At 45.7% G+C, this 461,373-nt stretch carries 474 protein-coding genes, 5 tRNA genes, 3 pseudogenes, 2 riboswitches and 2 other annotated features (2 of these 486 running past the window's edge); of the genes and pseudogenes, 368 read left to right on the forward strand and 114 right to left on the reverse strand.

What is annotated here, in order from left to right:
- Positions 1 to 1,224: the 3' portion of a sensor histidine kinase gene (locus NYE58_RS05115; RefSeq protein WP_248547921.1), read on the forward strand. 579 nt of this gene lie to the left of the window's left edge; only the last 1,224 of its 1,803 coding nucleotides appear in the window; the start codon falls outside the window, past its left edge; it ends in the stop codon at positions 1,222 to 1,224.
- Positions 1,225 to 1,234: 10 nt separating this feature from the next.
- Here the strand turns inward: NYE58_RS05115 and NYE58_RS05120 are convergent, their stop codons facing one another.
- Positions 1,235 to 1,474 (reverse strand): NHLP leader peptide family RiPP precursor, encoded by a 240-nt coding sequence (locus tag NYE58_RS05120; RefSeq protein ID WP_170914256.1) that lies wholly within the window; start codon positions 1,472 to 1,474, stop codon positions 1,235 to 1,237.
- A gap of 94 nt (positions 1,475 to 1,568) precedes the next feature.
- Complete coding sequence (locus NYE58_RS05125; protein WP_076218272.1) at positions 1,569 to 2,504, reverse strand: hypothetical protein; 936 nt, start codon at positions 2,502 to 2,504, stop codon at positions 1,569 to 1,571.
- A 101-nt stretch (positions 2,505 to 2,605) separates the two neighbouring features.
- Here NYE58_RS05125 and NYE58_RS05130 point away from each other — a divergent pair, with 101 nt between their 5' ends.
- A complete protein-coding gene (locus NYE58_RS05130) occupies positions 2,606 to 2,899 on the forward strand; it encodes a hypothetical protein (protein WP_076137149.1) in 294 nt (97 codons plus the stop codon).
- Between the two features lie 53 nt (positions 2,900 to 2,952).
- On the opposite strand, the gene NYE58_RS05135 is transcribed toward NYE58_RS05130, so the two are convergent.
- Positions 2,953 to 4,884, reverse strand: coding sequence for a glycoside hydrolase family 20 zincin-like fold domain-containing protein (locus NYE58_RS05135; protein ID WP_076218271.1), 1,932 nt, complete (start codon positions 4,882 to 4,884; stop codon positions 2,953 to 2,955).
- An 84-nt stretch (positions 4,885 to 4,968) separates the two neighbouring features.
- Here NYE58_RS05135 and NYE58_RS05140 point away from each other — a divergent pair, with 84 nt between their 5' ends.
- From NYE58_RS05140 to NYE58_RS05240, 21 genes are all read left to right on the forward strand, one after another.
- Entirely contained in the window at positions 4,969 to 5,823 is an 855-nt protein-coding gene (locus NYE58_RS05140; protein WP_341001237.1) for a helix-turn-helix transcriptional regulator, read from the forward strand.
- Between the two features lie 317 nt (positions 5,824 to 6,140).
- Complete coding sequence (locus tag NYE58_RS05145) at positions 6,141 to 7,787, forward strand: sensor histidine kinase (protein WP_076129270.1); 1,647 nt, start codon at positions 6,141 to 6,143, stop codon at positions 7,785 to 7,787.
- Between the two features lie 23 nt (positions 7,788 to 7,810).
- The gene (locus NYE58_RS05150) at positions 7,811 to 8,446 is read left to right on the forward strand and encodes a response regulator (protein WP_036676623.1); all 636 of its coding nucleotides are present in this window, start codon (positions 7,811 to 7,813) and stop codon (positions 8,444 to 8,446) included.
- 265 nt (positions 8,447 to 8,711) lie between these two features.
- Positions 8,712 to 9,449 (forward strand): YveK family protein, encoded by a 738-nt coding sequence (locus NYE58_RS05155; protein WP_076129269.1) that lies wholly within the window; start codon positions 8,712 to 8,714, stop codon positions 9,447 to 9,449.
- A complete protein-coding gene (locus NYE58_RS05160; protein ID WP_076129268.1) occupies positions 9,433 to 10,074 on the forward strand; it encodes a CpsD/CapB family tyrosine-protein kinase in 642 nt (213 codons plus the stop codon). Before NYE58_RS05155 ends, NYE58_RS05160 begins: the two co-directional genes overlap by 17 nt.
- A 149-nt stretch (positions 10,075 to 10,223) precedes the next feature.
- Positions 10,224 to 11,114 (forward strand): UTP--glucose-1-phosphate uridylyltransferase GalU, encoded by an 891-nt coding sequence (galU, locus tag NYE58_RS05165; protein ID WP_042185171.1) that lies wholly within the window; start codon positions 10,224 to 10,226, stop codon positions 11,112 to 11,114.
- A gap of 30 nt (positions 11,115 to 11,144) precedes the next feature.
- On the forward strand, positions 11,145 to 11,837 hold the full coding sequence (locus tag NYE58_RS05170) for a sugar transferase (RefSeq protein ID WP_076129267.1): 693 nt from the start codon (positions 11,145 to 11,147) through the stop codon (positions 11,835 to 11,837).
- Between the two features lie 25 nt (positions 11,838 to 11,862).
- Positions 11,863 to 12,798 carry a glycosyltransferase gene (locus NYE58_RS05175; protein ID WP_036676610.1) on the forward strand — a complete coding sequence of 312 codons (936 nt, stop codon included), beginning with the start codon at positions 11,863 to 11,865 and terminating at the stop codon, positions 12,796 to 12,798.
- 9 nt (positions 12,799 to 12,807) lie between these two features.
- Positions 12,808 to 14,154: an O-antigen ligase family protein gene (locus tag NYE58_RS05180; RefSeq protein ID WP_036676609.1), complete on the forward strand. Its 1,347-nt coding sequence runs from the start codon at positions 12,808 to 12,810 to the stop codon at positions 14,152 to 14,154.
- Positions 14,151 to 14,924, forward strand: a complete 774-nt coding sequence (locus tag NYE58_RS05185) for a WecB/TagA/CpsF family glycosyltransferase (protein ID WP_036676606.1) — start codon at positions 14,151 to 14,153, stop codon at positions 14,922 to 14,924. Before NYE58_RS05180 ends, NYE58_RS05185 begins: the two co-directional genes overlap by 4 nt.
- Positions 14,921 to 16,399, forward strand: a complete 1,479-nt coding sequence (locus NYE58_RS05190) for an O-antigen ligase family protein (RefSeq protein WP_076129265.1) — start codon at positions 14,921 to 14,923, stop codon at positions 16,397 to 16,399. The genes NYE58_RS05185 and NYE58_RS05190 overlap by 4 nt, the downstream gene beginning before the upstream one ends.
- The gene (locus NYE58_RS05195; protein ID WP_076129264.1) at positions 16,365 to 17,750 is read left to right on the forward strand and encodes an oligosaccharide flippase family protein; all 1,386 of its coding nucleotides are present in this window, start codon (positions 16,365 to 16,367) and stop codon (positions 17,748 to 17,750) included. The genes NYE58_RS05190 and NYE58_RS05195 overlap by 35 nt, the downstream gene beginning before the upstream one ends.
- Positions 17,751 to 17,776: 26 nt before the next feature.
- Positions 17,777 to 18,634, forward strand: coding sequence for a glycosyltransferase family 2 protein (locus tag NYE58_RS05200; RefSeq protein WP_038568901.1), 858 nt, complete (start codon positions 17,777 to 17,779; stop codon positions 18,632 to 18,634).
- Positions 18,621 to 19,808, forward strand: a complete 1,188-nt coding sequence (locus NYE58_RS05205; protein WP_341001240.1) for a glycosyltransferase family 4 protein — start codon at positions 18,621 to 18,623, stop codon at positions 19,806 to 19,808. Before NYE58_RS05200 ends, NYE58_RS05205 begins: the two co-directional genes overlap by 14 nt.
- Positions 19,808 to 20,947 carry a glycosyltransferase family 4 protein gene (locus tag NYE58_RS05210; RefSeq protein ID WP_036676593.1) on the forward strand — a complete coding sequence of 380 codons (1,140 nt, stop codon included), beginning with the start codon at positions 19,808 to 19,810 and terminating at the stop codon, positions 20,945 to 20,947. The genes NYE58_RS05205 and NYE58_RS05210 overlap by 1 nt, the downstream gene beginning before the upstream one ends.
- Positions 20,948 to 21,008: 61 nt before the next feature.
- Positions 21,009 to 22,109, forward strand: a complete 1,101-nt coding sequence (locus tag NYE58_RS05215; RefSeq protein ID WP_341001242.1) for a glycosyltransferase — start codon at positions 21,009 to 21,011, stop codon at positions 22,107 to 22,109.
- A gap of 4 nt (positions 22,110 to 22,113) precedes the next feature.
- Positions 22,114 to 23,454 carry a UDP-glucose dehydrogenase family protein gene (locus NYE58_RS05220; RefSeq protein WP_076129263.1) on the forward strand — a complete coding sequence of 447 codons (1,341 nt, stop codon included), beginning with the start codon at positions 22,114 to 22,116 and terminating at the stop codon, positions 23,452 to 23,454.
- A gap of 739 nt (positions 23,455 to 24,193) precedes the next feature.
- Positions 24,194 to 25,567: a sugar phosphate nucleotidyltransferase gene (locus NYE58_RS05225; protein WP_076129262.1), complete on the forward strand. Its 1,374-nt coding sequence runs from the start codon at positions 24,194 to 24,196 to the stop codon at positions 25,565 to 25,567.
- Between the two features lie 136 nt (positions 25,568 to 25,703).
- Positions 25,704 to 25,783: riboswitch (cyclic di-GMP riboswitch) on the forward strand.
- A 12-nt stretch (positions 25,784 to 25,795) separates the two neighbouring features.
- On the forward strand, positions 25,796 to 27,346 hold the full coding sequence (locus tag NYE58_RS05230) for a glycosyl hydrolase (protein WP_341001243.1): 1,551 nt from the start codon (positions 25,796 to 25,798) through the stop codon (positions 27,344 to 27,346).
- Positions 27,347 to 27,497: 151 nt separating this feature from the next.
- Entirely contained in the window at positions 27,498 to 29,018 is a 1,521-nt protein-coding gene (locus NYE58_RS05235; RefSeq protein WP_256721818.1) for a glycosyl hydrolase, read from the forward strand.
- A 51-nt stretch (positions 29,019 to 29,069) separates the two neighbouring features.
- A complete protein-coding gene (locus tag NYE58_RS05240; protein ID WP_341001244.1) occupies positions 29,070 to 31,775 on the forward strand; it encodes a discoidin domain-containing protein in 2,706 nt (901 codons plus the stop codon).
- An 87-nt stretch (positions 31,776 to 31,862) separates the two neighbouring features.
- On the opposite strand, the gene NYE58_RS05245 is transcribed toward NYE58_RS05240, so the two are convergent.
- Entirely contained in the window at positions 31,863 to 32,930 is a 1,068-nt protein-coding gene (locus NYE58_RS05245) for a GNAT family N-acetyltransferase (protein WP_341001245.1), read from the reverse strand.
- Positions 32,931 to 33,124: 194 nt separating this feature from the next.
- On the opposite strand from NYE58_RS05245, the gene NYE58_RS05250 reads away from it, so the two are divergent.
- Together NYE58_RS05250 and NYE58_RS05255 are read left to right on the forward strand one after the other, a co-directional pair.
- On the forward strand, positions 33,125 to 34,603 hold the full coding sequence (locus NYE58_RS05250) for a potassium/proton antiporter (protein WP_341001246.1): 1,479 nt from the start codon (positions 33,125 to 33,127) through the stop codon (positions 34,601 to 34,603).
- Positions 34,604 to 34,790: 187 nt separating this feature from the next.
- Entirely contained in the window at positions 34,791 to 35,246 is a 456-nt protein-coding gene (locus NYE58_RS05255; protein WP_036676579.1) for a Dps family protein, read from the forward strand.
- A gap of 97 nt (positions 35,247 to 35,343) precedes the next feature.
- On the opposite strand, the gene NYE58_RS05260 is transcribed toward NYE58_RS05255, so the two are convergent.
- Positions 35,344 to 36,048 (reverse strand): AIM24 family protein, encoded by a 705-nt coding sequence (locus NYE58_RS05260; RefSeq protein ID WP_076276836.1) that lies wholly within the window; start codon positions 36,046 to 36,048, stop codon positions 35,344 to 35,346.
- A 49-nt stretch (positions 36,049 to 36,097) separates the two neighbouring features.
- Positions 36,098 to 36,565: a hypothetical protein gene (locus tag NYE58_RS05265; RefSeq protein WP_076276837.1), complete on the reverse strand. Its 468-nt coding sequence runs from the start codon at positions 36,563 to 36,565 to the stop codon at positions 36,098 to 36,100.
- Positions 36,566 to 36,790: 225 nt separating this feature from the next.
- Here NYE58_RS05265 and NYE58_RS05270 point away from each other — a divergent pair, with 225 nt between their 5' ends.
- The 5 genes from NYE58_RS05270 (at position 36,791) to modB (ending at position 41,519) form a co-directional block, all read left to right on the forward strand.
- The gene (locus tag NYE58_RS05270) at positions 36,791 to 37,477 is read left to right on the forward strand and encodes a M50 family metallopeptidase (RefSeq protein WP_341001247.1); all 687 of its coding nucleotides are present in this window, start codon (positions 36,791 to 36,793) and stop codon (positions 37,475 to 37,477) included.
- Between the two features lie 190 nt (positions 37,478 to 37,667).
- The gene (locus NYE58_RS05275) at positions 37,668 to 38,354 is read left to right on the forward strand and encodes a hypothetical protein (protein WP_076185039.1); all 687 of its coding nucleotides are present in this window, start codon (positions 37,668 to 37,670) and stop codon (positions 38,352 to 38,354) included.
- A gap of 199 nt (positions 38,355 to 38,553) precedes the next feature.
- Positions 38,554 to 39,519 carry a helix-turn-helix transcriptional regulator gene (locus NYE58_RS05280; RefSeq protein ID WP_076129254.1) on the forward strand — a complete coding sequence of 322 codons (966 nt, stop codon included), beginning with the start codon at positions 38,554 to 38,556 and terminating at the stop codon, positions 39,517 to 39,519.
- A 508-nt stretch (positions 39,520 to 40,027) separates the two neighbouring features.
- Entirely contained in the window at positions 40,028 to 40,822 is a 795-nt protein-coding gene (modA, locus tag NYE58_RS05285) for a molybdate ABC transporter substrate-binding protein (RefSeq protein WP_370510711.1), read from the forward strand.
- A 40-nt stretch (positions 40,823 to 40,862) separates the two neighbouring features.
- Positions 40,863 to 41,519, forward strand: a complete 657-nt coding sequence (gene modB, locus NYE58_RS05290; RefSeq protein WP_172628881.1) for a molybdate ABC transporter permease subunit — start codon at positions 40,863 to 40,865, stop codon at positions 41,517 to 41,519.
- 379 nt (positions 41,520 to 41,898) lie between these two features.
- Here modB and NYE58_RS05295 read toward each other — a convergent pair.
- Together NYE58_RS05295 and NYE58_RS05300 are read right to left on the reverse strand one after the other, a co-directional pair.
- A pseudogene (locus NYE58_RS05295) lies at positions 41,899 to 42,896 on the reverse strand (substrate-binding domain-containing protein).
- A 66-nt stretch (positions 42,897 to 42,962) separates the two neighbouring features.
- Positions 42,963 to 43,691 carry a polysaccharide deacetylase family protein gene (locus NYE58_RS05300; RefSeq protein ID WP_339189715.1) on the reverse strand — a complete coding sequence of 243 codons (729 nt, stop codon included), beginning with the start codon at positions 43,689 to 43,691 and terminating at the stop codon, positions 42,963 to 42,965.
- 299 nt (positions 43,692 to 43,990) lie between these two features.
- On the opposite strand from NYE58_RS05300, the gene NYE58_RS05305 reads away from it, so the two are divergent.
- Entirely contained in the window at positions 43,991 to 45,400 is a 1,410-nt protein-coding gene (locus NYE58_RS05305; RefSeq protein WP_076218349.1) for a deoxyguanosinetriphosphate triphosphohydrolase family protein, read from the forward strand.
- A 75-nt stretch (positions 45,401 to 45,475) separates the two neighbouring features.
- Here NYE58_RS05305 and NYE58_RS05310 read toward each other — a convergent pair whose 3' ends face one another.
- Both NYE58_RS05310 and NYE58_RS05315 read right to left on the reverse strand, forming a co-directional pair.
- On the reverse strand, positions 45,476 to 45,991 hold the full coding sequence (locus NYE58_RS05310) for a GrpB family protein (RefSeq protein ID WP_341001249.1): 516 nt from the start codon (positions 45,989 to 45,991) through the stop codon (positions 45,476 to 45,478).
- A gap of 78 nt (positions 45,992 to 46,069) precedes the next feature.
- Positions 46,070 to 47,026, reverse strand: a complete 957-nt coding sequence (locus NYE58_RS05315) for a D-2-hydroxyacid dehydrogenase (RefSeq protein ID WP_076129248.1) — start codon at positions 47,024 to 47,026, stop codon at positions 46,070 to 46,072.
- Positions 47,027 to 47,115: 89 nt separating this feature from the next.
- Here NYE58_RS05315 and thpR point away from each other — a divergent pair, with 89 nt between their 5' ends.
- The 3 genes from thpR to NYE58_RS05330 all read left to right on the forward strand — a co-directional run bounded on the left by thpR (position 47,116) and on the right by NYE58_RS05330 (position 49,480).
- Positions 47,116 to 47,718, forward strand: coding sequence for an RNA 2',3'-cyclic phosphodiesterase (thpR, locus tag NYE58_RS05320; RefSeq protein WP_341001251.1), 603 nt, complete (start codon positions 47,116 to 47,118; stop codon positions 47,716 to 47,718).
- Positions 47,719 to 47,795: 77 nt separating this feature from the next.
- The gene (locus NYE58_RS05325) at positions 47,796 to 48,722 is read left to right on the forward strand and encodes a cell wall hydrolase (protein WP_076137184.1); all 927 of its coding nucleotides are present in this window, start codon (positions 47,796 to 47,798) and stop codon (positions 48,720 to 48,722) included.
- Between the two features lie 74 nt (positions 48,723 to 48,796).
- On the forward strand, positions 48,797 to 49,480 hold the full coding sequence (locus NYE58_RS05330) for a metal-dependent hydrolase (protein ID WP_341001253.1): 684 nt from the start codon (positions 48,797 to 48,799) through the stop codon (positions 49,478 to 49,480).
- Positions 49,481 to 49,546: 66 nt separating this feature from the next.
- Here the strand turns inward: NYE58_RS05330 and NYE58_RS05335 are convergent, their stop codons facing one another.
- Positions 49,547 to 50,734: an MGDG synthase family glycosyltransferase gene (locus NYE58_RS05335; RefSeq protein WP_076129244.1), complete on the reverse strand. Its 1,188-nt coding sequence runs from the start codon at positions 50,732 to 50,734 to the stop codon at positions 49,547 to 49,549.
- 265 nt (positions 50,735 to 50,999) lie between these two features.
- Here NYE58_RS05335 and NYE58_RS05340 point away from each other — a divergent pair, with 265 nt between their 5' ends.
- From NYE58_RS05340 to NYE58_RS05360, 5 genes are all read left to right on the forward strand, one after another.
- Entirely contained in the window at positions 51,000 to 51,575 is a 576-nt protein-coding gene (locus NYE58_RS05340) for a TetR/AcrR family transcriptional regulator (RefSeq protein WP_076129243.1), read from the forward strand.
- A gap of 212 nt (positions 51,576 to 51,787) precedes the next feature.
- Positions 51,788 to 54,142, forward strand: a complete 2,355-nt coding sequence (locus tag NYE58_RS05345) for a YhgE/Pip domain-containing protein (RefSeq protein ID WP_076276841.1) — start codon at positions 51,788 to 51,790, stop codon at positions 54,140 to 54,142.
- A 376-nt stretch (positions 54,143 to 54,518) separates the two neighbouring features.
- Entirely contained in the window at positions 54,519 to 59,114 is a 4,596-nt protein-coding gene (gene gltB, locus NYE58_RS05350; protein ID WP_076218345.1) for a glutamate synthase large subunit, read from the forward strand.
- A gap of 169 nt (positions 59,115 to 59,283) precedes the next feature.
- On the forward strand, positions 59,284 to 60,210 hold the full coding sequence (locus NYE58_RS05355) for an ABC transporter ATP-binding protein (protein ID WP_232061156.1): 927 nt from the start codon (positions 59,284 to 59,286) through the stop codon (positions 60,208 to 60,210).
- Positions 60,203 to 60,991, forward strand: a complete 789-nt coding sequence (locus NYE58_RS05360) for an ABC transporter permease (protein WP_076185050.1) — start codon at positions 60,203 to 60,205, stop codon at positions 60,989 to 60,991. Before NYE58_RS05355 ends, NYE58_RS05360 begins: the two co-directional genes overlap by 8 nt.
- 8 nt (positions 60,992 to 60,999) lie before the next feature.
- Here the strand turns inward: NYE58_RS05360 and NYE58_RS05365 are convergent, their stop codons facing one another.
- Both NYE58_RS05365 and NYE58_RS05370 read right to left on the reverse strand, forming a co-directional pair.
- Positions 61,000 to 61,449, reverse strand: a complete 450-nt coding sequence (locus tag NYE58_RS05365) for a bactofilin family protein (RefSeq protein WP_038568928.1) — start codon at positions 61,447 to 61,449, stop codon at positions 61,000 to 61,002.
- 38 nt (positions 61,450 to 61,487) lie between these two features.
- Positions 61,488 to 62,777 (reverse strand): peptidoglycan DD-metalloendopeptidase family protein, encoded by a 1,290-nt coding sequence (locus NYE58_RS05370; RefSeq protein WP_076302845.1) that lies wholly within the window; start codon positions 62,775 to 62,777, stop codon positions 61,488 to 61,490.
- A gap of 152 nt (positions 62,778 to 62,929) precedes the next feature.
- On the opposite strand from NYE58_RS05370, the gene cls reads away from it, so the two are divergent.
- Positions 62,930 to 64,360, forward strand: a complete 1,431-nt coding sequence (cls, locus tag NYE58_RS05375; protein ID WP_076276843.1) for a cardiolipin synthase — start codon at positions 62,930 to 62,932, stop codon at positions 64,358 to 64,360.
- A 240-nt stretch (positions 64,361 to 64,600) separates the two neighbouring features.
- Positions 64,601 to 65,440: a YitT family protein gene (locus NYE58_RS05380; protein WP_248547977.1), complete on the forward strand. Its 840-nt coding sequence runs from the start codon at positions 64,601 to 64,603 to the stop codon at positions 65,438 to 65,440.
- A 203-nt stretch (positions 65,441 to 65,643) separates the two neighbouring features.
- Here NYE58_RS05380 and ligD read toward each other — a convergent pair whose 3' ends face one another.
- Positions 65,644 to 66,528, reverse strand: a complete 885-nt coding sequence (gene ligD, locus NYE58_RS05385; protein WP_076129236.1) for a non-homologous end-joining DNA ligase — start codon at positions 66,526 to 66,528, stop codon at positions 65,644 to 65,646.
- Between the two features lie 123 nt (positions 66,529 to 66,651).
- On the opposite strand from ligD, the gene NYE58_RS05390 reads away from it, so the two are divergent.
- The 4 genes from NYE58_RS05390 (at position 66,652) to NYE58_RS05405 (ending at position 70,570) form a co-directional block, all read left to right on the forward strand.
- Positions 66,652 to 67,254 (forward strand): RNA polymerase sigma factor, encoded by a 603-nt coding sequence (locus NYE58_RS05390; protein ID WP_256717243.1) that lies wholly within the window; start codon positions 66,652 to 66,654, stop codon positions 67,252 to 67,254.
- Positions 67,218 to 68,402 carry a hypothetical protein gene (locus NYE58_RS05395; RefSeq protein WP_341001255.1) on the forward strand — a complete coding sequence of 395 codons (1,185 nt, stop codon included), beginning with the start codon at positions 67,218 to 67,220 and terminating at the stop codon, positions 68,400 to 68,402. Before NYE58_RS05390 ends, NYE58_RS05395 begins: the two co-directional genes overlap by 37 nt.
- Before the next feature lie 519 nt (positions 68,403 to 68,921).
- Positions 68,922 to 69,737 carry a hypothetical protein gene (locus NYE58_RS05400; protein ID WP_341001256.1) on the forward strand — a complete coding sequence of 272 codons (816 nt, stop codon included), beginning with the start codon at positions 68,922 to 68,924 and terminating at the stop codon, positions 69,735 to 69,737.
- Between the two features lie 26 nt (positions 69,738 to 69,763).
- Positions 69,764 to 70,570: a hypothetical protein gene (locus NYE58_RS05405; RefSeq protein ID WP_341001257.1), complete on the forward strand. Its 807-nt coding sequence runs from the start codon at positions 69,764 to 69,766 to the stop codon at positions 70,568 to 70,570.
- 37 nt (positions 70,571 to 70,607) lie between these two features.
- On the opposite strand, the gene NYE58_RS05410 is transcribed toward NYE58_RS05405, so the two are convergent.
- The gene (locus NYE58_RS05410) at positions 70,608 to 71,555 is read right to left on the reverse strand and encodes an ATP-dependent DNA ligase (RefSeq protein ID WP_076276847.1); all 948 of its coding nucleotides are present in this window, start codon (positions 71,553 to 71,555) and stop codon (positions 70,608 to 70,610) included.
- A 12-nt stretch (positions 71,556 to 71,567) separates the two neighbouring features.
- Entirely contained in the window at positions 71,568 to 72,539 is a 972-nt protein-coding gene (gene ku, locus NYE58_RS05415) for a non-homologous end joining protein Ku (RefSeq protein WP_076276848.1), read from the reverse strand.
- 139 nt (positions 72,540 to 72,678) lie between these two features.
- Between ku and NYE58_RS05420 the strand changes: the two genes are divergently transcribed.
- The 8 genes and pseudogenes from NYE58_RS05420 (at position 72,679) to NYE58_RS05455 (ending at position 78,841) form a co-directional block, all read left to right on the forward strand.
- A complete protein-coding gene (locus NYE58_RS05420; protein WP_341001258.1) occupies positions 72,679 to 72,849 on the forward strand; it encodes a hypothetical protein in 171 nt (56 codons plus the stop codon).
- Positions 72,850 to 72,880: 31 nt separating this feature from the next.
- Positions 72,881 to 73,066, forward strand: coding sequence for an H-type small acid-soluble spore protein (locus tag NYE58_RS05425; RefSeq protein WP_036676525.1), 186 nt, complete (start codon positions 72,881 to 72,883; stop codon positions 73,064 to 73,066).
- A 149-nt stretch (positions 73,067 to 73,215) separates the two neighbouring features.
- Positions 73,216 to 73,358: pseudogene (locus NYE58_RS37430) on the forward strand (multidrug resistance efflux transporter family protein); the annotation flags it as partial.
- Between the two features lie 153 nt (positions 73,359 to 73,511).
- The gene (tsaE, locus tag NYE58_RS05435) at positions 73,512 to 73,994 is read left to right on the forward strand and encodes a tRNA (adenosine(37)-N6)-threonylcarbamoyltransferase complex ATPase subunit type 1 TsaE (protein ID WP_076274402.1); all 483 of its coding nucleotides are present in this window, start codon (positions 73,512 to 73,514) and stop codon (positions 73,992 to 73,994) included.
- 5 nt (positions 73,995 to 73,999) lie between these two features.
- Complete coding sequence (gene tsaB / locus NYE58_RS05440) at positions 74,000 to 74,830, forward strand: tRNA (adenosine(37)-N6)-threonylcarbamoyltransferase complex dimerization subunit type 1 TsaB (protein ID WP_341001259.1); 831 nt, start codon at positions 74,000 to 74,002, stop codon at positions 74,828 to 74,830.
- Positions 74,827 to 75,351 (forward strand): ribosomal protein S18-alanine N-acetyltransferase, encoded by a 525-nt coding sequence (rimI, locus tag NYE58_RS05445; protein WP_076219610.1) that lies wholly within the window; start codon positions 74,827 to 74,829, stop codon positions 75,349 to 75,351. Before tsaB ends, rimI begins: the two co-directional genes overlap by 4 nt.
- Positions 75,348 to 76,397 carry a tRNA (adenosine(37)-N6)-threonylcarbamoyltransferase complex transferase subunit TsaD gene (tsaD, locus tag NYE58_RS05450; RefSeq protein WP_076219611.1) on the forward strand — a complete coding sequence of 350 codons (1,050 nt, stop codon included), beginning with the start codon at positions 75,348 to 75,350 and terminating at the stop codon, positions 76,395 to 76,397. The genes rimI and tsaD overlap by 4 nt, the downstream gene beginning before the upstream one ends.
- Positions 76,398 to 76,440: 43 nt before the next feature.
- Positions 76,441 to 76,735, forward strand: a binding site (T-box leader).
- Between the two features lie 52 nt (positions 76,736 to 76,787).
- Positions 76,788 to 77,069 (forward strand) — a binding site (T-box leader).
- A 236-nt stretch (positions 77,070 to 77,305) separates the two neighbouring features.
- The gene (locus NYE58_RS05455; protein ID WP_036676518.1) at positions 77,306 to 78,841 is read left to right on the forward strand and encodes a 2-isopropylmalate synthase; all 1,536 of its coding nucleotides are present in this window, start codon (positions 77,306 to 77,308) and stop codon (positions 78,839 to 78,841) included.
- A 406-nt stretch (positions 78,842 to 79,247) separates the two neighbouring features.
- Here the strand turns inward: NYE58_RS05455 and NYE58_RS05460 are convergent, their stop codons facing one another.
- The gene (locus tag NYE58_RS05460; protein ID WP_076219612.1) at positions 79,248 to 81,188 is read right to left on the reverse strand and encodes an ABC-F family ATP-binding cassette domain-containing protein; all 1,941 of its coding nucleotides are present in this window, start codon (positions 81,186 to 81,188) and stop codon (positions 79,248 to 79,250) included.
- A 244-nt stretch (positions 81,189 to 81,432) separates the two neighbouring features.
- Here NYE58_RS05460 and NYE58_RS05465 point away from each other — a divergent pair, with 244 nt between their 5' ends.
- The 7 genes from NYE58_RS05465 (at position 81,433) to groL (ending at position 86,910) form a co-directional block, all read left to right on the forward strand.
- Positions 81,433 to 82,068: a 5-formyltetrahydrofolate cyclo-ligase gene (locus tag NYE58_RS05465; RefSeq protein WP_341001260.1), complete on the forward strand. Its 636-nt coding sequence runs from the start codon at positions 81,433 to 81,435 to the stop codon at positions 82,066 to 82,068.
- A 3-nt stretch (positions 82,069 to 82,071) separates the two neighbouring features.
- The gene (moaC, locus tag NYE58_RS05470; protein WP_076129224.1) at positions 82,072 to 82,542 is read left to right on the forward strand and encodes a cyclic pyranopterin monophosphate synthase MoaC; all 471 of its coding nucleotides are present in this window, start codon (positions 82,072 to 82,074) and stop codon (positions 82,540 to 82,542) included.
- A gap of 85 nt (positions 82,543 to 82,627) precedes the next feature.
- Complete coding sequence (locus NYE58_RS05475; RefSeq protein WP_036676512.1) at positions 82,628 to 83,113, forward strand: MogA/MoaB family molybdenum cofactor biosynthesis protein; 486 nt, start codon at positions 82,628 to 82,630, stop codon at positions 83,111 to 83,113.
- 139 nt (positions 83,114 to 83,252) lie between these two features.
- Positions 83,253 to 83,495 (forward strand): twin-arginine translocase TatA/TatE family subunit, encoded by a 243-nt coding sequence (locus tag NYE58_RS05480; RefSeq protein ID WP_036676510.1) that lies wholly within the window; start codon positions 83,253 to 83,255, stop codon positions 83,493 to 83,495.
- Positions 83,496 to 83,638: 143 nt separating this feature from the next.
- Positions 83,639 to 84,406, forward strand: coding sequence for a twin-arginine translocase subunit TatC (gene tatC, locus NYE58_RS05485; RefSeq protein ID WP_076305009.1), 768 nt, complete (start codon positions 83,639 to 83,641; stop codon positions 84,404 to 84,406).
- 512 nt (positions 84,407 to 84,918) lie between these two features.
- Positions 84,919 to 85,200, forward strand: coding sequence for a co-chaperone GroES (gene groES, locus NYE58_RS05490; RefSeq protein ID WP_036676506.1), 282 nt, complete (start codon positions 84,919 to 84,921; stop codon positions 85,198 to 85,200).
- A 78-nt stretch (positions 85,201 to 85,278) separates the two neighbouring features.
- Positions 85,279 to 86,910: a chaperonin GroEL gene (gene groL / locus NYE58_RS05495; RefSeq protein WP_076129222.1), complete on the forward strand. Its 1,632-nt coding sequence runs from the start codon at positions 85,279 to 85,281 to the stop codon at positions 86,908 to 86,910.
- A gap of 137 nt (positions 86,911 to 87,047) precedes the next feature.
- On the opposite strand, the gene NYE58_RS05500 is transcribed toward groL, so the two are convergent.
- On the reverse strand, positions 87,048 to 88,025 hold the full coding sequence (locus NYE58_RS05500) for a tRNA dihydrouridine synthase (protein ID WP_076129221.1): 978 nt from the start codon (positions 88,023 to 88,025) through the stop codon (positions 87,048 to 87,050).
- Positions 88,026 to 88,289: 264 nt separating this feature from the next.
- Between NYE58_RS05500 and NYE58_RS05505 the strand changes: the two genes are divergently transcribed.
- The 4 genes from NYE58_RS05505 to NYE58_RS05520 all read left to right on the forward strand — a co-directional run bounded on the left by NYE58_RS05505 (position 88,290) and on the right by NYE58_RS05520 (position 94,120).
- Entirely contained in the window at positions 88,290 to 90,872 is a 2,583-nt protein-coding gene (locus NYE58_RS05505) for an S-layer homology domain-containing protein (RefSeq protein ID WP_341001263.1), read from the forward strand.
- A 141-nt stretch (positions 90,873 to 91,013) separates the two neighbouring features.
- Entirely contained in the window at positions 91,014 to 92,222 is a 1,209-nt protein-coding gene (locus tag NYE58_RS05510; RefSeq protein WP_036676501.1) for an MFS transporter, read from the forward strand.
- A gap of 297 nt (positions 92,223 to 92,519) precedes the next feature.
- The gene (locus NYE58_RS05515; RefSeq protein ID WP_076187299.1) at positions 92,520 to 93,497 is read left to right on the forward strand and encodes a ring-cleaving dioxygenase; all 978 of its coding nucleotides are present in this window, start codon (positions 92,520 to 92,522) and stop codon (positions 93,495 to 93,497) included.
- Positions 93,498 to 93,514: 17 nt separating this feature from the next.
- Positions 93,515 to 94,120, forward strand: a complete 606-nt coding sequence (locus tag NYE58_RS05520) for a flavin reductase family protein (protein ID WP_341001264.1) — start codon at positions 93,515 to 93,517, stop codon at positions 94,118 to 94,120.
- A gap of 67 nt (positions 94,121 to 94,187) precedes the next feature.
- On the opposite strand, the gene NYE58_RS05525 is transcribed toward NYE58_RS05520, so the two are convergent.
- Positions 94,188 to 95,096, reverse strand: coding sequence for an EamA family transporter (locus NYE58_RS05525; protein WP_341001266.1), 909 nt, complete (start codon positions 95,094 to 95,096; stop codon positions 94,188 to 94,190).
- 188 nt (positions 95,097 to 95,284) lie between these two features.
- Complete coding sequence (locus NYE58_RS05530; protein ID WP_036676495.1) at positions 95,285 to 95,824, reverse strand: NADPH-dependent FMN reductase; 540 nt, start codon at positions 95,822 to 95,824, stop codon at positions 95,285 to 95,287.
- A gap of 281 nt (positions 95,825 to 96,105) precedes the next feature.
- Between NYE58_RS05530 and NYE58_RS05535 the strand changes: the two genes are divergently transcribed.
- The 3 genes from NYE58_RS05535 to NYE58_RS05545 all read left to right on the forward strand — a co-directional run bounded on the left by NYE58_RS05535 (position 96,106) and on the right by NYE58_RS05545 (position 99,775).
- Complete coding sequence (locus NYE58_RS05535) at positions 96,106 to 96,558, forward strand: MarR family winged helix-turn-helix transcriptional regulator (protein ID WP_036676493.1); 453 nt, start codon at positions 96,106 to 96,108, stop codon at positions 96,556 to 96,558.
- A gap of 11 nt (positions 96,559 to 96,569) precedes the next feature.
- A complete protein-coding gene (locus NYE58_RS05540; protein ID WP_076220506.1) occupies positions 96,570 to 97,781 on the forward strand; it encodes an MFS transporter in 1,212 nt (403 codons plus the stop codon).
- Positions 97,782 to 98,005: 224 nt separating this feature from the next.
- The gene (locus tag NYE58_RS05545) at positions 98,006 to 99,775 is read left to right on the forward strand and encodes a M3 family oligoendopeptidase (protein WP_341001267.1); all 1,770 of its coding nucleotides are present in this window, start codon (positions 98,006 to 98,008) and stop codon (positions 99,773 to 99,775) included.
- Here NYE58_RS05545 and NYE58_RS05550 read toward each other — a convergent pair.
- A complete protein-coding gene (locus NYE58_RS05550) occupies positions 99,772 to 101,349 on the reverse strand; it encodes a bifunctional metallophosphatase/5'-nucleotidase (RefSeq protein ID WP_340888743.1) in 1,578 nt (525 codons plus the stop codon). The two genes, NYE58_RS05545 and NYE58_RS05550, sit on opposite strands and share 4 nt — an antisense overlap.
- 177 nt (positions 101,350 to 101,526) lie before the next feature.
- On the opposite strand from NYE58_RS05550, the gene NYE58_RS05555 reads away from it, so the two are divergent.
- From NYE58_RS05555 to phnE (NYE58_RS05570), 4 genes are all read left to right on the forward strand, one after another.
- A complete protein-coding gene (locus NYE58_RS05555; protein ID WP_038568963.1) occupies positions 101,527 to 102,504 on the forward strand; it encodes a phosphate/phosphite/phosphonate ABC transporter substrate-binding protein in 978 nt (325 codons plus the stop codon).
- A gap of 129 nt (positions 102,505 to 102,633) precedes the next feature.
- Entirely contained in the window at positions 102,634 to 103,416 is a 783-nt protein-coding gene (gene phnC, locus NYE58_RS05560; protein ID WP_038568965.1) for a phosphonate ABC transporter ATP-binding protein, read from the forward strand.
- A gap of 1 nt (position 103,417) precedes the next feature.
- Entirely contained in the window at positions 103,418 to 104,209 is a 792-nt protein-coding gene (phnE, locus tag NYE58_RS05565) for a phosphonate ABC transporter, permease protein PhnE (protein ID WP_340888748.1), read from the forward strand.
- Positions 104,206 to 105,009 carry a phosphonate ABC transporter, permease protein PhnE gene (gene phnE, locus NYE58_RS05570; protein WP_036676480.1) on the forward strand — a complete coding sequence of 268 codons (804 nt, stop codon included), beginning with the start codon at positions 104,206 to 104,208 and terminating at the stop codon, positions 105,007 to 105,009. The genes phnE (NYE58_RS05565) and phnE (NYE58_RS05570) overlap by 4 nt, the downstream gene beginning before the upstream one ends.
- A gap of 241 nt (positions 105,010 to 105,250) precedes the next feature.
- Here the strand turns inward: phnE (NYE58_RS05570) and NYE58_RS37435 are convergent.
- From NYE58_RS37435 to NYE58_RS05600, 6 genes and pseudogenes are all read right to left on the reverse strand, one after another.
- A pseudogene (locus tag NYE58_RS37435) lies at positions 105,251 to 105,781 on the reverse strand (IS30 family transposase); the annotation flags it as partial.
- A gap of 252 nt (positions 105,782 to 106,033) precedes the next feature.
- Positions 106,034 to 106,888: an IS3 family transposase gene (locus tag NYE58_RS05580; protein ID WP_341001268.1), complete on the reverse strand. Its 855-nt coding sequence runs from the start codon at positions 106,886 to 106,888 to the stop codon at positions 106,034 to 106,036.
- Between the two features lie 20 nt (positions 106,889 to 106,908).
- Positions 106,909 to 107,163, reverse strand: a complete 255-nt coding sequence (locus tag NYE58_RS05585) for a helix-turn-helix domain-containing protein (RefSeq protein WP_341001269.1) — start codon at positions 107,161 to 107,163, stop codon at positions 106,909 to 106,911.
- Positions 107,164 to 107,181: 18 nt separating this feature from the next.
- Positions 107,182 to 107,598 (reverse strand): helix-turn-helix domain-containing protein, encoded by a 417-nt coding sequence (locus NYE58_RS05590; protein ID WP_341001270.1) that lies wholly within the window; start codon positions 107,596 to 107,598, stop codon positions 107,182 to 107,184.
- Between the two features lie 164 nt (positions 107,599 to 107,762).
- Positions 107,763 to 108,140 carry a hypothetical protein gene (locus tag NYE58_RS05595; RefSeq protein WP_076145528.1) on the reverse strand — a complete coding sequence of 126 codons (378 nt, stop codon included), beginning with the start codon at positions 108,138 to 108,140 and terminating at the stop codon, positions 107,763 to 107,765.
- 95 nt (positions 108,141 to 108,235) lie between these two features.
- Complete coding sequence (locus NYE58_RS05600) at positions 108,236 to 108,658, reverse strand: hypothetical protein (protein WP_076104707.1); 423 nt, start codon at positions 108,656 to 108,658, stop codon at positions 108,236 to 108,238.
- A gap of 715 nt (positions 108,659 to 109,373) precedes the next feature.
- Here NYE58_RS05600 and NYE58_RS05605 point away from each other — a divergent pair.
- On the forward strand, positions 109,374 to 110,105 hold the full coding sequence (locus NYE58_RS05605; protein WP_036676473.1) for a ZIP family metal transporter: 732 nt from the start codon (positions 109,374 to 109,376) through the stop codon (positions 110,103 to 110,105).
- Between the two features lie 100 nt (positions 110,106 to 110,205).
- On the opposite strand, the gene NYE58_RS05610 is transcribed toward NYE58_RS05605, so the two are convergent.
- A complete protein-coding gene (locus NYE58_RS05610; protein WP_370510570.1) occupies positions 110,206 to 111,195 on the reverse strand; it encodes an aldo/keto reductase in 990 nt (329 codons plus the stop codon).
- 94 nt (positions 111,196 to 111,289) lie between these two features.
- Positions 111,290 to 112,138, reverse strand: a complete 849-nt coding sequence (locus NYE58_RS05615) for an AraC family transcriptional regulator (protein ID WP_036676452.1) — start codon at positions 112,136 to 112,138, stop codon at positions 111,290 to 111,292.
- Between the two features lie 201 nt (positions 112,139 to 112,339).
- Between NYE58_RS05615 and NYE58_RS05620 the strand changes: the two genes are divergently transcribed.
- On the forward strand, positions 112,340 to 112,891 hold the full coding sequence (locus NYE58_RS05620) for a general stress protein (RefSeq protein WP_036676448.1): 552 nt from the start codon (positions 112,340 to 112,342) through the stop codon (positions 112,889 to 112,891).
- 89 nt (positions 112,892 to 112,980) lie between these two features.
- Here the strand turns inward: NYE58_RS05620 and glpX are convergent, their stop codons facing one another.
- The 4 genes from glpX to NYE58_RS05640 all read right to left on the reverse strand — a co-directional run bounded on the left by glpX (position 112,981) and on the right by NYE58_RS05640 (position 116,571).
- Positions 112,981 to 113,976 carry a class II fructose-bisphosphatase gene (gene glpX / locus NYE58_RS05625; RefSeq protein ID WP_036676445.1) on the reverse strand — a complete coding sequence of 332 codons (996 nt, stop codon included), beginning with the start codon at positions 113,974 to 113,976 and terminating at the stop codon, positions 112,981 to 112,983.
- 44 nt (positions 113,977 to 114,020) lie between these two features.
- Positions 114,021 to 114,827 (reverse strand): pyruvate, water dikinase regulatory protein, encoded by an 807-nt coding sequence (locus NYE58_RS05630; RefSeq protein ID WP_036676442.1) that lies wholly within the window; start codon positions 114,825 to 114,827, stop codon positions 114,021 to 114,023.
- Positions 114,828 to 114,839: 12 nt separating this feature from the next.
- Positions 114,840 to 115,484, reverse strand: a complete 645-nt coding sequence (locus tag NYE58_RS05635) for a helix-turn-helix transcriptional regulator (protein ID WP_081383827.1) — start codon at positions 115,482 to 115,484, stop codon at positions 114,840 to 114,842.
- Positions 115,485 to 115,638: 154 nt separating this feature from the next.
- On the reverse strand, positions 115,639 to 116,571 hold the full coding sequence (locus NYE58_RS05640; protein WP_036676439.1) for a DMT family transporter: 933 nt from the start codon (positions 116,569 to 116,571) through the stop codon (positions 115,639 to 115,641).
- Positions 116,572 to 116,737: 166 nt separating this feature from the next.
- On the opposite strand from NYE58_RS05640, the gene NYE58_RS05645 reads away from it, so the two are divergent.
- Together NYE58_RS05645 and NYE58_RS05650 are read left to right on the forward strand one after the other, a co-directional pair.
- Positions 116,738 to 118,147 (forward strand): aminotransferase-like domain-containing protein, encoded by a 1,410-nt coding sequence (locus NYE58_RS05645; protein ID WP_339823834.1) that lies wholly within the window; start codon positions 116,738 to 116,740, stop codon positions 118,145 to 118,147.
- A 180-nt stretch (positions 118,148 to 118,327) separates the two neighbouring features.
- Positions 118,328 to 119,038 carry a hypothetical protein gene (locus tag NYE58_RS05650; protein ID WP_076145526.1) on the forward strand — a complete coding sequence of 237 codons (711 nt, stop codon included), beginning with the start codon at positions 118,328 to 118,330 and terminating at the stop codon, positions 119,036 to 119,038.
- Positions 119,039 to 119,789: 751 nt separating this feature from the next.
- On the opposite strand, the gene NYE58_RS05655 is transcribed toward NYE58_RS05650, so the two are convergent.
- From NYE58_RS05655 to NYE58_RS05700, 10 genes are all read right to left on the reverse strand, one after another.
- A complete protein-coding gene (locus NYE58_RS05655) occupies positions 119,790 to 121,199 on the reverse strand; it encodes a nucleoside recognition domain-containing protein (protein WP_036679842.1) in 1,410 nt (469 codons plus the stop codon).
- Complete coding sequence (locus NYE58_RS05660) at positions 121,177 to 121,908, reverse strand: FeoB small GTPase domain-containing protein (protein WP_038568974.1); 732 nt, start codon at positions 121,906 to 121,908, stop codon at positions 121,177 to 121,179. Before NYE58_RS05660 ends, NYE58_RS05655 begins: the two co-directional genes overlap by 23 nt.
- Positions 121,905 to 122,159, reverse strand: coding sequence for a FeoA family protein (locus NYE58_RS05665; RefSeq protein ID WP_036679839.1), 255 nt, complete (start codon positions 122,157 to 122,159; stop codon positions 121,905 to 121,907). The genes NYE58_RS05660 and NYE58_RS05665 overlap by 4 nt, the downstream gene beginning before the upstream one ends.
- A 226-nt stretch (positions 122,160 to 122,385) precedes the next feature.
- On the reverse strand, positions 122,386 to 122,844 hold the full coding sequence (locus NYE58_RS05670) for an SRPBCC domain-containing protein (protein ID WP_036679837.1): 459 nt from the start codon (positions 122,842 to 122,844) through the stop codon (positions 122,386 to 122,388).
- A 105-nt stretch (positions 122,845 to 122,949) separates the two neighbouring features.
- Positions 122,950 to 123,906, reverse strand: a complete 957-nt coding sequence (locus NYE58_RS05675; RefSeq protein WP_036679835.1) for a helix-turn-helix transcriptional regulator — start codon at positions 123,904 to 123,906, stop codon at positions 122,950 to 122,952.
- A 144-nt stretch (positions 123,907 to 124,050) separates the two neighbouring features.
- Complete coding sequence (locus tag NYE58_RS05680) at positions 124,051 to 125,997, reverse strand: FtsX-like permease family protein (RefSeq protein ID WP_076145520.1); 1,947 nt, start codon at positions 125,995 to 125,997, stop codon at positions 124,051 to 124,053.
- A complete protein-coding gene (locus tag NYE58_RS05685; protein WP_036679832.1) occupies positions 125,972 to 126,742 on the reverse strand; it encodes an ABC transporter ATP-binding protein in 771 nt (256 codons plus the stop codon). Before NYE58_RS05685 ends, NYE58_RS05680 begins: the two co-directional genes overlap by 26 nt.
- A 239-nt stretch (positions 126,743 to 126,981) precedes the next feature.
- Positions 126,982 to 127,980: a sensor histidine kinase gene (locus NYE58_RS05690; protein ID WP_076145518.1), complete on the reverse strand. Its 999-nt coding sequence runs from the start codon at positions 127,978 to 127,980 to the stop codon at positions 126,982 to 126,984.
- A complete protein-coding gene (locus NYE58_RS05695) occupies positions 127,977 to 128,675 on the reverse strand; it encodes a response regulator transcription factor (RefSeq protein ID WP_036679829.1) in 699 nt (232 codons plus the stop codon). The genes NYE58_RS05690 and NYE58_RS05695 overlap by 4 nt, the downstream gene beginning before the upstream one ends.
- A gap of 241 nt (positions 128,676 to 128,916) precedes the next feature.
- Positions 128,917 to 129,114 carry a hypothetical protein gene (locus tag NYE58_RS05700; RefSeq protein ID WP_076145515.1) on the reverse strand — a complete coding sequence of 66 codons (198 nt, stop codon included), beginning with the start codon at positions 129,112 to 129,114 and terminating at the stop codon, positions 128,917 to 128,919.
- Positions 129,115 to 130,538: 1,424 nt separating this feature from the next.
- Here NYE58_RS05700 and NYE58_RS05705 point away from each other — a divergent pair.
- A complete protein-coding gene (locus tag NYE58_RS05705) occupies positions 130,539 to 131,444 on the forward strand; it encodes a GNAT family N-acetyltransferase (RefSeq protein WP_076145513.1) in 906 nt (301 codons plus the stop codon).
- 252 nt (positions 131,445 to 131,696) lie between these two features.
- Here NYE58_RS05705 and NYE58_RS05710 read toward each other — a convergent pair whose 3' ends face one another.
- Entirely contained in the window at positions 131,697 to 132,851 is a 1,155-nt protein-coding gene (locus NYE58_RS05710; RefSeq protein WP_036680436.1) for a phosphodiester glycosidase family protein, read from the reverse strand.
- A gap of 270 nt (positions 132,852 to 133,121) precedes the next feature.
- On the opposite strand from NYE58_RS05710, the gene NYE58_RS05715 reads away from it, so the two are divergent.
- Both NYE58_RS05715 and NYE58_RS05720 read left to right on the forward strand, forming a co-directional pair.
- Positions 133,122 to 133,709, forward strand: a complete 588-nt coding sequence (locus NYE58_RS05715) for a histidine phosphatase family protein (protein WP_036680369.1) — start codon at positions 133,122 to 133,124, stop codon at positions 133,707 to 133,709.
- A 77-nt stretch (positions 133,710 to 133,786) separates the two neighbouring features.
- Positions 133,787 to 134,605: a GGDEF domain-containing protein gene (locus tag NYE58_RS05720; protein WP_081383651.1), complete on the forward strand. Its 819-nt coding sequence runs from the start codon at positions 133,787 to 133,789 to the stop codon at positions 134,603 to 134,605.
- A gap of 65 nt (positions 134,606 to 134,670) precedes the next feature.
- Here NYE58_RS05720 and NYE58_RS05725 read toward each other — a convergent pair whose 3' ends face one another.
- From NYE58_RS05725 to NYE58_RS05755, 7 genes are all read right to left on the reverse strand, one after another.
- Complete coding sequence (locus tag NYE58_RS05725; RefSeq protein ID WP_076145508.1) at positions 134,671 to 135,903, reverse strand: SLC45 family MFS transporter; 1,233 nt, start codon at positions 135,901 to 135,903, stop codon at positions 134,671 to 134,673.
- 4 nt (positions 135,904 to 135,907) lie between these two features.
- Positions 135,908 to 136,645 (reverse strand): glycerophosphodiester phosphodiesterase, encoded by a 738-nt coding sequence (locus NYE58_RS05730; RefSeq protein WP_036680373.1) that lies wholly within the window; start codon positions 136,643 to 136,645, stop codon positions 135,908 to 135,910.
- Between the two features lie 102 nt (positions 136,646 to 136,747).
- Entirely contained in the window at positions 136,748 to 137,614 is an 867-nt protein-coding gene (locus NYE58_RS05735; RefSeq protein ID WP_036680376.1) for an STM4011 family radical SAM protein, read from the reverse strand.
- A complete protein-coding gene (locus tag NYE58_RS05740) occupies positions 137,611 to 138,960 on the reverse strand; it encodes an STM4012 family radical SAM protein (protein ID WP_341001271.1) in 1,350 nt (449 codons plus the stop codon). The genes NYE58_RS05735 and NYE58_RS05740 overlap by 4 nt, the downstream gene beginning before the upstream one ends.
- Before the next feature lie 22 nt (positions 138,961 to 138,982).
- Positions 138,983 to 139,765, reverse strand: coding sequence for an STM4013/SEN3800 family hydrolase (locus NYE58_RS05745; RefSeq protein ID WP_036680379.1), 783 nt, complete (start codon positions 139,763 to 139,765; stop codon positions 138,983 to 138,985).
- Complete coding sequence (locus NYE58_RS05750; protein ID WP_051491125.1) at positions 139,766 to 141,055, reverse strand: STM4014 family protein; 1,290 nt, start codon at positions 141,053 to 141,055, stop codon at positions 139,766 to 139,768.
- Positions 141,056 to 141,062: 7 nt separating this feature from the next.
- A complete protein-coding gene (locus NYE58_RS05755; protein ID WP_036680382.1) occupies positions 141,063 to 141,908 on the reverse strand; it encodes an STM4015 family protein in 846 nt (281 codons plus the stop codon).
- 169 nt (positions 141,909 to 142,077) lie between these two features.
- Between NYE58_RS05755 and NYE58_RS05760 the strand changes: the two genes are divergently transcribed.
- The 4 genes from NYE58_RS05760 to NYE58_RS05775 are packed head-to-tail and all read left to right on the forward strand — an operon-like array spanning position 142,078 to position 145,046.
- Positions 142,078 to 143,553 (forward strand): amidase family protein, encoded by a 1,476-nt coding sequence (locus NYE58_RS05760; protein ID WP_036680384.1) that lies wholly within the window; start codon positions 142,078 to 142,080, stop codon positions 143,551 to 143,553.
- Between the two features lie 36 nt (positions 143,554 to 143,589).
- Positions 143,590 to 144,123: an NAD(+) diphosphatase gene (locus tag NYE58_RS05765; protein WP_042124672.1), complete on the forward strand. Its 534-nt coding sequence runs from the start codon at positions 143,590 to 143,592 to the stop codon at positions 144,121 to 144,123.
- 1 nt (position 144,124) lies between these two features.
- The gene (locus NYE58_RS05770; RefSeq protein WP_036680386.1) at positions 144,125 to 144,496 is read left to right on the forward strand and encodes a cupin domain-containing protein; all 372 of its coding nucleotides are present in this window, start codon (positions 144,125 to 144,127) and stop codon (positions 144,494 to 144,496) included.
- Positions 144,497 to 144,500: 4 nt separating this feature from the next.
- Positions 144,501 to 145,046 (forward strand): GNAT family N-acetyltransferase, encoded by a 546-nt coding sequence (locus NYE58_RS05775; protein WP_036680387.1) that lies wholly within the window; start codon positions 144,501 to 144,503, stop codon positions 145,044 to 145,046.
- A gap of 97 nt (positions 145,047 to 145,143) precedes the next feature.
- On the opposite strand, the gene NYE58_RS05780 is transcribed toward NYE58_RS05775, so the two are convergent.
- The gene (locus tag NYE58_RS05780) at positions 145,144 to 146,013 is read right to left on the reverse strand and encodes an AraC family transcriptional regulator (protein ID WP_042124674.1); all 870 of its coding nucleotides are present in this window, start codon (positions 146,011 to 146,013) and stop codon (positions 145,144 to 145,146) included.
- A 170-nt stretch (positions 146,014 to 146,183) separates the two neighbouring features.
- Here NYE58_RS05780 and NYE58_RS05785 point away from each other — a divergent pair, with 170 nt between their 5' ends.
- The 6 genes from NYE58_RS05785 to NYE58_RS05810 all read left to right on the forward strand — a co-directional run bounded on the left by NYE58_RS05785 (position 146,184) and on the right by NYE58_RS05810 (position 156,265).
- Positions 146,184 to 147,269, forward strand: coding sequence for a glycoside hydrolase family 88/105 protein (locus NYE58_RS05785; protein ID WP_231574052.1), 1,086 nt, complete (start codon positions 146,184 to 146,186; stop codon positions 147,267 to 147,269).
- Positions 147,270 to 147,302: 33 nt separating this feature from the next.
- Positions 147,303 to 148,247: an ABC transporter permease gene (locus tag NYE58_RS05790; RefSeq protein WP_036680389.1), complete on the forward strand. Its 945-nt coding sequence runs from the start codon at positions 147,303 to 147,305 to the stop codon at positions 148,245 to 148,247.
- 12 nt (positions 148,248 to 148,259) lie between these two features.
- The gene (locus tag NYE58_RS05795) at positions 148,260 to 149,141 is read left to right on the forward strand and encodes a carbohydrate ABC transporter permease (protein WP_036680390.1); all 882 of its coding nucleotides are present in this window, start codon (positions 148,260 to 148,262) and stop codon (positions 149,139 to 149,141) included.
- A gap of 51 nt (positions 149,142 to 149,192) precedes the next feature.
- Positions 149,193 to 150,782 (forward strand): extracellular solute-binding protein, encoded by a 1,590-nt coding sequence (locus NYE58_RS05800; protein ID WP_042124676.1) that lies wholly within the window; start codon positions 149,193 to 149,195, stop codon positions 150,780 to 150,782.
- A 64-nt stretch (positions 150,783 to 150,846) separates the two neighbouring features.
- Positions 150,847 to 152,619, forward strand: coding sequence for a hypothetical protein (locus NYE58_RS05805; protein ID WP_036680394.1), 1,773 nt, complete (start codon positions 150,847 to 150,849; stop codon positions 152,617 to 152,619).
- Positions 152,620 to 152,689: 70 nt separating this feature from the next.
- Positions 152,690 to 156,265: a hypothetical protein gene (locus NYE58_RS05810; RefSeq protein WP_036680396.1), complete on the forward strand. Its 3,576-nt coding sequence runs from the start codon at positions 152,690 to 152,692 to the stop codon at positions 156,263 to 156,265.
- A 45-nt stretch (positions 156,266 to 156,310) separates the two neighbouring features.
- Here NYE58_RS05810 and NYE58_RS05815 read toward each other — a convergent pair whose 3' ends face one another.
- The 5 genes from NYE58_RS05815 to NYE58_RS05835 form a co-directional block, all read right to left on the reverse strand.
- On the reverse strand, positions 156,311 to 157,999 hold the full coding sequence (locus tag NYE58_RS05815) for a glycoside hydrolase family 13 protein (RefSeq protein ID WP_036680398.1): 1,689 nt from the start codon (positions 157,997 to 157,999) through the stop codon (positions 156,311 to 156,313).
- A gap of 37 nt (positions 158,000 to 158,036) precedes the next feature.
- Entirely contained in the window at positions 158,037 to 158,858 is an 822-nt protein-coding gene (locus NYE58_RS05820) for a carbohydrate ABC transporter permease (protein ID WP_170914277.1), read from the reverse strand.
- Positions 158,855 to 159,721, reverse strand: a complete 867-nt coding sequence (locus tag NYE58_RS05825) for a carbohydrate ABC transporter permease (RefSeq protein ID WP_036680400.1) — start codon at positions 159,719 to 159,721, stop codon at positions 158,855 to 158,857. Before NYE58_RS05825 ends, NYE58_RS05820 begins: the two co-directional genes overlap by 4 nt.
- 82 nt (positions 159,722 to 159,803) lie before the next feature.
- Positions 159,804 to 161,063, reverse strand: coding sequence for an ABC transporter substrate-binding protein (locus NYE58_RS05830; RefSeq protein WP_036680401.1), 1,260 nt, complete (start codon positions 161,061 to 161,063; stop codon positions 159,804 to 159,806).
- A gap of 157 nt (positions 161,064 to 161,220) precedes the next feature.
- A complete protein-coding gene (locus tag NYE58_RS05835) occupies positions 161,221 to 162,225 on the reverse strand; it encodes a LacI family DNA-binding transcriptional regulator (RefSeq protein WP_036680403.1) in 1,005 nt (334 codons plus the stop codon).
- A 346-nt stretch (positions 162,226 to 162,571) separates the two neighbouring features.
- Between NYE58_RS05835 and NYE58_RS05840 the strand changes: the two genes are divergently transcribed.
- From NYE58_RS05840 to NYE58_RS05895, 12 genes are all read left to right on the forward strand, one after another.
- The gene (locus NYE58_RS05840; protein ID WP_052096809.1) at positions 162,572 to 163,525 is read left to right on the forward strand and encodes an AraC family transcriptional regulator; all 954 of its coding nucleotides are present in this window, start codon (positions 162,572 to 162,574) and stop codon (positions 163,523 to 163,525) included.
- A gap of 6 nt (positions 163,526 to 163,531) precedes the next feature.
- Entirely contained in the window at positions 163,532 to 164,611 is a 1,080-nt protein-coding gene (locus tag NYE58_RS05845; protein WP_036680405.1) for a Gfo/Idh/MocA family protein, read from the forward strand.
- 47 nt (positions 164,612 to 164,658) lie between these two features.
- Complete coding sequence (locus NYE58_RS05850) at positions 164,659 to 165,390, forward strand: ThuA domain-containing protein (RefSeq protein WP_036680406.1); 732 nt, start codon at positions 164,659 to 164,661, stop codon at positions 165,388 to 165,390.
- Positions 165,391 to 166,359 carry a sugar phosphate isomerase/epimerase family protein gene (locus NYE58_RS05855; RefSeq protein ID WP_036680409.1) on the forward strand — a complete coding sequence of 323 codons (969 nt, stop codon included), beginning with the start codon at positions 165,391 to 165,393 and terminating at the stop codon, positions 166,357 to 166,359. It abuts the gene before it with no gap.
- Positions 166,360 to 167,055: 696 nt separating this feature from the next.
- The gene (locus tag NYE58_RS05860) at positions 167,056 to 167,235 is read left to right on the forward strand and encodes a hypothetical protein (RefSeq protein WP_341001272.1); all 180 of its coding nucleotides are present in this window, start codon (positions 167,056 to 167,058) and stop codon (positions 167,233 to 167,235) included.
- Between the two features lie 580 nt (positions 167,236 to 167,815).
- Entirely contained in the window at positions 167,816 to 168,727 is a 912-nt protein-coding gene (locus NYE58_RS05865; RefSeq protein ID WP_052096810.1) for a L,D-transpeptidase family protein, read from the forward strand.
- Between the two features lie 378 nt (positions 168,728 to 169,105).
- Complete coding sequence (abc-f, locus tag NYE58_RS05870) at positions 169,106 to 170,956, forward strand: ribosomal protection-like ABC-F family protein (protein ID WP_076316916.1); 1,851 nt, start codon at positions 169,106 to 169,108, stop codon at positions 170,954 to 170,956.
- 147 nt (positions 170,957 to 171,103) lie between these two features.
- Positions 171,104 to 171,403, forward strand: coding sequence for a hypothetical protein (locus tag NYE58_RS05875; protein WP_081386495.1), 300 nt, complete (start codon positions 171,104 to 171,106; stop codon positions 171,401 to 171,403).
- 4 nt (positions 171,404 to 171,407) lie between these two features.
- Positions 171,408 to 171,935 (forward strand): hypothetical protein, encoded by a 528-nt coding sequence (locus tag NYE58_RS05880; protein WP_076145488.1) that lies wholly within the window; start codon positions 171,408 to 171,410, stop codon positions 171,933 to 171,935.
- Between the two features lie 35 nt (positions 171,936 to 171,970).
- Positions 171,971 to 172,510 carry an RDD family protein gene (locus NYE58_RS05885; RefSeq protein WP_076145486.1) on the forward strand — a complete coding sequence of 180 codons (540 nt, stop codon included), beginning with the start codon at positions 171,971 to 171,973 and terminating at the stop codon, positions 172,508 to 172,510.
- 118 nt (positions 172,511 to 172,628) lie between these two features.
- Entirely contained in the window at positions 172,629 to 173,063 is a 435-nt protein-coding gene (locus NYE58_RS05890) for a MarR family winged helix-turn-helix transcriptional regulator (RefSeq protein WP_036680418.1), read from the forward strand.
- Between the two features lie 46 nt (positions 173,064 to 173,109).
- On the forward strand, positions 173,110 to 173,919 hold the full coding sequence (locus NYE58_RS05895; protein WP_076129551.1) for an SDR family NAD(P)-dependent oxidoreductase: 810 nt from the start codon (positions 173,110 to 173,112) through the stop codon (positions 173,917 to 173,919).
- Between the two features lie 77 nt (positions 173,920 to 173,996).
- Here NYE58_RS05895 and NYE58_RS05900 read toward each other — a convergent pair whose 3' ends face one another.
- Genes NYE58_RS05900 through NYE58_RS05910 form a run of 3 tightly spaced genes read right to left on the reverse strand, consistent with a single transcriptional unit; the run spans position 173,997 to position 177,317 of the window.
- Positions 173,997 to 176,288: a carboxypeptidase-like regulatory domain-containing protein gene (locus NYE58_RS05900; RefSeq protein WP_076129550.1), complete on the reverse strand. Its 2,292-nt coding sequence runs from the start codon at positions 176,286 to 176,288 to the stop codon at positions 173,997 to 173,999.
- The gene (locus NYE58_RS05905) at positions 176,278 to 176,616 is read right to left on the reverse strand and encodes a hypothetical protein (protein ID WP_076129549.1); all 339 of its coding nucleotides are present in this window, start codon (positions 176,614 to 176,616) and stop codon (positions 176,278 to 176,280) included. The genes NYE58_RS05900 and NYE58_RS05905 overlap by 11 nt, the downstream gene beginning before the upstream one ends.
- Complete coding sequence (locus tag NYE58_RS05910; protein ID WP_341001273.1) at positions 176,613 to 177,317, reverse strand: RNA polymerase sigma factor; 705 nt, start codon at positions 177,315 to 177,317, stop codon at positions 176,613 to 176,615. The genes NYE58_RS05905 and NYE58_RS05910 overlap by 4 nt, the downstream gene beginning before the upstream one ends.
- Positions 177,318 to 177,676: 359 nt before the next feature.
- Here NYE58_RS05910 and NYE58_RS05915 point away from each other — a divergent pair, with 359 nt between their 5' ends.
- The 4 genes from NYE58_RS05915 (at position 177,677) to NYE58_RS05930 (ending at position 182,317) form a co-directional block, all read left to right on the forward strand.
- The gene (locus NYE58_RS05915; RefSeq protein WP_076141949.1) at positions 177,677 to 178,357 is read left to right on the forward strand and encodes a YjgB family protein; all 681 of its coding nucleotides are present in this window, start codon (positions 177,677 to 177,679) and stop codon (positions 178,355 to 178,357) included.
- A 148-nt stretch (positions 178,358 to 178,505) separates the two neighbouring features.
- Positions 178,506 to 179,657: a winged helix-turn-helix domain-containing protein gene (locus NYE58_RS05920; protein ID WP_051491128.1), complete on the forward strand. Its 1,152-nt coding sequence runs from the start codon at positions 178,506 to 178,508 to the stop codon at positions 179,655 to 179,657.
- A gap of 74 nt (positions 179,658 to 179,731) precedes the next feature.
- The gene (locus tag NYE58_RS05925) at positions 179,732 to 181,033 is read left to right on the forward strand and encodes an MFS transporter (RefSeq protein ID WP_340888796.1); all 1,302 of its coding nucleotides are present in this window, start codon (positions 179,732 to 179,734) and stop codon (positions 181,031 to 181,033) included.
- Positions 181,034 to 181,750: 717 nt separating this feature from the next.
- A complete protein-coding gene (locus tag NYE58_RS05930) occupies positions 181,751 to 182,317 on the forward strand; it encodes a histidine phosphatase family protein (RefSeq protein WP_076141950.1) in 567 nt (188 codons plus the stop codon).
- A gap of 781 nt (positions 182,318 to 183,098) precedes the next feature.
- On the opposite strand, the gene NYE58_RS05935 is transcribed toward NYE58_RS05930, so the two are convergent.
- The 5 genes from NYE58_RS05935 to NYE58_RS05955 form a co-directional block, all read right to left on the reverse strand.
- Positions 183,099 to 183,881: a TatD family hydrolase gene (locus tag NYE58_RS05935; protein ID WP_341001274.1), complete on the reverse strand. Its 783-nt coding sequence runs from the start codon at positions 183,879 to 183,881 to the stop codon at positions 183,099 to 183,101.
- Entirely contained in the window at positions 183,878 to 185,011 is a 1,134-nt protein-coding gene (locus tag NYE58_RS05940; RefSeq protein WP_340888799.1) for a copper amine oxidase N-terminal domain-containing protein, read from the reverse strand. Before NYE58_RS05940 ends, NYE58_RS05935 begins: the two co-directional genes overlap by 4 nt.
- A 103-nt stretch (positions 185,012 to 185,114) precedes the next feature.
- Positions 185,115 to 185,426 (reverse strand): hypothetical protein, encoded by a 312-nt coding sequence (locus tag NYE58_RS05945; protein ID WP_036686758.1) that lies wholly within the window; start codon positions 185,424 to 185,426, stop codon positions 185,115 to 185,117.
- A 12-nt stretch (positions 185,427 to 185,438) separates the two neighbouring features.
- A complete protein-coding gene (locus NYE58_RS05950) occupies positions 185,439 to 186,086 on the reverse strand; it encodes a hypothetical protein (RefSeq protein WP_036686760.1) in 648 nt (215 codons plus the stop codon).
- Between the two features lie 170 nt (positions 186,087 to 186,256).
- Positions 186,257 to 186,676: a MarR family winged helix-turn-helix transcriptional regulator gene (locus tag NYE58_RS05955; RefSeq protein WP_051491478.1), complete on the reverse strand. Its 420-nt coding sequence runs from the start codon at positions 186,674 to 186,676 to the stop codon at positions 186,257 to 186,259.
- 219 nt (positions 186,677 to 186,895) lie between these two features.
- Here NYE58_RS05955 and NYE58_RS05960 point away from each other — a divergent pair, with 219 nt between their 5' ends.
- Positions 186,896 to 187,462, forward strand: coding sequence for a sigma-70 family RNA polymerase sigma factor (locus NYE58_RS05960; protein ID WP_036686762.1), 567 nt, complete (start codon positions 186,896 to 186,898; stop codon positions 187,460 to 187,462).
- A complete protein-coding gene (locus NYE58_RS05965) occupies positions 187,459 to 188,421 on the forward strand; it encodes a DUF4367 domain-containing protein (RefSeq protein WP_076296831.1) in 963 nt (320 codons plus the stop codon). The genes NYE58_RS05960 and NYE58_RS05965 overlap by 4 nt, the downstream gene beginning before the upstream one ends.
- A gap of 441 nt (positions 188,422 to 188,862) precedes the next feature.
- On the opposite strand, the gene NYE58_RS05970 is transcribed toward NYE58_RS05965, so the two are convergent.
- Positions 188,863 to 189,042: a hypothetical protein gene (locus NYE58_RS05970; RefSeq protein WP_339823791.1), complete on the reverse strand. Its 180-nt coding sequence runs from the start codon at positions 189,040 to 189,042 to the stop codon at positions 188,863 to 188,865.
- Positions 189,043 to 189,228: 186 nt separating this feature from the next.
- Between NYE58_RS05970 and NYE58_RS05975 the strand changes: the two genes are divergently transcribed.
- The 12 genes from NYE58_RS05975 (at position 189,229) to NYE58_RS06030 (ending at position 201,101) form a co-directional block, all read left to right on the forward strand.
- The gene (locus NYE58_RS05975) at positions 189,229 to 189,816 is read left to right on the forward strand and encodes a sigma-70 family RNA polymerase sigma factor (RefSeq protein WP_076303361.1); all 588 of its coding nucleotides are present in this window, start codon (positions 189,229 to 189,231) and stop codon (positions 189,814 to 189,816) included.
- Positions 189,803 to 190,561, forward strand: coding sequence for a DUF3600 domain-containing protein (locus NYE58_RS05980; RefSeq protein WP_076303360.1), 759 nt, complete (start codon positions 189,803 to 189,805; stop codon positions 190,559 to 190,561). Before NYE58_RS05975 ends, NYE58_RS05980 begins: the two co-directional genes overlap by 14 nt.
- A 255-nt stretch (positions 190,562 to 190,816) precedes the next feature.
- Entirely contained in the window at positions 190,817 to 192,202 is a 1,386-nt protein-coding gene (locus NYE58_RS05985; RefSeq protein ID WP_341001275.1) for a helix-turn-helix domain-containing protein, read from the forward strand.
- A gap of 148 nt (positions 192,203 to 192,350) precedes the next feature.
- Positions 192,351 to 192,524 carry an aspartyl-phosphate phosphatase Spo0E family protein gene (locus NYE58_RS05990; protein WP_076129534.1) on the forward strand — a complete coding sequence of 58 codons (174 nt, stop codon included), beginning with the start codon at positions 192,351 to 192,353 and terminating at the stop codon, positions 192,522 to 192,524.
- Positions 192,525 to 192,730: 206 nt separating this feature from the next.
- Positions 192,731 to 193,816 (forward strand): LolA family protein, encoded by a 1,086-nt coding sequence (locus NYE58_RS05995; RefSeq protein WP_076129533.1) that lies wholly within the window; start codon positions 192,731 to 192,733, stop codon positions 193,814 to 193,816.
- Between the two features lie 188 nt (positions 193,817 to 194,004).
- Complete coding sequence (gene alr, locus NYE58_RS06000; RefSeq protein ID WP_076303358.1) at positions 194,005 to 195,186, forward strand: alanine racemase; 1,182 nt, start codon at positions 194,005 to 194,007, stop codon at positions 195,184 to 195,186.
- A 215-nt stretch (positions 195,187 to 195,401) separates the two neighbouring features.
- Positions 195,402 to 195,683 (forward strand): CopG family ribbon-helix-helix protein, encoded by a 282-nt coding sequence (locus NYE58_RS06005; protein WP_025698676.1) that lies wholly within the window; start codon positions 195,402 to 195,404, stop codon positions 195,681 to 195,683.
- A 3-nt stretch (positions 195,684 to 195,686) separates the two neighbouring features.
- Positions 195,687 to 196,037 carry a type II toxin-antitoxin system PemK/MazF family toxin gene (locus NYE58_RS06010; protein ID WP_036686777.1) on the forward strand — a complete coding sequence of 117 codons (351 nt, stop codon included), beginning with the start codon at positions 195,687 to 195,689 and terminating at the stop codon, positions 196,035 to 196,037.
- Positions 196,038 to 196,193: 156 nt separating this feature from the next.
- Complete coding sequence (locus NYE58_RS06015) at positions 196,194 to 196,802, forward strand: TetR/AcrR family transcriptional regulator (protein WP_081383506.1); 609 nt, start codon at positions 196,194 to 196,196, stop codon at positions 196,800 to 196,802.
- Positions 196,803 to 196,974: 172 nt separating this feature from the next.
- Positions 196,975 to 198,174 carry an MFS transporter gene (locus NYE58_RS06020; RefSeq protein WP_076100052.1) on the forward strand — a complete coding sequence of 400 codons (1,200 nt, stop codon included), beginning with the start codon at positions 196,975 to 196,977 and terminating at the stop codon, positions 198,172 to 198,174.
- Positions 198,175 to 198,346: 172 nt separating this feature from the next.
- Positions 198,347 to 200,575 carry a Tex family protein gene (locus NYE58_RS06025; RefSeq protein ID WP_341001276.1) on the forward strand — a complete coding sequence of 743 codons (2,229 nt, stop codon included), beginning with the start codon at positions 198,347 to 198,349 and terminating at the stop codon, positions 200,573 to 200,575.
- A gap of 184 nt (positions 200,576 to 200,759) precedes the next feature.
- Entirely contained in the window at positions 200,760 to 201,101 is a 342-nt protein-coding gene (locus NYE58_RS06030; RefSeq protein ID WP_076316924.1) for a hypothetical protein, read from the forward strand.
- A 45-nt stretch (positions 201,102 to 201,146) separates the two neighbouring features.
- Here NYE58_RS06030 and NYE58_RS06035 read toward each other — a convergent pair whose 3' ends face one another.
- Positions 201,147 to 202,202, reverse strand: a complete 1,056-nt coding sequence (locus tag NYE58_RS06035) for a GIY-YIG nuclease family protein (protein ID WP_076316925.1) — start codon at positions 202,200 to 202,202, stop codon at positions 201,147 to 201,149.
- Positions 202,203 to 202,371: 169 nt separating this feature from the next.
- Here NYE58_RS06035 and NYE58_RS06040 point away from each other — a divergent pair, with 169 nt between their 5' ends.
- Together NYE58_RS06040 and NYE58_RS37440 are read left to right on the forward strand one after the other, a co-directional pair.
- A complete protein-coding gene (locus NYE58_RS06040; RefSeq protein WP_036686786.1) occupies positions 202,372 to 203,148 on the forward strand; it encodes a hypothetical protein in 777 nt (258 codons plus the stop codon).
- Between the two features lie 262 nt (positions 203,149 to 203,410).
- Complete coding sequence (locus NYE58_RS37440; protein ID WP_445671781.1) at positions 203,411 to 203,806, forward strand: pentapeptide repeat-containing protein; 396 nt, start codon at positions 203,411 to 203,413, stop codon at positions 203,804 to 203,806.
- Positions 203,807 to 204,678: 872 nt separating this feature from the next.
- Here NYE58_RS37440 and NYE58_RS06050 read toward each other — a convergent pair.
- The 4 genes from NYE58_RS06050 to NYE58_RS06065 form a co-directional block, all read right to left on the reverse strand.
- Positions 204,679 to 206,109 carry an MDR family MFS transporter gene (locus tag NYE58_RS06050; protein ID WP_341001279.1) on the reverse strand — a complete coding sequence of 477 codons (1,431 nt, stop codon included), beginning with the start codon at positions 206,107 to 206,109 and terminating at the stop codon, positions 204,679 to 204,681.
- The gene (gene trxA / locus NYE58_RS06055; protein WP_341001280.1) at positions 206,096 to 206,410 is read right to left on the reverse strand and encodes a thioredoxin; all 315 of its coding nucleotides are present in this window, start codon (positions 206,408 to 206,410) and stop codon (positions 206,096 to 206,098) included. Before trxA ends, NYE58_RS06050 begins: the two co-directional genes overlap by 14 nt.
- A 675-nt stretch (positions 206,411 to 207,085) precedes the next feature.
- Entirely contained in the window at positions 207,086 to 208,060 is a 975-nt protein-coding gene (locus NYE58_RS06060) for an S-layer homology domain-containing protein (protein ID WP_051491481.1), read from the reverse strand.
- An 85-nt stretch (positions 208,061 to 208,145) separates the two neighbouring features.
- The gene (locus NYE58_RS06065; RefSeq protein ID WP_036686790.1) at positions 208,146 to 208,937 is read right to left on the reverse strand and encodes an SDR family oxidoreductase; all 792 of its coding nucleotides are present in this window, start codon (positions 208,935 to 208,937) and stop codon (positions 208,146 to 208,148) included.
- A gap of 175 nt (positions 208,938 to 209,112) precedes the next feature.
- Here NYE58_RS06065 and NYE58_RS06070 point away from each other — a divergent pair, with 175 nt between their 5' ends.
- The 18 genes from NYE58_RS06070 to NYE58_RS06155 all read left to right on the forward strand — a co-directional run bounded on the left by NYE58_RS06070 (position 209,113) and on the right by NYE58_RS06155 (position 221,115).
- A complete protein-coding gene (locus tag NYE58_RS06070) occupies positions 209,113 to 210,060 on the forward strand; it encodes a GTP-binding protein (RefSeq protein WP_341001281.1) in 948 nt (315 codons plus the stop codon).
- 22 nt (positions 210,061 to 210,082) lie between these two features.
- Positions 210,083 to 211,171, forward strand: coding sequence for a tyrosine-type recombinase/integrase (locus tag NYE58_RS06075; RefSeq protein ID WP_341001282.1), 1,089 nt, complete (start codon positions 210,083 to 210,085; stop codon positions 211,169 to 211,171).
- Between the two features lie 251 nt (positions 211,172 to 211,422).
- Positions 211,423 to 212,343 (forward strand): hypothetical protein, encoded by a 921-nt coding sequence (locus NYE58_RS06080; protein WP_341001283.1) that lies wholly within the window; start codon positions 211,423 to 211,425, stop codon positions 212,341 to 212,343.
- A 20-nt stretch (positions 212,344 to 212,363) separates the two neighbouring features.
- Complete coding sequence (locus tag NYE58_RS06085) at positions 212,364 to 212,687, forward strand: helix-turn-helix transcriptional regulator (RefSeq protein WP_341001284.1); 324 nt, start codon at positions 212,364 to 212,366, stop codon at positions 212,685 to 212,687.
- Between the two features lie 584 nt (positions 212,688 to 213,271).
- The gene (locus NYE58_RS06090) at positions 213,272 to 213,937 is read left to right on the forward strand and encodes a sigma-70 family RNA polymerase sigma factor (protein WP_341001285.1); all 666 of its coding nucleotides are present in this window, start codon (positions 213,272 to 213,274) and stop codon (positions 213,935 to 213,937) included.
- Positions 213,934 to 214,380 carry a hypothetical protein gene (locus tag NYE58_RS06095; RefSeq protein ID WP_341001286.1) on the forward strand — a complete coding sequence of 149 codons (447 nt, stop codon included), beginning with the start codon at positions 213,934 to 213,936 and terminating at the stop codon, positions 214,378 to 214,380. Before NYE58_RS06090 ends, NYE58_RS06095 begins: the two co-directional genes overlap by 4 nt.
- On the forward strand, positions 214,380 to 214,799 hold the full coding sequence (locus NYE58_RS06100) for a hypothetical protein (RefSeq protein ID WP_341001287.1): 420 nt from the start codon (positions 214,380 to 214,382) through the stop codon (positions 214,797 to 214,799). Before NYE58_RS06095 ends, NYE58_RS06100 begins: the two co-directional genes overlap by 1 nt.
- Positions 214,799 to 215,164: a hypothetical protein gene (locus NYE58_RS06105; protein ID WP_341001288.1), complete on the forward strand. Its 366-nt coding sequence runs from the start codon at positions 214,799 to 214,801 to the stop codon at positions 215,162 to 215,164. Before NYE58_RS06100 ends, NYE58_RS06105 begins: the two co-directional genes overlap by 1 nt.
- A complete protein-coding gene (locus tag NYE58_RS06110; RefSeq protein WP_341001289.1) occupies positions 215,164 to 215,439 on the forward strand; it encodes a hypothetical protein in 276 nt (91 codons plus the stop codon). The genes NYE58_RS06105 and NYE58_RS06110 overlap by 1 nt, the downstream gene beginning before the upstream one ends.
- Positions 215,439 to 215,663, forward strand: coding sequence for a hypothetical protein (locus NYE58_RS06115; RefSeq protein WP_341001290.1), 225 nt, complete (start codon positions 215,439 to 215,441; stop codon positions 215,661 to 215,663). Before NYE58_RS06110 ends, NYE58_RS06115 begins: the two co-directional genes overlap by 1 nt.
- The gene (locus tag NYE58_RS06120) at positions 215,620 to 216,276 is read left to right on the forward strand and encodes a BC1872 family protein (protein WP_341001291.1); all 657 of its coding nucleotides are present in this window, start codon (positions 215,620 to 215,622) and stop codon (positions 216,274 to 216,276) included. Before NYE58_RS06115 ends, NYE58_RS06120 begins: the two co-directional genes overlap by 44 nt.
- A 283-nt stretch (positions 216,277 to 216,559) precedes the next feature.
- Positions 216,560 to 216,961, forward strand: coding sequence for a hypothetical protein (locus tag NYE58_RS06125; protein ID WP_341001292.1), 402 nt, complete (start codon positions 216,560 to 216,562; stop codon positions 216,959 to 216,961).
- A gap of 53 nt (positions 216,962 to 217,014) precedes the next feature.
- Positions 217,015 to 217,155: a hypothetical protein gene (locus NYE58_RS06130; protein WP_179089336.1), complete on the forward strand. Its 141-nt coding sequence runs from the start codon at positions 217,015 to 217,017 to the stop codon at positions 217,153 to 217,155.
- Positions 217,156 to 217,388: 233 nt separating this feature from the next.
- Positions 217,389 to 217,823: a hypothetical protein gene (locus NYE58_RS06135; RefSeq protein ID WP_341001295.1), complete on the forward strand. Its 435-nt coding sequence runs from the start codon at positions 217,389 to 217,391 to the stop codon at positions 217,821 to 217,823.
- Between the two features lie 112 nt (positions 217,824 to 217,935).
- Positions 217,936 to 218,271 (forward strand): hypothetical protein, encoded by a 336-nt coding sequence (locus NYE58_RS06140; protein WP_341001297.1) that lies wholly within the window; start codon positions 217,936 to 217,938, stop codon positions 218,269 to 218,271.
- Complete coding sequence (locus NYE58_RS06145) at positions 218,243 to 218,683, forward strand: hypothetical protein (protein ID WP_341001298.1); 441 nt, start codon at positions 218,243 to 218,245, stop codon at positions 218,681 to 218,683. Before NYE58_RS06140 ends, NYE58_RS06145 begins: the two co-directional genes overlap by 29 nt.
- Before the next feature lie 669 nt (positions 218,684 to 219,352).
- Positions 219,353 to 219,532 carry a hypothetical protein gene (locus NYE58_RS06150; RefSeq protein ID WP_341001299.1) on the forward strand — a complete coding sequence of 60 codons (180 nt, stop codon included), beginning with the start codon at positions 219,353 to 219,355 and terminating at the stop codon, positions 219,530 to 219,532.
- A gap of 428 nt (positions 219,533 to 219,960) precedes the next feature.
- Positions 219,961 to 221,115, forward strand: coding sequence for a DnaB-like helicase C-terminal domain-containing protein (locus NYE58_RS06155; RefSeq protein WP_341001300.1), 1,155 nt, complete (start codon positions 219,961 to 219,963; stop codon positions 221,113 to 221,115).
- On the opposite strand, the gene NYE58_RS37445 is transcribed toward NYE58_RS06155, so the two are convergent.
- Positions 221,105 to 221,320 carry a helix-turn-helix domain-containing protein gene (locus NYE58_RS37445; protein ID WP_445671754.1) on the reverse strand — a complete coding sequence of 72 codons (216 nt, stop codon included), beginning with the start codon at positions 221,318 to 221,320 and terminating at the stop codon, positions 221,105 to 221,107. The two genes, NYE58_RS06155 and NYE58_RS37445, sit on opposite strands and share 11 nt — an antisense overlap.
- A 680-nt stretch (positions 221,321 to 222,000) precedes the next feature.
- On the opposite strand from NYE58_RS37445, the gene NYE58_RS06160 reads away from it, so the two are divergent.
- The 3 genes from NYE58_RS06160 to NYE58_RS06170 all read left to right on the forward strand — a co-directional run bounded on the left by NYE58_RS06160 (position 222,001) and on the right by NYE58_RS06170 (position 224,973).
- Positions 222,001 to 222,723 carry a helix-turn-helix domain-containing protein gene (locus NYE58_RS06160; protein ID WP_341001302.1) on the forward strand — a complete coding sequence of 241 codons (723 nt, stop codon included), beginning with the start codon at positions 222,001 to 222,003 and terminating at the stop codon, positions 222,721 to 222,723.
- Complete coding sequence (locus NYE58_RS06165) at positions 222,716 to 223,909, forward strand: hypothetical protein (RefSeq protein WP_341001304.1); 1,194 nt, start codon at positions 222,716 to 222,718, stop codon at positions 223,907 to 223,909. The genes NYE58_RS06160 and NYE58_RS06165 overlap by 8 nt, the downstream gene beginning before the upstream one ends.
- 428 nt (positions 223,910 to 224,337) lie before the next feature.
- Positions 224,338 to 224,973: a toprim domain-containing protein gene (locus NYE58_RS06170; protein ID WP_341001306.1), complete on the forward strand. Its 636-nt coding sequence runs from the start codon at positions 224,338 to 224,340 to the stop codon at positions 224,971 to 224,973.
- A gap of 42 nt (positions 224,974 to 225,015) precedes the next feature.
- Here the strand turns inward: NYE58_RS06170 and NYE58_RS06175 are convergent, their stop codons facing one another.
- Complete coding sequence (locus NYE58_RS06175; RefSeq protein WP_341001309.1) at positions 225,016 to 225,258, reverse strand: helix-turn-helix domain-containing protein; 243 nt, start codon at positions 225,256 to 225,258, stop codon at positions 225,016 to 225,018.
- 170 nt (positions 225,259 to 225,428) lie between these two features.
- Between NYE58_RS06175 and NYE58_RS06180 the strand changes: the two genes are divergently transcribed.
- From NYE58_RS06180 to NYE58_RS06285, 22 genes are all read left to right on the forward strand, one after another.
- Complete coding sequence (locus NYE58_RS06180; protein ID WP_341001311.1) at positions 225,429 to 226,037, forward strand: hypothetical protein; 609 nt, start codon at positions 225,429 to 225,431, stop codon at positions 226,035 to 226,037.
- A gap of 214 nt (positions 226,038 to 226,251) precedes the next feature.
- Positions 226,252 to 226,410, forward strand: a complete 159-nt coding sequence (locus NYE58_RS06185; RefSeq protein ID WP_155986541.1) for a hypothetical protein — start codon at positions 226,252 to 226,254, stop codon at positions 226,408 to 226,410.
- Positions 226,407 to 226,946 (forward strand): hypothetical protein, encoded by a 540-nt coding sequence (locus tag NYE58_RS06190; RefSeq protein WP_341001313.1) that lies wholly within the window; start codon positions 226,407 to 226,409, stop codon positions 226,944 to 226,946. Before NYE58_RS06185 ends, NYE58_RS06190 begins: the two co-directional genes overlap by 4 nt.
- A 159-nt stretch (positions 226,947 to 227,105) precedes the next feature.
- Complete coding sequence (locus NYE58_RS06195; protein ID WP_341001315.1) at positions 227,106 to 227,885, forward strand: single-stranded DNA-binding protein; 780 nt, start codon at positions 227,106 to 227,108, stop codon at positions 227,883 to 227,885.
- A gap of 87 nt (positions 227,886 to 227,972) precedes the next feature.
- Positions 227,973 to 228,470: a hypothetical protein gene (locus NYE58_RS06200; RefSeq protein WP_341001316.1), complete on the forward strand. Its 498-nt coding sequence runs from the start codon at positions 227,973 to 227,975 to the stop codon at positions 228,468 to 228,470.
- A gap of 81 nt (positions 228,471 to 228,551) precedes the next feature.
- Positions 228,552 to 230,306: a hypothetical protein gene (locus tag NYE58_RS06205; protein WP_341001317.1), complete on the forward strand. Its 1,755-nt coding sequence runs from the start codon at positions 228,552 to 228,554 to the stop codon at positions 230,304 to 230,306.
- 296 nt (positions 230,307 to 230,602) lie between these two features.
- On the forward strand, positions 230,603 to 233,197 hold the full coding sequence (locus tag NYE58_RS06210; protein WP_341001318.1) for a DNA polymerase: 2,595 nt from the start codon (positions 230,603 to 230,605) through the stop codon (positions 233,195 to 233,197).
- Positions 233,198 to 233,212: 15 nt separating this feature from the next.
- Positions 233,213 to 233,446, forward strand: coding sequence for a hypothetical protein (locus NYE58_RS06215; protein WP_341001319.1), 234 nt, complete (start codon positions 233,213 to 233,215; stop codon positions 233,444 to 233,446).
- A complete protein-coding gene (locus NYE58_RS06220) occupies positions 233,447 to 233,758 on the forward strand; it encodes a hypothetical protein (RefSeq protein WP_341001320.1) in 312 nt (103 codons plus the stop codon).
- Complete coding sequence (locus NYE58_RS06225; protein ID WP_341001321.1) at positions 233,759 to 234,025, forward strand: hypothetical protein; 267 nt, start codon at positions 233,759 to 233,761, stop codon at positions 234,023 to 234,025.
- Positions 234,022 to 234,648: a 3'-5' exonuclease gene (locus NYE58_RS06230; protein WP_341001322.1), complete on the forward strand. Its 627-nt coding sequence runs from the start codon at positions 234,022 to 234,024 to the stop codon at positions 234,646 to 234,648. The genes NYE58_RS06225 and NYE58_RS06230 overlap by 4 nt, the downstream gene beginning before the upstream one ends.
- A 2-nt stretch (positions 234,649 to 234,650) precedes the next feature.
- The gene (locus tag NYE58_RS06235) at positions 234,651 to 234,914 is read left to right on the forward strand and encodes a hypothetical protein (RefSeq protein WP_341001323.1); all 264 of its coding nucleotides are present in this window, start codon (positions 234,651 to 234,653) and stop codon (positions 234,912 to 234,914) included.
- 76 nt (positions 234,915 to 234,990) lie between these two features.
- Positions 234,991 to 235,947 (forward strand): hypothetical protein, encoded by a 957-nt coding sequence (locus tag NYE58_RS06240; protein WP_341001324.1) that lies wholly within the window; start codon positions 234,991 to 234,993, stop codon positions 235,945 to 235,947.
- Between the two features lie 258 nt (positions 235,948 to 236,205).
- Positions 236,206 to 236,418, forward strand: a complete 213-nt coding sequence (locus NYE58_RS06245; RefSeq protein ID WP_076297477.1) for a hypothetical protein — start codon at positions 236,206 to 236,208, stop codon at positions 236,416 to 236,418.
- Entirely contained in the window at positions 236,384 to 236,941 is a 558-nt protein-coding gene (locus NYE58_RS06250) for a crossover junction endodeoxyribonuclease RuvC (RefSeq protein ID WP_076297476.1), read from the forward strand. Before NYE58_RS06245 ends, NYE58_RS06250 begins: the two co-directional genes overlap by 35 nt.
- Positions 236,938 to 237,123 (forward strand): hypothetical protein, encoded by a 186-nt coding sequence (locus NYE58_RS06255; protein WP_036679051.1) that lies wholly within the window; start codon positions 236,938 to 236,940, stop codon positions 237,121 to 237,123. Before NYE58_RS06250 ends, NYE58_RS06255 begins: the two co-directional genes overlap by 4 nt.
- A gap of 359 nt (positions 237,124 to 237,482) precedes the next feature.
- Complete coding sequence (locus NYE58_RS06260) at positions 237,483 to 238,430, forward strand: hypothetical protein (protein ID WP_341001325.1); 948 nt, start codon at positions 237,483 to 237,485, stop codon at positions 238,428 to 238,430.
- On the forward strand, positions 238,430 to 238,750 hold the full coding sequence (locus tag NYE58_RS06265; RefSeq protein ID WP_341001326.1) for a hypothetical protein: 321 nt from the start codon (positions 238,430 to 238,432) through the stop codon (positions 238,748 to 238,750). Before NYE58_RS06260 ends, NYE58_RS06265 begins: the two co-directional genes overlap by 1 nt.
- Positions 238,751 to 238,848: 98 nt before the next feature.
- Positions 238,849 to 239,199 (forward strand): nucleoside triphosphate pyrophosphohydrolase family protein, encoded by a 351-nt coding sequence (locus NYE58_RS06270; RefSeq protein ID WP_445671782.1) that lies wholly within the window; start codon positions 238,849 to 238,851, stop codon positions 239,197 to 239,199.
- A complete protein-coding gene (locus NYE58_RS06275; protein ID WP_341001329.1) occupies positions 239,196 to 239,447 on the forward strand; it encodes a hypothetical protein in 252 nt (83 codons plus the stop codon). Before NYE58_RS06270 ends, NYE58_RS06275 begins: the two co-directional genes overlap by 4 nt.
- On the forward strand, positions 239,444 to 239,602 hold the full coding sequence (locus tag NYE58_RS06280; RefSeq protein ID WP_341001331.1) for a hypothetical protein: 159 nt from the start codon (positions 239,444 to 239,446) through the stop codon (positions 239,600 to 239,602). The genes NYE58_RS06275 and NYE58_RS06280 overlap by 4 nt, the downstream gene beginning before the upstream one ends.
- A 1-nt stretch (position 239,603) precedes the next feature.
- The gene (locus NYE58_RS06285) at positions 239,604 to 239,855 is read left to right on the forward strand and encodes a hypothetical protein (RefSeq protein WP_341001333.1); all 252 of its coding nucleotides are present in this window, start codon (positions 239,604 to 239,606) and stop codon (positions 239,853 to 239,855) included.
- Here the strand turns inward: NYE58_RS06285 and NYE58_RS06290 are convergent, their stop codons facing one another.
- Complete coding sequence (locus tag NYE58_RS06290; RefSeq protein ID WP_341001334.1) at positions 239,856 to 240,113, reverse strand: hypothetical protein; 258 nt, start codon at positions 240,111 to 240,113, stop codon at positions 239,856 to 239,858.
- 22 nt (positions 240,114 to 240,135) lie between these two features.
- Here NYE58_RS06290 and NYE58_RS06295 point away from each other — a divergent pair, with 22 nt between their 5' ends.
- The 19 genes from NYE58_RS06295 to NYE58_RS06385 all read left to right on the forward strand — a co-directional run bounded on the left by NYE58_RS06295 (position 240,136) and on the right by NYE58_RS06385 (position 255,752).
- Positions 240,136 to 240,357 (forward strand): 3D domain-containing protein, encoded by a 222-nt coding sequence (locus NYE58_RS06295; RefSeq protein WP_341001336.1) that lies wholly within the window; start codon positions 240,136 to 240,138, stop codon positions 240,355 to 240,357.
- Positions 240,358 to 240,829: 472 nt separating this feature from the next.
- Positions 240,830 to 241,927 (forward strand): hypothetical protein, encoded by a 1,098-nt coding sequence (locus NYE58_RS06300; protein ID WP_341001338.1) that lies wholly within the window; start codon positions 240,830 to 240,832, stop codon positions 241,925 to 241,927.
- Position 241,928: 1 nt separating this feature from the next.
- Positions 241,929 to 242,495: an adenylate kinase gene (locus tag NYE58_RS06305; RefSeq protein ID WP_341001341.1), complete on the forward strand. Its 567-nt coding sequence runs from the start codon at positions 241,929 to 241,931 to the stop codon at positions 242,493 to 242,495.
- 59 nt (positions 242,496 to 242,554) lie between these two features.
- On the forward strand, positions 242,555 to 242,914 hold the full coding sequence (locus NYE58_RS06310; RefSeq protein ID WP_341001342.1) for a hypothetical protein: 360 nt from the start codon (positions 242,555 to 242,557) through the stop codon (positions 242,912 to 242,914).
- Between the two features lies 1 nt (position 242,915).
- Complete coding sequence (locus tag NYE58_RS06315; protein ID WP_341001343.1) at positions 242,916 to 243,080, forward strand: hypothetical protein; 165 nt, start codon at positions 242,916 to 242,918, stop codon at positions 243,078 to 243,080.
- Positions 243,046 to 244,377 carry a DNA cytosine methyltransferase gene (locus NYE58_RS06320; protein ID WP_341001344.1) on the forward strand — a complete coding sequence of 444 codons (1,332 nt, stop codon included), beginning with the start codon at positions 243,046 to 243,048 and terminating at the stop codon, positions 244,375 to 244,377. Before NYE58_RS06315 ends, NYE58_RS06320 begins: the two co-directional genes overlap by 35 nt.
- 1 nt (position 244,378) lies before the next feature.
- Positions 244,379 to 244,576, forward strand: a complete 198-nt coding sequence (locus NYE58_RS06325) for a hypothetical protein (protein WP_341001346.1) — start codon at positions 244,379 to 244,381, stop codon at positions 244,574 to 244,576.
- A gap of 111 nt (positions 244,577 to 244,687) precedes the next feature.
- Complete coding sequence (locus NYE58_RS06330) at positions 244,688 to 246,271, forward strand: DUF4942 domain-containing protein (protein ID WP_341001348.1); 1,584 nt, start codon at positions 244,688 to 244,690, stop codon at positions 246,269 to 246,271.
- Between the two features lie 104 nt (positions 246,272 to 246,375).
- Positions 246,376 to 246,747 carry an RNA polymerase subunit sigma gene (locus NYE58_RS06335; RefSeq protein ID WP_341001350.1) on the forward strand — a complete coding sequence of 124 codons (372 nt, stop codon included), beginning with the start codon at positions 246,376 to 246,378 and terminating at the stop codon, positions 246,745 to 246,747.
- Complete coding sequence (locus NYE58_RS06340; RefSeq protein ID WP_341001351.1) at positions 246,747 to 247,406, forward strand: hypothetical protein; 660 nt, start codon at positions 246,747 to 246,749, stop codon at positions 247,404 to 247,406. The genes NYE58_RS06335 and NYE58_RS06340 overlap by 1 nt, the downstream gene beginning before the upstream one ends.
- Positions 247,397 to 248,056, forward strand: coding sequence for a GIY-YIG nuclease family protein (locus tag NYE58_RS06345; protein WP_341001352.1), 660 nt, complete (start codon positions 247,397 to 247,399; stop codon positions 248,054 to 248,056). The genes NYE58_RS06340 and NYE58_RS06345 overlap by 10 nt, the downstream gene beginning before the upstream one ends.
- A 132-nt stretch (positions 248,057 to 248,188) precedes the next feature.
- Entirely contained in the window at positions 248,189 to 248,485 is a 297-nt protein-coding gene (locus NYE58_RS06350) for a hypothetical protein (protein WP_341001354.1), read from the forward strand.
- The gene (locus NYE58_RS06355; RefSeq protein WP_341001356.1) at positions 248,482 to 249,345 is read left to right on the forward strand and encodes a hypothetical protein; all 864 of its coding nucleotides are present in this window, start codon (positions 248,482 to 248,484) and stop codon (positions 249,343 to 249,345) included. The genes NYE58_RS06350 and NYE58_RS06355 overlap by 4 nt, the downstream gene beginning before the upstream one ends.
- A gap of 530 nt (positions 249,346 to 249,875) precedes the next feature.
- A complete protein-coding gene (locus NYE58_RS06360) occupies positions 249,876 to 250,031 on the forward strand; it encodes a hypothetical protein (protein ID WP_341001358.1) in 156 nt (51 codons plus the stop codon).
- Positions 250,032 to 250,053: 22 nt separating this feature from the next.
- Positions 250,054 to 250,212, forward strand: a complete 159-nt coding sequence (locus NYE58_RS06365; protein WP_341001360.1) for a hypothetical protein — start codon at positions 250,054 to 250,056, stop codon at positions 250,210 to 250,212.
- A gap of 129 nt (positions 250,213 to 250,341) precedes the next feature.
- Positions 250,342 to 250,743 carry a phBC6A51 family helix-turn-helix protein gene (locus NYE58_RS06370; RefSeq protein WP_076179444.1) on the forward strand — a complete coding sequence of 134 codons (402 nt, stop codon included), beginning with the start codon at positions 250,342 to 250,344 and terminating at the stop codon, positions 250,741 to 250,743.
- A 737-nt stretch (positions 250,744 to 251,480) separates the two neighbouring features.
- A complete protein-coding gene (gene terL / locus NYE58_RS06375; protein ID WP_341001362.1) occupies positions 251,481 to 253,181 on the forward strand; it encodes a phage terminase large subunit in 1,701 nt (566 codons plus the stop codon).
- A 209-nt stretch (positions 253,182 to 253,390) separates the two neighbouring features.
- Positions 253,391 to 254,764 carry a portal protein gene (locus NYE58_RS06380; RefSeq protein ID WP_341001363.1) on the forward strand — a complete coding sequence of 458 codons (1,374 nt, stop codon included), beginning with the start codon at positions 253,391 to 253,393 and terminating at the stop codon, positions 254,762 to 254,764.
- A gap of 13 nt (positions 254,765 to 254,777) precedes the next feature.
- On the forward strand, positions 254,778 to 255,752 hold the full coding sequence (locus tag NYE58_RS06385; protein WP_341001364.1) for a hypothetical protein: 975 nt from the start codon (positions 254,778 to 254,780) through the stop codon (positions 255,750 to 255,752).
- Between the two features lie 19 nt (positions 255,753 to 255,771).
- Here the strand turns inward: NYE58_RS06385 and NYE58_RS06390 are convergent, their stop codons facing one another.
- The gene (locus NYE58_RS06390; protein WP_341001365.1) at positions 255,772 to 255,918 is read right to left on the reverse strand and encodes a hypothetical protein; all 147 of its coding nucleotides are present in this window, start codon (positions 255,916 to 255,918) and stop codon (positions 255,772 to 255,774) included.
- A gap of 55 nt (positions 255,919 to 255,973) precedes the next feature.
- On the opposite strand from NYE58_RS06390, the gene NYE58_RS06395 reads away from it, so the two are divergent.
- The 27 genes from NYE58_RS06395 to NYE58_RS06525 all read left to right on the forward strand — a co-directional run bounded on the left by NYE58_RS06395 (position 255,974) and on the right by NYE58_RS06525 (position 278,557).
- Positions 255,974 to 256,579 carry a phage minor capsid protein gene (locus tag NYE58_RS06395; RefSeq protein WP_341001367.1) on the forward strand — a complete coding sequence of 202 codons (606 nt, stop codon included), beginning with the start codon at positions 255,974 to 255,976 and terminating at the stop codon, positions 256,577 to 256,579.
- Positions 256,580 to 256,686: 107 nt separating this feature from the next.
- Positions 256,687 to 257,364, forward strand: a complete 678-nt coding sequence (locus NYE58_RS06400; protein ID WP_341001369.1) for a phage scaffolding protein — start codon at positions 256,687 to 256,689, stop codon at positions 257,362 to 257,364.
- A gap of 62 nt (positions 257,365 to 257,426) precedes the next feature.
- Entirely contained in the window at positions 257,427 to 258,545 is a 1,119-nt protein-coding gene (locus NYE58_RS06405; RefSeq protein ID WP_341001371.1) for an SU10 major capsid protein, read from the forward strand.
- Positions 258,546 to 258,594: 49 nt separating this feature from the next.
- Positions 258,595 to 258,978 carry a hypothetical protein gene (locus tag NYE58_RS06410; protein ID WP_341001373.1) on the forward strand — a complete coding sequence of 128 codons (384 nt, stop codon included), beginning with the start codon at positions 258,595 to 258,597 and terminating at the stop codon, positions 258,976 to 258,978.
- Positions 258,978 to 259,181: a hypothetical protein gene (locus tag NYE58_RS06415; RefSeq protein WP_341001375.1), complete on the forward strand. Its 204-nt coding sequence runs from the start codon at positions 258,978 to 258,980 to the stop codon at positions 259,179 to 259,181. The genes NYE58_RS06410 and NYE58_RS06415 overlap by 1 nt, the downstream gene beginning before the upstream one ends.
- 14 nt (positions 259,182 to 259,195) lie before the next feature.
- Positions 259,196 to 259,585, forward strand: coding sequence for a hypothetical protein (locus NYE58_RS06420; RefSeq protein ID WP_341001378.1), 390 nt, complete (start codon positions 259,196 to 259,198; stop codon positions 259,583 to 259,585).
- The gene (locus NYE58_RS06425) at positions 259,585 to 259,905 is read left to right on the forward strand and encodes a hypothetical protein (protein ID WP_341001380.1); all 321 of its coding nucleotides are present in this window, start codon (positions 259,585 to 259,587) and stop codon (positions 259,903 to 259,905) included. The genes NYE58_RS06420 and NYE58_RS06425 overlap by 1 nt, the downstream gene beginning before the upstream one ends.
- Complete coding sequence (locus tag NYE58_RS06430) at positions 259,905 to 260,282, forward strand: minor capsid protein (RefSeq protein ID WP_341001382.1); 378 nt, start codon at positions 259,905 to 259,907, stop codon at positions 260,280 to 260,282. Before NYE58_RS06425 ends, NYE58_RS06430 begins: the two co-directional genes overlap by 1 nt.
- Positions 260,283 to 260,364: 82 nt before the next feature.
- Complete coding sequence (locus NYE58_RS06435) at positions 260,365 to 260,895, forward strand: hypothetical protein (protein ID WP_076141597.1); 531 nt, start codon at positions 260,365 to 260,367, stop codon at positions 260,893 to 260,895.
- Between the two features lie 59 nt (positions 260,896 to 260,954).
- Positions 260,955 to 261,389 carry a hypothetical protein gene (locus tag NYE58_RS06440; protein ID WP_036679098.1) on the forward strand — a complete coding sequence of 145 codons (435 nt, stop codon included), beginning with the start codon at positions 260,955 to 260,957 and terminating at the stop codon, positions 261,387 to 261,389.
- A gap of 77 nt (positions 261,390 to 261,466) precedes the next feature.
- A complete protein-coding gene (locus tag NYE58_RS06445; RefSeq protein ID WP_339811113.1) occupies positions 261,467 to 261,691 on the forward strand; it encodes a hypothetical protein in 225 nt (74 codons plus the stop codon).
- Positions 261,692 to 261,697: 6 nt separating this feature from the next.
- Entirely contained in the window at positions 261,698 to 262,099 is a 402-nt protein-coding gene (locus NYE58_RS06450) for a hypothetical protein (protein ID WP_341001385.1), read from the forward strand.
- Positions 262,096 to 265,878, forward strand: a complete 3,783-nt coding sequence (locus tag NYE58_RS06455) for a hypothetical protein (protein ID WP_341001386.1) — start codon at positions 262,096 to 262,098, stop codon at positions 265,876 to 265,878. The genes NYE58_RS06450 and NYE58_RS06455 overlap by 4 nt, the downstream gene beginning before the upstream one ends.
- Positions 265,878 to 266,426: a phage tail domain-containing protein gene (locus NYE58_RS06460; protein ID WP_341001387.1), complete on the forward strand. Its 549-nt coding sequence runs from the start codon at positions 265,878 to 265,880 to the stop codon at positions 266,424 to 266,426. Before NYE58_RS06455 ends, NYE58_RS06460 begins: the two co-directional genes overlap by 1 nt.
- 95 nt (positions 266,427 to 266,521) lie before the next feature.
- Positions 266,522 to 266,926, forward strand: coding sequence for a phage tail fiber protein (locus NYE58_RS06465; protein WP_341001388.1), 405 nt, complete (start codon positions 266,522 to 266,524; stop codon positions 266,924 to 266,926).
- Positions 266,927 to 266,948: 22 nt separating this feature from the next.
- Positions 266,949 to 267,764: an NUMOD3 domain-containing DNA-binding protein gene (locus tag NYE58_RS06470; protein WP_341001390.1), complete on the forward strand. Its 816-nt coding sequence runs from the start codon at positions 266,949 to 266,951 to the stop codon at positions 267,762 to 267,764.
- On the forward strand, positions 267,736 to 270,831 hold the full coding sequence (locus tag NYE58_RS06475) for a hypothetical protein (protein ID WP_341001392.1): 3,096 nt from the start codon (positions 267,736 to 267,738) through the stop codon (positions 270,829 to 270,831). Before NYE58_RS06470 ends, NYE58_RS06475 begins: the two co-directional genes overlap by 29 nt.
- A gap of 97 nt (positions 270,832 to 270,928) precedes the next feature.
- Positions 270,929 to 271,450 (forward strand): phage distal tail protein, encoded by a 522-nt coding sequence (locus NYE58_RS06480; RefSeq protein ID WP_341001394.1) that lies wholly within the window; start codon positions 270,929 to 270,931, stop codon positions 271,448 to 271,450.
- 33 nt (positions 271,451 to 271,483) lie between these two features.
- Entirely contained in the window at positions 271,484 to 273,664 is a 2,181-nt protein-coding gene (locus NYE58_RS06485) for a phage tail protein (RefSeq protein WP_341001396.1), read from the forward strand.
- Between the two features lie 38 nt (positions 273,665 to 273,702).
- Positions 273,703 to 274,224 (forward strand): hypothetical protein, encoded by a 522-nt coding sequence (locus NYE58_RS06490; protein ID WP_094879058.1) that lies wholly within the window; start codon positions 273,703 to 273,705, stop codon positions 274,222 to 274,224.
- Positions 274,225 to 274,290: 66 nt separating this feature from the next.
- The gene (locus NYE58_RS06495; protein WP_341001399.1) at positions 274,291 to 274,485 is read left to right on the forward strand and encodes a hypothetical protein; all 195 of its coding nucleotides are present in this window, start codon (positions 274,291 to 274,293) and stop codon (positions 274,483 to 274,485) included.
- Positions 274,485 to 274,799, forward strand: coding sequence for a hypothetical protein (locus NYE58_RS06500; protein ID WP_341001400.1), 315 nt, complete (start codon positions 274,485 to 274,487; stop codon positions 274,797 to 274,799). Before NYE58_RS06495 ends, NYE58_RS06500 begins: the two co-directional genes overlap by 1 nt.
- A complete protein-coding gene (locus NYE58_RS06505) occupies positions 274,799 to 275,494 on the forward strand; it encodes an N-acetylmuramoyl-L-alanine amidase (RefSeq protein ID WP_341001401.1) in 696 nt (231 codons plus the stop codon). The genes NYE58_RS06500 and NYE58_RS06505 overlap by 1 nt, the downstream gene beginning before the upstream one ends.
- A gap of 1 nt (position 275,495) precedes the next feature.
- Complete coding sequence (locus tag NYE58_RS06510) at positions 275,496 to 275,714, forward strand: hypothetical protein (RefSeq protein ID WP_341001402.1); 219 nt, start codon at positions 275,496 to 275,498, stop codon at positions 275,712 to 275,714.
- Between the two features lie 74 nt (positions 275,715 to 275,788).
- Positions 275,789 to 275,992, forward strand: coding sequence for a hypothetical protein (locus tag NYE58_RS06515; protein WP_341001404.1), 204 nt, complete (start codon positions 275,789 to 275,791; stop codon positions 275,990 to 275,992).
- 532 nt (positions 275,993 to 276,524) lie between these two features.
- On the forward strand, positions 276,525 to 277,673 hold the full coding sequence (locus NYE58_RS06520) for an EF-Tu/IF-2/RF-3 family GTPase (RefSeq protein ID WP_341001405.1): 1,149 nt from the start codon (positions 276,525 to 276,527) through the stop codon (positions 277,671 to 277,673).
- 356 nt (positions 277,674 to 278,029) lie between these two features.
- Positions 278,030 to 278,557: a GNAT family N-acetyltransferase gene (locus NYE58_RS06525; protein WP_341001406.1), complete on the forward strand. Its 528-nt coding sequence runs from the start codon at positions 278,030 to 278,032 to the stop codon at positions 278,555 to 278,557.
- 321 nt (positions 278,558 to 278,878) lie between these two features.
- On the opposite strand, the gene NYE58_RS06530 is transcribed toward NYE58_RS06525, so the two are convergent.
- Positions 278,879 to 279,442 (reverse strand): CGNR zinc finger domain-containing protein, encoded by a 564-nt coding sequence (locus NYE58_RS06530; protein ID WP_038569066.1) that lies wholly within the window; start codon positions 279,440 to 279,442, stop codon positions 278,879 to 278,881.
- Positions 279,443 to 279,662: 220 nt separating this feature from the next.
- On the opposite strand from NYE58_RS06530, the gene NYE58_RS06535 reads away from it, so the two are divergent.
- The 8 genes from NYE58_RS06535 (at position 279,663) to NYE58_RS06570 (ending at position 287,318) form a co-directional block, all read left to right on the forward strand.
- A complete protein-coding gene (locus tag NYE58_RS06535; RefSeq protein WP_036686798.1) occupies positions 279,663 to 280,157 on the forward strand; it encodes a DinB family protein in 495 nt (164 codons plus the stop codon).
- Positions 280,158 to 280,512: 355 nt separating this feature from the next.
- Positions 280,513 to 282,219 (forward strand): cache domain-containing sensor histidine kinase, encoded by a 1,707-nt coding sequence (locus NYE58_RS06540; RefSeq protein WP_370510724.1) that lies wholly within the window; start codon positions 280,513 to 280,515, stop codon positions 282,217 to 282,219.
- Positions 282,216 to 283,004, forward strand: a complete 789-nt coding sequence (locus NYE58_RS06545) for a response regulator transcription factor (protein ID WP_036686801.1) — start codon at positions 282,216 to 282,218, stop codon at positions 283,002 to 283,004. The genes NYE58_RS06540 and NYE58_RS06545 overlap by 4 nt, the downstream gene beginning before the upstream one ends.
- A gap of 111 nt (positions 283,005 to 283,115) precedes the next feature.
- Positions 283,116 to 284,438, forward strand: coding sequence for an extracellular solute-binding protein (locus NYE58_RS06550; RefSeq protein ID WP_076100035.1), 1,323 nt, complete (start codon positions 283,116 to 283,118; stop codon positions 284,436 to 284,438).
- A 101-nt stretch (positions 284,439 to 284,539) separates the two neighbouring features.
- Positions 284,540 to 285,421, forward strand: coding sequence for a carbohydrate ABC transporter permease (locus NYE58_RS06555; protein WP_038569074.1), 882 nt, complete (start codon positions 284,540 to 284,542; stop codon positions 285,419 to 285,421).
- Between the two features lie 13 nt (positions 285,422 to 285,434).
- On the forward strand, positions 285,435 to 286,325 hold the full coding sequence (locus NYE58_RS06560) for a carbohydrate ABC transporter permease (protein ID WP_036686804.1): 891 nt from the start codon (positions 285,435 to 285,437) through the stop codon (positions 286,323 to 286,325).
- Between the two features lie 122 nt (positions 286,326 to 286,447).
- Complete coding sequence (locus tag NYE58_RS06565) at positions 286,448 to 286,642, forward strand: hypothetical protein (protein ID WP_036686806.1); 195 nt, start codon at positions 286,448 to 286,450, stop codon at positions 286,640 to 286,642.
- Between the two features lie 175 nt (positions 286,643 to 286,817).
- Positions 286,818 to 287,318, forward strand: coding sequence for a hypothetical protein (locus NYE58_RS06570; protein ID WP_036686807.1), 501 nt, complete (start codon positions 286,818 to 286,820; stop codon positions 287,316 to 287,318).
- A gap of 91 nt (positions 287,319 to 287,409) precedes the next feature.
- On the opposite strand, the gene cmpA is transcribed toward NYE58_RS06570, so the two are convergent.
- Positions 287,410 to 287,541 carry a cortex morphogenetic protein CmpA gene (gene cmpA, locus NYE58_RS06575; RefSeq protein ID WP_094903512.1) on the reverse strand — a complete coding sequence of 44 codons (132 nt, stop codon included), beginning with the start codon at positions 287,539 to 287,541 and terminating at the stop codon, positions 287,410 to 287,412.
- A 64-nt stretch (positions 287,542 to 287,605) separates the two neighbouring features.
- Positions 287,606 to 287,968 (reverse strand): hypothetical protein, encoded by a 363-nt coding sequence (locus NYE58_RS06580; protein ID WP_036686808.1) that lies wholly within the window; start codon positions 287,966 to 287,968, stop codon positions 287,606 to 287,608.
- A 120-nt stretch (positions 287,969 to 288,088) separates the two neighbouring features.
- On the opposite strand from NYE58_RS06580, the gene NYE58_RS06585 reads away from it, so the two are divergent.
- Positions 288,089 to 288,550 (forward strand): SprT family protein, encoded by a 462-nt coding sequence (locus NYE58_RS06585; RefSeq protein ID WP_080742673.1) that lies wholly within the window; start codon positions 288,089 to 288,091, stop codon positions 288,548 to 288,550.
- On the opposite strand, the gene NYE58_RS06590 is transcribed toward NYE58_RS06585, so the two are convergent.
- A complete protein-coding gene (locus tag NYE58_RS06590; protein WP_038569077.1) occupies positions 288,540 to 289,178 on the reverse strand; it encodes a pentapeptide repeat-containing protein in 639 nt (212 codons plus the stop codon). The two genes, NYE58_RS06585 and NYE58_RS06590, sit on opposite strands and share 11 nt — an antisense overlap.
- Before the next feature lie 203 nt (positions 289,179 to 289,381).
- Between NYE58_RS06590 and NYE58_RS06595 the strand changes: the two genes are divergently transcribed.
- Positions 289,382 to 296,245 carry an S-layer homology domain-containing protein gene (locus NYE58_RS06595; RefSeq protein WP_341001408.1) on the forward strand — a complete coding sequence of 2,288 codons (6,864 nt, stop codon included), beginning with the start codon at positions 289,382 to 289,384 and terminating at the stop codon, positions 296,243 to 296,245.
- A gap of 440 nt (positions 296,246 to 296,685) precedes the next feature.
- On the opposite strand, the gene NYE58_RS06600 is transcribed toward NYE58_RS06595, so the two are convergent.
- The gene (locus NYE58_RS06600; RefSeq protein WP_076316933.1) at positions 296,686 to 297,114 is read right to left on the reverse strand and encodes an Lrp/AsnC family transcriptional regulator; all 429 of its coding nucleotides are present in this window, start codon (positions 297,112 to 297,114) and stop codon (positions 296,686 to 296,688) included.
- A gap of 129 nt (positions 297,115 to 297,243) precedes the next feature.
- Here NYE58_RS06600 and NYE58_RS06605 point away from each other — a divergent pair, with 129 nt between their 5' ends.
- From NYE58_RS06605 to NYE58_RS06665, 13 genes are all read left to right on the forward strand, one after another.
- Positions 297,244 to 297,996 carry an MBL fold metallo-hydrolase gene (locus NYE58_RS06605; RefSeq protein WP_341001411.1) on the forward strand — a complete coding sequence of 251 codons (753 nt, stop codon included), beginning with the start codon at positions 297,244 to 297,246 and terminating at the stop codon, positions 297,994 to 297,996.
- A gap of 143 nt (positions 297,997 to 298,139) precedes the next feature.
- Positions 298,140 to 298,215: transfer RNA gene (locus NYE58_RS06610), tRNA-Asn, on the forward strand.
- Between the two features lie 7 nt (positions 298,216 to 298,222).
- Positions 298,223 to 298,311: transfer RNA gene (locus NYE58_RS06615), tRNA-Ser, on the forward strand.
- 174 nt (positions 298,312 to 298,485) lie between these two features.
- Complete coding sequence (locus NYE58_RS06620) at positions 298,486 to 298,932, forward strand: oxidoreductase (protein ID WP_076317340.1); 447 nt, start codon at positions 298,486 to 298,488, stop codon at positions 298,930 to 298,932.
- Positions 298,933 to 299,009: 77 nt separating this feature from the next.
- Positions 299,010 to 299,615, forward strand: coding sequence for a class I SAM-dependent methyltransferase (locus NYE58_RS06625; RefSeq protein WP_036681653.1), 606 nt, complete (start codon positions 299,010 to 299,012; stop codon positions 299,613 to 299,615).
- Positions 299,616 to 300,016: 401 nt separating this feature from the next.
- Entirely contained in the window at positions 300,017 to 300,478 is a 462-nt protein-coding gene (locus tag NYE58_RS06630) for a DinB family protein (RefSeq protein ID WP_341001413.1), read from the forward strand.
- Positions 300,479 to 301,027: 549 nt separating this feature from the next.
- Entirely contained in the window at positions 301,028 to 301,855 is an 828-nt protein-coding gene (locus NYE58_RS06635) for a branched-chain amino acid ABC transporter permease (protein WP_370510626.1), read from the forward strand.
- Between the two features lie 11 nt (positions 301,856 to 301,866).
- The gene (locus NYE58_RS06640; RefSeq protein WP_036681661.1) at positions 301,867 to 302,835 is read left to right on the forward strand and encodes a branched-chain amino acid ABC transporter permease; all 969 of its coding nucleotides are present in this window, start codon (positions 301,867 to 301,869) and stop codon (positions 302,833 to 302,835) included.
- Complete coding sequence (locus tag NYE58_RS06645; protein WP_036681664.1) at positions 302,804 to 303,586, forward strand: ABC transporter ATP-binding protein; 783 nt, start codon at positions 302,804 to 302,806, stop codon at positions 303,584 to 303,586. The genes NYE58_RS06640 and NYE58_RS06645 overlap by 32 nt, the downstream gene beginning before the upstream one ends.
- A gap of 6 nt (positions 303,587 to 303,592) precedes the next feature.
- Positions 303,593 to 304,294: an ABC transporter ATP-binding protein gene (locus tag NYE58_RS06650; protein ID WP_036681666.1), complete on the forward strand. Its 702-nt coding sequence runs from the start codon at positions 303,593 to 303,595 to the stop codon at positions 304,292 to 304,294.
- A gap of 71 nt (positions 304,295 to 304,365) precedes the next feature.
- Positions 304,366 to 305,556, forward strand: coding sequence for an ABC transporter substrate-binding protein (locus NYE58_RS06655; RefSeq protein WP_036681667.1), 1,191 nt, complete (start codon positions 304,366 to 304,368; stop codon positions 305,554 to 305,556).
- A 139-nt stretch (positions 305,557 to 305,695) separates the two neighbouring features.
- Positions 305,696 to 305,767: transfer RNA gene (locus NYE58_RS06660), tRNA-Glu, on the forward strand.
- 6 nt (positions 305,768 to 305,773) lie between these two features.
- Positions 305,774 to 305,856, forward strand: a tRNA-Leu gene (locus NYE58_RS06665).
- Positions 305,857 to 305,943: 87 nt separating this feature from the next.
- Here NYE58_RS06665 and NYE58_RS06670 read toward each other — a convergent pair.
- Positions 305,944 to 306,567: a hypothetical protein gene (locus tag NYE58_RS06670; RefSeq protein ID WP_051491199.1), complete on the reverse strand. Its 624-nt coding sequence runs from the start codon at positions 306,565 to 306,567 to the stop codon at positions 305,944 to 305,946.
- A 227-nt stretch (positions 306,568 to 306,794) separates the two neighbouring features.
- Here NYE58_RS06670 and NYE58_RS06675 point away from each other — a divergent pair, with 227 nt between their 5' ends.
- Together NYE58_RS06675 and NYE58_RS06680 are read left to right on the forward strand one after the other, a co-directional pair.
- Positions 306,795 to 307,160, forward strand: coding sequence for a helix-turn-helix domain-containing protein (locus tag NYE58_RS06675; protein WP_036681672.1), 366 nt, complete (start codon positions 306,795 to 306,797; stop codon positions 307,158 to 307,160).
- Positions 307,161 to 307,248: 88 nt separating this feature from the next.
- Positions 307,249 to 307,331: transfer RNA gene (locus NYE58_RS06680), tRNA-Leu, on the forward strand.
- 67 nt (positions 307,332 to 307,398) lie between these two features.
- Here NYE58_RS06680 and NYE58_RS06685 read toward each other — a convergent pair.
- Together NYE58_RS06685 and NYE58_RS06690 are read right to left on the reverse strand one after the other, a co-directional pair.
- Positions 307,399 to 307,908, reverse strand: coding sequence for a GyrI-like domain-containing protein (locus tag NYE58_RS06685; protein WP_076099056.1), 510 nt, complete (start codon positions 307,906 to 307,908; stop codon positions 307,399 to 307,401).
- Between the two features lie 169 nt (positions 307,909 to 308,077).
- Complete coding sequence (locus NYE58_RS06690) at positions 308,078 to 308,557, reverse strand: glutathione peroxidase (protein WP_038569095.1); 480 nt, start codon at positions 308,555 to 308,557, stop codon at positions 308,078 to 308,080.
- Positions 308,558 to 308,737: 180 nt separating this feature from the next.
- Here NYE58_RS06690 and NYE58_RS06695 point away from each other — a divergent pair, with 180 nt between their 5' ends.
- The 15 genes from NYE58_RS06695 to NYE58_RS06765 all read left to right on the forward strand — a co-directional run bounded on the left by NYE58_RS06695 (position 308,738) and on the right by NYE58_RS06765 (position 322,147).
- A complete protein-coding gene (locus NYE58_RS06695) occupies positions 308,738 to 309,160 on the forward strand; it encodes an organic hydroperoxide resistance protein (protein WP_036681676.1) in 423 nt (140 codons plus the stop codon).
- A gap of 190 nt (positions 309,161 to 309,350) precedes the next feature.
- Positions 309,351 to 309,629, forward strand: coding sequence for a hypothetical protein (locus NYE58_RS06700; RefSeq protein ID WP_036681678.1), 279 nt, complete (start codon positions 309,351 to 309,353; stop codon positions 309,627 to 309,629).
- 94 nt (positions 309,630 to 309,723) lie between these two features.
- Positions 309,724 to 310,143, forward strand: coding sequence for a thiol-disulfide oxidoreductase DCC family protein (locus NYE58_RS06705; RefSeq protein ID WP_076099055.1), 420 nt, complete (start codon positions 309,724 to 309,726; stop codon positions 310,141 to 310,143).
- Between the two features lie 112 nt (positions 310,144 to 310,255).
- Positions 310,256 to 311,128, forward strand: coding sequence for a copper amine oxidase N-terminal domain-containing protein (locus NYE58_RS06710; protein WP_178420244.1), 873 nt, complete (start codon positions 310,256 to 310,258; stop codon positions 311,126 to 311,128).
- A gap of 35 nt (positions 311,129 to 311,163) precedes the next feature.
- Complete coding sequence (locus tag NYE58_RS06715) at positions 311,164 to 311,598, forward strand: DUF6526 family protein (protein ID WP_076099053.1); 435 nt, start codon at positions 311,164 to 311,166, stop codon at positions 311,596 to 311,598.
- Positions 311,599 to 311,783: 185 nt separating this feature from the next.
- Positions 311,784 to 312,947 carry a hypothetical protein gene (locus NYE58_RS06720; protein WP_076099052.1) on the forward strand — a complete coding sequence of 388 codons (1,164 nt, stop codon included), beginning with the start codon at positions 311,784 to 311,786 and terminating at the stop codon, positions 312,945 to 312,947.
- Positions 312,940 to 314,172, forward strand: coding sequence for a CpaF family protein (locus NYE58_RS06725; RefSeq protein ID WP_076099051.1), 1,233 nt, complete (start codon positions 312,940 to 312,942; stop codon positions 314,170 to 314,172). The genes NYE58_RS06720 and NYE58_RS06725 overlap by 8 nt, the downstream gene beginning before the upstream one ends.
- Positions 314,173 to 314,201: 29 nt before the next feature.
- On the forward strand, positions 314,202 to 315,005 hold the full coding sequence (locus NYE58_RS06730; RefSeq protein WP_076099050.1) for a type II secretion system F family protein: 804 nt from the start codon (positions 314,202 to 314,204) through the stop codon (positions 315,003 to 315,005).
- A gap of 10 nt (positions 315,006 to 315,015) precedes the next feature.
- Positions 315,016 to 315,891 carry a type II secretion system F family protein gene (locus tag NYE58_RS06735; protein ID WP_076099049.1) on the forward strand — a complete coding sequence of 292 codons (876 nt, stop codon included), beginning with the start codon at positions 315,016 to 315,018 and terminating at the stop codon, positions 315,889 to 315,891.
- Between the two features lie 13 nt (positions 315,892 to 315,904).
- The gene (locus tag NYE58_RS06740; RefSeq protein WP_036681690.1) at positions 315,905 to 316,093 is read left to right on the forward strand and encodes a Flp1 family type IVb pilin; all 189 of its coding nucleotides are present in this window, start codon (positions 315,905 to 315,907) and stop codon (positions 316,091 to 316,093) included.
- Positions 316,090 to 316,761: a TadE family protein gene (locus NYE58_RS06745; protein ID WP_076099048.1), complete on the forward strand. Its 672-nt coding sequence runs from the start codon at positions 316,090 to 316,092 to the stop codon at positions 316,759 to 316,761. The genes NYE58_RS06740 and NYE58_RS06745 overlap by 4 nt, the downstream gene beginning before the upstream one ends.
- Before the next feature lie 27 nt (positions 316,762 to 316,788).
- Entirely contained in the window at positions 316,789 to 319,017 is a 2,229-nt protein-coding gene (locus NYE58_RS06750; protein ID WP_340950398.1) for a hypothetical protein, read from the forward strand.
- A gap of 18 nt (positions 319,018 to 319,035) precedes the next feature.
- Entirely contained in the window at positions 319,036 to 320,016 is a 981-nt protein-coding gene (locus NYE58_RS06755; RefSeq protein WP_341001415.1) for a TadE/TadG family type IV pilus assembly protein, read from the forward strand.
- A gap of 25 nt (positions 320,017 to 320,041) precedes the next feature.
- The gene (locus tag NYE58_RS06760; RefSeq protein WP_076316888.1) at positions 320,042 to 320,551 is read left to right on the forward strand and encodes an A24 family peptidase; all 510 of its coding nucleotides are present in this window, start codon (positions 320,042 to 320,044) and stop codon (positions 320,549 to 320,551) included.
- Positions 320,552 to 320,569: 18 nt separating this feature from the next.
- Positions 320,570 to 322,147 carry a DUF6382 domain-containing protein gene (locus NYE58_RS06765; protein WP_076316889.1) on the forward strand — a complete coding sequence of 526 codons (1,578 nt, stop codon included), beginning with the start codon at positions 320,570 to 320,572 and terminating at the stop codon, positions 322,145 to 322,147.
- A 27-nt stretch (positions 322,148 to 322,174) separates the two neighbouring features.
- Here NYE58_RS06765 and NYE58_RS06770 read toward each other — a convergent pair whose 3' ends face one another.
- Both NYE58_RS06770 and NYE58_RS06775 read right to left on the reverse strand, forming a co-directional pair.
- Complete coding sequence (locus tag NYE58_RS06770; protein ID WP_305953632.1) at positions 322,175 to 323,077, reverse strand: TIGR01777 family oxidoreductase; 903 nt, start codon at positions 323,075 to 323,077, stop codon at positions 322,175 to 322,177.
- 48 nt (positions 323,078 to 323,125) lie between these two features.
- Entirely contained in the window at positions 323,126 to 323,587 is a 462-nt protein-coding gene (locus NYE58_RS06775; protein ID WP_036681700.1) for a DUF2621 domain-containing protein, read from the reverse strand.
- A 172-nt stretch (positions 323,588 to 323,759) separates the two neighbouring features.
- Between NYE58_RS06775 and NYE58_RS06780 the strand changes: the two genes are divergently transcribed.
- The 5 genes from NYE58_RS06780 to NYE58_RS06800 all read left to right on the forward strand — a co-directional run bounded on the left by NYE58_RS06780 (position 323,760) and on the right by NYE58_RS06800 (position 328,819).
- Entirely contained in the window at positions 323,760 to 324,869 is a 1,110-nt protein-coding gene (locus NYE58_RS06780; protein WP_076316890.1) for a deoxyribonuclease IV, read from the forward strand.
- 65 nt (positions 324,870 to 324,934) lie between these two features.
- The gene (purU, locus tag NYE58_RS06785) at positions 324,935 to 325,834 is read left to right on the forward strand and encodes a formyltetrahydrofolate deformylase (protein WP_036681703.1); all 900 of its coding nucleotides are present in this window, start codon (positions 324,935 to 324,937) and stop codon (positions 325,832 to 325,834) included.
- 175 nt (positions 325,835 to 326,009) lie between these two features.
- Positions 326,010 to 326,759 carry an SAF domain-containing protein gene (locus NYE58_RS06790; RefSeq protein WP_076316891.1) on the forward strand — a complete coding sequence of 250 codons (750 nt, stop codon included), beginning with the start codon at positions 326,010 to 326,012 and terminating at the stop codon, positions 326,757 to 326,759.
- A 12-nt stretch (positions 326,760 to 326,771) separates the two neighbouring features.
- On the forward strand, positions 326,772 to 327,836 hold the full coding sequence (locus NYE58_RS06795) for a hypothetical protein (protein WP_038569124.1): 1,065 nt from the start codon (positions 326,772 to 326,774) through the stop codon (positions 327,834 to 327,836).
- Positions 327,837 to 327,934: 98 nt separating this feature from the next.
- Entirely contained in the window at positions 327,935 to 328,819 is an 885-nt protein-coding gene (locus NYE58_RS06800; RefSeq protein ID WP_341001417.1) for an ATPase, T2SS/T4P/T4SS family, read from the forward strand.
- 40 nt (positions 328,820 to 328,859) lie between these two features.
- Here NYE58_RS06800 and NYE58_RS06805 read toward each other — a convergent pair whose 3' ends face one another.
- The 3 genes from NYE58_RS06805 to NYE58_RS06815 form a co-directional block, all read right to left on the reverse strand.
- Complete coding sequence (locus NYE58_RS06805) at positions 328,860 to 330,071, reverse strand: tyrosine-type recombinase/integrase (protein ID WP_341001419.1); 1,212 nt, start codon at positions 330,069 to 330,071, stop codon at positions 328,860 to 328,862.
- Positions 330,072 to 330,151: 80 nt separating this feature from the next.
- The gene (locus tag NYE58_RS06810) at positions 330,152 to 330,625 is read right to left on the reverse strand and encodes an ImmA/IrrE family metallo-endopeptidase (protein ID WP_341001421.1); all 474 of its coding nucleotides are present in this window, start codon (positions 330,623 to 330,625) and stop codon (positions 330,152 to 330,154) included.
- Between the two features lie 20 nt (positions 330,626 to 330,645).
- Positions 330,646 to 330,993 carry a helix-turn-helix domain-containing protein gene (locus tag NYE58_RS06815; RefSeq protein WP_341001423.1) on the reverse strand — a complete coding sequence of 116 codons (348 nt, stop codon included), beginning with the start codon at positions 330,991 to 330,993 and terminating at the stop codon, positions 330,646 to 330,648.
- A 187-nt stretch (positions 330,994 to 331,180) separates the two neighbouring features.
- Between NYE58_RS06815 and NYE58_RS06820 the strand changes: the two genes are divergently transcribed.
- From NYE58_RS06820 to NYE58_RS07000, 38 genes are all read left to right on the forward strand, one after another.
- On the forward strand, positions 331,181 to 331,450 hold the full coding sequence (locus tag NYE58_RS06820) for a hypothetical protein (protein ID WP_341001426.1): 270 nt from the start codon (positions 331,181 to 331,183) through the stop codon (positions 331,448 to 331,450).
- Complete coding sequence (locus NYE58_RS37450; protein WP_445671783.1) at positions 331,428 to 331,616, forward strand: helix-turn-helix domain-containing protein; 189 nt, start codon at positions 331,428 to 331,430, stop codon at positions 331,614 to 331,616. Before NYE58_RS06820 ends, NYE58_RS37450 begins: the two co-directional genes overlap by 23 nt.
- A 56-nt stretch (positions 331,617 to 331,672) precedes the next feature.
- Complete coding sequence (locus tag NYE58_RS06825) at positions 331,673 to 331,933, forward strand: helix-turn-helix domain-containing protein (protein ID WP_341001428.1); 261 nt, start codon at positions 331,673 to 331,675, stop codon at positions 331,931 to 331,933.
- Positions 331,934 to 332,794 carry a hypothetical protein gene (locus NYE58_RS06830; protein ID WP_341001430.1) on the forward strand — a complete coding sequence of 287 codons (861 nt, stop codon included), beginning with the start codon at positions 331,934 to 331,936 and terminating at the stop codon, positions 332,792 to 332,794.
- A gap of 4 nt (positions 332,795 to 332,798) precedes the next feature.
- The gene (locus NYE58_RS06835; RefSeq protein ID WP_341001432.1) at positions 332,799 to 333,416 is read left to right on the forward strand and encodes a hypothetical protein; all 618 of its coding nucleotides are present in this window, start codon (positions 332,799 to 332,801) and stop codon (positions 333,414 to 333,416) included.
- 88 nt (positions 333,417 to 333,504) lie between these two features.
- Positions 333,505 to 333,744, forward strand: coding sequence for a hypothetical protein (locus tag NYE58_RS06840; RefSeq protein ID WP_341001434.1), 240 nt, complete (start codon positions 333,505 to 333,507; stop codon positions 333,742 to 333,744).
- A 103-nt stretch (positions 333,745 to 333,847) separates the two neighbouring features.
- On the forward strand, positions 333,848 to 334,264 hold the full coding sequence (locus tag NYE58_RS06845; protein WP_341001435.1) for a hypothetical protein: 417 nt from the start codon (positions 333,848 to 333,850) through the stop codon (positions 334,262 to 334,264).
- On the forward strand, positions 334,261 to 334,641 hold the full coding sequence (locus NYE58_RS06850; RefSeq protein ID WP_341001436.1) for a hypothetical protein: 381 nt from the start codon (positions 334,261 to 334,263) through the stop codon (positions 334,639 to 334,641). Before NYE58_RS06845 ends, NYE58_RS06850 begins: the two co-directional genes overlap by 4 nt.
- Positions 334,634 to 334,936 (forward strand): hypothetical protein, encoded by a 303-nt coding sequence (locus NYE58_RS06855; protein ID WP_341001438.1) that lies wholly within the window; start codon positions 334,634 to 334,636, stop codon positions 334,934 to 334,936. The genes NYE58_RS06850 and NYE58_RS06855 overlap by 8 nt, the downstream gene beginning before the upstream one ends.
- An 11-nt stretch (positions 334,937 to 334,947) precedes the next feature.
- Positions 334,948 to 335,784, forward strand: a complete 837-nt coding sequence (locus NYE58_RS06860; protein ID WP_341001439.1) for a conserved phage C-terminal domain-containing protein — start codon at positions 334,948 to 334,950, stop codon at positions 335,782 to 335,784.
- On the forward strand, positions 335,747 to 337,018 hold the full coding sequence (locus NYE58_RS06865; protein ID WP_341001440.1) for a replicative DNA helicase: 1,272 nt from the start codon (positions 335,747 to 335,749) through the stop codon (positions 337,016 to 337,018). Before NYE58_RS06860 ends, NYE58_RS06865 begins: the two co-directional genes overlap by 38 nt.
- Positions 337,019 to 337,026: 8 nt before the next feature.
- On the forward strand, positions 337,027 to 337,488 hold the full coding sequence (locus NYE58_RS06870) for a hypothetical protein (RefSeq protein ID WP_341001441.1): 462 nt from the start codon (positions 337,027 to 337,029) through the stop codon (positions 337,486 to 337,488).
- A 13-nt stretch (positions 337,489 to 337,501) separates the two neighbouring features.
- Entirely contained in the window at positions 337,502 to 337,957 is a 456-nt protein-coding gene (locus NYE58_RS06875; protein ID WP_341001443.1) for a hypothetical protein, read from the forward strand.
- Complete coding sequence (locus NYE58_RS06880; protein ID WP_341001445.1) at positions 337,935 to 339,083, forward strand: sigma-70 family RNA polymerase sigma factor; 1,149 nt, start codon at positions 337,935 to 337,937, stop codon at positions 339,081 to 339,083. Before NYE58_RS06875 ends, NYE58_RS06880 begins: the two co-directional genes overlap by 23 nt.
- Positions 339,083 to 339,544, forward strand: coding sequence for a hypothetical protein (locus tag NYE58_RS06885; RefSeq protein WP_341001446.1), 462 nt, complete (start codon positions 339,083 to 339,085; stop codon positions 339,542 to 339,544). Before NYE58_RS06880 ends, NYE58_RS06885 begins: the two co-directional genes overlap by 1 nt.
- Positions 339,545 to 340,107: 563 nt before the next feature.
- A complete protein-coding gene (locus NYE58_RS06890; protein WP_341001448.1) occupies positions 340,108 to 340,602 on the forward strand; it encodes a hypothetical protein in 495 nt (164 codons plus the stop codon).
- Positions 340,603 to 341,388: 786 nt separating this feature from the next.
- Positions 341,389 to 341,598, forward strand: a complete 210-nt coding sequence (locus NYE58_RS06895) for a hypothetical protein (RefSeq protein ID WP_076274351.1) — start codon at positions 341,389 to 341,391, stop codon at positions 341,596 to 341,598.
- A gap of 83 nt (positions 341,599 to 341,681) precedes the next feature.
- The gene (locus NYE58_RS06900; protein WP_341001450.1) at positions 341,682 to 342,056 is read left to right on the forward strand and encodes a hypothetical protein; all 375 of its coding nucleotides are present in this window, start codon (positions 341,682 to 341,684) and stop codon (positions 342,054 to 342,056) included.
- A 35-nt stretch (positions 342,057 to 342,091) separates the two neighbouring features.
- The gene (locus NYE58_RS06905) at positions 342,092 to 342,691 is read left to right on the forward strand and encodes a tyrosine-type recombinase/integrase (protein ID WP_341001452.1); all 600 of its coding nucleotides are present in this window, start codon (positions 342,092 to 342,094) and stop codon (positions 342,689 to 342,691) included.
- 510 nt (positions 342,692 to 343,201) lie between these two features.
- Positions 343,202 to 343,999: a phage terminase small subunit gene (gene terS, locus NYE58_RS06910; RefSeq protein ID WP_341001453.1), complete on the forward strand. Its 798-nt coding sequence runs from the start codon at positions 343,202 to 343,204 to the stop codon at positions 343,997 to 343,999.
- The gene (locus NYE58_RS06915; protein WP_341001454.1) at positions 343,992 to 345,323 is read left to right on the forward strand and encodes a PBSX family phage terminase large subunit; all 1,332 of its coding nucleotides are present in this window, start codon (positions 343,992 to 343,994) and stop codon (positions 345,321 to 345,323) included. The genes terS and NYE58_RS06915 overlap by 8 nt, the downstream gene beginning before the upstream one ends.
- Before the next feature lie 3 nt (positions 345,324 to 345,326).
- A complete protein-coding gene (locus NYE58_RS06920; protein ID WP_341001455.1) occupies positions 345,327 to 346,826 on the forward strand; it encodes a capsid protein in 1,500 nt (499 codons plus the stop codon).
- Positions 346,823 to 347,932 (forward strand): phage minor capsid protein, encoded by a 1,110-nt coding sequence (locus NYE58_RS06925; protein WP_341001457.1) that lies wholly within the window; start codon positions 346,823 to 346,825, stop codon positions 347,930 to 347,932. The genes NYE58_RS06920 and NYE58_RS06925 overlap by 4 nt, the downstream gene beginning before the upstream one ends.
- A gap of 104 nt (positions 347,933 to 348,036) precedes the next feature.
- Positions 348,037 to 348,627: a phage scaffolding protein gene (locus tag NYE58_RS06930; protein WP_341001459.1), complete on the forward strand. Its 591-nt coding sequence runs from the start codon at positions 348,037 to 348,039 to the stop codon at positions 348,625 to 348,627.
- Positions 348,628 to 348,657: 30 nt separating this feature from the next.
- Positions 348,658 to 349,539: a capsid protein gene (locus NYE58_RS06935; RefSeq protein ID WP_341001460.1), complete on the forward strand. Its 882-nt coding sequence runs from the start codon at positions 348,658 to 348,660 to the stop codon at positions 349,537 to 349,539.
- Positions 349,540 to 349,541: 2 nt separating this feature from the next.
- The gene (locus tag NYE58_RS06940) at positions 349,542 to 349,796 is read left to right on the forward strand and encodes a hypothetical protein (protein ID WP_280753507.1); all 255 of its coding nucleotides are present in this window, start codon (positions 349,542 to 349,544) and stop codon (positions 349,794 to 349,796) included.
- 8 nt (positions 349,797 to 349,804) lie between these two features.
- Complete coding sequence (locus tag NYE58_RS06945) at positions 349,805 to 350,170, forward strand: hypothetical protein (protein ID WP_341001461.1); 366 nt, start codon at positions 349,805 to 349,807, stop codon at positions 350,168 to 350,170.
- Positions 350,170 to 350,496, forward strand: a complete 327-nt coding sequence (locus tag NYE58_RS06950) for a hypothetical protein (RefSeq protein WP_341001462.1) — start codon at positions 350,170 to 350,172, stop codon at positions 350,494 to 350,496. The genes NYE58_RS06945 and NYE58_RS06950 overlap by 1 nt, the downstream gene beginning before the upstream one ends.
- Entirely contained in the window at positions 350,497 to 350,889 is a 393-nt protein-coding gene (locus tag NYE58_RS06955) for a hypothetical protein (RefSeq protein ID WP_341001463.1), read from the forward strand. It begins immediately after the preceding gene.
- Positions 350,886 to 351,275 (forward strand): minor capsid protein, encoded by a 390-nt coding sequence (locus NYE58_RS06960; protein ID WP_341001465.1) that lies wholly within the window; start codon positions 350,886 to 350,888, stop codon positions 351,273 to 351,275. Before NYE58_RS06955 ends, NYE58_RS06960 begins: the two co-directional genes overlap by 4 nt.
- A 9-nt stretch (positions 351,276 to 351,284) precedes the next feature.
- Positions 351,285 to 351,740 carry a phage tail tube protein gene (locus NYE58_RS06965; RefSeq protein WP_341001467.1) on the forward strand — a complete coding sequence of 152 codons (456 nt, stop codon included), beginning with the start codon at positions 351,285 to 351,287 and terminating at the stop codon, positions 351,738 to 351,740.
- A gap of 3 nt (positions 351,741 to 351,743) precedes the next feature.
- On the forward strand, positions 351,744 to 352,049 hold the full coding sequence (locus NYE58_RS06970) for a hypothetical protein (protein WP_340888937.1): 306 nt from the start codon (positions 351,744 to 351,746) through the stop codon (positions 352,047 to 352,049).
- Positions 352,018 to 352,404 carry a Gp15 family bacteriophage protein gene (locus tag NYE58_RS06975; RefSeq protein WP_341001469.1) on the forward strand — a complete coding sequence of 129 codons (387 nt, stop codon included), beginning with the start codon at positions 352,018 to 352,020 and terminating at the stop codon, positions 352,402 to 352,404. The genes NYE58_RS06970 and NYE58_RS06975 overlap by 32 nt, the downstream gene beginning before the upstream one ends.
- On the forward strand, positions 352,405 to 355,410 hold the full coding sequence (locus NYE58_RS06980; protein ID WP_341001470.1) for a hypothetical protein: 3,006 nt from the start codon (positions 352,405 to 352,407) through the stop codon (positions 355,408 to 355,410).
- Positions 355,411 to 355,421: 11 nt separating this feature from the next.
- Positions 355,422 to 355,778, forward strand: coding sequence for a DUF6711 family protein (locus tag NYE58_RS06985; RefSeq protein WP_341001471.1), 357 nt, complete (start codon positions 355,422 to 355,424; stop codon positions 355,776 to 355,778).
- Positions 355,779 to 355,782: 4 nt separating this feature from the next.
- Positions 355,783 to 357,918 carry a hypothetical protein gene (locus NYE58_RS06990; RefSeq protein WP_341001472.1) on the forward strand — a complete coding sequence of 712 codons (2,136 nt, stop codon included), beginning with the start codon at positions 355,783 to 355,785 and terminating at the stop codon, positions 357,916 to 357,918.
- A gap of 65 nt (positions 357,919 to 357,983) precedes the next feature.
- A complete protein-coding gene (locus tag NYE58_RS06995) occupies positions 357,984 to 358,538 on the forward strand; it encodes a hypothetical protein (protein ID WP_341001473.1) in 555 nt (184 codons plus the stop codon).
- Positions 358,539 to 358,609: 71 nt separating this feature from the next.
- Complete coding sequence (locus tag NYE58_RS07000; protein WP_340888948.1) at positions 358,610 to 359,014, forward strand: hypothetical protein; 405 nt, start codon at positions 358,610 to 358,612, stop codon at positions 359,012 to 359,014.
- A gap of 119 nt (positions 359,015 to 359,133) precedes the next feature.
- Here the strand turns inward: NYE58_RS07000 and NYE58_RS07005 are convergent, their stop codons facing one another.
- Positions 359,134 to 359,574, reverse strand: a complete 441-nt coding sequence (locus tag NYE58_RS07005; protein WP_340888949.1) for a hypothetical protein — start codon at positions 359,572 to 359,574, stop codon at positions 359,134 to 359,136.
- A gap of 83 nt (positions 359,575 to 359,657) precedes the next feature.
- Here NYE58_RS07005 and NYE58_RS07010 point away from each other — a divergent pair, with 83 nt between their 5' ends.
- The 7 genes from NYE58_RS07010 to NYE58_RS07040 all read left to right on the forward strand — a co-directional run bounded on the left by NYE58_RS07010 (position 359,658) and on the right by NYE58_RS07040 (position 365,018).
- Positions 359,658 to 359,861 (forward strand): hypothetical protein, encoded by a 204-nt coding sequence (locus tag NYE58_RS07010; protein ID WP_341001474.1) that lies wholly within the window; start codon positions 359,658 to 359,660, stop codon positions 359,859 to 359,861.
- A complete protein-coding gene (locus tag NYE58_RS07015) occupies positions 359,848 to 362,955 on the forward strand; it encodes a hypothetical protein (RefSeq protein WP_341001475.1) in 3,108 nt (1,035 codons plus the stop codon). Before NYE58_RS07010 ends, NYE58_RS07015 begins: the two co-directional genes overlap by 14 nt.
- A 13-nt stretch (positions 362,956 to 362,968) precedes the next feature.
- Entirely contained in the window at positions 362,969 to 363,547 is a 579-nt protein-coding gene (locus NYE58_RS07020) for a hypothetical protein (RefSeq protein ID WP_341001477.1), read from the forward strand.
- Between the two features lie 23 nt (positions 363,548 to 363,570).
- Complete coding sequence (locus NYE58_RS07025) at positions 363,571 to 363,732, forward strand: hypothetical protein (protein ID WP_341001478.1); 162 nt, start codon at positions 363,571 to 363,573, stop codon at positions 363,730 to 363,732.
- Between the two features lie 79 nt (positions 363,733 to 363,811).
- Positions 363,812 to 364,108: a hypothetical protein gene (locus tag NYE58_RS07030; RefSeq protein WP_076214253.1), complete on the forward strand. Its 297-nt coding sequence runs from the start codon at positions 363,812 to 363,814 to the stop codon at positions 364,106 to 364,108.
- Positions 364,108 to 364,374, forward strand: a complete 267-nt coding sequence (locus NYE58_RS07035; RefSeq protein ID WP_076214255.1) for a phage holin family protein — start codon at positions 364,108 to 364,110, stop codon at positions 364,372 to 364,374. Before NYE58_RS07030 ends, NYE58_RS07035 begins: the two co-directional genes overlap by 1 nt.
- Complete coding sequence (locus NYE58_RS07040; protein ID WP_341001480.1) at positions 364,374 to 365,018, forward strand: lysozyme; 645 nt, start codon at positions 364,374 to 364,376, stop codon at positions 365,016 to 365,018. Before NYE58_RS07035 ends, NYE58_RS07040 begins: the two co-directional genes overlap by 1 nt.
- A gap of 67 nt (positions 365,019 to 365,085) precedes the next feature.
- Here the strand turns inward: NYE58_RS07040 and NYE58_RS07045 are convergent, their stop codons facing one another.
- Positions 365,086 to 365,322, reverse strand: coding sequence for a hypothetical protein (locus NYE58_RS07045; RefSeq protein WP_341001481.1), 237 nt, complete (start codon positions 365,320 to 365,322; stop codon positions 365,086 to 365,088).
- A complete protein-coding gene (locus NYE58_RS07050; RefSeq protein ID WP_341001482.1) occupies positions 365,319 to 365,561 on the reverse strand; it encodes a DUF7667 family protein in 243 nt (80 codons plus the stop codon). Before NYE58_RS07050 ends, NYE58_RS07045 begins: the two co-directional genes overlap by 4 nt.
- A 439-nt stretch (positions 365,562 to 366,000) precedes the next feature.
- On the opposite strand from NYE58_RS07050, the gene NYE58_RS07055 reads away from it, so the two are divergent.
- The 12 genes from NYE58_RS07055 to NYE58_RS07110 all read left to right on the forward strand — a co-directional run bounded on the left by NYE58_RS07055 (position 366,001) and on the right by NYE58_RS07110 (position 377,283).
- Entirely contained in the window at positions 366,001 to 366,216 is a 216-nt protein-coding gene (locus tag NYE58_RS07055) for a helix-turn-helix domain-containing protein (RefSeq protein WP_341001483.1), read from the forward strand.
- 134 nt (positions 366,217 to 366,350) lie between these two features.
- On the forward strand, positions 366,351 to 366,608 hold the full coding sequence (locus NYE58_RS07060; RefSeq protein ID WP_341001484.1) for a YolD-like family protein: 258 nt from the start codon (positions 366,351 to 366,353) through the stop codon (positions 366,606 to 366,608).
- Positions 366,609 to 366,770: 162 nt separating this feature from the next.
- On the forward strand, positions 366,771 to 367,250 hold the full coding sequence (locus tag NYE58_RS07065) for a hypothetical protein (RefSeq protein ID WP_340888969.1): 480 nt from the start codon (positions 366,771 to 366,773) through the stop codon (positions 367,248 to 367,250).
- Between the two features lie 12 nt (positions 367,251 to 367,262).
- Entirely contained in the window at positions 367,263 to 368,312 is a 1,050-nt protein-coding gene (locus NYE58_RS07070) for a hypothetical protein (protein WP_340888970.1), read from the forward strand.
- Positions 368,313 to 368,323: 11 nt separating this feature from the next.
- Positions 368,324 to 369,193 carry a hypothetical protein gene (locus NYE58_RS07075; RefSeq protein WP_341001485.1) on the forward strand — a complete coding sequence of 290 codons (870 nt, stop codon included), beginning with the start codon at positions 368,324 to 368,326 and terminating at the stop codon, positions 369,191 to 369,193.
- A gap of 57 nt (positions 369,194 to 369,250) precedes the next feature.
- Positions 369,251 to 369,460 carry a hypothetical protein gene (locus NYE58_RS07080; protein WP_076137569.1) on the forward strand — a complete coding sequence of 70 codons (210 nt, stop codon included), beginning with the start codon at positions 369,251 to 369,253 and terminating at the stop codon, positions 369,458 to 369,460.
- Between the two features lie 5 nt (positions 369,461 to 369,465).
- Positions 369,466 to 369,609, forward strand: coding sequence for a hypothetical protein (locus tag NYE58_RS07085; protein WP_162636675.1), 144 nt, complete (start codon positions 369,466 to 369,468; stop codon positions 369,607 to 369,609).
- A gap of 15 nt (positions 369,610 to 369,624) precedes the next feature.
- A complete protein-coding gene (locus NYE58_RS07090) occupies positions 369,625 to 370,005 on the forward strand; it encodes a hypothetical protein (protein ID WP_076224684.1) in 381 nt (126 codons plus the stop codon).
- A 20-nt stretch (positions 370,006 to 370,025) separates the two neighbouring features.
- Positions 370,026 to 370,523, forward strand: coding sequence for a hypothetical protein (locus NYE58_RS07095; RefSeq protein WP_076224687.1), 498 nt, complete (start codon positions 370,026 to 370,028; stop codon positions 370,521 to 370,523).
- Positions 370,524 to 370,559: 36 nt separating this feature from the next.
- The gene (locus NYE58_RS07100) at positions 370,560 to 371,210 is read left to right on the forward strand and encodes a hypothetical protein (RefSeq protein WP_076224690.1); all 651 of its coding nucleotides are present in this window, start codon (positions 370,560 to 370,562) and stop codon (positions 371,208 to 371,210) included.
- A 7-nt stretch (positions 371,211 to 371,217) separates the two neighbouring features.
- Positions 371,218 to 373,476, forward strand: coding sequence for a PKD domain-containing protein (locus tag NYE58_RS07105; protein WP_341001486.1), 2,259 nt, complete (start codon positions 371,218 to 371,220; stop codon positions 373,474 to 373,476).
- A gap of 12 nt (positions 373,477 to 373,488) precedes the next feature.
- Positions 373,489 to 377,283, forward strand: coding sequence for a glycoside hydrolase family 78 protein (locus NYE58_RS07110; protein ID WP_341001488.1), 3,795 nt, complete (start codon positions 373,489 to 373,491; stop codon positions 377,281 to 377,283).
- 87 nt (positions 377,284 to 377,370) lie between these two features.
- On the opposite strand, the gene NYE58_RS07115 is transcribed toward NYE58_RS07110, so the two are convergent.
- Entirely contained in the window at positions 377,371 to 378,003 is a 633-nt protein-coding gene (locus NYE58_RS07115; RefSeq protein ID WP_036681725.1) for a hypothetical protein, read from the reverse strand.
- Between the two features lie 303 nt (positions 378,004 to 378,306).
- Here NYE58_RS07115 and tkt point away from each other — a divergent pair, with 303 nt between their 5' ends.
- Complete coding sequence (gene tkt, locus NYE58_RS07120; protein ID WP_036681727.1) at positions 378,307 to 380,349, forward strand: transketolase; 2,043 nt, start codon at positions 378,307 to 378,309, stop codon at positions 380,347 to 380,349.
- Positions 380,350 to 380,382: 33 nt separating this feature from the next.
- Positions 380,383 to 380,700, forward strand: a complete 318-nt coding sequence (ppnP, locus tag NYE58_RS07125) for a pyrimidine/purine nucleoside phosphorylase (protein WP_036681729.1) — start codon at positions 380,383 to 380,385, stop codon at positions 380,698 to 380,700.
- Positions 380,701 to 382,418: 1,718 nt separating this feature from the next.
- On the opposite strand, the gene NYE58_RS07130 is transcribed toward ppnP, so the two are convergent.
- A complete protein-coding gene (locus NYE58_RS07130) occupies positions 382,419 to 383,321 on the reverse strand; it encodes an NAD(P)-dependent oxidoreductase (protein ID WP_076215746.1) in 903 nt (300 codons plus the stop codon).
- A gap of 235 nt (positions 383,322 to 383,556) precedes the next feature.
- Between NYE58_RS07130 and NYE58_RS07135 the strand changes: the two genes are divergently transcribed.
- From NYE58_RS07135 to NYE58_RS07145, 3 genes are all read left to right on the forward strand, one after another.
- Positions 383,557 to 384,912 carry a glucose-6-phosphate isomerase gene (locus NYE58_RS07135; RefSeq protein WP_038569135.1) on the forward strand — a complete coding sequence of 452 codons (1,356 nt, stop codon included), beginning with the start codon at positions 383,557 to 383,559 and terminating at the stop codon, positions 384,910 to 384,912.
- 146 nt (positions 384,913 to 385,058) lie between these two features.
- Positions 385,059 to 385,691 carry a YigZ family protein gene (locus NYE58_RS07140; protein WP_076104841.1) on the forward strand — a complete coding sequence of 211 codons (633 nt, stop codon included), beginning with the start codon at positions 385,059 to 385,061 and terminating at the stop codon, positions 385,689 to 385,691.
- Positions 385,692 to 385,694: 3 nt separating this feature from the next.
- Positions 385,695 to 386,276 (forward strand): TetR/AcrR family transcriptional regulator, encoded by a 582-nt coding sequence (locus NYE58_RS07145; protein ID WP_036681739.1) that lies wholly within the window; start codon positions 385,695 to 385,697, stop codon positions 386,274 to 386,276.
- Between the two features lie 146 nt (positions 386,277 to 386,422).
- On the opposite strand, the gene NYE58_RS07150 is transcribed toward NYE58_RS07145, so the two are convergent.
- The gene (locus NYE58_RS07150; protein WP_038569138.1) at positions 386,423 to 386,824 is read right to left on the reverse strand and encodes a secondary thiamine-phosphate synthase enzyme YjbQ; all 402 of its coding nucleotides are present in this window, start codon (positions 386,822 to 386,824) and stop codon (positions 386,423 to 386,425) included.
- Between the two features lie 208 nt (positions 386,825 to 387,032).
- Here NYE58_RS07150 and cysT point away from each other — a divergent pair, with 208 nt between their 5' ends.
- The 7 genes from cysT to NYE58_RS07185 all read left to right on the forward strand — a co-directional run bounded on the left by cysT (position 387,033) and on the right by NYE58_RS07185 (position 394,709).
- Complete coding sequence (gene cysT, locus NYE58_RS07155) at positions 387,033 to 387,848, forward strand: sulfate ABC transporter permease subunit CysT (RefSeq protein ID WP_076142155.1); 816 nt, start codon at positions 387,033 to 387,035, stop codon at positions 387,846 to 387,848.
- Positions 387,845 to 388,642 carry a sulfate ABC transporter permease subunit gene (locus tag NYE58_RS07160; protein WP_036681745.1) on the forward strand — a complete coding sequence of 266 codons (798 nt, stop codon included), beginning with the start codon at positions 387,845 to 387,847 and terminating at the stop codon, positions 388,640 to 388,642. The genes cysT and NYE58_RS07160 overlap by 4 nt, the downstream gene beginning before the upstream one ends.
- A gap of 1 nt (position 388,643) precedes the next feature.
- Complete coding sequence (locus NYE58_RS07165) at positions 388,644 to 389,708, forward strand: sulfate/molybdate ABC transporter ATP-binding protein (protein ID WP_076104838.1); 1,065 nt, start codon at positions 388,644 to 388,646, stop codon at positions 389,706 to 389,708.
- Between the two features lie 315 nt (positions 389,709 to 390,023).
- On the forward strand, positions 390,024 to 391,091 hold the full coding sequence (locus NYE58_RS07170) for a sulfate ABC transporter substrate-binding protein (protein WP_076147474.1): 1,068 nt from the start codon (positions 390,024 to 390,026) through the stop codon (positions 391,089 to 391,091).
- Between the two features lie 139 nt (positions 391,092 to 391,230).
- Positions 391,231 to 392,016, forward strand: a complete 786-nt coding sequence (locus NYE58_RS07175) for an MBL fold metallo-hydrolase (protein ID WP_339823743.1) — start codon at positions 391,231 to 391,233, stop codon at positions 392,014 to 392,016.
- Between the two features lie 309 nt (positions 392,017 to 392,325).
- Positions 392,326 to 392,907, forward strand: a complete 582-nt coding sequence (locus NYE58_RS07180; protein ID WP_076142156.1) for a GNAT family N-acetyltransferase — start codon at positions 392,326 to 392,328, stop codon at positions 392,905 to 392,907.
- 17 nt (positions 392,908 to 392,924) lie between these two features.
- Complete coding sequence (locus tag NYE58_RS07185; protein WP_341001490.1) at positions 392,925 to 394,709, forward strand: ABC transporter ATP-binding protein; 1,785 nt, start codon at positions 392,925 to 392,927, stop codon at positions 394,707 to 394,709.
- Between the two features lie 71 nt (positions 394,710 to 394,780).
- Here NYE58_RS07185 and NYE58_RS07190 read toward each other — a convergent pair whose 3' ends face one another.
- Positions 394,781 to 395,584 carry a Cof-type HAD-IIB family hydrolase gene (locus NYE58_RS07190; protein WP_036681768.1) on the reverse strand — a complete coding sequence of 268 codons (804 nt, stop codon included), beginning with the start codon at positions 395,582 to 395,584 and terminating at the stop codon, positions 394,781 to 394,783.
- Between the two features lie 12 nt (positions 395,585 to 395,596).
- Positions 395,597 to 396,544, reverse strand: a complete 948-nt coding sequence (locus NYE58_RS07195) for a DMT family transporter (protein WP_341001492.1) — start codon at positions 396,542 to 396,544, stop codon at positions 395,597 to 395,599.
- Positions 396,545 to 396,772: 228 nt separating this feature from the next.
- Here NYE58_RS07195 and NYE58_RS07200 point away from each other — a divergent pair, with 228 nt between their 5' ends.
- The 6 genes from NYE58_RS07200 (at position 396,773) to NYE58_RS07225 (ending at position 403,911) form a co-directional block, all read left to right on the forward strand.
- Positions 396,773 to 397,486 carry a metal-dependent hydrolase gene (locus NYE58_RS07200; protein ID WP_038569151.1) on the forward strand — a complete coding sequence of 238 codons (714 nt, stop codon included), beginning with the start codon at positions 396,773 to 396,775 and terminating at the stop codon, positions 397,484 to 397,486.
- Positions 397,487 to 397,545: 59 nt separating this feature from the next.
- A complete protein-coding gene (locus NYE58_RS07205; protein WP_076104832.1) occupies positions 397,546 to 399,357 on the forward strand; it encodes a cache domain-containing sensor histidine kinase in 1,812 nt (603 codons plus the stop codon).
- Positions 399,350 to 400,549, forward strand: coding sequence for a response regulator transcription factor (locus NYE58_RS07210; RefSeq protein WP_341001494.1), 1,200 nt, complete (start codon positions 399,350 to 399,352; stop codon positions 400,547 to 400,549). The genes NYE58_RS07205 and NYE58_RS07210 overlap by 8 nt, the downstream gene beginning before the upstream one ends.
- Positions 400,550 to 400,738: 189 nt before the next feature.
- A complete protein-coding gene (locus NYE58_RS07215) occupies positions 400,739 to 402,070 on the forward strand; it encodes an ABC transporter substrate-binding protein (protein ID WP_076142159.1) in 1,332 nt (443 codons plus the stop codon).
- Positions 402,071 to 402,177: 107 nt separating this feature from the next.
- Positions 402,178 to 403,053, forward strand: a complete 876-nt coding sequence (locus NYE58_RS07220) for a carbohydrate ABC transporter permease (protein WP_076099026.1) — start codon at positions 402,178 to 402,180, stop codon at positions 403,051 to 403,053.
- A 30-nt stretch (positions 403,054 to 403,083) separates the two neighbouring features.
- Entirely contained in the window at positions 403,084 to 403,911 is an 828-nt protein-coding gene (locus NYE58_RS07225) for a carbohydrate ABC transporter permease (protein ID WP_036681776.1), read from the forward strand.
- 90 nt (positions 403,912 to 404,001) lie between these two features.
- On the opposite strand, the gene NYE58_RS07230 is transcribed toward NYE58_RS07225, so the two are convergent.
- Positions 404,002 to 405,003: a lipoate--protein ligase gene (locus tag NYE58_RS07230; protein WP_036681778.1), complete on the reverse strand. Its 1,002-nt coding sequence runs from the start codon at positions 405,001 to 405,003 to the stop codon at positions 404,002 to 404,004.
- Positions 405,004 to 405,230: 227 nt separating this feature from the next.
- Between NYE58_RS07230 and NYE58_RS07235 the strand changes: the two genes are divergently transcribed.
- From NYE58_RS07235 to NYE58_RS07255, 5 genes are read left to right on the forward strand one after another with little or no spacing between them, the layout of a single operon-like run.
- Positions 405,231 to 406,319: a pyridoxal phosphate-dependent aminotransferase gene (locus NYE58_RS07235; RefSeq protein WP_038569156.1), complete on the forward strand. Its 1,089-nt coding sequence runs from the start codon at positions 405,231 to 405,233 to the stop codon at positions 406,317 to 406,319.
- A gap of 3 nt (positions 406,320 to 406,322) precedes the next feature.
- Positions 406,323 to 406,469 carry a hypothetical protein gene (locus NYE58_RS07240; RefSeq protein ID WP_170914296.1) on the forward strand — a complete coding sequence of 49 codons (147 nt, stop codon included), beginning with the start codon at positions 406,323 to 406,325 and terminating at the stop codon, positions 406,467 to 406,469.
- Entirely contained in the window at positions 406,444 to 407,181 is a 738-nt protein-coding gene (locus NYE58_RS07245) for an adenosylcobinamide amidohydrolase (protein WP_038569158.1), read from the forward strand. The genes NYE58_RS07240 and NYE58_RS07245 overlap by 26 nt, the downstream gene beginning before the upstream one ends.
- A 49-nt stretch (positions 407,182 to 407,230) precedes the next feature.
- A complete protein-coding gene (gene cbiB / locus NYE58_RS07250; RefSeq protein WP_038569160.1) occupies positions 407,231 to 408,190 on the forward strand; it encodes an adenosylcobinamide-phosphate synthase CbiB in 960 nt (319 codons plus the stop codon).
- An 8-nt stretch (positions 408,191 to 408,198) separates the two neighbouring features.
- A complete protein-coding gene (locus tag NYE58_RS07255; protein WP_052096836.1) occupies positions 408,199 to 408,879 on the forward strand; it encodes a histidine phosphatase family protein in 681 nt (226 codons plus the stop codon).
- A gap of 99 nt (positions 408,880 to 408,978) precedes the next feature.
- Here the strand turns inward: NYE58_RS07255 and catA are convergent, their stop codons facing one another.
- A complete protein-coding gene (gene catA / locus NYE58_RS07260) occupies positions 408,979 to 409,638 on the reverse strand; it encodes a type A chloramphenicol O-acetyltransferase (RefSeq protein ID WP_038569162.1) in 660 nt (219 codons plus the stop codon).
- Positions 409,639 to 409,780: 142 nt separating this feature from the next.
- Between catA and NYE58_RS07265 the strand changes: the two genes are divergently transcribed.
- The 8 genes from NYE58_RS07265 (at position 409,781) to NYE58_RS07300 (ending at position 417,064) form a co-directional block, all read left to right on the forward strand.
- Complete coding sequence (locus tag NYE58_RS07265; protein WP_036681786.1) at positions 409,781 to 410,317, forward strand: AAA family ATPase; 537 nt, start codon at positions 409,781 to 409,783, stop codon at positions 410,315 to 410,317.
- 124 nt (positions 410,318 to 410,441) lie between these two features.
- Positions 410,442 to 411,893, forward strand: coding sequence for a MocR-like pyridoxine biosynthesis transcription factor PdxR (pdxR, locus tag NYE58_RS07270; protein WP_038569164.1), 1,452 nt, complete (start codon positions 410,442 to 410,444; stop codon positions 411,891 to 411,893).
- A 13-nt stretch (positions 411,894 to 411,906) separates the two neighbouring features.
- Positions 411,907 to 412,839: a D-alanine--D-alanine ligase gene (locus NYE58_RS07275; protein WP_036681791.1), complete on the forward strand. Its 933-nt coding sequence runs from the start codon at positions 411,907 to 411,909 to the stop codon at positions 412,837 to 412,839.
- On the forward strand, positions 412,832 to 413,995 hold the full coding sequence (locus NYE58_RS07280) for an aminotransferase class I/II-fold pyridoxal phosphate-dependent enzyme (RefSeq protein ID WP_038569166.1): 1,164 nt from the start codon (positions 412,832 to 412,834) through the stop codon (positions 413,993 to 413,995). The genes NYE58_RS07275 and NYE58_RS07280 overlap by 8 nt, the downstream gene beginning before the upstream one ends.
- A gap of 95 nt (positions 413,996 to 414,090) precedes the next feature.
- Complete coding sequence (gene cobT, locus NYE58_RS07285) at positions 414,091 to 415,152, forward strand: nicotinate-nucleotide--dimethylbenzimidazole phosphoribosyltransferase (RefSeq protein ID WP_341001496.1); 1,062 nt, start codon at positions 414,091 to 414,093, stop codon at positions 415,150 to 415,152.
- Positions 415,149 to 415,697: a bifunctional adenosylcobinamide kinase/adenosylcobinamide-phosphate guanylyltransferase gene (cobU, locus tag NYE58_RS07290; RefSeq protein WP_036681798.1), complete on the forward strand. Its 549-nt coding sequence runs from the start codon at positions 415,149 to 415,151 to the stop codon at positions 415,695 to 415,697. The genes cobT and cobU overlap by 4 nt, the downstream gene beginning before the upstream one ends.
- Complete coding sequence (gene cobS / locus NYE58_RS07295; protein ID WP_076316906.1) at positions 415,694 to 416,509, forward strand: adenosylcobinamide-GDP ribazoletransferase; 816 nt, start codon at positions 415,694 to 415,696, stop codon at positions 416,507 to 416,509. The genes cobU and cobS overlap by 4 nt, the downstream gene beginning before the upstream one ends.
- A gap of 228 nt (positions 416,510 to 416,737) precedes the next feature.
- A complete protein-coding gene (locus NYE58_RS07300; RefSeq protein ID WP_036681801.1) occupies positions 416,738 to 417,064 on the forward strand; it encodes a YnfA family protein in 327 nt (108 codons plus the stop codon).
- Positions 417,065 to 418,092: 1,028 nt separating this feature from the next.
- Here NYE58_RS07300 and NYE58_RS07305 read toward each other — a convergent pair.
- Positions 418,093 to 419,781 carry a methyl-accepting chemotaxis protein gene (locus NYE58_RS07305; RefSeq protein WP_341001503.1) on the reverse strand — a complete coding sequence of 563 codons (1,689 nt, stop codon included), beginning with the start codon at positions 419,779 to 419,781 and terminating at the stop codon, positions 418,093 to 418,095.
- Positions 419,782 to 420,148: 367 nt separating this feature from the next.
- Positions 420,149 to 420,194: riboswitch (PreQ1 riboswitch) on the forward strand.
- A 10-nt stretch (positions 420,195 to 420,204) separates the two neighbouring features.
- On the opposite strand from NYE58_RS07305, the gene NYE58_RS07310 reads away from it, so the two are divergent.
- The 10 genes from NYE58_RS07310 to NYE58_RS07355 all read left to right on the forward strand — a co-directional run bounded on the left by NYE58_RS07310 (position 420,205) and on the right by NYE58_RS07355 (position 428,775).
- Entirely contained in the window at positions 420,205 to 420,918 is a 714-nt protein-coding gene (locus NYE58_RS07310; RefSeq protein WP_339823704.1) for a queuosine precursor transporter, read from the forward strand.
- Between the two features lie 278 nt (positions 420,919 to 421,196).
- The gene (locus NYE58_RS07315; RefSeq protein ID WP_038569173.1) at positions 421,197 to 422,678 is read left to right on the forward strand and encodes an AMP-binding protein; all 1,482 of its coding nucleotides are present in this window, start codon (positions 421,197 to 421,199) and stop codon (positions 422,676 to 422,678) included.
- Positions 422,675 to 423,826 carry a thiolase family protein gene (locus tag NYE58_RS07320; protein WP_076099023.1) on the forward strand — a complete coding sequence of 384 codons (1,152 nt, stop codon included), beginning with the start codon at positions 422,675 to 422,677 and terminating at the stop codon, positions 423,824 to 423,826. The genes NYE58_RS07315 and NYE58_RS07320 overlap by 4 nt, the downstream gene beginning before the upstream one ends.
- A complete protein-coding gene (locus NYE58_RS07325) occupies positions 423,823 to 424,224 on the forward strand; it encodes an FAS1-like dehydratase domain-containing protein (protein ID WP_038569177.1) in 402 nt (133 codons plus the stop codon). Before NYE58_RS07320 ends, NYE58_RS07325 begins: the two co-directional genes overlap by 4 nt.
- Complete coding sequence (locus tag NYE58_RS07330) at positions 424,199 to 424,540, forward strand: MaoC family dehydratase (RefSeq protein WP_052096837.1); 342 nt, start codon at positions 424,199 to 424,201, stop codon at positions 424,538 to 424,540. Before NYE58_RS07325 ends, NYE58_RS07330 begins: the two co-directional genes overlap by 26 nt.
- Positions 424,541 to 424,542: 2 nt before the next feature.
- Complete coding sequence (locus tag NYE58_RS07335) at positions 424,543 to 425,364, forward strand: SDR family NAD(P)-dependent oxidoreductase (RefSeq protein WP_080742418.1); 822 nt, start codon at positions 424,543 to 424,545, stop codon at positions 425,362 to 425,364.
- Positions 425,365 to 426,165, forward strand: a complete 801-nt coding sequence (locus NYE58_RS07340) for an energy-coupling factor transporter ATPase (protein WP_036681818.1) — start codon at positions 425,365 to 425,367, stop codon at positions 426,163 to 426,165. It begins immediately after the preceding gene.
- Complete coding sequence (locus NYE58_RS07345) at positions 426,150 to 427,007, forward strand: ATP-binding cassette domain-containing protein (protein ID WP_076099021.1); 858 nt, start codon at positions 426,150 to 426,152, stop codon at positions 427,005 to 427,007. The genes NYE58_RS07340 and NYE58_RS07345 overlap by 16 nt, the downstream gene beginning before the upstream one ends.
- Complete coding sequence (locus NYE58_RS07350; protein ID WP_341001507.1) at positions 427,000 to 427,803, forward strand: energy-coupling factor transporter transmembrane component T family protein; 804 nt, start codon at positions 427,000 to 427,002, stop codon at positions 427,801 to 427,803. Before NYE58_RS07345 ends, NYE58_RS07350 begins: the two co-directional genes overlap by 8 nt.
- A gap of 6 nt (positions 427,804 to 427,809) precedes the next feature.
- The gene (locus NYE58_RS07355; protein ID WP_076316911.1) at positions 427,810 to 428,775 is read left to right on the forward strand and encodes an NAD(P)H-dependent flavin oxidoreductase; all 966 of its coding nucleotides are present in this window, start codon (positions 427,810 to 427,812) and stop codon (positions 428,773 to 428,775) included.
- 84 nt (positions 428,776 to 428,859) lie between these two features.
- Here the strand turns inward: NYE58_RS07355 and NYE58_RS07360 are convergent, their stop codons facing one another.
- Entirely contained in the window at positions 428,860 to 429,954 is a 1,095-nt protein-coding gene (locus NYE58_RS07360; protein ID WP_036681827.1) for a M24 family metallopeptidase, read from the reverse strand.
- 225 nt (positions 429,955 to 430,179) lie between these two features.
- Here NYE58_RS07360 and NYE58_RS07365 point away from each other — a divergent pair, with 225 nt between their 5' ends.
- Positions 430,180 to 431,022, forward strand: a complete 843-nt coding sequence (locus tag NYE58_RS07365) for an SDR family oxidoreductase (protein ID WP_036681828.1) — start codon at positions 430,180 to 430,182, stop codon at positions 431,020 to 431,022.
- A gap of 25 nt (positions 431,023 to 431,047) precedes the next feature.
- Positions 431,048 to 431,551, forward strand: coding sequence for a GNAT family N-acetyltransferase (locus tag NYE58_RS07370; RefSeq protein ID WP_036681829.1), 504 nt, complete (start codon positions 431,048 to 431,050; stop codon positions 431,549 to 431,551).
- Positions 431,552 to 431,568: 17 nt separating this feature from the next.
- Here NYE58_RS07370 and NYE58_RS07375 read toward each other — a convergent pair whose 3' ends face one another.
- Positions 431,569 to 431,913: a winged helix-turn-helix transcriptional regulator gene (locus NYE58_RS07375; protein WP_036681832.1), complete on the reverse strand. Its 345-nt coding sequence runs from the start codon at positions 431,911 to 431,913 to the stop codon at positions 431,569 to 431,571.
- Between the two features lie 89 nt (positions 431,914 to 432,002).
- Here NYE58_RS07375 and NYE58_RS07380 point away from each other — a divergent pair, with 89 nt between their 5' ends.
- The 10 genes from NYE58_RS07380 to NYE58_RS07425 all read left to right on the forward strand — a co-directional run bounded on the left by NYE58_RS07380 (position 432,003) and on the right by NYE58_RS07425 (position 440,147).
- Positions 432,003 to 432,263 (forward strand): YqkE family protein, encoded by a 261-nt coding sequence (locus tag NYE58_RS07380; protein WP_076104810.1) that lies wholly within the window; start codon positions 432,003 to 432,005, stop codon positions 432,261 to 432,263.
- 228 nt (positions 432,264 to 432,491) lie between these two features.
- Entirely contained in the window at positions 432,492 to 433,439 is a 948-nt protein-coding gene (locus tag NYE58_RS07385; protein ID WP_036681839.1) for an ABC transporter permease, read from the forward strand.
- A gap of 2 nt (positions 433,440 to 433,441) precedes the next feature.
- Positions 433,442 to 434,386, forward strand: coding sequence for an iron chelate uptake ABC transporter family permease subunit (locus NYE58_RS07390; RefSeq protein ID WP_036681842.1), 945 nt, complete (start codon positions 433,442 to 433,444; stop codon positions 434,384 to 434,386).
- Positions 434,380 to 435,135 carry an iron ABC transporter ATP-binding protein gene (locus NYE58_RS07395; protein WP_038569188.1) on the forward strand — a complete coding sequence of 252 codons (756 nt, stop codon included), beginning with the start codon at positions 434,380 to 434,382 and terminating at the stop codon, positions 435,133 to 435,135. Before NYE58_RS07390 ends, NYE58_RS07395 begins: the two co-directional genes overlap by 7 nt.
- 122 nt (positions 435,136 to 435,257) lie before the next feature.
- Positions 435,258 to 436,262, forward strand: a complete 1,005-nt coding sequence (locus tag NYE58_RS07400; RefSeq protein ID WP_280513452.1) for a siderophore ABC transporter substrate-binding protein — start codon at positions 435,258 to 435,260, stop codon at positions 436,260 to 436,262.
- Between the two features lie 166 nt (positions 436,263 to 436,428).
- A complete protein-coding gene (locus NYE58_RS07405) occupies positions 436,429 to 436,932 on the forward strand; it encodes a sigma-70 family RNA polymerase sigma factor (protein ID WP_038569189.1) in 504 nt (167 codons plus the stop codon).
- The gene (locus tag NYE58_RS07410; RefSeq protein WP_038569190.1) at positions 436,925 to 438,118 is read left to right on the forward strand and encodes an anti-sigma factor; all 1,194 of its coding nucleotides are present in this window, start codon (positions 436,925 to 436,927) and stop codon (positions 438,116 to 438,118) included. The genes NYE58_RS07405 and NYE58_RS07410 overlap by 8 nt, the downstream gene beginning before the upstream one ends.
- A 202-nt stretch (positions 438,119 to 438,320) precedes the next feature.
- Entirely contained in the window at positions 438,321 to 438,827 is a 507-nt protein-coding gene (locus NYE58_RS07415) for a metallophosphoesterase family protein (RefSeq protein ID WP_036681852.1), read from the forward strand.
- A 102-nt stretch (positions 438,828 to 438,929) separates the two neighbouring features.
- The gene (locus NYE58_RS07420) at positions 438,930 to 439,391 is read left to right on the forward strand and encodes a GNAT family N-acetyltransferase (protein WP_038569191.1); all 462 of its coding nucleotides are present in this window, start codon (positions 438,930 to 438,932) and stop codon (positions 439,389 to 439,391) included.
- Between the two features lie 33 nt (positions 439,392 to 439,424).
- Positions 439,425 to 440,147: an HAD family hydrolase gene (locus tag NYE58_RS07425; RefSeq protein WP_341001509.1), complete on the forward strand. Its 723-nt coding sequence runs from the start codon at positions 439,425 to 439,427 to the stop codon at positions 440,145 to 440,147.
- Positions 440,148 to 440,473: 326 nt separating this feature from the next.
- Here NYE58_RS07425 and NYE58_RS07430 read toward each other — a convergent pair whose 3' ends face one another.
- Together NYE58_RS07430 and NYE58_RS07435 are read right to left on the reverse strand one after the other, a co-directional pair.
- On the reverse strand, positions 440,474 to 441,580 hold the full coding sequence (locus NYE58_RS07430; protein WP_076147444.1) for an FAD:protein FMN transferase: 1,107 nt from the start codon (positions 441,578 to 441,580) through the stop codon (positions 440,474 to 440,476).
- Positions 441,581 to 441,753: 173 nt separating this feature from the next.
- Positions 441,754 to 442,686, reverse strand: coding sequence for a glycosyltransferase family 2 protein (locus NYE58_RS07435; RefSeq protein WP_076147442.1), 933 nt, complete (start codon positions 442,684 to 442,686; stop codon positions 441,754 to 441,756).
- 235 nt (positions 442,687 to 442,921) lie between these two features.
- On the opposite strand from NYE58_RS07435, the gene NYE58_RS07440 reads away from it, so the two are divergent.
- Both NYE58_RS07440 and ltrA read left to right on the forward strand, forming a co-directional pair.
- The gene (locus NYE58_RS07440) at positions 442,922 to 443,644 is read left to right on the forward strand and encodes a DsbA family oxidoreductase (protein WP_076099013.1); all 723 of its coding nucleotides are present in this window, start codon (positions 442,922 to 442,924) and stop codon (positions 443,642 to 443,644) included.
- 619 nt (positions 443,645 to 444,263) lie between these two features.
- Positions 444,264 to 445,526 (forward strand): group II intron reverse transcriptase/maturase, encoded by a 1,263-nt coding sequence (gene ltrA / locus NYE58_RS07445; RefSeq protein ID WP_036681916.1) that lies wholly within the window; start codon positions 444,264 to 444,266, stop codon positions 445,524 to 445,526.
- A gap of 155 nt (positions 445,527 to 445,681) precedes the next feature.
- On the opposite strand, the gene NYE58_RS07450 is transcribed toward ltrA, so the two are convergent.
- From NYE58_RS07450 to NYE58_RS07490, 9 genes are all read right to left on the reverse strand, one after another.
- Positions 445,682 to 447,262 carry an oleate hydratase gene (locus NYE58_RS07450; RefSeq protein WP_036681437.1) on the reverse strand — a complete coding sequence of 527 codons (1,581 nt, stop codon included), beginning with the start codon at positions 447,260 to 447,262 and terminating at the stop codon, positions 445,682 to 445,684.
- A 157-nt stretch (positions 447,263 to 447,419) separates the two neighbouring features.
- On the reverse strand, positions 447,420 to 448,013 hold the full coding sequence (locus NYE58_RS07455; protein WP_232061171.1) for a TetR/AcrR family transcriptional regulator: 594 nt from the start codon (positions 448,011 to 448,013) through the stop codon (positions 447,420 to 447,422).
- Positions 448,010 to 448,405, reverse strand: coding sequence for a hypothetical protein (locus NYE58_RS07460; RefSeq protein ID WP_036681440.1), 396 nt, complete (start codon positions 448,403 to 448,405; stop codon positions 448,010 to 448,012). Before NYE58_RS07460 ends, NYE58_RS07455 begins: the two co-directional genes overlap by 4 nt.
- Before the next feature lie 47 nt (positions 448,406 to 448,452).
- The gene (locus tag NYE58_RS07465) at positions 448,453 to 448,974 is read right to left on the reverse strand and encodes a hypothetical protein (protein ID WP_036681441.1); all 522 of its coding nucleotides are present in this window, start codon (positions 448,972 to 448,974) and stop codon (positions 448,453 to 448,455) included.
- Between the two features lie 153 nt (positions 448,975 to 449,127).
- Positions 449,128 to 450,108: an RluA family pseudouridine synthase gene (locus tag NYE58_RS07470; RefSeq protein WP_341001511.1), complete on the reverse strand. Its 981-nt coding sequence runs from the start codon at positions 450,106 to 450,108 to the stop codon at positions 449,128 to 449,130.
- Positions 450,109 to 450,208: 100 nt separating this feature from the next.
- The gene (locus tag NYE58_RS07475) at positions 450,209 to 450,397 is read right to left on the reverse strand and encodes a CLC_0170 family protein (RefSeq protein ID WP_038569199.1); all 189 of its coding nucleotides are present in this window, start codon (positions 450,395 to 450,397) and stop codon (positions 450,209 to 450,211) included.
- Positions 450,398 to 450,415: 18 nt separating this feature from the next.
- Positions 450,416 to 451,639 carry a Ger(x)C family spore germination protein gene (locus NYE58_RS07480; RefSeq protein ID WP_341001514.1) on the reverse strand — a complete coding sequence of 408 codons (1,224 nt, stop codon included), beginning with the start codon at positions 451,637 to 451,639 and terminating at the stop codon, positions 450,416 to 450,418.
- On the reverse strand, positions 451,632 to 452,735 hold the full coding sequence (locus NYE58_RS07485; protein WP_036681452.1) for a GerAB/ArcD/ProY family transporter: 1,104 nt from the start codon (positions 452,733 to 452,735) through the stop codon (positions 451,632 to 451,634). The genes NYE58_RS07480 and NYE58_RS07485 overlap by 8 nt, the downstream gene beginning before the upstream one ends.
- A complete protein-coding gene (locus NYE58_RS07490) occupies positions 452,683 to 454,341 on the reverse strand; it encodes a spore germination protein (RefSeq protein WP_341001516.1) in 1,659 nt (552 codons plus the stop codon). Before NYE58_RS07490 ends, NYE58_RS07485 begins: the two co-directional genes overlap by 53 nt.
- A 169-nt stretch (positions 454,342 to 454,510) precedes the next feature.
- Here NYE58_RS07490 and recQ point away from each other — a divergent pair, with 169 nt between their 5' ends.
- Both recQ and NYE58_RS07500 read left to right on the forward strand, forming a co-directional pair.
- Positions 454,511 to 456,346 (forward strand): DNA helicase RecQ, encoded by a 1,836-nt coding sequence (gene recQ, locus NYE58_RS07495; RefSeq protein ID WP_038569203.1) that lies wholly within the window; start codon positions 454,511 to 454,513, stop codon positions 456,344 to 456,346.
- Positions 456,347 to 456,361: 15 nt separating this feature from the next.
- Positions 456,362 to 458,269 carry a B12-binding domain-containing radical SAM protein gene (locus tag NYE58_RS07500; RefSeq protein WP_341001518.1) on the forward strand — a complete coding sequence of 636 codons (1,908 nt, stop codon included), beginning with the start codon at positions 456,362 to 456,364 and terminating at the stop codon, positions 458,267 to 458,269.
- 1,619 nt (positions 458,270 to 459,888) lie between these two features.
- Here NYE58_RS07500 and NYE58_RS07505 read toward each other — a convergent pair.
- Both NYE58_RS07505 and NYE58_RS07510 read right to left on the reverse strand, forming a co-directional pair.
- Entirely contained in the window at positions 459,889 to 460,839 is a 951-nt protein-coding gene (locus tag NYE58_RS07505) for an alpha/beta hydrolase (protein ID WP_339811625.1), read from the reverse strand.
- A 27-nt stretch (positions 460,840 to 460,866) separates the two neighbouring features.
- Positions 460,867 to 461,373: the 3' portion of a type I phosphomannose isomerase catalytic subunit gene (locus NYE58_RS07510; protein ID WP_038569207.1), read on the reverse strand. Its footprint extends 462 nt past the window's final position; only the last 507 of its 969 coding nucleotides appear in the window; its start codon lies off the right edge, out of view; the stop codon is at positions 460,867 to 460,869.

Consider the following 461,373-nt stretch of genomic DNA (forward strand, 5'->3'; position numbering starts at 1 on the left):
TACAGCGATTTAGGCGCGATTAGTAATGTATTTCTTGATTTGGCTTTATTCTCACTTTTACCGGCGCTTACTCTTTTATTTGAAAAAATATTTGGCAGTGGAAAATATGCGATCGTCCGTCGTTTTCGTCAATTTCAAGTCATTTACTCCTCATTTTGTTTGCTATGTCTTTTGATCAATTTTCTATCGAATAATAGCTATATTGAGTTTTATTATTTTGTATCTACCACTATTATCGGGTTCATCCTCATCCTTCAGTTCATCTTGCTGATCGTATGTGTGATTATATTTTCGCTTAAAGGGAATAGGGACGCTATCATTTTTGCCATTGGCTTTGGAACGGCTGCATTTACTGTAGTGTCAGAGTTACTGTGGTATTACATTCATAAGGGGAACTATGATTTATTCTTGTGGAAGTGGGGCATTGTTGCCTTCATAATCTCCTTGATCGTAATTCTGGAGCGAAGACTAGCCTATAGCCATCAACAGGTTGTTAACTATTCTAAAGAATTAGAGCGTTTTAACAACGAATTGCAGCGTTCAGAAAAAATGGAAATTATTAGCGAGCTTGCTGCATCTGTTGCTCATGAAGTGCGGAATCCACTCCAGGTAACTAGGGGTTTCCTTCAGCTGCTTAGCGAGAAATCCGTTGGTGAAGAGGAAATATTTATGTCGATGGCCCTTAGTGAGCTGGATCGTGCTTCCGGGATCATTACGGATTTCTTAACCTTCGCAAAACCGGAATTTGAGACGATTTCCAGTCTGAATTTGTATAATGAATTTAAGCATATTGAGAGTATTATGCAGCCGCTTTGTCATTTAAATGGAGGAAAAATGATTCTCGATGTATCGGGCGAATTATGGGTGAAGGGGAATTCCTCAAAGTTTAAGCAAGCCTTCATCAACATTATCAAAAATAGCATTGAATCTTTCCGTGACGAAGGGTTTATCTATATGTCGGTGTATGCGGAAGAGGAGAACGTAATCATTCATATCAAAGACAACGGGGAAGGGATGGACGCGGATGTCCTGCACCGATTGGGAGAGCCTTATTTCACTAAAAAGAATAAAGGGACAGGTCTTGGATTAATGGTCACTTTCCGTATCATCGAAGCTATGCAAGGTAAAGTGAAATTTACAAGCAAAAAAGGAGTGGGAACCGAATCCATCACCATACTGCCATTGGCAGAAGCTCCGGATGATTCTCACTCCTTAGGGGGTTAATCTTGTTGTCTTACCACGAACCGCGTGGTGCTGCGGTTGCCTTCAATACATCGGATGTAGGACTTGGTGGAATTACAAGATAGAATTCGTTGGAGCCTTCTTCAACGGCTTTCAAGGTAACGCTGTCGGGAATAATTACGCCTAGTGCTTCTTGGAGAGCCGCTTTTGGGTCTGAGAGTAGTCTTTTCTTGAAACTTGGATCTTCCCATGCCTTTTGAATGACTTGATTTCTAAGAATTGCTTCTGACATAATAATCACCCTTCCCAAATTGTATATATTTACCTTTAATAATATAACATAGCAAAACTACTAATACTATTCTTTTTATTACAAAATAATAGAATTAATGGACATTTTTTGACAACCAATGATATAATCCTCCGTTTAGCAAGAGCTGCTTGTCCGCTTCGATGGAATCAGAGATCTGCTGTAAGTTACTTACTAGCATGGAATGGAACGCAATAAGATGAGGGGCATCAAGGTCGGAAGCTGTAACTTTGTTATGTGTGTCGTGTGCTAATTGCGTATAGGTATGTAGACCATTTGCAGTGAATAGATAAAATTCGACCTCTTGCGAAGTCAGTTTAGCTGCACTGCTGTTTGGCAGATGTTTGCGAGTTAGGGAGAGAAGACAATTATAGTTGCCCGCGGATAAATCTTCTTTCCAGTCCTCATAGTCATCCAGCATTTGCAGTGTAAGCAAAACTGAATGGATAAGCTCTTCAGCTTGCGGCACTAAATCACTCTTTCCAGACATCAGAAGGGCAGCAGTGCTGGATAGCTTGAGCGGACTGGCTTTATAGGCAATTTTGACCCGATCATTAAGAAAATAGTCACTGGTATTTTCGTTGCTAACACTATCTGCCCACTCCATGATATAACGATTAAATAAGATCCAGAAAGCGGATGGCTCCGGAAATAGTATCCGGTAGATATTTAAAAATTCGACATAAAGCAAATTTGCCAAGGGCAATTTTTCGTATGCGGAGGATTCTTGGCTGTCCATCAGGTCATCCTGTATGAAGAAATACAACATAAAAAAGACGTTGCCCATCGACATCTGGCGAGTAACCTCTGCAGAGATTCCGCATCCCTTCTGCAGCCAAAAGGGTAAAAGATAACATATGTAGTTTTTGTGGCTTTCAGCGTTAAATACGTTAAAATGCTCAAGATAGGACATACCTTGTTGATTTAGAGGTTCTGGAAATTCGGAAATAATCCGTCTGCTTTCTTGGAATACCAAGCGTAGTTCATCTTCGTAGTCATTTAGCCAATCCATAACAACCCTCCTATAAAATTTTTACGAAAATGGTTCTTTTGCCCTGATTATAGCTTTCTCTTTATTCCATTACAACTAAAATTTAGGAGGTATTAGCAAATATGGAATGGTATACTTTCGGCCAAATGCTTATGGCGATTCGAATGGGTCAAAAGGCGGAAACACCGGATGGCCGCATGGTTATGCGTACCTCCACAGGACTTTTTTGGATAAACGGAATCCTGCAGGGAAAAGTGGTAGAAATCAAAGACTATCTGTTCTCTGACCTATGGCGAATCTATGAGGATGAGGAAAGCCAGCAGGAGGGAATTGGCAGGGAACAACACGAGCAACGTGAGCGGGAGATGCTTGAGAATCAATATGAAGAGCTGCGCTGGGCGAACCGAAAACGTTAGTTCAACGTTCGATTACCCAACAGCAGCTATATAGAGAATCTTAATAAGAGGGATTAGGAACTTACGGATGCGGAGAGCTCTGATTTTAATGCTTCATATTGACTACGCAGGCGTTGAAGTTTCGAGATACTTTGCTCCAAGCCGCCGAGCCGGTTGCGTTCCGTCCACAAGAGACGATATTGGTGAAGGAGTACATCAAGATCATTGATTTGCTTCGTAATCAGCGCAGGATCAAGCGAATCTGGTGCTGATGTCAACTGTAGCTTGATTCTGCCAAGCTGCACAGCATGCTTCACGAAATGGATGCCATTACTCAATTCTTTCAGCACAAGAGCAGCATCCTCGCATTGAAGATCTAGCCCCGATAGCCGCGCCTCAATGGAGAGCAGATATTCTTCGAGATGATTGAAGTGTTCCTCAGTAAGCTTCTCTATGATTAGGAAATTGTCCAGATGGGTACGCAGCAGCAGGGACATTTCTGCATCATTCGAACGGTTGATACTGGATTCAAGCTGATAGTAATTGCCGAGATCCAGGAGCAGCTGGCCAATTCCTTCAGAACGATCTGCAAAAATAAATCTATTTAAATACTGTGCAGTATCTGCTTCCAGATTATGATCTACACTCCAGGATAGGGCTGCGCCGTAGGCGAAGCCGGCATAGCTAACCGGCAGATGCTGCCAGTGTCCAAAATCTCCCCAATCCGTAATGAGATAACCGATAGCACCGTTGTTTTTGCCATGAATAGCTGCACTGCGCAGATTGGCTAACATATTGTCCGTGCGTCCTGTAATGGAGTTCCATGAGCTGGTGCCTGGGCAGACATAAAAAGGAATACCTGCTTCACGGAATTTGAGCGTATCGGACTCGAAGGGATGCTCCGCGCTATAACCCCATTCCATAGCAATAATATCCTTAGGAAGCTGAGGAATCAGTTCGGGATGCTGGATAATGATATCGCCCCAGAATTGCATCGTTTTGCCACGTTTTGTAACCAACTCATAAATCTTTTGCAGGAATGATAAATAGAGTTGACCTTTGCCTTGAGCTTCAGCCAGAGCTTTGTTTTTACCAAGGCCGAGTTCATAGGTCTCATCGCAGCCTACATTAAACTGATTGGAGCTAAAGTAGGGCAGCAGATCGTCAAACATTTTGTCTAGCAGAGGTAGTACATTAGGATCTTCGGTATCAAAAGTACCAGGGTGCATAAATAAGCCTTCTGGATAAACGTCCTGCGCATACAAATTCTTCGGAAGCATAAAGCCTTCGGGAATTTCAGCTAAAGCGTTGAATTCTGGACGAGAAAGCCAGCCCTCCATATGCCCAAAGCTATTCTGATTGGGAACAAGCTCTATATAACGTGCTTTGCAATAGGCATCCAGAAGCAGGATTTCCTCTCCGGTAATTGGGGTTTCAAGCTCCCAGACTTGAGGGAAGGATTCATAAGCGAACGGAGCACCTTCTATATATAGCTGAAGTTCATTCATCTTCAAATCAGCCATAAGGTCAATGATCCGGTACAAGGTTTCTTGCTTCGGGATTTTATTGCGGCTGATATCTATGAGCAGGCCTCTGGCTCCAAAATCAGGTTCATCGCGAATATGCAGCTGAGGTATAGATTTTCCACTTTGTTCTATGATTTGTTTCAGGGTTGCTGCTGCGTAGAAGGCGCCTACAGGAGAGCTATAGGAGACAACGATACCCTTCTGATCGACAACAATCTCATACGCCTGTGCAGACAATAATGGCACATAGTTAAAGTTACAGACAGATACAACGGTTGGACGTAAGCCAATGGATAAAGTCAGCTGCAGATTCAATGCTTGTGCAATTACTTCCTGTAGTTTTCGTGCAGCTGGCATGGCAGATTGTTCTTCCATATTAGGAAGTACGATGCTTCCGCTTGTTGGGAAATGGAAGGAGCCTTGTGACAATGTGATTTCACGCGGATTAGGGAAAAGCAGTAGTGTAGAATGATTAAGCATAGCGTGGACACCTCTTATTCATGTAGAATATGATCATCTTCACAATAACCTTATCACTACTAAACAAGGGGAGGAATGCCTATAATGTCCAAGCACATGGATTATATGATCAGTCCATATCCAATAAGAATTATTGATCCGAAGGTTGAATCCTCCAAGCTGAAGCTCAAGAATATAAGGGTGGGACAGGCAGGACATCTGCCAGGAAGAACGTTATTCCGTTCAGGTGTAGTTTTTGAGCACTGGGCCATTGTTTACATAGTGTCAGGTAGTGGCTCCTACATGGAGATTGGGGGAAAAGAGCAGCAGGTACGTGAAGGCAGCTTATACTTTTTCCGCCCAGGTTACAGTTATAACTTTGGTCCACCACCGGGAGGCAGCTGGGATGAGTATTATATTAACTTTAATGGCACGCGTGTATCGGAATGGCTGGAATCGGGCCTCATAGCCGGGGGAAATGTTTTTCAAGCCCAATCTATAGTAGGTCTTACTACCTTATTTGAAGAAGTGCTGGAACGGATGGAGAGCGGAGAACCTGTAGATGCGGATCGGGCAGCATTATTGCTCGAAAGAATGCTGCTGGAGTGTTCTTTTATAATAGAAGAAAAAAGTTGGAATTCTCAGGCTGATTTTATGCGTCAGATTCGGGAAGACCTGAACTTATGCATTTATGGTGAAATGGACCTAGAACAAATAGCGGCAAAACATCATGTTTCGATGTCTACGCTTCGTCGTCTTGTTCGGCGCAGCAGTGGATACCCGCTTCATGAATATATTCACCGTCTAAAAATGGCGGAAGCCAAAAAGTTGCTTTTCAACACCTCATTACAAATTAAGGAAATTTCTAGTATGCTTCATTATAATGATCCGTTCTATTTTTCTCGTTTATTTAAAAAATATATGGGGATCGCACCCCAGCTTTGCCGGAATAACATTTAAATCGACATCATCCTACTAGAGTCCCAACAGCAATTGTTATAATTTGTATAATTGTTGTCGTTTTATAAGATATGTTGAAAATTATGGATTAATATTACATAAATACGTTAGTTCTTATTAACTATAGTGGATAAAATTCCAAATTTTAGTGATAAAACCCACTAAAAAAATAATAAATTTTTTGTAACTAATTTTCAAATGGAAGCGCAAACATGGGAAATGTCAACTTGTTATTGTGATTTTTCTCATGTATGATGCTTTTATCGAGCACAGTACAATCTTACATTTTCCAAAAAACTGGAGAATAGGGTGGTGGGATGAAAATCAAACCAACTGCAGAAGACAAACTGATTGCGTATTACAGGTATTTTTCATTGTCCCTCACATCACTCATGTATCTTCTAGATCAGACGGGACCTTCCATAATTTATAAATCACTTATTATTGCTATACTTGTTATGTTTGCACAAACGTTCTCATTTTGTTATCGAAGGCTACGCAGCAGGCCGAAGACTCTCGTCCTGGCTGTTAGTATAGAGATGGTGGGAATTATCGCATTGACCTTGTTTACGGGTGGGTACGAAAGCTCTTTTAGGCTTTATGTGCTAAATCCTGTATTGATTGCTGCAGGGTCATTGTCCATTTATTTTGGATGGTCGTTGCTCTTAAGCTACATCAGTATTTTTGCGGTGCTCTGTTATTTTTTTATCAATTCTGCGAACAGAAATTTTCTGGAAATTGTATTTATAAATGGGAATCTGTTTCTAACACTGGTACTTACGGTTATAATAATGCAGATCGTTAATCGGATGAAGCGGCAACGTGAAGAATCGAATGCCCGCACGAAAGAGACGATGGAGCATATCAAATCCCTGTACCATATCGTGGAAACCTCAAGCCAACATGATTTCATGAATATCGGTCAAGTGATCACCGATTATGTTGTTAAGCTAACGAAGCTGGATAAGGCTTTGTTTTGGTTCGCCAAGAAAAGCGGAGAACCAGCTCCGCAGAGCAGGCAGACCGGCTGGCAGCAGGAAGAGGAACAGTTCCTATTCTCAGAACTGGGAAAACATGAGCATGAATGGAGATTGCAGCGAGAGCCTATTTTTAGAAATCTGCCGGGATTAGGAGATTTCCTGCTGATGCCTGTACGGATGAGCACCCGTTTTGTAGGGATGATTGGACTCAAGCTGGAGTCTACAGAGGGGCTGGAAGGCCGCAGATGGTATATTCAACAATTGATATTCTTATCTGAGCTAAGTGCGAATATTCTTGAAAGACATGAGCTTGGTGTGATCGAGAACCGGTTGATCATCACGAACGAACAGAACCGGATTGCGGATGAAATGCACGACAGTGTATCGCAGAGCCTTTTTGGTATTGTGTATGCGACGCATTCGCTGAAGGAATCGTGGAAGAGAATGTCAGATCATGAGCTAGAAGAACAAATAGAGCTTATTCATGATTCTGCCACAAAGGTTGCTAAAGAACTGCGGATCACGATCTACAGTCTTAGCTCCAAGAAGAGTGGCGGTCCTACTTGGTTGGGCATGGTAAGATCACATTTGAAGAGCTTATCCAGGTTAAATGATGTTGATATTGATTTAAAAATAACGGGCGATGATTTCAGTCTCCCTTATCCTTACCACAAAGCGCTTTTTCGGATTATCTCCGAAGCCACTGGTAATGCCATCAGGCATGGTGCTGCCAGTCGAGTGGAGGTAGAACTGTCTCTGAAGCCGACTTGGATTCGATTATTGATTTGTGATAATGGTGTTGGTTTTGATACTGATTTGTTATGGATTGAATCTGAAGATAGTGTAAGCGGACTTGGCATGAAGAATATGCAATATTTGACCCAGTCGCTCGGCGGCGACTTTCAGTTGTCCAGTAATGAGAGCACAGGAACAAGAATTATGATTTCGATTCCTGTCGGTGTAGCTGAATTAAAGAATGCATAAACTTTAGGCGGGAGGTCGTTTCTGTGAAAATCGTCATTGTAGATGATCATCCTTTAGTTAGAAGAGGACTGGCATCTGTCATTTCAATGCAGCCGAATGTGCAGTTTGCAGGTGAGGCAACGAATGGCCAAGAAGCGCTTCTTGTGATTGAGGAGACGCAGCCTGATCTCGTATTGATTGATCTTAAGCTAGCAGATGAATCGGGATTGGATGTCATTAAGACAGCACGTGCTCGTGGTATCGTTAGTAAGTTCATTTTGTTGACGTCATCTGCGAGCAGAGAGGATTTCCTGAAGGCTGAAGAAGTACTGGTAGATGGATATGTACTGAAAGAGGCGTTGCCTGAGGAGTTACTGTTTGCTATCCAATTGGTGCACAAGGGAAGAAAGTATTACGATCCTGGTCTGATGGAAGATAAAATGCGCATGAGTGGAAGCAGCCCAACGGATGAATTGACACCCAAAGAAAAGGAAGTCCTGATCGAGCTGGGACAGGGCGCATGCAACAGAGAAATTGCTTCACGTCTTTTCATTAGCGAATTTACGGTGAAAAAGCATGTCAGTCAGATTTTAGCAAAATTACAGGTGGCTGATCGTACACAGGCAGCGCTTTATGCAAATGCTGTCGGATTAACCAAATATGAAATGTCATACGAGTGAAAATTGAAATAATTCGTAAGCATTGTACATGAACACGGACAGGTTGTCCGTGTTTTTTTGTGCGTTAAAACTTAAATTAGCCCTATATATGGCACTAAAGTATACCTAATCCCCCTCTTAAGAGGTATAACGTCTTACTCCAAAGTGAAGAGGAAAGTGATGGTATGAGCCATGTGGCGAATGGTGTGGATTGATAGAATTAAAGCAACAACTGAAACTTTCATGAATGCTTTCAGAATGTAATTTTAGCGGAAGGAGGGTTACTGTGGAAAAGACGATTCTGGATTACATTAACCTGATTAAAAAAAGGTTTTGGCTCATCATGGTGTTCGTTTTGATCTCCTGTGCTACGACTTACTATGTTAGCAAAAACTTCGTTGAACCCGTCTATTCCGCTTCCGGACAGCTGCTTGTCAACAACATTGCCAAAGCTCCCGAGAGCAACAATCTTAACGATTTGAGCTTTAGCCTGAATTTAATTGAGAGTTACAAGGAAATTATGAAATCACCAACCATCATGAAAAGCGTAATAGAAAATCACCCGGAGTTTGGTCTCACGGCCGATGAACTAAGTCAGAAGCTTGAGATTAAAACCTCAGAGAAGAGTCAGGTGATCAACCTCAATGTTCAGGATGAAAGCTACACCAAAGCTGCCGGGATCGTAAATGCGGTATCGCAGACATTCATTCGAGAATTGCCGTCGCTGATGAGGGTAGACAATGTTACCTTGCTGACACCGGCCGATCCGACTGATGTTCCAGGGCCCTCGAACGGCGGGTTTGCGATGAATCTCATCATTAGCTTTGTTGTATCCCTTATGGCTGCATTAGGAATTATTTTGCTGATGGAAACACTTAATGGCACATTAAGGTCTGAAAAGGAAGCGGAATATGACCTTGGTCTACCGGTAATTGCTTCGATCGCAACCATTCGCAAACGTGATTTGGGTAAGGCGGCAGGCGACACCAGAGTGAAGGAGGGTGCTTATGTTGCGGCTAAATAAGAGTCTGGTTACAGACGTTAATCCATCCTCGCATATCTCCGAATCGTTCCGATCACTGCGCACATATATACGTCAGCTTGAACTAGCGCAGGGCGGCGGTGGAAAAGTGCTGCTCTTTACATCAGCAGAAGCTGGGGCAGGCAAGACGACAATCTTGTCGAATCTCGCGGTTTCTTTCGTCCAGGACGGCAAGAAGGTAGCGGTGGTTGACTGCAATCTGAGACATCCCGGTCTTCATACCGTGTTTGAAGTAGAGGGGAGTGACGGGCTTGCGGCTTATTTAAGTGGGCAAGAGGAAGCAGATAACATCGCAGTCCTCGGAAACTTAGCCAATCTGTCAGTCATCCCGGCGGGAAAAACTCATGTTAGTCCGCCGGATTTGCTGGGAAACCCCAAAATGACCGCTTTGCTTGAGGAACTAAAAGAAAACTACGATCTGATCCTGCTGGATTCTCCTTCGGCAGTCGATTTCAGTGATGCTCGTATATTGGCACCTCAAGCGGACGGCGTGATTCTGGTGGCCAGATACGGAAAGTCCAAACGGGAATCGATTCGCAAAGCGAAGACGCTGCTTGAACAGACCGGCTCTAATCTAATCGGAATTGCCATGAACCAGGCGAAGTAAATGTTTATGCTTTCGAAGTAAGTTTTGCTCGAAGTCAAATCATTGAAGCTAATGCTCACAAAACTTAAGTTTATGCTTTCGAAGTGAGTTTTGTACGAAGTCAAATCATTGAAGCTAATGCTCACAAAACTTTTAGGAGGTAAAGTGCGATGAAAAAGGTAAAAAAAGTAATCATACCCGCGGCAGGACTAGGTACGCGCTTTCTTCCTGCAACGAAAGCCATGCCTAAAGAAATGCTTCCGATTATCAATAAACCAACCATTCAATACATTGTTGAGGAAGCTATTGCTTCCGGTATTGAAGATATCATCATTGTTACTGGTAAAGGTAAAAGAGCCATTGAGGATCATTTTGACAATGCGTTTGAGCTGGAGTCTAGGCTTTTGGAAGATGGAAAGCTGGATCTGCTTAAAGAGGTTCAACGTTCAGCTAAGGTAGAAATTCACTATATCCGCCAGAAAGAACCGAAGGGTCTCGGGCATGCCGTATGGTGTGCAAGACGGTTTATCGGAGATGAGCCATTCGGTGTCATGTTAGGCGATGATATCGTCACAGGAGCCGTACCTTGCCTTAAGCAGCTGATCGATCAATATGAAGAAACACAAAACTCGGTTATCGGAGTTCAAGAGATTCCTGATGAATTCACGAATCGTTACGGTATTATTGAACCGGATTTGCAGGACGGTAAATTGTATCGGGTTAACAATTTTGTAGAGAAGCCGCCACTAGGTACGGCACCTTCCAATCTTGCGATCATGGGCCGGTATGTGTTTACGCCGAAGATCTTTAAGTATCTCGATTTGATGGAAGAAGGCGCTGGCGGAGAGATCCAGTTGACAGATGCCATTCAGAAGCTGAATCAGAGCGAACGGGTATATGCCTATAATTTTGACGGAACAAGATATGATGTCGGCGAGCGGCTTGGATATATTTTGACAACACTTGAATTTGCACTGCAAAGCGAAGATTTGCGCTATCCGGTGATGGATGCAATGGCGGAATGGCTGAATAAAATGGGACAAACCAGCTTGAGTAGTTAAGTTGAGTTCGCAAAATTTTAGATGAGGAGGATGAGCATGCAAAAACTGCCGGAAGACTACGAGGCGGTCCTGCCGAAACTTTACATGCTGCATACCGATGAGAGAAGGAAAGAAGCAGAGTCCTATTTGATAATGAAACGGATGATCGATATCTTTTTTTCCGCTCTTGGTCTTCTCGTGTTAATGCCATTATTTGTTGTCGTGGCGATTCTGATCAAGCTGGAGGATCCGAAAGGAAAGGTGTTCTTTCGGCAAAACCGGGTTGGGAAGAATGAAAAGCAATTCCCGATGTATAAGTTCAGATCCATGGTCAGTAACGCTGAGGAGTTAAAAGAAAACCTGATGGCCTATAACGAAGTGAGCGGTGCCATGTTCAAGATTAAGAACGATCCGCGGATCACACAAATAGGGAGATTCCTGCGCAAGACGAGCATCGATGAGCTACCTCAGCTGTGGAATGTGCTGATAGGTCAAATGAGTCTGGTCGGTCCTCGTCCTCCGCTGCCAGAAGAGGTGGCTCAGTATACGGATTATGACAAACAGCGTTTGACGGTTACTCCAGGTTGTACCGGATATTGGCAAGTAAATGCCCGAAACAGTGTCGGCTTCGACGAAATGGTACAGCTGGACTTAACCTACATCCATATTCGGAGCACCATGCTGGATCTAAAAATCATTGCTAAAACCGGACTGATGTTACTCGGTTCAAAAGATGCTTATTAATAATGTGGAAATTAGGTGAATGCCGATGCGTGAATACGGAGACGTTCCTAAGCTTTCCATTATCATCTGTACCTACAACAGAGCACCTTTATTGATCAAGACGCTTCAGTCACTTTTAAAGCTGGATCACTTAGAGCAGGCGGAGATCATTGTTGTGGATAATTGTTCCAAGGATGATACTGAAGCTTGCGTCAAAAAGTTTATAGGAAAGCATGGAGCTGATGTGGATATCCGCTACATGATGGAGCCGATGCAGGGGCTTTCAGCGGCTAGAAATACAGGAATTCTGGCTTCCAAATCGCCGCTGATTGCCTTTCTCGATGATGATGCCATACCTTGCCAGCGTTGGATAACAACGATTGTCAGTACTTTCGAGAGTAAACCGGAGGTCATGGCTATGGGAGGCAAAATCGCTCCGATATTTGAAAGTAAACGTCCGGACTGGTTGATTAAACCCTTTGAGCTTCCGTACACGATTGTTGATTTAGGTAGCCGGATTAAGGAATATCCGAAGCAACTTCATCCTTGTGGGGCCAATATGGCGATGCGGAAGCTCGTATTCGACATCAGTCTTTTTCCCCTAGATCTCGGAAGAAAGGGTGATTCTCTGCTCTCTGGTGAAGAGACCTGGTTATTCGGACAGATTCAAAAAGAAGGGCATTCCATCCTCTACCATCCGGAAATGGCGGTTGACCATTTCGTTCCGGCGGCCCGTTTGACGGAAGACTGGATTATGAGGCGCTATTATAGCCAAGGTATCTCTAACGCTATGAAAAGCGAAGGACTAAAAGGCAAGCTGCTTCTAGTGGGAAAGACAGCCGCTAAGCTCGTGTATATCCTGGCTGATTCTATCCTCTCAAGAAGTAAAGGAAGAAGGCTTTTGAATAAATGCAGGCTGGAGAGTATTCGTGGAACGCTTCATATGATTCTCAATCGGGAGAGGCATTCCGCAGCGGGGTGAGGGATTAACATGACAAATTTTGAGTGGGGCTCCAAATTAAATGTTTTGCCATACGGGATGCTCTATCTCATGTCGGCCCTGTTCTTTGGAACGGCGGTCATCTACCAGCCGATGATTGCGATAGCTGCCGTGCTTCTGATAATTTTGCTGGGAATCTCGATTTCACGGCCTGAACTGATCAGTTATTTCGTTCTAATCACGACGGCAATATCGATTAACTTTTTATATGATGGCAGCATGTTCGGAATGGAGATACTGTCCCTTTATAAATTGGTTATCGTGATGCTGCTTGTTCCTTGTATTCTGGTCAATGGCTTGCGGTTTCGTCTGAGTCACCCCTTGTGGGCAATGGTAGCGCTGCTGGTGATTACCTTTGGGTCTTCGATCTGGCTGCCGGAAATGACCTCATCCATTGCAGTTAAAGCTTTTATCGGTCTATCCATTCCATTCGTATTTTTATTAATCAACTGGAAAAAGAATGTAGCCGAGCTGCAAATCAAAATTATCTGTATGCTTCCCCTTGTTAGTGTAGTGGTTGGTTTGTTGCTGCAGCTTGCGCATGTTCATAATTTTCTCAACATCGAGTATACAGGCGCTGTACGGATTCAGGGGGCTAATATTCCTGCGCATTTAGCGATGCTGGCCTTTATGGGAGTAGCGATTCCATTTATAGAGGTGAAGCGGAATCCGCAGCAAGCACGCTTTTTCTATATCATGTTAGTTCTAAATTTCTTTATCTTGATTGGAACAGGAACAAGAGGGCCTATATTGGCACTTGGACTTACCGTTCTCTATTACTTCTATGATATTCTCCGCCAATATTTGAAGGGCAGAACCTATCTGCTAATTCCGTTGATGGGTGCATTTTTCCTGATTATGGTCGCCGTTTTCTGGCAGCTCGATAATTTTGAGAAACGTTCCTTTGAGAGACAGACAGATACGGCTGTTGATTTATCAGGAAGGTCAGAGGCATGGGAGTATTTCTTAAACAAGGCTGCGGACTCTCCTTGGTCTGGTAGAGGGCTTGGAGCAGTGACGGTAGCAAATGATGGAACATTGTATAAGGGTTTTGTAGTTCCGCACAACGAGTATATCCGCTTTTACTTCGATGGGGGATATATTGGCGCTATTCTGTTGATGTTCTCTTTATTGGCTGTATTTATTCTGGTGTACAGAGCATTGGCTCCGCCGATCAAACCTTATTATCTGTTATTTATTGCAGCGTTTTTAATCTACTCATTCTCCGATAACACGCTGTCGACGGTCCAATTTATTATTCCGTTCTGTTGGTACCTGAACTGCCTGTATCGATCTTCACAGCCAACCGATTCCCCACAAAAAGAAGTGATACGATGAGTCAAGTGAATATGTTCGATGTCAATTTTGATAACTATGATTTCATGGATTTGCTTGATTACATTGATAAAACCATTCAGGAGAGGAATCAGTCTTATATCCTCACTTGCAATGTAGATCATGTGATCAAGCTTCGTAAGGATAAAGAATTTCAAACGGTATATTCGAAGGCAGGCGCAGTTGTTGCTGACGGAATGCCACTGATCTGGGCATCCAAAATGCTAGGCAAGCCGCTTAAGCAGAAGGTATCCGGCGCGGATCTATTTAATCGATTGGGCAACGCCTTTGAGCAAAGGAAGTACCGGCTGTTCTTCTTAGGCTCAGCTGAAGGCGTGGCGGAACGGGCAGCGATGAATTTGAAAACAGCACATCCCGGAATAAATGTGGTTGGCTGTTATTCTCCATCCTATGGATTCGAGCACAATGAGGAGGAGAATGAACGCATTATAGAAATGCTGACAGAGTGCCAGCCAGATATCGTGTTTGTTGGTGTAGGAGCACCTAAGCAGGAAAAGTGGATTTACCGCCACTATACCTCTTATCAAGCTCCGATATCGATCGGAGTGGGAGCGACCTTTGATTTTCTGTCAGGCTCAGTGAAACGAGCGCCTAGCTTCATGCAAAAAACAGGGTTCGAATGGTTCTGGCGGCTTAGCCAGGAGCCGGGCCGGCTCTGGAAAAGATATCTTGTGGACGATGCACAATTTCTACTTTTATTACTTAAGGAACTGCGTAAGCGGGATAAGGTGAAGGAAGGAGGCTTGGAATGAGTGTATTTACGCCCCCATCACTTAGGTTCATCAAGACAGTTGGATTAATAGGGGGGACTGCTGCTGTAGGTGTCTCTCTTCCGCTGATCATCGGCTTCTCCAGTGCGATGCTGAGTTCATCGAACAGTCTGCAGGGAGCCATTCTCTCAGCCATCCTATTCCCAGCTTTCTTGTTAGCTATACTTAGACCGAAAATGCTGGTTGCTTATACCTTGCTAATCTGGGCCGTAGCTCCAGAGCTGCGCCGCATTGCTGACTGGTCAGAAGGAGTGTATCACTCTGTATCCTTGCTGAGCTTAGCTCCCTTGTTAACCGGTGTAACCTTGATCATTCCGCTGCTGAAGGAGATTCATAATATTCAAAAAGCCTCCACGCGGATCATGTTAATGTTCGCAGTTGCGCTGGGTTATGGTGCTTTAATCGGTCTGGCTAAGAATGGCATGGGTTCAGTTTATGACTTAGCGAATTATATTGTGCCACTGCTGTTATTGCCGTACTTTGCCGTCACGAAGTTCAAGCCGAAGGATATCGATCGGTTGCTTACCGCTTTTGCCAATATTGCAGTCCTAGTAGCCATTTACGGGATTGTTCAGTATTTGACGGTGCCACCTTGGGATGTGTTCTGGATGAAACATGCGGATATGATGTCCATCGGAAATCCGTATCCATTGGAAATCCGAGTGTTCTCTACGCTGAATTCGCCCGGACCGGCTGCAACATTCTTAGCGTTTGCTTTAGTTCCGATGATACTGGAGAAAAAATGGCGGGGAACATTGCGCTGGATCGGCGTTCTGCTAGTTGTAATCTGCCTGCTGACTACTTTGGTACGTGCGGCATGGCTGATACTCCTGGTGATGCTGCTCATGTACATTGGAACCTCTCCTTCTAAGGGAAAGTGGAAAACCTTGATCCAATTAGTTTTTGTGGCTGCTGCGTTGTTCTGGGTTGTGCCGAAATTGCCTGGTGCCGAAGGACTGGTTGCTCGGGTAGAGACACTTTCTTCTGTTCAAGAAGATCACTCTTATAATGAACGGCTAAGCTTATGGCAAAACATGCTGCCGATGGTTGCCGCCAATCCAGTAGGTCAGGGAATTGGTAGTGTAGGCCAAGGGACTAAGCTTGGTAATGACGGCGAGCTTGGAGAGTACGGAATTATGGATAACGGAGTTATCGCTTTACTGCTTACCTTTGGTGTTCTGGGTGCTGTTTTCTTCTTCGGAGCTTTAGGCGCAGTTGTCAAACAGATATTCGCTAGAGTAATCAGCAGGGACCAATTGCAGCCCTACGCCCGACTTGCGTTAGCTACTTGGACCGGTGCGATTGTCAGTCTAGTTTCAGATAATGGGTTTCCCGGACTCAAGGGATACTTAATCTGGATGCTGATCGGTCTTGGCCTCAGCGCAAGGGAGATTACTCAAAGTAGAAGGAAGGGAACACCGTATGCAGCAGTTGAATGCAAAATCTCTCCCCGCTAGAACAATCTGGTCATCTTTTAGACTGTTCGCCAAGAGCAAGGACAACAGCTCGGCAGCCGTAAAAACTATGTTTGTCAGTGTCATGATCCTATTGATTAACATGTTAACTGGTGTACTGACCGCACGTTATCTTGGACCGACAGGTCGTGGGGAACAGACGGCAATGATTAACTGGTCACAGTTTCTGGCGTTTAGCATGAGCTTTGGCATTCCTTCAGCTCTCATCTATAACGCTAAGAAAAATCCGGAGGATGCCGGAGTGCTTTATCGTATGGCATTGCTGCTCGGTACCATTTTTGGAGTCATAGCGATGATTATAGGTATCGTGGTCTTGCCTTATTGGCTGAAATCCTTCAGTCCGGAGGTCGTGACCTTTGCTCAGTGGTCTATGATTCTGTGTCCGATTATAGTGATCTCTCAAATTAACAATGCAGCTTTTCAATTCAGAGGCGAATACAAGAGGTTTAATTGGATTCGCTATCTAGTGCCGTTGCTTACACTGACGATGATCGGGATATTGATCGCGCTGGATCAGATGAATCCATTTACAACTGCAGTTGCCTATCTTCTTCCGGGAGCGCCGCTGTTTATCGGAATGACGATTTCCTTGCTTCGTACCTATAAGGTGAAGATGAGAGGGGCCTATCAGAATTTAAAAAGATTGTTTACTTACGGACTTGGTTCCTACGGCAATGACTTGCTTGGCAATTTCTCTACCTATATCGATCAGATCGTAATTGCCGGTTTGTTAAGACCTGCTGATTTGGGGCTGTATGTAGTGGCTGTGAGTCTATCACGAATGGTTAATTTTTTCTCAAGCTCAATTACGATCGTGTTGTTTCCTAAGGCTTCTGAGCTGTCCAAAGAACAGGCAGTTGAGTTAACATTCAAAGCCTTCCGAATAAGTACGACCTTCACCATGCTTGGCGGAGTATTCCTGATGCTCTTAGCCCCTTTAGTAATTCCGTTGATGTACGGCAAAGACTTCAATGCGGCATTAACCGTGTTTCGCTTATTGCTCCTTGAAGTGACCATTAGCGGAGGGACGATCATTCTGGCGCAGGCCTTTATGGCGTTAGGCAAGCCAAAAGTGGTTTCGATGCTTCAAGGTTTCGGCTTACTTTTGGTTATCCCAATGTTGTTCCTGCTCATCCCTAAATTTGGCTTACTCGGAGCAGGAATAGCGATGTTGTCATCAGCAATCCTGCGATTTTTCTTCATTGTTCTCAATATAAAGTACACCTTAAAAGTTAAACTTCCGCGGCTGCTCATTACCCGGGAGGACATTCAGTGGATGAAGACGACGATGAATTCTTACATTCGCAAGAAACCTATGGATATGAATGGATAATGCGAAAGATAAAGGAGGAAACCTTCATGGATTCAGTAAAAAGCGTGGTAGGCGGCCAAGGCAATTATCCAATATCGGCTGTCATCATCGCTCAGGATGACGAAGTTCGAATATCTAAGGCCATACAATCCTGCAGGTTATTCGCCGACGAGGTGGTTGTGATTGACGGAGGCAGCAAAGACGGGACAGTACAGCTTTCTGAAAGCTTGAATTGTCGTGTATACGTCAACCCTTGGCCCGGATATGCGAAACAGAGGGAGTTCGGAGTAGAACGCGCGGTTCATGATTGGGTCTTCCTTATTGATACTGACGAAGTGGTCAGCGACGAGTTGGCCGCGAGTATTCTTGAACTGAAACCGGGGCTTATGGATCAATCGGTTGCCTATTCTATCTACCGGATCGGTGATTTTATGGGCAGATGGCTGGATCGTGGCGAATATCTAGTGCGCCTTTACAACCGCAAAGCGTATGGCATTCGAAATAGCTTGGTGCACGAGATGCCCGAGGTCTCTGAAGAGCGAACCATACGTTTGACAGGAACCCTCTGGCATTATGGTTACCGCAGTATTAACGATCATGTGGCACGTTTCAATAAGTACACTGACTTGGAAGCTGAAAGTGCGTATGCCAAGGGCAAACGATTTCGGGTCAGTCATCTGCTGTTAAGACCACCAGCCCGTTTCCTGCAAAAGTATTTCTTACACGGGTTGTTCAAGAAGGGAATGTCAGGTTTCGGAGTATCCGTATTCTGGGTCATGTATGAATTCATGGTCGGCTTCAAGCATTATGAATTAATTAGATCGGGAAAGCTGACTCAGCACAATGCGAAGACGAGTCAGACCGAGAAGGAGAATAAAGGAGAGAGAAGCTATGCCGTACAGTGACGGATTGAACATTATGACGACAGGCCTTAGCTGGCCGTCGCTACAGCCGGGTGGGCTTAACACGTATTTCAAATCCGTTTGCGAGCAACTCTCCTCACGTAATCGGGTGCATGCGCTGATTTGCAGTCAAGAGACGCCTGCTACCCCTGAGGAATTGATTATTCACAATGCCGGAGATCCAAAAGATGGGATCTGGAAACGTAAGGATGCTTTCCAGCGTAAGGCGGCCGATCTGATGGAAGAGGGCAGTGGCCGTATAGATATTTTATACACTCACTTTGCTCCTTATGGTATTGGTCCAGCCCTGGAAGCAAAGAAACGTGGGATTCCTGTAGTGATGACTTTTCATGGCCCATGGAATGAAGAAATGAAAATCGAAGGCCAAGGCATTAAGCACCGGGTCAAAACAACCATCGCCAAATCCATTGAACATAGAGCCTATAAGCTTGCGGATAAGTTCATCGTGCTTAGTGAGACGTTCCGCGATATTCTCCATAAGCTGCACGGAGTGCCACTACACAAAATTATTGTGATTCCAGGCGCAGCTAATGTGGAACGTTTTATCCCCGCTACGAATCGATTGGCGATTCGCCGAACCTTGAATTTACCTGAGGGAGCAACAACCGTGCTGACTGTCCGGCGGTTGGTCAATCGGATGGGACTACTCCAGCTGCTTGAAGCCTGGAAGCAAGTTGCGGAGCGATTCCCGAATGCAATTCTGCTGATTGGTGGTAAAGGGCCGTTGCGGGGGGAACTGGAAGAAAAGATCGCCGACTATGGCTTAAGCAACAAGGTAAGGCTGCTAGGCTACATTCCTGATCATGAACTGGCCTCTTATTATCAGGCAGCGGACATGTTCGTGGTTCCCTCACAGGCATTGGAGGGCTTTGGTTTGATTACCGTTGAAGCCTTATCTTCAGGATTGCCAGTGATGGCTACACCGATTGGCGGCAATAAGGAAATTTTGCAAGGCTTCCGGCCGGAGCTGCTATTTAAGAGTTCAAGTAGCGATCACATGGCTGAAGGCATGATCCATATGCTTAGCAATCGAAAACTGCTTCCGAGCCGGGATGAATGTAGGGAGCATGTACTGGAGAGATATACCTGGGAGCATGTTACGGATCAAGTAGAATCCGTGTTCCTACAAGCTTTAGGAGAGGAGGTGACCACGTAATGCTTAGAGTGGCCTATATAGATCACACTGCTAAATGGAGTGGTGGAGAAGTTGCCCTGTTTAACATCCTTACCCATATTGGAGAACAGATCGATCCCCTGGTAATCCTGGCTGAGGATGGTGCCCTGGCTGAACGGCTACGAGAAAAAGGGATGGATGTCCGTATTATTCCGCTGGATGAGAGCATCAGAAGTCGTGGTAGAAATGCAGTCAACTTGGGAGCACCTGCTGCAGCCTTCAAGCTGTTGGCTTATGGCCGCAAGCTTGCGCCGCTTTTAAAAGCGGAGAAGGTAGATTGCGTGCACACCAATTCCCTGAAATCTGCATTATACGGAGCCATCGCTGCAAAAATAGCGGGCGTTCCATTGATCTGGCACATCCGGGATCATATTGGAGCTCCTTATTTAAAGCCAATCGTTGCCAAAGGAATTCGTTTGCTGTCGCGTCTGCTCCCCAATGGAGTCATCGCAAATTCACATTCTACGCTGAATGCTTTGGAGCTGCCGCGTTCCAAAAAAACGCTGGTCGTATACTCCGCTTTTGCTAAAGCGATTGGTAATGGAATCGGTATGCGGGACCAGAAGGATTTTAACGTACTGCTAGTTGGTCGATTGGCGCATTGGAAAGGTCAGCATATTGTGCTGGAAGCCGCAAAAAGCTTTAAGAATGAACCTCGTGTGAAATTCTGGCTGGCCGGAGACGCTCTGTTTGGAGAAGAGGCCTATAAGCAGGAATTGCTGCAAAAGATAAAAAACGACGAGCTTACTAATGTAAGCATGCTAGGGCATGTGGATGATATCCAAGGCCTTATGAATACTGCTGATTTACTGATTCACACTTCGGTAACTCCTGAGCCTTTTGGCCAAGTTATCGTTGAAGGAATGGCAGCGGGATTGCCGGTGATCGCCTCCAATGAAGGCGGGCCGGTAGAAATTGTAGTTCAAGGTGAGACAGGGCTACTGATAGAGCCTGGTGACGCGGCGATACTGGCAGACTCCATTAAATGGATGCTGGATCACCCAGAGGAAAGACGGCGGATGGCGGACAATGGGATGAAACGAGTGAAAGAGCATTTTGTTATCGAGAATACGGTCAAGGACATCGTTGACTACTATAAAGGTTTGTTGGCGGGCACCTGACAGATGAGATGACGCGGTAATTCTGAAGATGATGCTCCATAAAACTTTGAGGATGATTCACATGAAAATTGCGATAGCGCACGATTACTTAATCCAAATGGGCGGCGCGGAAAGAGTGGTGGAAGTCTTTCATCACATGTATCCCGAGGCTCCAATCTACACAACGGTTTTTAACGGAAGCCGCCTTACTGACAATCTCAAAGATGCGGATATCCGTGCCTCCTGGCTGCAAAAGATTCCGGGGGTAAAGACCAATTTTAAAGGGGTGCTGCCACTTTATCCAATGGCCATCCGTGATTTGGACTTTCGCGGTTTCGATATCGTCCTGAGTTCCAGCAGTGCTTTTATGAAAAGTATTCAAGTTCCTAAACATACGTTTCATCTTTGTTACTGCCATACGCCTATGCGCTTCGCATGGGATTATGACACCTACATGGAACGTCAGTCGAATTCCGGGCTGTTCAAAAAAATGCTTAAGGTATACATGCAGCAGCTCAAAACGTGGGACCAACGGACTTCCAAAAATGTGAATCAGTTCGTAGCCAATTCTTCAGTAGTGAAGACGAGAATTCAGAATTATTATCACCGGGATGCAGATGTCATATTTCCACCGATTAATACAGCCCGGTTTACAAGCTCTTCTACCATTGGTGACTACTATTTAATTGTCTCCCGGCTTGTTTCCTACAAGCGGATTGATCTGGCAGTAGAGGCTTTCAATCGTAACGGTCTTAAGCTTTATATCGTAGGGGATGGACCGGATCGCAAGCGTCTCGAAGGCATGGCTAAGGATAATGTATCGTTTCTGGGCCGGCTAGAAGATGAACAAGTAACTGGAATGATGGCACAGTGTAGAGCATTTATTTTTCCAGGAGAAGAGGACTTTGGAATTACACCGCTGGAAGCGAACGCTGCAGGAAGACCGGTAATTGCTTATCAAGCAGGTGGGGCACTAGATACTATTATTCCTTATGTAAATGGTGTGTTCTTTCAGCATCAAGAAGTGGAGGATCTACTTAATGCTATTTATGAGGTAGAGTCCTACGCTTGGGATATCGATCAAATTATGGAGCACGCACGTAAATTCGATGAGCAGGCGTTTATGGTTAAGTTCAAGCAGTATGTTGAGCAGGCGTACGTCAATTTTCTAAAAGGAGGATGATTATATGAAGCTGACAGTAATCGGTACTGGGTATGTGGGTCTTGTATCTGGCGTGTGCTTTGCACTGGGCGGACATCATGTCATCTGTGTGGATAAGGACGAGGAAAAGATTAAAAAGCTGAAACAGATGGAATCGCCCATCTATGAGCCGGGAATCGAGGAACTGATTGAACTTAATCTTCGTGAGGAACGGTTATCTTTTTCTGCAGATCTTCAAGCGTCGGTGCGCCGTTCAGATATTATCATTCTTGCTGTAGGTACGCCATCATTGCCTAACGGTGAAGCAGACTTAACCTACATTGAGGGTGCAGCCGCTGAAATCGCCAAAGCGATGGAAGGGCACAAAATTATAATGACTAAATCTACAGTTCCAGTAGGAACAAATGAAAAAATCTCTCAAATGATCTCTAAGTATACCCAACATTCTTTTGATATCGTGTCTGCACCTGAGTTTTTACGTGAAGGGTCAGCGATTCGCGATACCCTCCATCCTGATAGAATTATCATTGGCCTTGATAATCCAGAGCTGGAACCAACGATGCGCGAGCTTCATAAGGGTTTCACAGAAAATGTATTTGTAACAGATATACGCAGTGCTGAAATGATCAAATATGCTTCGAATGCATTTTTGGCCACGAAGATTTCCTTTATTAATGAGATCGCCAATATTTGTGAAAAAGTGGGAGCTGATGTAACCGAGGTAGCACAAGGAATGGGTATGGACCAAAGAATCGGGTCATCCTTCCTGCAGGCTGGTATCGGTTATGGAGGCTCCTGTTTCCCGAAAGACACTAATGCGCTCATTCAAATTGCGGGCAACGTCGATTACGAATTCAAATTATTGAAATCTGTAGTCGAAGTGAACAAGGGACAACGGTTTATGATCATCTCCAAGCTGCATGAATCACTTGGCAGCCTGCGCGGTTCGACAATTGGGATATGGGGGCTTGCTTTTAAGCCTAACACTGATGATGTCCGCGAAGCTCCAGCCAGAGAGATTGTTGAGGCACTGGTGGCTGAAGGGGCAACAGTCAAACTATATGATCCAATCGCAGCTACAAATTTCAGGCAGCAATACGATCATCCGCAGCTTCGCTGGTGCAATCTGCCAGAGGAGGCGGCTGAGGGCAGCGATGCCGTATGCCTCTTGACCGATTGGAGCCTACTGAAGGACATTGATCTGCATCAGCTGGCGAAAAGCATGCGCAATGGGGTGCTGATTGATGGACGCAACGTGTATTCCAAGGAGCAAATCGAGGGTACCGGCCTCGTTTATCATTCTGTCGGTCGCCCGCAGATGGGTGGATTGAGCGGTTATTCTGCTAGTGTAGCTGGAGCGGTTTAATCTAAGTTATATTGATTGAACATGTGTTTTTTCTATTTAGGGATGAGCCGTGACTCCAGAGAATGTTTGGACTTCCAGCCGCTGTTGTCTGCAGATTTCCTGATTTTAACCGCTGATAGCGGTAGAAATCCGCAGACAAAGGCGGACGCTATCGCTCTTACAGTTCCAAAATTCCCCTCCGTCACTCCGTTCCCTTATCTTAAGTTTCTAAGCAATTTATAAAGTTAGGTACTCTGATTATATACCGCAGTAGCATTTGTAGTTGTCATTGTCTCTGTCTCTGTGGTGGCAACTAGTCTTGCTCTTGTAGTTGCAGTTGTTCTTGCAGTTGTTCTTGCAGTTGCAGCTGCCTCCCCCGGAGCAGAAGCAAATCTTTAGAAAAACGTGCTTGCTTCCGGCTGGTACAGCCCGGTACGCACGGATCAAGTATTAAGAAGAAGTTGGTTAGGTTAAGAACGGAAAGGGAATTTGGAATTGTAGAAACGGAGTGTTCGCCCGAAAGATTTCCGTAGGAAAGCTAGCTTCAAAAGCATATGCTATCCTCGGATTTCTACCGCGAGAAGCGGTTCAATCAGGAAATCTGAGGATAACAGCGATCGGAAGTCCAAAATCCCTTGGAGTGGTTTCTACCTAACAAATTTTTTTAGTGCATCCGCTCGAAATAAGGCTAAGTGGAAGCTGACGTTTTGATAACAATTCAAATATGCTCGATTTCCATAATTCAAGGAGGGTTCATTCTATGAAAATGGTACTTCTATCAGGCGGTTCAGGTAAACGGTTATGGCCGTTGTCCAACGACTCACGTTCAAAGCAATTTCTAAAGGTACTTGAAAGCCCTCAAGGTGAACCAGAATCCATGGTACAACGTGTCTGGAGACAGCTGGAGGAAGCAGGGATGGCAGAATCATCTTATCTGGCCACCGGCCGTGGCCAAGTAGAAATGATACAAAGCCAACTGGGAAGTCATGTGCCGATTATCGTTGAACCGGAGCGTCGGGATACTTTTCCGGCTATCGCCTTAACAGCTACCTATCTTTATTCAGTGGCAGGTGTTTCTCCAGCGGAGACGGTAGCAATATTGCCTGTTGACCCTTATGTAGAAGCATCTTTTTTCGATACCATAGCTATGCTTGAGGGGACCATGCTGGAAAGTGGAGCAAATCTGGCTCTAATGGGTGTTGTTCCTGAACATGCCTCAGAGAAATACGGATATATTATTCCTACCACCGAAGAGGCGGGGGAAAATGGTTTTATGAAGGTGAGTCACTTTCAAGAGAAACCTGACCGCATACAAGCAGAACAGCTCATCGAGCAAAATGCCTTGTGGAATTGCGGAGTGTTTGCCTTCCGCTTAGGGTACTTGTTAGATATTTTGCAGCGTAAAGGGTTGCCTTTAGGATATGAAGAATTGCAGAAGCAGTATAAGCTATTGTCTTCCATCAGTTTTGATTATGAAGTGGTGGAGAAAGAAGAACATATTGTGGTGCAGCCGTATGATGGATTCTGGAAGGATCTTGGAACGTGGAATACGCTGACAGAGGAAATGAGCAGCAAGCATGTAGGAAAAGGTTTTGTGACGGCGGATTCTGAGGGGACTTGCTTGATTAATGAGCTGGACATTCCGATTACGGTAATTGGTGCGAAGGATCTGATCATTGCGGCTAGCCCGGATGGGATTCTAGTTACCCATAAAGCTGAGAGCCCACGGATTAAAGAAGTGCTGAAGACCTTTGAACAAAGACCGATGTACGAGGAACGCCGTTGGGGTCATTACAAAGTTATTGATTATGTGAAATATGATGAAGGCAATGAAGTGCTGACCAAACGGATTTTTATATCCGAGGGGAATAATATCAGCTATCAATTACATCGCAAGCGTAGTGAAATTTGGACAATCGTCAGCGGCGAAGCAAGTATTGTGCTGAATGAGAAAAAACATAATGTGAAGGCTGGGGACGTGGTACGTATACCGGAAGGAACGAAGCACGCGATCCTTGCTTTGACGGATGTTGAGTTTATAGAGGTACAGACGGGGTCTGAATTAGTAGAAGAAGATAACATACGTATTACTTTAGACTGGAATGATATAGAACTACAACAATTCATTTCATAGGTCTAACCTATCTATTTAACCAATTCAAAATTTCTTGAAACAGGTAAATTGACTCAATTATCAAAAAAAGTCATAAAAACACTTAATATATCATTAATTGTCGTCGATACTTACGGTAAGAGAGATTATTTCTCTTAAATTGAAAAGGCAAACCTATCGAAAGGTAGGGACGCAAAGCTATAGGGCCTTCGAAAGAGTGGCAGCCTGGCTACCGAAAGGGAGATTATTTTGAAAGCTTACCGTACGTATCGATTGTTTGGTGCATTTCTGTCACTCGTCCTGTTTCTGACTGCACTTCCGCTTGCTGTTGGAATTTCGCCGTCTGTTGTCATAGCTGCTTCAAATTCTGGAACGCCAGTTACCCCAGGTGCCTCACCTGAAGCCGTAAAGCTGCTTAACTATTTTTACTCGATCTCAGGAAAAGGTATTATTGCCGGTCAACATGACTATTTAGAAAGTCCAGATGAAATTAACAATATGCTGAAGGGAACCAGCGGACAATATGCGGCTCTTCACGGTTATGAAATGGGTGCGATCAGTGGCCAGTCCGAAGCAACGATGGCTTGGCAACGTCAAAGTGTGGTGAACAGCGCCATCAACTGGAATAAAGCGGGCGGGATCGTAGCTATGACTTTTCATGCTAACCTGCCGGGCACCTCTTATGACTGGGATAATGTGAAAAAAACACTTAGCCAGAGTGAGTTCGATAGTTACGTTACACCGGGTACCAAGCAATATAACAATCTGATCGCTGAGCTTGATAAGGTGGCCGTCTCTTTAAAAAGCTTGCGCGATGCCAACGTTCCGGTGCTTTGGAGACCCTATCATGAAATGAACGGGAACTGGTTCTGGTGGGGGAAGAAAAATAACTTTTCTAAACTATGGAATATTATGTATGACCGTTTTGTTAACGTTCATAAATTAAATAATTTGTTATGGGTATGGAGTCCGAATGCTCCCAATGTTTGGTCAGATCCTTATGCGCTAACTTATCCAGGTGCTGATAAAGTAGATATTCTGGCAGCAGATATATACGAAAATGATTACCAGCAAAAATACTATGACAGCTTATTGAGTCTAGCCGCAGGCAAACCGATTGCGATCGGGGAAAATGGTGAAATGCCTAATCTGGAGAAGCTTCAGCAATCGCAAAATAAATGGACGTATATGATGAGCTGGGGAAAAATGCTTTACGAGAATAACAGTGCAGACACAATCAAAACATTTATGAATAGCAACTATACCCTGACCAGAGATAAATTAAATACTGGTCTGGCACCGACACCTAGCGCCGCACCAGCGCCGGCACCTTCCGAAGAAGAGGGGGAGGCAGCAATTCCTCTCGCGAAGGGGCTTGCAGGAGAGTATTACAACAACATGCAGTTGTCGGGAGCAGCAGCTCTTAACAGAACTGATGCAATAATCGATTTCAATTGGCGGCAAGGCTCGCCGGATGCCGCCCTCGGGATTGATCGGTTCTCCATACGTTGGAGCGGTAAAATCAAGCCATTATATAATGAGCAATATACATTTTACACTACCTCAGATGATGGTATCCGTGTCTGGGTGAATGGGGAATCCGTGATTGATAGTTGGACTAAGCAAAGTGGTACTGAGCGTAAGGGCACTATAACGCTGAAGGCTGGCCAGCTATATGATATCAAGGTGGAGTATTACGAGAATGAAGGCGATGCGAGAGTCCGCTTGATGTGGGAAAGTGCTAGTCAAGCTAAAGAGACAGTTCCAGCAAGTGCACTTTTTCTTCCGGATGTCTCCTGATTGATGAAAATTAAAGGTCGATCCTTAGTGGCTCTGCGTTATTGCAGAGCTACTAAGCTATAGTCCTCATTAGGTCAGAAGACGATTGTCCGATAACAGGTATGTTTTTAACACCTGTGGAGGCAGTACAGCTACCGAAAGGAGGATTTATTTGCGTAAATATTATAAGAAAAACAGATTGTTGTTTACTATGTTACCGGTGTTTATTATTTTTTCCTTGCTGCCTTGGGGAGAGGTTAAAAGTCTTCCGAAGGCTATGAGTGTTTCTTCCTCTCTACCTCCGGCTATACCAAGCAATCCTTCGGCTTCTGAAGAAGCCAAGCAACTGCTGAGTAATTTGGTAAATCTACGTGGCAAAGGGATCTTGTCCGGCCAGCATGATTATCTAGAAAGTCCAGATGAACTGGTTCATAAGCTGAAGAATACTTCGGGACAAAATGCTGTTCTACATGGTTATGAATTAGGGGCGATTAATAATCAATCCGAAGAGACGATCGCAGAACAGCGGCAAGCTGTTATAGACAGTGCAATTGAATGGCATCAAGAGGGTGGCATTGTAGCCATGACCTTCCATCAGAGTTTACCGGGAACCTCTCCAGAGTGGTCCAATGTAAACAGAAGTCTCAGTCAAGAGAAATTTAATGCTTATGTTACACCTGGGACAGCTCAGTATAAGAAGCTAATCTCAGATCTAGACGAGGTTGCTGGATATTTGGGTCAGCTGCGTGATGCCGGAGTTCCGGTCTTATGGCGACCTTACCATGAAATGAATGGTGGTTGGTTTTGGTGGGGGAAAAAGGACAATTTTTCAGAGCTGTGGAGTATTGTCTATGATCGTTTTGTAAACACACACAAGCTAAATAATCTACTGTGGGTGTGGAATCCGAATGCGCCGAATGAATGGTCAGATCCATATGCTGCATATTATCCCGGTGGGGATAAACTCGATGTTCTGGCTGCGGATATCTACAATAACGATTATAAACAGTCCTACTATGAGGATCTGCTCGCATTGGCCGAGGGTAAACCTATCGGAATCGGGGAGAGTGGGCAACTGCCGAACCCGGATGTATTAACTGAGAAACAAAATAAATGGGTCTATATGATGACCTGGGGAAAATTACTGACAGAAAATAATACGCTACAGTCAATTAAAAGCTTTATGAAAGACTCGTTTATAGTATCAAGAGAGGACTATGTTCTCACAACAGGAGGTCCTTCGATAGCACCCGTAACTCCGATAACCCTAACGGGTTTAACTGGAGAATACTATAACAATACTGATTTAGAGGGAGAAGCGGTACTTATCCGCAATGACCGTAAGATTGATTTTAATTGGCATGGCGGGTCTCCTGCCTCAGAGATAAATGAAGATCACTTTTCTGTACGCTGGAAAGGGAAACTCAAACCCAAATTCAGTGAAAAATATACGATTTCGGCATCCTCTGATGATGGAGTCCGTGTCTGGATTGACGGAAAGCTGATCATCGACAATTGGAAAAATCAAAGTGCAACCCTTCATAAAGGAAGTATCCCGCTCACAGCCGGAACGCTTTATGATATCCAAATTGAATATTATGAGAATGAAGGAGATGCCAATCTTCGTTTGCTATGGGAGAGTTCCCGCCAGAAGCAGCAGGTAATTCCACAAGGGGCATTGTTCCTTCCTTAATCTAATGAAATGATAGGGTAAGACATTCCGGAAGAAAGAGAGGACCTATGGATGGGAATAACGAGGAGAATATCTAATAGAAAAAATAAGATATCTGCAAACAAACCATTACTGTTATTACTAAAATTCGCCGCATTAACCGTCTTGTTTCTGTTGTCTGTCTCTGTCTTCGGAACGAATAGGACAAACGATTATAAGGTAGGTGCCAATATACCGAGACTATCTGCAGGAACTGATGCTGCAGCAGAAATACCGGATGGTACTGTGATCTGGAATCTGGGACAACATGATGGCTCAGCAGCTGAATTCGCTGCGAGTGGCACTTCTGGCAGCAAGAAGGAATTTAATGTTACTTCTTCGGTGCTCAAATCATCGGCTCTTCAGAGCTTGCCTGCAGGCTTGAATGGAAAGACCCAGCCGGAATTAACGATCACCTATCAGCTAAATAAGATCCCGGAGAATGGGGTCTTATTTAGCGTAGGTATTCTGGATGCTTATAAATCCGTGCCGCAAATGAGTGTGTTCTCCAATCATCAATTGTCGGGGATCATTCAAATTGCGGGCGTTGCTGGCACAGAAAGCGAATATAACTTTCAAAAGACCTATGAATTATATATTCCCAAGGAGCAATTGAAGATAGGAACGAATGAATTGAAGCTGCAAACGGTTCGCTGTTTATATTGCAGTGACAAAGAAGACGAATATTCCTGGTGGACTTGGGATAATCTCCGTTTAGAATCTCTTAACGCTCCAATTTCTGAGCCTATCCATGGCAGCTATACACTGACGGGAACAGTAGTGAATAATAAACAATTTTATTTCGATGAAGGTGCAGTTACGCACTTGCCTTATGTTATCAAATGGCTAGGGATGGCTTATAGCGGGAATGTGATGCGTACTAGCTGTGCCAGTGATGTCGGGAGATCCTGCTCGGATATGATGGAATATTACAAGGTATTGCAGGATTACAACATGCAGGCGGTTGCTTTGTATTTGCATACTGGTGATATTAAGCTTAAGGCAGATGGATCGTTGCCTGCTGACGCGGAGAAAAAGCTGACAGATTATTTTGAGCAATATAGCCCCTATTTTCAATATTATGAGGTAGATAATGAGCCGGGATTATTCAATCGTTCTAAGGCAGTGAACCTGGCGATTGCGGACTGGCTGAATAAAAAGGGCAAGCAAATCGCGCCCCATTTACAAACTGTTGCTCCGGGCTGGGCATATTGGCCGAGCTACAGTGAGGATTCTTGCGGTAATCAGAAGGGAACTGGGAAGGAATGTGGAGATCCGGATGGCTGGGAACGTGATCCAGAGCAACGTATGGAGCTGGAGAAGGTTACGGATTTGACCAATGGACATTCCTACGGCGACTCTTATATTTTTAGTAATGGAGGAAGCTTTACTGAGAATTTGAAGACCTTCACTGGTGCAGACAATGGACTCGGCAAAAAAATGCTGACCACTGAATTTGGTACCTCGGACAGTCATGTGGATGCCTATCAATACGGGGCAACGGAGCGGACAGCGGCTGTATTCGACCGGATCATGCGTGCACATATTGGTTATGCGGATATGTTTGTGCAGCATGCTGCTTTTTTTAAGGATTTCAGTTTATTCAAATACGGGTTTAATTTAGAAGAGCATGATCCGGCGACCACAGAGATTTATTATACAAAAGAAAATGAGGATTCACGTGTCAGCATCATGAGAAGGCTCAGTCTTGCCTATGCTACACATGGAGCTCCGCTAACTTATCAAATTGCCAACAAAGATGTGTTAGCCGACAAGCTGGTATATGTTCGGGCCGTGGATACTTCTACATTGAAGCCTCTTGCGGGAAGCGGAGCGACCTCAAATAAGGTGCTGGTTAATTTCGTTAACTTTGAATCTACTCCACAAACTGTGAGTGTAAATGTGACTATGCCGAAAAACGGGGTGTATGAAGGGGAACGTTTTGGAAACGGGGATACGTATGAAAAAGCAAGAAGTTATGTAACAGGTAAAAAGGCTACTCCTACGTTAACCTTTACGGAGACCCTTGCTCCAGGTGAGGCTGTTCAGTATATTATGCAGCCTTCCTCTGAAGTAAAGCCGTCGGCACCTAAAGGATTCAAAGCCGCAGCAACAAAAGGTTTAGCTGTAAAATTAAATTGGTTGGAGGCACCAGGAGCAAGCTATGAGCTGCTTCGCGCTGAAGGTAGCGGCGGGGAAATGAAGGTGGTGGCCACCGATGTGAAGCTTACAGAATATACGGATCATAATTTACGTGAAGGGACGTTATATACCTACGCGGTAAGGGTATCCGGCTCTAATTTACTGTCCGATAAAGTTCAGATTACAGCCACTGGACTGGTTCCTCTGGATCGTACTAAATGGAAGGTATCCTCAAATGTGAATACGGCAGCATCAGCTCCTAGTCTGGCTATCGATGGGGATCGGCGCACGCGCTGGGATACGGGAAAACATCAGGTTTCCGGTGAGTATTTTCAGATTGATCTGGGTGAAGCACATGAAATTGAAAGAATAGATTTGGATAGCACGTTATCACCGTTTGATTATCCAAGAGACTATGTAGTCTATATTTCTGACGATGCTCAAAACTGGAAAAAACTCACGTCTGGAAAAGGTACGAAAGAGCTTACTAAGATATCCTTTTCTAAAGTGAAGACGAGGTATGTCAAAATTGTACAGAATGGAGCGGCCGGGAATTATTGGTCTATTCAAGAGTTACAGGTGTACTCCAGAGAATAAGCAATTATTTGAATTTATATAACTGTTAATAGAGCATACTAAATAACCTCAGCGGGATCATTCTCCCGCTGAGGTTATTTTTGTGCTTTAAATAAAATGGAGGCCTGACATATAAGGTAAAGGGATTGCCTCTGATTCCCCCAAGGAATCAGAGGTGCGAAGCGGGCTCGCTGGATCAAACAGCAGCGAGATCAGCTCCTTGTCGTCGTCCACAGACGACAAGTCGAGGCTACGCTTGCGGCATACTTCCGTCTGCCGCAAAAGCGCTTCCCGGTCTGCGATGCAGACCGTCCCGCTGTTCGCGCCGGCGCTTAAGGAGGCGCCGGCGTCCCGCAGAAGCGCGAGCAGGCTGCGCTCCTGCCACGGCACAGGCACTTGCAGCGTGCCAACGCCGCCGCACAGAGCCGCCTTGGCCAGCAACGCCGCTACCGCTTGCGGCTGGCCGGCCCATTCCACCGCCGTCGCTGGGCTCGGCGCCGGCACATCCGCCGCGGGCACAGCCATCGCGGCGAACCCCTCGATGCTGCCGTCCCGCACGGCTACGAGTGAGCGCTGGGACAAGCCCAGCACACCCGCGTAAGCCTCGGCATCCAGCAGCAGCGCCAGCTCACCCGGACTGTACACCTGTCCGGCTTCGCGTTCATTCAGCAGCCGGTTGACGGCGAAGAAGTCGCCCGGCTGCATTGGCCGCAGCGTCCATTCTTCCCCTGCTGCGGCAGCAAGTGCGTGAGCCGAGCTTGCGTTCAGCTCGGCCAATTGCGTACCGCCGAACGGTACGCATCCCGCTCGGGTATACAGCGAGCGGTCACCCGAGACAAAGATAAGCGATGCGCCGGCATTCGCAGCATGGGTCTGGCATAGCTGTAGAAGCTGACCGGCTAGTCCCTGTCCGCGATAAGCAGGATCTGTGCAAACCGCGCCGATGGAGAACACGTTCAGGAGAGCTTCTCCAGTGCGGATCGTGGAGGGCACTAATCCCATAAAAGCAGCGATGTTACCGTCTTCGGCAACGGCTGCATAAGAGTGAGTGTAACCAGGGCTAAAAATCAGCGGAAACAGCTCTTTCATAGAAGTGTCGCCAGCTTTACGAAAGATGGAATGGGCTAGAAGAGCGGCTTGCTCCAGCTCCGCAGGTTTAATTAATCTCAATTGCATATACAGTCAGCCTCCTTATATGTAAATACGAGTAGGGTAGAAAGGAATTATTTTAAGTATAAGCCCCAGCGGATGAAATCTTCAATCCTGCTTATATTATTCAATGTCTCAAAAGGAGGTGGATAAGGGTAATAACGTACATAAATAAGGAAGCTTATATTTTAAGCTAGAAGCGAAAGGGAAGTGAATAAACGGTGACCCAACTTGCAGATAATATCATATTATTGCTGGCAGCTATCTTACTTGTAGGTGTGTTTTCCACCAAATTCTCCACTAAATTTGGAATGCCAGCTCTAGTGCTTTTCCTTGCTGCGGGGATGGTACTGAGTCAATTTATCTTTTTTAACAATGCTTCCTTAACACAAATGGCCGGGATTTTTGCGCTGGTTGTTATCTTGTTCGAAGGTGGGATGCAGACTAGTATTAAGGATATCAAGCCTATTATTCGGCCGGCATTATCCTTATCCACGGTAGGCGTATTGTTAACGACAGCTATCGTTGGGGTGTTCGCTAAGCTGATTCTTGAGGTGTCATGGGCAGAAAGTTTTCTGTTCGGAGCTATCGTGGGTTCGACTGATGCGGCTGCGGTCTTTTCGGTATTAGGCGGTAAGAATATTGACAAACGACTGACCTCGACACTCGAAGCGGAATCAGGCAGCAACGATCCTATGGCGGTATTTTTGACAGTATCGCTGATCGAATGGATTCAGCATCCGGATATGGCGATATGGGGACTTGTGCTGTCCTTTATATGGGAGATGGCAGTTGGTTTGGTGATAGGGATTGTACTTGGTAAAGTCGCAGTATATCTTATCAATCGAATTAACCTGGATTCTACGGGACTTTACCCGGTATTGGCAATTGGATTTGCTGTCCTAACCTACGGCTTATCTGCACTCGTTCATAGCAGCGGCTTGCTGGCTGTCTATGTAATGGGTCTTACCCTTGGCAATTCCGAGCTGATGTATCATCGAACCATTATGAATTTTAGTCATGGCTTTGCTTGGATGATGCAAATATTTATGTTTATATTGCTGGGTCTACTGGTATTTCCACAGGAGCTGGCAGAGGTGGCTTGGCAAGGTATATTGCTGTCCGTCATTCTGATGGTTGTGGCAAGGCCAATAGGAGTGTTTATAAGCTTGCTCTTTTCCAGATTCTCTATTCGTGAAAAAACACTAATTTCTTGGGCCGGCCTGCGCGGAGCCGTTCCAATTGTGCTGGCAACCTATCCGTTGCTAGCTAATCTTCCCCACGGCCGACTGTTCTTCAATGTGGTATTCTTCGTCGTGCTGACCTCAGCAGTGATTCAAGGAACAAGCATTTCACCGCTGGCTTCCCGGTTGAAGCTGGTGGGGCAAGAGGATTCAGCACAGCCATCCCTGATGGAGCTGGTCGCCCTTGGCAAGACGGATTCCGAGTTCAACCACATAGGAATTGAACCTTACATGCCCATTGCCGGGCAGAAAATCTCCGATATCGGACTGCCAGATGATATCTTATTTACTGCTATTATCCGGAATAAAAGCATTGTCACCCCCCATGGCAGTACCGTCATTGAGCCAGGGGATACTGTATATGTCTTAAGTCCAAAGAGCAAACGCGATGAGATGAGGGCTTTTTTCCGGAGTCAGAAAGGGAAGACGGCGGAGGAAAATATATCTTTGATTTAAGTCTAGAAAGAGGACGTTATCCAGAGTGTGACAGAGATAATAGGCGTTATAACAAAAGTTATGCTAGAATCGGCAACATGCAAATCTTCAGAGTGGTTGCAAAAAGCAAAAGGATGTGTTAAATTGTATATAGATTTAGAACGAGTCTAAATACAATATAATAAATTAACCATAGGAGGTTTTATTAATGAGTACACAACTAAAGAGCCAAACTGAACTGCACGCTGCTTTGAACCGCCAGACCGCGAACTGGTTCCTGCTTGGGGTAAAGCTTCATCATTATCACTGGTATGTTAGCGGATCCCAATTCTTCACGCTGCATGAGAAGTTTGAAGAACTCTACAATGAAGCTGCTGGTTATGCAGATGATTTGGCTGAGCGCCTGCTTGCTATTGGTGGACAACCTGCCTCCTCTATGAAACAATATCTGGAGCTTTCCGATTTACAGGAAGCTCGTGGCGGCGAAGATGCCAAGGGTATGGTAATGGAGCTGGTTAGAGACTTTACAACTGTTTCTAAAGAACTGCAAGCTGCGATTGCTACTGCAGAAGAACTGGCTGATCAACCCACTGCGGATCTGCTGATTGGTATTAGAAGCAGCATTGAGAAACATGCTTGGATGTTGAATGCTTTTATCGCCTAAGACAACAGTCTTATAAAGGATAGAACCACAAAGAGCGCCTGCGTATAGGATACGCAGGCGCTCTTTATTTTGCTGGTGGTTTTACTTCTGAACACAACTATTTAATAAACACACCCCCGAAGGGGACTACCTCGCGTAGAAATCGTTTAACAATTCCATCATCGTTATTATCTCTTTCGAATCGGCGGTTCTGACGTCCTGCCTGAAACAGCACAGGCCCGTGACCTGTCATCTTCCAGTGATAGCTCATATGCTGGCTAGCCAAATGATTGCCGTAAACGGTAAGCTCCAGCTTGGCATTCTCAGGGTAAGCAATAATGCTGCCTGCATCGACATAAAGGGGGTTGGTTGGATGCAGTACAGCTTCACAGACCGTACCCTCCGTCAGTATGCCGATCATGCCATTGCCCGAAAATTTCACCTTTACAATATCCCGTGTAACGAGCACATTCTTCATGCTTAGCACTCGGGTCTCCAGTGAAATACCTATACTGTAGAAGAAGAGATGCTTAAAGTCGTACAGCAGATCGCTTTTGCCATCGAGCTGCAGGATTTTTATGCGATAGCCTGGTGGAAGGGCTGCAATGAAATGGCACGGGCCAGCCATGTCGGAACGAATCAACTTTCGCTTGCGGTATATGCCTTTCACATCCATAAATCTGTCTGCTCGTCCTGAGGAAGGACCTTGATAAGCGATGATTTGCTGTGGATGCAGGACATGAACCTCTTCCTTCTTTCCAAGGGTGAAGGCTACGGCTTGTCCGCTCCCACTGTCGCTTTCATCTTGGATATCGATGTTCATAGTTCATCTCCCTCATGCTGTGACTGTTATCTTCAATAAATACGTAAGACTAACGCAGACGGTCGCCTTTTCGCGAACGGTGAAGCATGCTGAAACGAATGAAACGAATCAGTATAAAATAACCTAGGATTAGTCCAATCCCTGTAAAAATAGTCACTTTGATTTTATGATAATATTCTTCGCGTGCCGTCCGGTCATTTTTTAATTCATCAACCATCTGTGTCAGTTGGCGATTCTGTTCCTGCAGGTTTTCGTTCTGTATCCGGTAAGCTTCTATCTCTTGCGTGGTATTCGCGAGCTTATCTTTTGCCTGCTGAAGCTCTTCAGCGGTTTGCTGAAAACCTTCCTTTAATTCATTCACTTCGTTTGGCAGCTCGGAGAAATTTTTAACTCCATTATAGATATCACTGAATATATTAGCTTTTGCTACAGGAGCTGGCAGGCATACAGTAAGCGTCAGCAAGAACAGGAGCGAATATAACAGCTGTAGATATGCTCGGGATTTATGTTGCTTCATCTATATAATCACCACCCAATTTAGGCTTGTAGTTCTTTTATTTTAACACAGCTTGACAGCTTCTGACAGCGTACGCCATGGGACTGGTAATGCTTATAATGAAAGTAATTTTTACCTCCTTAAGGTTTTCGTTTACTCATTATTAAACACGATCAGTCCGTGATTATCTCGATTGAGAAGAGGTACTATTTATCGTATACTTTGGACGAAAGGGGCTGCTGTCGATTGAACAAATGGCTTAAAACAATATTGCTTCTGATCGGATCTGCTTTTTTGACCAGACTGATCCCATTTTCATCTTTGTTTCGGAATTTAGACACGATGATTCATGAATTTGGTCATGCGCTGATGACCTTGTTGCTGTCTGGTAGTGTGCTGAGGATTGAATTATACGAAGATCATAGCGGTGTAACCTATTCAGCTATTCAAGAAGGGGGTAAGGCAATATTAGTTTCCCTCTCAGGTTATCTGCTAGCCTCCTTATTTGCACTTCTGCTCTTCTATTTATACAGTAAAGGACGCCATGATTGGGGCCTTATCTTAGCTACGGGTGTGGCGTTGATTATGCTCCTGCTATACGTACGAGGAAGCTTTGGCATGATGTGGTTGGGCGGATTTATTGCGCTAAATATTCTAATGCTGGTGGGTTGGAAGAAGGCCAGTAAATATTATTATTTGTTATTGGCCTTTTTAACCTTGGAGGAGTCTGTAATGGGAAGTTTATTTCTGGTATACGCGGCTGCTGTATCCCCGACCCGTGCAGGAGATGCCAGTAATCTGGCAAGAATGACCCCCATACCCGCAATATTTTGGGCCACACTGTTTTTTATATTTTCTCTGTTGTGTGCCAAATGGGCACTGGGACTATTTTTCAAGCGAGAGCGAATGCAGACTAAATTAGGGAGTCGATGAGAAAAAAACATAAAATTTTCGTCATAAAAAGACAAAAGGGGTTGTTTTTACAAGAGTCAGTCTACTAAGCATGTAGAATGACTCTTTTTTTGTCGATAATATAGAACCGAACATACATTCCATGACATGGATTTGTCCGCCATTATTGGTACATTAATAGAAGACCCAAAAAAAGAAAGAGGTGGAAATAATGATAGAAAGTATTCATCCCGTATTCACATGGAGTCAAAATCGTATTTTTGCAGGCGGCAATCGTAAGGTTATTTTGCTTGTCGAATGGAAAGGGAACATACCTGCAGAGCACAGCCGACCCAGCAGTTATAAAGTGGTTGCGCGTGAAATTGAGCTGCGGGTTTGGCTTGAACCCCATGTAACTTTTAAGCGTTCGTATGGGTGTGAGTTTGAAGTCGGTGAAGGCAGATCGCTACTTCTTAAGCTTGGCAAAATAAAAACGGGGCAACGAAAGTTTATTGCTTTGGAATTCAATATCTCTACTACTATTGCAGGTAGATATGAAGCTCTTTCCTTACAGTGGAAATATAAAAAACCAACCGTAGAGCGTGTTCAAGAGCTTCCAGTAAAGGTTCTTGAGCTAGAATATACCCATCATACTCAGGTTCTGAGTGAAACCTGCTGCTTTCACGTAGAGAAACATCTGGAATTGTTAAAAACAGCTGAAACGATTGAGGAGGCAACTACGTTGCAAAATGAAGGACAACATAGTCAAGCTCATGAAATGCTTTGCCGTCACGCAGATAAATTACTATTACTAGCCGTGCGTTCTGGAGATCCTTTACTACTTAAAGAGGCCGAAATGTTGTATAAACAGATTGGATTCGAGTATCAGAAGCGGGGGAAAACTGCTACTGGAAATTGATATAGGACATACAACTAGAAGATGCATATTGACGAAAAAAGACCTATACATAAATTTGTTTTGTCAGCGGGTTCGGCGGAAAATAATCAGAAGAATTGTAATATAAAATGTGGTAACATAGTAAAAAAGTTCTATCACACTATTACTTTTTTTCATAAAATAATGGGTCTATTTAACCATAAATCAAGGGGAACTGAATATGACAGACCGATTAATCCGACTGATGCGCATTATTACACTTGTTCAAGCCAAGCCAGGGATATTAGCCCGTGAATTGGCGGAACGCTGCGGCAACAGCGAGAGAACGATATACCGGGATATGGACGCGCTTAGCGCCATGCATATTCCTATAACCCACCTTGGACATGGAAAAGGCTATGCTTTTATTGGCAATTTTGCACTTTATCCTTTGGATTGGTCGGAAGAAGAGGCGTCTGCGTTTTCGCAACTACGCTATATTATGGAAGATATTAAACCCGTTCTGCCTATCGATTTTGAAGGCGCTTATGAAAAAGTAGTTGCAGCTGAATACAAGCGAAAGGCGGAGCGGGAAGAAACGATAGAACGTGCAAGAAGAGAAGCAGGTACAAGCTGGTTGGAAAGAAGCGGTGCACAGATGGAGCATCAATCTTTTTTAACACCTATATTGGAGGCTTTATTAAAGCAGAGGAGTATTCAAGCGAATTATTGTGAGAATGCAGTGGAGGAGAAAGAAATAACCATCGATCCTTATTGTTTAGTCCCACTGGAAAATCGTTATCATCTCATTGGATTTTGCCATCATCAGGGTGTTATTCGTACATATCATATCAACGATTTTTCAAACGTGAAGCCACTAAACCGCTGCTTCTCAAAGGAATCATTTGATTTGCAAGCTTTTATGAAGCAAAAATGGTCACTTGACCGCGACAGTTTGCAGGTAGAGTTTAAAGTGAAATTTTCGGAGCGAATCATGGAAGGGCTTAAGAGAGAGGATCTGCCCTATAAGCCGAATAAAGTAGACCGTCAAGCTCGGTGTTGTTATTTTAAAGTCGCGTTGGAACAAGATATTGCGTTTGTCCGCTGGATTAAGAGATTCGAAGAGGATGCTGAAATCATAGAGCCGTTATATTATCGTGAAGTGCTCAGGCAGCAGTTGGAGAAATGGATATCACAATATAAATAAGATGGATTCTCACCTTCAAATGAAATATTCGTTTGCATATATTGTTACAAATCAAAAATTATAGAATATTTCTCTTGTTTGGTGAGTCTTTTTATAATATCATCATACATTAAATAACATAATTATAATTTATAGGGTTGTTATTATTCTCGAATTTGACCTTTGTTCAATTTTATATAGAAGAAAGGTATTCTCAAAATTCATTTGATTCTTAAAAATGAATATATTAATCCGGGTGAGGTTCCTGGGGGAGTGGGTTATCCATTATGTTGAATGTACTTGGCTTTAACGTGAAGAATTAATATCATTCTTGTTAGGTGTCTTTGCAGCCCTATTTAGGGGTGTCAGAGGCATCTTTTTTGTGTGCAAAAAGCCAAAATCATCGTTGTATATTGTCTAATTATAACAATATATAACTAAACATATCCAAACACAACTGTAGTTGTAGAAAAACGAAAAACTGTATGCTAGAATAGCATCTAAATATATACATACGAAATTGGGAGGAATGGAAATGTTTAAGAAATGGGCACTCTCCGTGATGGGGATATTGGCAATCCTTCTGGTTGTGAATTTGTCTGCAGGTTCAGGTGTAGAGGTGCAAGCAGCTACCAAGAAGACCGAAATTATTGTTTCCGCAGCGGCTAGTTTGCAAGACAGTCTGGATAAGATTGCTCTCCTTTATGAAAAGAAACATCCCGATATTGATTTGGTTTTTAATTATGCAGCATCCGGCACTCTGCAAAAGCAGATTGAGCAAGGGGCCCCGGCGGACCTGTTCTTCTCTGCAGGTGATAAACAGATGAATGCACTGGTGGAAGGTGGACTTGTCTCCGATCATAAGGTTCTGCTTAAGAATCAATTGGTTGTAGTTGTACCCTCAGATTCAAAGGTTAAATTAACTACGATTACTCAACTTACGGATAAAGCTTTTAAGAAGGTCGCAGTGGGACAGCCTGAATCTGTGCCGGCGGGTCAATATGCGCAGCAATCGCTGACAGCGAAAAAGGTATGGGATCCGCTGCAAAGCAAACTCGTATTTGCCAAGGATGTGCGTCAGGTTCTCTCTTATGTAGAAACAGGAAATGCCGATGCCGGTTTTGTCTATAAGACAGATGCACTTACTTCAAAGAAAACTAAAATCGCTTTGACGGTCGGTCCACATGTACACAAAGCCATTAATTATCCGGCAGGCATCGTGAAGAGCTCGAAGAATCAAAAGGCAGCTAAGGAGTTGTATAGTTACCTTCAGAGCAAGGAAGCTAATGATATCTTTGTAAGTTATGGCTTCCTGCTTCCTTAAATAGAAATTACGAGTAGAAGCGGGTGGAATAAGGTTGGAAATAAACTGGACTGATTTCTTCGCCCCGGTATGGCTTTCCGTAAAAATATCTGTGATTACCAGCATTATTGTATTCATTTTGGCAACAGCTGCTGCGAAGGCCATGGCAGGCCGGAAGTTTCCCGGCCACAGCTTGGTAGAGACTATAATGCTGCTTCCGCTCGTTTTGCCGCCGACGGTCGTAGGATTTGTGCTTTTAGTTATTTTAGGCCGACGAAGCTGGATCGGCAGATGGTATGAACAGATGACGGAGCAGACGATCCTGTTCACATGGGGGGCAGCTGTTATCGCTGCTGTAGTTGTAGCTTTTCCACTCGTATACCGCACAGTGAAGGCGGGTTTCGAAGGGATAGAAGCAGATCTTGAAGATGCAGCGCGGGCACAAGGGGCAAGTGAACTGCAGGTACTGCGCTATGTCACGCTGCCGCTTGCGGGCCGGTCGCTGGCAGCCGGTTATGTTCTTGGCTTTGCCCGCGGTCTTGGGGAGTTTGGTGCTACCATCATGGTAGCTGGCAATATTCCGGGCCGTACGCAAACCTTACCCACAGCGATCTATGTTGCGGTAGATGGAGGCAATATGACGCTCGCGTGGATGTGGGTATGCTCAATTATTGTTATTTCAGCCGCTATGCTGATGTTTGTGAATCGGCGTTCTTAAAAAAAACACCAGACAGCGATTCTCCGGTTATGGGAGAGTTGCTGTCTGGTGTTTTTGGTTTGAAGCGGGCGGTTGAGCAGATGCTGAGCAAGTGGAAACCCGGCGACTTTGATGCAGCTTTTAGCGCCGCTAAATTTTGATGGAGTCTGTGAGTTAACTGCATTCTATACAGTTATTCGGTCTGCACAAGGGAACGTTCTAGTTTTAATTGTATTCTATACAACTAAAACTAGAAAAGACGCCTATGAGGTAGTAAATCAAAAGAAATAGGTGTACCAAATACAGTTATATACAATTTGCTAGTTGTTCGAAGTAATATAGTTGTACGAAATACAGTTAAACGCTTCTGCAGATTGCTTCCTTCTTCTGTCTGCGACCATTAAGTCTCATAAATTATCGTACCAGTTTCCGTGAGATCATATCCGTGAATGGATCCAAGCTCACTCTGGAAGGCTGGTGAACGCAAAATATCAATCACGGCAGCGATCCATTGCTCATGCTCCGGTTTTTTTATCATCACCAGGTGTAGCACTCCTGAATCATAGGAATAAAATCAACGCCGTCGACAATCTTGGCGGCTTTCTCGGTGCCGATGGCTACATCAGCTTCTCCCCGGGCCACTTTACCGGCAACTGCCAAATGGCTGTTCTCCTCGTTCATATAGCCTGATAGGCTGGCTGCTGGAATGCCATGCAATCGAAGCTGTTCATCCAATAATACGCGTGCACCTGAGCCTCGTTCTCTATTGATCAGCGTGAGTCCATCCTGCTCTAAGTGAGACCATTCCTGAATACCTCTGGGATTCCCTTTTTGTACGTATAAACCAGCACTTCGGGTTAGCAGGCGAACTACAACATAAGAACATCCGACGAGTATTTTACGGATATAGGGTAGGTTGTATTCTCCAGTATCCCCGTCGAGTAAATGTGTGCTGACAATGTCCGATTCCCCTTTATACATGGCAATCAGGCTGTCTAAACTCCCGGCATAAGAACGAAGAGGACGTTCAGTAGGCAGAGCCCGTTCTAAATAGGTAGCTAGAATATCCAGTGACATATCCTGACCTGTAATCACCAAGCTGTGTCCTACAGCTTTAAGGTGAGGAGAGTGTGCTGGCATTTGAGCTGGATTTGTACCGGAAAAGGCCAAGGGGATTGCTGGTGGAGTCTGGCCCATTATAGTAGTAGGGTTAGCGGTAGACACCCCACTCCGTGTATTTTGTTTGTAAGCTTCCAAATCGGATTGATCCACGCGCATTTGTTTTCCTACACGGTAGGAGGGGAGCTCCCCTTTTTTAATTAGATCATATACTTTTAATTTTGATATTTTTAATAAGCGGGCAATTTCCTCTGTCGTATAGGATGTATTATCGGACACCACAAAAGCCTCCAGAACTTCATATTAGGACAAGACTACCCTATTTTGAAGTCCTGTGCAATTAGGCTATTGTTGTTTCCCAGCCTGCTGTGTACTGGATAATTTGATCAACTCAGAGACAGTGACAAATCGAAAGCCTTTCTTTTCTAATTCGGGCAAAATAATTTTAAGCGCTTCTCTAGTTTGTGACTGCCCGTGCACATGATCATGAAACAGAACGATGTCTCCATTACGTGCATTTCGAATGACCTTGTTCGAAATGCTGTATACCCCTGGGCGATTCCAGTCACGTGTATCTTGATGCCAGGACCATAATATGGGCTTCAAGCCCATATTGTTAGACAGATCTACTAAGGTCTCGTCATACATGCCGCCTGGTGGTCTGAACAGTGAACTATGTTTACCGGAGACTTTTATAATCTCTTCTTCGGTCAATTTTAGCTCCTGCTCAAATTGGGCTTCATTAATAGGTCTTTTAAAATAAACGTGATTGTAGGTATGGTTAGCTAATTCATGCCCCTCAGCAATCACTCGTTTCGCTACCTCTGGATAGGCTGCAATTCTTTTTCCTATCGCAAAAAAGGTGCATTTCGCATGGTATTGATTCAATACCTTTAAGATTTGATCGGTTTCAGTAGGGTCAGGACCGTCATCGAACGTCAATGCAATCACTTTTTGGTTAGTATGTACTTCCCAAATCATGTCTCCTCTTTTCTCGTAGTAGTCGCGGTTTTTGCTTGGACTGCCTAGAGCAGAGTTCGTGAAGCATAAAAAGAGTGTAAGGGTGATCATCATAATTTTGCTGCGAGTTTTCATCATTTCACCTGTTTTTTTTATTTTAGAGTGCTCCTTTTGGGGGTCGGTATATTCATAGTTTAAGTTTTGTATAGACAACCAGTCTTTTTTGGTGCTCTTTCTTCTTTCTACTATCCTTCATGTACAGGTTATGAGATTCATTTTGGCTTCTGATGATTACATAGTTATCGACATGCCCGTTTATAATTAAATTAGCTTTTGTATTTTGATGTGAAAATAGTTATGAAAATGCCTTATAATGAAGTACTATATACAGACATTTGGTTAGGGGTGGGAATATGACACTTATTGAAAAAAGAGAACACCGGCAATATCCGGAGATTACCCGCCTTGAAACGTCGAGAGCTGCTTATGAGCGTGATTATTCACGCCTGATTCATTCGCCTACTTTCCGTAGGCTACAAGGTAAATCACAAGTATTCGGAGCAGGGACGGGTGATTATTACCGTACGCGTCTGACTCACTCACTTGAAGTTGCGCAGATTGCCCGTGAGGCGGCGAAAAGTCTGCTGCGATCGTATCCAGAAGTGGAAACCACTAAGGCGGAGAATCCGGGTCTTGTTATCGATCCAGAGGTAGTGGAATGCGCAGCTATCGCTCATGATTTTGGCCATCCTCCCTTTGGACATAAAGGGGAAGAAGTGCTGGATAATATTTTGGAACAGCTTATTGAAAAGAAAACTAACGAAGCTGCGCTGCAATCAGGCGCAACGGGTGTGGATCGGCTGCTGATCCAGGAGCAGATGAAGCAACGTTATGAGCATTTCGAAGGCAATGCCCACAATTATCGGCTGATTATGTTTCTGGAGAAGCGTGAAAATATTGATGGCCTAAATCTGTCGGATGCTGTGCTGCTAGGCATAAATAAGTATCCTTTTCCCGGCACCTCGCTGAAGAAGGGGATGTACCTGCACGAATGGGGATATATTTCGGAGATCCGCAAAGAGTGGGGAATACCAGCAGGTAAGAAAACGTTGGAGGCTCAGCTTATGGACCTTTGTGACGATATCGCTTATTCTGCACATGATCTGGAGGATGGGATTAAAGCCGGAAAGATTGAAGTGCATGAACACTTTATGCATGATTCTTATATCCAACGGTTAATCGTAGAGAAAATCACCACGCTCGAGGATTTCTTCTGGAAGGGCTGGGAAGAGGAAGGCATTCGCGCGAAGGTCGAGGAAGTGCTCAGTTCATTTCTTCGGGTTTGGAAGGAAAAAATGCCAACCTGTGAAAACGACTATTCCCGCACTCGACGTGAAGTTAAGGCTTATTGGGTAAGTACCTTTGTCGCAAGCTTGGGAGTGATCCAAGATGGAGACTGGAAGAAGGTCACCTTTATAAAGGAAGGAAAAGAAGATGAAGATATGCTGCGGACCGTCAGTGTGCTGAAAAGCTTCGCATGGGTCACTATGATCCGTGATTTGCGTGTGCAGCGGCTGCAGAAACGTAGTGAGTGGATTTTGCGCCGACTATGGGGAGCATTTCTGGATCCACAGACCTCTAAAGCCATTATTCCATCGGATTGGCTGCAGCGCTTTGAGAAAGATCAGAAGCAGGCAAAGCCGATTTGGACTTGGGAGCATATGGTGATTGATTATATCGCAGGGATGACTGATGCTTTTGCAGAGAAAATATATAATGAGCTGTACGGACTGAAAGTCGGCTCGATTTATGATTTGGATTAGAGGCTCTTAGACAAGTAGTCCCTGCTGTTCATTTAGGATGATCTAAATGAACAGCAGGGGCTATTTTTATAAGGATTATTGATTTAAATACCACTCATATGCAGTTTTTTCAAGATTAACCACAAATTCTTCTTTCCCGTCTATATAAGCTCCAATATCCTCTGGAAATTGTTTGGCAAGAGTATCTTTTAAATCTCCGTACTGTTTAACCGCTTCCGGATGTGATCGAAGGTAGTCTCTTACAGCCAGATGACGACCGATATCTATCTTATTATCCATTTGGAAGACATGAACATGATGGGTTCTGCTATCTCCGCCTTTTCTGAAATATCTTCTGCCACTGATACCGAACTCACCCATACATTCATAACCAAGTGCTGTCATTTGCTGGTTGAACTCATCTACAGCTTCGATATTTCGTACTACTGGCATTATATCTATGATTGGTTTCGCTTTGAGTCCGGAAACAGAAGTGCTGCCAATGTGGTGAATATCAACGAGGGCATCAGCAAAGATATCTTTAATCTTCTGAGCTTCTTCGTTGAACATTAGACTCCATTGTTCGTTAAATTCTGTGACCGTGACCTTCATTGCACTAACCCTCTCTTTATGGATAACTTTGGATTTTCTTATTATAGAACAGATGTTCCTGTTTTGTAAAGCTTATTATTAATATTGCCGGTCATAATCAACAAGATTTAGAGAAGGTGTGCCTGATGATAAGTAAGACTTCACATTTTCGGTAAAAATATTAACGATCCGGTCAGCGTATTGATCTGTAATTCCAGCGGAGTGTGGAGTGATAATAACCTGCTCCATAGACCAAAGCGGATGATCCTGCGGAAGGGGTTCGGTCTCAAAAACATCCAACCCAGCACCACGGAGTTGTCCGCGATTCAATGCATCGATCAGCGCCTCTGTATCGGTAGTTGCGCCCCGGCCAATGTTAATGTAATAGGAGCCTTCTTTAAACGCGGAGAAGCTGGTGGCATTAAATAAATGCTTGGTCTCATCGGTAATAGGAAGGGTATTGATGATGAAATCGCCTTGACTTACAGCTTCGGATAAACGATCTGTTGTATAGATTTGATCAAAGTCTGCGACTGGCTTACCGGAACGGCTGACACCGATAGTCTTCATCCGGAAGGCTTTAGCAATTCTGGCGGTTTCACTGCCGATCGCTCCAGTTCCAGCTATTACGGCTGTTTTACCGAACAGCTCGCTTTCACTGCCATCAGATTTCCAAATACGGTTCTGCTGATTGCGTACAGCTGTATGCAAATTACGGGTGAAGAGAAGTATGAACCCGAAGATTACCGCAGAAATAGGTTCGGCATGAACTCCGCTCCCACTGGTTAGCAGGATTCCTTGTTGCTTAAGACGATCGAGAGGAAGCTTCTCAATACCAGCAGACCAGGACTGAACCCAGCGAAGGGAGGACTCGGGGCGAAGGAGTGTATCCGAAATACCTTTTGCCCAGCCAATTACAATTTCTGCTTCTGCAAGCAGCTGCAAATCCGGATTTTTTGCGTCTCCTTGTGTAAATGTATAGCCTGGGGCAGCCGCTTTGATCCTTTCCTGCTGCTGAGATGTAAGTGGTTGTAGACATACTATAGACTTAGTCATGATGTGTTCCTCCTACTTTGTGGTTTAATGGATATGGATCATGTTATAGGTTAAGAATACCAAATCTATTGGAGAAGGTGAAATTGACCATGGATGCTAAAGCATCAGAGAACGAATCAGAACGGCTTTTTTTAGCTGTGAAATTACCTTCTGAGCTGCAAGAAATAGTGGCGCAGGCATGTTCAAAGCTATCTGAAAATTTTGATTTTGCTAAATGGACAAATCCGCAAGATTATCATATTACCCTGCAATTTTTAGGAGATACACCAAAGGCCAAAATTCCAGATTTAGTGAAATCCTTGAGGCAGACTGCGGGGCAAGGCAGACCCTTCAATCTCTCTTTGGACAAATGGGACACATTTGGTCTTACAGCTTCCCCAAGAGTCCTGTGGATAGGGGTTTCCGGCGAAATAGAGGCATTAAATCAATTAGCTGCCAGAGTGCATTCAGCGACGTTTCCACTAGGTTTTTCAGGCGAATCCAGGGCCTATAAACCGCATCTTACTGTGGCTCGAAAGTACCGGGGAAAAAATTCATATGATGATAAATTGCTGGAAAATTTACTGAAATTGGATGATGATTGGAACCTAAAAAACTATCAGAGAGACTGGACGATTGATAGTTTTGTGTTGTATGCTACCAGAATGTATGCCATTCCTATGTATGAAATTATTGAAAAGTTTACAGTTTAAAATCGATAATAAAGTTTTCAAAGCTTCCGTTTTCGGTTACATACAATAGGAATGTGCCGTGAAATAGGAGGAATATCATGTTAATTTTTAAACAAAACCGCTATATTGCGTTGCTCGTTGGCGTTATACTAGTGTGTTTCTCTGCCATAAGCTTATTGCAACCCGAACAAGTTGCGGAAGGGAAGATGGACAGGGTGCAGATGGATAAGTTGCAATCCACTAGCCGTGCATCCGTACTTTCTCTTCTGCAAGATGAATCGAAGTCTAGTATAACGAGTAGCATTACGAGGGGCATTACTGAAGTTACACAAGCCAATAAGCTTAATAACACATTCAGTCTTTTAAGTTCCGCTTGGAAACCGGCGAAGGGTGTGGAATGGCTTAGTGTAAAAAAATTAAAACAAAAAAACACAAAAAACACATCGAACGTTTCCATTATTCGGGTGAAGGCTGATGTAGTACAATCCAAGCCAGCTGCGCAAAAAGCGTCGCAATTGGCGGAAACAGCAACAAAGAGTAGTCAGGCGACAGCGAAGACAGTCTCGGCTTCTCAGAAACATCCCCTCACAACATTGTACTTCTCTCGGACAGAGCTATTAAGCCAGGAGCAGCAAAGTAAAGCAACCCGGCGCTACGCTGTATCCGAAGAAGAACTGCTTCTGCTACAAAAAATTGTAATGGCAGAGGCGGAAGGTGAACCGTACAAGGGCAAGGTGGCAGTTGCCAACGTTGTTCTGAATAGGCTGCGGTCAGCCAATTTCCCCGACACGATATATAAGGTTATTTATCAGAAGAGCCAGTTCAGCCCTGTAGCTAACGGGCGTCTTAACCGTGTGAAGCCTAACGATGATAGTATTAAAGCGGTGAATGCTGCACTCTCCGGAGTAAAGGAAGTTCCCGATAATACTTACTTTTTCTTGTCGCTAAAACTTGCACAGGATCTGACCGTACATCATACACAGACTTATGTTAAAACCATTGGCAATCATACTTTTTATAAATAAATTTGGTGGATCTGTGAACCTCAGTGCTATATAGGGTAAACTAAACTATATGAATCTGGAGGTGGAAGATAACCATGAAAATCACTTATTATGGACATTCAGCTCTGCTGGTAGAGACGGGGAACGTAAAGGTTATTATTGACCCTTTTTTGTCAGGCAATCCGAACTCCGGTATTTCACCTGCCAATATTTCAGTTGATGCCGTTCTGCTTACTCACGGCCACTCTGACCATTTTGGAGATGCTGTCGAAATTGCCAAGCAGAATGATTGTCCGATCTTTGCGGTGTTTGAGCTTGCCGAATATTGCCGGATGAAGGGTGCACAAGTAAAGCACATGAATATAGGTGGTAGTCATACCTATGCCGGGATGACTGTGAAATTTACGCAGGCATTTCATTCCTCATCCATTCAGGAGGGCGACTCTTGGATTTATGCTGGACAACCCGCGGGGATTTTGTTGACGATTGAGGGCAAGACGATTTTCCATGCGGGGGATACCGCGCTATTCAACGATCTGCGCCTCATTGGAGAAAGGAATGCGATTGCCCTGGCAGCTCTGCCTATAGGTGATATGCTAACCATGGGACCGGATGACGCCTTGCTGGCCGCACGCTGGCTGCGGGCGGATAAGGTGATCCCGCTACATTACAATACATTTCCGGATATTGCTCAGGATGGTGCTGATTTCTGCGATCGCCTGCACCAAGAGGGAGTAGAAGGTTTCCCGCTTAAAGCTGGTGAGAGTGTAGAAATTTAAACCAATCCGATTTATATTAAAAAAAGCAGGTAGCCGGGGGAAATTCCCTGACTACCTGCTTATTCTTTAAGGTGTAATACATACAGGTTCTTCATTACGTGCTTGCGCTCTAGAGCCTCTAATTTCAGTTGCCTCGCTTACGGGGTTACCTAACATCTTCAGAACAGTAGTCGCACAGCTTTGCGGTTGATGTTTATCTGGAGCGAGACGTCGTCTGCGTTGCTCTTCCAGAACTGAATATTCACGAAGCATCATAGTGAACCATTTGTTCACTACTTCCGAGTCGAGCACCTCTGCCAGCCCAAGCTCTACGAAATATTGGCAGTTTTTCTCTTCCTGACCTGGAATAGCTTTATAGAAAAGCATCGGAATTCCTTTGGCCTGACCTTCTGTGCAGGTCATCCCTCCAGGCTTCGTGATCAGCAGGTCTGAGGCATCCATCAATTTATTGATTTCACTGCTATATCCCAGAATTTTAACATTGGGATGATTAAGCAGTGGATTGGACTTCATTTTGGCGATTAGCTTCTCATTGCTGCCCATACAGAACACGAGCTGAATATCATCCATTCTGGCGGTGAGGGAATGCATAATCTCTTTGCCGAACATTAACCCCCAGCCTCCACCCATAATGAGTACGGTTGGGATATCAGCCAATCCCAGTTCCTTGCGCAGCAGCGTCTTGTTGGAGCGTTCCCAGAACTTTGGATGCACTGGGATGCCAGTGACGGTTACTAGCTCTGGAGCGATCCCACGGCCTGTCAGAATGGATTTGACGCGTGGGGTAGATACGAGATAACGATTGACCTCGGAATTTACCCAGCTCCCATGTGCATCATAATCTGTAATTAATGTATACAGAGGCACATTTAATCCACGACGCTTTAGTCTGGAAATGACCGCAGCCGGAATGGGATGAGTGCAGATAATCAAATCAGGCTTTAGCTGTTCGATCACCTGTGAAGCATGTGTATAAAAAATCCGGTGAAGCGCCATTTTAGTCAACGGGTTCAATGATTTATGATATTGTGTCTTATACATCATGCCGACCAGCTTAGGCTGGCTGCTAACTGTTTTGCGGTAAGCGGAAAGAATCCAAGGGGCGACCGTCGGGTTAAGAAATTTCCCCAGCTCGATGACTCGGCACTGGACATCCGGATTCAGCAGCTTTATTCCTTCGGCCAGAGCATAGGCTGCTCCTGTGTGGCCCGTACCGAAGCCTTCCGAAAACAGCAGTACTCTTTTCTTTCGCATAAGTTCACCTGCTACTTTCCTTTTCTATAGAGATGCTTTCCTTCTTCTAATTATACTAGGAAATCTATACTATACTCACATTATACAAGTAAGACGTAAATAGAAAGTTAAAACCCTGCAATAAATAAAAAAATAAAAGGTTCGCCCAAAGTATTGCAAACTAGAAAACAACATGATAAAGTAGTGAATGACCAATTGACCGGATTAGTAAAGTGGTCAGAAGTCAGCGGGAACGATATTTTCTGGAGAAAGGAAGTGTGCACAGGTGGCAGTGGTGGATCGAAGACAGCAGGTGCTTCAGGCCGCAGCGAAATCTTTTTCATTATTTGGCTATAAGGCAACTACAATGGATCAGGTTGCTAAAATTGCAAATGTCGGTAAGGGAACCATCTACACCTTTTTTACAAACAAAGAGCAATTGTTTGACGAGATCCTGCGCGATATGATGATGGAAATGAAGACGATAGCTGAACGGGAGATCAGGCGAGACAGACCTTTCTTTGATAACTTGCATCGTGTGCTGGATGCTCTGCTTGAGTTTCGAAGTGAGCAGGAGCTATTCATAAAACTTTCCCAGGAAAATCGCGAATTCGGTACGCCGCAGGCTGGAGAAGGACTCGAGAAGATCGAGAACGTAGTTTTAGAATATTTAGAACGGGAGGTGCAACAAGCGCTCCAACAGGGAGAAATCAAACCTTGCGATCCCAAAATCGTCTCGGTAGTCATGTTCAGATTATATATTGTATTGACTGCTGAACTGAATAAAACACATACTCCCTTGGACAAGGAACAGATCAAGATGTATTTTCATTTGTTTCTCGCCGAAGGATTGGCACAGTAAGGGTTGATTCAGGATAGGGATGGCGTTCTCAGCATCACTCGATTCGCTTTCCCTTAACAATTCTCAAGATGATTAGGCATTGAAGAAGAGCCGCAAGGCATTTTTTTATACCCTGAATTGACCGAATGGGGAAAACAGTCACTTAGTGTTACGTAATATTTCGCAAACAAAGCATTTTAAAGAGAGCATAAGCTCATAAGGAGAGAACCAGAATGAAATCATTATCCGTATTTACCAAGGATCTTGGCGCAGCCCTTAGAAATCCGAAGGTGCTGATTCCAATGATTGCTATCCTATTTATTCCGGTGATGTACAGCGGATTCTTCCTGAAGGCATTCTGGGATCCGTATGGCAAGATGAATGAACTTCCGGTTGCTGTGGTCAACCAGGATGTCGGCGCTAATTATGAAGGCAAGCAACTACAAGCCGGTAATGATCTTATAGAAGAGTTGAAGGTAACCGACGGCTTCCAGTGGAACTTCGTTTCCCTTGAAGAAGCGGAAGCAGGAATGAAGGACAATACTTATTATATGTCGATCATTGTTCCGGAAGACTTTTCTGCTAAAGCTACTACTCTTATGGATGATGAACCACAGCCGGCAAAAATTATTTATGAGCCAAATGAAGGTTATAACTTCTTGGCTGGTCAGATCGGTGGTACGGCTGTAGCAGAAATTAAAAATAAAGTATCTGCTAAAGTAACAGAAGCTTATGTGGAGTCTGTATTCAATCAGATTACAGAAGTATCTGATGGATTGGGCGAAGCCGGAGATGGTGCTTCCAAGATCGCTGATGGCGCTGGTAAGCTAGATGACGGAGCCCTGAAGCTGAAAGATAATCTACTTGTACTGACAGAGGGTACAGGTAAACTTCAAAATGGTGTAGAACCCCTTACACAAGGCGTGACTGATTTGAATGCAGGTGCTACAGCGCTTAAAACAGGATCAACCACGTTGGCAAGCGGATTGCAACAATTGTCTACTGCACATACGCAACTTCAAGACGGTGTTGCACAAAGTTCTGCCGGCAGTAAGCAACTTAGTGACGGCTTGAAACAAGCTGTAACAGGTGCTACACAGCTTCAGGCGGGAACACAGTCTGCTGTGGATGGTACTTCTAAACTACAAGCAGGAACACAATCTATAGTTGATGGCAGCGCGAAGCTGGAAGCGGGCTTAACTTCTTCCGTAGATGGCAGCGCGAAACTGGAAGCGGGTTTGCAAGCTTCCGCCGCAGGCAGCACGAAGGTAACTGAGGGTGCTAAAGCGGTAGCTCAAGGATTGCAGCAATTGGCACAGGCTAGTCCTGAGCTGGCACAAAATCCAGCGGTACAGAAGCTGCTGGCAGCTAGTGCAGCCGTGGCACAAGGCAGTGAGCAACTGCAACAAAGCCAAGAGCAGCTGGCACAGGGTGCTACTGCACTCCACAGTGGGCAAGAGCAACTGGCACAAGGTGCAACTCAACTGCACTCGGGTTCACAGCAGTTAGCTGCTGGTGTAACTCAGTTGCATGATGGAGCTAAGCAATTAAATGCTGGTAGCACACAGCTGTTGACAGGACAACAAAAACTGGCACAAGGCGCATCTGCACTTGTAGCTGGTGGCGATAAGCTGAATGCAGGAATGCAACAATTTGGTGCGAAGCTTAAAGAAGCTGCAGCTGGAGGCAGCAAGCTGGCTGAAGGCGGTAAAGCACTTGGTGATGGTACCTCAAAACTGCTTAGCGGTGTAGGCGAACTAGGTTCCGGTATCAGTGCGGTAGCAGATGGTTCGAAAAAACTGGCTGATGGCGCAGGCGAGCTGAAAGATGGTATGGATGATCTGAAATCTGGTTCAACAGAACTGGCAACTAAGCTTGGCGATGCTGCTGAAAAAACAGGCAGTGTGAACAAAACAGATGCAATGATGGAAATGTTCGCACAACCAGTTGTGGTTGAGGATAAAGTTGTGAATCATGTTCCGAACTATGGTACAGGTTTTGCTCCTTACTTCCTCTCCCTTGGATTGTTTGTAGGTGCTTTGATTTCAACAATTGTTATTCCAATGCGTGATTCGGCTGTCCTTGGTGCTAGCCGTATGAACCGTTTCATCAGCCGTACGCTTACCTTCACAATCATGAGCTTCATCCAGTCTATGCTGGCTGCTGTGGTTGTATTGTACGGACTTGGACTGGAAGTACAAAGTAAACCGCTATTCTTCGTATTTACATTCTTAACAAGCTTAGTTTACACATGGGTAGTTCAAGCGATTGTTACTTGGATGGATCAACCGGGACGTTTCGTTGTTATCGTTATTCTTATCTTCCAATTAACAACTAGTGCCGGAACATTCCCACTTGAATTGATTCCTAACTGGATGAAATTCTTTAATCCACTGCTTCCAATGACTTACACAGTTAGTGGTCTCAAAGCAGTAATTTCTACAGGTGACTTCAGTGCAATGTGGGGAGATGTAGGTATCCTGGCAATCTTTGGTCTTGGATTCCTTGCTCTTACCTTCGCTTACTTCATGACACGTAGCCGTGAGAATGAAGTTGGAGTGAATAGTGAACAAGTTTTGACTGTATAAACTGATAAATTTTTTGAAAAAAAAGTATAAAAAAGCGTCTCCTCTGGGAGACGCTTTTTTTGATTTAAAATCATAAAAACCCTTTTTCTTGCAAACATATTAGAAGGAGTGAAAAATCTTGTAACGCTTTCATTGCATATGCACTTATGCGTTATTTATGTATAATTATGCAACATGAAGTTTTTTTAAACTTTTACTCGCTAAAGCTGTGATGCAAAAACAATTGTTAATCAGCATCATAAAAAAGTTTAAATTGCGCTGATGATACCTCGGTGATAAAATAATAGCACTAATCTGGATTGAATAATTATTAAGATTTTCATGTGAAAAATTTTCCTAACACATTGCATACTTTATAATAGAAAGGTTGCGTTCGATGAAACACACTGAACTGCCCGTAAAACAGGGCCTGTATGATCCCCAGTTCGAAAAAGATGCTTGCGGCATGGGATTTGTAGCTCATATTAAAGGCACACCGTCTCACAATATCGTAAGTAATGCTTTGACAATGCTCTTTAATATGGAGCATCGGGGAGGCCAAGGTAGCGAACCCAACTCTGGTGACGGAGCAGGTATCATGCTTCAAATTCCGCACCGTTTCTTTGCAAGCGAAGCTCAGAAGCTAGGCTTTGCTTTGCCGGAACAAGGCCATTATGGCGTGGGCATGATCTTTTTATCTCATAACGATGAAGTTCGGGCGCAGCATGAAGCTCTCTTAAGCAATATTATTGCTGAAGAAGGTCAAATAGTACTCGGCTATCGTGATGTGCCTACCTATGATGAAATGCTTGGCAAGACAGCGAAAGCTGCTAAGCCTTTTGTGCGTCAAGTATTTATCGGCCGCTCGGCTTCAGTCACGAATGAGTTGTCTTTTGAACGTAAGCTTTATGTAATCCGCAAACGTGCAGAGCTTGCCATTCGTTACGGTGGTGCAGAAGAGGATGAATCCTTCTATATTCCAAGCTTGTCGTGCCGTAAGATTGTATACAAAGGCATGCTGACTACAGAACAAGTTGGACAATTCTACCTGGATTTGCAGAACGAAGAGCTGGAATCAGCGATCGCGTTAGTTCACTCCCGTTTCAGCACGAACACCTTCCCAAGCTGGGAACGTGCGCATCCCTACCGCTTTATGATCCACAACGGTGAGATCAATACCTTGCGTGGTAATGTGAACTGGATGCATGCGCGCCAGTCATTGTTTAAGAGCGAAGTGTTTGGTGAAGATCTGAATAAGATCAAGCCTGTTATTAACCCGGATGGATCGGACACTGCAATGTTCGATAACACCTTTGAGTTTCTCTATTTGAGCGGACGATCCTTACCACAGGTAGCCATGATGATGGTTCCTGAACCATGGAGCAATCATGATAGTATGGATGCTGATAAAAAAGCATTTTATGAATATCACAGTACTCTAATGGAGCCATGGGACGGGCCTGCTGCAATGGGCTTTACCGATGGGATACAAATCGGCGCTATTCTGGACCGTAACGGCCTGCGTCCTGCTCGTTATTATGTAACGAAAGACGATATGATTATTTTATCCTCAGAAGCCGGTGTACTGGACATTCCAGCAGAGGACATCCTATATAAAGACCGCCTGAAGCCTGGACGCATGCTGCTCGTGGATACGAAGGAAGGCCGCATTATCTCCGATGAGGAAGTTAAATCGGCTATCGCCTCTGAGAAGCCTTATCGCCAGTGGCTGGATGAGCATTTGATCAGTCTTGATGAGCTTCCGGATGCACCTGAACTGCCAAATCCTAAGCATGATAATGTACAACAGCTACAGCAGGCTTTCGGCTATACTTTTGAAGACTTGCGTAAGGTGCTTGAGCCAATGGCATCTACTGGTGCTGAAGCTGTCGGTTCCATGGGTTATGATGCTCCGCTCGCCGTATTTTCGGACCGCCCGCAACGTCTCTATAACTATTTCAAACAAATGTTTGCTCAGGTAACGAATCCACCCATCGATGCCATTCGTGAAGAGCTGGTTACATCCACAACGACTACGATTGGACCAGAGCGTAATTTGCTTAAACCGGAACCGGAAAGCTGCCGCCAGATCTCGCTGCAAACGCCAATTCTTTCAAACGAAGATTTTGCTAAGATTCGCCATGTTCGCCGTGCAGGCTTCAAATCGATGTCTATTCCAATTCTTTTCCCGGCTGAGCTTGGGGCAGAAGGATTACGCATCGCGCTTGAGCGCATGAACGAGGCTGCTGACCGTGTTATGGCAAAAGGGCATAACATTCTGATTCTGACTGACCGCGGTGTGGACAGTGAGAATGCTGCGATTCCAGCTCTGCTTGCGGTATCGAGTCTGCATCACCATTTGATCCGCCAAGGAACACGGACGAAGGTTAGTATTTTGCTGGAATCCGGTGAACCACGTGAAGTCCATCATTATGCGCTGCTGCTCGGTTATGGTGTGAGTGCAGTAAATCCTTATCTGGCTTTTGAAAGCTTGGATGACATGATCGGCCAAGGCTTATTGCGGGGAATCTCGCATGAAAAAGCAGTGAAGAACTATATTAAAGCTGCGACTAAGAGCGTAGTTAAGATTCTTTCTAAAATGGGAATTTCGACGATTCAATCTTACCGCGGTGCGCAGATTTTTGAAGCTGTGGGTCTGAACTCTGAGTTCGTGGATCGTTACTTTACTTGGACACCTTCCCGGATTGGGGGGATTGGCCTGGAGGAAGTGGCAACTGAGGCGCTTATCCATCATAACCGTGCTTTTACAGAAAAAGACGGAAATGATAAGGTGCTTGACTCCGGTGGCGATTATCAATGGCGTAATGATGGGGAAGAGCATCTATTCAATCCACAGACGATTCATCTGCTTCAGCACTCTGTGCGTAGCGGGAATTATGATATGTACAAGAAATATGCTGCCCTTGTTCAAGGAGAAAGCGAGAAACAATTGACGCTTCGTTCCTTGTTGCAATTCAAGTCAGCCTATGAACCGATTCCACTGGAAGAAGTAGAATCTGCATCGTCCATTATGAAACGGTTTAAGACGGGTGCAATGTCCTTTGGTTCCATTAGTAAGGAAGCACATGAGACACTGGCCATTGCGATGAACCGTATCGGTGGTAAGAGTAATACAGGTGAAGGCGGCGAAGATCCAGCCCGCTATATTCCGGATAGCAATGGTGATTCACGTCGCAGTGCGATTAAACAAGTAGCTTCTGGACGTTTTGGTGTTACCTCGAACTACCTAGTTAACGCTGATGAGATCCAGATTAAAATGGCTCAGGGTGCTAAACCAGGGGAAGGTGGACAGCTTCCGGGACGTAAAGTTTATCCTTGGGTCGCTGAAGTACGTGGCTCAACAGCAGGTGTCGGTCTGATCTCACCTCCACCGCATCATGATATTTACTCTATCGAGGATTTGGCAGAGCTGATCTATGATCTGAAAAATGCAAATCCACGTGCAAACATTAATGTTAAGCTCGTATCGGAAGTTGGAGTGGGTACGATTGCTGCGGGTGTAGCCAAAGGGCGCGCTGATATTATCTTGGTTAGTGGCTATGATGGAGGTACAGGGGCATCGCCGATGAACTCCATTCGTCATGCGGGTCTTCCGTGGGAGCTTGGCTTGGCTGAAACCCATCAGACATTGATGCTCAACAATCTGCGTGACCGTGTAGTTCTGGAAACAGATGGTAAAATGCTAAGCGGCCGCGATTTGGCTGTAGCTGTATTGCTTGGGGCCGAAGAGTATGGTTTTGCCACTGCTCCGCTAGTATCTGTTGGCTGTATTATGATGCGTGTCTGCCAAATGGATACTTGTCCGGTTGGTGTAGCTACACAGAATCCGGATCTTCGTAAGAATTTTACCGGTGATCCGCAGCATGTAGTTAACTTTATGACCTTCGTGGCACAGGATCTACGTGAAATTATGGCAAGTCTCGGCTTCCGTACAATTGAAGAGATGGTAGGCCGTACCGATTGTCTAGACGCAACTCAGGCGTCGAAGCATTGGAAGAAGAAAGGCATAGATTTGAGCAGCCTGCTGCATACACCGGAATTACCGGAAGGAAGCACACGCTTCCGCAGTAAATACCAGAATCATGGTCTGGAAGAGACACTTGATGTTTCGCAGCTGCTCGACCTGGCAGCACCTGCACTGGAATCAGGTACGGCTGTTGAGGCATCACTGCCAATCACGAACGTTAATCGTGCCGTCGGAACTATCCTTGGCAGCGAGCTGACCCGCAAGTATGGGGCCGCAGGTTTGCCGGATGATACGATTCGGCTTCATTTCACCGGTTCTGCTGGTCAAAGCTTGGGTGCATTCGTGCCTAAGGGAATCACGCTTACGGTGGAAGGAGATTCCAATGACTATGTAGGTAAAGGATTGTCGGGTGGTAAGATTATTATCAAGCCATCTCCGAAAGCTACCTTTGCTGCTGAGGACAATATCATTATCGGAAATACTGCATTCTACGGTGCAACAGGTGGAGAAGCTTATATTAACGGTATCGCTGGTGAACGTTTTGCCGTCCGTAACTCCGGAGCGAAGGTTGTTGTAGAAGGCGTGGGTGACCACGGCTGTGAATACATGACTGGAGGCCGAGTGGTTGTCCTTGGTGAAACTGGCCGTAACTTTGCGGCAGGGATGTCAGGCGGCATCGCTTATGTCTACGACCCAGATAGAACCTTCATCGGCCGCTGCAATCTCGAAATGGTACTGCTCGAGAGAGTGGAAGAGTCTGAGGAGATCGAAGAGCTGCGTGAGCTGATTATCCGCCATACCAAGCTTACAGGTAGTGCGGCTGGCGCACGGGTACTGAATCAGTGGGCAGATAGCTTGCCGAACTTCGTTCGTGTCATTCCGAAGGATTACAAACGGATGATGGAGCAAATTCGCAAGGTAGAACAAACCGGATTGACCGGAGAAGCTGCGTTGATGGCTGCATTTGAAGCAAATATGCGCGAGCTTGCCCGTGTTGGCGGTTAAACTGTTGTACTTGAATGAAATAGGAACTAAGTGAATAAGGGGACCTGACTCTTCCTAATACCGGAGAAGTCAGGTTCCTTTTTTTACTGGCAGACTCTTATCCTCTAGTGATTTTCGGAAAAAAGGGTATATGTGGTAAACTAGGTTATAGATGAAAGGAAGTGAGACTATGTCGAATACAGAAATATTGATGGAGCCTGTTGCCCGCCTGCAGGGAGTCACCAAAAAAATCGGCTCGAAAACGCTGGTGAGCGATTTAACGCTGGACATCCCGCCTGGACAAATCTTCGGTTTTTTGGGACCCAACGGAGCAGGTAAGACTACTACAATACGGATGATGGTAGGATTGATTTCCATTAGTCGTGGAGACATCTTGATCTGTGGCCGTAGTATTAAAAACCATTTTGAAGAGGCTATCGCAAATATAGGGGCCATTGTAGAAAATCCAGAGATGTACAAGTTCCTCACCGGTTATCAGAATCTGCGCCAATATGCACGGATGGTGCCAGGGGTAACAAAGCAACGGATAGATGAGGTTGTCGAGCTAGTCGGACTAGGTCAAAGAATTCATGACAAAGTTAAGACCTATTCGCTAGGTATGCGTCAGAGGCTGGGAGTGGCTCAAGCACTGCTGCACAGACCCAAGCTGCTGATTCTAGATGAGCCAACCAACGGGCTGGACCCACAAGGGATACGCGAGCTCCGAGACTATTTACGCCGTTTATGTCAGGAAGAAGGAACAACTGTATTCGTCTCCAGTCATTTACTTTCCGAGATGGAGCTCATGTGTGACAGCGTAGCGATTATCCAAAATGGACGACTGGTGGATGTGAAGCAGCTGAAAGGGGTAGGCAATACTGTAATGCCTCTGGGAGAAACCTTGTTCGAGGTTGATAATGCTGAGGCTGCGTTAGCCCTCATTGGACGTGGAGTATTTAAGAGTGGGGGACTTGTGCTTGAGGCAGAGCGTGAGGAGATTGCAGAATTAAATGCCAAGCTAGTGGCAGGTGGGATTAAGGTGTATAACATCAGAACCCTTGCCCGTACGCTGGAGGATCAATTCTTAGAGGTTACAGGAGGTGAAGGAATTGGGTGAGTTTACAGCTCTCATACATAATGAGAATATCAAAATATACAGCCGTGTCCGCACATGGATTATGCTGCTTATTCTTGCAGTGATGAGCGTGCTGCTTCCTGCGCTTATTTATTTCACAAGCGAAGGCGATTCATCGCTTATGGGGCTTTGGGACAACTTTCAGATGACGGTGAGTATTGCGTTCTTCTTGAATACAATCTTTACCGTTGTAGTGGCTTCTGACTCCGTAGCGGGCGAATTTACCTGGGGAACCATTAAGCTGCTGCTGATTCGCCCGTGGAGTCGCTCCAAGATCCTGCTCTCGAAATATATTTCCATGGTGTTATTCAGTTTGCTTAGCACCGCAGTATTGATTGCTTTTGGGTTTGGTGCTTCGTTAATCTTCTCCTCATCTTCGGGAGATACGATGTCATCCATTACGGCTTGGAGTCCAGCGGAATATTCCTTCCTAGATCTCCTATGTCGTTACATTGAGCTTTTCCTGACTGCTGCTCTGGCTTTCATGGTATCTAGCGTATTCCGCGCAAGTGGGCTGGCTATTGGATTATCCTTATTTATTATGTTTGCCAAGAGTATTTTTACGGTTATTTTTAGTCCAGAACGGTTTGAATGGGCCCAATACTTGATCTTCACACATATGGATCTAAGAGGCTACCTATTGTCGGATACGGGTCCGGGGGGCTCAACACTTGGTTTCTCCATAGCTGTATTAGCGGTGTACTATATCCTATTCCTGGCCATTTCCTGGATTGTCTTCCGTAAAAGGGACGTTGCTTCATAGAAATAAGTCTAGCCGGCTTCAAGTGTTCCTTGAGCTTTGGAGGAGCGCTTGGCTGCCTTGTCCTTTTTCATATTACTTTTGGGCTCACCTGCTTTTTCAGAGGTGGGCTGTTCTTGCATGGCAATGGAGCCATTCAGGAGGCTGCCTTCCATAATGCTAAGTGCTCCTGCTGAAATATTGCCATGCAATTCTCCGGTTCCGGTCATAATGAGTCTGCGATCAGCCGTAACATCCCCGTATACTTTGCCGGCAATCACGATTTCTTCCGCTTTAATACTGGAGCGCACTGTTCCTTCTTCTCCTACAGTCACGACACCACTGCAAATAATCTCACCGCTAAAGGTACCCTCAATCCGCAGGTTTGTATCACATTGCACCTTACCCTCCAGTGTTCCTCCATGCCCAATTAGGGAATCGGTAGATTTAAAGGGGACACGCTGCTGCCGTTTGTTCCACATTTATAAATTCCTCCTATTTTGAAATTAAATGCAACCCTTTAGGGTTTGACATACGCTAAAGGGTTGACTGTTTTATTCTGCTTCACAACCTGAAAATGAAGATGAGGACCTGTGCTTCGGCCAGTGCTTCCAAGCAAGCCGATTTTCTGCCCTTTGCTAACCTTGTCTCCCGCAGATACGATCATTCCGTTCAAATGCATGTACCAGGTTTCCAATCCATTTGAATGCTTAATCACGATGTATTTTCCGCGTGCGCCCATTTGTTCCGCAGTAATAACCTCGCCATCTAAGGCAGCATATACAGGATCACCGATGTTCCCAGCAATATCGACACCGGAATGGAACGCAGACAAACCTTTGAATGGATCTGAGCGGTAGCCGAAGCTTGAAGAAATGACTTTGGACTCGGTAGGCCAGAGCGGTACAGCGTTAAGTTTAGCCTTTTCTGCACGGGCCTTTTGAGCTTGCAGATTTGCCTGTACGTTATTTTCATGCTCTGCCTGTGTGATCGTCTGTGTGATACTTTCCACCATTTCATCAAGCATCCCGTGAATCTCCTCAAAGTCATCCTTAGTTTCTTCCACCAAGCTCGTAGCGTCGTTCTGATACACCGCGATGTATTCTCCACCAACCTGCGGGGTGAGTGTTTTTGGAAGGGCTGCGGTGATGGCCCCAAAGCGGAAACTTATGGCGGATAGAGAAGTGGAAGATGAGTTCTCTTCTGTACTCTGCTTAAAGGAAGTCTCTTTAGGAACAGGAGAAGAAAGACGGTTCGATAAACCTAATGTTGAATTTGAAGTGGCCGATCCAGCTTTTGATTTTTCTGTTGCGGATTTCTCCGGTTGAGATTCATTCGTGTCTGTAGCGGCAGCAGCACCTTTGCTTTTGTTAATCAATGCTTGCAGCTCCTGTTCCAGTGCATTTACACTCTTCAGCTTGTCTTTAATGTTATCTGCCTCTTCCGAAAGTTCGCTGACCTGGCTACGAAGCTGTGTTAAATCTTTATCCTTGTCGGCGACCTTCATTTCCATGCGGAGATTGGTTAGCGATAGTGCGGCTGCCTCGGCTTCTAGCTGTGAGATGGACTGAGAGGCATGGAAATGCATAGAGGTGACCAGACTGGAGATAGACAGGGCTGCTGCTGCCGGTAAGGCGAACGCTAGCGGTTTGGAGATGTGGAGCTGTTTGACTGGACGTCCGGCATCCCTTACGACAAGCAGCGTAATCCGTTTATGATCTGGCTGACTCTTCATGGCTTCTCCTTTCTGCGGCTTATGGCAGCCGCTTGCGATACCTGAGGCTAACGACTTTTCTTCCATTAGGCTCATCCGAATTGTCCTACTACTCTATGTATTCCATATCTTTCAGGAACATGACAACGGTTTGTTTGAATAAAGAAGGAGAGTTACGGCAAAACCTGTACTAGAGTCATCGCAGAGAGTCTATTGCATCTGTTTTTATTAATTGAGGGGGTAGAGAATTGAAGATTTTCGCGATAATTCTAATTCTTTTTATCATACAGATTGCATTGATTGTATTTCTGGAGTACCGACGCCCGCAAAGGGCTATAGCATGGTTGTTTATTTCCTTCTGTTGTCCACCGCTCGGTCTGGCATTCTATTATTTTCTAGGTCGTGACTACAGACAGAATAGAAAATTGAACAAAAGATGTACTTCACTGTTCCGGGAAATCCGTTCGTATGTCACTGGTAAGATTAAGGTAGTAAAACATGCGTCGGATACTGGAAACGCTCAGTTTGAGAATAACGAGGGTTTATTGGTTTTGCTTGCAAAGCTCTCGGAAGGGCCTATTACAGGCCATAACAAAAGCAGAGTGCTGTCAACTGCAAGAGAAGCTTACGACGCTATGCTGGAAGCCATGGAAGAGGCAAAAGAGCATATCCACATGCAATTTTATATTTATCGTGATGATGAGATCGGAGAACAGTTTCAGGACGTTATGATTCGAAAGGCGCGGCAGGGAGTAAAGGTGCGTTTGCTTTGTGATGGACTGGGCAGTCATCGATTAAGCCGTAGGTTTATTCGAACCCTGAGAAATGCCGGGGTGGAGTTCCACTTTTTTTTACCTCCGATTAGTTCTTTACTGGATCGTCGGTTTAATTTCCGCAATCATCGGAAGATCCTAGTGGTGGACGGATTGATTGGTTTTACGGGGGGAATGAATATCGGTGATGATTACTTAGGAAAGGACGCCAAGATGGGGTACTGGCGCGATACCCATCTGCGTTTAGAAGGAGATTCTGTTTATTATATTCAGTATGTCTTCCTGAAGGATTGGAGACTGGCCTCTGGTGAAGGTATGAGTCATCCTCGTTTGTTCCCTGAGCACTCTTGCAAGGAGCAAGAGGCCGTGCAGATTGTAGGAAGTGGACCGGATGCTGCGATCGATGCTTCTCAGGAGATGTATTTTGCCGCTCTTTGCTCTGCTAGGGAACGGATCTGGATTACTTCACCGTATTTTATTCCGGACCCTGCGATTTGTCGTGCTTTGAAGAGTGCAGTCCTTCGTGGAGTGGATGTTAGAATCATCATTCCGGCGAAGCCTGATAATAAGCTTGTTTATCATGCTTCTTTGTCTTATCTGGAGAATTTACAAGATGCAGGCGTGAAGTTCTATCGCTACACCAAAGGATTTATGCATGCCAAAGTCATGATTGTGGATGATCTGCTGGGTACGGTGGGAAGTGCGAATCTGGATATGCGCAGCTTCTATTCTAATTTCGAAATGACAGCGGTTTTGCTGCATCCTGAGACGATAGCAGAGCTAGTCGCGGGGTTTGAAAAGGATCAAAAGAACAGTGAATTCATTGATCCTGTAAAATTTAAGGAGAGAGGGAGAATTGTCAAACTCGGTGAAGGGCTATGTCAGTTGTTATCACCGCTGTTATGACCGGAAAGAGGACTAAATCTGAATTTTTCGAAGGATAGTACGTGTTCCATTCATTATTAGAGCATATTTTGTGATATAATAATTGTATAAGAAGAAATGTAAGAAAGTATAGATTGTAGTTATACTTCCGAATGTTTCAAAACTATACTGTTAAATTGTAGGGGGAGTTCTATGAATGTGAGTCCACAAATGTTTACCAAAGAGGAGCAGAACAAACTGCAGAAGACCGGTGCCCATAAAATGGCTAAGTTCGCGCAGCGTATGATCATGTTATCCGTAGGGGCCGCCATGATGGCTGTTGCACTTGAGATATTCCTAGTACCTAATCAAATGATTGATGGCGGGATTACCGGTATCTCCATTATTTTATCACATTTATTTGACATTCCTCTGGGTATATTATTGACACTGCTCAACCTTCCGTTCCTGTTAATCGGTTATAAGCAAATCGGTAAGACATTTGCCTTATCTACCTTATATGCGATTTTACTTATGTCTATCGGCACTTCAATGCTGCATCATGTAGAGGCCTTTACAGTTGAACCGATGCTTGCTGCCGTGTTTGGCGGTATCATTCTAGGTGTAGGTGTTGGATTGGTTGTACGTTTCGGGGGATCTCTAGACGGTACAGAAATTGTTGCGATTTTGGTAGCCAAGAAGCTTCCCTTCTCTGTAGGTGAAGTAGTTATGTTCTTCAACCTGTTCATCTTGTCCGGAGCTGGATTTGTGTTCGGTTGGAATAACGCGATGTTCTCCCTGATTGCTTATTATATTGCATTTAAGGTTATTGACATCACCCTTGAGGGTCTGGATCAATCGAAATCAGTATGGATTATCAGTGATAAATTCCGCGATATCGGGGAAGCTCTGACAGAGCGTCTTGGACGTGGTGTTACTTATTTAGATGGAGAAGGCGGATTTTCCGGTGAGAACAAGAAAGTGATCTTTGTAGTTATCACCCGTCTGGAAGAAGCTAAGCTTAAAACCATTGTTGAAGATTGGGATTCTGATGCATTCATCGCAATAGGTAACATTCATGATGTTAAAGGTGGCCGCTTCAAGAAGAAATCCATCCACTAGCGTAGCTCTTAAGTATTATTAACTGAAAGAAGGTATTTTTACGGATAAAAAAGCAATAAATACGGTGAACAAAGCTCGGCCTGCCGTATTCTTATATAGTATACCTTCTGTCCTTGAGTGGGACGCCAAATAAGCTCGTAGCATGTAGTTGATGCTGCGGGCTTATTGCTGTTTTTAGGCTCTTTTTTCTATGGGATTGCTCTTTATGGGAGCTTAGCGATGAGCTGTTCAACGGGCTGTGGGGGCACTTTCTCTAAAAGATCTCCCATACGCAGAAGGCGTTCCTCGATATTGAGCAGATGAAAATTAGAGGGAGATACATTTTGCTGAACCTCCTCCCAGAGCAAGGGTGTAGAAACTGTAGCAAATGGTCTTGCGCGTGGTGTGTAAGGTGCAGCTAATGTTTTGCCGCTATAATGCTGAAGGTAGTCAAAATAAATTTTATCTCCGCGATTCTTTTTTAGACGTTCCAGGGTGAACAGGTTGGGATGCTTTTCGGTGACATAACGACCCACAAAATGCCCGATTTTCCGCAATCCATCAAAAGTAACGCCAGTCTCGATAGGGACGATGATTTGCACCCCGGTAGCACCGGAGGTTTTGGGTACAGAGGAGAGGCCAAGAGAGGTTAAGACCGCCCCAACGATCGCAGTTGCTTCCATGATACGAGGTTCGATCTCAAGTGACGGATCAAGATCAATCATCCACTCACAGGGCAGCTCGCTGCCTACATAATGCAGGGAAGGGTGGAATTCCAAAGCAGCCAGATTCCCCAGCCAGATCAGCTCGGGTAAACCTTGCAGCTTGATATAGTTAATATTCTCGTGTACAGCGGTTTGGACAAAGGCCGGAAGAGGATCAGGCGCATTTTTCTGATAAAAGGACATTCCAGTGATGCCGTGCGGATAACGAATGACGGTAAGCAGCCGGTCTCGGCAATAACGCAGCAGATAGGGAGAGAGTGCAGCGAGCTTTTGCAGATAAATTCGTTTGGTAATGCCACATTCAGGCCAGAGCAGCTTTTCTGGATTAGTGATGATGATTTCTTCTCCGTCTATGGTAATTGTACCTTTGATCGCTGCCGGCATCGGGGAAACTCCTTTCTGTGATAGGAATGAAGGTATTATGTGTCAGTCGGCTCCTTTTCATGAAAAAAATATTCCCAAAGTGTCCCTTTTGGATGATCATAAGACTTATAAGGATATACGTTAATGAGAAAGGGGAGTTTGCTGATTTTGGACGGGATCGAGCACACTGTTGTTCGGGTACAGGCAGGCGAGGTAGATTCCTATGCCTTGATCGTCGAGGCTTTTCAAAAGCCGATTTACCGCTATTGCTGTCGGCTGCTTGGGAGCCGTACTGAAGCGGAGGATGCAGTACAGGAAATTCTGGTAAAGGCATATCAGCATATAGGCACATACCGCCCTATCGCGAGCTTCTCTTCATGGCTATATAAAATTGCCTACCATCATTGCCTCAGTCTGATCCGCAAACGTCAAAGCCAAATAAAGTTTATGGCGCTTTTTCAACCAGATCCGCCTGCAGAAAGCCCGGAACAGTTGATGGACCGTTACATATTTAACGAACATCTGACTTTTGCCCTCGAGAAGCTGAAGACAGAGGAGCGAAACCTGTTAGTACTTAGAATCTTTGAGGAACAGAGCTTCCCGGAGATTGCGGAGATTCTGGATAAGAATACTGATGCTGTGAAGAAAAAATACAGGCGAACGATTACGAAGCTTGGCAAAATGCTGAATGCTCAGAAAGGGGGAACGGAATGGTGCGGCAACGAGGCTTTGTTGAAGAGAAAATGATCAAGAAAATGGATGCGGTAGGGAGCTGCGAAGAGCTGGATGTAAAAGCAGCTGTTATGAAGCGGGTAAGAGCAATTCATGAACAACAGAATAGGATTGACGGTGAAAGGACGAACATCGTTATCGAGCTGAAGCCGTTCCCAGAACCGGAAGATCCTATTATGCAGAAGCAAAAGGAGATGCCCCAACACCCGTCTAGGTTTAGAAAAAGAGTGCTCACAGGAGTCTCCGCGGCTGTATTGCTAGGGATTATCGGGTTGGGTGCTTTTCAGCTATCTGCTGATGGAGATTTATCGGAACAAGGTAGCCAGGTTACAATTGATATCTCAAAACCCCAAGGTGGTATTATTACACTAGTGAACAGCGGAGGGAAGGCTGTTGTGAAGACGGTGCATAATAATACGCCTGATCCGACAACCTCGCCTGCGATAGAGAAGTATCAGAGCTTATCTATGACTTATAAAGAGCAAGTGCTTGCTCGTTTAAACACTGGGGAAATGGCTGCTTATTATGTGAAGGATGCTGAATTAAATAAGCTGGAGTTAGGGTTAGGCTATGGAAATCAATTGCAGTTTGCTTTTATTTCGCCGGTGTATTCGAAATATCAAGACTTCGTAAAAGAATTAAAAACGGTTGGCGATTTCTGGCCAGGGTTGCCTTCCTCGTTAGCTGATGGTTATGAATTCGAGCAAGGAACTTTTAATGCAGCTCCCCTATACAAGTCGCTAGACACAGAATATGAAGAAATCCTTGAACAATTTCAAAAAAAGGCTACAACCGATAAAACTGGACAAAACTTGTTTATGGAGAAGATAGCTGCAAATTCCATAGATAATGCTGAGGTTACCTACCACAACGGAGATCAAAGAATTACACTATCCTTAAGGCAGAGTGTTTTTAAGGGTTATACCATGCAAGTGTCTATCTTGGAAGGCCAGACTGCTGAAAAATGGTCTGTGACAGGTACAGGTAAAGAGGCAATATTTATCGCGGCGGGTACTGGAAAAGGGAAGAATGCTTGGTCTTCTCAGAATCGATTGTATTGGTATGATGAAGCCACCCAGATGGTTCTTTCTCTGAGCGACAAGCAGGAGAATAAACTGACTTGTGAGCAATGGCAAAAGATTGCCACCAGTTTTATTCACTAGCTACTGTTCTAACTGTACATTATGAGAAGCTGTCTCAAAAGTAGTGAATTCTACTTGGGAGGCAGCTTTTTTATGGAATAGGGGAATAATGGATTTTACTGTGCCATGTGACGATATGCCACGCGTAGAGTTCTATGTTAATGGTTGGGGCGGTGGGCGATGTGCTATGTATGATTTTCGTGCGGCTTGCAGTAGATGATTTGTGGAATTAGTGGTATATGTGACGGTGGACTATGGGCGATACGTTCTGTGGACAGAAATATCTGAGGTTTAGGGAGAGATTCCCCAATTGTTCTATAAGTGCTCACTTATTGCATCATTAGGAGCATCACTTGATGCGTCACTTGTAATGTTAAGAACAAAAAAGAGGCTTTCCCAAGCAACTATTTCATGGCTTTTGGGACAGCCTCTTTTTTGTGAGAAAATGTCCCTTTTTCTAATGTTGGATTGTTATAGAAGTGTAGTTAAAAAACAGGGGTGAAAATACATTTACCTTATTGAAGGAGAGGATGTTAGAAATTGAAGCTCCATTCTGATTTCAAAAAAACAGTTATCGCGTTCTCTGCAGCAATCTTGCTGGGAACAGGAGTGGCCGGGGGTGTGGATGTACCCGGCTTGTCTCTTACAATTGCGGCGGCATCAGGAGCGCAGGTTGCATCACAAACCGATCAGAAGACCCAAAAGGAATTGCAGGCACTCGTAGCTGGAGTGAAGGAAGGTACGCTTTTGGCCTACTACGTACGGGATAAAGTCTCCAATCCACAGGATGCGATCAGCTTCTCTGGCAAAGGGTTTGTTTTTAAGGACTATAAATCCTTTGCTGCGAAGTTTAAAGCGCTAAAGGGTCCGTCTATTCCGCAGCCCGGAAATCTTCCTAAAGGCTTCACTCTGGCGAGAGCCATCATCTATCCACCGGCTGTAGCTAATGATTCAGAGCTGTATTTGCAACTAGAGCAGGAATTGAAGGCAGCAGCGGTTGCTGGTAATTCTAATAAACAGTTGTTTAGTAAAATCATCAGCTGGAACCAGACGAATTTGTCTATGCAGCTGTATGCGAAAGGAAAAGCCAATTTTAGCATTGTAACTGGGTCGCCGCCATCCAAACTTCCGGAAGGAGCGGTACCTTTTGTAAGAGCTTCGGAATCTAAGAAAGAATTAACGGTCAACGGCAGAAAAGTAGTACTTACAACTGATTCCGCTAAAGACGCAAGCTTTAACACAAAGCTAGTATGGCTGGATAACTCAGGCACGATACAATATACCCTTTCAGACAATCGGGCCAGTACGCTGACGACAAATGAAATGCTGGCGGTAGCTAAAACCATGATCAAATAACCAAGGGGCTAAAGGAGGATATTATAATGATGATTAAGAAAAGCGCGGCGATTACAGCCTTAAGCTTATTAGTATTGATAAGTGCGGTGAGTGGAACAGCAGGCGCAGTGCCTGCGGGGAGTAATAATAAAAGTAAAGCTACCGTACCCGTTGAGCAGAATACGCCCATATCTTCAACGATTGAAGCTTTGATTGCCAAAGAAAATACAGTTCCCTTACAAGCAGGCGAACTTAAGATCCTGTATGTAAATGATAAGAAATCTAATCCACATGAAACCTTGAGTATAAGCTATATGCCATATAGATTCAGTTCTATAAACGAAGCGGCGCAGAAGTTACTTTCATTAAGCGGGAAGTCACTCCTGATACCTACTTCTCTACCAGAGGATTATAAGTTACAGGATGTCGTTTTAAATCCAGTGATTCCAATGTTTTTTAGCTCAGAGTATAAAACCCTTAGGGATCAGTTAAAAGCTAAAGCCCAAGCTGGTGGTAAAAAGGTGATTTCGCAAAGCTTGAAGTGGAGCAATACAGAAACCTCTATCACCTATCTACGAAATGGAGAGAGGTTGAATTTAAGATCTGCACCTGCATACACGCTACCGGAAGGGGTGACTTTGGCCCAGCTGCCTGGGGATCAGGATGAGAGCTTGACCATCAACGGGGTTGAGGCGATTTACACAGTTTTTGGGCCTCATCACGGTGATCTTAAAGTCCAGCTGGTATGGTCCAGTGCTGATGGAAGTGTCGATTATACACTTACGAGTACAAAAAATACTGCGCAGACAAAGGCAGAGCTTGAGGCCCTTGTAACAAGTTTTACAGCACAATAAGAAACGTCCTCCCATTTCAGATTGGGAGGACGTTCTTTTATCCTTTTTGCTCTATTGTGCATGCCTCCGGGGGAAGATCCACTTTAGCTTGAGTAACAGGCTGACGCAGAGTGCCCGAGGTGTTCCATTCCAGAAAATGAACTTTGAAGACGAGCTCCGGCTTTATCCAAAAAGCACCCTTGCCTCGCTGTGGAACATCTGCAAAGGGCATCCGATCCAGCTTAAGGCGGTGTGCCTCCGCAGTTAAGTCGCGTTTATCCTGCACAGTCAATTTTCCCGGACCGGCATGTCCGATATAATGCAAATTTCCTTTATCATCATAAAGACCAAGAAGTAGTGCGTTGACGATACCGTCACGGAACGTCACACCCCCGGCTACAGCTGTAATATCAGAACTGATTTTGCGTTTCTGCCAACGTTTATCTTTTCCGCCCGGAGCATAAGTGCTGTTGATGTCCTTGCAGACGATTCCTTCCAAGCCCTGGTTCTGAGTGGCGGCGAACAGTTCTGTAGGATCGGTATAACTTGGCACAGCTTGAACATGGGGATGCGGCAGCAGAATGTCACTTAACAGCTGCTGCCGCAAGAATAATGGTTGATCCATCGTCGATTGGCCATTATAAAACAGAATATCAAAAATCATATAAATGACAGGAACCTGATGCCTAACGACGGAAATTGTGGAACCGTTTTTCAAACTGTCCCTCCGCATCACCTCATGAAATGAGGGTTTGCCGTCCTTGAGCGCGATAATCTCACCATCAAGAATCACGGAGTCAGCCTTGCAGTAAGCAGATACATCAATAAGTTCTGGATATTGCGTGGTACGGTAATTGCCACGTCTGTTAATAAGCTGAGTAGTGCTTCCATCGTAATAGGACAACATCCGTACGCCGTCCCATTTAATTTGTGCGATCCACTGGTCACCTGCTGGAAGCTGCCCAGCCAGTATAGGTTCAAAAGGAATAATGGGCTGAAGCTTCATCCGCAGAGCCTCCTAAGATACGGTTGTTTTGCTTTTCGTGCTGCGGCGTTTCGGTTTTGGCGTGATGACTGGAGCCGGCCCGGAGACCTCGTTTTGCTGCTCCGCAGGTTCCGCGGCGGTTGTTTTGGTCTTGGCTGTTTTTCTTTTGGCAGCAGGAGCCGCTTTAGTTTTGGTTTTTGTGTTGCCTGTTAATGAAGGACCAGGGTCTGAAGGAATATGCTGCACAGCTTGAATACTAGCCTGCAAGGCAGCCATTAGATCAATCACATTGCTTTCCTGTTTAGCAGGAGCGATATGAAATTCCTCGCCTGCAATTTTATGTGAGATCAGATCAAGCATACGCTGGCGATAATCATCGGTATATTTTGCCGGATCAAAAGGAGTGGATAGCTGTGAGATCAGCAGCTTAGCCATTTCCAGCTCTTTATCGTTCACTGTCCCTGCTTCGGGCAGACCAGGCACTTGCGAGATCGGCCGCACCTCATCAGGATAAAAAATGGTCTCAATCGCAAGGCAATCCTCAAGCACACGGATCGCTGCCAGACTGCTTTTTGAGCGGATTGAAATTTTGGCGATACCAATTTTACCTGTCTGCTTCATGGCCTCCATAAGAAGTCGATAAGCATTTGAGCCTGCCTGATCCGGGGATAAATAATAGGTTTTTTGAAAATAAATCGGATCGATCTCCGTCAGGTCTACAAAGTCGAGAATGGAGATGCTTTTACTGGTCTCGTCGGATAGTTGATCCAATTCCTCTTTGTCGAAGAGCACAAACTTCCCTTTTTCATACTCATATCCTTTACCGATCTCTTCCCAAGCTACCTCTTTGTCACACACCGGGCATTTGCGTACATACGACAGCGGGCTGCCACACTCCTTATGGATATAACGCAGAGAAATGTCCTTGTCTTCCGTAGCGGAGAACATTTTAACCGGAACATGCACAAGCCCGAAGCTGATGGCTCCTTTCCAAACGGTATGCATGAGAAACACCTCCTGATCTAAGTTGATTTGCTTTGGGTTAGTATGAGGCAGGAAAGGCTTTTCTAGCCGGGTGCATTTTTTGAGAAGCTTGGGAAAAAATAAACTCGGACCTGTGAAGTTGAGGAGGAGAATCTAAGGTATGGAACCAAGAGATAACGAATGGAGCGATGCGCTGAGCGAGCAGGATATTCCGGCCACAGTTGTGGATTGGGAGAGCATTATTGCGTCCACGGAGGCCAGTCAGGTTACCGATTCGGAAAAGCTGGATGCGGAACGAACCCTCGAAGATACGTCACCCTTAGAATCGTAAACTTTAGGAAAGATAAAGGAGGAGAACAGTTGTGGACGTCAAACGGGCACAGGATATTTATGCTTCTAAAGAAACTGTAAGTGTACATTTGGATGGGGAGCCTGTATGGATTGAACATGTGGATGAAGAGAACGGAATGGCTACGGTACAAGTTGGCTCTCGACCAACCAATACGCACACTGTGGGTGTTGAACGACTCGAAGAGCAAGAGCACTAACAAAGGTCTACTTAGAGCGTACGTTAAAGCTGAATTATAGTTTTAAAAAAAGAGACTTTTTATGCTTAAGTTTGCGTAAAGGTCTCTTTTTTGATTTGGAGCATAACTGACGTCAAGGTTGACGGTGTAAGATTTAAACCAATATATTGGATCAGGCAGGACAGTCCATTATTGTTGCGCTGTGTTCAGGAGTTATTGCCACAGTATTATTCTTTCAAGCTACAGATATGGTAGGAGCAGCATGAGCGGATTAGCGGCAGTCGAAGCCACCCATTCTCGCAGCGTTCGGTATCGAAATTCAGCTTAACCACGCAAGTGAAGAAGAGGGCTGTACCTCCTTCGGCTTAAACAATGGGCGGGACAGTTGTTGCGGTGGATGGACCATACCGATATAATTGAATGTAATGGTTTTCGACAGGTATATTTTAAAAGGTGGTAGTTGTAGTTGGACAAAACAGTCGAAACGGTGTTCACTTACCGTTCTTACAATCTGCAGGATACGGAGCAACTGGCAAGTGCAATAGCTGCTGCTTCAACGGCAGGCATGGTTATCGGTTTGGACGGTGATCTAGGCGCAGGAAAAACGGCCTTCTCGCAAGGTTATGCTCGCCATCTTGGAGTGAAAGGGATCGTAAACAGTCCTACTTTTACTATTATTAAAGAGTACGAAGGTCGTCTGCCTTTATATCACATGGATGTATATCGGATTTCACTTCAGGAAGCAGATGAGCTTGGATTGGATGAGTATTTCTATGGTCAGGGTGTTTGTTTGGTAGAATGGAGCAGTATTATTACGGAGTTAATGCCGCCGCGGCATATGCATATATACATGGAAACAGTTGGACCGGAGGAAAGAATCATTACGGTGACCGCAATCGGGGAGCCTTATGGTGAGCTTTGCCGGGAGCTGATCCAGAAGTGGGGTTAATAAAAATGACGAACGAGAATACAGAGCCGCGCAAGCGGCTTTTAGCGCTGGATACATCAACTGCCGTATTGGGGGTTGCAGTGACCGAGAATGGAGAATTATTGCATGAAATTAATGCTTCCGGTGAACGGAATCATTCGGTGCATTTGCTGCCGATTATAGAGCAGGCGCTGCAAGCTTCGGGAACAACCGTTGCTAATCTGGGCGGGATTGCGGTTGGTGTGGGCCCGGGATCTTATACGGGAACACGGATCGCGGTTACCGCTGCCAAAACACTGGCTTGGGCATGGAATGTCCCGGTAGTTGGTATTTCGAGTCTGCATGCTGTGGCATGGGGTGGGTATGAAACAGCCCTTAAGAATAAGACGACAGCAGAGTCAGGACAATCCACTGCGAACAGTGGCTACGGTCCAGACTGGATCATTCCACTGATGGATGCGCGTCGGGGACAGGTTTACACAGGATTATTCGCAGCGGATGGGAATAGTCCTCTTAGCCGCCTTGAACCAGATGCCATCCGGTTGATGGCCGACTGGGTGGAGTACTTGGCAGAACGTTTACAACAGGCTTCAGCTGAAGGAACTAAACCAGCTATTCTATGGTTTGTTGGAGAAACCGCTGTACATGGCAGCGAAGAATCACTACATCCGCTGGCGGAACTCGGCACTTCTGTAGCTGTTCCATATGAGCTGGAGGGCCGCTGGACAGGCTTCCTTGGTGAAGCCCGGCTGCAAGTAGAGAATGATGATATTCATAGCTTGATCCCTAACTATACTCAGATTTCGGAAGCGGAGGCCAATCTGCGGTTAAGTAGTAAAGGAGGCTTAAAACGATGACGGAAGTGGAAGCATTGAGAGCACAAGAGGCTGACCTTGTTTTTCGTCTGATGAAGCTGGAGGATATTCCGGACATTCTAATTATTGAGCGCGAAGCCTTTACCATGCCGTGGACGGAGGAAGCTTTCCGGAATGAGCTGACGCATAATCATTTTGCTAAATACATGGTCATGGAGCTGGCGGGTCATATCATTGGCTATGCTGGAATGTGGGCTATCGTGGATGAGGCGCATGTGACGAATATTGCCTTACTCGAAGCTTATCGTGGACGTAAATGGGGGGAGCGCCTGTTGGAGGAGTTAATGAATACAGCCTCTTACGTAGGCATGAAATCCATTACGCTTGAGGTACGGGTATCCAACGAGGTAGCTCAGAATTTATATCGTAAAAAAGGCTTTCGTTCTGCCGGCACGCGCAAAGGATATTATTCCGATAATCGCGAGGATGCGCTCATTATGTGGGCGGATCTACCGGAGTATAAGGAGCATGGCTATTTGGAAGGAAGCGTGGACTTGAAATGAAGACAGAAACGGGCGCAGATCAACCTGTACTAATACTTGCTATAGAGACCAGTTGTGATGAAACCTCGGTGGCCGTGGTCAAAAACGGATCAGAAGTGTTATCCAACATCATCTCGAGTCAAATAGAGACACATCGCGCTTTTGGGGGCGTGGTGCCAGAAGTGGCTTCCCGTAAACATGTGGAGGTAATTACGCTCGTAATCGAGGAAGCGCTCGCCAAGGCAGGCGTTACACCCGAACAATTGACTGCGGTAGCGGTGACTCAAGGCCCGGGTTTGGTGGGAGCTTTACTGGTCGGGGTAGTAGCAGCTAAAAGCCTTGCTCTTGCATGGGGCAAGCCGTTAATTGGCACGCATCATATTGCAGGCCACATCTATGCTAACCGTCTGGTTGCAGAGTTGCAGTATCCATGTATGACACTAGTGGTGTCAGGTGGACATACTGAACTGGTTCATATGGAGCGTGAGGGTGAGTTTCGAATTATCGGCCGCACGCGTGATGATGCTGTAGGTGAAGCATATGATAAAGTGGCTCGGGCGCTAGGGTTCCCTTATCCCGGCGGACCCCATGTAGATCGCCTGGCACGCGAAGCGACGGAAGTTGTTGCATTGCCGCGGGTATGGCTGGAGCCGAACTCTTATGATTTCAGCTTCAGCGGTCTAAAATCGGCGGTGCTGAATGTGGTGAATCAGAGCAAAATGAAAGGTCTTGAACCCAATGTCGCAGGCATCGCCCGGGGGTTCCAAGAATCCGTAGTTGAAGTGCTGGTGGAAAAGGCGGTACGCGCCGTTAAAGCCACTAACTCCAGACAGTTATTGCTCTGTGGGGGGGTCGCTGCTAATGGCGGACTCCGCTCGGCATTAATTTCGCGCTGTGAAACGGAGGGCATTGAACTTATTATTCCTCCACCGGTGTATTGCACGGATAATGCGGCGATGATTGGAGCGGCTGCATACGTGAAGTGGCAGCATGACGGTGGAATACCGCTGGATATGGTAGCTGACCCTGGATTCTCACTGGAACAATGGTCTGTATCTGCCTATTGACATCATTTGGAGCTAACGAGTATAATCAGTTCAATTAAACAAGGCAAACGCGATGAGCGGAAGTAGTAAGGATACTCTGGGATAAGAGAACTGCGGGTGGGTGCAACGCAGTCGAAGGAGTCCTGAACTCGTCTGGGAGCGGAGCGGTGGAAGCATTACTGGCAATTGTCGCCGGAACGTTTGTACACCGTTTACGGGTAACCTCCGTGATAGGGTGGTCTAGTACCTAACATACTGGACCGTAGAGTGGATGTTCAATTGGAATCGGTAGGAACTTAGCCGATACAGAGCATCAACAAGAGTGGTACCGCGAAGGTTAACAGCCTGTCGTCTCTTGAATGAGATGGCAGGCTTTTTTGTATGGATTTAGAGTGGTGAGTAATTTATATAATACACGCTAAGAACGGGAGTAGTAGAGTTTGACGGTGAACAGAGAGCTGCGGGTTGGTGCGACGCAGTCACCGGATTTCTTGAAGCTCGCCCGGGAGCGGAGCGGCGGAACAAGAGTACGCTGCCTACGGCTGTCCTCGTTATCGGACCTTTCCGGATTTAAGCTGGCATGCCAGCTTGAACCGGGAAGAAGAGCTGGACGCAGCTTTGAGGCTTGTTATTAGTGACAGCTGATGCGTCAAAAAGAGTGGTACCGCGGAGGGGTAACCCGCCGTCTCTTTATTAGAGACGGCGGGTTTTTGCGTTCTTGTAGAAGAAGTCCGGGGAATGGACTCAACGCTACATAAGACGCCAAAAGTGAACACTCTGCACATTGTGCAGAGATTCATTTGTTTCAGCTGCCGGCAGCAGTGGGTGGGAAATGAGCAGAACCGCAAGTCGACGTGTGGTTCTGCGCTGAAGCATAGGATAGAGATAAGGCATCCAATTACATGAAAACAAAACTAGGAGGAATTCAGATGATTATTCCAGTTAAGAAACGTATTCAAATTTTCGATACGACCCTGCGTGACGGTGAGCAGGCCCCTGGGGCTAGTCTGACTCCTGAGCAAAAAATATTGCTGGCTTATAAGCTAGCTGATCTGGGTGTTGATGTAATGGAGCCGGGGTTCCCGGTATCGAGTCCTGGAGATTTTGCAGCGGTGCAGACGATTTCGCGCAAGGTGCGCAACGTGGAGATTTGTGGTTTCGCGCGGGCCGTAAAAGGGGACATCGATGCTGCAGTCCGGGCCACTCAAGATGCTGAACGTCGGCGGATTCACTTGTTTATCTCCTCTTCTGATATTCATTTGCAGCATCAACTGCGTATGAGCAGAGCTGAAGTCGTAGCTAAAGCGCGTGAGATGACGGCTTATGCGCGACAATTCTGTGATGTAGTTGAATTCACGGCCATGGACGCTGCGCGGACAGGGATTGATGATCTGATTGAAATGGTTGAGGCGGTTATAGAGGAAGGGGCCTCCATTATTAACCTGCCGGATACAGTAGGATACGCATTGCCACATGAATATGGTGAGATGTTCCGGAGAGTGCGGCAGGGAGCAAGAGGTGGTGGCAAGGTCAGCTATAGTGCCCACTGTCATAATGACTTGGGGCTGGCTGTAGCTAACAGTCTGGCAGCGATTGATGGAGGGGCGACTCAGATAGAAGTCACCGTGAACGGTGTAGGCGAGCGCACAGGGAACTGCGCACTGGAAGAGCTTGTTATGGCGCTTGAAACCCGCGGCGATGCAATCGGTGCAGAAACAGGTATCGTGCTGGATAAACTGTATGATACTTCCCGGCTGATTAGTGGAGCGATGCATTTCCCAATCGCCTATAACAAGCCGGTCGTCGGAAGAAATGCCTTCCAGCATGAGTCCGGGATTCATCAGGATGGCCTGCTCAAGGATCGTAGTACCTATGAGATTATGGATCCCGAACGGCTGGGCATCCCCCGCAGCATGATCATTCTGGGCAAACATTCTGGCAGACATGCGCTGAAGGATCGGGCTGCGAAGTATGGAATAACGCTGGAGCCTGCGGAGCTGGATGCACTTTATGAGTCCTTTAAAGAGACCGCTGACCGTCAAAAGGTCGTCAGTGATGACCAGCTGCTGCAAATGGTAAGCAGTACAACTGGACAACAAGCTCAGGTCTATGAGCTGGGTGAGGTTCAGGTATTGGCGGGCAGTGCCCAGCGCCGTGTAGCTGCAGTTACGGTACGCCATCTGCAGACTGGCCGGGAAACGTCACATACCAGCACTGGCGAAGGCCCGCTTGAAGCGATTATCGCCGCTATTGGGCAAGGGATCGCTGAGGAGATAGACTTTGCAGGACTCGAGCTTCATTCGCTTGGAAGCGGAGAGAATGCGCAAGCAGAAGCAGCGGTGATGGTGGAGTGGGAGGGCCTTAAATTCAGAGGCACGGCCACTCACCAAGATATAATTATGGCGGCAGGCATCGCTTATATCGCAGCCTGTAATGCCGCCCTGCTCTCTACACAGATTGTCTAAAATACGACGTGCCCGCTGTCAGTTTAGGAGATAGCGGGTTCTTTTTTAGCAGAAAATCAGTCTTGTAAAATGGGGTTACGTCTTTTGTCAAGTTGTGGACAACGTTATCCACATATTCTGCCTGAGTTGTGTAAAAAGTGCGTAAAATCAGCAATAACGGCTTTTTTCAAAATGCTCTAATAAACAATTTTGTTGGCAATGAAACACTGTGAGAATTGTGGATAATGTGGATAGATCCGTGGATAATAATTCCTTTTCCTTGAAAATACCGATTTAACGCATAAAAAAGACCCCGAAGGGTCTTTTGAAGTAGGGAGTTATACACGAAACCTGTGTATAGAGCTGTGGATAACTATTTATGAACAAATCTAGAACGATGAAAAAATATTTATAAGGAGGATTTACATTATTCGTCAGCAAGGATTTCCCATTCGCTAAAGAAATCTGTCAGCTGAGATTTTTTGTTCTTCAGGTCCTCTTCATAACCTTGAAGTGCTAAATAATCCTGATAAACTTCAGGTTTAGTCATTTCATGCTCTATAAATACGATTGATTCTTCAAGTGAGGCGATGTTCTCCTCAAGCTCTGCGATACGCCGTTTGCGGTTACGCTCTTCACGCTTAGCCTGCTTGTCTGCTTCAAAAGAGGTTACAGCGCTTTTTTCAGGTACAGCAGTGTCCTTATTGACGTTTTTAGTAGCTAGTTCAGCGGCATCTTTTGCAATCTCTTCTAATTCTCGTTTCTTCTCGACATAGTCATCGTAGTTGCCGAGGTATTGGTCGATCCCTTCGGGATGTAGCTCCAGTACTCTTTCCGCCATTTTGTTCAAAAAATAACGGTCATGGGAGATGAACAGCAGGGTGCCTTCGAAATCAATTAAAGCAGATTCCAGAACTTCACGGCTGACCAGATCCAAATGGTTGGTAGGTTCATCGAGAATTAGCATATTTGCACCGCGGAGCATTAGTTTAGATAACGAAACCCGAGCTTTTTCGCCGCCGCTGAGTGCGGAAATCTTCTTAAGAACATCCTCTCCGCTAAAAAGGAAATTACCAAGGATCGTACGAATTCTGGCTTCCTCGATCATTGGATATTCACTCCACAGTTCTTCCATAACCGTATTTTGTGGATTAAGGCGGGTCTGTTCCTGATCATAATAAGCAATTTTTACTTTAGTGCCCCAATTCACCGTTCCAGCAGAAGGCTCACGGGTTCCGGTCATACACTGCAGCAGTGTGGATTTACCGATACCATTGGGACCGATCAGGGCAGCAGTCTCCCCCCGACGAAGCTCAAAAGAAGCGTCCTTAAATAAAGGTGAACCTTCATTAAAGGCAACCGCAACATTGCGCACTTGAAGCACCTCTTTTCCAGACATAAAGTCTGGCTCAAAGGAGAAGCTAGCCTTCTTCAGATCACCCATTGGACGATCTAGACGATCCATCTTCTCAAGCGCTTTGCGTCTGCTCTGCGCACGTTTTGTGGTGGAAGCCCGGACAATATTTTTCTGAACGAAATCCTCCATTCGAGAAATTTCATCCTGTTGCTTCTCATATTGCTTCATCCGTGCTTCATATTCGGCAGCCTTCAAATCTACATAACGACTGTAGTTACCCGTATAACGCCGGGACTGGTGCCGCTCGATCTCTACAATAGTGGTCACGAGACGGTCTAGGAAATAACGGTCATGGGATACAACCAGAATCCCGCCAGCATAGCTGCGGAGGTAATCCTCCAGCCACGTTAACGTTTCGATATCCAGATGGTTAGTAGGCTCATCCAGCATCAGAAGATCTGGAGCCTGAAGCAAAATACGGGCCAGCGCGAGCCGGGTCTTTTGGCCTCCACTAAGGGTAGAAATGGGTGTATCTGGTGGGAAATCACTGAAGCCCATGCCGTGTAGGACACTGCGAATCCGTGTATTCATTTCATAGCCGCCGTGGTCCTTGAACCAATCCGAGCGCCGCGCATATCGTTCAAGCAGTTCTTCGTACCGCTTGGGGTCTTCCGCGAGCTTAGGATCAGCAATACTTACTTCTAACTCTCTCAGCTCCGTTTCGGCTTCGATCAGCGGAGCGAAGACCGCCATCATTTCTTCATGAATGGTTTTGTCAGATTGCAGTCCGCTATTCTGAGCTAAATATCCGATTGTTGTTTCTTTTGATTTATGAATTTGACCGCTGTCATAAGACATCTCACCGGCCAGAATTTGTAGAAAAGTTGATTTGCCGGCACCATTCACACCCACTAGCCCGACACGTTCCTTTTCATTTACCTGTAGGCTTATGCCATCCAGTACGTTCTGTATACCATATGATTTAGTAATTCCTGTCGCTTGAAGAAGCATAACGATGAAACCTCCACCCTTGCATATTTCGCCTTGGTATTTATCCCTCAGCCGTATGAACAACTTATTCTATAGTTTACATGAAAAGCGTTTCCCAAGCGAGGGTTCGATCTAATGTAAGGAGGGAATAACGACCTAGTCCGATAACACAGTTCTATCCACCTTGGCGAACCGGGGAGAAGAGTGGTAAACTGGATTTACAAACAAGGATAAGCTAGGGATGAATAAGAGGGGGAGGCCGACAATGTCCAGCAAGGAGTCGGAGATCTCCAAAGTAAAGCAACAATTACGAACGGAGAAGACCATCGCCCGAAACGAGCTGTCTTCGGACCAGAGAAGTAAACTATCATCTGAAGTCTGCCACTATGCATTGGAGTGGCTGGAGACGAAGGGTATAACTTCACTAATGGCCTATGTGTCTTTTCGTTCAGAGCTTGATACCCGCCCACTTATCACACAGGCGTGGAAAGATCAGCGTAAGGTGCTGTTGCCGCGTGTAATTCCAGCAAGCGGTGAAATGAGTATCCACGCGGTGAATGCATGGAGCGATTTAGAGCCGGGGGCTTATGGTATCCAAGAACCTATTGTCTCCAGCAGAGATTTATTAGAGATTGAAGAGATTAAGCTACCTGCTGTTGTGTTCGTACCAGGGCTAGCATTTGATCTTCAAGGCGGCAGGCTTGGCTACGGTCGAGGATACTATGACCGGTTACGTGCGTCTTGGGAGAAAGCCGGGGACGTTAGCGCACAGCCCCCGATATGGATCGGGTTAGCTTACGGCATGCAGTTGGTTCCAAGGGTGCCGATGGATGAGCATGATGCTTTAATGGACATGCTGATTACTGAAAATGGTATAGTGCACTGCCGAAAAGGAGAGTGAGCCATGGAATTGACCCATTTCAACGAGCAGGGAAGAGCTCGTATGGTGGATGTGAGTGAGAAGGAGATTACGAAGCGGACAGCTGTCGCGCGGAGTATGATCAAGATGGCTGCTGGAACGCTGAGCGCCATTAAGAGTGGCAAGATCAGCAAAGGTGATGTCCTTGCTGTTGCACAGATCGCCGGGATTATGGCGGCTAAGAAGACGTCAGACTGGATTCCGATGTGCCACCCGCTGCCACTTACCGGTATTGATATCAGCTTCTCCGATAACAGCGAAGATGAACTTTATATAGAAGCAACAGTCCGTACTACAGGAAAAACCGGAGTAGAGATGGAAGCCTTAACCGCTGTTTCTGCCTCAGCACTAACGGTGTACGACATGTGTAAGGCTATTCAGAAGGATATGATTATCGGACCGACGCTTCTGGTATCTAAGAGCGGGGGCAAGAACGGAGATTATGCGCTCGAATAAGTATCAGCTGCTTTTGTTCGAAGCGCTGAGGCGAGCAGGCTGAACTGTACAGCCAACTATACATATAGAGAGGAAGGACAAACCTATGGCGTGGAAGACAGCAATCCTAACGGCCAGTGATAAAGGGGCCAGGGGCGAACGGGAAGACACGAGCGCCCAGGTTATTCGGGAGCTGGTGGAAGAGGAACTAGGTGGCGAGATCATTGAATATCGAATCGTTCCCGATGAACAAGATGAGATTATCGCAGCCTTGATTGAACTGACGGACTATTTTCAGGCAGATTTGGTACTGACCACCGGAGGCACAGATCTGGCGATTCGTGATGTGACCCCGGATGCTACTCGGCGAGTAGTAGAACGGGAAGTGCCTGGGCTCTCAGAAGCTATGCGAAGCACAGTGATGCAAAAAAACCGTGCAGCTATGCTTTTTCGTGGGATATGCGGCATTCGCGGTCGCACGTTGATTGTCAATTTACCTGGAACGCCGAAGGGTGTTCATGAGAATCTGGCAGCTATTATGGATCAATTACCGGAAGCACTGCTCATGGTAACTGGCCAATACCGCCAATAACCCTTTGTCATCTTCTTGTCACGTCACAATGATAATCTATTTATAGAAGAAAGTGGATGTAACTGTGACATAAGTTATGGTATTATTAAATTAAAGTAAACGATACCATGAACGGACAGGTGGACAAGGAGGAATAATAATGTTTAGTGGAATTGGTACTCCTGGTATTATTTTGTTGGTCATACTGGCACTTCTGCTCTTTGGCCCAAATAAACTGCCAGAGCTAGGCCGTGCAGTTGGACGAACCTTCCGTGAATTTAAGGAAGGCGCGCGTGAAATCATCGGGGATAATGAACCGGTGAAGAAGAGCGAAGCTCCTGTGCCGACGGCCCCGCAAACGGTCGCTGCAGATATTCCTCAGGACAAACGCCTGCCGGAATAATAGAAGATCTTTCAATGGGGCATTCTCAGGAGTCTACTAGACTTGAGGAGACGCCCCTTTTTCTTTGCTTTCCGCAGCAACGGACACTGCTTTGAAGAAAGTTAGTGTTATCTTTTTTACTCTTGTCATGGGATGGTGTCTGGATGTCTCTGAAATCGGAAGAAATGTCGGTGGTGGATCATCTCACCGAGCTGCGCAAACGGATTATTTATGTGTTAATCGTATTTGTCCTTGGATTAATAGGCGGATTATTTTGTGCAAAGCCCATTTACGATTATTTGATTAGCACGGACCTGGCGCAAGGTTTTGTTCTGCATGCATTCTCATTCTGGGATGGCATTGGGATGTACATGAAGATCGCGATGGCCGTTTCGCTAGTGATTTCTGTCCCGTTTATTGCCTACCAGCTGTGGGCATTTATCAGTCCGGGCCTGCGGCCAGAGGAGCGAAATGCGACACTTCGTTATGTTCCCTATGTGTTTGTTCTTTTCCTTATCGGTCTTTCTTTTGCTTATTATATTGTTTTTCCAATGGCACTTTCGTTCACGATCTCAATTACCAGAAGCATGGGACTGGAAGAGACCTACGGGATTGCACAGTATTTTAACTTCATGTTCAGCCTGGTATTGCCGCTGGCATTGCTGTTTGAACTTCCATTGCTGGTGATGTTTCTGACCAAACTAAGAGTTCTCAACCCGCTACGCTTGCGTAAAATGCGTCGGTACGCCTATTTCACGCTTGTTTTTATTGCTGTAGTTATCACGCCCCCGGATTTTATCTCAGATTTTCTGGTGACGATTCCACTGCTCATTTTGTATGAGTTCAGTGTATTTTTATCTGCATTTGTCTACCGCAAGCAACTTGCTGCGGACGCGGCACGGGATGAACGGTATGTTCAGAAGCAGGAGTGAGGAGAGAGGCTGCCGCTAAGTAGATTTTCTACGAATGTGGCAGCTTTTTTGCTATAAGTTGATTTCATTAGTTGGATTGAATACACTTAGTAAGTAATTGTTATCGATCGATCAGGATCATTAGATGCAAAGGTCTAACCATTCTAGCAACGTTCATATCTATAAGGGGTGAGAGGAAAGCGCTGGAATCCTACGCATATTTTCAAAACCCGTGGATACAATGTAATAGAGTGTGTGCTTGGACAAGCATTGAAACGTATTTTTTTGCGAAAACTAATACGAATTTGTGTAAAAAGACTTGAAATCCGGGCTCAAGTTGAGTATCATAAAAATTGTTGTTAGCACTGCACGCTGTTGAGTGCTAACGCTCTTGAAAAATAGGAGATGGGCTGGAGATTAGCAGGGTTCCATTGATATTTTTCAAGAACATCACAGCATTCTAAGTTTGACCGGTAAGTTCTAAACTATGTTTTGAAGCAAAATAACATAATTTTAAAGGAGGCTATTTTTTCATGATCAAACCATTAGGTGAACGCGTATTGGTGCTACCGAGCGAGCAGGAGGAAACAACTTCATTCGGGATTGTGCTTCCGGACTCCTCGAAAGAAAAGCCACAAGAAGGAACTATTATTGCAGTAGGCAGCGGAGCTTTGAAAGATGGAGTACGTGTAGCACTTGAAGTTAAAGAAGGCGACCGTGTTCTTTTCTCAAAATATGCAGGAACAGAAATCAAATATGAAGGTAAAGAATATTTGATTATGAAAGAAAGCGACATTCACGCGATTCTTGACTAAGCAAGAGTCGATCATAAGCTAAATCTAAACTACTTAAAGTAATAGGATATACAAAAAATTCTAGGAGGTAATTACACAATGGCTAAAGAAATTAAATTCAGTGAAGAAGCTCGCCGCTCTATGCTTCGTGGTGTAGATGCTCTGGCAAATGCGGTAAAAGTTACACTTGGACCAAAAGGCCGCAACGTGGTGCTTGAGAAGAAGTTTGGTAGCCCACTCATCACTAACGATGGTGTAACGATCGCTAAAGAAATCGAACTTGAAGATGCATTCGAGAACATGGGTGCTCAACTGGTTAAAGAAGTTGCTACTAAGACTAATGATGTAGCCGGTGACGGTACTACAACTGCAACGGTTCTGGCTCAAGCTATGATCCGCGAAGGTCTGAAGAACGTAACTGCTGGTGCTAACCCAATGGTTATCCGTAAAGGTATCGACAAAGCGGTTCGTGCAGCTGTTGAAGAATTGCAAAAAATCGCTAAGCCTATCGAAGATTCCCAAGCTATCGCTCAAGTAGCTGCTATCTCTGCTGCTGACGATGAAGTAGGTCAATTGATCGCTGAAGCTATGGAAAAAGTAGGTAAAGACGGTGTTATCACTGTTGAAGAATCCCGTGGATTCGCTACTGAGCTTGAAGTAGTAGAAGGTATGCAATTCGACCGTGGTTACATTTCCCCATACATGATTACTGATACAGACAAAATGGAAGCTGTTTTGGAGAATCCATACATCTTGATCACTGATAAAAAAATCAGCAGCACTCAAGAAATTCTTCCATTGCTTGAAAAAATCGTTCAACAAGCTAGACCGCTTGTTATTATCGCTGAAGATATCGAAGGCGAAGCACAAGCTATGCTGATCGTGAACAAACTGCGTGGAACATTCAACGCTGTTGCTGTTAAAGCTCCTGGCTTTGGCGACCGTCGTGAAGCTATGCTGCAAGATATCGCTGCCCTGACTGGTGGCCAAGTGATCACTGAGAAGCTCGGTCTTGATCTGAAGAGCACTTCCATTGAACAACTGGGTAACGCACGTCAAGTACGCGTAACTAAAGAAAACACAACAATCGTAGACGGAAGCGGCGACAAAGCGGACATTAATGCACGCGTAAGCCAAATCCGTGCTCAACTGGAAGAAACAACTTCCGAGTTCGACAAAGAGAAATTGCAAGAGCGTCTGGCTAAATTGGCTGGCGGCGTAGCCGTTGTCAAAGTTGGCGCTGCAACTGAAACTGAACTTAAAGAGCGCAAACTTCGCATCGAAGATGCCCTGAACGCAACTCGCGCAGCGGTTGAAGAAGGTATCGTATCCGGTGGGGGTACAGCTCTTGTGAACGTATATAACGCTGTTGCTGCTGTAGACGTAACTGGCGACGAGAAAACAGGCGTTAACATCGTGCTTCGCGCGTTGGAAGAGCCAATTCGCACCATCGCAGCTAACGCTGGTCAAGAAGGTTCCGTAATCGTGGACCGCTTGAAAAAAGAAGAAGTAGGTATCGGCTACAACGCTGCTACTGGTGAATGGGTGAACATGTTCGAAGCGGGTATCGTTGACCCTGCTAAAGTAACTCGTTCCGCGCTTCAAAATGCTGCATCCGTAGCGGCTATGTTCTTGACTACTGAAGCAGTTATCGCTGACAAGCCTGAGCCTGAAAAAGGCGGCGGCATGCCAGATATGGGCGGCATGGGTGGAATGGGCGGCATGATGTAAGGAAATCATTATCGAAGCAATTCGATGATGAGTTTCCTTGAGAGGAAACACCATTTGACCACATAGTACAAAAATGAGAGACCTTTCATAAGTTCATTGAACTTTTGAGAGGTCTCTCATTTTTTTGTGGGTATAATTTAATCTAATTCTTGCTCTAAAACAGTTTTTACTAAACGACGTACTTCATCTGTTGATCTTGTATCCATTAATTGATTTCTTAGTTCGCCTGCGCCTCTAAATCCACGAACATAGATTTTGAAAAAGCGAAGAAGTGGTTTAAATAAACGTGGCTCAAGTTCATTTGAATATTTATCGTGAAGATCCAACTGTAAAAGAAGTAAATTGAGGAAATCCTTCGCGCTGTGTTCTTTAGGTTCTTTTTCAAAGGCAAATGGGTTGGTGAAAATGCCGCGGCCAATCATGACTCCATCAACGCCGTATTGTTCTACTAATTTTAATCCTGTTGCGCGGTCAGGAATATCTCCATTAATAGTTAACAACGTATTTGGAGCAATTTCATCGCGTAATTTTTTTATTTCAGGGATTAGTTCCCAGTGTGCCTCTACTTTACTCATCTCTTTTTTTGTACGAAGGTGAATGGAAAGGTTCGCAATATCTTGTTTCAATATATGTCCTAACCAGTCGCGCCACTCGTCAATGTCAGAGTAACCTAATCTTGTTTTAACACTAACCGGCAATCCACCTGCTTTTGCTGCTTGAATAATTTCTGCTGCAACTTCAGGATGTTTTATTAATCCGGCACCTTTTCCATTCGATGCGACGTTTTGTGCTGGGCACCCCATGTTTAAATCGATACCACGAAAACCAAGTTTTTTCATATCAATGCTCATCTGTTCAAAAAATACGGGTTTATCACCCCAAATATGAGCGACAATCGGTTGCTCATCTTCTGTGAACGTTAATCGACCACGTACACTGTCTTTTCCTACAGGGTGACAATAGCTTTCTGTATTTGTGAATTCTGTGAAAAATACGTCGGGTTTCGCAGCTTCACTAACGACGTGCCGAAATACAACATCTGTGACATCTTCCATGGGCGCTAATATAAAAAACGGCTTCGGTAAATCAAGCCAAAAGTTTTGTTCGTTACTCATATTATCTCCTCTTGTTGTAATATATAAAAACGATATAAGGATAGCAAAGTCCTATACCCATCATACATAGTATCATTTTTTTTCGTTTGATGCACAGAATCAATGATATGAGAATGTTCATCCATGGCTATTTGTTTATAATCTGTTTATTGATACTTGTTATAATCCTGTAGATGAAAAGTTTGTAATATAAAGTCGAATCGTGTTAACGAATCGATTATAGACAAACGACATAACGCATCCAAAGAACAGGGGGATAAGCAAGTGAACAAAAAGCAATGGATAAGCTCTATATTGGCTGCTGCTGTATTATCAAGCCCTATCATTATGCCGACCAAAGGATCGGCAGCGGCTTCCTTTATTGATATTGATGGCTCATACGCAAAGAAAGCGATTGTTGAGCTATTCGATCAGGGGATAGTGACCGGTGTCGGAGAGAGTAAGTTCTATCCTACGTCGAATATTACAAGGCAGGATTTTGCAATTATTTTAGCAAAGACATTAAAGCTGGATGTTTCAAACCCTCCTGCACTGCCAACCTTTCTGGACGTTCCCACAAGCAACTACGCATACAGCTATGTAGAGGCAGCTGTCAAAGCCGGATTGATTAAGGGTACAGGCAGTAATCTTTTCGGTACGGGGCAAAATTTATCACGTCAGGATATGGTCGTCATGTTCGTGAGAGCATTGGGAGTCAATCCTACGGGTAAAGCTGGAACTTTGCAATTTGCTGATAGTAGCCAAATTGCTGATTATTCCAAAGATTTTATAGCTGCTGCTGTGGAATATGGATTGATTACCGGATATAATAATTTTTTTAATCCTGATGCCAAAGTAGATCGTCAGGCCGTAGCTCTAGTAGCCTCTAAGTTTCTGAAGTTTAAGGAGAACGGAAACACTGAGCAGCCCGCCTCCACCCCAACTGCTCAACCGAGTAAAGAGCCGGTAACAGTGCCTACTCCTGTTGTTGGAGGGTCTTCCTCTTCGCAAAGTGAGCATAGCAGCAATTCAGATACAAATGCACCTATGGTTGAAAGTACCAAGTTCGAGGCGATCGATAACTACAACGGGACACAAGATCAGCTTCGCGGGTTAGCGGGAGCCATTGGCGAGCAAGGAGCAGCGGTACAAGCCTACCTGTGGACGGATGCGAATGAGAACGGTGAAGTAGATGCCGATGAGTTAGGAACAGCCATCGCATTAGGCACCAGCGAAGCAGACGGATCTGTGAGTGCGGCCAATATTGGGGATCTGAACGCAGGAACGTATCGTTTCGTGATTACCGCTAAGGATTCATCCAATAATGAATCAGCGAAGAACGCTGCACATGCGGTTACGGTGACCTTAAGCAAAAACGAAGTTCCGGATACGAGTGCACCAGTAGTGGACGCAACTAAGTTCGAAGCGATTGACAACTACAACGGGACACAAGATCAGCTTCGCGGGTTAGCGGGAGCCATCGGCGAGCAAGGAGCAGCGGTACAAGCCTACCTGTGGACGGATGCGAATGAGAATGGTGAGGTAGATGCCGAAGAATTAGGAACAGCCCTCGCATTAGGCACCAGTGCAGCAGACGGATCTGTGAATGCAGCCAATATTGGGGATCTGAACGCAGGAACGTATCGTTTCGTGATTACCGCTAAGGATTCATCCAATAATGAATCAGCGAAGAACGCTGCACATGTGGTTACGGTGACCTTAAGCAAAAACGAAGTTCCGGATACGAGTGCACCGGAAGTGGACGCAACTAAGTTCGAAGCGATCGACAACTACAACGGGACACAAGATCAGCTTCGCGGGTTAGCGGGAGCCATCGGCGAGCAAGGAGCAGCAGTACAAGCCTACCTGTGGACGGATGCGAATGAGAACGGTGAAGTAGATGCCGATGAGTTAGGAACAGCCATCGCATTAGGCACCAGTGAAGCAGACGGATCTGTGAGTGCGGCCGATATTGGGGATCTGAACGCAGGAACGTATCGTTTCGTGATTACCGCTAAGGATTCATCCAATAATGAATCAGCGAAGAACGCTGCCCATGCGGTTACGGTGACCTTAAGCAAAAACGAAGTTCCGGATACGACTGCACCGGTAGTGGACGCAGCCAAGTTCGAGGCGATCGACAACTACAACGGGACACAAGATCAGCTTCGCGGGTTAGCGGGAGCTATTGGCGAGCAAGGAGCAGCGGTACAAGCCTACCTGTGGACGGATGCGAATGAGAACGGTGAAGTAGATGCCGATGAGTTAGGAACAGCCATCGCATTAGGCACTAGTGAAGCAGACGGATCTGTGAATGCAGCCAATATTGGGGATCTGACCGTAGGAACGTATCGTTTCGTGGTTACGGCTAAGGATTTATCCAATAATGAATCGGCGAAGGACGCTGCGCATGCGGTTACGATTGAGCTTGTTAATGGTATTCTGACCACACCTACGGTTACTAGCTCTATATATGGCTTTGACGGAGGTGGCGGTTCAAAAACAAAACAACTGATAACGGGTTCTACACAATCGCGCATTCGCTTCGACTTTTTCTCCGGGGAAAGCTTTACGAATGCTGAAATTCAGGTAACGCTGGAAGGAATTACCTTTACCGCAAACGACTATTATACCATTAGTGGATGGACACATCCGACGAGTGATCAAATTAGCAATAATGGGCATACGTTAACTTTCACAGGAAGTAACATAGGTGTTTCGGATATCGCTTTTGAACTTCATAATAAAGTGATGCCGGCACCCGGGACCTATCTCATTAAGTTCAAAGCAGATGCGGATGGACCTGGAACAGCCAGATCTTATTCCGAGGAACAAGTCATTACCTTAATTATTTTGCCACCGGCTTAAACTAGAAGCTTCTCATGAGTTCTTTGAACTTGTGGGAAGCTTCTTTTTTATGAAAAATAGGATTGCTCAATATAGTCTAAATGAGTATTATGAGTAAGGTATGTTCATATAAAAATAGAGATAAACAGGATGGAGAGCACCATGAAAACAACACGTCAGAACGCATTGATTTTCTCGTTTACTTTTATGGCTTTTATTCTGGGTACGACGGAGTATATTATTGTTGGTTTACTCTCTGAAATATCCTCAAGCCTCGGAGTTACGCTTGCGACAGCCGGGGGATTGGTATCTGGCTTCGCGATTTCTTATGCCATTGGCACACCAATTATGATGTCCTTGTGCAGCCGTGTTCCGAAACGGATTACGATTCTTGTATCACTTGTATTGATTTTACTGCTAAATTTGTGGAGTGCTGTAACTGGAACTTACAGTATGCTGCTGGTGACTAGAATAGTTACTGCCATACTATGTGGCTTTGTTCTTTCTGTAGCCATTACGGTAGCGAATGAAGCGGTTGATCAGGAGAAGAGAGGCAAAGCGATTGCTACAATTTTGAGTGGCTTTGCTATTGCGAATGTTTTTGGTGTGCCGATTGGTACTTTCGTCGGGCAGTTTTTTAATTGGCCAGCAGCGTTTGTTCTGAATGGGATATTAGCTGGAGTTGCCATAGTCCTAAATTATATCTATATACCACGCCAATTACCGAAACCTGTGCCTAGCTCACTTAAGGATCAGATCGGATTGCTCACAAACGGCCGCATTATTCTTGCATTTCTCATTCCGGTTACGGCAGTGGGAGCCGTATTTGTGATGTACACTTACATTACACCTATACTGGAGCAAGTCATGAACGTTCCTAAAAGCTCGGTTAGCGGTGTGCTGTTTGTATACGGAATTGCCACGATTGTCAGCAACTGGATTGGTGGCAAGGTTGCGACCGGGAATGCGGTTAGTAAGCTGAGATTCGTGTTCCTTATCCAAGCTGTGGTCTATGTTATCTTTAGTATGACCGCATCTGTTTCCATTCTAGGAATGATTGTGCTAATGGCTCTAGCCATGATGTCGAGTATTGTGAGCGCCCCTGCGCAGCTCTATTTGATTGACTTAGCTAAGCAGTTCTCACCAAAAACGAAGGATCTTGCTGCCTCATTGAATCCAGTAGCCTCAAACCTGGGAATTGCAGGCGGGTCCGCGATCGGTGGAGTGGTTGCCGGGCATGGAGGATTAATCTCTCTTCCTGTAGCTGCTGCCATCCTGGCGATATTGGCCTGTGTGATTACGTTGATATGTTATAAGATGGATCATCAAAGCCAAGCAGCGGTCATCACTCAGCATCATAACTTAACCTAATGAGATGATATAAAATATCCCGGCTTCATACGAGTTCATTGAACTTGTGTGGAGCCTTTTTTATATGGAAAGCTTCAAAGCGTTGACTTCCTACAGATTCAGTGCTAAACTTATCTTAAGTTAAAGATATTTAAAGTGAAGATAAAAACTCGATGCTATCCACCAAAGAGCTTGTACAGTAGAAAAAGATCTTTTTTTTAAGTAATATCTTAACATTAAGATAATTAAACTAAACTTTCTTGTTCTTGGGAATTATATTACGAGTCAAAATCAACTAAACATTAGGAGGGTATAACAATGAGAAACTTAAAAGGGATTCACCACGTTACAGCCATCACAAGCAGCGCAGAGAAAAATTACGAGTTTTTTACTTACGTGTTAGGTATGCGTCTAGTGAAGAAAACAGTTAATCAAGATGATATTCAGACGTATCATTTGTTTTTTGCAGATGATAAGGGCAGCGCCGGAACAGATATGACCTTCTTTGATTTTCCTAACATCCCTAAAGGGGTTCATGGAACTAACGAGATTGCGAAAACATCCTTCCGGGTACCAACAGATGCTTCATTAGACTACTGGGTTAAGCGTTTTGATCGGCTTGCAGTGAAGCATACCGGCATTAAAGAGCAATTCGGCAAAAAGACATTATCCTTCGTAGATTTCGATGATCAACAGTATCAACTTATTTCAGATGAATTGAATAAAGGTGTCGTATCAGGTACACCGTGGCAAAAAGGACCTATCCCTTTGGAGTATGCAATAACTGGTTTGGGACCGATCTTTGTACGAATTGCTGATTTCAACTACTTCAAAGAAGTATTGGAGAAAGTGATGTTGTTTAAAGAAATTGCTCAGGAAGAGACGTATCATTTATTTGAAGTTGGCGAAGGCGGAAACGGTGCACAAATTATTGTAGAGCATAATGAGTTCTTACCGAATTCACGCCAAGGTTTTGGGACTGTTCACCATGCTGCTTTCCGTGTAGAGGATCGTGCGATGCTGGACGAGTGGACAGAGCGTTTTGAAGGCTTTGGATTCCAAACTTCAGGATATGTAGATCGTCACTTCTTCGAGTCGTTGTATACACGTGTTGCACCACAAATATTGTTTGAGCTTGCCACTGACGGGCCAGGATTTATGGGAGATGAGGAATATGAGACCGTTGGCGAGAAGCTTTCATTGCCACCTTTCTTGGAACCTAAACGTGAGCAAATTGAGAAGTTAGTCCGTCCTATTGATACCGTTAGAAGTACGATCGACTTTGTGAAAGAGTGAAGAAGGGGCTGAGGAAATTGATTTCAATTGATCCAAAGCACAACAGTGAGCGGGAAAATTACAAATTATTAATTGGCACTATTATTCCTAGGCCAATAGCCTTTGTCACAACACAATCAGAAGAGGGTCTCTTAAATGGTGCACCTTTTAGCTATTTTAATATCGTTTCGTCTAATCCTCCAATGGTTTCATTGGCAATTCAAAGACCAGCAGGGCGTTTAAAAGATACAGCCCGTAATATTTACGATAATCAACAGTTTGTTGTGCATATTGTAGATGAGGAGAATGTTGCGAAGATCAATCAGACTGCAGCCACATTACCTGCTTCTGAAAGTGAAATTGAATTGGCGAATCTTACACCGATTCAAAGTACAAGTGTAGCTGTGCCTGGCGTTTTGGAAGCGAAGGTGCGGATGGAGTGCAAGCTTGTTCAAGCAATTCCTCTAGGGGGCGAAGAACCTGGGAGTGACTTGTTTATTGGCGAAATTGTTCAATTCCATATCGATGAATCGATCTATCAGGAGGGGAATATTGACCCGAGAGTTCTAAACGCTGTGAGCCGCTTGGCGGGAAATAATTACGCAACCCTTGGAGAGATTTTTACAATAGATAGGCCGGAATAAGCAACTATAGAATAGACCTGCTAGTAAGCAATGAAGCCTACTTAGCAGGTCTTTTTGTGTACCGAAGCTACAGCTCGTCCGCAACCCCCAACAAAGCAATCCCTAGAATCACAACGATAATAACGGCATATTGTGCCTTGCTTAGTTTTTCTTTGAGGAAGATTCGCGATAATATTACGGAAAAAATGCTGTATGAAGCAATAAGTGGTGCCGCGATAATCGCGTTGCTGGACATAGCAAATACGTAGAAGAATTGTCCGGTCGTTTCCAGAATGGCTGCGAAGCCCTTATCCCGTTCTTTAAATAGGTTGAACTTTACCTTTTTTAAAAATTTCAGGTATGTAAAAGACAAGATGGCACATATAAAGAAGGTGTATTCATACGCGAGCAGAGCTGCTTTTTCGCTAATCAGGCTGAGTTCATCCAAATAAATAGCATCGGCAAAGGTGCCAAGTCCATCGATTAGGCAGTATAGGATTGGAAAAATGATGGCGATCACACCAATCTGATATTTTTTATCAATCTGTGCGGCACTTTTTTGAAGCGCTTGGTGTTCTGCTTTCTTTTCCAAGATGGCGATCCCGATAATGCCCAAGGTGATAACGGCAACACCAACGATTTCAAGCGCCCCTAGCTCATGGGTGAAAAAGATAAATAATAATATCGTCGTTACAGCGCCTGATGAATTTTGTACGGGGGAGGCAATGGATAACTCAATATATCTAAGTCCAATATAACCAACTGTCATCGACAGGATATAGAGTGCAGACACAGGGAAATATCGGATTAAGTCCATAGGATCAAAGGTTAATCCTTGAATGAGCATATAAGCTGTTGCGTGAATACCCATGACTATCCCCACGATAATGACAATCTTAATATGGCTATACCGATCCTGACTATCGGTCCCCTTTTTATAAAATAAGTCAGCCCCTCCCCAAGCGAAGGCTGTTAATAATGCAAACATAAACCACATGATCATTGCTCCTTGCTGTAGATTAAAATCCCCGCCGATTATACCAGATTAGATTCTACACAGGGTGCTCATTTCGTCACACATAAAAAATACACCCGCTAGAATCGACTGGACAAACCAAAGGTTTATCAAATGTCTATTCTAAAGGGTGTACTTCATAACATAACAGAGGGGTAAGGCGTTCTAGCTTAACGTAGAGTTTTCAATGCGCCACTCCAAGCCAAGACTTGATCCAGCATCCCATTAAGATTGGTAAGATGCAGATCCGCCGGTTTAAACACAGTTCCGTTCTCGAAATCAGTGAACAGTGACAATGCAGGGTGTACACGAACGTCTGCTACAGATAGTTCTCCCAAGATTCCGCGTAGATGTTCAGCTGCACGAGCGCCCCCTACGGAACCATAACTTACGATACCTGCTGCTTTATTATTCCAAGCTTCACGGGCATAATCGAGCGCATTTTTCAGTGATGCAGAAATACTATGATTATATTCTTGTACGATAAATACGAAACCGTCTAGTGTAGCAAGTTTAGTGTTCCATGCTGTTGCTTGTTCAGTTGCATCAGCCTCACCCAATAGTGGAAGCTTGAAATCTGCAATATCTATGATCTCATAATTAGCATCCCCGCGTGCATCCGCAATCTTTTTAACCCATTCTCCTACTTGCGGGCTTAAACGACCTTGACGAGTACTTCCAAGAATAATACCGATGTTTAATTTTGACATTGTTTGTTCCTCCTCAAATTTTGTTCTACCAAATAGTTTGTCTAGAAATCCCATGAAGTACACAACCTTTAAAAATTATTTATCTCAAGAGTAGTAAACTCTGGTTGTCTTTAAGTTAAGTATCTTTAAGATGAGATAATAATACCGCACATAGTGTGCTTTGTCAAGCAACTTTATAATAGTTAGTTTATAGCTTTGCTTCACCTTTACAAAATTAGTTGTTAGGAATATAATTGTTTAAGCAACTATTAAAACAGTGTTAATTGAGAAGGGATACGATCATGACGACAAAGCATAACCAATCCGAGCTTACGTTAGGATTTATGATGGGCACGACTTATCGTAAATTAAGCATGTTATTTCAAAGTGGGCTGAAAGAACATGATATAACACCGGAGCAATGGTCAGTCCTTTTTCATATTGACAGAACGGAAGGTTTGATTCAGAAGGACATTGCTAAGCGCTCTGGTAAGGATAAGCCAACTACAACGCGAATTCTGGATCATTTGGAAGGAAAGGGACTGATCTACAAAAGAACCGGCGAGAACGATCGGCGTTCTTTTAAAGTCTATATTACGGAAAAAGGAAGGTCTCTGGTGAAGGAAACCGTTCCTATTGAAGATAAGGTGACAGAAGAGATTATGAACTGTATTTCTAGTAAGGAATATGAGTTGCTCATGGAATTGCTGCTAAGAATAAACAATCATGTAGATCAAATAACAGATGGAGAGTAGGAAGGCAAGTTATGTTAGAACAACAAGAACTACGTACGAAATTATGGACCAAATCTTTTATTGCTTTAACGATTAGTGCTTTATTTTTATTTATGAATTTACAGATGCTGTTATCTTCATTTCCGTCTTACGTAAAAAGCGAATTTCAGGCCGGAGATATCATGGTCAGCCTCGTTACCAGCGTCTTTGCATTAACTGCGATCGCTTCACGTTTTATGACCGCTTTTCTGATGCGGAAGGTTAGCCGCAATGTATTATTATATATTGGTTTAGTAATTGCCGCCGCTATTACCGGCCTTTATGTTGTAGCAGATTCCATTGGCTCGCTGCTGCTGATGCGTGTGGGCTATGGGATTGGATTCGGGATTGCCAGCACGATTATTCCAACGATTGTTTCGCAGATTATTCCGAGCAAAAGAATGGGTGAAGGGATAGGATATTTCGGTTTATCTACCAGCCTGGCGATGTCGATCGGTCCAATGATTGGTTTGAATGTGATGAAACAATCGGGTTTTGGAACACTGGCTATGATCGGTATGGTAACCTTACTTCTTGCCTTTCCAGTACTTTTATTTTCTCGTTCACTTCCAGCGCAACCGAAAAAAAAGCCTACCCCAACTCAAAGCGAATCCACCAAACCTCTCAAGGTTCCATTTAATACAAAGTTAGTATTGCCCGCCATTCTAAACGTCATGTTGGCAATTACCTACGGGGGATTGCTAAGCTTTATCGCTTTATTCGGCGAATCAGTTCATCTGGAGCAAGTGGGTTTGTTCTTTTTATTTAATGCGGTTACGATCATCATTATAAGACCTATCTCCGGCAGATTATTTGATAAAAGAGGACCAGCTTCTGTCCTAATCCCGGCGGCGGTTTGCGTCGTTGCAAGCTTAACTGTGCTTTCTTATACTACCTCTATGCCAATGCTCATCGTTTCTGCACTGCTATATGGACTTGGCTTCGGCGCTATTCAGCCAACGATCCAGGCTTGGATGCTTCGCACCTCAACTCCAGCACAATATGGTATGGCCAACAGTATGTTCTATAACTCAACGGATTTGGGTGTAGCCAGCGGAGCCATTATTCTGGGGGCAATCTCGGCAGCAACTGATTATGGGATAATGTATCGTTATTCGGCTGGGTTTATGGTGTTGTTCCTTATCGTGTATGTGGGAATTCAGATTAACAAGGCTAGAGTGAATCCATCAACCTTAAGTCAATAGGGTTCGGAGATTAAGCCAATCTTTATCTACTATTCATATTATTTTAAGCTAAGAGGGTTATAGTAATCACATAACCCCCTTATAATATAGACTTTGACCCTGCCGGACGTTGGCAGGGTCCTTTTTTTGTGTATGAAGAGAAGAAGTACATTATGTCGATGCACTTTTCTGGCAGGATGGATTATGCTTAGAAGAATAGGAATCGAAGGGGGAGAGATTTGCGGATGAATATGACATGGAACTTAGATAGTTTATATCCTTCCTTTGAATCGGAGCAGTTAAAAAGGGATCGCAAGCTACTGGACCAGCATATACAAGATTTAAAGCGGTGGGCTGAGCACCATTTGAAAGTAAAAGACGTTACAGCCATGTCTGTGGAGGGCTTTTTAAGAATTTATAATGATTATAAAAGCATATATGTATGCTTGTTAGCTTATGCAGAGTTAACACTCAGCGCAGATAGTTGCTACGAGGAAGCCATGAATCTTGCTGATGATATTGAGGAGGCCAATTCAGAAATCATAGGGGTAGTTGTGGCTTTTAAGCGCTGGTTTAGCACTTGTGATCATATGGATGAGCTTATCGTTAGCTCACCTTATCTAATGGAGCATCAATTTTATTTGCGAGAACTCCTGTTACAATCCCGCTATGAGTTAAGCGAAGAACTTGAAATGGCTATAGCCAAAATGCAGAGTACAGGATCCAAAGCATGGAGCAGACTGTATATGGAGAGGACTTCAAGTGCACTTGCAGATTTAGTGGTAGATGGGGAAACTAGACAAGTGACACTTGCGGAGCTAAGAAGTATGGCTTATGAGAATAATGCCAGCTTAAGAAAAGCTGCTTATGAAGCAGAGGCAGAAGCCTGTAGTCTTATTGCTGAGGTCTGCGCAGCCAGCTTAAATGGCATTAGTGGTGAGGCGGTGACGATTTATGGCATGCGGGGTTATCAATCTTCTCTGGAAAAAGTGTTAATCGCTTCGAGAATGGACAGTGAGACTTTAGCCGCTATGCTCACTGCTCTTCGGGAGAGCCTGCCAGCCTTTCATACCTATTATAAAAAGAAAGCCGAGCTGCTGGGACATCCGGCAAAGCTGCCTTTTTACGATATTTTTGCACCAGTCGGTGTAGAAAACGGGAAAATTACATACGCTAACGCCAAAGATACAATCATCTCGAGCTTCGCAACCTTTAGTGAGGAACTGTCTTGTTTTGCTCAGAAGGCTTTTGATCAGCAATGGATTGATGCAGAACCTAGATCAGGCAAAGGGGGGTATGGACTTTGCATTGATATTTTTCCGATTGGCGAGAGCAGAATTATGACCCAGTTCACCGGAAATGCCATAGATATTAGTATCCTTGCCCATGAGCTCGGCCATGCCTATCATAGCTCCTGTCTGGCTAATGAAACGATGCTGAATACGGATTACCCGATTCCGATTGCTGAAACGGCTTCGATTTTTTGTGAGACGATAGTGAACCATGCCATAATTACAAATTCAACGGAGAAGGAAGCTCTGCTTATTCTGGAGAGAAGTATTTCTGATGCCGGTTATTATCTTGTAGACTTTTATGCCCGTTATTTATTTGAGATCAAATTATATGAGAGAAGAGCATTAGGCCCGCTGTCTGTTCAAGAGCTAAATGAATTGATGATTGCCTGTATGGTGGAAGCCTATGGTGAGGGCATTGACCCGGGTACAATCCATCCGTACATGTGGATGAACAAAGCTGGATATTTTATGGCTAGTAATGAATTTTTGAATTTTCCGTATTCCTTTGGTTTGTTATTCTCTAAAGGGCTGTACGCGGAATATTTAAAGAGGGGCGAAGAGTTCGCCCCTAAGTATCGCCAGTTCCTTAGGGATACGAGCAAACATAATATTGTTGATGTAGCAAAAACAATGGATCTAGATGTTCACTCCGTCGACTTCTGGAGAAGTGCGTTGAAGCTGATAGAGAGCGACATTGGGGTGTTCATCGCTAAAGCCTAAACAACTCTCCAATTATGGTCACAGGTAGCTTCAATTTGGCCATGCTTTTCAATGTAGTCCGTGACAATTTCAGATATGTCGATCATAATTTCTTGAACAATCGGCTTACCCTTATACATCTCATAATCTCCGCCACCGCTGGCTCTATAATTGTTCATAACAACCTCATATTCTTTAGAGTCCTCTATAGGCTGTCCTCGGTACAGCAGATGGAGGACTCTTTCGCCTGCAGATCTAGCGGTATCAAGCTCGTATTGTATTCCTTCCCACATATCATAATTGTAATGCTGCGGTTTAGGCTCGTTGTAGGCGGGGTTAACGACTATTATTCCGTTCTCGTCTTGTTGGAAATAGTTAGCAGTTTGTTCTAAGGCCTCTCTAATATCTTGTCCTGTCAGTCTTAGGACGGTTAAGGTGTTGGGATATATGAAGTTGGATAAAATGTCTCTGCGTGTGATGGTATCGCTGAAACCCTTACAATCGTTACTGAGTAAGGCTGCTGTAGAAATATCTACGCCAGCAGCCTCCATTTGTACCTTATTCATAAATTCTATAAAAGGGTGGTCAGCTAAGCGGCATTCATCAGCACTGGAAATAGACAGATCCCCGATAACCGTTCCTATTCTCTCATCCAGCCAGGTTTGTGTTTCTGATTCAAGAGTACTGTTCAGCTCTAGGATTATATCATCAGCAGCTGTTGTCTCATTAACGTTAAGGAGCTCGGCATGTTTACGCTGAATCTTCCAGTGTGTATTTTCTTTTTGGAAAATAACCGAAATTTTACCGAGGGAAAGTCCATTACAACCAGGTTGTATGATTGTAACACCGTTCAACTCCCCAGCTATGGAGCGGTGCTGATGTCCGGTAATTAACACATCTATGCCCTCTACCTCTGTACACATGGCGTAGGCTTGATTCTCCCCCGTTAGTCTTTCTACAGGTTCTCCACTGCTTAGATCGCGTTCGAATCCGCCGTGGTAAGCTACAACGAGCAGATCAGGCTGCTCTTCTGCCCGTATAATGGCACACCAATGCTTTACAGTCTCTAGCGAATCCTCAAATTGAAGCCCTTCAATATGGCTAGGGTTCTCCCAGTGGGGGATGTAATGCGTCGTAACCCCTAGAACGGCTACTTTGATTTTATCTACCCATTTGATGATATAGGGTTTACCAAAGGCGGGTTGATTTGTCGTGTTATCTATAATTCCAGCTGATAACCAAGGAAAGCGGGAATCCTGAACGGCTTTATTCAGCAGAGTTTTGCCAAAATTGAATTCATGGTTGCCAATAATTGCAGCGTCATATTTCAATTCATTTAGTGCAGCTATGCCCGGATTCAGCTCATTACTATAATGTGTAGCTGCATAATAAGTTAACGGTGTGCCTTGAATAAGATCGCCGTTATCTATAAGGATCAGCTCAGGAGTATGGGATCTTTCTTGTTTAATGAGGGTAGCAATTGTTGCTAAGCCTGCTGGTCGTTTCTCCCCCGTGCGGTAATCGACGGGCCCAAAATGTCCATGTAGATCACTTGTTACGAGGATTTCACAGGTTATTGAATTCTCTTTATTCATAGGTAGCCCCTCCTGATAATAAGTTCAGACCTCATTCTAGCAGATAATTTGCTAACTTTAAGAGATTGGAATAAATTTTACATATATTTGATGCTTGGTTGCTATTGATTTAATAAAACACATCTATAGTTTAGAAGTACTCAAAAATAAAAATAGAAAACAGTGGAGGTCTTTCGTTTGAGAAAAATCAGTAAATTCGTATTGCCGCTAATGATGTCTATTACATTGCTTAGTGGTTGTGGCGCTAACAACACTACAAATAATGCAAACCAAGGATCGACGGACGGGGCAAATGCACCGAAGGAAACGGCAGCTCCTGTAGCAGAGGGTTATGTTCCAGAGAAGCTTACTGTACAATTTGTTCCTTCTCAAAATGCAGATACGCTCGAAGCTAAAGCGAAACCTCTTGAAAAATTACTGGGCGACAAGCTCGGTATTCCTGTAGAAGTAAGTGTCTCTACTGATTACAACACCGTTATCGAAGCTATGGCCTCTAAAAAAGTGGATGTAGGTTTCCTTCCTCCAACTGCTTACGTGTTAGCTAAAGAAAAAGGAGCAGCTGAGGTTATTCTTCAGGCTCAACGTTTTGGTGTAAATGATGAAACCGGTGGTCCAACAGATGAATTAGCGGATTTCTATAAATCTATGATTATCGTCAAGAAAGATTCTGCGATCAAATCGGTTGCCGATTTGAAAGGTAAAAAAATTGCCTATCAAAACGTTACATCCTCTGCAGGATTTGTATGGCCGGCTGCAACGCTTATGGATGCGGGACTTGATCCGCTGAAGGATGTACAAGCCATTACGGTTAAAGGTCATGATCAAGGCGTGCTTGCTGTGCTGAATGGTGACGTAGATGCAGCAGCTATTTTCCAAGATGCCCGGAACACGGTCGTTAAGGATTATCCAAAAGTATTTGAAGATACTCAAGTTCTCGCCTTTACTGATAAAATTCCTAACGATACGATTTCGGTCCGTTCAGATATGAATAAAGAATGGATTGAAAAAATCCAGCAGGCATTCATTGATATCGCAGCTGACACAGAAGGCCATGAGATTATCAAAGACATTTACTCTCATGAAGGTTATGTGAAATCACAAGACAGCAACTTTGACATTGTTCGCGAATACAACAGTAAAGTAAAAACAGAGTAGAACAGGCCGTTCAAGGATACAACGATGTTGGTGTATAACAGGCATTAAGGATAGCCAGCTCCGGATTCCCCCCCGGATCTGGCTATCTCTTTTATACGAATATACGAAAACACATAAAGGGATGATTTCATGATAGAGCTTCGTAATGTATCCAAAACGTATCTAAACGGAACCAAAGGATTAAACAACATTAACCTGACCATTCCAGCCGGAGAATTTGTAGCTATTGTTGGTCTTTCGGGAGCAGGGAAGTCGACCTTGCTGCGTTCCATTAACCGGCTTCATGATATTTCCGAAGGTAATATTCTTATTAACGGACAGTCCATTACGAATGCAAAAGGAAGCCGGCTACGAATGATCCGTAGGAATATCGGAATGATCTTCCAAAGCTTCAACTTAGTGAAACGTACGACTGTGCTTCGTAATGTTTTGGCAGGACGGGTGGGCTATCATTCCACACTGCGGACGATACTTGGCAGATTCCCACAAAAGGATATCGATTTAGCCTTCGAATCCCTTGATCGGGTAAATATCGCCGAGAAGGCCTATACACGTGCAGATCAGCTATCTGGAGGTCAGCAGCAACGTGTAGCTATTGCCCGTGTTCTTGCGCAGGAGGCACAGATTATCCTCGCAGATGAACCTGTAGCTTCACTAGATCCGCTCACAACCAAGCAGGTTATGGATGATCTAAAGAAGATTAATATGGAACTCGGGATTACGACCATTGTGAATTTGCATTTTATTGATCTGGCTAGAGAATACGCTACCCGGATTATCGGGCTCCGGGCAGGAGAGGTTGTCTTCGATGGTCCTGTATCAGAGGCAACCGATGAGAGGTTTGCGGAGATTTACGGCAGACCGATTCATCAGGATGAGTTGTTGGGTGAGCCTGTACTCGGAGGCGTGTGAGATGAGTGTGAATGCAGAGAAGCTACATCCCAAACCGCCAAGAAAGATAAAACATTATTTTACAGCCATTATATTAGTAGTATTACTGTGGAGAAGTGCTGTCTTAACCGATTCATCCTTCAGAGAGCTGATTTCCGGTCTGCCGAATATGCTTGATTTGCTTAAGGAAATGTTTCCCCCGAACTGGGGGTATTTTGACAACATTATAGATGCGATGCTGGAGACGATCCGGATGGCGCTGGTTGGCACAACGTTTGGTGCCATTCTTGCGGTTCCGGTTGCGCTGTTGTGTGCAAGCAATATTACGCAAAGCCGTTGGCTTCATTATCCGGTCCGTATGCTGCTGAACCTGATCCGCACGATTCCCGATCTGCTGTTGGCTTCTATCTTTGTGGCCATTTTCGGCCTCGGTGCGCTTCCTGGGATATTTGCTTTGACGATATTTTCGTTGGGGCTGATCGCCAAGCTTACCTATGAAACGATGGAGACGATTGATCAAGGACCTTTGGAAGCAATGACTTCAGTGGGGGCTAATAAGATTCAACGCATTATGTTCGGAGTCATTCCACAGGTACAGGCTCATTTTATGTCTTATGTCCTATATGCCTTCGAGATTAATGTTCGTGCTGCGGCGGTTTTAGGTCTGGTAGGAGCGGGTGGGATCGGCCACTATTATGAAGTCACCCTAGGCTTTTTGGAATACGATAAGACTTGCACCATCATCTTGTTCACATTAGCAGTAGTACTGATTATTGATTATGTAAGCACTAAGCTGCGGGAGAAATTAATATGAGTAAATCATGGAATACCCTTGTCCCTAAACCCCGTAAAAATCGTTTTCGTTGGCTGATTTATGTAGCCCTAGCTGCGTTATATATTTGGGCTTTTTCGGGAGTGCCGTTTAATGGATTCAAAGAAACCGCCGGGATCATTACTAAAGCAATTTTTGCCGGGATATTCTCACCTGACTGGGCCTTCGTTTATTTACCAGATGGGGAGGATCTCCTGCGGGGATTGCTCGAGACGTTAGCTATTTCAATCCTAGGCACTTTTATCTCGACCTTTTTATGTATTCCTTTTGCATTTTGGGCTGCAGTTAACATGAGCAAGGGAAAGGTAATTTCAGGTTCCGGCAAGCTGATGTTGAGCTTTATACGAACCTTCCCTGAGATTATTATGGCTTTGTTATTCATCAAGGCTGTTGGACCGGGTTCTTTTGCAGGTGTGCTGGCTCTGGGACTACATTCGGTGGGCATGCTCGGCAAATTGTTCGCGGATGAGATTGAGAATATCGACAACGGTCCACTCGAAGCTTTAATTTCTTCTGGTGCCAGCCGCATGCAGGTATTGTGGTTTGCGGTGTTACCGCAGGTGCTGCCGGGATTCTTATCCTATACCTTATATAGATTCGAAATTAACGTTCGTTCGGCTACGATTTTAGGTGTGATTGGAGCAGGGGGGATCGGCACACCGTTAATCTTCGCGCTCAGTTCACGGAATTGGGACCGCGTGGGGATTATACTGCTAGGTATCATTGCGATGATCACAATTATTGATTTGATTTCCGGCAAGATCCGGAAGAAGCTGGTGTAACCGAGTTGGATAATGATATGTGAGACAAAGACCTCCTTAGGGTATGAACCGAACCTGAAGTGCACCCCTTAGAATAGACATTGGATAAAACCCCTGGTTTGTCCGATGAAATTCTAGGGGTGTATTTTTATGGCGATTAAAGGACAGTAGTACTACGCTCGGGCATCTTTAATACCACATACTGGCGTGTCTTCCATTCGATAAAGGTTGCGACATGCGCCTTGCTTTTCCCCACGACTAGATACACAGCAAATTCTTTACCTCGGTTAGTCGTCGCTGTTTGAAATGTGTCGTTCGGGTACTGACTAGCCACAACCCCAAACGCAATCTCCATCGAGTGTGCCGTTTGAGACGGTATCGAGTCCCCAATGGCCAAAGGTTGTACGTTTGCGAACTTCTTTCGGTCGCTTACTGATGGGAGTCCCGATGAGGAAGCGACCACGTGTTTCGACAGGCTTCTGTCGCTTGCCTTTATGACGCAGCGTTTAAACGTTACCTTCGGCAAGACGTCCTTTGTAGAGCCAACGATAGATTGTTACGAAGCACACAAAGGTTTAGTCGTCTGATCGGCGCTTCTCTGCAATTTGTTCAGGGGACCACGTTTCCTTTAGTTTTTAGTCGATCTCTTTGCCAAGAGCTGCAGTGTATTTACCGACAGGAACGCTCAACTCTCTTCATTTGCAGTGCCGTTGCTGAGCGATTTGAGCGCACCGTCCTGCTCACAACCGCGACCTAGATCTCGAGCGATGGTTGAGGGATGTTGGCCTAGTTTGCTAAGCTAGGAATAGCTCATATTTGGTTCTCCTGTAATGGTTTAATATCCTAAGTTTCAACTTTATTCTGAAGGTAATTTAATAGGTCTATAGCTAATAAATTGCAGCGCACGTACCAGTCAGAAAATGTATAACATAATAATAAAAAGCCGCTTCACAGTGAAGTGCTCCCTGTCAAGTGGACAGTGTAAAAAACAAAAATAGTTAGTTTAGATACCTCAGTTCGTATTGCCAGAACTGAGGTATCTTCGTTATGCAGCTCGTCGGTATTCGCTAGGTGACAAGCCATCCAAACACTCTGTGTAGCGGTAATTATTGTAGTAGTGAATATATTTGCTAACCTCTGTGAGGACATCATCATAGGTGTCATACTTTGTAAGATAATAGCTTTCTGACTTGTATGTACCCCAAAAACGCTCAATAGGTTGGTTGTCCAAACACCGACTCACACGAGACATGCTTTTCTTAAATCCGTATTTTACATGAAGTCGGTTGTACTCATGAGACGTGTACTGGAAGCCTCTGTCGCTTTGTAAAAGAGGGGTTACGCCAGGATTCTTCGCGTAAGCCCTCTTCAACGTATCCATCACGAGTTTATTGTTGTTGGAATGGCTTAATACCCATGAGACAATGGAATTATCATATACATCAATAATAGCGCTCAAATAGGCTTTGCGCCCATTCCCGTACTTCAGTTCAGTCACATCTGTACACCATTTTGAATTAGGAGAATTGGCATCAAAGTTACGGTTCATTACATTTTCAACTACATGGATCTCCGTAGCTTTCACATAACTCGCTCGTTTTCTGCGAATGACTGCTTTAAGCCCAAGAGCACACATAATTCGGTAATAACGCTTTTTGTTGTACTGCTTTTTGAGCTTTCGGTTTAATTGCGTGCGCATTTGACGATAGCCAAGAATCCCTTTTCGCTTGTCATATCGTAGCTTTACTTCTTTCGCTAACGCACGAGTTTCAAGTTCTATGCAAGAGGTTTTCCATTTTAACCACTTGTAATAGGCAGATCGAGCAACCCCAGCTAACGCACACAACTTCGTAATTGCGTGACCTTTTTCTTTGTTCAGTTCTTGAATCGCTTGATACAAGTTTACTTGTCGAACGAGGGTTAGCGTGTATTTCGTCGCTTGATCTCCGCCAACTTTTTTGCGAAGTCATTCTCCATCTCTAGGTATTCATTTCGCGCTTCTAGCTCTTTAATCCGTAGTTTAAGGCGGTCATGCTCATCTAGTTCTTCTACAGGCTTTTTGCGACCGCGATTGTCCTGAAGAGCCTCCTCGCGGCCAACTTGATATTTCCGGACCCATGCGTAAACTTGCTGATAAGATACTCCGTACTTTTCAATCGCTTTCTGATAATCCAATCCATTAGCGATGGTATATTATGCAATTTCAATGCGTTCTTCGAAAGTTGTTTTACGTCCTTGGTTCATATGAGATAGTCCTTTTCCTGTATGTGTAGGTTTCAATTCTATCTCATTAGTATACTTGGTAATCCATTTTGTCAAAACACTTCTGCTTGAAATATAATGCTTGTTTGTCACCTCTTCAACGGAGCAACGACCAGACAACACTTCGTTAACAGCAGCAAGCTTCAATTCCTTTGGGTATGATTTCCATGTTCTCGATTCCCTCAACCCGTCCAAACCATCTGCTTTATATTTCCTAATCCATTCTCTAACTGTGTGTGAACTAAGACCTAGCTGCTTTGCCTCATAGTTTGGATTTGACTTGTGCTCAAGGCACAGCCTTACGACATGTAATTTTACTTTTAAAGATGTTGGACTTCTATTAGACATTAGAAAAACTCCCATCATTGTAGCAGTAGAAGTTTTTGTTTTTTCTACTGTCTACTATGATGGGAGCTTATCACAGCGACTATTATTGTGTTTGAGTTATAATAATGGTAAGTGGTTGTGTGTAGATCCTGTTACGAATATTATTCCACCCTATTCTTCTTGTACTACAAACGGTACTGTTCAAGAGCGTAAGGTATATCGGTTACATGGTCCGCTTTTAAGAGATCATAATTTGACATAAGAACATCGTAATATTCGATGAGCCATTCATCTGGGCTATACCCTTGCAATATATAAATCTTGTCAAGCTTATCTCCATCTACAATACCTATCTGTTGGCCTTTTAATAATCCAACCCCTGAACCAAACAATGAATAAGTAATCGCACCTCGTTTAATTTTAGCAACAGATTGATCTGGATTAGTTATTCGGGAAAGACGTTCAAGAGGTTCCGAATGAGAGTCCGTTAAAAACAATGATTTAATTATAAAGAGTCCCATTACTATTCCAACAACTGAAAGAGCAATGATCATTTTTTTCATTTCATTTCCCCTTTATCTACAAGGTTTTGTTAGTACAAGAAAGCAATGAGCCTTGTTCTTAGCTCATTGCTTTATCTTTAGTCTCACATGAAAAATTAATAGTGCGTGTGTGCTTCTTCTGTATGCGCGATCCCGTAAAACCAGGAGCAGTTGATATGGCTGAGTTTACTAGCCCCATTACGCATGTTCGACTTCCCATTACAGTATATATTCTCAGCACTGGTTTCCTCAGAACTAACGGCTTCATTAACACAATAAATACTATTGTTATACATTGAGAGTTGGCTATTTTGAAGAGCCATAACACCAAGTTTTACTGATACAGAACAGTCAGAGTTTTGAAGAGCAAACTGAGCTGCTGTAACTGAATTCAAGTTTGCATCGTGTTTATTGCAGCCAACAATATTTTTGTTTTTGTAGACCATGGATCTGCCAACACCTGCTCCAAAATATGAGCCGACAGGTATTTGGGAGTAGGTATTTATTCCTTGTGCCTCTGCCTGCATGTCTGTCCCCATCTGTTGAACCCCTTGAGCAAACTCTTCAAAGCTTTTTACAATTTTTATTCAGTGCTTTGCGAATACTGATATTTTCAACTCCGATCATTTTCTTAACATCATCGAGTGTTGAAAAACCATTGTTATCCGAGGTTTATTTCGAATCAGCTTCTTTTTTAACCATTTCATTCTCAACGTAGTTGATATTGTTAGTAGAAACAAATTCATTGTCTGAGACAAGTATTTCCTCGTCCGCATGCTCAAGATATGGATGATAGGGGTATGATATACTAAAAAGTAGAACCAAAAGGCATATCGAAAAAAACATTCTAAAAAGTGAATTCTTCATAATTTCATTCCCTAACCTCAACGGAGTATGATTTCGGAAAAAAAGATTAAATTTTAAAATGATTACAAAATTTAACAAATATGGCTTTTGGGATCATTATATTAGAATATTCTTAAATTAACAACCCACATATTACATTTTTTATTTAGGTTTACGAAGGGGGGGCGAGGAATTCATCGAAATCTGAATTATATTACCATCAAACTAAGGATAACCTAATTAGTATTATCGTATATTTCAATATTTTTCTAATCAAAAAATCGGTAACCTTAAGAAAATAACGGTCTATAGTTACAGAAAAAACCCTGAAAATGTATGAAAAAGTAATAATTATTTTTTCTGAAACATATGTTGGTCTATCCGACTTGTACCAAAGGAGTTGAAGGTTTGGAATCTGCGCTTATTGGCAGCTTTGTATCGGCAATGGCTACCGTTCTTGGAGCATTTCCGATCCTGTTCGTGAAGAGGTTATCCGAGAAGTGGAAAGATATCCTCGTAGCCTTCACTGCGGGGATTATGGTGTCCGCCTCCACGTTTGGACTCATGCCGCAATCGATCAAAGAATCGGGGATTATCGCTTTAACCTTGGGCTTGATTACCGGAGTGCTGCTGCTTGATTTAATTGAAAATAACATCCCACATATCGATGTGGAGAATAAGCCCGGTTATACTAATATGGATTCAAAAGCGCTGCTTGTTATGATTGCGCTGTTCATCCACAACATACCAGAAGGCCTCAGTACAGGTTTCAGTTATGCCAGCGAACAGGCCAGTTTAGGTCCTACCGTGGCGATTGCCATTGGCGCACAGAATATGCCGGAAGGTTTGATTCTTGCAGTCTTTCTAATGAATTCGCGAACAAGCAAGCTAAAAGCCTTAGGAATCGTTACGCTTACCGGTTTGATGGAGATGGTATCTGCGGTGATCGGGTATTTTACTGCCAGTTACCTGCATAATGTTGTGGGTTATGGTCTCGCTTTTGCAGCCGGAGCTATGCTCTTTATCGTCTACAAGGAGCTGATTCCGGAGAGTCATGGCCATGGTTATGAGCGTCCTTCGACGTATTCGTTTATTTTTGGATTATTGATCATGGTGTACATCACGCAGATTTTTGGGTGAGCAAATAGAACTCTAATCTATAAAAAAGAAGACCAATGAAATGCCAGAGCAGCTTTAAGCTGCCTGACCTCATTGGTCTTTGTCTTGTTATAACTAAGCATTATCCCCGCAGAATTGCCTCAATTTGCTCTAGCTCTTCAGCGCTAAGCTCTGGGGCATTTAAGGAAGCGACGGCATCTTCAATCTGGCTTACCTTACTTGCGCCGATCAATGCAGAAGTTACTTTGCCTCCACGGAGTACCCAAGATAACGCTAGCTGAGACATTTTTTGTCCACGTGCAGCAGCAATCTCGTTCAGTTTGCGAACCTTGCCGATCGCCTCTTCGGTAATGGCATTCTCAGACAGGAATACACTTGGGCCAGCGGCACGGGAATCAGGAGCGATTCCGTTTAGATAGCGATCGGTCAGTATGCCACCTTGTAGCGGGGAGAACACAATGGAGCCGATGCCTTCTTCAGACAATACATCCTGCAAGCCATCCTCAATCCAGCGGGACATCATGGAATAGTTTGGCTGATGAATCAGGCATGGCGTGCCAAGTCGACGCAGAATTTGTGCCGCTTCGCGTGTTTGTTCAGGTCCGTAATTCGAAATCCCGACATAAAGCGCTTTACCTTGGCGTACCACGAGGTCCAGCGCAGCCATGGTTTCTTCCAGTGGTGTATTTGGATCTGGGCGGTGGTGATAAAAAATATCAACATAATCCAGTCCCATACGTTTTAAGCTTTGATCTAGGCTGGAGACGAGATATTTTTTGGAGCCCCATTCACCATAAGGACCAGCCCACATATAATATCCAGCTTTAGTCGAGATAACCATCTCATCACGATAAGGGGTCAGATCCTTTTTAAGAATTTGGCCAAAGCTTTCTTCGGCGGAGCCTGCGGGTGGACCGTAATTATTGGCAAGGTCAAAATGAGTGATTCCAAGATCAAAAGCTCTTCTTACCATGGCGCGGCCATTCTCAAATAAGTCGTTGCCGCCAAAGTTATGCCATAGACCAAGCGAGATCGCTGGCAGGAGTAGACCGCTCTTTCCGGTGCGATTATATTTCATATTGTCATATCTGGTAGCGCTTGCGTTATACATGATTTATTCCTCCTATAAACACTTATTACTTAGTAAGTTACGTCCTTATTGTAGCGAAAGATCGCGGACAAACGTATGTCAGCAAGGAAGGAGTTTATAGTACAATGTCATTTTCGAGATGACGGCTACGGTATTCTTTTGGCGAACAACCTTTCACCTTCTTGAACATCCGCGAAAAGAGTAAGGGGTCCTGATAGCCCACAGAACGTGAGATTTCACCAATCGTGCATAGGGTCTCTGTCAGCAGCTCGCACGCCTTAGCGATGCGAAAATTTAATAAATACTGCTGTGGTGGCATACCTATTGTCCGTTTGAACAAGGAGGATAAATATTTGCGATCCAGCTTGAGCGAAGAGGACATCATCTCAACCGAAATATTTTCACAATAATGTGTATGCAAAAAGTGCAGGCATTGCTCGACGTAAATACTTTTTTGACGTGGTAAAGGAAGTACATCTGGAACTGCTGGCACCGCTCGAAGTAACAGAGAGAAGAACTCATACATAATTGCTTTTAAAGGTAGATCCAGGCTGTCCGAAGCTTCAGCTGCTTGTGTCAGGAGCTCGTATAGTTTCGGCATAAGCTGTTCATCCATTGGAAAGATCGGGTGCTCAGGTGACAAGGCGGTTTTGGCTAAAATATAATCAACCTGCTCCCCGGTAAAAGCTACCCAAGAATAGGTCCATGGATTTGCTATGTCTGCTGTGTAGGCAGTTACGATATGCGGATAGGTGAGAAAAGCTTGTCCTGGTTTAAGATAATGGGTCTGTTCACCCACAGTAACTTCACCTGTTCCTGCATGGATAAAATGTATCTTATATACGTCACGAACCCCAGGTCCAAAAAAATGCCCGGGAAGACACTGCTCCCGCCCCCAGTAATGGAGATGCAGGTCGGGATTGCCTCGGAAGGGACGCTCAGAATTATAGTTAAATATCGCCATGGATGATTCCTTCTCTTTCTTTTATAGAGTTGATCTAGGGTAGTTGTACCCGCTTACTTTTATTATACAGCATATTTTAGAAGGAATATGAACTCGGAATTGTTGCGAATTTAAATATCGTAGTTTATCCTTGTCCAGTTTGGTTAAGTAAGCTATGAAGCTGAACGTATGAGCTAACTACATCAATAGGAGGTAATGGAGATGAATAAGAGAATAGTGGGTGTCTTTGCTGCCGAATACGAAGCTTCGCGAGCTATTGAGGAGTTGAAGCGTCAGGGCTGTAGGACAGAGGATATTTCGATTATCGCGAGAAATAAAGCGGATGAGGATACTCTTAGAGACGAGTCGGGAACCGTGGCCCCGGAAGGTATGGCTACTGGTGCAGCTACTGGTGGTCTGCTGGGTGGAGTAACGGGGCTGCTGATGGGAATTGGCGCCTTGGCTATTCCTGGTATTGGACCTATTATAGCAGCCGGACCTCTTGCGGCAACGTTGGCCGGAGCGGCGATAGGCGCAGGTAGTGGCGGTTTAGTCGGCGGACTTATTGGCCTTGGTATCCCTGAAGAGGAAGCAGAAAGCTACGATAACTACGTGGATGAAGGTCATATTCTAGTAATGGTGGATGTGGAAGGCGAGCAGAAGGAGCAAGAAGTGAAACAAATCTTCACAAAGTATAACAGCCTGAACGCAGAACGCTTTGAGAAAGTTGCAAATATAGATCCATTAGCGAGTGAGCGTATTGGAAATAAATAAGAAGCAATTAGCATTCAGTGTAAAAAAACAAAACAGGCTATCTCACTAGCAAAGGATACTGCTAGTGAGATAGCCTGTTTTTTGTGGTTTTATAGAGAGACAGCATTTTGTCTAACAGTCTGCGCAGCCGGTATTTCTTTTCCTGGCAGGAAATGAATGCTGCGGATATAGCGGATTGTCCGGCTCTGTGCCCGCATGATTACCGAATGTGTCTCCGCGCGTTCTTTGCCGATAAAACGGACACCGTTCAGGAATTCACCTGACGTTACACCCGTGGCGGCAAAGAGGACGTCGCCCGTGCCAACCATGTCTTCCATGTATAGCACTCGCGTTGGATTGGCAATTCCCATGCGTACACAGCGCTGCAGCTCTATGGGTCCATCCGGGAGCAATCTGCCCTGCATTTCACCACCAAGGCATTTCAGTGCAGCGGCAGCAAGAACACCTTCCGGTGCTCCACCGGAACCCATATATAAATCGACATCGCTGTCTGGTAGTGCAGCCGCAATAGCGCCAGCGACATCTCCGTGACCAAGCAGCTTAATTCGTACCCCGGCTTCACGCAGGCTATTAATCAGCTGCTCATGCCGTTTGCGATCCAGCACCATTACGGTTAACTCGGAGAGGGATTTGCCAGTGTAATGGCAGGCTTTTTGCAGAGTGATCTCTACAGGGTCCTCGAGTCTAAGCTTACCGGCAAGCTCGGGTCCGCAGGCTAACTTCTCCATATAAATGTCCGGGGCATGCAGCAGGCTGCCTTTATCTGCTATAGCAATAACAGATTGCGCATTATGCAGGCCGCAGGCAACAACCTCAGTTCCTTCGAGTGGATCGACGGCTACATCGACAGAGGGACCTTTTTGGTTCCCGACTTTCTCACCAATATAGAGCATTGGAGCATCATCCATCTCTCCTTCACCAATCACAACAGTTCCGTCGATGGACACAGAATCGAACATGGAACGGATCGCAGTCGTGGCTGCATCATCTGCCGCATTTTTATCGCCCCGCCCAATCCAACGAGCCGAGGATAAAGCACCTAGTTCAGTTACCCGTACAATCTCAAGGGCCAGTTCGCGCTCCATTCTAATTCCCTCCAGTGCATTCTATATATTTTGTAAACTGAAATTTAGATATAACCCATAATAATACCAGCGGTTTCTTCTATAGCCTTGTCAGTAATATCAATTACAGGACAGCCCAGCTTGTTGAACAATGAAGTGGCGTATTCCATCTCTTCGGTGATCCGCTCCAGACTTGCATATTGGGAGCCTGTCGGTAATCCGAGAACCTTAAGCCGCTCAGAGCGGACCTTCAGCATGTACTCGGGTTTCATGGTTAATCCGATAAGCCGGTTCGGCGGCAAGCTTAATAGTTCTTGTGGAGGACCAATCTCCGGGATAATCGGATAGTTAACGACTTTTTTTCCTCTATGGGCTAAAAAGATGCTAAGCGGTGTCTTTGAAGTACGGGACATGCCCAGCAGAACGATATCGGCTTTGAGCATGGCACCCAGATCACGGCCGTCATCACAGGCGACGGTGAATTCTATAGCTTCTATGCGGCGGAAATAATTCTCGTCGAGCTGGTGGAGAAGACCTGGCCGCTGCTGAGGAGCATCGTCGAAGGTATCAATGAAGGCCTGCATCATAGGGCCCATGATATCAACGATCCGCAAATCAAGACGTACCGCTTCCTCGCGGATCATTTCTCTTAATTCTGGCTGCACTAATGTATAGGCGACAAAACCTTGATGCTGAGCTGCTTCTTCCATAAGCTTGCGTAGCTCGTCTTCATGCCTAATATTGCCGTATCTTTTAATGGTGACCTGCTGATTCTGAAATTGGTGAATAACGGCCTGCACGACAGCCTCTGCCGTATCTCCTATAGAATCCGAGCATATCGTTATTAAGTTGGAAGATTGCTCGATGCTCATGGGTTCCTCCTGTTATCCTTTGGCTTCAAGTTCGAGGAGAAGTTTGATGATGGAGGTTTTTGTTAAACGTCCTACCACATCCAGTTTTGTACCGCCGTCTTCAGCAGCGCTGGGAACAACCACCGGCAAACTGTCTACCTCGTGAAAAATCATCTTATGTGCAGCTTCAAGCACCGGCTCATCCGGTGAAGTTGTGACCACTTTGGGCTGGCGCGTCATAACCATGCTTACGGGCATGGAGACTGCACCGGGGTTGCCCAAGGTTACCTTTAGGAAATCCTTACGTGAAGCAACGCCCGTGAGTTTACCCTCTTCGTCACAGATAATAAGAGTGCCTACATCTTGTAGAAAAAGCGTAACTACGGCATCTTGAATAGTTGTGGTCTCACGGATAACTATAGGTACACTTTGAATTTCTTTGACCATCGTTTCCTGCAGCAGATAACCGCTTCCCTGACGACTGGATGATTTCAATCCTGGGAAGTACCCGACCTTCGGCTTGGCGTCGATATATTTGAGCATAACCAAAACAGACAGATCCGAGCGAATTGTAGGCCGGGTAAGATTCAAACTTTCGGCAATCTGTTCGCCGGTAATCGGAGCTCTTTTGTTAACGATATCGATAATCTCTATTTGACGTGATGTCAGTTCGATCACAATTCCCTCCACTTCCGATAAAAAGGCATTCCTCTTTAGAAAAGAAGCGCCGTTAAGCGAATCCTCCTTTCATATATGAGTCATATTTAGCTGTGTTTAATTTAACTTGTTTATATAATACGCAATAGTGGTCATAAATGCAATATATAGTACGTCATATATTTGATTTTTTTAACGCAACAGTGTTTATCTTCTTTTTTTGCAGTAATTGCTTTAAAGCATCAGCATTCACTAGGATTGTTCCGGCAATGATGGTGAACACTCCGAGAATCGTAATCCAAGACACGGACTCATTGTAAAAGAAAAAGCCTACACCCACCGCAATCGGTGGAGAAATATAAAGCCAGGTAGAAGGAAACACTGGGTTGGTCTTAGCTACGAGCCAGTAGAACAAGGTATGGCCGACCATGGAGCCGATAACTGTGAGATAGAGCAGTGAACCTGCTGTCTCGAATGAGAAGAGAAATGCAGGATGTACTTTTTCCGTGGCAAAAGAAAGAATGAATAACAGTGCACCGCCATACATCATTTGAGCCGCATTCAGTGCGATCGGTGAGACTTCAGGCATACTGTTAATTACTTTTTTGGAGTAAATCGCACCTACAGCATAGCAACACTCTCCAATTAGGACTACAGCGCAACCGATGAGCCACAGTGGTGAAATATCAACGGCGAGATTGGGGAGAACCAGCAGCAGTACGCCAGTGAAGCCGATGATGCAGCCATATAGGGAGATGGCGGGTGCTTTTTGCCGAAGAATAGAGGTTTGGAGCAGCAGGATCATGATCGGTCCAGTGGCAGAGAGTACAGCTGCAAGCCCTGAAGAAACATATTGTTCAGCCCAGTAGAGACCCGCGAAGGTGCCGAAGGTTAGTGCAGACCCGGTGAACAACATTTCTTTGCGCAACAGCAAGGAGAAGCTGGCTTTACGTTTCCAGACCATCCATAGGAATAGAACAGCGCCCGCGACAAAAAATCTTAAGCCCGCTGAAAAAAAAGGAGGCGCACCGGCATCTACGCCGATTTTGATAGCTAGAAAGGTCGTGCCGAAGATCAGACATACAAGTGCATAAGCAAATAAGATCATTTTAAAAGTCCCCTTTTTTGTGCTTTATAAAATATAAAAATTTATAAGCTGGCATTTTGTTAATCATATAGGGGAGAGGACAGAACAGATTGCCTTGTGTAGAACAGATTAATTCAGAAATCGTGTACAATATGATTACTAGGTTGTTCGGAGAGGAGTTGGTCAGATGAAAAAAGTTGTAGGAGCGGAGCATAATCATCCCTTGTTTCGACAGGTCTATGAATTTCTATTAAATCGCATGGAGCGAGGGGAGTGGGTTGCACATGATAAGCTTCCTTCTATACGGCTGCTGGCGGAGGAGCTTAAGGTACATCGACTGACCGTATTCAAAGCGTACAGACGGTTGACGGAGGATGGAAAGGTTTATGTAAAAGATAAATCAGGATATTACGTGGCACCCATAATCTCGCTTCCTGCTATTGAAGTAGGAGCCGCAGTATCGGCTTATGCGCTCACTAACCCGCTGTCTGATATTCAGAGAGTGCCAGTTAAGTATCAGTTCTCGCAGGCGCTGATTGATCCGGGGCTGCTGCCGAATCTTTTTCTATCTGACTATGTTAAAAAAGTGTTCGATCTATATCCCAAGGTAATGGGAACATATGCCTCGGTCCAGGGGGATAACGAGCTGCGTGAGACGTTAAGCCACCATTTTCGGAAGCAACATCGGCTGCAGTTAACTTCGGAAGAGCTGCTTATTACCTCGGGTGCGCAGCAAGCGATCAATCTGATTGCCCGGATTGTACTTGGTCCTCTGGATACGGTGCTTGTGGAGCGGCCTACTTATAGTGTTGCTATGGATATTTTTCGCCGGGAGGGGGCACGGTTGGTTCCGGTAGAGATCACTCCGGAGGGATATGATCTGGAGAAAGTAGAAGCTTTGATGAAAAAGCATAAGCCGCGTATGTTCTACATTAATCCAACGCATCACAATCCAACTGGATACACGGTGCCTGTGCAACAGCGCAAGCTGTTGGTAGAACTGGCCGAACGTTATCGCTGTTTACTGGTGGAGGATGACCCGTTCCGCGATATGTATTTTGATGAGGAGCCGCCGCCGCCCTTTTTTGCTTATGATACGGAGGGGTGGGTGATCTATATCAGCAGCTTCAGTAAATATGTAGCCCCTGGCTTACGAATCTGTGCGGTGGCTTGCCGATATCCATTTATGGAGCGTCTAATCACGGCCAAATCACTCGCGGACAATGGCACTCCGCTGCTGAATCAAAAAATATTTTTACATTACTACACCTCCCCACGCTTGCAACAGCATCTCGGTAAGCTGCGCATTGCGCTTCAAGTGCATAAGGAAATCGTGGAAGAGGAGCTGGCGGGGACTGGCTGGGAATGGACGACTCCGCAAGGCGGATTAAATCTATGGGTGAAACTACCGGAGCATCTTACGATGGATCGACTGTTTGCTTCAAGTATGGCGCAGTCGATCGCTTTTGTTCCTGGGGAGTTATTTGATCCACTGGGGGAAATGAAGTCAAGGCTTCGCCTAAGTTATTCCTTTGCAAGCGAAGGGGTGCTGCGCGAAGGAATACAGCGTTTGATTGGGATCGCGCACAGTTTGTGAGTGGGTACAGCAGGTATGGGGGATTAATGAAGAGGATATGAGGAGTTAAAGAAGATTAGAGGAATTAAAGAAGAGGATTAGAGGAATTGCTCCCGGATAAACTTGTATCACTTGTTTGGGAATTCTTGTAACACTTTCCACGTTTGCTCCGTCTGTAAGGTAAAGAAGGGGGTTATCAAAGTGCGAAAGATCAATTTCCGAAAGATCAATTTCCGAAAGTTCAATTTCCGAAGTCCAATGATGATATTTCTAGGTGTCCTATTAATATTTACGGCTTTGCTGACGGTGCGGCCCTCAGTCACTTACGCTTGTTCCTGTGTTATGCCTGCGGAGCCACTGGAAGCTCTTGAGAAAAGTACAGCTGTCTTTGTCGGGAAAGTAGTGGACATGAAGGAGCCGTCTCAGGGGGACATAATTTCTTCTGCTGATCCAGTAAAGGTAACCTTTGAGGTGGATTCCAGCTGGAAAGGGGTCGAGGGAAACCAAGTTACATTGACTACGGCTTTATCTTCTGCAAGCTGCGGTTTTGAATTTGTGGAAGGGGAAAGTTACATTGTCTATGCTTATGCTAGAGACGGTGGAGACTCTGGTAATCTGGAGGCTAGTTTATGCAGTCGAACTAAGCGGCTAACCGCTGACTCAGTGGATCTGAAAGAGCTGGGACCGGGTATTTCGGCAACGACGCCTACCTCTTCTCCGGAGGTAACCCCGAATAATTCACCGGAGTCAGGAGCTGGGAGTAATGAGTCTGATTTAACGGGGAATTCTTCTGGGGACAGTGATTCCTTTCCTCTTGTTAATGTGGGGATTAGTGGAATAATTATCGTTCTAGTAGCTATCGCTGGGGCTGTTCTATACCGTCGTAGAAATGATGGAACGCGCAAAAAATGACTCTACCTGTAGAGTCACGTCATGTAATGGTGAGATCAAAGTAGGCAGTAAGAGTATATAAGGTGTTGTGCTGAAATAAGCGGTCGCTCGGGATAACATCCGAGCGACCGCTTATTTGTTTGAGATGACCTTGAGTAACTGGTGGGCTTGTTGGTGGCTGCTGGTGCTGGTGGTTGTGCTGGTGCTGGTGGTTGTGCTGATGCTGGTGCTGGTGCTGGTGCTAGTGCTCAATTGTAGCTCGGAACCATCTAGAATCAATAATTAGGGAAATCCTCCCTGATTTTATCGTGTTTTACTCAATATTAGCGATAATTGGGGAATTTCTCCCTAAAATTCTGCGGAAATTGCCCTTTTTGCCTATAATCGGCTAATTATTAGGGAGAAATTCCGCAAAAAGTTCAATGTGTGCTTATAAAGTTCGATTATTAGGGAGAAATTCCGCAATAAGATTAACGCGCGCCTATAAAGTTCGAATTTGAGGGAGAAATTCCCTAAATATGAGTTCAAGGAGGGCAGAATTCTGTGAAGCAAGATGAACTCTAGATATTGTAGGGTGTTACAAAGTGTAGCAAGGTTAATTTGGGTGATGTGATTAAGGTGAATTTAGTGAGTTAATGATAAATTTTGCGATGTAAGTTGAAATCAGTTGAAGTTAGTTGTGAAGTTACTTGAAGCTAGTTGAAGTCAGATAAAGTTAGTTAAAGTTAAAAGATGTCAATTGAGTTTAGATCGCAAGCCTACCTCGCCCTCGTCACACCCACCCAAATAACCGGGCAAGCTGAGCGACAGCAAAGGTTACTCCGATGGCGATACCCAGCGGAATGACTGCTGAGAGAACGGCCCATTTCATGCTTTTTGTTTCCTTGTAAATGTTCACGAGTGTCGTACCACAAGGATAGTGGAGCAGGGAGAACAGCATCATGTTGAGTGCGGTCAGCCAGGTCCAGCCATGTGAGAGAAAGACATCTTTGATACTGCCTAAACTGTCGATATCAACCATAGCGCCTGAGGACATATAGCCCATAAGCAAGATAGGCAATACGATTTCATTCGCAGGAAGTCCAAGAATAAAGGCCATGATGATAAAGCCGTCCATGCCGAGCATATGTGCAAACGGATCAAAGAATGCAGCCATATGATTCAGTACAGAATCGCCGCCAATAAACAGATTGCCTAGAATCCAAGTGATAATCCCGGCAGGGGCAGCAACGACGATAGCCCGAGTAAGTACGTTAAGGGACTTATCTTTGGAGGAAATAAGTATGGTCTTCCAGATTTGTGGACGGCGGTAGGGAGGAAGCTCCAATGTGTAATGTGTGGGAACCCCACGCAGCGCAGTTTTGGACATGACCCAGGAAACGGTTAAGGTAACAATGATGCCGATTAGAACCATTCCCATTAGGACGGAGGCAGTGGTGAATGTACGAAGCGCACCTGTCGTAGCGGCTCCTGCCATAAATAAGGAAGACAATAAAATCAGCGTGGGCCAGCGGCCGTTGCAAGGGACAAAATTGTTGGTCAGTATAGCCAGCATTCGTTCACGCGGCGATTCGATGATTCGTGTGGAGAGGATAGCGGCCGCGTTACAGCCGAAGCCCATGGACATGGTTAAAGCTTGCTTGCCATGACCACCTGATTTTTTGAACAGTCGGTCCATGTTAAAAGCTACGCGTGGCAGATACCCGAAATTCTCAAGCAACGCGAATACGGGGAAAAAGATCATCATTGGTGGCAGCATGACACTGATTACCCATGAGGTGCCTCGATACAAGCCAAGCACAAGCACGCCGTGCAGCCAAGCTGGGGCATGGAGAGCCTCAAATCCCGCTGTCAGATATCCTTCGATGAAGCCAAAGAAGGTAGCGAGCCAGCTAGAAGGGTAGTTAGCCCCGGCAATCGTAATCCAGAATACGACACCGAGAATGGCGAGCATGATGGGAAAACCCCAAATTTTGGAGGTCACGATATTATCCAGCTTATAAGTGCTGTTCAGTTTCTTCTTATCCCGATAAGTAACTGCATCCCCGCAGATGCCTGCGGATACGCCATATATACCACTGACAATCTCATCCCGAATGGCTCCGCCGTCAGCGAGCTTTTTTGCGGTAGACAATAGGGAATCTAGAGCGTCAGAACCCTTAGTGATAGGCAGTGACTCCATGGCCGATGACCTCCTTTGCTTCGGGTAAATCCTTGCTTTTCATATGTTCTTTGAGTGAAGTAAGCAGGCTGTCATCACCGTCCAATAAGCGCAGTGCAATCCAGCGAGCGGGATATTTGGTGCCGATGGTTTGCTCTACCAATGGTGTAAGCTCGGCAATTCCCCGTTCGATCTCTTCGTTGTAACTAATGCGCAACGGCTGCGCTGTGAATGCGCCTGTAGCCACTCGCTCCACTTGATCCAATAAGGCATCGATCCCGATTTTATTGCGTGCCGATATCGCAACGACGGGTACGCCGAGACGTTTGGAGATACTCTTCAGGTTGATGTCGATGCCCAGCTTACGTGCTTCATCAATGAGGTTGATGCAGACAACCGCCCGTCCGGTAATCTCCAGCACTTGCAAGGCAAGATTGAGATTACGTTCCAGCGAAGTAGCGTCAAGCACTACAAGTGTCACATCTGGCTGTTCAAAAATAATATAATCTCTAGCCGCTTCTTCATCCGCGGAATTTGAGTATAGGGAGTACGTTCCTGGTAAATCTACCGCGAGGTATGAATGGTTATTGTGTTTGAATTCCCCTTCGGCAGTAATGACGGTCTTACCTGCCCAGTTTCCAGTATGCTGTCGCATGCCGGTTAGCAGGTTGAATAGTGTGCTTTTTCCAGTGTTAGGATTGCCTGCAAAAGCGACGGTGAACTGACTCATGCTTCTACACCTCCAATTAATTCTCCGAATATTAAAGAACTTTCTTCTCTACGCAATGCAATGGTCGTATTGCTTACCCGAAAAGCTATAGGATCTCCTAATGGACTACGCCGCAACACCTCTACGATATTCCCGACTACGAACCCGAGGTCCAGTAATCTTCTTCTAAGCACACCTTGGACTTCAATGTCGCTGATGCGCAGCGTGCTACCCTTTGCAGCTTCTGATAAAGGAATAGTTGTTCCAGTCATGAGATCCCTTCTTTCATTTATATTTTTACCGCCTATGGTTTTTATTTTGTGTATTAGAACATTTCTTGTAGTCTGGCACAACATTAGTATATGGCAACAACTTTGTCCCTGCAACAAGAATGTTTCCCTTAGGCAAAATAAAATTAAGCAAAAAAAGCCCCTGACGAAAAAGGGCTTGTACGCTCTTTTCCGCAGGGTTGAGCTTAATTCCTAATTAGCAGTAAAATTACGACCAGCTGCCAAAATCAAGTGTACGTCCGGTCTCGACTAAGGTTTTAATATTACTCAGAACCTGCCACCAGGCGTTGATACTGCCAGCATATGAAGGATCATCAGGATGCCATTCATCGTGGATAAGCGTAAGCTTAGTAGTTCCACCCACCGGTTCAAGCAGCCAAGATATACGCGATTCATATCTTTCTGTACCCTTATGATAGGAGGGGCCGACCTTATGCGTGAAACGAAACGCTTTTTGTGGAGTGAACTCCAGCAGAGTCCCATATACATGTATCGTTTCATCGCCATCTTCACCGGGACCAACATATTCCAGCAATTCGCCTTCTTTAAAGGTGGATTGGATTACGCTCCCGTAGTAAATCTGTTTAGTACCTTCCGGAGAGATCAAAGTCTCCCATACCTGCTCAGGTGTTCCGCCAATATAAAATTCATAGTGAAGTTCTTTCATTTGTTATTCCTCCTTGGTTTGTACAATCATTTATTCCCTTAGACTTATTTACACTATACAAAAGGATCACTGACAACTACGGTCAGTGATCCTAAAATAATCATTTTAAGTTTTATAATAAGCTGCCAGATCGGTAGCTATAGCGGACAGCTTTTGCTTCAGAGCTAAAGGCTCTAGGATTCGTAGTGTTGATCCATAAGGCAACAAGAAGTAAGGCGCATAAGTCAGTAAGGAGGTCTCATCGACTTGAAAGCGGGCTTGTCCGTCAATACGCTGCACCAGAGTATGTCCAAACAGCCAATGACTGCATAGATCGTTCAGGATTCCTTCATCAGCGGCGATGACTACTGCTATGAGTTTCTCTGGAGTATTTGGTGTTGGCAGCAAGCTTTTTAACAAAAAATCACGTGCAGAGAAGTCAGCAGGACGGGCAAACAGAGCTTCTGTACGGTGCAGCTCAGTCATTCTATCGACTCGGAAAGACCGAATTTCTTGCCTCTGATGGCAATAAGCAACGGTGTACCATTGCCCCTTCCACAGTACAAGTCCATAAGGATCAATAGCGCGGGAAGAAATTGTCTCCCCGTTTCCCTTCCGATATTCCATCTGAAGGGTATGTCCGTTCGCCGTCGCTAATTCAAGCTCTTGCAGCAGGTGGGGAAGCGGCACAGCAGGGGAGTGGATGGTTTCTATCCCGCCCTCATGACGCTCCATCTGTTCTAATTGCTGCGCATTGCTGTATCGTTTCAGTTTGGCGATTGCTTGATCTAGAGCTTCTACATAAGGATATCCAGTTCCCCGCGCAAAGGAGGCGGCTTGCAGGAGGGAACGCTGTTCGTCGGAGTCAAAGAATAACGGGGCCTCGGAAAAATGTTCCGGAAGGCTATAGCCACCACCAGGTCCACTATCCGCGATAATGGGTACGCCACTGATGCATAACGCGTCGATGTAACGATAGACAGAGCGGACACTGATCTCTAGCGCTTCTGCTAGTTCCCCGGCGGTTCTTCCCCGTTGCTTGAGCATCCAGAGAATGGATAACATGTGATCAGCCTTGGACATAAATCAAGAACCTCCTTGCTTCATTAATTAATAGCTCACTAACTATAGCAAATTGCCTAATGATCAGCTAGAGAACCTTTTGGTGCTGACATAAGTTCAAAGCCGCGAAGTACATCCAGGGTTATGATTCTTTTCGACATGTCGTTACACCATTATTTTCTTGAGACTATGAATGTAACGTGATCTCGCAATAAGGAAATAGATAGTTTGCACAACCAGAAATACAGCTGATGTAGTAAGAACGGGCACAGTTACATTTGTGATATTAATCTGTTTCAGTATCGGACGAATCACGACAAGGGTCTGAATGGTGGCAATAATAATCGGAATATAGAAAAGCACAGAAATCTGTTTGGTAGCAGAAGCTGACATTTCTTTAGTGCTTAAACCGATTTTGGATAAAGCATTATACATTTGCTTATCTGTATTGAGCTCAGTATGAAGCTTAAAAAAGAGAAAGCTGGCCGATGAAAGCGAGAAGATCAGAGCGATAAAAATCCCTATAAAGCTAAGCATGGCAGCTCCCTGCTTGGTCGATAGATAGCTGTCTGCTCGCGATCCCAGTATAGAGCTGTATTGATGGTTAGCCTTGTTAGCGGCTTTATTCCATTGGATGAGGTCTCTGGTGACAACAGCTTCAGCTGAGCTGTCATTAGGTGTAGGACCGTCCCATGCAGGGATTTTGTATAGATATTTCACATAAGGTCTCGTGTACTTCTCTGTTGAAGTAGAAATCTTATGATATAAGTTGTCATCTACGATTAGAAGTGAGGTGGCCATTGGATCTACTGGATGCACCTTTGGTGTTCGTAATTCTTTTAGCATCAGCTCCTCATCTTTCTGAACCTTCAAATGAATCGCTCGATCAGCAGCAAAATTCTGTGAATCCATATGTGGGTTCAGCAGTAATACAGCTTCTTTTTCAGACAAGGGCCCAACCTCGGACACATCCATTTGTAAGCCCAGTTGATTGAACTGTGAGCGGGATATCAGATCAATTCCAAGTAGTTTTTCCTTATCGATTCCTTGAATGGAAGCAGAGATTAGTTCTACTTTATTCTCTGTGTACTCGACTTTAGCATTCTTTAATTTAGTGTGAATGGGCTCTAAATCTGGTGCTTCATCCTTCGGATCATAAATCGTATAACTCACAGCGAATGGGGATTTTTTATAGAGGTCTGAGTTCGCTTGATTAATCGATAAAAGAATCCCCGATGCCATGCAGGCAAGCGAGGTAACTACAGTTACAAGGAAGAGCATTCTTGCATTGTCTTTAATCTTATAACTCATCTCAGAAATCCACAGCAGATTGGTTCCGCGCCACAGCCGCTTGCGTCTTAGTTTTAGTAAGCGAATGCCCAATACAGATAACTGAGAGTAGAAAAAGTAGGTTCCAGCGATACCTGTGACAGCGGCGACTAACAGTGAGGTCGGGGACAATTGCTTCCGAATCGCGAGAGCGCCGACGGTCAACAGTAGAAGCCCAAAGAATGAGAACAATAAGGAGACACGGGGTTCTTTTTTAGGTTTAACATTTCCCTTAAGCAGTTCAAGAACTTGATGCTTACGAATGAACAATAATGTGAAGATCGAAATGACCAGAAATAATGAAATGAAAGAGATAGAGGTAATCATTAACGCCTTCATTGGCCAATAAAAGGGCAGTGGCTCCATGCCCATAATTGTCGTGCTTAGCAGCAAAAATAACTTGGATAAAAGCATGCCGAAAGACGCACCTGTTACTATAGAGAGCAGTCCGATCAGCATATTTTCTATAAGAATCAGCTTGTTGATCTGGCCAGGGCGTGCGCCTAAAATCATCAGTATGCCGAACTCCAGATTACGCATTTTCAGAAATGCGCTAATCGAATATAGAACGAAAAAGAACGCAAAGATAAACACGATGTAAGAAGCAATTTGCATGCCGGAGGCTGAATTCGCACCCAGCTCGATGTTGGTAATACTAGGGTGGTAAATAAAGACTGAATAAGAGAAAAAGATCATGACCATAAAAGCACTGCTTAAGAAAAAAGCAAAATAAGCGCGTGAATTACGGCGTACATTATTAAACGCGAATTGAGGAAAGTTCATGACTATTCCCTCCCCAGAACGAAAGTGTGTCGATAATCTTTTGGAAGAAGGCCTGACGGTTATCGCCCCGATGAATTTCCGCTGCTAGTTTGCCGTCTTTTATAAAAACAATTCGGTTGCAGTAGCTCGCTGCCAGTGGATCATGTGTTACGAGCATTAGCGTGGTGCCTTCTTTGTGATTAATATCCTCCAGCGATTCCATCACCATCCGCGAAGAATTGGAGTCAAGCGCACCCGTAGGTTCATCGGCCAAAATAATCGAAGGAGAGGTGATGATCGCCCGGGCAATTGCGGTCCGCTGACGTTGTCCCCCTGAAATTTCATAGGTGCGTTTGCTCAGAATATCGGTAATGTTTAAGCGTTCTGCGACTCTTTGAAGCAAGATCTCCATCTGGGAGAGCTTACGGTTATCCAAAGTCAGGGGCAGCACAATATTCTCGGCGACGGTTAATGTCTCAAGCAGGTTGAAGTCCTGAAACACAAAGCCTAGTTGTTTTCGGCGAAAGTGGGCGAGCTCTTTTTTATTCAAAAGATAAGGGTTGCTGCCGTTGATATTCACTTCGCCAGAGGACGGCTGGTCGATTGTGGATACCATATTGAGCAGTGTTGTTTTACCGCTACCAGACGGTCCCATAATTCCGACAAATTCACCTTTTTCAATATTTAGATGAATATCAGTGAGGGCTTGGGTCACTATTTTGCCGGGGTATACCTTATGAAGTCCTTTGACTTCCAATACGTTCATATCATTCATTCCTTCCAATACAAAAATGATTTCATCCGCCTTATTCGGGGAACGGGTTATGTATATAATTTATAAGATCGAGAGATTAGCTGCTATGGATTTACCTTAAGGTTTCCTTACAGAGAAGTTAAGGTTATGTTCGCCTTTCTCCTTGTGAAGAATGGGTTGAGAGATAAGTAACCTATAAAGAAGAAGGAGGCTTCAAAGCCATGAATAATGACGACGAAGTCCCCTCAATATTATTTCTGTAGATGATCACTGTTGCTAAAAATAAGCCGCACGCGGGTTCCTTCCCCGAGCCGGGACTGAATATCCACCTTGTGTTCGAGCCTGTTGCAAATCTCCCGGACGAGATACAGCCCCATCCCTGTCGATTCATGATAATGTCGTCCGCGGTCACCCGTAAAGTAGGGATTAAAGACCCGCTTCAGATCCTCAGGAGAAATGCCGATCCCTTGATCGGTAATATCCAGAATAGTGTCGGTGCCCACACGCTGAGCTGAGAGGGTAACGGTTTTGCCAGAACCGGAGGTATAGTTTACGGCATTAGTTAAGATTTGGGCCAGCATAAACATTAACCATTTGGCATCGCTATATACCGCTAGATTGGCATCCACCTGTACATCTACTTTTATGCCCCGGCGTATGAATAGTCTGCGATTTTCGGCTACCGCCTCACTAACGGTTTTGCGCAGAAGTAACGGTTCAACTTGAAAATCATTTTCAAATCGGTCAAGTCTTGAAGTGTAGATGACCATCTCCAGCCCTCCGCGCAGACGTTCCAGTTCCTCCTGAATACTTGCGGCAGCCTCCTCTTCAAGATCCTTTAGCGTAAGCTGAATTACAGAGAGCGGGGTCTTCATTTGATGAACCCAGCGATTCATGAATACGATATGCTGATCCATCTGGCGCGCATGCGCATTCACTTGCTCTTGATATTGGCGGTCAATCAGCTGCAATAACTCATGGATAGCTTCTGAAAGAGGAGTGTCTCCTAAGGAAACAAGATGTTTTTGGAGCATGTCCATAGGTTCGCTTAATGCTGCATACAATCTCCGGTGCTGAACGTATCGGTAGCCTAGATATAGCAGTAGAACTACGGTACTCAAGGCGATTCCATAAAGCATGATAGAGATAGGTCTGTTCTCACCAGACAGCCAATACAGCAAAGGGATAAGCAGCATCTGAAGCAGATAGAATAGGATCAGTGAGATCTGGTCTCTCCAAAAAAGCCTCATGGCGTATCCTTAGAGACATTAAGCCGATAGCCAGCGCCTCTTACGGTTTCCACAATGTCGCCAAGACCGAGATCCTTGAGCTTTTTGCGGACACGGGTTATGTAGACATTTAATGTATTGTCATCTATGAAATGCTGATCCTTCCACATGAGATCGAGCAGACGCTCCCGGTTAACCACTCGTCCTTCCTTAAGCAGTAAAGCTTCCAGTAGAACCGCTTCCTTCTGGGTTAGCTCACTCGTGTGCCCGTCGTATTGGATCACATATCGTTCAGGATAGAGGATTAAACCTCCAGACTGGAGTTTATGCTCTTCTTGAGTCTGTGAGTATGAACCGTATGCTCTACGTATGTGGCTGCGGATTTTGGCAAGCACAACCTCATAGTGAAAAGGCTTAGTGATATAATCATCCCCGCCATTCTCAAGCGCCATCACCTGATCCATTCCACTATCCCGTGCAGAAATGAACAGAATCGGGCAGAGTGAGAGGGAACGGATCTGGCGGCACCAGTAGAACCCATCATATTTAGGCAGATTGACGTCCAGTAAGATAAGGTCAGCCGAGCTTTCATTAAAAGTCTCCAGCACCCTGTTGAAATCTTCTACAATAATAGTAAGGAACCCATATTTCGATAGGTACGTGCTCAGCAAGCTTGCCAGCTTGGCATCGTCCTCTATGATTAGAATTGTCTCCATATTTTCACTCCTTTGTTCAGTAATACAGTAACATGGACAAGGAAAATTATGCAAAAAGAGTACTCTTATTCGTGGTCAACGTAAGAATCTAGCTAGATTTACCGAAGGGGAATTTAGCTGATCTAAGTCTAGCTGATCTAAGTCTAGCTGATCTAAGTCTAGCTGATCTAAGTCTAGCTGGCCTAGCTCTAGCTGATCTAGCTCTAGCTAACCTAGCCTAGCTGACCTAGCTGTAGCTGATCTAGCCTAGCTGACCTAGCTGTAGCTGACCTAGCTTTAGCTGACCTAGCTCTAGCTGAATAGCTCTAGCTGATCCAACTTTAACCGATCTACCGCTAATCGATCCAAAACTAACTGATCTAAAATCTAACTCAGCTAGATCTATGCAATCCAAATTTAGCTCAAGCGGCTTATCCAGACTTAATTGCACTTTGTACACTTATTTCTGCGTAGATAGTCCATAGAAGCCATTTAATTGCACTTCGTGCAACTAAAAAGGGTGAATTCGGTGCAATTAAAGGAAAACCGGAAATTTAACTGCACGAAATACAACTAAACTAACTTTTGAATGAGCATTCTGAGGAATAGTTGCACTAAATGCAGTTAACGGATGCGTGGAGCTCATATATCGCTTGAAAATGCTTGATCAGTGACTATTTCCTCCAGAAGAAGATCGCCCACTCAACAAACTTACTCTAATTGCACTTTGTACACTTATTTCTGCGTAGTTGGTCATTAGAAGCCATTTAATTGCACTTCGTGCAACTAAAAAGGGTGAATTCGGTGCAATTAAAGGAAAACCAGAAATTTAACTGCACGAAATACAACTAAACTAACTTTTGAATGAGCATTCTGAGGAATAGTTGCACTAAATGCAGTTAACGGATGCGTGGAGCTCATAATTATCGCTTGAAAAAGCTTGATCAGTGACTATTTCCTCCGGAAGAAGATCGCGAACTCCAAAACTTTCTCTAATTGCACTTTGTACACTTATTTCTCCGTAAATAGTCCCTAGAAGCCATTTAATTGCACTTCGTGCAACTAAAAAGGGTGAATTCGGTACATTTAAAGGAAAACCAGAAATTTAACTGCACGAAATACAACTAACTAACTTTTGAATGAGCATTCTGAGGAATAGTTGCACTAAATGCAGTTAACGGATGCGTGTAGCTCATAATTATCGCTTGAAAATGCTTGATCAGTGACTATTTCCTCCAGAAGAAGATCGCCCACTCAACAAACTTACTCTAATTGCACTTTGTACACTTATTTCTGCGTAGTTGGTCATTAGAAGCCATTTAATTGCACTTCGTGCAACTAAAAAGGGTGAATTCGGTGCAATTAAAGGAAAACCAGAAATTTAACTGCACGAAATACAACTAAACTAACTTTTGAATGAGCATTCTGAGGAATAGTTGCACTAAATGCAGTTAACGGATGCGTGGAGCTCATAATTATCGCTTGAAAAAGCTTGATCAGTGACTATTTCCTCCGGAAGAAGATCGCGAACTCCAAAACTTTCTCTAATTGCACTTTGTACACTTATTTCTGCGTAGATACTCATTAGAAGCCGTTTAGTTGCACTTCGTGCAACTAAAAAGGGTGAATCTAGTGGAATTAAAGGAAAACCAGAAATTTAACTGCACGAAATACAACTAAACTAACTTTTGAAGGAGCATTCTGAGGAATAGTTGCACTAAATGCAGTTAACGGATGCGTGGAGCTCATAATTTTCACTCAAGAAATGTTTGTTTTGTGAACGTACGGATCATATTCGGTAGTATAAAATAATAATAACTAATTATGATATATGCTTCATTTTGCATCCCCCTTAATATGAAATTAAAGAGAGGGGCGCGGAAAATGAACATTAATTTTAGAAGCTACCGTTCAGAAGATCTGCTAAAGGTACGTCATTTTCTTATACAAAGTTATAGTAAGCTAAAGACTCCAAATACCTGGCTTATAGACCGCTGGGAATTCGTTGTTTTTTTTCAGGAGACGAGAAGTGGAACGCTGGAGCAATGGGAACAAAAAGTAGGCTTATGGGAGTATGAGAATGGAGAGCTTGCAGCTGTAGTGTGCAGGGACGATGGGTTCTATTTTCAGTGTGCTGAGATGAATCCTCCGGAAAAATTACTTGAAGAAATGTTCGCTTTTGCTGAACAAAAAGCTGAGGAAGAGAACGGTGGTTACGTAGAGCTGTATGTGCCAATACCGGAGAATATGACTTTTGCGGCGGAGGTTGCTCGTAAGAGGGGGTACCATTTAACGGGTGGTAAGGAAAGCGTAAACTCCTTGCGATTGGATAAGGAATTTCCTGTGGAGCTCCCCTCTGGATTCAGAATTTGCAGCGGAGATGAGATCGAGGTTACTGCAAAAGCGCTCGGACATATTATGGCCTTCGACTATGCAGAAACGGTGGAGGCAGAACTCACGCTGCTGCATTATGGGAATATGAGTAACGCTCCAAGCTATAATCCGCAGCTCGATCTTAGCGTTGTGAATGACGCGGGCGAAGTGGTTTCCTTTTGTAATATTTTTTGGGACAGCAGCAATAGAATTGGTATTCTGGAGCCTGTAGGCACATCCATTAATTATCGAAAGCTGGGACTGGGACGGGCGGTCCTACACGAAGGATTTAACCGTTTAAAACAACTCGGAGCTAGTAAAGTTTACGTAGGTTCGATGCAGCCTTTCTACGAGAAATTGGGCTTTACTACTGAAGTTTGGTTGCAGGTGTGGGAATATTCAGGTCACACAGATTAAGTTGCACCGGCTGCCCCCAACACTGGATCTGTCAGCAGTACCTAAACTGGCAACGTACTATGAAAAATCCCCTTGATGGGTAAGTCGTCAAGGGGATTTTTGGGTTTGAGCTCGGCAATCATATGCTGCACAGTAGTTTCATACGTCGTACAGCAATCATACCGCTATAGCAATTATGCGCTGCAAACTGCCTCTGATTACACTTTGTACAATAGAATCATATATTCTTAGTAGCCGTCTGGCCAAGAGATTTTATTGATATTTGACTACAATTGCATTGCTGATCTGACGCCCGGGGGACGTGAGATATTTGCCGTTGTAGTAGAGCCCGCTGGATGCACCACCATCCAGATTCATGGCTTGATACGCTCCAGCTTGCTTCATCATTTCTGCCAGCTGTGGGATGGTGGCTCCACCAGTGGTCAGCAGAATGAGCTTATGGTCGCGTGTTAATCCGAGCGCGCTGCGGGCTCCGCCGCCGGTCAAGATTTTCGGATCTTTGAAGCCTTCTGCCGCAACATTAAGGGATACCTTGCCGTTCACAAGAAGACGCGGGCCGGCTTGAAGAGCTCCTTCCATGGAGCCGGAAGCGAAGCGGCTTGTGAAATCCAACCCAGGAATCAGTGACGCTAGATGGTTGCTGTCATAGGTAAAAATCGTCCGGCGATCCCCGGAGCTATTTTTAAGCATTTTTCCACCGCTGACAATGTAACCGTATGGAGCTTTGTATGCCCCTTTTGTATAGGCATCAAAAAACGTTCCGTTAATCGCAACTACGGCATTATTACGTTTAGCCAGACTGCTTAGGTCCTCCACTTTTCCGACCGTATTTCCAGCCAGTACGACATCAAGTTTCACCTTAGGATGCAGCAGGGACACTGTAACCGTCTGGGCTTTGAAGGATCTGCCGCCAACCTTGAAGGTTTTACTAGCGCTGACAACTGGTGAAGAATCCGCTTTGATTAGTGCGCCGGACTGTACAGGAACAGTGGTTGCAATATCATTACTCTTAAGGGTTAACGAAGAGGCTTCCTTATCCCAAGTTAATTGAATGCCAAGTGTTGTGCTGATAAAAGACAACGGAATATATACCGTGCCGTTATCACTGAAAGCAAGATCAGTTAGTGTAACCGACTTTTCATTGACGAGCGCAGCGGTTTGACCTAATGTAAGCGTTATGGTTGTGTCTGCATTCGTAATGCTTATACGTTTTTCGTTAGGATTCCATACAGATTGTATACCAGTGAAGCTATTTAATAGACGCAGTGGTATGTATGAATGGTTATTCTTGTCCACATAGACGGTGTTTTTAGGAAGCGGTGTTGCACCAACAGTGGAAGGGCAAGTGGCGACAAGTGGAATGAGCAGTAAGAAGGTAAGAAACAAAGTGGACCCTAGCTTTTTCATCATAAACAATTACTCCTTATCTTGTAGCTGTTGTAAAAAACGACAAGGTTTATTATACCTCATGTTCAAAAACTTGGATAACCTTTATTTTTAAATGTTCATAGGGTGAATCTGATAGAATATAGATTATATTATTTATATTAGCACTGAAGTAGCACTGAAATTAGCATTATAACTAGCACTATAACTAGCACTATAACTAGCACTATAACTAGCACTACAACCAGTATCACAACTGCCACTAGACTCATTAGCTAAAAGGAGATTTTTATGACTACAATAGGTTTAATTCGCCATGGAAGTACCGCGTGGAATAAAGAAGGCAGAGTGCAAGGGCATACGGATAATTCATTGGATGCTGAAGGCCTGCAACAGGCACAACTACTGGCTGAACGACTTAGCACAGAACAATGGGATTACATATATTCAAGTGATTTACTCAGAGCGCGGCAAACGGCAGAGGTTATTGCAGAAAGATTAGGCCTTGAGATCACGGGTTTAGTGCCGGGCATTCGTGAGATGTATGCGGGACTTATTGAAGGAACTACGCAGCAAGAGCGGATTGAACGATGGGGAACCGATTGGAAGACGTTAGATTTGGGTTTGGAAACTCCAGAAGCCAGCGAGCTCAGAGGCAGCGAAGTGATTGAAGAAATTGCGGCGAGACATCCAGGCAGCCATATTCTGATCGTTAGCCATGGTGCAATTTTACGCAGTAGCCTTAGAAGACTACTTCCAGAACTGGACGGCACAGTATTATTGAACAATACGTCAATTACGCGAATAACAAAATCCGAATCGGATGGCTCATGGAACTGCGAGTTATATAATTGTGCGCGGCATTTGGAGAAAGAGTAAGTGTTCAGATAATGTTCAGAGCTTTTTTATATATTGGTATCGCAGTACAGTAAGCTAATTATTTGTAGTTCAGAAGGATGTGCGAATTAAAGGTGGTAGAGGTTCAGATTTATTTACAAACGTTAATGTCCATTATCATCGCAGGAGTTGTAGGTTATTTAGTATTGAGATTTTACCGGGATGTTGCTAGTAAGGAACCAAAACAAAGAGCGGTTTACACGGGCCTTTCCATTATAACTATCGTCGTTGGATTGTGGGCAATGCATCAGCTAGGCAAAAAATCCTTAGAAGAAACTCTAGAGGTCAATGGGGGGATTTTCACTCCGTTATTGATATACGCGCTTACGATAGCTGTTTTAATGTTTTTGCTTACACGGCTGAACCTTGTTTTGGCGGAAAGAGAGCAGCTTAAGGAACTTGCCTATAAGGATGGCTTAACGGGGCTGTTAAACAAGAATGGAATGGATCACTTTTGGGATCGCTGCAAAGTAAATGAGCAACTAGCCGTATTGTTTATGGATTTGAACCGTTTCAAATCAATCAATGACAGCTTAGGACATCATGTGGGCGATTTACTGCTGCAAGAGGTGGGAGGAAGGTTAAGTCAATTCTCCAGCAAAAGAAAACGCCATATTTTCCGCATAGGCGGTGATGAATTTGTGATCGTAGCTAAAGGCTGCAATCAGAAGGAAGCGGAGCAGTTAGCGGTGCAGATTCTGGAGAAGACGACCAGACATTATCAGCTGGGAGAGCACAACCTCTTTGTATCTGCGAGCATAGGCATCAGCATTAGTCATGGCAAGGTGGATCATTTCAGGCTGCTGCATGAGGCAGATACAGCGATGTACACCGCCAAACAGCTCGGGACAGGTCGTTATTCAGTTTTTAAAAATTAGTTTGTTAAATGTAAAATATAAGCGTCAGCCTTGGACATAAATAGATGTCTAAGGCTGACGCTTTTTTAGGCTCCCGGTGTGTGAAACTTGTGGGGCACTTGCTTGCGTCCCTTCATCAAGAAAAGGCAGAGCAGGGCAACTGCCATACTAATCGCTGCTACATAGAACAGGATGGAGTAATCAAAAATATCAATCATTAGCCCCAGCAAAGGAGGCGAGCTGATCGCTGCCAGTGAAGAGACCAAATAATACATCCCTGTTCGAGTACCAATACTTTCCTCAGTCCCCGTAGCAACAACATAAGGATAAGAGTTGATGTTGATACAGGCCCAGAAGATTCCTCCTGTCAGGAGCAACGCTCGAAGCACCAGCAGGTCCTGTGCAAACCCAACAAGCGCAAAGACCGTCATCAGGCCACATACGCCGACGATAATGATCTTCTTTTTCCCGAATCGCCCACCCAGCCAACCGCTCGGAATAGCGAACAGCACAAAGGCAAGGGAGAAGAAGGTAAGGGAGAAGGAGGCCGCTTGTTCACTGAGGCCCAGATGGTTTTTGCCATACAACGTGAATAAGGTTTCGACCCCTTGATAAGCTACAAACCAGAAGAAGATCGCTGCCAGTAGAAAGACTGTAGTACGATCAAGCTGGCCGCGAAAGGAGATTCTGGAAGGCCTAACTATTGTCGCAGAAGGGCTCCCCGCTGTATCGGATAGATGCGTAGGGCTTTTATTCACACCATCCCGTTTTTCTTTGATGAAGCGCGATACGATAAACAGACATAACAGGGTAATCAGTCCAGCAACGAGAAACGGCAGCGCAGGATTTGATTTATAGAGGATCGAACCCACGCCGAAAGCCAGAATTGATCCGAATCCACCCATGAAATTAATTAATCCGTTAGCCTTTGTACGCTGCTCTTCAGGTGTTATGTCGGGCATGAGAGCGACGGTAGGGGAACGGTATAAACTCATGGCTAAATTCATCAGCATCATAAATAAAAGCAGTGTAAATAGTCCGGTATGAAACGGAATCAGCATAGTCAGCACGGCAGCGAAGGGCATACCAATCATAAGATAAGGCATTCTGCGTCCAAAACGCGAGGTCGTGCGGTCACTCCGATTGCCGATCCAAGGCTGCAAGAATAAGGCGAAGTAATTATCAATCGTCATCATGAAGCTGATTAGGGCTACACTATGTACATATTTTTCGAGGAAAAAAGGTACAAATGCGTTATACAGACTCCATGTAATGCTGATGCTGAAAAAGCCGAATCCGAGCAGCCAGACTTTTTTCACACCATCACACTCCCTTGTCAGCCAGAAGTCCAGCCAACAGGTCTGGATGATCGGTAATAATGCCTGATACACCAGCTTCAATTAAATATTTCATCCGCTCGGGATCGTTAACGGTCCAAGGATGGTAGGCGACGCCATGCTTTGCAGCTTCTTCGACGAATTCAGGCAGTACCGCAAAATGATACGCATGCAACGCGGTCGCTCCAAGCGTAGCTGCATAATCCCAAGGACGATACAGACCTTCCCCGTAGAGAATTCCTGTTCTGATCTCCGGTGCCAGCGACTGACAGTAAGCTAGTGAATAATGGTTGAAGCTCGAAAAAATGACGCGATCGCTCATCTTGAAATCCCGTACGGCCGCGATCACTTTTTCCTCCATGCCCGGATATAAAAAAGTGCCATTTTTAAGCTCGATATTTAGTATGGTATCTCTACCTTGCAGCAGATCTAATAAATCCTCCAGCAATGGAAGGCGCTCATCTTTGAATTCAGGTCCGAACCATGAGCCTGCGTCCACTTCCAGCAATTCTGCGAGTGAATGATCCTTCACATAGCCGGTTCCGCTTGTCGTGCGGTTTAGAGTTTCATCATGAATGAGGACTAGGCCGCCATCCTTGGTCATTTGTACATCAGTTTCTATTCCGGTTGCACCCAGCTCAAGACCTTTGCGGAATGCTGCCATAGTATTTTCTGGACACACTGCCGACGCTCCACGATGCGCAAAATTAATGATGTTGTTCATAAGTTATTGTCCCTCCAACTTTAGTGTTTGCTATGCCCCTATAGATGGGGGCTACTTGTCATATTCCACAGAGAGTAAAGAAACCCTGTCTGGAATTTTAATTCAGTTGTTCATAGCGCCATAAGGGATTCGTTCCAAAAGTCCAGCTTCATAGATGCTCCGCAGCTTCAGCTCGGGCATATGAATATAACCGATATAACAATCGCATACCTTCATGCGGCAGCTTCTAACCGCAGAGAGACCTTCGAGCCCATCACGGTAAAGATTGCCTATGACACCTCTGTCCTTATAGCAGCGTTTCACAAGCCCAGCGCCCTGTACATAAAAAACATCTTTTCCTGCATTGCAGGCTTGGCCAAGGCTTTCATAATCCATAGCATTTACAGAAAAATGTGGATCAATCTCGCTAAGGAAGGCAAAATCCTCAGCTGTATAATAATCCGGTTTATCTTTGTAAGCATTGACCCATAAGTACACGTTCTCTGGTAATGCAGAGCGAAGTGAAGCTATAGCTGAAAAAGCGCTGCGTATTCCAACGCTTCCCACACTAAACGGAACGTCGTTCTCGTATAAAGTCATACATTGCGCCAGAAATTTATCCTCCCGCACTTGTCCGGGGTGGTAGGTGGCCCAAAAGGCCACTTTTTTACGATTCAGCTGGGAGATGAAATCCAGGTTGGCAGAAAGGTTGGTCTGAATCGCTACCTTCTCTACATGGTCCATATTGGAGAGCGCAATCATTGCTTCTTTGTACCAGCGATGAATCAGCCCTTCGCCATAGGGATTAAAAAATATAGAAAGCCGATGACCTGCCGCACCTTGCTCAGACGCCCATGCTACAAAGGCCTCCAACCCCTGGCGGTCCTTGGCGAGCGTAGCTGCGCTGTCTCTTGTTTTGCCAAAAGGACAATAGGGGCAATCATAGTTGCAGGACGTGAGGGAGCCGCGGTAGTAGAGGACCGCATTCATGGCAATACGAACCTTTCCATCTGCTCTCGGATCTCCCCAGAAATAAACCAATCCCCAATCGAATCAGAGTAACCCATCCCTTCGGTGGTAAGACGCAGGATGCCATCTTCCTCCTGCCCAAGACCGGAATGAAGCAGGTTGGACAGCTCAGGATAATCGTTCCAGAGCGATTGACCGAAACGCTGGCTGTAATCTTCAAGCTTCAGCCCTTCACTATGTAAAAGCGCCTTTAGAATAAAGCGGCGCTTCTGTTCTTCCAGATTTAGCACAATTCCGTAATCTGCCGTATCGTAACGATCTGCACTGATATAATCGGCAATAATGCTCTCGGTTGCTTTACGGCTCACCCCATAACGGGAAGCGTAATGCACGTTGCGAGTATAGGACCTAGCCCCGCAGCCTAGCCCGACCATTCCTTCTTCCTGACAGCTGTAGTCAAGAATGCGTTTATCTGTTCCTGCGGTTTCCTTGGCGAACCGACGCATGGAATATTGGCGATAACCTCTAGCTTTAAGCAGCTGCCCAGCGGCCTTGTAGCAGTCTAGGCGAATATCTTCCTGGCGCTGGATATCCCCTGGCTTTACGATGGTATGCTCACGGGTGTAGAGCGGATAAATAAAGATTTCCTCAGGATCATAGCTAAGCGTTTGATTTAGAGAATACAGCCAAGAGTCGACAGTTTGCCCTGGAAGACCATAGATCAGATCCAAATTTAGAATGGGAAAATCATATTTTCCCAGCAGCTCTAGTGCACGATACACCTCATCCGGATTCTGCGGGCGATAGATGGCCGCCGATTCAGCCGCGACAAAGCTTTGAATGCCCATGCTGACCCGATCCACAGTATTTTCTTTAAGAATATTCAGCTTCTCTTCACTGAGCGTCTCAGGAGAAGTTTCCACCGAGATGGAGGCTGAACTCGTATCCAGTCCCATCGTATCAACGGCAATGTGGAACAAACGGCGCAGTTGATCTGCCGCCAGTAATGTCGGCGTACCCCCACCAATCGCGAAACGAGCATACGGTTTATGTCTAGTGTACTCGGCCCACTGCTTAGCTTGGCGTTCCAGTGCGTCTACGTATGTAGCGTGAACATTCGCGCGTTTATCAGGTAAGGTGAACAGGTTGCAGAATCCACAGCGAGCGCCGCAAAACGGGATATGCATATATAGAAAAAAGGATTCAGCAGGCTCATCTCGCCATAAGGATTCTAATGGAATCGGAGGCTGTAGATCCCTGTAAGCCGTTTTGTGTGGGTAGGAATACAGATACGATCGGTAAGGGTAAGCAGTAATGTTGTCTTTCCATTGATGAAGCTCTTCTAAAGAGAAGGACGATAACGTCATAACAGTTCTCCATCCTTTCCTTTTATAAAATAAATTCCCGATAAGGGACGTTCCATACGGTCTCGTGAGCCAAGCGATGCCCCTGATAGCCATCTTCGCCAAAAGCGGTTCCATGATCAGAAAACGCCAGACAGAAGGTAGGATTACCGCGTTCCCGGAAGGCATCGAATAATCGGCCCAGTTCACCATCCACATATCGGAGTGCAGCGCGCTGGCTGTCTACGGAATCCTTTTTAGCACCGGGTATAAAATAATGGTTTGGTCCGTGGATGGCAGAGACATTGAGGAACATGAACAATCTTTGTTCAAGAGGAGTATCCTTCAGCAGCTTCAAGGCATGATTCACCTGATGCTCTGTGGAACGCGGGTTGGTGACCCCGAACGTCATCCTCCAGTAGCTGTGCTGGAAATAGCTTGGTAACACACGAGCGAGTGGATTTTTTTTGGTGAAAAAAATAACGCCCCCTATACAAATCGTCCGGTAGCCCTCGGCAGCAAGCCCAGATACGATATCGGGTGTATCGAACAGCCAGGTATGGGGATGCGTCTTCATTCCGGTGTTTCGGGAATGGAACATGCGGATATGCTCCGTTTTATCCGTTGTAGCTGGAGTAGGCAAGAAACCGCCGAAGAAGGCATGATGGGCCGCATAGGTGAAGCTGCCAGGGGTATGTCTTTTCTCCCATGATCCGGTTCCGCATAAGTTGGGGCAGTTTGCTTCTTCCATAACAGCAGCATCATAACGAAGCGTATCGAGTGTGATCATAAGAATGTCATGCCTGCCGACGATGGTGTTCATATCCATTTAAGATAATCCTTCCTTTATAAGCGGTGTGGAGGGAGGCGTGATATAGTCTCTAGCCGACAATACCTTCATTTCCCATTCGTAGGTGCTGGAGCCACGGTATTTCACATCGTACAGCAAGTCGCCAAATGGATTGACATCTGCGACAAAACATTGCTGTGAACCCCCGGATACCAGTACATCGATTCCGGCTACCCCGGAACGGGGAAAAGCAGCCAGTGCTTGCACAGCGGTATTCCGCACCTGCTCCTGTACGGGTTCAGACAGACCGGCTTCCGAAAGAGACATCCGCTGGTTGCGTAAATGCAGATTCGTAATTGGTGTAGGGCTGACCCGAGCAACCGCGTGGCAGGCCTCGCGGAGAACGACTAGCTGGCGAATATCGAATGCTTTTCCCTTAAGCCCGGCTTTAGGGATCCATTGCTCAGCATAAGCCCCGTGCTGGTAGATCCAGTTCACAATTCCCGAGATCGTGGCGGTATTCGTGTACCGTCGCAGTTTACCGGAATTATAGTAAATGGGTGGTCGAGTGATGTAATTCTCGACCCCCACTGTTGTTAAGGCAATTTCGGCACCCGTCACGGGATGGATCTGATAGGCGACCACCCCAGAAGCCGCAGAGCCGAAGGCCAGCTTAATGAATACCCGGTGCATTCGCCGGGATAACATCATCTCCCGGAGAGAGGCATAATCCGTAGGCTGCTGATCTTCACCTACTGGGCGAGGAATTGGAATCCCTGCCTCGCTCAGAATCTGTTGCGTCTGGCGTTTATCGGTCATAGCCGCAATGTCAGTAGGGTCATTTAACCATAGTGAACCTGGACATGCGGTTTTGGCCTCGCGCTGTAGTCTTGCCAGCATCCGGCAGTAGCCACGGAACCATTGAGATGGATGATGCAGGACACCTTGCATTTCCTTCAATTGACGGACTACCTGCACGCGGAGTGGTCGCGGATCAGGTCTATCGGCGTAGGGATGAAGCGAATCGTCCATATCATCCGAGTCCGGTGCGCCTAGAGCGATTAAGGCACGTTCTACCTCGAAGCTGCTGCCAGGTGACTCTAGTCTCAGCAGCGGTGGAGCTGCACTGAGATCTACTCCGTTGTAAACGGAGGACTGATGGGATAATTGCTTCTTCTGCTCTTCCATAAGATCACCTAATGATCTACCTTGCAGAAACTCAGCGTACGATAAAATAATGGCAGGGGGCATTCCTAGATCGGAACGCGCTTGCTGGATGCCGCTAGCCCGTTTATCACCGGGAATACCGATAACGATCATCGGCCTCATGAGAGGCTCACTCTGTGATGGAAGGATAACGCCAGTCTTCCTCATCATCGCTTTCCTGCTTGTCGCTAACATCAACAGGCAATCCACTTTGCTTCCAGCGGCTAATCATCTCGTCAGACATATAATGATGGCTTAGGTTTAATGCTTTTAATTTTTTGATTCTGTCGCTGGCTAGAAGCAATTCCGCCCCCTCATCGCTTAGGGTACCGAGTGATAGATCGAGCGTATCTAGCTGATCCAGAATAGGAGCATTTGCTAGTGCACCTGCGATCTCATCTTGGATCTGGCTATTTTTTAAACCGAGATAAGTAAGCTTAGGAAACTTTCCTACTTCTATAAGAGGGAGAAGATCTGCGAGGCTGCCGTCAAATCCGTAGTCTTCTACACCTAGATATAGCTCCAGCTTGCGCAAATTCGGCAATTGGCTAGTTGCAATATGATCTAGAACGGCTTTACCTAAGCCTCCGCTTATAATAATCAATTCTTCTAGCTTATCGTGTTTTAGTTCTGCGAGGCTCAGCTCATTCCCACCTTGAATCGTGAGTGACTGTAGCTCTGGAAAAGCAGGGAGCAGCGGCGATAGATCGCTTTGGGTAATCCAAGAAATCTCGCATTCCTCATAGCCCATCTCGCCTATGAAAAGCTTGCGTAAAGCAGGGAAGCTAGCACTATGCGTAACCAGTGCCTCTACAACTTCTTCTGAACTATTTTCGTAGGCTTGCCCCCAATCACCGATAATTAGACTTGTCAGCGAAGAACTTTCAGGGGTGCTGCTAAGCTTCTCAATTTCCGTGCCAATTCTTTGGCCTTCCTCGAATTCGTCGTATCCGATACTAAGCTTTACTTCCGTCATGGGCATTCCCTCCCGGAAAAATTTAACTTCGAAAATACCCTATCATCTGTAGCCGAGGGAGTCAAATCACAGGTTTAAATGATTATAGTCAAATTCGTCATGTCATTGAGCTAATCATTTATGGTAGGTTTATGCTAGGGAGAATTACATTATTGAAGGAGCTGCTCTGATGAAGATCAAACTTCAGGAATGGATAATAGAAGCGGATATTGCAAAGCTGCAAGCGGCTATGGAAGCAGGCGTAGTCAGTTCAGAAGATTTGGTAGTAGCCTATTTGGAACGGATTCATAAGTACGATATAGACATAAACGCAATCTTAGAAATCAATCCAGAGGCTAAAGACATCGCGAGAACACTGGATATTGAACGTAAGGAACAAGGAAGTCGGGGAAGTCTACACGGCATTCCTATATTGTTGAAGGATAATATAGATACCGCGGATAAAATGCATACGAGTGCTGGGTCAGTAGCTTTAGCAGGATCATTTGCGGCAAAAGATTCCTTCGTAGCTGCGAAGCTCCGGTCAGCAGGAGCTGTTTTGCTTGGAAAGGCGAATATGTCGGAGTGGTCTAACTTTATGTCTAGTTCAATGCCGGCTGGGTATAGCTCACGAGGTGGTCTAGTACTTAATCCATATGGGCCAGGGAATGTATTTGTCAGTGGTTCAAGTTCTGGACCTGCAGCAGCTATTGCGGCGAATTTGGCAGCAGCCTCGATCGGAACGGAAACCGCGGGATCAATTGTTGGGCCAGCCTGTCAGCATGCTCTCATCGGGATCAAACCAACGGTCGGATTAGTCAGTCGTACTGGAGTGATTCCTATTTCAGTTAGCCAAGACACTCCTGGACCTATTGCTAAAACGGTTACGGATGCGGCGATTATTTTGGGGGCATTAACGGGAGTGGATGACAGGGATGAAGCAACATTATCGAGCGAGAAGCATGCTTTTACGGACTATACTCCATTTCTAGATAAAAGCTTTATACGGCAAGCAAGAATAGGCGTTCCACGGCACTATTATAACCATTTAGATGCAGAGCGACTTTCAATTATGGAAACAGCTATCCAGACTTTGAAGAACGAAGGGGCTACGATAATAGATCCGGTTACGCTTTACGTTGAACAACAAAACTGGAATAATGATGTAATCTGTTATGAATTTAAAAAGGGGCTCAACGCGTATTTATCTGGGGTAGATGATTCCGTTCCGATTCACTCTTTGCAGCAATTGATAGCGTATAATGAAAGACATGCTGAAATCGCATTACAATTTGGGCAAGATACATTAACTAGGTCAGAGGGTATAACTTTAACCGAAGAAGAATATCAGCAAAAGAAACAAGAATACAGAGAGCTAGCACTTGAGCAAGGCATAGATTATGTGTTGGAGCAATATAGCTTGGATGCATTATTACTGCCTGGAGATGTAGATGGTATGTATATTGCAGCACGCTTGGGGTATCCGTTAATTACCGTTCCGGCAGGATTTGTAGCTCAGGGCATTATTGATTCCGACGGTGACCCAACTCGGGGGCCCTTTGGGGTAGTTTTTTCCGGAAAAGCCTATAGTGAGCCTACGCTCCTATCCATAGCCTACGGGTTTGAACAAGCTACGCAGCATCGTGTTCCACCGCAATTGGAATAGGTATTGACTACTTTATTATAGAAGGAAGAGATCAGCTTGAAATATTGCCTAGAATGTGGAACAGCGTTAGTAATGAAAGAAAGCGATGGGGAAGGACAGGTACCTTATTGTAATGCATGCGAAATGTTCAGATTCCCTATTTTTAGCACGGCGATCAGTACAGCAGTATTAAATCAGGATATGAATAAGATTCTATTGATCCAGCAGTATAACCGACCAGATTATATATTGCTTGCAGGGTACGTGAATAAAGGTGAAGATGCGGAAACCACACTTATTCGTGAAGTAAAAGAAGAGGTAGGAATTGATATTGTAGCCTATGAATATATGCGCAGCTTATATTTCGCACCTTCTAATACGCTAATGCTGAATTTTATAGGTGTTGCAGATTCGGAGGACTTAAGTCAGATGAGTGCTGAGGTTGATCATGCAGAATGGTTTACCTTGGAAGAGGCCGCCAGAGCCATTAAAAAGAATAGTCTAGCCGAAACCTTCCTGTTGGCGATTATTGAAAAATTGCATGCAGATCAGGTACAGGTAAATCCGGTGTCGGTAGGAGGAACAGTGTAAGATGATAGTATATAGCTTTGCCAAAGAAGCTGGTAAATCTATTGATGCGTTCGGAAGCCAGCAGCTTTATATGTCGAGAATACTGACAGAGGCGGTTTCTCCGCATGTGGGTTGTATGCACTTGGGTGTGAATGGACTTGTTGGCTGGCATCAGGCTCCGGTTCCACAGCTATTTCTTGTCGTTAGCGGAGAAGGCTGGGTCAGAGCAGGGGAAGAAACAGAGCTTTCAGTTAGCGCTGGCTCAGCTGTGTATTGGGACAAGGGCGAGTGGCATGAGACACGCACAGAGACAGGACTAACAGCGATAGTAATCGAAGCAGAGAATATGAGTTTGGCGATGCCAATTGTGCAGGAGATTCTTGAGCGGAGGTAAAACAATGTTTAATCAAGAGAAAAGAACAATTACGACCGAAAGATTGATACTGAGACCCTTTGAATTATCTGATGCAAAACGTGTCTCTGACCTCTGCAATAATTATAATATCTACAAAAGTACGTTGACTCTACCTTATCCTTACACTATCGAATGTGCAATATCCTGGATTGAAGCTCATGAAGAGAATTTTATCAATAATATGTATTATGAGTTTGCCATTACTGATAAGAGTACAAACGAGCTTTATGGAGCTATAGGACTGACAAATAAGCAAGCATACAGAAATGGTGAAGTAGGATATTGGATCGGTGAGGAATATTGGGGGAAAGGATACGCGACTGAAGCAGCAAAAGCGATCATTGCGTTTGCTTTTTCAGAAAAGCATTATCATAAAGTATTTGCAAGACACTTTGCTTCAAATCCCGGCTCTGGGCGAGTGATGCAAAAATGTGGAATGGTGGAGGAAGGCATTTTATTGCAGCATATCTATAAAGAAAATAAATATGATGACCTAATTCATTATGGGATTATAAATACTGAAGGTTAGGCTACATAAGATGGATTTTTAAAGTTTTTACAAGCAAATAAAACAAAAAGGAGCCGAGTGGCTCCTTTTTGCTGTGCAATAAGGGCTATACAAATTGTTATTTGGATTTATTGCGATAGGTGCGCGGCGTTGTACCGACGATCTTTTTAAAAGCACGACCAAAATAGGAGAAACTGTTAAAACCCACGGCTTCCGAGATTTCTGTGATCGGCATGCTAGTATTTGTGAGCAGCCGCTTGGCGTGATGAATCCGTGTTTGGATTAGAAAATCGGTTATAGTCAGACCAATCGTTTTTTTGAACAAATGACACAGATAATACGGATTGATATATAAATCCTGTGCAAGCTTTTCGAGCGAAATATCCGTGGTGAAGTTTTTGGATAAATATTTTACCGCTTCTTCGATTTTGACATTGATTGTATTTCTCTCAATGGGCTCAAGACCATGCTCTTCTCCGTTAAACACAAGGCGGTGTATTTCAAGTAGCATCTCATTGAGGTAAATTCGCATAGCCAAAAAGTCACCAGTATTCAGCTTTACATATTCTTCTTGCAGTCGATCTAGGAGATATTCGAAATGACGCAGACGTTCACCGCTCATTCGTATATGCCTATGCTGGTTACTGCGGTCAAACATACGAAGAAATCGTTGCTGAATTTCAGAATCCAGGAGTTCAGGGAGAAAGTGGATGGCGGTACGTGTGCTGGGTACTTGCAGCTTAGGCGAACTTTTATGAGATTCTAGGGAGCTTATCAGAATCAAGTCGTTGCCTTCAAGCGGATAGATATTTTCTTCTATTAAAAAATAACCACTGCCTTCGTGAAACATATAGATCTCAAATCCGGCATGGGAATGGAAGTTCATGTAAAAGGTTTGTTCAGTTTCTCTATACTTCATATGAATGGGTAGTTCTTGCAATTTATTGTTCACGAAAACGTCAGTCGATTGGTAAGTTCGGTCTTCCATACTCCACTCCTCCTGTATTAGAATGCGCTTTCATACATCATATAGGCTCGTAATCAATAAAGCAATATCGGTATGGTTTTACGCAATTCATCGAGAGAATTGCATCCGTTTTCATAATATACTTGGATTCAGGCCGCTAATAGCGCCGTTGGGAGGTGGCGATATATTGTATGGCGGTATTCAACCAGAGGAGTGGAATTAAGGAAATGATTATTGAAATGAATGAACAAATAAGACATGCCGCTGATCGTGTGTATCGATATATGACGGAAAGCAGATCGACCGATTGGGGAATGAACATCAATGAATGGGACTGGGTCCCTGGTGTAGGTACGATGGCATTGCTGCATTATTACGAGAAGACGGGAAACCAGGAAGTTCTTGATTATTTAATTAGATGGGTCGAAAGAAATCAAGAAAAAGCAGGACGTACGAAAGTTATTAATTCGATGGCGCCGTTCGCCATTTTTCCCAGGCTGTATGAATTAACCAAAGAAACGTATTATTTGGACCAAGCGAAACAAATCTCTCAGTGGATGGTACGAGAGGCTCCGCGAACGCGAGAAGGTGCATTTGAGCATACCGTCACGGAGAAAGGTAGCTTCCCAGAGCAGGTATGGGCAGATACAATGTTTATGGCTGTACTACTGCTTGCCCGCACAGCGAAATTAACGCAAGATTCGGATCTTGCAAAACAGGCTTTGGAGCAGGTCAGCTTGCATATGCGGTTGCTGCAGGACGAAGTGACCGGGGTTCTATTTCACGGCTGGAACAGTGCCGAGAGAAATCATTTATCCGCTGCCAGATGGACGCGGGCGAATGCATGGGTTTGTATAGCCGTACCTGAAATCTTGCAGGACATCGTAGGACTAGTCACGATCCCGTCTGATATAAGGTCTAGCTACAAGCGCATGATGGATGGCTTGATCGAATACCAAAGCAGCAACGGTCTATGGCACACGGTAATGGACCGGACAGACTTTTACCAGGAAACGTCGGGAAGCGCGGGTATTGCCTGCGGAATACTGCTGGCTATCCGTACAGGTCTGTTGGAAGAAACCTATGGAGTACACGTGTTAAAAGCTTTAAAGGGTGTTTTGAGATGTATTAATACTGCCGGAGAAGTGAGCAGTGTTTCCGGAGGGACACCGATCATGCCGACCATCGAGGCGTATCAAACGATTGAGCGTATACCGACCTTGTATGGTCAAGGGCTTGTGTTGATGCTGTTTTCGGAGTGCTTCGGAAATGAGTAAACGAAAGCTATTTTTTGTTCTGGAGGGTTAGGTATGAACTTACAAAAGTCAGCGTCACCTCTGACCAGCCCCCGAAAGGGATCGATATTGCGCAGCATGTATCGCTATCGCAGGTTGTATGTGCTCGCGCTTCCCGGCATCATATATTTTATTATTTTTCATTATGTGCCAATGTGGGGCGTGTTGATCGCGTTTCAAGATTACAGTCCGTTTCAGGGTTTTTTTGGAAGTGATTGGGTCGGGTTTAAACATTTTATTGACTTCTTTCAAGGGGACAATTTTATCAGGTTGCTAAGTAATACACTCGTGATCAGTGTGCTGAAGCTTATCTTTTTCTTTCCTGCACCGATTGTACTGGCGCTTTTACTGAATGAGGTTCGGAATGCACTTTACAAGCGATGGGTACAAACGATCGTCTATTTACCTCACTTCTTATCGTGGGTCATCGTCATAGGGATCTATTCACTGATGTTTTCTTCAACGGGCTTCGTCAATGAACTTGTAGTCATGCTCGGAGGAACGGTCAAGAATTGGATGATGATGCCTGAGCTATTTAAAATAAGCATCGTACTCCAAAATATCTGGAAGGAAACAGGGTGGGGAACGATCATCTTTCTCGCTGCACTAAGCAGCGTATCACCTGAACTCTATGAAGCAGCGGTAATGGATGGGGCAAGCCGCTGGCGCCAGTTGTGGAACATCACGCTTCCTTCGATCCGCCCAACCATCATCATGATGCTGTTACTGCAGCTCGGCCATATCCTTAATGTCGGCTTCGAGCAAATCTTCTTGATGCTGAATCCGCTCGTTATGGATGTTGGTGATGTATTTCCTACTTTTGTGTACCGTGAGGGTATTCTTCAAGGGGACTTCAGCTTTGCCTCAGCGGCGGGTTTGTTCAACTCTCTGGTAGGACTCATCTTAATTCTGAGTGCAAACAAGCTGACCAAAAAACTGGGTGAAGAAGGAATATTCTAAAGAGGTGAAATTATGAGATTCAAAAGAACCCTTGGCGAAAGATTGTTTGACCGCTTGAACTATGTACTACTTGCCCTTGTGTCGGCTGCCATGCTGCTACCCTTTGTCAATGTGCTTGCTTCGTCGCTCTCTACCGGGGTTGGGCTGAGCAGAGGGGGTCTTGTTCTCTGGCCGCGTGGCTGGTCACTGGAGGCATACAGCTATATTTTCAAACAAGGGGATTTAATTCGGGCTTTGGGCGTTACCATCTTTATCACCGTAGTAGGAACAGCACTAAATCTAATCGTTACATTTACCCTCGCGTATGCACTATCGAAATCGCATTTGCCGTTCCGTAATCCGATGCTTATGATGGTATTCTTTACTACACTATTTAGTGGCGGGATGATTCCAACATTTATTCTAGTTAAAGATCTGGGGATGCTGGACAGTCTTTGGTCGCTTATCATTCCCGGAGCGGCAAGTGCATTTAACATCATTATCGTAAAATCGTTCATGCAGACGATTCCAGATGGGCTCGAAGAGTCAGCGACGATTGACGGATGTACGGAATTCGGTACCTTTTTCCGCATTGTGATTCCGGTGTCTATGCCAATCATTGCGACCATGATCCTGTTTTACGCCGTCGGACATTGGAATGAATTTTTTCAAGCGATATTGTATATCAACAACCCACTCAAATGGCCTATGCAAGTGTTCTTGCGCCAAGTGCTTCTGGTATTGAGTTCATCGGAGCTTAACGCTTCTATGATTGATCAGGATCAAATGATGCAGCTGGCTGAACCTATCAAGATGGCGATGATCATTGTGGCTACAGCACCGATTGTTATTGTTTATCCTTTTTTACAAAAGTATTTCGTGAAGGGTGTCATGATCGGTTCAATCAAAGGGTAGATTTCCCCTCGATAATTAAAGTAAGCGATTTATTCCAAGGAGGAATATCAAATGAAAATGCTGTCTAGAAAAAATGCTTATACCTGCTTCACTGCCCTGATTGGGGGAACGCTCATCTTGTCTGGCTGTGGCAATTCGAAGGGAGGTAGTTCTGAGGGAACTGCCAATGCTCCATCCAAGCCAGTACCGATTGAATTCTCGATGAACGTGAACACGGTTCCAGATGTTAATAACAATGAAGGGATCAAATGGTTGAATGAAAAGTTCAATATGGATCTAAAATTCACACCGATTCCAAACTCTAATTTTAAGGAAAAATTCAATGCGATGGTCGCTTCTGGCTCGATGCCTGATGTATTTACCTTTAATTTCGATGCAACCGCGATCAAGCTCATCAAGCAAGGAGCCGTCGCTCCGCTCGACGAGTACATTTCGGAGTATCCGAATTTGAAATATACCCAGCTTCATTATGATAATGTCAGCTATGATGGGAAGGTTTATGGTATTCCTATTGCACGCTCATTGCTTGCTGCTCCAAACGCGCCGCTGATCCGCCAAGATTGGCTGGATAAATTGAACTTGCCTGTTCCGAAGACATTGGATGAGCTGTACGCTACCATGCAGGCGATGACAAATAATGACCCGGACGGCAACGGGAAGAAGGATACGTATGGGCTGCAGCTTGGTGAAATTACTGGTCGAGCAGGCGATTTCAATGGACGGGAATTTTGGGGAACAGGCGACCTGTTATACAGTTTCGGTCTTGATGGCTCGGGCTGGGTGCTGAAGGATGGTCAGCTTGTTATGAACGAAGCGATGCCTGAATATAAAGTTTATCTGGATTGGCTGAAAAAAGCTGTCAGCGAAGGCTTGGTTGATCCTGATTTCGTCTTGAACCAAGCGAATGAGGCACAGGATAAATTTTTCAAAAACGGAAAAGGCGGAATTGCCTTCGACTTTGTTTCGATGATCCGTAATTTTACTTCGACCGTTCCAGTGACTACACCTGGGGCTAAGCTAACTGCATTTGAACCTCCGGTTGGACCTAATGGCGAAAGCGGAGTCGTATCTGGTCCGGGTAATGTAGGTGTCATCTTTATCAGTGCTGAGGCCGCGAAAGATAAGAATAAAGTGAAGACGATTCTGCAATGGCTTGACTACGGTCCGTCCATGGAAAATGGTTATGTTGTAGACGGTGTACAGAAATACAACAAATTGCAAAACTATGGGCTTGATGGCGTTACCTTCAAAACGAACAGTGACGGCAGTGTTGAAGTGACCGATAAGGATAAGCTGAAAAAACTTGGAGGCGGATACATTTTGCCAACTCAAGCACTTCCGAATCCGGAGAACACGAACTATACAAAAGATTCGGATGATCCTGAAACATTGGCACTGGAAATCGCTGCTAACGATATTTTGCTAAAGCATCTGAAAGTAAGCCCCATCGCCGGACTTCATTCCCCTACAGAACAAAACACTCCGGATATGTACATGGATCTTGTAAAAGCCAAAGTGAAATACGTCATGAGTCAATTGAGCTCTGAGGAATGGGACAACGCGCTTAAATCGTTCATGGACAAAGATGGTACAAAAGTGACGCAAGAATTTAATGAAGCACTGAAAAACGCTAAAAAATAAAGCTTCTCCCCCGGTTTCCGGGGGATATTTTCAAATTATCCTCTGTAAAGGAAGGGCAAGACATATGATGAATTCATCAATCCAACAAGTCTATAAAGATGTTATAGAGAAGCAGTGGAAGGATTTCGACAAGCAGTGGCTTGCACTTAAGACTAGGAGAGGCCCAGCCTACAATTATCATACTAATGTGCGCGACGCAGAGGTTCATTTGATTCGTGAATCGTTTTATTTTTCCTTATCTTTACTAGACCGCCAAGATGAGGGCGATGCCGAACTTGCGGCGCAAATGATCGGCTGTCTGCTCGACTTCCAGGAACTAGATAGAGAACACCCTTATTACGGAATTTGGCCTTATTATATGGAAGAATCAGTCGCCGATATGGCCTCTCCTGATCGCAATTGGGCTGACTTCTGTGGGAAAGCGCTCATTCAGGCCTATGTGGATCATGGCGATAAGTTGCCGGCTGAGCTACAGGGTCGAATTAAGAATTCACTGGAGGCAGCTGCTGAATTAATTAAAGAGCGCAATGTATTACCTTCGTATACGAATATTTGTATCATGGGGACTTACGTAGCACTGCTTGCAGGGGAATTGCTCGACAACAAGGACTTGTTCACTTACGGACGGAGTAAATTGAAGCTTCTGCATGAATATTGCACACTGCATGGTGCATTTACGGAGTACAATAGTCCGACTTATACCATTGTAGCGATTGAAGATTTGTCACTTATGCTCAGACATATACGGGACACAGCCAGTTTAGAGATGATCCGTGAGCTGCATGACATGGCGTGGGCTTCCATCGCTGAACATTATCATAGCACTACTGGACAATGGGCAGGACCCCATAGCCGATCATACGAAACGCTGCAAGGAAAGGGATTATTGTCATTCTTACAGCTTGCAGGGCAGGGACGTCTCCATTTCTTGGATGAGGATGAGCTGGAGATCAGCGCGCTTTGGGTGCGTGTCGGGTTAAATATGCCGGAACAGTATGTGTCTTATTTTAAGGAATCACGCGCTGCTTCATACTCGGAAAAGGTGATAGTTAAAGGAGCTATTCCGGTAGTTGCATCTTCTTACCTGACGCCTGAATTAGCGCTTGGTTCTTTCAACCATTGTGATCTGTGGAATCAGCGCAGACCACTGACCGCGTACTGGGGAGAGAGAGGGCATGCTTCCAGCCTGCGTTTCCGCTGTCTTCATGACCAATATGATTTTAGTTCTGGATTGCTACACACGGTTCAGCATCGTGGTATGCTGCTTGGCATCGCTCATTTCTGTGCGGATCATGGTGACAAACATTTTGTCTTGGACCCTATTCATGGAGTGGTTAAAGCTACTTCCTTACTCTTTCGATTTGAATTCGGTGGAGAACGAAGTCAGCTGGTGATGCCGGAGCAGATAGAAGCGGGCAAACCGCTGTTAATCCGTTCTCCATATGTAACGATAGGGCTTGTGTTTGAAGATTACCGTTTTGGAGCTTATATACCGCAGCTTCGCGTGATCGAAGAAGAAACAACAACCTCTCTGGAAATCATCCTATATGAAGGAGCAATTAAGGAGTTGAAGTTAACTGAACTAAAGGAAGCACATCTTGCGTTCGGATTAGTGGTTGAAAATGCGAATGGTTCAGAGGAAGAAATACTTGCTAAGCTTGCTGGTATAAGTACGGTAAACAAAGAGGGGCAGTTACAGCTTGCTTATGAGGATCCGTGCAAAAAGTTGGAATTACAGGTGCCAACTGGGGTATTGCCATTCCGTCAAACGATGGAGCAGGCTGCTGGAAGGATAGAAATTAAGCTCGAAGCGGGAGCGCCGATATGGTCGGTGTAAAAGGAGGAGCAGCTTCACGCTCGCTCCAACAAAAACATGTAAGTAAATATTAAGGTGTGGGAGGTCAACTATGAAGGATAGATTGAAACGAAACCCAAGCAAACGGTGGTACTCGCTGGTACTCACCATACTGCTTACAATCACTGCCGTTAGTCCGGCAGTGGAAGCTGTCGGGCTAACGACCATGACACAGGACACACCGATCTATTACGATAGGGTAGACAATGTCTATCCTGATTTGGCCAGAAGTGAAGTAATGCTGGACTTTTTTGAACAGAACCTAATTGCCAATCAGCAGCCTGATGGACGTTTTGACAATTATCCGCAAAAAGTATATGTCACAGGAGATACCTTAACCGCAGGAAACGTTACAGATAATTACGGTTTTGAGTCTGGCGCATCTGGCATAGCGGAAGGCTGGAGTATTATTGACGAAGCCGAAGGAGCACCAGAACAGGTAAGTGTCGCTTGGCAACAGGATGTTTCTGCGGCTCTGGAGGGTAAGAGTTACTTTGAAATGACAGCGCATTCATTTGGCAGTGCTGCGCTCGTACAGCATATAAGTAATCCGCTACATGTTTTGGTGGACTACACAAATCCCGCTGATGTAACGCTAAAGCCTGGCAGCCTGATGATTTTCAGCGCTTTTTATAAAGCGGATCAGGTTATGACAACACCACAAGGTCGGGGAATTTATGGCAAAGTGACATTTGTGGATCAGGGTGGTACCCCGATTGGAGACCCTTATGTGTTCAATGCTGCATCCAATGCTGCATCCAATGCGGTAGACTGGCAAGAGATTCGCGGGCTTGTGACGGTTCCTCCACAGCAGCCTGCTGGCATTATTGTGCAAGTAGGCTTGGATGAGAGTAAAGGAACCGTAATGTGGGATGGTGTCCGTCTGATGCGTGTGAACACATCGGTTGGAAGCGATCAGATTCCATATGCAACGAAAGGAACAGCAGCAGTTCCGAACGCCGGATTTGAATCGTCTGCTTCATGGATGCCGGTGACAGAAAGCGGATCGGTGGATTCCATAACACCGTCGGTCGCTGGAGGTTATAGTGGAAAGGGTGGCTGGATTGTGTCCTCATCCACCTCGGCTGTCGCTCTACTGAGCAATACGCTGTCCGCATCTGGTAACGGGACGCGGCAGTTTGGTGGGGATTATCGCATTTTCAACGTGAAGTACAAAACAGAACCGGGTTTTACCTCTACCGAAGAACATGGCGTAGAAGCTCGTCTTATCTATCTTAATCAAAGGAAGGAGCAAATCGGCAGCCAGAGCTTTTATGGAGATTCGACAGGGGGAGAGTGGATGGAGATCAATGGCGTCTTTGATACTCCATATCCCGTTTATTATGTGCGGATCGAACTGCGGAGCAATCATGCCCAAGGCACGGTAGTTTTTGATAATGTCTCATACATTGGTGTAGATCAACAGGCCAGCAGTACGGAGGCGGGCTTCGGCACGATAGGGCTGCTCGCTTTCAACTGGGTCCGCGGCGGCAAAACAGACGAGATGCTTGCCAAACGTGCTAGAGACGGACTTGATTTTTATTTAAATAGTAGAGTCACTGCAATCGATAATATTGCTAATGCAAGTAAGTTAATGCCCGGTCAGGCTAACAGTGGGGCAGCTTATGTTCCATACAGCGTAAGTGGTGCTACTACAGGTGCAGATTATCCAACGACAGCCTTTGGTCTGCATAACTTGGCTACGGCTATCGAGTATGGAGACGACTTGTTTACGCCACAGCAAATGGAGGACGCCAAGGAGAAAGCTTTGTCAATGTGGAATTGGCTCACTCGGGTAAGCCAATTCAATACACAGCAGTCTATGAACCAATCACTTGTCGCTTTGTTAGGTGGGATTCAGATGGCGAACCTGGTTCAAGATGATGCGTTGAAAAGAGAAATTCGCGATTATTATGCGGCAGGCATCGACGGCACAAATCTCCCGATAGTGTCTGGTGGCATGCGCAAGGCCGCGCGGCAAAATATCGATGGTTATGATATTTTTTACGAAGTTAATGGATTTGACGTGAGTTATGCGGGCGTTTCGTTAAGCGACTTAGCCGGTATTATGCAGGCTCTTCCCGATCAGGATGCTGGTTATGGTGATGTGAAGGAACTGCTATATCAGGATGGCTTGGAAATGGCGAACTATTTCAACATTCGCATGTCTGCGGATGGGTGGATTTTTGCGGGATCACGGCATAACGAGGGCGGCAGCTCAGCTTATAATATGGGGAACTTTTCAGGGCTTTCGTACTGGGGTCATGCACTGCAAGCGGATCTCGGTCGTTTTTTGATCAAATCGTTCGGCTCTCCTGTAATGTCATACGGGGATACAGCCAATTTGGGACATCTAGCGGTACATGGTCCGCTGCAAATGTACGAAACAATCAAGCGATATCCGTGGGATCGTACTCAGCAGCAGAAGCTGGAAGATAGCAGCATGCGCAAAGGAGAGGTATCGATTTATTTTAAAGCCGATTCCAAGCAGCCGCTTAATATTTCTGTATCCGGCACCGATTTCATGGAGAGCCTGCACGATACCGGAAAGGATGATCCCGATAAACCAGGCTTCCCAAAAATCGATCGGGTGAACGGTTGGTATGCAAAAGGGGCTGACGGAAACTGGAAATACGATGATATCAAACAGCTTACAGTGAGTCACGAGCTTCCTTCTTATTATGTACACCAAGATGAAGGTACGACAGCGAATGGAGTTAATTTGACGAAGCAATATTACATCACCGACGGCAAATCGTTATATAATCTTTTAGCGGTCCGGTTCGGATCTGCTCAAAGCTATTTATCACTTGGTGAACTGATCGGCTTGCCATATATGTCTGTACCAAATCGGGTGTATATTCCGGGGGAGAATGAGCTTGATCGGATTCGTATTAATGGTCTTTACGGCACGGACGGTACGCCACTGCTCAATTTAGCTCAGGATAGCGGTTCTGTATCAGCACCTGCTTTTGTGGCGGGGACGGCCAGAATTACCGGATTCCCGATGTTGAAGGCGGAGAATGCACCCGCTGGAGGAGCAGCCAAGCCGACATGGTTATCCACTGCAGATGAGGGGGCGCTAAGCACAGGATTTGTTACTACACCCGGAAAAATTATGGACGATTTGTATTCAAAAGCGTTATGGGATCCAACGAATGTTCGTTCTTCCGCGAACAACGGAAATATCGTTCAGTTCGCCAACAGCGATAAGATTACTGTTCAAGTAACGGACAGTACACTTCCTGTATCCTATAAAGAAGGAGACTGGGTCTACTTCGTTAGTAAAATCGAGCCTAATGCAGAGGCGTCCGGCTTTACAGTCAAATCAGTTGCGAAGTATACAGGACGAACGGACGTACTTCGTGTATTGATGATTGAAGATGAAGGGATGCAACTGGTGTTGTATGACGGGCACTCCCTGTTTATTGATAAAGCGGGGAAAGCAGCTTTAATTGATGGTCATCTCGTTCATGGATCAGGTTTGTCTTTGCTTAGGGGACAACTAGACCGTTCATTAGGAGACGATCCAGAACAATTTCCATATATATTAGATTTGAACGGGGACGGCCAAATTGATGCTGATGATTTGGAATTAATGTCAGTGAATCAACTTCAGACAGAGTAGTATCAAAAAAAGGAAGAAGTCGCGAGGACTTCTTCCTTATTTAAATTATTTAAGCTTATATACACGAGCTTCATAAGGACGAAGCTGAATTGTGTTTAGTTCTTCTTCTGGATTTATTTCGTAGTTGGCAATAAGCAATTCCTTCGCTTGGAATTTCACAGTAGAAGGAAGTTCGAAAGTCGTAGGCTCTCCGAAGAAATTCAATACAACCAGTAGCTGTTCTTCTCCAAGAGTACGTAGATAAGCGTATACCTGCTCATTCTCCTCGGCCAAGATTGTATAGTTTCCGTATACGATAATCTCATGCTGCTTACGCAGTTCAATTAGCTTCTTATAGTAGTGGAAAATAGAATCGGGATCAGCCAGTGCCTTCTCTACGTTGATATCTTTGTAGTTAGGGTTCACAGCCAACCACGGATTGCCGGTAGTGAAGCCTGCCTGCGGTTCCGAGTTCCATTGCATCGGCGTACGGCCATTGTCCCGACCTTTGATGTAAATGGAATTCATGATTTTTTCTTCCGAGTGTCCGGCAGCCAAGTATTCCTTATACATATTTACAATTTCAATATCCTTGTAGTCATCGATGGAAGCAAATTGAACATTTGTCATGCCGATTTCTTCACCTTGATAGATGTAAGGTGTACCTTGGAGCGTGTGAAGCAGTGTTGCTAGCATTTTGCCAGACTCTTTCGGGAACAGCTTATCATCACCAAAGCGGGATAGCATACGTGGCTGATCATGGTTGTTCATATACAAGCTGTTCCAACCCTTACCGTCGAGTGCGACTTGCCACTTGGAAATAATGGACTTAATGTCCGCCAGCTTCCAAGGCTGTACATTCCATTTACCTCCAGGACCGGAATCGACGTCCATGAGCTCGAAATGGAATACCATGTTCAGCTCGTTACGATCCTCGGAAACATACAGTGAAGCTTCTTCTGGAGTGACATTAACGGCTTCACCCACGGTCATGATATCGTACTTGGATAGCACCTCACGGTTCATTTCCTGCATATACTCATGTACGCGTGGACCGTTAACGAAATAGTCTCCACCGAAGTGGTACGTAGGCTGTTCTCCGTTACTTTCCCCAGAAACGCTAGGTAATTCCGGTACTTTGGAGATCAGGTTGATTACGTCCATGCGGAAGCCGTCAATTCCTTTATCCAGCCACCAGGTCATCATATCGTAGATTTCCTTGCGGAGCTTTGGATTGTCCCAATTTAGATCAGGTTGTTTACGGGAGAAGAGATGGAGGTAATATTCCTCCGATTTCTCATCGTATTCCCAAGCTGATCCACTGAAGAAGGAGCCCCAGTCGTTCGGCGGCTGTCCGTCTTTACCCGGACGCCAGATATAATAATCACGATAAGGATTATCCTGCGATTTGCGGGACTCTACGAACCAAGCATGCTCATCTGAGGAATGGTTGACCACAAGGTCCATAATCAGCTTCATGCCACGGCTGTGAAGACCAGCAAGCAGTTCCTCCCAATCGGAGAGCGTTCCGAAATCATCCATAATACTTTGATAATTACTGATATCATAACCGTTATCGTCATTAGGCGACTGGTACACTGGGCACAGCCACACCACGTCGACACCAAGATGATTTAAATAATCGAGTTTCGAGATAATCCCTTGCAGATCACCAATGCCATCCCCGTTACTGTCTTTAAAGCTGCGAGGGTAAATTTGATACACTACGCTTTCTTTCCACCATTTTTTATCCAAGGTTGTAATCTCCTATCTCTATATAGATCTAGCTATTTTATTTAATGGACCCTGATGTAAGTCCGCTGATAATCCATTTTTGTGCGAACAAATAGACGATGAGCATCGGGGTTAATGCGAGCAAATATGAAGCGAAAGCTAAGTTGAAATCTGTACTGAACTGCCCCTGGAATACATATTGTACCAGCGGAAGTGTGTAGGAATCCTGATCGCCGAGCAGAACCAGCGGTAGCATAAAGTCATTCCAAGTGGATAGACAAGACAGGATACCGATCGTTGCACTAACAGGAGCAAGAAGTGGAAAAATAATCTTCCAGAACGTTCCAAAGGTCGATGCGCCGTCTACTGTAGCCGCTTCTTCCAGTTCATACGGAATGGAACGGATATAACCGGTGTAAACAAACACGTTAAAGGCCAGACCATAAACGACGTATAGAATAATAATCCCTACAATGTTGTTCATGTGTAGATCCGTAGTCACTTTGACCACAGGCAGCATGATAATCTGGAAAGGGATAAACATTGCGCTGATAAAATAGAAGTACAGCACTTTGAAAAATCTTCGCTTCATATTACGTGCAATAGCATAGGCTACCATGGAGTTGGTAAGCAATATGAACACGACTGTTGTAACGGTAATCACGGTACTATTTCCTAATGCATTGAAGAAATTCGTTGCTTTAATCGCATTGGAGAAGTTCTCAAAATGCAGGCCAGTTGGCAGCGAGAAGATAGATTGAGCCATTTCCTCGGGATTCTTGAGTGCGATGGCAATGGTCATGTACAGCGGAAACAGGATCAGTAGTGAGCCTAGGGCGATAAGAATCGTTACAGGCCAGTTGGTTGATTTTTTGATCATAAGTCCATCTCCCGTTTCTGCAGAAATTTAAGCTGAAGGGCGGAGATAACGACAATCACGATAAAATAAATCACGGCGTTCGCCGATTGATAGGCAAATTCTCCGCCTTGGAAGCCGCCTGTGTAGATTAAGTGGGCAATGGATTGCGTTGAACGACCTGGACCCCCGCCTGTCAAGGCAACGATTTGGTCGAATACCATTAGACCGCCCTTCATCGCGAGCACCATATTGATGGTGAAGAAGGAAGCAAGCATTGGGAACGTAATGCTCCAGAATTCTCTCCAGCGGCTAGCGCCGTCCAGATTGGAAGCTTCGTAAAGATCATGAGGAATGGTTTGAAGGCCCGCGAGATAGAGAATCGTGTTATAAGCAATCCCCTGCCAAACGGCTACAATGACGATACCGATCCAAGCCCAGTCCGAGTTACCGAGAATGTTCTGTGATAGGAATTCGCTGCCGAGCTTCGCACCCCAAATAGGGAATACATTAGCGAACAAGTAGTTAAAAATAAAACCAACAATCAATACGCTGAGGATATTCGGTAAGAAATACACGCCACGGAAAAAGTTTTTAGCTTTAATTTTGGCGTTAAGTCCAAGCGCAATCAACAAGCTGATAATGTTGATAAGAATAGTGGTTAGAATGGCATATTTAAAAGTGAACACATATGAATTCAACACATTTTCATCTTGAAAAATGTTAATGAAGTTCTTAAATCCTACGTAATCAAAGCTGTCACTAAAGCCGTCCCAGTTCGTGAACGAATAATATATACCCTGGATTGCAGGAAAGGTATGGAAGGCAAAGAAAAGAAGTAATGCCGGTATAGTCATCAGATAAAAGGCGACTCGGCGTTTGGCCATCATGTAATCCTCCTCATTGTAAAAGCGAAAGAGAAGAGGGGAAGCCCCATTCTCTTTCGCGGTTCATGTTTGTCTGATCAGTTTATTTCCGGTTAGCTACTTTATCCCATTCCTTATCAAGCTGTTCTAGGTAAGCTTTAATGTCTTTCTTTTGCAAGAAGGATTGGTTGATGGTATCCACTTTCATTGCACTTGGGATGTAGTGGTCAGCAAAGTCAGCCAAGTTGCCAGCGGTAAACGCTTCTTTAAAGCCATCCATTGTTGGATCATCTTGTGTTACACCTTGTACAGCTGGGAATGCTTTTTGCTCATTGATGTATAGGCTAACATTCTCAGGTTGAAGCAGGAAGTCTACGAATTTCTTTGCTTCTTCTTTATGTTTAGTGTTCTTGGAAATCGTCAGTAATGTATCTACGCCAGAAATGACCTTGTTATCGGCAGCATTATTTGTCGCTGGGAATGGGAATACGCCAAGTTCAATGGATGGATTGGCTTTCACGATTTCTGGGATCGCCCATACGCCTTGCAGGTACATTGCGGATTCACCTTTAGCGAATGCTGTGTTTCCGTCATTGTAGCCTTTACCAAAAATATCTTTTTGTCCGTATTCCGTCAGCTTAAGCAGCTTTTCAGCAACCTCGTTAAAGCTGTCTGAGAAGGTTACAGTACCTGCCGCACGCTCCTTGAAGAAATCATTCCCTTTAATGATCGTGGAAAGGGAGTTGAACGGCGTAAGTGTTGTCCATGAATCCTTCAGTGTCAGGTAAAAAGCATTTTTACCGCTGTCCTTGAACTTTTGAGCGACAGCCATGAACTCATCCCAAGTAGTTGGAACAGTCACACCGGCTTCAGCGAACATCGCTTTATTGTAAATGACACCACTTGCGTTTGAAGAGAATGGAAGACCATTCAGTTCTTCCGAACCTGTCAGGTCTTTCAGCATTTGGAGATATGCTGGCTGGATATTCTCAGCAAGTGGATCGCCTGTGAAATCTTCAAAAAGACCGCTGCCAGATAACGTCTTGTAGGTGTCAGTTGCTCCGATCCCTACCACGTCAGGAATATCTTTTTTCGCTGCACGAGTTTTCAATACCGTTTCAGCATCTGGCGGGTTAACCTGTGTGACAACAATATTTGGATTGGCTTCATTGAATTTCGCAACCAGCTTGTTGAAGGTGGCTTTGGCTTCGGTTTTATTTTGGAAAAACTCGACTTTTACCTTTTCACCGGAGGAGGCATTTCCACCACTATTTGCGCTGTTGTCAGCCGCATTGCTACCACAGGCACTAAGTACGGACATAGCCAGTACGCTAACCACTACGGGTTTGATTGTTTTTTTCATGATTAAATCCTCCTAATAATGTGTTGGTATTATGGTGAATTTGGTAAGAGTAAACGTTTACGTTGATTGCAAAACTTAAATGATATTCATGTTCTTCTAAGCGACGGGTATGCCATAAAAGAGACAGTAAACGTTTACGTAATATTGATAAAAAGACTTAGGTAAGCGATCTTACCGTTTGTCTTTCCACAATTGTGTGATCGACAATCTGGCTGTTCACAGACTCGCCTGTTTCAATCATCTGAATGAGCTTCTCCACGGCGATCTTTCCAATATCGTACAGCGGTTGGCGTACTGTTGTTAAAGGCGGAATAACCATTTTGGCTAATCCAAGATCGTCATATCCCATAATGGAGATATCCTCGGGCACGCTTAGACCATTTTTGATAACGGTGGAGAGGGCACCAATCGCCATTTCATCACTAGCAGCAAAAACGGCAGTCACATCAGGCGCTTGCTCCAAAAGAGTCTCCATAGCTATACTTCCGCTCTCATACAAAAAATCTCCGTAAGCAAGATAGCGGCTGTCAAAAGGAATGCCATTTGCTTCAAGCGCATGCTTGTAACCTTCTGCTCTTGGCGCACCAGCGATAAGATCGCTAGGGTTCCCACTAATCATGGCTATTTTGCGGTGACCTTTTGAAATTAAGTAGAGGATAGCGTCAAAAGCTGCTCGATAATCATCTACTTTCACATAAGGGACCTTGGCGAATTCTGTTTGGGAAGAGACCAGTACAACGGGGATCCTCATGGTTTCTAGCACATCGTAATATTCTTTCTTAAGGACTTCACTAGAAAAAATAATGCCATCAACCTGTTTCTCTCTCAGGAGCTGCAAATACTTCAACGTTCTTTTACCGTCCTGATCGGTATTGCATACCATCACACTGTAGTTCCGGTCATTGGCCAATTCTTCAATACCTTTGAGCAGATCGGAAGAGAAGGCACCAGAAACACTAGGGAACATAACACCAATGGTCTGTGTACGCTTATTGATTAGACCCCGGGCAATCGCATTGGGTTGATAACCAATTTCTTTGATCGCCTCATTTACCTTTTGTTTCGTTTTGTCCGAATACCCACTTAAATTGTTTAGCACGCGAGAGACTGTGGCAATGGAAACGTTCGCTTTCTGTGCAACATCTTTAATCGTTGGGTTCATTCCTATGAGCTCCTTAAACTACGGTTATCCTTGAATTAAACGCTTACGCTGATGAGAGTAAGTTATGAAGGAAGAGAACGTAAACGCTTACCCCGAATATAAATGCTGGTAGGCGCTTTTGTCAACTGTACTTAAAAAATAAAAAAATGATCAAAACTACGCAAGAGCAGTAATCTTTTAATAGGAATGATACCGATGTATATACCAAAAATTTACTTAGAAATATCGGAATTGACAAAAGAATATTGGAGGTCTAACATTTAGAGAGTAAACGCTTACGTAAAATTTTAAAATATGGCATGCAAGCCCTGGTTTTAATGATTTACTCGGATAAGGAGTTGCATTTATGAATATTTATCTCGAGATTCCGGATGTAGATAAGCACTTTCCTTACCGCAGTTTACTCTGCAATGGTGATACGTTGTGTTATCCGCATTGGCATAAAGAAATTGAAATTATCTATGTTACCAAAGGAAGCCTGAATCTGGGAATTAACGATACCCCTATTCACATGGAGCAGGGCGAGGTTCAGTTTATCAATGGTGGGGATGTGCATTATTTTCTCTCTTCACCTGAGAGTGAACGGGTAGTGATTCAATTTGACCTGAATTTGTTCCAAGAAGTAGCCGCTTTGAACGGTAATGACTACTCACTTCGTGAGGTCTTTACGCTTATGGAGTATTCCAGTTCAAGATGGCCCGTGGCAACTGCCGCGAAGGTCAAAGGGCTGATTGAGAGTATTTACGAGGAAGATGTACAGCGAAGAGAAGGGTATGTTTTTCTAATCAAGGCTAGATTGTTTGAACTGCTGACCGTTATTTTACGGGAGGTGCCGAAGAGTCCGATCAAGAAACAGCCTAAGTTCTCGGAAGATACACTGAATCAATCCAGAGAAACACTGGAAAGACTAGAGCGGATTTTTATTTATGTGGAGCAGCATTATCAGGAGGCTATTTCGCTGAATGAGGTAGCTAATTATATGGGTTTTAGTCCTTATTATTTTACCAAATTGTTCAAGAAAAACACGGGCATGACCTTTATCGCGTTCTTAAATGAATACCGGCTTAACAAAGCCAAATGGATCTTGATTAATGAAGATCTGCCGATGTCTGCCGTGGCGGAAGCAGCCGGGTTTGGCAGCGTGAAGACCTTCCATCATTTTTTCAAGGAAGCAACGGGGATATCCCCGCTGAAATACCACAAGACAATATTCGGGAATAATACAGCAAGATTGCAGGAAGAAAGCCCTTCCTCAGCTTTGTATGATAGAGATATCAAAACAGGAATAAGTGGAGGTTAGACCAGAATGACTTTAACAGTAGGAATTATCGGCTGCGGAGGTATTGCGAACGGCAAGCACATGCCCGCGTTAAAAAAAGTAGAAGGTGCGCGAATGGTTGCTTTTTGTGATATCGTCGCTGAACGTGCCGAGAAGGCAAAAGCGGAGTTTGGAGATGAGCAGTCCGTAGTTTACACAGATTATAAAGAGCTTCTTAACGATGCAAGTATAGATGTGATTCATGTATGTACGCCGAACATTTCCCATGCGGAGATTTCCATTGCGGCTATGGAAGCAGGCAAACACGTAATGTGTGAGAAGCCGATGGCTAAAACCACGGCAGAAGCACAAGCGATGATCGAGGCCTCAGAGCGAACTGGGAAAAAGCTGACCATCGGTTATCAGAACCGTTTCAGACCAGATTCAGCTTATCTGCATGCGGTATGTGAGAATAATGAGCTTGGTGAGATCTATTACGCCAGAGCTAAGGCTATCCGTCGTCGCGCTGTCCCAACTTGGGGTGTGTTTTTGGATGAAGAAGCGCAAGGCGGCGGTCCGTTGATTGATATCGGGACCCATGCGCTCGATTTGACCCTGTGGATGATGGATAATTACAAACCTAAATATGTCGTGGGCAACGCTTATCATAAGCTGTCCGGTCGTAAAAATGCTGCAAATGCTTGGGGCCCGTGGGATCCTGAGAAGTTTACAGTTGAGGATTCCGCCATTGGATTCATCACTATGGAGAATGGGGCTACCATCGTCTTAGAAGCAAGCTGGGCACTGAATACACTCGATGTCGGTGAGGCCAAAACGGTACTTTGTGGGACTGAAGGCGGAGCAGATATGGAGAACGGTCTGCGCATTAACGGAGAAGCCTACGGTAAAACCTTTGAAAAGCATATCGGTCTGGATGCCGGTGGCGTCGACTTTTATGATGGTGCGGGAGATGATCCTGCGATGATAGAGGCAGCTCAGTGGATTGACAGCATTGTAAATGACACCGAGCCTGTGGTGAAGCCGGAGCAGGCGTTGGTTGTGACTCGCATCTTGGAGGCTATTTATAAATCCTCTGAAACTGGAATGCCTGTGTTTTTGAATAATTAAGCAAATTCGATGGTCATAGATAAATATGAACTAGGAGTGTGTCCCAAGTGACAAGAGTAACCGTATGGAATGAATTCCGTCATGAACGGCAGGAAGAAAGAATTCTTAAGGTCTATCCGCAAGGTATTCATGGACAACTGGCCAGCTTCCTTCAAGAAGCAGGACTGGACACTAAGACAGCTACGCTGGATGAACCAGAGCATGGACTGACGCAAGAGGTATTGGATAACACGGATGTACTGATCTGGTGGGGACATATCGCCCATCATGAAGTAAGTGATGAGATTGTAAACCGTGTACATGCGCGAGTGCTGCAAGGTATGGGACTTGTAGTGCTTCATTCGGGCCATATGTCCAAAATCTTTATGAAATTAATGGGCACCAGCTGCGATCTGAAATGGCGTGAAGCTGAGGAGAAGGAGCGCCTGTGGGTCATGGACCCAAGTCACCCGATTGCTGAGGGCATTGGTGAATACATCGACTTGGAGCAAGAGGAAATGTACGGTGCGCATTTTGATGTGCCAGCACCAGAGAGTCTTGTATTTGTCGGCTGGTTCGAAGGCGGCAACGTCTTCCCAAGCGGATCGACCTACCGTAGAGGCAGCGGTAAGATCTTTTATTTCCAGCCTGGTCATGAATCTTACCCAACCTATTACAACAAGGATATTCAAAAAGTTATCATCAATGGCGTGAACTGGTGTGCCCCAACGAAACGTGACTATCCGGTTTACGGACATTCTGAAGCCTTAGAGCCTATCAAAGAAAAGGTGGTCGTATAAATGAAATTAGGCGTATTTGATCCTGTATTTGGAAGCTTGAGTCTTGACGAGATGTTAGATAAAATCGCCGCCGCAGGTTTGAATGCGGTAGAAATCGGCTCGGGTGGTAATCCCGGTAATGCTCACTGTCCGACAGATGAGCTGCTTGCCAGCGAGTCAGCACGTCAAGAATATTTGGAAAAGTTCACGAAACGTGGCATTATGATCAGTGCCTTCAGTTGCCATAATAACCCGATTTCACCAGATAAAGAAGAAGCCCGCGCTGGGGATGAAATTCTCCGTAAATCGATCAAGCTGGCTTCACTCATGGGTGTTAAGGTCGTGAACACCTTTTCGGGAACGGCTGGGGACAGCGATGAGGCAAAAGCACCGAACTGGCCAGTCACGCCTTGGCCTACCGTGTACAGCGACATCAAAACCTGGCAGTGGGAACATAAGCTGATCCCTTACTGGAAGGAAATCGGCAAGCTGGCCGAGGAGCATGGCGTTAAGATCGGCATCGAGCTGCATGGCGGCTTCCTGTGCCATACCCCTTATACGATTTTGAAGCTTAGAGAAGCAACCTGCGATGCTATTGGAGCCAATCTGGATCCGAGCCATCTGTGGTGGCAAGGTATTGATCCTGTAGGTGCTATTAAGATTCTCGGTAAAGCTGGCGCGATTCACCATTTCCATGCCAAGGATACTTACTTGGATCAGGACAACATCAATATGTATGGTTTGACCGATATGCAACCTTATGGCGATGTGCAGACCCGCGCATGGACCTTCCGCTCCGTTGGTTGCGGGCACAGCATATCTGAGTGGTCAGATATCATGAGCGCGCTGCGCACTTACGGTTATGATTACGTGGTGAGCATCGAGCATGAAGACCCTCTTATGACGGTTGACGAAGGCTTCCAACGTGCAGTAACCAATTTGCAATCCATTCTTATTCATGACCAACCTCAGGGTATGTGGTGGGTGTAAGGTCAATTTAGAAAGCCTTGATTCTCTATTAAGAGAATCAAGGCTTTTTTTGTGTGTAGTGGGGGTGGAGGGGAAAACGGAAGAGCGGAAGGGGAGAACGGCAGAGCGGGAGGGGAAAACGGAAGATCGGAATGAAAGAACGGAAGAGCGGAAGGGAGTAGAAATGAGCTGGCAAAGAGATAGGGAGGAGGTAGAGACGAGTAGGAGCTAATAAGAAACGAACTAGAAACTAACCAGAAATGTACTGGGAACGAACTAGTAACTAAACCAGAAATGAAACAAGAAACGAACGAAAAACCAACTAAAAACGAACTAAAAACGAACTAACTAACTAACTACCAATCAAAAATGAACTAGTTTGCTAACGGACTCAAATGCAGCTATTCGCGTGTTTTAGGTCTTTTTGAGCGAGTTTCGGACCCGAGAGACCTTATTGGTCGTGAAAAGTAAGGAATTCGAGGTGTTTAGAGCAAATAACTGCGCTGGAGTCCGATAGCATCTCAAAACAGCGGATTTGTTGCAAATAGGGTCTCTGGAGTCCGCAACTAATGTGCTTATGCGCTAGCTGATCTTCGATGGTAAAACCGTAGTTAGTTTGGGGGCTGGTGCGTTGAGCTTCGGTAGAATGGGATACGGGTAAATGTGCAGCGCAGTTAGTCTGGGACTGGAGCGGAGCGTGGTGGAGATGTGGTGGAGATGTGGTGGAGATGTGGTGGAGATGTGGTGGAGATGTGGTGGAGATGTGGTGGAGATGTGGTAGAGATGTGGTGGAGAAGTGGTGGAGAAGTGGTGGAAAAATGGTGGAGTTTTGGTACAGATGTGGTAGGTAACTGTGCTAACGGTAACGGGCAAATGAGCGGACGCAGTAATGTATGAGACGTAGGGCGGAAATGTATGAGACGTAGGGCGGAAATGTATGAGACATAGGGCAGAAGTGTATGAGATGTAGGGCAGTAATGTATGAGACGTAGGGCAGTAATGTATGAGACATAGGGCAGAAATGATAGAGACATAGGAAAGAACAAGGTAGAACTGTGCTAAAGGACTCAGATGCAGCTATTCGCGTGTTTTAGGTCTTTTTGAGCGAGTTTCGGACCCGAGAGACCTTATTGGTCGTGAAGAGCAAGGAATTCGAGGGTATTTGAGCAAATAACTGCGCTGGAGTCCGATAGCATCTCAAAACAGCGAAATAGATGCAAATAGGGTCTCTGGAGTCCGATAGCATCCCAAAACAGCGAAAAAGTTGCAAATAGGGGCTCTAGGGTCCGCAACTTATGTGTTTATGCGTTAGCTGATCTTTGCGTATCCAAAGGTCGGCTTTTTGTCGTGCATTCACTGGTTACAGTATTGCAATCTCTGCGTCAAGCGGGAGGGGACGAGTTGAAAAGAATAGGTACAGGCTGGTACGCAACATATTTGAAATGATTTCGTCTTTATATAACGGAGGTGGAGCAAGATGAATTTATGCTTTTCGGGAGGCCGGTTTCAAACTTTTTTACAGCGGAACATTAAACTGATGCTTGTATTTGGGCTTTTGTTCGCTGCTTGCTTTACAGGAGTTGGAAGGGTGGAAGCTGCTGGCTCAGATCTGATCATCGTGAACAAAAAAACAAACAAACTCGCGTATTTCAGTGACGGCAAGCTGGTGAAGACTTTTCCGGTTGCCACAGGGAAGTCGAAGGAACTGACGCCAGAAGGTAGCTTCAAAATGGTGGTTAAAGTAAAAAACAGACCCTACTACAAAGAGAAAATTCCCGGTGGGGATCCGGCCAATCCGCTTGGCGACCGCTGGCTGGGGCTGGAAGTGAACGGGACCTATGGCACGACGTATGCGATTCACGGCAATAATAATGAGTCATCGATAGGGAAGTATGTTAGCGCTGGTTGTATTCGAATGCATAATGATGATATTCATTGGCTGTATCCAAAAGTAGCCAAGAATACTCGAGTTATCATTACAACGAGCACACTGGCTATGGAGAATATTGCAACTAAAAACGGGTACTCTGTAGGAAGCAATAAGTTTGCGGGGACTTTTGAGATCAATGGGACGACAACAAAGCTGAAGGATCCTTTTATATTGGAAAATTCCCGTGTGTTTGTTCCGCTGAGAGAATCCGTGGCCTTACTGGGTGGAACTTTGCAGAGTGAAGCGGGGACAGGTGCACTGCTAATTACGATCGGCAATCGTACGGTGACACACAAGCCATTATCCAATAAGGCTATTGTGAATGGAAAATCCATTACGATTTTACCGTCACGCAATGAAAATAACCGATTACTAATTCCGCTGAGTATCTTGCCTGATTTATTTGCTGTTCAGGTGCAGTGGAATGCGCAGACTCAGGTGGTAAAGATTAAGTTATAATTGTTCTTGACCTTTTATTTCTGATTTAAATTGTTATATACTGTACTTATTCTAAAATACGGACAATTACGGAGGGCCACCGACTGATGAATAACTAACACGTTTCCTGAAACAGACCATAAAGTTTGTGAAGTGCATATGCACAAGTCACGGAGCACCCGCGCAGGGTGATAACGGTCAGGGATACGTGTGTCGGTCGGGGGTCTTACGATGCTTTTATATGGATAGTTCTATCTATTGTGTTGGTTTACTCTGCATCCAGCAGGTGAACACGGCCGTAGTCTATCCATGTCTGGGCACATTCCCCCTTCATACGCTATTCGACCGCAGACCGTTGGCTGCGGTTTTTTATTTGCAATGAAATCGGAGGAATGAAAGATGACTGTAATTAAAGTGAAGAATTTACGTAAGGAATGGAATGGGGTCCCTTTATTTAAGGAGGTATCCTTTGAGATAGCAGAGGGAGAGCGCGTGCTTTTATTCGGACGAAACGGGATTGGCAAAACCACACTGCTTAAGGGGCTGATCGGTCGGCTTACTTTTGAAGAGGGAAGTATCTATCATGGTTTGCCATCTGAAGAATGGGGTGTGCTCGATCAACAGCTTGAGGTACCGGGGGAAGTAACCGCATTGGACTACGTTCTTTCAGGGTCAGCACAGCTGCCTGAATTAAAACGCCAGCTCGAAGCCCTCAGTCAGAGACTGCAGGAGCAGAATGCTGATAACGAAACTGAATTGGCTGAATATACAGAGGTGTACGATCGTTACTTGCAGCTCGATGGATATGGCTGGGAGGTCAAAGCGGAAAAAAGTCTAAAGCAGCTCAAGCTTGAACATGCAGTCTGGGATTTGCCATACGCCTCACTTAGTGGAGGGCAAAAGACACGGGTGCAATTAGCAGCATTATTAGCCCGGCAGCCCAAGCTATTGATTCTGGATGAACCGACCAATCACATAGATGGAGAAACGATGGAGTGGTTGGAGCATTGGGTGTGCACATACCCTGGAACCGTGTTTTATGTATCACATGATCGTACATTTATTGATCGAACTGCGACGTCTGTGCTGGAGCTTAGTCCGGAGGGATGCCGGCGTTATTCGGGTGGATATACACAATACCGGGAGCAGAAGACTATAGAGCTGAGAACATTGGAGGGACAATATAAAAAGCAGGAGCAAGAAAAGGAGAAGCTGCTGGAGAGCATTAGGCGGTATGCAGAATGGTTCCAGCAAGCGCATCGTGCTGCCGGACAAAATGATTTTCTGCGTTCGAAATCCAAGAAAAATGTGTCTCGTTTCCATGCCAAGGAAGCTGCACTGGAACGGTTAAATAAGAACCGTGTAGAATTGCCCCGTGAGACTGGCAAGCTGAAGATGAAGCTGGAAAGCGAAGAGTTTCTGGCAGATTCTTTGCTGACACTCCGTGAGATAGAGTTTGCCTATGAGGGGAGTGCGCCTTTTCTTAGGGATTTCAGTTTGTCGCTAAACCGGGGAGACCGATTGTCTATTCTGGGTCCTAATGGTGTTGGAAAGTCTACGCTGCTGAAATTGATTGCAGGGATCAATAAGCCTACAAAAGGTGAAGTGCGGCTGCATCCACGGACGACAATCGGTTATTTTGCACAAGAGCTAGATAACTTAGAAATGAACTCTACGATTCTGGATAGCTTGCTTGAACTGCCGGGAATGACCCAGACGGAGGCGCGGACAATTCTGGGTTGCTTTTTATTTACGCGGGACGATGTATTTAAACGGATTGGGGATTTGAGTCTGGGGGAGAAATGCCGTGTAGCTTTCCTCAAGTTGTATTTTGGAAAAGCAAATCTATTGGTCTTAGATGAACCCACTAATTATCTGGACATTGACACTAGGGAACGAGTAGAAGAGGCACTTATGGTGTATCCCGGCGGGTTAGTAATGGTCTCGCATGACCGTTATCTTCACTCTAAAGTGGCTAATCGCTTGGTGATATTAGAGCCGTCTCAGGCACCAAAGTTTTTTCAAGGAACGTATGCTGAATACTTCGCAAAAGACAGAACCTGTCTGCTTACTGGTATAGAACAGGCTCGGGAGGATGACCTTGCCCTCCTGCAGCTGCGTCTGAATCAGCTGATTCAGAGTAGCAGTGTGGATTCTGAGGCGGAAAATGCAGCGCTAGTGGCGGAAATCGTTAATTTGCAGCGACAAATACAGGAACTAAGGGGCGATGGGAAACCCGCATCCTCCTAAGCTGATAAAAAACACAACCTTGCTCAGGATAAATTTATCTTGGGCAGGTTGTGTTTTTAGGTAGGAGTCGTAAGGTGTAAGGTGTATAATTTGGAGGAATGTGGATTTTTTTGGCGATAAAGAAACCTTGAGAGGATGGTTGCAGAATTGCTGAAATTGGGCTCTTTTATATTGGAATTACTTCGCTTGTGTATATTGCTTGTGCTGACTTTGTTAGTTTTGGGTTGGGCAGAAAGATTGATCTATCAATTGATATTTGGTCAGCCCGTGTATAACTGGAGTATGGGACTCGGGAATTTATTTGTATTTTTTATGCTGTACCGGAATCATTTTCAGTTTAAGGGCTGGTATAAATCAGAGAAAAATAAAAAGCTAACGCTCCTCACCACAAGAATAATCACCGTAATTTCTATAGGACTAATAATCCTGCCGATAGGGCTAGGCTGAGCTTATGAAGATTAGAATCATTGGAGCTTGCGGCAGCGGCAAATCCTATATCGCCCGGGAGTTATCTAAAAAATACGGTGTAGAGTATTACGAGACTGACAACTTGGTATGGGACAGAAGTGCCGAGAATTTGCGCTTTTCAGTTGAAGCAAGGGATGCTCAGTTGGAGGAAATCCTTGATAAACCCTCATGGATTCTGGAAGGCGCACATTACAAATGGGGACAAGAGAGTTTTAAAGCTGCTGACTTAATCGTTATTTTGAATCCTAATAAAGTGATCAGGGATTTGAGAGTGTTTACAAGGTTTATAAAAACAAGACTGGGTTTAGAGCAAGCAAATTACAAGCAGTCATTTAAGAATCTCTATGTGATGATTTTTGAATGGAACCGTGGATATGATCATGAGGCCGCACATAGGATTATAGAGTTAACGGATACTCTGTCTGATAAACGGGTAATTGTGAAAAATAACAAAGAGCTGGAGTCCATTATCCAAGAGCATCTGAGGAAGGGATTGTTAAATAGGGATTGAGCGACAAAGTAAATGATAGAGAGAGGAGTGCTTGCATGGATAACATTCTACCCGAGCATTTGGATCAGGAGAATTTTATAGGCTTTTGGAAAAGAGTGCTGGCTTCCATTCTTGATTTCTTGGTCATTGGAATACCTGGGGTTATCGTATACTTGATACTCAATTCATTAGCTGTTTCATTACACTCGGAGATACCTATTATCCTGGAGTACATTTTGTTTATCGCATTTGATATCTTTATGATCGTTAGATTTGGCGGAACTCCAGGGAAGCTGATTTTAAAAATAAAAATTGTCAATGAGCAAGGGAATTACCCTACAGTGAAGGAAGCTCTGATTCGAAATGTTTTCCGAATGATTAGTATGATTCTTTCAATGGTAATTGCGGTCAGCAGCTATGACTTTACCGTTATTTCCGCCAAATTATCCTTATGGTCGGATTTGGCTTTTGACCTTACTCAAATCCTGGGTCCAATCATGCTGGTGGATTACTTGTTGGTTGGATTACATCGCCGTAAACGTGCGATTCACGATTTGCTGGCTGGCACTTATGTTGTTGAGAAATCCGCAATTTGAAGAATGCTTTTCACCAAGCATTCTTTTTTTTAAATATTAGGTATTTTACTATTAAATATTTTAGTGTTAAAATACTTCTATAAGCAGCCGATCATCATGAATGCCAAAGGAGAACCTCTTGGAAAATCCAGATATTTTTAAGCTAATACATGCAGTTGAATTATTTACGAATGAAGTTATTGTCCGATGGATGAACGCATTTGATCACAATATTGGGATATCTCCAGTTCTAGTCTTGGGCGAATTGAATAAAAAAGGCCCCTTGAAGCAGACTATTTTGGCTAAGAGACTAGGATATACGCCGGGAGCAATGACTAACATTGCTAATCGCCTGATTAAGCAGGGGATGGCCGAGCGAAAATATAACGAAGATGATCGACGGAATGTACTTCTATCTATCACGGACAAAGGAAAAGACGTTTTGAAGGAAGCACAGCTTAAGGGACAGGAGCTAAGAGCTGAAATGTTCCAAAAGCTCAATGAGGAGGAACTGCAGCAATTCTTGAAAATCTATGAGAAGTTGTTAACGAGCTTTGATAGCTCTGAAACATAAACCAAGTCATCTTAGAAGCACAATAACATTATAAAGGGGTATGAACATGGGAAGAGTTCAAGGTAAAGTTGCATTAGTAACTGGAGGCGCTTCAGGTATTGGCTTATCAGCTGCCACTCTATTAGCTAGAGAAGGAGCAAAGGTTGTTATTGCCGATTTTAATGTGGAAGCAGCCAAAGAAGCAGCATCTAAGATTAAAAATGAAGGCGGAGAAGCTGAAGGTCTTTTCTTAGATGCCTCCCAAGCGGATTCGATCAAGGAAGCTGTTGACTTCACAGTTGCTCAGTATGGCACCATCACAATATTGTTTAATAATGTAGGTCTAACTAATCTGCAAAAAGACCTTGATGTGGTCAATATAGATTTGGAAGAGTGGGATCGCCTGATGAACGTAAATACCAAAAGTGTTCTGTTAGGCAGCCGGTTTGCTATTCCTCATATGATTAAAGCGGGCGGAGGCTCGATCATTAACACAGCTTCGATGTCAGCATTCGCAGGGGATTCATTGCGTACTGCTTATGGCTCCTCTAAGGCAGCTGTTGTGAACCTTACTCGTTACATCGCTACACAATATGGTAAAGACAAAATCCGTTGTAACGGGGTGGCACCAGGGCTGATCCTAACACCTGCCGCTGCAAGAAATATGCCGCCAGCGGTATTGGATATTTTCCAAAAATTCAACGCGCTTCCTTATCACGGTGAAGCTGATGATATCGGCAATACGGTTTTGTTCCTGGCATCGGATGAATCCAAATTCATCACAGGCCAAACGATTGAAGTAGAGGGTGGCCACTATATGTCTAACCCAAGTATCACGGATTTCCAGAATTACATGATGGAAGCTAAATCTAAATAAAAGATTATGTGTAATTAAAAATCCGGTCCATGCTCGAATTTGTCGAGCGGGACCGGATTTTTGTTTATTTTAATGAATTAGCTTACCTCTAAAACTGCCTGCATAAAGGTCTTCAAAGCGGAGGGTTTGGCATTTGCGATCCATTGCTTTAACTCATCAGTTTGACCATTCACATACCATCCAAGCTTCTCTTTTAACTCTTGGTCAAAGACTTTAGGTTGATTTTTTCGTTCCGCTAACAGTTGTTTAATCATTTGTGGCCAACGGTATCCACTATGACCAAAGCTGTGTTCAGGATAACGCTCAGCAAGTGTCATTACCGAAGAGAGTGATTCACCAGCGTATAATTCTGCCGCCAAAAAGCTGCCAATAAAACGATGGCTATCATCATACTTTAGGGCGATCGCGAATTGTTTACGAGCTTCTTCAAGCTTCCCTTGTTGCATGAGGGCTGTAGCGTTAATAGAAAGTACATAACCGTTAGTATTGGGTCGGTTTAGTTCGTTGTAGTAGGAATAATATTCGTTATACGACTTCCAGTCCGCATGGTCAAAATAGTACTGCGATAATGTGAAGGCATAATTAGTAGAAGGCTGTAGTTGTATTAGCTTTTCGAGTAAAGGAATCGCCTTATCTTCTAATGTTGTATCCTTTGTGAGAGATGATTTTGCCAGCATCAACTTTACTAGCATGTGCAGGGCATGAACATCCTGTGGGTCATCGGCAATATTTTTTTGGTACATTTCTAGTGCCTGATCCGTTTTCTTATCCAGTAAGAGTTGGTCAGCCGTAGTAAGCTCTCTTTCCTTGAGATAAAAGAACGGCAGATTGCCGACGGTGTCTTCGTTCAATCTGTAGCCATTACTGCGGGTAATCAAGTGTCCATCTGCATCTAAGGCTTCAATATTCCAAGAAAAGCGCACTTCGGGATTCATAAATCCGAGAAGGGAGAGGGGATCAATAGATTCCCAGCCATCTCCACTGCTGCCATAGGAAAAACCGCCGCCATCGTAAAGTTCTTCTACAGGAATGGAGATATGGTTATCTACAATACGATCCCGAATTTGTACGCCCAACACGGCCCCCTCCCCGCCACCGCTTAAACGATAGTAAGCTGCACCTTCAACAGCTTTCCAGCGGAAATCTATGGTCTTGCCCGTTAGGGTTTCCTGATTAATGGGAGACTGCAGCTCAAGCAGAGGTTGTAGAACTATGCTCTCATTCAACCTGTCATCTGGTTTAACTTCAATCCAATCGTCATATTGTACAGGCCAAGTCCAGCCGTCGATCTGATCATAGCCAAGTCCAAGCTGTAACTGATAAAAGCCCGGAATCACACCGTGAAATTCGAAACGTCCTTCAGTATCTGTGACGATTCGGTAGGGTTCAGCAGAAGTGATGCTATGGTTAACTTCGCTTTCAGCGCGGAGAAAAATACCTGCCCGCGGAACTGGGGTGCCATCGCTTCGTGTAAGGGTACCGGAGACGACAGCAGTTGAGGTATTTCCCATATCTATAGCAGACTGAATTGCGGTTCGAAGCGATTCCAGCTGTCTTTCAGTATCTGAAGTCCCAGCTTCTGGTGCTGCTGCTGATCCTGTATTGTCTCTGGAGCCTTCGTTCGAACTGCTGGTGGCAGCGTTCATTTGTTTATGAATATCCTGCCAGAATTTTTTGTAGCTCTCCAAGCCATCGTTTACTACGGCAAGTGCTTCCTGTGCTTTGCCTTTTGTAAAGAGTAAACGCCCGGTAAGCCATGCTTTTTGTGCGTTTAGCTCTTCCTGAGACTCGGATGGAAAGGGGGTTTGTTCAAGAATTGTTTCAGCGGTTGTTATATCGCCACTATTTAGGGCTCGCTCCGCTCGAAGGAGCTCCAGCTGTTTAGCTACAGTGGAGTTGCTGTTTAACGGTTTCGCTGCGGTGATTAGCGCTTGATCTCCATCTTCCTTTCGGCCAAGAGCATCATATTCATAAGCTAACTGCTTAGCCGCAAATATACGTGTATTATCCGAAGGCCCCTCAAGGATATATTCCTCAAGCAAAGGTACTATGTCCTCCGGTAACAGACCCGAACGCTGGGTTTCATCATTACTCCACTGGCTCATCGAAGGGCTAACATTAACGTCATATCTGTAGGGATCATAGCTGTGATCCTTATCAAGGATGTTTGTACGGATTAGCTCGATACGTTTACTCCCGGTTGTGGAAGCCAGCTTTTGCAGAAGATCAGTCCTAGCTATGTTAGATTGAATAGCTGTGCTCTGATCTATCTGCGCCTGTGAAGGTAAGAAGTTAAACAGAAGAATAAGCAGGGAGGCAGGGAGCAACACGAATAACACCAGATGTTTGATTTTTATCTTAATTCTCATGTTTTTTCACCGCCTGCTCGTAGATATCCTTCCAATACGTATTTCCTCCAGCTTCGATTAGTTCTCGGTTCGCACGCTGCGGGGTGTTTTGTTGTGGCTGTTGTTTAATCTCTGGCTGATGCAGGGTCAGCGAAACGATTAGAATAATGGCACCGATCGCACCTATAGGTTTGACAGGGATCTCAATTTCCTTATTCCACAGCGCCAATAAACGGGCTCCAAAGGTTGGAGGGTGAGTCTGCTTAATGACCCGGTCGTGTCCAGTGAACTGGAGGTTCTTTAATTCTTCATCCAGCTGCTTTTTGACCACATCGCGTTCTGTATTCATAAGAAATGTCCCTCCTTCACCAAAATCTTTTTTAAGAGCGTCCGGCCTCTGGCGAGTCTGGATTTGATCGTATTTTCAGATGTATTTAATTGCTCGGAAATTTCCCGGATGCTCATCTCATGAAAGTAATATAAAGTCAGACATTCCCGGTATAGATAATCGAGATTTTTCAGGGACTCGGTGAGCCTGACATTATGCCATTCCACCATAAAAAGCTCTTCTGCTCCGGCTGTGAAGTCAGCATCCCCGTTGGTTTGCAGCTCTGACCCTCCCGCCGGGAAAATATTACGCCAGCTCCAAGTCCGTTGCCTCATGCGGCAGCGATTGACCACTATCCGTATCAGCCATGCCTTCAGCCGGTCCGGCTCCTGTAACTGACTCATTTTGGTATAAGCTTGAATAAAAGTATCTTGTACCGCTTCTTCGGCACTTTGTCTATCTTTAAGCAGTAAAGAAGCGGTTCGCAGCAGCATATCTCCATATTCGTCCATTAACAGGCGGAGAGCTGACTCATCTTTTGCCACAATTCTCTCTATAATATTCAGATGCAGCTCCCCTCCCTTTACTAATAAGATGCGGATTGGAGGATTAAGGTTGCGTTTGGATGGAAAATTATTCAACAAATGTCGCGATTGCAGTTCGCCGGATAAGAGGTTACTGTTGGAATCTATTGTACAGATTGCAATGGGTCGCTTTTTCAAGCAGGATTAGCTCCTTTCTATTGTACGTTCTGCAATGAAACCCTTCGAGGCTGGGAATGACGGGTAAGGTCATATAGTTCATAGGTTTACGAGTTTACGAGTTTATAGTTAGATGGAGTTATGTGGAGATTTTAAAAGAGAAACTTACTTGAGTTAGGTGTCGAAAAAAAGGGTTTTATGTAGAAAAATAGAGTGTGTATGAATTTATATTTGTAGATATGGGTAAAAGAGGGTTAGCCAGAAAAATTGCCGCTATCCTGCAACTATTTGATTTTCACCTCGTCTGTATGTTCAGTTTCATTTTTGCAAGATGACTTTTGCAAGATGACTTTTAGGTAATCTACTAAGGAGATGACATCATGTCAGTACAGATAAAATTAATAGCAGGCTCTATCCTACTCGCAGGAATGATTGGGCTTGCTGGATGCAGCTCGAACAATGAGGCGGGGAATTCAGAATCCCAGGCAACGGCGCCAACAGAAACGGCTGTCACAGCAACCTCTGAGCCGGAAGTTAGTCCATCAAGCATCCCAGCAGAAACTGCGCCAGCAGCGACTTCCTCCCCTACGGAGACTGATAAAGATTCAACCAACTCAAATTCACAAAATAGCGACAAACAGCTTAAAGAGTTACTCGAGCTTGCCAAAAAGGGGAAGGTGCCTGGCGTAAAATATGCCGCTCATACCGGACTCATTGATGAGGTCGAAGCGGATTGGGGCAAGCCTGATCAACAAGAGTCAGCGGGAAAAGGAATTTATGCTACCTACACTGACAAACATGTCGTGTTTGGATTTAATAAAGGAAGTTTAATCTTCGATGTTCGTTCAAGTGATTCCGCGCTGCAAAAGCTGACGCTGAAGCAAATTGAGGCAACATTCGGCAAGCCTGACGATACCAAAGTGAACGGAGACGATAAGATTTACACCTATCAAGCCAATGACCAATACCAGCTGAAATTTATTATTCCAAGCTCGACCGGTACAGTAGATCATATTTCCGTGTTTAGTGAACAGGACTCTTTTAACAATATGGCTGGGTAAGTGGCATGGGTTAGAAGAGGAGAGAGCAATTTTGCAGAGGAATCTGTGGGTTGCTCTTTTTGTATGTTCTTTTTTGAGGTGGAGTAGGCCTTGGACGGACTGTTATAATGTAACCAATGAGCGGGTTCGGGGAAAGTGAGGTTCTATCATGCAGCTGGAATTAAATGAAAGTGAATATAAAGTGACCGCAGAAGGGATAACGATAGAATTATTCCCAAAAGAATTTACGCTTTTTCAGTTCTTGTATAAAAATAGAGGGCGTACATTCAGTCGAGAACAGCTGTTGGATAAGGTGTGGCCGCTTGAATATCCGGTAGAGCGAACAGTAGATGATCATATTTATCGGCTTCGTAAAAAGCTAGGCAAGTTTCAAGACTTAGATATTAAGACTGTTCGGGGATTTGGTTATAGTCTGACTATGCAGGAGCCCTCAGCTGCTATGGCCAATCCGACTACATATGACTTAGAGATGCAAAAGACGATGCGGGAGGTATTCAAGAAATATCACCTATATGGCCAAGGTCGCTCGATGTTAATCCTCGCACGCCAACAGGATGTTTTGGGGTATGCGATGGATCCGTTTTATTCGATCTATATTCATTTTGTACAGGGAGATTTGGATTGGCTGCTGAACACAACCGAGGTGGGGATAGAGGAACGGTTTTATTCCTTATTAATCTGTTATGTTCTATTGGGTGATCCTAAGAAAAAATTAGAGTTCTGTGAGTTGGTCCTTGAGAAAAAAATTCTTTTGCCGCCTCAGCATCGCGAAGTGGAGATTCTAAATATTCTGGATTTGTACACGCTGGCAGGGCAACCGGAAAAAGCACTGGAACGACTAAAGCTAACATATGAAGTGATTAAAGAGCCGGGGTATGAGAGTTTCATTCCTATAACGGCGACCTCAGAAATGCTTACACACTTGTGGATGGGAACAGAAGATCACGTAATAGAACGGATGGCAACAGACATTGAAGCACTTTTGCTGGAGAAACCTTATTTGCGTGAGATTGGTAGTTATAAAGTTACAAGGGGCTTGTGGTTTCTACGGCGCAAGTCTTGGCGTGAAGCCGAGCAACTGTTGGATGAGGCACTTCAGGTGCTTGAGATGTCAGGGTTCGTGCCGATACGGATATATGCATTGTACCGAATAGTTCATTTTTGTAAACAGTTTCCACCTAAGCCAGCTTTGTATCGCAAATATGTGGATATATTTGAACGGGAGAAGGAAGAGCGGGGATTCCATCGGTTAGAACAATCCTTGGATACCGTGCTTACGAACCTTGTGACTGCCCCCTGATAATTCTCTGACAATTCTCCATTACATTAAGGTCATGCTAATAAGTTCTTAATTGTAATTTGGAGGAATGTTTAATGAATGCTTCAACACAAGCAGGCACGAGCCTGCTTAAGAACAAGGTGTATATGCGTGTGTACAGCGCATATGCGACGGCTACCTTTGGGGATTGGTTCGATGCCTTAGCAATTCAGGTACTCGTAGGGTACCGCTGGCAGGCCAGCCCGCTAATGCTGGCTTTGATTCCGGTCTCCATAGCTTTGCCGGGGATTTTGCTGGGCTCGTTCGCAGGGGTAGTGGCTGACCGACTGAACAAGCTGAAGCTAATGCGGATGTGTGATCTGCTTACGGCATTGTTAACCGTATTCGTATTATTTGCTCCCAGTATGGTGTGGTTGCTCCCGTTATTGATGTTGCGTGCTGCCATTTCTACGTTAAACGTGCCTGCTCAGCAGTCGATGACCCGTAGTATGGTTAGAGAAGACCAACTGCTTCAAGCTACCTCGCTTAATGGGCTTGTAAATCAAGGCTCGAAAATCGCGGGACCTTTACTGGGCGGCTTCGCGTTGTCTGTTCTTACGCCACAGTGGTGTATATTGATCAATGCTTGCCTTAGAGGCTGTTCCTATTTGCTCCTACTTACAGTTAAGAAAAGTGAAGTAGAACAAGTTGGCACAGAAGGCAAGGGCGATCAAGAGGAACGTGTTGCTCTCCGCACGATGTGGAAAGAAGGCTGGAATTTTATGCTGCATAGTAGGTTGCTGCTAAATACCATGCTGTTTGGCATAGTCTGTTCAATGGCTATTCAGATGATTGATTTTCAATTCACCAGTCTATTTAGGGTACTTGCACCCTCTAATGAATCTTTATTGGGCTGGCTCGTGGCGGCATCCGGAGGCGGTGCTGTATTCATCATTATGGTCATGAACAAAATGAATCGCGGAACAGGTTATGGCTGGAAGCTTGGAACGGGTTATGTGCTGATGGGTTTATCGGTTGGGGGACTTGGACTGCTTCAGCCAGGAGCTTCCAGTATTTCTGTATTGCTATTAGGGTTCTTACTAGGTATTGGGAATGGAATTTTTATCATCACGTTCAATTATTGTCTGCAAAAAGAAACACCCCCGCACATGACAGGGCGTGTGTTCGGTATTCAGAGTACCATTCTTAGCGGAGTTATGATTGGCGCGCCACTTCTCGGCGGAATGATGGTTCAGATTGCTGGGCCTAGCCGTATCTTTTTGAATTTCGGCATCGTAATCGCTCTGATTGGTGTGCTGGGCATCGCATTTGGGCGTGTGCTGTGGCCCGCGCAGAAAGAGAGGAACGATAGCTCTGCGGAGCAATCTAGGACAGTTGAGGTGATGGAGGGGAGCTAGCAGGTAGCACGCTAGTCTAGCTAGCGGGACTTCCTAGCTGGACTAGATTAGCTAGACTGGGAAGGTTGAGTGGCAGAGAGAACCTAGCGTGACTCCCTAGCAGATACTTAGCTAGACTAGGCAGGTTGAGTGGCAGAGAGAACCTAGCGTGACTCCCTAGCAGATACTTAGCTAGACTAGGCAGGTTGAGTGGCAAAGATAATCTAGCGTGACAACCTAGCAGATACTTAGCTAGACTAGACAGGTTGAGTGGCAAAGATAATCTAGCGTGACTTCCTAGCATTTAGTTGCAGAATGTGCAGTTAAATTCCCCTCCATCGATCAAACTGGGATTTAGTTGTACTTTGTGCAGTTATTATTTGATATTCTCCCTTTTAGTCTAGGAATGATGATTTTTAGTTGCACAAAGTACACTTATTTGCTCAGGATGTCTCTTTTTACGCTTAATAGTTGTATATAGTGCAATTAAGAGTCTCTTTAGTCATAGTCGCCTTAATATGTGACTTCTCAGTAAGTGACTTCTCAATAAGTATCTCCTTAATAAGTGACCTCTCAATAAGTTATTACTTTGTGATCTAAAGCAACTGCTGCACGAAACGTTATAAGTTACAATATTACCTAGCCCGATAGGACAGTTTCTCGTCCGTAAGGGCTTTTTTAGTGTGTAGAGGAGATTGGCTAGAACATTAGAATTTGTAGAGGTAAAGGAGGGAAAGGATGGCTACTTTTATTTACATGGTGAGGCACGGTGAGTCGCCCAAACTGCCCGGAGAAACTGAAAGGACTCGCGTACTAACCGCGAAGGGGGAGACGGATGCCCGCAAGATAACGGAAAAACTACGTCTGGAAGGAATTCAAGTCTTCTATTCAAGTCCATACCTTCGGGCTATACATACGATTTCTGGATTGGCGCAGGAGTTAGGAGCAGAGATTCAGAGTGTTGAAGACCTCCGGGAAATCCATTTCTCGGACGGAAATAAGATTACGACTGATCAGGAGCTGTATCCATTACTGACAAAAATGTTTGAAGATCCGGATTTTGTCCCAGTTGGTGGGGAATCCATTCATGCGTGTCAGAAGCGTTCAGTTAGTGTGCTGGCAGAAATACTGAGCAATCACAGCGGTCAAAAGGTTGCTATTGGAACTCACGGGGCAGTCATGACGCTTATGATGAACTATTTTGATGCCAAATATGATCTGAGCTTTCTTCTTCAAACCACAAAGCCGGATATTTATAAAATGAAGTTCGCAGGCGGAACGTTAGTGGATGTGGAGAGGTTATGATTATTGGGGACTGCTTACAAGCGTCCCGAGTCATCATCAACCTGAGGCTTACGGACCCAGATGACATTATTCGCAGATTATTAGCCTTTGGAGCATGGTTTCGGACTCCAGCGTCGTTATTCCTTAAAAAGAGCACCTTATTGGGTGTTTTTTATGCCAATAGCGACTCTGGGGTCCTTTCTCATCCCAAAAGTGGGGAATTGCTGCATATAAGGTCAGCTGTGTCCGATAGCGGCTTCACACACGTAAATACGTACGAGTGAATACGCACGAGTAAATACGTACGCGTAATTACGTACAGGTAATACGTACACGTAATTAGATACACGTAAATGGGTACGCGTAAAATACATACGCATAAATAAGTACACATAAACACGTACGCATAAATGCGTACAGGTATAAGTACGCGTAAACTACGTCCACGTAAATACATACGCGTAAATTACGTACGCATAAATACGTACGAGTAAATACGTACGCATAAATACGTACGCATAAATACGTCCACGTAAATACATACGCAAAAATATGTACGCAAAAATATTACCGAAACGAAAATGGGTAAGGGGATTTGGATTAAGTAAGGTTGGCTTGTGAACAGTACTTCCACTATGAAAAATACGGCTTCACAAGCCAAGCTGTGTTTAATCATAACGTTAGTCTGACTTTAGGCTATTCTAGCTAAGGCACTGACTTTCTTCTACTCTAACAATAGAACTATCTACAAGCAATAGATCTATCTATAGTCTATAGAGCTATCTACAAGCTATGAAACTATCTACAAGCTATAAAATCGCTTAGTATTCGCAGTCACTAACTCTTCCGCTTCGCCGGGGGTGTAACCATGGAGCGCTCCCCAAGCAGCGGCGACTTCCCGAATCATAGACGGATGGGTGATTTTCCCCGCAAAAGGTCCTTCGAACGGCCAAGGCCCATCGGTTTCAGCCATGACTAGCTCTGGGGGATAACGGCGGGCAAGCGCCTGTATCTCCGGCTCATACAGGATATCCGGGGTGAAGGAGATATAGTAGCCGTTCTTCATCATGCGGGCAATGGCTTCTTCTGGACCTTCGAACCAGTGAAAGTGGGCATGCTGTATGTTATGTTTTTCCAGGAGATCACAAGCAATAAGCGCATCTTCATAGACAGCATGCAGCACCACAGGTTTATCGAGACGGGCAGCTAACCCAAGCAACTGATCCAGCAGCTCAATATAGGGCTCCATATCAAAGGTTTCGCCACGTTCTAAAGCTTCAGCACGCGAATAGTAAGGCAGCCCGATTTCCCCCACAGCAATATAATCCTCACTAGATTGACTTTCGATCCATTTCAGCAGAGCAGCCAGCTCAGCATCCTGCGGCAGGGGTTGCTCTGGATGAAAGCCATAAGCTGGACGGACCACGCCGGGATTTATGGCTGCAAGTCTTTGGGTGCGTATACAAGAGTCCAAATTCATAGAGACAGCGATAAGGGCTTTAATTCCCATGTCAGGCAGTTCACTCAGTATCTGTTTGGCAACTTCAGGTTCATATTGCTCTAAATGTATATGGGCATCAATCATAACTGTTTACCCTCCACGTAAGAAGCTAATTCCTCATGAACCTCAAAGCGAATAGAGTCGGGTTCCGTTCCATCTTTTCCCGGTTTGTAGGCAAAGGTTAGTGTGCCAATACTCTCCAGAAATCCAATATAAACATTTGTTTCCGCCTTTAGCTTGCCCTCTTCCACTACGTAGTGAGTAACAGCACCAATGCCGGCTTGTTCGCCTAGATTGCCATCCTCAGCACGATCTGGATATCGCAAAGTCACCATGGATGGAGTTGAGCCTTTAACTTGAATTTGAATCAGGGCGTCCCCTTTTTCATTAGAAATTTTTGACGTAACCAATGCGGAGGCGGCTTTATCTGCAGAAGGGACAGTGACTTCTTCCCACGGGTTAGGCTTAATCACGTGAAGTTCCTGCATGGACATGCCCGTACCTGTTCCGAGCCACAGAATGACAACGACTTCTTCCTGTCCATCCTGATCGATGTCGGCATAATGAATCTCAGGAGGGTAACTTAGGAGTCTGGGTGTTTCCCAATCAAATGTATGCTTGTTACCGTTCACCTCTACAACAAATCCTTCGTAGGTACCGCCATCTTTAAGGGCAGTATACAGCTTCACTTGGTCATTTTCTGTAGCAATAGCGAGAGGTTCGCTGGGTGTTCTGACGGTAGTACTAACATCCCCTGATGTTATTAATACTTCAGTTCCAGCTGCATTCAGCTGCGCAGTGGCACCAGACAGAGAGTTTAAGGAATCGGCAGGAATATATAAAATACCATTTCGTAGAATAGCTGGTCCTTCAAGCGAGGTTTGATATCCATCAGCTTGCATATACTCATTGTCCGGCGTCAGAACATAACTACTGCTTCCATCAGAGATGGTCAAGGTCTTTAAGTTATTATCCCATTTTTGTTCTGAGGTGTAGTATTCCATTAGTACTTTTGCAGGTACATAGACCTTATCATCTAGGAAAAAAGGGGAGAGAGTAGGAAGAACGGCTTCGCCGTCCACGATTAGTTTCAGTGGTGCTGAAGTAGCTTGTGTTTGATTAATAGCCATTGTTGTATCCATATCTATGGTTGCCGATGCTCCGCATCCGGCCAAAAAGAGCGTGATAGCTCCTATAGCGATGATTTTATTCATAATTACCTCCAGGATAAAGTCCAGTCCCCTTAAGTATAGAATAAAACAGCGCGTTGTAGGTCACTTTCTATTAACAAAGAGAATACAAGCTTGTTACAGTTCGCTAGTTTTTTATAAAATGCAGGCATCCACGCAATAAACGACGAGTGTAATAGAAAGAAATGAACAAAAGTAAGGAGAGGCACAGACCAATTGGAAGGCTGAGAATGTTCGGGAAATCATAATCTGGGAAGGCATTTAGTCCTATCCCTTTGATGCCAACAATACCTAGCACACCACCGATAGGTGCAATGATTGCACAGACAACACTCCCCACGGCCCAGACACTAAGGATCGGTACACAGAACAAGATGGTGGCACCTTTGGCGATATTTTTGAGTACAGTGGCTCCTGACAAATGAGTGATTTTTTCCATGTAGACTCTCCTTTATTGGTTTAAAAATACAGTTCGGTCAACTTGCGACTTAAGATCCACCGTTAGACTTTTGCTATAGCGGATTTCCCCAATGGTACAACCCGGTCCGACGATGATTTCTTCACCGCACACAAGGTCAGCTGTCGTCCGGTATAACGTTATGCTAGTTCCTTCAATCGTTGTGCAGGTAAGTTTTCGAAAAGGGTGCATCAGCGCATTAATCAACTTGGAGGAGGGTTTAACGATAATGTCACCGCCAGCTCTCATAACCTCGACTGTGCTTCTATTGCCTAAACGGATCTCAATCGATGAATCTGCATTTAGTCTCTTTATGTTCACAGCACCTTCAGCATAAAAAGTCCCGGCCGCAGCATTTTCTGCTACGGACATGTATCCAGAAGATCGGAGATTATCTGCTTGGATATTTTGAACGCGCAGACTCCCTAGATTGTTTACCTGATTGGCCTTACAATTCCCCCCAATTGTACAGTCGCCAGATACTTTGAGTTTTGATGTCGAGACACTACTTTTAGTACTTAAGTGGCCAAACACATCAACAGTGACCGCACGAATATTCTCTCGGACAAACAGCGAACCTCTTACCTTCAACGGTGGATCGATCATGTCAGTACGTTCATAAGTATTGTTATTATTGGACATTTACAGTACCGTCCTTCAAAATATATTTTAATGATTAAAATATATATTCATTATAATATATAGTCAATATAATAATTTGGGAGTTTAACATAAAAAACACTGCCGTCAGTTTCCTGACAGACAGTGTTTATAGAAAAGAGTATAGCTGATAAGGAGCAAAATGAAGGCTGTTAGTGCATCATTTGTTCCATCAATTTATTTATTTGTTCTAAAGTTCCGGAGATTTTATTCAGATCTGAGGTAGGAAATGCTTCAAATATTGTATGGATACGCTGATCGCCTTGTTCTGTAAGGACAATATTGACAACTCTGCGGTCTTCTTTAGTCCGCACCCGTTCAATAAGTCCGGCTTCCTCAAGTTTATCGCACATGGAAGAAGCGGCTCCGGGTGTGACCACGAAGCGTTCAGAGATGTCAGTAATGTTCAAGCTTCCGGTAAGCCGGAGTTGAAACAGCAGCATGATCTGATTGTGAGTCAGGGTTTCCTTTTTAGTGATCATATCAATGAAAAACTGGGATTTCTGCTGCACATTTGCCATAGATTCCATGACCTTATGGATAGCATTTTGTTTCTCTTCCTTTGTGCTCATAACATTGCCTCGCTCCAATTTACTTTAGTTACTAAAATATATAGAAGCTATAATAAGCTTGTCAAGTTGACGGGTTACTGTAGCTTGGTTAGAAAGACTGAATTTAGCGCTGGAACCCTTCTTTTTTTTATATCTTGTAATGAAATTGGAAATATATCGTATTAACTGATGAATTTACTTAGCTAAGTGAAAATTTGGTGGGAAAGGAGAGTTAGATTGATGCATGAGCGCGCATTGCTTCATCCTTTTGTTAAAGAGAATATACAGGAAAATACTGACATAAATGTTTTGTTCACAACGATTTTTGAAACCTACTATAAAAGAATATTCAACTACATCGCTTACCGGGTTAGTTCTCTCCATACGGCTGAGGATCTGACAAGCCTTGTTTTTGAGAAAATGTTGGCGAAACTATCGACCTATTCTCAGGAAAAAGCTCCTTTAGAGGTATGGTTATTCGCCATTGCCAGAAATGTGGTCAATGATCATTACCGGAGTTTTAAAAGGAAAAGTTTCTTTTCGCTGGATGCCGTCAAGGAACTGGTTTCTAGCAGAAAAGATCCAGAATGTTTGATCCTCCAGGGAGAACGTAGTGGAAGGCTTAACGAAGCCTTGAATACATTGAGCTCAAAGGAGCGGAATATTGTGGCTCTTAAATTTGGTGCTAATCTGAGAAACAGAGAGATTGCCCAGGTTACGGGAATTTCGGAGAGCAATATCGGTGTGATACTCTACCGGACTATGAAAAAGCTGAAGACTGAAATAGGGAGCGTGGAGCAGCTATGAACAGTAAAGACATACAGCAGAAGTTCTCAGCAGATTTAGATGAAAGTATATATGGAGCGGCAAATGATTTAAAGGGTGCTGGGGAGTACAAGGAGCTGCTGGAGCTAGGCAGGGTTCTGGCCCATAAAGATTTCAGCGAGGGCTCTGACAAAACAGCCATTCTGAATAAGGCTCGGAGAAAGTATGCCGGCCAAAAGGAGGAGAAAGGATTGCATACAAAACATAGATTAAGACGTCCTGCTGTTATGCTGGCAACTTTGCTAGTGGTTAGCGTATTAAGTGTAACTTTTGTGCAGCCGTCATTTGCACAGGAGCTGTTAATGAAAGTATTGCAAACGATAAACTTAGGCCATATTGTAGCCCATGAAGTAGAATTTTCTGCGGATTCCAACGTGATTCCGGATGACTTTAAGGGGAAGATTTTTGATAGCAAAGGAAATGCGCTTGTGACCCTCGACGCTGCTCAAAAGGCAGGTGATATCTACAATGCTGATGGGGAAAAAATCGTCGGAGTTGAAGACGGCAGACTGGTTACGCAATCTGAGAGGGATCAAGAGAAAGCGGAATTGCTGATCGAGAGGGATTCTAGCAAGCTAAATGAATATACGATTTTTAATGTGGGATTGCCGGAGTATTTGCCAGACGGTTATACCTTTGATCGTGCAGAGTTTTATAAGGATAGCAATGGTGAAGTAATCAACAGCAAATATATTAATTTATATTTTGTTAATGAAGCTACCGATGAGATCATCTCGATGCAGCAGCGGCACGCTGATTCCGAAACGGCTTATGAGATGTCGACGGATGGCACCATCGAAAAAGTGAAGATTAACGGAGCTGATGCTGTATTGGTTAATGGAAAAGGGTTGGACTGGGAAGCCAATGGAGTCTTATACGGTGTAACATCAGCTAGCTTGGACAAGAATGATTTGATCAAAGTTGCTGAGTCTATCCGCTGACTGATTTTTTAGAGAGATAGGCGGTTACTGTTCGAGTATATATAGGCAAGGGGATGATCCATATGGATCTCCCCTCTTTCGCTTTATTGAGGGCACATGCAAACAATGAGTGGGAGAATATAGCTGTACTTCGTACAACTATATTTCTGCGAAATAACGCTTGGATGGATATAATTGTATTTCGTACACTTATTTTCACGATTTATCCCACTATAGGAAGTTTCTCCGCTTTTTAATTGTATAGAATACACTTAAAATCAGAGTAAACCTTTTTGCATATGGAATAAGTGTACAGAATGCAGTTATCTCATAGATTTCTGCGGGATCCGGCCAAAGCTGGCGTGTAAAGCCGAACATCAGCTTCCACCTGCCCATAATCTGTTCAAGCAAAGCTGAAGACTAGCTTCCACCGCCCATAATCTGTTCAAGCAAAGCCGAACATCAGCTTCCACCTGCCCTTAATCTGTTCAAGCAAAGCTGAAGACTAGCTTCCACCGCCCATAATCTGCTCAAGCAAAGCTGAAGACTAGCTTCCACCGCCCATAATCTGCTCAAGCCAAGCTGAAGACTAGCTTCCACCGCCCATAATTTGCTCAAGCCAAGCTGAAGACTAGCTTCCACCTGTCTATAATCTGCTCAAGCAAAGCCGAACATCAGCTTCCACCTGTCCATAATCTGTTCAGCTGGCGGTCAGCCTCGGCTTACTTCATCTACTCCATTAAGCCGCTGCAGAGTAAAAAATAAATCGAACGATTTATTCTCTATGTACCAATACATAGTGTAAGACCGAGGGAGGGATTGAGAGGGATGAAACATCCAAATGAATATTCTCAGCTCATTGCGCTTACGCTAGCCGGCAGCCGTGAAGCGTACAGTGAACTATATGAAGCAACCATTCGGGATGTGTATCAGACCGTTCATTTTCTCGTTCGCGAAACCTCCGATGTGGATGATGTTGTTCAGGAGATTTATATTCAGATGCACCGGTCGCTTGAGCAATTTGACGTCAATCGTCCTTTTAGGCCTTGGCTTATGGGGCTGGTTATGCGGCAAATTCATGCCTATCGAAGAAAGAGGTGGACGCATCTCCGAATGGTCAAAAAAGTAGAGCAGACTGATCTAAGGATGGAACCTGATTTCACTAGTGATGTTGTGGACAGGTTAGCTAACCGCCGTCTACTAGCAAGTGTTGATCGTCTTCCATTTAAGCTGAAGCAGGTGATTATTCTGCACTATTTAAATGAATATTCACAGGAAGAAAGTGCCGCGATACTGGGTATCCCTCTGGGTACGGTGAAATCCCGTATTCATGCTGCACTGCATAAGCTTCGTCAGAAGCCAGAAAATCATACTCTTTTTAAGGGAAAGGTGGAGGACCTGCATGAATTTCAATGAAGAGTTACGGACAGTTCTGCAGGAAGAGGCGAGAAATCTAAGTGCCCCACCGGAACTGAAGGAGCAAATACTAAATCAGACCGAGACTAGGTTAGGGGGAAGACGAATGAAAAAATGGCTTGTAGCAAGCATTTTGGCGGCTGCATTATTAATTCCTACTGGAGCATATGCCGGATATAATTATTTGGCGGATACCCTGTATGGCTCACAAGCAACTGCTGCTACGATTGGAGTAACCCAGCAACAATATGACAGGCTTGAAGCCAAGCTGCAGAGCGCGAAGCAAAGTTTTAACGAAGAGGAATTCACAAAATTGATGTCATTACTAGAGGAATTGGGAGCTTACAATCTGCAAATGGCCGATGCTGAAGGAGTCTTTCACCTGGAACAGTTAAGTGCGAAGGATCAAAAGGCATATAACGATTTACAGGTTGAGCTTAAACCTTATTTTGAGAAAATGAATGAAACGGAAATCCCTAAGGCAAAGGCGGCTGTCGTTGATCGTGATACTTTCTGGGATGGCTTGCTGGAAAAAGCAGAACAGAGGCTTACTAAAGAAGAGTTTGCGGAGATCGAACAATTAATAAATGAGTTGCAAAGCTATGATGCCAAGGTATTTGATGCAGATGGAAGTGTTCATATGGATCGGCTTTCGAAAGAGGAGATACAAAACCAAGAGAAGTTAATTGAAGCGCTCGGCCCTTATATAAATAAGCTGGACATGATGATTAAACCTAGTTCTTAGTTGAATTTAAATGCATGTATTGAATAACGATGGATAGAAGTAGCATTAGAAAAGCCACCAGAAAAGGTCTAATACACCTTGTGTTCTGGTGGTTTTTTACATTCGGCTAATTTGTATTTTATACATCACTAATTGAATAAATGTATAATCAATTGAGTCAAAAAAAGTATTTGACCACTGGAATAATTAGACATATTATTATTTAAATACTATTGATCTATATATGAATCATGATGGCGAAAGGTGGCTTTGATCATGAAGCAGATGACCATTCGTGCAGAACTGGCGGACTACCTCAAGAAGAATGGAATAACAATTAATCAATTCGCAGAGGTATCTAAAGTAAATTCAGGCACGATTAGCAACATTATGAATGGGAATCGTCCTATAGCCATGCAGCAATTAGATCGGATTACAAAAGGTATGGGATTAGAGGAAGGCTGCTTTTACGATATGTATGTGGAGGAGTGTTTTATACATTCCAATCCCAATTGGAGACGTCTTCGACCTTTTCTATATCGCTGTGCTGAACTAGATAAGCTGGAATGTATAAGCCGGGTGATTGGAATCATGATGGACAGCCTATCTTATACACACCCGTTGTTTGATACAGCAGAAGATTTCTTTGCACAAGGGAAATATGAAGCTGCAGCGTTGTTATACCGGAGTGTGGCGGAGAGTGAGAAGTATCAGCATTCAGAGCGGCTGGCTTTTTGCCAATACAGATTGTTTACGATTGCTCTAGGGGGCGATCAGGATGTAAATTTGCGGGCAGCGGTGCAGTTTGAGGGCTTTGTAAATCGGCTTGATGAAGTTGATCAGCTTGACGCACTGAAGGTTCTGGCGAATACATATAGCGCTTTGAGGCATTGGGATAAGGTAATGGTAATGACTAAGGAATTGGGCAAAAAAGCATCCATTCAATATAAGTATAATAATGAGCGAGCCAGAAAAAACGGGGTACAAAAGGAACCTGCAATGCCCTTATTTTCATATATTTTATATTCTTATGTGTTACGTTCAGTAGTTTACAGAGAGCTTGGAGATTATGATAGAGCATTGCATTATATCAACCTTTACATGGACATGAGCTGGATTCGTGAGGATACGGAGGAAGATTTGCAACTCATGAATCAATGTATGGGTTGGGCGCAGGCTAATATTTTTTTGCTGAAAATTTTAAAAGGTGATGCAGCAATGCTTCCGGAATATGTGACCTATATTGAAGATAGAAAAGAAGAATTTCTTCCAGGCCTGTTCAAAATCCTTCAGGCAGCCAATCACTATGATTTTAATGTGGATGATATTCTTCAGCGGTTTGAGCAAGAAATATCAGATTTTAGAGATCAGCAGAGAAATCTTAAATGTTATAATCGACAAATTATCGAAGACAGATACACTTTTTTTATGGCTGAAATAGCATTGTATTATATAAGAAGAGGAAAATATGAGCTTAGTATAAAATATATAATGGATAGTTTGGATAATTCTGTCAGGATTAATAACGAATCATGTATAATTAAGTGTGTCGGAATGTTTGAGCAGCTTCGGCATACTGCATCTTTAGAAACGCAGAAGGAGTACCAGAATCTGCTTAGAATCAATGAAAAGAAAAATTGCTTTGTTATTGACAGTGCTTAGTAGTGATAGTTTCATAGAAGATATCAATCAAGAGAGTTCTCTGATTAAATCTGGAATCGCTTTTTTTTCAATTCTAGTAATGCACTTCAATGTAAAATTAAGAATTTGACATATACCTCTAAAATATTACATTAGGGAGGTAGTGTTAATGAATGATCAGGAAATTATCCAAAAGAGAATAGAGGGTGCTAGAAACAAACTTTATTTGATGGAGAGGCAACATGGAGGGCTTTCGCATCCAAATGTGATCAGACAGTCCATGAGATTAGATGAATTAATTAATCAGTACAATAAAGCAGTACATAGTGATAACGAGAATTGAAGAGAATGGTTAAAACACCCTACATAATGATATTGCAACTTCTGATGAAGTATAGAGCCAGCGCTGTGCGCGGGCTTTTTAGCTTGTTGGAGCTCATAAAATAAATCAATGCTGCACGCTTGTCATGCCCGTCTGCATATTGCGGCCAAGTCCCTCATAGACATGTACTAATCAATGCATTCAAAACAGGTTAAGGGGATGATGTCATGCGCCGGATAACATGGGTACTCGCGATCATTATGAGCGTGGCCCTGGTGATGACGGGGTGCGGGAAGAAGGATGCCGCTTCCGTAGTCAAGGATTTGAACAATGTGGCTGACAAGTTGGAAAGTAAGCAGGGAACGTACCAAGGTTCTGGCACAATGACCCTGTATACCGGGGAACAGCCGCAGGAGTATAAGGTAGAGGTATGGTACAAGAATCCTTCCTACTACCGGATCAGCTTGGCAAATGTTCAGAAGGATATTACGCAGATCGTACTTCGTAATGATGAGGGAGTGTTCGTACTCACACCAAGTATGAATAAGAGCTTCCGTTTCCAAAGCGATTGGCCGGATGATCAAGGTCAGGTCTATCTGTATCAGACGTTGGTTCGTGGCATAGTTTCGGATAATAATCGCCAATTTGTGGAAGATGGGGATAACTATGTGTTCGAGGTAGCCGCGAATTATCAAAGCAATGCCCTTGTACGGCAAAAGATTTGGCTTGATAAAAAGACTTATGAACCTAAACAGGTTCAAGTCTCGGATTCTGAAGCGAAGGTAGTTGTAAACGTGAAGTTTGACACCTTCAAATTCGATACGGATTTCACCAAGGATTCTTTTGATATGGAAAAGAACATGGCCTCGGGTAAGTCCGCAGAGAGCACAGTAGCTGAGGTTGATGAGAATGGTAATCCAATTACAGCTCCTGAAGGCCAAGAACCGGCTGAGCAACCAGTGGCTGCAGAGCTTGGAGACTTTGGGATCATTGAACCTGATTATATTCCAGCTGGTGTAGAGTTTAAGGACTCGCATAAATTGGAGGGGAACAAAGACCATGCTGTTCTCATCCGATATGATGGGATTTATCAGTACACTATTATGGAATCCCGTCCACTGGACCGTGCGGTAGCACTGGCGCCTGGAACCCTGAAAGACCTTGGTTTTACATGGGGAGTTCTGAGTGGGGATGAGCAGCAGACATTGACTTGGATGTCTGAGGGAGTAGAGTACCGAATTACAAGTGCCAATCTTCCTGCTAATGAAATGATGCAAATTGCCGCTTCTATGGAGGCACAATCGGGTAAATAATAAAAAGTAGGCGGATACTGCGTTTTGTGGGATTCTTTCCTCTACAACGTAGTATCCGCTTTTCTTTATTTGCCGGGGCTCCAGCACACATTGACAGCCACCTTCTGTAGCATTACCATTGGTACTAAGACAATGATTAATGCAATGCAGCAATGACGTTTTACTACAACGTAAGAAGGTGACTTGAAGTGCAAGCAAGCTATCGACCGACAGTAGCCGAAATTAATCTGGATGATTTGCGTGCCAATTACGAAGCCTTTCGCCGCTACTTGCCGGCAGAGACAAAGTTTATGGGATGCGTCAAAGGAAATGCGTACGGCCATGGAGCAGTGGAAGTGACACGGGAGCTGGAAAGACTCGGAGCAGATTATGTTAGTGTGGCTTTTTTGGATGAAGCATTGGAGCTGCGTCAGGCGGGAATACTGATTCCTATACTGGTGCTTGGCTACACTTCCCCAGAAGGAATAGCCGTTGCCTGGGAGAACCATGTAACTGTAACACTGTTCACACCGGAGGTACTGGAGGCTATAAGACAGCTTCCTATAGATCCGGAACATCGGCTGAAGGTGCATATCAAGATTGATAGCGGGATGGGACGACTGGGTCTTTTACCAGCTGACGCACCTGCGTTTATCTCTGAAGTGCAGTCTGTTGCGCAGGCGGAGCTGGAGGGTATGTTTACCCATTTTGCCAAGGCAGACGAACAAGACAAAAGCTATACACTGGAACAGCATCGACGGTTCATGAGCGTGGCGGAAACGCTGCGGGAGCAGAACATTCAGATCCCGATCATACATACGGGCAATAGCGCTACGGCCATTGATTCACCTTATTTATCCAGCAACATGGTGCGTGTAGGCATCAGCTTGTACGGATTTTATCCCTCCACAGAGGTGAACCGTCAACTGGTAGAACTACGTCCGGTATTGACGCTGAAGACGCAGGTTGTATATGTCAAAAGCCTGCCTGCCGGTTGGGGCGTCAGTTACGGCACTAGGTACATCACAGAGAGCGAGGAGATTATTGCAACGCTACCTGTGGGGTACGCAGATGGATATTCCCGCATGCTAACTGGCAAAGCGGAGGTGCTAATACGTGGACGCCGCGTTCCTGTCGTCGGAACAATCTGCATGGATCAGTGTATGGTATCACTCAAATCTTTCGCTGCAGAAGCGGAACAAATTAAAGCAGGCGAAGAAGTTGTTCTCATCGGCCGTCAAGCTGACGTGATGATCACGGCAGACGAGTTGGCTCTCCAGCTTGGAACAATTCACTACGAGGTTATCTGCATGTTGGCTCATCGGGTGCCCCGCGTTTATATAAGTGAAGGCACACTTCCTAAATTAGTAAATGCTCTGCTCACAAACTGAAAGTTCTTGACAGTGATGTTATACAAGGGAGAAAATAGAAGGAATTGTATCGTATTAGGAGATGTGACTAAAAGCCTATACGAACCACCATTTCTAGTTTATAATGGGATGCAGCATACTTGATATACTGGCGGCATATATTCCTTGTATAAAATTCCTTGTATATTGTAACACTGGAACACAAGGGCAGAAGGTTTGTGGGGGTGGAAGAGAAGGTGGCTAATTTGCAGAACACCAAAAGAATCATGATCAGCTTGCCCGATCATCTCTTGCAGGAAGTGGACGGAATTGTTCAATTGGAGAATTCCAACCGGAGTGAATTGATTAGGCAGGCCATGAAGCTGTACTTGAGCGAACGGAGGAAACGTTCCATCCGGGAGTCCATGCAGCGCGGCTACATGGAAATGGCTAAGATCAACTTGACCATGGCATGCGAGGCTTTCCTCGCGGAGGAAGATGCAGACAGCACTCTTGGCCGCTTAGTAAGCGGGGTGTAGACATTGATCGTTAAACGTGGCGATGTTTTTTTTGCTGATCTTTCGCCGGTTGTAGGTTCTGAACAAGGCGGAGTAAGGCCAGTTCTGGTCATCCAGAACGATATTGGCAATCGCTTTAGCCCGACGGTAATTGTGGCTGCAATCACAGCCCAAATCCAGAAGGCTAAGTTACCTACACATGTGGAAATTGACGCAGCTGCTCATGGCTTTGACAGAGATTCTGTTATTTTGCTGGAACAGGTTAGGACGATTGACAAACAACGCTTAACTGACAAGATCACCCACCTTGATGATGAAACGATGAAAAAGGTGGATGAATCGCTGCAAATCAGCCTTGGTCTGATTGATTTTTAATCACCCTAGGTTATAGATAACTCATGAGATTGGCGCTCGGGTACGAATCCGGGCGTCTTTTAATGTGCGTTTTTGCGTATAGTAAATAAAGAATCGTTAGGTCTTCACTTTTTGAAAATGATCTGATATTATTAGACCGTACGGTCGGTTTAGGAGGTGCTTAGAATCAAAGGACGCTCAGACGGAGAAGAAACTAAAAAAAGAATTGTGCGCAAGGCCACGCAGCTGTTTGTACAGAAGGGTTATGCTGCCGTAACTATGAATGAAGTTTGTGTAGCCTCGAATGTCAGTAAAGGCAGTCTGTATCACCATTTTCCGAGCAAGGATGAGCTTTTTCTATTTGTAGTGGAAGTGGATACGTTAGAGTGGCTGCAAGCGTGGGATGATAAGAAACAGGAAATTGTAGGGATCGAAGAACGATTTTATGCGTTAGCCGAACACTACGCAAATGATTTTCAGAATCCATTGATTCATGCGCTCGAGGAATTCTCCAGAAGCAGATGCCACCCGGAAGAGATTAGCAAGCGGCTTTCACTTCTTTATGAAGCAGCCTCACATGCTTGTCGTGATCTTTTGAAGGAAGGTATTGAAACGGGATATTTGGTAAAAGGCGACTTAGAGAACTATGTAATCATCGTGAGTGGCATGCTTGAAGGGATTGGAAGAGTTTCTGAATTCTCGATTCATGAGAAGACCCAGGAGGATATAAAAAAATATTACCGGGAAGCAGTAAATTTATTATTACAAGGGATCCGTACGGGGTAAGATAACGAGGGGCATGAAAAGAAGCTTTACATTCAGGAACATGAAGGCTGAAGCTTCTCAAAGGCACCGGAATAGGAAGGGTTATTTTTTTACTATTATTTAGACCGGATGGTCGGTCTTAACATGCATAATATTCGAAGTTTTGGCTTTAAACACACGGAGGGTTAATACAATGTCATTGTTACTTAGAAACAGAGGCGCTATGCTGCTTGTTATGCTTAATATTTTTCTGGCTTTTACTGGAATTGGGCTAGTAGTCCCAATAATGCCAACCTACATGAATGAGCTTGGGATCAGCGGAAGTACTGTCGGTCTCTTGGTCGCCTCCTTCTCGCTTGCCCAATTATTAATATCGCCATTTGCCGGCAGATTATCCGACAGAATCGGTAGAAAAAAGGTGATTGTAGCAGGTTTGATCGTGTTTGCGATATCGGAGCTGATTTTTGGTCTGGCCAATGTACCCTGGCTCTTGTTCGTTTCGAGATTGCTTGGTGGTGCAGGAGCTGCTTTAATTATGCCGGCAGTTATGGCTTATGTAGCGGACACGACTTCTTTTGAAGAGAGAGCTAAAGGAATGGGGCTAATTAATGCAGCCATTACCACCGGCTTTATTATTGGTCCTGGGATTGGCGGTTATCTTGCTGAGCTTGGAATGCGGGTACCCTTTTTCTGTGCAGCGGGTGCAGCTGGAGTTGCAGCTCTAATTACAGTTTTAATTTTGCCTGAGTCTCTGTCTGAAGAGAAACGTAAGGAAGCGACGTTATCAAAAAATAATCAGGAAAGCTTCTTGACGCAGCTGATGCGTTCTTATCGCGAACCGTATTTTTTCGGCTTAATTATTGTATTTGTCATGGCTTTTGGGCTGGCTAATTATGAAACGGTGTTCGGATTGTTCGTGGACCATAAATTTGGCTTTACGCCTAAGGATATCGCTTTTGTAATTACCTTTGGTTCTATTGCAGGTGCGGTGGTGCAGGTGTCCGCGTTTGGCTGGATCTTGAATAAATTCGGGGAGAACAAGGTGATCTCCACTTGTCTTATAGTCTCATCATTGTTTATTCTGCTGACCTTGTTTGTAAGCGGCTTTTGGGCGATTATTACGGTTACCTTTATTGTGTTCTTTGCAATGGATATTCTGCGTCCAGCAGTAGGCACACAGCTTTCCAAGATGGCCGGAGAATCGCAGCAAGGTTTCGTAGCGGGAATGAACTCAGCTTATACAAGTCTCGGAAATATTGCTGGGCCTATCGTCGCAGGGTATTTGTTTGATCTTAGTATTAACTTCCCATATGGGGCAGCCGCGCTCGTTCTGGCTTTGTGTTTTGTATTGTCACTGAGTTCCGGCAAACGGGGAATGGGACAGCGGGCGTAATCGCCGAATCCGGGCTCTGACCACTCTACCATGCCTCGCTTTATCGCACAGCGGTTCAGTACAAAGCGCGCTATTCGGGCTGGTCTTTGGTGCAGAGCCGAATCTGTGATACTATTTTAATTATGAGATCAAGATATGTATAAGCAGATTGTGTACGGGAAGAGGGATACTAATGGCGGTAGATAACAGCAATACGGAAGTCATTACGGATGAGGCAAACGCACAGCGGGAGCAGGAATTGATAACCATAGCGATTGCCAAGGAATTGAACATTAGTCTGAAACAGGTACGCACTACGGTAGGACTGCTGGATGAGGGAAATACCATTCCGTTTATCGCCAGATATCGGAAGGAAATGACGGGTGAGCTGGACGAGAATGCGCTTCGTGATATTGAAGAACGGCTGGGTTATCTTCGCAATCTAGGCGAACGTAAAAAAGACGTTATACGCAATATTGAAGAGCAGGGCAAGCTGACCAAGGAGCTTCATGAGCAAATTATCAATGCGGTCAAGCTTCAGGAAGTAGAGGACTTGTATCGTCCCTTCAAGCAAAAGCGTAAGACGCGGGCTAGTGTTGCGAAGGAAAAAGGACTTGAGCCGCTGGCTAACTGGATCTTGGAGCAGCAAAGACAAGGGGACCCGCAGACTGAAGCATCGAAATATATTGATGTGGAAAAGGGAGTAGAGAGCGCAGACCAAGCGCTGCAAGGCGCACTGGACATCATTGCCGAGAACATAGCAGATGATCCTGCGATCCGCTCTTGGGTTCGCCAGTATACAGCAAGTCAAGGTATTCTTGTGTCTGAAGCAAAGGATGCAGAACAAGAATCCGTATACGAAAATTATTATAGTTACCGTGAACCTGTACACAAAATGCCACCTCACCGCATCCTAGCAATTAACCGTGGTGAGCGTGAAAATATATTAAAGGTAGGCATTGAGGTCGTCACTGATAAAATTCATGCCTATATTGCACGGAAAATTATTAAAGGGCCATCCCCGGTGAAGGAACTGCTGGAAGCAGTGACTGAGGATGCCTACAAACGTTTGATTGCTCCTTCAGTAGAGCGCGAAGTTCGTGGAGAGATGACCGAACGTGGGGAGAACCAGGCGATTTCGATCTTCTCTGGCAATCTACGTAGCCTGCTGCTGCAACCGCCAGTCAAGGGGCGTTGTGTTCTGGGGGTTGACCCTGCATACCGTACTGGATGTAAGCTAGCCGTTGTAGACGATACTGGTAAGCTGCTAGAGGTAGCCGTGACCTATCCGACGCCGCCGAATAACAAGAAGCGCGAAGCTGCTGCTAAGTTCAAAGAGTTGATTGCTAAGTACGGCATTCAGCTCATCGTAATCGGCAATGGCACAGGCTCGCGTGAAACGGAGCAGTTTACGGCAGAAGTGATTGCCGAGATTGGCAATCCAGAGCTGGCGTACCTGATCGTTAATGAAGCGGGAGCGAGTGTCTATTCTGCTTCCAAGCTGGCGCAGGAGGAATTCCCGGATCTGGATGTAGCGGAGCGCAGCGCGGCTTCTATCGCCCGCCGTGTGCAAGACCCGCTGGCGGAGCTGGTGAAGATCGATCCGAAAGCTATAGGTGTGGGACAGTACCAGCATGACGTCTCCCAAAAGCATCTGGAGGAGAGTCTTAAAGCCGTCGTGGAATCGGCGGTTAACCATGTTGGCGTAGATGTCAATACGGCATCTCCTGCCTTGCTCTCTTATGTAGCAGGGGTTAATGGAACGATTGCTAAGAATATCGTTAAATTCCGCGAAGAGAACGGCAAGTTCACGACTCGGAAGCAGCTGCAAAAGGTACCTCGTCTAGGTGCCAAGTCCTATGAGCAATGTATCGGCTTCCTGCGGATTCCGGGTGGAGACAACACCTTGGACCGCACGCCTATTCACCCCGAGTCCTATCCGGTGGTGGATCGTTTGTTCCGTGAGCTAAGCCTCGATGTGAATAAGCTTGGCAGCAAAGAAGTGGCCTCACAGCTTGAGGTGCAAAATGCCGAGGAGCTGGCTGTGAAGCTGGATGTCGGCGTGCCTACGCTGCGCGACATCCTGGAGAGCTTGCAGCGTCCGGGCCGCGATCCGCGCGAGGAGCTGCCGTTGCCGATCTTCCGCACCGATGTGCTGAAGATCGAGGACCTGGTTCCTGGCATGGAAATGCAGGGAACCGTCCGCAACGTTATCGATTTCGGCGCATTCGTCGATATCGGCATCAAAAACGATGGGCTGGTGCATATTTCCCAGCTCAGCGGCAGCTTTGTGAAGCACCCGATGGACGTTGTCTCCGTAGGAGACAATGTTACCGTCTGGGTGATGGGGGTTGACCTGAAGAAGGGCCGGGTCAGCTTGACGATGCGTCCGCCGCATGTTGAGGCGGGAAGCGTAAAGTAGACAGACCGCAGTGATCCTCAAAGAACGACAACAAGAAGCCAGTCTCCATTATTGGGGACTGGCTTCTTGTTGATTATTTTCAGCTGGAACCCTTTTTGTCATTATAGGAGTGAAGGACGTGCACTCTTTGGGTAAGTTTAGAGTAACAGTTGAACTAATGGCTTATTACTAGGAGGAGATAGATGTGGGAAATCCATTGAAAGAATTAAAAAATAGTGTGAATGGCCTGAAGCAATCCCTTGACGGAGTAAAGCAATCAGTAGAGGGGTTGAAAGAACCTATAGATGATATGAAGGGAAACATTCAGATCACGTTGGAGCAGGCGAAGGACAGATCTGAGGGATTCAAATCGGAGATCAATCGTATGAAGGAATGTGTGGAGGAAACTAAGCTGGTTGTTAATGAGGCGAAGGAAACGGTAATGGAGGCGGGTGAGGTGCTTTACACTCAAAAACGCTATAAAAGATTGTTGAAGAAGCAAAACCGAAAAATGCAGCCTGCAAAGGCAGGCCGCCGTTTACTATAATCAGCCGGAAGTCCAAACATTCACCGCTGTTACAACCCGTACCTTTTAATTATAGGAATGAGAGGGAAGCGCATTTAAAAAAATCTGCAACAGCTCATTTACCGAAGCCTCCATATTGGAACGTTGCTCAGCTGCAAGCCAATCCTCTTGAATGATGATGTAGCTGCAGGAGCTGCTTTTTAAATAGCTGTATATTATTTGTGCTTCGTCAATTTCATGGCGCCCGATCGCTGCCGGGGTCTGATTGGGTTCACTCTGAAAGGTGTTCATAATCGCTGACTTTATTGCCGCTTGCAGGTGGGTGATATCCGGTTGATCATATTGTAGCTTGGTATGGGACAGGATACGGTTGCCCTTGAGCAGAATGAGTTTAAGCGTCTGTTCATTCATGGCCTCAAGAACTGCAATATTCTGATTCTCCTGTGCGAATTCGATGACCTTCTCTTTGTGAATCAGGAAGCTGACAGCTCCAATATAATCCCTGTATTTGGCAGCGGTTTCGAAGTCATAGTGCTCCGCGGCCACTGCCATCCGCTGCTCCATTTCCTCGAGGATGCTGGAATCTGAGCCGTTTAGTAAGCCAATGACCCGATCAATAATTTTATTATATTGAACAGCGGCATCTCCGCCTGCACACATCCCTATGCATAGGCCAAGCGAATGGTTTAGGCATAGGGAATTTTTAAAGCTAGGGTTGCTGCAAAGGATTTTTGAGCTTTCTTTAATGCCTTGCACTGCCCGTTCCACCGTGCTTCTGCTTGTATAGGGACCCAAAACCTGAGTGCCTTCTTTGACCGCAGGATCATACGTAATCTCTAACGAACGTATTTTTTCATTCGCTCCTATTACGATATAGGTATAAGCCTGCGGATTTTTCATTTTTTTATTGTACATGGGTTTGATCTCTTTAATTAATTTGCATTCCAGCATAAAGGCTTCGAATTCGGTATCCGTAAGGATGATTTCCAGATCTTTAATATTTCTTACAAGCTGCTTAACCTTTGGGGAATGAGATTTTGAGTTTTGAAAATAAGATTGGACTCTCCGTTTTAACTGTTTTGCCTTGCCAACATATATAATATGACCGAGATTATCCTTCATGAGATAAACGCCGGGAGTTAGGGGAAGGCTTTTAAGTTTTTCTGTTAAATGAATGGTAACCCCGCCCTCTCATAAGAGTTTTATGATTGATAGTTTTAGTATAAGCTTGCAACCTTCATTTGTTCAAATCAGTCTAAAGAGTGAAGGATCGAAGCTAAGGAGGGATATTATGTACTTCGCAAAAAAAATCGGTGGGCTGGCGCTGATAGCAGCAATGTTATGGCTTACAGCATGTAGCGGAACGCCAGAAGCAGGGACGGAGCCGAAGCAGACGCCTGAGCAGTCACAAGAGCAGGCACCAGTGCAGACGCCAAAGCAGACACCAGAGCACACACAAACTGCACAGCCAGCGGCTACTACACAACCACCACAGGAGACGGAACTACCACAGGAGACGAAGACATCAAGTACGGGGCAGCCGCAGGATCTAGAGGGATTGCCGCCATTAGTTGAGGAAGCGGCGTCTACGGTAATGAACTCCATTAAGAATAAGGATATGAAGCAATTAGCGGCGTGGGTACATCGGGATAAAGGGCTACGCTTCTCTCCATATGCATACGTGGATACAAAAAATGATCTTGTATTCACCCAGGAGGAAGTAGAAGGATTAATGAATGACTCTACCAAAAGAGTCTGGCGAACATTTGCTGGCTCCGGTGATTTAATCGAGCTTACATTCGCAGATTACTACAAGCGGTTTGTCTACGATGCGGACTTCATTCAGAAGGCCGAAATTGCTGTGAACAAGGGGCTTGGACAAGGGACGACGATCAACAACTTAAACGAAGTGTATCCAAAGGAGCAATATGATTTCGTTGAATATCATATTGCTGGTATCGATCCTTCTGTCGAGGGAATGGATTGGCGCAGCCTGCGTCTAGTTTTTGAGAAGATCGGAGAAGACCATGCATTAGTCGGCATTATTCATGATCAATGGACGCCTTAGCTTACGGACTCAGATGACGCTAATATGGACGCTGTTTGCCTGCTTCAACTGATTATTCACATCCGTTGGCATACGCTGATCCTTACGGACCTAGATGACGCTATTCGCGTTTTTTTAGCGATTAGAGTACAGTTTCGGACTCCAGTGCAGCTATTCATCAGAAAAAGGCATATCTATGGTGCTTTTTGAGCCAATAGCGACGATGGAGTCCTTTAGTAGTCCAAATGTGCGATTATGCAACGAATAAGGTCAACTGGGTCCGATAGTAGCTGCATTCCTATCCGCTGTAGCCCCATCTGTTGCACACCTAACTGGTGCACACCTAACTGCTGCATACCTAACTGGTGCACACCTAACTGTTGCACACCTAACTGGTGCACACCTAACTGTTGCACACCTAACTGGTGCACACCTAACTGCTGCATACCTAACTGGTGCACACCTAACTGGTGCACACCTAACTGCTGCACACCTAACTGGTGCACACCTAACTGCTGCATACCTAACTGGTGCACACCTAACTGCTGTGCACCTAACTGCTGTGCACCTAACTGCTGCACACCTAACTGCTGGACACCTAACTGCTGTGCACCTAACTGCTGTGCACCTATCTACTACACACCTATCTTCTGCACACCCATCTGCTGCGTTCGCATAACGCAAACATTGGAGCATCGCTGACCTGTATTTTGTTTTTGGCTACCTGCTTCAGCGGATTTTCATATCCGTTGATACACGCTGATCCTTACGGACCCAGATGACGCTATTCGCGTGTTTCTAGCGATTGGAGCACAGTTTCGGACTCCAGTGCAGCTATTCAATAGAAAAAGGAATATTTATGGTGCTTTTGGTGCCAATAGCGACTATGGAGTCCGATAGCATCGTAAAAGTGGCATATTTTTGCGTATAAGGTCATCTGAGTCCGATAGCTGCTGCGTCTGTGTAAATATGATCTAATCGCTCGAAGTTTGATGTTCATCACCATCAAATAGCCTCATGCACTCAAATATGATCTAATTGCTCGAAGTTTGATGTTCATTACCGTCAAGTAGCTTCATGCACACAAAATATGATCTAATCGCTCGAAGTTTGATGTTCATCACTGCCAAGTAATCAGCATTTCTGAGCCTGAGTTAGCTTGAGGACCCAGATGACGCTATTCGTATGTTTTTAGCGATTGGAGCACAGTTCGGACCCCAGTGCAGCTATTCGTTAGAAATAGGTTCATATTGGGTGCTTTTTGAGACAATAGCGACGATGGAGTCCGATAGCTAACAACAAGTTGGATTATGAGACGATCTATGGGGAATTACCAAAGACGTCCCACCCCTGCTTAAATATGTGTCAGACCCTGGTGGGGCCTCCTCTGTAAAAGTGGGGCAAAAATTATAATCAGTACAGCTTTTTTTCGGGAAATATGCTTTAAGCATGGAGTCTCAAGTGCGCTTCAGGAATTTCCCCCTGCACCGGAAGCCACACCAAAAAAACCGGCAGAGGATTCTGCCGGGTAATACAGGATAGATTAAGAAATTAAATATTAGCAGGTTTAAGCTTTCTCGCTTCTTGCAGATGAAAAGACAAGTATAATCCTAATCCGGCAAAAGCCGTCAACGTCCAGAATGCAATGTGGACCCCTTTGAGCATATCCAATGGAAAGGATAAGGAACTGGCACTCGCAGTAGAAGTCATTATCGTTACAAGCAAGGCGCCTCCTATTGAACCGCTGAGCGAGCGCAGCGTGATTGTCATTGGAGAAGCATGTGCAACCATGGTGTTGGGGATACTTGCCATGGCATAGGCCGTAATTGGAGCCATAACTGCCCCTACTCCAAACATAAGCAGGGCATACATTATAACCAGTAGATTAAAGGACGTCTCAGTTGATAACGTGAGGAAAAGAGCCGCTGCCATGATCAGAATGAGCAGAAATCCTCCCTGGGTTACGCGGCTAACCCCAAACCGGTCATATAGTCTGCCTGAGATCAGACCGGAGACACCAATCAGCAGTGCACCTGGCAACAACATAAGCCCGGACTCCCTTGGTGTTAAGCCTCTTATCGTCTGTGCATACAGAGGAAGAAGGAGTTCAACTCCCACCATCACCGCAAATAAGATCACCCCCACAATAGAAGAACGGGTAAAGGAGCGGTGCCGAAACAGCTTGAAATCGAGCAAAGGTGCCGTGAGCTTGAGCTGTCTTTTAATAAACAGCGCCACGATCAGGAATCCGGCCAGAAGGATGATCCCTGCGACAACAGGATTTCCCTTTTCTTCCCCGACAATGCTAAAACCATATAATATACCAGCGAATCCGAGTGAAGAGTAGATAATGGACCTGGTGTCGAGCTTGGTCTGATGAGTCTCTCCCACGTTCCGCAGCGTGAAATGCGCTAAGAATAAATTGGCGGCTGCGAGCGGAGCCACAGCATAAAACAACAGTCTCCATGAATGATTCTGAACCACGAACCCAGACAGAGTAGGCCCAAGTGCAGGAGCCAACCCCAGAACCAAACCGACTACTCCCATCGCTGCACCGATTTTCTCCTTCGGGAAGACTCTGAGTATCGTCGTCTGAAACAGAGGGAACAGAAGACCCGCACCGATGCCTTGAACCAAACGCCCCGTCAGGACTAGGGGGAAACTCCAGGCGATCCCGGCAATCAGTGTTCCTGCTGTGAACGCTCCGACAGAGGCCATGAACAAGGCCCTCGTAGTAAACTTTCCGATCAAAAATCCAGCAACAGGAACAGTTATACCTATCATCAGGTAGTACACCGTAATCAGCCACTGCGCTTGATTCTCATGAATGGCAAGATCCTGCATGACACGCGGCAACGCCGTATTTAACATCGTTTGCATTAATTGGGCTAGAAAATTGGCAACCACCAGAGAGGCTACAATAATGCTGGGTTTATTAGTCAAGCTGTCTTCACCGCTTTCAGAGGTATTATTGGGATGCAACGAGCTGCTGCAAGGCATGTATGGATAACATCCCCACCTCTTGTTGCCGTAGTTGTCCATCCTTGAATATGAGTGTGGCCGGTATACTCATCACGTGGTATTTTCCAGTCGTCTCCGGGTCGTCATCCACATTGACCTTCACTACAGTTATTGTAGCATCCGACTCCCGCTCAAACTCTTCCAGCACAGGTGCAAACATCCGGCACGGTCCGCACCAGGGCGCCCAGAAGTTGACTACAGTTATTCCTTTCGATTGAATGAGTTGTGCAAAAGTAGCATCTTCCGCATGGAGAACTGCCATTATGAATCATCCTTTCAAGATTAATAAAATATATTATAGATCCATTATATCTATAATTAGGATAAATAATAGACTTAGTGTATCCACAATATATCTAAATCAGTATTTTGTCAAACCGATTTTCACTTACTCCTGTGCTTGTACATATAAAACAAAAAGATCCGTTAATTGCGCTTGAAGCAGTTGATAGATCTATGATTGTAAATGATGCGGTCGAGAGGACTCGAACCTCCACGATATTGCTGCCACACGAACCTGAATCGGGCATGTAATTCGGTCACTAGCGGGTTGTGAAATCCTTGTATAATCAAGGGTTTTTGCGGTTTTTCTGTTTTTCTCAAGCACAACAAGGGGATGCCGGGTTCACCCAAAACGCAGTCAATTTTGTAAGTTTGAAAGAACTCAGAGAGAACTCAGAGAGAACTAGACAAGAAACAGCTGTGTTAAGGTCATCTGAGTCCGATAGCGGCGTTACTTAATCAATCAGAGTTCGGAGTTGGGATAAAGGGGGAAGGAACAACAAACAACAAATAAGGGATGCTTCAGCAGCCATATGATGGCTTTTGAGGCATCCCTTCTCCGTATCTCAGCCGTCATAAACGGCAGCTGGAAGTCCAAATATACACCGCAGCTGCGTCGGACTCTTAACTCTAAAACCTTCAAGTTGAATTTATATTATTGTGCCGCGCTAGAAGACGAATAAGAAGCAGAGCCTGTTACAGGTTGAGCGACAGCTTTGTATCCATCTGGCAGATAAGTGGCAACAGATGCTTTTGTGATCACCTGCGCGTACATTTTCCCTGGTTCAGGAGCAGTCACGTTAAAGTAAATCACAGCCGTATTGTCTTTACCAAATTCGATTCGCTCAATCACCAGCCCATACCCGGGGTTAGGCAGATTATTAACGGTAAGTGTGGCTTTATTTACGCCTTCACCCGCTTTGGTCAACGTAACCTCTGTTTCGTAGGTGGGAGTAGTGGGACTGCCATTAGATACAATTACACGTTTAGCAAAAGCGGCTGCATCATAGATGAGAGCGGCTGCTTCAGAGCGGGTAATAGCATCATTTGGCCGGAAATTACCGTTCTTATCGAGTGTGGCAATATGTGTATTCAGCAGGATCTGGAGACTATTTATAACCTCCGTAGAGAGTTTATCGCCATCCTTAATGTCTACATACATCAGCGTAACAGGGAAGTTACCTTTACTTTGCAGCGCTTGCGTCAATAAGTGAGCGAACTGAGCACGGGTGATGGTTCCGTTAGGATCCACTGTCCGGTCGAGTGAAAGACCATTTTGCTTGGCAGTCAGGAAAGCCGAAGCATACCAGGCTTTGTCGTTTACTTTATCGAAATAATCACTGGCTTTGGAAGAATTACTACCTACCGCTGGTTGCGGAGTCAGATTCAGACCCCCAACGATGAATTGTATCCCTTGCGCAAAGCTTACCTTAGATTTAGGGGCAAACTTATCTTTGTCTACTCCGTTTATAATCCCCTCTTTATGCAAAGAGTTGATTTTTGCTTCCGCAGGATCACCTTTCAAATCTGAAAAAGCAAAAGCGGATGCCCCAAAAGACACACTCGCTGCCAAAATGCCGCAGGCTATAGTCATTTTTTTAGCGTTATTTATGAATAATGGTTTTTTCATTTGCGTCACCTCCATACTCTTAGATGGTAGATTAGACCAAAATGTTGCATAGATTTTAAAATATTATAACGATTCGAGTAAAAACTTATCCGCGCAGGAGTGACTCGGCACCATCTACATAAATCTCAGTTCCCGTAACATGAAAAGATTCATCCGATGCGAGAAATAATACCAGATTGGCAACCTGCTCAGGCTTACCCGGTGCATTTTCCAGCGGATGATTACCTTCCGGAAATTCCACAGGAATCTTCACTTTTTGAAGATCATCGCTTTTATACGTATTATCTCCAATTTGTGTATCGATTGATCCAGGACAGATTGCATTTACACGGATGCCGTATTGCGCCAGCTCTAGTGCAGCCATTTTCATAAAAGCAACTTGTCCTGCCTTGGAAGATGAGTAAGCGGAAGCGCCAATGTTCGAGAATACTCGGTTGCCGTTAATGGAGCTGGTGATAATGATGCTGCCGCCATTTTCTTTCATATGGGGGATGGCATATTTTACTGTGGCAAAGGTGCTGCGTAGGTTGGTATCCAGTGTCTGGTCCCAATCTTCGATTTCTAGTGTTTCGATTGGAGACCATGTACCATTAATGCCAGCATTGGCAAAAACAATATCAATCTTCTCGGCCGCCTCCCCAACCTTACGAATACTTTCTTCGACCAGACCTGGATTGGAGACATCGCATTCAATTACTGTTGCTGTACCGCCAATAGATTCAATCTCACGTTTAGTTTCATAGGAATCCTCGGGAGTGCGGTCAAGCATATATACCTTAGCTCCGTGTTGGGCAAACCTTATGGCTGTAGCTTTTCCAATACCGGAACCAGCACCTGTAACCACTGCAACTTTATCCTGCAAACGTTTATCTGTCATGATGAATTTCCTCCTCGGCGTTAGATTTCTTATTAGTAATTACATACCCGGCATAGCTGAATCTAACCAATTGAACTGGAGGGTGGAACAACGTGGGTGGATATATTACTATGGGATATAAGGATGTAAATAATATAAATTCAGATAAATCTAGCTCATGATAGGGGAACTATAGATGATTCAGCAGCAGGGAGCAGAACGGATTAATGTGGGGATATTTGCCCATGTGGACGCCGGGAAGACGACAACAACGGAGCATATTTTGTATGAAAGCGGTCGCATTCGCGCGCTTGGTAGCGTAGACACTGGGACGGCATTGACGGATTCAATGGATGTGGAGCGGCAGCGGGGGATATCCGTACGGGCGGCATTGGCTTCTTTTGCTTGGAAAGGTGTGCATATTAATCTGGTCGATACCCCGGGGCACGTCGATTTTCTGTCCGAAGTTGAGCGGTCTTTGCGGGTGATGGATTGTGCGGTGCTTATTCTTTCAGCCGTGGAGGGTGTGCAGGCCCAAAGTGAGATGATCTGGAACGCGCTGCGGAAGCTGGGAATCCCCACGCTTATTTTTGTGAACAAAATGGATCGCGTAGGCGCTAACCCTGAAGCTGTGCTGGCAGAAGTGCGAAATTATTTGTCTAGTGATATCCTTCCAGTTCAGCAACCCATCGGCAAAGAGAAGGGGTACATAGGAGCAAGAGATTTATGGGAGAACGAAGCTGATGCTAGCGCACGAACAGAATTATTAGAGGCGTTAGCGGAACGGGACGAAGAGCTGTTGGAGAAGTATATGTCAGGTAGCACTATTGATTTGGCTGAATGGAAAAAATATATGAAAACAGCCTCCTCATCAGGCCGCTTTTTTCCGATGGTTTATGGCGTCGCCGCCAAGGGGCTTGGGATTACTGCCTTGCTGGATGCGATGGTTGAGTATTTTCCCCGCGCTGGTGGGAATGTGGAGGGGGCGGTGTCAGGCATCGTATACAATATTCAGCGTGATAAAAGTATGGGACGGATGGCGTTTGTCCGCCTTTATGAAGGGACGATCCGTAACCGCGACGTAAGAGAATTCCGGAGTAATTACGTATGTAAACCGCGTAGCTACACGCTTCCTGTACGTTGACTGTCCGCTGACTACTGCGTTTGTGATACGGCGCTGCACCCGCTATCGTTCTGGAATAAGCGGAGGTGTATACGTGAATAAAACGAAGGGTAAGCCGAAGAAAACATTAAGAAGCGCACGGGAGACGTCTGAGTCGCTCGATGATCTATTCCACGCATATTATCAAGCGGGAGTGGCCGTTGGAAGGGCGCCGGATACGTTAAAATCATACGTTCACAATTACGCCGCATTCTGCGAGTACCTCGACGTGCATGGGGTACCTCGCGAGCTGGCGTATATTACGACGGAATTGGGGCGTGCATATGTCATATGGTTACGTGATGAAAAACAGCAGTTTAATGATAAAAGTAAGATGCCGAATTACAAAAAGGTTGTGGGGCTTTTACCTAAGTCCGTGAATACCCGACTCAAGATGTTGAAAGCAATGTTTAGATTTCTCCTGGAAGACGGTTTGATCGAGCATGATCCGTTCTATAGAGTAAAGCCACTGGCGGACGTAGGACGCGAGATTAAAGTACTAACGGTGGACGAGCTCTCTCGCCTCCTTAAAGCGCCCGACCAACGCCGCTACCGAGGGTTCCGTGACTACGTAGTTCTTAACGTTTTAATCGACGGGATGTTGCGTATCAATGAAGCAATGACTTTGCGTAAGGAAGATGTGGACATGCAGTCAGGAGCGTTGATCTTGCGGCGGGAGATCGTGAAAACTCGTAAGGCCCGCGTTGTGCCTCTTACTAAACGGACGCTCAAACTAATACGCGAGTTAAATAAAGAAACGGAGGAGTTTAATAGCGATTATTTATTCCTCACTACGCAGGGTAACCCGCTGACTCCAGGACGTTTCGGGCGCAGTCTTAAAGAATACGCGGAAATAGCAGGACTCGACAAACGGACGTACCCGCACTTAATGCGGCATTCGGGCGCCACATTGTTCTTAGAGGGCGGGGGTTCAGCGCGACACTTACAGATGATACTCGGACACTCAAGCGCTAAGATGACGAACCACTATACGCACCTATCGGACGCCGCAGTTAAGAATAACCACGATGAATACTCCGCGTTAAACGCTGTTATCGGAAATAGCGGAAAGTCACGGAAAATACTACGCTAGACATAACGTCGATCTCTTCGGAGGTCGGCGTTTTTTTATTTTGCGTAAAAGTGTGCGGAGAGTGACCCGTCTGCGTTGAAGTGTATATAAGGCGCAGTAATTATTTTACGCAAAAGTGTGCGGCATTAAATCGGACGTCGGCTTTATTAGTGTAAGCGGAAGGGAGTCGCAAATTATTATTAGCGGAATGTCCCAATCCCGCGAGTTTCCGTCCCTATATACATTGTAAGGCGAAAGGAGCTGACCGTATAATGGCGCGAGGTTATCGAGTAGAGATTGTTAAAGTAGCGGTAATCGGTCCGGATGGGACTACAATAGAGGTTGACGGTAAGGTGTGTACGAAGTGCGGTGGGGAGCCGAAGCCTCTGACGAATTACGGCGCAGACAAGAGGAAATCAGACGGAAGGCGTCCGCATTGTAAAGAGTGTGAGCACGAATACAAGCTCGCGCATAAAGAAAGGAACCCCGAGTACAGGCGGAATTATTACGAAGCAACGGCGGATGCTTCTCGGCAATACTCCCGAAAATGGGTAGAGGATAATCCGGAGTTAAATAAGATTAGAAATAGTCGGTGGGCGTCTCAAAACAAAACTAAAATAAGAGCGAGAGATGCTAGAAGGCGAACTGCGAAGGCGAGTCTCCCAGAATCTCTAAGTTGGAGTGGGTGGGAAACGACTCTTGAGGTAACGAGGCGACGATGTGCACTGACTGGGGCTCCTAGTAATATACACATGGAACACTGGTTACCAATAGGGGTTGGTCACGGCGGGACATACAGTGGAAATATTTATCCGATGCACGGAACGTTGAATTTATCTAAGTCTGACGATAATCCTTTCGAATGGTTCGAAGCGAACGGGCAACGCTTTGAACTATCGCAGTCCTCGTTCGATGTACTAGTCGCCAAACTAGCGCATCAGAACGGACTCACTCCGGAAGAATTCCGCGACTTCACATACTGGTGCTTCGCCAATAAGCGCACAGTTATCGAAGTTAAAGCGGACAATCTACGCTACGGTTACAAACGACCGTCACTCGAAATGTGGCGCGAAGCCGTTGGAATTCCGTTTCCTATCCGCGTGGACTTCGGAGACTTAACTCTCGATCGCGAACTCTCTGCATTGGGTGTGACGGGCAGTCATCCAACGGAAGATATTGTGTTAGCATCATAAATCGTAAAGGAGCGATGGTTATGTACGAAGTTGACGGAGAAATGTATTTCGAAACACGCGAGGAGTACGTAGAGTACTCCGCTAAGAGATGGCGGAAAACTGGTGCGGAGTTTGAACAACAACGTGTAGCTCTGGGGATATCGGTCGATAAGGCGGCGCAGGAAATTGGACTGAGCGCAAGCACCCTGCGTAGATTCGAAAAGGGTGCGCCGGTCATGCGCGCCAACGTAGTCAAGTGCGCGTACACACTTCTTCTTAACTACACGCGACTTCAACGAGAACAGTCGGAGATTACGATTGACATAAAAGTATCGGGCGCTGGCGGTAATATACGGATAGTTTAGCGGATTTCATTTGCATTATTATACACTTACGGATAGTTGGCTTAATCGCGTTTTTGCACTATTTAACACAAACGAATCCACCACCGCTAATCAATTCCGTTCAATTATCGCTCCCTTACGCCTCACCGTAAAATCACCGTGAAATTAGCGCCTTAGATGTCCGGGAGTGATAAGTCTACCCTCACGCTATCTAAACGCCTAAATCAACGGTGATTTTACGGAGAAATGACGGAAGGCACGCGACGGGTACGGTGGGAATCGCGGCGACGGACGGTGGCGAGGCGCATCGGGTACGTTTTATCTTTTATATTTTAAAATCCGCGCAGTTAGATATGTGTAATACAAGGCTTAATCCGCGTGTTTCCTGATATGTCGGGACGGATTGTACTTTATCCGGTCCGAATTACTTATGAACGTAAGTGAATAAGTAATTTAAAAGCTTTTAAGATCTTAAAGTCTTTAAAAGATTTAATAAAATAACACAAGCTATCCGCGATGTCAATAACTTATTTATTCGCCGCACGCTTATCACTCAATCCGCGCATTGAATTTGCACTATTTCACACACGGAGGTATCAACGCATATGAACGCTAAATTTCCGGATAACCCGTTACTCGGTCCGCTATCACGCGCTGACTTCATTACCGCTAACCAAACGTTAGTCGGACGTATCGTGTATCGCCATTTCCGCGCACAGTGTGACGCCACAAGCACTCCGAGGTCGGATGCGCTCAGCGAAGGAACTGTCGGACTTATCAACGCATACGACCGCTATAACGATCCTGACGTACCTTTCGGCGCGTTTGCATTTCCGCACATATACGGAGAGATTCTTAACTCTTTCTCGCGCCGACCATCGACCGGACTTCGCATACCGCGCCGATTGTACGCTGTCGTCAAGCGTATTCGGAACGCGGGTCTCGCCGAAGAGAGTGCGGAAGTTGTGGCGCGGGATCTCGATATACCAGTAACTCTCGCAACCACAGCGCTACACTGCGTTCGGATTACCGAAGTCACTGCGCTACCAGACGAAGAGGAACGCGGTATGCCCGACGATTACAGTAGCGTAGAGGTGGACGAGTTCCTGGCGGTGCTCAAGCCGAACCCACGCCGGATAATAAGTACACTAATGGCGGGGCTCACAAGGTCGGAAGCAGCGGCTGAACTCGGCATCTCACGCCAGAATATACACAGCAGCGTTAAGTGGGTACAGAAGCGCTATGAAAAATACGAGGAGGTTACGCTATGAAATTCCGCAAAAAGCCCGTACTTGTTGACGCAGTCCAATATACTTTGGGCCTCGAAGACGGCTACGCATGTTATGAAATCGGAGGGCGCTTCGTCGGCTATCACGATAAGTCAACGCACATACCGTTACCATTCCGCAAAGTTCCCGCGATTAAGACGCTTGAAGGGTTCCACGAAATCAGCGCGGATGACTGGATTATTACCGGAGTTGCCGGCGAGCGCTGCCCGTGTAAGGCAGAGATATTTGCGCAGACATACGAAGCAGCTACGCGTGGAACAGACGGACCGCCACACGAGGAAGAAGCGCACGAAAAGATACGCGAGGCTTATGAGAGTAACGTAGATTTGGCGGCTGACCCGTTTGATACTTATGGCGGCTTTGTGCGCGGAGTCCATCACGTACTCGAAGCGCTCGGAATAAAAATCGAAGGAGTGAACGCGTAATGACAACGATTAAACCGGTAATAATTCCGCGCGAGGCTGCGGACAGAATCGAAGGTTTGCGGAGCTCAGCGCTGAGTAATGAGCGTATCGTAGACGTGTATGTTAGCGAGGGTCGTGGAACTCCTCTGTCTACAAGGGGGATACGCTCAATCTCGTTCGACACGCTACTAACTGCGCTAGTTGTCGGGTATGAACGTGAGCTGACGGAGGAAGAAGAGCGCGATATAGCAATCGCTAGCCTGCGTGATTATTACGGTTGGCTCGGCGAACAGGCCGGATACGCGCAAATGCGCATCGGAGGAAATCCGCTAGAGTTTAAGCGCACACAGAACGCGATTCGACTCACGCTCAACACGCTCGGCACCATAATCCCCGGTATCAACGAAGTTATCAACGACGAAGAAGGAGGCGTAGCCTAATGTTAAACGCACAGCTCACGCAAGACTACGCAATCCAATCGGACGCTAACGCTCAGAACTTCGTCATCAAACGCCGCCGCATCGTAGACCCTACGCAGGCACCCGGATATAAGCCCGTTGAAGGTGCGGAACCGCCCGCTAAGCGCGAGGTATGGGACGACGTGGCGTATTATCCGGTCAATACGGAGGGTCTGCGTGCGGCACTCGATTACGTACGGTTCAAGGCTGCGGTCAACGCGGACACGACGTCGATCGCGGAGTTTATGGCGGCGCTACGTACGGAGACATTTGCGATAGAGGCCGCGTTAGACTCGCAAATTCCGTATTGGCCGGACGTTACCATTACGAAAGGAGGTGCGGCGTAATGAACGAGATAAAGGCGGCAATTAAGGACGCGATATTTGAGAGCGTAATGATGGGCGAGGACATTCGCATGACGCTCGGTAGACTGCATTTCGTCGACGGATTCGAGCGCCAGGATATTATGGATGCGTTCGACGAGATGCGGACGGAAGCTGCCGCGGACTACGTTCCGCACGGCGCGGAGTTGCTGCCGGATAACGTGGTGCTCGCGGTACCGGATGCGCAAGTTAAAATGTACGCGGCGATGGCGGCGTTCGCACGGGGAGGTGCTGCGTAATGAAAACGGTTAGCGTAACGTACTTCAAACCTAGCGGTAAGTATTATACGAGTGAGGAAATCGAAATCTCCGAGGGGCTTAACGGATACGACGCGCTTCACAAGGAGATTCCGAAGCACCACCGCATTAAGAATATGTTCATGGTCGTGCAAGACAGCGAAGACGGTAAGGAGCCGTACATTGTTCCCGGCCTGTTTCCACCTACTATTCCGTGGGAGGTGTAGACCTATGAGACGCGAAGAAATCATCGCAAAGTGGGCGGAGTTAGGTGCGCGGGAAAAGGACGCGTGGATTGCAACCGCAGTTATGGGCTGGCGCAGAGTCTCGCGTCCGGGAGGTGGTGGCGGATATATCGGATGGCAGGACGCAGAGGGACGTGTCGTGGCAATCGAGGCGGATTATTCTATGACAGTAGATTCGCGCGATTACTTCCGGCCAAGTAGAGACATTTCCGCAGCGTGGATGGTGTTCGAACGCTTTCCTTACATCGAAGTCGCGCGGATTCCGGGCGCGAAGACTACGTATGGCGTGCGGATAAACGGCCTTGATGGGAGTGTGCGCGCAATGACTCAGGAATCAACGTTTCCGGATGCGGTATGTATCGCCGCCCTTATCGCCGAGTTAACGGAGGTGATTACGAATGGAACTGCGCCGGATGGGACGAAGTATCGCGTTAAGATCGAGGACATCGTGGCGCTTGCCCAACGATTCATAAGCGAGTACTACGCAGGACTTGCGTACGGTGCAGAACGTGCTCATTTGCGCGCTGCTAAGGAGTTGCGTAAACAGGCCGCAGTCGAGCGGTTTAACGCGTGGGACGGGAGGATGGCGGAATGAAAACGGATGTAGTAACAACCGACGGCACCGCGTACCGTGTGACATTTAGCGAACGGACTTATCCGTGCAGCCATTGTTGTATAAAAGTGCGCACGAGGCGTAAATGGTTCGGCTGGCGAACGGTATCGACCGAGGAGTTCCGCAATGGTCAAGGAGCTTACGAAGCGGAGTATCCTGACTTCGTGAAAATGGCGAGCTGGGCCGTTATGTTCTACCATACGCCACATAAAATTCGCGCTAATTCAGTCGCGAGGTTACGTAACTGGAACGGGAGGGTTGACGTATGAAGCGCGCTGAACTACTCGCGGAACAAAGTCGCCTACTAGCGCTCGCTAACGAACTATCACGTAAACATTGGGGCGTGGATTATACGGGAACGCTGACGTTGGTAACGTACAACTGGCGCAGTCAATGGGCGGCGTTCCACTACCGCAAGTCGGATAAGACCATGCAGGAAATACGTATGTCTACGGTAGTTAACGCAGAGCGACCGTTTGAGGACGTGCTAGGATCGCTATTACACGAGTTAGTACATTGGCGTTTGTATACGCTAGGGCTTCCGTGTTCCGATACAGACGACGAGTTTATCGCGGAGTGTCTACGTGTAGGGGCGCCAATATCCGGCTCAACGAGCGCGAGGAAGGCGTACGAGCGGTATTTACAAGCGGAGAAGGAGGCAGCGTAAGTGAAGACGGTTAACGATATTATCGAACATTATACGAAGGGAGGACGGAAGTAATGACACAATTAACTAACGAAGAAATCCGCGAGATTAATCTGTGGTTGTACGATAATCCGCGCTATCAAGCGTTAAGCTGGCGTGATGCGGTCGCGGTATTTCAAGAAAAGCGTAAAAATGAAAACGTGCGTGCGGCGTAGAAAACGAGAGGAAACGGGAGAACGCTATATTTGTGCAATCTACGCTAATTGCAACTATAGCAACTACAGCGAAATCTACGATTTATAAATTCCGTAATTTACCAATTTGTGCGAATACAGCGTAATGTAGCGAAACCTACTCCGTGAACTCTACGTGTGTATAAAGTGGCTAATCGCCGGATTTGGCGTTTTACGGAAACTAAACGTTAACATATAATCGGAGGTGTCAACGGATGACCACGAGTGAAACTACGGAAACACGACGTGATTTACACGCAGACTTAGCGTTAATTGAGGAGGTCGGAGCGCATCAACCCGGTGTGTGGTTCGTAATGCACGGAACGGATGTAGAGCGCGAGTGGCCGCCGGGATCATGCGAATTAGATAGTGTAGCTTACTCCGCAGGGTCGCCGAGCGTGGCGGAGTTCATCGCAGAAGCGCGCACCGGATGGCCGATCGCTATTGAACGGGCGATTAGCGCGGAGGCGGAGAACGAAATGTTGCGCTCAACAATAATGACCGTATTCCAGCGGGCGCGTAACGATGTTAATCGACGAGAAGGCGGAGTATGCTTCGGGACTACAACGTTCCATGACTACCCCTTCGCAAAACGTCTCGTCCGAGATTTTGAGCCTATTATATTTCCGGAGGTGGCTGCGAATGAGTAGCGCATGTCAGTGCCACATAGAGGGCGCGTTCTGCTTCTATTGCGAAGTGTACTCGCCGGTTGTTGCGGAGAATGAGCGGCTATATGACGTAATCGCGGATATGCAAGCGACAATGAAACCGATTGACCAGTGCGACTCCTGCGCGCACCTTAGCGTTGAGTTGACGAATCATAAGGCGGTAAGGGTTTCGTACCTAGCGGAGAATGAACGGCTACGGGCGGAATCACGAGCGCACGAGATGCGTGCGGACGAGTGGGCGGCCCGAGCGCTGATTTTCTACGAAGCCCTCCGCGAAATCGACACGCATATTCGCGCGACGTCCGTTCCGATTCCGCACATTGTTGCGACGCTTAAACGTGTGCTACCAGAATACGCGGAAGAAAGCGGAGATCCGTTCGCTGACGAGGAGGTGAGCGCGGATGACACCACGCAAGAAAGCGCCAGCTAAACCGAAGATTACCGCCGACCAGCGCAAGTCTTGGAGAACGCTACCTATCGCGGATTGGAATACGCTGACCGTACAGGTAATGATTACGGAGCTCAATCGCGACCGCTACGGAGTGGAAACGTACATCCCCGCAGCCGGCGGCTATCGTTTCGAACAGGGCGTAATCAAACGCGCGCTTACGCTGTACGGTGCGGAGGCCCTGCGTGAAACGATCGAACGTGCCTTCGCAGAACATCGTGTAACACCGCAGTATCCGCAGTTGACGGCGGGATTTTTGATAACGTACATGTTACCAAGAATAATGCCGCAAGTCCTGGCGGAAAGGGCAAAGACGCAGCAACGTAAGGAACGGGCGGAGAGTGCGGTGTTCAATGGCGGGATGACGGCGGAGGAGATTGCGGATTTTTTGTAAGACGTAGTTCATTATTTACGATTCGCGTCGTATAGTTATACGTACGTTACATAAAGGAGGAACGCAATGTCACACAATGCTCATTCTAAAAACTGCATACTCGCCGCATCTTGTACGCTAGCCGACACCGCCAAGTGTAACGCTCGCTGTCCGTCATTTATCGCTATGATGGGATATAACGGAAGTGGCGGACGTGTAGGAGCTGCGAATGTGCCGGCGGATTACCGAAGGCTAACGCTCGCCAATTCGCCGGCTCGAACGGGACAAGTAGCGGCGTATAAACTGGCGGAGTCGTATGCGCAGACTTTCACGCGACAGTTCGGTGACGATGCGCAGAGTGAACGTATAAAGTCGCTATATCTGCAGAGTGACGAGCCCGGCACGGGTAAGACTACGACAGCCGCCGCACTCATACACGAATGGATAATACGCCACTATATCGGGAGCATCCAACGGAACGGGCAACCGTTGGAACGACCTGCGTATTTCCTCGATGTGAACGCCTGGCAGACGCTATTCCTCGGATTTAACCGGAGTCATGTACCGCAAGCAACCGCCGAACCGTTAGCTGCCGAATACTACGCGATCGAACACCGCACAAAGACGGCTCCGTTCGCAGTCCTCGACGATATTGGCGTCCGGTCAGCATCCGAAGCCTTCCGCGCGGACTTGCATAGCGTCATTAATCATCGTGTGGCGAACGGATTGCCGACCGTATACACATCGAACGTAATGCTTGCTGATTTGGCGCAAGTATTTGACGCTAGGCTAGCGGACCGCATACGCGAACAGTGCGTAGAGATACGATTTGTCGGCGAGAGTAAGCGAGGTCTGCGCAAAACGGCGTAAATAGGCGTTAAGATGCGATTTCGGGAGAACGTATGGTATAGCGTAATAATCGCGGCTATATTCGACAAATTGCGCTATGATAACGCACTGAGAATACGTTAACGTACTTAATTATTTCCTAATGCCGTCCAATAATTTATAAATAATCCCAACTATGTCGAATGAATATCGTCTTATATGGGAGTTGGGTGTTAGGTTAAGCGAGAGTAAAATAGGAGGTGTACCCTATGGCGGCGCACGGTCAGCAATTACTATCAAAAATCGTAGACACCGGCGATGTCCTGGCGTTAACGCGGCTCGGCATTAAGCGAACAGACTACGCCACGGAAGGCGAACAGCGCGCGCATGACTTCGTTGTTAAGTACGCGGCAGATAACGGCGGAGTAGCGCCATCGCTATCGACTTTCGTAGCGGAATTTCCGGACGAGGTGTGCGCATATATACCGGGCGTTACGGACTCATTCGATTACTTAGCGCGGGAGTTAAAGGATGCGGCGGGCAAACGTGCGACAGCGAAGCTACTAAGTGATCCAAATATGCAACGCGATTTCGACACGAAGACAACGGAAGAGTTTGTCGCATCATTGACGAAACAGCTCGAACGGATTAAACTGGAAACACGAACAAATACTCGTACATTTACAGACGTTTCCAGTGAAGCGGATAAGTTCCTGGCGGAGTATCGAGCGCGGAAAGCCGGTACGTCATTTCGTATCTGGCGCAGTAAATTCGCATCTATTAACGATCAAATTGGCGGTTATTTCTCCGGCAACACTTACGCTTGGTATGCGCGATCCGGCCGCGGCAAATCCATACTCGTAATGGAGGACGGCGCAGTTGAGCCCGCGTTCCAAGGCGCAACCGTACTCGTATGGGCGCTAGAGATGTCGGAGTTCGAATGGATGGCGCGCGCATATTCGTCTATTAGCGCAAGGCTCGGCCTAGTAAACGCGAAGATAGACGGAGTTGATTACGCGGCGGGCTTCGAAAATAAGGCGCTGCTTATGGGGCGCTTGACGGACGATTTCGAGGCGGAGTTCGAAACGTTTCTGCGGACGCTAAACGAAATGATTCCGGGGCGCATAATACTCCGCGCTGCAGATAGCGAAGGTTTTACGGATAGAGGAATTGCGCAATTAGAGGTGGACATCCGCGAGACAGAGGCGGACGTTGTCGTAGTCGATCCGATATATTTAATGGATTACGAGGCGAATACGTCGCGGGTGGCTGGCGGAGATGTGGCGGCGACTAGCGTTAAGATTAAGAGACTCGCTGGTCAGACGAAGACCGTCATCCACATCGTGACGCAAGCGGATGAAGATGCGTCGGAGAAGAACGAAGATGGAACGCGCGAGTTGAAGCCGCCGAAGCGTGCGGAGATTAAGAAGTCGAAAGCGATTCTTGAGGATGCCGCGAATGTGTTCGGAATAGATACGTTGGCACACGAAGGGCGCGGCGTGATTGAGCTCGGCAAAGGGCGTAACGGTGGCGAGGATACTCGCGTGGAAATCGTATACTTGCCGAATTGGGGCATCGTACAGGAAACGGATTTAGCGGATGAGGCTGCGAAGTTTACTCCGTAGCCGGCACGAACTCAACTACGTCCTCAATCCGGCAACCTAAATAATCGCAGATGACCGCTAGGGTTTCTAGTGATACGGACCTGTCCGCGTTTATACTCGTCATAGTATTGCGCGCTAAACCGGTTGCCCTGCGGAGGTCGACCGGGGTCATGTCTCGCTCTACTAATATATGTCTTAATCGTTTGTAGCTCGGTCTGAGTGCCAAAAGACCACGTCCTTATTGATAAATTGGCTGATACCAGCACTGTTATTATAGCAAAAACATCACTAATATATACATAGTGAATTAAAATATGAACTTAGTGATTGACTTATTGAGCACTTGTGCGTATTATTGGGTCATAAGGTTAAACAAACGCAGTCACACGCTGAACGATATACCCCGCACAAACCCCACGCAATCCGCTCTTACTCGTAATAACCGCCGGAATAGACGCCAGTCGACGCCGAACCCAAACCCACGCAAGACAACCTCCGCTTAAAATGTTACGGAGCCGGACGTACCCCATACGCCGCCCCGACGACAGCTACGCCGACCCCTTCGGCAAGCAGCGCGAGGTTATCTTGCGTTATTACTATATAGGAGGCCGAAAGATGAATGCAGAAGCCAAACAAAAGCCCGCCGAAACGCACATCGCGTCGTTATCACAAATAACCGTCGGACGATATCAAGTATGGAAGAGTATGGACAAAGAGCGCTACGAACAATTTCGCGAGAATATCCGCGTTAATGGAATACAGAACGCGATCCACGTAGACGAAAATTACGTTATCCTCGACGGTCACCACCGGTTCCGCGCCGCTATTGATTGCGGAATTGAATACGTAGTTGTTACAAGGTATTTCGGACTAACTGATGAAGAAAAAGAAGGTCACGCGTACCAATTGAACACGCTAGGACGGAGTATCTCGAAAAAGGAGCGCCAAGAAGCCGCGATTAGGTTACGTGAGGAAGGTAAGTCAGAGCGTAAGATTGCGGAGTGGCTCGGAATTAGTCAGCCGACGGCCCACCGTTGGGTTAGCGCAGTAATTCCAGTTGATTCAAATGAATCACGTGGAAAAATGGAAGCCTCCGATGGAAAAGCGTATGACTTCGTAAAAGCAACCGCCGAGACGTTAACCGAACGCGAAGAAACAGCGTTACGTCTCCGCGAAGAAGGTCGCACGCTAAAAGAGATCGCGCTCGCAATCGGAGTGTCCTCGCCGCAGACCGCAAGCAATACGTTGGCGCGGGCGGAAAGTAAGCGCGTGGAATTGGCGGAGGAGCCTGACGAAGAGGAGACGCACATTCCCGCCAAGCCTGCGATCGACCCGCGCATCTTTGAGTTAATCGAGTATTCGGCGCGGACAGCCGCAGAGGTTAAGGATTACGGAGATTTACCGCTCGGACCGGATCGTTCGTTACTGCGCTTCTTTCACGAGAGTCTGCGACCATTCGTCGGCAACTTGTCGATGTCAGCCGGAGACTATACGCGGGCAACGGATGAGATGGCGAAAGAGCTTTATATGGAACAGTTGGGATTTATGGCGGAGATATCTTTGCGGATGTTAATCGAGCACGATTATAGTAGAGCAGAAAAAATAATGGAGGCGATAGCAAATGAGTAGAGTTAAAAAGGGAGTAGCATTGTTGGAGAAGTTTCAATCAGCACAGGAAAAAGTAGGGACTATAGACACCGCGCAGACTGCGTATTTCCGTAAAAAGGGCGTAAGTATCTTAGAGGAGTCAGAGATGCCCGCGTTTGGTTTTAAGAAGATAGGACTAGACACGACGGATAACGCGTTTAAAAGTATTCCTGCGAATTGCGCAATACCAAGTGTGCGTATGCAGGGAGTAGCCATCGAGGAGTCTGTTATTGCTTCAATCAATATTAGTTCATTCCGCAACTTTTCCGAGGTTGTTACAGACGATGTACTAACTTGGAAGAGAATACCCGGAAAAATAAAAACACATATAGGCGCAGGCTGGGACGATAAATTGTCGGACGCCATAAACGAGCAACTACTCAAAAATATGTTATACCAAATGCTTATTGGCGGGGTTGAGTTCGATGTACGCGAAGAGATAATAACTGTGCAGTCACTTGTACGCTACATCTTACAAAAGCCTGGTGCGTCCGCACTCAGAACCTTTTTCAAGCACGCGGGAATAGACACAAGGGACAGCCTAGCAGTATATCAAGCATGGTCTCGGGAGGGTGTGCGCGGACTAATCACGGACATATACGCGCGTAATCCGTATTTTAACGCGACAAGCAGAGAAGTTGTGTCCGAGTATAATAAATACGTAGCAACTAACGGCGTTGTCGATTTATCGCAATTCGGTGTGCGCAAGGATATCGTAGAAGATTCACAGGAGTTTTCCGCATTTGACGGACAAGGGCGTATATTGACAGTAATGGAGGCGTTCATTAGTAGGAAGCGTGGGACGGCAATTGGTAAGGCCGCGCAAAGGTCCATAGGCAATCGTGGAGGTTTACCAAAAGTTTCAGACGGGGAGAATCTCAAGTTGGAGCGTGCGCTGTCCCGTAAGCAGTATGTATACTGTCAGGATAACAACATTTCTGAACGTGATTATTGGACTCTTTTTGACGCGGAGTTCATAAAGCGGTATAACGTGTCCGTGGATCAGAAGTTTCGCGAAAGCGGCACAGTAGGAAAGCCGGGCTGGACAATGCCTAAGTATCTACGTGCTACCGCACTATTGCCTCAAGCTGTCCAAATTGCGGAACACCTCTCTCAAAAGGCCGCAATCGGACGTCGCCTGAATATTGTCATTACTCCATCGTTCTAATCCATAGACAAGTATACAACAATTATCAACTGAATGGAAGGCGGCCGCGTTAATTGCTACAGCCATAGCGCGGCCTTATTTGAGTCTGCGGAGGTGAGTATATGAACGCTACTATTACGATTAATCACGAACTCTTCCTTTCCGCCATCGAACGTTATCCCTGGCGCAATCTCCTTTACGCACGTGGTCGCTTAATCGCATCTTCACCGTTCGGCTCTCGCGCGGACAACACGCCATCATTCTCGGTTGTTATCGACCCGGATGACGAAGCTTTCGGGGTCTGGAACGATGCGGGGGCCGTAGATCCGGAGTGGGCGCGTGGAAGTCCTGTAAAAATTTATGCGTTTCTGCGCAACATTACGCTGCATGAGGCGTTTGAAGAGTTAACGGTTGCCGACGTGGACGAGCGTCCGACGCTACGAATACGATTGAACGCGCCCGAACCGCAAGCTGCCGTACGTAAGCCGATCGATATGTCCCCGTACATACAACGAGAAATTTCATACCTAACTAATCGAGGGATATCGCCAGTTATACAGCGGCTTTACAGATGCGGCTACGACGTCGCGAAGAATGCGGTAGTTATGCCGTGGACAAGCCCGGTCGGAACGTTTCTTAACGCAAAATTCCGTGCAACGTGGGGAAAAGCGTTTTGGTATAGTAAGAACGGATATCCGGTTAAGTCGATGATTTACGGAATAGATATCGCTTATCGGCGGAATATCAAACGCGCGGTCATCGGTGAGGCTGAGATCGACGCAATGACGGCAAGTACGGCGGGTACGTTTGGCTTAGCGGTCGGCGGGTCGGAGTTTACGGAAGAGAAAGCGAATCTACTGCGGCGTAGTCCGATCGAGGAACTATTGATTGCGGGTGATAACGATGCCGCCGGCGAAAAACTGCGGTGGGAGATCGAAAGAAAGATGCGCGGGTACGTGCGATTATACAACGTAGAGATTCCGAACAGCGCGAAAGACTTTAACGCGGCGGGTATCGAGGCAACTAGAGAAGCATGCGAGGCAGCAAAACGGATAGATGCGATTCGCGTGCGTTTGTGTACGTGAAATGTCGTAAAATTTGACGACTTTTTGTCGGTACGAACGAAATTAATCGTCCGTTGCCTTATCGGGTGCGGTCTCCCAATGGTACAAGTCGTACGGGGAGTCAAGACCGAGAACTTCCGCAATCGTCCGCGCTTTGTCGAGGCCCATAACGCCCACACGTTTCCGGTCGTTTATCCAATGACCGATTTGCGAACGGGAGTATCCGGTCCTGCGGCTAAGATCAGCCTGCGATAGTTTACGTTCTTTGAGCAGCGCCCGAAGTCGGCATTCACCGACAACGTACATTTATGAGCGCCTCCGATACTTTGCGAAATGATAACTTAATTATTCTAACATATTTTTCTTGTAAAAGTGTGCGGGGCATTTGAGCAGGTCGGCTTTATATATGTAAGGCAGACAAGCATTGAAATAATAAATATCTCTTGAGGAGTTGTTGAGTATTGAACTTTGAAAAATTGAATAAGCTCGCCGCTGCATATTTAGCGGAGGGCACGGACGGCGCCTTTTCCGAAATGTACAAAGAGGCGGGCGTGCTGTTCCGCCAGATTAACCGCAGTCGGATCGTGTTTTCCCGAATGGGCGACGCCAACGATGCGGACGAGCTACTGGATTCCGTTATCCTTAAGGTGATCGCCAAATCATCGGATAATTTTGGATCGCTACTGCTGAAAGCACTTCGTGAAGCGCAGTTAGATTATTTCAAGACAGAGCAGCGCCGACGGAAACGTTTCGAACTTTCCATTGATAACGAGTCGCCAAACTCGGAGGTTATGGAAAGAGACGGTGATGAGCGTCCTGTAGAAACGGCAGTTGAACTCCGTCAACGTAAAAAAAGAACCGACCAGTTGGAGCTGATCGATTCCCTTACTCGGTCCGCCAAGACCGATACCACGACGACTACAATCGTCACAGCATATTTGTTCGCGCCGCTAGACGCTAAACCCACGGAGATCGCAAGATCACTTGGGATACACCATGAGACAGTTAAACGTAAGCTTCGTAGACTTGCTCGCCGTTACGACGCCAATCGCTTCGGTGATGTCCACGAATACTTAGCTGTTTAACTAATTTATGAACGGGCTATCGGGCATGATGTCCGTTCCACTATCAATTATATCACAAAGATTTAAAGATATTTCGGTGGTATTAGTTACCTTATGTATGTTATTTCCTAAATATATCCAATCCATACTTCACGTTTTCAATATTACGCAAAAAATTTGCGGTTGTCAACGCTTATTTAACTGCGCCCACTTTTAATAACCGGAGGTTAACGCCATGAATCGTATAAAAAACGTTACTCATATAAATACACGCAATCCCCACGTTTCAAACAGATTGGTCGATCGCATCTATAACGGAGGCTTCGAAAACTACGAAGATACAGCGGATTATATCGATATTCGCAGCGTTATGAAGGGGCGTGTCATCGCATGAGTGTTGCGATTGATCCGCAAGCCGGCACGCATTTTATCGGAAAAATCTTCGTCAGCCCACACGCTTGCGACCGCGCCGTCGAGCATTTTGGTATCGACCGCTCGAAAGCGCCTATGTACGTAATGGATATGCTTCGCAAGGCTACGCTAGTTTCACCGCTAGTCGTCGATGAGGACGGTAAGCCTGCGCGTATGTTCGCTTATCGCCGGATTGCGTTTCTCGTACATCCGACGGAGGCTACGGTCTTCACATTATATCCGCAGCACAAAGCGTCCGAATCGCTGCGTAGTCCGATTGAGCGGATTATTCAACGGGCGGTCAGCGCAGCGGAGCGCAAGGAAAAACGCGAGTTAAAACGGATTAGCGTCCGTAAAGCGGAGTTGTCCGTAGAGCGTGCGCAACTTGATCTCCGCCGTGCTAAGTCGGAATCCACACGTGTAGCTGCGGAAATGACTGCGAAAATAGCCGGAATCGACGCGGAAAGAGCGAGGTTAGAACGTGAGTTACTGGAAATTCAGCGGGAAAAACCACGCTAATGAAGAGCGTTGTAGCCTACGTCTGACGATGAGCTGAGCGTATATCCTACGCCAGCAACGCGGTATTAACGGCCGATAACAACGATACAAGCGCGTTAGTGCCGTGTTGCGGACGTAGGAAGCTATAGTCCGAAATAAACTGAAAAGGAACGTGATCGAATGAGTATTCGCGACCAACTTAAACAACGTGAGGAAACTCGCAACACTCCGAAAGGTAACGGTATTAACGAAGGTCTTCCGGAGGACGTGACGAGATATGTACGCCTTGGTGGGAAAGCTTCCGAATTAGGAGACGGACGTCAATTCGTTATTCTCGCGGACCCTGATAATTGGTACTTTTATTTCTGCCATGAGGATAGTACGTTCTCACCGTATACAACCTTCGTTAAGAAACACACGTGCTTACACTCACCGCGAGGACTCGGCGCAGAACTTAAGTCGTTTACTAAACCGAACGGCGGCGCGTGCATCTCATGCAAAGCGAAGGCTAAGCGCAAACTGTACTTCATGATTCCCGTATTCGACCTTGAATATAAAACGTGGAGAGTTCTCGATATCAAAGAGTTCCACGCGATGAATATTATCGGGGATTACGACAAACTCGAAAAGGCTGCGAAGAAGTTCAGCAAGGACTATACGGTTGTCGGCGACATCGTTAACATCACGAAGACGTCCGATGGTAAATCGTATTCTCTCGGTAGTGGTGACGCAGAGGTTCCGGCAGAAGCAGCGCAGTTCATCGGATTTGACTTCCCATATGCCGAGCTCGCCAACTTCCGCGAAGAAGACGATATTATCGAATTGTTGCGTGAAGCTGATCCAGCACACGTCGATAAGTCCGTACTTACGTCGGCGACTACGGGCGGTTCTTCCACGCAGACTCCTCCGTCAGATACCGGCGCACCTATCGATATTTCCGACGAGGATTTACCTTTTTGATCGCGTGTCCCGAACGGTCGCTACACGCATCTACACAGACATTAATTTCCGGTAACAACGGTAATAAACCGCCGGTCCGCGTGTTGGTTGCGCTGGCCGGCGGAGAATTTAACGAGAGAGGACGTGGTTCAGACGGCACATATTTCGGAAGTCGTAGGTAAGTATTCGGAGCTCGCCGCAAGATTAGCGTTATTGGCGAACGGATGGACGGTACACCAATCGGAGACGGACGAAGCGTACGACGTCCTGGCGCAAGACCCCGTAAGCGGAGATTATGCGCGTATTCAAGTGAAGACGATTAGGCAACGTATGGATCGCGGTGGCGACCTCGTAGTCTACGCTAAGAAAGGCAACGGAACTATCTACGACCTAGCCGACGCTGATTACATTATTGGCGTTTGGGTGATCGAGGGCGAAGTGCCTCGCGTGTACATGTTCGAGAATCGCTGCCTTACGGAGTACTGGTGCGGAGAAGCACGTGCGGCTGAGCGGTGGATTGAGTTGCCTCTAGCGCTTAACCGCGATATCTATACGGTTTCGACCGCTGTGATCACGGAGGAATTACCACTACCGACCGCTGTCTAAACGTAAATTAAAGTATTATCGGGGCGGAGGAGCTAACGGTAAGCGCCGAAGGCTCAGTCCCAACGAAGGAGACCCGTATAAATGACGAAACTAAACGTAGTAATTCCGGCTGTAAACGTAACTGTAGATGGCGTAGAGTTCCGCAAAGTTGACCGGAAGGCGCAGGCGGGCGATATCGTTAAGGCGCTCGTTAGTAGTTTGGACGTTGAGGCCGGCGCTTTCTACGGGATAGTATTCGACAAGCACGGTGCGGCGGATTTTCTTGACGATGCGGGGGACGTGAATGGGCGTGCGGACTCCGATGGATATCCGGAAGAGTTCGAAGTCTACGCGCCGGTATCCGGCGTGACCACCGAAATACCCTCCGCCGCTGAAATCACGTTCGACAACGCACAATACCGCAAAGTCGACCGCTCAGCTCGCGAAGGTGACGTTATCGTGTTTACAGAAGAGGCGGATTACGTTACGGAGGGAACCCCGTATCTCGTTAACGAAATTGATAGCGCGGATGACGCACAGATTACGGATGACGACGGCGACGACTTTGATACATGCGGAAGTGCGTTCGATGTGTACGAAAAGGTCAGCGCAGAGACAACGGTACGCGGCGTGCAATATCGCGAGGTTAAACGCCAAGCCCGCGCGGGTGAGACGGTTAAGATGACGGACGATGACAGAGCCGACGGGTGGGCGGAAGGTGATACGTTTATTGTCGCGAAGATTGACTCGGACGGCGACGCGGTATTTAAGGATAACGACGGAGATACGCGCTATAAGGATAAGGATTACTACGTCGTACTCGAACCGATAAACGCGCAAGCTAAAGCGGAACCTGAACGTTTGTCGGTCGGAGATTACGCGAAGGTTATTACGAAAGAGGGCGGCATCCTCAGCGGATTTGATGTCGGCGATGTCATTCAGATCGTAGAGAACCCGTATGAGCCAGGCGACTGCCATTTCCGCGTTATGAACTTTAACGGACGGACCGGTTATGCTGACAAGGAGCGCGGGCTCACGCCAGCAACCGCCGAAGAAGTAAGCGCTGCTCAAGCGAAAGCCCAGCGCGTAGCTCAACGTAAACTCGCGGTCGGTCCGTTTGCTGACGGAGGTTTTGCGCAGATCATCGATCGCACAAAATCGTTAGCAATGAGTGCTGCTGACACGGACGGATACGTGAAGGTAAGCGTTGAGCCGTACGGTAGATATGCGCTTAGCTTGAGGAAGCCTAACGGGGACTACTCCGGGTACTGCAACGCGGACGCCTTGCGCCAGATTGCGGAGGAAGAGTATAACGCAGGGGTTGCGCCGAAACCGAAATTTAGCGTAGGGGATAGCGTACAAATTAACGTACCTGAATCCGAAACAACACGCTACGGACGCGCTCTTGTTAAAAACAGCGAAATCGGCACGGTCACTAAGGTAATCGGAGAACGAGTTACCGTAACTTTTCCGTCATACGGCAGCGGATGGGACGGAATCGCTTCGGAGTTGACGAAGGTTAGCGCGGAAGAAATCGCCGCACAAGCTTCTATCGAGAAGGAAGCGCAGGAAGCCGAAGAAAAGAGACGCGAGGAGCTTAAATGGGCGACAATCGGACGCAAGGTCGGCGAGTTTAAACGTGGAGATATCGTCAGTTTCGTTAAGACTGGCGGAGAGAAAGGCGTAGGCACCGTTGAGGACAGCGGTAGTGTCGACGATTGCATAGGCGTAAGAGTCGGAGCACAGCCGTATGATGGCGAGAAGTATCGCGGAGTATTTTTCGATGAGGGCGATAGCGCAACGCTTATCACTCCGGTCGAACAGCGCTTCGATACAGCGGTTAAAAGCGTAGCCTAATACGAAAGGAGTGAGCGGACATAGACGTTAAATTAACGCTTAATCTACGCAGTCCCACCGCAGCCGAAGCGCCGGAAGACGTAACGGAGCGCATAGCCAGCGCCACCAAACGCAAGAAAGCGGCGGAGGAAACGGATGCCGAAGCGATCGAACGCGTGTTATCGATGTCATTAACGGACCGCGAGCGCCAGCTCGTCGAGACCGTAAGAACCGCGCAAAAGACCGGAGAAACGGGGACGAGGGAAACGGGCAATTCCTCGTCCGGTAGTTTCAATCTCCGGTCCGGCGGCGGACAGGTGACGAAGGCAGACGTAATTGCGGCAGGCGAACGGTTGACGGCGGAAAGGAAACGCGCTGAACGTGCGGAACGGATTGCGGAGACGCTGCGTACGAAGCCGGCGAATTTCCATATCGTTACGGACGACGCGGAGTTACCGGCGTTTGTGGAGCGAGTACGAGAAGAGTGCCGTCTGCAGAAGGATGACGTATGGTTTACACGGACATTTGCGCTATTCAATAACACGCTAATTAAACGGAAGTTGGCCGAGCGCGGGATTACGATTCCTGACGCTCAGTCGCTTACGGTGTGGGATACGGAAACGTCTGGCGTAGACAAAATGATTGACTTAACCGGTGGCTATTCCGTATGGCTTCCGCTGCTTGACGAAGGTTATTACGTTGCTTACGGACATCTAACGGGCGAGAAGCAATGTACGCGTTCGGCTGCGCTAGGAGCAATCGCAAAGTTTATGTCGCTGGCCTCGCAGATAAAATCGTTCCATAACGCGCCCTTCGACTTGGCGATGATGCTTAACGACGGGCTGTCGCCGCAGGGAATACGCTTCGATTCGTTGGAAGGGATGCGTACGCTTAACGACAATGAGCCGACGTATGGATTGAAGCCATTGATTACGAAGTATAAAACGGCAATAGGTGCGACTGGTCCGGATTTCACCTTTGAGGATTTATTCGCGAAGGAATCTCCAATGCTTCACCCGATAGAACTAGTCGGAATCTACGCGATATGGGACGTTCTTAAAGGGTGGTGGCTGACTAAGTGGGAAATAGATACGCTTGTCGCAACGGATAAACTAGCGACCGCCTACTTCGAGATCGCGCAATATCTAACGGAGGTTAACGTTAATATTGAGCGTACCGGCTTCGTAATTGACCTCGACGAATTGAAGGCGTTAGGCGACGAACTACGTCCGAAGTTGGAGCAAGCGCAAGCGGATGTTATCGCGGCATATGGCGTAACCGATCCGGAATTCATACGCAAGATGGACCGCACAATTAACGCAGCGAAGATTACGGAATGGTGCGAGAAGCAAGCGAAGCGTATCGCTAAGAACGCGGAAGCACGGACGAAGCAACGCGCTAGCATCACGGAGTGCGAGGCTGCGGGTAAAACTACGCTCAAGAAATATACGAACGCGGTCGCTAGGCTCGCGGAATTAGAAGCGGAGGAATTAGCGCCGCCCGACGTAGAACACGCGCCGTTATTCATCGAATCATTTTCGTTTACGACCGATAACCATCTGCGCTATTTAATCTACGATCACCTCGGAATTACGGATCGTACGAAGCAGATCGTTAAGGATAAGAACAAGAGCCGCGCGGTATCTAAGGAGGTACTCGAACGCTATTACGAAGAGGAAGAAGCGCTCGCACCGTTGGCGAACGTATCGGCTTACGAAAAGCTGCTCGGAACGTATATCGACAAGATTCCGAACGCGCTGGACGTAGACGGACGATTACACACGCAGCTAGATACGGTTTCGACCGGACGGTATAGCTCGAAAGGCTATAAAGGCAAGCCGAACGATATACGAAGCGGCGAGGTAACAGACGCAAATTATCTCGCGACAATGCGGAAGCTCGTAGATTGCGGAGAGAAGTCCGTACCAAAAGGAACCAATCTTCAGAATATACCCGCGCGATCAAAAGAGGGCGAGCGTGTCCGTATGACGTTCGTTCCGCCGCCGGGTAGCGTATTCCTAGGCAGCGACCTTTCGTCCATAGAGCCGCGCCTTCAAGCGCACAAAATGGCGACGGTTTTCGGCGATGAGATATTCGCGGAAATGTACCGGAAGGGACTCGACCCATACGTTGAGTTCGCCGCCACAATGTTCGAAGTCGACCGCGAGCTGTGCTTCGAGAAGGCGTATAAGGCCGGACTGACTTCGATCCCTTTTCGTAAGCTGACGAAGGATATGTTTCTCGCGAAGGGCTACGGGCAGGCGCAGGAGCAGTTTGTTAAGACAGCGGTTAAGCGCGGAGTCACAGAGGATCAAGCTAAGCGCGCCTATGCGTCCTTTGACGAGATTCTGCCAGGATTCACGACGATGGTTAACGCATCATTTGCGCATCTCCGTGAGCACGGATGGACAGCGACGTTATGGGGACAGAAACGGCGCTTTCCGGAATACCGCAAGAACTGGCGTAGACTTTGCGAGATTATGAAGCGCGCCGGCATCCGCGATAAGAACGATCCGGACCTATCGAAGAAATCGTATAAGCTATCGCCGGATTTACGGACGGAGTTCTGGCAGCTTATCCGCCTGACCGGACGTGACGAACGAGCCGCGTTTAACCACGAAATTCAAGGCAGTGGCGCGAATGTACTCAAACTCTGCATGATCCGTAGCTACTACGAATTAACGTTAGGGCGCGGGTGGGAGTTCCCGTTAACGCTGCATGACGAACAAAAGCACGCGGTCCCTATCGCTGAGCTCACGGAAGAAGCTGTCGCGCTGTACACGGACATCATGACGAACACGGTAACGCTGGCCTGTCCGTTAGAGTGCGATACGGTGATCGAGCCGAAATGGATGCAGGAGATACGCGCTGCGGAATGGGACTTTACAAATAGACGGCCCAAAGCGGCCTAAAGGGAGACGGTAAACATGGAAAAGACAATTAACCTCGCAGTCACTAAACAGGAACTCGCTACGATTATCTCCGCGCTTGACTTTACGCTCATCAAAGGTACGGACGAACAGTTCACGGAGGACAGTTCGCTGCTCGACGAAATCTACGATGCACTCGACGCGTTTGACGACGCGGATGACGCGCTGTACGTATTCACTAAAACGTTAGCCTCACGTCTGGCCGCTAAGTTTACGGAGGTGGCAGCGTAAATGACAACGCTAAAATTAACGGTAAGCGAGCTCGAAGACCTCACGATTGAGGGCGCAATTACAACGGAAGCCGACGTAGAACTCAGCGTAGTTAAAGACGGACGCTGGGTATCCGAAGGGAAATTCGAGTCCAAAACGGTCATATTCACGGACGGCGTACGCTATTATCGCGGAGAAGTGATGCGCGAGGGATCGCCCTTTACGGATTATACGTGGGGTTCCGAATGGGACGGCGGCAGCGCGGATATCGAGGAAGTCACGCAGGTTGAGCGGACGATTCTCGTATGGGAAACGGTAAAGGGGGCCGCATAGATGAAACTCGTAGAAACGCGCAATATCGGAACGGATTACGATAAGCACTATGGTAAGGGCTCGATTGACGTTAGCCTGCGGGACGATAACGGTAGGCACGTAACAGGCGTAGCCATTTACGCTGGCGAGCCGGAGGACGCGGTGTTTTTCCGTGATCTCAGCGGCGCAAAATCTATCGCGAATCTCGTTAAGACCGCGTACGAAGCCGGCAAGCGCGGCGAAACGCTGGAATACGAGATGGTACTCGAAAGTGAGGCGGACGAATGAGCGCTGTTAATGAAATCATCACGGTAATCGACGTTGAAACGACCGGCCTCGATCACACTACGGATCACATTACGGAGATCGCCGCTATCCGAGCGGAGGTCTCAGCGGACGGAACTATCCGCGAGATCGGGCGGTTTCAGACGTTCGTAGCGCTGCCGCCTGGCACAGAGATTCCGGAGTTTATTACGGAGTTGACCGGGATTCGCGCGGATGACTTGCGCGGGGCTCCGGACGTTAACTGCGTAAGGACGTCCCTGCGCCGTTTCCTACTCGACTCAACGGTTATAGCGCATAATGCTCCGTTTGACTTAGCGTTTGTACCGTTGCCGATGTTTACGCTCGGGTTTGCCTGCACACGCGCACTCTCCCGCCTAGTCGATCCGGACGAAAGCGCCAAGCTCGCCGATGTCTGCGCTAGATATGGCGTCGATCTCAACGGACACCACCGCGCGATGAATGACGTAGAGGCTACGCTACAGGTTTACGCGATCCTGCGTGAGAAGGCGGAGCTTAACGGGATTACGTATAGGAACGTCGTGATTGATAGCGATGAGCGTCCGCTAAAATATACGCCGCCAGGCGCGATTGTACGGACAATTAAGAGAACGGAAGGGGCTGCGTAGGGATGACGAAGGAACAACGTGAATCATTGATTAAAGCGCTGAAAGACGGAGGTAGCACGCTTCGGCCTAGCCGGATATGCGGGACAATTGACAGTTTAACGCTTGAGGGCGGAAAGCTACCCGCCGGATTCAACGTTGACCGCGGTCTTTACGTGTGGGGTCGCGCTTCTCGTCACTCTGGTGCAAGTATGACTGTTACTGACCTCGTGCTTACCGAAGCTATAATCCGCGCATGGGTCACGGAACAAACAAAGGAGGCGGCTTAATATTACGCAATCAATCGCTAATCAAATCGCGCAAGACTTCACGGATTTCCTCAACGCTTACCACTCCGCGCCAGAAGTGTACGACGATGCACTCGATGCGCAGATTCACGCGTGGTATCAAAACGTCCTAACGGACAAATCGCGCAAGGTATGGCCGCCACGTAATATTCCGTACTTCTCACCGTCGGCTGCCGGATCATGTCCTCGTTCACTCTACGAAAAGGCGCTCGGTGCTAAGAAAGACGTAGAGGTAAAGCCGCCGCATCAAGGACGCTGGACTCGTTTGGGAACGCAGGTCGGCGATATGATACAGCGCGATATTCTATTCGCGGAGAAACATTACGCTAAGGCCACCGGGCAACAACCGCGCTTTGTATTCGAACGGAACTCGTACGGTGAGCCGATGTTCGAACAGTTTGCGCCAGGACTTACGCAGATAACGCACAACGGCGCCGTCTTCGCGCTATACGGATTCTGCGACGGGTTGATGCTATACCAGACGGATGACGGCGATGTCTTACGCGTCGGCCTCGAAATTAAATCGAAGCAAACTACGTCAGCCAAAACGTCCGAATACTCAACGCGTAACGGTCCGGACGAGAAGCACATTAAGCAAACGGTCTGTTACTCGCGAATGTACGGCGTCGATTATTACGTAATCCTCTACGTTAATTGCGCGAAAAAGGCGTGGGAAATGAGCGCTGAGGACATCGCGAAGACTCCGGACATCAAGGCGTACGGCCTGTATATTACGGACGAGATGCGCGCAGAGGTATTCGATGGCTTCGCGGACATTGTTCACGCGGTCAATGCGAAGATACCGCCGCCCCTTGATATCGAAAACTTTACGTTCAACAATTTCAAGCGTGCATGTGCGTTGTCATTAACGGAGGATGAGATCGCGGTCATTGAGCGGAAAGTAAGCGCGATATCACGATCGAGTCTGCCGGATTGGAAGAAGCGAGGACCTATCGAAGCGCTCACGGAGATTCAGCGGATACGGTACGAGGAAGAAGCGAAGGAGGCCGCCTAATTTGCAGACACCGCAATCATACGTAATCGAATCGATAAGCAATCTCGACGGAACAACACACGAACGCGAAGCCCGACGCAAAGGTCAGCGCGTAGAAATCTTACGCTGCGAGGTCGGCGCGCCTATGCTCGTATGTTACCGCGATGACGGAAACAAGATCCTGCGGACGTCATTCGTACGTTCGATCGCGGATAGCGACGGAGTAGTTTCCGTTGTTACGAGTAATACCGTTTACACATTCGGAAAGGAGGCGGCGTAATGACTAAACGTATTATTAACGGAACCCTCTACGTATTACTTATTGGCGCACTTATGGTCGGCGGCCTGGTGTGGTTCTCGCTATTAACGTGCGGACTATTGTACGTCAGCGTTATATCTGCGCTTCTCATCGTTTGGTCGTTCATACTCGGATTTATATCGGAAGGAGGCGGAAGCGATCACGAAACAGACGAAGAAACCCGCGCTTCCTAACTTCCGTGTTCTCGGACTCGACTTATCGCTAAGTCCCGGAATCGCTGTGGTAGAAGTCCGTAATAGAACCCCGTACCTTATCGCATGTGACTCCGTAGCGACTTCGACGGCCGATACGGACGCCGTACGCAACTACACGGTCGAAACGTTTGTCGGTCACTTCGTTCGGGAGCATCGTCCGTTCGATATCGTAGTTCGCGAAGACTTTACGTCCGGACGGAATAAACGCGCGACTCAAACGATATTCAGCGCATGGGCAGCGGCAGACAGAGCGCTCGCGGCTTACGGTTACCACGCGGAGGACTTAAAGCCCGCGCTTGCCCCAACGTCGGTTAAGAAATACGTAACCGGCAACGGGAAGGCGGAGAAACCGGAAGTCGCGGAAGCGGTGCGGAAGTACCTGCGGTTGCCTGCGGATACTAAGTGGCGGACGGGATACGATGACGCGGACGCATGCGCAGTGTGTCTGTCGTATTTACTGCGCGAGAACCTAATCGATGAAATCGGAGGGATTGCGGCATGAGGGAATACATTGGATATACACACATTTCGCAGGGAGTTGAGAGCTTTGGTCCGGCGGTTAGCGAAGCGCTGAGCGGTTACGCAAATAGCGGGTACGACATTGACGTACATTACTCGCAATCGACGGAACCTCGCGGACGTATTATGTTCTCAGCGTTAATAACCGCCTGGACGCAGACATGACGCGTATTCCAGACCGCCTCACTACGCAACTCGAACGCGCCCAGCTCGCCGAGATCGCGGAACTTGAACGTGCGGTCGAAGTGCATCGCGGACTGGCGGCGAATTATGAACGGAAACTAGCGGAGGCACAACGGAGACAAATACGGAGTAGTTAGCGATTAATTTCGCCGACTCTCCGTTTTTTTTTCGTTTAATTTTAACGTTTTGGTGCGGGAGCTCTTACTCATTGCGGATATTAACATATAAGACGCGGACGACGAAAAAAGTTTCCGTAAAAGTGTGCGGGACTTCCGAGCACGTCGGCTTTATCTATGTAAGGCGCAGATGACGCGCAATATAAACGAGGAGGCGGTTCAGTAATGACAACGCAACAATATCGCGAAGTTAAACGTAAGGCAGCGGTGGGAGAACGGATTAAGATCGTAGCGGCGAGTTACACGATGGGACGCTACGACAACGGGGATGAATTCACGGTGAATCACGTAGACAGAGACGACGACGTTTACTTGAGCATCGACGGAAAAGATCGTCTCATCTGCTTGTCGGAGTTCGTAGTCCTCGAACCAATCACGCAGCCTAGCGCACCGTCACCGCTCTCTTCCGATCCCCTTTACGCAGCCTTCCGCCAGTTCGTCGCGGACAATGCGGATGAATTACGTAAGCTACTTCCGGAGATTGATCCGCCGGGAATTAGCGTAGGCGGCAGCGTAGGCGCTCCGTTCACTGTTGCGGACTCAGGCGCAGTTATAGCGCGCAAACCGAAGCCGCCGACCCGCGCACAGGTTATCGCAAAGGCGACCGCTGACGTCGCGGAATTGCTACGGATTGGTCGCGATATCTATTCGGACATTCCGAAAGAATCTCCGTTCCACAACCGTTGCTACGCCGTTAACTTTCACGTTAACCGGGATAAACGTACGGTGACAGCGTTGGTGAATCACGGAGTGTCACTAGAACGAGTACCTGACGCGAAGTTCACCGCAAAGTGTTCGCCAGCCGACGTATTCCACGCGGAAATCGGCAAAGCGATCGCGCTACGTAAGGCGCTTGGGTTAGCGGTGCCGAGCGAATATACAGACGCGCCGCAACCGGAGCCAGCAACGGGCGCAAAGGTGCGTAAGCTCACAGGCGGAAACGTAGGTGCGACGCTAACACTTGATGAGCGCGATCCAGCGCTTGACGGCGAAGAGTACGGCGGCCACGCGTTTACTACGCTAGAGGGCGGATGGATCGGCGATAAGCAGTACGTCATCATCGACGACACCGACGTTGACTACAGCGCGGTCGAATCGAAGGAGGCCGCTTAATGGACGTGCTGAATACGTATGGTGGCGTTGTTGATTACAGCGTCGGCTCGATTGTTTACGGAAGCTTCGTATTCCTAGTATTTGCGGGCATATCCGTAATCGGCTGGCGTATGGGAGAACGCTTGTGGCCTACGATTTTCGCAATCTTATCGCTATTGGGCGCATTGTTAATCGTACTAAGCGTGCTAAAGCCGGACTACATTCCGATCACACACGAAGTCACACTCCGTCCGGGCGGCGTTATCGACGCGGTGAAATACGATATCGTCGAACAGCGCGGCGCAATATTCGTAATTGAGGAACGGACGCCTGCGGAATGATAGCGCAGCGTATCATCGACCGCCCGCAAGCCGAAATCATGGCGGACAGAAAGCGTAAGCGTACGGAATTACTCGATAGACTACGGAGGGGTGAACGGATGGGTGAAATTACATTTACGGAGTATCAAGCGGCGGCCGAACGTACGGCTAACAGCCAAACGGTGAGCACCGACGAACAACGCTTCGCTAACTTTGGAATGGGACTTAGCGGAGAGGCCGGAGAAGTAACGGACTTACTCAAGAAAGTCGTATTTCATGGACACACGCTTGATGCCGCTGAACTCGAAACGGAACTCGGCGATGTCCTATGGTATGTGGCGGCGCTGGCGAATACGGCCGGATTATCGCTCGCTGGAATCGCGGAGAAGAACGTAGCTAAACTACGCACTCGTTATCCGGAGGGCTTCGATGTGATCCGTAGTATTAAACGGGAGGTCGGCGCAAAGTGAACAACGATATCTACGTAATCCTTATTGACGGGAAGCCTTACCGTAAGGACAGCGCAATCCGGACGTATAAAACTCGCGGACGAGCGGAGAAAGAGGCACGCGATCTCAGACCGTACCCGTGGTATAGCGATGCTAAAGTCGCGATCGGCGTATTCACCGCGGAACAACTTACGGAAGTGACCATCGAACCGCCCGTTAATCCGCCGATTCCTTACGCGCCATTCACGGAAGGAGAGAACGCAGAATGAGCGCATTTCTCGGATTATTACTGGGGCTCGGCTTGCAGTTTATCGCTATTCAATCGTTTGACGCGAGCCGTTCGGAAGGATTCCTCGCATATATCGGCGGATTTATTCTCGGATTTATCATATGGGAAGCCGCAGGAAAACGGAAGGAGGCGTAATATGTCCGCAGAAATAATCCCGTTCCCATGCGTACAGAACGAAATCGCCGCCGCATTCGACGCACTAGCATCGCAGGCACGCAGCGGCCTAATAACCGGAGCCATGTTCGCAGTTAGCGGACCGAGCGCCGATCCACACGCAATTATGACGGGATGGCACGGCGTTGATATGGCGGAGCGCTCCGTACTATTGACGCATATGCAATTCGATTTATTCGCGGGCTTCATCGACGAAAATTACGGAGAGGAGTGATTACGTAGATATCCGCATAATACTCGCGTTAATATTCGCGACAGCACTAAGCGTAGGGCTCACGGATGTAACGGGCAAATATCCGTCAGCGACTACGCAAGAAATAGCGCAAGAAGTTCCCGCCGAAGTCGCGCCAACGATTACGGAGGAACCGACGGAAGAACCCGAGTGGACTACGTTCGAAGCCACCGCGTATATCGCGCTGTGCGATACGGGATGCAGCGGATTTACGGCTACGGAATATGACGTACGCCACACGGTCGAGTACGAAGGTAGGCGCGTGATTGCAGTTGATCCCGCGGTAATAGCGTTAGGGACAGCGCTTGAAGTCCGCACGGCTGACGGAGTGATTATCGAAGCGATCGCTCTCGATACTGGCGGCGCGATTAAGGGGCGCAAGATTGACGTATTGATGGCGGACATCGATGACGCGTGGGATTTCGGTAGGCAGGCGGTACAAATACGTATCTTAAAGGAGACGGTTATTAATGACGGAAATTAAACGTAAAGCCAACGCTGGGGAACGTATCAAGATTGTTAACGCTAATTTTACTTTCGGTAATTACACAAACGGCGCGGAGATGGTCGTAGAAAAACGTGTAAATGACCGTTCGGTTATCGTGGAGGATTACGGTGTTCCTAACGGTATTCGCGCTATCGCGGATTACGAGTATGTAGTTCTTGAGCCGGACGCGCCAACTACGCTCATCCCCGACGAAGCGCTCGGCGGTGTCTCACGTGAATATCGCGAGGTTAAGCGGAAGGCGAGCGTAAGTGAACTCGTTAAGGTGACGGACAAAATTAACGGTAATCAGTTTCCGCTAGGCGAGGTCGTACGCATGACATCCGATACCCGCGCTGAATACCTCGATAAGCACGATTGGTGGGCGGTTGCCGACAGTGAATACGTTGTCCTCGAAGCCTCCGACATCCTGCGCATCGACGACGCCGACGGAGTTAACCGCGTATATCGAATGGTCGACCGTAAGGCTACGGTGGGTGAGCGCGTAATTATCATAAAGACTAACGATCTAAACGGGGACGGATACGGAAATGGAGCGCTCTTTACTGCGGATGTTGATGACGGAAGTATGTGTATCGATACTACGGACGGCGTAACGTTATTTCACGAGGAATATCGCGTACTCGAACCGCTAACCTCCGCGGAACTAGTGCCGACTCCAACGCCATTATCCGAATTACCACTCGCCGACCAATACGCGGAGAACATTACGGTGCTCACACGTAAGATTGCGCAATTAGAAGACGAGCTGCGTGTGGCACGCGAGGATATCGTTCTCATCGAAGAAGGCGTTAGCGACGATATTAAGGCGCTAGAAAAGCACGTAAACGCGCTGGAAGTGCGTATCCTAGCGCTCGAAACAGACAGCGCGGTGAGTGTCGTTAAAGTTGCGGAGGGTCACGTTGATAATATCGAGAGAGCCGCGCTGCCGACGTTCGCTAAGACGCCAAAAGAGGCGGTACTTTCGCCTCAACAAGTCCGCGACGAAGTCGTTGAGCGTGCGGTGGCTGACGTTAGTAATCCGTATAAATTCAGCGGTACGGAGATTCCGGGCGATCCTGACGGGATTTCATTCTGGCCCGAGGGCAGTCCGTCCAAAATGCACGAAGTCACGTACGTTGTCAATCGTGAGAAGCGCACAGTTGTCGCTCTTATTCGCTGCATACACGACGGGTTTACGGTACGCGGAATCGCGAAATGTGCGCCAGGCGAAACGTTCAACGCACATATCGGACGTGCTATCGCGTTATATAGAGCGCTCGGGTTAAACGTTCCGGCGGAGTATCTAACGTGTCCGCAGCCGGAGGAAGTGCGCGTCGGTGACGTGATTACGTTCGAAGGCGTTAGCGGTTACGGAACTTTATACGAGGTGCTGACGCTTGACGACCGCGGCGAGAACCTGCGCATCATTGCCGACGAGTACGCCTACAGGGTCGGTGAGGGAGCACGCGGAGGGGGATTAAACGACGGTGTCGCGCAAATTATCGATGATTCACGTGAGGACGGCGGAGTTTCCGCTGCTTCCTCCACGCTGAAAGGAGCTGCGTAATATGGCGCTGCCCAATGTCGGATTAATCGGAAAATTACGGTCGGGCAAGTCCGCTGCTGGCGACTACCTCGCGTCCAAATACGGCTATACGCAGTTCGCGTTCGGCGACGAGTTGAAGCGCGATTTCCACCGCCGATATCCGGAGATTCCACGCGATCCTAAACCACGCGCCGGCTACCAATTTCACGGACAGTTTATGCGTGAGCATTACGGAGAAGCCGTGTGGATCGACGCTTGCTTCGATAATATCCGCTACTCACGCTTATGTCCGGTAAGTGGTACGGACGCTCCCGTAGTAATCAGCGATACGAGGCAGCCTAACGAATTTCTCGCACTCCAATCCGCCGGCTACGTCCTCATCCGCGTCGAAGCACCGGACGGCCTACGCATCGAACGCGCCGTCAACTCGGGCGATACGTTCAATTACGCGGACTTGATGCACGGAACGGAAACGGCGCTCGACGGCTACGCGGCGGATTTTACCGTAACGAATGACGGGACATTGGCAGAGTTGTATGCGCAGATTGACGAGATTATGGCGTACTTAGGCGGGGATTGGCCGGAATGAGGGAGCTCGAACGGAAGTACATCGCGCAGTTTATCGATGGCAAGGAGGCGTTATCCGAGGTGGACGCCCGCGAATTCCTTGCGCTGCTGACCGCCGACCTTGACGCCGAGTTTCGAGAACGCAGGATAGCGCAGCTTGAGCGTTACTTACGGAATATTGAGCGGACTAAAGCGGCGGACGCAGAACGTGAGGAAGCGTGGATGGCGAAGGCTCGCGAAATAGTTGTGATTAAAGAGCGTTGGGAAGCGCTTGGCGCAACGTGGGAATGTCGTCATGATTGCGGAATTAGCGTAACAACGTGGAAATATCACGGAGACGAAATACTGCGCTGGTGGTCAGGCACTACGTTGGATGAGGAGTTAACGCTAGTTCGAGCGGGTGACGAACGGCTATCCGCATTGATGAAGGAGGCAGCGTAATATGAGCGTTGATGAATATCGCGAAATCTACGCTATGGGATATATGTACGGGCGGATTGACGCTATCCAAGGCGCGGACTACGACGGTCGGACTCCGCTGGCGAAACGGGAGAGTACGGAGGTGATTGCGGATGACGATAGCGAATCATTACGGCGCACTGTTTGATAACGTTAACTTAGCGTGGACTTACGAGAAGGCGAACCGCGTAGCTACGTGGGATGCGGCGGCCGCTACGGTAGGTGGTCACGCACGTAACGAAGGTATACATCCCGGAAAATTGAGCGAAGAGGAGACGGTATCCACACGCAACTATAACGTAACACCGCAATTACCCGCAAACGGCTTAACGGTAGCCGAGTTATTTTGCGGCGGCGGACTAATGGCTGTCGGACTACAAGCGGCAGGCTACGATATCACTTTCGCGAATGACTTCGATAAGCGCGCGGCGGAAGCATACGCATACAACATCGGCGACCACGTAATCTGCGGAGACATTACGTCCGACTTAATACAGGCGCAGATTCCAAACGCAGACATTATCGCAGGTGGTCCGCCATGTCAGGACTATTCGGTAGCTGGCGCTGGTGCTGGCGTGGAGGGCGAGCGCGGAAAACTCGTATGGACGTACCTGCGGATAATCGCGGACAAGCAGCCGAAAGCCTTCGTATTCGAAAACGTAAAGGGTCTCCTTACGAAGAAGCACCGTCCGACGTTCGACGCTCTCCTCGCGCAGTTTGACGAGATCGGCTACGCGATTACTTGGCGCTTAATTAACGCATGGGACTACGGAGTTGCACAGAAAAGAGAGCGCGTGTTTATCGTTGGCGTGCGGAAGGATCTTGGGCTGACTTTTGAGTTTCCGGAGCCGAGCGCAGAGGATTACAGAACGCAGGTGCTGTGTGACGTGATCGGAGATTTACCGGAACCTACTACGGAATCGTCTACGCAGAACCACGTGGGTGCTTTATTGGATAACGTAAACCCGGAGTGGACTTACGAAAAGGCAAACCGAGTAGCTTCTTGGGAGTCTCCGGCAGCGACCGTCGGGGGCCACGTAAGGAACGAGGGTATACATCCGGGCTTAGAAAACCATGCTCCGGACGCCGCTAATCCTCCATATATACAGAACGTGTTAGACGGAAAAGCTACTACGAATTATGGCACGGGCATTCCGGTAAATGACGGAAGCACTCCGGCCAAGACGTTAATAGCGGAGTATAGAGCTAAGTGTCCGAATGAAGTAACGGCCGTGTCAGGTAAACCACGTAGATTTACGGTACGCGAGTGCTTGCGCATCCAATCCGTACCTGACTGGTACGTGTTACCGGAGTCTATTAAATTATCGCCGCAGTACCGCATCGTCGGCAACGGAGTCGCATCGCGCGTCTCCTACGTGATCGGAGTCGCGCTGGCGGAGCAATTAAACGCTGTCTTAGCGCAAGACTTACGGGAGGCTGCGTAATATGTGGACACCGTTAGACGAACGCTTCCCGCCGCCGACTGAACCGCGTGTCTCCGCTAATTGCACGTACTGCGGCGGTGAGATTTACGTAGGTGATGAGCTTACACGGTATATGAACGGAGACGCTACGCACGAAGGCGATTGTGAGAACGGATATGTGGCGGAGGAACTCGGAATAACGCGGACGATTGCGGACTAAGCTTCGCAAATTTCAACGTTAGAAAAATTCGCAATAGCGGAGGTTACTACGTGCGGCATCGTTCATATAACGTAGGGCTGACGCTAAAATACGGATAAAGGGGCGATTGATTTGATATACACAGATAACAAAGACTTTTACCCAACACCGCGCAAATTGTTCGATGATCTAGTTAGAAACACCAGACACTTTAGTGGAAGAATCCTCGAACCTAGCGCGGGAAAAGGGGACATAATCCAGTTTATACGCGCTACAAGGAACGGCCGCGACGCTAAGGTAGACGCGATAGAGAATGATCAGCGGCTGGTTGGTATCCTAATGGGCGAAGGGATCAGCGTTGTGTGGGACGATTTCCTTACGTACGAAACGTATAAGGAATACGACTACATTATAATGAATCCTCCGTTCTCTAACGGAGTCGATCACGTTTTAAAGGCGCTAGAAATGGCAGAGACGCAGCTTTCCCGGTGTGAAATTTTCGCAATAGTGAACAAGGAGACGTTAAATAATGCGTTTTCTACGAAAAGACAAGAATTACTGCGAAAATTGGACGAACATGGGGCGGAGGTTCGGTATATAAGTCATGCATTCAGCGATGCCGAGCGGAAAACTGACGTAGAAGTTGCGTTAATTCACGTAAAAGTCGAGAAGGCTAACGCAGGTAAATCTATTTACGATAAAATTCCGTTCCTTAACGCGAGGAAGTCCGAGGAAACGGCTGCAGAAATAGGCTCCGTGTTATCTACTTACGTTAAACCTTCGGAGATACAGGCGAAACTCAACGATATCGAGCGATTGGTACTCGAATACGAAACGGCCTGCGAGCTAGCGCGAGATACGTTTGAGGTAATCCGTGCGAAAGCGTCCTTTTTCGGATATATTTCAACGGTAAATAAGCGCGAAGGGAAGTCGCACTCACCTCTGTATTCCATTACTCCGTATAGTAAAGAGTTTACGAGGGCGGATTTAAGTGAGGAATTGGACAAGTTACGACGCGGCTACTGGGAATTGGTCCTTGATACAGACGAATTCCGGAAAATACTAACGAATGACGCTATTCAAAAGCTTAACCGCAGGATTGAGTCGGCTAACGAAATGGAAATTAATCTCACGAATATTAGAATGCTACTTATGGCTCTCGGCGCAAACCAACGCGACATATTAATAGAGAGTGTAGTGTCCATATTCCAAAAGATAACGGACCGACACCAGACAAGCTACTCGTCAAATGTCCATTACTACAACGGTTGGAAAACAAATAGCTCCTATAAAATAAATAAGAAAATCGTTATCCCTATAAAATACTATGCATTCGATAGCTGGGATTTTAGGGATGATTACGGAAAGATCAATACGGATGTCCGCTGCTGGATTGACGATATTATCAAGGCGCTCCAAATCATTGATCCTAGCGTAAGTGGCAAATTTGTATCACTATCTTCGAAAGAGTTCGAAAACGAAACGCTACGGTTTAAGATGTTCGGCAAAGGTACGGTGCACGTTTGGTTTAAGGACGAGCAGTTACTTTCGCAGCTTAATTATATTTGTGGAAGTCATTTCGGATGGATACCAAGCGAAGGCGAACAAGCCCGAAGTCCAGAAGCCCGCGAATGGGTAGCGCGAGAGTTTGGTGATATGGGCAACGTTACATTATTACAAGAGGTGTCCGATTGTGGCGGATTGGAGGCGGCCTAACGGTCAGTCAAGCTTGATATAGAATAGAAGGAACGCCAATACAACGATAAAAGGGGCGGATTACTATCGGATCAGTAAAAATTGACGTAGACAAAGGCGCACGCATGTACGAAGTTAAATACGCATTGAACTCGGCGGATGGCGTTAAAAAACTACTTCGCGATCGCCATCATATAAGTAGCGCACGTTTTCAATCTGGCGACTATAACGCCGTAGATATGTTGGTCGACTTGAGTAGCGCTATTAATTCGGCGGGGCTCTCGGAAGTTCAGGCAGAAGTAGTTGCGTGGATATCCGGAGCAGATATGACGCAGCAACAGACGGCCGAGATCATGCATGTAACTCGCCAGGCAATTACAAAAGCTTACGAGGTGGCGTGCGAAAAAATAGCGGCCGTCTACCGCAAATGGGAATATGGCGAGGTTTGCGTAGGCTACCTGCTAGAGGACGAAGACTACGAAGGGGAGGCGGCTTAATGACGAAAACCTATCGGGAAGATTTCGCAACGGCTGTCTCTACGATGGAGTCCACGATGTGGTCATCGTTTAAAGCGGAAGGCGCGCCACCGATACCGTTTATTTACGGAGGGCGTACGTTTGACCTGCGTAAAAGAGATGAACGCGGAGATGCGGCTCGTGTTGTTACGGACACTTACGTGAGGGAACACGCGGAGTTTAATGACGCGGCTATGAGTAGATACCGAGAGCGCGGAGGTACTGGCGAGGGTCCTGCGGTCGTATTGACGGATGCCGCGCTTCTTGAGCGTATAGCTAACGTAATCCTTTACGATGAGATTGCGGACGAGAATCCGTATAAATCGCAGCATAACGAGTATCCGATTATGAGCGAGATTCAACTCGCCCGAAGGCGCGAAGGAAAGCACCAAGGCAAGCGCGAAGGCGTCTCCGCGCGAGAGGTAGCGTTTGGGCAGGCGTATTCTATCGGAACGGACGGAAGGAGCTACGCTGAACCTATCCGCAGGGAGCGCTCGAATAAGGAAAATATCTTTATGGACGAGGCGACTACTTCGCGAGTAAGAGAGCAGCGCGGGGCGTACGCAGACTTCATCGCTGAGAAGCCCGTAGTCACCTATGTGATGTCTCAGGCAGAAAGGGAGGCTAGAGGATGGCAGTAGCAATCACGATGCCTACCGACACCCTGACGATTCCTATTGCGGACGTCGGGAGTGTCCTCGAAGCGCTGCGGTTTCGTCCGGGAGGAGTATACGTGTTCTATGACGGGCTCGGCGAGTGCTTATACGTCGGTCAGTCGAAGACACTTCCGGACAGACTGCGCAAACATCTAACGTCTTCTCCCTTCGCACATGAGATCGCCAGTGTTACGCTCTATTTCGTAAGTGATCCGTATGCGCGAGAAATATACGAGACTTACGCGATCACTACATTTAACGGCAAGTATAATCGAGCGAAAAAGTTCGAGCAACGCACGGCTAATCCGTTGGTCAGCGAGGAGATTGACGAGGCGTATTTCGAGATAGACGAGCTTATGCGTGAAAAGAACGACCTTGATGCGGCCATTAAGGATATAGATGAGCGACACATAAGGAGACCGCCGCGTAGAAAAATTAACCGTAGGGGATACCTTACTCGGAGATACTTGGAGTATTTAGCGGAAATATCCGAGCGCACCGATGAGGAAAGGGCGGAGATGTGGAGGGAGCAGCGTGAGAGAAAAAGAATGGTGAGGAGGTTGGTAGAAATCGAGTCAGAATATCGAGGGATTAAGGATAAAATAACCCGATTATTACGAAAATTAGCTGTTTAAAAAGTTGCTTTTTATCGGGTTTCTTATCGGGATATATGTAATCCTATGAAGGATTTTTCGTTCTTAGATCGCGCTGTCTCAGGCGGTCTTTTTGCGCGTTTTTCGTAGTTAATCGAATAGGAGGCGTTGTAAATGAGCGATAATATCGCTGAATTAAGCGTTAAGGTTAACGTAGTCGATATCGCGGAAACAATCCGCGGACTTAAAGCGATCCAGCGCGAGGCTAAGAAAGCTACGCAGGCGTTGCGGGATTTAGAAGCTGCGCAGAATGAGCGCGGACTAACGTATGAACAGCGTCTTGAGGCGGCCGGATCGATTGACCTGCGCGATAATCACCGCATTGTAACGCACGCAAACGGATTCCAATCCATCGTACCGATCGATCCTACGAAGCTATTTAAAGCTACGCGGAAAGAGGTGAGCGAGTGAGCACCGCGCAAATGTACACCGCAGAACACATCGCATTTACTGGCACAGGAACCGCATTTGATCCGGATACAGGCGAGGCGTTAATCTACGCGCCAGCCGATACGCATAGAGTCGTTAGTATAGCGCGGTCTGATGCGCACCAAGCACGCGAGGAATATAAAGGCCGCCAACGCGATTTTACGTTCTTTGCGATGGAGGCAGCACACGAAGTTATATCCGTACTCACAACCGCGCAATGCGGTTATTTGCTCGTTCTGCAGTGTTACGTCGACTATACGGATGGGCGGCTACTAAAAGGCCGCAAGCAACCGATGTCGACCGCGGACATGCTCAGCGCGTTGAAATTGACACGTAAGCGGCAGACGTTCTACGACTTCCTGGCGCAATGCGTTGAGCACGCGATTATCCTACGCAATGAGGACGAAAGCTACAGCGTTAATCCGCGCTATCACTTCCGCGGCGCTACGCAGAACCGCGCGGTTATCCGCTCATATACCGCTAAAGTACGGGAAATTTATCGCGAGGTTAACGCGGCGGATCTCGGCCTTATTTACCGCATGCTGGCGTTTGTCCACTACGGAACGAACGCGCTATGTGCGAATCCGTTCGAGAAGGATGCGCGCGAGATACGCTGGTTCAACGGTAAGGAATTAGCGGATGCGATCGGCGTCCATGAGAAGACGCTGAGCGGCCGTTTATCACGTTTGAAATTCGGAGACGAGTACGTTATCGCGCGCTTGAAGATTGGTAAGGACGTAACTAAATACGTGTTCAATCCGAATGTGTTTTACCGGAAGGATACGGAGCCGGACGATACGCTAATCGCGATGTTTAACGTCAACTACAACGCAAAAAGGTAGCCTTATTCGTACAAATACGCGAAAAAGGTAACGTTATTCGTACACGCTAAAATGCCGTTCCGCCGCGTAGTGGTGAGGCTTGGCGGCGTTTGGTGCGTGAAATTATATCTTTAATCTTGTACGGAGATTAGCGCACAGACTACGTTAGGAAACGGAAACTATCGGTAAAAACGCGAACATGCGCATTTAAGCGTTCGTTCCATATACTGCGGAGTTCACTTTCGGAGAAGAACGCTCCGACACTGCGGCCGAAACCGTGCCTTGTGTAACTATTACCTAACCTCGCCGATCTTTAATAAAAGCTTGAGCGCAGTTAAATAACATGTTCCGAAGGCGCGCCAGCGACAAGGGATTTAGCCGAACTTTGGCTGAATCAGCACTTGACCTAAACCTTTGTCTGATAGATACATGAAGCCTATTCATCGAAGTATCTCATGTAGACAACACAAAGAATAGCGCGGATGTTAAAGCGCAGTTAAGCGCTAAGCGAACGCTAAGTAACTACGTTAGTATAGCGGAGGGATATCGTAATGTTAATCACGTCATTAATCGTAATTGCGTATTTACTAGTCGGATTGTGTTTTCATCCTTATGCGCTAGATTGTCCGCTATGGATACGCGTAGTCATTCATGCGTTATGGCTACCGTTAGTTATCGGGTTATCTGCGTTACTTAGATTCGGATAATGAGCGGAGGGATAACGTTAATATGAGCGTTGACAAAGCGCTATGGTACGTTAAGCAGTTATTACCGCTTATGTATCGTACAACATACGGAGAAGACGGTAAGTGGTACGCGGTTACCTGGCGGATGTGGTTAGGTAGATGTTACGCTATTGAGCGATATGAGCTCGCAGATCAACCGTAATACATAGCGCTGTTCTTACGCTTTGCCCGAGCGTATGAGCAGCGTTCTTTTATGCGTCCTAATAGCGCGGAAGTATAAACGTTAGGGTAGCGTTAAGAAGCGCTAATACACGGAGAGGAGGCGGACATTATAGCGAAACAATTAACGTCAGAACAGACGCTTGCGATCGAATGGTTAGCGAAGCCACGTAAAGGCGGTAAGACATACGAAGAGATAGCGTCATTATGCGGGGTAACAGCGCGTACGCTTGAGAACTGGCGCAAGGATGCAACGTTCGAGGCGGAGTTTAAGCGTGCGATCATACGTGATAACAGCGCTAAGTTACCGGAGTTGGTCGACTCGTTGAGTACGATTGCTATACGCGATGGTAACGCGGCTATGGCGAAGTTAGCGCTACAGATTAGCGGTATGCTTACGGATAAGGTCGAGGTGGACACGAAGATAGACGGTGGGACTGACGTAGATGCGCTAAGACAGCGTATTGAGGCGTTGAGACAGCGTAAGGTGGATGAATCCGAAGGCGGCGAGTAATTGCGCTATATAATGAAGGAACGCGAATAGCTACGTTTCGGATTCGTTCGGATGCGCCTATTTAGTCTGCACGGGTCGCCTGACGCGTACCCTCCGGAAACTTTCGGACTTCACCGTAGTACAGCGAATTAAACGTTGCATAAGCGTTGTATAAACGGAGGAATGTGCGCTCAATTAACGCTGCATAAACTGGAAACGGGGCACTGCGGTAAATGGCGTTAAGCCGCGTGGTTACAGCGTTTATTGCGCGTGGGTACTGGTAAATGTATATACGTTGCATACGGGGCGTTTATGCACTGCGTACGAACCGCGTAGTGGTGCGGGTTGGCGGCGTTGACATCTGCATCATATACGTATTTTGTGCACATGTCTTGCATAAAGGCTGCATAATTTAATCTTTTTTATTTACTTCGACGCTTTAGTGCTGTAAAGCCCCAACGCCCCAGAGCGATAAAGTGAATTCTGGTGCTACATAAATCCGCGTATCAAAAATAACGTTTGGGTTTCGGAGCATCAACGCAGCCTCACGTAATTTCACCGTTAAATCACCGTCGAATTAGCGCGCCTACCTCTTTCCGAGTATAAGCGGAAGGGTCACGTAGTTCAAGCGCTAATTCAACGGTAATTTACGCTTAAACGGAAGGGAGGCGATATCTATCGCATGGATTGACGGTAAATGGAACGGACGAGACGCACGTAACGCAGTAATCAGCGGCATTAACGGACTCATTGATTCGTTGGCTGGCGTAGATATCGCGTCTCTTTCGGAAGAAGATCAGCGCTTAATCGACGAACAGGTCGCGGAACTTGAGCGCTTAGAGCGTATTAATCGATGCGAACGCGATCTACTCGAATTTTCATTAGAGTATTTCTCGGAAGCGCGCAATCCCGGAAATGATGGTAATTGGGACGGATTCGATATCGTAGACATATCGGAAGCGCCCGATTTTCACCGTGAAATCGCCGAGATAATCGACGATATATCTAACGTTAACCTTAACGATAAGGTAGCGGTCGCAGCGCCCCGTTCTCACGCTAAATCAACGTATTTATCGAAGGCGGAACCTTGTCGCGAGATAGTTTACCGCAAACGTAAATACGAAATCATCATATCTGAGACGCCGGCAGTATCCAGCGCTAACCTCGATTGGATCGCCGCGCAATTAAAGAGTAACGCGAAGCTACGGGCGGACTTCGGACCGTTATTATCACCGAAGCAGCAGGAGAATCCGAAAGATAACAGCTCGGAGTTTATTGCATGGGAACCGCGCGAAGACGGAACAAAAAAGCTACTCACGAAAGTCGAAGCGGCATCAACGGGACAGGCGTTACGTGGACGAAACTGGAATGGAGTACGCCCGGACTTAATTATCTGCGATGACCTTGAAGACATTAAATCTAACGCGGCTACTCCGGAACTCAGGCGTAAGCTCAAGGACTGGTTCGCGCAAACGGTGGTACCTCTTGGAGATCCCCGCGGAAAGAAGACAGCGTTTATTTACATGGGAACAACGGTGCACCACGAAGCGCTACTTGTTGACGTGCTATATAACCGCTCAGACTTTAAGAGCCGCGTATATCGTGCTATTAAGACCTGGCCGGAGCGTATGGACTTATGGGAAGCGTGCCGACTCGTATACAAAGATCCGGATTTACCAAAAGAGCAGCGCGTCAAGGATGCGCAAGCACTGTACGAATTGAATCGAGCCGAAATGGATCGTGGAGCCGTCGTATTGTGGCCGGAAGCACAGCCAATATGGACGCTCATGACGTGGAAATGGAATAACGGGAGTAAGGCGTTTAATACGGAGTACATGAACAATCCGATTGATGAAGAGTCGATGATATTCAATCCGGAGTCATTCACGTATTGGGATGGCGGACAGTTAAAAGACGCGCTATCACAGTATCCGCGACCGGCCGATGCACTATACGATATATACATGGGCGTTGACTTCGCTATGGGTAAAACGCGCGGTGACTATAGCTCCATTGTGACGATCGCACGCCACAAAAAGACCGGAACAAAATACGTAATTGACGCGTTCGGCGAACGGATAAAGCCGGACGCTTTTTTGCGTGCCATCGTCGAGAAGGCGCTACGGTTTCAACCGAACGCAATCGCAGCGGAAGCGCAGGCGGCGCAGGAGTTCTTCGTAACGCAACTTAAGACCGCGCTTAAGACTGCGGGGTATCCGGCGCAAACTCGCGTCAAGGAAATATACCAACGTTCGCGTAAGGGGCTGCGGATTGAGGCGTTAATGCCGGCGGTTGAAAGCGGAGAAATCCAATTCTCACGGAAGCACGCGCTTTTACTTGAGCAATTCGAAATGTATCCGACAGGAACGCATGACGACCTCCCGGACGCTTTGGAAATGGCGGTCAGCATCGCGAAAACAGGACGCAAGAAGATACGCAATAAACCATCCGGAATGTAAACGAAAGGAGGACGATTAACATATCGAAGCTATTCGAACCCGGCGCTTATTACCCACCACCTGCACACGTACCGCGCCTCGCCAACTATAAACGCGGCAAGACAATATTCGACGGACGCCATCCGGAAATCTACGATCGAGCCTCGTCTCTACTAAAAGATACGCCGCATGCCGCGCAGCTTAAAACGCTGTTCATTGCGGTTAACTTGATGGATATTTTGCTGACGAAGCCGGCGGATTTGCTGACCGGTGAGCCGCCGACATATGAAGCGGGAACAGGCGCAGGCACACGCGAGCAGGAGCGCCTTGACTCGATCGTTGAAGAAAACGACTTGACGCAGATGGTTCACGAAATGGTAATCGGCGCGGGCTATCGGGGCGATTCGTTTATTAAGACGTATTATGACGCGCGAGCCGACGTCAGTGAAACGGAGGCACTCGGATTAGTACCGCCGAAGCCCATACTCGAACCGATTATAGAATCTGTGCGCGCGGATATTGTATTTCCGGAATTATCGACCGGCTCGCGGAAGAAGTTTAAGGCGATTAATATCGCGTGGGTCGATTGGGTTGAGGAACCAGGCGGAAAAATTGTCCGTTGGCTCTACGGTAAAGCTGCGTCATATGTACCGTATCTCGTAGTCGAGCGCCATATACCAGGCTATATCGTACATGAGCGCTATGAGCTTTCGGAGGCTGGCGTTAATAGCGAATGGGGCGTACCAATATCAACGTATTTAATCGGCGATAAAATTGCGACAGGACGCGAGGAAGACATAGAGCCTACCGGAACTGACCGATTACTCGTGCATCATATTCCGTATAAAAGCGTTGACGACCGTTGGGAAGGCATTAACGGAGTTGAGAAGCTAGAAAGTGTACTGAGTGCGATTAACGAGCGATTAGTACAGATTGATTATATTCTTTGGAAGCACAGCGACCCGTGGATGTATGGACCGGAAGACATCGGAGATGACGGCGAAGATAATGCGGGAACACTCCGCGGAGGCGGACGTTATATACCGGTTGCCAAGGAAGACGCGACTCCCGGTTATATGACGTGGGAAGGACAGCTAACCTCCGCTTTTACGGAACTAGACGTACTACTCGGACTCGTGTACCAAATGTCGGAAACGCCGCAATGGTTATTCGGAACAACGCTTGCCTCAGATAAGGGCGGAACCGGCACGTCTCATACGGATAGCGGCGCAATTAAAGCGCGCTTTATGCCGATTCTGGCGAAGGTTAATCGTATCCGCGCGCACGTTGACCGTGCTTTACGTGACGCAATATGGACCGCGATGCAGCTCGAAAACTACGCTAATAAAGACGTTGCCGGCTTCGTAAAGTACGATCCTGTTTACCCGAAGATCGAGTGGAGAGACGGGATTCCGTCCGATCCCAAAGAGGAAGCTGAGGTCTATCAGATACGCACAGGGGGAAAGCCTACGATCGACGTGCTCAGCGCGGTTAAACGATTGGACTCTATGTCAGACGCCCAAGCCGTAGAGGTAGTCAGCAGGATTGACGAAGACGAGCAGAAGGCGACCGGTACAGTAGACGCTTCTGTTTTTAATAGTTAGGGGGACTGCGGACGTGGCGGGAAAAGCCAGCAAGTGGAGCAAGGAGAAGGTAGTAGCGGCGATCCTTGCGCGAAGAGACGCGGGTCTTGGTGTGACAAGTAGTGAGATACGCAAGGATGACACACCTCTTCGAGGAGCTATTGCGACACATTTTGGAGGCACAGACGCGGCACTGCTTGCTGCGGGAATCGATCCAATAAGCGTTAAGCCGCTAACTTACTGGAATAAGCAGATGATCCGGACGGAGTTCTTACGAATTAGGGGCTCCGTTTCGTCTGTAAACGACCTGTCGCGGCAATATAGATCACTGGACCACGCGATAAGAAAGCATTATGGGACTTATGATGCACTATGCGATGACCTTGGGATTGATGTTACTACTATCCGAAAGCAAGTACGTGAGTGGAGCGGCGATGATCTTCTTGCGGTGCTTAGGGAGATGCGTGACGAGGGGCAGCCACTCAATATAACAAATGTACACGCCAGGTTTCCATCTATTCATCCGGTCGCTGTTAGGTGTTTTGGAAGCTACGAGAATGCTTTGGCGGAAATTGGTGAGAAGATACAAGACCATATATGCGAGATGAAGTTTGGGTCTTACCTCGGAAAGAAGTTCGAACGAAAGCTTAACGAAGCATTCGAAGCTTTGAATATGGGATACAAGTACCAGAAGAGGCTATGTGGCGGCAGTATAATGCCGGATTTTTGGGACGAGTCACGGAGGACATTCATTGACGCGAAGCTATCTTCTTGGACGGTATTTTGTTCATCGTCTATAGAGAAGTATTTACCGCATTGTAACAAACTCATTGTGGTGTATTTGCGCGGAGAGGAAATCGCACATGAGATTCCTAACTTAGAACTTAGACACGTTAGCCATTACTACCCAGCATTAGTTGAGACCGGAAATGAGGAACTCGTCAGTCAGTTTGAGGATATTCTGCGGGAAGCTTCTACCGAGCCCACTACGGAGGTGCTCGCAGCATGATCACGCCGCCAACGTACGATTACGAAGTCGCCGTCCTCGTCCGCGCATATAAATCCGCCATACTCGCAATCTCCTCGGAGCTCTCACGTTTAGACTTAACGGATTTATCCCGCGCTAATTCACGCGCCGCACTCGCCGAGGTTGCGGCTATTTTGCGTTCTCTCAACGCCGAGTCCGCCGAATGGGTCGCGAAGCATATTCCGCTGGCGGCTACGGACGGCGTGGCGCTGGCAATCGTACAGCTAGGCGCGGCGGAAACGTTAGAAGATGCGCAGAAGATCGTTAAGTTTAACCGGATTAATCGCGAGTTCGTCGCGTCGGCCGTTGCGGATACACAAGCGGATTTACTCGCGGTTACGCAGAACGTTGATCGCCGCGTTAAGTTGGCCATACGCCAAGCGACCGCCGATTCGATGCGTGCGAATTTAACGCGCGGGATTAACGGGAATCGTACGCTTAACGCTGACATTTTACAACGCATGAAAAGCACGCTAGGCAGCGCGGTTGATACCGGAATTATTGATAGCGCCTCGCGCAGGTGGGCTCCGGAAGCGTACGTTAAGATGCTAACGCGTACTAAGATGGCGGCGACACAGCGCGAGTCTACGATAAATGAGGCGGTTGGTCGCGGTGCTTATTACGGAGTGATTTCGAAGCATAATGCGGTAGATAAATGCCGCGAGTACGAAGGTATGATCGTTAAACTTACGCCGGATGCTCCGGGGAATTACCGTTATATTGGCGACTTACCGCGTAACGAGATTTTTCATCCATGTTGTGCCCACGTAGTAACTGCGATACGTGATCCGAAACTATTGGAGCAGTAAGGCTCCGCGTCCAGACGTGAATTGACGCGATAAACTTTACGGTTACTGACGCAACCTGCGTCAGACATACGATAGCCGACGGGCTCAAAACGGACGGAGGAAAACCGATGGAAAACGAAATTAAACGCTCACGATATCCGCTTAATCTTCAACTATTTGCGGAAGGCGATCCCGATCCGGACCCAACACCGCCAGCACCGGATAAGACGTTTACGCAGGCAGAACTCGACTTAATCGTAGCGGACAGGCTCGCGCGTGAGCGTAAGAAAGCGGAGAAATTCGCAGATTACGACGAATTGAAAACGAAGTTGACCGCGCTAGAACTGGCGGAAGCCGAACGTGCTAAAGCGGACTTGACGGAGGCGGAGCGCTTAACTGCCGATCTTGAAGCCGCACGCATAAAAGCGCAGGAAGCGGAGGAACGTGGAGCCGCCGCAATTACAACCGCTAATAAACGTTTGATTAATGCGGAGTTTAAGGCGTTGGCGCGCGAGAAGAACGTACCGGCTGACCGCTTAGCGGCTGCGCTGAAACTGGCGGATTTGAGCAGCGCGTCAGTAGATAACGAGGGTAACGCGATTGGCGTAAAAGAAGCGGTCGAGGCACTTATTGCGGCGGAACCATACTTAGTAGCGGAGACAAAGCCGAAGCCTATTGGCGGCGGGGGCGGAGGTAATCCGGACGAGGACGAGAGGAAGACGCTTGAGGCGCAGCTCTCAGAAGCACGAAAGGCGAAGGATTTCTCAAAGGTTATCGAAATCTCAAACAAACTAAACAAGAAGTAAGCCAAGGCTACGGATAATTCCAGGCCTTTTTATTTTAACCAAACTCAAGGGGGAACTCATTAATGTTAAAATCTTATGACTTTCAGGATCAGGTACGCCAGCTTGAAGCAGGTATTTCGCTTATTATCGACGATGCTCCAACGTTGCTTGGTCTTATCGGAATCGGAACCACTCCGCTATACCAAACGAAATACGAATGGATGTCGGATAACCTGAACTCTAACCGCGCCACAGCGGCTGCAGCGGCGCTAGTTGGCGCAACCTCGATTACGGTAGCGGAAGGCGATGGACTGAAATTCCGCGTCAACGCAATCGTAGTTATCGGCGAAGAGTATCTCCGTGTAACAGCCGTAGTGGGTGATGTAATCACGGTAGTACGTGGATATGACGGAACAACCGCAGCAGCGGTAGCTAATGGCGCAGAAATCCGCATCGTTTCCCGTCCGCAACTTGAAGGGGCGCTACCGGGCGTTGACGAAGGACATGACCGTCTGGTTGATTTCAACTACGCGCAGATTATCGAGCGTTATGCTGCCGTTTCTGGTACGCAGCAAAATGTCCGCACTTATAACGTTACCAACGAGCTCGACTATCAGGTGCAGCTTCGTTTGAAAGAGATCGCACGTGAGCAAAACGACTGGCTGATCTACGGTCGTCGTATTGACGCAGGCGCAGGAACTCCGCGTACAACTGGCGGATTGCTTTACTTCGCGGATAAGAAGGGTGCAGCTAAACAGAACGCGAACGGCGGTGAAATCAGTCCGAAGATGCTGAACGATCTCGCTGAAAAAGTGTACCAACGCGGCGGTTCCGTTAATACGATTCTGACTAATACTGCAGGTGCTCGTCAGATTACGAAATTCGCTTCGGACACTATCCGCACTGAGCGTACCGACACCGCGACTGGACATAAGATTCAAACGTTCGTGTCCGATATCGTAGGCGGTTCCGTTGCGACTGTCATCGTCGATCCAAACTTCCCGAAAAATAAGATCGCATTGTTCGACCGTGATATCTTGTCGATTAATCCGCTGAGTGGTCGCGGTCTGTTTGATATGGATGCAACCGTTCCGGGAGCTGACTTTGTAGCGCGTCAGATTCGTGGAGAGTACGGCGTAACGGTGAAAAATGCGGCTGAAAAAATCGCAATCCTTGAGAATATCTCTACATCAGTATCTTAATAACGCGGGGAGCTTCGGCTCCCTTTAATCTTACGGAGGTGAACGAATAGTGGCAATATCAGACCGCGACAAAGAGCGCCTAAACCTCGTTAGCCCCGCAGCTAATGATTTAGGGCTTGGCGATATCATCCAAGATTTGCAGGGAGGTACGGGAGGCGGCGCTAGTACTGTAACGGCTGCGAATATTACAGATGCAACTACAATCGGACGTAACGTTATCAAAGCGATAGACTCAGCAGCTGCTCGTACAGCGATTGGTGCAGGGACGTCCTCACTAGCACTCGGTGCTACCGCAGCAACAGCGGCCGCCGGAAACCACGTACACGCGGCGAACACGATAACCGCAACGGCGATCGGACCAGGAACCGCGACCAATGTACAGGGAATTCTCGCGGAATTGGCTGCGCGAATTGTGGCGTTGGAGGCGAAGTAATGGCTAAGTACAGCGCAAGCCCATTATACTCCGTTGCTAGCGGAATTGAATTTAACGCGGACGGCACATATGTAACGGAAGTCGCGGAGGAGATAGCGTTGTTAGACTCGCTGGTCCCAACGTGGATAAAACGAGAAGACCCGGAGGAACCCGTTAAGCCAGCGCCTAAACCGCGAAAGGCTGCGAATACCTCCGCAAAATAACGGGAGGTGGTTACGTGGCAACTACGGTAGAAGACGCAACAGCGTATATCAACGTGAACTGTATATCGATTGAGGATTGGACGGACGCAGACGACGCCAAAAAACTACGGATAGTTAACGTGGCAGGACGGACGCTGACGAACAAATACGCTCAATATACGATACCGGACGCGGCTGTATACGAATATGCAAATGAACTCGCGATCGCGTTTAACGATACGAACGCGCTGCAGCAACAAGGCGTAGCGAGCTTCGGATTGACCGGAGTCGCGAATTTTACGTTTAAGGATTGGGCGAAAACGGGCCTTGACGCATGGATACCGGACATCGCGCTCGAACTCATTAGCGCGGAAAATGGCGGCGTTAAACTCGGACGTAAGACCTCGAAGTGGGTGACGATGTAATGGCGCTAATACCGCTGAGACAGACCGTCACAATTACGCCGTTTACCGGATATGATCCGGATTATAACGAGCCGTCATACGGTACTCCTTACGCGCAGAAATGCCGCTTTAGTGAGGCGGTTAAACTCGTACGCAATCAACATGGCGCGGAAGTCGTAAGCGTCGGCACGTTTTACTTCGATAAGCTCGCAGACATTTCGCTCGACGATCGCCTTACGTACACCAACGAACTATTAGCGGAGATAACGTACACGCCACTCGCAATCAGCGTTAAACGGGCGCTCAACGGTAAGCCGCTAATAACGGAGGTGGACGTATAATGGCGCTAACTTTGACGGGTTTAACCGCAGCGGTGCGCGTAGCAATGCCAGGGATCACCGTAGTCGGCAACGACTTTATTGCGGATAATCCGGATGATTGTGCGTATGTGCGAATAACAGGCGGTCCGCCTCCGAAAGAGTGGTCGTCCGTTGCGTATCCGTCGTTTCAAGTTATTATTCGAGCGAAGAAGTCGGCGGATGCCGAAGCGAAAGCTAACGTATTATTCGAGGCGCTGCACGGTAAGGCGGAGTTTACGATCGGGACTACGCGCGTCGTTAAGTGCCTGGCGGATCAGTCGGCGCCGTGGTATCTCGGACCTGACGCGAATAACCGAGCGCTATATTCCGTGAATTTTACGCTAACAACGTCGCTATAAACGCAGGGCTGTCCGTTATCGGGCGGCTCTTTTTTGTTGTGCTACGCAGTACACAAATATAAACATAAGGGGATCTGTGAGAATGTCACAAAACTTTAGCAAGATCGAGGTAGGCCCGGCGATAGTCGAATACGGCACAGGACTAACGGCGGTCAAATTCGAAACGACCATCGGCGGCGTCGTCTTCACAACGGAGACTACTTATCGCGAACAGAAGACGGACCAAACCGGTGAGACCATCGTCGGTAAGCGCGTAACCGGACGTAATGTAAGCGTGACGGTACCGTTCGGCGAGTATGATCTGCCAACTATTCCGAAGATTATGGCGGGTGCGGAAGTTGTAACAGGCGCAGGTGGTTCGAAGGTTGTTGTTAAGACTGGCGTAGGCCTTAACTTGATTGACACCGCAAAGCAAGCCGTCATTAAGCCATTGGCGAAACTGACTGATCCGGACTTTTGGATTACGATTCCGCTGGCGTACAGCGAGACGGATTTATCTTATTCGTTCAACAACGAAAATGAGCGCATCACAAACGTAACACTCCGGTCAACTCCGGATGAAGACGGAGTTATTGCGATTCTCGGTGACGAAACAATCACTGCAACACCGTAAATATCACGTTGAAAGGGGCGCTTAATTGCGCCTCTATTTCTTTATAAGGAGCGAATATAATGCAGATTTTTAAGCGTTCAGATAAAGCGGAAGTACCCGCGCCAAATATCGTAATTGACCCCAACGTAATCCAGCTCGGAGACAGAACGGTAAAGGTGCGGAAGGTAGCGGTCGGACAATGGCGCGAACTATTTGCCGCTGTTAATATGCTACCGGAATTGATTATGGGCGTTATGTCAGCGCCAGCCGAGAACCGCGTAGCTTACTTATTCGCGTTCATCGAGCACGCGCTAAATGACGTCGTTCAAGTGGTCAGCGTATTGACCGGATTCGAACCGGAGTGGATCGAGGCAAACGTAGCGCCGGACGAATTGATGGAGTATTTTACCGCCGTTGCGCGCGTTAACAACTTCGGCGGCCTCTTAAAAAACGTGCAAGGCGCTCTGCAACTCGCGAACCTGCAGACGGGAGTAGCGGAAGCGAGCGCCGAGTAACGATAGACGAATTTTTTATTGACGCAGCCGTACGCCTCGGTAAAACGCAGGTCGAGTTCGAACGCGGATATTACGTTATGGATTTACTCGACGTGCTGGATGCGGATAAGCGGCGTAAGGCCGGCGAAACATTAGACGCGCTAAATGTTAATGTCATGTCGCATACGACTAACGTGGAGGACTACCGCAAGTTTACGACGGGGCTGCAACGTGAAGCCGGATTCGCAACGCAGAGTACGCCGAAGTTTGACGAGGCCGGATTTAAACTATTACGCGATCAGATGAGCGCGGGGAGGGTGTGACGGACGATGGATTTTCGTATGGAAACGGCGGCGCTACGTCAGTTTTTAGAGCGTCAGAAAACGCGGGTACTTGACGGAGCGACCATCGGATTGCACGACGCTACCGACCACTTACTCGTGGCATCGCGTAATGAGGCTCCGTTAGATACCGGTACATTGCGGATGACGGCCGGCAAGAAGGTAGCGAATGAGAACGGACGGATATACGGTGAGGTATTTTATTCCGCAACGGAAACGGGTCCCTCTGGTGCGCGCTTTAATTATGCGCTACGTGTACATGAGATGGGCGAGTATAAGAATCCGACAACGCCTGGCACTCGTCCGAAGTTCTTATCGCGACCACTCCGAACGAATGAACGGATATATAAACAGTTTATCGCGGATGCAGTAAGGAGGGCGCTAAGATGAGTACAGGCGGTACAAACGTAGGTGAAATTCAGGCGCGGATTACGCTTGATATAGCGGAGTTTCGGCGTAACTTAGACGAAGCGAGGCGCCGGATACAGGAACTCGAAGATCAAAGTAGACGCGGTGCGGACGGCATGCGCGATATGTCTTCCGCGTTAGCCGGGATAGGTGCAGGCGCGGCCCTTACGAAGCTCGTTTCCGAGATGAAGCAAGCGGTTGACGCAGCTACGAAGCTGTACAACGCTTTTCAAGGTTTAAACGCTGTGGCAAAGGGCTTCGGAGTTCAGACGAAAGATGCGCAACAGGCCGCGCAGGATTTAGCCAAGCGTGGGTTCTTATCTCTGACCGAATCGGTATTAGCGTATAAAACCGCCATGTCAACCGGTTTAGGGTTGGAGCAGTCTACAAAGCTCATTAACTCCCTCGCGGATTCAGCAGCCTACAATAGACAATCCTTCTACACAATGGGCGGCGCTATCCAAGCGTCACTTGATGGTATCAAGAACGGTAACTCGGTACTGTCTGATGCGGTCGGCGTTACGAAGAATCTATCCGTTATGCAAAAGGAATACGCACGAACGATCGGAACGACGGCGGGCAGATTGACCGATGCGCAGAAGATCCAAGCTGCGTATAACGGATTTATCAACGAGGGCGCGATATTCACCGGAAATGCGGACCAAGCGATGCAAGATTTCACCGGCACACAAGCGCGGTTCACTGCCGCAACGGACGAAGCAACGGTTGCGTTCGGACAAGCGTTCACACCGCTGTTTAAAACCGTACTCGAAACGTTGACTCCGACAATCATTGCGCTCGCCGAGTTTACCACCGAAAATAAAGCGCTTGTCTCCGCTGCCGCTGCGAGTTCGGTTGGCGTGTTAGGTTTGGTCGCCATTCTCGCGACAGTACCGCCCGTGATTAAACTTATCTCAGGCGCGATAAAGTCGTTAGAACTAGCAGCCGGTCCGGTAGGGTGGGCAATTCTCGCAGTCGGCGCATTAGCGGGAGGGATCGCCTATCTAACAACAGCGCAATCAGAAGCCGCTAATTCAGCGAAGGAACTCGCGAAGGCACAGTCCGACCTCAATGCGGTATTAAATAAGCGGGATATTGATCGCACGGCTGCGGATGTCGAAGAGTTAAAGGTAAAAACGGAGGAGCTAACGCCTGTCCTCGAAGAACGCGCGCGGCTACAAGAGCGGTTAAACGAGCTTCAGGCGGCTCAAAAGGCAGGCACAGCACTTCCGGAAATGTATACGGAACTTCCCGATATTATCGATGCAATCAGTATACTCGACGATAAGCTCGAAGACCTCGGTTACACTGGCGTAGAGAATGCGACGCAGAAGCTCGGAGAAATGAACGCGGTCATAGATAAAGGTGTTATCGCGATATCCGCTCAGGATAAAGCGGAGTATGCAGCCCTTGCTACGAAAAAGCAGACGCTAAAGGAAATGTCCGCAATGGCTGCGGAATTTAAAACGCTTAACGCAGCGCAGGATCTGGACGCATCGCAGAAAAGCCGCCTCGTTGATATTACGCAGAAGTTAGTCGAGCAGTATCCGGAATTGAACGCTCAACAAGGCGAGGACGGAAGAATTCGCGCTAGTAACATCGATGTAATTATCGACCAAATTGCGACGGACAAGCGTTTTACAGACATGGCCGCCGATAACAGCGTGGCGCGTATACGTAATTCCGCTAAAGAAAGTGAAGCGGTAGCAAAATCAATACAGACGCAAATTGATAACTACACGCGGCTAATAAAGGCGATGGCAGCCGTATCCGGTACAAAGGCAGGAACTTTTGAGGAAGATATGGCGGCAAAGGCGGAGGCTGACAAGCGCAAAAAATCGGGCAACGTTATGGACATCGTGACTAATGGCGCGCTGGGGATGATGGTGGGGTCCGGAGCATCTAAAGAACTTGAAAAGCAACGAGACGACGCACTTAAAGAGCAGCAGAAGTATTCCGACGCAGCTCGTGATCTCGAAAAGCTGGCCGCCGAGGTTGAAACGGGAACCCAAACGTTCACGAAGGATATAATCACGCCAGATGCCCCGAAAGCGGCGAAGGGAAAGAAGGAAAAGACGGGCAAAACTCCGGCTGAACTCGCTGCTGAGCTACGCGAGAAGTTATACAATGCTGACCTAAAGACCGTCCAGTTCCAAGCGGATTTTTACGATATGACGGCGGATCAACAGATAGCGAAATACGATGCGCTTAAGAAGAAACACGCTACGTTCTTAAAGGAGTCCGTAGATGACGCGCGGACGTTAGCTCTCCAACTTAAGCGGCTCGGGGAAGACACCGTTCAATCGCGCTATGAATTCTCGACGACCGCGATCGAACAGGAATCACGCCGGATGGAAGACGCAGGTAAGACGGAACGCGAGATCGCTAACCAAAAGCTGTACCTGTGGCAAAACGTTCGTGGACGCTACGAAAAGGATTCCGAGTACTACAAGCAGGCGGATGAGCACGCACGTCAAGCCCGTAAGGACCTCGCGTCAGCTACGGTAAAAGAGACAAAGGACACGTATGATAAACGCGTGGATTTAATCGCGAAAGAAGTACGTAGGCTCGAAGATTCCGGCGCGGCGGAGGCTGACGTTACAGCGTACAAGATCGCAGAATGGACGAAGCTACGGGAACAGTATGCGAAGGACAGCACGTATTATGCGCAGGCTGACGAACAACTCTACAATCTCCGTAAATCCCTTACGAAGCTGACGCAGGATCTCGCAACCGACCTCGTTAAGACGCAGAAAGCCGCAATTAAGGACGCAAAGGATGCGGAGCTTAAAGCGATCGAGGAACGTAAGGACGCCGCGTTAGCCGATTATGACGCGCGGATTGACGCTATTCAGCGTTTACGTGACGCCAACAAAGAGCTTAATGTTGACGCCGATTACGAAACGCAATTAGCGGAGAAACAGACGCGCTTAGCGGAGTTACAGTCAGCGGTCGGTCAGCCGGGCATTGACGAACGTGATGCGCTGCTTAAAGAGATCGCGCGCATGCAACTCGAACACGACCGCGAATTAACCGACCGTACACTCGCGGATCAGCAAGACGCGCTCAAGGACGAAAAGGACGCGCAGACGAAAGCGTACGAAGCGGAGAAGACCGCAGCCGAAGCGCAGTACGACGCATTAACGGCGGCATTTGATGCGTACTCAGGCGATATCAAATCGATAGAGGACGGAATCGCAGCGTATCGTGTTAGCGCAAGTGGCTCGGCGAATAACGCGATCCTCACGGAGCTTGACGGATTCCTGACGCAATATCGCGCGAAGATGGCGAGCATTACGCGGATAAACGCGGAGTCGAAGAAGGCGTCCGACCTCGCTGAGTATAACGCGAATAAAACCGCGTGGACAGCGGCGAAGGCGAGCGGTAATACGGCGGAGATGGCGCGGCTTAACGCACGTAACGAGGAGCTACGGAAATTGTACGGAGTATCCGAGGATACTGGCGTGTTGCAGGCGTTCAAGGACGGCGGCATCGTTAAGGGCGCACCTGGCGCGGCTGTTCCGGTTATAGCGCACGCGAACGAGATGTACCTTAATCCGCAGCAGCAAGCGACGCTATTCGATATGATCGCAAGCCCGCGTATGTCGCCGCAAGCACCTGCGTCAGTTACGAATATTACGCAGCATATCGATCTAGGCGTAGATGAAGTTACACTCGCGGATAAAGCCGATATCGCTACGTTCTATGACGAACGGACTCGCGCGCTATCCCGCCTGCAATCGATGGGGGTGAAGGAATAGTGGCGTACGATGTAGCGGTAAATGGCGTTTGGTTATCGGAGCACGGAGCCGCGCTATACGAACGTAACTTACCGGTCTTGCCGGAAACCGAAGACAACACGGTCAAGCTCGCGAATACGGACGGCGTCGTTGATTTCGGCGCTTCCTACGGACCACGTACGATTGGACTAACGTTCGAGATTACGTCATCGGCTGCGGAGTTTCATCGGACATTAGCGTACTTAGCGCGGACGTTTAATGCTAAGCGCGGAGAGATTACGCTTGAGTTTGCGGATATGCCCGGCAAGTATTACGTAGCGACATACGCAGGTACGCTCGCGCTCGGTGCGACTGGATCGCGTTTGATTGACGTTAATCTGCGCATGAATGATCCGTGGCCGACCGGTAGCGAAGTGCTTACGGAGTATACGATAGATACGTCATGGCAAGCGGTGGCGATCGAATCGGAAGCGGATGTAAGGGCGCGACCAGTTATTACGATGGCGAATACGGGGTCGACTACGGTTAACGGATTTACGCTAACGAACGAATATACGCTCGAAGATTAAACGAAGGAAACGCGGAGGGTTCGGCAATTATGCCGGGCCTTTTTTGCGTTGATCAAACAGCGCGATCTTAGCGCAATAATAGGAGGAAACGAATAATGGCGATGCAAATTTCGAACTATCTGAGCGCGGCGCTACTTAACGCGGCTTTACGCAATACGGCGTTTACCGGACCGGCTACCGTTTACATTGCGCTATATAAATCGGACCCAACGGCGGCGGATACCGGCACGGAGGTAACCGGCGGATCATACGCACGGCAGGCAGTTACATTCGGAGCGCCGACGCTCGTTAGTGGGCAGCAATCCGTAGCAAATACCGCAGAAGTCGTATTTCCCGTTGCTACTGCGGATTGGGGACTCGTAACGCATATCGGATTACGTACGGCGGCGACTGGCGGCTCTTTACTATGGACGAAACCGCTGGATAATCCGCGTACATTACTCGTTGGCGACCGTCCGAGATTCGCGATATCAAGTACATCGGTTAAATTCACGCAGTAATAACGGAGAGGGGAACGAATAGATGGCGGTCGATAAGCACACGGTGGGAATTTATACGATAACAAATACAGTTAGTGGTAAAACCTACGTGGGACAAAGCTCACGCGTAGGAACTCGGTGGAAGGTGCATGTACGCCTTTTAAACGCAGGGAAACACGAAAACCCTGCGCTACAACGTGCTTGGACTAAGTACGGTTCGGCCGCCTTCGATTTCGCTCTTATTGAAGAATGCAGCGTTGAATCATTAGATGAACGGGAGATTTATTATGTGAAAAAGTTTGACTCTTATACTAAGGGCTATAACTGCGATCTAGGAGGATCACAGGGTCGTGGTTATGTGGTTTCTCTTGAGTCCAGACAGAAGATGAGTGCCGCTAAAAAGGGCAGGCCCAGCACTATGAAAGGTAAGAAACATTCAGAGGAAGCAAAGGCAAATATGCGAGAAGGACATAAGAATAGACCTCCGGTGTCTGATGAAACTCGCATGAAATTATCAGAAGCAGCCAAAGGTAAAGTTCCTACCGAAGAGGCTAGACGAAAAAGCGGAGATGCTCGCAGAGGAAAGCCGAGACCGATTGAGCAGATGCGCGCGGCCTGGGAAGCTACCCGAGGCAAGCCGTTATCCTTGGAGCGTAAGGAAAAGATACGGAAGGTAACCAACGCAACAGCACTGGAAATTTACTATAAGGCAACAAGCGGGGAAGGAACGTCGGACTTGGCTAAAGAGTATGGGCTGCATGTGCAGACAATAAGGGACATCAAAGGCTTGAGACGTAGATTTGCAGAGTTAGAAGTAGGAGGTGCTGATAATGATACAGATGTTTCCTGCAGCGCCTAATTCTCCGGCGACGGAACTATCGGCAGCAATTACGGATATTCAGACGACAATTACGTTGCTCGATGCGTCGAAGCTACCGGACGCTCCGAATATTGCGACGATTGGCGTAGATGAGAGCGCGGAGACTGTGCGGTACGAAGGGAAAAGCGGAAATGACCTGACGGGAGTTACGCGCGGATTTAGCGGGACAGTTGCGAAGGCGTGGGCGGTTGGCGTCGGAGTGGCGCGATATTTTACGGCGTACGATGCGGATGCGCTGCGGGAGAATGTGGCGGAGCATAGTGCGCAGTTGGCGGATACCACTCAAGAAATAGTGAGCTTATCCTCTCACATTGATACACAATTAGCAACAAAGGCAACAAAAGCTGAACTAATAAGTGGACTTGCTCCTAAAGCAGATCAGTCCTATGTAGATACGCAATTTGCAAATATAGTCAGTGGGGCTCCTAAAGGGACTTACACAACGCTTTCTGCCTTACAAGCAGCCCTACCAACAGGTGCAGAAGGAACGTTTCTAGTTTTGGAAGATGGGAAATGGTACTTTTGGAATGGCACAGCGTGGGCTTCTGGCGGTGTTTATCAAAGCACAAAGATTCCTGATGGTGGAGTAGACTATATTAAATTAGATATTAATCCAGTCGTAGGAGTCACTGGAATAAACCTGTTTAATAGGCTGAGAGTCACAAAAGGACACTATGTTAGCCCTGATAATGGTCTATTGATAGCTGCATCGGGTTTTGTCACAAGTGACTATATTAATATCCTTTCTAATACTGCCTATCACAAAAACACCTATAATATGCTAGCCTTTTACGATGTGCATAAAGTATTTATTAGCGGTATTCCAAACGGCGATAATTACGCTTTCGTAACTCCCAGTAATGCAGCGTTCTTGCGCATGACTGTTGCTACGTCTGTTATAGACACTGCACAACTGGAATTAGGAAGTGTAGAAACTGCCTACGAAGACGGGGCACCGAGAATTAAAGCGGCACAGATCAAAGATCTCGAAAGCATCTATACTGGTATAAGTAAAGTGTTTGCATGGAGAGAAGTAAGTGTTTTGGACACGAATGTAATTGATTTAGGCATAAAGCCTGTATTTCAAAGTTATAAAACAGGAAAATATATCTTTTTTGATATCTCTGGAGCCGGTCCACATATCTCTCTGATGGATGGTCATCATCTCGTGTTAGAGTGGGACGAAAACAAAGCCATTACAGAAACTGCAGGTTATAGCAGGTTAAGAGTCGTGCCTGTAGGCTCTGATTTGCCAGTTAATTATCATGTTATTGCTTCAAATATTGTGGACGTTCTCACAAGTCCTATTCCCTCAATTCAACAGGCAATATATAAATTTCACAATCCGTTTCCAGCGCTTCGAACAACAGAGATATTTGCTTGGAGAGATGCAACAATAACTGACGTTAATGTGATTTCTTTAGGATTAAAGCCTGTATTTCAAAGCTATAGTACAAGTGAGTTCTGCTATTTTAATAACGAGGAACACAATTTTACTTATAGTGTACCCGATGGGCAGCATCTAGTATTGAATTGGGTGGATACGTCTACTGTTACGGAGACTACCGATGTCAGTAGGTTGCAACTTATACCTATTAATAGTGATTTGTCATCAGATTACCATGTCATTGCGACATATGTCGGTGGAGTTCTCACAAGTCCTATCCCCTCAATTCAACAGGCTATCTATAAGTTCAGAAATCCGTTTCCTGATATTGTTGAAAAAGTTCGACCGTTAACTATTTCTAAAAATCTCCGATCAATGGCACCTCTGTACTTCCGAAAGCACAAGAAGCAGATTGAGGACGTAGTAGTTTTACTCATGGGTGACAGCATTAGCACAACTAATCACTACACTACTCCACGCACAGATGCGATGTTCAGACCGCCCTTAATGGTTGAACATGCTTATGTGACAAATATAGAGGAACAGTTAAGATGGGATGGGCAACGATACTATAGGTATGACACAGGCATTTTCACAGAGACATCTAGCACCGCAGTGACAAAGGACTATGATCTTGCTTGGGATTGGGTAGGAACTACAGAGGCTAATCTTTATGCTATAAATAATAGACCTGCATTGACGAGAATATTAGAAGGAACTAATGCTAAGGTAAGCTATACAGTTCCGTCAGGAGTCAAACGATGTGATTTTATTTATCGTACCGATTACCTAAATGCAGCAACTGCCACAGTGACTGTAAGCAGTGGTAATGAAGTACTTCAGGTATACAACGAGTCCTCCAGCGCATGGGTTGAGGCTAATGGATATAGTTATTCTGCTAAGGAAGTAGATGAACTTCTGCCGGGCAATCTCCGCAGATCAGCATACCAAAAGCGGTTGAAAATGAAGGTTGTGGGGGCGCTTGGGACAACGATTGTAACTATAACGAACAACGGCAGCGGACGTTTAACGTATTGGGGCATTCAAACAGGTATTCGTGAGTTTATGCATGATTTTATCCTTTCATCACGCGGAGGTCATTCAATCGCGCGGTTGGAAAACTTCGAGGCATGGGACGTAGATTATTACAAGCCAAACCTGATCTTGTGGGAGCTACCAATCCTAAATGAAAATATGGATGTGGCCAACGCTGATTACAGTCCGAAAAATATGGGTGCTGCAACAACGATCAACTTTGCAACTCGGTTTTTAACGAAGGCAAATCAGTTGAAGAGTAAGACGTACACGCCAGAACTTATTAGTTGGGTGATGTTTTTCGGCACAGGTAATAACGCCATAGATGGAAACAATAACTGGGCATATGGTGTTTGCGATAACGGAGAACGTGTATCGGTTCCTAACTACATCTCAAGAACCATATCTGAGTTCGACGAGAATAATCTGTACTTAATTGATCTGTTCAGTTTGTATATGGATTATGCTCGTAAGCGAAGCGTCTCAGAAGGCGGCTCTATTAGAGATATCGTACTATCTGGCACAGGAGTAGCGGGAAGCTCTTTAACTATTGACGGTGGTCATTTCAATGATCTGGGCGCTGCAATAACAACGGAGATGTTCGGTAGTTTCTTTTTACAGTGAGACCGTAGGACCATACTGCGCATTAACTCGCACCACGTAAGCCCCCGTCATCACACGCGGGGGTTTATTTACGTTACACGAAAGGAGACGCACGCCTATGTCGTTTCTCGGCGCATTCAACCGCGCGCCCTTTAATCGCCCTTACGTTATCCAAACGTTCTTCAACGTTACGATCGAATCGGCAACGGAAGCCGCCGCAAGCCTAAACGCTGACTTCGCGGTCGGTATCGTTTTTGACACAGCGACAGAAGTTAACGGAGCCCCAACGCGCGACATCCCGTCCGCCGCAGTATTCGAATCGGCTACGGAATTACTTACGTCAATGATCCGTGAACGCCTACACACGGCCGGCATCCGGTCAGCTACGCAATTCAGCGCAAAAGTCCGTTACATGCACGTCGATAAGCTCGCGTTTACCGGCGGCTTTAATCCCGGCGATAAACTCGTAATCGACGTTAAGAAACAGACGATTACGCTAAACGGAGTTAACGCGATCCACTTACTCGACGGAGACTTCTTCGAACTCGGACTCGGACTAAACGAAGTCACCTACGCAGATAACGAAGCAGCACGCGAAATCCTAACGCGCATTACGCATCGTGACCGCTATCTATATTAACGCGCAATTGCGCTAGCAAAAGGAGGAGCGCATTTGATCAACGCACTACAATCATACGACCGTTTCCGCAAGCGTATCGGTATCTTACGCGACGCATACGATATCACACGAACACGGCGGATCAACGCAGATTATACGCTGACTTTCACCATCCCAATGACGTCCGATGATTTCCGCGATAAGTTGCCGCTGAAAGGTCACGTAATGGATGAGCGCGGTCAGTACTACGTAATTAACAAGCGCGAACGATCACGCGAAGACCGCAAGTTGACCGCACAGATATCGTGTTCGCACGTCATGTTTAAACTCGCGGATTATAAATTTCCGTACGCTTCCTATATTAAAGAGGGCTACGGAATCCATATCACGCAATTAACAGCGCTCATCTCGGCGGCAACCGGTGGGCGCTTTTCTATTTCCGTCGATGATACATTCGACCTCGCGGACGTCAAAGCGTTCGGGGGCGGCAACTGTCTCGAAGCGCTCAACGCAGTAATAAATCTGTACGGCGCGGAGGTTGAGCCGGATAACTTTACGCTCCATCTGCGTAAGAAGATCGGCAATCCCGCGTCAGACTATCGGATTCAAGTAACGCGCAATTTGATCGCGGCGTCTTTCGCGGACAGCGCATCGTCACTGTGTACGCGGCTTTATGCGGAGATGAAAGACTCGCGGACTTGGATAGGACAGCCTGCGTCAATATTAACAGCGGAGGAACAAGCGCGACTTAGCGTGATACCTGGCGCGATCACTGACGGAATCCTCCGCGTCAATTACCTCGTATCTCTGTATGCTGACGCGTGGGCTTCGGACAGCGTTCCGTTTTACGACGACTTGTTAACGGAGCAAGACGTAACCGATCCACTTAAACTCGTAGCTGCCGCGAGATTGCGCTTAGCCGAACGCGAAGTGCCGGCGCTTGAGGTGTCCGTTAGCGCTGCGGATTTATCTAAGATCGATAAGCAAGAAGCGCGCCCCGGTCTCGGCGATACCGTAACGCTCGTAGATCCAGCGCTCGGCTTAACGGGAATCACAGCGCGAATCACGGAAATGACGGAGTATCCGTATGCGCCCGATAAACATACGCAGCTAACCGTTGCTAACGTGATGAAACGTGACTATACGCAAATACTCGCGGACTTGGAGGCGGGACGGCGTGCGATTGAGAACGTGTTTAGCGGCGGGCGAATCAGAGCGGAAGTATTCGAAGAGTTCGCGCGGCTGGCGGTTAACGAGATCAACGCGAGTAAGACGGAGATTAAATACGATGAACGCGGTATCGTCCTGCAGTCGAAAACGGACCCGTCCGATCAAGTCATATTAACGTCAAACGGACTTATCTTAACGACGGATGGCGGAGCGACTGCGCGGACAGCGATAACGGCGACCGGAATAGCAGCGGAGGTAATCGCGGGGCAACTCGGTAGTTTCGTATCGATGGTTATCGGCAGCGGTAATAACGTAGTCAAGATTAATACGAACGGTATCAGCGCAGGGCATGACGACTTTAACTCCGCGCCTTTCCGCTTAGATATGGCGGGCAACGTCGTACTCAATAAGCTGACCGCTAACTCTGCGAATATTCTATCGTCCAACTTTACGAATGGCGCGATCGTCGGTTCTTCGATTAACGTTGGTAACGGGGTATTCACGGTAGACACCGCCGGTAATATGCGAGCGACGAGCGGTGACTTTAGCGGGTTTATTAGCGCATCCTCCATTAGCGGTACGACTATTACGGGCGGTACGATAACGGGCGCTAAGATACAGACGTCTGCCTCCGTTTATCCGCGTGTAGTGATCGATCCGACAAGCGTTGCGTTCGGTGTATATGCGGATGCAAATAACGGGATTCAGATACCGGCGTTCGATGGCGGGGTTAGTAAGGTTATCTTTAACTCGAACGGTAACCAGTCGGTAATATATAACTCGCCGGCTTCCGGATTTATTTTTAGCGGTTACGGTAATGCGACGATATCAGGGTCTAACGTTTATCTTAACCCTTCTAGCGGATATGTACGGATTGCATCGTGGGGTACGCTTATGAATAATTCCGGCACAACACTACAAGATGTAATTACCTCTATCTATCAAGCTATCGACGCTAAAGCTGATAAAGGACATACACATACCGTGAGTGTGCCAAATCATAACCACGGAAATCCAGCTAACGCAACAAGTGGCGGCGGAACGTTTACGACATCTGCTTCGTAATGGTACTATTAGGAAAATACTATTACGGAGGTTATCAGATGAAAAAGTTTATTTCCGGCGTCATTGTTGGCGCGTTGCTATTTTCGGGTGTAACTGTCTTTGCAGATTCGGCAAGTCTTATTGGTCAAAAAGTTCAAGGGTTATTTACTATAGAGAAGAATGGCAAGAAAGTTGATGACGCTATTATCATTAACGGCACTGCTTATGCGCCTGTTCGTTCGGTTGCGGAAGCATCAGGCGCTAAATTAACCGTCGAAGGGAAGAAAATCATAATGGAGGACGTAGTTACTCCTACTGTGAAAACATCAGCGGAACTACAGGCTGACCGTGCTAAGATTGCGGTTGAAATAACCAAGCTAGAAACAAACATAGCAGATTTAGAAACTAATGTAATCCCTATGTTTGAAGCGCAAGCTAAAGAGATGAGCACGAACGGAGCAATTGCGGAAACGGCAAAGAAGACCGCTGATGAATATAAGAATGTCGTTCTTAAGCAGAGAACGGAATTACTCGGATTAAAAACGCAATTAGCGGAAATAGACGCTAAGCTTGCCGAATAATAAATGCAAAATAACGAAGAGTCTCGCATCCATTGCGGGGCTCTTTTTACGTAGAGGAGACGTTATATGAAAGTACGCGCATTACTCGAATGTACGATAGATACCGCTAATCCAGCCGCTGAACTCGCCGCAACAATCAGCGCAGTCTTAGCCGTTTTACCCAACGCAGAGGCCCGCCTATCCGTACTCCAAACGCTCGATGACGAAATCGGTCGCGCATTAGCGGATTATCTTGCGCCTGAAACGGAGGCGACCGCTTGATGGACGGAACACTTTGGGCGGAGGTCGCCAAGAACGGAATATTTGCGGTAGCAGCCGCAGTTATCGCGTGGACACTATGGAAAGAGATGCGCCGAATGTCCGACGAAGCTCGAGCACGTGAAGAACGTATCAGCACGGAAGCCAAGACGGAACGCGAACGGATGCACACGGAGTCCCTTGCGCGTGAAGACCGCTTGATGAAGCTGGCGGAAGGACTGACGGATCGATTCGAAGCGCTGGCCGGTCAATACGAGAACCTGGCGCTCGATGTCCGCGATATTAAAACGATAGTACACGGGAAGGATGTTGCGTAATGAGCGCGATTAATTACCGCAAGGATTATATACCGAAGACGACCGCGTGCAATCGGCGGCCTGGATACGCTATGAGCGCGACGACTATTACGATTCACAATACGGGCAATGTCGCAAGTAGCGCCGCTAATGAACGCGCGTGGCTGACGAATCCAACTAACGCGCGTCAAGCATCATTCCACATCGTCGTCGATGAACGCGAGGCAATCGAATGTATTCCGCTAACGGAAAACGCATGGCACAGCGGAGACGGCAGCGCAGCAAAATCCGGAAATCGTACGTCAATCGGCGTAGAGATCTGTGAGTCTGGCAACTACGCGAAGACACTGGATAACGCGGCGGTCCTCGTAGCATCGATGTTAAAGGAACGCGGATGGGGCGTGGATAGACTGCGGCGACATTATGATTGGTCCGGTAAAATATGCCCGCGCTTAATGTACGATAGCGGTAAATGGACCGGATGGACGGCATTTAAAGCGCTAGTAGAGGCGAAGTTAAATCCGATTAAGCAGGAGGTCAACGACATGATCGTATATAAAGCGAACGTTGTAGTGAACGGATGCAAGGCGAAGGACGGCGTTTTGATTGACGGAGCGGTGTACGTTCCCTTGCGCGAGATGTCCGATCAGTTTGGCGCTGCTATCGCATGGGATAACGTAACGAAGACCGCAACTATTACGAAGGAGGCGAAATAATATGAGCAAAAACGATATCTTACGTAAATTATCCTCGCGGAAGTTTTGGGCGCTACTCGCTGCGTTAGCTACTTCGGTGCTGACGGCTTCGGGCGCGGGTGATAATACGGTGCTGCACGTAACCGGCGTCATTGGCGCGGTCGGTGCGTGCGTTGCGTATATGTTGGCGGAGGGAATTGCGGATAGTACGCGAAGTACGAACGGGGATAAAACGGATTAGGCTACGCATATTTACAAAATGCGGAAATTCTCCGATAATGAATTATAACGTAAATTAACGGAGGTCGAGCGGATATGTTCTTAGGCGTAATCGTACTCGGGGTTGTAGTCGGGGTAATCATCGCGATAGTAATCGCAATTAAACAGACCGCAACTGCGGGGAAAGTCGATTGCCCTGCGTGCGGACGTACGACTCTGTTACCGGGCGGAAGCGCAAAATGTCCGAAGTGTAAAACGCTGATTGTGCGGACGTCTAGCGGTGAATTGATAACGAAGTAACAACGTAATATAAGGCGCAGTCTTTGCGGAGTAATGTCCGTAGGGGCTGCGCCTTTTTTTTCGTTTATTTTCGCGAGTTCGTCCGGCATAGCGTACAAGCCCGCCGTCATACGCTAGGGGTAAAGCGGTCGCCTACGCGATCCGCGCTTTGGGAGCGAGGGTGTTCTCTCGAAAACGTTCGACGATCCGCAGCAGGCTTTCGAAGCTACGCGCCAGTATCAGTTTATCGCGTGTTGGCTACGTGAAGGTGAGTACGAAGCGCCATTCGTAGCGGATGCGTTATCTCCCGTCGGCAAGCGATACGAGTCCGTAGATAACGCGGCGCTCACGGCGGCACACTCGCGTAAGTATGGACGCCCGATTGCGGAAGTGTTGGCGGAGATTAAGGCGCGGGAACGTGCGTATAGGAAGGCGTAAGGAGGGCGCGTATGACGTTGCAGTGATACGGCGCTAGCGGTATACTTAACGTATAGAACGATACTGAACGGGTGACTGTGCGTTGACTAAACGTTGATATGACGCGGAGTTTACGATGGGACGGATGGCGTTTGTCCGCCTTTATGAAGGGACGATCCGTAACCGCGATACGCTGATGAATTATACGCAGGATATTCAGGGGAAAGTGACCCAGATCCGCAAGGTCGAAGGTGGTCGGACCGAGGATGTCGGAGCGCTTGAAGCCGGAGATATTGCTGTTATCTATGGCCTTTCAGGGGTGCGCATCGGAGATGTGCTCGGCCATCCGGGGGCCATTCCGGAGGAGGCGAAGCTGGCTGTGCCGCTGCTAACGGTGCGTGTATTCTGGGAACCAGATGTGGATGACCATAAGGTTATCGGAGCGCTGCAGGAACTGGCGGATGAAGATCCGCTTTTGGATGCGCAGTGGCTGCAGGATGAGCGGGAGCTGCATATCAAAGTAATGGGACCGATTCAACTGGAGATTCTGAACAGTGTTCTGGAGGAGCGATATGCGCTGAATGTTACTTTCGGTCAGCCTTCTGTCATATATAAAGAAACGCCAGCCCGTGCCGGGGAAGGTTTTATCGCTTACACGATGCCGAAACCGTGCTGGGCGATTCTGCGCTTTCAGATTGAGCCGGGATCTCCGGGCAGTGGTTTAGTCTACGATTCGGTAGTGCGGAGTTCCGACCTGCTGCCGCAATATCAGAGCGAAACCGCACGCCGAGTACCAGAAGCCTTACAACAGGGTTTGTATGGCTGGGAGGTTACCGATCTTAAAGTGACCTTGATCGAGGGACAACATCATGTATGGCATACCCATCCGCTGGATTTTGCTGTGGCGACTCCGATGGGAATTATGGACGGACTCGCTCGGGTAGGCACTAAACTCCTAGAGCCGATTCTGCAGGTTCGCATCGTGGTTCCTGAGGAGAATGGCGGACGGGTGATGAACGACCTTGTGCAGATGCGTGGCACGTTCGAGCCTCCCGTGCTGCAAGGCGAACGGATGATCATCGAAGGACGTCTGCCGTTGGCAACGTCGCTCGATTATCCCGTCAGCTTAAGCTCCTACACGAAGGGGCGCAGCACGTTTACTTCTTTTTTTGCCGGCTATGAAGAATGTCCACCAGACGTATCTGCTGAGCGCACCCGCCGGGGCGTGAACCCACTTGATCAGGCGAAATATATATTAAGTGTGCGAAAGGCACTGCAAGGTTAAATTGAGCTTGAGTGTTAAATAGGCTGACGGGGAATAAAAAACTAGAGAGTGTGCGAGGATGTTGGTACTAAGATATACTCAGAAAACTATTAGAAGATATGAAAGTAGCTCCAGTAGAAGTAGAAGTAGAAGTAGAAGTAGAAGTAGAAGTAGAAGTAGAAGTAGAAGTAGAAGTATAAGTAGAAGACATCTCCTCGTTTTTTAGTTGGCATGTGAATATTATACAGCTCAGAAAAACATATCAATTCAGTAGCCCAAAGTGATTTCAATAGTTTGTTTGAGAGGAATAAGTGGTTGAACACTAGTCAATGTTGGACTAGCTGAAGCTTTTATTGGAAATCTAAGGGGGAATTAAATTGAAGATTAGAGAAGCAACAGCTAGTGATATAGACGGGATCGCTTTTGTCCACGCTACGAGTTGGAAAACCACATACAGAGGGCTAATATCAGATGAGTTTCTCGATAAAATTACAGTGGAAGCTAGAAGGAAGCTCTGGATTCGGAATTTTGAAACGCCCAATAAAGACGAGGTTATGTATGTGGCTGAAGATGAGGCTGGGACGATTATTGGTTTTGCAAATGGAGGAGTGCGAAGAGGGCCAGATCTCTCAGATCTCTATGATGCGGAGCTATATGCACTCTATTTGCTTAAGGAACAGCAAGGAAAGGGTCTTGGAAGGCAACTCATAAGAAGCGTAGCACAGAATTTATTGGAGAAAAATTATAGCTCGTTCATGACTTGGGTGGTAACAGGAAATCCCGCGATTCATTTCTACCACAAAGTGGGTGGGCAATCTGTTGCGACAAAAGAAGTGAAGATTGGGAATGAGGTTGTCGAAGAGATCATGATCGGGTGGAGGGATATTGGGACTGTTGGGGATTAAGAGCCAAGGGGAGCGATGTGCAGAAGCTTTTAACTGTATTTTGTACAACTATAATCCTGCAAATAACCCGTCAAAGGATATAACTGTATTTCGTACACCTATTTTCGTGATTTATTACTCATTGGGCACATTTTCTAGTTTTTAAGTGTACAGAATACAATTAAAGTCTTGATGATCCCCTTTGGATGCGGAATAAGTGTATGAAATGCAGCTATTTCATGAGTTCATAAAGCTCAGCGGGCCTTTTCCAGGCCTTTTCCACTTGCCCATAATCTGCTGCAGCAAGCCACCCGCAAACCGGAGTATCGTTGCTTCAACCGACTATTCCCCCTCAGACTCAGCCTTCTTCCGCGCCCGGAAACGCCGCACCTTCATAAGGTTGCCACAGGCTTTGTCATCGCAGTACCGCTTGGAGCGGTTGCGTGTATCATCGTAATAGACCCAGAGGCAATCGGGATTCTCGCAGATACGGAATCTTGTGGGTTCTTTTTCAAGTAATGCCTCGGCAAAAGACGCTGCAATCTCCGCCATTACCTGCTCCCAGCCACTATGGAGTGGCAATAGCTTTATTTCCGCTTGCTCGTCGCTTTTCCACACAATTCGCCGTATAACAGGACCCTTGTCCATATAGACATTGAGCTGTTCCAGTATTTCTCCATACACCGAGTTTCCTTGCACAATGGCCTGTACCCAGTTCCATAGTAGTGAGCGAAGCTTTTTAAGCTGCGCCATTTCTATCGTGTTCGGCATCTGTGTTTCTAATAGAGCATACTCCTTCAGCCATTTAAAAACCCACTCTTCTTCATCGAGTCTGTCCCGGTCTTTATTCTTATCTCCTGTTCGCCAATCCCGCCAGTAACTGTTAATGAAATCCTCCCACAACACGGTCTGTTCATCCTTTCCGATTCAACGCTCATTACAAATCATTGTAACAGTTAAAAATAAGTTTAGCTAGTTACTTGAATACAATCTGGAAATATGCTACATTTCTTTTGTAACCACTATATTATGGTTTAAGTCGTTACATATTAGTTCGCTTTGAAGTAGTTCTTTTTGAAGCTACACCATGAAGTTTATGTTTACACAAATTTTTAGGAGGTTGAACATGCAAAATAAAATCAGTGAGGTCTTGCTCCAAAATTGGGATTATTGCATGGATATCGAGGATTGGGCTCCGCCGCTTAGCGATGCGCTGGAAGGTGTGGATAGCAAACAGGCTCTCTGGAAGCCAGAGGGTGGGGCGGCCAATTCTATCTGGGAAACGGTTAACCATCTAACTTATTATAAGGTGCGTTTGCTGCGAAAGCTAAAAGGGTTGCCCAAACAACCCGATGCTGAAAGCAACGATGATACCTTTACTGTAACAGCTGAAGGAGAAGAAGCATGGGCGAAAGCCGTTGCAGACCTGAAAGACGTGCATGCTGCTCTTAGAGAAATCATTGAAGCGCTGGAAGAAGGCGCGTATGATTGGGGCGGTTCGGGTCATGCGCCAGGGGAAGAGGTAATGAGCCTTATCCTACACGATTCGTACCATACTGGACAAATTATTATGCTGCGTAAATTGCAGGGTTCGTGGGTGTCCAACCGTAGTTTTAATTAGAACCTCCATATTTAAAAATACAAGCCGTACACTGCTATTCCGGTATACCCGGGTCAGCGGAGGTACGGCTTTTTTTTGTGCAACTCTGGGAGGCACGAGTATATATTCTATATTGCTTTTTTTGGTTGATTTGGATAAATTAAAACGCGATATGGATATGGGCTCAGAAACTAATCACTGATATCATATAATCCAAAGGCTGAATTAACAAATAACTAGAGCTGTAGATGATTCCTGAAGATTCAAGGGTCATCTTTTTTGATGAGGAATCAAGTCTATCTGGCGGAGGGGAGTGTAAAGATTGACGAGGTTTGGACAGTTAAACACATTGCGTAATCAAATTTTCCTGGGTTTTATGTTTGTCATGGTGATCGTACTCGCCACGGTTGGTTTTTTTATGTACGGTCAAGTTTCGGTTCTATTACGCAATAGTGCGGAGAAGCATATTGAACAGACTGCAGTTCAGGCAACGGGCAAATTGGATGTACTGATCCGGCAGATTAACACGTTGACGGCGCAAGTGGCAACCAACGCCTCCATTCAGCGATTACTCGCTCAAGAGGCCGAAGGAAAGCCGATCAGCTTCGCCGAACGTCAAACCATCCAGCAGGAAGTACGTAAATATGAGGCGTATGCGACAGGGATTCGTTCCATTGAGCTGTATGCAGGTGATTATCAGAAATTACTTTCTGTTGATGACGCCAGCCTGAACAATCGAGTATCAGAAGAATGGATCAGCCGGGTGGACGAGGGCAAAGGACGTCTCGTATGGTTTGGACTTGACCCGCGGAATTCGGATATCGTCATCGCGATTCGTAATATTAGACTGATTGATCATTCATTCACGAAAGCTGGCTATATTATGGTTCAAATTGAGAAAAGTTACTTCCAGCTTACGGATGAGGTGGACAGCTCACAGGCGGAAACGCGTGAATTAATGAGATTATTTGATGAAGCGGGACGGCAAATTTCTTCCGATTTTTCCGTAAATGTTAATGCAAATAAGATACTGGATCATGGAGGAGAAAAGGTTGAGGTTGGCGGTGAAGACTACATTGTGATTCAGAAGCAGTCCAAGGCAACAGGTTGGAGGCTAGTAATCCTCACTCCAGTTGACTATACGACAGAGGGGATATCTGTCCTTCGTACAGCGATCATCGTATCCGGTGTTGTTGGCAGTTTATTGTTTCTCATTTTTACTTTTATTTTATCCACGATGATTACACGTCCTATACTGAATTTGATAAAAGTGATGCGCGGTTCACGATTTGGAACCTTGAAACCGATTTCAGTCACTTCTACAACTATGGAGATCAATGAACTCAATAATACTTACAACCAGATGGTTCACTCTCTGAATGAACTAATTGAAGTCGTCTATCAGAAGGAGATCGTCCAGAGTCGCACAGAATTAAAGGCACTTCAGGCTCAAATCAATCCGCACTTTCTATTTAACACATTAGAAGCATTCTACTGGGCCCTCGATGAAAAAGGTGAGGAGGAATTAGCTCAAATTGTGGTTGATATGTCGGGGCTTTTTCGTTATGTCATCAATCGAACTGATGATGATGAATGGGTGACTATCGGCGATGAGCTCGACCATGCCGAAAGATATTTGAAGATTATGGAGATGCGTATGCTCGACAGGTTATCCTGGCGGATTGAGTCAGATGAAGCTTGCCGAAGTGTTCCGCTACCGAAGCTGTTAATCCAGCCTCTTGTCGAAAATGCGATTCTTCATGGCGTAGAGCAAAGGGTTGGACCGGGGACAGTCATGCTAATTGTCAGGCCCTCAAGTCGTCCGGGATATACATTGGTTACGGTAACTGACGATGGTCCAGGGATGGATGCAGCAAAGATATCGTCTATCTATCACACCATGGAGAAGGGGAGCATGAGGTCTTCCAAAGGGACTGGGATTGGTATTGCTAATATAGAGCGGAGACTGAAACTCAGTTACGTAGACAATACGGACGGGCTTGAAATACGAAGTGAAGAAGGTTATGGAACTAGCATTTCTTTTGAAATACCGAATGAACCTGGAGAGGGGAAAAACACGTGAAAACTATACTTATCGTAGATGATGAACCTAGAACAAGAGAAGGGGTTCGTAAAACATTAGAAGCCTGGTCATCCGGTCAATATCGCATCGAAACCGCAGCAAGCGGTGTTGAAGCACTGGCATGGCTGCAAAATAACGAAGTTAATCTGCTTATTACCGATGTGCGCATGCCTGAGATTGGAGGGCTAGAATTAGTTGAAAAGCTGAACGAAATGCCTCATCCTCCAGTGGTTATTGTGATCTCCGGCCATCCTGAATTTGACTATGCACAGAAAGCCTTGCAGTTTGGTGTGGTTGAATATTTACTGAAGCCACTCGACAAAACGAAGCTGGTCCGAGCAGTGGAACTGGCATTGAAACGCAAGGAGGATATTTATCGAATCGAACGAATGGAGAAGCTGATCGATCCCAAGCTTATGGAAACGGTACAGCAGGAGAAAGTGTATAGCACTCAAGTGCGTGAGGCACTCCAATACTTAGACGAACATCTTCACGAATCGATATCCATGCGTGATATAGCGGATCAATTACACATGAATGCCAGCTATTTCAGCGTCCTTTTCAAAGAGCAGACGGGATTGACTTACAGTGAATATGTAACGAGAAGGAGAATACAACGAGCCAAAGAACTACTGGTGAGCACACGGCTGTCCATTGCTGAAATCGCGGAACAAGTAGGCTATCAAACGGCCAAATATTTTGTGAAGGTATTTCGTGCACTCGAAAATGTTAGTCCAGGGCAATACCGCCAGAACGTCATGACCACGGAGGAAAGAATCCAATAATAGTGGTATTAGTCCCAATCCTTATGACCTTACGACATCATGGGATCCAAGCTACAATTTAGTTAAGCGGTTACAAGGCCGCTAGACAACAATAGAAAAGGGGTTGTAAGCGTGCGCAATAAAAAATGGACAATATTGTTCTTAACGATGTGCCTCGTTCTTGTCACAGCTGGTTGTGGTCAAAAAGATAACAATGCAGGTGAATCTAAAGGTAGTGCAAATGGGGGAAGCGACAAAGTCACCGTTAACTTCATGCATTTATGGCCAGAAGGTGTTTCTGCCGGGCAAAATAAAATTGTTAATCAAATCATTAAAGAATATCAAACAGAGCATCCCAATGTTGTGATCAAGCAAGAGGTTCTGGACAACGAGCAATACAAAAATAAGCTGAAGGTATTGTCTGCTTCTAACGAATTGCCAGACGTTGGGGTAACTTGGGCCGCTGGCTTTTTGCAGCCTTACGTTGAAGGAAATCTCTTCGCTCCTGTAGATGACTTGTTGAATGGTGAATTAAAAGACAAGTTCGTCGCAGGAACTACAGAAGCTTATGCTATTAACGATAAAACGTATGCGCTTCCACTTGAGTTTAACATCGCACCTATCTACTACAATAAAGCTATTTTTGAAAAATATAATCTTGAGGTTCCACAAACCTACGATCAGTTTAAGCAAGTTGTAAAAACACTATCTGAAGGGGGCATTGCACCGATTGCTCTCGGTAATAAGGATCGCTGGACAGGATCGCTTTGGTATATGTATCTGGCTGATCGGATCGCAGGCCAACAGGCACTTGCAGGTGCGATCAGTGGTTCAGGATCATTTATGGATGAAGGATTAGTAAAGGCGGCTTCTGAGGTTCAATCACTTGTTGACAGCAATGCATTTGTTAAGGGTTTCAACGGTTTATCAAATGAAGAGGCAAAATCAGAGTTCGTAAATGGCAAGGCAGCAATGTACATGATGGGATCATGGGATCTGCCAAATTTCACAACTAATGAAGAAATTCCACTGGAATTCCGTAATAGTGTTGGTTTCTTCAAATTCCCGACAGTGGAAGGCGGGAAGGGAGACATTAACAGCTGGGTAGGTGGACCAGGCGTAGGATTATTTGTTGCTGAGAACTCTGAGGTAAAAGAAGAAGCAAAATTATTCGTCGAGTATTTCGTATCCAAATGGGGAGAGCAATCCGTAACTGGAGCAGGCGTTATTCCAGCTACGAAGGTGGACACCGCCACACTGGATCTACCACAGCTATACATCGATTTGTTTAACGAAATGAACAAGGCTAGCAGCATCACTTTATTCGCAGATGTTCAAATGCGTGCCAATGCAGCAGAAACGCATCTGAATATGATCCAGGCTCTTTTTGGCAAAGCGGTGACGCCGGAGAAGTATTCTGAGGAGCATGACGCAGCCATCTCCAAAGGCAACTAAAGCTTCGACAACTAGGTGAAGGGGACAATTAGCTTATCCGGCAGCGTGATGCCGGATAAGCCTTTCCTCAAACGGTTTATGAAGGAAAGGAGTCGGACACTTTGGATAAAGTGATGTCTAACAAAAAAATAATCGCGTTATACGTATTTCCCGCCTTGCTTCTCATTCTGGCTATTGTATATATTCCGATTGTTCTAACGGGTTATTACGGACTGAATAAATGGAATGGTATAGGCGCTCTGACTTTTATCGGATTTGATAACTATAAAGCTTTGCTAACAGACCAAACCTTCTGGAATAGTGCTTGGCACTCTCTGCAGTTAGCGTTGTTTTCTACCCTAAGTCTCATTATTTATTTGGCAATTGCTATGGTATTAGCCGCCCGGATCAAGGGAGCTAACTTGTTTCGCAAAATATATCTGATTCCGATGCTGTTATCGTCCGTTGCGATTGCGCAGCTTTGGCTAAGAATTTATCATCCGACGAACGGAATTGTGAACAGCTTATTAGTTTCCATTGGTTTTGCTAATCCTCCTGCATGGCTTGCAGAGCCTACATTAGTTTTGTTTGCTTTATTTATTCCCATTCTGTGGCAATATGCTGGTTTCTATATTCTGATCTATTACGCAGCACTCAAGAATATCCCGACCTCTCTGGAAGAGGCAGCAAAGATTGACGGAGCCTCTGCCTTACAAATCGCTTGGAAAATTAAGCTTCCACTCGCAATGGAAGTCATCAAAGTTACGATTGTTCTAGCCGTTGTAGGTTCTCTGAAGTATTTTGACTTAATCTTTGTTATGACGGATGGAGGTCCTAATGGCTCTAGTGAAGTGATGGCGTCTTATATGTATCATCAGGCTTTTCGGGCTTATGATTTTGGCTACGGGAGTGCAATTGGATTCTTCCTGCTCGTCATCTGTCTCGTCATTACTTGGGTCATTCGCAAATTAACTGCTACGAAAGAATCGATCCAATACTCATAAGGAGGGGCGCTTCATGATGTCTGGAACTGCAGGAAGGCTAGAAATCGGGCCAAAGACAGGCGGCGCAGGTGCGGAGATCACACGTAAATTCGGCTACTCATTGCTATATATCGTGTTGATTGCCGTTGCTGCTCTGCAATTGTTTCCGCTTGTATGGCTGCTGTTTTTCTCATTAAAAAATAATCAGGAAGTGTTCAACCTTCCTGCTCTATCGTTGCCGATGAATCCTCACTGGGAGAATTACGCGAAGGTCTGGAATGTAGGGAACATCAACGTGTATTTCTTCAACAGCGTATGGATTACCATCGTGGCTACGGTGTTAACGGTTATCTTCGGGAGCTTGGTTACGTATGCAGTTACCAGGATGAAATGGAAGGGAAGCTCGTTCGTACTGGGTTTGTTTATGGTAGCGATGATGATTCCTGTTCACTCCACGCTTATTCCGTTATTTAGTATATTCAATAAGATTGGCTTAACGGATCACCCTTTGTCACTTATTTTGTCTTATGTCGCTTTTAACATGCCGATAACGATTATGATTTTGCTGGGTTTCTATTACGCACTGCCACGCGAAGTGGAAGAGGCCGCGGTTATTGATGGTTGTTCCGTGAACAGAATGTTTTTTAGAATTATACTTCCTATGACAAGCTCGGTGATCGCGACTACAGCCATTATTAATATGATCTATAACTGGAACGAATTTATTTTTGTAAACACATTTATTAGTTCTGATTCTTACAAGACGCTGACCGTGGGGGTGCAAAACTTCATTGGTCAATATACAACGGATTGGGGTGCGATCGGGGCAACGCTTATGATCAGTATTTTGCCTATCCTGATTACATTCCTGTTCCTCAGTAACCGTATCGTTGAGGGAATTGCGGCGGGTTCGGTTAAAGGGTAAGTAGAAAGAAGACCTGAATTTCTCAGCTCGAAAAGCTGAAGAGAATTCCGGTCTTTTTTTTTAATCCAATCTAGAATTTTGATTCAATCCTGAAAGCCTCGGGTTAATGGAGGCTATCAAAGATGAACATTCGAAAGGAGAGATTGCTGATGGAACCGGGCTATAAGGATAGAAGTGTTGAAGTGGAGCATAGGGAGGTACAACGGAAATCGGATTCCAGCGTTGTCGCATCTACCTTTATTAAATATGCTGCTTACATTATAATATTTTTTGGTTTTCTGTTCTTTTTGGTTAAATATGTATTTCCTAAGTTTTAAAAACAGAATATGTTCCATGTTATTGAAAAAGGATGTGCCTGCTATTTAGGGACATCTTTTTTTGCTGTAATATGTTAGTATGTATTTCAATAATTTAGGATATTTCCGATTGTGGCAACTTATCAAAAATATGGGTTAAATGATGTCAACGAGTTAACGTGGGGGCTGTGAGATAATGAAAAATATGAAAAAAGTTATTTTGCTAGGCATTATAGTGGTACTTGCATTCGCGATAGTAATTAAATTTAACCATGGAGATACTGCTGGGGAAGATTCTCTAGTAGCTGAGGCTACAGTAGTACATGAAGTGCCTCCAACGACGTCTTCTAAGGAATCTGTAGTGGCAACAGCTGAAATCTCTGCCTCAGCGGACGGAAAAGATTTAAAAATACGGATGTCTGGAGGTAATTCTAATAATTTTGGCAGAGAAACATGGGGAAAAGGTGAGATAATCTCATTTTCTGTGACGAATTCAGAGGAACAAGAACTTGAGATTGGGCTCATGTCGGTAGAGACTGAAGAGATTATCAGTGAAACACTTCGGACGGGTACAGGCATAGTGGAAATTACCATCCCCGAAGATGGTGTTTACCGTATCTATATAAAAAACCATGCTCCTGATCCTGCCAACTTTGAAGTTAATCTAAATAAGGAATTATTGAGCCCTCTAGTGTAACCGAGTATTGCCTCTAACAAAAACGGATACCGTCTTCTTAAAAGACGATATCCGCTGCTTTAAAGATGTCCTAGATCTTAATCATACGAGGCTATAACTTCATCTCATTACTCGATTCCGCAGAATTACGATAAAAGAACCAGCACTCATTCAGCAGCTTGATCTGACGGCGGTCTTTTTTGTAATAGGCTTTCATTAGCTGATGGCAGAGCCACTGTGGCAAGCGAATCCCTCCTCTAACAACTTACGTAAGTTAGAATATGGAGAAATAAGCCTAAAGGTGCGGATTACAGTAGGCTTTCTGCTTCCTCTTCGTACCACTGCTCCAATTGAGCCTGTAGCGCTCGGATCTCAGTAAGCAGGGAGATCAGTGGGTAGTTCTTCTGCTCTTGAACAGAGGCGAAGGCCTGTTCCAATCTATTGATATAATCCAGACCGGACTCCAGGGAGTAATCCTCACGTAACAGATCCAGCGAGTCACATTCGGCGATGGCTAAGGGCAGATCCGGAACATTATCGGCTGTCAGCTTATCGATTTCTTTGTTCAGGCGTAAATTGAGCGCACTTAGTTGGTACGCATATTCCTCAGGCATTTCCACGAATTGTAATTCTTGATTTTGCTGCAAAATTACATACCGCATTTTCGGCATTGTTCATTCTCCCTCCGTACTTGTCTTCCTTCTTGACAGTTTAGCCTATGCACAAGTTACAATTCAAGTAGAGATCTTATTTCCCGTGGAAAGGACTTGTGATAGAACGCTATGGAAACTATGAGCAACGAAGAGCTGCAGCTGTGGATTGAGCAGGTATCACGGGACAGCTTTGGCGTGCCGTTTAGACACAAGGCGAGCTTTAACAGCCGGTTGTCCTCAACGGGCGGCCGATATTTTACCAAAAGCCATAATATAGAGATTAATCCCCATCAGCTTGCCATGTTTGGCAGAGAAGAGACGGAGCGGATTATCAAGCATGAGCTCTGCCATTATCATTTGCATTTGGCTAAGCGAGGGTATATGCATCGTGATGCTGATTTCAAAAGCCTGCTGGCGCAAGTCGGCGGAAGCCGCTACTGTCAGACACTGCCGGGTGCAAAAGCTCGGAAGTCGTTGCCCTATCGATATAAGCTTGTATGCAGTGCCTGTGCCATGGAGTATCCGCGTAAGCGAAAAGTAGACCCTAAGCGTTATCGCTGCGGTAAATGTTCGGGCAAGTTGAAGTTATTTATTTTATAACCAAACCTAATAATCCGACAAAAGAAACAGCTTGCTGAGGCGAAATGATGCATCCTTCTAAATCTTTGATATCCACGATCAAGCCACTGAACTCGCAGTCACTAAGATCGATCCCATTAAGCTTTGATCCTGACAATGTGGCTTGATCCATATTACACTCGCTGAAGCTGATTTTTTGGAAATTTGACTGATAGTAGTCGGAACTCATTAATGAACTGCTCTCAAAAGCAACCTGCTTCAGATTAGCGAATCGAAACGTAGCAAAATCCCCGATACAATCTACTACACGAACATTTTGGAATCTGCCTCTTGTAAAGTCTGTGCCAATAAGCTTGCAGTTTCTAAATTCAGTTCGATGAATAATGCCATTCGTAAAATCCACATTAGATAGATCACAGCGATCAAAAATCACGTCCATAAGCTCGATCCCAGTTAGGGAGCACTCCGTAATCGTTACATTTTTAAAAATCACGCGATCAAAGCTGACCTTATTAGCCTCTTGATTATCAATAACCGTATCGCTGATGCCGCAACAGCTGAATTCGTCCTTGGTTTGCAGCGAATATATTTGCTCAGGAAGAAGAGAGTCTGGATCTGCTATTTTTGGCGAATCAATTTTGAAATTCATATGTACCTCCGTTTGTTTACTCTTTGCGGGTAGCTAAAACTAACTATCATCGCGTTAAACCGATTTGTCAATCTTCATGAAGGTTGTAGGGATTGGATATCCGTACAAATACACCTTTTTCTGGATAAAATCGCACATCGTTTTGTAAGCGTTCCCAAACTAATATGAAAAGGAAGTCCATATTAATTAGAGGGGGCACATGTATGAAACGAATCAGGTCCGCAATGGCGGGTCTGCTCGCGCTGCTGCTGATTTTTTTAAGCTTGCCTGTAATGGGAACCGGTAAAGGTTCCGTAGGAGCAGAAGGGGTTGGAGGAACAGGCGCTGAGCAAATTCCATCAGGTACGGTACTCATCAAGAATAAGTGGAAAAACAACTTTTTATATGAGACATCCGCAGGAATCGTGCGTTATGGCATGACCAATCCAGCCGATACTTCAGCGCATTGGACGGTTGAGACGGTGAATGGGCTGTCACGAATCAAGAATGTGAAGACAGGCCATTACATTACAATGGATGGTAACAACGGCAAAGAGGATTCACTTAAGGCGGCAGAACGCCAAGGTTCAGGAAGTGTTGCGGATCAGTGGCTGATCGATACTTCCAATCGCAATGGATACATGATCATCCGAAGTGCGACTGTGCCAGAGGGGAAGTTGGTTATCCACGAGGAGAATCAGCTTGGTTATGCGCAAGTAAGCTCGGATATCAATGTTACGTTTGAGAGTCCGCAGTGGGCTTTTATAGTTCCAAATGCAGCACCTGTACGGCTAGAGAGCCGTCTCCGCCCCGGTCAGGTAATGTATGAAAGTGAAGGGAACGTTCTTTACGGTAAACAGCCTGTCAGCAATGAAGCAGCACAGTGGTATCTTGAATCAGGGACGGATGACGGAACAGTAATGATTCGCAACCGTGCGACAGGCCATTATATTAAGCAAAATGAAGTGACCTGGGCTGGGGTTTTTTCGCAGGAAGTCGATATGGATCACGTGAAGCTAAGTGAGTGGACCCAAGAGAATGCACCAGGCCCTGATGGAACGGGCTTCATTACCCTTCGTAACAGTGGTTTAACTGAAGAGGGGAGTCCATTATGGCTAAATCCGCAATTCAGCGATGACAATAATGTGCGATCTAACAGCTGGCCGGGTTCAGCCTCTAATCCAAGTGCACAGTGGAGAATCGTGCCTATTTCCGAATTACAGCCTGTACGACTGGCAACTTATACGGATGCACAAGTGGCTACAGATTTCTTATATGAATCCGTAAACGGCGAGCTTAAGCATGGAATTATTGCGCCAGATGCCGCCAACACCTCTGACTATCTATGGTATATAGAGGATTATGACGGCAATAAGCGTATCCGTAATGCGGCAACCGATCATTATGTTTCTTATAGTGAAGGTACCGCCAAGGCCTTGCAGATTAGCGGAAGTCAGCCGTCGGATCAATGGATTTTTAATGATTCCGATGATTATGATGATTACCAGACGCTTCAGAATCTCGAAAGCACAGGCATTTATTTGTCTACATTGGGTGGAGAACAGGCTGGTGCGATTGGGGATGCGACTTCTTTGAGCGCTCAGTGGCAGCTTTTAGATCCTAACACACCGACTGACGGCACAATGCCATATTACCGGATTCAGAATGGCTGGAAGTCATTTTATTGGTATGAGAGTGTTGATGGTCTTTTAAAATATGGAAATATGCAAAAGGACGGCTCCGATCAATGGCTCGTGGAGAAATATAACGGCCGCAAGCTGTTCAAAAACAAGAAAACGGGCCATTACATGAACACGATGAACATGCCAAATGGCCACCTTCAGGTCACAGAGCTTCCAGACAGAAATCATGTGGAACGAGAATACATTTGGACAGGCAAAAATGTTGGGAACAACACCTACGTAATCAGTAGCGTTCTAGACAAGGAACCTAATGAAATCCCAGAGAAGTATATTTCACTTCAGAACCTCACTAAATATGCTGAGTACGGAGTGATCAATCCAGGTTGGGGCAGTCCGCAGTGGAGATTTGTACCGGTTACCGAGAAAAAACAAGACTTGTTCCGTTTTCAGCTAGATGCTGTAAATGGAGAGGATCAATATCTTAAGGACGGTCCTTTGCTGACTTCTCCAGCTGCACTAGAGGAATTGCCAGAATCCAAGACGGTTACTGAAGCTGTCTATGCTGACCAGGACTCTGCTCACTCTAACCAAAATCTTGCACCTCTAGCAGCTGCCAACGAGGATGTAACAGTAGGCCAGGCTACTTATGGTCCACTTGATTTGAATGACGATTCCTTTGTCTGGCAGTTGCAAGAAATAGCCGGCAGCAATGGATCGGTGAAGATAAAAAATAAAGGCACTGGACGTTATCTCTCCCTTGAGCATATAGGTGGGGCTGTAGATGAGATTGATCCTAAAGTTAGCGTTCAAACTTTGCAAACAGTGTACGATGTATGGGCCAGCATTAAGTGGAAGGTTGATATGCAGGCGTCCGGTGTGACTACCATTATGAGCTCATGGGCTGGTCACTATATCTATGGTGCGTCGGATGATAACGGCAACCCAACTCTCCGAATCAGTAAAGCTGCAGATACAGCGGAAAAAAGCAGTGCGCATTTTACTGCTGAAGCGGTTGAAGCGATTGCTCCGCCACTGCCTGATTACCCTGTAAGATTCAAGAATGCAAGCAGTGGGGAGTATTTATACGAAAATGAGCATGGGGTTGTTCTGTACGGACAGCCGTCAGCAGACAATGGATTTTCGCACTGGAATGTAACTGTGCAGGAGGGTAAACAGACGATCACCAACCGGGCAACAGGTCATTTTTTAACGCTGAATGGTGATTATTCATATTTGGAGAGCAGTAGTACAGAACCTGCTGTAGACGGAGCCTCTGCCTGGGAAGTAAGCTTGGCTTCCGATTATACACATTACACCATTCGTAGTCTCTTTGGAGAATACGACGATGAATTAATAAACATTGCCAATAAGACAGGATATGCTGAACGTGCGCTTTTGCTAGAGAGTGAGGGTACGGCACTATGGACACTTGACGCGGCTCCACAGGAGTTTACTACTCCATCTGGAGAACTGCGCAATAACAATACAACAACTCCAGTTCAAAATGATACCAACATCATAACCATTGTACCGAAAGGCATGGCTGGTAAAGTATTGGCCGAAAAAGAGGGGGCTGTCCTATATGCAGATGCTTCCGATATGGCGGCTCAATCCCAATGGCTGGTTCAGGAGATAAACGGACGCAAACGGATTATGAATGTTCAGACACAACATTATCTTTCGCTCAATGAATCGGGCCAAGTGGTCTTGTTAGCTGCTGGAGATACAGAAAGATCCCAATGGAAGCTGGAAGAGAAGTTAGGTTATACTCTTCTGCTAAATGCGAATGGAACAGGTCTTCTTACTCACAGCGCATCGGCTGTTCAGCTTGGTTCTGCTGCAAATGGAACTGATAGTGAGCTCTGGAGCTTCTTACCTATCCCTACTGATGCAATTTATGCAGGAGGAGAAGCATTCAAAGGGGATCGTGTTATACGGTTTGCAGTCAACGCCCAGCAGGCCGGGGAATATGACGCTGTTATTCGATACAAAAATACCGCTGCTGCTGCAACGGATCTGGCGCTAGAGGTGAATGGTTTAAACGAAGGGGGCAAGGTTAGTCTTGGCAAGTCTGCCTCTTGGAAGAATGCACAGGTAATACTGCAGCTTCGTGCAGGCATCAACACGGTTTCTCTAAGTAGTGACAACGTGGATTGGAGTAAAGTAACCCTTGATAGGCTGACCGTAAAAAACAGCGTTAACAAAACATACCGTGGAGCAACGGTTCCATATATCAGCTATGAAGCTGAGGATGCGGCAACAAACGGAACGCTGATTGGCTCGTCGCGGAAATATCTCAGCATGGCTTCCGAGGCTTCTGGACGACAAGCGGTGGCCTTGAAGAATACGGGAGATTATCTAGAGTTCAAGCTTGCGAAGTCGGCTAACTCCATTGTTCTTCGATATTCCATTCCTGATAATCCAGATGGGGCTGGTGCGGAAGAAACCCTGACTTTATATGTAGATGGAGTTAAGAAGCAGCTTAAGCTGACATCTAAATATGCTTGGGAATATGGCAGCTACCCATGGTCAAATGATCCTCGCCAAGGCAGTGGACACCGCTTCTTTGACGAAATCCATGCTCTGATCGGCGATACTCCTGCCGGAGCAACTATTCGCTTAGAGAAGGGAACAGGAGATAACGCAGCTTCTTACGTCATTGACCTGGTGGATATGGAGCAGGTTGCCCCTGAGTTGGCTCGCCCGGACGAATTTATTTCCGTAACGGATTTTGGAGCGGCAGCAAATGATGAGGGAGATGATACCGCAGCCTTCAAGGCAGCTCTTGCCGAAGCGAATGCGACAGGTAAAGGTGTGTGGTTCCCGGCGGGTACCTTTAATGTCGGTGAGGGTCTGCTGGATCTGGATACCGCTGAAATACGTGGTGCCGGCATGTGGTATACGGTTCTGAATGGAGCTAAGTTTTATGGTCACGGCGGTAAGGTTGGTGTTTACGATCTGATGATTGAAGGCGGCATTAACGAACGGGATGATGAAGCGATCACCAACGCTTTCCATGGTGCTTTTGGCCAAGGTTCGATTATACAGAACGTTTGGATAGAACATACCAAAGCAGGCTTGTGGTTAACTCAGCCGATGGGTGAAAAGGCGCGTACGAATGGTCTGTACATGGCAGGTCTGCGGATCCGCAATCTTATGGCAGACGGGATTAACTTTGCCGTAGGGACTGGCAACAGCATGATGGAACAAAGTGACATCCGCTATCCAGGGGATGATGGAATTGCAATGTGGTCGTTTACAGACGGCAAGTTGACGGATGTGAATGGTACGGAACGTACACCGAGCTATAATAACACGGCACGTTTTAATACGGTATCCTTGCCTTGGTTAGCGGATAACATTGTAGTCTTTGGGGGGAAAGATAACAAAGTCCAGGACAACGTGGTAAAAGACACTGTGACTAATGGAGCCGGGATTGCAGTGTCTACCCGTTTCACCGCCGAGCCCTTCCAAGGAACAACGATTGTGGAGCGAAATACCTTGCTTAGAACTGGCAGTTATGATTCCGGTTACGGCGTGAATCTGGGTGCGTTATGGCTTTATGCTGGTGAGAGTGATCTGAAAGGAAGAGTACTCATTCGCAACAATACGGCACTGGACAGCACTTATTCGGGGTTGATTGCTCAAGGTGATCTAGAAGGAGATACTCTCACTTCCATTGATGGAGTAGTGCTGACGAATAATGTATTAGATGGCGCAGGTACAAGCGGTATAGAAGTTACGAAAAATCTGAAAGGGAGTCTGCTGGTCGACAACATGATTATTCGTGGCGAACGGATGAATCTTCTGACCAATGCCTCTCCTGACCTAAGCATTAAAGAACAAAATCAAGGAATAGCCACAGCCATTAAACCGTTCTCTATCAAACTAGCAGATGGACAGAGCGGTCCTGTAATATTAGAGCAGGGTAAGTCAGTTACTCTTAATGTACTAGATAAGGAAGGTAGAGATATTACTGCACAAGCTACTCTAAATATTATGAGCAGTGAGATTGCTACATTTACCAACGACAGTCTTAATGGAATTAAAGCGGGAATCACAGACTTCACGGTAACTGTGGGCAACGAGAAGAGGGTATATACAATTGAGGTGCTATCACCTGGCGGGACAGATCCTGTAGACCCGATCGATCCTGTGGATCCAACAAGTACTCCTAGCCCGACGAGTACTCCTAGTCCAACGAATACTCCAGAACCAACAAGTACTTCTGGTCCAACAGACCCTACAGGGTCAGTGAACCCTGTTCAAACCGGCACACCGACCGCTACACCAGTACCTACACCAGCAGCTAATCATGATGCGCAGCTAAAAGCTAAGGCGACTGCAGGGCAGGCTGTTATCGAGATTTCAGCTAATGGAGACGGCACAGCCCGGTTTAGTGCAGATGCTTTACGTAAGGCGGCGGCACTTAGCCCCAAAGCTGTGCTTGTTATTGAATGTGGAGGTATGAGCTACCGCTTCCCGTTGGAGCTTGTGGAGAGTGTGCTCAAAGCCGCACAAATGCCAGCAGGCACACTGGAGTTTAATTTAAATTCGCAAAGCGGAAAAGGATTAGATCAACTGCTTGCCAAGGCTAAGCAGCAAGGCTTTACTGTGCAAGGAACACCGGCTATTGTCACTCTAAAGGTAACGGATGGCAAAACCTCTGTAGCAGCAAGTGGGTTCGGCACCACTTATGTAGATCGTACATTTATGCTTAAGGAGGCGCTGGATGCGAAGACAGGTGTAGTCTTTATTTACGATGAACAGACGGGTTCCTTCCGTTATGTACCTGCATTGTTTGAGCCCGTTAATGGGATGACCAAGGTTACTATTAAGAGCAGTATTGCGAGCGGTGTATTTTTCGCTGCGCTGCACCCTGTGACTTTTGGGGATATTGCTACACATTGGGCGAAAAATGAGATTGAGGGACTTGCTAGCCGACTGATCTTGACCGGACAATCCACAGATACCTTTGCACCTCAGAAATCTGTCAGTCGTGCCGAGTTCGCAGCTATGTTGATTCGATCATTGGGTCTTGTAGCTGCGAACACGACGAAGACCTTCAGTGATGTGTCCGATTTATCTTGGTATGCAGCGGATGCTAGAGCTGCTGCAGCCTTAGGACTGGTTCAAGGCTATGAGGATGGAACCTTCCGTCCGAACGCCCCTATTACACGGGAGCAAATGGCTGTTATGGCAGCCAGAGCAATGAAGCTGCTGAACCTAGAAGCTGAAGGATATGGAGCAAACGTTGCTGCAGATGTTTTCACAGACGCTTCAACTATTTCCTCATGGGCTAAAGAAGCAGTGTCTGACCTGGCTGCAAAAGGCATTATGAAAGGTCGATCATCAGGCAGCTTTGCACCTAGCAGTGATACTAGCCTTCCAGAAGCCGCTGTAATTCTTGTCCGGCTGCTTAGAGCAGCTAAATTATTGAATTAGCTACCGTGGTAGAAGCTACAATATGGCATAAGTAAAAAGACAGCAGAGCAGCGATCTCCTCCGGTTATTGGAGAATCGCTGCTCTGCGTTTTAACGTTGGCTGGCCTGCTATAAAAGCTTATGGGCAAGCAAAAGCTCATTGACTTTGCGTAACCCATTCACTTGCATAAACACCAACATCGACACCTGCACCAACACCAACATCGCCGAGCTATCATTGGCTGAGGCTTACGGACCCCAATGACGCTATTGGCAAGTTTTTAGCCTTTTGGGCAGGGTTTCGGACTCAAGTGACGCTATTCGTTCGAAAGAGGCTCATATTTGGTGTTTTTCGTGCCAATAGAGGCAATGGGGTCCGATAGTATGCCAAATATGCGATTATGCTGAGTATAAGGTCAACTGGGTCCGATAGTAGCTTCATATCCGATTCCGATGCAGCCTTACTTCAGTTTTCCCATCGATAGATTGACTCTGTAATTTCCGAACTTCAGCAGTTCGTCGAGAAAACTATTCAACTCCTCTTGGCTTCCGGTACGAACACGTATCCAGTAGCAGCCTTCTCCGCTGACCCTATGTATTTCTTTTACACTATCATGCTGCTTTGCGAATGTCTGAAAGGCTGGGTGAACCGTATTCGAACCCAAAAAAACAGTAATAAAGGCATGAATAGTCTCCCCAACCTTATCCGGATTCCAGCGTACCGTGTAGCCTTCAATCACTCCGGTGTCCTGCATTTTGCGAATACGTGCACCCACAGCCTGACCGGTCATATGCACTTGCTGCCCAATATCTCTGTGACTGATCGTGGAATCTTTAATTAGAAGCTGCAGGATGCGAAAATCCACATCATCTATAAAATAAGAGCTCATTATTATCTAAAATCCTTTCTGCGTGAAAGTAGAACGGACCAATCTCTTTCCAATCTCAATGTATTCTGTTTCAAGGTCTAACTATAATTAATTGTAGCAGAAGATATCTGAAAGAAAGAAGGGCTTCCGATGAAAATACAGCATATCCGCAACGCGACCCTATGGCTAAAGTATGGTGGCAGTACATTTTTAATTGATCCTATGTTGAGTGAACAGGGTGCTAATCCACCTATTTTTAATACTGAAAATGATCGCCGCAATCCGCTCGTTCCTTTGCCGGGAGCCGTAGAACAATGGCTGAGTCCTAATGTAATTCTTGTCACACATCTTCATCAGGATCATTGGGATGCCGCTGCCATTTCTTTGTTGCCGCATGATCTACCACTATTATGTCAGGAAGGAGATGGAGATAAATTAGCGAAGCAGGGGTTTGAGCATACCACGGAAATTAGCGATTCACTGACGTTTAATGGAATAACTATAACACGTACGGATGGACGGCATGGCACTGGAGTGACTGGTAAACTTATGGGTAAGGTATCCGGGTTTGTGTTTCAGGCGGAAGGCGAACCTGTTCTATATGTGGCTGGAGATACGATTTGGTGTGATAAGGTGAAAATGGCATTGGACGTTTTTAAACCTGAGGTGACAGTTGTGAATGCTGGTGGTGCGCAGTTTTTAAGCGGATGTCATATTACAATGAATGAGCAGGATGTCGTAGACTTATGTGAATATGCACCTTTTACTAAAGTGATTGCTGTGCACATGGACGCCATTAACCATTGTTTGGTTACCCGAGATAAGCTAAAAGCTCATTTAGAGAAGGAATCGTTGGGGGATCGGGTACAGCTTCCGCAGGATGGAGAATGGTGTAATCTATAGTCGGAGAGGGATGGAAATCTCTTTAAAAAATCTAGCAAGCGGCCGAATCATAGCATAAATTTGAAAACGATCACAAAAATTATTTTGCCCGCTTGACTAGACCTTGAAATCATGATAAATTAATTCATGTTCACTTGTAATGTTCCCTGATAGCTCAGTTGGTAGAGCACTCGACTGTTAATCGAGTTGTCACAGGTTCGAGTCCTGTTCGGGGAGCCATTTTCATGGAGAGATACCCAAGTGGCTATAAGGGGACCCTCTGCTAAGGGGTTAGACTGCGTAAGCGGTGCGTGGGTTCGAATCCCACTCTCTCCGTTCTGAATTACATAAGAAGAGCTTCCATTCTGGGAGCTCTTTTTTGTTGTGTAAATTTATTTTTCGGTTGCTATATGCGATTCTGAGAAACGGTGAATTCAATATTTTGGAAGGGGAATGGAGTGGAGGGATCGAATGTTTATTTGATAAGTGTGAAGAGTTTAAAGGAGGAGCATGAAAACTATAAATCAAATACAAACAAAACAGTCAAGCCGATATGATAGTTTTGATCCGGATCAAGAGGGAAATAAAAATACTATTTTTGCCGACGTAATAATTGATGGTAGATCTCTTTACCAAATGTTAAAAAAATATGATAGGGTTCCTTCCCTCGGGTGGGGTAGTGAAGAGCATCAAAGGAAAATGATTAACTATTTTTTGTTAAACGAAATGCATGAATATTTGTACTGCAGGTACCCAATATTAGTCTGTCCCTGGTGTGGCGATGAAGAATGTGGCTTTATATCAGTGTTTATTGAGAGAGAAGGGGATCTTATTATATGGAGAGATTTCAAATTAGAATCCGGTAATAAGGCTATTGATATAGGCCCTTTTTGCTTTAAATGGGATGAATACGAAAAAGTTATTAGAGAGACATTTGGAACTGCGGGGATTCAATAAGATGTGCTCAAATAATTTATATGGGAAAGATCTATGAGTAAATCCAATAACTACATGGTCAAAGGAGTGGAATCAACATGGAACTGTTTAAGCAAATCCCCTTGTACAGATTTTTGGCATTATGCAATGAAAGTGGTATGGAAAAAAACATATTAGACTGCGGAGCGGGAGGGGATTCACCTCCACTAAGTTTGTTTGCGAACTATGGATACAGTACAAACGGAATTGAGATGAATGACGAACAAATTAAAAGAGCTAATCAGTTCGCAACTGAAAGGGGACAGATTCTAAATATACAACAAGGCGACATGAGACAGTTGGCGCTAAGTGATGAGTCAATGAGTTTTGTGTATTCGTATAACTCTATTTTTCATATGAGAAAACAAGATGTAAAAAAAGCGATAAATGAAATGAAACGAGTTCTAAAACCTAATGGATTATTATTTGTAAATTTTTTAACCCTAAAGGATTTTCGAGTCGGCGATGGAGTTGATTTGGGGGATAATCAGTTTGAACAGATGGAAGATGATGAATTCGTAATACACTCTTATTATGATTATCATGAAGCAGATTCTATGTTTGATGATTTGCAGTTAATATACAAAGAAGATCGAGTACTGGAAAGAAAGTTTGAAGGTGAATGGATACGACAAGGATTTATCGATTACATATATAAAAAATAGCTGGATGCTGAAGAACATATTAGTAGCTCCGAAAAAGCTAGATATCTGCGAACAATACGTTCACGCTGTGGACCACGAGGTGTTGGTTCGATAGAAGGTAAAGGTTTGAAGAAGAGTTAGCCAGGTGGACAACCCCACGAGTCTAATGCTAACGACTGTTTCCTAGGGTGATTTAAGCCGCTTGAATGTCAATCAGCACTTGATACTTGTTCGCAACTAATATACTTCGGGGGGGATTTCAGATGGATGTAATTATAAATAACTCAATGATTCATAATAAGTCGGAAATAAATAAGATTGTTTTTATATGTTTCGATGAAGCGAACTATGAACTATATAGGAATGAATTAAAGAGATTTTGTTAGAATTTTGGTGTTTATCAAAAAAAAGGAGATGTGCCAATGGATAACAGATCAGATTTGCTAAATCAGTTTAAGGAATGGAATGGATTTGTTCTAGAAATTATTGATTTAGATTGGAAAACACCCATCGCTGAAGGAAAATGGACCATTCATGATGTTGTTAGTCATATTTTATTATGGGATAAATACTTCTATGAATCGACGATAGAACCGATAGCATGTGATAAAGCGATAACACTTCAACTTATTGATTTCGATCAATTCAATAATGATGCTGTTACATATGGTCAAACAAAAACCAAAGACGAATTAATAGAATTGACTGTGAAGTATCGTAACTTAATATTAGATTGTATAAGTAGTCTTGAAGAGGGGAAATACTCAGACAAATATGTGGACGGAAGGTTTTCCTTTGAGTCCTATTTAAAGGACTTTATATCGCATGACCTACATCATATGATGCAGATTAAAGAATTAAAAAAGATAATGATGAGTAATTGACTCGGGACGGAAGTGCAAATAATGGAACTGACCACCATAATTAGCTTTCTCTCACTCGATTATTGTGTGGGACTGAGCTTTTTTTTGCGCAAAAATAGAGAAACAACTTGACCAGTAACTCATAATAAACTCGAAAAACACATATCCAAAGAGACAAATGTTATATTATTTATCATTAAATGCAATCTGTAGGTAAAATCAAAGACTCCCCCTCTGAAAATCAAACTTTAAAAATCTCCATAATTCTCCTGTTTTCTTCTCTTTACCCACTTTCTATCTTTATACATCCCAAAGGATTAACTCAAAATGTTATGTAATATAACATAAAATATTGAATATTATAGTAAAAACCACAAATTTTACTGACGCATGTATATTACTGTGTTAATATAAGTGACATAAAACGATGAAAATGAATGTAAGCTAAAGAAAGGTGTTTTTAAAAATAAATATGGGGATTGGGGGACGGCGATGGAGTATTTCATTCAACAGTTAATTAACGGGATTTCTGTAGGGAGCATCTATGCTCTGATCGCACTTGGGTACACCATGGTTTACGGGATTATTAAATTGATCAATTTCGCCCATGGGGATGTGTTTATGGTTGGGTCGTTTATTGGATTGTTCAGTGCCAGGTACTTGGCTTCAGCAGGGCTTTCTCCGATACTGGTCTTACTTATCTCATTGGTGATCTCTATGACAATCAGTGCGTTGCTGGGGATGTCAATCGAACGGCTAGCATACAAACCTCTACGAAAAGCTTCGCGAATCGCTGTGTTGATTACTGCAATTGGCGTTTCTTTTTTGCTGGAATACAGCGGTGTGTTTGTGCTTGGTCCTCAGGCTAAAGGATTTCCGGAGATTCTTAATAAGCAGCAATACAACTTGTTTGGTTCCTCGATTCAGGTGGACTCCAATCAAATCATGATCTTGGGGACGACGGTTATTTTGATGATTATCCTTCAGTATATTGTGCACCGAACAAAGATTGGTAAAGCGATGCGGGCCGTGTCTTTTGATATGGAAGCAGCACGGTTGATGGGGATTAATGTAGATCGGACCATTTCAGCCACCTTCGCTATAGGATCTGCACTTGCGGCAGCAGCAGGCGTTATTTTCGGAATGACTTACAATTCAGTGGATCCGATGATGGGGGTACTTCCGGGGCTTAAAGCTTTTGTGGCTGCGGTTTTAGGTGGCATTGGCAGTATTCCTGGTGCTCTGGTAGGGGGACTTCTGCTGGGCACAGTCGAGACAGAGGTTTCTTCTCTGGGATATTCTTCGTGGCGTGATGGTGTGGCATTTGCTGTACTCATCCTAATCCTTATCTTTAAACCATCCGGGCTATTTGGTAAAAATGTCCGCGAGAAAGTGTAGGGAGATGCCGTATGAAGAAGATAAATAAGTCATTTTGGATAGGCATTGTCTTTTCTATCATGCTATATATCGTCATTCAAGTTCTTCTAACAACGGGAATATTTGATGATGTCATGGAGTCTACGCTAATTCTAATTTGTATAAATGTCATGCTGGCGGTGTCTTTGAATCTGATTAATGGGATAACGGGACAATTCTCAATCGGGCATGCTGGATTTATGTCCATTGGTGCTTATGTTTCTTCCATTTTAACTTTGAACTTTGATATGCCATTCGTGCTGGCGCTAGTGATCTCTGGACTGGTTGCTGCATTTTTCGGTGTGCTTATCGGGATTCCGACCTTGCGGCTGAATGGAGACTATCTGGCGATTGCTACGCTGGGATTTGGTGAGATTATCCGGATTGTCCTGCTCAATACAGAATATGTGGGCGGAGCTTCAGGCCTAAGCGGCATCCCTAATCAAACGACTTGGACGATTATGTTTCTGTTCACATTGGTCACGATTGTTGTGATCAATAACTTTATACGTTCCACTCACGGCCGGGCTTGTATAGCGATTCGTGAGAATGAAATTGCTGCTGAAGCGATGGGGATTAATACAACTTTGTACAAAGTCATTGCTTTTTCACTTGGAGCATTATTTGCGGGGATAGCTGGTGGTCTCTCTGCTCATAAGTTCTACGTCATCAATCCTGGAAGCTTTAATTTTCTAAAATCATTCGAAATTCTAGTCATGGTTGTGTTAGGTGGACTAGGAAGTACAAGCGGGGCCATCGTGGGTGCGATTGTACTGACGGTGCTCTTCACGGTGCTTCAGGAATATCCGGAGCTGCGGATGATTATTTACTCGGCGATTCTAATTCTGATGATGATTTTTCGGCCTAAGGGGCTGCTTGGCAGCACGGGTTTTTCTTTCTTGAAATGGTCTAAAAAGGAGGTCAAACCAAGTGACAGCATCAACAGTGGAAGTGCTTCTTGATGTTCAACAAGCGAGTCGTGCATTTGGCGGGCTTAAGGCGCTTAACGAGGTATCCCTCCATATTAATAAAGGTGAGTTGATTGGGCTCATCGGACCTAATGGCGCGGGAAAAACAACCCTTTTTAATTTGCTGACAGGTGTATACCCGCCTTCCAGTGGCGATATTATCCTCGGCAATCAGGCAGTAGGCGGGATGAAGCCTTATCGGATTAACCGAAAAGGGGCAGCGAGGACATTTCAGAATATTCGTCTGTTTACCTCTATGACGGTGCTGGATAACGTTAAGATCGCATTTCATCAGCATGCCAGACACTCGATGTTCACTTCCATGCTCCGCCTGCCTAAGCATTTTGCAGAAGAAAACGGAATTACGCAAAAGGCTATGGATATTCTCAAAATATTTAATCTTGCCGATCAATGTGATGAATGTGCCGGGAATCTTAGCTACGGAAATCAAAGGCGTTTGGAAATTGCACGCGCGCTTGCAGCAGGACCTAAGCTTTTGCTATTGGATGAACCAGCCGCAGGGATGAACCCGAATGAAACTCGGGATCTAATGAATCTTATTGCCTGGATCCGTGAAGAGTTTGAGCTGACGATCCTGCTTATCGAGCACGATATGTCCCTTGTTATGGGGGTGTGTGACCGGATTTATGTGCTGGATCGCGGAATGTTGATTGCTGAAGGTACGCCCGTTGAAATACGGAATCATCCCAAAGTCATAGAAGCCTATTTGGGACAGGAGGCGTAGTGGACCATGCTTAGCGTACAGGGGATCAATGTATATTATGGGGCGATTCATGCCTTGAAGGATTTAAGTATGAATGTAAAAGAAGGCGAGATTGTGACTCTAATCGGCGCAAATGGAGCAGGCAAGTCCACGTTGCTTAAGACGCTTTCGGGACTGCTGAAACCCAAAACAGGCAGTATAGATTTCATGGATAAATCTATTACGAATCAGAGTGTTCAGTCCATCGTAAAACAGGGGCTTATTCATTGTCCGGAAGGCAGGCGTGTATTTGCTAATATGTCTGTGGAAGAAAATCTGGAGCTAGGAGCTTTTTTACAAGATTTTGGCAGCTTAGCTGCTGATTTTGCCAAGGTCTACTCCACCTTCCCGCGTCTTTTAGAAAGAAAAAAACAGCTTGCCGGCACATTATCCGGCGGGGAGCAGCAGATGCTTGCTATGGGGCGTGCGATGATGGGGCATCCCAAGCTTTTATTATTAGATGAACCCTCGATGGGGCTTGCTCCATTACTCGTTCAGGATATTTTTCGGATCATCCAGGAAGTAAATGCCTCTGGAACAACAGTGCTTCTTGTAGAACAAAATGCCCATCAGGCGCTTAAAATTGCTCATCGGGCTTACGTTCTTGAGACGGGCAGAGTGGTGCTTGAGGGAGATGCCAAGGAATTGGCAGATTCGGAAGAGATCAGAATGGCTTATCTGGGACATTAATTCATCGGCTAGTTCACAACAGCATCACAGAAAGAACCTATAAATTATTTATTTTGGGAGGCTGGAAGAGGATGAAGAAAATCGGGGCCATATTGCTGACTGCGTTACTGGCTGGTGGATTGCTGGCAGGCTGTGGGAACAAGACAGACAACACTACTGCTGAAGGTGGGAATGCTGGTGGAGGGACCATCAAGATTGGAGCAGACCTTGAGCTTACAGGCGGCCAGGCTTCCTTCGGTGATTCTGCACTCAAAGGGGCAAAGCTGGCGGTAAAAGAAATTAATGACGCAGGTGGAATACTCGGCAAAAAACTTGAACTGATTGAAGCGGATAATGCTTCCAAGTCGGAAGAGGCGACACGCGCAGCGCAAAAGCTGATTACTACCCATAAAGTTGTAGCTATTATCGGTGCAACTACATCTACGAATACCCTCGGGATTGTTCCCGTTGCTCAAGAAAAAGGCATCCCGCTGGTTAGCTCCTCAGCCACCAATCCCAAAGTAACAGTTGATGAACGTACTGGAGATTTGAATGAATGGGTATTCCGGGCCTCATTTATTGATCCTTTCCAAGGCGAAGTAATGGCTAACTTTGCTAAGGATACACTTAAAGCGAAGACGGCAGTTATTTATACGGATGCTTCAAGCGATTATTCCAAAGGGCTGCAGACTTTCTTTAAAGCAACGTTTACTAAGAACGGTGGCTCTATCTTAAGCGAAGAATCCTATCAACAAAAAGATTCTGATTTTAAAGCTGTATTAACACGTATTAAAGAAGCTAATCCCGATGTTATTTATCTTCCAGGCTACTATGAGGAGGTCGGCAAAATCGTAAAGCAAGCTCGCGAAATGGGGATCACCGTTCCGTTTATGGGCGGGGATGGCTGGGATTCACCTCAACTGGCTGAGATTGCCGGAGCGGATGCCCTAAACAATACGTTTATGTCCAATCACTATTCACCTGAAGATAGCTCGCCAGAAGTGAAATCGTTCGTAGATGCCTTCAAAGCTGCTAACGGTGATCTTGTTCCAGATGGGATGGCTGCGCTTGGATATGACGCCGTGAAACTAGTGGCAGACGCCATTACACGTGCGGATTCCACAGAACCTGAGAAGCTGAAGGATGCACTGGCGGGGACGAAGGATTTACAACTGGCCACGGGTAAAATCACAATGAATGAAACGCATGACCCGGTAAAAGCAGCTGTGGTGCTAAAATTTGTAGATGGGGTACAAACCTTTGAGGCAAAAGTAAATCCATAAGCGTTGTGATTAGAGGCGCGTACCTTTATTGGTGCGCGTTTCTTTTAGTTTAAACTTTTTTTAAAAAAAAGGCTTGTCAAAATTCTTATGGTTTGATATACTCATTTTTGTTGTGACAAGAAAATAACTTGTAAAGCATGGCCCGTTGGTCAAGGGGTTAAGACACCTCCCTTTCACGGAGGTAACATGGGTTCGAATCCCATACGGGTCATATTATGCGGTAGTGGTGGAATGGCAGACACGCTATCTTGAGGGGGTAGTGGGTGTATACCCGTGGAGGTTCGAGTCCTCTCTACCGCATACAAATAAAAAGTAAGAAACCCTTTGTTCGCAGAGGATTTCTTACTTTTTTTTATAAGATTAGAAGTGAAATTCAGTGGCCTCAGGTCATCTCTTAAAAGCCCCAGCATACTGGGGATAGAGCTGTCTTATGCAGTCTGGGCAGATATCATGGGTGAATTGCAAAGAAAGTTGATGCTTTAAGAAATGTTCAATGGTGATCCATTCATCCTTGGGATTACGAATACATTTACAGGAAGCACAGATTGGGATTAGCTCAAAAGATGATGGTAAGGTTGAACGGAGGTTTATGATCTCCGGATGAAGAGGTTCTTCTTTATAGGGGCCCACATCATATAGTGAAATTATAAAAGTGGCTTCTGGGTGCGGATCTGAGAGAAATGGATAGATCTCCAAACGGAAGATTCGTTTCCCTTTATTAGCGGTTTGTATGGAGAATTCGGAAGTATAAACCTGATGCTCTCTGCGGAGTATATATTTCACTGATTCATAAAGCTTGGCCCATTGATCGGGATCGATAATCACATCTTGCATGAGCTCTGAGTAATACGCACCAATCCATTTCTTATTAGTAGAAAGACCATATTCATGACTAAAGGCCTTCCACCTACTGTTGGTGAACTGGATAATCCCATGACTGTTGATTACCACCGCATTGTGCGGTAAAGCTTCAAGTGAATGGATAATGGAAGATGATAAGCATTTTGACAAAAGTCACCGCTCCCTCCTAGAGATCATTCAGGATGATAAGTTAACAAAGGGGGCCAGACGGTATTCTAACAGATACTTGTCACCTGAGTCGCCTCTTATCGTCACTCCAGCCATATGATATAATCGGATAATACATAACAATACTAATTATATACTTTTTTACGTTATTTTGCAATAGGGAATTACGTAAATAAGTAATTTATTTTTAGATGGAGGGCGATTCACCGATGCAGACCATATACGAACGTATAGAATACCTGATTAAGCAGAAAGGTTTGACCAAAAAATCATTCTGTGAGCAGTTAAATATCAGTACAGGTAATATGGGAGATTGGAAGCGGGGAAAGACTACTCCAGGAACACATAAGCTGATTGAGATCGGTGATTTTTTTCATGTTAGTCTGGACTGGCTCATTCTCGGCAAAGATACACCGGATACTGTACGAGAGAGCGGCGTAGACTATGATTTGAGTGATGTTCAGCTATCGGAAAGCCGAGTAGATGAATTACTTCCAGCAGAAAAGAATTTTATCAAGGAATATATAGCTTTTGCTGAATATCGTAAACAGAAAATGGTCGACGAAGAATCTTAAAATCTGCATCTTTACTTTTGAGAAAAGTACATTTATAATAATGAATGTTGACCTCAAACAAATTTATGTTCTATGTTTTACACACCGCGCGGTAGTGGTGGAATGGCAGACACGCTATCTTGAGGGGGTAGTGGGTGTATACCCGTGGAGGTTCGAGTCCTCTCTACCGCATACAGAATGAAGAAAGAGGCCTTGCGATGCAAGGCTTCTTTTTTTGTTCAATCCTCAATCACACAACCTACTTCTTTACAAGCGGCACGCATAGATTGGCTTCGAATCCTTCATCATCCGGACCGGACTTTTCCGTGTATTGGATGTAAAAGACTCCATCAGGGTTGAACTTATAACCGGAATCCGGCAGCCATTCATTATATATATAATTCCAGGTATGTTGAAAAGCCAACTGAGGGAATCCGTTAGCAGTAAATATAGCATAGGTAGACGCAGGAAGTTTCTTATGAACAAGGCCTTCAGGGATACAATCTAACTGCTCGACTTCAACACAAAGGAAAAAATCAATATCCCATGCGGTATGCTCCCACAGTTTAGGCACGGATGTACGGTTCTGAAATAGACCGAGATAACAACCGCTGCTTTGAACTTTTGTGGGTATAGTATCAAATTTTGTATCAATATCCAGCTCGCCAAAAACATATTCCCAAAGATTCGCGTATGGCTCCCCGGATGAGTTTACATTTGCCCAGCCAATAACATTTAGTTCGGGTATATCAAGCAGTTGAACAGTCACCGATTGTCCCTCCCAGCAAAAATATTTCAACAATATTATAAAATATTCCAAGAGATTAAAGGGTGCTGATATATAGCGATATTATGACGTTCTTTCTAGTTAAAAAGGATACTTTACCGCATAACAACAGGGGGCTGTGTGATGTGGTGAGTATCCTTTTTCTAATGAATTATTTTAAAAGCTTGGAGATATCGGATTCGATCTGCTGTGGAGTGGTTTTAGGAGCAAACCGTTTTAGAACACGGCCATCTTGGTCAACCAGAAACTTCGTAAAGTTCCATTTCACGCTTTTTGAGCCTAAGACACCAGGGGCTTCTTTGGATAAGTATTTGAATAATGGATGTGCTTCATCGCCTTTTACGTCAATCTTCTCGAACATAGGGAAGGTTACCCCATAATTAATCTCGCAGTATTCCGCAATTTCATCACTTTCGCCAGGCTCTTGTCCAGCAAATTGATTGCTTGGAAATCCTAAAACTTCGAACCCGCGGTCCTTGAATTTCTCGTACACTTCCTGAAGACCTTTATACTGGGGAGTAAATCCACATTTGCTGGCAGTATTCACAACCAGGAGTACTTTACCCTTGTACTTTGACAATGATTCCTCTTCACCCTTAAGAGTGTTGACCTCAAAATCATAAATACTCATGGATGACACCTCCATAGCTAATTTAAGTTTTTAACAATTTAATTGTACACTATTTATGGTCTGGAGCCAAATAAGAAAGTATTATGAATCATTCCTCATCATCGTTTCAAATCATACCTGTTGTTTAAAGTATAAAGTATGAGCATGACCAATACAGCTTGATGAAGGAGAAGATGACTCATGAAAGCATTATACACAGCAACTACAACAGTCCATGGCGGTCGTGAAGGCTCCATTGAATCCTCGGATGGCGTGTTAAAGCATAATCTAAGCATGCCTAAAGAGCTTGGAGGGCCGGGAGGTTCCGGTACCAATCCAGAGCAACTATTCTCGGCTGGTTATGGAGCGTGTTACGAGAGTGCACTAGCGAATATCGCCCGTAAAGAGGGCGTGAAACTCCATGACGTGGAGGTAACTTGTAATGTGTCCATTGGGAAGGATGACAGCGATGGAGGCTTTAGACTTGCTGTGAGAATGGATGTGAAGCTGCCAGGGATTGAACACGACAAAGCAGAGGAACTGGCGAAGAAGGCTCACGAATTCTGTCCTTACTCCAAAGCAACCAGAGGTAATATAGAGGTTGAATTAAAGATTGTCGATTAAATGTATCTGTATATATTTTATGGAAATAATGGCTAAATAGAGACGTAAATCATAAAAGAGTAATAAATAGCTGCCGTGTTAGGCGTCTTTGGTTGACATCACCCTTAAAATTCTTTAATATGTCTAAGTATCTGAGAATGTGCCTGCGTGTGCAATTTACAACCAAAAATTTAAATAATGGGTGATGAAGATGTCTTACAGACCGAATATTACGAATGTGACCAAAGCCAGCAGCAACGATAAGGAAGGATTGTACGAGTTCATTATCAAGCTTGCTGATGGAACGGAGTGCCGCGCGTTTTATCATCGGTTTCCGGAATGGAAAATGACGAACATCAGCCGCCTGCTTAAAACTCCATGTCCAATTTGCCGCAAAGATTTCATCTGCAAATGCATGGAGGCATTCACTGCTGATTTCGAAGGGCAAATGATCGGGGATCAATGGATTGAGAAAGCAATCGCAGAATAATTAAAGAACGGCACTTGATGGCGCGGGAGGTTATCCCGCGTTTTTGTTTACCCAAAAAAGCAGAAATTTACGCCTTTAAGACGGAGGGGGAGCCATGAACGAGGAACTGAACCTTATGAAAGATAAGTCTATCGTGTTGATAGACGGAGTGTGTCATCTTTGCCAGGGGGTAGTTCGTTTCATTATCCCGCGTGACCCCGACGCTAAATTTCTATTCGCACCATTACAGAATGAGATTGCGGCAAAGCTAATGAAAGAGTCCGGACTTCAGCCTGGACAATTAAACACAGTGATTTTACTGGAGAACGGAGTGTATTATACAGAGTCGGCCGCTGTGCTAAGAATTGCCCGTAAATTGAGATTTCCTTGGCCTGCCGCATACGTGTTCATCTTAGTACCACGCCCATTGCGCAATGCCCTTTATCGGTATGTAGCCAAGAACCGCTATCGTTGGTTCGGACGTGATGAGCAGTGTATGCTCCCTACCCCAGAGATCAAACGGAGATTTTTGTAAACCATAATCTGGGAGAATGTTATAATGAAACTATAAATGGGTATAGTTTTTTCATATTATGACTAGGGGTGAACGAATAGTGAAACGGAAAGGGCTTCTGTTTTTTATAGTCATGTTATTATCTTTAAGTATGATCGGTACGGCCTCAGCTGCCCCCAAGCTTCGCATTATGGTGAACAATTCAAGTGTGGATGTTGGTGTGCAAATCGTGTCGGGGAAGACGTTGGTTCCGCTGAAGGCTTTTGAAAGATTCAAGAATACTTCTATTCAATGGGATGCCAATACCAAGCAAGCTACGATTGCTAGAGATTCTATGAAGATTAAGCTTACGGTTGGCTCACGGACGGCTTGGAAGAACTCGGATGCTGTACAACTGGATGTATCGGCCAAAATAGTGGATGGAAGAGTAGCGGTACCCCTGCGGTTTATTGCGGAGGCTCTTGGAGCGAGAGTAACAGTAGATGCTGCTACGAATACAGTCTGGGTTCAGGAACGGGCCAATGCTAAACTTGTGCAGAATTATAATAGTAATGACTTAGTTGTTTCCCGCATAGCTGCTCTGCAATTCCCGGTTGAAGAAAGAGAACCCTCCAAATTGACGGGTGATAATGAAGCATTGTCAATGACGTATTATTTTCCTGAAGGCAGATCTGATGGTTATTTTATATTGTATGGACATTTCGTAAAGTATTATGAGATCAAGGATAATATTGTAAAAGTAGTTTGGGAAGCTGATCTGGATATGTCCAAAGAGGCTACAAATAAAGATTTTACCGCGATATTCGGTTACCCAGTTGCGAAGGAATATGGTAAAGCACCTGTTCTAGCTCCATCCTATGCCTCTTTTTATACGAGTGTTTGGGGAAGTCAGATTATTTATGGAATGGTTAATGCGGATGGAACTACTAAAGTTTCAGGACAGTCTCTGTACTGGGGGAATAATGAACCTTTTGTCGTAGCTATTCCCGGAGAGACTAAGCTTTAAGCAATATACAAGTCATATAAATATGGAGATGAATGATGAACAAGGGGAAGCCTAAAGGTTTTATGCGTTTTGATTGGCCTTATCATTTTGTAACTATGCCGCTAGCGCTGATTATATTTGTGTGGTCGGGAATTTATGTCGTTCAGGTGTTACGTGATGATGGTGCTTTAACAGTGCCCTTGCTATTATTTGGTTTATCTCTATGCCTGTTATTTGCGATTACTCGAATTCGAATTTATGCCACAAAAAATCAGGATCGAGTAGTGAGGGTGGAGGAGCAGTTCCGGTATTTCCGATTGACAGGCGAAGCATTAAATCCAAAGCTTGAATTAGCTCAGATTATTGCACTTCGGTATGCAGGAGATGAAGAGTTTCCGGCACTATGTCAGCGGGCGGTGAAGGAAAAGCTTAGTCCTGCCGATATCCGGTCTGCCATCAAGAATTGGCGTGAAGATACGATGAGAGTCTAAAAACCACTTGATGTGCGAAAAAACTTATTGCTGCCTTCTTATATATATGCTACTATAGCTGTAAATTAAAGGGATAGTAACGGAAGCACCGTTCAATGTACCGTATCCACGGTTATTGTCGGTGCTTTTTTGCTGTCTTTTTTTTGACAATATTTATGAATTTCTTGCGAAAGGAGAGAGGTTTTATGGCGGCAAGGATTGTACTCGCAGTGCGTGAAAGCCAATATATCGAACCATTGCTACACTATCTTCATCATAGTGAGTATGGAGAAATGCTGCGAATCACGGCTTTTAGTCGGCTGGATGCTTTTATCGATTTTATGAGGGGAGAGGATATGCCGGATGCTGTTGTAGGTGACGTTACTTTTATCGAGGCTTGGCTTGTGGAGGGAAGAACTAAGGTGCCTTGGGCAGTTTTGAGTGAGGAGGGAGCTTATCTTAGCAGGGGTTCTAAAAGCCTGGCTGGAGGCATCATGATTGCGAAATATCAGGCACTGCCTTCTCTGCTGGGAGCATTTATTCAACTATGTGAAGTGAAACGAGCTAGAGGTTCCTCTGTATTAGATGAAACGCTGCTGCTCGGTATCGTCTCCTCAAGCGGGAACACGGGCAAAACCACAGTAGCTATGAATATGGCTAAGCAGCTAGGTGAATTGGGGCTTTCGGTCTTTTATTTGAATCTTGAAAGTGTGGACAGCAGTGGATTATTTTTACGGCCCCCTGCAGGAAATACGCCTGGACTAGAGCGGCTCCTTTATGAAATCAAAGCCAGCCGGGATAAGGGTGGAGCCGATACGATTGATTTGGGGCAATACGTGATTAGGTATGATCACCTTCGAAGTGCTGCTTTTAGGCCAATTATTAATGTAAAAGAAATGCTGCAGATGACTACGCAGGATACGCTAGATTTGTTGGCGCTGTTGGTTGCGGAAAGAAATTTTGACGTAGTTATAATAGATACCGGCAGTATTGAAGAAGAACGTGCCAAAGCTGTGTTACATAAATGCGGAATTCTATTGTGGGTAGTTAGAAATGACGAGGTAAGCATTCATAAGACCATGAGATGGCTATCCCATTGCAATGCTCCTAATTCTGGTATGCCCAGCCAAGTGATGGACAAAAGTAGATTTGCCGTGAATTTTGCCGCAGAGGGTTTAGAGGTGTGGGCACCTCCGGAGGGAATTACCGTTGAAGGTGTACTTCCGTATATCCCATCTTGGACGCTGCAGCACCGTGAGGAGCTTTTTCTGAACTCACCACAATTCCAAAAGGAGATCTTACAGCTGTGCAAGCAGATTATAGAACCGTCGCTTCCGCAAGTATTCACTGGTAAGGGTTTACATGAATGAGGAAATGTTTAAGGCACTTCGCAGTGACATCCGGGCAGGATTAGATGTTACTTCTGCAGTTGGAAATCGTGAACTCACCCAATATATTGAAAGGACAATTTTGGACAGCGAAAATCTGCGTTATTTAACAGCACAGGAGAAACATGAGCTCGTGAAGAGATTGTTCGATTCTTTTCGAGGATTGGATGTACTCCAGCCCTTAGTGGATAATCCGGCGATCACTGAGATTATGATTAACAGCCATACTGAGATTTTTGTAGAAGAGGAGGGGCAGATTCGTCGTCTCCATTTGGAATTTGAGTCCAGCAGCAGGTTGGAGGATATTATCCAGACGGTTGTATCCGGTGTGAACCGGGTTGTAAATGATTCTTCTCCTATCGTTGACGCTCGGCTAAAAGACGGATCGCGTGTAAATATCGTGCTTCCGCCGGTAGCTCTGAAAGGCCCGGCGATGACCATTCGGAAATTTCCTGAAACACCGATGACGATGCAGGATTTAGTCCGTCGTGAAGCCTTAAGCTTGGAAGCTGCAGAGTTGCTGCAAATTTTAGTGGCTGCTAAATACAATATTTTTATTAGTGGCGGGACCGGCTCTGGGAAGACTACTTTTCTTAATGCATTATCTCAGTATATCCCCCCACAGGAGAGGGTCATTACGATAGAGGATTCCGCTGAACTGCAGATTGTAACCGTGCCGAACCTTGTTTCACTGGAGACCAGGAATGCTAACACGGAAGGTAGAGGGGAGATTTCCATCCGAGATTTGATTCGTTCTTCTCTGCGAATGCGCCCTAACCGGATTGTTGTGGGGGAGGTACGGGGAGCGGAATGTCTCGATATGCTGCAGGCTATGAACACCGGACACGATGGAAGCTTGTCTTCCGGCCATAGTAACAGCGCACACGATATGGTCAGCCGACTGGAGACGATGGTGCTAAGTGCTGCGGAGCTTCCGGTAGCTGTTGTTCGCCAGCAAATTTCATCCGCAATTGATATCTTCGTACACTTATCACGTCTCCGTGATCGTTCCAGGCGGGTGATGGAAATCAGTGAGGTTGCGGGGTTGAAAGACGGGGAAGTGATCTTGAATCCCTTATATGAATTTCAAGAAGCTGGTGAACGAGAGGGAAGGGTGCAAGGGGGGCTGCTTCCCTGTGGTAACCCATTGTTGCATACAACGAAGCTTAGGATGGCTGGTGTAAACTCCTATCCATTGGCTCAATAGAGATTCAAAATTCCAGAAGGGGGGAGGTCATGCTTAAGTTTAAATTTGTTGCTGCAAAGCCTGTAGAAGCGGATCCTGACGGTCCTTCGTTATTACCAGATTATAAGGTATACGAATTGACCTTGCTGCAGAGGATTCTGACCCTTACTGCAGGTGGACTGCTGATGTATGGAATTGGGTATCTTTTTTATCATCATTGGCTGCTGTCGTTGCTGCTTATGCCTGGCGGAGCTTATGCCCCGCATATGCTGCGTAACTATCTACTGAAAAGACGTCGAAATGCACTGAATTTACAATTTAAGCAGACGTTATTTTCGCTGTCTTCCTCCCTTTCAGCTGGGCGTTCGGTGGAGAATGCATTCCGAGAGGCGGTTCAGGATTTACGTATGCTCGACCCGGAGGGAAGCAGTGATATGATCTCCGAGTTAAACATTATCTGTGCACGCATGGAATATGGACAGCCTGTGGAAGAAGCGCTGCGGAACTTTAGTGAAAGAGCGGGAATGGAGGACATCGAGCGATTCGCGGATGTGTTCTCGGTCTGTAAGCGTACTGGTGGTGATCTTGTAGAAGTGGTGCGCCGTACATCAACGATTATCGGTGAGAAGCTGGATATTCAGCAGGATATTGCTGTAAGTATTGCTCAGAAGAAATTTGAGGCTAAGGCACTGCTTATAGCTCCGCTGATCATGGTGATGTTTATGAGTTTGACGGCTGGAGAATATATGGAGCCAATGTATACAGGAGCGGGTATAGCCATATCGACATTAGCGCTTGTTGCTTTATTCCTATGTTATCTCTGGACTACTAAAATAATGGACATTCCACTGTGAAGGGGGTGAAATCATGCGCTGGCTATGTGCGGTGGTTACTGTTATTTTGCTGATAGTCTGGGTTCTACTGCGAATTCAATGCGGCAACAGATATGTCGCGTTACGCAGTCTTCCTATGGAAGGATTACGGCTTCGGAAGTTAGGCGAACCGTTATTACTGCTTATTGAGAAGAGTGGTATCGCCAGTCGGTTTCCCTCACTGTTGTTCAGAATTCAGCGTTCTCTACAGCGCAGTTATGGGATGCGTTATAGCGCAGAGCGGACCCTGCTGTTCATGGGTGAGATGCTAAGTTACAGCTGGCTGTTGCTTGTAGGTGGAAGCTTGATTACAGCATTTAGTGGCGAACAGGCAGGTATGATATTGGGTGTGTTTTTGGCAATTGCTCTACCAACCGCTATGGTCAGTGATCTGCACAAAAAGGTGAGAGTTAGGGAGCAGAATATTATGCTCGAATTGCCAGAGCTGCTGAACAGTATTGTGTTGTTGGTTGGCGCAGGAGAGACCGTGCAACGAGCTATTATTCGCTGTGTGGAAAGCCACCGGGGGGATACGAATCATCCTCTGTATAAGGAGCTAATGACTATGACTAGTGAATGGGAGGGCGGATATTCTTTCCAGCAGGCGTTTGAAAATTTCAGCAAGAGATGCGCTGTGCAGGAGGTATCGGTATTCACAACGACAGTTTTGCTGAATTATCGCAGAGGTGGAGCGGATTTTGTGCTATCGCTACGTGATCTGTCGCGGATGTTGTGGGATAAACGAAAGGCTCTTAGCCGGACGCGCGGAGAGCAAGCATCCTCTAAATTAGTTTTTCCGATGGTAGTTATCTTTTTAATAGTAATTGTACTGGTGGGAACGCCAGCATTTTTGATGTTAAAAATGTAGGAGGCTGAAGCTGATGGTATCAACAATGTTGGACAGTATGAAGAACTTTTGGGAAGACGAGGAAGGTTTAGGAACTTTGGAGATGATTTTGATTATTGCTGTCTTGATTGCAGTTGTTCTTTTGTTTAAGGACAAAATTCAAGAGGTAGTAGAAGCCTTAATTAAAACGGCGGGTGAAAAGAGTCAGGAAGTATTCGATTGAACAAGTTTAAGGGTGATCAAGGCAGTTTTACTATTGAAGCGTCACTTCTGTTGCCGATCGTCATGTTTATTACGATGCTTCTTTTGTTTTTTTGCTTGTATAGCTATCAGAAGTCCATGCTGTTGCAAGTGGCCTCAGGAGCTACTGAGCGGGCGGCTTACAACTGGGACAACAGTCACAAGGAGGTCTCTGGTTCTTACATGGCTGGTGAGTACGACTCCCTTTATTGGAGAATTGGGGATGATGCCTTGTTAGCCTCATTATTTGGTGGAGAAGCTGGCAGTGCTGGCGTGACAATAGAGTTGCCCGGTGAAGTATCAGAGAAGAGTGAATTGCCAGTGCTTAAACTGGGCCATTCGTCTACTATGATTCCGGACAATATGCCAGGAACTATGCGTTATGCTCACAGTCTTACAGGACGGAGAGTAAAGGCCGAGCTAAATCGTCTACTGAGCTTGCCTGTGCTTGATAGCGTTCTATCGGATGAGGCTAACCCAACTGTTGAAGCCCAGTCTATCATTGTCGAGCCTGTTGAGTTTATTCGTACGGTCGACCTGATGCGTTATTTTGGAGCTAAATTTAAAGGGGGCTCTGAGGGTAGTGGATCTGCAGTTTACATGGATAAGAAGGATGCTTCTGCTATGCTGATCAAGCTTCAGGATAAGTAAAATCTCTGTTCAAGGGAGGGGGTTTTAATGAAAAGTATAATTACGGGTTGTCCTGCTAAGGGCAAAACAGAAGGCTCAGTTACAATTTTTCTAATCATGGTGCTGGCTTTCGTCTTTCTATTTACTGCTGTGCTGATTGATTATGCGCGAATCGCTGCGTTCAACGTTCAGGAGGAACGATTAGCGAGAGCCAGTATCCGCTCTGTTATGTCTTCATATCATGTTGAATTGCGTGAGAGATACGGTTTATTTGCATTCGGTGATAGTGATGGTGATATGCTGCTGTCCAAAGTGCTCAATGAAAATTTGCATAAAAGTGGGCGGGGGGATACGTTCAATCTCTTACCCTTTGCACTGGAATCCTCCTCTTTGGAATGGAGCCGGCCGCTGGGAAGTTATGATGTTTTTCGTCATCAAATACTGGAAGAGATGAAATATAAGGCTCCGGTTGATTTCGCCTTGGAGCTGGCAGGTAAATTCAAGCCGCTGTCGGGCGTAATGGCAGAGGCCTCAAGAGCTACTGAATTACTTAGTAAGCTGCAACCTTTATATGATGAACGTGAAGAGAATTTGGATCTAATGTTAGAGCGGAGAAGCCAAGCGGCGGAGAGTGGAAGAAGAGTACTGCTATGGATTATGAATCCGCCCGGAGATTCTATCTCGGCCCATTTGCTCGGAAGCATGCAAGCAGCCGCGGATATACCAGCACAGTATAGTGACTATCTTGGGAAATATTACGAAGATCTATATCGTGATAGTAAAAAGCCTGCAAAGTACACTTATCAGTTGGCACTTTATCAGAGCCGAACTTCAGAGATGTTGTCGCGGCTCCCATCCTTATTAACAACCTTTCATGAAGAACATGGACAATCAATGGAGGAAGCGAAGGATGCGTTAAACAAAGCGCAGCAATTGAATGACGAGATGAGAGATGTTTTGGCAGCTTCCCGAATAAGTGGCGTAAATCTGGCAGACGATCCTGCTAAGGACTGGGATATTCCGGGAAACTCGGGGGAAATAAGCGCTGAGCCACTTAAAAAGCTGCATGAACAGGAAGATGCCTTGATCCTCTCTTCGGCTGACATTAGTAGTATGGAGAATGGTTTATTTATGCAGCAAAGTGCGTACGAGTCCATTGAACCGACGGTAACAGGATTATCAGGAGTGTTGCATGAAGCTTTGGGAGTCAACGGCGATTCCTACCAAATGATTTCCTCTGTTCTAGGGGCTTCGCATGTAGTGGACAACTATTATAAAAAATACGGTAAGAAGGGAAGTGTTATCGCTAGTGATTTGGCTTTTCTTGAAGAGCATCGCAGCTCGGATAAAGCACGTAAGCAAGTAGAGTGGGAAGCCAAATCCAAGCTGGGCGAGGTTAGAGCACTGCTGGACAAAATTAGAATGCTAGGTAGCGGAGCGGCAGCTTCAATGGAACGTTATCAAATCCTTCATCAATTTTATGAGGACAATGTTTCATTTAACAACGGATTGGAGTCTCAATCCTCTGATAAATCTGAAGTATCCTCAGATCCCTATGCTGCTGGAAGCTCGGCGATGAAGGATATTGACGGGATTTATGCAGCAATGAGTGGCATTATGGGGGGCGCTAGAGACAGGCTTTTTCAGACAGAGTATTCCGCGCTTTATTTTCAGCATTTTGATGTTTCAAAGTTAGCTAGTCTGGCACTGAATTCTCTGGAAGACACTAGTGAGCTCACAGATCAGCTTGATCCTCGCGCTCAGGAGCTGGAATACATTTTATACGGATTTCATAATCCCGCAGGGAATGTGGCCGCAGCCTATGCCGAAATATTCGCGATGAGGTTGTCCATTCGCACAATGGAAGGATTTATAGAAAAGGCAACCTTGGGAAATCCACTGGCTGTTCTAGCGGCGGCACTGTTGTATGGAATCCAGCATGCCATTCAGGATATGTTGCAGCTTTGTGAGAAGGATGCGATTCCTTTATCCAAATATATGCCGGCGCAGCTGACTTACCGTGATCATCTGCGACTGTTCATGATAATGCATGGGGGCGGGGAAGTACAGCTATCGCGGATGCTGGCTCTGATTCAACTGAACACAGGAATAAATCCAGAGGAAAGAAACACCTATGTATCATCGGACATTAAGCTCCAAATGCAGTTATGGTTTCTGCCAGGTGTAGTTAAAATGTTGAATTATACTGCTGCTTTTCCGGGAGAGGTACAAGGGAATAAGTATCTGAGGGCAGTAAAAACTGATTATTCTTATTAGCGGGAGGTCGGTAAGGAGATGGGGGATGGGTATGGAATCAGAGGGAAGGACAAGGAAGAAGGTAGCATGGTAGTAGAAGCGGCGATGGTTCTTCCGTTCTTCCTGCTATTTGTCCTGTTCCTGATTTCTATCGTACAGATGACCTTGTATTCGACAGCTTTGCAAAGTACAGCATCAGACACTGTAAAGTCTATTTCAACTCATATGTATCCTGCGGCTTTGGCGGTGCAGAAATGGGGAACATCCAGCGAAGTAAGTGATGATTCAGGGTGGGATGACAGTGATCATTCTGCTGGCCTGAATTGGACTATTCCTCGCTTGTCACTTACTGATTGGGGCAATAGTTATGCTGAGTCTTTACCCAATCCGTTAAATGAGTGGGTTATGTCCGCTTTAGAAAGTGGTGAGGGACCGTTGCAGAAGCTTCAGGCAGAGACCAGTGAAAGTGTACTTGATCTTGCGATCAAACCTTTATTGAAACCATACCTGACATCAGATTTACTGGATTATGAGCGAATTCATGTATCCAATGTTATAGTGCCGGAGCTAAATGAGGGTACTTGTCCATACCTTGGGCTAGTGGTTAGTTATAAGCTGCCGATGAAGGTCCCTTTTCTAAACCAAAGTATTGTATTAGAAGCAAGTGCTGTTGAACGTCTCTGGATCGGGGATACAGGAGAAGGCACAACCAAGGAGGGGAACGGTACTGGCCAACCAGAAGAATTCATTGAAATCTTAGAAAAGCCGAACCCGGCTGTAGCGAATAAGCAAGGCAAGGTTCGTGCCAGAATACCGCCGGATGCTTCTGCCAGCTTGTCAGTCTTTTATAAGAGCGGAGGCAGTACTGCCAAATATTTAGGCTGGAAACAAGCGGATGCAGATGGATATATCGAGTGGGAATGGAAAATTGGCGTAAATACCACACCGGGCTCGTGGCCGTTTGTTATACAACTGGATGACGGTAGATCTGTTGAGGTTATGTTCACAGTAGTGAAGTGAAAGGGTGGAAAAAGGAGTGTAATAAATGGCAGAGTGGGCATTTTGGGGATGTCTACCGTTTTTAGCAGCGGCACTAATTACAGATTTAAAGTCGATGAGAATACCAAACTGGATCACCTTGTCAGGCTTTTTCACTGGTCTGCTTGCACAAGGGGTGATAAATAGCTGGCATGGACTGCTGAGGGCTTTCGGGGGAGCTGCTGTAGGATTTACAGTCCTTCTGATCATGCATTTAATAGGGGCGGTTGGCGCGGGGGATGTTAAGCTTTTTGCTGGAATCGGCGCGTGGACAGGGATGTTTTTTACGCTGCAAGTCGTGATGTACTCCGTACTATTTGGAGCTTTAATAGGCTGGCTAATTGTTTTAAAGAGACGGGAGGCGATCAGTCGTTCGCGTAAGATCATCAGCAGAATTTCTGGATTTATTTTATGGAAGAGTCCGTTTCTATTAAAAAATAACGATAGTGAACTGTTGAAATTCCCTTTCATGCTGGCTGTTATCCCTGGTTCCATATGCGCTTATCTATACTTTTAGTTCGGGAGCTGATGTTTGTTGTTCGAATTAACCCGTGATTTTATACAACAGGATGGTATATATATGATCCTTGGTGAACCCGAAGGAATACCTGCGGAGAAGCTTAATTTGATTCAGGCACGCATGCTGATGAACACCGACATTCCTCATCATTTGAGGCTGTTACTTAGAGAAATAGATATGAAGGTTACTATGGAATACGCTGTTTTACGCAAAAAAATGCTTAGTCATCTACTCAAAGGAGAGAAGCTAAGTATGAACTCGTTTTACGGGTTATTGCTGCAAATTGCCCAAGGCATGGAAGATGGCAGGTTATATATGCTGCGGGCGGAACAGTATGCTTTGCATGCAGATTACATTTTTATTGAAGGGTCGTTACAGAGCGGTAAAGTATACCTAACCTACATACCCATTCAGGAGAGTAAGTCTGTTTCAAAGCTTGGAGAGTCACTCAAGACACTGATTATGGTGTTAATGGCATCTATCACAGAGCTTACTGGCAGTGGTGTGCAAAGACTATTGCAATATTGCAGTGAAGAGGGATTTACTCCAGCTGGCTTAAAGATTCTTTTATCAGAGTTGCTGACAGAAAGAGAGCCCGTTACACCTGAAAGACAGCTTCATGAAGGCGTAAAAGAATATCTAGTGAAAGAGGCAGCAGCTCCACCATTAAGAAAAATATATGAGCATCGCGAAGATAAGGAATTGGAGCTGCAGCCGACTGCTACTCCTTGGATCAGCAGCTATCCTAATCTTAAGATAAAAGAGGAGGAGAGCCTGTCTCTAAGCTTGGAGGATGAGCAGGTAACGAATCCACAAGCCTCAAGCTCAAGAACCTATATAGTGCTAGGGTTTCTATTAGGCGATGCACTACTGTGGAAGTTTCTATATTTGGATAGTCCCAAGCCGTTATGGCTTGCCGTCTGTGGAGTTGTGACGATTGTATTGGCTGTTTTAAGCTGGATGGTTTGGAGCGGAAGGCTAAAGGTTGGTAAAGAAGATGTTGATGGCCTGGGTGAGGATTCTGAAGATACTAACTGTAATCCGAGTCGAAAAGAATTGGAGTGGAATTTTGGCAGGAACCCTGTGACTTCTACGCGTTCTCCAGCAACAATTCCAAAGATAACTCCGCAATCCTCTGATTCAGCAGCTAGCGTTCCGGCGACACGTTATGAATCACTAGCAGAGGAACAAAGTTCTGTTAAAGCACCAGAAGCAATAGCTCCAACAACCTTATTATCACAGGAGAAACCGCCTGAGCAAGGACGACAAATCGAAAAGCTGGATCGGAGTATTCCTTATCTCCAAAGAAGCGGTGAGGAGGGCGAAGAGGCAGAGATGATCGAGTTAAATCGAACTAGCTTCATTATCGGCCGATCGGCAGAGGTGGCTCAATATGTGGAAAGATCAGAAGGCGCCTCTAGAGTACACGCTGAGATATCTAGAAGCACCAGCGGATATATTCTGAAGGATCTTGACTCCAGAAATGGAACGCTTTTTCAAGGTGAAGCCATGGTCCCGTATAAAGAGTATCCACTAACAGAGGGGACCACATTTAAAATTATAAAAGGAAGCTACACATTTCATACAGTATGAAGGTGAGTTCTAACGATGAATGTGGCTCTACAATTTTTGTTTTTTCAAATCTTCTAAAGCGACTTGAAGTGTAGGGAAGGTAAAGTCAAAGCCATGATTTAATGCCGCTGCGGGCAGGACGCGCTGACCTTTAAGTAAGATTTCGGATAATTCTCCGGCTGCTGTTTTTAACAGGAAGGCTGGTAAAGGGAACCAATGTGGCCGTTTGTAGACTGTGCCGATCGTTCTGCCGAACTCTTCGTTCGTTACCGGATGTGGAGCAGTCGCATTAACAGGTCCGTTAATCGTTGGATTTTGCGTACAGAAATCAATTAGACGGATGATATCCGTCAGATGGATCCAAGAGAGCCACTGCTTTCCAGAGCCAATGTTTCCGCCAAAACCTAATAAATAAGGCAGCTTCATTTTGGGGAATGCTCCGCTCTCATTGCCGAGCACAACTCCGGTACGCAGCTTGACCACGCGGATATCATGGTAGGTTTCATCTGAAGCCTCTTCCCATGTCTTAACTACTTCTGAAGGGAAATCCATGACCTGGGCTGGTGAGGACTCATTAAAAGTATCCTCTAAAGAGGTACCGTAAATCGCCACGGCGGAAGCCTGAATGATTACGGAAGGCTTTTGCTTCATTTGATCTACTAACTTAGCTGCTGCGGAAACGGTTGCAAGTCGGGACTGCATAATCGCTTTTTTGCGACTTGGACTCCAGCGCTGGCTAAGGGAAGCTCCGGCGAGATTAATTAGGGCAGCTGCATTTTCCACTGGAGCGGGATTAGAACTTAGACTGTCCCAGGTGTGGTAACTCAGCTTAGGATGAATTGTTGTTGCGTCTTTTGGTAAATTCCGACCTACAATAGCAACTTCATTACCTGCTTGCAGCCAGTATTTTGCTAGTTCGCTACCTATAAAACCGGTGCCGCCACATATCACATATTTCAAAGGAGGGCCTCCGTTCTAAATCGTACAATTCATTAAAAATTACTTAAACAAATGCTGGTAAGCAGAGTAATCGATTTTATTCTTCTCGAGAAAATTGACAAGAAAACGGTTATCGCGCCGCGGTGTGGCAACTATGTAACCTTTAATACAGTGATCGCGAGTAACTTCTTTTGCATTGCTCTCGACTGCGATTTTTCCGATCTCGGCAGCAATAGAATGCTTCGCAATATCACGAAATGGCCCAGGTACAGGTTGAACAAGCTGGTCCAAAAAGGCCTTTGTTTCGTCACTCCAGAGCGGGCGGCTACGTTCCACCCAGTAATTTTGCCAGTCAAGCTTTGACTTTCCATCAGCTTTGGGCAGGACCTTTAGGAATTTGCGGAACATAAAAAAACCGCCGATACACATGGAACCAAGCAGCATAAATGTCCAGAAAGCGATAGAGTTCATAAACCAATTGCTCGGTGTGGATAATAAACCAAGTCCTGATTGGATAAACATGCATACACCACCTTTTGGCAATGAGGATTCTCACACGAATTATTCTCATATTAAAGTATAGCTTATTTCCAAAGTTTTGCGAAGCAGAACCCGGCATATTGGCCTCGTCTAGATTTATTTTTCCGATCACGGTAGAATAGGGGTTAATTCGTGAAGGAAAGAGGGAAGAAGTATGCTGAAAATAGGTTCACACGTGTCTTGCTCGGACAAGGGTCTTTTGACCGCAGCAAATGAAGCAAATGAGTATGGTTCCAGCTCGTTTATGATATATACAGGAGCGCCGCAGAATACGCGCCGCAAGCCGATTGATGCCATGTATCCCAACGAAGGGAAGCAGGTTATGAAAGAGAATGGTGTAGAGGAGATTGTTGTCCATGCACCTTACATTATTAATCTCGCTTCCTATAAAGAGAATACGTATCAACTGGCTGTTGATTTCCTGCAAGAGGAAATTCGCCGTACGCATGCACTTGAGGTCAAGCATATTGTATTACATCCAGGTGCGTTCACTGATAAAGATGCTGAATATGGTATTCAGCGGATTGCAGATGGTCTGAATGAGGTGCTTGGAGGCACGAACGAAACGGAAGTGCATATCGCTTTAGAAACTATGGCTGGTAAGGGAACAGAGATCGGCCGCAGTTTTGAAGAAATCGCTTCTATTATTGCTAAGGTCGAACATAACGAACGTCTGTCGGTCTGTCTTGATACTTGCCACATTCATGATGCTGGCTATGATATCGTTAATGATTTGGACGGTGTTCTCAACAAATTTGATGAGACTATCGGATTGAACCGTCTTGGTGTAATCCACATTAATGACAGTAAAAATCCATGTGGCGCTCGCAAAGACCGTCACACTCCAATTGGCTCGGGTTGGGTTGGCTTTGATACGATTAACAAAATCGTACACCATGAAAAGCTGGAAGGTCTTCCTTTCATTCTGGAGACCCCATGGATTGGTAAAGATGCTAAGACACAACGTCCGATGTATGAGGTGGAGATCGCTTTGCTGCGTGGTAATGTAGCTGAACGATTTGGAGCGGAATTCGTGCAGGATGTTGAAACATTACGTGAATTTTTTGCCAAGCAGGAGATCGATTCCCGTCAATATGTACTTAATGTCTGGGAGCTGCTGAAGAACGATGCCAAAGCTAAAAAAGCTGATCCACGTGAACCACTGGAGCGTCTATACGATGAAGTTGTCGCTGCCCAGCTGTTCCCGCAGCTAAGCGAGGAAGCTATTAATCATCGCTTAATTGCTTGGTTAGCAGGCAAATAAGTGCTCGTGAACGCTTAAGCTATACTTCAGATTGCGTATGTAGATGAGAGGATGGGAAGAGGGTCATGGAGTTACACGTAAAAAGAAACAATTCGTCAGGTGTCGAGCATTATTCCAACCGGGCACGTATGCTCATTTCCTGTCCTGACGGACCGGGAATTGTGGCGGCTGTATCACACTTTCTGTATCAGCATGGCGCAAATATTGTGCAGTCGGATCAGTATACGATGGATCCAGATGGTGGAATGTTCTTTATGAGAGTCGAGTTTGACCTACCTGAATTAGGCGATCGTCTGGAAGAGATTCGCTCTCAATTTGGCGGAGTGGCGGAGCGTTTTAAGATGGACTGGAAGATCTTTAATGTTCGTCATAAGAAGAAACTTGCCATATTCGTCTCTAAAGAAGACCATTGTCTTGTTGAACTGCTCTGGCAGTGGCAAGCGGGCGATCTCGATGCCGATATTGCCCTCGTCGTTAGTAACCATTTGGATATGAAATCTTATGTCGAGTCGTTTGGCATTCCATTTCATCATATTCCAGTCACAGCGGATACTAAGGCTGAAGCAGAAAAACGCCAGTTAGAGGTCATCGGAGACGATATCGATGTTATTATATTGGCACGGTATATGCAGATTATTTCGCCGTCCTTTATTGAGCATTATCGCCATCAGATTATTAATATTCATCACTCTTTCCTGCCTGCCTTTATTGGCGGCAATCCATACGCCCAAGCGTATCAACGTGGGGTGAAAATTATCGGGGCAACTGCTCACTATGTTACTGAAGAACTAGACGGTGGACCGATTATTGAACAGGATGTACAGCGGGTAAGCCACAGTGATGATGTTATTGAGCTGAAACGGATTGGACGTACCATTGAACGTGTTGTTCTGGCTCGTGCGGTGAAATGGCATATCGAGGACCGAATTCTCGTCCATCAGAATAAAACTGTAGTATTTAAATAAAGGTATTCTCCGGTGAAAGCAACGATTATGCCCGAGGGCTTTCACCGGAACCCTTTAATTTAATAGTTCTCTAAATCTCTATGAGGTAAAAAAGCATTTTACCAGCAGCTTGGCTATTTATGCCAAGGTGCTTTTTGTCGTTCTCAAAAATCATGTAGTTAAGGAGGTGGAAGGTTTGTCGTTACAGCGGGGACGTTTGTTAAAACGTAATTATTTCTTCGCAAGTCTCATTTTGATTACTGGATTCGGGGGATTGCTAGGTTATGATCTCTATTTCAAGCCCTACGTGCTTTCCCAAACCGTGGTCAAAGTTAAGGTGGGAGCTGGGGAATCTCTACCTAAAAATTATGAGCTGAAAGCAAGTGATTTGTATCTGGATTCTGTTCAGACCAAGGACATACCCTCTGGTGTAATTACGGAGATCGCACAAGTGGAGCACAAAATTACGAATGTGAATCTGACTAACGGTAGTATTTTGACAGCATCACTGGTGGATGTTAGTGATTTAGAGCCTTTGCAGGATGAAGGCATATTTCCTATTCCGAAGGAGGCCATCTATGCCATTAATGGTTCGTTGCGAAGCCGGGATAAGGTAGACATTTATCTTGTAGAAGGTGATCGAGAGAAGCAGCGAGAGGCGCTCGGTTCAAATACAGGCAAAAAAGAAAACGAGGAACAGGTGAAAGAACAAAGCTTGCTTAGCGATCCTACTAAAGAGATCTTCTTATCTGGAGTTACCGTGAACTATGTGCGAACAGAAGACAATAATGATGTGCAGGATTCTGAGAAAGGTAACAACAATAACCGATTCACTTCTACTGGCAAGGTGGCGACACCAGAATTGAAGCTGAAGAAAAGTGAGGGTCAAAGGCTAGGGCAATTTTTGGAGCAGGGCAAAAAGCTGTGGATCGTACGGGTAGAGTAGGGGGAGATTGCCTTGAAAATATTTAGTCTGGGCATAGATCAGTTAACGATTAATGATATCAAAAACGCGGGATTTAATGTAGTTACACAAAACGTGTATCCCGATCCGGCGCATACCGAAGGTCATATGTTAATGGTTACGAGTGATCAGGTACCTGTTCAAGCGCTTAGCGAGCTGCGATACAAATATCCAAGCTCTATGATCCTGTATTTATATCTGCAAAAGGGAATTCGCGGCTATCAAGCTGTGCATATGTTATGTGAAAGCTTAGGGCTATATTTTATTCCTCCTCGTTCTACCTCGTCAGCAGTGATAGAGAAGATTCGTTTTATCCTGGAAGAGGATGGGGAGGAACGGAGCAATTTGGTTGGTTTTTTTGGCTCAGGTCCAGGCATTGGTTGCACAAGTGTGGCGAAGCTGTTTGCAAGACGAATTGCTGCGGCAGGTCTACGTGTTCTTGTACTTGGTTTGGATCTATATGATCCCGGGTATGAGCGCAAAGCTACGATCAGTCTAGACAAACTGCGCCCCAAGCTTACAGGGAAGATGATTCATGATGAAGATTTCCAGCAATTGATTAGACAGGATGGCTATTTGTATCTACCGGGAAATTACGACTACTTAAGTGTTCAGGATTATCTGGAGGAGGAGATCGAATATTTCTTGGCTAGAGCTGGAGCAAATGCAGATGTGGTTATTGCTGATTTCGGTTCAATTCCCGAGAGTGCTGCGTGGTATGTCGGTATGCAAAAGTCGTCGTTACGCATGATTGTCACTCATCCTAAACATGAATACAGATTAGAACCTCTTTTCGAGCTTACGGGGCATATAGATCTGCGTCCGCATGATTTCCAGCTGATCATTAACCGCAGTAATGTGGAGGAAATATCTTCGTCCAAAAATATGGCCCTTAGATTTGGCACTGAAATCTTGCTGGAGTTACCGTATTACCAGCCCTTGCAGGAAAGCTTGCCTCTAGGCAAAAAAGAGCTGCAGCATGTGGATGATAAGGTACATTCTCTATTGGTGTCGATGGGATTAGCGCCAGAGGCCAAAAAGAAAGGGATATTTCTATGATTGAAACTCTCGCGAGTCGTCCACTCTTTTCTCTAAAACAAAGCGTGTTACGCACTAGCAAACCGGGCAAGGAAGATTTTTATGCTTTTTTACAAAAAATGAAGACCGAGATGAACGAAGGATTAGAACGTGAGGATGACGCTTACTTCGTGCTAAATGCAAAGGCATTAATTGGCGATCCGCAGGCAGTTAGCTTTTTTATGAATGAAATTGAGAAGTACTTACGAAAAACACCTTTTACTGGAAAGGTTCCAGAAGCGTACCGAACGGCGGCAGAGGCCCTGTATCACGAGTGGAAGGGTTTTGGACCAGCGTATCGTTGGTTTACGGATCGTGCATACAGCGAGTCAACCGGATTACAAATGATTGGGAAGCAAATTTTTTATAACCATAAAGGTGAGTTTATAGCTTATCCGTATGAGATGCCTTCACTGGATCGGGTCGAGCAGCTGAAGCGTTCCTTGCTAAAAAGTGATCCCAATAAAAAGCTGAACAAGGATAATCCTTCGGTGGAGTTCAAAATGGATGATCCGCTCTGGCCAGGTCGATTTATTCGGCTTGCGATTTGGGTATCACCTAGGGTCTGGGAGGGTTTTACTACGATATCACTGCGGCGACAAGTTGTAGAATTTCTGGATTTGGAGGATCAAGCGGGTACGGAATGTATTCCTGCGGAGGCGGTTGAGTTCATTCGGGCGTTATCGTCCACGTTTCGCAATACCATTATTGCAGGTGCTGTAGGGTCAGGAAAAACAACCTTTGCCAATACGATTGTTGGTGAGCAGCTGCTTGGCTCTTCATCCTGCATGGGAGTGGTGATGATAGAGAAACATCCGGAATCCATTTTACCGTATCAGATTAAAGGCCATCGGATTATCCCAATTCAAGCTGCGAATGAGGAACTGATGGAGGTGGGAGTAGAGTCGCTGCGGCATGACCCAAATATTTTGTATATGACAGAGATGCGTTATAATCCGCAATAGATCAATGATTCTTTTGGGTTTTCCCCACAAGATCCCCACACTATAAACTATTCATGAGTTTTTCAAATTTTTCGGGAGCTTCTTTTCTTCTCTTTTTGGTTACATGCAAGTAAATCAGGCGGGTTACTTCATCACTACTATGACCCATACGTTTTTGTATTGTTTCAAGTGCCACTCCTACCTCAGCTAATAAGGACACGTGAGTATGCCTTAGACTATGGGGGGTCAGGGATAATGGCAGGCCTGCAATTTCTAGATAAGTCTTCATTCTCGAAGTGATGTTCGGATGGGCTTCGGGGTACCCTGGATTTCTTCGTGTATTCACGAACAGGAATCCAGCATCATAGTATGTTTTTCGATTTGCCATTTTAAATTCATTTAGCCATGCAATTTGATCATCTAGAACATCGACGACACTGTCAGTAATATCAATTTCTCGTCGGGACGCTTTTGTTTTAGGTGTGTTAATGACATACTCTTTGATTTTCTTTTTGCAATAGAGCGTCTTTGTTATAGAAATGAATTTCTCAGCCCGATTAATATCTTTGTTTTTATTTAGTGCGCTCATTTCTCCAATTCTCATTCCTGTATAGGCTATAAGATAAAAAAGGTTGAAATCTTGCCTATCTCCATGCTCCTTAACTACGTTCAGAAAACGTGTCAATTCCTCCTTTTCCATATATTTAGGAATCTCAGTTTTATTTTCTAACTCTTCAACAGTAGCTTGATAGGTTGGTATTTCAGCGCTAGAAGTGGGGTCAGACTTAATCATTTCTAAATCAACAGCTTTTTTGAAAACAAGTGAGCATGCTGAATGTAGGAGTTTAATTGAGTTTAGTGAATACTCTTGTTTTTTTTGATCGTCAAGCATTTTTTGATAATCTTTCTTGGATATATCTCCAATTTTTTTATGACCAAAGTATTTTTTGCATTTCTTTAATTCACGCATGCGAATATCTACAGTCGTGTTTTTTACTTTGCCGGTTGCTTCATACATTTTGAGCCATTCTATTACAAAATCGTCAAATATGATATCTCTTTCTTCGAAGTAAGTTCCATTCAAGAGTTGAGCTTTGATCTTAATTCCTGCTTCAAAGGCCTCCTTTGCCGTTGGATAGCTAGGAGTTTCTTTTTGTTTTCTACCCTTTTTTCCAGGTATCGGAACGCTATAACGATAAGTATGTCTGCCATTTTCTGAGCGTACACCTGGATATTTCACTGCTTCCTTGGCTTCTTTTGGTCTTCTCCCCATTCGTTATTTCACCTCCTTTCACGAATGTATGTTCTTTTATATCCTTATGTGAAGCCGCCCACGCGGCTAATATCCGTAGGTTATTTGAAAATTTTTATGACCGCGACAGGATCGAAGTAAATTATGTATTCATCATTTCCAGGCTTGTACACCGTACAAGGACCGTATACTTCCCAATAGTGATCTATAGCGTTAATTAAAAAATCATCTGTAACACCAATTAATTCAGCAAATTCATAAATGTTCCGCACTCCAGCTTCATGCCCCAATAAAAAAGCGGACAAAGGCACTAATTCTTCATAACCCCAATTTTTAGCACGCTTTTCTTGTTTCCTTTTTTCGACAGTATTTTGATCAAGGATATCTCCTGCACTGGTTTCATGATGGCCAATTTCCTCTACGAGCGTGCAAGCTTTCTCTGTCTTCGTTTCAAGTCTACTATCGATACAGATGACTCTGTCAGCATATATGCCCTTTAATTTACCAACTAAGGGGCGCTCAATGACCTCTATTAACAGAAGGTGAGCTTTTTGAAGTAATAGATCATATACCATAACACCACTCCTGATAGCAGTTACTTGTCTGAAGATTGTTGGTTTTTCTTAGAGCGAACAAACTCTTTGAATTTTTCGATTTCCATCAACTCTTCTTCTGTCCATTCATAGCCTTCATGATGGGCCGCAATGGTTTGGATCTCTACCTGGGTTTCAGATTCACTCTTTTTTGACATCTCCTGTAGTTCATCCACAGTTATTCCTAAAGCTCGGCATATTTTGATTACATTATCGACAGAAGCCTTTCCAATTCCTCGTTCAAGAATCGAATATAAAGTTGTGTAGGGTATTCCAACCTCTTCTGAAAAAGCCTTAATGCTCATTCCGTTCTTCACAATCAGTTCTTTTAGGATTTTAGCTCTTTGCAATTTTCACGCCTCCGATATATACGAAAAATCGTATTTCTAATACTATAATACCTAAATTAAGTACTAAAGTAAAGAGTGAAATTCGCATTATCATATTTATTTTTCGGAAAACCCTTGACTTGATATGAAATTGCGAATACGATTGGTTTTGTAAATACGCAATAGCGAATTTGAAAGGAGGATTCGAATGTTTTGGAACCTTCGGGCAGAAATGGCTAGGAAAGCTGTTTTTTTTGGGGACTTAGCAAAAGCGTTAAATATTAGAAATGCCACTGTAAGCGACAAGATCAATGGTAAATCTCGTTTTTACATCGACGAGGCTATCACTATCCGGGACGAGTTTTTCCCCGATCATAGTATTGAATACTTGTTTAGCGACTCAGAGGATGAAACGACCAAGCATGGGGAGGTGAATCAAAATGGATCTCAAGAGTATGCCAGACCTATTAACTGCTGAACAAGTCGGGGAGTATTTGGGAGTTTCACGAAGTGCAGTCTACAGTTGGTGCAGAGCTAAGAAATTACATGGGATAAAGCTTTGTGGAAACTGGCGTATTCGGAAATCAACATTACTGGACTGGATAGCTGAACAAGAGAAGGCAAACTGCAGTTCTCAGGTGTAGCCCTATCCGCCATCATAACCACATCATAGGGTTTTATACCTGAAGGGAGGTAAGTCGTGACACTGACATTTGGTGAGTATCTGCGGCAGCTCCGAAAGGCGAAGGGGCTAACGGTGAATGATTTCCCAGGTGTATCTGGACCAACTGTTTCCCGCATCGAGAATGGGAGCGAAGCAAAGCCAGATACGCTCCGTAAACTTGCTGCCACGCTGAATTGCTCCTTCATCGGCATGATGATCAAAGCTGGACACATCATGGAAGCTGAGGCGCTGGGCTGGATCGGAGAGCAGCAAGATAAACAGAAAGGAGCAATGTAAATGAACAGTGACGTACTAATCGAAAGCGTTAGTCTCCGCAATTCATACACTAGCCGAGTGGATGTACTTAACAAGGTAAAAGGGCTATCCCTACTGCCAGATAACGAGAATGTGTCTATGGAAATGGCAGGGGAATATTACGAGGTCCCAAAACAGACAATCAATAGTTTGATTTTTGATAATCGTGAGGAACTTGAGAACGACGGATTAAAGGTTGTGTCTGGGAATGAACTGATCTTCTTTAAGGAATTGGGTGTAATTGGTAAAAACTCATCTTCTTTTACCGTCATTTCCCGTCGTGCCCTTCTTAGGATTGGCATGCTACTTCGAGATAGTTTAGTTGCTAGGGCCGTTCGAGATTATTTGCTGGATACAGAGGATTCGCAGCCGAAGCAGTTGAGTCAAAGTGAACTTATAGCTTATTTAGCTCAAAAGAATGTGGAGCATGAACGAGTGGAAGCTGAACGCAAACGAGCAGACGCCGAGCGTGACCGCCGTCTTAACGACATGGAAGAGAAATGGGAAGACACCATAGAAGTAATGGCGCTCAATCCGGGTGAGGATTGGCGTAAGGAGACAACGTCTATTTTGAACAAGATTGCTCAGGGTCGCGGTGGTGGCGAGGCATACCAAGGGGTTAGGAATGAAAGCTATGACCTACTGACAAGCCGCTTTGGGCCTCGTTTGGAAGTCCGGAAACAGAACATGCAAGGCCGTATGTTGCGTGAAGGAGTAACTCCTTCTAAGGTAGAGAATCTCAGCAAATTGGACGTAATAGCCGCTGACAGACGGCTGATTAACGATTACATCACAGTCGTGAAGGATATGGCGATAAAGTACAACGTTAAGTTGAAGGGATGAGCATATGGACAGATTAGAGATTTATCATAGGTCGTTCACAGCAGCCATTAAGCAAGCTTCTGTAGATAAAGAGGCTCACATGGTAGTGGACCGAGCGGTATTCTACGGTGTACGTATGGCAAATGAAATGATGAAGGATGGGAGAAAGTACACGGACGTTGAAGGATTAGAGTCGCATTTTCAATTTTACGAAGTGGTTATGTCTCTCATGACGCTATTGACGCCCCGTAGAATAACTGTGATTTTTCCGATTATTAAAAGCTATGACGGCGAACGTGCAGGGTGGAAAGACTTCTTTTCTACAATCAAGATGATTGAAAATCATGGCTGGGATGAATTGATTGGCGACCCTTTTGACTTAATTTGGGATTATGAAAATTGGGAACTCCGATTCTTTTTGACTCATTTCATTAGCATTATGAGCGATATGCGGAGGGTACAGGGGCATCCAAGCATTGCGGAGGAATGGGCTGCAGAGAACGGGATTCCAATGTATAGACAGCATACTGCATCAAATGGCAAGGAATACATGGTGGACAGTAACGGACGTTCATTTCCTTTACAGAAGCCGCGGCCTAAGCATTTGAAAATAGTTACTGGAAGGAGAGTGTCCAGAACATGACCCTTGAACACCTGGCGCGTATCTGGTTCCACCAACCGGCACAGCACGCAGTATTAGTCAAAAATATTATTCGGAGGGAGCAACGTCGATGAGGAACCTTAGTCTCCATGATTTATCGTATGTGGCGGATCTGAAATCAAGGATTATGGGTGCAACTAATGATTTGAGTAACGATTCTGAATCTGTAGAGGCTGTTGTAGAAGATCTGAAGGACATCATTATTGATTTTATTGAGTTTGAAAAATCCCTTCAGACTTCATTTGTACAGGAAGGCATGTTGAATAGGAAAAATCGCCTCAACGCGGATACTTTGGCGAGTACGCGTTGAGACGACCTTTTAAAAATCGATCATTTGGAGCTTCTTGGCGCAATTATACAGTCATACGTTTCTTCGCGTCAAGTAGCTCCCATAAATTAGGAGCGTGTATTTTATGACAATCGCAAATCATACTCTTTCCCCACTTACGGGGAAAGTCGTTTCTTTTCCTCACAACCAGCCTATTACATCTGTCAATTGGCTTAAATCTACCTTTCGTGATGTGCTCCGCCTTGGTGGTGTGAGTGCACTCCTAGCGTCTCTCCAAGAAGAAGTGAACCGCCGTGACCTAGAAAATCGGGAACGTGTCTGGAATCTCTTGTTACCTGTAGCACGAGCAGTAATTTGGGAAGAGTACGTGCGTTACGGAGAGACGCTAGAAGTGGGCTACGAGTTGATTCGAAGCGAAGCAGGTGAACTTTCTCCGTATATTTGGACAATCGTGACAAGCCAGCCAGGAGCATCAGCTGAGTTCTATGTGAATCCACAGCAGAATGTTTATTTTGGCCGGGATCGAGAGGTGCGGGGATGAAGGAATCTACCGAACCGGAAACCATTCTACCAACGGTCTATGAGCTTGTTCCTGTTATACTTCGCGATGTCAAATCCAGTGTTCAAAAGGTTGGCGTGAGTAGAGAACTTCAACATGCACAGACAGCCATGGATACCATTTTAGAGAGTGGCGAAACCTTGCCTTCTTGGATAATGGAGATTTATTTAATCGCGCTCCATTTCGCTGTCAGGGATCTGTACAGCCTGCCTAATCATAATCTGCATGTCACGTATGGTAATGATCAAAATGGCCCCTGGGTAGCTGCTCAGTGTTCCAGTGGTGCCTATGCGGAATGGCATACGGATATAACGATGAATGACTTTGAAAATTGGGACCGGGAGGTGCGCTATGCCTAAAACTACAATGAACATCCTCCAGGTGTTGCAAGAACTGGGGGCAGGTCCTAAGCTGCCTAACGCCCATTTCAAGGACAAGTATAAACACCTGAATATTAATTACCGCTATTTTTCAGATTATTATCCTTGCATCATGGACGCTCTTATAGAGTTGGAACCAGTAATAGGAAAAAAAGCTGTTCTTGAGCTGATGGAGCAGGTGCTTTGGCGGGTATTGGAAGGACGGAAACCTGTGAGGGAGTTCCTGCAGGTTGTCTTTGGGGACTACAAGACATTAAACAATAGCACTGAATAGGGTGAGCATAGATGAAAGAGGCATATTACTTTTCCCATGATAGCAACGCCAGACACGACCCCAAAATTACAGCCATGCGTGGTGTGTATGGGCCGAAGGGGTATGCCTGGTTTTGGATACTCGTTGAAATGATGCGGGAATGCGATAGCTACAAATTAGATATGCAAAGTAAATACGCATATCATGCATTCGCATCCCAAATGCAATGTGAAACAGAAGAAGCGCATGATTTTATTAACGATTGTATTAACGAGTTTGGACTGTTCGTAGCAGCAGATGGGCTGTTTTGGAGTGAATCTCTCCTACGACGCATGGAAAAGAGGGACAAAAGATCAGAAGGGGCAAAGAAAGCTGCCGAGGCTAGATGGGCCAACAAACCTGTGCCAGATAAGGATTCTTCAAAGACGCATATGCAGGAAGAATGCGAACGCATAGAAGATGAATGCCAAAGTGATGCCTTAAAGGAAAGTAAAGGAAAAGAAATAAAAGATAAAACCATTGTCGAGATCGTGAACTATCTCAACGAAAAAGCGAATGGGAAATTCAGCTCTTCAACAAGAGAAACGATAAAACTGATTAACGGAAGGTTGGGCGAAGGACGCAGTCTTGAAGACTTTAAACGAGTGATTGACTGCAAAACGGCTGAATGGCTTGGTGATCCAAAACATGAGCAATATCTCAGACCCAGTACCTTGTTCCGGCCTTCCAACTTTGAAAGCTACTTGATTCAGTCTCAGAGAAAACAAAAAAGAAGCGGGGCACCGGTAATTGCACAGGAACAACCGTCAGACCCTTACCTGGAGGAAGCATATGCAAAACGAATGGGCAAGAACACTGGAGGCGCATGAAGAAGCGTTAGGAATATTCCTGAACGAGCCGGATTTGTTCCGGGAGAGTCTTCCCCTTTTAAAACCGGACTTATTTTTGGATTATGAATGGCTGTATTGGGTCATGCGGAATGTGGAGGATCGGGAGGGCCTGACCTATCAAGGCGTGGTTCGTTCCCCTGAATGCCCAGCAGAGCGGCTGGACTTGGTCAGGATGCTGAAAGAGACCTTTTTCAACGAAAATCGGCTGCCGTCACTGATTCAGGAAATGAAGCGGGAACGGAACAAGCGGGATTTGCACCAGATCGGCACGGAATTGATTTCCCGGCTGGGTGTAATGGATTCGGACGATATGCTGCGGACGGTTCAGCAGAAGGTTAATGAGCTGCAGTCTTCTGACAGTGGGTTGATATCCAATTCAGACACCGATGTGGAAGCCTGGTATAAAAACGTTTTGGAGATTGCCGCAGACCCGAGCAAAGCCTACGGGATGTTGTCAGGTCTGGGTCCGCTGGATAAGTTGCTCACAGGATTTCATCGGCAGCATTTCAGCGTCCTTGGCGGATATACCAGCATGGGCAAGACGGCCATTGTACTTGAAATCTTGTTACGGATGAATGCAGCGGGAATCAAATGCGCCATGTTCAGTCTGGAAATGTCCAAGAGGGACCTTTATAACCGGACAATGGCGAATCTCATGTACGTAGGAGCTGAGGACCTTCGAATGGGACGTCTGTACCCCGAGCAGTATCAAAACATGGCGAGATTCAAGGATCAACTCAAGAGCCTCTACATTGACGACACGCGCGGCCTTACAGCGGATCAGATATGCGACAAAATTAAATACTTGAAGCGGCGGCAGGGGCTTGATTTCGTCGTTGTCGATTACATCCAGGATGTTGGAGAGCAGGGAGAGACCAACGACAACAGCGGCAGCGCCATTGGGCGGATATGCCGGAAGCTACGGAAGGCTTCGCTGGACAACGATGTGCATGTGATGGGCCTTAGTCAAGTTGTTCGAGGTACAGCTTCCCGAGAGGACAAACGTCCCAAGGTGAGCGATCTTGCCGGAAGCACTGGGATAGAAACCTCAGCAGACATTATCATGCTGGCCTACCGGGATGAGTACTACAATCCGGACACTAACTACAAAGGCATGATTGAGCTTGATATCGCCAAACACCGGAATGGGCAGATCGGCAAGGTGAATCTTAAATTTGATAAAGCAACTCAAAAAATAGACGTCTATAAGTAGGTGATGTAATGGACTGGGAAGAGACGTTTACCCGCTTGGCACTTACTGCTTGGCAAAAAGGCGATTTGACAGAGGCTGAGTATAGGGAGCTGCATATGGCCGGGAATGTACAGGAACGTATGAGCCACTTGGCTGATGTTTTGACAGAGAAGCGTCAGGCACAAGTAATTAAAGGAGCCGAGTTTCTCGAATCTATCGGGCCTAATGACCCACGCTGGGAAAAGGCGAATGTCAAATATGATGGTCTAGTCGAATCTATCCGGTACAAGCCAATCAGCCGTGATCCTGAACTGTTCAGGCCAAGCATATTCGATGCTTACAACCTAATGAGAGATTGTTATCACAAATACGGCCGCATTATGAAAAAGGAAGAAATAGCCCGAAAACTTCCGGAGTTAGCTGAGTGGCAAATAGCTTGGGCGATTTTCGAAATCAACATTCAATTAAATCCTCTTGGAAAAGAGGAGTAGGAGGACAATAGCCATGATGAAATTATTCCATCCCGTAAGCCAGGGAGTTATGCTGCAACCGGTTCCTGCTAAAAATCCCCGTAAACAAGCGGATAACGAAACCACAAGACTCCGCAGCATGACCGAAGCTGCTGCAGAGTGGGAACAATATATCCATATGAACAATGATCAGCGGCGCCTTCACTGCCTGTCCATAATTCAGGAACGGCGCTGGTTGATGCGTAGGGACCCTGGAAATGAATGGGGTGTGTATGCATTGTGTAAGGCGGTCTATGAGCTGGCCGAGCTAGATCGGGTTGATTTCAACAGAGCAGAGTTTCCAAAGCTGTTTGAATTCATTCGCGCTCTGGTCCCGCAAGCCGACAATCCAACCGTGCTGGCTGGTGTGCTGGAATACTACGAATCTCGGAAACGCTGGCCGATGGCATACCTACAGGAGCCGGCCCATGAGCAAGCCGATAGATTATAACCCACATTTAGGGTATAAGGACGATGTGATCCAGGAGCATATGAGACTAGTTCACTCCATAGCCAATAGGTATAGAAAACGGTGCACTCCCACGATCAGCTATGAGGATTTGGTGAGTGAGGGCGTTATAGGAATGATCAAGGCGTTCCACAAATATGACCCAACGGCGTTCGATGGGAAAGTAACAAAGTTTTCTACCTTTGCAGTTCCTACGATTCAGGGCGAGATCCTACGCTTCCTACGGGAAAGATTAACCCTAGTTAGAACACCTAGACCACTGTTAGAGACTGCTTCGAAGATTAGGTGGAAGGGGTTGTATGACTGTTCACCTGAAGTAATTGCTGAGACACTGGAGATTTCGCTTGAATTGGCAGTTAGAACACTGGATTACATGAGTAGCGCTAATGTTATCTATTTGGATCAACCTTTGAACTCAGATGGAGAGTCTGAAATCACTGGTTTTGATCAGATGGGCGATACTGATGATTTGTCCGGTATTTCGATTCAAGAATTTATGTCGTTCCTAAAGCCAAGAGAACAAAAGGTTCTTCTACTTCGAAGTGAGGGGAAATCACAGAGTGAAATCGGTGAAATTATCGGCAAGTCGCAAGTCCAAGTAAGTCGAATATTGGAACGTATCAAACCTAGGCTTAAAAAATATATGACCAATCCAGAAAGTGAGGAATTTATGATGAAAAGTGAAGCGAGCACAAGAAAGCTTAATGCTGATGAGGCGAAGAAATACAACGTACGGTCCGTTCTGGACAAAATTGAATGGTTTACAGCAGAAATATCTTTCGACCTTCCTAGCGTTAGCCTGAACTCGTTAGGGATGAATATCAACCGTCCAGGGGCGGAGATGATGAAACTTACCGTAGGCGATTATATCCAAGTAGGATACAACTCCGAACTGAAGCGGTTGGTGCTTCGCAAGGCTGAGCTGGGTATCAAGTTAAATAAGACTACTGGTAAAACTGGAGCTGTGGCCACCAACAATAAGCGTATAGGAAAGTGGCTGGACAGCAAGAAGGCCTCACGGCAGCGCTACGCCCTTCAATTCGATGAAACGGCACAGGTGCATTTTATCCAGCTTGAAGCGGCAGGCCGTGCTGCAGGTACTGCCTGATGGGAATCAATGCGCTGAAAGCTGCAAAAGACCTTCGAGGGATAGTAGAGGCGGTTAAAACTACTTATGAGCAAAGTGTAAAAGATGAGATTTATCATAGTGAAGAATGTACGGACATTGTTCATGCGCTTGAGCTTTTGAAACTTACGCCAAGACAGCGACTTAACTTAAGTGAACAGCTTGGAGTCAGCCGTTGGAAGCGTCGTAAAGCTAAAGAAGACAAGGAACTACTACAGCCTTTAGCTGAATATCTCAAGCGCCAGAAAGGCATGGCAGGAGAACTGGACAAAGTGATTCTTGCCATTAGTGACTTAACAAAGACGCAAACCATGCGCGTCTACCGCCCAAAGGTAAGAACGGATTTGGGAAGTATATTTGAACATCGTGCAAGGGAGAGAACAGCAGCAGCGGTAGGGAACATCCGGCGGGATCGACGGGTACGCTGTGGTATTAATCTATGATCGAATCTATTGTAATGATTGTAGTAATGACGGTTGTCGCAATTGCAGCTGAGTGGGAAGATGGTGAAGAAGTATGACACAATTTGCTTTGGAGCATCCATATGTAACTGGATTTTTGATATTAGTATTTCTTTGCGTAACAGGCGATGTACTTATAGCTTTTGCCAATCGGAATCCTGGTAGCAAGGGGTAATGAACAGGAATTATTCCAAATATTATTCCAAAAGGATAATTTCCATTTAACTGGATATTTTAAGGGTAATAATGAGTTGGAGGATTGATGGTGGTGAATTATAAGCTAAAGAAACAACTTAGAAAGTACTCATGGTTAATAGCATTTATGAGTGCAGTGGTGTTTGCGAGCACAGGAGAAATATTATTTCTTATCATAACAATCTCTAAAGTTCTCCAAATTGTATTTATATTTGGAAGTAGCAAAGAAATGGTAAAGAATTTCAAGCCGTAAATTAACGAAACCCCTGCAATCCTTGGCCGGGCGCGCAGGGGTCTTCTATAAAGGATATTCCTCTCACTATATTACCATATAAAGGGGAATGAGGGGAATGGCAGTGGCAGAGTGGGAAATGGTTGAATTGTTCCCGTTGGCGTCAGAGACGGAGATTGCGAGAACCAAAACCCTTTTGGAAGATTATCGTAAGATGCGGCTCCTGATGGATGATTATGAGAACAACACAGAGGATATGCAGCAGGTGGCTATTGACGGCGAGGTGGCACGGAGAATAGACCAGGACGAATTGCATGCTGATAAGGCAGCTAATGCCGTATTACTGGCTGAAAAACAGCGCTGGGTGTATGAGCAGTACCTTTATCGGCATAACGCTCTCCTACGAGCGCACAGCCTTATCATAGATGATGAAACAAAGCAGGTGATTGATTATCGGTTTTTGCAGGGATATACGATGAAGGAAACATGCTTGTTCTTTAAAAGGGGTGTCGGTGATAGCACCATTAAGCGGAAGGCTAAGGAAGGAGTTATCTCCATGGCCAACAGTCTAAAGACACTCTGTTTCTTCGATAATGACGTTACTAAATTTTGACCCTTTCGTGATCCGAACGTGACCTTAATGTGACCCTAAGATGAACCCCACGTGACCTTTTTTCCGTGTTATATTGATATCGTAGTAATTTAACGAGAGGGACGAACCTTCACCATGAAGGACCGTTTCGGACTCAGGTTCACCATGCACCTGAGTTTCTCAAATCCGTAGTATGTAAGCACCATACAGCGGGTATTATGGAATGGTGACATCCTGCCAAATAGCAGGTTCACATATAGGCGGTCGCCCTATGGGTTTAACTTTCCCTCTTAATACAGGAGAGTGAGTCCGCCAGTAAGAAGCCGTATCGCTCCCGGCTACAGGAGCCTATAACCGATGTGGTGGCGGAAGAGAGACGCAGACGCTAGAGCGAGTCGGGATGCGTTGCAGAGATCCTGCTGTAAGAGGCGGACGATGCAGACAGTAGCTGGCCCCGTGTAAGGGAGAGAGGCCCTTACCCACATCAAATCAATAAAGGGTATGCTGACAATGTCCTCCGGGCGTTAGAGCGGCATACCTTTTCTATATTCCCAAGCGATTGCGAATTTGTGCCGCACTTTACATTTTGCGTGTAAAGCAATTTGCATAAAACGTTCTAATCTGTAAAGCGATGTTCCTATATTTGGGATATTGGTTGCAAAAATGCCTTTCAATTTGCAAAATAGTTGCAATCACATAATCTAGTTGTTAAATTTCTAAAAAATAAGCGAATTGGTTGTACTCAGCAGGGAACGCTTCTAAGATGTCGAATAAAGTCATATTACATCGGAGGAGCGGATACACATCATGAAAAATGACCCTTTTCTTCAAAAAAAGCTGAGTTGGCTAAAAAGACAGAAGGAGATCCCTGTGATACCTCTTTCAGGTTCTGGCGTTGTTTCCATACAAGGTAGGGATATTCTTTATTTGCAGTATGAGGACAATGGTGCTCTGATGGCTGTGACCGAAGTAGAGGACTTTTACTTAATCCCAGCACATCAATATGAGAAAAAATAGTTTTAAGGAAAATTTGCCTTACCCAGGGTCGCTGAAAAGCGGCTCTTTTTGCGTTCAAATACAAAGTTGAGAGGATGATGAAATTGTCTAGATATCGTAAAAAGCCCGTGGTTATTGATGCGTTTAAATGGACTGGCGATCCTGATCAAACGGAAGATCCACAGTGGATTATCGAACGAATCAAAATGGGACAGGTCAGTTTTGCAAATGGACTTATGTACATTAAAACGCTAGAAGGCATCATGGAATCTCAACCAGGGGATTACATCATTCGCGGTGTGAAAGGTGAGATTTATCCATGTAAACCGGATATTTTTGAAGCAACGTATGAGTTGGTCGCTGGTGTTGACTTAGCTAAAGAAGCAAATGACTTCGATGAGGAGTTTAGCGTGGTTCGTGACCGGATTAAAGAACAGCGTCAGCAAATGGCGGTCGCGGCGCCTTATCGATCAAGATAAATAGCTATTAAAATACTCACTATTGAGGTGGTGGTATGAATGAGGTCCAGCCGATCAGGGATATGGATACCATTATTCAGATCAAGGATTATTTGAGGATCACAAGCTTTAGAAATTACATCTTCTTCTGTATGGGAATTCATAGCGGATTACGCGTCTCTGACCTTCTGCAGCTTAAAGCTGGCGCAGTCCGAGACCAGGTACACATTAATTATGTGGCCGAGAAGACCAAGAACCGCAAAAAGAAGAAACGTAAGCGTAAAAAATTCATTATCCATCCGGATATTTACCGAGACTTAATGCTGTACATTGATGAAATGGAGGACGAGGATTATTTGTTCCCCAGTAGACAGCGAAAGAAGACCACAGGTGCCATAAAGCAGCCGATCCATAGGATAACCGCCTATAAGATGATTAGTGGCGTAGCAGCTCGTTTCGGGCTTACAGATATCGGTGTCCACTCTTTACGCAAGACGTGGGGATATCACCTTTACAAAGACAATCCCATGAATCTAGCGTTACTAATGGACATGTTTGGGCATGAGGATATAACAACTACTTTGCGGTATATCGGCATCACTCAAGACTCTATGGACGAAGCAATTAGGCGCTTGAGTTATACACAATATGGCTAATGTTGCACTCAAAAAGGGGAATGGGAAAAAGCTTGAAGAATCAATAATCCTTAATAATCATGAGTGCAACAGAATTAGAGTTATGTTTCTCTCTAGTTACATTTATTAGGAGAAAAAAGAACTGGAAATCGGTGATTTTTGCTACTTGGAAAATGGAAAGAGATTAGATGTCTGTCTAATTTAGAATCATTCTAAGAAAACCAACTCAATTATTTATGCAGAGTCGCTGAATACAATGCATAAACGATGAATAAAGACTTTTACGAGGCAATAATTTTGGGAAATAATCGAAATCGGAAATTTCCTAAAAACCTTGTAGTAGCGCGGTTTTTCACGCTTATACATAAATGATGTATAGATGCATGTTGCAGTATAGAGGGAAAAACACTGTTATATCAGGGTTTTCTGCGTAGCTGTAGAAAAGTACATCTGCACAAAATGCCGGATTTTATACATATGTCCGTGCATAAACGCTGTATAAACTCTGTCGGGGGTGAGGGTGATGATTTAATGGCAAGAGAAAGAAGCCCAGATCGCAAAAAGGCGCTGGTCTTGTGGTTTGATAGCGGGAGGACAATGAAGCCTGGGGAAATAGCTGAGAAGCTGGGTGTCAGCGCTGGTATGGTCCGCAAATGGAAGAGTATAGACCGATGGGACGAGTTGCCAGAGCCGCGCCCTGGTGCTCCGAGAGGGAACCGTAATGCTGTAGGGAATAAGGGTGGTCCCGGCGGTCCTGTGGGCAATGATAAGGCCGTGACACATGGTTTATTCCGCAAGTTTCTGCCAGATGATGAGGAAACGCGGGAAATCTACGATATGACAGCTGAGCTTACTGGGCTAGATATCCTGTGGGAAGGCATCCGGATCCAGCTCACGAACATTATTCGCTCTTTGAAGGTGCAATATGTCACCGGCAAGGATGAAATGATCAAGGAACTGAAGAAGCGGAAGTTTGAGGTTCATAATGTGGGTACCAAGAAAGAGCCGAAGATGGAGCAAGTGGTAATTGAGGAGGAATACGAGTTCCAATTCGCTTGGGACCGCTCCGCTACTGCATTGAAGTCGTGGGCTGTAGCGTGGACGTCTCTTACACGGACCATCAAGGAGTACGAGGCTGCTCTGCGGCAGGCTTCGCCGGATGAAGTGAAGGACGAGCAGCGAGCGCGCTTTGAGCAGCTAAAGGCAGCCACAGCTGTCCTAAAGGCGAAGGTACCGAATACGAACCCTAAGGACTTCAATAATCAGATCACTGCTTTAGCACATCTGATTCAGAATCCGGTTCCAGAGCGGGTGATTAACGATGACTGAGGCGGCTCTGATCCCATATGCGTCGCTGACGGCCAAGCAGAGCAATTATATTGCAGATAGCCGTAACAGCTGGCTGAACGTAGCAGAAGGCGGCAAGCGCGCAGGTAAGAATATCATTAACCTAATTGCTTACGCCATGTGCCTTGAAGTGCATCCTGATAAGCTGCATCTGGTTGCTGGTGTCAGTCTGGCAGCCGCCAAGATGAACGCTATTGACTCCAATGGATTTGGATTGCAATGGATTTTCGCGGGACGCTGTCGTGAAGGCGAATATAAGAATCGTGACGCGCTGTACATCCAGACCAAGACTGGTGAGAAGGTCGTTATTATTGCTGGCGGTGGTAAGGCGAATGACGCTGCGCGTATCAAGGGTAACTCCTACGGTACCGTGTATATCACAGAGGTTAACGAATGCCATCAGAGCTTTGTGCAAGAAGCAATTGACCGGACCATAGCCAGCAGCAAGCGGCAGTTGTTCTTTGACCTGAACCCTAAGCCCCCGGCACATTGGTTTTATCGGGATTTCTTGGATTATCAAGATGCTGAGAAGAAAGCAGGCCGCAATTCAGGCTATAATTATGCACACTTCACACTATTTGATAATTTATCCATTACGGACGAGCAATTAAGAGCGATATTAGTCACGTATGATAAGGATAGCTTATGGTATAAGGCTGATATCAAGGGGATGCGCACAGCAGCCACAGGGCGGATCTACACTGGCTACATGGTCAAGAATGTCATTGTGACCCGGGAGCAGTACAAGGATGCAAAGTGGATTCAGTTTTCCGTAGGTATTGATATCGGCGGTACAGACGCCACGACAGCCACTTTAAGCGGCTACACTGCTCATTACAAGGAAGTTGTGTTGCTAGATGGCTATTATCATAAGCAAGGCAAGGATTCGGGCTATACGCATGACCGTTACGCTAAAGAAATAGTCGATAAAATTGAGGAGTGGGGTAACACGTACCCTGCTTTTTTTGCGTGTGCTCATATCTTTGCGGAATCTGCGGATAAGCTGTTCCGTCAGGCTCTTCATAATGAGCTACAACGTCGGAAAATCTACATTACCGTAAGACCATCTATCAAAGATGTAATTGTAGACCGTATACGGCTGACTGAGATGTTGATTAATCAGGGACGGTATAAGGTCATGAAACATCTACGGCAGTGGCAAGAGGCGTTAGAGAATGCCACATGGGATGAGAAAAAGCGTACTGAAGGCGAATGGGTGCGGACTGATGATGGTAGCTATCCGGTTGACTGCTTGGACAGTAGCGAATATGCCGTATGGCCGTTTAAGAAGAGACTGGAGGTGTAGAAAGTGGGGTGGTTTAAGAGCATGGTTATGAAAATACTTAGGATCAATCCGGCACCAGAAAGTCAGATTATAACGATCACGGAGCCGTTTAGTTATCGCACCAATGTACTACGTAATCGGCTATGGTATCGCGGAGATCCATCCGAGCTGGATCAGTTTTATAGTCAAAGCAAGACAGATGCTGTAAGTCGGTCACGCTTCTGGGCAGCCGTACCAACGTCTGGTCTGGGCATCCGTAAGATCCACAGCGGACTACCGTCCATGGTGGCTGATCGGTTGTCTGATATTGTGGTTGCTGATATGGATGCTATCACACTTAAGGCAGAAGCTGAGACAGCCACATGGAATGAAATCAGCAAAGATAATGACTTCCCGGAGCTGCTGGCCGGAGCCATCACAGAGACACTGGCTGCTGGTGATGGGGCATTTAAGGTTACGCTGGACCCCGCTGTCAGCAAGTATCCGCTCATAGAGTTTTATTCTGGAGATCAGGTAGAGTACAAGCGGACTCGTGGCCGTTTGCAGGAGGTCTTATTCTACTCTGATTATACCGTGGACAAGCGGGATTATCGGCTGATTGAGACGTTTGGCCGCAAATACATCCGGTATCAGCTAATAGATGCCTATGGCAAGCAGGTGCCGCTCTCCCTGGTCCCTGAAATAGCAGACTTGAAGGACATTGAGTATGACGGTGACTTTATCATGGCTGTGCCGCTTATGGTATTTAAGTCCACCAAATGGCCAGGGCGTGGAAAGAGCATTTTTGACAGTAAGGCTGATTCTTTTGATGCACTTGATGAAGTGATTAGCCAGTGGGTAGACGCCATTCGTGCTGGTCGCGTGCAGAAATATATTCCGCAGGATTTGGTTCCTACAAACCCAGAGACAGGCGAACTTATGCGGTCTAATCCGTTTGATAATCAATTTATTAAGCTGAACACAGGTCTTGCAGAGGACTCCAAGGGACAGATTGACATGGTTCAACCTCAGATACTCTATGAGGCGTTTGTAGCCAGCTATAGTAGCGCTATGGATATGTGCTTGCAAGGTATCATATCTCCAAGCACCCTCGGCATTGACTTGAAGAAGACGGACAATGCCGAGGCTCAGCGCGAGAAGGAGAAGGCCACTCTGTACACTCGAGGTAAAATCGTGGATAGGCTAAATGAAGTCATTCCACAGTTGGTCGAAACAGTGTTGAAGGTGTACGACACGATGAAAAGTCGAAAAGCAGGCGAATATGAGGCCAGCGTGACCTTCGGAGAGTACGCCTCTCCTGACTTCGGTAGTGTTGTGGAAATCGTAGGCAAGGCTCGCACCTATCAGATCATGAGTTTGGAGCGATCCGTGGAGGAACTATACGGAGACACATGGACTAAGGAAGAAAAGGCAGAAGAGGTTCAGAGGCTCAAAGAGGAACAGGGGCTGCTTGATGTAGATGAGCCATCAGTTAGCAAAAGGGATGGCGATCCGGACGAAGATCCAGAAGATGATGCCGAATGAAGAAGAAATACGACATCCGCAAAATCTTCAGCCAAATGGAAACGGACCTGATTGCCAGTATGAAGCGCAATTTGACTCGTCATGAGAATGAGGAGAAGAAGGAGGGCTTCGAGTGGGATCAATGGCAGGAGAAGAAACTGCAGGATCTTAAGCAATACAAGAAAGAGGCTACACAGATCGTCAGGAAGGTAGAACCTGAGATTAATATTGCCATTGAACGGGAAGTCAAAGGCGGTTTTCTTGCTGGAATCAAACGAGCTGGTAAGAAGCTGCTGGATAAGATCATTCCTGGTAAGTTGGATATTGAAGGCGTATCTGATGAAAACTTCTTCAAACTGAACGAAAAACGCGTCAATGCACTTGCCGCTGCTGCCCAAGGTGAATTAAAGGCTGCACGCTTTGCCATTCTGCGTCAAGGTGAGGATGTATTCCGGCAGACTATATTTAAAAGTCAGGTTTACCTTAACTCTGGCGCTGGTTCCCTTACTCAAGCAATCGATATGGCCACAGGGGATTTCTTAGACAGAGGCTTCGATTACATTACTTATCGAAATGGACGCCGGGTTAATATAGCATCTTATGCTGAAATGGCTCTTCGTGCATCCTCCCAGCGGGCAGTGTTTGAGGGTGAGGGTGCGAAACGACGCACGGCAGGTAATCCGTTTGTTGTGGTGTCAGCTCACAGTAACTGCTCAGAGTTGTGCCTGCCGTGGCAAGGTAAAGTGTACATTGATGATGTGTACAGTGGTGGGAAGGCTTCAGACGGACCTTACCCGCTTCTGAGTACCGCCATAGCAAATGGACTGTTTCACCCCAACTGTCGGCACAACATGACTACATTCGTTCCCGGACAGAGCCGGATGCCAGAGCCAGTAGATGATACCAAGGCGCTTGCCAGCTATAAACAGGAGCAGCGGCAGCGTTATATGGAACGCCAAGTACGTAAGTACAAGCGCCGCGCAGCAGGCAGCGTAGACCCAGCTAATCAGGCTCGTGCGGAAGTTAAGGTAAAACAGTGGCAAGGAGCAATTCGAAGCCACATGAAGGCTAATCCTGAGCTGAGGCGCGATTACAGCCGAGAGAAAATACGAATACCACCAAGTTAGGCTACGGACGAGACTGCCGTGGCCTATTTGCTCAGGGGCCGGAGCATATCGGTCCACTCCCATAGCTGGAGAGCAGCTATAAAAATCTATGGAGGTTGATATTAATGGATTGGTTGATAAAGTTGCTTAAAGACGCTGGATTTGATGAATCGAAGATTGACGGGCTGGTTGGTGACGTGAACAAGGAGCTGCCGAAGCATTTTGTTCCGAAGTCACAGTATAACGAGCTGTCCGACACTAAGAAGAAGCTGGAGAAGGACATCACAGACCGTGATACACAGCTCGAAACGCTCAGTAAAGATGCTAATGCTTCTGAGGGTCTGAAAGCCGAGATTGCAAAGTTGCAGGGTGAGAACAAGACAGCCGCAGAAAAGTACGCTGCTGACTTAAAAGACATGACGTTAACGAACGCCATTACAGCTGCACTAAATGGCAAAGTCCACAATGAGTCCGTCGTTACTGGTTTGATTAATAAAGACAAGCTAGTTATCGGCGATGACGGTAAGGTGGTCGGCTTGGATGAGCAACTAACTGGACTCAAGACGTCTGATGCCTACCTGTTTAAACCAGATGAGCCAGGAGCCGGTGGCGGTACAGGCGGTTTCCGAGTTGGAGGTGGTGGCGGTCAAGGTGGAGCCGGTGCCGCATCAAATGAACAACTGGCCAACATATTCGGAGTAGCTGAGTCCAAGTAAATATTTTATTAAACGAGGAGAGATGTACAAATGCCTTATAACTATGTAGATAGCTTTCAGACGGTGTTACAGCAAAAGTATACGAAGGAATTGACTTCTAGTGGTTTAACCACTCAGAATGCAAACTTTTTGAATGCCAAGACCATTAAGGTGCCGCGCTTGGATGTGGCCGGATACAAGAACCACAGTCGTAATGGAGGTTGGAACCGACAAGGAATCAGCAACGATTTCGAGTTGAAGGTACTGACCTTTGACCGGGACGTGGAGTTTTACGTGGATGCGATGGATGTTGACGAAACGAATCAGATCGTCTCTGCCGCTAACCTGACTACTGTGTTTGAGGCGGAGCAGGCAATCCCAGAGCTGGATAAGTACCGTTATAGCAAAATCTATGCGGACTATGTTGCGCTAGGTAAAATACCAGATACAACGGTGCTCACGGTGGCCAATGCTTTGTTGGTGTTTGATAAACTCATGCAAAATATGGACGAGGCAGAGGTACCTCAGGAAGGTCGTATCCTTTACGTGACACCTACTACCCACACGTTACTCAAGCAAGCAGAGGAAATGAAACGCGTCATTCAGGTGCAGAACAATAACGGCGTCATTGACCGGGCTGTACGGCAATTGGATGATGTCACACTGATTAAGGTGCCATCTAGCCGCATGAAGACTATCTATGATTTTACAAACGGTGCTGTACCAGGTGTGGGAGCGAAGCAGATCAATATGATCATGATTCATCCTCAATGCGTTCTGGCGCCAATCAAGCACACTGCTATTTACCTGTGGGAGCCAGGAAGCCACACAGGGGGCGACGGATACCTATACCAAAACCGCCGCTACACTGATCTGTTCTTGATCAATCGTAAGGCAGATGGTATCCAAATTAACGCAGAAGGAGGCGAATAAAAATGTTGTATGCAGTTAAGGGTAACACCCAACTCAAGATCGATGAGGCAGAGCGTGATGACTATCTGAAGCTAGGCTACGACATTGCTGAAGAAGCTGCTGGTAAGTTAGAGACAATAGAAACTTCTCCAGCTAAGACGATCTCTTATAAAGATCACGAGCAGGCGTTGGCTACCATTCAAACATTGGAAGCTGAAAACGCTAAGTTAAAAGCGGAACTAGCCGAGGCAAAGAAAGCCGCCAAAGCGGATAAGTAGGTGATCCCATGGCCTATGCAACGGTAGCGGATTATGAACACTACGGTGACGGGCAGATAACACCTGAAGAACTGGAAAAGGCGTTGGAGAGGGCATCGGATCAAGTGGATGCCCTCTCCTATAACCGCATTGTGGGCCGAGGTCTAACAGGCCTTACGCCATTTCAACAGGTTAATGTTATAAAGGCAACGTGCCAGCAGGCAGACTTCACCTTTCAGTATGGGGATTATCTTAACTTCCCACTCTCTGGCTACTCTGCTGGCAGCGTGTCGCTGTCATTCAAGGCGGTAGAGGGAGCGGGAGGCATACAGACCACAGAAGCCGTGACAAGCCTTTTAGCGGCTACTGGTTTGACGAGTAGGAGGTTATGTTGATGCGTGGCAAGCTTCCATTTCCACATTGGATACTCAAAACGCCTGTTAAAGTCTATCTGACCTACACTAGCGAGAATGGAGAGCCTATCGAGAAATTGATCTTCGATGGGCTTTGTCATCATGATGAGAAGATGCGTCAGAAGCTGGATAAGGAGCGACGTCTGGTGACGCTGTCAGGCAAAGTGATCATCAAGGGTGATATTTGTCCAGGGAAGCTGATAGAGGGGCTGGTGCGGTTCGGAGAGATCGAGCGGCCTATCTTCAGCGCTTCTCGACCACAGAATCCAGACGGCAGCGTGTTCTCCACGGAACTGGAGTTGATGTAAATGGTCAAGGTTAAGACGAAAATGGACCCGCGAGCCATGAACCGACTACGGACCGCACCGGAGAAGGCATTGATTCAGGTTATTGAAGGTGCCAAGGATAGCATCCTATCCGATATCATGACTTCTGAGGTGGTTCCTAAGCAGACAGGTGAGCTTGAGCGAAGCGCTACAATTGATGCGAGTAAGTCAAAGCGCGGCAAGGTGACTATCACTTATGATACGCCTTACGCTCGCCGTCTCTATTGGCATCCTGAGTATAGCTTCCGGAAGGATAAGAACCGGCACGCACAAGGCGAGTGGCTTCGGGCATGGGCTGAAGGCAAGAAGACTAGAGGCGTGACTCAAGCCTTTAAGACATTGCTGAAGAAGTTGGCAGGGGGATTTATTAAATGATGACTCTTGCAGAAGTGCGCGATTGGTTGAAGACGCAGGTAGAATGCCTAAACTGGTATATCGGGAAGATGGATGGCAAACCGGAGAAGTCCATTACCTTGTATAACCTAAATTCCGGTACTCCGGTGCTGGCTATCGGTGGATTAGCTAATACCAGCTATGCGGTCAAGGCCGTGTCCATCCTGATTCATTGGACAAAGAATGCAGATACAGCGGAGCGCAAGGCCATGGAGGTCTACGCTGCGCTATTTGGGCAGTCTGCGGTGATTGCAGGCAAGCGGGTGATTAGCTTCCAAATGCGCACCTCGGAGCCTGTCAGCGTGGGGACAGACGAGAACAACATTTATGAATACGTGATCGAGGTCACGATCTATTACGAGAGGTAGGGGATTGAATTGGCGACAACAGGCGTTTTCCCGGTTCACAATAACGTTTTTAAAGTCGGTTCCGAAGGGAGGGCTTCGGCAGCTGCCAAAATGATCGAAATCAAGGATTTGGAGAATTTCAGCATCTCCATTGACGGTAACACGGAAGAATGGTCTCCAATGGACCAAGGAGGCTGGACACGCCGGGCGGTAACTGGTAAGGGCATGACGATCAGCTTTACAGGCAAGCGGCATTACGGAGACCCAGGTAATGATTATATTGCTGGGTTGATGCTGGGTACTGGTCAAGATGTAGAAACGAAATTCGAGTGGACACTTCCTAGTGGAGCGAAGTTGACTATGGATTGTGTAATCAACCTTACGGCTCCAGCAGGCGGCGATTCTACCAATATTGATGCTTTGGAATTTGAACTATTATCAGATGGTAAGCCGACCTTTACAGCGGCGCCAGGCGGAGGAGAGTAAACCATGTCAAACGTTATTAATATTTCAGATAAATTCGCAGTCGAGGAAAAAGGTCAGATCAACATCAAAGGTAAAGTTTACGAGGTTGATAAATCCATAGAAGCTGTCATGCTCTTTGAAGAAATCGCGGATAACGGCAGAGTGAAGACCCTGCTGGCCGCTATTGAGGGAGCACTGGGGGCAGAGGCTGCTGAGGAAATCGGAGTTAAAAAAATAGGCATTGCCAATATGAAGGTGCTTGTATCCGGTCTTATGGCTGTTATGCAGGATATGACCTATGAAGAGGCTACCAAGCGATTTCAACTCTGATGAATCTGTTCAGGAAAACTGGTATGACCTTCGGGAAGATTGGGCGCTGATTGAGGCGAGTCTGGCCAAGCAGTATGGTATCAGAATTCGTCAACATGGAAATATGCCCTTTTCAGAGTTTTGTACCCTTGTGACAGGACTGATGCCAGATACGCCGCTTGGCAGCATCGTAACGATCCGTAGTGAAAAGGACCCGAAAGTCCGCCGGGGATTCAGTAAAGAACAACGTCGAATTTATAACGAATGGCGGAATCGTAAAGCGGAGGACAAACTCGCAGATCCAGATATGCTGAATCAAGAATTTAAGGGTATGGAGGCAATGCTGACCAAAATGTTTGGAGGAGGTGGCGCATAGATGTCAGGCGGTAGCGCAGGTCGCATAGATTTAGATCTAGAGCTTAATTACGGTGCCTTTCAGCGCCAACTCGGAGGTATAGCAGGTACAGCTAACGGTTTAGTAGGTAGTGCTTTTAAAGGTCTCGGCGGGATAATCGCCGGGGCCTTTGCTGTAGGTGGATTAATCAATTTTGGCAAGGAAGCCATTAACCTGGCATCTGACCTACAAGAAGTTCAGAACGTTGTGGACGTTACTTTTCGGAGTATGTCCGGCGAGATTAACAATTGGTCACAGAATCTGATTAATGACTTTGGTTTGTCGGAGTTAGCGGGTAAAAAGTATGCGTCCACAATGGGGGCGATGCTTAAGTCATCCGGTCTTACGGGTGTAGCCATGAAGGATATGTCCAAATCATTGACAGAATTATCAGCGGACGTAGCATCCTTCTATAACCTGTCAAACGATGAAGCCTATCAGAAGGTATTTAGTGGTATGACGGGTGAGACGGAGCCTCTGAAGGCGCTAGGCATTAACATGTCAGTTGCTAACATGGAGGCTTTTGCTTTATCTCAAGGTATCACTAAAGCCTGGATGTCTATGACCCAAGCTGAGCAGACCATGCTCCGGTATAACTACCTCATGCAGGTTACTGCAGATGCACAAGGTGACTTTGCGCGGACGTCTAACTCCTGGGCTAACCAAGTCAAAATTATGGGTGAGCAGTGGAAGATATTCCAGGGTACGATGGGTGCCGGATTTATTAATATCCTGACTCCGGTTGTGCGTGGTCTGAATTTCCTCATTGGTAAGTTACAGATTGCAGCTGCCTATTTCAAAGCATTTACAGAACTTATCTTTGGTGATGCTATAGGCGGTGGTACAACGGCGGCAACGAGTGCCATAGAAGGCGTCGGTGGAGCTGCCACAGATACTGGTGGAGCCCTTGGAGATATGGGCACAGCCTCTGACAAAGCTGGTAAGAAGGCTAAGAAAGCGGGCAAGGATGTTAAAGGAAGCCTAGCAGGATTTGACCAGCTGAACACACTGGCCAAGTCTACAGCTAGTGCTCTGGATGATGCTGCAGCTGGAGCTGCTGGCGCAGGTGCAGGGTTAGGGGCAGGTCTTGGCGGCGGATTTGGCGATTTGGACCTAGGAACTCCTGATATCAACGTGGATCCGATCAAGCAGAAAGTCCAAACATTAATAGACGGGATCAAATCCAGTTTCTCTGGTGCATGGTCTTATATCGCTGCTGGTTGGGCAGGTATGCGTCCAGCGCTTCAACCGTTCGTAGATATGTTAGACCCTATTGGCAAGTCAGTGCAGAGCATAGGCGAGACCTTTATGGACTTGAAGGATAAGGTACTGGTTCCTATAGCTAAGTACACCTTGGGTAACTTTATCCCGCAGTTGGTCACAGGTTTTACTCAGTCGTTTGCACCAGTGATTGCCAAGCAAATTACATGGGCCTTCGCTGAGTTTGATAAGACTTTTAAAAATGTGACAAGTGAGGCTTCACGGCTTTGGACAACGGTATGGCTGCCGAATCTGGAATTAGTAAAAAATGCTTTTTTGATAGCCATGCCAGTGATAGCAAGTTCGTTAGATGGATTACTGACTGGTGCTATCAACCCATTCATGGATTTCATGCTTAATGGCTTTATGATCCCTCTGGATGCGGCGCTGACAGAGACGTTAGTACCTTTGTTTAGCACGACACTAGCATGGGCAGTCCTAGAGTTTGCGAAGGTATCACAGACAGCTGTAGAGGCGATTGTAGCACTATGGGAAGATACGCTTCAGCCAAACCTCGAAAAACTGAGAGACGTATTCCTGGATGTCATCCCACAGATAGGAGATACCATTCAGAACTTGCTAGATGGTACGATTAAACCATTTGTGGATTACGCGCTGAATGAGTTTATAATTCCAATCGGTGCGGCAATTTTAGATACACTGGTGCCTATCTTAACGGATACATTGGTATGGGCATTTAAAGAAGTAGCAGACACCTTCGAGTGGGCAGTTGACATGATTAATGATATTTATGAAACGGTGCTAGAGCCGGTCTTCGATCTCATTAAAGAAATAGTTCTGGATACCTTGAAAATCGTTAAGGACGCATGGGATAAGCATGGTAAAGCGTTATTGGATAACTTATCTGACGTTATGGAGAACATCCGAAAGACGGTTCAAAAACTGTGGGACGATGTTTTAAAGCCTATCATTGAACCGTTTTTAGCAACGATGAAAGAACTCTGGGAAGACACGTTCAAGGGCATTGTGGAAAAGGTCGTGGATCTGGTCTTTAAGCTAGTCGAGGCAGCAACAGAAATCTACAACAAATTTATTAGCCCGTTGGTCAATGCCATTATTGACTACTTGGCCCCAGGCTTTACTAAGGGATTTAATATTGCGCTCGATATTGTGAAGAGAGTTATGAAGACCATAGGTGAACAGATATCAGGTCTTCTGACTGCGCTGGGCGGGGTTATAGATTTTGTCACCGGCGTATTTACAGGCAATTGGGGAAAGGCATGGGAAGGCGTGAAGTCTATATTCAAGGGTGTATTTGATAGCCTATATGCAATCGTTAAATTCCCATTAGATTTAATCATCGATGCGATCAACGTTGTAATTGATGCTTTGAATAGCATTAGCGTTGATATCCCCGAAATTGACGTATTCGGTAAAAAAGTTGGTGGGGGCAGTATTGGTATCAATTTAAAACCAATCCCTCACTTAGCCAAAGGCGGTTTAGCCTACGGACCAACGCTTGCCATGGTCGGGGATAATAAGGGAGCTGCCGCGGATCCGGAAGTTGTCAGCCCATTGTCTAAGCTACAGGGGATGCTTGATGGTGGTAATCAAGAGACTAATGATTTGCTGAGGCAGCTAATTAGAGCTCAGAGTGGTGATAGAACAACGATCATTAAAGTAGGAGACACAGAAGTCGCTCGTGTAGTTATCAACGCGATCAATAAGCTACAGCGGCAGGCTGGGCAAACGCTGCTTGATGTGTAAGGAGGTCTGAAATGATTAAAATTAACGGCACGACCATAGCCGCATCCCCTGCCACGTTTGTCCCTACGCTCATTGACTTAGATGATGGGGAATCATCTATCCGGACAGCGGATGGCAAACTGCACCGGGATCGAATACGTGTCATGAGACAGTTAGACATGACCTTCGGTATTTTAAATTGGGCTGAGATGTCTGCTCTCATGAAATCCATGGCAGATTCTTTTTTTAGCGTAACCTATCCAGATCCTATGAGTGGAGTCTACGAAACTAGAAAATTTTATGTAGGTAACCGAAACCCAGCATTTGCAGTGGCAAAGGGTAATGACATTCTGTGGTCGGGGCTTAAAATCACCCTGACAGAGCAGTAACGCCATGTATCCAATATCACCGCTATATGCGGATTACTTACGGCGGCTAGATCGAGAGTTTATCGTCAAGGCTACGGTGCATGGTGAAGATTACGATTCTAGTATAATCGTAGATTTTAGCATTGAGAATAGTCTTTCACTGTCCAGTGGTTTCGAGATTGGGAATGCAATTCCGTCCAAACTGACCATAAAATTGCGTACTAATGAAATCATTCCAGCTAATGCTCGTATCGTGCCGTACCTGTCGTTGACCACAGCGGGATTGACTTGGCTAGAAGCTACTTATCCATGGTTAGATACTCACGTGCCTTGGACGGGCACAGGGACGGATTGGATGCCTCTTGGAGAATTCTTCGTAGACTCCCGCGAAAAGATCAATGATGTATGGACATTTGTGTGTTACGACAAGCTGGTGTTCGCGGATGATATTTACGTATCTACACTAACCTATCCAGCTACAATGCAAGCGATCTGGAATGAGATGTTGCAGCGTCTTGGCTGGACCTATGACGGCAGTGTGGTCATTAACCCGTCTTATGTAATTGAAGTCGGACCTGCGGGATTTACCTATAGGCAGATGATGGCGTACATCGCATCAGCTAACAGTGCCAGCGTGTTTATCGGTAAAGATGGCACGGCAAAATTCAAACGCTTCGCGGCTGCTGCTGTGCCTGTGTTTGAAATGACAGCCAGCGATTATAGCCGGGTAAAGCAGACCAATCCCGTCAAAACGTTTACCCGTGTAGTAGTCACCTATAATACAGAAGATGATTTGAGCTATGAGGCGGGGAGTGGAGATGGTAATCATACCCTGCAGCTGATCAACCCATTTGCTACACAGGCGATGGTTAATGATCTGTTGGCCACACTGAACGGCTTCGCTTATTTACCTGTCGTGATCGAGGGCATGGGCTATCCGCAGCTGGAACATGGTGACGTTATTGGATTCGAACGATACGAGGGTAGCAGCTGGTTAGAAACGGTGTCCACCTGGAGCGGGACAGATATTCCTTGGAATGGGATCGTGGACTATCAAACGCTCATTATGCACCAGGTGTTCACTTTCAGCGGCGGTTTAAGAATGACCATCGAGGCGCCTTCCCAATCAGAACAACAAAGTGAGTTTCCGGCGCGTGGGACGATTAAAGAGGCTATTAATAGTCTCAATAAGACCGCTCTTAAGGAAGGTCGGAACTATTACGGTATGACCGTGACACGGGAAAACGGTCTGATTATAGAAAGGGAAGACCACAAGAGCAAGCTAACCCTCAATTCGGATACGATGGACTGGCAGGTGAATGGCCAATCAGCATTACATTACGATGCCCAAGCCAACCGGTTAAAGTTTACCGGGACACTCGAAGGTGTTGATGGTGTGTTCAGTGGCTCCTTATCGGCTGCTAAGGGAACATTCGCTGGTGACCTTACAGCCGCTGGGGGGACGTTCAAGGGTGCGCTGCAAGCGGCTAGTGGTTCATTTACAGGGGAGCTGGTTGCGGCAACGGGTTCTTTCAGTGGTGATCTTAATGCAGCAGGTGGTACCTTCCGAGGTGCTTTACAGGCTGCATCCGGTACGTTTACTGGGAATCTATCTGCTGTGGGAGGTACCTTTACTGGGACGCTGGTTGGGGTAGATGGGAATTTCAGTGGAGCCATTACAGCATCTACTATAAGCGGAGGAACAATCACAGGTGCATTGATACGGACCGCGGCTAGTGGCCAGCGGATTGAAGTAACTCCTACCGGATTAAGGTCCTATGATGCTAATGGTGTTAGACGAGTATCGATAGCTAATGATGGTAGGGGCAACTACGGAGGAGTGGGATTTTGGGGATCAGGAGGTCAAGAGATTGCGGGGATGTATACAGAAGACAACTTCTCATTCTTATATGCCGTGGGGGCATTGCAGATCTTTTCTTTCAGTGACAGAGTTTTCTTCAGTAGTAATGTTGATTTCACTTCAGCAAATGCATATGGACTAAAGATATCAAGTATTAATGATCTCCAGAGTACACTTGTAGGATTGCAAACAGAGTTGAATAGCAAGGCAACTAATATGACCTTCGATTCCGCGACGCGAAATCTTAAGTTGTGGAGTTCCAGTGGAACGATGTTGGCACAGGTTAACATTCCTAAATAAGTTGAAACTTTTATCAATGTATGACGATAATAGGAGTAGATAATATTTCCAAGGGAGTGTTCACTTTGAAAAAGTTCATATCCGGTATAATTGTTGGGGCGTTGCTGTTTGCTGGTACTTCCGTATTTGCGGATTCAGTTGGATTAATAGGGCAAAAGGTACAAGGGCTATTCACAATTGAGAAATCAGGCGTAAAGGTAGCGGATGCGGTTATTATAAATGGATCGGCCTACGCTCCTGTGAGAGCTGTGGCTGATGCGACTGGCTCAGAACTGAAAGTGGAGGGGAAGAAAATCATTATGTCTGATTCTTCAAATAAAACGGTGGATATTAATGGTGAAGAAGTAAATGTAAGTATCCGCATTAAATATCTTCAGGATCAGATCCAGACACAAAAGGACTCTATAAAGAGCAAAGAGGACTCCATTGCTGATATTCAGGGTAAAATAACAAAGATAGAGAAGGATATCGAAGCATCGACTTCTGAGGGCAATAAAGAGATTTTTCGATGGAACATTGATAACTATAAAAAGCAAATAACATCAATACAAGCGGAGATCGACGCTGCAAATGCAGAGATCGCCGCTCTACAAGCTCAAGTGACAGCGCTCGAAAAATAACATATCCAACCTACAGAGTCTCGCCAAAGCTGGCGGGGCTTTTTGTGTTGGAGCCAAAGGAGAAGATTAGCATGAACCAACTGAAAATTAAAGCCGAGGAAACAGCCATTCACCTTTTAAGAGAAATTGATAACAAACTCTATGGTACTAGTAGGCTTATTGGTTTGGAAGAAGATAACTTTCCGGATTTGGTGCGGGCTGCTGCTGAATTGATCAAGGTAGTGCAAGGGCTACCGGATATTCCGAAGGTTCCTGCGTGCGGATCTGGTGGCCTTGCTCATAGTGGAACCTTAGCCACCATAGGTAATGTCAATCCGGAAAGAGTCGTTCCTGTGGCTGAATTGGAAAAGTTGCTTCAACGTCATTTCGGCCATGATGTAGTGATTAAGGTTGGCGGGACAGAACTGGGCAAGGCGGCTGTTAAGGCTATCAACGAAGTGCAGCATGGCACTGGCGGCGGGTCGCTGAATATCTAAGGGAGGGATTGCAATGCATAAGAAAAGATTGCGCGATTCACTTCCGTATTTTGTGAACCGCGAATTCTTTATTGTTTTATTGGCAGCGGCAGCAGTGACTTTAAATGTGCTTGCAATAGTTATGAAGTGGTAAGTTTAATTCTAATCTTCTTCCGGGCTGTTTCAATCACCAAATAACTACTGCTGTTACTTGGTTTTTGTGTGACGACCCTATTAATAATAGTTGCTTGATAAGCAGTAAGTGTAAGTGGAAAAAAAGTGGGGTCAGGCGTTCTGGCAATGATCTGTCCATCGAGTCTATAAAAATAATCTGTTCCCCTGGTAGCCTTTTCCGGCGTCAAATGGGTCATTATATCTTTATTAGAAATAATGTAGGCTTTGATGACGCTTATAGATCTCGACGAATCGTTTGTCACCGTGCACATAACGTTCCAGCAACCTTCGGGAAGCTCTCTTAGTGTAAATGCGGCTCTGAATTTAACCAAAGATTGTCTCCAATTATAGAGTCCAAGAGACAAGGCTATGGCACTTATCGCAAGGCTTATGTAACTTGTAATCAAATTGAGTACCTCCCTTCTCAGAGAGTACATTTCGACAGAATGGGAGGTTTTTCCTCTTTAAAAAAACGAAGGAGGCTATACCCTTGGCAATTATCCAACCTAAAGTATTGATTGAGATTGACCCGCTCCAGCCAGTCCCTGAGATCTGCGCCGTTATGATGGCCGTCATAGCCTATCAGCCGGATATGGAGGAAACAATTCTTCACGGCATAGGTCAGGCGATAGAGGACCGTAGAGCACAAATAGCAGCATTGAAGAAAGGAGGTAAATCCGATGCCAATAAGTAGATATGGCGGCATTACCGGCAGCAAGAAGATTAGTGAGGACTTTGATAATATCAACACAGCCTTTAATAACGTGGCTACGGAAGCAGATGCGAACAAAGCCACGGTTGATGGTCATATCGCCAATGGGAATCTTCATACCACCTTAGCCGAAAAGACCAAGCTGGCGGGGATCACGACCGGAGCTGGTGGGGCTGGATCTGCTTCAGACACCGTGATAGGAAACCGAACTATTGCAGACACTACAGCTCCGACAGGAGACACCGGAACGATTACAACCCTGCTGGGCTGGCTGGCCAACATGATCAAAGCAATCACCGGCAAGTCATCCTGGCGTACAGCCCCGGCTACTACGCTGGAGGCAGCTAATACACACATGAACAACAGTGATATGCATACAAGTGCTGCGGAACATACCAAGCTAGCGGGTATTCAGGCGGGCGCAGAAGTCAATCAGAAAGCATTTTCTCAGGTCAATAATATCCCTGCTGGAGATAAGTCAGACACGCTCACAGTTACTGGTGGTACAGGGATCACAGTAACGAATAACCCAGCTACAAAGACTATGATTGTAACAGCAACAGGAACCGCTGCTCCTGGCGCTCATGCATCCAGTCATTTAACTGGTGGATCTGATCCTATTCCTGTTGCAACAACTACAGCACCGGGGCTTATGAGTGCAGACGACAGAAAGAGAATGGATACCGAAGCTACTACAGCAGTCATCCTATCAGCTGGACAGCAAATTCTAAACGCAACAAAGAACGCTAGACTACAAGGATTAAAGGTACAGGGTAGGACGTTAATAGATTTACTTGGTGGGGCTGGGAGTGGAGAGAGTTTAACGGGATGGTCGTTGGCTGGGTCAACACTCCCGGCTATTTCTACCGCTCAGAAAAAATCGGGTGCTTCATCGTTTAAGATGGCATCGGGTTCAACAGGCGGGAGCTACATGACGCGTGACTTCTCAGTTCAAATTGATAAGGCGCTGCAATATGTATTTGGTGTTTGGGTATTTATTGAGTCCTACACTGCGGGAGCCCCGACAATTGCATTATATGATATGGGGACAAATACAATAAGATACTCAACCTCTCCAAACACAAGTATTGTTGGTAGTTGGCAGTTTGTACCTCTTAAATTACCAGTAAACAATTCTTTGGTTGGCAATGGGTTGAGGATTGTAGTTGGTTATGGAAGCGCGGGAGCAAGCACGGTATATTACGATGAATTACGCCTATACGCCGTATCCGCAACAGACTATGCAGCCATCGGAACCACGATCACAGGTGCTGCTATTGATGCTCTATTGCCTTATGTACCTCCTGGTATTAATGGAGTAGATGGGTTATGGGTTAGACGGTATGGACGTAATTTGCTGCCAAGCGTGCCGGATAGTTTGCACGCCAACGCAAAGATGAACGGGCCATATGATATGACGCTTACGGCACAAGGCATATACAACACTTCCTACATTGATTTTCCGGTTATACCTGGACAAAAATATACTTTTAGCATGGATACCGTAGATGCAGGCGCCTACGCTGATGGCGGATTTTTTGGCAGCGATGGTCAAAATATTATGCAATCATTTTTGCCCATGACTGGCGGTAGTATTAATATAGGCCCTGCCCCAGCTAATGCGATTAAAATTAGAGTGTATTTGTCCAATGAAATCAATGGAGTATATAGGTTCAAAAACTGGCAACTCGAACTCGGCAACGTCGCCACACCGTTTCAGCCCCGCGAAGACTCTCCTATCTCTTTTGGTGGAGTAGAGTTACACGCTAACCCAAATGACGGCAGCGATCCGGATATACTGCGTGAGGTTAATGGGCGGTATGAGGTGACGAGGTTATGGCGTAAATCCAATCTTGTGGGTGACTGGTCGTGGTTATTCGATACGAATTATACAGGTTTCAAACGTGTACGCGTTATTTTACCAACTTCTAGTGGCATAAACGCATCAGAACGAGTGACTAAGTATAACGGATACCCTTTATATCCTTCAGCGGGTGTTTATTCAGCTGCTGATCAATCAACGCTTTACAATGGCGTATTATACATTACTATTGCCATCACAGATTCCGGTTGGGGGGACTCCTACACTCCTACATCTGACGAAATTAAGGCTTATTTTAATGGCTGGCGGATGTACAATGGCGCTAGCGGAGTGGCTACAAATCCATATAACGGTACGGCCGGACAAACAAAAGGATGGGTCGAGATTTTGAGTGCTGGCAATCCGGTAGGAGTATTGCCAACAACAATACCTTCGGGCTGGACACCGTATCAACTTCTATACCGTCTAGCAACACCGACCACGGAGACGGTACAAGAGGATGGCGCTCTTTCTCTGCTCGAAGGCGATAACTTTATCGAGCTAGGCAGTGGTTATATATCGAGGGAGCCTGCGAGACCAAAGAAAAATGCTTTATCAGACGTGTACTACATTGGACTCAATGACGCAGGCAATGGTGGAGATTCTAGCCTGAAAAAACGCGCCTCCGAAATTAAACAAGTTTTTAAAAACAGTCTGCCTGATTTTTGGAATATTGATAAGTTAGCAGACGGTACACGTTATGCATGGACGGATAATTACGATACAGCTACTTCCTACAGCGTCTCTTACATCAAACTAGATAAATCACCAGTACCTTCGGTATCAGGAGCGTACGCCGCCACTGAGAAGATGCAAATTCATGATTTAACAGATGCAGTGACAGAGATAAGCTCAACCGTTAGTGTGTTAGCTGCCAAGAAAGCGGAGAAGGATGCAGGGCCTTGGATTACACCGTCCGCAGTGCTAAGCGGATTTACTGCCTTCGATTTAGCTTATCGCGTGAATAAAGGATTTATTGAATTTCGTGGGTACGTATATTACAACATTACTGACGTACCAGCGGGTACAAAGATTTTTAATTTGCCGACGCAGTTTCGACCTGTGCGAATCACTAGAATGCTTACATCCTCATGGACATCAAAAGTAGATCCAACGTCGAGCGCAGTGTCAGTAGGTGTAAATGGAGATATAACAACAGAGGTCAACGCAAAACAAAATATTATATTTGATGGTCTACGGTTTCCGTTAGATTAAAGGAGGCGATATCATGAGAAAAGCAGTATCGAAAGTAGACCTAAACGGACTGTATATAGAAGATGTAGAACCGGACGACTCTTTAATAGGGGTCGTCCCTATTTATGCCCAGCCAGTGCAGGAAGAAGCTCCTGAGCTGCCGGGAGATGAAGAGATCGAAGATGAACCGGACACGCCAGAAGAACCAGAACAGCCAAGAGAGATCATCGGTTATCTTGTAGGTGTTCCGATGCCCACAGGATTGTATCATCCTCGATTTGATCTATTAGCATGGGAAGCATATCAGGACGCTGTACTAGAGGCACAGAGCGACTATGCCGACGAGCTACACGATTGGCGGGAGAGTTATGCAGAAGGCGAAGAACAAGGCGAGCAGCCTATCTATATGCCACCTATGATGCCAGATAACCTTTGGGTCGAAGGCTTAACACCAGAAGAGATTGCGGAGTTGACGAAGCCCGGAGAACTCTCAGAAATTGAGATGCTAAAAAAAGAAAATATGCTCTTAAAAGCTCAGAACAACGCAATAACTGAACGTGCCGATTTTATTGAGGATATCATTGCTGAGATGGCAATGCAGATATACCAATGATAGCGCGCATTTTTTACTGGTTCATGTCAAAGAGGAAAGGGGGTGACATCATGATGGCTATGTTTTTTGCGCAGCGCGTAATCTTAGGTAAGACCAAATATATTGAGGTTCCATCGACTTTGAGACCAGGAGTAAAAGAAATTCTGGTTGATAGTGGACTTGAATTCCTATCTGAAGAAGAATAGATAATGTTGGCGCCCAATGCGGCGCTTTTATTGAGCCCTCGGATCCCCGAGGGCTATTTATATTGAGGGGGAAACGGGTGTGGAGCCTACAACAATCGTAGCAATGATTGCGGCAGTAAGTGGGATTGTCTTGGGCTGGATGGGGAAAACCCAAGCATTTAAAAAGGATGTTGCACAAGAGGCTGGTAATGGTGCGTCACTTCGTACTGACGTTGAGTATATCAAGCGGGGCGTCGATGATATGCGGTTAGAGCAGCGAGCACAGGGGCAGAGATTTGATTTACTTTCAGAGCGTGTGACTCGTATTGAAGAAGCTTCTAAGTCGTATCACAAGCGGCTTGACCGATTTGAAGAAAATAGAAGAGGTGATTTGTAATGGAATGGAATGCAGTTATGGAGTTTATTAATCCCGAATTAATGGCTGTTGTTGTGGCTTGTTGGATCATAGGCTATGTTCTGAAAAAAACGCCGAAGGTGCCAGATTGGAGTATTGTATACATCGTTACGCTAATGGCCATTGTATTTGCAGTACTAATGTTAGGGTTTGTCATTACAAGCTTTATACAAGGCATCCTATGTGGTGCTGTAGCTGTATATGGTAACCAACTGGTCAAGCAGTCTCGTAAAGTGGGTGATGAGTAATGGGACGCAAAATTTCGCAAGTGGGAATTTCCCTTATCAAGTCTTTTGAGGGCTGCCGATTGAAAGCGTACAAGCCGGTTCCGACCGAACAATATTGGACCATCGGTTGGGGGCATTATGGTTCGGATGTGAAAGAGGGCATGACCATCACTCAGGCACAGGCTGACAGCATGTTTGTATCTGATTTGGCAAAGTACGAGGCATATGTTAATGATCCGGTCTATGTGCCGGTTACATCATGGATCAATCAAAATCAATTTGATGCACTTACAAGTTTTTGCTACAACTGTGGTAACGGCAGCCTTAAAAAACTTTGCGTAGGGCGGACGATAACAGAGATCGCTCAGAACATTTCTAAGTACAACAAAGGCGGCGGTAATGTTTTGGCTGGTCTAGTAAGACGGCGTAAGGCGGAGCTCGATCTGTTCAATAAAGCAGACGTATCAATCAAAGAATCCGAAAATACCAAGGAGGATGACACTTTGGAACTGACTAATTATCAATGGACAATGCTAAGCACTCAAGTTAAGGCGCTCCTGACAGCTGGTACGATCTCGGACACATCTTGGTTAACTAAGATCGACAAAAAGACATTGACGACATCGGAGCTTGCCTGGCTGTCGTTTATTGTTGCCAAGAAATAAATAGCCCCATATAAAGTGTAATCGTAAAAGCCCTACTAACCTATAAATGGTTGGTAGGGCTTTTTTGTTATACTTCAAACTCTTCCCAACCGGGCGGCAACTGATCCTCCGGCATTTCCTCCAGCGCTTCAGGCTCGATAACCACGAGAAGCGGTTCTGCAATGTCCACCAGCGCGCCGATGCGCTTCAAGCTTCCTTCAAACGTGCCAACTGCCAATATCCGCCCTCGCCGTCCGCCGTATCCACTGCCGTGTCCCTTGGCGATCCGCACCGACATACCAGGCTTCAAGTCTTCCCATTTCATAACGTGGGCGCCCTCCCTGTCAGCCGTAGGGCTTCCTCACGACGTCCTATCTCCCTGAACCAATCGTCGTCCCGTGTAGTCACCGCCAAATTGGTGAGCTGCCGCAGCATAAGGGAATCCCAGCAGTATTGAGCATTGACCTGTAGACATTGCCACAGTTCCAAGGCTTCAGCGTCTGTAAGCCCTCTGGCTTTGTGCAGATGATACAGCTCCGCGAGTCTCAGGTGTGCGGGCTGCATTAGCGCCGCCCCCGAGACTTAAACAGTGCGGCGATCGACAGGACCAGTGCGGCCACGATCACAATCCAGGTGATTACATTCAGCATGACTAATTCCTCCTGTTTATTGTATTGGCATTCCGATTGCCATTTTGTTATGATTGGGTGGAGAGTAAGGGCCACTACCCTTACTCTCCGGGAACCTATTTACGTTTGCCGCGGTGGCTGCGTTTTTTGGTTCCTTTCTTTTTGTCCTTGAGCAGCAATGTTGCGGTAATGAGCTGGATTATTGCTGTAAGGAGCTGTACCCAATCTTTCATGTTTTCTCTCCTTTCCGGAAGTGGTTTGTATCAACTTCCTGATATAAATATACCACTTCATAATACACAAGTCAACACAAAATATTAACTTGTTGATACTTTGGATTATTTAGTGTATATTCATTTCAAGGAGGTTTGTACATGATCAAAAATAACTTGAGCGAGATATTAGGGCGGCAGCGGCTGAAAGTAAGGGATGTGGTCCGTGGAACGGGCTTGGCGATCAATACCGTATCCGGGCTGTATCACGACACTTCTAAGCGCGTTGATTTGGACACATTGGACAAGCTATGTACGTTCCTGGGCGTAAGCGTAGGAGATATATTGGAGCATATAGCAGAGCCGCCGCAGGGATAACCTGGATGGCTCTTTTGCTGCTTAGGAAAAATTTCCTTACCCGTTGTTCCGGCCCATTAAACTTCGAAACTATTGATATGCGAACGTTTATTCGTGTATAATACAGGAACAAACGTTCGAAAGGGTGATGTGAAATGACAATTCATGCAAAATGGAATTATTCAATGCTACCTAAACATGATGAATTTGGTTTAGAAGAATTGGGCGAGAGTCTCCAGGAAGCGTTGAATAGCAAGAGCACGAACACACTGACTGTGTTCAGGATGGGTGAAGTGACGGGGAAAATTGTGAAGCTGGATGCAGCAACCCGTAGGGTTCATGTTCAGACTGAAAATCAAGGATTGCACAAAATAAATTTTCTTGAAATATGGGGCATTGAACCGGCTGAATAAAGCCGGTTCTTTTTATTTCTTATTCCCCACAGTTTCCCCACAACGATATTATTTTTATCTGGACTGAGAATTAAAATCTGCAAAATCTGCGAATGAAATGTGCAATTAATACGATGAAAATAAAATAAATAATGGATGAAATGAAAATATACTACGACAGAGATGCGTTATAACGAGTGGGAATTTTATTTGTGGAGTGGGGAAAAAGGATACGACGGGATTACCGGAACCTTCCACACCGTGGATTCGGAGGACATTCCTTATCAAGGTGCGTTTGCTGTGTCGACAAGAATTGGCGGGAGTCTTAAGGGGCATTTGATCTCTGCGCTGAAATCATGCGAGCTAGTGTTTATTTTGGAGAGTGTTCCGAACGGGAAGAAGCGGCTGGCGCGAATATCAGAAATCTTTTACGAAGAGGATAGAAATTCAGTGTTTGCTAATGATCTTATGCGCTGGGAGCCGCAGGAAATGTGTTGGTCTTACAATGACAAGCTGACGAAAAATCTGATGCTGAAAATGACTAAGAAAAATGCGCAGGCTACGCAGATTGTCCAAAAAGAGCTGGGACGACTTGCTTCAACAAAGCCGATGGATCAGCCGCTTAAAGAAAGCTTGAAATCTAAGATAGTACTTAATGAGTGAGGAGGTGCAGCTATGGATTTACTATTGTATATTTTTCGTTTTGTCCTTCATTTATGGATTGCGTGGGGACTGTGGTTACTCACCAAACTGCTCATCGAAAGGCATTTACGGCAGGTAGTCCAGAAAGTGGATTTTCGAATTAAACATAAGATGAGTATTTTTGGCAAAAGAGTCAGCTCGGTTAAAAAAAGGCTGTGGCTCTACCGCCATCTGGACAAGCTTCTCTATTTCGTACACCGGAAGTATGAACCGGGCATTAGCGTTATGCGTTTTGTTATGCGTACAGCCATTTTGTTTATTGCGGTTTTCTTATCAGGACTACTGACGCTTAGTGAGCTCCCTGGTAGGTTGCGTTTTAACAATCCTTTTTTGGAGGGGATTACTTTTAATGAGGGACAGCCGATTCAGGGGGCGTGGAGATTTCCGCTTTTTATAGCTGTAATATCTGCGACGATTCCTTATTTTCGTATGAGATACATCTATGCACAGCGGAAGGTACATGGAAGCTACGATCTCCTCGATGTAGTCAAAATCTCCACCAAATTCACACATTTGTCGGTAGATTCGATCCTTGATCGGACAGCGGATTTTCTTACGGATAAAAATGTACTAAAGAGCCCTCTGAAGCTGCTAGGTGCCGCATTTTCTAATTACAGTAATGAGAAGGAGCTTGTTGAGGAGGCAGGGAGATTCTCCAGCGCGATTGGCACCACCTTCGCTTTAGAGTTTATATCAGATTTGCTCTATGCCGAGAAGGAGGGAACCCGTTATTTAAAAAGCTCGCTAATGCTGTTGAATCGTTCTATGGAGCAGCAGAGAGAGACGATTTTGACTGTAAAAGCAGGAAGTAGAGATGCGATCAGCCTTGGCTTATATGGGAATCTTCTGGTGCTGGTATCTACGGTTGGAACCTTTATGTATATGCTGAAGCCCGATGTCTATTTTCAACTGCAGTTCGAAACTAAGGTAGGCCTTTCCTTTTTGATGGTGATCGTCTCCGGCCTTTTTATCTCTTTTGTGATCAGTACTATTCTTGCCAGGCCCAAACTGGACTACCACTAAGGTGATGAACTATGGATAGATTATTACTACTAATTACAGTGATCGGGATCGTGTATATCGCATTACTTGTGTTTGTGAGCAGCAGCTGTAAGCAGGAACGATATCTTGTCCGACTGGGCATACGGTGGAATGCGCTGGGTGAACGCGTGCAGAGTGATAGATTTCAGCAATTATTGAATGAATGTGGTTTATCAATTTCAGCTCGAAAAGTTACGCTATTTCGTTATTCAGCGGCAATCATCTATTTAATTAGCCAAGTCGTCAGCAATTTCATCCGATCTGTTCCTTTTTCATTCTATGACCCTCTAATTGCTCTACTTATTCTCGTAATCAGCAGTCCGATGCGTTATCTTCCGCTTGGTTGGGTGTTGGCGTGGCTTCACCAAAAGACGAATATTCAAAAAGATGGCGAGTTGATCTCCTTCATTCGCCTCTATGAGAATAATCGCCTACGTAAGCGCGGATATGTGCAGTTTGGTGCTTTTTGTGGGAGTACAGCGGGACATTTTCAATATATACGTCAGGACTTGTATGAGCTGTCAGAACGGGCAGTAGATGAGGGTGTGGAGGGGGCGATTGAATGGTTTTGTGCCAAATTTCCGGATAACCATCACTTTATTAATGACATCCGGTCCATTTTACTGGCTACAGAAGGTATGGATGATGACACGGAAGCTGCAAACTATTTGCGTGAACAAGGCAAGATTATCTCCAAAATCTCCAGCGATCAGTATTTAAAAAAATGGTCATTCATCGGTGATCTATCGACGATTATTAATGTTATTCCATCGATTGCTACTTTTTTGATGATCGTTGCGATGGCGATGCAGTACATTTTGCTAATCAAAGGAAATTTTAATGGAGTCGGCATGTTCCAGTGAAAAATTGTATATTCAACCTTATTTTTAAAACCTAAAATAAAAAGGGAGAAATTAACAATGAAAAAAGATGCTATTTCTACAGGTTTGTTTATCGCTATCGGTTTTTTGTGTGTGGCCATCGTAATTGCCATTTTGATTCCTCTGGTGCGTGACGTGATTAATGCTGCCGATGATAATAGACCGACGATCCCGGGGGTATCTCTAACTCAACCGCTGGATTCCAGCCAGACTGCACTAACTATGTCCATGACTCACGTTTCGGTATAAGTCAGATGAAAAAAGACTCTATTTCCGTCGCTATGTTTTTGGCCATTGGCTTTGTAATTGCGGGGATGTTTGTCACGGTAGCTACGCATATGATCGGCAGCAGTCAGGACGATATCATCTCACATACTAAGCAAGTGGAACAGTATTAGAAGGAGGCGTGTCTAATGAAGGAGACCGTCCTCCGGGCATTGTTCATGTGGCTAGTCCTGTTTATTATCCTGCAGCCTATCTTCTCCTACATAGATTATCTGCTAGATTTACAGGTCAAAGCTAATACGTCCTATATCACACAAAAAGCAGCAACAGAGGGGATGGTTACAGCTTCTATGCGGAATGAAGTAATTTCAAATCTGAAGGCGATTGGATTTGCTGAAGCTTCGATAGAAATTACTAGCAGTACAGACACCGTTCAAGAGCGAAAGCAACGAATTGATGTGTATGTAACCGCGCCGCGGATAAATCTGTTTCCTTATAATTTTTCTACGGTTTCGCAGCCGACTCGATATTATGGGCATGGATCAATTATGAGTGAGTATCTCGATTGACTAAGGGATGAGCGTAATTTATGGATTACATTATTAAGCTGGCATTTGTCCTACTGATCTTTATCTACTCCTGGTTCTTTCAGATCCAGAATCAGGAGTGGGACCAGCTGCGCAGCATGTTAAAAGACGCAAATAATATCGCTGTTCACGATGCCGCACAGGAATTAGATGAGACCGAATTGACTCGTGGTCGTCTGATTATAGATCCCGAAGATGCGTACGATACTTTTCAGCAAACCCTACAGAACAATCTAGGCCTTGATAGCGGCCTTTCCCCCCAAGGGGGCAGTCGTTTTAAGACACAAGTGAAAATTGTGAAATTCGATATTATTGACGATTCCGATGGCGTGACTTTTCCACTTTTATACGAGGATAGCGAATATGGCATAACCAAATACATCGCAGGTCCTTCGGTTATTGCCGTCATTGAGACGGAGCACCCGGTTCTGATCTCCAGATCCAAAACACAACAGCCCATCAGGGTACCAGCAGTTCAGGAGTATAAGTTCAATAAGTAATAAAAAGCCAATTAAAGAAAAGGGAGAGATTCAGTGATGAAGAAGACCATTGTAAGGGCAGCTTTGACTACGACAATGTTATTTAGCATGGTATTGGGGCAGAACGTGATTACTAACGCAGCAGCGGTTACACCAGTAGCCACGGCTACACCAACAGCTACAGCAAAACCTACTGCTACACCAGTACCTATTATGAGGGATAACTTAAGTAAATATGGTTTGAAAAAGGATTTGGAGTTGCCGGTTACGGTTACGGCAGGTGGGCTTAGCTATACGCTTGAGAAGTTTATGATTTATGATTTCAAGTCAAAAGATGCACAAAATCTAGTGAAGAAATATGATTATGATTCTTTTGGAGGGCTTGTTAGTAACCCAAAGTATTTTATTTGGACTAAAATTACTATTAAGAATAACAGCAAAAACACTGTGAAAAGATCATTGAATGATCGTGAGAAATTATGGACGTTAAGTTTACAGGGTAAATCTCAATTAGATACAATTTGGCCCAAAGCTAATGTGAAAAAATTAAATAGTAAGGAAGCCTTTTATTACTACACCATTAAGCCAGGTGAGCAATTAAGTACTTACCAAGCTTATTTGTATGAGGAAGACTTTAGATACTTTGTTATTCGTTTGTTCTATGGCGGTGAATTTGACGAGAAATTTGTAGTCAACTCACAGGAGTAGAGTAGGAATGAAAAAAATAATCATCTCATGTCTATGCATTATGCTACTCACTTCCCTAATGACAACCATTTCAGTAGAAGCAGCTGAGATGAAATTGATCTCGGTTGCTGTTCCTATTACTACAGGATTGCAAGGATCAAGCAATGCTGCTAAGGACTTTTATCTGGAACTTCCTAGTGGAGTATCTAGTTCATCAGTTAAGACAGGTACTTTTAAATATAGTGGATCTAACGAAAAAACCAACCTTTCTCTTGAGAATGGGAAAATTAAGGTTACATTAAAGGGAGTATCTAATCAAAAGTATATAAAAGAGGTTCAGGGTTATAGAGCTTCTTTTGAGTCGCTTTATGAGTCTGAAATATACAATTCAATATGGTTATACTCAGACGGTAGAAGATGGCAAATCAACGAGTACGATGAATACAAAGATCAAATGAAGACAAAAGACGTAGCTGCTGCAGATGGTTATCCCTCTAAGAATCCACCAACAACGGTAGTAACTGCAGGACCTTTTCAAAAAAATGAATACCTAAAGTGGTATAACGGATCGAAGACGGAAGTTATTGATTCTCAAGATATTATTCAATCTACTATAAAATCTTATGTTGTTAAGAAATCTTCTTATGCTCAAGATCCAAAGTTTAAAAATGGAAGAATTATTTTGAACTATATGATTCCTGCAGGGGTACCTTGGGACCCTGAAGATAATACGGGTTTAACTGGAAAAGCAGAAGGTCGGAAATATTATGCTTACACACATTATTATTATAAGGCTGACGCCAAAGTAACCACCTACAGCTACGGGGGAACAGTCAGCTTTGAATACGGTCTCCCAGATGAAGCTACACTCACAGGTTCCGCAATTCTAGAACAACCTAATCCAAACCCAATTAAGTTTGATAATAAGAATGTACCAGTTAAAATCGCTTTGAAAGGTGAACTTCTATCCTATAAAGATACTTCGAACATTTCAGAATGGATTTTTTATGCCAAAGAGAAAGGTAATGACAGTTCACTCCAGACAAAAAAGGTGTATAGCAAAACTCTAACGGCAAACGAAACTTTCAAGTTTGAAATTCCGAAGGAGAAAGTGGCAGGTAAAAGTAACTATAGTCAAGAGTACGAACTAAGTATAGTAGTGAGATTTAAGAATGAAGTCGTGACCAAAAGAAGTAAGTTCGACTTGTTAAAAGAATCTTTTACAGTCAAAGCAGGAGTGTATACAACTTCAGATCCTCCGGGAGGAGGTTTTCCAGGTCCGACATCACCGCCAGAACTACCAAGAGAGTTAAAACCTCCAGTAGCTCTTATAAATGCACCCAAAACTGTAAAAGCAGGACAAGAGTTTGTAGCCAGTGCAGCAGGGTCGTATGACCCCGATGGTTATATTACGGATTACTTTTGGGATACGCCTAATGCTAAGGGAGAATTGAGCACTTTGCCAAGGGGAACGCTTTGGTATGATAAAGACCATTTGGGGGAACAAACACTTGCTTTGACTGTAATGGACGACGACAAAATGACTGGAAGTACTAGTACTGAGGTTAATGTCATTGAGCCAAAACCAGATGCATCTATCAGGGTAGATGGTACATTAAAGCAAAATCGAAAGGTTATCATACAAAGTTACGTTAGTAGCCCGACCCACTACCCATTAATAGATGCTAAGACTAAATTCACGATCACAGCCGTATCAGGTGGAACGAATTCTGATATTAAATATAGCGGATCGCTGAACGGAGTATATAGCAAAGATGTGCTATTCAAGAAGCCAGGGAAATATAAAGCAACCATTTATGTGGAGAATACATTAGGGCTAACTGCGAGAAACGAAACAACTTTTGACATAGCTCCAGACCAGAAGCCTTTTGCATACTTTACGATGGCTGGAACAGTGTATCGCAATCCTTCAGATGGTAATCAAGCGACCCTATCAATAGATGATATGTCGTACTCACCAGACCAAGATATGGTGGCTCGAAGGCTTTGGGAATACCGCTACGATTCTGATAACAACGGAAATTTTTCGGGTGAACCATGGGTTATTTTTAATAATCAGAATTTAGATCGTTTGAATCTCAAGGTAAAGGAAGTCGGAAAATACGAAGTAAGACTAACTGTATTTGAAGAGTTTGGCCAGCCGACCATCGAGGAGTTTGTGACGCAGGCTGATCGGCAATCCATAGATTCAGAAGTTACACAAAATGTGATCGAACGGATCTTCACGGTTAAAAATCAGGCACCTGATGTCGATTGGTCATGGTAGAGAGGATTAGAGATGCAGAAATTAAAAAAAACAATTTCAACGTTTATGGCCCTTGTATTACTACTTCTTTCATTCCCTGAATTTTATTCGGGGAGTGCAAAGGTAGAGGCGACAGGTGACCCAAATATCATCAATTTTATGGATATCCGTCTTGAAGGATTTAATAAAACAACTCCTTGGGAGCCAGCTATGGGGAATATAGGATCTTTAAGTTTGAATATGCCTGCTATTACCCTAACCAATATTACTTTTGATCTAACAACAAGAATACTGCGCTACGATTATGTACCTGATGCGCCTGTAGTTTTAACATCAGGGGATATTAATTGGTACTATGATACGCAGCGTACTAGATTTCTTAATATTTACAGTTATATGTACAGGACAGATGGAAGTGGTAATACTGATTATGCTACTGATGCCTCATGGAGAATTGAAGAAATGCCACCTGTGAAAAGTTCGGATAGTCTTCAGTTTAACCTTGATAGAAATACAACCGCTTTTTATGAAAGTTATGCTTATCCAGCGAAGTATGGCATTCCAAAAGCCCTTAAAGTCGCACTAAGAGCAAGTGATGCGCAACACCAACCTAACGAATGGATGAATGGTTGGCATAACAACGTATATTATGATTGGGATAACATACCTCTAGTAATAAATTCAGCACCTACGCTCACAGTGACTACACCAAGCGAGCAGCAGCTACTGAATGAGCCAGGATTCAGTGGTATGAATATCGAAGGATATGTTCGAGATGTGGACAATAATGATCTAGTCGTTAGTGCTGAAATTCCTAATGTGTTCTATAAACAAGTCAATGTCCAACAGGCACTGAATAATAAATGGTTTTCCATCCCAATAGATGTTTTGGCAGACGGAATTCCTCCCGGACGACACAATATCATTATCAAGGTTGTGGATCCCTATAATTATAAGGATGAGAAATCGTTGGTCGTTAATGTATCCTATAGGCTTAGGAATAAATCCTTTATATTGATTAACACTCCTATAGACTTATCAACCACATACAAGGACTATGAAGGAGATTCTAAATATCAAGAACGCTATAGATACGACCATAACCCGTATTTCTTCGATAATTCGATGGGTATCATTTCGGATAGTGGGTTATGGCGTTCAGAAAGGTATACCTCCTTTCCATATAGCGGACTCTATAACGCAACCTTTCAAGCACGAGATAATCCTAAAAACGATGACAGATTCGATGTCTATCGTTTATGGAGCCGAGATAATTTATCTTCAATGACCTATCATGTTCATCGAAAGCCAATTGCATTGTTTGCTGCCAAACTGGCGTGGGGATCTCTTCTGCTAACAGATAGTTCCTACGATTTGGACCACATCACGGCTGTTAATAAGGGACTTATAGCTTGGCAATGGCAGTATAAAAAAACTGATTCTGAAATATGGACAGATGGTCAACCGCCAGCTCAATTACCGAGTTCTGTACAATATGACATACGCCTTAGAGTACGTGATGTCGATGGCGAAAATGGGTTGGGGGTCTGGAGCGACTGGTGTGTAAGGACGGTGGGGGCTGCAGGTAATCTACCTCCCGTAGCGTTATTTAGTGTTGATCCTAATATTGTTTCCTATCGTAAAGCTACTACCATAACAGACAAATCGTTTGATCCGGATAATGATCCATTAGATGTGTATTACTGGACGGTTATCAAAGACGGTTGGAACAAAGTTTGGGAGCATTGGGGTGGAGCTACAACGCCACCTAATATCGCAGCTTTTGGGATCGGTAATTATCAAATTAGTTTACAAGTGCATGACAACCGAGGTTTATGGTCAGATTGGTATCGCCAAAATGTCCAAGTGATTAATCACCCACCCGCAGCAGCATTTAACATGCAAGCTGAAGTATATCGAGACACTGTAATTACAATGGATAATCTAACACCAGAGCCTGATGAAGATGGAGATTCGCTTGCTTATTTATGGTACGCCAAACTCAGCAATAGTCCTTATTATTATGCTGGCAGTAACCGCAACCAATCTTTGACGATACGAGATCTTATTGCTGGAAACGGAATTTCACCGCAGCAGGCTATATCAGAAGGATGGGAAATGCGCCTTAAGGCAACAGATGTACCTAATCCCTCAAGTATTGGAGCTTTAAGTTCCAATGCAACACGCGTATTTACTGTTAAAAATCATGTTCCAACAGCTGCTATTAATGGTCCATCGGCAGTATTCCAATATGATACCCGACAATATACATCTTTTGATGAGGATGGAGATCCCTCCGACATCGCTAGTCTGCAATACTTCTGGAAAGTAACGGATAGTGATGGCATTACGCAATGGCTTCGAACTCCTAGTATTGATGTTAATTTTCCTGAGTCCGGTATCTATACATTGGAACACTGGGTTATCGATCAGATCGGTGATAAGTCTAATATAGCTACGTTGAAGGTGAGTGTTACTAAAAATCTAGCGCCCTCAATGACATTGATAACCCCGGCGGGAACCGTAACCAATCCATCCGTTATAGATGCCGAAATACAAGGAGATCCATTAATTAAATGGAATTATACAGACCCAGAGAGTGATCCGCAGGAGAAGTACCGTTTAGAATTTTTTTCGAAAGACGGACTCTTAGTTAAGACAGTTGAAAACCTTGACACCACAGGTCAGCTGCGGCAGTATCAACTCCCTAACCATACATTTAATCGATTTGAATACTTCACCGTATATGGGCGGGCTTATTCCAAATTAAGCTGGTCAGAAATATCTAACGAAAAAACGTTTATCATCGACAATCCGCCGCAGCCCGGATTCACACTTATCACGGATACAGGCAGAGATGCTGCCAAAGAGCCGATTTATCGCACGGATCTTCTAAATATCAAGAGCAAAGCGACGGATCCAGACCTTCCAAAAGGAGATACGATCAGCCATAAGTATGATTTGAAATCATCTAACGGGACGGAAGGATTGGCTAGTACTCAAGCTGAATTTACGAAGAAATTCACCTCAAATGGCGTCTTTACCTTGAAACAAACCGTTACGGATTCTCTAGGACTGTATCGAGAGCTATCTCTGAGTATCACTGTAGCCAACCGTAAACCGACCGTAACGATAACGTACCCAACAAGTACTGACTCAAGTAAGCCCATGATCGCAAGTACGCTTACACCAATCATCAAGTGGGATTATCAAGATGAGGATGGAGATGAACAACAGCGGTATAAGGTACAAATTATCAACATGGCGACAGGGATGGTTAAGGTTCAATCTGGCGAACAAAATTCAAGTGCCAAACAGTGGCAAGTGCCCGCGGGAATATTGGTTGAGAACGAAAAATATGCCGTGGAAGTGGAAGCTTTTGATGGTTATAACTGGAGTAATATCTCAGCGCGTAAATATTTCATGGTTAATCTGCTGAGTATTAAAGGTGGGGTCCAGCACACAGAGGAATGGAATAACAACCGTAAAGGCTACAATTTGAACAAGAGCGGTAATGAGGAGAGTCCAAGAGGCTACAATGTGTTTTGGGCAGGTGAGCGATTTATATTGCAAGGGATAGCAACCGGTCTACCTGATACTGTTGAGGTAACGATGACGGGAGGTTATTCTACGCAACTAAATCCAACGAACAGTGACAAAACCTTGTGGACAGGCGAATTATATGATCCAGCATTTGTGAAACTTCCCGATGGTCCAGTGAAATTTACCTTCACAGCTAAGAATGAGTACAATACCAAAATAGATACAGTTACTGTTGTGATCGCTGGCGATTGGTCCGAATATTTTCGGAACCATCGTGTGAAGTAATGATACATCTACGACTTTATCCTTTTTTCATCTAAAAAGGGCTACGCGGAAATACGATCCGCATAGCCCTTTTTTACGAGCAACAACTTATATAACTCCTTCAGTCCGTTCTTCATTCATTCTCATCATTCTTGTCGCAACGGAAGGTGTATGTAAAGGTATATTCGTCGAACGCGCAGAGGCTCTTTGAGCTCTACGCACATAATAGGATAACTTGCCGCTGAATATTTTATGGGAACAGAGTGAAAGAGCGAAATCCTCCGGGGTAACAAAGCAGGAAGGCTTATTCACAGGCTGAACTGCGGTATTTTCAAATAAGGAAGCAACAAAATGAGAGCAGAAATAAGCGTTCTCTCGATCTATTTTAACATTTAGAAGTACGCCGATCAGGCCTAAAAGATGGTATTTATAACGTTCCTGATTTTTCATCATCCCTTGGACATGATTGTACATGGCATCGTATTCCGTGGCACTAACACGTAACTGATAAATAGAGCAATTTGCGCTGCTATAAAAAGGGTGAATGAAATTTTCTTGAATCAGACCCGCGACGAATGGATTGTGCATTTTTTTTCTTCCGAAGCTGTACACCTCACGTAGTTCACTATCAAAGGCGATCGAAGCATGGTTCAGATCAGCTTTTGTAAACCACTTAATGAAACCACTGAAGGCTGTACCTGTACCGGTAAGCACAATATAAACATCCTTTTTCGAAGTCATGTTCAGAATTCCTTTCCACTTGGAGATATTGGATAATGAATGAAAATTTTACTTGAGTAACTCCATCTTACTTTATATTCGAGCATTGTAAAACAAACTTTAGTCGCAATAGAAAACTAGACCATAGGCTAAGTAAAAACCCGTCTCATGACATAGTTACTTTTGCGTATATAAATGCGTAGATATTGCAAAACATAAGCTGTCAAACAAAGAGTTTTTAAAAACAATTGGAATTGCTTCCACACTAGTGATACAATAAGAGTCAAAATGACATTCTTGAGATTTCAGAGGAGGAACTATTAAATGAGTGAACAAGAACAAGCGATCCAGAAGGAAGAAAACTCAACAGTAGATAACCTGTCTATCACAACAATTCGTACGTTGGCTATTGATGCTATCGAAAAAGCGAATTCCGGCCATCCAGGTATGCCAATGGGTTCTGCACCAATGGGCTACCAACTGTTTGCAAAAACAATGAATCATAACCCTGATCATCCAACATGGGTAAACCGTGATCGTTTTGTATTGTCCGCTGGACATGGTTCCATGCTTCTGTACAGCTTGCTGCACCTTAGCGGCTATGATCTTCCTATGGAAGAATTGAAACAATTCCGTCAATGGGGTAGCTTGACTCCTGGTCACCCGGAAGTTGGTCACACAGCTGGTGTTGATGCAACTACAGGTCCGCTTGGACAAGGTATTGGTATGGCCGTTGGTATGGCTATGGCCGAAGCTCAATTGGGCGCAACCTACAACAAAGAAGGACATAACGTAGTTGACCACTATACTTATGCTATTTGTGGTGATGGTGACCTTATGGAAGGGATCTCTTCTGAGTCCGCTTCTCTTGCGGGTCATTTGAAACTCGGAAAATTGGTTGTATTGTATGATTCAAATGATATTTCCCTTGATGGTAAATTGAATCTTTCTTTCTCCGAAAATGTAGCTCAACGTTTTGATGCTTATGGTTGGCAAGTTCTGCGTGTAGAAGACGGAAATGACCTTCCGGCTATTGAAAAAGCTATTGCTGAGGCGCAAGCTGAGACTAGCAAACCGACTTTGATCGAAGTGAAAACAGTTATTGGTTATGGTAGCCCTAACAAACAAGGTAAAGGCGGCCATGGCGGTACTCACGGTTCTCCACTTGGAGCAGAAGAAGCTAAGCTGACCAAAGATTTCTACAAATGGGTATACGAAGAAGATTTCTATGTGCCTGACGAAGTTCGTGCACATTTTGCAGAAGTGAAGAAAAACGGAATCGCAGCTAACAAAGCTTGGGACGATAAATTTGCAGCTTACAAAAAAGCATATCCAGAGCTGGCTGCACAATTCGAAACAGTAATCAATGGCGATCTTCCAGAAGGCTGGGATGCTAACCTTCCAACTTACACTACTGAAGATAAAGCAGTATCGACTCGTGTCGCTTCCGGTAGTGCGCTTAACGGTCTGACTGCTGGCGTTCCTCAGCTAGTGGGTGGTTCCGCTGACTTGGAAAGCTCCACTATGACGCATTTGAATGGTTTGACATCTTTCACACCAGAATCTTATGATGGCCGCAACATTTATTTCGGCGTACGTGAGTTTGGTATGGCTGCTGCAATGAACGGTATTGCTCTGCACACTGGTCTTAAAGTATTCGGAGGAACTTTCTTCGTATTCACTGACTACCTGCGTCCAGCAATTCGTTTGGCATCGATCATGAAATTGCCAGTAACCTATGTACTGACACATGACAGTATTGCAGTTGGTGAAGATGGTCCTACGCATGAACCAATCGAACAATTGGCTTCCCTGCGTATCATCCCAGGTCTAACTGTTATTCGTCCGGCTGATGCTAACGAAACTTCTGCAGCATGGGCTTATGCTATGGAAAACAAAGAGAATCCGGTTGCTTTGGTTCTGACCCGTCAAAACTTGCCAATTCTTGCTGGAACCGTAGATGGCGTTCGTGAAAACATCAAACGTGGTGGTTATGTTGTCTCTGATTCCAAAAATGGCACTCCACAAGCACAACTTATCGCAACTGGTTCTGAAGTACAGTTGGCAGTTAAAGCGCAAGCTGCTTTGGCAGAAGAAGGCATCGATGTTCGTGTAATCAGCTTGCCAAGCTGGGATCTGTTCGAAAAACAAGACAAAGAATATCGCGATTCCGTAATTCTTCCAGGAGTCAAAGCTCGTCTTGCTATCGAAATGGCACAAACCTTCGGCTGGGAACGTTACACTGGTGACCAAGGCGATATCCTAGGCATCACTACTTTCGGAGCTTCCGCCCCTGGCGATAGAGTTATGAAAGAATACGGCTTTACTGTAGAGAACGTAGTTAGCCGTGTGAAAGCACTTCTGTAATTAACTGAATAATCATTAGGGGGAGAACAAGTAATGAGTCAGTTTAACAACGCAACGATCGAAAAAGCAGCCAATGTATATTATGGCGGACAAGTAACCAGCCGTACGGTAATTTTGCAAGATGGATCTAAGGTGACACTAGGCATCATGCTGCCGGGTGTGTATGAATTTGGTACAGATGGTCCTGAAATTATGGAGATTCTGTCCGGCGATCTTAAAGTGCTGCTTCCCGGCACTGAGGTATGGCAGGAGATTAAGGGAGCGTCAACGTTCAATGTTCCTGGCAACTCTAAATTTGCGTTGGAAGTATTTGAAGTAACTGATTATTGCTGTTCTTACCCGGTTCTATAGAAAACAGACTTTTCTAAGGGCTGTCCTATAAGTAGCTTTTTTCATTGAGTGAGACGACCCGGATACACTTTAAAAATCGTAGAAGTCAGCAAAGCAGCGGTTCTCCCGTTATTGGAGGATCGCTGCTTTTTGTTGTGGCTGGTGATTGCTTGATGTTCAATTATGTATTCATCATTCTATTTTGAGGCTTAAGGACTCAAATGACGTTAGAGCTGAATCGGATAATCACTAAATTAGCACTGAGTCATAACCATCCCCACCGCGTACGGACCCAGATGACGCTATTAGCAAATTTATAGTCTTTTGAGCAAGTTTTCGGACACCAGTGCAGCTATTCCATAGAAATAGCCTCATAATTGGCGCTTTTTATGCCAATAGTGACTATGGAGTCCGATAGCATGCCGAATGTGGGATTATGCTGCAAATAAGGTCAGCTGAGTCCGAAGGCGCTGTGTCATCACCAGCTTAGCATCGGATCCGCACCAACCCACTGCGTAGGGACCCAGCTGACATTAACACTGCATCAACACCAATGTAGCCTCGAATCAACCCCAATCCTACCGCTAAGGACCCAGATGACGCTATTAGCAAATTTATAGTCTTTTGAGCAAGTTTTCGGACACCAGTGCAACTATTCCATGGAAATAGGCCCATAATTGGCGCTTTTTATGCCAATAGCGACTATGGAGTCCGATAGCATACCAAATGTGAGATTACACTGCGAATAAGGTCAGCTGAGTCCGATGGCGCAGTGTCATCACCAACTTTAGGCGCCGGGTTCGCACCAACCCACTGCGTACGGACCCAGATGACGTTAACGCTGGATCATCACCAATTTAGTACCGGGTCAACCCCAATCCTACCGCTTAAGGACCCAGATGACGCTATTAGCAAATTTATAGTCTTTTGAGCAAGTTTTCGGACACCAGTGCAACTATTCCATGGAAATAGCCTCATAATTGGCGCTTTTTATGCCAATAGTGACTAGGGAGTCCGATAGCATGCCAAATGTGAGATTATACTGCGAATAAGGTCAGCTGAGTCCGATAGAGATAGCTGTGTACCGCAGAGGTTACTTAGTTAAAGGAGCTTGAGGTTTGGAGCGAGGGAGAGGTTCCAGAAAATACGGGATATACCGTAGTCATCAAGCGATCATCTTGGTAACCAATTTGCAACTAAACAGCAGCTCACCCAGTGACTCCTCCAGTAACTAAGCAGCAACTAACCAGCAGCTCATCCAGTGACTATCCAACAACTTCTCCAGTAACTATCCAACTATTTAGCACTCCTTGAGTAACTTTTCTGCAACAATCCAACAACTCATCACTCCTTGAGCAACTTTACTGCAACAATCCAACAACTCATCACTCCTTGAGTAACTTTTCTGCAACTATCCAGCAACTCCACCAGCGACTAACTAGCCTAACCAGTAACTAACCAGCATTTCACCACTAATTCAGTAACTTTTTGCGACTAACCAGTACTTCGCGACCTTCTTAGTAACTATCCCACCAACACCGCCACAACGTTATGAGTAACTCCACAGCAACCAATATTTTCTTGCACTAAAACAGTTAATTTGGTATTATAAATATACAAACAAACGTTCGTATATTTGGTTTGACAATGGGATTGTCCATAAAGAAAAGACCGCATCGCAATATCATGTGCGGAGCGGTCGTAAATGTTCTTATGAAGTAGGTATTGAGTTCTTGAATTTATTTATCGGATACATTTGCACCCATCTTTTGGCCGATCCACTCTTCGTAACATTTCACTACAGCAGAGAGATCTTCTTCACCATAACCTTGGGTGAATCCAGCTTGGAACATGCTTTTAGCCAAGCCCAGCATAGGAGAAGGAACGCCTGTTGAATCGCTGTGGGCAGAGGCAAGCTTCAAATCCTTAAGCATTAGAGCGAGGGAGAATTGATTGCTGAAATCATCTTCTATGATTTTACGTCCTTTAAGCTCAGCTTGTTTGCTGCCCGCTGAACCAAGTTGTACCAGTTCCAAGAACTTGTCTGCTGGTACGCCTGATTTAACGGCAATGGCGAACCCTTCGGCTAGGGCAACATTATGAATACCTACCATAGCATTGTGAGCCAGCTTGGCCACAGCGCCGCTGCCGTTATCACCCATATGTAGCAGCTTCTTACCCAAAGTATCAAAGATATCACGATGTTGTTCTATGACCTCAGCACTACCGCCGACCATGAACACTAAGGTTCCTTCAATCGCTGCTGGTTTGCTTCCAGTTACTGGCGCGTCTAGGAAATGTCCACCGCGAGCTTCTACAGCAGCGGCAATTTCACGAACCAGTCCTGGTGAAATTGTGCTGGAATCAATAATTAGTCCACCAGGCTTCACAGCATCAAGAATACCATCTTGACCATAAAACACTTCACGAACCGAATCATCATTGCTGATCATGGTAATAATAACATCCTTACCCTCAGCCGCTTCGCGGGGCGTGAGAGCAGTCTGAGCACCTTCTGCTTCAAGAGGTTTACATTTGGCTGCCGTACGGTTGTATACCGTAACCTGAAAGCCGCCACGTAGTAAATTGGAGGCCATAGGCGCACCCATTGTTCCGAGTCCGATAAAACCGATTTGTTTCATTTATATAGCCACCTTCCGTTTTCTTTATTCTATCACGGCACTTTGTCCAGCACCACAGCACACCTATGTCTTTTGATACAGGAAACGCTTCCAAGGAACTTTGAAAAACTTGGTTCTAATGCCCTCTATGTGCCCTAAGACCTTGCCAGTCAAGGCAAATTAAAGTATCCTAATTATAAAGTTGTAACAAACGGTTTTAAATTTAAAGAGATAAAACAGGAGGTTACCATTACCGATGTCTAAGAAGATTAATTTTGACTACACAAAAGCTCTTTCGTTTTTTAACCAACAAGAAATCGACAACCTTGCCGCCCCAGTTAAGCTAGCACACGAACAGTTGCATAACAAGACTGGTGTAGGTTCTGACTACCTTGGATGGATCGATCTGCCGACAGCTTACGATAAGGAAGAATTTGCTCGCATTCAACAAGCTGCTAAGAAGATCCAAAGCGATTCCGAGGTGCTGATTGTAATTGGTATCGGAGGTTCTTATCTGGGAGCACGCGCAGCTATTGAGGCGCTATCGCATTCTTTCTACAATAACCTTTCTAAAGATAAACGCAAAACTCCAGAAGTTTATTTCGCTGGTAATAACATTAGCTCTACATACATCACGCATCTGCTTGATCTAGTAGAAGGCAAAGACTTCTCCGTGAACGTAATCTCCAAATCAGGAACTACTACTGAGCCAGCAATTGCTTTCCGCATTTTCCGCGCTGCGCTGGAGAAGAAATACGGCAAGGAAGAAGCTCGTAAACGCATTTACGCTACTACAGACAAGGAAAAAGGTGCCCTTAAGAAATTGGCAACTGAAGAAGGTTATGAATCCTTCATCATTCCAGACGATGTAGGCGGACGTTACTCCGTATTGACACCTGTAGGCTTGCTGCCGATTGCTGTAGCTGGCATTAACATTGAAGAAATGATGCAAGGTGCTGCTGCCGCTGCGGATGAGTTCAACAATCCAGATGTAGCTACTAACCAAGCTTATCAATATGCTGCAGTTCGTAACTCTTTATACCGTAAAGGTAAAACAACTGAAATCCTCGTCAACTATGAGCCTTCCTTACACTTTGTATCTGAGTGGTGGAAACAATTGTTTGGCGAAAGTGAAGGTAAGGACTTCAAAGGAATTTATCCTTCTTCCGTTGATTTCTCCACAGATCTACACTCCATGGGTCAATTTATCCAAGAAGGTAACCGCAACATTTTTGAAACGGTTATCCAAGTAGATCAAGTAGCTCATCATGTTACGATTGAGAATGATCCGGATGATCTGGACGGCTTGAACTTCTTAACAGGTAAGACTATGGATTTCGTGAATAAGAAAGCTTTCCAAGGTACAATGCTTGCACATACAGATGGTCAAGTACCTAACCTTATCGTTACTATTCCTGATCAAACACCATACACCTTTGGATATTTGGTGTACTTCTTTGAAAAAGCCTGCGGTATCAGCGGATACTTGCTCGGTGTTAACCCATTTGACCAACCAGGCGTAGAAGCATACAAGAAAAACATGTTCGCATTGCTTGGCAAACCAGGTTACGAAAAAGAAAAAGCAGAGCTAGAAGCAAGACTTACTGAATAGTATTGCAGTAGGTTTTACAATAGCTAGTTATCACAGAACATTCATACTAATGTAAGTCACCAGGAGCAGTCCATAGGTAATCCAATACCGGGACTGCTCCTGACATTATATGAAGACATCATATGTAAATAAGGACTGGAATAATTATGTTAGAACACTATCGAACGGTCCGCTCTTCCGGCTCAAAGGAAGTTGTGATCCGCAAATCCCGCTTCATTGGTCATGTTATGCCAGTGGAGAATGAAGAAGAAGCTTTGTTGTTTATCGAGGACATCAAGAAGAAACATTGGAACGCAACGCATAACTGTTCTGCTTATGTGATTGGGGAGAGAGACGAAATCCAGAGGCAATCGGACGACGGGGAGCCGAGCGGTACAGCCGGCAAACCGATTTTGGAAGTAATCCGCAATCAGGGAGTTAAAAATGTCGCAATCGTAGTTACCCGTTATTTCGGAGGCATTATGCTGGGTGCCGGTGGGCTGATTAGAGCTTATACGGATGGAGCAGTGCTTGCGCTTGAAGCAGGAGAAGTAATCACCCGTGTACTGAGACGAGAGGTATTCGTAGAGATCGAGTACACTTGGCTGGGCAAGGTTGAGAACGAACTTCGAGGAAGAGGGATTCAGACTGGCGAGACTTTGTTCACCGACAAAGTAACGTTGTTATGTTTGCCGCGAAATGATGAGGGTGAGACTTTTATGGCATGGATAACAGATCTAACCCAAGGGCAAGCCCTGATAACAGAAGGGCGGCGGATTTACTACAGCGAAGGGGATTAGTATATGGCAAGGAGAGCAGTGGAGCAGGAGTTGTCGAGGGAAAGGATTCTAGAGGCCGCTAGGCATCTATTTATAACCAAAGGGTATCGGGCAATTTCAATGCGAAGTATTGGTCAGCATTTGGGATATAGCCACGGCTCTCTCTATTATCATTTCAAGGAAAAGGCGGAGTTGTTCTACGCTATTGTTGTAGAGGATTTTAATCATGTGGCTGCTTTACTCAGCCAAGTAATGAATAAACCGCCTGAAGAAGGAATGACAAGGGTAGAACAGCTGATTATGGAATTTATTAGATTTGGAATAGATCATCCCTATCAATATGAAATTATGTTCATGATTCGCGATGAGGAATTGCTAGCTTATTGTAGAGCAGAACAGGGACGATGTTTTGATTTATTCTCAAGTATTGTACGCCGTCATATGAAGGAAGAGGGATATGTGTCTGAGGACTGGCAGAATGTGCCGTTAACAATGTTCTTGTCTGCACACGGATTTATTTCTTATTATATCCAGGATAAAGTATCGTTTGACGATGTGAAAGAGGCAGCGTTAGCTCATATAAAGGTTTTATGTCGCAGCCTTTAACATGCTGTTTTTTTTATAGATCTTCACTTTAAAGCTGTGCATTGGTATAACACTGCTTCTCTGCTTGATGAAAGTATTACTAGACTCTAGTTATAGTCTAAATGGCCGCTCCGTAGCGATAACGGAAGCGGCCATTTGTATGTTTATTATCCCTCTACTATTTTTAAGAAACATTGCCGGCGTCTAGGTCCATCGAACTCACAGAAATAAATACCTTGCCAACGACCGAGAACTAATTCACCTTCGTGGATAATCAGGGTCTGGGAAGGCCCGGTAGTAATAGATTTAAGATGAGAAGCAGTATTGCCTTCCGCATGCCGATACTTCGGATGCTCCCAAGGGTAGACCTCATCCAGACGCATCAGAACATCATGCTTCACATCAGGATCCGCATTTTCATTAATAGCAATACCAGCAGTGGTATGAGGACAATAAACTACAATCAATCCGTCTTGAACTCCACTTTTTTTTACATAAGAAATGACTTCCCGAGTAATATCACGCAATTCATCCCGCTTTGTAGTAGTGATCTCCAGAGTATGCAACATAATCATTCCCCTTCCTGTGAGGTGCCATTTTTTAGTGTACCTTTGATACATATATTTTAACCCAAATTCACTTGAAAGTAATTGACGGCGGTGAGAAGGATTTGGTAAAGTAGTAATAATATAAAACCAAGTATATAAATAGGAATAATTAATGAGGATTTTGGTTAGTATACCGACCGGTTATCCGGAGGTGGGAGGGCAAAAATCATTGAATTCGCTGCTTAGACACAAAGGCTGGACTTGGGGTTTCCGAACTACAATTTTGCTCTATTTTGTAGTATTGATCGTGTTGCCCATACTCGGGGTCTATTACAACTCTTTTTCTCTTGGTTTTGGCAATTTTGTGGAAAGCGTCAGCGATCCAATTGCTTGGAAGTCGGTGCTGTTAACCTTAAAGCTGGCGATTATCGCTACTTTAATTAATGTCTTCTTAGGAACTATGATTGCTTGGGTCCTTATTCGTTATCAATTTGCTGGTAAAGCGCTGCTAAACAGTCTGGTCGATTTACCTTTTGCACTTCCAACAGCTGTCGGAGGTTTGATGATTCTACTGCTGCTTGGACCAGGTAGTCTTATCGGCAAAGCAGCTGAGGCGCTTGGATTTGAAATTGTTTTTCATCAACCGGCTATCGTAATTGCTATGGTGTTCGTGACGTTTCCATTCGTGATTCGAGCGGTTCAGCCCTTGCTGGAGGAGTTGGATCCTTCCGAAGAGGAAGCAGCATATACAATGGGTGCCAAGGGGGCAAGGGTATTCTGGCAAGTTATTCTTCCATCTATGGCGCCTGGGATGATCAGTGGTGGGATGCTCGCATTTTCAAGAGCGCTTGCGGAATTTGGTGCAGTGGTACTCGTCGCAGGTAATATTCCGGGCCGTACGCTTGTATCTTCTGTTTTTATTTTTGGTGAAGTTGAAAGTGATAATCCGGTCTCCGCCGCTGCGGTTTCTGTTATTCTCTTGACTTTATCCTTTCTCATTCTTTGGCTGATTAATATGCTGCAGATGCGGGGGAGACGCTCATGAGGAAATTATGGATTGCTCTTACTTATTTAGTGTTTTTTCTGCTGATTGCTGCTCCATTAGGAAAAATGGCTATGGGTGCTTTTAGTGAAGGATTTGGTGGTTTCTGGAATGCTCTGACTAGGCCCGAAGCGCTGCATGCGCTTATGATGACTGGGCTTGTTGTGATAGTAGTTACGTTATTAAATACATTGTTCGGTATTATGATGGCACTGTATCTTGTTCGGGCGAACTGGATCGGCAAGCGTCTAAAAGGATTATTGAACAGTATTGTAGATTTGCCTTACGCAGTATCCCCTGTAATTGGAGGATTGATGATTGTCCTGTTGCTGGGTCCCGATAGTACCTTGGGGGCGATTTTTGAGGGGATTGGACTAAAGATCGTTTATGCGATTCCCGGAATGATCATTGCCACTTTATTTGTTACCTTTCCTTTAATGGTGCGCGAGGTGATGCCGGTGCTTCAGGAGATTGGTTCACAGCAGGAGGAAGCGGCTTCGACATTGGGCGCTCGTAGCTGGACTATTTTTTGGAAGGTAACTTGGCCTTCGATTCGTTGGGCGGTTGTGTATGGTGTCATTCTTACGGTGGCACGTTCACTTGGAGAGTTCGGTGCGGTGCTCGTGGTCTCGGGGAACATTATGAATAAAACCCAGACGGCGACAACTTTAGTCTATCAGGATGTTGAGAATTTTAATGTAACGGCTGCTGGAGGAATAGCGCTAGTTCTGGCTGCATTTTCCGCAGGTCTGCTGCTGTTGATGGAATGGACCAAGAGAAGAAAGGAAGTGCAGTAATATGCATGTAGAAGTGCGGGGGTTAAACAAGCATTTTGGAGATTTTCATGCGGTCAAGGACGTCAATTTCACCATTACAAAAGGTCACCTGATTGGATTGCTCGGCCCAAGTGGAGGCGGGAAAACCTCAATTCTACGTATGCTGGCGGGACTGGAGTCACCGGATACCGGAGAGATTATTTTTCATGGTCAAACGGTGAACAATCTTCCTCCTCAAGAACGTGGGATCGGCTTCGTCTTCCAGAACTATGCACTCTTCAAACATATGACTGTATTTGATAATATCGCTTTTGGTCTAAAGGTTAAAAAGGCTAACAAAACAGCCATCCGCGATCGTGTTATGGAACTTGTGGAGCTTACAGGGTTAAAAGGGTTCGAGAAACGTTATCCGCATCAGCTATCAGGGGGACAACGTCAGCGTGTGGCTTTTGCACGTGCGCTTGCGCCTGAACCACAGCTGCTGCTTTTAGATGAACCTTTTGCCGCTATTGATGCGAAGATCCGCCAGGAGCTGCGCGCTTGGCTGCGTGAACTGATTGAACGTGTAGGTATCACCTCTATTTTCGTAACCCATGACCAAGATGAAGCGATTGAAGTAGCGGATGAAATCATGATTATTAATCAAGGACGCTTGGAACAAAAGGGTACCCCGTGGGATATTTACAAGGAGCCTAAAACACCGTTCGTGGCAACATTTATCGGTGAATCTACGCTGATTGAGAACGCTTCTGAGGTTAAAGGCTTTACAGGTGCGGGGGACGGCAAGCCTACCAAAGCACTGATTCGTCCTGAATATATTGAAGTGGGTAACCTGCATGAGTTCAAGATGGCTTCTGCCACGGAAAAAGGTGTTGTGAAACATCTGCATTTCCGCGGAAGCGAATGGCTCGTTGAGGTTGAAGTAAATGGCCACAAGCTGGTCACCTACCGTTCGTTGGAGAAAGAAACCTTGCAGCCGGGTCAGGAAATTTCAGTACTGGTACATCGGGCTTATTTATTTAATGATGAGCGCAGCTGGATCCAGGAGAACAACCTGAAAGAAGATCCAATGCCGATTTTTATTTAAAAATAAATAAAATGATTTTCAATTTTTTTGATAATAGCGAATGTGATGAGCTAGGATTAGAGGAACTGATGTGAAGGTAAGAGTAATGAAGTGGAAGTTTGGAACTGTAGGAGCGGAGTGACCGCCTTTGTTTCCGGATTTAATCCGCTGAGAATATAAAATCAATAAATCTGGGAACAACAGCGGCCGAAAGTCCAAACATTCCACGTAATTACGGCAAAGACCAAACGTTGGTTACTTGAATTTTAAGTTTCAGCCATAGAGCTACTTTCAAGGAAATATTAAAAATCATTACCTCGAAGGATGTGGGCCGCAATGAATGTCAAAAGGAGCAGACAACTGCACGGATGTTTTGCTGCCCTAATGCTGGCCATACTCACGCTGACAGCAGTCGGTTGCGGGAATGTGAAGGCAGTTACGACGATGGCAGAGCCTTCGAAGCAAGGGGATGTTACGCTGGTAATTGGCGCATACAGTGTGGCTAAGGATGCAATGCAGGATATTTTGCCGTTATTTGCTGCGAAGTGGAAAGCGGATACGGGTCAGGATATTATTTTTCAGGAGTCTTATGAGGCTTCAGGGACACAGGCGCGAGCGATTGTAGGTGGATTTGAAGCGGATGTGACGCTGCTAGCCATGGAAGGTGATGTCGAGAAGCTAGTTAAGGCTGGACTCGTAGCGCCGACATGGAAAGAGCAGGGTGAAAAAGGCATGGTGACACGTTCAGTAGTTGCTCTTGGTACCCGCGAGGGAAATCCCAAAGGCATTCGCGATTTTGTAGACTTAGCCAAGCCGGGGATTAAAGTGTTATATCCCAACCCTAAGACCTCTGGTGGTGCGCAATGGGATATCAACGCGATCTATGGGGCTGGTCTTAAGCTGTCAGAGGAGCAGGAGGGCGCAAAGGATCCAGCAGCAGCCAAAGCTTTTTTGGAAAGTATCCATGCCAATGTAGAGTCTCTGGATAAAAGTGGCCGCGCTTCTATGGCAGCCTTCGAGTATGGAGTGGGGGATGTAATTGTCACCTATGAAAACGAACTGCTGGCGCGGATTGCCCAGGGAGTCAAATACGAAGTTATTATTCCTAAAAATACAATTCTGATTGAGAATCCGGCGGCTGTTGTAGAGAAATATGCGGATGGGCATGGGACACGCATAGCATCAGAAGCACTGGTTGATTTTTTGATAACCCCACAGGCACAAGAGATCTTTGCAAAATATGGCTTTCGTCCCGTGGATAAACAAGTCTATGCTGAGCACAAAAGCGATTACCCTGATCCGGCGGGCCTCTTTGATATTAACTATTTAGGAGGCTGGGATGAGGTGCGAAGCTCACTTTATTCCAAGCGTGGAATTTGGTATCAGGTACTTGCCGGAATATAAGGTAGAGGTATAACAAAAGAGTCATCCCAGCAGTTCTTCTGTGGTGGGGATGGCTTTTTTTGGTGGGTCTCTTTAAGATAGAGAAAGGGTAATTTAGATTTAAGACTTCGTTGAAGAGAACCTGAAGGAGAGATAGCGGATGGATACGTTGGTGTTTTTGGGTACAGGGGATGCCATGGGGGTTCCTCGGGTATATTGCAGCTGTGAGACCTGTACAGAGGCAAGGGAACAGGGGGAAAATATTCGCCTGCGCTCTTCTGTACTTATAGATAATGGCAGTGACTTTTTAGTGATCGATTGTGGACCTGACTGGCGGCGTCAGATGGAGGCGCAGGGAGTACGGAATATGCGCAGACTGCTGGTGACACACGCTCATTTTGATCATATTGGTGGGCTGCCGGAATGGGCGGATTCTTGCCGCTGGATGGGATATAAGGGCCAGCTCTATGCTCCAGCAGAAGTGATCCCGATAATAGAGCGGCAATATCCATGGCTGCGCAATCAGATCGAGATGATTCCTTGTGATGAAGGCATAGAGCTAGACGGCTGGACAATAGATACCTGGAAAGTGAACCATGGCAAGAATGGATACTCGTATGCTTTTCGTCTGGAGAAGGAGGGCTATGTATGGGTGTATTGTCCAGATTCCATTTCTCTAGGAGATGGAGAGACACGCCTGATGCATGGAGCTGACTTGCTGGTCTTAGGTACAAGCTTTTATTACGAAGCAGCGGAGTTATCCACTCGTTCTGTATATGATATGACGGAAGCTGCGGAGCTGCTGCAAACTGTGAAGCCTCAAAAGGCAATCTATACCCATATGTCGCATGATGTGGATATGAGAAAATCATATATTTTACCGGAAAATGTTACGCTGGCCGAGACGGGGATGAGAATACCCTTAGGATCTTCAGATGAAATTTAGATAAAAAGAAAACTCCCTTCATTTGCTGGAAGGGAGTTTTCTTGATCTTATTTAAACCTGTTATATTCCGCCTTGTTGAATCCGTTTAATTAACTCTTCAAGCCAATAAATGGAGTGGTCCGCTTTAGTTGAGATATTCACTAAATCAAAAAGGGACATCATTAGGGCAACTTCAGCCTGTTGATGTTCCTTTTGTGATTTCTATTGCATTCAGTATTCAGATCCCGATATATACTATATAATCAAAAAGCATATCGTATTATTTTTACATATTTAGAATAATTATCATCGCCAGAGGAGGAGTACGAAGTGGCTGACTCCAAGGATCCAATCCTGCTTGATTTTCCCGAGAGTTTTGAAACAGAGAGGCTGCTCATTCGTGCCCCTTTATGGGGAGATGGAGTTAGCATGAATGAGGCTATCCGTGAAAGTATAGATGAATTGAGACCTTGGATGGCTTTTGCTCAAGTAATACCCACATTAGAAGAATCAGAGAAAGTTACTAGAGAAGGCAGACTGGAGTTTCTAAAAAGGTATAAGCTACATATGCGTATTTTTAGAAGGGATACGGAGGGTTTTATCGGCTGCATTAGCCTGCATCATCTAAACTGGGAACTCCGCAATTTTGAGATTGGTTATTGGATCCGGAGCGCCTGTGCAGGCAAAGGATATATGACAGAAGCCGTAAATGGAATCACCAATTTTGCCATACGGGAACTAGGGGTGAATCGTCTCGAAATCTTTTGTAGTGCACGAAACACCAAAAGTGCCGCGGTAGCCGAACGTGCGGGTTTTACACTGGAAGGGATCCTGCGCAGTGCGAGTCTTGGGTATGACGGGGAACGGCATGATAATAAGGTGTTCGCTAAGGTTAGAGGTATAGAATTTTAAGTGAGAGGGCTGGTTCTTTGAAGCAGAAAGGCGTATTTTCAAGATTAAGTACATATATGTTAAGGCACAAGCTTTTGTATACGATTTTATTATTTACGACTTTATTTGGGATTGTTCTGGATTTAACGATTGCTTGGCTGCTCTCAGTAATTACGGATGCTGCGGTTAGACTCGATGTGAAAGCTTTTAAAGGTCTGGTTATTTTTGGATTAATCTACTTATTAGTGAGTGCAATTAACGGTTTCATCGATCGATATTTCAAAAATAAAATCTCTGCCAAGATCAGAAATGAGCTGCGGTTGGATATGATGCGGCATGCTTTAGCTCTTCCTCAGTCTTATTTTGACCGTAATCATTCCGGGGATTTATTGTCCCGCTTTACTAATGATAATCAATCTGTTGGTAATGCTGCAGGCGAGGTAATGATTGATCTAATCCGTAACCCTTTACTAGCCCTCGCGGCTTTTGGTTATTTGCTCTATATTAACTGGTTACTGGCATTGATCTGTTTTGCAATGGGGCCTTTGATGTTCCTTACGGGAAAAATCTTCGGTTCAGCGATGCGTGAGAACAGTGTGAAGATTCAGACTAATATGAGCAAGATTACTTCCTTTTTACATGACATTCTAGGCAGTAGTATGGTGTTTAAATCCTTTAGTATTGAACGCAGACTAATGAAGCAATATCAGGAGCATAGTGAGAATATTACTTCTGAAGAATTAAAACGGGGAAGAATTGAGGGAGCTACTGGCTCATTCTCCTCTTTTTTGGGAAACTTTACGTTTCTTCTGGCGCTGGTCGTGGCTGGTTATTTTGTGGCAAAAGGATCACTTGAGGTCGGTGCGATGATTGCTTTCATCCAGCTCATGAATTATTTAGTGATGCCGTTCTCGTCATTGCCGGGACTGATCAATTCGATGCAGCAATCACTTGGGGCGGCGGGACGGATCTTTGAGGTGTTGGATAGCCCGGTGGAGGTTGAGACCCTTCCAGAAGTGGAGACTAAGCAACCAGAATTTGAGAGTATGGTTATGTCGTCGATCTCTTTCTCGTATCCGGGAGCAGAGAGACAAAGTATAAACAAGATTAGCTTAGAGCTTCAAAAGGGAACACAGATGGCGGTTGTGGGACCGAGTGGTGGAGGTAAATCTACGCTTTTTAAACTATTGCTGGGATTGTATGAACCCGATGAAGGCGAAGTAATAATCAATGGGCAGCGGATCAACGAGATGAGTCTGGCTAAGCTTAGAAGTTATTTTTCCTATGTGCCGCAAGAGGCAGGTCTTTATACGGGAAGCATTCGTGATAATATCCGGAATGGAAATCCAGAGGCGGATGAGCAAGAAATTCTGGAAGCTTTGCGAAAAGCGAATGCCTATGATTTTGTAATGGAATTGCCTGAGGGACTGGATACTGATATTGGTGAGGAAGGCTCACGACTGTCCGGGGGACAACGTCAGCGGCTATCCATTGCAAGAGCAATTCTGAGAAACGCTCCTATTCTGCTGTTGGATGAAGCTACTGCTGCACTTGACAATGAATCAGAAAAACTGGTGCAGCAGGCTATTCGTAAACTAATGGGAGATAAAACTACACTCGTTATCGCGCACCGTTTATCTACGATTCAGAACGCTGATATCATTCTCGTGATGGAGAATGGTGAAATTGTAGAGAGTGGAACGCATGAGGTACTGCTTGCTGCCGAAGGAAGATATAATGATTTGTACTATTCTCAGCTAGAGCAGGAAGAAGAGAGTGGAATGGGACCCGAGAAAGTGGAATTAGCTTCTACAGGAGTTTGAGTTTTGGAATAAAAAGGGGTGCAGCAACGTCATGAAATATGGCGTTGCTGCACCCTTTTGCTTAAGGAAGTTTAGTTCACTTTATTAAGAATGAATTTATCAATCGCATATTTCACGCCATCGTCATTATTGCTTAGGGTCACAAAATCAGCGATTTCTTTCAGAGCAGGAATAGCATTCTCCATAGCGACGCCAAGTCCGGCAGCTTCCAGCATCTCATGGTCGTTCCAAGAATCGCCTACAGCGATGGTCTCGGAAAGATCACAGCCGTAATGTTTGGCTAGGAATTCAAGTGCAATGCCCTTGGTTCCTTCATGATGCATGATTTCCAGAAAGTGTGGTTTGGATTTGGTAATATGCACGGAATCACCAAGCAATTCATGCAGGATTGGAGCCAGTTCATCCAAGAAATCAGGATCATCGATAATTAGCATTTTTGGTGTTTTTTGCGGGACAAGCTTTTCCCAGTCAGGCTCAATAAAATATTGCGTTTTATTCAAGTCCGTATAGTCTTTGATCTTTTGGTTGTCTTCACGGGCATATAGCTTGTCGTCAATGTAAGTTTGCAGATGCAGATTATGCTCCACGCAGTAAGTGAACAGCTTGCGGACTGCATCTTGCGGGACGTAACGCTCATACAGTACTTTTTCATCGAGCAAGTTCTTAACGAGTGCACCCTGGTAAGTAATGATAGGTACGTTTAGTCCAGTTTGACGGGCAATGGCTTGAGCGGAAGCGTAAGCACGGCCTGTAGCAAGGGTTACAACAACACCTGCGGCAACTGCCTCTTCAAGCGCAGTTTGGGTAGCGGGTGTTACTTCCTTGTCATCATTAATCAGAGTGTCATCAATATCAATCGCGATCAATTTGTACATTTGTCTCTCTCCTTATCTCTTTCTAAATAGATGTAATTTGGAAAAATAACTCTTCTTATGTTGATTCTGACCCGGTTCCGGGCTCAGCTCTGCCATAAGCATAGCCCCCAGAATACAACCACAACCGAGCAGAGCGGACAACCCGAGTGTTTCCCCGCCAAAGGCTAAACCCGTCAGAACGGCAAATACCGGTTCTGTGGCATAAATAATGGCTACCCGTGATGGGGTAGTATATTTCTGACAGGCGGTTTGAATCCAGAAGGCAAAAGCGCTGGTTGGCCCAATGGAGATCAGCAGAGCCCAAAGCACAGCGGGGTCCTTTACCAGCTCCCCGCTGTGGGCTAGCGATATTGCCCCTTCAAATATAAGCGAGGCAGCAATACTGAACAGCCCAACGAAAGCAAGCTGCAGAGTGGCTAGCGGCAACGCCGGATAATGAGGTGCATAAACGCCAGTATAGGCTACCTGTAACGCAAAAGCTATGGCACATAGAAGAATCAAGGCATCGCCTTTATTCAAGGATAATGCAGAGCCCGTGAAGGTCAACAGATAAAGCCCGATTGCGGCGAGTGCCGCACTGAACCAAGTGTATCGTGAAATCGCATGCTTCAATAAGGCTAGAGACAGAAAGGGTACTAGGACAACTGATAGCCCGGTAATAAAGCCGGTATTAGAGGTTGTTGTATATAGAAGTCCCATAGTCTGAAAGCCATAGCCCATAAACAAAAAAAGGCCAAGCAGCAGAGAATCGCGTACCATGCGGAAACTTAGCTGTTTCCAATCCTTGCGGTAAAAAATAACTGTGATTAGAGCCAGCAACAGGGCAGCGCCCATAAAGCGGATGCTATTAAACGCGAGTGGTGGCAGCACCTTGACAGCATTTTGTACAATCAGAAAGGTACATCCCCACATCATCGCCACTAATAGCAGGCTAAAATCGGCTATACGGGAACGCTTCACTACTTAGGTCATCCTTTCTTCAGCAGCTGTCGCCTCTATGTAGACGACAAGGTCAAGTTGTCCAAATTGTATCGTATATTCATGGAGAGGACAAGATAGAAATCGCGTAAAGGCTTATACACTAAGCGATTTCAGCGTTTTATGTAGACAAAAAAACCGGGTCTTGATATACTTCGATAACCGCACATTTGTTCTTGTTTTTGCATCTTAGAAAGGAGCGGTTTCACTATGATGGGCAGATCCCATTTAATTATCAGCACCGGGGTTACCCTATCTGTTATGAGTTTGATGGCCCATGAGATTACAATCCCGGTTATTGCCGTCGCGGCATTAAGTTCGCTCCTGCCAGACATTGATGAACCGAATTCGTTACTGGTACGCAAGGCGATTCCTGACTTTCTGCTCAGGATACTACAGGTTGCTTTGATAGGAGCAGCGATTTATCTTTATTTTGCAGGAATCGTTGAAAGCCCTTGGAATATTGTACTGGCCCTACTTGTGGGGAGTGTAACTTTCCTGCCGGGAAGAAAGCTGCGGCATCTGGTGATGGTACTAATCGCTACTGCGGTATTTGCATACGGAGGGGCGTATGATCCTTGGAACTACATAGTAGCTTGTATACTCGTAGTTACATCACTTGTCCCGCATCGTGGATTGACTCATACCTTATATGCTGTTGCAGGCTGGAGCACTTTATTGTATTTTGCTTCATCGGGTATACAGGATGGTGGCAGTCTATGGATAGCAGGCGGCATGTCTTATGCGCTTCATCTATTGGCCGACTCTCTCACCCAAAGGGGAATTACGCCCCTGCCGCCCATTCCATTTAAGCTGCGTCTAAAGCTAATGAGTACAGGCACGAAAAAAGGTGGAGCTGTAGAGAATGTTTTTATCCTGCTCACACTCGCCCTAGTTGTATATGTATTTATACTTTCTCCTTGAGATTTACGGATATGAAGCACATAATGAATTACCGCTAGAACACACAGGAGGCGGCTGTTATGCGGGGGGATTCCTTAGTGAAGTGGTTTGGAAGATTGCAGATTCGTAATAAAATAATCCTTATTTTTATACCGTTGATCATTTTTCCATTGCTTGCTTTAGGCTTGCTCTCAGGGCAGATGTTCAGCCGTTCGATGATCGAAAAGGCTAAGTACAATTTTAAAGATGAATCCAAGCTCATCATGCAGCAAATAGATACGATTGTAAAAAATACGGAGAGCAGTGCCAACATTATAACTACCGACATCCATCGGATGTATGCTGAACGTCCGTTGTTATCCTCGACAGTGGAGCAGACGCGGTTTCGCAATTTAATGCAGAGCCAGCTTTCTATCGATCTGATTATTTTTCCGGATGTCGATTCTGCTGTATTTGTGGATACGGAAGGCCAGATTTATTCCTCTTACGCCTACGGTAATCCTAACGAGCAGAAGGTATTTACCAGCGATATGCTGGAGAAGGCTAAAGAAAAAGGCAGCTACGGTGTCAACCGTTGGCTTCCCATGGAACAGAGAGATTATCTGGTTAGTGATCCGGCAGTTCCGGTGCTCACACTAAGTAAAGTCGTGTACAATCTTAAAACGGGCAACCTAATAGGTACATTATTTGTGAACGTAAAAGAAGATGCTCTCTCTGCTTTTCTGGAAACCGCTAGAGAAACCTCTTCGGACAAGAAATATTTTATAGTAGACGGAACGCAAAGGACCGTGTCCACCCCTGATAAATCAAAGCTTCTACTGAAGCCTGAGGACAGACTGAACGGCAGTCTTAGGAAGACGGGAAGCTCTGTCTCGGAAATTATCGGCAAGGGGAGCGGGCGAGAGCTGGTCACTGTGACGTATTATGATAAGCTGAATTGGAAGCTTGTGAATACGATTTCGCTGCAGAAGTTAACTGCGGATATTCACCGTAATATAACGTTAACTATATTCGTGGGAATAGGATGCCTGTTACTGTCTCTGCTGCTTGCAGGAAAGCTGTCACAGATTATCGTAAATCCGCTTCTTCAAGTGACGAAGGCGATGCGTAAAGTAAGGGAAGGCGATCTGAATGTCACCTCACCAGTGACTACAGAGGATGAGACTGGGCTAATCTCCACCGTATTCAATTCCATGGTTGGTCGTATTCAGGAGCTGATGCGGACGATTACAAACGAACAAGTCCGGAAACGTGAATATGAACTAGCTCTGATCCATGCCCAGATTAAACCCCATTTTCTGTACAACACACTGGATACGATTTATGTACTCAACGATTTGGAGCTTAATGAAGCAGCTCGGGATACGACCAAGGCACTGGCAGATTTCTATCGGGTTGTTCTTAGCAAAGGGAACGAGGTTATTCCACTGTCCGAGGAAGTATCAAATGCAGCTGATTATTTGGCTATTATGCAGGTTCGCAACCCCGACGTATTACGTTACGAGATTAATATCCCGAAATTTCTCGAAGGAGTCAAGGTACCCAAATTGTCCCTGCAGCCGCTCATCGAGAATGCAATCTACCATGGATTAAAAACAAAGGGCAGTCAGGGGCTAATCTCAATAGAGGCTTATACACACGGAAGAGAAGTTATCATTACCGTGGAGGATAACGGTGTTGGCATGTCCGGGGAGCAGGTGTCGCGGATTGTAGAATACCGCTCACGAGAAGGAAAACCGGCATCCATTGGCATTTACAGCGTTCATGAACGGATTAAGCTGTATTTTGGAGAACCATATGGCCTATCGGTAGAAAGTAAACTGGGAAAAGGTACTGTTATGAAAATGACGATTCCCGGTACGGAAGCGCAGGGGGGCAGCGTAGATGTATAAAGTGATGGTTGTAGATGACGAGCCGCTGTTTCGTTATTATATGCGGACCAAGCTGGATTGGAGTAAATATGATTTCAGTGTCTGTGGTGAAGCGTCAAATGGCAGAGAAGCGCTGGAAGAAGCGGAACGGACGAAACCAGATTTGGCTTTAGTGGACATTAGTATGCCCTATATGGACGGTATGGAGCTGGTTACCCGGTTACAGGCCAATGCTCCTGATATGCTTATTGTTTTTGTAACAGGGCACAATGAATTTGATTATGCGCAAAAAGCGATTCGCTTAGGTGTACAAGATTATTTATTGAAACCGTTTAACCAGCAAGAGTTTAACGAGATGATGATCAAGGTGAAGCAGCGCCTTCAGTCACATAAAATAGGTGCACGCAAAGCTGGGAAGCCGGAAATAATTGCAGAAGGAACGGCTTCCAATAAGCTCTTTCCACTCCAAATGGACGAGCAGAATTCCTCTGAAGGGATAGAGGAGTTCTCCTTTCCATCCAAAGAAATCACTCATCTTGGAATTCAGGATGCCATGCTGATGGCGTTAAAGATGGGGGATGGCGATGCAGCGGCGAAGGACATAAGCAAATTAATTGAGATTCTACGACGCCAGAGAGGGGGAGGCAGCTATTCCTTTACTCTATTAATGAGTATAGTATCCCTTTGCCTTGCCTATGCTGGAGAAAGAGGGATCAATCCGGAAAGTCTCTGGAAACCAGCAGGTTCACCGGAGCAGCGGCTACGGGAGATGGATAACTGGGATGAGACTGAAAGCTGGATAAAAGGCTTGTACAGTAAAGTCATTGATCAAGGTCGTGAGCACCGCCCCTCTAAGTCGTACAATTTATTCATTGCCGCCAAAGAGTACATCTGGGAGCATTATTCCGATTGTGAGCTGACAGTTGACCAGGTGGCGAATGGCGTTTATGTAGATACCAGCTATTTACGGAAGGTTTTTCGAAAAGAAGGTGGAATCTCTGTACTTGATTTCATTACCTATACTCGTATGAAGCAGGCCAAGGAACTGCTTGCTGGAGGAAATGTGAGACTGTCTGAAATCGCCGGTAAAGTGGGCTATAATGACCCGAATTATTTCAGTAAATGCTTTAAAAAACACTATGGCATGCCGCCGTCTGAATTTGAGCAGCTGGCTGCCCGTTCCCGCCATATTGGCGTTAATAATGAAATTTAATAAACATATTTGGTGGCGGCTCTCTGGTGAGGCCGCTTTCATTTTGTCCTGTTTATTACCGATTGTGCCCGATATGGCTCTTTTTGGGTCTTCAAGGCTCAAATATAATAGAAACAGGACGATGAAAACGCTAACAAATAGCGGATTCAACTAGCTCCACTAAATAGAGCATCAGAAAGGGGATTCATTATGAGCAACAAGCTATTCAGAACACTGGGGGTTGCAACCGTTTTATCCTTAGCTTTCTCACTTACAGCCTGTGGTGGTAACAATGCCGGAAACGGTGGTTCAACCTCTGAAGGTTCCAATACGACCGCTGGGAATACCGATAAGAAAATTCAAATAAAAATTTATGCACAGCATTTTGACGAAGATACTTCAAAGCCATTTGATTATGCCGTAGAGGAATTAAAAAAGGAAATGCCGGAGGTGGAGATTGTACTGGATGAGGCTGTTCAAGATGGCTACCAGAAGCTGAAAACATATGCCGCGACTGGGAACATGCCGGATATTTATGAAACAGACTGGCCTACGCTGCAAACCTTCGCCAAATCTAAAAATGTCGAGCTGCTTGATGAATACCAAGCCACCAAAGATTTCAAAGCGAATCTAAACACAGGGAATGAGTCCCGTCTAATTGCCCCAGACGGTCATGTATACGCATTCCCATATACGGGAATTGAATTCCAAATGTTGTTTTACAACAAGGATATCTTTAAAGAGGTAGGCATCGAGATGCCGATCAAGACGATCGATCAGCTGGCTGAAGCGGCTAAGAAGCTTTCTACAGCAGGGTATACACCGCTCTCAATTTTCGCGAAGGAGAAATGGATCACTACTTCTTTTTATAGCGGACTTGTGACTCGTGAGGAGACGAAAGGGTTTGGCCCACTCGAAACGAAGGGAACGACAACATTGCCTTCGCCTTATGTAACAGCAGCAGAACAAATGAAGAAGCTGGAAGAAGCAGGCTTGTTCGACGTCAATGCTACGAATACCAATTATGATCAAGCTTCATCTTTGTTCTACCAAGGAAAAGCTGGCATGTTCGTCAACGGTCAGTGGGAAATCTACAGCAGTGCTGAGAAGCTTGGGGATAAAGTGGATTGGATGTACTGGCCAGCTAAGGACGAAGCGACTTATGAGAACAACAAAATGTACATTAACGGTGCAGGAGGTCCTGGTGGCTTTGCCGTTTCTCCAAGCAGCAAGAATGTAGAGACTGCAGTGAAAGTAGCTAGTTTCATCGCACAAAAATATAGCGAATACAAATATACACAGCTGGGTAGCCCGATCGTAGCGACTAAAGTGGATAAAGAAATGACCGGTAAAGTGCCTGCCATGATGAAAAGAATCGCTGAAGAAGTGCTGCCAAACGTGAAGGGGTACGCCAATGCGGTAAGCAGTGTTCAAATTAAAAATGCACTGGACGACAATACACAAAATATGTTGATCGAAGGATTCTCGGCTAAGCAGTTCACGGATAACATGAACCGAGTGCTGAACAAAGAAAATAAATAATTAGAGAAATAAAATAAATAAAAATTGGTCCATGCCCTGCAGCTCACCCGGATCGAGCCCTTATATCGGGTGAGCAGCTTGGCAAGGAAGGAGTGGAATCTTACCGCATGCATAAATACTTAGGTAATAAGAAAGCCATAATGCTGTTTCTGCTTCCCGCTCTGTTGATTTATAGCGTAGTGATTATCTATCCAGTGCTTCAATCCTTTTATCGTAGCTTTTTCGAGTGGGACGGGCTCAGTACGGCTACTTTTAACGGATTGTCCAACTATGTAGAGATGTTTGATGATCCATTGCTTTTGACATCCCTTCGTAACGGCCTTATTTTTGCACTGGTACTCGCTGTATTTCAGATCGGATTGGGAACCATTCTTGCGCTTGCCTGTGCCGATCCGCGAATCAAAGGGCGTAAGTTGTTGAAAACAGCTTATTTTATTCCCGTAGTTCTGTCGGTTACGGTTGTTTGTCAGCTATGGATTGCCATCTACGATCCGAATAACGGATTGATCAATAGGCTTTTTGAAATTATGCATATTCCTTATCAACAAAACTGGCTTACTTCTCCAACCACATCCATAATTGCGATTGCCTTTGTTAATGCCTGGCAGTTCATGGGTTACCAGTTCAGTCTTTTATATGCGGGGGTTAAATCTGTTCCTGAGCAGTACATGGAAGCTGCCACGATTGACGGTTGCTCCAAATGGATGGCGCATCGTAAGGTGACAATTCCAATGATGAAGGAGACGTTCAAATTCTGTCTGATCATTGCCATCACTTCAGGAATCGGTGCTTTTGTACAAATGTTGATTATGACTAACGGCGGACCGGGAACGAGTAACTATACGCTTACCTTTATGATTTATCGTTATGCATTCTTGGAAAGCAACTACGGCTATGCCTGTGCGGTATCGGTTGTGCTTGTCCTTCTGTCGCTTCTGGCCACCATTATTATCAACAAGACATTTGACCGAAATGAAGCATAAGGCAGTACGCCGGAAAGGAAAAGGAACGTTATGAAAAAAGTGAGAGCATTGCTCATACAGCTTCCCTTATGGATTTATTTTATCATTTCCATCTATCCGCTATTATGGATGATTTCTTATTCTCTGAAAAATAACGATGAGATTTTTGTCACCAACCCTTTCGGATTTCCGACTAATTTCCGGATTGAAAACTATGTGGCCGCTTGGTCACAGTTCAATATACCGCGATATTTTACGAATAGCTTGGTAGTCTCTACGATTTCAACGCTACTTATTATCATATTATCGCTGATGTTCTCATTCGCAATTTCCCGGCTGCGGTGGAGATTCCGTGAAGGGGTCAGATTGTATATGACGATCGGAATGTTCATGCCGCTGCAGGTAATTATGATTCCACTTGCCATACTCGTACGGGATTTACATCTGACTAATACCTACGGTGGGCTTATTGTTCCTTATGTCGCCATTGGATTGCCGTTCTCTTGTCTGGTATTCTACGGCTTTATGAAGGGTATCCCTGGGGAGCTGGAGGAATCCGCTTGTATGGACGGCGCGAATGTATACCGGATGTTTCTGCAGATTATTGTGCCGGTTGTAACGCCAGCTGTCGCAACAGTAGCCATTTTTCAATTTCTGAACAACTGGAATGAATTTTTGCTGGCTTATATTCTGATCTCTGATGAGGGGATGAAAACACTGCCGCTGGGTCTATTGTTCTTCCAAGGCCAATACAGCACAGACTGGGGTGGCATGGGGGCGGTTATGACGATGGCGAGTCTGCCAATGGTTATTGTCTATTTGTTCTTTAGTGAGCAGGTGGAACGGGCAATGACAGTTGGATCTGCTGTAAAAGGATAAAGCGAAGAGTATTAATTCATGCAAAAGAGGACTTCTGGCGAATGCGCAGGAGTCCTCTTTTTGATTCAAATCATGACCAGTGAATTCATCCTATTCCTCTAGGAAGACCAATCCGATAAAATCCTCCGGCTCAATACGACCGAAATAATGCTTCAAATCGAGATCAGCTAATGCTTCTCTAACCTCAGCCTCGTCATAACGTTTGCCACGAAGTGCATTTTCAACATCTACTACGTCACCGACTCCGAAGAAGTCACCATAGATTTTGATGTCTTTAATGAGGGAATCTTCAATATCCATCCGAATATCAATAATTCCGGCAGGGAATTTGCGCGTGTGCTTAACGTTGCTTTTTGGTGACAGACCGTAGTTCCAGTCCCAGTTCTGGTAGTGCTCCTTGGAGATCTCGTTAATTTTGTCCCAGTCGGCTTGTTGCAGCTTGTACTGAGGAACCTCAGAAGAATCCATGCCAAAGATCGAACGCAGCAGGCCGGCGCGGAACTCCTCGATCGTCATATCTGTACCCAGCAGCTCTTTGATATTCGCTACACGACTGCGTACGGATTTGGTGCTCTTTGATTTAAACTTCTCTGGATTCACTTTTAGAGAGGCTTGTACATCATCTAAATTAAGATTGAACATCAAGGTACCATGGCTGAACATACGTCCGCGTGTGGAGAACTGAGCGTTACCGGAAATCTTTTGCTCACCAACTTGCAGATCATTCCTTCCGCTTAGCTCGGCGTTAACGCCCATGCTTTGCAGGTAATCGATGACCGGTTGGGTGAATTTCAAAAAGTTATGAAAGGATTGGCCGTCATCCTTGGTAATAAAGCTGAAGTTCAAATTTCCAAGATCGTGATAAACAGCTCCACCGCCGGATAGACGACGTACGACCTGAATATTATTATCTTTTACATACTCTTGGTTAATTTCTTCGATAGTATTCTGATGTTTCCCGATGATGATGGATGGGCTGTTGATATAAAAAAGCAGGTAACTCTCGTCCATCGGCAAGTGCTTCAGCGCATATTCCTCAATCGCCAAATTGATGGATGCGTCAGTAATCCCTGTGTTATCAATAAAAAGCATAGTGAATTCCTCCGTCGCAGCAAAATTGATTACAACCTTCATTTTAAACCAAAAGCGGTTTTTTAACAAAAGAGATCACATCTTTGAGATTCATGTCGGTTTGGGGGAAGCAGGGGATTTAGCTGGTTCCTTCTGCGAAAGCATTGACGTTCTTCCGGCAAAGAGTCAATAATGGTGGCAATGACATACATATCGTGCTAGAGAAAGTAGATAGAGGGAGTGTAATTATGCTTGAAAAATATGGACATGGCGGTGATTTGCTGACGGCAGCGGAGCTCTATGGAGAAGCTGGGGGCACATTTCTCGACTATAGTGCCAACATCAATCCACTCGGTCCTCCACCGGAAGTTTTGGAGCTGCTTAGAACAGCACTGTCAACGGTGGTTACATATCCGGACCCTGGACACCGACGCTTTAAACAACTACTGGCGGAAAATCTTGGCGTAGATAGTGGCTGGTTAACCGTGGGTAACGGAGCAGCGGAATCTATGGCTTTGCTGCTGTTGGCGATAGCTCCGCAAAAGGTTGGCATCGTGGAACCTTGTTTCTCTGAGTATAGGCAGCTTTCCGGGCAATTTGGTGCTGAAGTATTGTCGGTCCAGGGGACTAGGGAACAGCATTTTCGCGCTGGAGTGGAGGAGATTGCCGGGCTGCTGGAACAGGTGGAGCTGTTATTTCTCGGACAGCCGAATAATCCCAATGGAGTTCAGTATGCTGTGGAGGAACTGCGCTTGTTAGCGCAGAAGGCTGAAAGCTGCGGGACTTATTTGGCTGTGGATGAAGCTTTTATTGACTTTATCCCGGAGTCAGAGCGAAATACACTCCTGCCGGAGCTGGAGCAGTTTCCGCATACGGTTCTGGTGCGGTCGATGACGAAGTTTTATGCGATTCCCGGACTGCGTCTCGGGTTTGCGATTTCGCATCCGAAGCTGGCGAAGGCGATGAGCGGAAAGCAGGTCACCTGGAGTGTGAACGGCTTGGCGCTGCTGGCAGGGGAAGCCTGCCTTACAAGCGGACGTGACTATGAACAGCGCACGCGTGAGCTTATTGCAGCAGAACGCGAAACGCTGCGGCAGGGTCTAGTGCAGTTGGGCTGCGATGTCCCACCGGGAGAAGCCAATTTTCTGCTCTGTGGCTTGCCGTCACCGTGGAGTGCGGCTGAGCTGCAGACTAGGCTTGGCCGCGTAGGTATACTTGTGCGCAGCTGCGCTATGTATGCAGGGTTAGGTTCAGGGCATATTCGAGTTGCTGTTAAGGGACATGAGGATAATGCCCGCCTTTTGCTGCAGATGGCGGAGATTCTAGCGACTAAGTGACAGGTGCACGTATTCCTTAATGATGTGCGGAGGGAGCTGACAGCGCTATTGGCGGGGCATCCTTTCGAGGATGGTTGTAAGTATTCAATGAAAGAAATGAGCGGTGAAAGGAGCGGGATCGGCTATGGTGGAAGTGAAGATTCCATTTAATCTTGCAGGGGGAATCAGGGAGTATCATCCGGCCGTCTGGCCAGGGCTTGCTCTGCAGTGGAAGGATAAGCATCTGCTGCTGGAGCTGCCAGCAGCAGCGGATGGTTTATCGAGCGCGTTCTACGGCGGAGGAATGAACCGGCTGCAGCGGGCGGTTAATTTATATGTAGATCGCAATTACGAATGTAGTGATCCTGTCCAGGATATGGAGAATAAGCTGCGCGATTGGGGTTATCCTTTATCCGGCTGTGCCGGTCTGATGACGGCTGTACCGCTAGAGCATGCAGCGGTAGCTGAAGAGGACACGGGTTCAGCGGGGATTTTTGTTTGCGTTACAGCCGCCGCAGGAAATGCTGCGCGCTCAGGCGTGGAACGCAATGTATTGGCTGTGTATCGGCCGGGTACGATTAACATCATGCTCTGCATTGATGGCCGCCTGACACCGGCGGCCATGGTCAATGCTGTGCAGACAGCTGTCGAAGCCAAAGCTGCTGCGCTGGCAGATCTCGGGATTACCGATCCGGAGAATGGCCTAATCGCAACCGGCACAACTACGGATGCTATTGTACTCGCTGTGAGCCAAAGCGGGAGATACAGCGCCGAGCATGTCTACGCCGGAACAGCAACCGATCTCGGAGGCGCTATCGGCCGGCTTATATATAGCGCTGTGACGGGCAGCCTGCTGTCGGTGCAGGCAAGGAAGGACAGCTAATGACAATGGATAGCTGGAGAAGTAGAAGATTGTTCAGAGGTGATTGCCTGTGACAATCGCTTTGGTGTTGCTTGCGGCTTATGTGATTGACCGGATCGTAGGTGATCCGCGTAACCTGCCTCATCCCGTAATTGGTATGGGCAAAGCAATTACGGCTCTGGAGTGGGCGATCCGTCGTTTATGGTCCCGCCCGCAAAGCCTGCGCAGAGCTGGGGTGTTACTTCCGCTATGTGTGGCGGGCGGTGCTTGGGCACTGACAGCCATCCTGCTATGGCTGCTGTCATATATCTCACCTTGGCTCGTCTGGATAGCCGAGGTTTGGTTGATTTCAACCACGATTGCCTCCAAGGGACTAAAAGATGCAGGAATGGCGGTGTACGTGGAATTGCAGAAGGGCGATCTCCCTGCTGCCCGCAAGGCTTTGGGGATGATCGTGGGACGTGATACGACTTCGCTAGACGCCCCTGAAATTGTCCGTGGAACGGTGGAGACCGTAGCAGAGAATATTGTCGATGCGATTATTTCTCCACTTTTCTACGCGCTGATTGGCGGTGCGCCGCTTGCTATGGCTTATCGGGCGGTCAATACACTCGATTCAATGGTTGGTTATAAGAACGATAAATACCGTGATCTCGGCTGGGCATCTGCCCGGCTCGATGATGTTGCTAACTTCATCCCGGCACGGATTACGGCATTACTTTTGGCTCTATGTGCAGGGATGCTTCGTCTGGATTGGCGTAGTTGCCTGCAAATGGTGAAGCGGGATGCACATCTACATCCAAGCCCTAACAGCGGTTATCCAGAATCAGCTGTGGCTGGCGCACTTGGCATCCGACTCGGAGGCGAAAATGTGTATCATGGCGTCGCTTCTTTTCGGGCTTATATGGGTGATCCGGTACGTACGATGGAACCAAATGATATTATCCAGACCTCGCGGATGATGATGCTCTGCTCTTCAATATTTGTAGGTCTATGCGCGGTTGCGGCATGGATATGGATTGGAGGCTGAGCGTCGGTATGGCAATTCCCTCTATAGAGCTTGAGCTAGTGCTTATCCGACACGGGCAGACGAAATGGAATGTTGAGCATCGTTACCTGGGACATACGGATCTTCCATTGCTTCCTGACGCAAGTGAGCGGCTATCCCAACTTCAGCAGCAGATCTGCATGCAGGCTGAGTTATCAGGTGGTTTTTGGCGTGTGTTCTGTAGCGATTTGCTAAGATGTCAGGAGACCTTGGCTTTCGTAGCACCTTCACTAGAGCAGGACGCTATTTACGATCAGCGGCTTCGTGAAATGAACTTCGGAGCTTGGGAAGGCTGCACCTATGAGCAGTTGAAAGATAACTCTCTATATAGACATTGGATTGATGATCCTTCAAAGGTTACACCGCCAGAAGGAGAATCGTGGACAGAATTCGATGCACGGTTGCGTAGTTTCCTGTTAGATCTAGGTCAAGCTGCTATGGCTGCATTTGGATGCTGTGCTATCAAGGAGAAAAAAAGTGAGGTTACATCGAATAGAGTAATGGTAGTGACGCATGGGGGGGTAATCAGGAATTTACTTGCACAGTTAGTTCCTGACCTCACATTCTACAGTGCAGTGGCTCCTTCTCCAGGGAATGTAATGGTACTAAAAATACTCTGGCAGCATGGACAATGGTCAGCTGATAAAGCTGATATTGTGGAAAAAGGATGATTACATGAAAATAAGGGCTCCACATCATTAGGAAAACCTAATAGGTGGAACCCTTTATGTTTGAACTATCGTTTGCTGTCAGCAGAATAACGTGGTTAATTAGAGGTTAGGTAACCATTCCGTATAGGTATCTGCACGTGATTGTAATTCATTATACAGCATGCTGGCATGGTAACCGTCGCACACAGCATGGTGGAATTGCCCCGAGATGGGTAATAGTATTTTTTTGTCTTGCTGAAAATATTTCCCTATCGTAAAGATGGGAAGTAGGTAGGTTCCCTCGTTATACACGTTCAGGTTAAAGCTCGTGAAGCTGACCCACGGAATGCTGGAAATAGGGAAGGTGTTCGATGGTTCGTTTGCTTTAGCGATAAATTGTTTCACACTTCCGTACATTTTCATATCATCGAGATAACGGTTATAGAAATCATTAAACTGTTCACCGTACGAAGTCCAGATGCTTGAGAAAGTTTTATCATCATCATGGAAAATTGTAAAACTAGGTGACAAGCTATCCCAATAACCTAATCTACCTTCAGAATCAAAACATGTGCGGAATTCACTATGACGGTTCACCACCGTAGTTATCATGTGGATTAGTGCTGGGTACAGCTTAATTCCCTTATGCTTAAGCTCTGACAGTAGAAGGGTGATATCAATATTTACGGTCATGCTATAGGTGCATCTGACATTGTTTAAATAATGTTCAAAATAGGGTTTTCTACTCCAGTTATCAATGACAATCGGGTTAAAAATCATTTATTATGACCTCCTAAAATTATTTCGTTTTTCATTTTAGGAGGTCTGCTGGACTGATTTCACCATATCCTTATCACTATCCCTTGAGAAAGTATTTTGTAACGATGAGTATACCATCAATTGGAAGGGAGATGCATTTATAATGCTGAGCGAAAAGTTAGTTATTGAAAAATTGCTTCAGCAAAAGCGTACGAGTGTTGCTTCCATCGTAGTGATGATGTGCGGTGTAGCGGGGTCGGGTAAAACAACTTTTGCTAAAAAGCTGGAGAAAGAGGGATTCGCCAGACTTTCGATAGATGAAGATATTTGGGCCACGCACGGCCGTTTCGGGGTGGATTATCCAGAGCAGAATTATGAGTTCTATAAAGAAGAGTCGGAGATAAAACTGCGGGGGGAGCTGGTGAATCTGCTTCAGGCAAAACATCATGTTGTCATCGATTTCAGCTTCTGGCAACGTCAGAGACGGAACGATTACAAGCAACTTATTGAGGATTATGCTGGCGTGTGGGAACTGATTCACTTAAAGGTTCAGCCGGATGAATTACGTCAGAGACTGCTTATCCGGAGTGAACGTTTTGACGCCAATGCCGCATTTCCGATTACTGAGGACATATTAACCCGGTTTTTAAATGGTTTTGAGATCCCTGCTGGAGAAGGGGAGCTTGTGATCGAAGCATAGATCTGTAACTTGATTTTTGGGCATTTGTCCCCTCATAGAACCACAGCCGGATTAAAATCCCATGGCTGTGGTTCTTTTTTTAAGCGAGTGATTGTGCCATGATAGTCATGGGGGCGATTGAGAGATGTTTAAGGATTTTAAGCTCATAGCCGGACGGCCGGTGTATATACAAATTAAAGACTATATGAAGCACTTAATCATAAAAGGCGGTCTGCAAGGCAATCAAAAGCTGCCCTCCACACGAGAGCTCAGCACATTGCTTAAGGTTAGCCGCAACTCCGTAATCTCTGCTTATGCAGGGCTTGAGGATGATGGCTTTGCTTATGCCGTGCAAGGGCAAGGAAGTTATGTTGCAGCTACGCCGCCCGGCAGTGAAACGATCTCTTCCTGGACGATGGACTGGAAGTCACGTCTCAATGATCGCGCGGTGCTGGCGGAGGAACTGGATATCATGAAGCGCGGGATTCGAGCGGAGAAGGGGACGATCTCCTTCACCAGCATAGCGCCTGATGAGAGTCTTTTTGATCTGGATAATGTGAAGCGGTCCTTTATGGATCGGATGTCGGTAGAAGGCAACGTTCTGCTAAATTACGGCTATGCCAAAGGGTATAAGCCTTTAATAGACTATTTGAAGCAGTATATGGAGCACAAGGGCGTTGAAATGAGGGGCAAGGATATATTGATCACCAATGGTTTTACAGAGGGGTTCGATATTGTATTGTCTGCTCTGAGTAAAAAAAATGGTTCGGTCATTTGTGAGAATCCGACGCATCATACAGCGATCAAAAATTTGAAGCTGAACGGTTTTGAGATCACCGGGATTTCGATGGAGCGTGATGGGATTGATTTGGCGGAGCTGGAGAAAGCATTGCAACAGCAAGCTTTTGACTGTGCATACTTCGTCCCTTCTTACCATAATCCGACCGGAATTGTAATGTCTCCAGAGAAAAGACAGCGGCTAATGAAGCTGATGAATCGCTACCAAGTCCCGGTGATTGAGGATGGTTTTAACGAGGAATTACGATATTCGGGCTCACATGTGGCTCCACTTATCGCAGCAGCAGGCAGCGGCAACAGCGTGATTTATCTCGGCAGCTTCTCCAAGGTATTATTTCCGGGACTACGTGTAGGTTGGGTGCTGGCGGATCAGGAGTTGATTAATTCCCTCGAAAGCGTCAAGCGCGCCCGTACCATTCATACCTCGACGCTGGATCAATCCATTTTATATCAGTATTTATTGGGTGGCCATTTAGAGAAATATTTGAAAAAAGCCAGAGCGGAATACAAACGAAAGTATGAATTAACCCTGCAATGCTGCAAGGATTTTATTCCTTATACGGCGCTGTCAGGGGACGGTGGCCTGCATCTTTTTGTATCCTTCGCGGAGGGCTTTAATACAAGGACGCTGTTGGCGGCCTGTCATGAGCAAGGGGTTATTTTTACAGCAGGAGATATATTCTTCACGGACGGTAAGGGTCAAAATACGATACGGATCGGTTTCTCCAGAGTGACGGATGAGGATATCCGCAAGGGGATCGAGATTATTGGCAGAACAGCTCGACAACTAATGGGATAAAGAGGTGCTTGAGATGAAGGTAGGCGTAATTATGGGCGGGGTATCCTCAGAGTATGAGGTATCCATGAATAGCGGTAGAGAAATATTGAAGAATCTAGACCCCAATAAATATGAAATTATTCCAATTGTGATCACCAAGCGTGAGGAGCTTATTGAGCAGGCAAAAGGGATCGATATCGCACTGCTTGCACTTCATGGAGCTTACGGCGAGGATGGTACGGTTCAGGGGACGCTGGAGACGATGGGGATTCCGTATACGGGCAGCGGGGTTTTGTCTAGCAGCATTTGCATGGATAAAGATCTCTCCAAAAAGCTTATGCGCTGCGCAGGCGTCAATACAGCAGATTGGCTATGCTGGGACAGTATGAAGGATTATTCGGCTGAAGTGGTGGAACGGCTCGGATATCCGGTTATGGTGAAGCCATGTTCAGGCGGCTCGAGTATCGGAATGGAAAAAGTGAGCAGCAGCGAGGAGCTGTTGTGCGCAGTGCAGAAGGCTTTTGCCTGTGATCAGTCGATTTTGATTGAAAGCTACATTCAAGGCCAAGAAATTACCTGTTCTATTCTAAACGGAGAGCTGCTGCCTATTCTGGGAATTACCTCAGCAAATGCCGAGTGGTTCGATTACAGTGCTAAGTATGAAGAAGGCGGAGCAGATGAACGGGTCATTGAATTGCCTACTGAAGTGCATGAGCGGGTACGCGAGGCTGCCTTGAGCTGTTATAAAGCACTAAAATGTAGCGTGTATGCACGGGTTGATATGCTGCTTAAAGAGGGTATTCCTTATGTGCTGGAGGTGAATACGTTACCAGGCATGACGAAGGCCAGTCTTTTACCCAAAAGCGCGCAAGCGGCAGGCTACACCTTCAGCGGACTACTGGACGAAATCATCTCCCTTTCCCTAACGGAAAAGAGTGCAAAAGAAGAGGTGTACAGCCATGCATAATGAATGGATTGCTCCACGAGTGCGGGAGATTGCGCCATCGGGGATTCGGGCTTTTTTTGACCTAAGTACGGGGAATCAGGATATTATATCGCTGGGTGTAGGGGAACCAGATTTCGTTACACCGGAGCATGTAAGAGCTGCCTGTATTCGTGCCTTGAACAATGGGGAAACGATGTATACGCCAAATTCCGGTTTACTGGAGCTTAGAGATGAGATCGCTTCTTATCTGCACACAAGTTTCAAGCTTCGCTATGAGCCAAACGATGAGATTATGGTTACGGTGGGAAGCAGCGAGGCTGTGGACTTGGCATTACGAGCTTTCATTACACCTGGGGATGAGATTATCGTCCCTTCTCCGAGCTATATCGCATATTCGCCGATTACCCATTTGAACGGGGGGGTTACGGTGGAGGTAGAATCATCGGCCGAGCAGGGGTTTAAGCTTACTGCTGAAGCGTTACGGAAGGTGATTACCCCGCGTTCGAAGCTTCTTATGGTGAATTTTCCGACTAATCCTACAGGTGCAGTAATGACTTATGAGGATTGGCTGCCTATTGCACAGATTGTAAAAGAGAATAACCTACTGGTCATTTCAGATGAAATTTATGCCGAGCTTACGTATGACAGTCAGCATGTCAGCATCGCCTCTCTTCCCGGGATGCTGGAAAGGACGATTGTGATTAGCGGCTTCTCCAAAGCTTTTGCAATGACTGGCTGGAGAGTTGGTTATGCTTGTGGCGATCGAGAATTAATTGCTGCGATGCTAAAAATCCATCAATACACTGCGATGTGTGCCCCCGTGCTCGGTCAAATTGCTGCGATTGAATCATTGCGCAACGGAATGCAGCATAAGGAACACATGAAGCAATGCTTCGATGAGCGGAGAAAGCTGCTGGTTAGTGGATTTCGATCCATCGGACTACCTTGCCACGAACCGGCGGGCGCTTTTTATGCCTTTCCTTCCATCGCTCATACCGGAATGAAATCAGAAGACTTCGCTTTGCAGCTGCTCAGGGAGGTCGGTGTCGCTGCGGTTCCGGGTCATGTTTTTGGAGCAGGCGGAGAGGGTTATATTCGCTGCTCCTATGCCGCTTCCTTACAAAAATTGACAGAGGCGCTGGAGAGAATCGAAGATTTTATGAAAGTGAAGTTGTAATTCTAGAAGTCCCCCTCTATCATAGATGGGGGCTTTTCTGCGAATATGAGATAGAATAGGTTATACGGATACATTTAATAGGAGGTCGTAATTATATGCTTTCAGATATTCAAGACGTAATTAAACAAATCATTCCGGCTGATGATCAGTCCATCCTCAAGGCGGAGCATCGGCTGAACATTCTGACCAAACCTCCGGGCAGTTTGGGACAATTGGAACCTCTAGCTGTTAAGCTCGCTGGAATTTCGGGTACGGAGCAGCCTAGTTTCACCAAACGAACAGTTGTTGTGATGGCTGCTGATCATGGGGTGTGCTGCGAAGGGGTGAGCGCATTTCCACAGGAAGTCACGCTGCAGATGGCCCATAACTTTCTCAGCGGTGGAGCGGCTGTAAATGTATTGGCACGTCAAGCTGGGGCAGAGGTACAGTTTGTCGATGTTGGCATAAACGGCGATCTTAGTCATGTCGATCTGATTGATCGTAAAGTGCGCCGGGGAACGGATAACATGGCTGTGGGACCTGCGATGAGTCGTGAGGATGCCATGAATGCTCTTCTTGTTGGGATAAGAGTTGCGCAGGAAGCGGTTAAGAACGGAACGGAGATTTTTATAACAGGCGAAATGGGCATTGGGAATACTACGGCTAGTGCTGCCATTCTATGTGCTCTCAAAGGAATAGCCCCTGAAGTAGCTGTGGGACGAGGAACGGGAATTGATGATGAACGTTTACTACATAAAATTGCAGTGGTGGAACGCGCCTTAAAGGTAAATCAGCCGAATTCAGCAGATCCGTTGGATGTATTATCTAAAGTTGGCGGACTGGAAATCGCTGGCTTGGCGGGACTGATTCTTGGTGCGGCTGCTAATCGGATACCTATCATTTTGGATGGTTTTATTTCGGGGGCGGCAGCGCTTGTGGCAAAAGCCCTTGCACCTGAATCCATCGTTTATATGATAGCCTCTCATGTATCAGGAGAACGGGGTCATAAGCTAATGCTAGAGCAGCTTGGACTTGAACCGCTGCTAAATCTCGGTCTGCGATTGGGTGAGGGAACAGGGGGAGTATTATGCCTTCATTTAATCGAGGCGATCTGCCGCATTTTGAGCGAAATGGCAACCTTTGAAAGTGCAGGCATCTCTGGAGCTGGTCAACGATGAGCATTCTTGTAACGGGAGGCGCACGTAGCGGTAAAAGTGGTTTTGCAGAAAAATTGATGCATTCACTGGCAGATCAGGCCTTCTATGTAGCAACCGGACAGGCTTTTGACGACGAAATGAAGGAACGGATTGCTCTGCATCAGCATCAACGAATGGAAAGTGGTTACGCTTGGGAGACGCTTGAGGAACCGTATGATTTACCAGATCTGCTAAAGCGATTATCGGGTGAAAAAGCGGTGCTCGTAGATTGTTTGACCTTATGGTTATCCAATGCATTATTGGCCGTGGAAGGTTTTGAAAATAGACAAGAGCTTGTTGAGAGTGAGATAACAAGACTTGAAGACAGTGTGCGTTCTTTCCAAGGGACGCTTATTCTGGTCACTAATGAGGTTGGCGACGGGATTGTTCCAGAGTATGCGCTTGGCCGATTGTATCGTGATCTGGCGGGACGAATGAACGCGCTGATCGCTCGGCAATGCGAACAGGTCTTTCTAGTAACTGTTGGGATTCCGATTGAGCTGAAGAGCAGGGAGTATCGTTTATGAGGGAGCGTAGGGATGCGGCCGTAGCTGCCTTTCAGTTCTTATCACGATTTCCTGTAAAAGGTGATCCGGGATTCTCTCCTGAACTGCTGCGCCGCAGTGTGATCTTCTATCCCATGGTAGGCGCAGCAATTGGGCTGTGCGTAGCTGCTGGAGCAGCCCTGACGGGATTGCTTTTACCTGCTTGGCCAGCAGCAGTGATCACTCTGATTCTGTGGGTAAGCCTCACAGGCGGGTTGCATCTTGATGGCTGGATGGACAGCGCAGATGGTCTGCTCAGCTATCGGCCACGGGAGCGTGCCCTGGAGATTATGAAGGACAGCCGTGTGGGTGCGATGGGCGTACTCGCCTGCGTGCTGCTCCTGCTGTTTAAAGCTTCTTTGCTGGCAGCTCTAATCGAAGGCTACGCCTACTACGAGCTGCCGCTGCTCTTGGTACCAGCGGTCTGGAGCCGCTGGTATATGGTGCGGGCAATGGTGCGTTATCCCATTGCCCGTGGAGACGAGGGGCTGGCCGCGAACTTCGCCGGCCTAGCTTCCTCGCATGAGCGGCGCGCGCTGGCAGTCGCCGCGCTGCTCTCGCTGGCCGCCGCCGCTGCGCCACTGGCGCTCGGCGCTGGCTTAGCCGCGTGGCCGCTGCATCTGGCGGCAGCTCTGCTGCTGCCGGTCGCGGCCTTGGCCTGCGGCACCGCAGCTGCGCGGCGGATCAGCAGCCGGCTCGGCGGGCTCACCGGCGACGTGTACGGCGCGCTGAACGAGCTGCTAGAGGTTGTGCTGCTGCTAGTGTTATTGCTGCTCCAGCACAATTTAATGTAAGCTCCACGGATGAACCTTGAGTAATTTGCAGTAGGTAGCTCTACGGGTGAACCTTGAGTAATTTGCTGTAGGTAGCACCACGGATGAACCTTGAGTAGTTTGCTGTAGGTAGCTCTACGGGTGAACCTTGAGTAATTTGCTGTAGGTAGCACCACGGATGAACCTTGAGTACAATTTGTTATGAGTAACCTTTGCGTTTTTAGGAGATTGACAGGGAAGAGGGATGACATGTTATTTGCCATTCTGCTATTTATAATTGCTGGCCTTGCTGAGATCGGTGGCGGATATTTAGTGTGGTTATGGTTGAGAGAATCAAGGCCACTTTGGTACGGCTTAGTGGGGTCCTTGATTCTGATAGCGTATGGGATTATCCCTACGTTGCAGAAATTCCCTTCCTTCGGCAGAGTGTATGCGGCTTACGGCGGGGTGTTTATCGTGCTCGCGGTCTTATGGGGATGGCTTGTAGACAAGAAGACACCAGACGTATATGACTGGGTCGGAGCAGGTATTTGTGTGATCGGTGTATCGGTCATCCTCTGGGCACCGCGACACTAAGTTGAGTGATGTTTGCTTAGCCATAAAAGCTGAATGAAAGCTGAGTAACCTAGTTTTTACTGAGTGAGTAACTTGGCTTCGGACTCAGGGGACCTTATTTGCGAAAAAAGGGTTATTTTGGAGCGTTTTCGGACACCAGAGGCGCTATTTGAACAAAAAAGGCTGAGTCTGGGTTGATTATGAGGCCATAGCGTCTCTCGAGTCCGAAAAAGCCTCCAAATGGTAGTTTTTCGAGTAATAGCGGCATCTGAGTCCGCAAGCCAGCAGCAAATAGCGTGCTGAGGTCTAAGTGAGAGCTTCGCGCAAGCTAGTGCATGTAGCTGATTCTATTGCTGTAGGTAGCATCCACGGAGGAACTTTGAGTAACTTGCTGTAGGTAGCATCCACGGAGGAACTTTGAGTAATTTGCTGTAGGTAGCATCCACGGAGGAACTTTGAGTAATTTGCTGTAGGTAGCATCCACGGAGGAACTTTGAGTAACTTGCTGTAGGTAGCATCCACGGAGGAACTTTGAGTAATTTGCAGTAGGTAGCATCCATGGAGGAACCTTGAGTAACTTGGCTCCGGACTCAGGAGACCTTATTTGCGAAAAAAGGGTTATTTTGGAGCGTTTTTGGACACCAGAGGCGCTATTTGAACAAAAAAGGCTGAGTCTGGGTTGATTATGAGGCCATAGCGTCTCTCGAGTCCGAAAAAGCCTCCAAATGGCAGTTTTTCGAGTAATAGCGGCATCTGAGTCCGCAAGCCAGCAGCAAATGGCGTGATGAGTCTAAGCGAGAGCTTTGCGCAAGCCTAGCGCATGCAGCCGAGTCTAAGCGAGAGCTTCGCGCAAACTAGTACATGTAGCCGAGTCTAAGCGAGAGCTTCGCGCAAACTAGTACATGCACCCTGAGTCTAAGCGAGAGCTCCGCGCAAGCCTAGCGCATGCAGCCGAGTCTAAACGAGACCTCAGCAAGCGCTAGTGAGCCATAAACTAAAAACCCCCCTTCAACACTTTCGTGTGAACGGGGGTTATTGGTTTTCAAGCGTTAAATCTTAAATTGCTGCACAGCTTCTTGGAGTTTCTTGGCTTGCTCATACAGATGTTTAACGGTTTCTGCATGGCCTTCCAGTTCGACGCGCTGCCGCTCTGAGTTAGCAGCGAGTGTGTCCGCACTTTCTTGCGATCTTGATGTAATTTGTGCAGTTTCTTCGACGGAAGCACTGACTTCTTCTGTACTTGCCGAGATTTGCTGTGTAGCCGCAGATACGGATTGGATGCTGTGATTGATGCTTTGGATAAGGATCAAGAGGTGATTAAAGGCATCACCTGCTTCTGCTACCTTGCCGACTCCAGAGGCAACCTCAGAATTCACGTGGTTCATCTCAGTAACGGAGCGGCTCATATCTTCCTGAAGGCCAAGTAGGAAGTCACGGATCTGTTCGTTTGCGTTACGGGATTGTTCAGACAGCTTGCGTACTTCTCCGGCAACAACAGCAAAGCCGCGTCCATGCTCTCCTGCGCGTGCAGCTTCGATTGAAGCATTCAGTGACAGCATTTGGATCTGTTTCGTAATTTCAGTAATGCTGTGAACGACTTCTCCGATCATTACTGAACGCTCATTCATGATTTGTAACTGATCCAGCGACTGTAGGGAAGCACGTTCAACCTGGCGCATTTGCAGCACGGCACTTTGAGCAATTTCATTACCGCCACTTGCTTCAGCGGAAGCCTCACTGATTTGCTCTGTGACTTCATTCGCTGCTGAGGCAATACTTTGAATGCCTAAATTGATTTCTTCCATTGCTCTCGAGTTATCTGATGCACTGCTAGCGATAGTCGTACTACCTTTGCCGATTTCTATTACCGATGAGCTGGAGTGATCCGCCATATCGTTGAGAACCTCAACACGTTCTTTTAAAGAGTTGGAATCCGCAACGACAGTATTAGAGGTTACCAGTACATGTCCGATCATTTCTTTCAGGCGTTGGGTCATCGCTTGGAAGCTTACGGACAACTGTGCAACTTCGTCATTTCCTTTAACTGATAATTCTTCGGTGAAATCTCCCTCTGCGAGCCGGGCACTATAAGCTGCCAGTTTTGAGATTGGACGTGTTATACGCACACTCATAAACCATGCACCAGTTAGACCGATGATCAACGTCAGAAGTGTGATTCCGGCACTTGTCCATAGAATACTGTCTGTTTTTTCTTGAATGAAGCTTACGTCACTGCTTACACCGATAACCATCGTACTTCCGGGAATACCGATATAAGCTGTTTTATGTATACCATGTGCGTCGCTATATGTATCGCTTAGTCCAGTTTTTCCTTTAGAGGCTTGTTGCATTGCAGAGGATACGGTGACACTTTCTGCCCGTTGCAATTTTGCATCGTGATCTGCGGATAGAATCTCAGCTTCTTTCCCTTTCAGATTGACCAGAAAAATGGTTTCCACTCCATGTTGTTTCCTCTTTTCCTGAAAATAGAACTCGAGATTGGTGGCAGACTGATCGTTCTTATTTAGGGTTTGCTGGGCGTGCATTACGTTGAGATTCTTATATACGTCCTGAGCAGCGGCAGTAAGGATTTTGTTAATCTGTGGCATAACATAGCTGTTGAAGATATTGATGGAGATAAAGTAGAAGCTGGTGCTTAACAAAAGAGACGTGAGCAACAGAACAACAAATAATAAACGCGTGAATTTGCGACTGATCGAATGCTTGATACGAAACATATCGTTCTCTCCTTTTTTTATGGACGGTGAGGTCATTTCTTTTTTTGGTCTTCACTAGATACTCCATGCCAACTGCTGGAAATTGGCGACCCGAGATATATTCCATAGTTATGTCATATTTCTACTAAATGGATCGGGAATAAGGTGTTTGATACTATTCTATAGAATTAACCTCTGGATGAATAGTGAAAGTTTTGTCCTATAGAGCATTTTTTTCTGAAAAAAATGAATTATTGCTGACTATTTTAGATAATTGTCGAAAAAAAAGAACTGGAACTACCAATTTCATATAAAAATATTATTTTTATGGATTGTTTAGCGCTATTGTGATAGAGTATTAATGTTTTGTTCCAAAAATTTAATAATGTAAGCCGCGGTTCGTAACCATCCCGCGTAAACAAAACTAGGAGGAGTTTCAGTAATATGTTTAATTTGTTGTGGGGAGTTTTATTTGTTATTGTCAATTTTGCCTTTTTTCTACTCTGTTACCGCCTGTTCGGGAAAAGTGGAATGTATGCCTGGGTAGGTATTGCTACTGTAATTGCTAACATTCAGGTAGCTAAGACGATTGCTATGCCATTTGATATTGTGATGACACTCGGAAATACGATGTATGTCACTTTGTATATGACCAGCGATTTGCTTAATGAGAAGTACGGAAGAGCGGAAGCACGTAAAGCGGTCTGGTTTGGTTTCTTCACCTTGCTTATGACTACAGTCATTATGCAGATGGTACTAGTATTTAAGCCACAGGAGACCGATATCGCTCAGTCTTCTTTGGAGACGATTTTTGGGCTGATGCCTCGACTAGCTGTGGGTAGTCTTACTGCTTACTTCATTAGTCAGTTCCTAGATGTTCGGTTGTACTCTTGGATTCGTAAATATTACAGCACCTCAAGTCAGCTGTGGATTCGTTCCAACGGCAGTACGATGATTAGCTCCTTTGTGGATACACTTATCTTCTGCACCATTGCGTTTGCGGGCTTGTATGACTGGAATGTATGGCTTGAAATTTTGCTTACAACTTATCTAGCGAAGTTCTTACTAACCGCAGTAAGCACACCTATCTTATATATCGCCCGAACCTTTACTTTTGCTGAAGAGGGTACACCATCGACCGTTCAAAAGAAGGACTAAACAACAATACAGCCAGCGCGTACCGATCATAATCGATGCGTGCTGGCTATTTTTTTAGTTGTAAGATGGACTTAATAGTTACATGAAAATGTGTACATAAAAATAATATAAAGCTAAAATAAGCTATCATAGCAATTCTAGCGGGTTAGTTTAACAGGAGCGCCTGCGATGGCGCTTAACACATATACTTTAGTCTGGGCTGGACTTGCGGGGCAGTCCGATTGAAGAAAATGTATATAATTGGTAGTCACAGAAATTACGAACAGGTGTGATCAAGGATGAATCTAGTAGTTCCTATACTGTGTCATGCAGCACAGCAGCCCGACAGCATTGCCTTAACCCATGACCAAGCAAGTCATACCTATGCCACATTAGTAAAAACGATGCGGAGAATCGCGAATGGCTTACAGCAAAAGGGTCTGAGGCATGACAAAGTCGCGATTTTATCTACGAATCGTATTGAATTTGTTGAGGTTATCTTGGGGGCGATTTATGCGGGCTGTGTTCCCATTCCCTTAGATCCCAAATGGAGTGCTAATGAACTGCAGGTTATTATAGAACAGTGCCAGCCGACAATGATTTTTGCCGAGCCGGAAGCCGCAAAGAATCTGGTCTTCAAGGATCAAGCGATCCCAACATTGACCTTCTCAAATGAACGAACAGGTTCCTATGATCAGTGGCTGGCTGCCCTGAAGCCGGAGGCTGAGTTGGATGAGACGAATGAATTATTATTTATTGGCTTTACTTCAGGCACAACCGGGTTGCCCAAAGGTTATATGCGTACCCATTTATCATGGTTAAAAAGCTTTGAGGTCTCGAATATTGCTTTTGAATTGGACGCTATGAAGGATGTTTTGGCACCAGGTCCATTTGTGCATTCCCTATCCTTATTCGCCGTAATGCAGAGTCTATATTGTGGAGCAACCTTTCATATCACACAAAAATTTAGTGCCACGAAGGTGTTAGAGCTGTGCCAGCAAATTCCGGGTGTGGTGCTGTTCGTCGTACCAACAATGATCGAATCCATGATGTTGCAGGCTGTACCTGGGCAGATACAGATTGATGCGATTATTAGCTCAGGTGCAAAGTGGTCGGAGTTGTCCAAGAAAAGGGGCATGGAAGTGTTTGGTGGAGCGCGCCTTTATGAATCCTACGGTTCTTCAGAAGCGAGTTATATTAGTTATTTGAATGTTCTGACCGAGCATAATCCGACCTCTATAGGAAAACCTTATCCCGGGGTGCAAATTTCCATTCGTGATGAACAGTTCCGGGAAGTCCCTACTGGGGAGATTGGGCAGCTATATGTGCGTAGTGATATGATATTTTTAGGCTACCATCAATTGCCGAATGAGACAGCAGCAGCTTTTAAAGAGGGATGGCTTATTTTAGAAGACTATGTTTATCAGGATGAAGCTGGTTATTTATATATGGCGGGACGTTTGAAGAATAAAATCATATCCGGAGGCCTGAACGTTTATCCAGAAGAAATAGAGAGGGTGCTAGAGTTTCTTCCGGAAATAGATGAAGTGATGGTGCTTGGCGTGCCTGACGATTACTGGGGAGAACAGCTGATAGCCCTCGTGAAGTGGAGCGGAGAGCAGCACTTATCTGTCGACGAAATTAAGAATTATTGCCGCCAGTATTTAGCAAGCTACAAAGCGCCGAAGCAGCTGCTAACCCTGGATGAATTTATCTATACAAGCAGTGGCAAAATTGCCCGGCAAGCGATGAAAGACTATGTGAAAAGAGCGATGGTATGATAGAAGCAGTAATTGTCATGGCAAAACGTACACCGATTGGCAGAATGGGTGGCTTATTAAGTACACTTGAGCCGGAGGCATTACTGGCGCCACTTATTCAGCATATTGTAGCCGAAACGAACTTGCCTAAAGAACTGATCGATGATGTCATTATTGGGAATGTTGTGGGCCCAGGAGGTAATATTGCCCGGGTAGCTGCGCTTGAAGCGGGGCTGCCTGTTTCGGTTCCGGGCGTCACCGTGGATCGTCAGTGCGGATCTGGGCTAGAGGCAATTAATATAGCAGCAAGACTGATTCAAAGCGGCGCTGGTGAGATTTATTTAGCGGGTGGTGTCGAAAGTACGAGCCGTGCTCCATGGAAAATGGCTAAACCACAGACCTTAATGGGGGTTCCGCAGCTATATACCCGTGCACATTTTACGCCTAGCTCTTACGGTGATCCGGATATGGGAATTGCTGCAGAGAATGTAGCTCGGAAATACGGGATTTCTCGAGAAGAGCAGGATCAATATGCCTTGAAAAGCCATCAAAAGGCGGTTCATGCTCAGCAAAGTGACCGGTTTCAGCAGGAGATAGTACCTCTTCAGGTAGAGGGGCAGTGGGTGAACACCGACGAATGTCCTCGGGCTAATACGAGTCTGGACAAGCTGCAAAAGCTGCCGCCAATTTTTGAAGAAAGGGGTACCGTCACTGCTGGAAATGCCTGTCCTATTAATGATGGCGCAGCGCTTCTATTAATGATGTCTCGGGAGAAATGCCAGCAGCTTAAGCTGAAGCCTATTTTACGGGTCGTGGATGCGCAAGCTGCGGGTGTAGATCCGAACTATTTAGGGATAGGGCCTGTACCAGCTGTGCAAAAGGTGTTAAAACGCCAAAAGCTTACCGTTGCCGATTTAGATATCGTAGAGTTTAACGAGGCTTTTGCTTCACAAGTATTGGCTTCACTGAATGAGCTTCAAATTCCACAGGAAAAGGTCAATCTTGGCGGGGGGGCATTAGCAATAGGCCATCCATACGGAGCTTCCGGGGCTATTTTAATGACTCGGTTATGTGCTGAAATGCAAAATGCTCCTTACCAACGAGGGCTTGCTACTCTGGGAATCGGCGGCGGGATAGGTCTGGCAACACTCGTGGAGGTTATAGAATGAACAGTGTCCGACATCAGATCCATATGACTGCTGAATGGATTTCGGACTACGCACAGAGTATTGAAGCACCCTTGCAGACGATAAATGGAAAGCTGATCGCTCCTACGACGATGCCTATTATTTTCTGGCAAGACTTCGATATTCCTTGGTTAATCATCGGTGAACCCTTGCTTCACGGCACTCAGAAATTTTCATATCAGGCTCCGATTACGGCGGGGATGATTTTGGATTGTGAATTAGCGTTAACGGGCGAGGTGCAAAAAGAAGGAAGACAGGGTAAACTGACTTTTTACACACATACGCTGGTTTGTAGGTGTGAGGGTGAGCTTATAGTCACCGCAGAAACGGTGTTAATTCGGGTAGGTGATGATCATGATAAAAAAGTGCATAACTGCTGAGGCTATCCGGCAATATGCAGCTGCTTCCCAAGATTTGGCGCCTATACATCTAGATGCAGAGGCCGCAGCTAAGGCTGGTTTGGAGCGACCCATCGCACATGGGATGTATCTTATGGGATTAGCTCAATCCTTGTATATTGCTGAGCACCCTACACAGTGGATCACTCAATATGATATGAAATTTCATAAGCCTATAGAGGTCGATAGTGTCGTGATTTTTGATTTTGCAGCTGACGACTGCTTTGTGAAAGTGATCCTTACAACAGAAGCTGGCGATGTTATTGCTGCGGGAGCTTTTGCAGTGAAAGAGGTGTAGTGATGAATAGAGTAGCCTTAATTACTGGTGCAACAAGAGGGATCGGACGTAGTATTGCCATGCAGCTTGGCAAGTCAGGTTATATAGTGGTTGTAAATGGTACGAAACAAGTCTTAATTGATGAGGTTGTGCGCGAGATCCGCCAGGCAGGCGGAGAGGCGCTAGGGTACGCTGCTAATGTAGCCGATCCAGTCGCAGTCACTGCCATGGTAGATGAGGTCATTGCCCGATACGGTCGTATCGAGGTGTTGATAGCTAACGCGGGGATTTTGCAGGATCAGAAATGTCAGCGTATGACGGATGAACAGTGGAAGACTGTTCTGGATGTGCATTTAAATGGCACCTATTATAGCATTCAACGAGTATTACCACATATGCGTGAGACAGGTGGGGATATCCTGTTGATGACCTCTGCTGCTGGACTAGCAGGTTCCGTGGGTCAGGTGAATTATAGTGCAGCCAAGGCTGGAATACTCGGCATGATGTGGACGCTCGCAGCAGAGCTGAAACGTGACCAGATTAGGGTCAATGCGATTTCTCCAGCGGCGTTAACGGATATGACCAGACCTATAATTGACCATCTGAGGGAAAAACATGCCAGTCGGAATGAACCTTTGCCTGACTTTTGGAGAATAGGTGACCCGGAGGCTATTGCTTCCTTCGTGACTGCATTATTGAGGGAGTCCGACGCGGATTTAACCGGTGAAATCTTTGCTGTGAATGGATCAAAAGTGACAAAATGGGAGAAGCCTGCACCTGCATTTTCCGAGAACAGCATTGAGGCATTTTTTGCTGCTTGGCACCTTCAAAAGGGGAGTGAATAAATGCTTACCTTCGATCAAGTTTGTTTTTATTATAAAAAGGGACAACCTCTCCTGGAGGATATTAGCTTTACGATAGAAGCAGGGGAGTTTGTGGCGATAGTTGGCGCGAATGGTTCTGGCAAATCCACTATTGCAAAGCTCATGGACGGACTGCTGCTGCCACGAAAAGGGGCTGTACAATTTAAGAGCTTGGACACGGCAAAACCAACGGATCTTGCGGAGATCCATCAGCAAATCGGTTTTGTTTTTCAGAATCCAGAGGATCAGTTTATCACCACAACCGTTATGGATGAGGTGCTTTTTGGTTTGGAGAATATCCGTGTGCCGAGGGAAGAAATGCGCAGCCGATTGGATCATGCCTTGCAGGCCGTTCAAATGGAGGATTATCTGGAGGCTATGCCACATCAGCTATCTGGAGGTCAAAAGCAACGTGTCGCTATCGCAGCTATATTGGCGATGCGCCCGCAAGTCATTATTTTTGATGAGGCTACCTCAATGCTTGATCCTCAGGGAAGACAGCAGGTTCTTTCCATCATGCAAGAGCTGCATCGTCAAGGCCTGACCCTTATTCATATCACCCACCATATGGAGGAAGTGCTTGCAGCAGAACGCGTATTGCTCCTGCACCAAGGACGACTTGAGTTTGACGGCGATCCACTGACTTTTTTTGAAACCATGCCTGTTGCGGACTATCAATTACATCTGCCCTTCGCAGTGCGTGTACATACATTGCTCCATTCAGCAGCACCGCTAACAGCCGATTGGAAGGGGATAATTCGATCACAATGGTCTACCAATTAAAGAATCTAAGTGTGAACTATGCCGATCATGTGGCTTTGCACAATATAAACTGCACTATTCCTGAGGGCAAATGGATTTCTATTATCGGTCCAACAGGCGCAGGAAAGTCTACCTTTGTCAAAGTGCTGAAGGGCTTGATTCCCACCGTAAAAGGAGACTATTGGATTAATCAGCAGCCTGCCAGCAGAGATGCCAAAGGGCGCTTAAAGGTTGTCCCTGAGTTGGGTTTCGTTTTTCAATATCCGGAGCATCAGCTATTCGAAACAACGGTGTATAAGGAGCTTGCTTTTGCTCTGAATCAACAGGGCGCTTCACGTCAGCAAATTACAGAGGCGATTGAAACGATTTTGCCACAAGTGGGTTTGCCTGAGGGAATTCTCCCCTTAAATCCATTCCAGTTAAGCGGTGGTGAAAAGCGCCGTGTAGCTATTGCCTCTGTACTGATGACAAATCCGAAGCTGCTGATTTTGGATGAACCGACAGCGGGTCTCGATCCTGCTAGCCAAGTGTCTTTGCTGAAGCTACTAAAGGAATGGCAGCAACAAGACAATCACACGATCCTCTTCGTTTCGCATCAGATGGATGATGTTGCCGAATACTCGGATGAGGTCATTGTTTTTCATGAAGGTCAGTTAAAAGGGCATCATGATATCAGAACATTGTTTCTGGAAAAGGAAGAATTACTGCTGGAACTTGGACTATCCTTGCCTGAACCCGTACAGCTCTTGAAGCTAATGGAGGAATTATCTGACCAGAAGATTGAAGTTGCCAGCTGTAAAGAGCAGGATATCCTCGAAGCGATTTTGCCGATTTGGCATTCGAGGGGGCAAGGGCATGGCTGATTCCGTATTAGTCGGTCAATATGTGGAGACGCATTCGATTTTTCATCGTTTAGATCCTCGTACAAAGCTTGTAAGTATCGTGATGCTCATGCTTAGCTTTATGATGCTTGGAACGGGGATTAGTTATGTTGTTGCAACCTTTTTTGTACTGGGAATGTTGTTACTGTCGAAAGTTCCTGTGCATTTTTTTTGGCGAGGGCTGCGGCCGGTATTATTTATTTTATTGTTTACTTTTGTTTACAATGCCGTATTCACCAAAGGGACGGTTCTCTGGTCATGGTTTTTTATCGAGGTGACTGAAGAGGGACTGCGAACAGGATTACGTTTTGTATGGCGTATTATATTGCTCATCTTGTTAGCCTCAGTTCTAACCTTAACTACTAAGCCGCTGGACTTAGCTTATGGTCTGGAAAAGCTGCTTGCCCCTCTATCCAAATTGGGGGTACCCGTAGAACAGTTCTCTTTAATGATAGTGATTGCGATCCGTTTTATCCCTACCATCAAGGAGGAGCTTGATCGTATCTTTCTCGCACAAAAGGCTAGAGGTTATGATCTTACAGTATTGTCACTGCCTAAACGGATATACGCGTACATTCCGATCATTATTCCTCTGCTCTTCACAACGATTCAACGTGCTGAACAGCTGAGCTATGCAATTGATGCGCGTGCTTATGGTAATGGTAAAGGAAGGACTTCTTTTAAAAGACTGCAATTTCAGCAGATAGATTATCTGGCAGGGGGAGTTGTCCTTTTATTTGCCGTGATTCTGCTTTGCTTAAAGATAGGAAAGGTGTAGATGAAGATGAAATGGAACACCCGTATTACGGAGTTATTGCACATAGAATATCCTATTATTCAAGGAGGACTTGCTTATTTAGGTTATGCAGACCTCGCGGCTGCGGTTTCAAATAGCGGTGGACTGGGTCAGGTCACAGCAATGAGTCTTCCGGATGCTGAGGCCTTACGTGCAGAAATACGGCGGGTACGAACACTAACAGACAAGCCATTTGGGGTTAATTTTGCTATCGGCATGCATGGGATTGGTTATGAAGACCGGGTGCAGGTCGCCATCGACGAGCAGGTTCCCGTGGTGAGCCTCACTGGAGGGAATCCAGCCCCTATACTGGAAATGTTACTGCTCACCGATATTAAAACGCTCGTGCTCGTCTCCTCACGCAGACAAGCCCAAAAGGCCGAACAATTAGGCGCTTCTGCGGTTATTGTTGTTGGGCAAGAGGGCGGGGGTCACTTAGGGCGTGACGATGTTGGAACCATGGTGCTCGTTCCTCAAGTGGTCGATACGGTTAACATCCCTGTGATTGCTTCAGGAGGGATCGGAGATGGCCGTGGATGGATGGCTGCTCATGCGCTTGGGGCTGAGGGAATCGAAATGGGCACTCGGTTCGTTGCTACAGTGGAATGTGTGCACGCGGCTGCTTCTTATAAAAAAGCTTTAGTAGAAAGCTCAGAGTCGGATACGGTTGTAATCAAACGTTCTATTGGAGCACCCGCACGAGTGTTGCGTAGTGACTACATTGATCAAATTCTTGAAATCGAGCGCGTGACACCGACCTATGAAGCATTAAAAGAATATATCAGTGGTGCAGCCAACAAGCGCTGGATTTATGATGGTATCAAAGAAGAGGGCATCGGCTGGGCAGGTCAAGTAACAGGAATGATCCAAGATATACCTACAGTCGCGGAGCTGGTCGGCAGGATGGTTAAAGAGGCTGGGTTGATTCGCGGGATGTGGGGAACACAGGTTTAAATAAAAACAAACACAGAGCGGTGATTCTCTCATTATTGGAGGAATCGCTGCTCTGTGTTTTTGACCGTGGCTTGTAATTCTTTTCTACAAATGAAGAATAGTCAGTTCCTTAGGGAAGCTTGTTAAGGTCTCTGCGCCTTCAGCTGTAATAATCAGATCATCTTCGATACGCACACCCGCTAGTCCAGGCACATAAATTCCTGGCTCAACGGTGAACACATTGCCGATCTCGATAATGTCATCGTTCTGTCCGTGAAGTGATGGATATTCATGAACATCCATACCCAGTCCGTGTCCGACACGGTGCAAGAAATATTCCCCGAATCCAGCTTCCTCAATTACATCACGTGCAGCTTTGTCGACTGAGCCGAAAGGTGCTCCAGGATTGGAGGCAGCGATCCCAGCTTCGTTGGCAGCCAGCACAGTGTTATAAATAGTGATTAGCTTGTCGTCCACGGATTCAATTGCAAAGGTACGTGTAATATCAGAAGCATAACCATCGGCATACACCCCGATATCAAACATCAGGAAATCGCCTGGTTGAATGACCCGGTTGCCAGGAACACCGTGAGGCAGGGCAGTTTTCGGACCAGAAAGCACCATAGTGTCGAAGGAAGGACCGGAAGCGCCAACCTTTTTCATTAGATATTCTAGCTCCGCTACTAGATCGTTTTCTGTAACGCCTGTTTTTACGTGGGTAAGAACGCGGCGCAAGGCTTCCTCAACTAGCTCAGCGGCATGTTTCATGCGCTTAACTTCATCCGGGGTCTTTTTGGAGCGCATGCTGCGCAGCAATGGACCAATATCACTAAACCGTTCAGCTGGAACAGCAGCGGTTAGGTGTTCAAAACGGGCTACTGAGAAATGTTCCTTCTCTATGCCAAGAGTTCCAAGCTTGCTGCTGCCGAAACAATCTTTTAGCAGGTTATAGGGATTATCAGTGTCACTGTGAGTTAGGATTTTGGTGACCGAAGAAGCCGCTTGAGCCGCTTCTGCATCCAATGCAGGCAGAATGAGCATAGGCTCTTCTCCGCGTATCAGCAGCAGACCCAGAAAACGTTCATGCGGATCGCTGGCGAAGCCGGTTAAGTAGTAGACATGCTTGGGATCTGTTACGAGCAGGGCATCCAGACCTTCGCCCGCCATTTGCTGCTCTAGGCTTGTCAGAGCATTATTCATAGTTGGTGTTCCCCTTTCAACTTCACGATTAGAACTGCAATATTCCTATTATAGATCAAAAATAGACCAGACGCACCTGACGAACTATAACTATCGTTGGCTAATCATGACATGAAGCTTTTCTTAACCCTACTAGTTGGTGTAACATATCTTTAAATATACTTCTCCTAAGGTTAGGCTAAAGCTTATTCGGGTACGGTTGTTGAGAGAGGAGTGATTCTTGGAATGAGAGGAACAATCGCACTTGTTACCGGAGCGAATTCCGGTATGGGGCTGGCTACAACAGTTGAACTGGCTCGCAAGGGAGCCAAAGTCATTATGGTTTGCCGTAATCGCCAGCGGGGAGAAGAAGCACTTGCTGCCGCCAAACAAAAGAGCCACTCCGAGGATATCGAGCTCATGTTGTGTGATCTGGCTTCACTTGAGAGCATTCGCAGCTTTGCTGAGGAATTTACTATGAAATATCCGATGCTAGACATACTTATCAATAACGCCGGGGTAGTCACGATTAAGCGTCAGCTTACGAAGGACGGCTTTGAGATGGATCTTGGCGTAAATCATTTGGGGCATTTTCTACTTACAAATCTGTTACTTAAGTCGTTGCAGGCAGCAGAGCAAGGCCGTATCATTGTGGTTGCCTCCGGTGCTTACAAAATAGGTGCGCTCCATTATGAAGATCCAACCCTGGCTCGCCGTTTTAATCCTGCAAAAGCCTATGCCCGATCCAAGCTAGCCAATATTCTGTTCACGCGGGAGCTGGCTTCGCGTCTTCACGGAACAAGGGTGACGGTGAATTGCTTGCATCCAGGTGCAGTGGGGACGAATATAGGTGTAAACCGGCAGACAGGCTTCGGCAAGTCGGTACTTAAGTTACTCTCATACTTTTTCTTAACACCTGAACAAGGCGCCGATACAGCGATTTATTTGGCTACAGATCCTGATCTTGAAGAGGTAACCGGTCAATATTATTATCGAAGAAAGATTAAACAACTGTCTCCCAGAGCGCAGAATACAATAGAGGCCGAACGGCTGTGGCAATGGAGCCAGGAGCAGGTCGGCCTGAGTTAATTAACACATTTGGAGGAATTAAGGGATGAATTGGGAGAACAGCAGAATTGAAGATGCGACATCTGCAGACTTAGCAGCTATTGTAGATATTTATAACTCAACGATTGCTGGGAGGATGGTAACTGCAGATCTGGAACCCATTACTGTTGCAGACCGGGAGAAATGGTTTCTTGAGCATAACAGCCATCACCGTCCCTTATGGGTACTGAAGCAAGGAGATGAAATTGCAGCATGGTTCAGTTTTCAATCCTTCTATGGTCGTCCAGCGTATAATGCAACAGCAGAAATCAGCGTATACGTGAATGAAAAGTTCCGTGGTGGTGGTGCTGGCAGAATTCTTCTGACAGAGGCCATTGAGAAAGCCCCTAGTCTCGGAATTAAGAATCTAGTCGGCTTTGTGTTTGGACATAATGATCCAAGCCTTGGTTTGCTGAAAAAATTTGGTTTTAAAGAGTGGGGAATGCTGCCTGGTGTGGCTGAACTTGACGGTATAGAGCGTGATTTAGTCATTGTAGGCCTTAAAGTCTAAAATACCAGATAAAACGCTTACATTTTGAGAGTTGGATTTAGGTTATCGGTGTCGCAATCGACCCATTCTTTGGACCAACTCTGTAAGTCTCGGATGACTGATTCCAGGGCAAGACCTTTATCCGTCAAAGAATATTGGATTCGCACGGGGGTCTCTGGGAACACTTCTCGAAGAACGATCCCTTCCTGTTCCAGCTCTTTGAGCCGTTCGGAGAGCAGTCTTCCACTGATGGGCAATGCCGCTTCAATTACATTGAAACGTTGGGGTCCTTGAAGGAGCTGGTAGATAATTAAACCAGTCCAACGCCTGCCGATAATATCCATACTTTTTTGTAGCCGGGGACATAAATCATTGGACTTCATAGGGCTCACCTCTTAGTAAACATTATAAACGAAAAGACCAATAACTTAAACAAATTCCAATTTAATTCAGCTAGAAAGGATGATGGACAGTGGCTAAAAAAAAGAAAATGCCTACCACACCAAGAGCCGCTACGAATGATGGCCCTGCTACGTTAAAAGACCTGCTAAGCAGTGATGTTCTAGGAAAGCTGAAGGCGCAATCTGATGCGTTGAAAGCGGAGGAAAATGACCGTAAAGAAGCTGCCCGTAAGGCAGTGGAAGATCAGCGCAAGGCTGAGCAGAAGCGGTTGGAGAATGATTTTGCACATCTGCTGGAGAACAGTAATCAGGATTGGAAGAAATTTAAATAAATCCTATGGCTTAGCGCTAAAAATATGGCAGAGATTAAAGAGGCACCCGTTAGGGTGTCTTTTTTTATGTAACTTAAGCAGATAAGCCTAATTCTTAATTATTTTAAATTTAAGTATATGAAAGGGTTGACCCTCAAAGTGGGCTTAGGTATAATTTAAAACATTGCGAATGAAAATCATTATCATAAAATCGCATTTGTAAACTATTAAACAGATAAGGAACAACTCATGAAACTAAAATATTTGTCCCTACTTCTAATAGTATTTTCATTTATTTCTTTGTTTATAGGCGTTAAAGATATATCCCCATTAGATCTCTTTCATCTTACGGAATCTCAAGCACAGACCTTGCTGGTAAGCCGGATTCCCCGGTTAGCCGCATTGATTATCGCTGGAGTCAGCATGAGTATTGCCGGATTAATTATGCAACAGCTGTCACGCAATAAATTCGTCTCACCGACTACGGCAGGGACGATGGATTCCGCAAAATTTGGTATTCTCGTATCCCTCATGTTATTCACAGGCGCAACGCCAATGCAGAAATTGCTTGTTGCTTTTGTTTTTGCGCTATTGGGCACCTTTATTTTTATGAGAATCCTGGATCGGATCAAGTTCAAGGATAGTATTTTTATCCCGCTGGTCGGACTCATGTTCGGCAACATTGTAGGCTCGATTACAACATTTTTTGCGTATAAAAATGATTTGATTCAGAATATCTCATCTTGGATGCTTGGGGATTTCTCGACGATTATCAAAGGCCAATACGAATTAATTTATATCAGCATTCCACTTGTCATTCTGGCGTATCTCTTCGCTAATAAATTTACGGTAGCCGGTATGGGCGAGGATTTTTCCGTCAATCTTGGCATGAACTACAAAGCGGTGGTCAACGTGGGATTGGTAATTGTAGCGTTAATCTCTTCTGTTGTCATTTTAACCGTAGGTACGATTCCATTTCTGGGTCTAGTAGTACCTAACATTGTAACGTTGTACATAGGGGATAACCTCAAAAAAAGTCTGGCGCATACAGCCATTCTCGGAGCGGTGTTCCTCCTGTTCTGCGATATTCTGGGCAGGCTCATTATCTATCCATATGAAATATCAATCAGTCTCACGGTAGGCGTCATCGGTAGTGGTCTATTTATCTACTTGCTGATGAGAAGAAAGGCGAACTAGAGATGAAGACAAAACTAACTATATTATCAATAAGTGCTGTCGCCCTCATCGTCTTGTTTATGACGTATCATGCTTTGGGAAATTGGGACTACGTTCTGCCCAGCCGGGGAAGAAAGCTGGCGGCCATTCTGATTACCGGAGCTGTGATAGCTGTCTCTACCGTAGTTTTTCAGAGCATCACGAACAATCGTATTTTGACACCAAGTATTCTCGGGCTCGATTCCCTGTACATGTTAATCCAGACGTTCGGTGTTTATGCCTTAGGTTCATCGAATATGACCTTTATGAATAAAAACATCAACTTCTTGTTCTCTGCGTGCCTCATGGTCCTGTTTTCAGGCGTATTGTATAAGCTAATGTTCCGTAGGGAAGGACAAAATATTTATTTCCTGCTGCTGGTAGGGCTGATCATGGGGACGATGTTCCAGAGCGCGTCTTCTTTTATGGAAGTGCTTATTGATCCGAACGAATTCCTGATTCTACAGGGGAAAATGTTCGCCAGCTTCAACAATGTCAGCAGTGACCTATTGATTCTTTCTACCATTGTTCTGACGCTAACTACGTTGTATTTCTTGCGATTTGTTAAGTATTTGGATGTTATTTCGCTTGGGAAAGATGAAGCCATTAATCTGGGGATCAATTATGACTATGTGGTCAAAAGGCTGCTAGTTATTGTATCTATCTACGTTTCGATCTCGACGGCTCTAGTGGGGCCAATCACTTTCTTAGGTTTGTTGGTAGCTAATGTGGGACACCAGCTGTTCCGTACCTATAAGCATGCCTATCTGATTCCTGGAACGATTCTGCTGAGTATTGTTGCGCTTGTCGGTGGGCAGTTCCTGGTCGAACGTGTTTTTGGATTTAATACTACGGTTAGTGTGATTATCAATTTTGCAGGCGGCGTCTACTTCGTCTATCTGCTGTTAAAGGAGAATAAGTCGTGGTAGAAGTTAAAAATTTAACCAAATGTTATGGCGGAGTAACCGTCGTTGATGATGTGTCCTTGTCCATTAAAAAGGGCGCAATCACCTCGTTTATCGGACCAAATGGTGCGGGTAAAAGTACACTGCTCTCCATGATCAGCAGACTTATCTCCAAAGACGCGGGAGAGGTGCTGATCGAAGGTAAGGAAATCGGTACCTGCAAAAGTAATGAGCTTGCTCGTAAAATATCGGTGTTAAAGCAGTCCAATCATATTAGCGTACGCCTCACTGTGAAGGAGCTCGTTTCTTTTGGGAGATTCCCGTATTCACAGGGGAAGCTGAGTCCGGAGGATCGGGCGTTCGTTGACGAAGCGATTGCTTACATGGATCTCCAAGAAATGCAGGATAAATATATTGATCAGCTCAGTGGAGGGCAACGCCAGCGGGCATATATTGCCATGGTCATGGCTCAGGATACAGAGTACATTCTGCTCGACGAACCGCTCAACAACCTTGATATGAAGCATTCCGTCCAAATTATGAAGGTGCTTCGCCGCTTGGTGGACGAGAAGGGGAAGACGATTGTGCTCGTTATCCACGATATTAACTTTGCTTCTTGTTACTCTGACTACATTGTTGCGCTTAAAAATGGAAGAGTAGCTTCCTCGGGTACAGCGGATGAAATTATAGATTCTGCAGTTCTTAAAGAGGTATATGACATGGACATTCCTATTGAAACTATAGGAGGCCGAAAAATCGGTGTCTATTTCTAAAAAGGTAACTATTACTATGCGGATATTATTATGACGTAACGTAAGAAGTGAAAGGCGCCAGCTTCTTAACGCATACGCGAATAATTCAAATAGCTTCACTATAAAAATTAGGGGTGAATACATTGAAGAAGAACTTATCTTTACTGATGATGACAGTATTTCTTGCGGTAATCTTGGCGGCTTGCGGCTCCAATAATGCAGCAACTTCAAATAACAATACAGCAGCGGCAGGCAATTCGGAGGCTACTACTGCACCAACAACGGAAGCAACTACAGCACCGACAGAGCTTACTTTCAAGCATGCGCTTGGCGAAACAACTATCAAAAGCAATCCGCAAAAAGTGGTTGTTTTTGACTTCGGTACACTGGATACGCTGGATAAACTGGGCGTAGAGGTGACTGGAGTGCCTCAAAGTAATGTACCGGCTTATCTCTCTAAATATAACGATGCTAAATATGAGAATGTTGGTGGTTTGAAAGAGCCTGACTTCGAAAAAATAAACAGTCTTTCTCCGGACCTGATCATCATTTCCGGCAGACAACAGGATTCTTATGAAGAATTCAGCAAAATTGCACCTACTCTGTATGTGGCTGTAGATAATGCAAACTATATGGAATCTTTTACGAATAACGTGAAAATGCTGGGTCAAATTTTTGGAAAAGAAGCAGAAGTAGAAACTGAGCTTGCGACTATCAATGATTCCATCAAAGCTTTGAATACGAAGGCAACAGCTGATGGCAAAAAAGCACTTGTTATTCTCGCGAATGAAGGAAAAATCAGTGCTTACGGTGCAGGTTCCCGTTTTGGGATTATCCATGACATGTTCGGATTTGCACAGGCAGATGATAAAATTGAAGTATCCACTCACGGACAAAGCGTATCTTACGAATATGTAGCGGATAAGAACCCGGATTATCTGTTTGTAGTAGACAGAGATGCGGTTGTGAAGAGTGATGGCGGTGAATCCGGTTCAGCTAAAAAAGCAGTTGAAAACGATCTAGTGAAGAATACAAATGCCTTTAAAAACGGTAAGATCATCTACTTGGATCCTAACTACTGGTATTTGTCCGGTGGCGGTTTAATATCCGTTAGCGAAATGCTCAAAGAAGTTGAAGTTGTTCTGTAAGCAGAGTAACTTGGTGAATTAAAAAGCCTGTTGGCGGGAGTAATACTCCTTGCCAGCAGGCTTTTTTCGCTTTTTTCCATAGATTTACTGGTATATTCATACTAGTTGCTAAATTTATCTGTAACTTTTCAGGCTGGGATACGTGGTTAGGTTAAGGGGGGAGTGCATGAAGCGAAATTCATTGGATGAAATATATCAGATGTATGTGATGGATATTTACCGCTATTTGCGCTCCCTTTGTGGTGATCATTATGCGGCTGAAGATTTGATGCAAGAAACCTTTTATCGCGCTTATCTACATTTGGAGAATTGTAAAGAAGAGAAGATTAAACCATGGCTGTTCCGTGTCGCTTATAACGCCTTCGTAGATTACAAGCGAAAGGAAGGTCGCAGTACAGTTCAGAGTGAGGATTATTTCAAAAAGCTTGCTCATCCAGATACCACAGAAAGCACACTGCTTCATCAGGAACGTTGGGAAGAGATGAGGATAGCGGTAAGTGAGCTACCGGACAATCAGAGAAATGCACTGCTGCTGCATGATTTTCATGGGCTGAGTTATCGGGAAGCATCGGACATTATGGATGTGGGCTTGTCCCAATATAAGATATTGATCTTTCGGGCCAGACAGAAGCTGCGTGAGGCAGAGCGGAGGAGAAATGAACATGAGTGAAGAGTTTAAGGAGAAGTTAAGAAGGTATGGCGAAGGCACTCTTGCTGATGAGGATAGGGATGAGGTTGAGCGTGAGTTAGAGAAGATGGAAGCTTACCAGGCTTATCTGGATGAACTCATGGGCGAAGAAAAGCCGGCTCCAGATGAGGAGAAGAGCATAAAATTCGGAAAGGGTAAAAGAAACAGACCCGGCAAAGAAAAAAAGATCATCCGCCGTGGCAAGTGGAAAGCACGTATATCGAATACTTTAACGGTGATTTCTGCGTTTTTGATTTTTTTGATTGTCAGCAGTATCATCACAGCGGTATTTTATAGCACTGGAGAAAGAGGAGAGACTTACCGTGATGTCGTTTCTTCCGCAATTGCTGTTTCACAGCCGAATACGATCGTCCATTTGAGTAGCGATTCCGGACCGTTTTTTAGTATGAATCTGCAGGGTGAAATAATAAAACAAATTGGTGATGCGCGGATTAATGTTGGAGATTATTCGATGAAGTTTCTATTAGGCTGGCCTAGAATCTATAGTTATTCATGGACATATGAACGCAGTGGGACAGGTAATTACTTTATCTATCCCATTGAGAACCAGTCTGCAGAAAATAGGATGGATGACAGCAGTGAGTGGGAAAAACTAGAGAAGCTCCCTGAAGGTACGGTAGGAGAAGCCTATTTGTCTTTTGAACAATTTTTTACGACAGATGAGCTATTGAAGAAGTTTCAGCATAAAAATCTTGAACTTTTATGGTTCGCAGCAGATACAGGTCCAAGGACACAAGAGCCAGTAATAAATGATCCCTTAGGATTTCCAAGTATGCCTATCTGGCATGCTGATGATATGAAGGTGACACAAGAATCAAAGAAAAAGTGGGGTTGGTTTGGAGGGGTGACTAGCCGCACGAGTGTTTCTCCATCTGTTGACTCATATGGGGATGGTGAACTGCGTAATGCGAACTTCCTTAAGACACTGCACTTAATGCAGGAGCATAAATCGATCGCCAACAAGGTAATTCCGTTTATTGATCTGGATGACTCCATTAGCTATCTGGAGAAGAACGGAGTTAGGCTGTATGGAGCTGTCGTAACCGGTCCGGTTAAAGAGTTGCTCAAGTTAAAGGAAGAAAAATGGGTCAGTAATATTCATGTTGAAGAAGTAAGATTATGGAATTGGCAGGATAGAGAGAACTGAGTTGGGATGCTAAATACTGTAGAAGGTAGTAAGCGTAAATGATTTCTTCGTAATTACTTAATGGCAGTCGGATATGCCCTGTGTTAGTGGGGTGTACCCGGCTTTTCTGTGTGGGAGAAGTCACAGAACTTGCTTCTCGTTTAAGCAAATCGTACAATTATTTGATTATGAGATGAGTATGATAGATTAGGAGCTGAGTTATATGAAAGTAGGCGTGGTATCAGATACACATATGACAAGAATGGCTAAGTCTCTGCCCAAAGCGCTTGTTGCTGAATTCCGGAATGTAGACTTGATTCTGCATCTTGGAGATTGGGTGAGTATGGGAATCTACGATTTGTTGGCTGAATTAGCTCCAGTGGAAGGGATTGCTGGAAATAACGATGGAATAGAGATCATTGAGCGTTTCGGGGAGCGTAAGCTGCTAACGCTTGAGGGAGTCCGGATCGGAATGGTCCATGGGCATACGCCACACTCCCGCAAAGGAACGGACGGGAATGCGCTGCTTGCTTTTGCGAACGATAAGGTGGATTGTATTCTTTTTGGTCATTCGCATCAGCCTTTATTGCGGGAAGAGAATGGGATTCTGCTCTTTAATCCAGGATCGCCAACAGATAAACGACGTGAGAAACTGTATTCCTTCGGAATCTTGGATATCGAAGAGGGTAAAGTCAGTGCCCGGCATGTGTTCTACGATTCCAAAGAATAAGAATAATTGTCCAAATGATCTGGCGTTCGCTCCATGGTGCACGGTACGGCTGAAATATACAATAACGTTAAAACGGCCCAAGCCGGAAAGTGAGCGCTGAGGATGAACAACTATCGTATTGAACGTGCGATCTATGATGATTTGGAACGGCTTATCCCATTGTTTGATGAGTATCGGGTATTTTATGGGGCAGTCTCTGATCTGGATGGTGCACGTGCTTTTTTATCAGATCGATTGAAGCTGAACGAACCGGTAATCTTTATTGCGGTGGGGGGAGAAGGCGAGGAGAAAAGAGCGTGGGGCTTCACTCAGCTCTATCCCTCTTTTTCATCGGTTTCTATGGAGCGTCTCTGGATATTGAATGATCTATATGTAACTGCGGAACTGCGAGGCCATGGGCTCGGCTCCAAGCTGCTGGAAAGTGCCAGAGCTCATGCGCTCGCTACGAATACGAAGGGCTTGTCCCTGACAACAATGACGGCGAATGTGGGGGCACAGCGCTTATATGAAGCGCATGGCTACATTCGGGATGATGATTTTTATACCTATAACCTTTTTTTCTAAAGCTAGAGAGAAAGACGAGTAAGGGGCGTTAAAGTGGATACAAGTAATAAGCTGGCAATCTTTTTTGACCTTGATGATACTTTATATGATCATTTGGTTCCATTTAAAGAAGCGGTGCGTCAAGTACTTAAACCGGATGAGAGCAGTCTGGACTTTGCGGAATTATTTTATAAAGTAAGACATCATAGTGATGTATTATGGCCTATGTATTTACGTGGAGAAATTCCGCTGGAGGAAACTAGGGTACGCCGATTGGAGCTTGCTTTTGCAGAGTATGGTTTACAGCTTGATCGTGACCAAGCCACGGCGGTACAAGCGGCATACATTGGCCGTCAGTACACCATTCAAATGATAGATGGAGTCCGGGAGCAATTGGAAAGGTTCATTGCTGCTGGTCATAAAGTAGGCATCATTACGAATGGACCCAAAGATCATCAAATGAAAAAGATTCGCGGATTAGGTCTGGATCAGATGATCCCCGAGGAGATGATTTTTATTTCTGACGCTGTAGGTCTGGCCAAACCAGATCCGCAACTCTTTTTGCATGTAAATCAGAAGTCTGACACTTCACCAGACCATTCACTTTATATAGGCGATACCTGGGCTAATGATGTAGTAGGAGCGCTTGCGGCTGGCTGGAAGGTCTGCTGGTATAATCCGAGAGGCAGACAGCCGGCTACGGATCATAAGCCTAGTTATATTTTCACGAATTATAAGGAATTTAGCGAGTTGCCTTTGGTGCTGCAAAAATCTTGATCGGGAATTAATTAGGGAAAAACTCCCTGAAATTAACCGGTTAGAGCGCGAAATTGAGGTTATTGGGGAATTCCTCCCTAATAAAACCGAAATAAACATGTTTATAGCCATATTCGGGTGATTTTTAGGGAGGTTTTCCCTAATCGAAGGTTTACATTGAAAAAATCTATTGATTTTAGGGAGGAATTCCCTAATTATCAGGCTGCTGGGCGATGAATGGGCGATGAATATCCCTCAACCACGCCAAAGCCCCTTTATCCACAATAAAAGAGCTTGCCTCCCAAAGCCAACAACGGCTTTATGGGGGCAAGCTCTTTCAACTAAATTTAATCAGCGAAGCTGTACGTAGGGTCAGTCAGATTCATTCTTTCTTTAATGCCTGGTGTGGCGTAGATTTTGTTGTCATCGGTAATAAAGAAAGCTTCTACATCTTCAGGTAACGACTCCAGATATTTCATACCTTCTTCGATCCCCATCAAGAACACCCCAGTGGACAAAGCATCCGCATCTGTTGCATTAGGGCTCATAATGGTCAAGCTTTTGAGACCGTTCTGAGAAGGGTAACCTGTGCGTGGATCAAGAATATGGTGATAACGAACATTGTCTTGCATAAAATAACGTTCGTAAACACCAGAAGCATCGATGACCTCATCCGCGATTTTAATCGTTCCTAGTTGTGTGCCGCGGCTTTGGTCAGGGTCCTGCAGACCAATATTCCAATCCGTTCCGTTTGGTTTCGTACCTAACGCAATAATACTGCTGCCGCCGAGGTTGATCATTGCACTGTTAAGGCCTTGCTCTTTTAAATAATCAGCGATACGGTCAGCAGCATACCCTTTGCCGATACCTCCAAGATCCAGTACCATATTTTCCTTCAGTAGCTTCACGGTCTTAGCAGCCTCGTCAATTTCAACGTCCCTGTAATTGGTTAGGCTCTTGGCTGCATCGATAGCTGCTGGATCAGGGACTTTATCTCCGCCACTACCGATGTTCCAGAGGTCGATCAGCGGACCAATCGTGGGATCGAATAGCCCGTCCATTTCTTTTGCATATTGCACGGATTGTTTTACAACATCTAAGGTCTCGTCCGAAACGACAACCGCTTCTTTTCCTGCTGCTTGATTGACTGCGTAAACCTCGCCGCCTTCTTTTGTACGGCTAAGCTCCATATCCATGCGCTCCAGCATTTGCTGGATATCATCCATATTTTTTGGGGCTACATTTTCTCCGAACACTTTGATATTCACGACCGTGTCATAGATATAAAAGGTCTGTGAGAGTGACTTGGCTTCGCCTTTTCCTGAAGCTGTTGCGCCACCCGGTGTTTCCGTCGCTTTGTCATCCTTATTTTTAGTAATTAGCCAAGCGCCGACAGCTATGACGACGATGACGATAACAACGAGGATCAACGTCGTTTTTTTGTTCTTGAACATATTCCACCATCCATAAAGTTAGTTTCTAAAACACATTATTACTATCATACCCTAGATCAGAAGTTGATGGAAATTAATTTCATGGCGTATTTACGTACAACTCCGTCTGCACGAAAAAAAAGCCCCGCAATCTGATTCGGAGCAACGCTGTGGATATAGAGGTAGCTATTAAGCTAATCTAGCATGTATTCACGGTATTTGTTTTTACGAGGATTCATTACGAAAAGGATTCCTTTGGCATAACCGCTAACGGCTTTAAAATTTCGTTTGAGAGTTTCTTTACCTGTAAGACAGGTTAACGTCCAGATCAATGCGGCATAATTCATAGGGGGTGCTTTACGTAAGTTGAGCAGATAATAATGATTGATGGCAGTAGCTCTTGCAACAACGCCCGCCTTATCCCGAGATCCCGGCGACTCATGATGAATGATTTTCATAGCCGGGTTAATGACAAGCTTGCCATAACGGCTAGCCAAATGAGACAAGTAAATATCCTCGGCAATGGAGTAACTTGTCATCCAGGGATAGGGTTTCATATCTTGTAATGCTGAGCGTCGGAATGACATATTACAGCCGTGAAAAAAATCCGTCTCAAAAACCTGCTCCTTCTCTCCCCAGAGGAATAGGGAGCCTGCAAACATGCTTGGGGATAATCTGCCCGGTGATCCAGACATTTGTCCGGTCAGCATGCCAAACAGCCGGCCTGGTTTGCTGCTGCGCATTCCTTTTGCCACACCGCCTACACCGACAATTGAATCGTCCGCTGCATAAGTATCAAGCAATCGTCGAATATATAAGGAATCATCTAATTCTGCATCATCGTCTAAATGAAGCACAATTTCAGCATTTACTAGTCCAAGTGACTCATAACGGGAAAGCCAGAGCCCCGGATTAGTCTTACGATGATATCGAAACTCAGCCTGTGGCAATTCGTTCAGTATGTTACGATAATAGGTTAATCTTTCTTCAGGAATCTCACCGTCATCCACAATCCAGAGCTCGATGGAGACATTGTTTAGTTGTGTCTGCTTGCTTATAGACTCTATGCACACTGTAAGGTCGTTTATACGGTTACGGGTAGGTATCACTATAGATACATCATGCATATGGGGATCTCCCTTCGGAATTTCTGGTGTAACTTCATTTTATCTGCCCTGAAGGGGAGCGTATATACCACTTTCGTTTACTTTTTGCTTTAGCATTCACATCTATAAATGTTATTTTAATAAAAGTTAAGTTTGTAATTTTGAGTTTTTAACTATATAATAGTAAGCGACGTATATTTAGTTATTACTCTTATATGACAGCTACAAATTATCAATAATATTAGGAGGTTTTTTCGTGAGAATAGATATCTGGTCCGATTATGCATGTCCTTTTTGTTATATTGGCAAAAGACGTTTGGAGAATGCGCTAAGCCAATTCCCGAACCGTGATCAAGTAGAGGTAGTATTCCGTAGCTTTCAACTGGATCCACATGCAGAGGTAAGTACAGACAAGAGTATTCATGAGCTGCTGGCTGCCAAATACGGGATGACCGTCGAAAAAGCAAAAGCAATGAACGCACAACTAGCGGAGCAAGCTAAAGATGTGGGCTTGGAATTTAATTTTGATACAGTGAAGCATACCAACACTTTTGACAGTCACCGACTGAGTCATTTTGCAAGCACAAAGGGAAAAGGTGCAGAAATGTCCGAACGTCTGCTGCGCGCCTACTTTACGGATTCATTAAATCTTGGAGATCGCAGTGTACTGGCTTCACTCGCTGCTGAAGTAGGTCTGGATCAAGTGGAAGCTGCGGCAATGCTGGAGACGGATGCTTTTGCGAATGAGGTTAATGGCGATATTGAAGAAGGAAGCCGTCTTAATATTACCGGTGTACCTTTCTTTGTATTCAACAATAAATATGCTTTATCTGGTGCACAACCAGGTCCTGTATTTACAGAGGTACTGGATACTGTGTGGGCGGAGGAACAAGCAGGACCAACGTTGCAAGTGGTTGGTAAGGGGAATTCTGAAGTATCTACCGATGATGGTTGCGCAGATGGATCTTGCAATATTTAAAGTTTGGATTCTAGTAAAATAAAAGAGCTGAGGGAGCCCTCAGCTCTTTTTTTGTGTGCGCCCAGCATGGGCGCTATCTATAGGGTTGAAGTCCCGAATGGCGAAGGCAGTAGTAGCCATTAGCTTAAGGCAAGGGTGTCCACCGCGAGGTGGAATCTGAAGGAAGCCAGCGGCAAATCTCCGGTCTGAGGAATACGAACTTCATACAAGGCTAACGTAGGCTGGATGAGGTTGCACAACAAACCAAAGTCCATACTGCCAAAGGCGTACGAGAGTAAATGAAGCAGATAGATGGAGAGGAAGATAGCGTTCTTACCTGGGGAGATCTGTGTGATAGGCGAGTATACTTCGTAACCCTACTTGTGAGAGTAGGCTGAGTGCACAGAAGTCAGCAGACGCCATAGTACGCAAGCTGTTGCAACAGCTGCGGAAGGGCTGAACATGGAATAGGATTTATACATCCAGGCGTTCAAGATGAGCGATGAATGCAGAAAAAAAAAATCCGAAAGGACCTGACTGAAGAAGGAAACGGTGAATCCCGTGGGGGTCTTCAGCAGGGCGGAGTTCATCTTTGGCACAAATGGAAGGTATAAATCACGTAAAGAGAGGTTAAAAAAAAATGTTGGAGCAACTGCTATCACGGGAAAATCTTCTGCAAGCCTTAAAGCGTGTTGAAGCGAATAAAGGAAGTCATGGCGTAGATGGGATGTCCGTAAAATCCTTACGAGAACACATCGTACAAAACTGGCAGACCTTGCGGCATGCCATAGAAGAAGGAACCTATGAACCGAGCCCCGTGCGCCGAGTCGAAATCCCGAAACCCGGTGGCGGAGGTGTTAGGTTACTAGGAATACCTACCGTGACAGATCGAATGATTCAACAAGCAATCGCGCAGGTGTTAACTCCATTGTTTGATCCAGAGTTTTCCGACCATAGCTATGGATTCCGTCCGAAAAGACGAGGGCATGATGCGGTGAGGAAAGCTCGAACCTTTATGAAAGAAGGATATCGATTCGTAGTCGACCTAGACTTGGAGAAATTCTTTGATCGCGTCAACCATGACCGACTGATGATGAAGATTTCGGAGAAAGTGGAGGACAAGAAAGTTCTCCTGCTTATCCGCAAATATCTTCAGTCAGGTGTGATGGAGAACGGGTTAGTAACCCCGACAACGGAAGGTGCCCCGCAAGGCGGTCCACTGAGTCCGTTATTATCTAACATTGTCCTAGATGAGCTCGACAAAGAACTCGAGAAACGTGGGCACCGCTTCGTTCGTTATGCGGATGATTGCAATATTTACGTGAAAACGCTAAGAGCAGGAGAGAGAGTCAAGACAACGGTCACCCGATTCATCGAGACGAGGCTAAAGCTGAAGGTGAACCAAGTAAAGAGCGCGGTAGACCGTCCCTGGAAACGAAAGTTTCTAGGATTTAGTTTTAGTGTGGACAAAGAACCAAAGGTGAGAATTGCGAAGCAGTCCTTACAGAGAGTCAAGGTTCGAATACAGGAGATATCCTCTCGAAAGAGATCGATGAAGATGGAAGAGCGAATCAAGGAACTAAACCACTACCTCATGGGATGGTGCGGTTATTTCTCGCTGGCGGATACCCCAAGTACCTTTCGAGATATGGATAAATGGATACGAAGAAGGCTACGAATGTGCCTCTGGAAGCAGTGGAAGACCCCTAGAACCAAAGTCAAAAGACTTATATCCTTAGGGGTACCTAAGGATAAAGCCTATGAGTGGGGAAATACCCGAAAAGGGTATTGGCGAATTGCAGGGAGTCCAATTCTACAACATGCATTGAATAACCAATATTGGGAAGCCAATGGATTAAAGAGTGTATTGGACAGATACAACTCCTTACGGAATATTTCATGAACCGCCGTATATCGAACGGTACGTACGGTGGTGTGAGAGGTCGGGGGCTAGCCGCCCCCTCCTACTCGATTTTGATAAACCTGTTCTTTTGTTGCTTCCCACACTCAAAAACAAGCGCTCCCGATATCCGGAAGCGCTCGCCGCTGATTGTGGTTTTATCTGAAAGATGTAACAAAGCTTGAGAATAGTGTACGTACATCGTATTGATATTGGTTGATTGGCTCGATAGGCCGTTCGATACCAAGTAGAGTATATACCGCAATTCTCGCTGCTCTCACGGAGTATTCTTCAGTGAATACAACGTCATCTGGAATTTCACAGAATTGTCCAATAAAGGCCAGGTTCGTGGAACCCTCAGGGACAACTTTTGGTCGGTCACTATTGAGTCTAGGCATGAACTGAGAAGTGATATAAGGCATCATGCAAGGAATACAATTGGCGGTAGCCATGATCTCGTCCTTATGTTCTTCAAAGTGAAGATGACCGATCAATTCTTGCATAATTTCTTCGCCGGTACAATCACACATTCTCTTTTTCACGAAATCCCCAACTTTGTCTGGATACAGTCCGTAACCCCAGAACACTTTAACATGCTCAGGCTGATTGCGGAAATGCGGTTGGAAGGCCAGTACAACGGACATAAACCAGCTCGAATCCTTAAATGTGACCAAAGCGCCTGTGCCGGCACGGTTACGTGTGAAATTTTCCATTAGATCGAAGAATTTGGAGTCATGGAAAGTTACAGTAAAGGACTCCCATTTCGAACCGTCTACATGATCATCGAACGAAGAAGGATTACCAAGACTTGGTTTCTTGGAAGCGATGTTTTCCCATAATTTCCACGAGCTTCCCTTGCCGTTAAGGCATGGAGCAGAAGTCATAGAACCAAGGCTGGAGCCTTCGGTCATAGAACCGTTTGTGATAATCACGAGATCATCTTCTTTTACATCAATCACATCTTTGACACCTTCGCGCCCTACATTCATTTGGGTTACGGTAATTCCGTCACCTTTTTTGAACTGCAGATCAGTAACTGTACATTTCAGTGTGAAATCGACACCGAATGGTTCAAGATATTTGTGCAAAGGCAGAATGATGGAATCATATTGGTTATAAGGAGTGCGAGTGACACCTTCCAGTGTTTGAATTCTTGGGAATTCATGGAAGAAACGAAGCATATATCTTTTAAACTCTACAGCGCTGTGCCAAGGTTGGAATGCAAAAGTAGTAGCCCACATATACCAGAAGTTTGTTGTGAAAAAGTGAGGGGCGAACCAGTCGTTGATACGCGCTTTACCCATTTTATCTTCTGGTGTAATAATCAGCTTGCCCATAGCGAGACGATCAGCCATATCAAAACCCATGGACAATACATCTTCTACTTTGCCGTCTTTGTTTACAAGTCTGGCGTTTGAGTGTGTTGGATTTGCGGTATCAAAAGCAATAATTTCATCCCGCACAGACAACCCCGGACGGTCGACAGAAGGAATCGTTGTTAATAGCTCCCAGAGATTCTCATAAGCTTCATCGTTGAGCATACGGCCGCCGCGGACAACGTAACCATGTTGAGCGTCACCTGCGCCGTCATTGCTACCACCAAGAATCTTCATCTCTTCAATAATGTGAATGTTTTGTCCCGGAAAATCACAGTCTCTGACCAGGTAAGCAGCGCCCGCTAAGGATGCAATTCCGCCACCGACAAAATAAACCTGTCTATTACCGTACTCTTTTTTCACAATGGTCGCCTCCAAGTAGTTGTTTAAATAATCACACTCTTAATGTAAACCAACTCCTATTTTGAAGGTATAATCAAACTCTTTAGAGTGTCTGGATTTTTGTCATTATGGGTGATCTGTCTAGTTTTTAGACAAAAAAAACCGCTGCAACCAAAGGTTACAACGGATGGTTCTCATATTTGTGTAAAGCTTTCAGAAAATTTCCTTCAATTAGATCACTTAGCTTCTCAATCATATGGTGCGGCTGTTCCTTCATGCCTTCTCTCATCCACTGAATGATTAGGCCTGTGAAGGCTAGTGTATAGAAATTGGCTATAAAGTGCTTGTCTTCTTCGCAAACCTCCATCCCGGAGGATAGCTCGTTTATAACCCCCATGATGAGATCGTTTGTCACCTCGTACAGATATGCATCCAGATGATTTCTGCCTAATGAATTTAGCGTGTTACAGCAAAATGATTTATTCCGCTCAATGTAGCAGAAGATTCTATAAAACCCGTCCGTCCAAGTGCTGTAGCTGCGATACTGGGCGAGGCTTTCGACAGCCTCAGTCTTATAGATCCAACCTAGCAAATCAAATATATCCTGGAAATGATAATAGAACGTTTGTCTGTTTAGTCCGCAATGGTCCACTAGTTGTTTAACAGTAATTTTATTGAGCGGTGTATGCTCCATTAGTTCTTTTAAAGAATGGGACAATGCATTTTTGGTTAGAAAAGAATTGGACAACAGCGTTTCACCTCTTCCATTCAAGACTTCGATGCTCGCGTATACAGCAGACGAATACCTTCCGCTAATAAACCCAGTGCAAATCCGGCACATGAAAATAAGGAAAATGCGAGGAAGCCTGCGAGATCCTCCCAACCGGACATCTCTTTGTAGGTGTAGCCCAGCATAAATGCCGCGCCTATGATTATTCCCGCCGTACTAAATACCCAGAGCAGACGTGCTCCGAGCCAGCCTAATGTGTTGACGATCCCAGCCACTACAACGGAAAAAAGAGCAAAGCGCAGTAAGAGTGTGGCATCCATTTCCTGGGCCAGCATCACGAATCGGTGTAGAGGGAAGAGAAGCCATAGAAGAATGGCATAAACGGTCATCCAGAGAAACCAACTTTTACTTTTGGCAGCAGGCAGGAATTTCATTTCATGCACACCTCTTTTCCCATAGTACGAACGTTAAAAAGTAGGGATTATACCGTGAAGGATTCCAGTTCTTCCGCACTTTGCAGCAGGTGGCTTAGCAGGTTTGGAATGTCCTCCATTTGCTCTTCTGTGAGTTGTCTTTTGAATTGCAGCTCGATGCAGTTATTGTAAGTTTCACTTTCCTGGCCATATATGAAGCTTAAAGATTGCACAGGCTGGAAATCAGGTCCCCAGATCGCTTTTAGAATACTGTCTATCGCCTGACATTCGCTAGGAATATCTTCGACTTCCATATAAAAACGAAGTGAAAGATTACAGCCGGGATCCGTATTAGGAACCTCCAAGATTTCATCGCTGAGATCTTTCGTGGACGAAGTGAGCAGGATTTCGGCGGTTACTTTCCTGCCTGCAGTTAATTGGAAGGAGAGACTGAACTCTCTGGACATCAGCGCCATATTCAGAAGGTCGGAGCGATCCGTAACCACCAATATTCCGTCTAAATTATCGTAGTCATAAATCTGGTTCTCAAAGGCGATCTTAATATTATCGAAAACTGTAGGGTGGAACAATAAGAGCACCTTCTTTGTTTATTTATATTGTAACATGATGTGATAGGAAGTTAAAAAAAGACGCCCAGGACCAAATGGACCGGGCATCTTGTGTAGAAGTTACGGCTTCCCATAAGAGGGAATACTCCTCGGTTGTGGGTATACGTTCACTTCTTAGTTTGTAGGCGCAGGCGCAGTATATTTCAGGAACGTCTTCGGAATCGAGCTCTCAAAGGTCATCAGTTCTCCAGTGGTTGGATGAATAAAAGAGAGCACTCGAGCATGTAGGCCAAGTCTTCCTACCGTTTTGGTCTCTGCACCATATTTCTTGTCACCTGCGATAGGGTGGCCGATATCTGCCATGTGCACCCGAATCTGATTTTTTCGTCCGGTTTCGAGCTTAACCTCTAGCAAGGAAAAATGGCGGTTAGCCTGAATGAGTTTATAATGTGTAATTGCATGTAGTCCATCGCCTTCATGAGGACTGGAATACATTTTAAGGGTTGAGGTTTCTTTGAGCCACGAGCTTATCTTGCCTTCAGGTCTTTTAACCGCGCCTTCCACGAGCGCTACGTAAGAACGTTCCTTCACGGTATCTTTCCAAGTAGTTTGTAGCGCTTGCTGAATCCGTTCGCTTTTGGCAAACATCATTACGCCTGATGTATCTCTGTCCAAACGATGTACGACAAAAATCCGATTTTGTGGATTGCTAACACGGACATGCTCCATGAGCTGGCGGTAAGCCGTCAATTCATTTTCTTCCGCAGTGGCGATAGATAGCAGTCCAGCATCCTTTTGAACAATAATCAGGTCTTCATCCTCATGAACGATTTTAAGTCCGATCATCTCTGCTGTTTGTACAGGCTTCTCTTGATCAATAGTAACGTTTTGACCCGGATGCAGTTGGAAATTATGCTGTGTAACTACCTTATTATTCACCGACACTTGTCCACGCGATAGGATGGATTTAATCGCATTTCGTCCGCGACCCGTGACGTGGGTGAGTAAGAAGGGCAATAGTTCAGAAGGTTCGTTTACAGTAAATGTTTTGGGTGCTGCGGGTGCTTTAGTTTTATGATTAAGCTTGCCAGTAGGCTTGCTGTGAGAACGAGTACCTCTTTTGGCTGTTTCCTTAGGATTTCTTCTTGAGTTCATGGATGCATTCTCCGTCCTTTAATATTGTACTCCTCAATATACCATGGGCTGTTAAGAAATACTATGGAGAGGCAGGCGTACTGGTTTGTTTTGTAAATGCTCATAGATAGAACAGCTGGGCTAATCCAAGAAGCAGGAATAAACCGAGATATACCCAGCCTAACCTGCGGGCATATTTCTTTTCCCGGGGCATGGCGCTTACAGCATAGATCTTGGTATCCACAGTAAGCAGGAATAGTCCGGAGAGCAGGAGCACGAGAGTTAAATAAGTTAGTTGATGATAGATCATTTGAACACATCCCCATATCTAGTCTTCTTTAAGACCGACTCTTTCAATATTCGTCTTCACATTAAGTTCTATAGAGAGATCAGAATACTGTTGCTCCCAGTCATGTTTGTCACGAACATTAGCTTTCCAGTAGGAAGGAGCATATGCACGAACATATTCACCCATACCAAAGATATCCGAGTGAGCCTGTTGCGTCTGTTTAATCAGATGGTCGAATCTGGTGAGGACTCCTTTTTGAAAGTTGGCCTCAAGTTTTTTTAAATCCTGGCTGGAATCAATACGAATATTATTACCTAGGTGCTCATCTAGCGCTGCTTCTAAAAAAATATTTATAGTGATATGGGGTTTGCCGTCTTTGATTTTAACTTTAGACCTTGTAAATCGGTCGTTAAATTTAAGAGTCAGTGGGCCAAAGTCCTCTGAATTGAACATGACGGAATAGCCCCCAGGATCAAGACCTTTCATGGACATATATGCGCCAATCTCAATGGGAGTAGTCGAACCGACCATAACGCCTCCGCTAAAGTAAGCAAGACCTTTTATCAACATATTGTCTTTTTGATGTAAAGACACATAAGGCAGATAACCGCTCTCTCCCCATTTAGATTCAGCTGACCAGAATACGCCTATATAGTTAGCTGGGAACTTTCCGGATCTCACGGCTTTTTCCATGGTGGATAGGATATAGAGGGTTGGAACTCGCTGAAGTGGTGGATTAATATTCATAAATTTAGAAGCCTCGCCTTCGGACACTAATAACCAGGTACGGCGACGGACTTCAGGGTTGCGGCGTAAATAATCATTTAAATCCGACAGGTTTTTGCGTGCAAAATCCTCGCTGATGATAATCACCCGAAGATGGATGAGGTAACGTGGGTCAGAGATCTGTTGTTGCAAATTGTTTAAGGCATCATCTAGTGAGTAACCGTAAACTTGTACAACCCAAACCGGATTTTGATTCCCCCCGCTACCTTCTCCCCCGCTGCTAGGACCTAACGGAACTCTCCCTGGAACTGCAATTTGGGCGGTCACACGGATTTTGGGCAAATTAATATTTGCGCTTTTTAGATGTGTCGTTTGATCATCTTCGGTTTTACTATTTGCCGGCACTGAATCTATAGACAATCCCAGCACTAATGCACGATCTTCAATTTCGAGCTGGTCCCAGCAGCCCGTAAGGAATACAAATACCAGAGAGAGAAGGAGGAGAAGACTAATGCGCTTGTTAATTACTTTATTCATTCGATAGCCCTCCTTTTTGCCGAATCAGAGCTATTAACCATAAAAGAAGAGGGTAGAGAGTCAAAAAAATTAACCCGATAATCGCTGTGACGGAAGAAAAGGTATAAACCTGATAAATATTTCTTGGCAAAAGTGAAAAGACGAAGATAAGTGGAAGTGAGAAGCTTGATACAAGGCGGTGATCTTTGTACCGAAATACTTGCTGAAGTGAATATGCTGCTAAGTAGTAGTTCGTAAAAATGGTAGTAAATATAGATATTACCCAAACAGTAATAAACAGCGCATCGAATCGTTCTAGTAGTCCTGCACCAATAGAAATGGAGCGGGCGGTTTCTAAGGTTGGATAAGCGAGTAATTTGGTTTCTTGCGCTCCGAACATTCCTAAAGTGGCCGCAACAATCATTACATAGATGAAGCCAATAATAAAAAGGGCAGCAGCTCCTGCTTTAAGCACTTGCTGAGGTTTTTTCATTAAAGGAACCAGCAGTGTGATGACAAATGTGCCCTGATAAAGGGCAGCTGAAGTGACAGTCCCTTTGGAAAAGCTTGAAAAGGTGATGTAATTTCCAGTGAGTGGAAGTAAGTTTAAAGCATCTACATTTTTCATGGCTACTAATATAATGCTGAGAACGGTTAACAAGATGAAAGGCAAATAAAAAATATGTACATAGGTGAATTTCACAATGTTTCTGCGGATAGATAAAGCAGCCAAAATAAGCATTAATAGAATGACCGCTTCGATAGGTGTTTTTTTAAACACGACCGCAACACATACCTCTCCGAATTGACGCATGGTAATCCCGGCAGAGAAAGCAAAAAACAAAGAGATAAGTACATTGAAAATATCCGCGATGCTTCTCCCGACTAACCGGCGGCTGAATACAAACAGAGTTTCATTGGGGAATTTCCGACATACAGCGGCTGTAAACCAGCAGCCTAGAAATGCAACAGGGATGCCTGAAGCCGAAACCAGTGGCGCCCCGCTGTCTCCAGCTTCAGCCATATAACGGGGAATACTCAAGATACCTATTCCAATAATCGTACTAACGACTACTGCCACGACTTGGATCGTTGTTATGGGGCGGTTGTTGTTCATCGAGTTCACCCTTCTCCTTAAAAATCTGATCTGAATACGTCGTTGGTAACTCATGAGCGAGACGAGTAGGGTCTTGAGTGTTCAAGAAGCTCGGACGTCTTCTCATCCACCATAAGGGGACACGAATCAGACTGTCCTTCACATCTCTCCATTTCGTGGGCACATATGGTGTCATGTAAGGAACGCCAAAGGATTCCAAGAATAATAAGTGATTCACGATAACGATGGTACCTAACATGACTCCGTAAAGACCAAAACAACCGGCTAGAATAATCAGTGGAAATCTTAGCATTCTGGATGAGATAGCGGCATTATAGGCAGGGGTGGCAAAAGAACCGATAGTGGTTATAGCGACAATAACAACGGTTGTCGGACTTGCTAGACCTGCTGAAACAGCAGCCTGACCAATAACAAGAACACCTACAATAGAAAGGGCGCCCCCAATCATTTGTGGTAGACGAATAGTTGCTTCGCGGAGCACCTCCATGAAGACCTCCATAATCAGAACTTCCAAGACCGCTGGAAAAGGAACGCCTGCTCTACCCCCTGAAATCGCTACGGCAAATTCGGTAGGCATAAGCTCCGGGTTGAAGGAGATGACGGATACATATAGAGCAGGGAAAAAAAGAGAGAACAACAGGGCAATTAGTCGAATCCCCCGGATTAGGCTGCCTACAATAAAACGTTCCGAATAGTCGTCTATGGTCTGAAAAAATTGATTGAACAATGCAGGGACGATGAGCGAGAATGGGGAGCCATCTACCAGAATGATGACTCTTCCTTCCAATAAGGCTGCCGCTGATTTATCCGGACGTTCTGTTGGTTGAACCTGAGGAAAAGGAGATAATGGGTTATCCTCAATGAATTGCTCGATGTACCCTGCATCAAGGATGCTATCTGTGTTTATCATGGATAATCTCTTCATCACTTTTTCAACCAATTCAGGATCTACTATCCCTTCTATATAGCACACAGCAACCTGTGAGCGTGTCCGCACACCAAGCGGAGCAGTAATAACCCGGAAATCTGGCGTTTGCAGCCGATAACGGAGTAAGGAAAGGTTTGCCTCCAAGTTTTCTATAAAACCTTCGCGTGAGCCACGAATTACCTGCTCGGTCTGTGGCTGTTCAATGCTGCGATGTTCGATTTTACGCAAATTGAAGTGAAGTGCTTGATCTATACCATCTATAAGGAGTACAACGCTCCCTTCTAATAGAGCGAGTGGCAGAGAATTTAAGTCCTTCGTTCGGTTCCCAGCCGCTATTTGTATGGTCGTATTCCAGATGAAATCAGGCAGATCCTTGCGCTCTTCAGGAATTGTCGAGAGATCAGCGGGAGGGCTCATTAACGGTTTAAGCACATGCTCATGAATTTGATTTTGGTCCACCAAAGATGAAAAAAAGATAATTACCGCATCATATAAACCGTATACCCGAAAATTACGCACAACGAGATCTGCATCTTCTCCAAAAATTTGGCTAATGGCTTTAATATTATTTTTTAGGTCGGGATCTAGTGGCTTTTCCGAACGCTGATCAGGAATGGTGGGATCTTCGTGCGTTTTTTTTTGCTTAAAAGAACTATAGTTTTGCTTCCAGTTTTGCACGGCTATTCCCCTTTCCTAAAGAATGATGATTTTTAAAGCTTGGCTCAAAAGCGCTCCTTTTATGCAATTTTTCCAAAAGGAGAAACGAAAGAAGGACTTCTAGAGTGTTGCTCATTACACCATTGACCGCTAAACTAAAGATAGAAACGCCTAAGGAGTCATGATAGATATGAAGATGCAAGCACCTACTATTGAACAGGCGCAGGCTGAGCTGCAAAAATATTACGGTTATCCAGACTTTCGGGATGGCCAGAAAAAGATTGTTCAGAACTTGCTGGAAGGACGCGACACATTGGGAATCCTCCCTACGGGTGGCGGGAAATCAATCTGTTATCAGGTTCCTGCACTGCTCCTGCCAGGGCTGACACTGGTGATATCACCACTGATCTCGCTGATGAAAGACCAGGTGGATGCGTTAACTACCGCGGGTATTCCGGCAGCCTTTATTAATAGCACGTTAAGCGGAAAAGAAGTGAATGAGCGGATTCGGGCTGCCCGGCGGGGTGATTTGAAGCTGCTCTATGTTGCGCCCGAAAGGCTTGAGCTGGACTGGTTCCGTCTGGAAATGGCTGAGCTGTCAATTTCCTGCGTGGCTGTTGATGAAGCGCACTGTGTATCCCAGTGGGGGCATGATTTTCGGACAAGTTATCTGTCTGTGTCTCCATTTGTAGATGAGCTGCCTGACCGGCCGATCTTGGCTGCATTTACTGCCACGGCGACGCCGGAGGTTATGGAGGATATGGTCCGGCTGCTGCGTTTGCGCGAGCCGGGTATTTTCATGACGGGACTAGGAAGAGACAATCTGGCAATGTCCGTGCTGCGGGGAGAGAACAAGCGGGAGTTCGTTATGGATTATGCGGCTACGCATTCCCACCAGCCGGGGATTGTATATGCGGCAACCCGCAAAGAAGTAGATGATCTGTATCAGAGGCTGCAGGCCTCTGGCATAGCGGCAGGTCGCTATCATGCGGGTATGAATGATCAGGAGCGGGCAGATAGCCAGGAAGGGTTCCTCTATGACGATATCCGGGTTATGGTGGCTACGAATGCCTTTGGGATGGGGATTGATAAATCCAATGTCCGATACGTAATTCACTACAATATGCCCAAAAATATGGAAGCTTATGTTCAGGAAGCGGGTCGTGCTGGACGTGACGGGGAGCCGAGTGAATGTATTTTGCTGTTTAGTGCGCAGGATATTATGACGCAAAAGTTCCTGATCGAGCAGAATCCACAGGATACTGACCGTAAAGCTAACGAATATCGCAAGCTTCAGCAAATGATTGATTATTGCTATACTACTCGCTGCTTGCGCAGTGCCCAGCTGGATTATTTCGGGGAAGAACATGGGGACAAGCCATGTGGTATCTGCAGCTCATGTACGGATGAACGAGAGCTAGTGGATATGACCGTCGATGCGCAAAAGATCTTCTCCTGCATTCACCGCATGCGGGAGCGTTATGGTGTAGCGTTGGTAGCATCTGTGCTGAAAGGCTCTCGCAATCAAAAGGTGATGCAGTACGGCTTCGATAAGCTGCCCACACATGGGGCGATGTCGAGCCGGACGGAGAAGGAAATCTCAGAGAGTATCAATGTGCTTATCTCAGAAGGGTATCTTGCCTTGTCGGAAGGCCAGTACCCTGTAGTACGGCTACAGCCTCTGGCTGCCGAGGTCCTGCGCGGACAGCGTGAGGTGATGCAGCGTGTGGCGCGGCCTTCGCGGGCAGGCACAACATCCGGTACGAGAGTTCGTAGTCGGGGGCATGACCTGTCGCCATCAGCCGTCAATGAGACTGTCTTTGAGCAGCTGCGTCTTATCCGGCGTGAATTGGCAGGACGCGAGCATGTGCCATCGTACATTATTTTTAATGATGCCACGCTGCGTGAGATGAGTGTGGTTTGCCCGCAGACCGAAGCGGAAATGCTGAGGGTAAAGGGTGTTGGGGAAGTGAAATACCGGAAGTACGGTAAGGCATTCTTAGAGTTTTTTCAAAATGAAATGTAGAAAAGGTCGTGTAGCATGAAAATCGTCCTGACCACGTTAAACGCCAAATATATTCATACCTCACTCGCAATCCGCTTGCTAAAAGCGTACAGTGAGCATGAATTTAAGGATATTCATTTGGCAGAGTACACCATCAAAGATCCCGTGATGAATATCGTGTCCGACTTGTTTCAGAAACGGCCAGATGTGATTGGCTTCTCCTGTTATATCTGGAACATCGAAGAGACGCTGAAGCTGATTGGTATTCTTAAGCAAGTGATGCCTGAAGTTACGATTGTTCTCGGGGGACCTGAAGTTTCGTATGAGCCGCTTCATTGGATGAAAAGAGAAGCTGGCATTGATTTTATAGTTAACGGAGATGGGGAAGAGACGTTCCACCATCTGCTGCAGGAGCTAAGGGATGATCGGAAGTTTCACTTTGTGTATGGAGCCGCTTATCGCAAGGGAGAAGAGATCATTGTCAATCCACCACGTCCCAAAAGCGATCTGAATACGCTGCCTACGCCGCATCGTTTTCCTGAGGATATTCCAGATTTGAGTAAACGTATTGTTTATTTTGAGACGAGCCGCGGATGCCCATTTAACTGCCAGTTCTGTTTATCCAGTATTGAAGTAGGCGTACGTTATTATGATATTGAACGAGTGAAATCTGATCTGCTTTATTTAATACAGAATGGCGCCAAAATCATTAAATTTCTGGACCGTACCTTCAATATCAACCGCAACTATGCGATGGAAATGTTTCAATTCCTGATCGATAATCATCAAGGCTGCGTGTTTCAGTTCGAAATTACCGCAGATATCATGCGGCCGGAAGTTCTGGATTTCCTATCTAAGAATGCGCCTCCGGGTATTTTTAGATTTGAAATTGGGGTGCAATCTACCAACGATGAGACAAATGAGCTTGTTAAACGCCGCCAGAATTTCAAAAAGCTGTCCCGTACCGTAATGAAGATTAAGGCAAGCGGCAATATCGATCAGCATCTGGATTTGATTGCCGGACTACCTATGGAGGATTACAGTACCTTCCGTAAAACGTTTAATGATGTATTCGTTATGGAGCCGGAAGAGCTACAGCTAGGATTCCTCAAAATGCTGCGGGGAACGGGGCTGCGGGCGCAAGCGTCTAAATATGATTACACGTATATGGAACACGCACCTTATGAAATCCTTAGCAGTCATATGATGCCTTTCTCAGACATTATCCGTTTGAAGCGGCTTGAGGATGTGCTGGAGAAATACTGGAACAGCCACCGGATGGACCATACGGCCAAGTACTTGATCCGTCATGTATTTGATTCGCCATTCGATTTCTTTCAGGAGTTCGGTGACTACTGGGAGGAGAGAGGCTGGCAAAAGATTGGCCATCAGCTGGAAGATCTCTTCACCCGCTTGCAGTCCTTCCTGATAGATCGCGGGACGCCATCTATGGATGTTATAACTGGCTTGATGAAGCTCGATTATTTCCTTGGACACAAGTACAAGCCGCGCAAAATCTGGTGGGATTTCGTGCTGGATAAATCGGATTGGTCGAGCTATTTGAAGGATATCGCGGCTAATCCGGGTCAAATTTCTGCCCAATTGGCTGAAGCAGGACTTAACGAAAGAGAACTGCAAAAGTATACTGTGCTGGAAGTGTTGCCATTCTCGCTGGAAGCGGTGTTGGATTCCATCAGCGGCATGCGTGCCGATGAGGGCCTTGAGGATGGTGAAGCTGATATGGCTAATCTGGAGGCGTTGCCTTCGGCAGACTCGCCATTACAGGAAGCAGCAGATAGTAGTTTAGAAGAGACTGCCCAACCATCAAGCTCGGCTGTAGCTGTAGCGGAGCCCGCTTCCATTAGGGAAGGGCGCACGCTACTAATCGTAATGTATCAGCAGAACGAGAGCCAACGCGCTCAGTACTACACACTGCCTTTGTGATAGGCGGGTGGAAGGATAGACCGTTCCTTAATGGGACGGTCTATTTCTTTTGCCTTGTGCGCTAGCGCATCTGAGTCCGGAAGCGGCGTGGGAAGTGATGATGTGTAGTTAGCGTCATCTGGGTTCGAAAGCGGTGAGTAACCCGTCGCAGGCGGACCCAGGGGACCTTATACGTGGAATTATCCTGTTTTTTGGATGCTAACGGACCGCATAGTCGCTATTGGCATGAAAAACACCCAATATGGACCTGTTTCGCATGAATAGCTGCACTGGAGTCCGAAACCTAGCTCAAATGTCTGGAAATTAGCAAATAGCGTCCACTGAGTCCGGAAGTAGCAGGGGAGAGTAATGATGTGTAGTTAGCGTTAGCTGAGTCCGGAAGTGGCGGGAGAAAGTGATGTGTAGTTAGCGTTAGCTGAGTCTGAAAGTAGCGGGAGAATGTAATTAGTGTAATGACTCGGCGCAGGCAGACCCAGCGGACCTTATACGTGGAATTATCCTGTTTTTTGGATGCTAACGGACCGCATAGTCGCTATTGGCATGAAAAACACCCAATATGGACCTGTTTCGCATGAATAGCTGCACTGGAGTCCGAAACCTAGCTCAAATGCCTGGAAATTAGCAAATAGCGTCCACTGAGTCCGAAAGTAGCTGGGGAGAGTAAAGATGTGTAGCTAGTGTCAAATGAGTCCGGAAGTGATGAGTAACCCGTCGTAGGCGGACCCAGGGGATCTTATACGTGGAAATATCCTGTTTTTTGGATGCTAACGGACCGCATAGTCGCTATTGGCATGAAAAACACCCAATATGGACCTGTTTCGCATGAATAGCTGCACTGGAGTCCGAAACCTAGCTCAAATGTCTGGAAATTAGCAAATAGCGTCCACTGAGTCCGAAAGTAGCTGGGGAGAGTAAAGATGTGTAGCTAGTGTCAAATGAGTCCGGAAGTGATGAGTAACCCGTCGTAGGCGGACCCAGGGGACCTTATACGTGGAAATATCCTGTTTTTTGGATGCTAACGGACCGCATAGTCGCTATTAACACGAAACACACCCGATATGAACCTGTTTCGCATGAATAGCTGCACTGGAGTCCGAAACCTAGCTCGAAAGGCTATAATTTAGCAAATAGCGTCATCTGAGTCCGGAAGTAGCGGGAGAGTAATGATGTGTGGTTAGCGTCAACTGAGTCCGGAAGTAGCAGGGGAGAGTAATGATGTGTAGTTAGTGTCAACTGAGTCCGGAAGCGGAGGGGAGAGTAATGATGTGTAGTTAGCATCATCTGAGTCCGGAAGTAGCGGGGGAAGGTGATGATATGTAGTTAGCGTCATCTGAGTCCGAAAGTGGTTGGGGAGAGCGATGAGCTGAAGACAGCGTCAACTGAGTCCATTAGCGGTGGCGGAAGTTTATCTACTAAAGTTCAGATGCGCGGAGGAACTGGAGATTGTTAGATTGAGAAGTCTGCTGAGAAAAGCTACGCAAACCGCAAACCGCAAACCGCAAACCGCAAACCGCAAACCGCAAACCGCAAACCGCAAACCGCAAAGAAACGACCCCCCAAATAACGGGGGCATCGCTTCTATATTGTCTCATAAATTCACTAACAACCGCGTTTTTTTCTTAACTTATCGTTGTAACCTCTGAAGGAAGGTGGCTCTCTAACCAGTTGAGTACATCGGCTGTGACTTGATCTCGATTTACTTCATTTAGCATTTCGTGTCTGCCTTCTGGATAGAGTCGGTACTCAACGTCTGATACTCCTCGTTTCTTATACAACTCCGCAAGACGGGGAATGCCTTGACCGTTCATCCCGACAGGGTCCTTATCCCCACCAAATATATAAATGGGCTTACCTGTACATAATGTGCTAAGTGATTCCTCAGTATGAATCTCTCTTAGGAGGTGGAAGAAACCACGGAAAAAGCGGGTTGTACAAATAGCTCCGCAGAATGGATCGGAAATGTACTTATCTACTTCCGCAGTATCGCTACTCAGCCAGTCAAATGTTGTTCTGACCGGGGAAAAAGCACGGTTATAGCTGCCGAATACCAGACTGTTCAGCAGTACACTACGATGATGCTCACCCTTTAGCTTAAGCTGCGCGCTAGCCAAAGATTCTCCAATACGCAGCATACTGCGTGGACCGTTTGTCCCGCTTAGGATAAACCCTGAATAGATTTCGTTGCCTTCTTCGCACATGAGTTTTTGACCCAGAAAGGAACCCATACTGTGTGCGAATAAAATGATGGGCATTCCTTCATGCTTGGAGAGTGCTGCGGCACCTACCTGCAGAAGATTGCGCCGCATCCAATAAAATCCGTCCTCCCCAACATCACCAAGCAGATTGACTTGACCAGCGGTTCTACCATGTCCCCGGTGGTCATTGGCATATACTGCATAACCAACCCCGGTTAAAGCTTCCGCAAAACGAGCGTAGCGGGCAGCAGTTTCACACATCCCGTGTGAAATTTGCACAATTCCTCTAACTGGCACATCGGACTCAGGTAACCATTCATAGACATGGATGGTTACACCTATGGGATCCGTTAGAGTAAAGCTGTTTTCCTTCATGGTCCATTCCTCCTAAAGGTTCTCGACTTATGGTAAATAAGAGCGAAGCACAGTAGAATGACCCTCGATAGTATAACGGCCTAGGTTGGAAGGAATCAGATAACATTCCCCTGCGGCATAAGGCTGGGAGCCGCCTTCCCAAGTCAGATGTCCGCTGCCTTCGCAGATAACCAGAATAGTGAAGCTGTCTTCTGAAGTGGTGAGATCCCATGAACCATTTACGATCCCTTTTTCGACAATAAAATAAGGTGAAGCGGCAAGCTGCAGCCACTCTCCAGGCACTGCATGATCGGTCTTCATCGAAGTAGCGCCGGCGCCTTCATAAGCTGTAACATTCAGAGAATCCTCGATATGAAGCTCGCGTGGTTTTCCATCTAGACCTGGACGGTCGTAGTCATAAATACGGTATGTAGTGTCGGAATTCTGTTGAATTTCCGCTACAACGACACCAGCGCATAGAGCATGTACCGTTCCGGCAGGGATGTAGAAGGAATCGCCAGCGGAGACAGATACCTCTTGAAGGCTATCCATAAC

The organism is Paenibacillus sp. FSL L8-0708 (genome assembly GCF_038009325.1).
GTDB classification, from domain to species: domain Bacteria; phylum Bacillota; class Bacilli; order Paenibacillales; family Paenibacillaceae; genus Paenibacillus_AQ; species Paenibacillus_AQ odorifer.

Excerpts from the sequence above, each read along its gene's own strand:
- NYE58_RS05120 (WP_170914256.1), bottom strand. The coding sequence starts at position 1,474 with ATGTCAGAAGCAATTCTTAGAAATCAAGTCATTCAAAAGGCATGGGAA.
- NYE58_RS05125 (WP_076218272.1), bottom strand. The coding sequence starts at position 2,504 with ATGGATTGGCTAAATGACTACGAAGATGAACTACGCTTGGTATTCCAA.
- NYE58_RS05130 (WP_076137149.1), top strand. The coding sequence starts at position 2,606 with ATGGAATGGTATACTTTCGGCCAAATGCTTATGGCGATTCGAATGGGT.
- NYE58_RS05135 (WP_076218271.1), bottom strand. The coding sequence starts at position 4,884 with ATGCTTAATCATTCTACACTACTGCTTTTCCCTAATCCGCGTGAAATC.
- NYE58_RS05140 (WP_341001237.1), top strand. The coding sequence starts at position 4,969 with ATGTCCAAGCACATGGATTATATGATCAGTCCATATCCAATAAGAATT.
- NYE58_RS05145 (WP_076129270.1), top strand. The coding sequence starts at position 6,141 with ATGAAAATCAAACCAACTGCAGAAGACAAACTGATTGCGTATTACAGG.
- NYE58_RS05160 (WP_076129268.1), top strand. The coding sequence starts at position 9,433 with ATGTTGCGGCTAAATAAGAGTCTGGTTACAGACGTTAATCCATCCTCG.
- galU (WP_042185171.1), top strand. The coding sequence starts at position 10,224 with ATGAAAAAGGTAAAAAAAGTAATCATACCCGCGGCAGGACTAGGTACG.
- NYE58_RS05170 (WP_076129267.1), top strand. The coding sequence starts at position 11,145 with ATGAGCATGCAAAAACTGCCGGAAGACTACGAGGCGGTCCTGCCGAAA.
- NYE58_RS05175 (WP_036676610.1), top strand. The coding sequence starts at position 11,863 with ATGCGTGAATACGGAGACGTTCCTAAGCTTTCCATTATCATCTGTACC.
- NYE58_RS05180 (WP_036676609.1), top strand. The coding sequence starts at position 12,808 with ATGACAAATTTTGAGTGGGGCTCCAAATTAAATGTTTTGCCATACGGG.
- NYE58_RS05185 (WP_036676606.1), top strand. The coding sequence starts at position 14,151 with ATGAGTCAAGTGAATATGTTCGATGTCAATTTTGATAACTATGATTTC.
- NYE58_RS05190 (WP_076129265.1), top strand. The coding sequence starts at position 14,921 with ATGAGTGTATTTACGCCCCCATCACTTAGGTTCATCAAGACAGTTGGA.
- NYE58_RS05195 (WP_076129264.1), top strand. The coding sequence starts at position 16,365 with ATGCAGCAGTTGAATGCAAAATCTCTCCCCGCTAGAACAATCTGGTCA.
- NYE58_RS05200 (WP_038568901.1), top strand. The coding sequence starts at position 17,777 with ATGGATTCAGTAAAAAGCGTGGTAGGCGGCCAAGGCAATTATCCAATA.
- NYE58_RS05205 (WP_341001240.1), top strand. The coding sequence starts at position 18,621 with ATGCCGTACAGTGACGGATTGAACATTATGACGACAGGCCTTAGCTGG.
- NYE58_RS05210 (WP_036676593.1), top strand. The coding sequence starts at position 19,808 with ATGCTTAGAGTGGCCTATATAGATCACACTGCTAAATGGAGTGGTGGA.
- NYE58_RS05215 (WP_341001242.1), top strand. The coding sequence starts at position 21,009 with ATGAAAATTGCGATAGCGCACGATTACTTAATCCAAATGGGCGGCGCG.
- NYE58_RS05220 (WP_076129263.1), top strand. The coding sequence starts at position 22,114 with ATGAAGCTGACAGTAATCGGTACTGGGTATGTGGGTCTTGTATCTGGC.
- NYE58_RS05225 (WP_076129262.1), top strand. The coding sequence starts at position 24,194 with ATGAAAATGGTACTTCTATCAGGCGGTTCAGGTAAACGGTTATGGCCG.
- NYE58_RS05240 (WP_341001244.1), top strand. The coding sequence starts at position 29,070 with ATGGGAATAACGAGGAGAATATCTAATAGAAAAAATAAGATATCTGCA.
- NYE58_RS05245 (WP_341001245.1), bottom strand. The coding sequence starts at position 32,930 with ATGCAATTGAGATTAATTAAACCTGCGGAGCTGGAGCAAGCCGCTCTT.
- NYE58_RS05255 (WP_036676579.1), top strand. The coding sequence starts at position 34,791 with ATGAGTACACAACTAAAGAGCCAAACTGAACTGCACGCTGCTTTGAAC.
- NYE58_RS05260 (WP_076276836.1), bottom strand. The coding sequence starts at position 36,048 with ATGAACATCGATATCCAAGATGAAAGCGACAGTGGGAGCGGACAAGCC.
- NYE58_RS05265 (WP_076276837.1), bottom strand. The coding sequence starts at position 36,565 with ATGAAGCAACATAAATCCCGAGCATATCTACAGCTGTTATATTCGCTC.
- NYE58_RS05275 (WP_076185039.1), top strand. The coding sequence starts at position 37,668 with ATGATAGAAAGTATTCATCCCGTATTCACATGGAGTCAAAATCGTATT.
- NYE58_RS05280 (WP_076129254.1), top strand. The coding sequence starts at position 38,554 with ATGACAGACCGATTAATCCGACTGATGCGCATTATTACACTTGTTCAA.
- modA (WP_370510711.1), top strand. The coding sequence starts at position 40,028 with ATGGAAATGTTTAAGAAATGGGCACTCTCCGTGATGGGGATATTGGCA.
- NYE58_RS05300 (WP_339189715.1), bottom strand. The coding sequence starts at position 43,691 with ATGATGATCACCCTTACACTCTTTTTATGCTTCACGAACTCTGCTCTA.
- NYE58_RS05305 (WP_076218349.1), top strand. The coding sequence starts at position 43,991 with ATGACACTTATTGAAAAAAGAGAACACCGGCAATATCCGGAGATTACC.
- NYE58_RS05310 (WP_341001249.1), bottom strand. The coding sequence starts at position 45,991 with ATGAAGGTCACGGTCACAGAATTTAACGAACAATGGAGTCTAATGTTC.
- NYE58_RS05315 (WP_076129248.1), bottom strand. The coding sequence starts at position 47,026 with ATGACTAAGTCTATAGTATGTCTACAACCACTTACATCTCAGCAGCAG.
- thpR (WP_341001251.1), top strand. The coding sequence starts at position 47,116 with ATGGATGCTAAAGCATCAGAGAACGAATCAGAACGGCTTTTTTTAGCT.
- NYE58_RS05325 (WP_076137184.1), top strand. The coding sequence starts at position 47,796 with ATGTTAATTTTTAAACAAAACCGCTATATTGCGTTGCTCGTTGGCGTT.
- NYE58_RS05330 (WP_341001253.1), top strand. The coding sequence starts at position 48,797 with ATGAAAATCACTTATTATGGACATTCAGCTCTGCTGGTAGAGACGGGG.
- NYE58_RS05335 (WP_076129244.1), bottom strand. The coding sequence starts at position 50,734 with ATGCGAAAGAAAAGAGTACTGCTGTTTTCGGAAGGCTTCGGTACGGGC.
- NYE58_RS05345 (WP_076276841.1), top strand. The coding sequence starts at position 51,788 with ATGAAATCATTATCCGTATTTACCAAGGATCTTGGCGCAGCCCTTAGA.
- gltB (WP_076218345.1), top strand. The coding sequence starts at position 54,519 with ATGAAACACACTGAACTGCCCGTAAAACAGGGCCTGTATGATCCCCAG.
- NYE58_RS05355 (WP_232061156.1), top strand. The coding sequence starts at position 59,284 with ATGTCGAATACAGAAATATTGATGGAGCCTGTTGCCCGCCTGCAGGGA.
- NYE58_RS05365 (WP_038568928.1), bottom strand. The coding sequence starts at position 61,449 with ATGTGGAACAAACGGCAGCAGCGTGTCCCCTTTAAATCTACCGATTCC.
- NYE58_RS05370 (WP_076302845.1), bottom strand. The coding sequence starts at position 62,777 with ATGAGCCTAATGGAAGAAAAGTCGTTAGCCTCAGGTATCGCAAGCGGC.
- NYE58_RS05380 (WP_248547977.1), top strand. The coding sequence starts at position 64,601 with ATGGCTAAGTTCGCGCAGCGTATGATCATGTTATCCGTAGGGGCCGCC.
- ligD (WP_076129236.1), bottom strand. The coding sequence starts at position 66,528 with ATGCCGGCAGCGATCAAAGGTACAATTACCATAGACGGAGAAGAAATC.
- NYE58_RS05390 (WP_256717243.1), top strand. The coding sequence starts at position 66,652 with ATGAGAAAGGGGAGTTTGCTGATTTTGGACGGGATCGAGCACACTGTT.
- NYE58_RS05395 (WP_341001255.1), top strand. The coding sequence starts at position 67,218 with ATGGTGCGGCAACGAGGCTTTGTTGAAGAGAAAATGATCAAGAAAATG.
- NYE58_RS05405 (WP_341001257.1), top strand. The coding sequence starts at position 69,764 with ATGATGATTAAGAAAAGCGCGGCGATTACAGCCTTAAGCTTATTAGTA.
- NYE58_RS05410 (WP_076276847.1), bottom strand. The coding sequence starts at position 71,555 with ATGAAGCTTCAGCCCATTATTCCTTTTGAACCTATACTGGCTGGGCAG.
- ku (WP_076276848.1), bottom strand. The coding sequence starts at position 72,539 with ATGCATACCGTTTGGAAAGGAGCCATCAGCTTCGGGCTTGTGCATGTT.
- NYE58_RS05420 (WP_341001258.1), top strand. The coding sequence starts at position 72,679 with ATGGAACCAAGAGATAACGAATGGAGCGATGCGCTGAGCGAGCAGGAT.
- tsaB (WP_341001259.1), top strand. The coding sequence starts at position 74,000 with ATGACGAACGAGAATACAGAGCCGCGCAAGCGGCTTTTAGCGCTGGAT.
- rimI (WP_076219610.1), top strand. The coding sequence starts at position 74,827 with ATGACGGAAGTGGAAGCATTGAGAGCACAAGAGGCTGACCTTGTTTTT.
- tsaD (WP_076219611.1), top strand. The coding sequence starts at position 75,348 with ATGAAGACAGAAACGGGCGCAGATCAACCTGTACTAATACTTGCTATA.
- NYE58_RS05455 (WP_036676518.1), top strand. The coding sequence starts at position 77,306 with ATGATTATTCCAGTTAAGAAACGTATTCAAATTTTCGATACGACCCTG.
- NYE58_RS05460 (WP_076219612.1), bottom strand. The coding sequence starts at position 81,188 with ATGCTTCTTCAAGCGACAGGAATTACTAAATCATATGGTATACAGAAC.
- NYE58_RS05465 (WP_341001260.1), top strand. The coding sequence starts at position 81,433 with ATGTCCAGCAAGGAGTCGGAGATCTCCAAAGTAAAGCAACAATTACGA.
- moaC (WP_076129224.1), top strand. The coding sequence starts at position 82,072 with ATGGAATTGACCCATTTCAACGAGCAGGGAAGAGCTCGTATGGTGGAT.
- NYE58_RS05475 (WP_036676512.1), top strand. The coding sequence starts at position 82,628 with ATGGCGTGGAAGACAGCAATCCTAACGGCCAGTGATAAAGGGGCCAGG.
- NYE58_RS05480 (WP_036676510.1), top strand. The coding sequence starts at position 83,253 with ATGTTTAGTGGAATTGGTACTCCTGGTATTATTTTGTTGGTCATACTG.
- tatC (WP_076305009.1), top strand. The coding sequence starts at position 83,639 with ATGTCTCTGAAATCGGAAGAAATGTCGGTGGTGGATCATCTCACCGAG.
- groES (WP_036676506.1), top strand. The coding sequence starts at position 84,919 with ATGATCAAACCATTAGGTGAACGCGTATTGGTGCTACCGAGCGAGCAG.
- groL (WP_076129222.1), top strand. The coding sequence starts at position 85,279 with ATGGCTAAAGAAATTAAATTCAGTGAAGAAGCTCGCCGCTCTATGCTT.
- NYE58_RS05500 (WP_076129221.1), bottom strand. The coding sequence starts at position 88,025 with ATGAGTAACGAACAAAACTTTTGGCTTGATTTACCGAAGCCGTTTTTT.
- NYE58_RS05510 (WP_036676501.1), top strand. The coding sequence starts at position 91,014 with ATGAAAACAACACGTCAGAACGCATTGATTTTCTCGTTTACTTTTATG.
- NYE58_RS05515 (WP_076187299.1), top strand. The coding sequence starts at position 92,520 with ATGAGAAACTTAAAAGGGATTCACCACGTTACAGCCATCACAAGCAGC.
- NYE58_RS05525 (WP_341001266.1), bottom strand. The coding sequence starts at position 95,096 with ATGTGGTTTATGTTTGCATTATTAACAGCCTTCGCTTGGGGAGGGGCT.
- NYE58_RS05530 (WP_036676495.1), bottom strand. The coding sequence starts at position 95,824 with ATGTCAAAATTAAACATCGGTATTATTCTTGGAAGTACTCGTCAAGGT.
- NYE58_RS05535 (WP_036676493.1), top strand. The coding sequence starts at position 96,106 with ATGACGACAAAGCATAACCAATCCGAGCTTACGTTAGGATTTATGATG.
- NYE58_RS05540 (WP_076220506.1), top strand. The coding sequence starts at position 96,570 with ATGTTAGAACAACAAGAACTACGTACGAAATTATGGACCAAATCTTTT.
- NYE58_RS05545 (WP_341001267.1), top strand. The coding sequence starts at position 98,006 with ATGAATATGACATGGAACTTAGATAGTTTATATCCTTCCTTTGAATCG.
- NYE58_RS05550 (WP_340888743.1), bottom strand. The coding sequence starts at position 101,349 with ATGAATAAAGAGAATTCAATAACCTGTGAAATCCTCGTAACAAGTGAT.
- phnC (WP_038568965.1), top strand. The coding sequence starts at position 102,634 with ATGATAGAGCTTCGTAATGTATCCAAAACGTATCTAAACGGAACCAAA.
- phnE (WP_340888748.1), top strand. The coding sequence starts at position 103,418 with ATGAGTGTGAATGCAGAGAAGCTACATCCCAAACCGCCAAGAAAGATA.
- phnE (WP_036676480.1), top strand. The coding sequence starts at position 104,206 with ATGAGTAAATCATGGAATACCCTTGTCCCTAAACCCCGTAAAAATCGT.
- NYE58_RS05590 (WP_341001270.1), bottom strand. The coding sequence starts at position 107,598 with ATGTCTAATAGAAGTCCAACATCTTTAAAAGTAAAATTACATGTCGTA.
- NYE58_RS05595 (WP_076145528.1), bottom strand. The coding sequence starts at position 108,140 with ATGAAAAAAATGATCATTGCTCTTTCAGTTGTTGGAATAGTAATGGGA.
- NYE58_RS05600 (WP_076104707.1), bottom strand. The coding sequence starts at position 108,658 with ATGGGGACAGACATGCAGGCAGAGGCACAAGGAATAAATACCTACTCC.
- NYE58_RS05610 (WP_370510570.1), bottom strand. The coding sequence starts at position 111,195 with ATGTATAACGCAAGCGCTACCAGATATGACAATATGAAATATAATCGC.
- NYE58_RS05615 (WP_036676452.1), bottom strand. The coding sequence starts at position 112,138 with ATGGCGATATTTAACTATAATTCTGAGCGTCCCTTCCGAGGCAATCCC.
- NYE58_RS05620 (WP_036676448.1), top strand. The coding sequence starts at position 112,340 with ATGAATAAGAGAATAGTGGGTGTCTTTGCTGCCGAATACGAAGCTTCG.
- glpX (WP_036676445.1), bottom strand. The coding sequence starts at position 113,976 with ATGGAGCGCGAACTGGCCCTTGAGATTGTACGGGTAACTGAACTAGGT.
- NYE58_RS05630 (WP_036676442.1), bottom strand. The coding sequence starts at position 114,827 with ATGAGCATCGAGCAATCTTCCAACTTAATAACGATATGCTCGGATTCT.
- NYE58_RS05640 (WP_036676439.1), bottom strand. The coding sequence starts at position 116,571 with ATGATCTTATTTGCTTATGCACTTGTATGTCTGATCTTCGGCACGACC.
- NYE58_RS05645 (WP_339823834.1), top strand. The coding sequence starts at position 116,738 with ATGAAAAAAGTTGTAGGAGCGGAGCATAATCATCCCTTGTTTCGACAG.
- NYE58_RS05655 (WP_036679842.1), bottom strand. The coding sequence starts at position 121,199 with ATGGAGTCACTGCCTATCACTAAGGGTTCTGACGCTCTAGATTCCCTA.
- NYE58_RS05660 (WP_038568974.1), bottom strand. The coding sequence starts at position 121,908 with ATGAGTCAGTTCACCGTCGCTTTTGCAGGCAATCCTAACACTGGAAAA.
- NYE58_RS05665 (WP_036679839.1), bottom strand. The coding sequence starts at position 122,159 with ATGACTGGAACAACTATTCCTTTATCAGAAGCTGCAAAGGGTAGCACG.
- NYE58_RS05670 (WP_036679837.1), bottom strand. The coding sequence starts at position 122,844 with ATGAAAGAACTTCACTATGAATTTTATATTGGCGGAACACCTGAGCAG.
- NYE58_RS05675 (WP_036679835.1), bottom strand. The coding sequence starts at position 123,906 with ATGTCCAAGGCTGATCACATGTTATCCATTCTCTGGATGCTCAAGCAA.
- NYE58_RS05680 (WP_076145520.1), bottom strand. The coding sequence starts at position 125,997 with ATGAACTTTCCTCAATTCGCGTTTAATAATGTACGCCGTAATTCACGC.
- NYE58_RS05685 (WP_036679832.1), bottom strand. The coding sequence starts at position 126,742 with ATGAACGTATTGGAAGTCAAAGGACTTCATAAGGTATACCCCGGCAAA.
- NYE58_RS05690 (WP_076145518.1), bottom strand. The coding sequence starts at position 127,980 with ATGAGGCTTTTTTGGAGAGACCAGATCTCACTGATCCTATTCTATCTG.
- NYE58_RS05695 (WP_036679829.1), bottom strand. The coding sequence starts at position 128,675 with ATGGAGACAATTCTAATCATAGAGGACGATGCCAAGCTGGCAAGCTTG.
- NYE58_RS05705 (WP_076145513.1), top strand. The coding sequence starts at position 130,539 with ATGAACATTAATTTTAGAAGCTACCGTTCAGAAGATCTGCTAAAGGTA.
- NYE58_RS05710 (WP_036680436.1), bottom strand. The coding sequence starts at position 132,851 with ATGAAAAAGCTAGGGTCCACTTTGTTTCTTACCTTCTTACTGCTCATT.
- NYE58_RS05715 (WP_036680369.1), top strand. The coding sequence starts at position 133,122 with ATGACTACAATAGGTTTAATTCGCCATGGAAGTACCGCGTGGAATAAA.
- NYE58_RS05720 (WP_081383651.1), top strand. The coding sequence starts at position 133,787 with ATGTGCGAATTAAAGGTGGTAGAGGTTCAGATTTATTTACAAACGTTA.
- NYE58_RS05730 (WP_036680373.1), bottom strand. The coding sequence starts at position 136,645 with ATGAACAACATCATTAATTTTGCGCATCGTGGAGCGTCGGCAGTGTGT.
- NYE58_RS05735 (WP_036680376.1), bottom strand. The coding sequence starts at position 137,614 with ATGAATGCGGTCCTCTACTACCGCGGCTCCCTCACGTCCTGCAACTAT.
- NYE58_RS05740 (WP_341001271.1), bottom strand. The coding sequence starts at position 138,960 with ATGACGTTATCGTCCTTCTCTTTAGAAGAGCTTCATCAATGGAAAGAC.
- NYE58_RS05745 (WP_036680379.1), bottom strand. The coding sequence starts at position 139,765 with ATGGATATGAACACCATCGTCGGCAGGCATGACATTCTTATGATCACA.
- NYE58_RS05750 (WP_051491125.1), bottom strand. The coding sequence starts at position 141,055 with ATGAGGCCGATGATCGTTATCGGTATTCCCGGTGATAAACGGGCTAGC.
- NYE58_RS05755 (WP_036680382.1), bottom strand. The coding sequence starts at position 141,908 with ATGACGGAAGTAAAGCTTAGTATCGGATACGACGAATTCGAGGAAGGC.
- NYE58_RS05760 (WP_036680384.1), top strand. The coding sequence starts at position 142,078 with ATGAAGATCAAACTTCAGGAATGGATAATAGAAGCGGATATTGCAAAG.
- NYE58_RS05770 (WP_036680386.1), top strand. The coding sequence starts at position 144,125 with ATGATAGTATATAGCTTTGCCAAAGAAGCTGGTAAATCTATTGATGCG.
- NYE58_RS05775 (WP_036680387.1), top strand. The coding sequence starts at position 144,501 with ATGTTTAATCAAGAGAAAAGAACAATTACGACCGAAAGATTGATACTG.
- NYE58_RS05780 (WP_042124674.1), bottom strand. The coding sequence starts at position 146,013 with ATGGAAGACCGAACTTACCAATCGACTGACGTTTTCGTGAACAATAAA.
- NYE58_RS05785 (WP_231574052.1), top strand. The coding sequence starts at position 146,184 with ATGGCGGTATTCAACCAGAGGAGTGGAATTAAGGAAATGATTATTGAA.
- NYE58_RS05790 (WP_036680389.1), top strand. The coding sequence starts at position 147,303 with ATGAACTTACAAAAGTCAGCGTCACCTCTGACCAGCCCCCGAAAGGGA.
- NYE58_RS05795 (WP_036680390.1), top strand. The coding sequence starts at position 148,260 with ATGAGATTCAAAAGAACCCTTGGCGAAAGATTGTTTGACCGCTTGAAC.
- NYE58_RS05800 (WP_042124676.1), top strand. The coding sequence starts at position 149,193 with ATGAAAATGCTGTCTAGAAAAAATGCTTATACCTGCTTCACTGCCCTG.
- NYE58_RS05805 (WP_036680394.1), top strand. The coding sequence starts at position 150,847 with ATGATGAATTCATCAATCCAACAAGTCTATAAAGATGTTATAGAGAAG.
- NYE58_RS05810 (WP_036680396.1), top strand. The coding sequence starts at position 152,690 with ATGAAGGATAGATTGAAACGAAACCCAAGCAAACGGTGGTACTCGCTG.
- NYE58_RS05820 (WP_170914277.1), bottom strand. The coding sequence starts at position 158,858 with ATGATCAAAAAATCAACCAACTGGCCTGTAACGATTCTTATCGCCCTA.
- NYE58_RS05825 (WP_036680400.1), bottom strand. The coding sequence starts at position 159,721 with ATGGCCAAACGCCGAGTCGCCTTTTATCTGATGACTATACCGGCATTA.
- NYE58_RS05830 (WP_036680401.1), bottom strand. The coding sequence starts at position 161,063 with ATGAAAAAAACAATCAAACCCGTAGTGGTTAGCGTACTGGCTATGTCC.
- NYE58_RS05835 (WP_036680403.1), bottom strand. The coding sequence starts at position 162,225 with ATGAACCCAACGATTAAAGATGTTGCACAGAAAGCGAACGTTTCCATT.
- NYE58_RS05840 (WP_052096809.1), top strand. The coding sequence starts at position 162,572 with ATGAATATTTATCTCGAGATTCCGGATGTAGATAAGCACTTTCCTTAC.
- NYE58_RS05845 (WP_036680405.1), top strand. The coding sequence starts at position 163,532 with ATGACTTTAACAGTAGGAATTATCGGCTGCGGAGGTATTGCGAACGGC.
- NYE58_RS05855 (WP_036680409.1), top strand. The coding sequence starts at position 165,391 with ATGAAATTAGGCGTATTTGATCCTGTATTTGGAAGCTTGAGTCTTGAC.
- NYE58_RS05860 (WP_341001272.1), top strand. The coding sequence starts at position 167,056 with ATGTGGTGGAGATGTGGTGGAGATGTGGTGGAGATGTGGTGGAGATGT.
- NYE58_RS05865 (WP_052096810.1), top strand. The coding sequence starts at position 167,816 with ATGAATTTATGCTTTTCGGGAGGCCGGTTTCAAACTTTTTTACAGCGG.
- abc-f (WP_076316916.1), top strand. The coding sequence starts at position 169,106 with ATGACTGTAATTAAAGTGAAGAATTTACGTAAGGAATGGAATGGGGTC.
- NYE58_RS05880 (WP_076145488.1), top strand. The coding sequence starts at position 171,408 with ATGAAGATTAGAATCATTGGAGCTTGCGGCAGCGGCAAATCCTATATC.
- NYE58_RS05885 (WP_076145486.1), top strand. The coding sequence starts at position 171,971 with ATGGATAACATTCTACCCGAGCATTTGGATCAGGAGAATTTTATAGGC.
- NYE58_RS05895 (WP_076129551.1), top strand. The coding sequence starts at position 173,110 with ATGGGAAGAGTTCAAGGTAAAGTTGCATTAGTAACTGGAGGCGCTTCA.
- NYE58_RS05900 (WP_076129550.1), bottom strand. The coding sequence starts at position 176,288 with ATGAGAATTAAGATAAAAATCAAACATCTGGTGTTATTCGTGTTGCTC.
- NYE58_RS05905 (WP_076129549.1), bottom strand. The coding sequence starts at position 176,616 with ATGAATACAGAACGCGATGTGGTCAAAAAGCAGCTGGATGAAGAATTA.
- NYE58_RS05915 (WP_076141949.1), top strand. The coding sequence starts at position 177,677 with ATGTCAGTACAGATAAAATTAATAGCAGGCTCTATCCTACTCGCAGGA.
- NYE58_RS05920 (WP_051491128.1), top strand. The coding sequence starts at position 178,506 with ATGCAGCTGGAATTAAATGAAAGTGAATATAAAGTGACCGCAGAAGGG.
- NYE58_RS05925 (WP_340888796.1), top strand. The coding sequence starts at position 179,732 with ATGAATGCTTCAACACAAGCAGGCACGAGCCTGCTTAAGAACAAGGTG.
- NYE58_RS05930 (WP_076141950.1), top strand. The coding sequence starts at position 181,751 with ATGGCTACTTTTATTTACATGGTGAGGCACGGTGAGTCGCCCAAACTG.
- NYE58_RS05935 (WP_341001274.1), bottom strand. The coding sequence starts at position 183,881 with ATGATTGATGCCCATATACATTTAGAGCAATATGAACCTGAAGTTGCC.
- NYE58_RS05940 (WP_340888799.1), bottom strand. The coding sequence starts at position 185,011 with ATGAATAAAATCATCGCTATAGGAGCTATCACGCTCTTTTTGGCCGGA.
- NYE58_RS05945 (WP_036686758.1), bottom strand. The coding sequence starts at position 185,426 with ATGGAAAAAATCACTCATTTGTCAGGAGCCACTGTACTCAAAAATATC.
- NYE58_RS05950 (WP_036686760.1), bottom strand. The coding sequence starts at position 186,086 with ATGTCCAATAATAACAATACTTATGAACGTACTGACATGATCGATCCA.
- NYE58_RS05955 (WP_051491478.1), bottom strand. The coding sequence starts at position 186,676 with ATGAGCACAAAGGAAGAGAAACAAAATGCTATCCATAAGGTCATGGAA.
- NYE58_RS05960 (WP_036686762.1), top strand. The coding sequence starts at position 186,896 with ATGCATGAGCGCGCATTGCTTCATCCTTTTGTTAAAGAGAATATACAG.
- NYE58_RS05965 (WP_076296831.1), top strand. The coding sequence starts at position 187,459 with ATGAACAGTAAAGACATACAGCAGAAGTTCTCAGCAGATTTAGATGAA.
- NYE58_RS05975 (WP_076303361.1), top strand. The coding sequence starts at position 189,229 with ATGAAACATCCAAATGAATATTCTCAGCTCATTGCGCTTACGCTAGCC.
- NYE58_RS05980 (WP_076303360.1), top strand. The coding sequence starts at position 189,803 with ATGAATTTCAATGAAGAGTTACGGACAGTTCTGCAGGAAGAGGCGAGA.
- NYE58_RS05985 (WP_341001275.1), top strand. The coding sequence starts at position 190,817 with ATGAAGCAGATGACCATTCGTGCAGAACTGGCGGACTACCTCAAGAAG.
- NYE58_RS05990 (WP_076129534.1), top strand. The coding sequence starts at position 192,351 with ATGAATGATCAGGAAATTATCCAAAAGAGAATAGAGGGTGCTAGAAAC.
- NYE58_RS05995 (WP_076129533.1), top strand. The coding sequence starts at position 192,731 with ATGCGCCGGATAACATGGGTACTCGCGATCATTATGAGCGTGGCCCTG.
- NYE58_RS06020 (WP_076100052.1), top strand. The coding sequence starts at position 196,975 with ATGTCATTGTTACTTAGAAACAGAGGCGCTATGCTGCTTGTTATGCTT.
- NYE58_RS06025 (WP_341001276.1), top strand. The coding sequence starts at position 198,347 with ATGGCGGTAGATAACAGCAATACGGAAGTCATTACGGATGAGGCAAAC.
- NYE58_RS06035 (WP_076316925.1), bottom strand. The coding sequence starts at position 202,202 with ATGAAGGATAATCTCGGTCATATTATATATGTTGGCAAGGCAAAACAG.
- NYE58_RS06040 (WP_036686786.1), top strand. The coding sequence starts at position 202,372 with ATGTACTTCGCAAAAAAAATCGGTGGGCTGGCGCTGATAGCAGCAATG.
- trxA (WP_341001280.1), bottom strand. The coding sequence starts at position 206,410 with ATGGCAGTTCTCCATGCGGAAGATGCTACTTTTGCACAACTCATTCAA.
- NYE58_RS06060 (WP_051491481.1), bottom strand. The coding sequence starts at position 208,060 with ATGAAAAAACCATTATTCATAAATAACGCTAAAAAAATGACTATAGCC.
- NYE58_RS06065 (WP_036686790.1), bottom strand. The coding sequence starts at position 208,937 with ATGACAGATAAACGTTTGCAGGATAAAGTTGCAGTGGTTACAGGTGCT.
- NYE58_RS06070 (WP_341001281.1), top strand. The coding sequence starts at position 209,113 with ATGATTCAGCAGCAGGGAGCAGAACGGATTAATGTGGGGATATTTGCC.
- NYE58_RS06080 (WP_341001283.1), top strand. The coding sequence starts at position 211,423 with ATGGCGCGAGGTTATCGAGTAGAGATTGTTAAAGTAGCGGTAATCGGT.
- NYE58_RS06085 (WP_341001284.1), top strand. The coding sequence starts at position 212,364 with ATGTACGAAGTTGACGGAGAAATGTATTTCGAAACACGCGAGGAGTAC.
- NYE58_RS06090 (WP_341001285.1), top strand. The coding sequence starts at position 213,272 with ATGAACGCTAAATTTCCGGATAACCCGTTACTCGGTCCGCTATCACGC.
- NYE58_RS06095 (WP_341001286.1), top strand. The coding sequence starts at position 213,934 with ATGAAATTCCGCAAAAAGCCCGTACTTGTTGACGCAGTCCAATATACT.
- NYE58_RS06100 (WP_341001287.1), top strand. The coding sequence starts at position 214,380 with ATGACAACGATTAAACCGGTAATAATTCCGCGCGAGGCTGCGGACAGA.
- NYE58_RS06105 (WP_341001288.1), top strand. The coding sequence starts at position 214,799 with ATGTTAAACGCACAGCTCACGCAAGACTACGCAATCCAATCGGACGCT.
- NYE58_RS06110 (WP_341001289.1), top strand. The coding sequence starts at position 215,164 with ATGAACGAGATAAAGGCGGCAATTAAGGACGCGATATTTGAGAGCGTA.
- NYE58_RS06115 (WP_341001290.1), top strand. The coding sequence starts at position 215,439 with ATGAAAACGGTTAGCGTAACGTACTTCAAACCTAGCGGTAAGTATTAT.
- NYE58_RS06125 (WP_341001292.1), top strand. The coding sequence starts at position 216,560 with ATGAAGCGCGCTGAACTACTCGCGGAACAAAGTCGCCTACTAGCGCTC.
- NYE58_RS06130 (WP_179089336.1), top strand. The coding sequence starts at position 217,015 with ATGACACAATTAACTAACGAAGAAATCCGCGAGATTAATCTGTGGTTG.
- NYE58_RS06135 (WP_341001295.1), top strand. The coding sequence starts at position 217,389 with ATGACCACGAGTGAAACTACGGAAACACGACGTGATTTACACGCAGAC.
- NYE58_RS06140 (WP_341001297.1), top strand. The coding sequence starts at position 217,936 with ATGAAACCGATTGACCAGTGCGACTCCTGCGCGCACCTTAGCGTTGAG.
- NYE58_RS06145 (WP_341001298.1), top strand. The coding sequence starts at position 218,243 with ATGACACCACGCAAGAAAGCGCCAGCTAAACCGAAGATTACCGCCGAC.
- NYE58_RS06165 (WP_341001304.1), top strand. The coding sequence starts at position 222,716 with ATGAGTAGAGTTAAAAAGGGAGTAGCATTGTTGGAGAAGTTTCAATCA.
- NYE58_RS06175 (WP_341001309.1), bottom strand. The coding sequence starts at position 225,258 with ATGTACGTTGTCGGTGAATGCCGACTTCGGGCGCTGCTCAAAGAACGT.
- NYE58_RS06185 (WP_155986541.1), top strand. The coding sequence starts at position 226,252 with ATGAATCGTATAAAAAACGTTACTCATATAAATACACGCAATCCCCAC.
- NYE58_RS06190 (WP_341001313.1), top strand. The coding sequence starts at position 226,407 with ATGAGTGTTGCGATTGATCCGCAAGCCGGCACGCATTTTATCGGAAAA.
- NYE58_RS06195 (WP_341001315.1), top strand. The coding sequence starts at position 227,106 with ATGAGTATTCGCGACCAACTTAAACAACGTGAGGAAACTCGCAACACT.
- NYE58_RS06205 (WP_341001317.1), top strand. The coding sequence starts at position 228,552 with ATGACGAAACTAAACGTAGTAATTCCGGCTGTAAACGTAACTGTAGAT.
- NYE58_RS06215 (WP_341001319.1), top strand. The coding sequence starts at position 233,213 with ATGGAAAAGACAATTAACCTCGCAGTCACTAAACAGGAACTCGCTACG.
- NYE58_RS06220 (WP_341001320.1), top strand. The coding sequence starts at position 233,447 with ATGACAACGCTAAAATTAACGGTAAGCGAGCTCGAAGACCTCACGATT.
- NYE58_RS06225 (WP_341001321.1), top strand. The coding sequence starts at position 233,759 with ATGAAACTCGTAGAAACGCGCAATATCGGAACGGATTACGATAAGCAC.
- NYE58_RS06230 (WP_341001322.1), top strand. The coding sequence starts at position 234,022 with ATGAGCGCTGTTAATGAAATCATCACGGTAATCGACGTTGAAACGACC.
- NYE58_RS06235 (WP_341001323.1), top strand. The coding sequence starts at position 234,651 with ATGACGAAGGAACAACGTGAATCATTGATTAAAGCGCTGAAAGACGGA.
- NYE58_RS06245 (WP_076297477.1), top strand. The coding sequence starts at position 236,206 with ATGACTAAACGTATTATTAACGGAACCCTCTACGTATTACTTATTGGC.
- NYE58_RS06255 (WP_036679051.1), top strand. The coding sequence starts at position 236,938 with ATGAGGGAATACATTGGATATACACACATTTCGCAGGGAGTTGAGAGC.
- NYE58_RS06260 (WP_341001325.1), top strand. The coding sequence starts at position 237,483 with ATGACAACGCAACAATATCGCGAAGTTAAACGTAAGGCAGCGGTGGGA.
- NYE58_RS06265 (WP_341001326.1), top strand. The coding sequence starts at position 238,430 with ATGGACGTGCTGAATACGTATGGTGGCGTTGTTGATTACAGCGTCGGC.
- NYE58_RS06270 (WP_445671782.1), top strand. The coding sequence starts at position 238,849 with ATGGGTGAAATTACATTTACGGAGTATCAAGCGGCGGCCGAACGTACG.
- NYE58_RS06280 (WP_341001331.1), top strand. The coding sequence starts at position 239,444 with ATGAGCGCATTTCTCGGATTATTACTGGGGCTCGGCTTGCAGTTTATC.
- NYE58_RS06285 (WP_341001333.1), top strand. The coding sequence starts at position 239,604 with ATGTCCGCAGAAATAATCCCGTTCCCATGCGTACAGAACGAAATCGCC.
- NYE58_RS06300 (WP_341001338.1), top strand. The coding sequence starts at position 240,830 with ATGGTCGACCGTAAGGCTACGGTGGGTGAGCGCGTAATTATCATAAAG.
- NYE58_RS06305 (WP_341001341.1), top strand. The coding sequence starts at position 241,929 with ATGGCGCTGCCCAATGTCGGATTAATCGGAAAATTACGGTCGGGCAAG.
- NYE58_RS06315 (WP_341001343.1), top strand. The coding sequence starts at position 242,916 with ATGAGCGTTGATGAATATCGCGAAATCTACGCTATGGGATATATGTAC.
- NYE58_RS06320 (WP_341001344.1), top strand. The coding sequence starts at position 243,046 with ATGACGATAGCGAATCATTACGGCGCACTGTTTGATAACGTTAACTTA.
- NYE58_RS06325 (WP_341001346.1), top strand. The coding sequence starts at position 244,379 with ATGTGGACACCGTTAGACGAACGCTTCCCGCCGCCGACTGAACCGCGT.
- NYE58_RS06335 (WP_341001350.1), top strand. The coding sequence starts at position 246,376 with ATGTACGAAGTTAAATACGCATTGAACTCGGCGGATGGCGTTAAAAAA.
- NYE58_RS06340 (WP_341001351.1), top strand. The coding sequence starts at position 246,747 with ATGACGAAAACCTATCGGGAAGATTTCGCAACGGCTGTCTCTACGATG.
- NYE58_RS06345 (WP_341001352.1), top strand. The coding sequence starts at position 247,397 with ATGGCAGTAGCAATCACGATGCCTACCGACACCCTGACGATTCCTATT.
- NYE58_RS06350 (WP_341001354.1), top strand. The coding sequence starts at position 248,189 with ATGAGCGATAATATCGCTGAATTAAGCGTTAAGGTTAACGTAGTCGAT.
- NYE58_RS06360 (WP_341001358.1), top strand. The coding sequence starts at position 249,876 with ATGTTAATCACGTCATTAATCGTAATTGCGTATTTACTAGTCGGATTG.
- NYE58_RS06365 (WP_341001360.1), top strand. The coding sequence starts at position 250,054 with ATGAGCGTTGACAAAGCGCTATGGTACGTTAAGCAGTTATTACCGCTT.
- NYE58_RS06380 (WP_341001363.1), top strand. The coding sequence starts at position 253,391 with ATGGATATTTTGCTGACGAAGCCGGCGGATTTGCTGACCGGTGAGCCG.
- NYE58_RS06400 (WP_341001369.1), top strand. The coding sequence starts at position 256,687 with ATGGAAAACGAAATTAAACGCTCACGATATCCGCTTAATCTTCAACTA.
- NYE58_RS06405 (WP_341001371.1), top strand. The coding sequence starts at position 257,427 with ATGTTAAAATCTTATGACTTTCAGGATCAGGTACGCCAGCTTGAAGCA.
- NYE58_RS06415 (WP_341001375.1), top strand. The coding sequence starts at position 258,978 with ATGGCTAAGTACAGCGCAAGCCCATTATACTCCGTTGCTAGCGGAATT.
- NYE58_RS06425 (WP_341001380.1), top strand. The coding sequence starts at position 259,585 with ATGGCGCTAATACCGCTGAGACAGACCGTCACAATTACGCCGTTTACC.
- NYE58_RS06430 (WP_341001382.1), top strand. The coding sequence starts at position 259,905 with ATGGCGCTAACTTTGACGGGTTTAACCGCAGCGGTGCGCGTAGCAATG.
- NYE58_RS06435 (WP_076141597.1), top strand. The coding sequence starts at position 260,365 with ATGTCACAAAACTTTAGCAAGATCGAGGTAGGCCCGGCGATAGTCGAA.
- NYE58_RS06440 (WP_036679098.1), top strand. The coding sequence starts at position 260,955 with ATGCAGATTTTTAAGCGTTCAGATAAAGCGGAAGTACCCGCGCCAAAT.
- NYE58_RS06445 (WP_339811113.1), top strand. The coding sequence starts at position 261,467 with ATGGATTTACTCGACGTGCTGGATGCGGATAAGCGGCGTAAGGCCGGC.
- NYE58_RS06450 (WP_341001385.1), top strand. The coding sequence starts at position 261,698 with ATGGATTTTCGTATGGAAACGGCGGCGCTACGTCAGTTTTTAGAGCGT.
- NYE58_RS06455 (WP_341001386.1), top strand. The coding sequence starts at position 262,096 with ATGAGTACAGGCGGTACAAACGTAGGTGAAATTCAGGCGCGGATTACG.
- NYE58_RS06465 (WP_341001388.1), top strand. The coding sequence starts at position 266,522 with ATGGCGATGCAAATTTCGAACTATCTGAGCGCGGCGCTACTTAACGCG.
- NYE58_RS06470 (WP_341001390.1), top strand. The coding sequence starts at position 266,949 with ATGGCGGTCGATAAGCACACGGTGGGAATTTATACGATAACAAATACA.
- NYE58_RS06475 (WP_341001392.1), top strand. The coding sequence starts at position 267,736 with ATGATACAGATGTTTCCTGCAGCGCCTAATTCTCCGGCGACGGAACTA.
- NYE58_RS06480 (WP_341001394.1), top strand. The coding sequence starts at position 270,929 with ATGTCGTTTCTCGGCGCATTCAACCGCGCGCCCTTTAATCGCCCTTAC.
- NYE58_RS06490 (WP_094879058.1), top strand. The coding sequence starts at position 273,703 with ATGAAAAAGTTTATTTCCGGCGTCATTGTTGGCGCGTTGCTATTTTCG.
- NYE58_RS06495 (WP_341001399.1), top strand. The coding sequence starts at position 274,291 with ATGAAAGTACGCGCATTACTCGAATGTACGATAGATACCGCTAATCCA.
- NYE58_RS06500 (WP_341001400.1), top strand. The coding sequence starts at position 274,485 with ATGGACGGAACACTTTGGGCGGAGGTCGCCAAGAACGGAATATTTGCG.
- NYE58_RS06505 (WP_341001401.1), top strand. The coding sequence starts at position 274,799 with ATGAGCGCGATTAATTACCGCAAGGATTATATACCGAAGACGACCGCG.
- NYE58_RS06510 (WP_341001402.1), top strand. The coding sequence starts at position 275,496 with ATGAGCAAAAACGATATCTTACGTAAATTATCCTCGCGGAAGTTTTGG.
- NYE58_RS06515 (WP_341001404.1), top strand. The coding sequence starts at position 275,789 with ATGTTCTTAGGCGTAATCGTACTCGGGGTTGTAGTCGGGGTAATCATC.
- NYE58_RS06520 (WP_341001405.1), top strand. The coding sequence starts at position 276,525 with ATGGGACGGATGGCGTTTGTCCGCCTTTATGAAGGGACGATCCGTAAC.
- NYE58_RS06535 (WP_036686798.1), top strand. The coding sequence starts at position 279,663 with ATGCAAAATAAAATCAGTGAGGTCTTGCTCCAAAATTGGGATTATTGC.
- NYE58_RS06540 (WP_370510724.1), top strand. The coding sequence starts at position 280,513 with ATGTTTGTCATGGTGATCGTACTCGCCACGGTTGGTTTTTTTATGTAC.
- NYE58_RS06560 (WP_036686804.1), top strand. The coding sequence starts at position 285,435 with ATGATGTCTGGAACTGCAGGAAGGCTAGAAATCGGGCCAAAGACAGGC.
- NYE58_RS06565 (WP_036686806.1), top strand. The coding sequence starts at position 286,448 with ATGAACATTCGAAAGGAGAGATTGCTGATGGAACCGGGCTATAAGGAT.
- NYE58_RS06570 (WP_036686807.1), top strand. The coding sequence starts at position 286,818 with ATGAAAAATATGAAAAAAGTTATTTTGCTAGGCATTATAGTGGTACTT.
- NYE58_RS06580 (WP_036686808.1), bottom strand. The coding sequence starts at position 287,968 with ATGCCGAAAATGCGGTATGTAATTTTGCAGCAAAATCAAGAATTACAA.
- NYE58_RS06585 (WP_080742673.1), top strand. The coding sequence starts at position 288,089 with ATGAGCAACGAAGAGCTGCAGCTGTGGATTGAGCAGGTATCACGGGAC.
- NYE58_RS06590 (WP_038569077.1), bottom strand. The coding sequence starts at position 289,178 with ATGAATTTCAAAATTGATTCGCCAAAAATAGCAGATCCAGACTCTCTT.
- NYE58_RS06595 (WP_341001408.1), top strand. The coding sequence starts at position 289,382 with ATGAAACGAATCAGGTCCGCAATGGCGGGTCTGCTCGCGCTGCTGCTG.
- NYE58_RS06600 (WP_076316933.1), bottom strand. The coding sequence starts at position 297,114 with ATGAGCTCTTATTTTATAGATGATGTGGATTTTCGCATCCTGCAGCTT.
- NYE58_RS06605 (WP_341001411.1), top strand. The coding sequence starts at position 297,244 with ATGAAAATACAGCATATCCGCAACGCGACCCTATGGCTAAAGTATGGT.
- NYE58_RS06620 (WP_076317340.1), top strand. The coding sequence starts at position 298,486 with ATGAAAACTATAAATCAAATACAAACAAAACAGTCAAGCCGATATGAT.
- NYE58_RS06625 (WP_036681653.1), top strand. The coding sequence starts at position 299,010 with ATGGAACTGTTTAAGCAAATCCCCTTGTACAGATTTTTGGCATTATGC.
- NYE58_RS06630 (WP_341001413.1), top strand. The coding sequence starts at position 300,017 with ATGGATAACAGATCAGATTTGCTAAATCAGTTTAAGGAATGGAATGGA.
- NYE58_RS06635 (WP_370510626.1), top strand. The coding sequence starts at position 301,028 with ATGGTTTACGGGATTATTAAATTGATCAATTTCGCCCATGGGGATGTG.
- NYE58_RS06640 (WP_036681661.1), top strand. The coding sequence starts at position 301,867 with ATGAAGAAGATAAATAAGTCATTTTGGATAGGCATTGTCTTTTCTATC.
- NYE58_RS06650 (WP_036681666.1), top strand. The coding sequence starts at position 303,593 with ATGCTTAGCGTACAGGGGATCAATGTATATTATGGGGCGATTCATGCC.
- NYE58_RS06655 (WP_036681667.1), top strand. The coding sequence starts at position 304,366 with ATGAAGAAAATCGGGGCCATATTGCTGACTGCGTTACTGGCTGGTGGA.
- NYE58_RS06675 (WP_036681672.1), top strand. The coding sequence starts at position 306,795 with ATGCAGACCATATACGAACGTATAGAATACCTGATTAAGCAGAAAGGT.
- NYE58_RS06690 (WP_038569095.1), bottom strand. The coding sequence starts at position 308,557 with ATGAGTATTTATGATTTTGAGGTCAACACTCTTAAGGGTGAAGAGGAA.
- NYE58_RS06695 (WP_036681676.1), top strand. The coding sequence starts at position 308,738 with ATGAAAGCATTATACACAGCAACTACAACAGTCCATGGCGGTCGTGAA.
- NYE58_RS06700 (WP_036681678.1), top strand. The coding sequence starts at position 309,351 with ATGTCTTACAGACCGAATATTACGAATGTGACCAAAGCCAGCAGCAAC.
- NYE58_RS06705 (WP_076099055.1), top strand. The coding sequence starts at position 309,724 with ATGAACGAGGAACTGAACCTTATGAAAGATAAGTCTATCGTGTTGATA.
- NYE58_RS06710 (WP_178420244.1), top strand. The coding sequence starts at position 310,256 with ATGTTATTATCTTTAAGTATGATCGGTACGGCCTCAGCTGCCCCCAAG.
- NYE58_RS06715 (WP_076099053.1), top strand. The coding sequence starts at position 311,164 with ATGAACAAGGGGAAGCCTAAAGGTTTTATGCGTTTTGATTGGCCTTAT.
- NYE58_RS06720 (WP_076099052.1), top strand. The coding sequence starts at position 311,784 with ATGGCGGCAAGGATTGTACTCGCAGTGCGTGAAAGCCAATATATCGAA.
- NYE58_RS06725 (WP_076099051.1), top strand. The coding sequence starts at position 312,940 with ATGAATGAGGAAATGTTTAAGGCACTTCGCAGTGACATCCGGGCAGGA.
- NYE58_RS06730 (WP_076099050.1), top strand. The coding sequence starts at position 314,202 with ATGCTTAAGTTTAAATTTGTTGCTGCAAAGCCTGTAGAAGCGGATCCT.
- NYE58_RS06740 (WP_036681690.1), top strand. The coding sequence starts at position 315,905 with ATGGTATCAACAATGTTGGACAGTATGAAGAACTTTTGGGAAGACGAG.
- NYE58_RS06750 (WP_340950398.1), top strand. The coding sequence starts at position 316,789 with ATGAAAAGTATAATTACGGGTTGTCCTGCTAAGGGCAAAACAGAAGGC.
- NYE58_RS06755 (WP_341001415.1), top strand. The coding sequence starts at position 319,036 with ATGGGGGATGGGTATGGAATCAGAGGGAAGGACAAGGAAGAAGGTAGC.
- NYE58_RS06760 (WP_076316888.1), top strand. The coding sequence starts at position 320,042 with ATGGCAGAGTGGGCATTTTGGGGATGTCTACCGTTTTTAGCAGCGGCA.
- NYE58_RS06775 (WP_036681700.1), bottom strand. The coding sequence starts at position 323,587 with ATGTTTATCCAATCAGGACTTGGTTTATTATCCACACCGAGCAATTGG.
- NYE58_RS06780 (WP_076316890.1), top strand. The coding sequence starts at position 323,760 with ATGCTGAAAATAGGTTCACACGTGTCTTGCTCGGACAAGGGTCTTTTG.
- purU (WP_036681703.1), top strand. The coding sequence starts at position 324,935 with ATGGAGTTACACGTAAAAAGAAACAATTCGTCAGGTGTCGAGCATTAT.
- NYE58_RS06800 (WP_341001417.1), top strand. The coding sequence starts at position 327,935 with ATGAAGACCGAGATGAACGAAGGATTAGAACGTGAGGATGACGCTTAC.
- NYE58_RS06805 (WP_341001419.1), bottom strand. The coding sequence starts at position 330,071 with ATGGGGAGAAGACCAAAAGAAGCCAAGGAAGCAGTGAAATATCCAGGT.
- NYE58_RS06810 (WP_341001421.1), bottom strand. The coding sequence starts at position 330,625 with ATGGTATATGATCTATTACTTCAAAAAGCTCACCTTCTGTTAATAGAG.
- NYE58_RS06820 (WP_341001426.1), top strand. The coding sequence starts at position 331,181 with ATGTTTTGGAACCTTCGGGCAGAAATGGCTAGGAAAGCTGTTTTTTTT.
- NYE58_RS37450 (WP_445671783.1), top strand. The coding sequence starts at position 331,428 with ATGCCAGACCTATTAACTGCTGAACAAGTCGGGGAGTATTTGGGAGTT.
- NYE58_RS06830 (WP_341001430.1), top strand. The coding sequence starts at position 331,934 with ATGAACAGTGACGTACTAATCGAAAGCGTTAGTCTCCGCAATTCATAC.
- NYE58_RS06835 (WP_341001432.1), top strand. The coding sequence starts at position 332,799 with ATGGACAGATTAGAGATTTATCATAGGTCGTTCACAGCAGCCATTAAG.
- NYE58_RS06840 (WP_341001434.1), top strand. The coding sequence starts at position 333,505 with ATGAGGAACCTTAGTCTCCATGATTTATCGTATGTGGCGGATCTGAAA.
- NYE58_RS06845 (WP_341001435.1), top strand. The coding sequence starts at position 333,848 with ATGACAATCGCAAATCATACTCTTTCCCCACTTACGGGGAAAGTCGTT.
- NYE58_RS06850 (WP_341001436.1), top strand. The coding sequence starts at position 334,261 with ATGAAGGAATCTACCGAACCGGAAACCATTCTACCAACGGTCTATGAG.
- NYE58_RS06855 (WP_341001438.1), top strand. The coding sequence starts at position 334,634 with ATGCCTAAAACTACAATGAACATCCTCCAGGTGTTGCAAGAACTGGGG.
- NYE58_RS06860 (WP_341001439.1), top strand. The coding sequence starts at position 334,948 with ATGAAAGAGGCATATTACTTTTCCCATGATAGCAACGCCAGACACGAC.
- NYE58_RS06865 (WP_341001440.1), top strand. The coding sequence starts at position 335,747 with ATGCAAAACGAATGGGCAAGAACACTGGAGGCGCATGAAGAAGCGTTA.
- NYE58_RS06870 (WP_341001441.1), top strand. The coding sequence starts at position 337,027 with ATGGACTGGGAAGAGACGTTTACCCGCTTGGCACTTACTGCTTGGCAA.
- NYE58_RS06875 (WP_341001443.1), top strand. The coding sequence starts at position 337,502 with ATGATGAAATTATTCCATCCCGTAAGCCAGGGAGTTATGCTGCAACCG.
- NYE58_RS06880 (WP_341001445.1), top strand. The coding sequence starts at position 337,935 with ATGAGCAAGCCGATAGATTATAACCCACATTTAGGGTATAAGGACGAT.
- NYE58_RS06885 (WP_341001446.1), top strand. The coding sequence starts at position 339,083 with ATGGGAATCAATGCGCTGAAAGCTGCAAAAGACCTTCGAGGGATAGTA.
- NYE58_RS06890 (WP_341001448.1), top strand. The coding sequence starts at position 340,108 with ATGGCAGTGGCAGAGTGGGAAATGGTTGAATTGTTCCCGTTGGCGTCA.
- NYE58_RS06895 (WP_076274351.1), top strand. The coding sequence starts at position 341,389 with ATGAAAAATGACCCTTTTCTTCAAAAAAAGCTGAGTTGGCTAAAAAGA.
- NYE58_RS06905 (WP_341001452.1), top strand. The coding sequence starts at position 342,092 with ATGAATGAGGTCCAGCCGATCAGGGATATGGATACCATTATTCAGATC.
- terS (WP_341001453.1), top strand. The coding sequence starts at position 343,202 with ATGGCAAGAGAAAGAAGCCCAGATCGCAAAAAGGCGCTGGTCTTGTGG.
- NYE58_RS06915 (WP_341001454.1), top strand. The coding sequence starts at position 343,992 with ATGACTGAGGCGGCTCTGATCCCATATGCGTCGCTGACGGCCAAGCAG.
- NYE58_RS06925 (WP_341001457.1), top strand. The coding sequence starts at position 346,823 with ATGAAGAAGAAATACGACATCCGCAAAATCTTCAGCCAAATGGAAACG.
- NYE58_RS06930 (WP_341001459.1), top strand. The coding sequence starts at position 348,037 with ATGGATTGGTTGATAAAGTTGCTTAAAGACGCTGGATTTGATGAATCG.
- NYE58_RS06935 (WP_341001460.1), top strand. The coding sequence starts at position 348,658 with ATGCCTTATAACTATGTAGATAGCTTTCAGACGGTGTTACAGCAAAAG.
- NYE58_RS06940 (WP_280753507.1), top strand. The coding sequence starts at position 349,542 with ATGTTGTATGCAGTTAAGGGTAACACCCAACTCAAGATCGATGAGGCA.
- NYE58_RS06945 (WP_341001461.1), top strand. The coding sequence starts at position 349,805 with ATGGCCTATGCAACGGTAGCGGATTATGAACACTACGGTGACGGGCAG.
- NYE58_RS06950 (WP_341001462.1), top strand. The coding sequence starts at position 350,170 with ATGCGTGGCAAGCTTCCATTTCCACATTGGATACTCAAAACGCCTGTT.
- NYE58_RS06955 (WP_341001463.1), top strand. The coding sequence starts at position 350,497 with ATGGTCAAGGTTAAGACGAAAATGGACCCGCGAGCCATGAACCGACTA.
- NYE58_RS06960 (WP_341001465.1), top strand. The coding sequence starts at position 350,886 with ATGATGACTCTTGCAGAAGTGCGCGATTGGTTGAAGACGCAGGTAGAA.
- NYE58_RS06970 (WP_340888937.1), top strand. The coding sequence starts at position 351,744 with ATGTCAAACGTTATTAATATTTCAGATAAATTCGCAGTCGAGGAAAAA.
- NYE58_RS06975 (WP_341001469.1), top strand. The coding sequence starts at position 352,018 with ATGAAGAGGCTACCAAGCGATTTCAACTCTGATGAATCTGTTCAGGAA.
- NYE58_RS06980 (WP_341001470.1), top strand. The coding sequence starts at position 352,405 with ATGTCAGGCGGTAGCGCAGGTCGCATAGATTTAGATCTAGAGCTTAAT.
- NYE58_RS06985 (WP_341001471.1), top strand. The coding sequence starts at position 355,422 with ATGATTAAAATTAACGGCACGACCATAGCCGCATCCCCTGCCACGTTT.
- NYE58_RS06990 (WP_341001472.1), top strand. The coding sequence starts at position 355,783 with ATGTATCCAATATCACCGCTATATGCGGATTACTTACGGCGGCTAGAT.
- NYE58_RS07000 (WP_340888948.1), top strand. The coding sequence starts at position 358,610 with ATGAACCAACTGAAAATTAAAGCCGAGGAAACAGCCATTCACCTTTTA.
- NYE58_RS07015 (WP_341001475.1), top strand. The coding sequence starts at position 359,848 with ATGCCAATAAGTAGATATGGCGGCATTACCGGCAGCAAGAAGATTAGT.
- NYE58_RS07020 (WP_341001477.1), top strand. The coding sequence starts at position 362,969 with ATGAGAAAAGCAGTATCGAAAGTAGACCTAAACGGACTGTATATAGAA.
- NYE58_RS07025 (WP_341001478.1), top strand. The coding sequence starts at position 363,571 with ATGTCAAAGAGGAAAGGGGGTGACATCATGATGGCTATGTTTTTTGCG.
- NYE58_RS07035 (WP_076214255.1), top strand. The coding sequence starts at position 364,108 with ATGGAATGGAATGCAGTTATGGAGTTTATTAATCCCGAATTAATGGCT.
- NYE58_RS07040 (WP_341001480.1), top strand. The coding sequence starts at position 364,374 with ATGGGACGCAAAATTTCGCAAGTGGGAATTTCCCTTATCAAGTCTTTT.
- NYE58_RS07045 (WP_341001481.1), bottom strand. The coding sequence starts at position 365,322 with ATGAAATGGGAAGACTTGAAGCCTGGTATGTCGGTGCGGATCGCCAAG.
- NYE58_RS07050 (WP_341001482.1), bottom strand. The coding sequence starts at position 365,561 with ATGCAGCCCGCACACCTGAGACTCGCGGAGCTGTATCATCTGCACAAA.
- NYE58_RS07055 (WP_341001483.1), top strand. The coding sequence starts at position 366,001 with ATGATCAAAAATAACTTGAGCGAGATATTAGGGCGGCAGCGGCTGAAA.
- NYE58_RS07060 (WP_341001484.1), top strand. The coding sequence starts at position 366,351 with ATGACAATTCATGCAAAATGGAATTATTCAATGCTACCTAAACATGAT.
- NYE58_RS07065 (WP_340888969.1), top strand. The coding sequence starts at position 366,771 with ATGCGTTATAACGAGTGGGAATTTTATTTGTGGAGTGGGGAAAAAGGA.
- NYE58_RS07070 (WP_340888970.1), top strand. The coding sequence starts at position 367,263 with ATGGATTTACTATTGTATATTTTTCGTTTTGTCCTTCATTTATGGATT.
- NYE58_RS07075 (WP_341001485.1), top strand. The coding sequence starts at position 368,324 with ATGGATAGATTATTACTACTAATTACAGTGATCGGGATCGTGTATATC.
- NYE58_RS07080 (WP_076137569.1), top strand. The coding sequence starts at position 369,251 with ATGAAAAAAGATGCTATTTCTACAGGTTTGTTTATCGCTATCGGTTTT.
- NYE58_RS07085 (WP_162636675.1), top strand. The coding sequence starts at position 369,466 with ATGAAAAAAGACTCTATTTCCGTCGCTATGTTTTTGGCCATTGGCTTT.
- NYE58_RS07090 (WP_076224684.1), top strand. The coding sequence starts at position 369,625 with ATGAAGGAGACCGTCCTCCGGGCATTGTTCATGTGGCTAGTCCTGTTT.
- NYE58_RS07095 (WP_076224687.1), top strand. The coding sequence starts at position 370,026 with ATGGATTACATTATTAAGCTGGCATTTGTCCTACTGATCTTTATCTAC.
- NYE58_RS07100 (WP_076224690.1), top strand. The coding sequence starts at position 370,560 with ATGAAGAAGACCATTGTAAGGGCAGCTTTGACTACGACAATGTTATTT.
- NYE58_RS07105 (WP_341001486.1), top strand. The coding sequence starts at position 371,218 with ATGAAAAAAATAATCATCTCATGTCTATGCATTATGCTACTCACTTCC.
- NYE58_RS07110 (WP_341001488.1), top strand. The coding sequence starts at position 373,489 with ATGCAGAAATTAAAAAAAACAATTTCAACGTTTATGGCCCTTGTATTA.
- NYE58_RS07115 (WP_036681725.1), bottom strand. The coding sequence starts at position 378,003 with ATGACTTCGAAAAAGGATGTTTATATTGTGCTTACCGGTACAGGTACA.
- tkt (WP_036681727.1), top strand. The coding sequence starts at position 378,307 with ATGAGTGAACAAGAACAAGCGATCCAGAAGGAAGAAAACTCAACAGTA.
- ppnP (WP_036681729.1), top strand. The coding sequence starts at position 380,383 with ATGAGTCAGTTTAACAACGCAACGATCGAAAAAGCAGCCAATGTATAT.
- NYE58_RS07130 (WP_076215746.1), bottom strand. The coding sequence starts at position 383,321 with ATGAAACAAATCGGTTTTATCGGACTCGGAACAATGGGTGCGCCTATG.
- NYE58_RS07135 (WP_038569135.1), top strand. The coding sequence starts at position 383,557 with ATGTCTAAGAAGATTAATTTTGACTACACAAAAGCTCTTTCGTTTTTT.
- NYE58_RS07140 (WP_076104841.1), top strand. The coding sequence starts at position 385,059 with ATGTTAGAACACTATCGAACGGTCCGCTCTTCCGGCTCAAAGGAAGTT.
- NYE58_RS07145 (WP_036681739.1), top strand. The coding sequence starts at position 385,695 with ATGGCAAGGAGAGCAGTGGAGCAGGAGTTGTCGAGGGAAAGGATTCTA.
- NYE58_RS07150 (WP_038569138.1), bottom strand. The coding sequence starts at position 386,824 with ATGTTGCATACTCTGGAGATCACTACTACAAAGCGGGATGAATTGCGT.
- NYE58_RS07160 (WP_036681745.1), top strand. The coding sequence starts at position 387,845 with ATGAGGAAATTATGGATTGCTCTTACTTATTTAGTGTTTTTTCTGCTG.
- NYE58_RS07165 (WP_076104838.1), top strand. The coding sequence starts at position 388,644 with ATGCATGTAGAAGTGCGGGGGTTAAACAAGCATTTTGGAGATTTTCAT.
- NYE58_RS07170 (WP_076147474.1), top strand. The coding sequence starts at position 390,024 with ATGAATGTCAAAAGGAGCAGACAACTGCACGGATGTTTTGCTGCCCTA.
- NYE58_RS07175 (WP_339823743.1), top strand. The coding sequence starts at position 391,231 with ATGGATACGTTGGTGTTTTTGGGTACAGGGGATGCCATGGGGGTTCCT.
- NYE58_RS07190 (WP_036681768.1), bottom strand. The coding sequence starts at position 395,584 with ATGTACAAATTGATCGCGATTGATATTGATGACACTCTGATTAATGAT.
- NYE58_RS07200 (WP_038569151.1), top strand. The coding sequence starts at position 396,773 with ATGATGGGCAGATCCCATTTAATTATCAGCACCGGGGTTACCCTATCT.
- NYE58_RS07205 (WP_076104832.1), top strand. The coding sequence starts at position 397,546 with ATGCGGGGGGATTCCTTAGTGAAGTGGTTTGGAAGATTGCAGATTCGT.
- NYE58_RS07210 (WP_341001494.1), top strand. The coding sequence starts at position 399,350 with ATGTATAAAGTGATGGTTGTAGATGACGAGCCGCTGTTTCGTTATTAT.
- NYE58_RS07215 (WP_076142159.1), top strand. The coding sequence starts at position 400,739 with ATGAGCAACAAGCTATTCAGAACACTGGGGGTTGCAACCGTTTTATCC.
- NYE58_RS07220 (WP_076099026.1), top strand. The coding sequence starts at position 402,178 with ATGCATAAATACTTAGGTAATAAGAAAGCCATAATGCTGTTTCTGCTT.
- NYE58_RS07225 (WP_036681776.1), top strand. The coding sequence starts at position 403,084 with ATGAAAAAAGTGAGAGCATTGCTCATACAGCTTCCCTTATGGATTTAT.
- NYE58_RS07230 (WP_036681778.1), bottom strand. The coding sequence starts at position 405,003 with ATGCTTTTTATTGATAACACAGGGATTACTGACGCATCCATCAATTTG.
- NYE58_RS07235 (WP_038569156.1), top strand. The coding sequence starts at position 405,231 with ATGCTTGAAAAATATGGACATGGCGGTGATTTGCTGACGGCAGCGGAG.
- NYE58_RS07245 (WP_038569158.1), top strand. The coding sequence starts at position 406,444 with ATGGTGGAAGTGAAGATTCCATTTAATCTTGCAGGGGGAATCAGGGAG.
- NYE58_RS07255 (WP_052096836.1), top strand. The coding sequence starts at position 408,199 with ATGGCAATTCCCTCTATAGAGCTTGAGCTAGTGCTTATCCGACACGGG.
- catA (WP_038569162.1), bottom strand. The coding sequence starts at position 409,638 with ATGATTTTTAACCCGATTGTCATTGATAACTGGAGTAGAAAACCCTAT.
- NYE58_RS07265 (WP_036681786.1), top strand. The coding sequence starts at position 409,781 with ATGCTGAGCGAAAAGTTAGTTATTGAAAAATTGCTTCAGCAAAAGCGT.
- pdxR (WP_038569164.1), top strand. The coding sequence starts at position 410,442 with ATGTTTAAGGATTTTAAGCTCATAGCCGGACGGCCGGTGTATATACAA.
- NYE58_RS07275 (WP_036681791.1), top strand. The coding sequence starts at position 411,907 with ATGAAGGTAGGCGTAATTATGGGCGGGGTATCCTCAGAGTATGAGGTA.
- NYE58_RS07280 (WP_038569166.1), top strand. The coding sequence starts at position 412,832 with ATGCATAATGAATGGATTGCTCCACGAGTGCGGGAGATTGCGCCATCG.
- cobT (WP_341001496.1), top strand. The coding sequence starts at position 414,091 with ATGCTTTCAGATATTCAAGACGTAATTAAACAAATCATTCCGGCTGAT.
- cobU (WP_036681798.1), top strand. The coding sequence starts at position 415,149 with ATGAGCATTCTTGTAACGGGAGGCGCACGTAGCGGTAAAAGTGGTTTT.
- cobS (WP_076316906.1), top strand. The coding sequence starts at position 415,694 with ATGAGGGAGCGTAGGGATGCGGCCGTAGCTGCCTTTCAGTTCTTATCA.
- NYE58_RS07300 (WP_036681801.1), top strand. The coding sequence starts at position 416,738 with ATGTTATTTGCCATTCTGCTATTTATAATTGCTGGCCTTGCTGAGATC.
- NYE58_RS07305 (WP_341001503.1), bottom strand. The coding sequence starts at position 419,781 with ATGTTTCGTATCAAGCATTCGATCAGTCGCAAATTCACGCGTTTATTA.
- NYE58_RS07310 (WP_339823704.1), top strand. The coding sequence starts at position 420,205 with ATGTTTAATTTGTTGTGGGGAGTTTTATTTGTTATTGTCAATTTTGCC.
- NYE58_RS07315 (WP_038569173.1), top strand. The coding sequence starts at position 421,197 with ATGAATCTAGTAGTTCCTATACTGTGTCATGCAGCACAGCAGCCCGAC.
- NYE58_RS07320 (WP_076099023.1), top strand. The coding sequence starts at position 422,675 with ATGATAGAAGCAGTAATTGTCATGGCAAAACGTACACCGATTGGCAGA.
- NYE58_RS07325 (WP_038569177.1), top strand. The coding sequence starts at position 423,823 with ATGAACAGTGTCCGACATCAGATCCATATGACTGCTGAATGGATTTCG.
- NYE58_RS07330 (WP_052096837.1), top strand. The coding sequence starts at position 424,199 with ATGATAAAAAAGTGCATAACTGCTGAGGCTATCCGGCAATATGCAGCT.
- NYE58_RS07335 (WP_080742418.1), top strand. The coding sequence starts at position 424,543 with ATGAATAGAGTAGCCTTAATTACTGGTGCAACAAGAGGGATCGGACGT.
- NYE58_RS07340 (WP_036681818.1), top strand. The coding sequence starts at position 425,365 with ATGCTTACCTTCGATCAAGTTTGTTTTTATTATAAAAAGGGACAACCT.
- NYE58_RS07345 (WP_076099021.1), top strand. The coding sequence starts at position 426,150 with ATGGTCTACCAATTAAAGAATCTAAGTGTGAACTATGCCGATCATGTG.
- NYE58_RS07350 (WP_341001507.1), top strand. The coding sequence starts at position 427,000 with ATGGCTGATTCCGTATTAGTCGGTCAATATGTGGAGACGCATTCGATT.
- NYE58_RS07355 (WP_076316911.1), top strand. The coding sequence starts at position 427,810 with ATGAAATGGAACACCCGTATTACGGAGTTATTGCACATAGAATATCCT.
- NYE58_RS07360 (WP_036681827.1), bottom strand. The coding sequence starts at position 429,954 with ATGAATAATGCTCTGACAAGCCTAGAGCAGCAAATGGCGGGCGAAGGT.
- NYE58_RS07365 (WP_036681828.1), top strand. The coding sequence starts at position 430,180 with ATGAGAGGAACAATCGCACTTGTTACCGGAGCGAATTCCGGTATGGGG.
- NYE58_RS07370 (WP_036681829.1), top strand. The coding sequence starts at position 431,048 with ATGAATTGGGAGAACAGCAGAATTGAAGATGCGACATCTGCAGACTTA.
- NYE58_RS07375 (WP_036681832.1), bottom strand. The coding sequence starts at position 431,913 with ATGAAGTCCAATGATTTATGTCCCCGGCTACAAAAAAGTATGGATATT.
- NYE58_RS07385 (WP_036681839.1), top strand. The coding sequence starts at position 432,492 with ATGAAACTAAAATATTTGTCCCTACTTCTAATAGTATTTTCATTTATT.
- NYE58_RS07390 (WP_036681842.1), top strand. The coding sequence starts at position 433,442 with ATGAAGACAAAACTAACTATATTATCAATAAGTGCTGTCGCCCTCATC.
- NYE58_RS07405 (WP_038569189.1), top strand. The coding sequence starts at position 436,429 with ATGAAGCGAAATTCATTGGATGAAATATATCAGATGTATGTGATGGAT.
- NYE58_RS07410 (WP_038569190.1), top strand. The coding sequence starts at position 436,925 with ATGAGTGAAGAGTTTAAGGAGAAGTTAAGAAGGTATGGCGAAGGCACT.
- NYE58_RS07415 (WP_036681852.1), top strand. The coding sequence starts at position 438,321 with ATGAAAGTAGGCGTGGTATCAGATACACATATGACAAGAATGGCTAAG.
- NYE58_RS07420 (WP_038569191.1), top strand. The coding sequence starts at position 438,930 with ATGAACAACTATCGTATTGAACGTGCGATCTATGATGATTTGGAACGG.
- NYE58_RS07430 (WP_076147444.1), bottom strand. The coding sequence starts at position 441,580 with ATGTTCAAGAACAAAAAAACGACGTTGATCCTCGTTGTTATCGTCATC.
- NYE58_RS07435 (WP_076147442.1), bottom strand. The coding sequence starts at position 442,686 with ATGCATGATGTATCTATAGTGATACCTACCCGTAACCGTATAAACGAC.
- ltrA (WP_036681916.1), top strand. The coding sequence starts at position 444,264 with ATGTTGGAGCAACTGCTATCACGGGAAAATCTTCTGCAAGCCTTAAAG.
- NYE58_RS07460 (WP_036681440.1), bottom strand. The coding sequence starts at position 448,405 with ATGAAATTCCTGCCTGCTGCCAAAAGTAAAAGTTGGTTTCTCTGGATG.
- NYE58_RS07470 (WP_341001511.1), bottom strand. The coding sequence starts at position 450,108 with ATGAACTCAAGAAGAAATCCTAAGGAAACAGCCAAAAGAGGTACTCGT.
- NYE58_RS07475 (WP_038569199.1), bottom strand. The coding sequence starts at position 450,397 with ATGATCTATCATCAACTAACTTATTTAACTCTCGTGCTCCTGCTCTCC.
- NYE58_RS07480 (WP_341001514.1), bottom strand. The coding sequence starts at position 451,639 with ATGAATAAAGTAATTAACAAGCGCATTAGTCTTCTCCTCCTTCTCTCT.
- NYE58_RS07485 (WP_036681452.1), bottom strand. The coding sequence starts at position 452,735 with ATGAACAACAACCGCCCCATAACAACGATCCAAGTCGTGGCAGTAGTC.
- recQ (WP_038569203.1), top strand. The coding sequence starts at position 454,511 with ATGAAGATGCAAGCACCTACTATTGAACAGGCGCAGGCTGAGCTGCAA.
- NYE58_RS07500 (WP_341001518.1), top strand. The coding sequence starts at position 456,362 with ATGAAAATCGTCCTGACCACGTTAAACGCCAAATATATTCATACCTCA.
- NYE58_RS07505 (WP_339811625.1), bottom strand. The coding sequence starts at position 460,839 with ATGAAGGAAAACAGCTTTACTCTAACGGATCCCATAGGTGTAACCATC.